Origin of the sequence: Nostoc cf. commune SO-36 (assembly GCF_023734775.1) — a bacterium.
Taxonomy (GTDB): domain Bacteria; phylum Cyanobacteriota; class Cyanobacteriia; order Cyanobacteriales; family Nostocaceae; genus Nostoc; species Nostoc commune_A.
In genome coordinates this window covers 692,060-1,153,432 of sequence record NZ_AP025732.1, presented here as the reverse complement: position 1 = coordinate 1,153,432, position 461,373 = coordinate 692,060, and the positions used below count along the sequence as shown (strand labels likewise).

The following is a 461,373-nucleotide window of genomic DNA, read 5'->3' as shown; positions in this document are numbered from 1 at the left end:
TGCCCTTGTCACCTTTTGGTTAGGGAAAAATTCATTACCCCGATAGCCTTTCATGATGTCAGTTTTTAAAACTGTCTGTATATCATTAAATGCCCAATGAGAACGAGGAACATCTGGAATCGCTAAATTTCCTTTGTTAACAGCTTCTCTTTTATTTAGCCCAAATGCTTTCACCATAATCGACGCTAATTCTGCCCTACTCAGTAACCTTTCTGGGTAAAATTTGCCATCAGAAAAGTTTGTCATCCATTTGGCAGCAGTTACCTTTTGAATATAATCAGATGAGATTCCAGAAGTAGATTCTGGGACTTGAGCGATCGCTGGCAAGTTTTGTAGTAGTGCCAATAAAGATAGAGTAATTGAAAGCTGACGCATCATGATAACCACTTTTAGCTGCTGTGAATTTAAAAAACTACGTTACTGAGGTTAACGCATTTGGTATTCCTAATAACCTGTAACTCAGTTGATGACGAATTTAAGTTGGGCAATGTTGCATACCTGCTTGTTGTAAGTTATGTATTTAGACTGCCAGTATCAAGTCAAGCATGAGGCTGACTTGAAAAAGTTTTAAGTAGGATGTGTAGCCTAGCACTTTGAAGGTGGGTGCAAGTATGGTGAAACTCTTATTTTTTAAGCTAATTTATTTTGCGATCGCTTGTAGTCAATCACTTAATTTTATTCCTAGTTGACGTAAGTATTTATTTATATCCTTCTCTGCTTCAGCACGTTGAGCTTCTAATTCGCGTAGCTTGATAATCTCCGCTTCAATATCGATTTTGTCATTTTCATCCTTGGGGGTTAGGACATAGCGGTTGATATTGAGAATATATTCATTAGCCGCTAGTTCTTCTAGAGCCACAACTTTAGCATATCCCTCTTCATCTTGAAAGGCTTGGTAAGCTGTGATGATATGAGTGATATCTTCTTCACGCAGATAATTTTGATTACGGCTCTTTTGATATTCATTACTAGCATTGATAAACAAAACTTTATTTCTACGGTCTTCTTGCTTATCCCGATTAAAAATCAAAATAGCCGTAGGAATACCTGTGCCATAAAATAGGTTGCCTGCAAGACCAATTACTGCTTCAATTAAGTCAGATTCAATAATCTTTGTGCGAATCTCACTTTCTGCACCTCCACGAAATAAAACTCCAAGTGGAACTATTACCCCAGCTTTGCCAGTGTTTTTGAGTGTGGCTAGTATGTGCTGAATAAAAGCAAAGTCACCACTTCCTTTAGGAGGAATTCCATAACGGAAGCGGCCATAAACATCAAATTTAGCTAGCTCATAACCCCAATCACGGATGCTAAATGGAGGATTAGAAATTACTCTGTCAAAAAGCATTAAATTACCATTTTCAACTAGTTGTGGTTCACGGATAATATCTCCCAAGCGGATGTCAAAATTAAAAATATCATGCAAAAGTAAATTAATTTTGGCAAGGCTAAAAGTATTCTGGTTTATATCTTGTCCATAAAGCAGTAAATCATTTGGCTTATTTTCCAAATGTTTAATTTGCTTGATACATTCAGTCAAAATACCTCCAAATCCACAAAAAGGATCACAAATACTCATTCCTGGTTGTGGTTCAAGCAGACTTACTAACAGTTCTGCTACCTTCTGCGGAGTAAAAAACTCTCCAGATTTTTTACCAAGATTAGCTGCAAATTGTGAAATTAAGTATTCACAACCTTTTCCTAATAGGTCTGGTTCACCAAAATATTTATTCTGGAGTTTAATCTCTGAGAGATGCCATATTAATTGGCGTAGTACTTGATCTTGCTTTTTAATATAAACTTGACTGTGGCTATGTTCAAAATTATAATTTATGAAAATTATTTGTAATTCTCTGACACCTGGGTTATAAATTTCAATAGCTCTACCAGCTTCATTAAGTGCCTGACCAATATTTTCAGGTATTTGCTGTAAATAATTCCATTGCGAAATTGCAGGAACAAAAAAGCGTGGTTTGGCTTTGTGAGATTCTTCCTCAAATAAATCAGAGAATCGCTTTATAAGCAGAAGCCTGAACAAATAGTTAATATAATCATCACCATTAGTAACGCCTCGTAGGATACTAACAGCAGTCCAAAGTCTATCTTCTAAGTATTCTAAAGTAATCATTGCTGTCCTTCCAAAGTTTGAAAAAGAGTAAATTCTGATAAATTATTTCGCGTGTCTAAAATTTCCAGGGTAATACGGTTAGCTCGTTCAGTAGCTAAAAATAGTTGAGCTAATTTATTTTGAGTCTCCAAATTAGGTAATGGAATCTTGAGACTACGTAATTGAGAAATTGGAATCAACTGAATGGTAGAAGATTGCAAATATAAAGTGGCTAGTTGCTGTTCTAGCCATATTGAACGCATCAAAACTGCCAAATACACAGGATCGATTTCTACAATGGGGCGAATAACAGCCACATTATTGCTCGCCAAGCTACCTTCTAATTTATCTGTAACTACTGACGCTTTCAGGAGCGTACCTCGGTTGGAAATCACCACATCGCCAGTTTTTATTCGATACCGCTCAAGGTCAGATAAGCGTAAATGAACCACATTTGGGTTACGTTCAATGTATAGGTACTCAAGATCAGACAAACTAACAACGCGCTCTGGTCTACCGTTATCGTCTGCATAACGGCTAAGTGTAATTCCTTGGAATATTTCCCCTATTTTCTGAAGAGGCAGAGCTAAATGAGACATAAATCTGCTAGACTATCTATTAATTAAGCAGTAAGTGGTTTATTGCATGAAGTAATAAGCTTACTGTAGACAGTCTAGCGTAGAGATTGCTAGAATATCCGCAACCAGATTGTAAAGACATGAAAAAAACGCAACTGGAGTACCAGTCCAGCAGCGTTATCTTATTTCAAACGTTTTTAATTTGGTTGTCCATCCATTAACGGTCAGGCGCACTGCCTGTTGACCGTAAATTTACTTTGAGGAAAAATTGTAACTGCCTAGCTAGTAGTAATTGAGGCGAGAAAAACAGAGACATTACCAAGTAGCGCCTGAGTAATAACTTCCAGTAAGTTAAGACCCTGCTTAGAAGCAGTGGAAAGATGCATAACGGATATTAGCGAATGAAACCGCAAACTCGAAGGAGCGAAAACCACCGGAAATCTTCTGCTTACATTTCATCATCCGCAAGTCACGTTCTGCCTGATTATTGGTAAAGGGAACATCAGGTTGTGTCAGAAACCGTAAAACATCACTCTGAAAATTTTGAAGCCGCAACAACAAGTTATGACCAACACGTCGTTTCACCCGCCCACGATTACCTTTGCGGATTAGGGGTGATTGAGAGGAGTGAAAACTCAGCCCTCGTTGTAGAATTTGCTCGTACAGTTGAGTCAGACGAGCAACAACATTTTTGGGAATACCTGATTGATAACGATGCTTGTAATTGCAAGCTAAAAGCAACAACTTGTTCATGGATTTAGCCCAAGGTTCTTGCTCGATTTCATCTATTGCTTTGAGTTCTCGAAGATGATGGGCATTACACAAAGCGTGATTGACATCAAGGAGTTGATAATAGGGTTTCCAATGGTCGTGGACTACTACACCCTTGATATCAGCTAATACTTCTATGTCTTTACGTTGAGGAGAAACTCGATACCAAGTTTGTGTTTTAGTGGCAACCACGTGCAGCCAATTGGTTTTACCACCAATCCTCAAAGAAAGTCTCGTCTAAATGTTTAACTGCTGCTGCTTTTACCTCAGAGGCCATCTCTGCTACTACTGGTTCTATGATTTGAGCCAGAGTCAAAGTTGTCTTTGCGATTGTCCCTGGTGTCATTCGGCAACCAAATAAATCTAGCAGCACTTCACTCAATCGGTCTTCGGGAATAAAGTGTTGATGATTTAGATAAGCTGCAACTGCTCTAATTCTGGCTCCATACTGTACTGGTGCTGTGACAGATTCTGGAAAACTACCTTGTAGGAGAGTTTTACATTCTGGACATTCTTTGACTGCCACTCTGTGTTCTGTGACGATGATGCGTGGGGCTGGTATATCAAATACTTGTCGCTTGATGATTTTTTTGATTCCTACATCCCCAATATCACTTCCACATCCAGGACATGAGCATGGTGTTGGATGTTCTACTATTTTCTCTGGCTCTAATACTTGTTTTAATGTCTGCCCTGGATGACCTATCTGCCCCCCTGATGGCCGCTTCCCTTTTTCTCTTAAACTTTTTGTCCGTATTTGATTTGACTTTTTGAGTCCGTCGCTGGCTGGTGGTTTTGAACTTGTTTGGCTATCTAGTCCCAAACTTCTCTCTAGCTCTGCTATCCTTTCCAGCAGTGCCTTAACCTCTAGCTCTAGCCTTTCTATTTTTTGATCTTTTTCTTCTGGACTCATTCTTGAACATTACCATCTTTTCTCCCTTCACGGGAATATCCCTGACTTTCCTACCTGGGCAGTTACGAAAAATTTATGATCTCTCCACCGAATAATCCTAACTCAGATGACTCTCAGTTAGACCCTCTGACATTTTTATCTATGGTGATTAACCGAGAAGACGCGCCTCAGATTCTCAACAAATCTGTCGAATTTGTCGCGTGGATAAGCTATATCCAGCAAGATCAGGCTGAGGCTGTACGCCGGAAAAAGGCTGAGGCTGAGGCACAACAAAAGATTGAAAGTGAGGCTAAGGCTCGTAAAATCCTTATGGCAATAATCATAGAACACGCCAAGAGTCAGGGACTTGACCCTTATAAAGACTTGGACAATCTCCAATGCAAAAGTTATAAGCAGCTTTGTACTTACGTGAAGTGGCGTTTTCCAGAACTGAGTAATCGTATCCCTCTGTATCCCGGTTAACGTCTCATAATTTTCGTTATGGAATACCAAAATGTCTCAAAAATGACACCTTGGTGTTCCATTTCCATCAGCAAAAATTGTTCACAAGCTTTTGAGTGTAAAAATTCTAGTCTTATTTAAAGATAGAGATTTTAATGGATCTTTAAACTTAAAAAAGTATCTTTCTTTCGGTTGGCTCGACCGAAAACACCTGTGGATAATGTGTCGCTGGCGGTCTTTGATGAAGCTAGAAATAAACAGTAAAAGGTGTGTAACTTAGGGTATGTTCATCTTAGATAAGTTTTATGGAGCAGTTTTGGCAATGACCGCAGCAGCAGATCCCGTAAAGTTGATGAAGCAAGAAGTTGGCAAAGCCGCCGCGGCCCTGGTTAAGTCGGGTTCCATTGTGGGGTTGGGTACGGGGTCAACTACAGCATATACGATTCAGTTTTTGGGCGATCGCCTCAAGTCTGGTGAACTCAAAGATATCATTGGTATACCCACCTCGTTTCAGTCAGAAGTGCTAGCGAAGCAGTATGGTATTCCTCTCGCCACCTTGGATGCTATTGACCATATCGATATTGCCATAGATGGAGCAGATGAAGTCGATCCGCAAAAGAATTTGATTAAAGGCGGTGGTGCAGCTCATACCCGCGAAAAAGTCGTAGACTACTTGGCAGAACAGTTTATCGTTGTGGTAGACAGTGGTAAGTTAGTAGACCGCTTAGGTTCTAGTTTTGCTGTGCCTGTGGAAGTGATTCCAATGGCAATTACTCCTGTTACCAATGCCATCAAAAAACTCGGTGGCAAACCAGAACTCCGTATGGGTATAAAAAAAGCTGGGCCAGTAATCACCGATCAAGGTAACTTTGTCTTAGATGTTAGATTTGACTCTATTGAAGATCCAGTCGGATTAGAAAAGACATTGAATAACATTCCCGGCGTTCTGGAAAATGGTATTTTCGTTAACTGTGTCGATTTAGTTTTAGTTGGTGAAGTCAAAGATGGTCAGCCATTAGTGCGGCAACTGTAAGAATTTTAGATTTTGGAGCAATTGTAGAGACTTAGCACTGCTACGTCTCTACATCGTTTTTCGTTTTTCGCTACACAATAAAACTGAGCGCTAGACGATAACGTTAGTACCAATTACCAGATTTGTCGCTGTGAAATTATCCAAAGTAGCCAAGGTGTAAGAGTAATAAGAAGCCTCAGTGTAAATAACTAGTGTAAAAGTGTCTGATTGCACAAATTTTAGGTTGCCATCATTGATGGGATTGCTACTACCGTAGCCCCGACTCTTAAACAGGTCAGTGAGGACTAACTTATCCTCACTCTGATTAAAGTCAGTGATAGTATCACCAGCATCACTCAAGGTTTGGTAGATGAACTGGTCATGACCACTACCGCCAGTCAGCGTATCGTAACTTGTACCACCAATAACGATGTCATTGCCACTACCACCAATAACGATGTCATTATCTTCGCCACCAACAAAAATGTCATTGCCAGTACCACCAAGTAGGCTATCATTACCTGCACCGCCCCGTAGCAGATCGTTGCCACTCTTACCATCAATGCGGTCAGAACCCCCTTGACCATTAATGACATCATCTGAGTTGTCAAACCCATCCACATTGTTGTTTAGGTCATTGAAGAAGGTAACTGTATTTTTGTTGAAGATGGTGCTTTGGGTGGAGTTGGCATTGAAGACATCAAAGCTGTCACGAATGCGGGTTTGCCCATCAAACAGAATATTGCCGATGGTGGAGAGGTTATCTAGGTTTTCCAGGGGAAAGTTTTGCAGGATAAATTTATTATCAGCCACCCCTTCAAAGCTGATTTCCAGATTGTTACCATTCTGGCTGAGTAGCAGATTTTGGGCTGTCAATCCAGCACCTTGGAATTTGATGGTATCCAATTCGCTAAGAGAACTCCACAAAAAAAATGATCCAATAGCTATGTGGGTTTAGCAAAAATTTCTACAAACCATTTTCTGAGATTGGGGAGGCGGTGAATCTGTGTTTCAATTTCTGCCATAGCGGAGGTAGTAAGTTTAACTCCTGTAGAATAAACTGTTTCTACCAATGTGACCACCGGATTTTTACCCTTAAATGTGAGAGTTTGGGCGAAATTCAGTACAGTCTCAACAGTGTCAAGTAAACTACCATTCCAATGCTGTTCTAACCAGCCAAAACAACGTTCTATCGGGTTATATTTGCTATGATAAGGCGGATAATAAGCAAGTTGTAACGTCAGTTGAGATGATGTACCAAAATCTACAATCCGCTTCATAAATTGAGTGCGGCGAGAATTATTTTCAGGTCCATTATCCTGATTAATCACCAGTTTTTGAATATGAGCAAATCTGTGTTTGACAGTTTGCCACCAGCTTTCAAGCAAATCAACAATACAATCAGCGGTTAATTTGGAAGAAACAAAGAATAAAAATAACTCGTTGTATTCAGGTATAAAAATGCCGTAGGGAATCAGAGTTATCTCCGTCGGGAAGTCGTGGTCTACTGAGATGGTTGGCATTCGATTTTTACCCCCACGGTCAAATTCTCCAATCTTAACTGCTACCTTAGCATCAATGGAAATTCGCAGAGTATGAGGGTCATTGTCAGCTTCACTATTAATTTGTTCAACTTGTTCAAAAATCGCTTCTGTTTCGGGAATTTTCTTGATAGGCTTGGTTTTCAGAACTCTTTTTAAGGTATAGCCTAAATCATTCAATTTTCGTCGAATTGTTTCTGATGAAGGTAGTTCTTCCTCTGTGTAACCAAATTGTTCAATTAGTTGACGACGGACTTCGCTTGCCGTCATGCGTGTATACAAACGTATACTTTTAAAACTGGGGTCAGTTTGACTTTGTGGGTCTACTAACGATTTTATATCCCTCAACAAGTTTGATAATTTTGCTTCAGCCCGCTTGCGTCCACTACGCCTGAAACCATCAATAAAAGGCTGACCACTCTCTAACTCCTGCATCCCTTTACGGATAGTGCGCCTATTCCATCCCAACTCCCTTTCCGCCACAGTTTGTCCACCTATTCCCAAACCTTTGACTACTTCTGCCATGAATTGTCTTCGGTCACTTCCCTTGAGTTTTTTCGCTGTTTTGATGTACAGAGATTTTAGGTGCGCGGTGAGTTGAATGATAGATTTTGGATACATGAGCTAGACTGCACACTGAATTTATCTTTCTCTTATCATAGGATCAATTATTCTGTGGAGTTCTCTAAGTTAATTGCCTCCCGGAGTGTGGTGATGTCGTTGTTCGCATTGCCATCATCAGCATCTCCGGTATTATTCACCGTAAATGTCGCTAGCACACCTGCATAAGCTTTCCGCGTCGTTTCTGTAAATGCTAAACTCACTTCCATCTGAGCAGTGCAAACTTCTAACTCCCAGTTACCGCCTAATGCTGCATTGCCAATTCGCTGACGGGAAGCGGCAATATTCGCTCCTGTGAGTTGGTGCAGTTTTTGGACAAATTCTGCTCCTGCATCACCCAAAGCTACATTGCAACCATAGATGAGTAGGTTCCAGGGTTTATCACTTTTGGCAGAGGCTGAACGTATATTCTGCCATTGTTGCAGTTGCTGGCTGTATTTATCTAGGTTATCAAGTCCTAAATTGGTGTTGCCCAACTGTAAGCTACCTGGGATACCGTGACAGACTATATGAATGTTAGTCAAATTCAAGGGATTGCAACTCGCCAGCATTTCTGTAATTTGCTCAACACCGTTTTGTGTAGAGTCAAGCACAAACACTTGGGTATTGGGAAGCACACCATTGGCTAAACCGCTATAGTCTTCAATCGCCATGTCGATGAAGACTAAACTATGGGTATCGGAGGTGAAAATTGCAGAATTTTCTTGGAAGTGTGAGGTATGTAGCGTTGTCATTTTCTTACTTCGAGCTAAGTGATGAGGGAAACTCAAACCGACTTCAGCCTTGTAATTACAGGAATTTCACACAACTATCGAGAGTAAAAAATTATATGTTTACTAATTCTTTTCCCTTTCGTTTTTATCATCTAGCAAGTTGCCATTTTTGTAAAGCAATTGTAGTATGCAATCTTACTAAGTCCTACAACTTATATTTAGCAAATATATCAAAAATCAGCTTTTATCCGGCGGTAAAAGCTAAATTACCTCTATTTTTAGGGAAATTAAATCTGCATTATGCATAATCCTTGTAGAGACGTAGCATTCCTACATCTCTACATTTTTTCACTCATATCTCTATTGATAAAACCTAAAAACATACCTTAACTCGTCTTTCACTTTAGGCTTACCACAGTCCCGCGCTATCATCTGAGAAAGATAAAACTTTTGTGATCATGGGGAGGTCTTTCTCACTTAAGGTATTTCAACAAATAAATTATCCCGTAAGATAGACAGGCAAGAACCCTGCCCGATAAAAATATGGGAAAATTTTTGGGAAATCCCTGAAGACTCAGGACTCGCTAGTTATCTGCTCACTCAGGACTCAGGACTCTTTATGTTAGCAGGCACAATTTTGCAGGATGGAAAATATACCCTAATTCAAGAAATTGGGCGGGGTGGCTTTGGCATTACATTTAAAGCTACACATCACTACTTGGGTCAGGAGGTGGTGATGAAAACCATCAATGAACGGCTGCGACAACATCCTGATTTTGCCAAATTCGAGCGCCAATTCCAAGATGAAGCGAGACGATTAGCTGCGTGTATCCACCCAAATATAGTCCGAGTTAGTGACTTTTTTGTTGAATCTGGATTACCTTACATGGTGATGGAATACATTGCTGGCGAAACCTTGGGAGACGCATTTGTATTACCAGGGATACCACTGCCTGAAGCCACAGCAATTCATTACATCCGACAAATTGGCGCAGCATTGCAGGTAGTACACAACAATGGTTTATTACACCGGGATGTCAAACCAGATAATATCATTCTTCGTCTGGGAACACAGGAAGTAATACTAATTGATTTTGGCATTGCCAGGGAATTTAATGGCGGTGCTAGACAGACTCACACAGGTATGGTTTCTGAGGGTTATTCTCCCATTGAGCAGTACTTGACGCAAGCGCCACGCACACCTGCCACAGATGTTTACGGTTTAGCAGCAACCTTGTATGCACTGTTGACAGCTCAAGTTCCCATACCAGCATTATTGCGCGATCGCGAGCAAATGCCTTCTCCCCGCGAACTGCAACCACACTTGAGTGCTGCTGTCAACCAAGCCGTAATGCGCGGTATGGCGGTAGAGTCTCGTTTTCGGCCAGCGACAGTTGCTGAGTGGCTGCAATTGCTCCCAGGCAATGGCATGAATGGAACACCACAAGTTTCACCTACTTACGCAGTGCCAACTGTTAATTTATCTGCCCAGCAAGCAGAAACTGTAATTGGGAAAACTGCCCAAAATTCTATTCCTAGACGAGCTGCGTTGGCACAGCCCAACCCAGGCATCGCTAAAGAAACTGTACTGGCTAAAAAGCTGGGGTCATCTCAAGTATTTATTGGTCTAAGTGTAGCTGTAGTGGCAGCTACAGCAGGTTTTGGGATTACGAGCTTATTACCTAAATCTCAGCAGCCAAGCACAAAGCCGCTTTTTGAACAGCCAACTCAAGAATCAGGTGCAAAAGCACCCAACTTCAACAGTAAATCTTCACCCGGAGGTGAAGAGACTAACACCACCTCAAGAACCGAATCAGCACCACCTTCTCAGCGTCGGCGCAATCGTCGTTCTTCCCAAAAAGAATCTCCCATCTCTCGCCCTACAAAAGAATCACAACGCGAGGATTCTGAACAATCCACACCTTCACCTAGCGTTTCACCTACACCCTCACTAGTAGAGAAACTACGGGCGATCCGCTCATCTCGTAATGCTTCCCCTGAACCATTGCCACAAAATAACTTACCCACTTCTAGTCAAGATTCTGCCTCTCCTCAACCCGTGAGTCCGTCGAACCCTGTGGTTATACCAGCAGCACCACCAACGGAATCTAAACAATCAGATCCTTCTGCTGTAGTAGTACCAACACTGGAAAAGCAAAATTCACCAACTAATAGCCAACCCCAGAATGTTCAAAAGTTTGAGGAAAAGCCACAAGATGACAATAATTAGTCAATTTTGAATTTTGAATTTTAGTGAAGCAGCGCGGTGTTGGACTCACTGCGCTAACTTCTATTAACTAATTATGTTAGCGTAGCGGTAGCGAGTCCGCGATCGCGACGCAGGAGCGAAGCGTCATTACGAATTATTTTAAGGACGAGCAAGCTTATTCTGTAGAACAACTTCCCCCTTTTTATTAATCTTCACGGGATTCTTGGGAAAAGCTTGATTATTTAAATAACGCATAAGTCTTACAGTCTGAAAACTCTGATCAATATGAGGAATTCCTTGTCTATCCATCCGAACAGGTATAATTTTACTTGATATCAAATCTCCTGCTTGGTTGAGTTTAGCCTCTAAAATCATTGAGTCACCTGTCTGGGCATTTGTAGATAAAGTCCGATATCCTAAAAAGTTTCCTAAAGAATAAGCAATAATTTTTCCTTTATAAATTTCCATCGCTCTGGGAACGTGAGGCCCATGTCCTAGTACTAAATCTGCTCCTGAATCAATCATGTTTCGAGCAAACTTGATCGAATTACCTCGGTTTTCTCCATAAAAAAACTCTGTCTGATTCTTAACGTGCAGCGCCCCCGTTCCTTCGGCTCCAGCGTGCATCGATACTATTACTATGTTGGCTTTATTTTTGGCTTCTGCTACGAGTGCTTTGGCTACTCCTAAATTATGGATGGAATTATACATTTCATAAGGAGAAAACCCAATCATTGCTACAGGTATATTGTTGGCTTCCAAATAAAGAATTTGCTTTTTATGTCCTAATGTTGCAATACCCACAGCCTCAAGATTTTTCTTTGTATCTTTAAACCCTACTGGCCCGAAGTCCATTGCATGGTTATTTGCCATATTGAACACATTAAAACCAGCCTCAGCAAATAGCCGGGCATACGCAGGTGGAGAGCGAAAGGCAAAGACTTGTCCTCGACTGATATCTTTGGCTGTATAAGGATAATTAGTTAGGCTACTTTCAAAATTACCAAACAAGATATCAGATCCTTGTAAATGACTTCTCACTGACTTTGGTAATAATTGATCTCGAAAGCGGGGTAATCTATGGTTAGGGAAATTAGTGCCGGGAATAATATCTCCAACCGCTTTGATAGTAATAGTCTTTGTAAATGTTTGTTCTTTTGTTGTTGATGGCGTAAGTTCAGGGATAGCTAATCGAACTTGTACAGGCTCGGTAGGTTTAGTAGCAGCGTTTAATCGCTGTGATTGCCCAAGCCGAATAATGACTCCTATACTAATACCTAGATATAAACAGACGCTGATAAAACTAAATGAGAATACTCGCCCCAGGCTGCCATCTACCATCGTTCACTCCTCACACGATGGCATTAGTTTACCCTGAAAGCCTGTGCAAACGGTGTATATTTTAGTGTTTTTTGGGAAATAGTTGACTAAGTAAATACTGAACTATTATCTCATCTCATTTGTAAATAATGATGTATCGCAGCTACTAAGCCAAACACCATCGGTTTGTCTTCAGAGATCGCGCCAAAATATCACAGATTAAGATGCTCATGACTTCACTGGAGGCGATCGCATCTGTGTTCAAATGGGAACCATAAGAAAATAAGCTAATCCTTCAAACCCTTTATCAATAAACACAGGTGTAATGACCTGCAATTAGTTATTGCGCCTTTTATAGATGTAAGGGTGTCGGGTGTGTTTCGGGTATTCCTTTGCATCAACAATTGTAAGAGATTTTTTTTAGATCCCTGACTGACAATCTCCCGAACTAGACATCAACCATTTACTATCAATTTTTGTTGACTCGTTAATTTTTAGCACCATGCAAGTTGGCATCAATCAGATTGGCATCAATCAAGTATGCCTTTCTCAAGTCAGCATAACTCAAATCAGCACCACTCAAATTAGCATCAATGAGATTAGCGTCAATCAAATCTACATTTCTCAAGTTGGTATTACTCAGGTTGGTATTATATAAGTCGGCATCATATAGGTCGGCATTACTCAAATTAGTACTGCTTAAATCGGCATAACTCAAGTCAGATCCACTTAAGTTTCGACCTTCAGATTCCTGACTGACAATTTCCCAAACTAGACGCCATTTACTATCAATTTTTGTTGCCTCATTAATTTTAGCATCACGCAGGTTGGCATGATTCAAATTAGCACCACGCAGGTCAGCACCACGCAGGTCAGCACCACGCAGGTCAGCACCACGCAGGTCAGCACCACTTAGGTTAGAACCATTTAGGTTGGCACCACTGAGGTTGGCATAACTTAAGTCATCTCCACTCAAGTTTTGATCTTCAAATCCCTGACTGATAATCTCCCATATCAGATACCATTTACTATCAATTTCCCTTGCATCATTAATTTGGGCATCAGTTAAGTTGGCATAACTCAAACCAGCACCAATCAGATCGGCATCAGTTAAGTTGACAAAACTCAAGTTGGCATCAGTTAAGTTGGCAAAACTCAAGTTGGCACCATTCAAGTTGGCACCATTCAAGTCGGCACAACTCAAGTTGGCACAACTCAAGTTGGCATCACTCAAGTTGGCATCACTCAAGTTAGTACTGCTTAGATCAGCATCGCTCAAGTCGGCACCACTCAAGTCGGCATCACTCAAATTAGTACCGCTTAGATCAGCATCACTCAAGTCGGCACCACTCAAGTCGGCATTACTCAAGTCGGCATTACTCAAATTAGTACTGCTTAGATAAGCATTACTCAAGTCGGCACCACTCAAGTCGGCATCACTCAAATTAGTACTGCTTAGATCGGCATCACTCAAGTCAGACTCACTTAAGTTTCGACCTTCAGCTCCCTGATTGACAATCTCCCAAACTAGATGCCATTTACTATCAATTTTTGTTGACTCGTTAATTTTGGCACCACTCAAGTTTGCACCGCTCAGGTTGGCATTACTTAAATTGGCATTACATAGGTTAGCATCACTCAAGTCCGCATCACTGAGGTTGGCATCACTGAGGTTGGCATTACTGAGGTTGGCATCACTCAGGTTGGCATCACTCAGGTTGGCATTACTGAGGTTGGCATCACTCAGGTTGGCACCCCTCAAGTTTTCATAACTAAAATCGATACCACTCAGGTTGGTAGTACTGAAGTTAACATCACGCAGATTGGTATTACATATTTTTACATCCGTCAAGTCAGCACCACTCAAGTTTGCATTAATCAGGTTAGCACCACTCAAGTTTGTATTAATCAGGTCAGCACCACTTAAGTTTGCACCACTCAAGTTTGCATTATATAGGTCGGCATCAATTAGATTAGCGCCACTCAAGTTTGCATCACTCAAGTTTGCACTACTCAAGTCGGCATTGTATAGATCAGTACCAACCAGATTAGCATTGCTCAAGTCGGCACAACACAGATTGACACGACACAAATTAACACTACTCAAGTCAGTACCACTCAAGCTTTGACCTTCAGATCCTTGATTGACGATCTCCCAAACTAGATGCCATTTACTATCAATTTTTGTTGACTCGTTAATTTTGGCATTACGGAGATAAACATCAATTAGGTCAGCACCACACAAGTCAGCACCACACAAGTCAGCACCACACAAGTTCGCACCACACAAGTTCGCACCACACAAGTTCGCATCTGTGAGCATAGCATTAGTAAAATTTGCACCTTGGATATCCGCATAGCTAAAGTTTGCACCCGCAAGATTTTGATCTTTGAAGAAGCACCTTTGGAGATTTTGACCAGAAAAGTCTAAAGACATTGTTAAGTTTAAAAAGTATTTTATTAAATAATTCGGCAAACCCTGCCTCACCTAAATTACGAGAATGTTAGAATTACAGCCTGTTAATAAACTTTTTTTGTTAAGATTATGCAAATCGATTATACTGCAACTGGTAAAGCACGTGTTTTAGATTCTTTTCTTAGATCACAAGAGGAAGCATATTTAGATGAGTCTGCCTTAAAAGCGTTAAAAGAAAAAAATCTACTTGATAATAATATTCTAGAAGGAAAAGACTTTCAGATTTTCAGAGAAGATAAAACTTGGCAAATTGTACACAAATTTCCGATTAGTCAAGCTAAGGAAGCCGTAATTGCAAGCTTTTTACCAAAACCTGACATGATCGGCTCTGTAACCAATCAGCTAATTAATGGTAAATCAATTTATATTTGCCATTTTTAATCTAGTAAAATAGTTAATTTTTATAAACTTAAAGTTAAACACCTTGAACAAAGACCGATCGCAACATTGAGCAACTAGCTAAAAAATAGCGATGAGCGATCGCACTCCACCAAGGTACAACTAGTGTTGTACCTTCAACTTTATTTCACACTTCTAAACCACTCAGTAATCCCCTGAGCGATCGCTTTTGCCATTTTCTTCTGTTCTTGTGGGTTCACCACTTGCTCAAATTCATCGGGATTGCTCATAAAACCCAATTCCAGCAACACTGATGGCGCATCTGCTGGACGTGTCAGCGCTAGGTTGTTCCAAAACACACCATAATAAGGTCTACCGAGGTTTTTGACTACATAGTTCTGTAAAAATATTGCGAGGCTGTGGGCTTGGGGATGATACCAAAATGTGCCGAATCCCTTGGTTTTCTCGGCATCGCCATTATCAGGTAGAGAGTTGTGATGTATGGAAAGAGCGATCGCAGGTTCTTCTTGACTGATAATTGCCTGACGTTCTACTAGCGAAACTTCGCGATCGTCCTCTCGTGTCATCACCACCGTTGCCCCTTGCTTCACCAACTCGTCGCGCAGCAACTTCGATATCACTAAATTGACATCTTTTTCTAAATATCCAGTTGGGCCACTGGCACCAGATTCTTTACCGCCATGCCCTGGATCTAGTACAATCTTAAAATTAGCTAAAAGCTTACGTCTTGTGTTCCCAATTTTAGACGGATGACGCAAAGCCAAAACCAGGGTAGTACCGTCGTATCTCAGCTTATATCCCCACTGTTGAGCTTTTTTAAGGTTAAAGGTGTATTTTACTTGTCCTGGAGCTTCCTGTTGCCAATCTAGACGATTAATTAAGGGGTCATCATCCAGGCGAATTATGTCCGTTTGGGCAGTGGTATTGTAGAGGGTGAGAGCGAGAGCTTGCTCACTTTGTTGTACGCTCACAGGTACAGGAACTTGTAAAGGGAAAACTATCTCTGTCGCACCAGGGAGTTGACGGTATCCGACACTGCGAATGATTGTCTGTGGCGGAACTGCACCAGGGAGAATGCGGGTTTCTTTACTATTAATCCAAGCGCCATAATCTAGGCGCAACCATTCACCTTCCCTACCTGTAACTGTTGCGCGTGTGCCTTTGGGCAGTGGCGTGAGTCGAGAATAATCGGTGCTTGGGCCAGTGCGAGCCACCCCTGACTCTACTGTAACCTCAGAAACTGGCAACTGTGCTTTTGAAAGGATTTGAATTTTACCAGTCCCTGGTTGAGTTATCGTCTTGCCATTGAGCGTCAGTTGAAACTGAGGTTGTCCCAAATCTACCTCTTTACTTGAGTCTGGGACAACAGCACCAGAAATGATGTTGTTACCGTAAATTAGGGATGAAAAAGCAGGATCAGGTTGTTGCAGTGTAATGCAACCCTCATACTTTCCTACGCTAGACTGGGCATGAGGCTGATTTTGCCCTGTCAAAGCTGCCAAATTACTTGGTAGTTGTGCCTGTTGGGGTTGGGGTGAAAGGCCAATAGTTTGATTAGCTAACTTGACAGAGACATTAGCGTTAGGGGGTGCGATCGCGCTAAAACAAATTATTTCTCCCGGTAGTCTGGCAATGTCAACTGCGGGAGTCAGTGAATCTTTAGCAAAGGCTAACCCTTGTGGTAACTCAGCCCCAGTGGTAAGCCTTGTCACTTTAATCTGGAGTTCTTGATTGTCGTGACGCACAGTAAAAAGATTCTCCCCCAACTGCAAGGGGAAACTTGGGGAAAAATGACCTGCTTTGCTGCGGGTAATTGGCTTACTATTGATCAAAACCTGACCATCTGGTGGTGCAGTGCCCAGAAAGAAAATTTTTTGGGCACTTGTCTGGTAGTTTGTCTGGGGAAAAACGACTATAAGAGATGGTTCTGCCAATGCTACGGAGGAGGTAAGAATACAGCCTAGTACTACTAATCCAAAAAGCTTTTTCACTGCAAAATCACAGAAGATTACACCACAATAACTGTGGCACAATGACGGGATGTATTTTTAGAAGTTGTTAGAAATTCAAATTACTATGACTAAGTTTATCTTTGTTACTGGAGGCGTAGTTTCCAGTATTGGTAAGGGCATTGTAGCAGCAAGTCTAGGGCGTTTGCTCAAGTCGCGCGAATATTCGGTGTCGATTCTCAAACTTGACCCTTATATCAATATCGATCCTGGGACGATGAGTCCCTTTCAGCATGGGGAAGTATTCGTTACCCAGGATGGTGCGGAGACAGATTTGGACTTGGGGCATTACGAACGCTTTACCGATACCTCAATGTCGCGTTTGAACTGTGTTACTACTGGCTCGATTTACCAGGCAGTCATCAATAAAGAGCGGCGCGGAGACTACAATGGCGGTACTGTACAGGTAATTCCTCATATTACCAATGAAATTAAAGACCGCATTCTACGAGTTGCTAAAAGCACAAACCCTTCTGTAGTGATTACAGAAATTGGCGGGACGGTGGGAGATATTGAATCACTACCGTTTTTGGAAGCAATTCGCCAGTTCCGCAAAGAGGTAGGACGGCAGAATGTGCTGTATATGCACGTAACGCTAGTACCGTGGATTGCTTCGGCGGGTGAAATGAAAACTAAGCCGACACAGCATTCAGTTAAAGAACTGAGATCCATTGGTATTCAACCAGATATTTTAGTTTGTCGGAGCGATCGCCCCTTACCCAAGGGATTAAAGCAGAAATTATCGGGATTTTGCGATGTGCCGGAAGAATGCGTCATCACTTCTCAAGATGCCAAAAGTATCTATGAAGTACCGCTGAATCTAGAACGGGAAGGAATGGCAGAACAAGTGCTGAACTTGCTGCAAATGGAACAACGTAAACCAGATTTGACGCAGTGGCAAACCTTGGTACAACGTTTACATAGTCCCAAGCACGAGGTAGAAATTGCCATTGTTGGTAAATATGTGCAGTTAAGTGATGCCTATTTATCTGTAGTGGAAGCACTAAATCATGCTGCAATCTCCACTTATGGCAAACTGCGCCTGCGTTGGATAAATTCAGAAGATTTGGAAACTGGATTAGCCGAAACTTATCTTAAAGGTGTCGATGGGGTAGTTGTGCCAGGAGGTTTCGGGGTTCGGGGAGTGGATGGCAAAATTGCCGCCATTAAATACGCCCGCGATCGCCAAATTCCTTTTTTAGGTTTATGCCTGGGTATGCAATGTTCTGTGATTGAGTGGGCTAGGCACGTAGGCGGATTAACAGGTGCTAACAGTGCCGAATTTGACCCTTATACAACTGATCCGGTAATTAATTTATTGCCAGAACAGCAAGAAGTAGTGGATTTAGGGGGTACAATGCGCTTGGGACTATACCCTTGTCGTGTTCTCCCTGATACTTTAGCTTTTAAGCTCTATCAAGAAGATGTGATTTATGAGCGACATCGACATCGCTATGAGTTCAATAATGCTTACCGCGATTTGTTGTTAAAGTCTGGCTATGTGATCAGTGGTACTTCTCCCGATGGACGCTTAGTTGAAATTGTGGAATTAACCAAGCACCCATTCTTTCTTGCTTGCCAATTTCATCCAGAATTTCAATCACGCCCGAGTAGCCCTCATCCCTTATTTAAAGGGTTTATTCAAACAGCGATCGCTCTTTCTAATTCAACATCTGATACACCTACACCATTGGAGGTATCATAACAATTCGTAATTCGTAATTCGTAATTCACAATTAATTTTTAGATTTTGAATTGGTGCATAGCAACATTAACTTAAGGCTTCAGTAAATTTGGACATCCAGGGTGCATCATTTCGTAAATTTCGGACTTGAGGAGATGTTGTGGCGTACTGGGTGAAAATCCTTTACGAGAGGAGAGAATATGTAGTGAATTTTGAAACGTGTCCATGCTTTTTGTTATGAACTCAATGGCAGGGTTACTTTTTGGTTGCCCGATAGTGCCATTCCCGATAGTGATTAACCCGCCAAAAGAACTTGGAAGATTATCAAAAGATTCTCGATTATTTAGAATGTGTGACAGGAATTAGAATTAGATCATGCCCACTGGGTGAAAATAATTTACGAAAAAAACGAATATGTAATTAATCTCAATTGCATCAGTTCTTTTTGTCATGAACCGAATGGCAGGATAACTTTTTGGTTGCCAGATGGCACTATTCCCATCATCATCAACCCTGTGAGTAATCCTGAATCATACCAAAAAGTTGTGAAATACGTTCAGAAAGCAACTGGATATTGTTTGTCTTAGTGTAAACGAGGAACTTAGTCTTACTAAACTTTTAATTAAAGGTAACAATGTTAGCAATAAAGGCACGAGGAAAGATTCAATGAATACTGTTGTGCTTAATCTAGAACCGATTGCTCATTTAACCGACGAACAGTTTTATCAATTATGTATTGCTAATAGCGATTTAAGCCTGGAAATGAATGCAGCAGGAGAATTAATAATTGTGCCACCAGTAGGAGGAGAAAGCGGAAATCAAGAAGCAGATTTAATTACAGACTTGAATAATTGGAATCGTCAAGCTAAATTAGGGAAAGTTTTTAGTTCTTCAACTATCTTTATACTTCCAAATGGTGCAAAACGTTCCCCTGATGCGTCTTGGGTAAAGTTGGAACGGTGGGAAGCTTTAACACTAGAACAACGAAAAAAATTTCCGCCACTTGTACCCGATTTTGCAATTGAACTGCGTTCCGAAACAGACCGTCTTGCACCTATCCAAGCGAAAATGAAGGAATACATAGAAAATGGTTTGCGTTTAGGTTGGCTAATTAATCCTCAAGATAAGCAAGTGGAAATTTATCGACTCGAAAAAGCTGTAGAAGTTATTCAAATGCCGGCGATTCTTTCTGGAGAGGATATATTACCTGGATTTGAGTTCCAAGTATAGTTAGGCGATAAGCGTCAATCCCTAGTTCTCAGGGGGTAAAAGCACAATTAATTCTCCAAGGTGCTTTAATATACTGAGTACTTGGTGTATTTCTGAATCACGTTCAATTGATAGTGCATAAGATCGTGCATACCAAGGATGTTCTTGTTGAATCAATTTGACAAACACAAATTCTCTACCGTTGATTAGTAAACCAAAAGTCGGTTGTGCAGAATTTGGACGATCAAGCATATAGGCAAGTGCTTGAGGTAAGGCTGTCATCACATCAAATTTACTGCTTTTAGATTCGATGACAAGTACCCAAAAACATTTATTTTTGGATGACAAGAACATCAATATTTCCTTTAACGATAAAACTCTCGTCTTCAGCAGAAATCTCTATAGAAGTCTCGGTTTCAATCTCAAAAGGAGGTTGATAAAACCCAGCTAAATCGAGTAAAGGAGACAGCACTACCATCTTTACCGCCTCTTCTGACATTAGACGGTGCTTATTCAAGTTTAAATAGTTGCTTTTCACTCGCGCCATCGCTTGCTTTTCAGCATCAGTCAGAGTTGGTAAATTTTCTGTCCATTCTGGAAAGAAATTAATGTCTGTAGCAAGTTGTAAACCAAATTTTTCTTCTAATTCGTAAAGACTTATATCTCTAGCTGGGATTGTTTGAACCATAATCTAACATTCCGAATAGCGTTGCCATGCCAACTTTGCTGCACCTACTATCCCCGCAAAATTGCCTAACTCTGCTGGTAATATTTGTAAATCCACTCGTGATAAAGGCTGCACTCGCTTCTCAATTTCTGCCTTCACTGTTGGTATGAAAAATTCAAAGCTGCCACTGATACCCCCACCAATCACGATCGCTTGCGGTGTGAGTACATAAATTAAACTCGTCAATCCTATCCCCAAATACTTACCATATTCTTGCCAAAAAGTCAATGCTGTGGCATCTCCTTGCTGGGCGAGAAAACCTAATTCGATAGGTTCTTTGAGAGTGCGGCGGCGAATTGCAGTAGCACAAGCATATTGTTCCAAAGAACCTCGATTGCCACTATTACAAATTGGGCCATCAGGATTTAATGAAATTAAACCCAATTCCCCGGCGGCTCCTTGATGTCCAATAAATAGTTTGCCATTGAGGATAATGGCACCACCAACCCCAGTACCTAAAGTTAGCAGAATCAGATTTTGAAAATGGCGACCGGCTCCCAGCCAAGCTTCTCCTAAAAGAGCGCAATTAGCATCATTAGCGATCGCAGTCGGTTTGCCAATTTTAGCTTCTAACCAGTCTGCTAAAGGCACATCGATCCATCCAGGTAAGTTAATGGCGATTTTGGCAATGCGTCCTGCTGCATCGGATGGGCCAGGAGTACCAACACCAATAGCCACAGCTTGATTATCTGGATCAATTTGTGCGATCGCATCTACAAGCACCGCCAGTACTGCCTCTGGTGTTGTCGGTTGGGGAGCCGCCACAGTCAAGGATTGCAGACAAGTACCGTCGGGTGTAAAACGCCCCAGCTTAATTGCTGTTCCCCCCACATCAATGCCAATTACTTGAAGTTTGTCATTTGTCATTTGTCATTTGTCATTTGTAATTGAGCATTGGGCATTGGGCATTGGGCATTGGGCATTGGGCATTGGTGAACAGCTATTCCCCCCTATTCCCTATTCCCTATCTGTTACCGCAGTGTCTTTGCTTGGGAGAAGACGCGCGGCTTTCAACTCCGATTTCTGTAAATTAGCAAAATTCGTGGTGCGAAAACTCGATTGCTCTTGCCAAGCTGTAATTGGCGCACCTCTTAAGATACCAGCAAGAGCAACGGAAAGGATAAATCCGCCAGTAGCGGCAGCAATTAACGTTAGATTATCTTTCATACAAATCTCTCTATTGTTTATTTGTCATTTGTCATTTGTCATTGCTCATTTGTCATTTGTTCCTTGTCCTTCGTCTTTTGCTAACGACTAATGACCAATGATTACTTTCGGATTCTATTTTCTCTCCGTAAACGGGGATTGACAAATTCATTTAACCCCTCACCGAGTAGTGATAACCCTACCACCATGAATGTCATCGTTAAACCAGGGAAAAGTGTAGTCCACCAAATGCCAGTAGGTAAAGCTTCTAGGGCTTGCTTTAAATCGTGTCCCCATTCTGGCACTTCTTCGGGAAGTCCTAGCCCCAAAAAACCCAAACCGCCCAACACCAAAATTGCATCAGCAGCGTTGAGTGTGAAGAGGACGGGTACACTTTGAATGACGTTAAAAAATAGATAACGAGAAAGTACAACCCAAGTGGAAGCACCCATTGCTTGAGCAGCTTCGATGAACACTTCAGTTTTCACGCTCACGGTGTGGTTGCGAACAACGCGGTAATATTGGGGAATGTAAGCAATGCTAATAGCGATCGCTGCATTTAATATCCCACGCCCCACCACAAACGCCAGGGTAACAGATAGCAGTAGTCCCGGTAGAGTGTAGATGCTATCCATAATAAACAGCAACACTTTATCCAATTTTCCACCGAGATAACCACTCAGCATCCCCAAAGGCACACCGATAATCATACTCAGCGCCGTTGCCAAAATCACCACCTGCAAAGCAGCTTGAGCGCCGAACAGCGTCCGGGAGAACACATCATAACCCAAACGACTAGTACCAAACCAATGTTTAGCTGAGGGTGGCTCGTGAATTGGATTAGAGAGAAAATCTTTAGGGTTTTGCAGCCATCCCCAAGCCTGGAATACGGGAGCGAAGAATGCCAGAAAGATGAAAAATAGGGTAATGGCTAACCCAATGAGCATGAGTTTTTGCGAAAGATTGAGACTTTTGCCAAACTGTAAAAATGTCGGTAGTCGCCGTTTTGTAATGGCCATAAAGCGATCGCCTGGAGCAAAGCTTGATACGCTGACTATTTTACATATCAGATAGGGGATTGCGTAAACATCGTGAATAAAAGTCTAACTGTTTCGCGGTGGATACAGAGCTAGACTGAGTTAGAGGTGAGATTATGCCTTATTTTTGTTAGAAATAAATTACCAGTCGTTGTCACCACAAAGTTTAATTATCCCAAGTAGAGAATGACCAAGTTAATGGAGGAATCATGAACGCTTACAAAAAATACATCACCATTACAGATCCAAGTCAAGTAATATTATCTGATTTACCTTTTAAGGTAGGACAAAGAGTAGAAATAATTATCTTAGCTGAGGATAATCCTAGAGCAGAAATTAGTAAAAAGCTGAGAGATTTATTTGATAAAACACAGTCTCTACCGGGAGTACAAGATATTACAGAAGCAGAAATCTCAGCAGAAATTGAAGCTTATCAACGCGGGGAATGAAAGTTGTTATTGACACGAATGTTTTAGTTTCTGCTGTCCTTAAGGGTAGAGTACCAAGAGATGTTATTCAGTTTATTTTTGATAATCCAGATTGGCAATGGATAGCTTCTGAAGAAATTATTGTGGAATATAAAGAAGTTTTAAGTCGCAGCAAGTTTAAGTTGACAGATGAGGTGAGATGTGAGTGGTTTAAAATTATCGATACATTTCTAACACTAATTGATGTCAATTTTGAAGTTGATTTTCCCAGAGATAGAAAAGATGCAAAGTTTTTAGCTTGTGCTATGGCAGCAGAGGCAGATTTTTTGATTACGGGTGATTCTGATTTTAATCAGGCGCAAACTTTAGTAAATACAACGATTATTTCTGTATCTTTATTTAACAGGTTAGTTTGCGATGTCGGGGGGTGAGTATTGAGAATTAGTAACTGTCAATGATTTTTTACTATTCCCCATTCCCCACCTGACTTTTCACGTTATGTGGAATAAATCCACCAAAAACCTAACCCGCTAACCCCCTTGCCGACGCTGGAAGGGGGAAAATTCAAAGTCTCTCTCCTTTTAGGAGAGAGATTTAGAGAGAGGTTTTCCAGATGCCGTAAAAAGTCAGATTCCCGACTCCCCACTCTCTTACAGATTACTTTCAATCAATTGGCGGTATTCGCTCTTTTGCTTCACACCTTTAACTTCTTTCACCAGCTCCTTATCTTTGAATAATTGAACTGTTGGTGTTCCTGTCACATTAGCATTTTCAGCAATATCTCGGTCTTTGTCGATGTCAATTTCTACAAAGTGAATTTTACTGTCAAATTCATCCACCACTTTATTTAAAATTGGCTTCAGGGTATGACAAGGGCCACAGCCAGGAGAGACATATTTAACAAGGAGTAAGCGATCGCTTTCATGGAACAATTTCCGTAAAGCATAACCTCCCTGATGGCGCGTCTCACTCAAATTAAATCCAGCTTCTTCCTCTGCTTCAGTCTTTTTAGCTGGCTGATGTTCTAATTCATTATCTGCCGTTTCTGGCTGTTGATGGAATTCTTGAATCAAGCCACTGGATGACAACCAGCGTTCTGCTAACATCGCCGCCATACAGCCAGTACCCGCAGCCGTGATTGCTTGCCGAAACTCATGATCTTGCACGTCGCCAGCAGCAAAAACGCCTTCTACACTGGTTTCTACAGAACCATGCTTGGTGACAACGTAACCTATCTCATCCAGTTCTAATTGTCCTTTAAATAGAGAGGTATTGGGACTGTGACCAACGGCGTAGAATAAACCCTTAGCGTGCAGTTTGCTCTCTTCACCAGTTTTGGTATTGCGGACTTTCACCCCTTCCATGTGACCGTTACCGAAAATATCCACGGCTTCTGTGTTCCAATGTACTTGGATTTTTGGGTTACTCAAAACGCGGTCTTGCATAGCTTTAGAAGCCCGCATTTTATCGGTGCGTACTAACATATTTACCTTAGAACCGTATTTGGTGAGGTAAATTGACTCTTCCGCCGCCGAGTCGCCAGCACCAATTACAGCCAATTCTGCACCGTGAAAAATCGGTGTTGCACCATCGCAAATCGCACAAGCGGAAATACCCCGACTCCAAAATTCATGTTCGCTGGGTAAACCTAAACGTTTTGCTGTTGCACCCGTAGCAATGACGATGCTGTTGGTTTTAATTTCTCTTTCTTGCGATCGCACTGTAAATGGACGCTGACTCAAGTCAACTGATATAACATCTTCAGTATATAGTTCAGCCCCCCAGCGCTCCGCCTGAGCTTTCATCTGATCCATCAGTTGCGGCCCGGTAATCCCCTGGGGAAACCCTGGAAAATTCTCAACTTCTGTTGTTGTCATTAGTTGCCCACCAGGTAAACCCCCGGCTTGGAAACCTTCAAATACAACGGGTTTCAGGTTAGCACGTCCGGCATAAATGGCAGCTGTGTACCCTGCTGGGCCAGAACCAATAATTACCAAGTTTTCTACAGTTGTGTTAGCCATGAAAATATGTGAACTCATAACGACTACGTTTAATATAGCATAACAAATTGCGATCGGCTATGCCAGATGGTAAGCGATGTCTGCGACGGGCTACGCCTACGCAAAATGTATTTCTGGATGCAAGAATTATCGTCACTAGCAAGAATGGCTTCTACACTGGTTTCGATAAAACTCGGCTTGGTGACAATGTAACTTACCTCATCCAGTTCTAACTAATTCTTAAATATTGTGATAGAAATCCTCACAAGTTGGGAATACTCAAGGTTGAGTGTGCCGCTTACTAGCTTGAACAGCATGGCAAATGTTTGCAGGTATGTCTTAACTAGCTCTCAACAAGAGTTAGCGTAATCGTGGGAAAGCATCAGAACAAAGTTAGTATAAGGAGCAATTTCAATGCCCAGTTCAACATCCGCTTTTTTCTAAAAATTTTTAATGATTTACCCACGAGAGGTAGAAGAAAACGATACAGAGTAGCAAAATACAAAAAAATGCCAGAGATTAAACTTCATATTGGTGGAAAACAAAGACATCCAGACTGGAAAATATTCGATGTTGAACCTCGTCCAGAAGTAGATTATGTTGGTAACGCATCTGATTTAAGTCAATTTGAAAATAATTCAATAGCCGCAATTTATGCCAGTCATGTCCTAGAACATTTTTATCACTCAATAGATAATGAGTTAATTAATACATTAACTGAATGGTATCGTGTTCTAAAACCAGGTGGTCAACTTTTCATTAGTGTTCCTGACTTAAAAAAAATGTGTTGGCTTTATCTTCATCCGCAATTTACGGTATTTGATCGTTTACATTTAATGCGGATTATATTTGGGGCACAAAGCAATATATATGATGTTCATAAAGTAGGATTTGATTTTGAAATATTGGGCATATATTTAGAAGAATGTGGCTTTACAGAATATCAGCAAGTAGATAATTTTGATCTATTCAATGATTGCAGCACAATACGTATTCTAGATACACTCATCAGTCTGAATTTCATTGTTCAAAAATCAATATCTTTAGAGCAAACTTAATCTTTGATTTTTTACTTAGGTATAGCTATATTATCTTGTCAAAATGTAAATTTTTGATAATAAATAGTTTTACACAAACCCTAAACAAATTTCGTTTACCAGTCAAAAAAGTAGTATCAGGAGCAATTGTAATGACCCGTCTAGAATCTGATTTATTAGATAAAATTCGTCAGCAATTTGACAGTTCCCCCTATCCCAGAATACCTCTAGATAAATCTCCTAAAAATAATTCAAATGAACTATATATTCATAACTTAATGACTCCTGTTTATTTGAGAAACCAAAAAGTTATAGATACCAAAGGAAAAGTAATTTTAGATGCAGGATGTGGCTCAGGTTACAAATCGCTAATTTTGGCTGAAGCAAATGTAGGAGCTAAAATAGTTGGCATCGATATATCAGGAGAATCGATTAAATTAGCACAGCAACGCCTGGAGCACCACGGCTTTGACAATGTGGAATTCATTGTTTTATCAATAGAGGAATTACATAAGTTAGATTACCAATTTGACTATATTAATTGTGATGAACTGCTATATCTTTTTCCTGATCCTGCTGTCGCCTTACAAGCAATGAAATCAGTTTTAAAGCCTGATGGGATTATTCGCAGCAACTTGCATAGTTCACTACAGAGATTCAATTACTTTTGCGCTCAGAAACTCTTTACAATGATGGGTTTAATGAATGAAAATCCAGCAGAATTAGAGATGGATATTGTCGTCGAAACAATGAAAGCTTTGAAAGATAATGTCACTCTTAAAGCTAGAACTTGGAATGCTAATTATGAAGGAGAGGAAGGAAAAGAAAGAATTTTAATGAATTACTTGTTTCAAGGAGACAAAGGCTACACTATCCCTGATATGTTCACAGCTTTAAAATCTGCTGATTTAGAGTTTATCAGTATGGTGAACTGGCGACAGTGGGACGTTAAAGATTTGTTTAAAGAACCAGATAATTTACCTGCTTTTCTGGGGATGAGCTTACCTGACATTTCTATAGAAGAGCGGCTAGAGCTATTTGAACTATTACAACCCATTCATCGACTGCTAGACTTTTGGTGTGGTCATCCCGACCGACCACAGACTTTTGTACCTTTTGCCGAATGGACTGATTCTGATTGGCAAGTAGCAACTGTGCATCTTCATCCTCAGTTAAAAACGCCTAAGTTTAAGGAAGACCTTCTAGCCTGTGCTACAGAGTGCAGAATATTTGACGTTAGTCAACACTTATCGCAAATTGGACAGTTTGTCAGTATAGATAGCGCAATGGCTGTTTGTTTACTACCTTTACTAGACCAACCTCAGCCAATGATGTCCCTAGTGGAGCGCTGGAAACAATTTAGACCGCTAAACCCTGTAACTTCACAGCCTACAAATGATGAACAAGCTTTTCAATTGATGCAAAAGATGCTCTTGACCCTAGAGGGTTTTGATTACCTCATGCTGGAGCGTTAATCTAATGAGGATGTTGGGGACTTCCAATAAATAAATTATCCGTCTTGTGAGGTGGGCAAGATGCCCATCTCACTGAAGTTGAATGAAATTTCACATATACAAATTGATTATATTGCCGATGATCTTACTATCCTAATCTCAGGAGATCAGGAACGGAAATCGAAAAGTTTCTAGATGAAGGATGGAGTAAACTTTAACGAAAGTGGGGTTACAACTAAAAGGTTTAGTTGTAATGGAGATAGTTTAGAGTTAAGTTAATGGCAGATTAGCTTTTTTAACGAAATTCCTGACGACAAAATGTGTGTAATAATGAAGCATTAAGTAGTTACTAAAGATTAGTCCAACTCACGTTAAACTGGGAAAATAATCTAAGTTAACTATACTTAAACTAGTTTGTCTGCATAATGGTTTCTACCTTTCCAAACTCCTCTTCTGTTGACCTATCTCGCATCCGACTTTCGATTCGTTCATTGCAACCACAATTAGTAGAGTGGCGGCGGCGATTGCATCAACAACCAGAGTTGGGTTTTCAAGAAAAACTGACTGCCGAATTTGTATCAGAAAAACTGCAAGAATGGGGAATTGAGCATAAAATTGGCATTGCCCATACAGGGATTGTTGCCACTATTAAAGGTAACAAAGTTCCTAGTACAGATGCGATTAATCGCGTCTCTCTCAACTCCCCACTTCCCACTCCCCAAGTTTTAGCGATTCGGGCGGATATGGATGCTTTGCCAATCCAAGAACTCAACGAAGTGCCGTATAAATCGCAGCATGATGGAGTGATGCATGCTTGTGGACATGATGGACATACAGCGATCGCTTTAGGTACAGCTTACCATCTCCAGCAGCATCGCCAAGACTTCTCCGGTACTGTAAAAATTATCTTTCAGCCAGCTGAAGAATCACCAGGGGGGGCAAAGCCGATGATTGAAGCTGGAGTCCTGAAAAATCCAGACGTTGATGCAATTATTGGTTTGCACTTGTGGAATAATTTACCTTTGGGAACAGTGGGTGTGCGTGCTGGGGCGTTAATGGCAGCTGTGGAGTGCTTTAACTGTACAATTTTGGGCAAAGGTGGACATGGCGCACTACCCCATCAAACTGTTGACTCCGTTGTAGTTTCTGCCCAAATTGTAAATGCCTTACAAACCATTGTCGCTCGGAATGTTAATCCTATTGATTCAGCAGTGGTGACAGTGGGCGAACTTCATGCTGGAACCAAGCGGAATGTGATTGCTGATACAGCCAGGATGAGTGCGACTGTCAGGTATTTTAATCCTAGTTTGAAAGGCTTTTTTAAGGAGCGTGTCGAGCAGATTATTGCCGGAATTTGCCAGAGTCATGGTGCGAGTTATCACTTAGAATACTGGTCACTTTATCCGCCAGTAATTAATGATATTAGAATGGCAGAACTGGTGCGATCTGTAGCAGAAGAAGTGTTAGAAACTTCTATGGGTATTGCGCCTGAATGCCAAACTATGGCTGCTGAAGATATGTCATTTTTCTTACAAGAGGTTCCTGGTTGCTATTTCTTTCTGGGTTCTGCTAACTCCGCGAAAGACTTAGCATATCCTCATCATCATCCCCGGTTTGATTTTGATGAAACCGCCTTGGCAATGGGTGTGGAAATATTTATTAGATGTGTGGAAAAGTACTTTATTTAAATTTAAAAGCTATACTCATCCCCCTAAATCTGAAAAAAATCAGTTTTGGGGGATTGACACTCTCAGGTCTAAAGACACGCTCGTTTCCAACTTACTGAGGCTTTTCTATGATGAACGTGATATTTGATAGGGGGTGGGCATGATAAGTAGCGACACAGACCCTACTGAACATCAAAGAAAATGGCATTTATCAATCGCTATATGATAAGTGGTTCGGTGCGGAAAAAGCTTGAATAAGGGAGTGGGGAGATGAGGGAGCAGGAGGAAAATTTCTCTCCTCTGCACCCTTACCCCTGCTCCATGCCTCTTTCGCCACTCCCTACTCCCTACTCCCCTCGTTAGCAATTTGAGCTTTTGCCTGTTGCCATAACTTTTCTAACTCATTCAAACTGTAATCAGAAAGGGGGCGATCAACAACTGCCTCCATTTTTTCTAATCGCTGCACAAATCGTTGATTAGTGCCTTGCAAAGCAGTGCTGGGGTCAAGGTTATGCCAACGGGCTAGCTGAATTACCGCAAATAGTAAATCGCCTAATTCTGCTTCTTGCCGTTCTGGTGTTTCCTCAGCTAAAGCCTGTTGAAACTCCCCCAACTCCTCATGAAACTTATCCCAAACGCCCTGAATATTTTCCCATTCAAACCCGATCGCCGCAGCCTTTTGAGAAATCTTCATCGCCGCCGTCAGTGGGGGAAGGGTGCGCCCATAACGAGCAAGTTTAGCACTAAGTTTTTGCGCCTCTGGAGATGCTTCGCCCTTCTCCGTAGCCTTAATCTGTTCCCAATTTTGCCGCACCTCATCCACACTTGCCACCGACACATCACCAAACACATGGGGATGACGGCGAATCAACTTTTGGGAAATCCCCTGAGTTATTTCTTTGAGGGAAAATTGCCCAGATTCGCTAGCGATTTGGGCTTGCAATACCACCTGTAATAATAAATCGCCTAACTCCTCTGCGATCGCATCCTTATCTCCACTCTTAATTGCATCCACCACCTCGTAAGCTTCCTCAATCACAAAGGGCGTCAAAGTTTCGGCAGTTTGAGCCAAATCCCAAGGACAACCACCATCAGGCGATCGCAACTTTGCCACCACCTCAATCAACTCCTGCAACGCCCTCAAAGTCTCTTCTTGCTTTTCCATACCTCTGCGTACCTCTGCGCTTCCCTTAGCGTTCCTTTGCGTTAAAAAAATTATTTCTTTACTCTCGCCCGACGATTACCACCCCTCACTTTCCGCTTCTTAATTTTGCCACTAGGAAGCAACCCCCGAACCCCCTGTTTTCGCACGCGCTTATAAGCCGAACCCCCCCAATCGCTGAGAGAATGACTCATTGCACCGAGTTCCAACCCCAAAAACAGGGCGACATATTCAGTATCGTATTGCACGAGCGATCGCCCCACAGTTTGTCCCAAATCCTGCCAAGTAAAACTCAGATTCCAGAACCTTTCGGCAACTGCCAAAACGAAAATTGCCAAAAGAGCAAGCAAACACCCCAGATAAAGTATCCGCAGAATCGTGCCAATAATCGGCCCGTGGGATAAAAAAGAACGATGCCGCAGACTTTTTTGATAAGGTAGCCAAATCCAGCGCAAGAAACCCCAGCGTTGGAATTGCACAGAGTAGATATCCAAATCGGGGCCAAACATCAACCCACCAAAGAGAAACCCGCCTGCAACCAACAAAGTCGCATTGCTGCTGCGAGTCTGCCACAAAGTAACGCCCGCCACCAATGGCAGAGCATACATAGTAATGCGATCGTGCGTCCGACCAGAGGGCATCCTAAATCCTGTTAGCGATAGCGGGGCGTTTAGCCCGTGCTGAATACTGAGTCAGTATAAGAGAAAAAAAGATTTTCTTAAAACTACTAGCGCAACGCGAAATGTTTTGCTATATTAGTTAAGGATTAGTCAAACGGGCGGTTAGCTCAGTTGGTAGAGCGCCTGCCTTACAAGCAGGATGTCATCAGTTCGAGTCTGGTACTGCCCATAGTTGAGGCAATGTTGTCTTGGGGGTTTCCCCAATAAACAACTGCCATTAGAAAGCCGCTACTTAGCGGCTTTTTTGTGATTTTACCCATAAGTTTGCTGTAAGGGCAAGCTTATTCCAGTTTATTACCAGAAAAGAGCCGATTTGTAACTTGCTCTAACACCTTTAATGCTGTTAATGAACCTCGAATTAGCCGAGTAGCAGCAAGGGGTTGTCGAAGCATTGCGATCGCTAAAGGGAAAGGCTTTAGGGAGCCATCTGAGTTAATTGCCGATGTGAGATCGGGGATATTGTGCTGACAATCGTCGCTGACTACTCGCAGCATTGCTACTGCAACTCCAGCCGCATTAAAAAATTCTAAGGCGGTAAATCCCTCCATATCAACAACATCAGCCGCCAAAGCCTCACCTAAATGGCGTTTTTCGACCGCAGACCAAATCACGCGATCGCTTGTCAGACACTTGACTAAAGATACTTTTTGTGATTGCGAAAAGTGCAATTGTGCTGTAAAAGTGCGATCGCACTCTTGCTGCTTCCCCTGATAAATACAATCTTGATACAGGACAATATCACCAACCGTGTAGCGATCGCTCAAGCTGCCACATATCCCCATAATCAGCACTCTCGATGGAGCGAGAAATTGTCCTTGTTGCAGATATTTGAGTAAAGGCTTCATCCCAACAGGTATGGCTACTACCGTTGGGATGGAGCCGATAATGCCGCTTAATCCGCGACACACAGCTTTATATTCTGCTCCCTGAGGCACTAGAATTGTGTTAATGGGTAAAAAATTAGTCACTAGTCTCAATAGTTTCCAGTTTGCGTTTGGGTATTAACTCCAAGGTACGGAGGGCGATGTTGGCCGTATTCCCTGTAGCTTTCTATAAAGCTCTGGCAGAATAATTCCTTATGCTCAACAGAACCAAGTTTCATCTTGAAGTTTCCTTTTGTATTAAAGATTGGGTCATATCTGAGTGACAATAAGTAATATTGCTGTTTAGTTGTAACCAGAACTCGCAAACCGAAGATGATTGCTGTAGCATGACTAAATAATTGTGTCACCCACACGATAATTTTCCAAGATGGTTAAGCTTGATAACTCCAAATCCGCACGAGAACTCTTCAATATTTCCAAGTTGGCGATTCAATTTTCGTGGCTGACGGTGAGTTTTTGGATTGCCGTAACAGTAGCTGGCGTTCTGGCTTTCAGTTCCCTTAAGTATGCCTTGTTTCCAGATATTACTTTTCCAGTGGTGGTTGTGAATGCTACAGCCCCCCTGACAACTGCCCTGGATACAGAGACGAAGCTGACTAAACCCCTGGAAGAACGCCTCCAATCTTTAGAAGGACTGGAGAATATTCGCTCATCCACCTATCCGAGTCAAACTGCTGTTGCCCTTTCTTTCGCCGTTGGAACGAATTTAGAAACATCGACCAAAGAGGTTGAAACTGCACTCAAGCAGTTGACTCTACCTCAAGGAGCAACTTCCAAAATTATTCCCCTGAATCTAAACGAGTCAGCGGCCATTAGCTATGCCGTAGAGAGTCCTAAGCGGAATCTTACAGATTTGACGAAGTTGGCGCAAGATGAGATTGTGAGTGCGATCGCTAAACTACCAGGAGTGCTGAAAGTCTCACTATTGGGCGGTGCTACTGCAACTCCCCTAAATCCAGCGAATGTAAGTGCAGCCGCCATCCCCCAAGCAGGGGCAACATTAGTCAGGTTTAACGGTCAAAATGCACTGGCATTTCAGGTAATTAAACGCGGTGACGCGAACACCTTGGAAGTAGTGAGTCAGGTTGAGAAAGAAGTTCAAAGGCTACGCTCTAACCTCAAGGATGTTAACCTCACCTTAGCTGCCACGCAAGCAGAATATATCCGCCAAGCTACCCAGTCAACAATCGATGCTTTGCTGGAAGCAGTCTTGTTGTCAATAGTGGTAATTTTTCCTTTTTTGTGGAATTGGCGGGCAACTCTCATCTCTGCCTTGGCAATTCCGACGTCTTTGTTGGCGACGTTTATCGTCATGGCAATTTTTGGCTTTAACCTAGAAACGATTACGTTGCTGGCTTTGGCCTTAGTGATTGGCAGTGTCATCGATGATGCAATTATCGATGTCGAAAACATTATGCGGCACATCGAAGATGGCGAAACTCCCCGCCAAGCCGCCTTTTCAGCTACAGATGAAATTGGCTTAACAGTCGTTGCCACCACTGCTACAGCAGTAGCGGTTTTTTTACCCATTGGTTTGATGGGAGGAGTAATCGGACAGTTCTTCAAGCCTTTTGGAATCACAGTTTCAGCAGCCATGATTGCTTCGACATTGGTTGCTCGTACATTATCACCAGCCTTAGCCACCTATTGGTTAAAACCTGTTACTTCAACTACCCAACGCCAAAAAGCCAACATTTGGGTGAATTTTACCCAATTTTACAGAAACTTACTTAACTGGTCTTTAAACCACCGCAAAACAGTCATTGCACTAGCCATAGTTAGCTTTCTTGCAGGTATGGCACTGAGTCTATTCATTCCCAAAGGGTTTATTCCTAAATTAGATCGCGGTGAGTTCAATATTACCTATACCGCACCCTTGCCGACTATTCCGAGTGGAGCAGAGGGACAGGCGAGAAATTTCAATCCCCAGTCTCCAACCCCCAATCCATTGAACGATTCTCTAGAGGTTGCCAAGAAACTAGAAGATGTGGTGAGAAAATCTCCAGTAGTGGAAACAGTGTTTACTACTGTTGGTTCTCGTGAAGGTGAGCCAAACAAAGGTACGCTTTATGTGAAGCTCAAGGAAGACCGCAACATCAAAACGGCGGAAGTACAAGACCAATTACGCTCATCTTTGCCTAATCTGCCTGGTGTGAGTACTAGCGTCGAAGATATTCAATTTGTTGACACTGGTGGACAAAAACCTTTACAGGCATCATTGCGAGGCGATAACCTCCAAAGCCTCAGCAAAGCTGCCAAGGCAATTAAAGAGCGGATCGAAAGATTACCGGGATTTGCTGATGTGACTGTGACAAGTGAAACAAATCCCCAGGGTACAGTTTTTCAAATTGAGCGGCTCAACAATCAAAGAGTAGCCTATATCAGTGCCAATCTGGGCAAGGATTTATCTTTAGGTAGTGCCACAGACCAACTATTAGCCGAAGCGAAAGCAGTGTTACCTGCTGGTGTAACTTTAGACTTGGGAGGAGATTCTGCCCGTCAAGGTGAAGTCTTTAGTAGTTTTGGTACTACTTTGCTTTTATCAGCATTGTGCATTGTCGTAGTACTGGTTTTGCTGTTTAAAAGCTGGATAGACCCAGTAGTTATTGGTGTTTCTTTGCCCTTATCAATTGTCGGTGCGATGTTGGCTTTACTCTTCACCAAAAGTGACTTTGGGATGATATCGCTAATTGGCTTCGTATTTTTGTTGGGACTAGCAAACAAAAATGCCATCTTACTGGTAGATTACATCAACCAACTCCGTAAATCTGGCTTAGACCGCACAGAGGCGGTTCTGACAGCAGGGCCGGTGCGCCTTAGACCAATTATGATGACCACTGCCTCCACACTTTTAGGGATGCTACCGATCGCATTGGGTTTTGGTGCTGGTTCCGAATTGCGATCGCCTATGGCCGTTGCGATCGCAGGTGGACTAGTAACTTCAACTATCCTCAGTTTGATAGTTGTGCCGGTAGTATACACCATTTTGGATGATTGGTTTCCCCGATTTAAGAAGAGGGGGGCAGCTTGATGCAGGTTTTTGTCACAGGGGGTACGGGTTTTATTGGCGCTCACTTGGTACGGTTGTTGCTGCAACAGGGTTACACAGTCAAAGCACTGGCACGCTCAAGCAGCAATTTGGAAAATCTACACGGTTTGGATGTGGAAATTGTTAAAGGCGATTTGAACGATCCAAATCTTTGGCAACAAATGGCAGGTTGTCAATACCTATTTCATGTCGCAGCCCATTATTCCCTCTGGCAAACAGACCGAGAATTACTCCATCGTTACAATGTTTTGGGTACGCGTAATGTCTTGGCAGCCGCTCGTAAAGCAAACATCGAGCGCACCGTTTACACAAGTTCAGTTGCGGCAATTGGGGTAGGATCATCTGGGGAAGTTGTCGATGAAAGACATCAGAGTCCTGTAGAAAAGTTGGTGGGTGACTATAAAAAGTCTAAGTTTCTGGCTGAACAAGAAGCTATGCAAGCCGTTGCTACAGGTCAGAAGGTAGTTATTGTCAATCCCAGTAGCCCCATTGGTTCTTTGGATATCAAACCTACCCCTACGGGTGATATAATTTTACGGTTTTTACGAAGGCAAATGCCTTTTTACTTGGATACTGGTTTGAATTTTATCGATGTGCGTGATGTGGCATGGGGGCATTTACTGGCTTTGCAGAGGGGTAAATCAGGCGATCGCTATATCTTAGGTCATCAAAACCTCAGTTTAAAGCAACTACTCGAACAACTCGCCGATATCACAGGTCTAAAAGCACCTCAACAAACTGTACCCGCTTGGTTGCCCCTTAGCGTTGCCTGGGTTGATGAAAAGATTCTCGCACCCCTGGGAAAATCGCCCTCAGTGCCATTGGATGGCGTTCGCATGGCGAAACAACCTATGTATTATAATGCTACAAAAGCTGTCCGAGAATTGAGTCTACCTCAATCTTCGCTGAACGCTGCACTTAAGGAGGCTGTGGATTGGTTTGTAGCTCAGGGTTACGTCAAATGAGAAAATTAGCAATTAATGTGTGGATGCAATAGGCAGTAGGGGCGCACAGATGTACGCCCCTACAAAGGTTTTATGTTTTCGTGTGGTGTATCTATATCTAAAAGAGGAGCGATCGCAACAATGGCAGTTAATCTACAACAAGCGATGGATATTGGGAAGTATCTGGTTACGCAGCGTTTAAAAGGGCGTAAACGCTTCCCCTTGGTATTGATGTTGGAACCTCTTTTTCGTTGTAATTTAGCTTGTACTGGTTGTGGTAAAATCCAACATCCAAAGGAAATTTTAAAGCAAAATCTCACTCCCGAACAGTGCTTTGCCGCAGTGGAAGAGTGCGGCGCACCGGTTGTCTCAATTCCTGGCGGAGAACCTCTGCTACATCCTCAGATTGATGAGATTGTCCAAGGATTAATTGAGCGCAAGAAATATATTTACTTGTGTACCAACGGTTTGTTATTAGAAAAGAGTCTAGATAAGTTTCAGCCTTCCCCTTACCTAACTTTTAGTGTGCATTTAGATGGAATGCGGGAATTGCACGATCAATGTGTCGATCGCAAAGGTGTTTTTGATATTGCTGTCAAAGCCATTCGCACCGCTAAAGCTAAGGGCTTTCGTGTTACCACTAACACCACCATCTTTGAGGGTACTCAACCCCAAGATATGCAAGAGTTCTTCGACTTTCTGGAAACACTAAATACTGACGGGATGATGATTTCTCCTGGTTACAGTTACGAGTGGGCGCCAGATCAAGATCATTTTCTCCACCGAGAACAAACACGCGCCCTCTTCCGGGAAATTCTCTCTCCATACAGAAGTGGCGAAAAAAACTGGAACTTCAATCACAATCCGCTCTTTCTAGATTTTCTCACAGGTGAAAAAGACTACGAATGCACACCTTGGGGTAGCCCTAGTTATAGCGTTCTCGGTTGGCAAAAACCTTGCTATCTGCTGAACGAAGGTTATTACTCTACCTTCAAGGAATTACTAGCACAAACTGATTGGAGTCAATATGGACAGAAGAGTGGTAATCCCAAGTGTGCCGATTGCATGGTTCACTGCGGTTACGAACCTACCGCCGCTATGGATGCAATGCAGCCGCAAAATATGGCGCGTGCCCTTGGTAGTGTGTTTGGCAGGAGCTAATAATTCGTAATTCGTAATTCGTAATTCGTAATTATTAGGACTTACGCAAGAGTTACGGAATAACGAACCACAGAGGCGCAGAGTACACGGAGAAATCAGAGTTGGAGAGAGATTTTGCGTAAGTCGTAATTATGTTTTGTGACGAAATACAGTTCAAAATGAGCAACAAAACCCAGATGTAGAGATGCCATTTATCTGACTTTTCATGGTATGTGGAAAACCTTTCTCTAAATCTCTCTCCTAAAAGGAGAGAGACTTTGAATTTTCTTCCTTCCCGCGTCGGGAAGGGGGCTAGGGAGTTAGGTTTAATATGTTCCGTCATTGCGAGTGAAACGAAGCAATCGCAAAGTCTCTAGGATTGCTTCTCTACGAGACGCTCCGCGAACGCTTCTCTACGAGACGCTTCGCGAACACTCGCAATGACATCTTATATTTAATCATGCCTACCTACTTATCAGTTACGGAAAAAGAAAGAATCGGCTACACTTCAATCTGTTGAATAATCTGCATTGTTTCCACGCTGACGGTGCAGACTCTTTGTAGTAAATCTATTACCTGTTCTTTGTAATCTGCAAAGCGATACATATTGAATTTTTCCGCAATTGTCGGATCTTTAGGTTTCTTTTCTTTGTATTGATCTAATATCCATTCTAAAGCACAACGGTTGCCAAGGCGATATTCCCAAGCAATTTTAGGGACACCTTCTAAAGTGGTGAAATCATCTAAAATAATAGTTCCATTGGCTGCATCGGCTTTAAGTTTTGCCTTTGGTGCAACCCGAATCGATGTTTCTTTACGTGAACCGCCAAATTGAATAATTCTTTCTACTTCTGTGTGATATTGGCTAACCAGAAGTTTAGACATACTTTATCAAACTTTTATAAATTTAAAGTATGTCAAAGTTAGCCTTAATTATTACTAACTAACAGCCGTAATCTACTGAACTAAAGTATGAAGTTTAAAGTTAAATACTCCGTAAAAAGACGTGAATTTCCAAATAACATCACGTTTTAACAGAGATTATGACAAACAGAGACTAATAAAGATGTCAGATATACTGCCATTGATTTTGAATTATCAAATAAAATACACTTGTCTAAGCAATAACACGGTGCATTTCTTTCCTCCTCTCTTCCTCTGTGTCGCGCCAGTTGCTACAACGGGGAAAACCCCCGCAAAGCACTGGCTTCTCTGTGCCTCTGCGGTTCGACTCCTAAATTGGTGCGTTAACGCAGTGTAACGCACCCTACCAATCACCTACTCGTCAATTTGACCAACGCGGCGGATATTCAAAATGTCGCTCATTTTCTTAATTTGGACGAACACTTGCTCTAGTTGAGAGCGATCGCGTATATCTATTCCTAAGTCCATCAATGCAGGTTGACCAGCACAGGTTTTCACCTGGGCATGGCGGACGTTGATCCCTTGGTCACTCAACCGTGACAAAATATCCTTTAGCACCCCTACGCGATCCAGGGCTTCAATTTGTACATCCACTGGATACGTGTGTGGACGACCACTATTTTCGGCGCTTGGGTTCCACCTAACTGGTACTAAGCGCTCATATTCCACAGTCTCTAGATTATTGCAGCCTTGGCGATGAATTGAGATCCCTCTACCTCGCGTCACTACACCAATAATTGGTTCGCCAGGAATCGGGGTACAACACCCAGCTAAATAATATACCAACCCCTCTACCCCAACAATAGGCGAATCACTGGCGCGGGAAGTAGTTGGAGGCGCATCTCGCAAAGCTTTTGATGTACTTGGTTCTTTGGGGATAAATAGCGACACTGTAGAAGCTGGTTGTTGCCCCTTCGCCACTTCTCGCCAACGATTTAGCACTAGGTTTAACGTAATTTCTCCATAACCCAACCCAGCGAGTAAATCGTCTACACTGTGGTAATTACACTTTTGGGCGACAGTTTCCATCGCATCGGACTTCAGCAGACTATCAAAACCAGTTTTACCGAGTTCCTTTTCTAACAACTCTCGCCCACGGGCAACATTTTCTTCCCGGCGCGATCGCTTGTACCATTGTTTTATCCGATATTTCGCCGCCGAAGTCCTGACAAAGTTCAACCAATCTAAACTCGGATGGCAGTTCTTTTGGGTTAGAACCTCTACAATGTCACCATTATGCAGCCGCGTTGACAGTGGCACCATTCGCCCATTCACCCGCGCTCCTGAACAGTGGTTTCCTACTTCGGTGTGAATCCGATAAGCAAAATCTACAGTCGTCGCACCGGGGCTTAAAGGAACAACATCCCCCTTAGGGGTGAAGACATAGACATCATCTTCAAATAGATTATCTTTGACGCTATCAAGATACTCTTGTGCGTCCTTGAGATCAGTTTGCCATTCTAGCAGTTGCCGCAGCCAAGTAAACTTGTCATCTGTCCCTGTCAAATGGCTAATACTAGAACCTCCTGTTTCTTTGTACTTCCAATGGGCAGCAATCCCGTACTCGGCGATATGATGCATTTCGATTGTCCGAATTTGCACCTCTAAAGGACGACCAGTTAATCCAATCACCCCAGTATGTAACGACTGGTAACGGTTAGGTTTTGGCAGCCCAATGTAGTCTTTAAATCTCCCAGGAATTGGGCGAAAAGCATCATGAACCACCGCCAACGCCCGATAGCATTCCTCATTGCTTTGAACAATAATCCGCAGCGCTGCCAAATCGTAAATTTCATGAAATTCCTTTTGCTGGCGGTGCATTTTTTGATAAATGCTATAAAGGTGCTTGGGACGACCACTAATATCCTGAAAGCGGATTCCAGCTTGGTGCAAACGCTCTTGCAACATCTTCGTAGCTTTAGCCAATTTCTCTTCTCGCGCTGTCCGTTTTTCAGAAACAAGCTCCTGCATTTGACGGAAAGCTTCCGGTTCCAAATACTTAAAAGCCAAATCTTCCAGTTCCCATTTAATTCGCCAAATTCCCAAGCGATTGGCTAAGGGTGCGAATATATCTCGCGTTTCCTGGGCACTGCGGCGGCGGCTGGCTTCTGACATATATTGTAAAGTTCGCATATTATGCAAACGATCTGCCAATTTCACCACAATTACCCGAATATCTTGCGCCATTGCCAAAAACATCCGCCGGAAGTTTTCCGCTTGACTTTCGGTTTTGCTAGTGAAATTAATTTTAGAAAGCTTGGTGACACCCTCGACCAATTGCCGCACTTCTGGGCCAAAGCGTTCTTCTATTTCTTGGCTTGTAACTTCTGTATCTTCAACTACATCATGGAGAAATCCAGCTGCTATCATAGCAGCACTACCTCCCAAGTCACGCAGCAAGTCGGCTACAGCAATGGGATGGGCAATGTATGGTTCTCCAGATTTGCGGTATTGACCTTGATGCAGTTGGTAAGCAAATTCAAATGCGCGACCAATTAAGACCGTATCAGTATGCCTTCGGTCATCTTCAGCCGCACCGTTACTTGTCGATGATTCCTTCAAACATTTCTTCAACCATTCCGGAATGGCTAGATCAACTGATGAATTTATAGCTAGACTGCTCATAGAATTAGGTTTGGATAGGATCGGTAGATTAAGTGAATGATAAATAAAAGTGGCAACATCACACTAAAAAGATGCTGTCGCCCAGAGACGGGTAGAAAAAACAGTGTAAGGATGATTCTCGCATTGCCAACGGTAGTCATCCAGTTTGAGTTTCAAGGATAATAAAGAAAGAAAATTCCTTGATGGCAAACAAAGCCTCAAATAACGATTTGAGGCTTTTAGTGCTGATAAGTCTAAAAGAGAAGTTTATTGTAAAAGAAAAATTACTTGACATTAATACTATCTTAACTACCAGTCGATGTCTTTAAACCGTGAGAAATATCTGGCACTCGTAACCTTACTAGAGCAATTACGCTCAGATGCCACAACTACCCAAATTGTTGCACCCGAACTGCGGCGGCGTGTAGCCTCATTGCAGCAATTTTTTGGGCAGCAGATTGTGCCTTTGGCTGATGAAAACTGGCGAGTTCAGTCTTATCAAACGGAGATGAGCAAGCAATTGCGCCTGTTGGAAATGGATGTAATGTTTTTCCAAGGAGCGCGGCAAGCATCTACTGCACAAACGAGACTTCAAACGATTAGCGATCGCTTGACAACCCTCATTCAATATTGTGATGCCATTCTGCAACCAGAAGCGGAGGGAGAAAAATAACAATTGTTCACCTTTTTCTCTAATTTCTCCATCATCTCATTTATGACCTATACTGAAAAGTTATTTTGCTAACAAGTTGGGCATTGGTTATTAATTGTTCTCCCTCATCCCCCTATTCTCCATGCCCCATGCCCAATGCCCCATTCCCTATGCGCCATTCCCAATCCCTTGGAGGAGAAGATTCATGGTGCGGCGCATATATGCTTCTACTGGTTCGCTTGTAGGTTTGAAGATTAGTGCATAATATAGTGACCCGCTCACAAGGTCGATAATTAGGTCTACATCTGCCTTTTTGTGAATTTCGTCTCTAGACTTGGCACGCTCAAGTACTTTAGCAAAGGCTTCACGTCGGAGTTTTGTATATTTTGTCCAGTAAACCTCGGCAAACTGAGGATTGCTAGACGCTGTACTAATTATCAAGGCGAGTGTCTGACGACCAAGGGGACTATCTATTTTTTTGGCGGCATTATTAATTAAGATATCCATGTCTCCCCAAAAGCTGCCAGTATCGGGGATCGCTAAATCATCTCTCAAACTTTCTATCGCGTCTGCAACTAGTTCTTCTTTGGAAGTGTAACGCCGATAAATCGTCGTTTTACCAACTCCAGCACGGGAAGCGATCGCTTCTATACTCATGCTTTCATATCCTACCTCTGCAAGCAAGTCTAAGGTCGCTTGCAGAATAGCTTGATCGGCGTGGATGCTGCGTGGGCGTCCAGAGGTGCTATTGATTTGCTTATTCATCAAAATCTCATCCTCAAGCAATATTTTCTTGGCCATTTGCTTTTACTTTTGGGCATAGAACATAGCATCTGGGGAACAAATAAGCCCTATAACCCAGTTCTCATGCACGAAAACAGCAGGAATGACCATCCATCTTTAGCATAAGTATTTCTGCTGCTTTTTATTGAAGTCTCCTTGACCGTTTTAATATGATACGCTACCGTAGCGTATATATACAAAATTTAATTTTAGCTTTGGCGTAAGCGTGCAAAGCCTTGGCATTGCTTGATATCTCCCAAATATTATTTGTGCTAACAATGGCTACTAACATTAAAGATTCTAGTTTTGACCAATTTGGTTATGTCCACGGGCCATTGAAGTGGGCGATCGCTTTTACGGCTTCCCTGGGTGCGATTTTAGAAGTTATTGATACTAGTATTGTCAACGTTGCTTTGACTGATATACAGGCTAGCCTTGGTGCAACTGTCAGTGAAGTAGGGTGGGTGGTAACTGGATATGCGATCGCCAATGTTGTCTTAATTCCCTTATCTGCATGGCTAGGAGATTACTTTGGGCGCAAAACTTATTTTATTTTCTCGTTGATTGGCTTTACCCTTGCCTCAGTTTTATGCGGGTTGGCATTCAATTTACCGATGCTAGTTTTTTCTCGAATTCTTCAAGGTTTATGTGGTGGCGGGTTGCTAGCTAAAGCCCAAGCGATTTTGTTCGAGACTTTTCCACCTGCTGAACAAGGTTTGGCACAGGCAGTTTTTGGGGTGGGTGTAATTGCCGGGCCAGCCATCGGCCCGACTTTAGGGGGATTTTTGGTAGATGGGTTGGGCTGGCGCTGGATTTTCTTTGTTAATATTCCCTTCGGGATCATTGCAGTGGCGATGTCTGTGATATTTTTGCCCAAAGACAAAGACAAGAGCCAGACACAAAGCCAAGCCGTTGATTGGTTCGGGATTGGGTTTTTGGTGATTGCGATTGGCTGTATGCAAACTTTATTAGAGGAAGGAGAGAAAGAAGACTGGTTTTCCTCCGGTTTCATCACCACGTTAGCGATCGCCAGTATTATCGGATTGGGACTATTTATTTGGTACGAATTGAAAATAGCCCATCCTGCCGTTGATTTAAGAGTTTTGCGTCACCGCTCTTTAGCTGCTGGAAGTGTATTATCAGCAGTGGTGGGGATGGGGCTTTATGGCGCACTCTTTGCTGTACCGATATTTGCTCAGAGTGTGTTGCACTTTACGGCAACGCAGACAGGATTATTGTTAGCACCTGGTGCTTTAGCATCTGCGATCGTCATGGTTCTATTAGGTAAGCTATCCACCAAAATCGATGCTCGAATTTTAATTGCAATGGGTGCTGTCGGTACATCTGGAGTCATGTTTCAACTAGCAGCAATTACCCCACAAACAGGCACAGATGATTTATTTTGGCCTTTGCTATGGCGTGGGGCTTTTACTGTATTAATGTTTCTCCCCTTAAGTCTGGCAACATTAGGAGGGCTACCCAAACAGGATATTTCTGCCGGCTCTGGTTTCTACAACCTCACCCGACAACTGGGTGGTAGCATCGGCATTGCCCTACTTACCACCTTACTTGATCGACGACACGCTTTTCATCGAGCCATCTTGTTAGCAAACCTTAGTCCTTATGATCCAGAAACGAATCAACGCCTCAATGCACTCAACGGGGCGCTCCAAAGTCAAGGTATAGATGCGACAACGGCTCAACAACAAGCACTAGCTTTATTAAGTCAAACGGTAGATACCCAAGCTGCTGTTTTGTCTTATGCAGATTGCTTTCGAGTCGTAGGTATAGCATTTCTTTGCTCATTACCTCTATTATTATTCTTGGGTAAAGGCGGTGCCGGAGCAAAAGCGCCAATTGGTCACTAGGGGTAAATAGCGATCGCATCCCTATGTAAAATTATTCAATTTTATTAGTAAATAATGGGTAACTCAATACTAAATTCAGTTCCCCAATCTGGATCAGATATCACATTAATTCGACCATCATGGCTCTCGATAATTTGGTAACAAATCGATAATCCTAATCCTGTTCCTTTGCCGACTGGCTTAGTGGTGAAAAAGGGATTAAATATCTGATGCTGAATCTCAGTAGGGATTCCGCTACCGTTATCCTTGATACGAATTCTAATGTAGCGATCGTTTAGTTTCTCTGTGTGAATCCAGATCCGGCTAGGATAATTTTGCATTGATTCTGGCGATGACCTAACTTGTTCAGCTTCTTCTAAAGCATCGATCGCATTATTCAGGAGATTCATAAACACTTGATTGAGTTGTCCAGGATAACAACAAAGCCAAGGCAATTCTCCATATTCCTTAATTACTTCAATACCAGAATGCCGCTTGCTAGGGTTAAGGCGACTTTGTAAAATCATCAATGCAGCCTCTAAACCCTCATGAATATCAACGATCTTGAATGTTGCTTCGTCTAACCGAGAGAAGTTTCGCAAAGATTTAACAATCTCGCTAATCCGCTCGGAACCTGTCTGCATTGATTGAAGTAATTTTTTAATATCCTTTTGAAGAAAATCAAGATCCAGGGCTTTGATTTCCTGCTGAATCACTAGGCTCGGATTGGGATATTCTTGCTGATAGAGATGAATCAGTTTCAGCAAATCATCATAGTATTCACCCGCATAGGTGAGATTTCCATAAATAAAGCTAATTGGATTATTAATTTCATGGGCAATCCCTGCGACTAAATGTCCTAGCCCAGACATCTTTTCCGTTTGGACAGCTTCCAGGGCATTTTGTAGTTTGATCAGAGTTTCTCTTAAGGTTTCATTCGCTTGGGAGAGTTCTACCTCAATGCGTTGGCGCTGTTGAATTTCTTTACTCAGCGCATGAATTTTTTGGTTAAGCAAAACGAATTGATCGCTAGTTCGCTTTTCTAACCGCAGCAAATTAATAGCTGGGCTTTCTGGCGATCGCGGTTGGATCAACGATCCTTGACTACGACAAACAATTCCCTCTCCTTGGACTTGGTGGATGGTTAAAGCTCCCAAAGTCATTTGACGACTTTGGGAGCAAGCTCGAAGATAGTCGATAACCTTCTCTGAAGAATCAGTGACCAACTCGGTAAGATGTTGACCAATCAGTGCTTTACTGCTCTTGTTAAAAAGTTTGGCAGCAGCTTGATTGACTGCTAAAATTTCACCTGCGCTAGTCACAAGAAGCAGAGGCTCTGGTAAAACCTGGGCAAACTTTAAAAATTGATCGGGTGTCATGCGGGGATCTTTACCGTTGCTCTTAGCACTGACGGGGTAAAAGTGAAGAGACTAAACTATGCTTTAAAGTATTCTTGTGCTGTAAAGTCTAATTCTTCGCTAGGTTGGAGATAAATGACGATTTTGCATTCTTGTGCGCCTCTGGCAATTGTGTCTTGTAACTCGACTCTTGCGTAGCCGAGGTTGTCAGCTGCGATCGCGCCAAAAATATTAGATGTCATGACACACATGCTTTCGCGCCCCTCTACCTGTTCTGCAAAGGGGCATTTGCGATTGCCTAAAACGATCTTCTCATCAGTTTCTTCAATTACGTAAAAGTCGCCTTGAATCCGGCGTTTCCAATCTATGAGGACGGCAGTTACCTGGTTACGAGAAAGATTTGACAGTTGCAAAGCGTTCTGGTAGATATGATTGACATGTTGACCTGTTCGATAGCCGACTACATTCAAAAAGCCTTCTGCCTGTTCAATTCCAACGACATCTTGTAGGGTTCCAGCCAATTCTCGAATCATTGTACGCAGAAACTGATCGCGCTCGATGGGTAATTCTAAGGATTTTATTTGGTTGTCGATCGAAGATATGTCAACCATGATGGTCTTATTTTCTCGATATTTTTAGATGGGACAAGCATCAATGGCACTAAGTTAAACGAAAATTAGTGAAGCACTAAAATCTTTTAATTAAGCACCATGTATAGCTATTAATAGTCTTCCCTAACTGGCTACAAAACTCACTTCAACTAAGATTGAATGGCACTAAGCTTAGTTATTTGTTGAAGAAAGCTGTTTTTCTTGAGGAGTTCAGCCGGGATAGCTACAAAATCGGACAATACTCAAATTCCTGTCAATGCAATGTATAAGCCCTAAATTTTTCTCTGCTGAAAGTCACAGAAGAGGCTTACAGCAGAAATCATGAAAATAGCTGTAATATACACCGTTATATACAGCACTTATTGTTTGAATGCAGTTACACCACGATATGTGGTAGGGGCACAGTATGCTGTGCCCCTACGAATGCTAGTATTTGACGCAAGCGAGAACGGCTATATATGTGCATCAGAAAAGTAAAAGCCCCACTCAGTTTTGAGCCGGGCTGTGTAAAGTTTTATTGCTAAAATTAGAAATTTTGATTTTAGAAAAAGTTCATTATTGTAATAATGCCAACGCTGGTCAACATCATCAAAGCGCCCATAATTATAGATTCGCTTAAACGATTGGGAGATTTTGAAGTGTTCATTTAAGTAAAATCCTTTTTATTAATTGTTTCTTAACCATATCAAAGTCAGTATAAATATCTATATAACCATTGTAAAACTTAAATTTCCGTAAAGTTTCTTAGTAAATGCTTCATTTATAGTTAGGTGTTAATTTTTACTTATAATTAGTTATTCTCCTGATTTCCCCACTTCCCATTCTCCATTTAGAAAATGTAGTAATTTCCGAACAGAATAATTACCTCATTTCCGAGCGGAATATGAGCCTTGGTGAGGTAAAATAAATCTTAATCAAGGTAAAAATATTTGAACAGAAGATTATCATGACAGTCCCCACGGCATCTAGAAACCAAGCGATCGCTTTTGACTTAGAAAAATTAAATGAGCAATTTGAAACTGCCACTCCCAAAGAAATACTGGCATGGTCTATAGAGAATATCCCAACGGGACTGGTGCAAACAAGCGCCTTTAACGTGGATGACATGATAATTACACATATTCTTTACAGTGAACTGAAGCATCCCGTTCCTGTGATATTCCTCGACACCTTGCACCACTTCCCTGAAAGCCTAGAATTGGTAGCCAAAGCTATAGAAATCTACAACCTGGATTTGCAAACTTTTAAAACTCCAGATGTAGATACCCGCGAAGCCTTTGAAGCCAAATATGGTGATAAACTCTGGGACAAAGATATTGCCAAATTCCACCACATTACCAAAATTGAACCACTACTACGGGGTTTAGACGAACTCAACAGCGTCGCTTGGATTACTGGCCGCCGTCGTGACCAAGCAGTAACCCGTGCAAATATGCCCATATTTGAATTAGACGGTAAAGGTCGGCTGAAAGTAAATCCTATCGCTACTTGGACACGTCAAGATAGCTGGGTTTACGTAGCTGAACATGGAGTCATCTACAACCCACTCCACGACCAAGGTTATCCCAGCATCGGCGACCAACCCATTACCACCAAAGTAGGCGAAGGCGAAGACGAACGCGCCGGACGCTGGCGGGGAAGTGATAAAACAGAATGCGGAATTCATATTTAGTCATTGGTCATTTGTCATTTGTCATTAGTATTAGACAAAGGGCAAATGACTAAGAACAAAGGACAAATATGATTAAAATCCTCCATCTCTCGGACATCCACATGGGAAGCGGCTTCTCCCACGGACGAATTAATCCGGCAACGGGATTAAATACACGACTAGAGGATTTTGTCAATACTCTATCTATATGTATTGACCGAGCGCTGACAGATGCTGTTGATATGGTGATATTTGGTGGCGATGCTTTCCCGGATGCTACACCACCGCCTTATGTACAACAAGCTTTTGCTAGCCAGTTTCGCCGTCTGATGGATGCCAATATTCCGACAGTGCTGTTGGTAGGCAACCACGACCAACATTCCCAAGGACAGGGAGGAGCAAGTTTAAATATTTACCGCACTTTGGGAGTGCCAGGGTTTGTTGTTGGTGATACATTAACTACGCATTGTATCGAAACCCGTAATGGTAAGGTGCAAGTAATTACCCTGCCTTGGCTGACTCGTTCCACTCTAATGACTCGCCAAGAGACTGAAGGTTTATCTTTGGCAGAAGTTAACCAACTATTAACAGAACGTCTGCGAGTTGTTCTAGAAGGGGAAGTTCGCCGTCTTGACCCTGATGTGCCAACTGTTCTTTTGGCTCACTTAATGTCTGACAATGCTACCTTGGGCGCAGAACGATTTTTAGCGGTGGGTAAAGGTTTTACTCTACCCCTATCTTTGCTGACGCGACCTTGTTTTGATTATGTAGCCTTGGGACACGTCCACCGCCACCAAAATCTGAATAAATCCAACAACCCGCCGGTGATTTATCCAGGGAGTATTGAACGGGTAGATTTTAGTGAAGAAAAAGAAGACAAAGGCTATGTGATGCTAGAACTGGAGCGGGGAAAGGTTGAATGGGAATTTTGTCCCTTAACAGTTCGGACTTTCCGCACCATTGAGGTGGATATCTCGAAAGCAGATGATCCGCAAGCGATGTTAATGAAAGCGATCGCCAAGTATGATATTCAAGATGCTGTAGTGCGGCTAATTTACAAACTCCGCTCTGAACAGATGGATTTAATTGACAGTTCCTCTCTACATACTGCTTTAAGTCCTGCTCATACCTACACCATTCAAGCAGAATTAGTTAGTCAATTAGCCAGACCCCGGATTCCTGAATTGAGTGCGAGTAGTAGTATTGACCCAATGGAAGCGCTGAAAACTTACTTGAACAACCGCGAAGACCTCAAAGACATCGCAACCTCAATGATGGATGCAGCGCAGAAGTTGCTAGCAGATGATGTAGAAGTTTGGCTAGAAGCAGCAACTAGTGAGTAGTATAAAGCCAATTAATTTACTATACTCCACTCTCCCAAACTTATGACGCAAACAATCCAAGCAAAGGACACTGACTTACGCTATTTAATCGATAACTTTGGTATTGAGTTAGTTTTAGATGAATCATTCTTTCACGAATGGCAAGAAGATTTAGTAGAAATTAATGATTTAGAAAAACAACTCTTAGATAAGGTGAAAATGGGTTATTTTAATCTTCTGAATTACCCACCTTTACTAGAAGATGTTGTTAGAATGGCAGTTGTAGACCCATTACTTTTTATTGGGGATTTTTATCTAGCCCCGTTTTATCTAAAATCAGAAGAATCTATAGATATTGCTGTGCCAGATGAAGATGTAATGGGAGCATCCACTTTTGGAAGATATACAGATTTTAGGAGAAAATAACAGACAGAAAGAAGCGTGAACCAGGAATCATGAACCAGGATAAACAAGAACGGCTCAAAGCGTGCTTACAAGAAGTGGCAACATTGTTGTATGAAGAAGCAGACAAAAGTAAGCTAACAGACCTGGAAGGCATAGAAAAAACAGTTCGCAGTCAAATATTAGAACTAGTTAGCCCAGAAATAGCCCTTTTTTTATCGAACAAAAAACTGGAACAAAAGTAGGTAAAACCAGGAAAATTAAAAGCTTGGTGGGGGAACTGACTCTTAAAGCCAAACAGTTACAGAAACTGGGTTTGAAGCCCAGAAGTCGGTTAAGCCCATTACTTCAAAAGTGTTGTTTGAGGCTGTCAGCTAACGAATCATACCAAAAAGCAGAAATTGAAGTTGAGGCATTGACAGGAGTGAAAGTGGGTCACTCAACGCAACAAAAATTAGTACTGTCACAAGATTTTGAATTACCACTTGCAAAACAAGCAGTTTCAGAAGTCAGTGTAGATGGGGGAAAAGTCCGACTCCGGGGTAAACCGAAAGCCGGGTGTCACTGGCGAGACTATAAAACCGTAAGACTACAAGGAATTTACTATAGTGCGTTTTTTGATGACAACCAATCATTAGTTGATTATGTCAATAGCCAGCGTCTGGTTAACCCATTAGTATGCTTGGGGGATGGTCATGATGGCGTGTGGAATTTAGTCAAAGAGTTTGGTAAAACAGAGCATTTTCAGCGTTGGGAAATATTGGATTGGTATCACCTCAAAGAAAATCTCTACAAAATTGGCGGTTCTTTAAAGCGGCTTAAAGTTGCTGAAACTCTTTTGTGGCAAGGTCAAGTCGAAGAAACTAAAGCTTTATTTCATAATCGTCGAGGCAAACAAGTTAAGAACTTCATCGCTTATCTTGAAAAACATCGCTCTCGCATTGTCAACTACAGCTATTACCAGGCTGAACAACTTTGTTCTATTGGTTCTGGTGCAGTCGAGTCTGCTATTAAACAGATTGGAGCTAGGATGAAAATTTCTGGCGCACAATGGAATGTTGATAGTGTTAATCAAATCCTCTCAGTTCGTTGTGCTTATCTCAATGGTTTACTGGCTATTTGAGTATTTCTGCCAAAACTGGATGCTCCCGATGTAATCATTAAAGGCAGAATAGATACCTTAGTTTTGAAAGAGCAATTATGGGTGATGATTATTGAGTCTAAAAGAGCTTCCTTTTCAGTGGAACAAGGACTCGCACAAATTCTTGCTTATTTGTTAGGAAATTCATATACTGATAAACCCAGCTTTGGGATGATTGCCACAGGAAGCGAATTCATTTTCGTCAAATTAGTGAAAGGAAATTCACCACGTTATGCTTTATCAAAGGGTTTTTTGATGCGAAACCCTGGAAATGAATTGTACGAAGTGCTACGTATACTGAAACGCCTGACTCAGTTGGTGAGTGCTTAAATCTTACTTACTTATTTGTGATTCAGTAGTGAGCGCGATCGCAAAATATGATATTCAAGATGCTGTAGTGCAGCTACTTTGTTTTAAAAAAAAGCTTTATTGGCTAAAAAATTTTAGTTTTATTGTTCTGTATTACTTATTACATATTTTTAGCAAATATTTGTGTATATATGCAATCAGATTGTCTCTCTTTCCACCAGAAAAAACCCATTTCTTGAAATTCCTTGGTAAATCAGACTTTTGATGACAAATTGCTCACTTAGTAAAAAAAATTTAATCATTGTTTTGCTCTAAATAACGCTCCCAGGGTCTGGGTAAGTGTGTTGCTAACTGCTTTGCCGCCCACAACTGTACGTAAGCTAGTATTACTAATTGTATCCAATTTTCTTCATGTTTGACATCTGGAGTTTGAAACTCTGTCATCAACAAACGCTGCTTACTGAAGCGGAACATGTGTTCGAGATCAAACCTTTGTCTGAAACTTTGGTAAGCAACAGTAGGTGAGATTTTTCTTGCATCCAGGTTTTTTCTTTGACACGTCAACAAGTGGAGATTGGTAGAAAATCCGATTACTACGTACTCTGGCGATCACTACCAAGTTTTTGTGCTTGGACTGTTCACAAAGAAATGAACGTTCACTATAAGCAGTATCTCCCACCAATACGCACAATTTTTCACACCACGGGAGTGATGAATCGGACATTACAGATTGAATTTGCTGACTGGCAACATCAGTACCACTTTGCTCAAGCGATACCCTTTCTCCAGATAAGGGAATTGCCCAAGCTGCATGACTATCAGTCTCTTTCTCTGGTAAGATTGAAAGTATAGAGTAACAATGACCAATGTTAATAGGTTTGTTACCAATTATAGTATTGGGCTGATAAATATACCCACGTCCTGCTAAAGTTTTAGCGTAAGGACGTGGATGTGGTGTTGTATCAGTTGCGAACAAGTAAAAAGGGCGTTGTTGGGGTTGGTCAATTAACTCAGACACCACCCTAATCAATTTATTGGGTTCTTCTTGTTCTTCAACTTCATTGTTTTTCTCCTGATTATTTGTATTAAATGATTTTTGAATGGCTTTATAAATAGAGTTATAGCTTCTTGGAAACAAAGGGCTTAAAGATAACTCCGCAATTGAATTGGCTTCCGTATTACCCGCAAGCGCATCCAATAAATCCATACAGGCATCGCTACATGATTCAAAACAGTTGTAAATTTTTTGTCTAAAATCCTGAAATCGCGCTATTAATTTATTGTTATTAAATTTCAGCATACTCATCAGTATTTCCCAATCATAGTTTGTAGTTTATATTACTATGCGTTGGGGATCTGGTGGCTATGCTTTTTTTTTCTGCTGGTAACCATAAACAAGATTAATTATTCGCTTGTTCGCGCTAGTCTCACGCGAACTATTTATTTTTGTCCAAAGTCCAATAATTTGTACGCGTTGAAAGGGCTGGGTAAAAGTACCTTACTGCGTTGCTTCAATCGGATGAATGATTTAATCCCTGGAGCGAAAGTAGAGGGGAGATTGAATTATCGCGATCGCAACATTTATGATCCTAAGATAAATTCGGTCAAATTACGCCGCCAAATCGGAATGGTTTTTCAAAGACCGAATCCTTTCCCCAAGTCAATATATGAAAATATTGCCTTTGCACCGCTTGCTAACGGTTACAAAGGTAACGTTGATCAATTGGTGGAAGATTCCCTTAGACGCGCTGCTATTTGGGATGAAGTCAAAGACAAACTCAAAGAGAAGGGAACTGCATTATCTGGCGGACAACAGCAACGACTTTGCATTGCTCGTGCGATCGCAATGAAGCCAGATGTATTATTAATGGATGAGCTTTATTCTGCTCTCGACCCTATTTCTAGCCGCCAAGTAGAAGAACTCTGCTTAGAACTCAAGCAGAAATACACCATCATTATGGTGACACACAATATGCAGCAAGCTTCGAGAGTGGCAGATTTCACGGCTTTTTTCAATACAGAAATTGACGAGTATGGCAAACGTCGCGGAAAATTAGTTGAGTTTAATCCGACAGTGCAAATGTTCAGTTCTCCTCAAACCAAAGAAGCTGAGGATTATATCAGTGGACGCTTTGCTTAAAGAAGCATCATAGTAGAAGGGGAAAGGTAAAAGCCAAGTTCAGTTGTGAGCGACTATTATTCTATTTGCCTTTTAACCTTTCCCCCGTACAAGCTGAGACTAAATAATATAACTAGCAACTTAGTTTACTACTTCAAAGGCGAACAAATACGCTTAGTTTATTCTAAGCCTCGTGGTAAAAGATTGAGTATTATCGGTTTTTTGCAAACCTTAATCAGCTTTATTTATGGTTTGGTTATTTGTGGTGTTGACAGAAAATCTTATATCAAAATAATCAAGCAAAAGTAGTTGAAGCCGAAAAGTCTCGAATCAACTTTTCTTATTTAGCTATTAAACGTAATAATCTACTTTTCAGATATTACTCTGGCAAACTTATAGTTACAGTTACACATCAAACCGCGATCGCCTGACGTATCTAATTACTGCTCAATGGTATTAAAAGCTATAACCATTATTTTCCATAGCTTAGAGGTTTTTTTTAGTGCCATTCAACTCTGACCGTTCCTCCAGCAGTTCCATCAAAGCATACGCTGTAAGCACTCTCTCACCAGCATTACCCTCACTCACAACCACTTTGAGCAATAGTCCCAGACGATCTAACTGTCGTTTGCCATTTTCTTCCGCAAAACCCAGCTTTCCACCATAAAAGCCTTACACATCCCGCTTTTGTCAGTCGGTAAACGACTGGCAAAAGCGGTGATTGCAGTTGATTATGTGTGCTATTTTAAAATCTACGTTATTTTACTGATTACAACATCTTTTTATATGTGAAATACTTTGCACAGAAGAGACAGTATTTTGATTATACTTCTCCACCCAGTTCAATTGATTAGGATCAACAGGTAGAAATCTATGACAAAAGTTAAACAAAAAGTATATCTCATCACTGAGCAACAACGTGACGCATTGTTGAATTACCTTCTCAATCGTCCATACCGTGAAGTTGCTTCTGGAGTTCAGTTTCTGACAAACGCACCTACTACTGTTCTTAATGTGGACGTTCCTGAAGAAGAATCGACAGATATATCTGTTGAACAACCATATAAAACAGATAATGAGCATGAACCTAAACTTGAAATAGTTCCTTCTCAGACAGAAGAACTAGCTTTATTTAGTCGTGCCTGATATTACAGCACTTCCGGCAGCTATGAGGTACATCCTCAAAGCTAAAAGCTATGTTAGGAGAGAGGCAATAAGAAAAACTGTATTGCATAATAGCGGGAAGCGCTGTAACTGTTAATTTTACTAACTAGAAGACACAAAGTCCTAAAAAATTAACCTGGGTGTTTATCCAAGTTAGTAAAGGTTCCAGTCGATACTGTATTTGCCTCTAGGAGTGATTGCGCTTAGAGGCAAATCTATATGTTTATAAAAGTCTGCATTATAAGACTTTTTACTTTCATTCTATGAGCTAGAAACATAGTGTTGAATAATAAACTAAATATTTCCAAGGAATTTTACCACTGTTCTGTCTTTTAGACTTTAAAGGATACTACTTAGTTAGCTCATATATACCAAATCTCTAAAATCAGACAGTAAACTTAAACACTAAATAACCAAAGGAAATATGATTATCCTAACTACAAATTGCTGTAAGTTACTCGCTAACAAAAATTTACCAAAGACGAATTTTCTTTCAAATATTCACAATTTAAGTTCCAATCTTGAAGTACATTTTCCAAATGATATGCATTGCTCAATTTGAAATTTAACTAAATTGTAGAAGCTTTAAACATAGAAATATTGAGATGTTGCAATGAATAATAACGAGCATTCTATCTTTGAAACCCAGAATCACCCACTTCTGCCTAATCCTCTGGCATTTCAAGATCCCTTTGAAACATCTACCACTTCTCGTATTCCTGGTGGAATAAGTTCTCTAGAACTCGCCGAAGCTTTGGATTCATCCAGGCTGGAGCCAACAAATTGGGTTAAGGGAATTTCTGATCCTCTGTTAAAAAATACAAATTTTAACTCAGATAATTCTAGTACTAAAATCCTTTATCAGAACATTGATGGACTAATTGTTGGTCAACTCCAGATTGGAGATGTCTTGACAAATTCGAGGAGAACTACACAGACACCGGCCCGTGAACTTGTTTTTATTGATGCAGGAGTAGAGAACTCTCAGCAAATTTTGTCAGGGGTAAATCCTTTGGCAGAAGTGGTTTATCTTAATGACAACGAGGATGGTGTAGAGCAGATTAGTCAGATATTAAGAGAACGGCAGAATATTGGTACTATTCATATCGTTTCTCATGGTGATGAAGCAAAGCTACAACTTGGTACAACATCTTTAAATAGCAAGAATTTAAAGCAGTACGCCAAGCAAATTCGGGGATGGGGAGATGCTCTGACTGATACGGCTGATATTTTAGTCTACGGATGTGATATTGCTGCTGGTAATGATGGGAAAAAGTTTGTCACTCAACTAAGTCGGTTAACAGGAGCCGATGTTGCTGCTTCAGATAACTTGACTGGAGCATCAAATCTTGGTGGGGATTGGGAGTTAGAATATACGACTGGTTCGATTGAAGCTAACACCTTAACAAGTGACTATCACCAGGTGCTGTTCACTCCTACAACAATTCAGGAACTTTACAATGCTTGGCGTTCCAATACACTTCCTGATTTAAGTTCAATTCAACTAAAACTAGATAGCAATTCTGTACTCAATGGCACAGTTACAATTGCTTCTAACGACTCTAACTTACTCAAGTTAACTGGAACTAATCTTAGTTCCTCTATTGGTACAGGACTTAGCACAGCAGATAGCAGTGATGACAAGGGTTTCAATTTTACCAATGCCACACTAAATTTAAGTCTCAACGCAGATTTTACCTACACATATTCTTTATCAGGGCAAGCTGCACTAAATAATTTTGCCGAACTGACGTTATCTGCTGATAATATTACAGCTACTGGTACGCAAGACGGTACAACAGTTAATCTGACCAACTTCCAACTAGGCGTTGGCAATGTTACTCGCTTGAGCGGCAGCACTCTTGTTTATAATGCAGAGAACGAACAGTTAAACTTCGCTGCAACTAATACATCAGCTTTCATTGGTCACGGTGCAAACACACCTGATACTAATGACAACACGGGACTAACTATTTCTAATGGGACGTTCAATCTCTCTGCTATTTCTGGTCAAAGCTATACCTATGAAGTCAGCAGTGGACTTGTATCCCTAACTGGGAGTTCAACACTTTCCTTCTCTGCGGATGGTGTCACCGCAACAGGTAACGCTTCTAACACCACAGTAACGCTAAATAACTATGCTTTAAAAGTAGATGATGTTGCCAGTCTGAGTGGCACAACACTAGAGTTTAGTGCTGAAAAAGACGCTAATGGACTGAGCCTGACACTTGCAGGTGAAAATGTAAATGGCTTTATCGGTTATGGTGCTGCCACAAATGATACTGCTGATGATGTTGGAGTCGCAGTTAGTGATGTCGGCTTCTCCTTAACCTTGAATTCTGACAAAACCTATGACTATAGTCTGAGTTCTAATAGTGTAGTCACTCGTGGCATTGATGGGTTAACTCTTTTGTCCCAGAACGTGACTGCTGTTGGTAATCAAAATAGCATTAATTTTACCACCGGAGTTTTTGAACTAAGTTTAGGCGATCTAACTCGCATTAGTGGTGAATCATTATTATTTACCACCCAACAAACCGCCAATGGTAAAACGGTAAGTTTCATTGCTGACAGTATTGCTGCACTCATTGGCTACGGTGCAAATACAGTTGATATTACCGATGATGTCGGATTGAGTGTTGCTAATGCAGATATCACCATCAATATCAACGCCAATAAAACCTATGATTACAGTATTATTAACGCCGATATTGATTTCACTGGTATCGATGGATTAACTCTATCTGCACAACAGGTAAATATCATAGGTGATGTAAATAACTCTGCTGTTAGCACGGGTGGTTTTGAGTTGGGACTGGGAAATATTGCCTGGGTTAGTGGTGATGCACTCGCATTCAAGGCTCAAAAGACAGCAGATGGAAAAGCGATCGCTCTTAACACAACCAATATTTCTGCCCTCATTGGCTACGGTACTGACACTGAAACTACTGCTGATGATCTGGGTATCTCCGTCACCAATGGCAACCTGAATCTCGGTATTAAAGCAGACAAGACCTACAATTACAATCTGACTAACGCGAATGTCGCAGTGGTTGGCATCGATGGCGTAACACTCTCGGCAAATACGATTAATGCTAGTGGAGATCACAGCAACATCAGCCTCAACCTGAGTAATACTACCTTGGGCTTGGATAATTTCATCAGTCTCAGTGGCGCATCCTTAGAGTTTCAGGTAGCAGATAACGGAACAGACAAAACCGTTTCTTTTATTGGTGCAGACCTAGCAGCCTTTACAGGCTTTGGGGCAGAAACCGCAACTACCAGCGATGATGTAGGTTTAGATATTAGCAACGCTGACCTCAACTTACAATTCAATGCTGATAACACCTACAGTTACAACCTAGCAAATGCGGCTGTTGCGGTTCGTGGCATACCTGAACTGACCCTCTCAGCAGATACGGTGAACGTCAGTGGCGACCATACTGGCACTAGCTTTAACCTCAGCCTCAACAACGCTGTATTAGGTTTAAGCAACCTGATGAACTTGAATGCTGCATCCCTAAAGTTTACAGTTGAAGGCATCGGTGCTAATAGAACCGTCACCTTTAAAGGTGAAGACCTCTCAGCTTTTGTGGGTTACGGCGCAGAAAGTATAACTACCAGCGATGATATTGGACTAGCGATCGCTAATGCTGATTTTGACCTACGATTCAATGGTGATAATACTTACCGCTACAGTCTGGAAAATGCGTCAATTGCAGTACGTGGCATTGATGGATTAACACTCTCTGCGGATGCTGTCAACGCTACTGGCGATGGAAATAATACCCTAGTTAGTCTAACTAACGCCAAACTGGGTTTAGGTAATCTGCTCAGTCTCAGTGGCGCATCTCTGGAATTTAACGTTGAAAAGACTGGTAGCGGCAAAAACATCACATTCAACGGTGAGAATCTTTCGGCGTTTGCGGGTTACGGTGCGGCAACTTCTGATACTAGTGATGATATTGGACTGGCAATTAGCAATGCTGACCTTGACTTGGTATTGAATGCCGATAAAACCTATTTCTACAAGTTAGACAACGCAGATGTTGCCGTTAGTGGCATCAATGGACTGGCCCTGACTACCGAATCGGTCAGTGCCACAGGTGATAAAGATAATCTCTCGGTTAGCACAGGCAGTTATGAATTAGCACTGGGTAACGTCGTGCGGGTAAAAGGCGATGCTCTGGCTTTTAGTGCTGAAAATGGTCAACCTTTCACCTTCAACACCACTAATGCTTCTGCGCTAGTAGGTTATGGAGCAAACACAACTACGGTAACAGATGACATTGGACTATCTGTCACTAATGCTAACCTTGATGTCACCCTCAACACTGACAAGACCTACAACTATAGTATTGCCAATGCCAACGCCTCACTGCTTGGGGTTGATGGGCTGACCCTGACTGTGAATCAGGTCAACATTACTGGCGATCAGACCAACGCCACTGTTGCCACCGGCTCCTTTAAAATAGGCGTGGATGGTGTCGGCTATATTCAGGGGGATGGTTTGGCCTTTGACCCCTCGAAGAATGGCACAGATCCCCTACGCATTGCTGCTATAGGTGTTGAAGCCTTTGTGGGTGCAGGTGGTGGCACAGATCAAGCCTCTGGTATCCAGTTGAGCAACGGCGATTTAGGATTGGTGATTTTCGCCAACGATCGCAGCAGTTATGCCTTAGTTGCCCGTGGAGAAGCCGTTTTGCTAGGGACAGAAGACTTAACACTCGAAGGCAGTTTGGCTCTCCGCATTAACTATACAGGGCAGACTGTCAACGAAACTATAGCATTGAGTGGTGGTAACACTCTAGATGTTGTCTTTGGTCAAGGGCAGGAAAATCAACTACGGGTAGAAGGCACTGTTAATGCCGAGATTGCAGGTAATGTCGCCTTTGGTGGTGAGTTCTCGATGGAGTTGTTCAAACAAAAAACCGTAGGCGCACAAAATGTCACATCTACCCTGAATAATCAGAATTTAACACTGGCAGAACGGCAAACAGCCATCAGTGAATCACTATATCAACAACTACGCTCGACCTTAGCCACAGAAAAAGCTCGCCTAGAGGCGGAAAACTCCATTGTTGAATCGATCAGTGCAACCGTTGATGGGTTTGCGTTTAATGAAGACTACGTAGATATCGCAGGCGATCACTTGCGGATGGATCAGCCGCATGGCTTTGTTACAGGTTAAAAGGTGGTCTACAATGCTGTTGGCAGCAATACTGCGATGCCTGCGGCGGGCGTAGCCATCGGTGGCTTGGTGGATGGACAGGAATATTACATCATTGCCGTCGATAATCAGACAATTCAGTTAGCAGCCACTTCTGGCGGTAGTGCCATTGATATTACTAGTGCCGGAAGTGGATTGCAACAATTGCGCGAAGTTTATGAGTTTGCAGCTACAAACACCATCCGCGTAGACCTCCAGCAAGACCTAATTTACTTTAGCGCTCCCCACGGTTTTGCCAACATCAGTACGGTGCATTACGATACTGGTAATAATCCGCCCATTGGTGGCTTGGAAAATGGTAAGAACTACACAGTGGAGGTGGTAAGTCCAACGGCAGTGCGTTTGCGGCAGCAAATCGGTAGTCAAGTAGTAAATTTGACCTCCGATAGTACAGGGCAACACACATTACGATCGGTTGTCAAAGTTTCCAGCGCTGACAGTAGCAACGGTGGAATCAACATCGTCAACGACACTATCGTTTTTGCTAATCCACACAACCTGGAAACTGGCGATAAAATTCAATACTACCGTCCTTATCGAGGACAAGCAGTTGGTGGTACTCTCGACTCTCTGCTGACGAAACCAGATGTTTATACTTACAACGTACTTAAGATTAGCGACACCGAAATTAAGCTTGTCAGTACCTCTACGGGGAATGTCATTGACCTAACTAGTGTAGGAAGTGGACTAAACGTCGTCACATTAATTGAGGGAGTTGCAGGCGATCGCGACCACCTCACCTTCCAAACTGCCTCTAATATTCAATTTATCAACAGCACAACCATTAAGCTGAACTACGACCACGGTTTAACTACCGGACAAACCGTAACCTTACAACTTGACCCTGGTGCAGCTTATCCGAAGACACCGATCGCTGGTTTGGAGGCTGTTGCCTACTCTACGCAACCAAAAGTTTATGATGCAGCATACAACAACATTTATTATGTCAAAGTAGCGGCTAATGGCAATCTGCAATTTGCCAAGACAGCAGAGGACTTAGCAAACAGCAACTTTATTACAATTCAAAAGCCTGTCTATTCAGGTGGTAAAGCCGGCTCAGGATTCCGCCTAATGCCCACTTGGAGTTTTGGGGCGGTTTCTCTCCCAACAATGACTGAGCAATTAGGTACACCCCTCTCCTTTGCACCCCAGAACCAGATTCGAGTTGATGTCGAGAGAAACGAGATTCTCTTATCTACCCCAATAAATCTGAAAGTCGGGGAGGCGGTACAATATCGCACTGGTGGTACACAAGCGATCGGCGGTCTGGTGGATGGGCAAACCTATTATGTCATTAGTAACACAGGCACAGCCCTGAAATTAGCTGCTACCCCAAGTGGCACAGCCATTGACCTCACCGCAGGCGGAGGCGCTGGGAGTCATAGCTTTATCCGTGCGGGAGTGGAATTCCTCACCAATAATGACATTGCTCAACAACGCCGAGATGCTGCTGTCGCTTTAGAAGAACGCCTCAGCCAGGATTTAGGCATACAGGTGACACTGAAAGCTGGAAATGCCACTTCTAACAATAACCTGACGGCAACCACTGCTGAAATTGCCGCAGGTCGTCAAGTTAATTTCCGCGAGATTGCTGTTACCTATAACGAACAGCAATTAGAAAGCACTAAAATTCTGGCTGGTATCACCAATGGCTACGCCTTCATAGGTACAGGGTTGGGAACTGCTGAAGAAACCGGGGTCAAAATCACAGATACCGATTTGGGGTTGGCTCTTTACAAGACCATTGATTATTCTAAACCAACTTCTGAGCAAGACCAGTTCACCTATGCTCTCGCAGCCTCTGGTAGTGCCGCAATTGTGGGAGTTAATGGGCTGACATTAAGCGGTACAGCACTCCTAGAAGTGAACCGCACAGGTAAAGCAGTTGATGAAACCATCTCTACACCAGGTGGTGAAGTCCAAATTGCCTATGCCAGCAGCGAAGGTAACATTATTCGGACAACGGGACGCCTCGATTTAGCAGTGGATGGCGCAGTCGTCCTCTCCGGCGATTTCGGCATTCAACAGACGGCAGACACCCTGTTAATTGGAGCCACCAATGTCTCTGCTTTCATGGGTAGTAATGGCGCAGGTATCCAGGTTAGCGATGCCGAACTGGGTTTAGTAGTTTACATTGGCAGTAGCGGTTCTACTTATGCTTTGCAAACATCTGGTACTGCGGCGATCGTTGGCGTTAGCGGTTTAACTCTTAATGGTAGCGCCACTATAGAAATCAACCGCACAGGAGCAGCCGTTGACGAAACCATCTCTACACCAGGCGGTTCTGTGGATATTGCCTACACTGCTGATGAAGGTAATGTAACTCGCGCTGTTGGCAATTTGGAAATGAACGTTGCCGGATTTGCCCAACTTTCCGGCAACTTTGGTTTCGAGAAGAATGGTAACACCCTGCGCGTGGGTGCAACTGATGTTGACGCTTTTGTGGGCAGCAACGGTACAGGCTTGCAAGTCAGCGATGCCAACCTGGGGTTAGTAGTTTACACCAGCAGTAGCGGTTCTACTTATGCCCTTGCAGCCTCAGGGGCGGCGGCAATGATCGGCATTAACGGCTTGACTATTGATGGGAACGTGACTCTACAAGTCAACCGCACAGGTAAAGCAGTTAACGAAACAATTTCAACAGCGGGTGGAGATGTCACCATCGAATACACTGCCAGTGAAGGCAATCTCACCCAGGCAACAGGTACATTAAACCTCGATATTGCTGGATTTGCTAGCCTTTCCGGTAACTTCGGTTTCAGAAATAATGCTGGCGTTCTGGAAATTGGGGCAACTAACGTCAACGCTTTCCTCGGAGCGAATGGCACTGGTCTGCAAGTCAGCGATGCTAGCTTGGGTTTGGTGGTTTACTCTGCCGATAAAACTTATGCCCTCTCCGCTTCCGGTACAGCGGCCTTGGTTGGTGTAGCTGATATCACTCTCAATGGTACTGCAACCCTGGAAGTCAACCGTACTGGTAGAGCAGTAAATGAAACAATTGCCACGGGTGGGCAGAATGTAGCGATCGCCTACTCTGCGACTGAAGGCAACTTCACTCGTGCTGTCGGTAGCCTAGATATGAATATTGCCGGATTTGCCGAAATATCAGGCGATTTTGGCTTTGAGAAGAATGGCGACACTCTGCGCGTGGGTGCAACTAAAGTCGATGCTTTTGTCGGTAACAATGGCACTGGTTTGCAAGTTAGTGATGGCAAATTGGGTTTGGTACTTTATGCCGATCAAACCTATGCCCTCTCTGCTTCTGGGACGGCGGCTTTGGTTGGTGTAGATGATATCACTCTAAGTGGTACTGCAACGCTGGAAGTCAACCGCACTGGCAGAGATGTTAATGAAACAATTGCCACAGGCGGGGAGAATGTAGCGATCGCCTATACTGCTGATGAAGGTAACTTAACCCGTGCTGTCGGTAGCTTAGACCTAAATATTGCCGGATTTGCCGAAATATCAGGCGATTTTGGCTTTGAGAAGAATGGCAACACTCTGCGCGTGGGTGCAACTAAAGTAGATGCCTTTGTGGGTAACAATGGCACTGGTTTGCAAGTTAGCGATGGCAAATTGGGTTTGGTGCTTTATGCCGATAAAACTTATGCCCTCACCGCCTCCGGTACAGCAGCACTACTTGGTGTAAATGACTTAACCCTCAGTGGCACAGCCACCATAGAAGTCAACCGTACTGGTAGAGCAATAAATGAAATAATTGCCACAGGCGGGGAGAATGTAGCGATCGCCTATTCTGCTGATGAAGGTAACTTAACCCGTGCTGTTGGCAGTTTGGAAATGGACATTGCCGGATTCGCCAAACTCTCCGGTGATTTCGGCTTTGAAAAGAACGGTAACACTCTGCGCGTGGGTGCTAGAGATGTCAATGCCTTTGTAGGGGCTAACGGAACAGGCGTTCAACTCAGCGATGCGAATCTTGGTTTGCTGGTTTACACCGACAGCAAAACCTATGCAATGGAAGCTTCTGGTACAGTTGCTTTGGTTGGCGTGAATGATATAACCCTCGCTGGTAGTGTGGCTTTAGAAGTCAACCGTACTGGTAAAGTGGTAAATGAAACTATTGCCATGCCGGGTGACGATATCCAAGTACAAATTGGCACAGCTGATAACGTCACTCGCTTGATGGGGACTGCAACCTTAGATGTAGGGGGATTTGTAGTATTGAGTGGTGCGATCGCAGTTGAAAAAACAACTACCACCGAAAACAATATCACTCAAACTCAACTGCTGTTAGGACTTGCGGATGTTAATGCTTTTGTTGGTAGCGGTTATGGCACTGCTGGTGCTGTAGGTGTGCAATTAACTGATGGTCGTATAGGTCTGGTACTGGAGCAGCAACGAAACAACAGCACCAGTGAAACTACTCAAAATTATGCCCTGATGGGTAGCGGTACTGCTGGAATAATTGGCATCAAAGACCTGGCTCTAAGTGGCACATTAAATGTCGCTATCAACCGGATGGGTCGCCCTGTAGATGTCACAATTGACACGCCATCTGGAGAAGTTGCCGTCAAGTTTGATAATGCAGCAGAAATCACAACTCTATCGGGTGTCGCCACTCTGGATATTGCCGGAGTCGTTCAAGCTTCTGGTCAACTTGGCTTCGAGAAAATTAGCACCACAACAGGAGATATAACCAATACCAAGCTACTGGTCGGTATGGCTAATGCCAGTGCCTTTATCGGTGCTGGTGGTGGGACAGATAGTGCATCCGGCATTCAGTTGAGTAATGGGAATCTGGGCTTGGTAGTTTACTCAGAAGCAAATCAAGCTACTCTACAAACTACCAGTACCTATGCAATAATCTCCAATGGTGCAGCATCTCTGCGTGGCGTAGACGAATTGACAATGGAAGGTACTCTGGCAGTGCGCGTAAACCGGACTGACAAGACGGTGAACGAAACTGTAAACGTGGGTAATGGACAATCGGTGGCGATTGTCTTTGACGAGAACCAAAAGAATCAACTACGTGTAGAAGGTACAGCCCACCTAAATGCAAATGGTAATATTGCCTTCGGTGGTGAGTTCTCAATGGAATTGTTCACCCTGCAAACGCCAGGGGCGATAGGTCAAGCAACTAATCCCAACATCGATGACTTGACGCTGACGAAGCATCAAACCAGCATTAACGAATCGTTGTATCAAGACTTACGGGCACAACTAGCTGCGAAAAAAGCCAGTCTAGATGCAGAAAAATCCACTGTCAAATCTATCAGCGCCACAGTAGACGGGTTTGCTTTCAATGAAGACCGAGTGGATATCCAGCGCGATCGCTTGGTGATGGATCAACCTCATGGTTTAATCACAGGTGAAAAGGTGATTTACTCACCTGGTGCGGGTAATCAAGTAATTGGTGGACTAGTCAGTGGTCAGGAATACTACGTTATTAAAGTAGATGACCAGACACTGCAATTAGCTTCGACAGTAGGCGGTCAGCCAATTGATCTAACCAGTGCCGGCAGTGGAGCGCAGCATCTTCAGGAAGTAATTGAGTTTGGTGCAACCAATTCTATTAAGGTCGATTTGGAGCAAAACCTGATTCTGTTTGACAATCCCCACGGGTTGACTAACATCAGCCGTGTGCAGTATGACGCAGGGCAAAATGCTGCGATTGGCGGACTGGTGAATGGCAAACAGTATACCGTACAGGTAATCAGCCCTACAGCCGTGAAGTTGCGTGAATTAAATGGCAGTGGTGTAGTAGATTTAACCTCAGATAGTTTGGGCAATCAGTCCTTGCGTCCAGTCCTGGTGATGGAAACGCAGAATCAGCTGAATGTTGACCTGGAACAAGACCGGATTCTCTTCGCCAATAATCATGGACTCACCACTGATACATTAGTGCGCTACACAGCACAAGGTAATACTGCCATTGGTGGACTGACAGATGGGGCATTGTACTATGTGAAGTCCCTTAATGCTAAGACCATTCAACTGAGTGACACCAAAGGCGGTACTGCGATTAACCTGACTAGCGATAGCCTAGGTAATCATTCTTTAGCACCTGTCAATGAATTTGGGGCAGAAAACAGCCTGCGAATTGATGTCGAGCAAAACCGGATCATTTTCAGTTCCTCCCATTCCCTTAACGAAGGAGAAAGTGTACGCTACGAGGCGCAGGGTAATCGCGCTATTGGTGGTTTAAGCGATCGCGCCCTTTACACAGTTCATGTGATCGACGGCAACACCATCCAATTGCGGCAAGGCAATACGGTGGTAGACTTGACCAACGACAGCTTAGGCGAACACGCCTTGGTTCCGGTGTTGACCTTTGCCACAGAAAACGGTTCTGGTAGCGTCAACATCAATGACGAAACCATTACCTTTGTGGGATCGCATTTCCTTCAAACCGGGGATAAGGTGCAATACTACCGGACGCTTGATGGTAGCCGTCCAGTTGGTGGCACTTTTGATGGACTTTACACCAACCCTGACGTTTATACCTTCTATGCCATTCGGGTGAGTGATACAGTCATCAAACTGGCAAAAACTCAAGCCGACGCCTTAGCCAATAACTCCCTAAACCTGACCAGTGCTGGAAAGGGATTGCAAACACTGACTTTAGTAGAACGCGCCAATGGCGATCGCGATCATCTCACCTTTGAACTAACCTCTACTTTGTCTGCCAGTGGTACAACAGTCAGCCTCAACTATAATCATGGCTTCCAGACTGGACAAGGTGTAGTACTTCAACTCGATTCTACCGATTCCTCTCCCAGTTCTCCCCTCAGCGGCATCATTGCCGATGCTTACACTTCCCAAGCGCGGGTCTATCGTCCAAACGAAGAAAAAACTTACTACATCAAACGCATCTCTAATACTCAGTTTCAGTTGGCAGAAACACTCACCGATCTAGCCAATGATAATTTTATTGATATGTCAAAAGTGGCAGGTGGCTCTAGATATCGCTTCATGCCCACCTACCACTTCAGCCCCTCTGGGAAAACGGTGATTGATGTCCAAAATGACCAAATCATCATTGATTCTGGGCATGGTCTTAGCGATGGTACTCAAGTGAAGTATGAGGTGGGTGCAGGACAAACTGCCATTGGTGGTTTGAGCGCAGGTGCTACTTACTACGTCAAACGGGTAAGCGACACAACGATTCAACTCAGCCAAACACTGGGCGGTGCATCTCTAAATATCACGAGCGATGGCCAAGGTAATCACCAATTTACTCAGGTTGCGACCACCTTTGAGGCAAAAAACCGCCTGCAAGTTGATCTCAGCCGTGACCAAATTTTCTTCTCAACGGCGCATGGTCTAAAGGATGGTGTGGCTATTCGCTACGAAATCGAGCCAGGTGAAACAGCAATTGGCGGATTGACTGTAGATAATACTTACTACGTCAAAGTTATCAACAACACGGCAATTCAATTAACCACTGCTAGTGGTGGATCTGTCGTCAACTTGACTAGCGATGGCTCTGGTATCCAGCGACTCACGCGCACTGCTACTAATTTCCAGGCGCAAAATACATTGCGGGTGGATGTCAATCAGGATCGGATTTTGTTTGCCTCAGCCCATCGTTTAGCAGATGGATCTGCGATTCGCTACGAAATTGACCCAGGTCAAACTGCCATTGGTGGACTGACTGTAGGTAATACCTACTACGTCAAGCGGATTAGCGATACTGCTATTCAACTGACCGCTACATCCGGCGGCACAGCCATAAATCTCACCAGTGATGGCATTGGCAACCATCGCCTCGTACAAACTGGTGCAGCCTTTAACGCAGATAATCAGCTAGCTGTTGATGTCGCAACTAATACTATCATCCTACCAAGTCCGGTGAATTTGAAGGTGGGTGAGGCGGTGCAATACCGGACAGGTGTAGCTCAAGCAATTGGTGGGTTAGAGAATGGCGCGACCTACTATGTCGTGAGTATTCAGGGAACTGCCTTGCAATTAGCCACATCTGCCAAAGGTACACCAGTTGACCTGACTGCTGCCGGTGGTGCAGGCAACCATAGCTTTGTGCGGATGGGTGTGGAATTCCTGGCTAACAATGACACAGCCCAACAGCGTCTGGCGGCGGCTGTTGCCCTCGAACAACGCCTTAGCAACGACCTTGGTGTTACCGTTAATCTAAATGTCGGCAATTCTACCTCCAGCAACGAGCCGAATGCAGACCAGGGAGCGATCGCTACAGGTCGCCGCGTCAGCTTCCGGGATGTGACGCTGACTTATGACCAACAGCAGCAAGAGAAAACCAAGTTATTAGCTGGTATCACCAACGGTTACGCCTTCATGGGCACGGGTTACGATACACCGGAGGAAATGGGGGTCAAAATCTCCGATATCAACCTTGGTCTGGCTCTCTACAAGACTATCGACTACACCAAACCCCTAACAGAGCAAAGCAAGATGACCTATGCTTTGGTGGGCGATGGTCAAGGAGAAGTTGTTGGCATTGCAGATTTAACCCTAGAGGGTCGGCTGGCAATTCAAGTCAACCGTACTCAACGGGTTGTCGATGAAACTATTACCACTCCCGGTGGAGAAATTCAACTAACGCTAGATAATCCGGCTGATATTACCCAGATTCAAGGAACAGCTACCCTGAATGTGGCAGGCGCATTGGCTGTTTCTGGTTCCTTTGGTATCGAACAAACTAGCACCACCGTTAATAACGTCACAACTACAAAACTGCTACTGGGAGCCACCAATGTCACAGCCTTTATGGGTGCGGGCTATGAGAGTGACAATCCCATTGGCGTGGCATTGAGCGACGGCACATTGGGCGTGATAATGCAGCGCCAGGGTACAGATCCTGCCACCTATGCCCTGCAAGCCTCTGGTACTGCCGAATTGTTGGGTGTGAAGGGAGTCACCCTGAGTGGCACAGTAGCGATCGCAGCTAACCGCACAGGTGCAATCGTCAACGAAACCATTGACACCCCTGAAAGCAAAGTCACCATTAACCTCGGTGCAGACGAAGGTAAGTTGACTCCCAAAGCTACTGGCACGCTGAACCTGGGAATTGACGGTTTCGCCGCCCTTTCTGGCAGCTTTGGAATTGAGAACACTGCCGAATCCCTCCGCATTGGTGCAACCAACGTTAACGCCTTTGTTGGGGTAAATAGCGCAGGTCTGCAAGTCAAGGATGGGGAACTGGCGCTGGTGGTTTACACCGGTAAAACTATCTCTGGTTACGCCCTAGAAGCCAGAGGTAGTGCGGAATTGGTCGGCGTGGATGGGCTAACCCTGAGCGGTAGCGCCACCGTGGAAATTAACCGCACAGGTAAAGCTGTTAATGAAACGATTGTCACACCGGGCGGAACAGTTGCGATCGCCTATGATGCTTCAGAAGGCAATATCATGCGAGTTGTCGGGCATCTCGATACAGAGATTGCCGGATATGCTAGCCTTTCGGGAGACTTTGGCATTCAAAGAACTGCCGATACGCTGTTGGTAGGAGCAACCAACGTTAACGCCTTTATTGGTGCAAATGGCGCAGGGCTGCAAGTCAACAATGCAGAATTGGGACTTGCTGTTTATACCAATGGCGCAGCTTCCACCTACGCGCTGCAAGCCAGAGGTAGCGCAGAGATGGTAGGGATTGACGGGCTGACTTTAGATGGTACTGCCACCTTAGAAGTCAACCGTACTGGCAGAGCAATTAGCGAAAAAATTGCTACTGCCGATGGAACTGTAGCGATCGCCTACACCAGTGACGAAGGCACGCTAATGCGCGCAATTGGCACACTGGAGATGGATGTGGCAGGATTCGCGCAACTCTCCGGTGACTTCAGCTTTGAGAAAAAGGCAAATCAACTGCGAATTGGGGCGACAAATCTCAACGCCTTTATCGGCGCGAATGGAACAGGGCTGGAAGTTAAAAATGCCACTCTGGGACTGATTGCCGATACTACTAGTAAGACCTATGCCCTCACCGCCTCCGGTACTGCTGGTATGGTGGGCATTGATGGTCTGACTTTGGATGGAACCGCCACAATCGAAGTCAACCGCACAGGCGGCGCAGTCAATGAAGTGATTGCAACGCCGGGTGGAGATGTGGCGATCGCTTTTGATTCCACAGCCGGAAACGTCACGCGAGCTTTTGGTAACTTAGAACTAGATGTAGCCGGATTCGCCCAACTCTCCGGTGAGTTTAGTGTAGAAAATAATGCAGGTAAACTACGTGTTGGTGCAACTCATATCAACGCCTTTCTGGGTGCGGGTGATACGGGGTTACAAGTTAGTGATGCCAACCTCGGTTTAGTCGTCTACACCGGGAATAAAACCTATGCACTCGCAGCTTCCGGTACGGCTGCTTTAGTCGGTGTCAACGATGTCACCTTAACGGGAACTGCCACAATCGAAGTCAACCGCACAGGCGGCGCGGTCAACGAAACTATCACTACACCAGGCGGTAATGTCAATATTGTTTATACCGCCGATGAAGGAAACCTGACGCGCGCGTTGGGTAGTCTTGAACTTAACTTTGCTGGATTTACCAAACTTGCCGGCGATTTTGGCATTGAAAAGAACAATGACACTCTCCGCATTGGCGCAACGAATGTTAATGCTTTCTTGGGAGCAAATGATACTGGGCTGGAAGTTAAGAATGCCAATGTCGGACTAGTGATGTACTCTGGTGGCAAATATGCCCTCGCCGCCTCCGGTAGTGCGGGTATCGTCGGTGTCAACGGCTTGACCCTCGATGGTAGTGCTACTCTAGAAATCAACCGTACAGGTGGAGTTGTGAGCGAATCTGTTGCTACCGCAGGTGGTGCAGTGGCGATCGCTTTTAACGCCAACGAGGGAAATGTTACACGAGCAGTCGGTAATCTCAATATGGATGTGGCTGGATTTGCCAAACTCTCCGGCAACTTCGGCTTCGAGAAGAACGGTAACACTCTGCGCGTGGGTGCAACGAAAATCAACGCCTTTGTAGGCAGTAATGATACAGGTTTGCAAGTCAGCAATGCAGAACTTGGGCTGGTAGTCTACTCAGATACCAAGACTTATGCCCTCGCCGCTTCTGGAACAGCGACAATGGTGGGCGTGAATGGACTGACCTTGACGGGAACTGCCAGCTTGGAAGTCAACCGTACAGGTAGCGCGGTAAACGAAACTATAGTGACATCGGACGGTAGTGTTGCGATCGCCTACACCGATGATGAAGGCAACATCACACGGGCGATCGGTTCCCTAGAAATGGATGTGGCTGGATTTGCCAAATTCTCTGGTGAATTTGGCTTCGAGAAGAATAACAATATCCTCAAGGTAGGGGCAAGGAAAGTTAATGCCTTTGTCGGGGCAGGCACTACTGGAGTTGAGGTAAGCGATGCTGCACTTGGGCTAATAGTTTACACGGATACGAAGGGCTATGCTTTACAAGCGTCTGGTACAGCCGCCCTCGTTGGCGTCAATGATGTCACTCTCACAGGCACAGTGGCAGTGGAAGTGAACCGTTCCGGTCGTGTAGTTGATGAAGCGATCGCTATGCCCGGAGATGACATCCAGGTGAAGTTTGCGTCTGGGGATAACGTCACCCGCCTTTACGGTACTGCCCGATTAGATGTGGGAGGCTTCGTCAGCCTCAATGGTGATATCGCTGTCGAAAAGACAGATTCTAGCAGTGGCGGTGTCACAAATACTCGCCTGCTGTTGGGCGTAGCCAATGTGAACGCCTTTGTGGGTGCAGGCTACGGTACAGCTAACGCGATGGGTGTACAACTCACCAATGGTAAATTAGGGTTGCTAATTGATCGTCAATCTGATGGGACAACAAACACCACCGGATATGCCTTAATGGGCAGTGGTGAGGCGGAACTCACGGGCATTCAGGATCTCGCCCTCAGTGGCAACCTGAATGTGGCCATCAACCGTATGGATCGAGCAGTCGATAGCAGTATCCTTACGCCTGGTGGGGCGATCGCTGTGAAGTTTGCTGATGGCACTTCTCTTCAAAGCGTCACGGGTTCAGCCTCCCTGAATATTGCCGGAATTATCCAGGCTACTGGTAGTTTGGGAGTTACCAAGACCAGCAGTACTGTTGGTGATGTCACTACCACCAAACTGAATCTGGGAATTGCGGATGTCAGCGCCTTTGTGGGGGCTGGTGGCGCGGGTATTCAGTTGAGCGGTGGTAATCTGGGTTTGGTTACTTATTCTGAAATTAATAAAACAGCTGGCACATCCACCACTAGCTTTGCTCTGAATGCCAGTGGTGCAGCTAGCTTGGTTGGTGTAGATGATTTGACGCTGGAAGGCACTTTGGCTGTACGCTACAACAGCACTGGCAAGATAGTGGAAGAAACTGTCAACGTGGGTGGTGGTAAGTCTGTTGAAATCAGCTTTAAGGAAGGACAGGAGAACCAGCAGCGAGTTGAGGGCACTGTTCACGCCAACGCCGCCAACGCTGTAGCCTTCGGTGGTGAGTTCTCGATGGAACTGTTCACATTGCAGACACCGGGCGCGCTGGGACAATCCTCTAATCCAGTGTTAGATGAATTGAAGCTTCAGAAGAATCAAACCCTGATTAGCGAATCCCTCTATCAACAATTGCGGAATCAACTGGCGACAGAAACAGCCCGTTTAGATGAGAAAAACGCCACAGTCAAAGCCATCTCCGCAACGGTAGATGGTTGGGCGTTTAATGAAGATCATGTAGATGTAGTAGGCGATCGCTTAATCTTTGATAATCCGCAAAACCTCAAAGATCAAAAGGTCGTCTACCGAGTTGGCAGTGGTAATACAGCGATCGGTGGTTTGCAAGATGGACAGGAATACTATGTCCTTTACGTCGATGACCGCACAATTCAACTCTCGACTACTCAAAATGGTTCTGCGATTAACCTGATTACAGCAGGTAGTGGCGTTCAGCAATTGCAAGCAGTGGTGGAATTTGCTGCAACTAACTCCATCAAGGTGGATGTTAACCAAGAACGCCTGTTGTTTAGCGCTCCCCACGGTCTTAAGGATGGTAGTTTAGTTCAGTATGACGCTGCACAAAATCCGGCGATCGGTGGTCTGGCTGCCAATGCGTTATACAAAGTGGAGGTGATTGATGCTACCACCGTCCGCTTGCTCGATAGAACAACCAATGCGACGATCAACCTTACCTCCGACAGTATTGGCAACCATGCCCTGCGTTCAGTCACATCAATGGATACGCAGAATACCCTACGAATTGATACTGTCAATGAGCGGATATTCTTCCCCACTAGTCATGGCTTGATCAACGGTGTGCAGGTACGCTACAGCGCCCAAGGCAATTCTGTGATTGGTGGTTTGGTAGATGGCGAGTCTTATTATGTGCGCTCAGTGACACCGAATAGCCTGCAACTGAGTGCAACCAAAGATGGGGCGATCATCAACCTGACCAGTGATAGCGTTGGCGATCACTCCCTCACGCCAGTTAAGAACTTTGATGCTGATAATCAACTGCACATCGATACTGACAACGAATACATCATCTTCTCAACGGCTCACGGGCTGCAAGAAGGACAAATCGTCCGCTACGAAGCTAAGGGTAATCTCCCCGTCGGTGGCTTGGCAAATGGAGATGAGTACTTTGTTCACGTCATCGATGACAAGACGATCCAACTTAAGAGAAATGATGAAATCATTGACCTGCTTTATGACAGTGCAGGAGATCATGCCTTAATTCCGATTGTCAGTTTCCCAACTCAAAACGGTTCCGGTAGTGTTGACGTGGTGAATGAGACAATTAAGTTCTCTAACAAGCACTTCCTAAATACTGGTGACAAGATTCAATACTACGAGCCGCAAGATGGATCTGCAATTGGCGGTACCTTTGATGAGCTAATTACTAATACAGTAATTCACACCTTCTATGTCATCAAAGTTGATGACATGACGATTCAGTTAGCTAGTAGCCGTGCGGAAGCATTAGACCAGAATGCCATCGACTTTACCAGCACTGGTAGCGGAATGCAAACCATGACACTGGTTGAGCGTTATGACTCCAAAACGCAACAGGCTGGCGATCGCTTCCTCTGGCACTATTCTAAAGAGATCAAGGCGGTCAACGGCACTACCATTGAGTTGGAATACGACCCCAGGCTGCAACTTGGACAGGCGGTTGTTCTGCAACTCAAACCAGATAGTGGTGCTAAAACGCCTATTGTCGGTTTAGACGCAGATGTTTATTCCGAAAATCCCCAGGTTTATCATCCTACAGAAGATAAGACCTACTTTGTTAACGTTAACAAGTCTAAATTAACTGGCAAAGTCCGGCTGCAATTTGCCGAAACCCTAGCAGATTTGAAGGCAAAGAACTTTGTTGATGTATCTCCGGTTTTAAGTAAGACTGGCTTCCGCTTAATGCCAACTCTACACTTTGGCGGCGGCGGTGCGATGGTGGTAGATGTGCAAAAAGACACAATCATCATCGATTCTGGTCACGGTTTGAGTGATGGTGCAAAGGTACGTTATGAAATTAATCCAGGTGATACGGCAATTGGTGGTTTAAATACCAGCAGCATTTACACTGTGAAGCGGGTCAGTAATACAGAACTGCAACTGACCAATGGTGCAGGTACAGTTGTCAACTTGACTAGTGACGGTCAAGGTGAACACCGCTTGGCCCTTGTAGCCGCCACCTTTAATGCTGAGAACAAGATTCAGGTAGACCTGGTTGAGAATCAGATTTTGTTCTCAGCCAATCATGGTTTGAAGGTAGGCGATCGCATTAATTATGAAGTGGATGCTGGACAAACTGCCATCGGTGGACTGATTGCCAATCAAGACTATTTCGTTCAGTGGGTTAACGACACAGCCATCCGACTCTCTGCTACTGCCGACGGTTCGGTGATTGATTTAACCAGTGATGGTCAAGGTATCCAGCGATTCACGAAAGTTGCAACAGTTTTCTCCACACAGAATACCATTCGCGTTGATGTGCAGAATGACCAAATTCTGTTTGCCAATGTTCATCAACTCGATAATAATACTCGCGTTCGCTACGAAATTGATCCAGGTGAAGTAGCGATCGGTGGTCTCCAATCTGGACAATTCTACTACGTCAAACGGATCAGTGATACCTCGGTTCAACTTAGCTTGGCTGAGAATGGAACTGCGATTAACCTCACCAGTGATGGACGTGGCGATCACCGTCTGGTGCAGGCTGACTTTAGCTTTGTGCCGCAAAACACCATCACCATTGATGTAGAGAAAGAGCGGATTATTCTGCCCAAACCCGTAGATTTCCAACTCAACGAACGGGTGCAATATCGGGTAAGTGGTGGACAGGCGATCGGTGGTCTGGAAAATAACGCTACCTACTACGTTGTGGGGATTAATGGTGGTTCTCTGCAACTGTCCCTGACCAAGAATGGTGTTGCTGTGAATCTCACCTCAGCCCCTGTCACAGGGAACCATAGCTTCGTTCGCCTCGATGGTTTTAACTTTGCCGCCAATAATGACATTGCTGAAGGACGCCGCGCCGCCGCGATCGCCCTGGCTCAACGCCTCAGCAACGACCTCGGTGTCACAGTCAACCTGAGTGCCGGCAACGCTACCTCCACCAATGACCTACCCGCCGCCACCACAACCGTTGACGCTGGTCGCAAAGTCAGCTTCCATAATGTACAAGTCACCTACGACGAGCAGCAGTTGCAAACTACTAAGCTGTTGGCGGGTATTACCAACGGCTACGCCTTCATGGGAACAGGTTACGATACTGATACAGAAATAGGTGTCAAAATTACCGATATCAACCTTGGTCTAGCTCTCTACAAGACCATCGACTACAGCAAACCCCTAACAGAGCAAAGCAAGATGACCTATGCTCTCGTTGGGGAAGGTGCAGGAGCATTAGTCGGTATCGATGATGTCACCATCGAAGGTACTTTACAAATAGAACTCAACCGTACTGGCAAGGATGTTGATGAAATAATTATTACGCAGGGTGGGCAAATTAACCTGGAACTGGATGCCGCCAACCTCACCCGTGTGGCAGGAACTGCTAACCTGAATATTGCTAATACCATTGCCCTCTCAGGGAAGTTTGGCATTGAGCAGACAACTGGCAAATTGCTAATTGGTGCAAAGGATGTCACAGCATTCATTGGTTCAGGCTACGAAACCCCTAACGAAATGGGAGTCAAGCTCACCAATGGCAGCTTGGGTATGGTACTGGAGACAGGAACTAACTCCACCCCCGCGAAATACGCCCTAGAAGCTAGCGGTACAGCCAGCCTTGAGGGAGTCACCGGACTGACCCTAGAAGGCACGATGAAGGCGCGAATCAATCGCATGGGTGAGGCTGTGAATCAAACCATCACCCTGGCAGATAGCGAGACAGTAGCGATCACTTTCAGTGAACAAGAAGCTACTCTGACCCGCGTTGAAGGCACTGCTCACTTGCAAGTCGCAGGTGTCTTAGAGGCTGAAGGTAGCGTTGCTCTGATCTTAGGTGATCCTCTCCCCGATGGTGGTCGAACAATTGAGATCACTGCCGCAGATGTCTCTACTTTCGTTGGCATCGGTGCAGATACTCCTGATAACGGAGAAGACGACATCGGCGTGAACCTGAGCAACGCCAACTTCAGCTTGACTGTCAACACGGACGATACTTACAACTACACCATCGACAATGCACAAGTTTCTTTAGTCGGCCTTGATCTGTTTAAGTTCTCTGGGACAGCAAGTGCAAAAGGCGATCGCAACAATGTTAGTCTCCAATTGGATGAACTGAATCTGTCGATTTCCGACTATGCAAGCCTCACTGGTAACTTTAGCTTTAACGTTAGCTCTACAGATGGCACTCAAGTCATTGAGTTGGGTACTGTAAACGCCTCTGCCTTTGTTGGCATCGGTGCTAGCACCCCAGATAAGGCCGATGATGTCGGTTTAGAATTGAGTAATGTCAACGGCACGGTACAAATTAGAAAGTCGCCTCAAGGTCAAAGTGCCTTTGCCTACTCAATGTCTGGGGATGTGGCTTTATTTGGCGTCAACGGTTTGAGCCTTGGCGGTCATGTCTCTGCTCAGATGAATCAGACTGGTGTTGACGTCACATTAGGTGGTGTGACCATCGCTACAGGAGTCAACCAAGTTAGCGGCACAGGCTTGAACCTCAGTATTGCCGACCTCACTACCCTCAGTGGCGATCTTACCTTCAACATCCGCGAGTCCGATGGGGCAATGCTAGCGGCTGGTAAAAACTTGTCTGCGACTGTCAATCTTGCGGATGGTCTGTCGGGCAGTTTGAGTGATGGTACTTTGGGACTGGTCATGTACGGTGGTGGACTTTATGCCCTCCAGGGAAGCGGTAAAGCTAACTTGGCACTAGGAACTGATTTACAATTTACTGGCGATTTAGGTATAGAAGTTAACCGTACAGGTAAAGTTGTCGATGAAAAGATTCAAATCGGCAACCAAACATTAGTAGTTAACTTTGTTAGCGCCAGCAATATTACGCGCTTCAATGCCTCGAACTTAGATATGATACTAACTCAGAGGATTAAAGATGCTCTGATTAGCGGTGCCGATAAGTTAATCGACCTGAAAGGTAGCTTAGTACCTCAATACAAAGAAGATGGCACACTCATTTCCGAAAGCTTGTTGTCTAAATCACTGCCAGGTACTAATGCCACCATTGATAGTATTTTGGGTATTAGCACTTATCTTTCCCTTGGAAATTCGATAAAGGATTATATTTCGCCTACCCCTGCTAACCAAACCACTCCACAAACCCTACAAGGGTTAATCAAACAACTACGAAATGTTTGGTTACCAACTCTACCAATCGCTAAAGGGCTTGATTTTGTTATTGGTCAAAGTGGTTTCTCGTTGTCTTATGCAAGCGATAGCGAATTCAAACGCAATATCGGTTTATCACTCGACCAAGAAGCGAATCTATTTGGTCTGGAATTGGAAGGTCAAGCAAATATTGAGTTTGGCGTTAAATTAGGTATCGATTTTGACCTGAGCTTCGACTGGAAGGAATTTACTTCTAAATTTGACCTCAATAAGCTTTCCTTTAAGGCGACTGCTGCGGCAAAAGATATAGTTCTGGGTGGTTACTTTGGGCCGGTTGGTTTAAGCATCGGTTCCAATGAAGTTGGTAAAGAGAAAGGTACGGCAACCTTAAGCCTTGGTGGTGGCATCTCCTATGTAAATAGCGAGTTTCAAGTCACTACCAACGACAACCGCATTGATGTTGTCCTCCCCGTATACGCGACTTTGGCAGGTAACGATTTATCGGGTGGAGCAGCACCAGCCAAGGCATATCTAGAAGGTCAATTATTTGGCGGTACGGGCGTTAAATTCCGTCACGAGAACTTTGATAAACTGCTGAATTTCCGTAACTTCGGCATTGGCGATGTGCTGGTAATGTTCAAGGATTTGGTGGGCTGGGCGCAGCAGTACCGTGAATATGACATCATGCAAACGGAAATTCCGTTTGTGGATCTCTCGCTTGGCGGTGTTCTTGACTTTGCAACTGCTATCAACGATAAAGTTCTTTCGAAGATTGATTTTTATCGCCCACGGGTTGATTTGATGTCGGGTATAGGCGCCAGCATAACTGGCGGTAAGCTGACGGCATCGGGTGCGAACTTTGGTAGCAATTTAGCAGGGAAGTTTGTAACAATTAATGATACCTCCTACCAAGTTAAGTCGGTAGAAAATAATACAACTATTGTTATTGATGCTGCTAGCGATATCAGTATCGCCAGCAAGGACTTTGTGATCCACGAGAAACGCCAACTTCTACGCACTTACCAGGAATTGATAGTAGCGATTAATAATTCTGGTATCCTGCCGTTGAGTGTGCCTTTAACTTATGACCCAATCAAGAATGAGCTTGTAATACCGTTTAGCTTCCGCAAAGACTTACCGGTGCTGAACGACCAGCAGCTAAACTTGGGACTTGATTTGGGTGATGTTGCATCGCTTTCCACCAATGCCAAGACCTCAATTAACGCTGGTGTTGATGGACGCATGGATTTTGTCATTAACTTTGGCAATACTCCTGGAACTAAAGGCGTCAATTTATATATCGACAATGTTGAACTTAATGGTAGAGCTAGCCTAGAAGTCAAAGATTTAGAAATAGCGGCGAAGTTAGGTTTTGTGGGCTTAAAAGCAGGCGGAATTGGTACAGATTCTGGGGTAAGGATGGCAGCGACTGTCTCAACCGGGCTAGACCGTGACCCGAATACAGTTACTCCAGGCGATCGCCGCTTTAGCTTTAGTGACCTAATGAGTGGCGACCTCTTCAAATCCTTCTACTTCAAGTTGGACGGTGATGCCCAAGCCAAACTCAAGGGTATCAAGGTAAATGGTGGTTTTGGCGATATCTCCATCGCGCCAAACGCCGAACTATCGGTCTACGTACCTACACTTACTAAGTTCAAGAGCGGTGTCCAAACTGTAAACCAGCCAGTTACTCAAGCATTCGATCTCAACGCTGCGATCGCCAGTGGTAAGGTTAAAAACGAAGGCATTATTGTAGTAATGCCCGATGTCTCTGATCTACTCAGCCTCAAGAACCTAAATTTTGAGACAATTATCATGGGTGTGCGGGCTGGTATCGACTTTATGAGCGATTCTTTAGCAAATGAGTCGTTCTACAGTACACCAATTCCAGTTATTAATCGCTCGTTAAGCGAAACCTTTACTTTCCTCGATAGTCTAGCTGCCAAACTAGAAATCGCAGCGAAAAACCCTGCTGGTATGGTTCAGGAAGTTGAAAATACGATCGAATCTGCCCTCGGTATTAGCGATGACAACACCTTAGCTGCCGACCAGCAGAAATTCTCTCTCTCCCTCAGCAATGGTGCCTTAAATATCCGCTTCAATTGGGAAGCACTATTCTCTGATAAATTCGATTTCAACCTTGATTTAGATACCTTTAAGCAGCTATCAGGTAGTGCTGGTGCGGCAGCACTAGATGCGATTGATGCCCTCGCAGACCTTAAAGGTGGTGGTAAGCTAACCCTAGAAGCGATCGCTAAACTCAACTTTGATATTGGCGTTGACCTTGACAGTATCCTCAAAGGCGACCCCAAGATTTTCCTCCGGGATTATAATGCCCAAACAGGTAAAGGCACTCATGCCCAAATTGGTGCCCGTCTTGTTGGTACCGGACTCGATTTAGACTTCAAGGCAGGCCCAATCAACATTGGGATTAATAACGGTACTGTTGTACTTGATGCTGATGGTAAAGTTGATACCAAGGACTACGCAAGTCTATTAGTTGCAATTGACCAACAAGCAGGTACGTTAATTGACGACGGATTATTCTACATTGGTAAGGAATCCTTCAAGGACAACTTACAAGCCAAACTGACGGGCGGCTTTGATATCAACTTGCCAGTACGCATAGAAATAGCTGGAGTTGATATCAAACTCAGCCCAATCGAAGTTAAAACCAACCCTGTCTACGGCGACCAAGGCTTAGTACAACTGTTCAAACACCTGGCGAAATCTGCCGATAAGGGACAGCAAGACCCCCTCATCATGAGCTTCCCAGATATTCGTGGCGAGTTTGAAAAACTGGGCGGTCAATTCTCACTCCTTGGCTTAATCAACGACCCATCGTTTATTCTTGATAGCGTCGATACAGCCGTGGGAACCCTAGAGGATGTCCTGAGTTCAAACCTAGCTCAGGATATCCCGTTGATTGGCGATAAATTAGGTGACGCAGCTTCATTCCTACGGGATATGCGCCTGGGTATTTTGGGTGATTTACGTAGAAAATTGAGCGGCAATGGTAAGGCGATCGAATTTATCCGTGAAACCCTGTACGATATTCTTGGCCCTAATAAACTCAAGATCCTACTCGACACCAATAAGGACAACCGCATTTCTGTCGATGATGTCATGGTGGGTTGGTATGACAAGCTCGGCAACTTGATGCAAAACTGGATAGTTGGCGGTGCCCTACCAACTGGAGCAGATGCAATCCAATTTGATATGGATTTGGGTGGGAATTTAGTCGGTACAGGTGTGAACTTACCGCTCAATTTCAGTATTCCTGGCTTTAGTCTTGATATAAATGGTGGTTTTGCACTTGATATTGGCTGGAAATTTGACTTCGGCTTCGGCTTTAGCCTCCAAGACAGTTTCTATCTTGCCACCAACAAAGATGGTAGTAAGCCTGAACTAGAAGTTGGTATCAAGGCTTACTTAGACGGTAGTCCCACTGATCCTAATGTCATCACTCCTTTCAGCGGAGAAGGTAAGTTGTTGTTCTTCAAAGCCAACATGAAGGATAACAACCCAGGTGGTAAAGCTAGCGGTATATATGGTGGATTATCTCTCGACCTCAAAGGTGACAGTCGCGGTCGCATGGCGCTAGGACGTATTCTCTCCGGTCGCACCAAAGACCTATTTGGTGTCAGTTTTGGAGTCGATACCAAGTTAGATATCGGCATGACCTTAGAAATAGATGGTGCGAAGGGACTGCCAAAAATAGGTGCTGACCTAGAATTTAATTGGAGTTGGCAACTGGGTCAAAAGATGATGGCTCCCAGTTTCGGTCTGCGCGATATGCGGATTGACATGGGCAGTTTCGTTAGTGACTTCTTGACACCTATCGCTGAGAAAGTCCGCGATGCCCTCAAGCCAATGGAGCCACTCATTGATGTCCTTGATGAGAAAATAACTGGTTTAGATAAGATTATTCCTGATGACCCCACCCTCAAGGGATTAATCAACAAAATCATGGTGCTGAAGGGTCGCAAGCCGATTGATTGGAGCTTCATCACCGAAGCCAAGCAAATGCTTAAGTTGGTAGATCAAATAGCTAGCTTAAAAACAGGTGAATGGCTCCCCTTGGGTAGCATCATGGGACTGGGTACTAACAATGTACAAACTGTAGCCGCGACAAATGTTCCCCAATCCACCGAAGTTGACCAATTCCTCGCCGCAAATACCCGTCAGGCTGGCTCTGTAAACTCTAGTTCTGGTACGAATAAGACACCACGCTCTGGCTTCCGAATTATGGAGTATATCAAAGATATCTCCAATTGGAAGAATATTTTAACCGGGGGAAGCGCAACACTATTTACCTACGAGCTACCTTTATTAGAGTTTAGCGCCGACTTTGATGCACTTTTAGCAGTGATTCCCTTAGTACCCACTCCAGCTACAGTTAATATTTCTGCAAAAGGCAGCTTTAGTGCCAAGGCTGATTTAGGCTTTGGTTACGATACCTCCGGTATTCAAAAAGCAATTAAATCCAAAAACCCGCTCGATGCTTTTGATGGCTTCTTCCTCACAGACTTTACTATCCCCACGCAGAAAGGTGTGAAGTCACAAGAAAAGGATGAGTTTACTGTTGAAGCTTACTTAGGTTTAGAAGCGGCTCTGGCACTAGCTATCCTGGAGGCAGGTGTCGGTGGCGGTATTAAGGTGAAGATGGGTGTTGATTTGCAGGATATCTCCAAACCCAAGCTAACTAAGGATGATTTAGGGTTTGTGACGAACCAAACCTGGGAGAGTGATGGCAAGATTCATCCTTCGGAAATTGCCACAATGTTCAGCTACGATCCCAAAGGTGATGGCAAAGCTGGGGGACTTGAGAACTTGGCAAACGTCAAGACCGAGGTAAACTTGTTGATCAATGCCTTTGTAGACCTGAATCTACTTGTCAGCAAGAAACGTATCTTAAACGTTAAGTTGATTGACGCTAATTTGCTCACCCTGGAGTATAAGGCGCCTAATGTACAGCCACACTTGGGCAAAGTCGAAAATGGTGTGCTGTACCTCAATAGTGGTAGCCGCTCCAGCCTCCGTAAATATGGCGACATTACAGATAGAAGTGAAACTTTTACCCTGTATGGTCAAGGTAACACGGTTAGCGTTGAATTCGAGGATTACTATCAGACCTTTGAAGGTGTTACTAAAGTTGTTGCTGATGGTGGCGCAGGTGATGATACCTTCGATGCATCTCGGTTGTTTGACATTGGCGTTGAGTTTACTGGTGGTGCAGGCAAAGACAAACTGATACTCGGTACAGGCGGTGGTATCGCTGACGGTGGCGATGGTGATGACGTGCTTGATGCATCGGTTTCATGGCTTCTTGACACTAAAGATGCTCGTTATACAAGCTACCGCAACACCTTCAAGGGTGCAACGTTGATGGGTGGCATCGGCAGAGATAAATTAATCGGTAGTATTGCTAACGATGTGCTGCGTGGTGGCCTTGGCATTGATAATCTCTCCGGGGGCCAAGGCAATGATACTTACTTATTTGAGGATGATTTTGGACTTGATAGGCTCAACGACAGTGAAGGTAATAATACCTTAGACTTCTCGCCTGCAACTAAACAACTCAATGCCACTGTCAATGCCCGTGGCTTTGCCGTTACTCAAGGTGAAGGAAACGAAATTAAGGGTAATTTGACCTTCAATCGGCTGGTTATGGGCGGCGGTAATGACCTGGTAAACATTACAGACTTTGGCGATCGCACTATCTTCATTGACGACAAAGGCGGTAACGATACCTACTTCGTGCGGTTGGGTCGAGCAACTGGTTCTGGTGCTGATGGCATCATTAATCTCAACGATACCGTAGGAGATTTTGATGAAGTAATCGCTGAACAAATGATGAAAGATGCGATCGCTCTTAACCAAAACCAGCTTCGCAACGGTCGTGAAATTCTCAACTATACCAGTGGCTTAGACCGTCTCACCCTTATTGGTCGAGCAGGCAAGGTCGAGGGTACTAACATTCTCGATTTTGGTAGCAATGTTACCTTGAACAACACTGACAACAATGGTGTCTCTCGCAACAGCACCACAGATGTTAGGGTGGTTGCTTCCCAGGCTAACTTCCAAAGTCAGATTAACGCTGATGCGATTATCGTTGAAACCCTCAAGAATATCACAGTCAGCAAGACTCTCAACGCAGTCCAAAATGGTTACGTAGATTTACGTACTTACGGTGATAAGTCGAATATCCTCATTGAGTCTAATATTAAAGTTTCCACAGGCGATAGCGAAGACGGAAAAGGCAACGGTTGGGTACGGTTGATAGCCGCCGATGGTGCAATTATTAATTCCAATGCCTCCAGCATTATTGGTAGCGATAGCCACCTAATGTTGAAAGCGAAGAATGGTATTGGCAGCGACAAAGCCGCTCTATTAACAGAGGTTGGAACATTAACTGCTGCAACATCGCTTCACGGAACAGGCGGCATTGTAATTGAAGAAGCCGATAGCCTGAAACTAAGCAATTTAGAGAAGACAGCAACGATTGTTAACGCGGGATTAACGATTCCTCAAGTTAGCGTTACACCTACTTGGATGCAGAACAACCAATGGGTAACACAGCTAAGTGACGACTGGCGAGGTTTGATGACAGATGGTAATGAACAGTATGCAGTTGCTGCTGGTAATGGCAACGCTTCTGTCACCCTCTTAGCTGAAGATTCTCTCCTTACTTTAGTAAGCGGTACTAGTACCGACGCACAGCAGGGGCAGAGATTGTCCTCACTGCCGATGACATGAACTTCCGCACGGGAGCAAATCAAGTTAACGGTATAGTAATCTGACCTTACAAGCCAATCAACTTGCTTGGACATACAGCCTCGGTGCAGCCGCCGAAAACTCCGCTGGTGCTGATCTCAATGATGTTGGTGTTGATAACCTCAATGTTATGGAGTTATCTAGTTTAGACTTAGCTGCGATCGCTGGCAACTTTGACACTGTAACCATCGGTCGTACCAATGCAGGCAACCAGATGACCATCGGGGATGTAATGTATGGTACTACAGGCAAGATGGTCGCCGCACCCCGCAATCCAGAAGCTTATCAACCGGAGTTCCGCAATACCACAATCCTCAAAACCGATCATCTCGATGTCAGAGGTGACGTTCGCGCCACTAGTGAAAATCTCACCATTGAAGCTCGCACTGCCCAAATTAACAAGCAAAATTTCCACAACCCCAATGGTGTGCCTGATTCCGGTATTACTGCCGATAATCTCGTAATGAACCTGACTGAGCAAATGGTAGTTAGTGGTTGGTTACGCGTACTCAAAATGTCAGCATCAACATTCAAGGTAGTACAGGTACTAATACCCTAGTTAGCTACGAAGACGGTATTAATAGCCTAAAAAACAGATATCGGTAGTGATATTACTGTCCTGCAAAGTGGTAGTTTAGCCATTAACACTAGTGATAGCATCAAGATAGCTGGTTTAGTCGAAGCCAAAGGAGTTAATTCCGGTATTGATATCTGGGCTGATACAATGACCCAGGTCATGGAAGGTGGTGTGATAGCCGCCCGTGAAGATTACGGTAATATAAAGGTTTCTGCTGGTGAATTGGTGATTATTGAGAGTGGAGGTGCAGTCACCGCAGGCGCTCGTTTTGATGAAATTAACGGTAAACCCACTGCCGTGAAGACAGGCAAAGGTGCAGACGCAACGATTATCTCGCCGCATGAATTGGTAATTAAAGGTACTGTCACCACCAGCGACCAGATGAAGCTCAGTGCTGGTAGTCCCTTAAATCATTACTACGATGACTACTTCAGTAAGTTACCTAAAGATGCTAAGGGTAAGGATCATTATCTAACAGCCATTGGTGAAGATCAATTTGGTATGCTGATCACTGGTACATTAACCAGTCTGGCTGATGACACCACCTTGGAATTAGTTTCTAGTGATGACATTATTATCCGGGGCAACATTGATGTTCTTGGTCATAATTCTGACCTGAAGATTAGTACACCAACTTGGGTTTACTTAGAAACTTTCCTTAATGTCCAAGATAACATCACCATCGAATGTGGTTTTGATGCCAATGGTAACAGCACTAATGGCGCAAATACCGAAGGTTCTAGTGTTTATGTTCACGGCACAGCCAGAATTAACACCAAGCAAGCGGGTAGCAGTATCAATATTCGCGGAGCGCAAGATGTTGACATCTTAGGTACAGTAGTTGCTGGTGGTACGATTGGCGAAACTGGCGTAACCTGGGCTGGTAACGACTCTACCGTTATCGTTACCGCAGGTCAACAAATCTTCTTAGATACTGGTCTACTTGCGTCTAAGTCTGTAACCATGAATGGTGGTATTGCTGGCGCTGATGATAATGGCATTGGCTTACTGGTGACAACTGCTGGTGGTGCAACCGCAATGGGCTTAACCTCCGATGGTTCTGGCGCTTTAATCGCTATGAACAATGCCGGGAACATGGAAATGATGGGTACTTTGGTATCCGGTGGTAAGTTAGTCCAAGTCTTTGATAATAACGGTAATCTGCTCTCACAAACCATTGACTGGTCTGGTAACTACGGTAAAATTAACATTCAATCTGCTGGTCAAGCCTTTATTGGTGGTCATACCGTTAATAAACAAGGTGAGCCGATTGAAACTGGCGGTTACTTATTCGCCCACGACTATATTAAAGTAACAGGGGGCGCACACAGTTCTGGAACAGGTGCATACATTCAAGCCGCCAGTGAATTAGTTACTCATGCTGCTAATAGTTCCATTGAAATCAACGCCGCCCAAGATGCAGATGTTCAAGGTTTATTAGCACCAGGTGGCGAAGTTACCACAGTCCGAGACAGCAAAGGCTCTTACATGGGTCGCTATGTCAATGTCAAAGACTTTGGCGGCCAATCAACCATCAAAATTACCGCAGAAAATCAAGTCAGAATTGGTCAAACCTTGCGTGCAGGTAAACAAATTGACCTGATTGGTGGTATTGATCCTGTAGAAGCAGGCGTAAACCACTCCGGTAAAGGGATGGTGCTTTATGGCTCAACGCAGATTTCAACTTGGGGCAAAGATAGCCAAATCAACCTGAATGCACCAGGAAGAATTGACATCCTTGCACCTGCACACACCAACGAAATTGAAGCCGCAGGTTTCTACGAATTCGCAACTGGTGTAGTCAGTCAAGATGTCACCTTAAAACTACGCCTTGATAAAGTTGGCTATAAAATGAAGCTGATGTCACTCTATCTGCTAGTGCTACTGCTGATAACACTCAAGTAGGAAATTTAGTAGCAGACTTAAATAACGCTATTAAGAACGCAACTTGGAAGGTTGTAAGCTCTCAAGATACTACCACCCGTCCAATTGGTAGCACCTACGCTGGCTTTGAGAATTCTGACATGGAGGTGAAAATCCGGGAAGGTCGCTTAATGTTGACCAGTTCTTACGAAACTACTTTCCTCAAAACTGGTTCAACTAATGCTAATCTCTTAGGTTTCACTAACCTGACCACTGATTTAACCTCTACCTTGCCTTATACTATCAAAGCCGATCAAGTTGGCTCAGTCGTCACTATCGGTTCTCCAAACGGGCCAAATGGTAAGCTTTATATCGCTGGTAAGGTACTTGGTTACAAAGCAATCAATCTTAACAGTGGTAAATCCCCCGATGGTATTGATATTGACCTCGATGGGACTGGGTTACTAGAAACTCGTGATGGTTCGATTCAAATGAATGTGGGAACCTACGGCATAGTCAAAGGGGATATTATCGCTGGTGGCGCAGGTTCTGACATTATCCTCACTGCCGAGAACACCCTTGAGTTACACGGTAGCCTCACTGCTAATGATCAAGTCAGCTTAAGTGCTGGTAAAAATGTCGTAGCAGGTCAAACCGTATTCACACCTCGGCACCAGTAAAATTAATGGACGTTTAGTTAATATAGCTGGTTTAAATGATGTCATCATAGACAGCACCATTGGCGAAGGTAGCGTTGGTATGACCAACCTTAATATTGCTGCTACCCAAGGAGATTAACCCTTGCACGCACCTCTGGGCGGATTATTACTGATGCCAGAATGTGACGATGACAGGTAAAAACGTCAGCATTGAGGGCGTAGTTCGCAATACCGCAGGTGATGCTAATGCTAATACCGCAGAAGTTTTAATTGCAGCTACCAACAACGCTACCTTAATGACTGACATCATCAGCCAAGGTACACTCAAGATTACGGCGGGTAATAACATTGAGGCTTACAACGGTCAAATTCTGGTACAAGGTACAGGAGAAGTCCTCAATATTAGCCAAACTAATGCTAACGGTAGCATCAAGTTTGGTCGCACTATCTTAGTTAATGAGCAATATCAGCAACAAGGCTTAGATTTAGCGGGTATTGGCAACGTCACTATTAATGGTACAGGTATAGTTAATATCGGTTCTGGTGTCCGCATCATGAGCAGTGCCGATAATAGCACCGTTAATGTTAGTGGTGACGTAATTAATGTAACTGGCTCACTCTTGGCTGGTGCATCTCTCAACAACAATACCGTCACTTGGACAGGTAAGACTGCTACCGTTAACCTCAACGCTACAGATGTTGTCACCTTCGGTGGTGCTGGTGTAGAGAACGGCAAAATAGTCACTCGTGGTGGTTCAGCTTGGGCGACTGATAACGTCAACATTAATGTTGCTGGTGGCGCTAATCAGCTAGACTTCACCATGAACGATCTCAGTTCCATTAAGAGTGACGCAACTGCACGCTTTGCAGAAACGGGTACATTAATCTTTGCAGATACCACCGATAGCAAAATTAATATTACGGCTCAAGGACAAGTCGAAATTGATGGTTTAATTCAGGCTTATGATGATAACGCAGATATTACGATTGATAGCGCAGGTTTACTATTAATTAACGGCTACCTGAAAGCAGACGATACCCTAACGGTTGACGGTGGGACAAATGACTCTGGTTACGGGTTAATGCTGACTCCGTTAATTTTCCGCGATCCTCAAGGACGTTTAATTAATAGTTCTAGTTTCTACATTAATAGCAACGGTGAATATGTCGATGCGAATGGTGTCAAATTAGCTTTAGGTGTTGCGCCTGTTGAGAGTTTAGCAAACCTCACCCGTGTGAGTGGTGGTACATTAGAAACTGCATTCGGTGGCAATATTAATATCTCGGCTGAAGCTGGTATTGTGTTAAGTGGACAAGTTGCACCTTCTAATGGCACGACTGTTAACCCTGACAAAATCAGCATCATCAGTGAAAATAATGCAGGTGATGTCTTCATTGACAATAAAATTGGAGCGCGTGGTCAAATAATCATTAAAGGTAAAAATCTCTACCTGCTTGACTACCAAGAAACTGATGCTCTGAAGTCTGTACGCCCCAACAATGCTTTAATTCAGACTTATGGTGGTGCTACAACCACTGACCCCAGCATTCAAATTCACGGTACTGGTAAAGTCATTATTGCCAAGAGTCAAGCACCTCTCAGCATTGCTTTAGTTGATTCTTATAAAGATATTGAAGTTATTGCTGATTCTCTCTGGGTACAAGGTTATTTAGACAGCAGTACAGATGTCACCTTGAATGTAGTCACTTCAGCCGAAATTAATGGTTTAGTTAGCGCAGCGCAAAACCTCAATATCCGCGCTGGTATTAACCCCAACTGGGATTTAAACACCCTCCGAGGTACAGTTACTCGTTCTCAACTCAGTGGTGGTAATATTCTTATCAATGGTACAGGTACTTTAAAAGCCAATAATATGGCCACTCTCCTCGCTGGTGGAACAGTTACTATTAGTGCAGATTCTGCCCTTGGTGCAGGAACTAAACCTGTACCCATTCCCTTTATTACCCAAAAAGCCATTACTGTTCCAGTCGTCACCGCAACTAAGCCGGTTGAAGATGGCACAATTCAGGTTGAAGTAGTTAACTGGATACCCACAACTGTTACCGAACAAGTAGGAGTAGATCAAGTCCGCGTGGGTAATGAATTCTTCACGATGGATGCCAAGCTCAGTCAAGATAGTTACTGGAACCCCACGAAAAATATTGAACGGGAATGGTTTGTTAATAAGGTTGACTATAATACTGCTGACATTACAAGTTGGTCAGCAATAAAATATAGCACAAGTAATAAGTGGGCTTATACCAACGCTCAAGGAAAGAAAGTTGAAACTGATATTGCAGACCCAAATTACAGTTTCAATGAATTAAATGATGACCAGAAAAACGCTGTTATAGAATATTTGGGTTACTACAAACTCTATGATTTTGGTTATAGCAATGCCAAAGTCGATCGCACGGTTAATGGTAATCCTACTCGCACTGATGTTTTTTGGAATCTAACTGAAACTACAGAATCTTATAAAACTGATTCTGTTAATGGACAAACTTATCGCAAAGAATTCATTGGTGGAAGTGACTACAAACAAGCTGGTTTAATTAATACCATTGACTACAAGGTTGACGATGTTAACTGGGGTAGCGCTGGTAAACCATTAACCGATCATGTTTTTGCGGATTTGACCGCTACACAAAAAGATCAGGTAGCCATTTACAAAGGTTATTCTAACTATCAAACTTATTTAAATACCTTGGTAAATGGTGGCTTTTACAACTCTTACGATGTGGCTAGCAATCCTAATAATATTGCAACCAAAATTATCAATATTAATGTAGATGGTTGGGGAGATAAATATATCCGTGTACCAGTAGGAATTGCGGCTGATTTAGCAGCAATACTCAAAACTGTGTCTCAAGGTGAGGCGAAACTTTTAAATGACAATAATAAAAATAACTTTAATGAGCTTTTACCTAATAGCTACAACTCATTACATCAATGGATAACTCAAGGTAGTGTTTCCTCTCCTACGGGTGAATATGTTGGGTATTATTGGAACACAGGCGATGTTAGCTATATTCAAGCAGCTTCAAAATACTACTACCCTAATGATGACTATCCTAAAACAACAATATCCATTCCTTTTATTGGTGAAATAGAGACATATCTCCATAACAGTCCACATAATCCAAATGAAGATGGAGAAGCTTATTGGCAAGTATCTTATGTCAATAACTCGGGTATTCGTTACTTTAATGTTGATGAACGTAACACTGTAGAGTTAAGCATTGCTCCTGAGTGGAATAGTGGTTTGACATCTAAGCAAGCCAGTACTTATCAGATGGATCGTTACACTAACCAAATTCAAGCTTACGATCAATATGTAACTGCTCTAAACTTTAACACTTCATCTTTCAGTAAAAACTTTTCTAACACCAGAACTGATCAATTTGGCTTTGAATATGATTATTGGGGAGATTGGATTAAGCTTGGTGGCTATTGGATGGACAATGATGATGGCTCTAGCACGAAGTATGATGAAGAAGAAGATGTACCTACATGGGGATGGAGAAATTTAATAAGCAGTGATAAATCTGTTTTAGATGATGTCTTTGGTGATGGACATGATCGTGAAACGTATGATGATGATCCGTACAAGTACCCATATAATAATTTGAGTTATTCTAATCTGAACTCTTGGGAATCGCAGTACGATCAAGTTCAGTCAATGATTGAGTACACAGAGCAATTTGGTGGTGATGATGTCGGTGGTTTTGTTCGAGGTCGTAACGAATACAACTACACTCTTAAAGAGGACTGGCAAGATTATCAATATCACTGGATTTCTAGATACAAACCTATTTACGACACTCGCCTGCAATTATCCTATCAATGGGTAAGCCGAGAACAGGATATTTATGATGGTCGTCCGCGTTACGAAACCCGTAATATTCAGGTTAAAGATGTCAGCATCAAGACGGAAACTAAATTCCGCACTGAAAACATCACCGAAAACCAAACAATTTGGGTAACGGAACGTCAGACATCAGCTAACCAAAAAGATTACGGTCAATTTGCTGGTTACTCCATTAGTGCTGCTAATGGTATTACTATCGACGCAACAGGTAACATCAGCATCACTGGTCAACTGGAGACTAAGGGCATAAGCGGTAATATTGATATCACCAGTTTGGGTGAAGTAAATATTCAAGGTAAACTTCCTGAAGGACGCAGTGCTAGTGATACCCTGGCTGCACCTTCCTATATTTCTGCTCAAAACAACCTCAACATCACTGGTAGCAGTATTAACGTCCTCGATTCCAGCGAATTACTGGCTAAGAACAACAGCGGACAAGTCAACCTCACTAGCACTTCCGCCACTGGTGACATCAATTTTGCAGGTACGGTAAATGCTGGTACTCAAATCCAACTGAAAGCAGGTAATGACCTGAATATTACAGGCTTACTCAACGCAGGTAACGAGATTATTGCCCATGCTGGTAAACTCGCTGATAAAGTTGGTGGCAATGGTAACATTACTGGAAATAGCTCCACTTACCTACAAACTGGTGCCAACGGGAACATTACCATGTCTGCGGGTGAAACCACTGGTAATGTTGACCTCCCTTCCGGTTGGCTCACCACTGGAACTCTGAATATCACCGCTTCTCAGGGTACTATTAACAACTATTTAGTTAATAATGGTGTCCGTCAACATGGTTTAATGACGGCTGACACCATCAACCTCACCGCCAAATCTGGTATTAGTGCCAATCTTGACGTTACTACCCTGAATGTGAATAACACCAGTAGCGGTTATATTGACCTCACAGTTGATAAAAAAGCAACTACCGATGTTCAAACCACTGTCACCAACAATAACGGCAATATTAATATCAACTCCATTAGTGGTATTAGTTTACTCGACGTTACAGCTTTAGGCACTGGTAACGATATTCAGATTACTGCTGGTGGTAATGTCACTGTTAATAAGTTAAAAGCAGCCGATCAGCTTACCCTCAACACCAGTAGCGCATTAATCCTCAGTCTGAATGCAGCTGATGATTTATCTGCTGGTACTTCTATGACTCTCTCCGCAGGTAGCATCACTCGCAATAACAACAACCGCATTCGTGCTAATACCATAGATATCAACACTGCTAACGGTAATCTTGACCTCTACACCCAAGTCAATAACCTGAGCCTGGAAGCAGGAGGTACAGGTAATGTAAGCATTAACAACATTGCTACTACCTTAAACCTCACCTCTGCGAAAATTGGTGAGGGTAACTTTACCCTGAATACTAGCGGTGCATTAATCGCTACTTGGGTCGAGTTAATTAATAATAGTCAAGCACGCACCTTTAACATTACCTCCAGTGGCGACATGACCATTGGAAAGATTAATGCTGGTTTGTACAGTGATTATGATGCCCAAGGTAACTTAATTTCCAGCAGTCAAATTAATCTCACTTCTAATACTGGTGCAATTCTCGCTGTCAACCCCAATGATGGGATAGCTGATGTAGTAGCGCAGAAAATAATTGCTAATTCTGGAAAAACGATTAATTTTGAAACAGCAACAGAAACTAACGGACTATCTGCAACTGCTAACACTGGCGATATCTTGATTGAGAGAATTAGCGCCGATGACGCGAAGACATTGGTTTTAGGCGACCTGATTGCATTGCAAGGTAATGTGAAAGTTGTTACCGCAGGTAATCTAATTGCCAATACGGGAATCGAATCTGCCACCTACGGTAGCATCGAACTTGTGAGTAAGACTGGTAATATCATTGTTACTACCTCTACCACTAATCCTACTGATAAATTACTCAAGAGTAATACTTTAAAATTACGGGCGACGCAGCAAATCATTATTGATGATGATGTCACCCTAGAAGGAACGAAACTCCTAGAACTAGCTTACGGTAAAACAGGTATTCTTCAGGGTTCCGTACAACTACCTAAAATTAAGACTGCCGAATTAACATTAGAATTAGGTTCCGGTAGCATTATCGTTTCACCAGAAACCTTTGTTGACGCTAGTGGCAAAGCGATTCCTTTAGATAAGGTCAATTTAATTGCACGTGGAAACCAAATTACTGAAGGTCAGTTTGTCGGATACTACCGCTACCAGGATAGCAAGAACACTTACTACTTAGACACAGCAGAACTTGTTGAAGGCACAAAAGTTTATCAGGCATCAGGTAGTGACTTAGTAGCGCTAACTGCTGCTGAAGTTGATAGCTTAAGACTAGCCCCTGTATTGAATACCATCAGTTATCAACTCATCGAAGCAATGAGCGGTCGGTACGTCTTTAGTGGTAATAATGGTCGTGAATACTACATCGATGGTTATGAATTAAGTAAAGGTGGCGATCGCAAAAATCTGAACGAGATTCCCAATGGTACTACTGTCTATACTCGTCAAAATGACGCAGGGGACTATGCTTACACAGTCGTAGACCCAACTGAAACTAACAAGGATACAAATGGTAATGATGTTGTAGTTGGTTACAAGGTTGTTTACTCAAACGAGTCTGATTACAAGATATTCATCGCCCAAAATCCGCAGTACAAAGATGTCCAAATTAAATTTACTGCGGTTAACTATGCATCTCTAGACCTGCAAGCCAAAATGAAGCAGGAACTAGCTGGTGGTATTCAACTTGTCACTCCATCAGGAATCCTTCAAGAGGAACGGACTGGATTCCCAATGCTGGCAAACTCTATAACCCTGAAAGCACAGCGTGACTTAGGCAACATTAGCTTCAAAGATATCATTGGTACTAATGTTGAAATTGCGACTGGTGATAACCTCGATATAATTGGCGCACCAACTGTAACAGGAAACCTGAAGATATCTTCTAACGGTTACTTCGATGACAAAGGTAACTTTATCGGTGGTCTAATTACTACTGGCAAAGAAAAAGTAGTTATCGATAATGTCATCACCGAGAGAGATGTTATTCTCAAGGCTTCTGGATTAGAACTTGCAGCTTTCAAAGGTATCAATATTAAGACCGATGTCCAACAACTTAAAGCAGCGATTATCGACAAAGGCGATATTACCATCAGCGAAGCTAATGCGATCGCCCTCAGTGATGTTTCCGTTAAGCAAGGAAACCTAACAATTTCCACTGTTGATACTAATGCTGTAATGACTATCGGCAAAGTGGAAGCAGGTAATAAAGTCAACATCACAACAGGACAAATATTTAGTGCTGCTAGCGATGGTGTAGTTGACCTTACTGCTGAAAGCTTGACGATGCAAACAACCCAAGGTATAGGTACAGACAATGCATTACTGGAAACCTCGGTTAAAAATGTAAGCGTTATCGCAGGTGGCGGTGCTAACCTCAGCAACTACGGTGGCTTGACTGTCGATAGTATAAATGCTGGCGGTGGTGTCCAAGTAGAAACCCATAGCCCGCTAGCGATCGCAGGTAATGTATCGGCAGGTGCTAGAATCCGCTTGCAATCGGGTGATTCTCAAGGAAGCGGCGACGATTTGACGATTAGAGCTAATATCACCACGATAAGTGGTAACATTACCCTCAATTCTGGCGATAACCTCTTAATAGCTGAAAATACCTTGATTGCGACACTGGGTGAAATTATCATCCAAGGTGACTTTGATAATAAAGATTTTGGTATCGGTAGCACTATTACCCTAAGCGGTACCCTCAAGAGCATTGGTGTTAAAATTGACGGCGGCGATGATAGCGATATCATTAATATCGATGGAAATATAATTAACTACTCAGCAACTGGTATTCTCACCACTGTTATTAGGTCGCAGAATGGTAACGATATTATTAACCTGGGCGATAAGAACAAAACTCTTAACAGTATCGCAGGTTCGATAGATATCAATACCAGCGATGACTTCGATACCTTAAATATCGAAAATAGCGGCAACCCGTCGAACAATAACCTCAAGGTGACGGTTGATAGAATCTCCGGTTTAGCGGGAATGACAGGTGATATTAGTTATCTCAAGGTTGAAAAAATTAATATCAACTTGGGTTCGGGTAACAACTTGCTCAACATTGCTTCCAACATTACTGCTGAGGTAAATGTCAACTCCGGTCAGGGACAAAACACCATCTTGATGGACTACGCTAACAAGACGGAAGCATTCGACCTATTACTCGATAACGGTACTATCACTGGCTTTACAGGCGCAGGCAATCTAGAATACACTAACTTCCAGGCAATTGATGTCAAGTTGGGTACAGGTGATGACAAGTTCACTATCAAAGACACTAGCTTTACCCAGAAAATTTCCGTAGATGCAGGTGCAGGTTACAACGAGTTAATAGTTGATATCGCACGCGAAACCAACAGCCGTAATGAAACCATTAATATTGGTCAAAACAATATCTTTGGTTTAGGACTCGACCAACGCTTTAAATACTCAGGCATGAAGGAAATCGATGTCCAATTAGGTTCTGGCGCCGACAACATTAACTTGCTCAACGATTTTACTGGCAAGCTCAACTTTAATACAGGTATCGGTGCCGACACCTTAGTTCTAGAAAAAACTCTGGGTATTACTAACATCGGTACCCAAGAAGGCAACGATATTGTATTCATCCAGACAATTGGCGCAGCGACCTCGGTTGATACTGGTGCTGGTGATGACTATATCGAGGTTGCTAATAATGAGAACACAGTCGATAGCATCGCTACATTGCTAACAGTCAGCGGTGGAGAGGGTCAAGATTACTTAATAGTCAACGATTCTGCTGATAGCGATAACAGTACGTTAACTTTAACCAACAGCACCATTAGAGGACTAGATTTAACTGCTGGCATTAACTACAGCCAACTGGAAATGCTTGATGTCTTAATGGGTTCGGGAAGCGATGTTGTCAATATTGAAAGCACTCACCAAGGAATTAGCTACATTTTTACAGGTGCAGGCAACGATACAGTGAATGTTGAAACCATTGCTGGCGAAACAAACGTTAAACTCGGTGCTGGTGATGACACAATTAATGTAGGCGATCGCAACAAACAACTAGATAACATTTACGCTGCGTTGATTGTATCGGGGGGCATAGGTAACAATACATTAAATATCGATGATTCTGGAGATAGCAAAGACAATACAGCCATCCTCAACGACACCCTACTTACTGGTTTGGGAATGAATGGTGAAATTAATTACGGTAACTTTGAGAACCTAAATATCAAGCTTGGTTCGGTAGCGACATTCTCAGCATTGAAAGCACTCATCAGCAACTAACATATATCGATACAGGCGCAGGTGATGATACAGTCAATGTCGAAAATATCTCTGGTGAAACCAACGTCAAACTCGGCGTTGGTAATGACACTGCAAATGTCGGCAATCTTAACCAACTTGTTGATAATATCTCAGCAGCACTGATTGTATCAGGCGGTATAGATAGCGATACATTAAATATCGATGACTCAGGTGATACAAAAGACAACACAGTGATTGTCAACGATACCTTAGTTACTGGCTTCGGCATGAACGGTGAAATTAACTACGGCAACTTCGAGAATTTAAACCTAATAATGGGTTCGGGTAGCGACATTCTCAGCATTGAAAGCACTCATCAGCAACTAACATATATCGATACAGGCGCAGGTGATGATACAGTCAATGTCGAAAATATCTCTGGTGAAACCAACGTCAAACTCGGCGTTGGTAATGACACTGCAAATGTCGGCAATCTTAACCAACTTGTTGATAATATCTCAGCAGCACTGATTGTATCAGGCGGTATAGATAGCGATACATTAAATATCGATGACTCAGGTGATACAAAAGACAACACAGTGATTGTCAACGATACCTTAGTTACTGGCTTCGGCATGAACGGTGAAATTAACTACGGCAACTTCGAGAATTTAAACCTAATAATGGGTTCGGGTAGCGACATTCTCAGCATTGAAAGCACTCATCAGCAACTAACATATATCGATACAGGCGCAGGTGATGATACAGTCAATGTCGAAAATATCTCTGGTGAAACCAACGTCAAACTCGGCGTTGGCAATGACACTGCAAATGTCGGCAATCTTAACCAACTTGTTGATAATATCTCAGCAGCACTGATTGTATCAGGTGGTATAGATAGCGATACATTAAATATCGATGACTCAGGTGATACAAAAGACAACACAGTGATTGTCAACGATACCTTAGTTACTGGCTTCGGCATGAACGGTGAAATTAACTACGGCAACTTCGAGAATTTAAACCTAATAATGGGTTCGGGTAGCGACATTCTCAGCATTGAAAGCACTCATCAGCAACTAACATATATCGATACAGGCGCAGGTGATGATACAGTCAATGTCGAAAATATCTCTGGTGAAACCAACGTCAAACTCGGCGTTGGTAATGACACTGCAAATGTCGGCAATCTTAACCAACTTGTTGATAATATCTCAGCAGCACTGATTGTATCAGGCGGTATAGATAGCGATACATTAAATATCGATGACTCAGGTGATACAAAAGACAACACAGTGATTGTCAACGATACCTTAGTTACTGGCTTCGGCATGAACGGTGAAATTAACTACGGCAACTTCGAGAATTTAAACCTAATAATGGGTTCGGGTAGCGACATTCTCAGCATTGAAAGCACTCATCAGCAACTAACATATATCGATACAGGCGCAGGTGATGATACAGTCAATGTCGAAAATATCTCTGGTGAAACCAACGTCAAACTCGGCGTTGGCAATGACACTGCAAATGTCGGCAATCTTAACCAACTTGTTGATAATATCTCAGCAGCACTGATTGTATCAGGTGGTATAGGTAGCAATACATTAAATATTGATGACTCAGGTGATACAAAAGACAACACAGTGATTGTCAACGATACCTTAGTTACTGGCTTCGGCATGAACGGTGAAATTAACTACAATGACATTGAAAAGTTAAGTATTCTACTTGGGTCAGGAGCCGATTTAGTTACCATCGAATCTATCTCAGTTGACACCAATATAGATACTGGTCTTGGCGAAGACTTTATCACTCTCGATGATCTCAGCTTACTTTCGGCTCGACTTATAGTTGATGAAGAAAGGAAGAACTAGTAGTTTATTGAAAATTTGCTGATTCTCGATTTGTAGAGACGTGATATTTCATGTCTCTACATTTATTTTGTTTGGTCATAATAAAATCAGGATTTTTACAAGCCCTGTTTTAATTTGCCGTTTATTTATACCAGTAATTATACGAGCTTAACAGCCCTAATTGCATATAAATTACGTATAAATATCATTGCAATTTAACTTTCTGTAGTAGCTCCTGTGTTCTTAAACTTAACAAAGTTCGATCTTGCTCACGAGTTAGAAATACCCTTAAACAAGCGCCCACGTATAAGTTACCTCATATAGATACATTCTCCATATTTACTTATTTTTGCATAGTTTGTTTTTATTATATCTACTTACTAAATTAACATTTAAATTGCATTTAAGAGTAATTACTGAGGTTGTTACTATGTAAAATACTTAGAATAACAAGGAACAACAAGTTCAAAAGGGTTCAAAGATTTAATTCTCCAACATAGTATTTACTTGGTAAGGATAACAAGCGAGAGTAATGAACTTACAGTTATTTGATAACTCCTTACCATATCAACAGTTTGCAATCGAAGATAACTACTCAAGCACCAATTAACTGAACTTTTAGATTTTATTTATTAATAGCAAAAAATAACGAGTAAAAATATGAAATCTAACCAGCCCTTATTTTCCCAAGCATCTTTTCCAGAAAATAGCTCTATTTTAGTATTCATTGACTCACAAATACAAAATTATCAAGACCTTAGAAATGGTATCAAGGCAGGTACAGAAGTCTATATTCTGCATCCAGAAGTTGATGGAGTCGAGCAAATTACACAAACTTTGTCCCAGCAACAGTATGTTGAGAGTATACATATCATCTCACACGGGGCACCGGGAACACTTTATTTAGGGAATGCGGAACTAAGCCTAAAAACTTTAGGACATTACACCCAAGAACTTCAAACTTGGTTTAATTCAACTCCTAACTACTATACTCCTGCGCTTCTTCTTTATGGTTGTAATGTTGGTGCGGATGCCGGAACTCAGTTTTTAGAGAAACTGCACAACATTACTCAAGCTAATATATACACTTCTAGTACTGCTGTTGGTAACTCAAACTTAGGTGGTAAGTGGGATTTAGATGTTCGCTACGGAAAAGATATTTCACATTTTCCTGGTTTAATATTTCAACCTGAAGTGTTAGTAACTTATGCTGAGTATTTGGAACGGGTGGCGATAAATATTACACGTATTATGACTCAAAAGAGGCGACTAAAGGAACGGTTGCTTTTACAGATATCAGTTCTACTGGCATCTTTCAGAGTACAGTAGGTAGAGACGGGCAAACTCCGATTACTCTGCCTTTTGAATTTAATTTTTACGGCAATAATTTCAGTCAAATAATTATTGGTGAAAATGGAGGGATTTCATTTAATGGAACCGCTCAATTTAGGAATAACGCTATTATCCCATCTACTAGTTCTGGCGTACCACTAAATAGCATTTTCCCTTTTTGGGATGATTTAGATGCACAAATAACTGCTACTGACCGCACAGGAAAAATTTACACAAAATCAGAATATAATCGTTTTACTGTACAGTGGACTAACTTCAAACCTGAAAATAATAATAATATAACCTTTCAAGTTGTATTATACAAAGACAGCAATAATATTGATTTTATTTATTCAACGGCAACACCAAATGATGGAAGTAATGCCAGCATTGGTTTAAGCAAGGGTACATTAGAAAATAGCAAAGCAGTTGGTGTAGCATATTCAGTCAATACATCTAACCTTAATGGTGTTAGTTCTATCCGTTTTGTAACTGAACCTCAATTAAAAGTCAATACTCTAGCAGTGAAAGAAGGTGACACAATCACCCTCTCTTCTAGTAACTTTAATGCGACAGATGTTGATAATAGCATTGATCTTAGTAAAATTACATATACTATTAGCAATCTTCAAAATGGTGAATTTCGGCTAAATGGTATCCCTAAAACTACATTTACCCAGCAAGATATCAACAGCGGAGTAGTTCAATTTGTTCACAACGGTAGTGAAAATGCTCCATCTTTTAATATAACTCTTAGCGATGGCTATAACACTTCTAGTCAAAAAACTCCGACTATTAGCTTTACTAACATCAACAATAACCCTGAAGTAAAAGATATAATATCTTCTGTTACTTTTAATGAAAATGCGCTTAATATTGCTGCATCTATTATAAATAGCAACATTACCCTTACGGATATAGATTCCTCTGATTTTAATGCAGGTAATCTCACAATTAACTATAGCAGTGGTAGTGGAGCAGAAGACCGAATTTCAGTTAATAGTGGTAGTAATGGTATTACTTTAAGTAGTGGAAATGTTAGCTATAACGGAACTGTTTTCGGCAGTATTGACACTACTAATAATGGTGCAGGTGGCAAAAGCTTAGTTATTAGATTTACTAACGTTAATGCTATTTTAGCTGCTGTAAAAGCTTTAATTCAAAATCTTACCTATCAAAATATTTCTAATATACCTAACCCTAGCCGTACTATTTCGGTTACAGTCAATGATGGAGATGGTGGAACTAGCAGTGCTGTATCTAAGTTATTAATGTTACTGCCGAAAATGATGCACCTGTTAACACTGTTCCAGGAACACAAACTATCAATGAAGATGAGATTTTAACATTTACAGCCGCCAATTTGATATCGATAAGTGACCCAGATGCTGGTGATAATCCGATTAAAGTAACACTTGTAGCGAACAAAGGTACTCTTAGCCTCAATGGCATTAGCGGGTTAGATTTTACTGGTGGTGTAGGGGATGGCACTGATGATGTTACGCTTCAATTTAAAGGCATCATCACAGATATCAATAAAGCCTTAAATGGCATGAACTTTAAGCCGAATGCTAACTCTAACGGTACTGCTTCAGTTCGTGTGTTAACAGATGACTTAGGCAATAGTGGCTGCTGGTACTAACTTGACCAGCGATAAGCACTATTACCATCAACATCAATGCCATCAATGATGCACCTATAAATACTGTACCAGCAGCGCAAAGGGTCAAAGAAGAAAATACTTTAGTCTTTAACAGCGCTAATAATAATCTAATTCGAGTTGATGATGCAGATGTAAATGAAAATGTTACGGGAGTTTTACGAGTAACGCTTTCTGTAACAAAAGGAATTTTAACTCTAGCATCCATCAATGGGATTAATTTTGATTCTGGTAATAGCAATAGTCAAGCTAGTATAACTTTTACTGGAAAGCTGGCTGATGTTAATAATGCTCTCAATGGCCTAACTTATCTTGGTAATACAAATGTAAACGGCATCGATACGCTTAAAATTATTACAGATGACTTAGGTAATGTTGGTATTGGTGGTAGTAAGAAAGATGAAAAATTAATCAGTATTACCATAGATGCTGTTAATGATGCTCCTATTAATACAGTACCTGGTGCCCAAAGCGTTGAAGAAGATAAAGATTTAATCTTTAGCCATGGCTAATGGTAAGGCTATTACTGTTAGCGATGTTGATGTTAATGAAGGTACAGGTGAGTTAGAAGTTACATTATCTGTAAATAACGGTGGCTTAATCTTAGCAGACACAACAGGTATAAGTTTTCTATCAGGTAGTAGTAATGGTAAATCTAGTATTTTCTTTAAAGGAACCTTAAGTGCAATTAATAAAGCACTAGACGGTTTAACTTATCGAGGAAATTTAAACTCCAACGGTACTGATATTTTAAGTATTGTTACCAGCGACTTAGGAAACAAAGGTGAAGGTGGCATTCTTCAAGATGCGAGTAAAACAGTACAAATTAACGTTACTGCTGTTAATGATGCCCCAGTCAATACATTCCCTGGGCTACAAAGCATAGAGGAAGACAAGGATTTAGTCTTTAAGAGTAGCACTCAAAATGCAATTAGTATCAGTGATATTGATTTTGCAATAAATGCAAACGAGATGCAAGTAATCCTTTCTGTCATAAAAGGAAAACTAACTTTAGGACAAACAACAGGACTAACTTTTCAACAAGGAAATAACAGTAACTCAATTACCTTAAAGGGTACACAAACAGATATTAATAGTGCTCTGGAAGGTTTAACTTATCGAGGAAATCAGGATTTTAATGGTGACGATACCCTAAAAATTCTCACTAGTGACTTGGGTAATACTGGGATTCCTGGTGAACTGAAGAAAGAAGATACCGTCCAAATAACAACCATAGCTATCAATGATGCCCCTGAAATTACTGTTCCTGTTAGTCTGGTCATAAACGAAGATACAGATTTAGCATTAACTGGTATTAACGCTATTCAAGTTAAAGATGTAGATGCAGCCGAAAGTACTGGTGAAGTCCAAGTTAAGCTTTCGGTAGCAAAGGGTACTTTAAATTTAAAAGTTATAACTGGTCTAACTTTTGATGCTAGCAGTGGTAATGGTAAATCGGATGTCATCTTTCAAGGTAAAATTGCCGATGTTAACATCGGCCTTAAAAGCCTTGTTTATCGTGGAAATCTCAACGCTAACGGCAACGATACATTAACAGTTACTGCTAGCGACTTAGGTAATGCTGGAATTGGTGGTATTTTAACTGATACCGAAAGAGTGCAAATTACTATCAATCCAGTTAACGAGGAGCCAATAAATACCGTTCCTACGCAACAAACCGTTGATGAAGATGTCCAGTTAATCTTCAGTACTGCCAATGGTAATGCTATTAGTATTACCGATGTAGATGCTTTGGAAGGTACTGGAAAAGTTGAAGTTAAATTATCTGTCACCAAAGGTCTAATAACTTTATCTAATACTTCTGACTTAACTTTCACTGAAGGTGATGGTGTTAGCGAATATAATCTCACCTTTACTGGTAGTGTTGATAAAATTAACCAAGCTTTTAATGGTCTTGTTTATCTTGGCAACCAAGATTCTAATAGTAATGCCAAAGGCGATGATACTTTAACTATTATCACAAGTGACTTAGGAAATACTGGCAGTGGTGGTATCAAGACAGATACTGATACTGTTACAATCAAACGAAATGCTATCAATGACGCACCTGTAAATACAGTTCCTGCTAATCAGAGTGTAGATGAAGACACAGATTTAGCTTTAACTGTCGCCAAAGCTATCCAGATAAAGGATGTCGATGCTGCCGAAGGTACTGGTGTAGTTGAAGTTAAATTGTCGGTCGGCAAAGGCATTTTAACTCTGCAAAATACCGCTAATTTAACCTTTAACACCAATAATACTAATGGTACATCCACGGTAATTTTTAGTGGCAAAATAGCAGATATCAACACTGCTTTAAATACTCTTGTTTATCGCGGAAATCTTAATGCAAATGGTGTCGATACCTTAACTGTTACTACTAACGATTTAGGTAATACTGGTGGGGGTGGTACTCTAACTGACATTGATAGTTTTCAAATTACTATCGACCCAGTAAACGATGCTCCAGTCATTGCCGTTCCTGCGGAGCAAAACATCAATGAAGATTTCACATTAGTTTTCAATGGCTTTAATAAAAATGCCATTACCATCAACGATGTGGATGTCAAAGAAGGAACTGGAATACTGGAGGTAATGTTATCTGTTACTCGTGGTTTGTTGACTTTGAGTGATACTACAGGCTTACAGTTCACCAATGGCGATGGTCTTGGCAATGCGACTATGACCTTTAGAGGCAGCATTGACAGAGTAAATCAGGTTCTCAATGGCTTGACTTATTTGGGCAATAAAGATTTAAACAGCGATGTCCAAGGTGAAGATAACCTAACTATATCTACTAGTGACTTAGGTAACAGAGGTAAAGGTAATATCCTCAAAGACGAAAAAACTGTAAAAATTCAACTGACTGCAATTAATGATGCTCCTATAAATACTGTTCCTGGTGAGCAAACTGTCAAAGAAGATACTGATTTAACCTTTAGCACTACTAATAAAAATGCTATCACGGTCAGCGATATTGATGTTAATGAAGGAACAGGGGACTTAGAAGTAACAGTTGGTGTCACTAAAGGTGCTTTAACCTTAAAACAAATTACAGGGTTAACCTTCTTGCAAGGTGATGGAACAATTGACACCAGCATGACTTTCAAGGGTAAAATCACAGATATTAATAGTGCCCTTGAAGGTTTAGCTTACCGAGGTAATCAAGATTTTAACGGTGAAGATACCCTTACCATTAATACTAATGACTTAGGTAACTCTGGCTCAGGTGGATCGTTAACAAAACAAGATATAGTCAACATTAAAGTTAGCGCTGTCAATGACGCACCTATTATAGTCTTTAGTAATTTCAAGAATTTAAGCCAAAAAGCTCCTTCTGATGCAGGAGCCGCTTTTAATGATAAGCAAGTGAAACTAAACTTATCACTTCAAACAGAAGCTGCAAATAATAACTCTGCTTACTTATACCGAGTCGATGATGCTAAAGGCTCAATTCGAGACCCACTTACTGGTATGTTACTTGACCCTACATCTAGTTTGAGCGTCGAAACAAAAGCAGCGTTATCTGGAACTAATAACAACAGACCGCCTAGTCCAAGACACAGAGATACAAGCGGCTAATCTTCAGACCCAAGAGATTTCTGTTAATTTAATCGATGGTGGATACTACCTACCATTCTTAGTTTCTGACGGTACCCTTTCGAGCATTAATAAAGATTTAAGTCGTATCCTGACATCACATTTAGGTATTAATAGCGACGGTGTAGAGCATATTCGCAACTTGGGTAATAACAAATTTGGTTTCGAGGACTTAATTGGTGGCGATCGCTCGTTATATATTACGGATGATGGTAAGATAAATGTGTTTTAAATAGCAAATAATGTTATTAGTTATGAGTTAAGAAACAATTTTCAATTACAACACTCATAACTGAAAACTCCTAACTTTATACTGTGTTAGACCGACCTGTATCTGAACTATCCAAGCCTCGCAAGCGTTTACCCGATCAGCGCTGGCAGATTTATCCACAAAAACCAGAATTTGCCCAAAAGTTGGCGATTTTGACAAGTATTTCACCCATTGTCAGCCAGTTGTTGAATTAATCGGGGTATGGAAACACCAGAACAGGTACAAGCATTTTTAAATCCAGAGTCCTTAGTTTTGCCTTCGCCGTTAGAAGATTTTCCAGATTTGGCGATTAGTTTGGAGTTGTTGCAAAATGCGATCGCTTCTCAAACAAAAATTGCTATTTGTGGTGATTACGATGCTGATGGAATGACCAGCACTGCTCTACTTTTACGTAGTCTCCGCACTTTAGGCGCACAAGTAGATTATGCTATTCCCAGCCGGATGCACGAAGGCTACGGTATTAATAAACGCATCGTTGAAGAATTCCATAGCGAGGGTGTGGGATTAATTCTGACTGTAGATAATGGCATCTCTGCGTTTGAACCAGTTGCGAGAGCTAGAGAACTTGGTCTTGCCGTTATTATCACTGATCATCACGATGTACCCAAAAATTACCACCAGCTAACGCTATCCTCAACCCTAAAACTAATAGCTGAATCCTCACCTTATCGAGGTGTTGCTGGTGTTGGTGTTGCCTACATTTTGGCAGTGTCTCTAGCACAACAGCTAGGGGCGACTAAGGGCTTGATTCAGCCGATGCTAGCACTATTTACACTGGGAACGATCGCAGATTTAGCCCCCTTAACTGGCGTGAATCGCCGTTGGGTGAAACGCGGTTTACAACATTTACCCAAATCCAACTTAGCTGGGGTGCAGGCGTTGATTCAGGTAGGTGGCGTGCAGGCGAGGGGGGATGAGGGAGTAGGGGGAGTAGAGGAGAAAATCCAAAATCCAAAATCCAAAATCCAAAATCCAAAATCGCTCAAGCCTGAAGATATAGGTTTTCGCTTGGGGCCACGGATTAATGCTATTGGTCGGATTGGTAATCCCCAGACTGTGATTGAATTGCTGACTACAGATGATATGGGGGTGGCGCTGGAAAGAGCAATGCAGTGCGAACAAGTCAACGCCTCTCGCCAGGAGATGTGTCAACAAATTGAACAAGAAGCGATCGCTTATGTGGAGACGGAATTTGTTGCATCTCTACAGCAAGACCGTGTATTAATTGTTGTTCAACCCAATTGGCATCATGGCGTTATTGGGATTGTCGCTTCCCGCTTGGTAGAACGCTATGGCGTTCCTGTGTTCATCGGTACTTATGAGGATGAGGGACATATACGCGGTTCAGCACGCTCAATTCCAGAGTTTCATGTGTTTGAAGCTTTGGAATATTGTCACGATTTACTAGGGAAATTTGGCGGACACAAAGCAGCCGGGGGATTCTCTCTACCAGCAGAGAACTTAAAGATGGTGCGATCGCGTTTGATTGAGTTTGCTAACCAGTGTCTTGAACCGCAGCATCTCAAGCCTCTACTCAAAATTGATGCCGAAGTCAACCTCAATCACATCAATCAGCAGCTTTATCAACAGCTTAATACTCTACACCCCTGCGGTATGGACAACCCCGATCCAGTTTTCTGGACACCTAATGTTCAAGTGGTTGAGCAAAAAATCGTTGGCAAGGGTCATATTAAATTGACAATCGCTCAAACTGTTGATAATCAGGAATACAAAATCAAAGCGATCGCTTGGCGTTGGGGTGACTATTTTCGCTTACCACCGCGAGTGGATGTCGCTTATAAATTGCGAGAAAATTACTTTAACGGTAACACCACCATTGAGCTAGAGTTAATAGGTGTTAGATTGCCAATTCAACTTCCAACAATTTTTTGTTTCGCCACCTACCCCGTCAATTACCACCTTTGAGTACAATCAGAGACAGTATACTTGTGGTTTCTATAAAAATGGCATTGAAGCAGAGTTAAGAATTAAAAATACTGAAGGCAAGGTTTTAGCCATGCAGCCAGGAAATATGATTGGTTTACTGGGCACTAATCGTCAAAATGCTAAAGAAGTTGATATTTCTCAGCCACAGTACGACAGTATTATCCAAGCTGCGCTTCGGGCGTTATCAGTTAAAAGTTCTTAATTAACTTATCACTTGTGATTGTAAAACTGTGAGTGCTGATTTATAAGTTATGAGTTGAGAATAAAATTTAATTCCTCACTCCTAACTCTTAACTCTTAATCAGCACTCATAAATTTTATAAGTTGCCGTTACGAAATGCCAGCAAAAAGATTACCGCCGGCCCAGCAATGACGATTAGCGCCACGGAAAGTAATTGGAAAATAACTTCCCAATTGATGCTGGTAAAAGCGTTAAACAAGTCAGACACAGCGTCAAACATTTTTCCTTTTCTCCTCTCAATTTCCTTAAAAAATTCAATAACTTAATTACAAAACCCGCAATCGATCATATCTGGCTATGGCCTGTTGGATTTAATTTACTTAACAAAATTATAAGAAAAGACATAAAAACGTAAAATAGGAGATTGGGAATGGGGTTAGGGTAGAGGTGACAGGTAACAGGTGATAGGGAATAATCTGTAACCTGTAACCTGTAACCTATTCCCTTCTTCAATCACCAACCGAAAATGTCAACTTGGCAATGTGTAAAGCAATGTGGAGCCTGCTGTAATCTTGATCCAGCAGAACGTCCAGATTTGGATGAGTATCTCTCACCGCCAGAACTAGAACTTTACCTCAGCATGGTAGGCGAAGGCGGATGGTGCGTTAACTTCGACCATACCACACGAGAATGCCGCATCTACTCAGATCGTCCTCGCTTCTGCCGTGTGGAATCAGAAGTGTTTCAAGATATGTATGGAGTTGAACCAGAAGAAGTTAATGATTTTGCTATCGACTGCTGTCGCCAGCAAATAGAGGGAGTATATGGCGATCGCAGTCTGGAAATACTACGCTTCAATAAAGCTGTAGGGCTGTGACACTGCCATTGTTCGTTTTAGTCTCTGGGTTGCAATTTATTACAACAATCTGAGAATATGATAGAAATATGAAAACACCCTAGGAACCAAAACTATTGCTTGTGAAACTTGACTCTGCACCTTTGGGCATTTCTGGCATATCTCAGACTAAGATCGAGCTAGAACCCAAAGACAGCAATGATTTTAACTTAACTCCTGCGATCGCTCCATCAGTTCAGCCTGTAGCTGCCGATAGTCCTCAAAAGCAGCAATCAGCGTTAGTAATTTTTGGTACGACTTTTGTAACTATTTTTCTGGCAGAAATTGGAGATAAAACTTCAATTATCTACCCTATTAATCGAGTGCAGAATCTCATTCGCCCTGGGTAGTGTTTATCGGATCGGCGGCGGCACTGATAACCACAGCTTATTAGGCGTACTTTTAGGTAGTTGGATAGCCAACGACTCAGCCCAAAACTGTAGAAAAATCAGCAGGTATGATGTTGTTGGTGATTTCCCTAATGCTGTTTGGGATGTATTTACTGGTCATTAGTCATTTGTCATTTTCCCCCTGCTTCCCCTGCTTCTCTACTCCCCACCCCCCTTAATAATATGGATTGGCATCTTTTAGGACTGAGTTTTATTACAGTTTTTTTATCAGAATTGGGTGACAAAAGTCAGCTAGCGGCGATCGCACTTTCAGGGCGTTGTAATTCTCCGCGTGCAGTATTTTTTGGTGCAGCAGGTGCATTGCTGTTGACAAGCCTGTTGGGATCATTGGCAGGGGGTGCAGTAGCTGAATTATTACCTACGCGCGTGTTAAAAGCGATCGCTGCTGTGGGATTTGCCATACTTGCTGCACGCCTTCTATTATTTAACAATGAACCATCGGCAGATTCTGAACAAACACCTTAAAGAAGAATTCAGAATTCAGAATCCAGGAATCACAATTATTCTTCATGGGCGATTGGAATCCGCCAAGGTTTTAAACTAATATCATTCAGTCAGACTCGAATTCATACTGAATTCTGACCCCTGAGTTCTGAATTCTTCTTTACATAGTTTCCCAACCAGTTCCTTTGTAGCCGTATTGAAAAATTTCTGGATGCAGAATTTCGGCCAAAATTTCTAGAGAATCTACCAGTCGAGGCCCTGGACGATTGAAGTAGGAATTGCCATCAGTGATGTAGACCCTACCAGTTTCCGTAGCGTGCAGTTTTTGCCACTCTGGACGTTGAGTTAACAAATTGGCTTCTTGGCGAGTACGATTTAAATCAAAGCCACAAGGCATAAAAACAATTACATCAGGATCAGTTGTTAATAGTGTTTCCCACGGCAAGATTGGAGAAGGCTGACCTGTACTGCAAAATAGAGACTGTCCTCCTGCTAAGTTAACCAATTCAGGAATCCAATTCGCGGCAACCATCAAAGGATCAGTCCACTCGATACAAACGACAGTAGGCACTTCATTTAAAGAAAGTCCTTGGATTTTTTGCTGACAAATTTTGACGCGAGCTTCTAAATTTTCTAAGACTTTTAGTGAGTCTACACCAAATATATTGCTGACTCGCTCAATGTCAGCCCACACATCCTGGAGAATATTGGGTTGTAAAGAAATAATTTGGGGTTTACTGTCAATGAGTGTAGCAACTGCCTTTTCAACTTCGTGTAAACTAACAGCACAAACATCGCACTGGTCTTGAGTGAGAATGTGGGTAGGCTGCAACTGCTCTAAAACATCTGTTTTGATTTCATAAATACTGAGAGCAGATTGCAATAAATTGTTCACTTCATCGTTAATTTGGCTGCTGGAGGCATTAGAGTTTAAACGCGCTTGGGTACAAATGGGGCGATTTTGGATTTCTGGAGGGTAATCGCATTCGTGCGATCGCCCCACAATAGCATTAACTAACCCTAGTGTCGCTAAAATCTCTGTTCCACCGGGAATTAAAGAAACAATTCTTACATCACTTTCTGTCATCGCTCCACCTCCGTAAAAGCTGCCTTTACCTTAATTTTGGCAGAATTTGAGTCATTAGGTATCTTTCTATAGGAGAATTAAGGGTGTTTTGGTAGTCACCACTAAGCAAAAAATTTTACTGGGCATTGGGGTCTGGGGACTAGGGATTAAAGATTAAGAATTAAGGACTAATAAAAATTTTCTCAGTCCCCAAATCTAAATTCAAAATATTATACTAATTAACAGTATCTTTACTTAATAGTAGAATTACTTGAGAGTAGAATTACTTCAGAGTGGAACTATTTGAGATGCTAATTATCCCCTGGTAAAAACCATAAGCATGAAGTAACAGAAATAATTAGCAAAATGTTGCTTAGAAGGAGTTAGTCAGAATTATAAGATTTGATTAGAAAAATTATATTTTCCGGTTCTGAAAAACCATGTCTCGTAGTTGTAGTTATACAAAAGCAGTTCTACTTTTTGCGTATAGCTGTAAGGCAAAATTATTTCTTCTTGAGGGCAACTAATGCAGGTGGTTTCAGCTAGAGATATTACAGAGTGCAACCCGACCCAAGATGCTTTAAAAAGCAGAGAAAATAGTCGGCGAAAACAAAGCCAGACGCTAGTACAGCTAGCAAGAAGCAAGACATTTCAGCAAGGTAATCTCAATGCGGTGTTGAGGGAAATCACAGAAACTACTGCTAGGACGCTCTTAGTAGAGCGAGTTGGCGTATGGTTATATAATGAAGAACGTTCCAAAATTGAATGCATAAATTTGTATGATGTGAAGACTAAAAAGCATACTTTTGGTAACTCGCTTTCAAAAACAGATTTTCCTGCTTATTTCCAGGCTTTAGAAGAAGAACGTACCATTACAGCAGATGATGCCGTAAACGATACTAGAACCCAAGAATTATCTGAATCTTATCTTTCAGTTATGGGCATTACGTCCCTATTAGATGCACCAATTTGGCTAGAGGGTCGTTTGGTAGGTGTAGTGTGCCACGAACACGTAGGCAAAGGTCGCCAATGGACTTTAGAAGAAGAGACTTTTGCTGGTTCGATTGCAGATTTTGTAACGCTAGCTATAGAAGCAAACGAGCGAAACGTCGTACAGGAAGCACTGCGACAGAGTGAAGCGCAATTCCGGGCGATTTTTGAGCGTTCCTCTATCGGCATTGGACTGATAGATATGAAAGCACAAATAGTCGATACGAATCTGGCACTATGTGAGATTTTAGGATACAGCCGAGAAGAACTATACGGCAAGTGCTTTACCCATTACATTTCCACACAAAGGGGGGATTTAAAACTTTACAAACAACTAATTTCGGTAATTCGCACAGACTTAAAAACAACTTCGAGTGATGGGTTGCAACCTTCCAAACATCACGAGCAGCTTGTCCAAAGACATCGTATTGAGATGGAAAGACGATGCATACATCAAAATGGTAGCTTAATTTGGACTCATATTTCTGTTTCTATTATACCAGGCAGCAATGGTGAACCTGAGTTTTTTCTAGCGATGATTGAGGACATTACTGAACGCAAGCAAACAGAATTGAAACTGCGTGCTTCTCAAGAAGCAGCAGAAGCGGCTAATCGGGCAAAAAGCGAATTTTTAGCAACCATGAGCCATGAGTTGCGGACACCTCTCAATGCGATTATGGGTTTGTCGCAATTGCTGGAACAAGAAATAGTTGGCTCTCTTAATGAAAAGCAGAACGAATATGTAAATTCTATATATAGTAGTGGTGAACATCTGCTGACACTGATTAATGATATTCTTGATTTATCTAAGGTAGAAGCAGGTAAAGAGGAACTGTTACTCTCACCTTTGTCAGTCTCAGATTTGTGTAATTATGCCATCTGGACAGTGCGCGATCGCGCCTTAGAAAAAGGATTGCAACTTACATACGAAATTGAGCAAGATGCGGATATTTGCATTGCTGATGAACGGCGCATCAAGCAAATGTTACTCAACCTGCTCACCAATGCCATTAAATTCACTTCCGCCGGTCAGGTATCGCTGGTAGTCAAAAACGTACCCCAAGGGATAACGTTTACAGTTTCAGATACTGGAATTGGTATAGATTCAAATCAGTTTCAATTTCTATTTGAACCGTTTAAACAACTTGATAGTCGGTTAAATCGGCAGTACGAAGGCACTGGTTTGGGTTTAGCTTTAACACGCAAATTAGCGCGTTTGCACGGTGGAGATGTTACGGTGACATCAACTTTGGGGAAGGGTAGTCAGTTCACTCTGTTTTTACCAAATCTAGTGCAGCCTGAAGATGAGAGAAATGAAGAAGAAAATTTTACCTTGTTCTCTTCTTCTCCAGTCATTTCCAGAAATAAAACTATTCTGCTTGTGGAAGGAAATCAAAATACTGCCACAGTATTGCAAGATTATCTTCACACAATTGGCTACCAAGTCAAATGGATAAATAATGAAAATGACTTTTTAAAACAGGCGCAAAACCTCCAACCGGATTTAGTGTTATTTGATTTCCAGTTAATCAAGGATGTTAAAATCTTGAATTTGCTGAATATCCTTAAAAAAGAGCCTGGTTGGGAAGATTTGCCAATTGTAATTATAACCTCTAGCGAACCTTTAGAAGAGGAAATTTCCCAGTTGACGGGCACTGTCAATGACTACCTCATTAAGCCATTTCGGATAGCCCAGCTAGAGTCAATACTGATGCGATATTTGAGTTAATTTTTCATAGAAATGCATTTTTTATAGCTAATTAATAAAAATCTTCAGGAAATTCAAAAAATTTTCTGATTAAGTTAATCATAAGTTAATACTTTGTTGATGGTATCTTATAGGTCAATACAGTTCAGTTAAGCATCTCTTTCTTCTCTCTGCGTTCTCTGCGCCTTGGCGGTTCGTAAAAAAAAACGACTTTGGTAACAGAGTTTTAGCCTTAACTGAACCGTATTGTCTCATAGGTGTAGAGAGATTACATTGCAACGTCTCTACACCCATAAAAAGGTAGGCAATGTCTACCCCAGACGATTTAATCTGCACCTTCAATTGGTGCAAAACCTTGACGCTGAATATTTTCTGTCACGGCGCGTGGTTCCAAAAATTGCAGTAGGTAATCAGGACCACCTGCTTTTGAACCTACTCCAGAAAGTTTGAATCCACCAAAGGGTTGCCGTCCAACGATCGCTCCGGTAATATTGCGGTTGATGTACAAATTACCGACTTCAAATTCTGTCTGCGCCTGCTGAATATGGGAAGGCGTTCGAGAATAAAGTCCGCCAGTCAAGGCGTAATTAGTACCATTGGCGACTGCTAATGCTTCCTGGAAATCTTTCACCCGAATTACCGCCAGCACAGGGCCAAAAATTTCTTCCTGGGAAATTACTGCGTTTGGCGATACTTCACTAAAAATGACTGGGCCGATAAAATATCCTTGTTCGGGTGCTGGTAATTCCAAGGCTAATTGTGCTTCTGCCTTACCCTTCTCAATATACTCGCGGATGCGATCACGGGCATTAGCATCAATCACTGGCCCAACTTGTGTACTAGGTAACTCTGCTTCCCCAATATTCAAGGATTTTGTAGCTTCCACCAATCGTTGCACAAAGGCATCATAAATCGGTTCCAGCACAATCACCCTAGAAGCCGCAGAACATTTTTGTCCACTGTAACCAAATGCTGACTGCACAACTCCTACAACGGCTTGGTCTAAATCAGCACTTTCATCGACGATAATGGCATTCTTGCCACCCATTTCCGCAATCACGCGTTTCATGTGCTTTTGTCCAGGTTTCAATATTGCGGCTTCTGCGTAAATTCTACAGCCCACTTCCTGGGAACCTGTAAAGGCAATCACATGAGTATCTGGATGATTTACCAAATAAGCGCCGACTTGCGAACCTTTGCCAGGTACGTATTGAAATACACCTTTGGGGAAACCAGCCTCGATTAAAATTTCTGTAAGTTTTGCCGTAATTACAGAAGATGTTTCCGCCGGTTTGAGGAGAGTGCAATTGCCTGAAACCAAAGCTGCGACAGTCATTCCACAAGCGATCGCTAGCGGGAAATTCCAGGGAGAAATTACTACAACAATACCGCTTGGCTGGTAAATATAACGATTAGTTTCGCCTGGAATGTCGTAATTAAAACCTTCATCTAACCGTTCTATCTCATCAGCGTAGTACCGACAGAAATCTATCGCTTCCGAAACCTCTCCATCAGCTTCCTTAACTGGTTTCCCAACTTCCAAAACCATCCAAGCCGATAATTCAGCGCGGCGGAGTTCCATCAAATCACCCGCTTTCCGCAAAATATCAGCGCGTTGTTTAGCTGGTGTTTTCCTCCACCCAGGAAAGGCTGCTTTAGCAGCTTGCATCGCTTGTTCTGCCTGTTCAACACTAATCAATCCAACCTTACCAACTACCTCACTGAAATTAGAAGGATTGAGAGAATCGACAAATTCCGGCGTATTAACATATTCGCCATTAATCAACGGCAAATAAGTTTTACCCAACTGTTGGCGAACCCTCTGGAAAGCTTGCGCCGTCTTCGTTCTCACCTCTTCCTCAGCATAATCAGTATCAGCAGCACCGACAAAATGAGAGTAAGGAGTTAAAGAGTTCTTTTCATCTTTGACAATCGGCGGCGCTAATAACTCTTCAATTGGTCTATTTTCGAGATTTTGCCGTAAAAAAGAACTATTAGCGGTATTTTCCAACAACCGCCGAATTAAATACGCCATCCCCGGCAACAATTCACCGTAAGGACAGTAAACTCTGACTCGATAACCCTTGTCAACCAATGCCTTGGCAACTTTATCACCCATACCGTAGAGGACTTGTAATTCAAAACGACGGCGGGGGACATTTAAACTTTCAGCTATGGCAATGGCGCGAGAGTGCGATCGCACGTTATGGCTACCAATGGCAGAATACACATAATCATGATTTTCTAGCAATAACTGAGTGATGGTTTCAAAGTTAACATCAGTTGCGGCTTTGTCGTTGTAAACTGGCTGTGGCCAATGCTTTTGGGCTGCTTTGATAGTTTCCTGATCCCAATATGCGCCTTTCACCAAGCGGATTGTTAGAGGATAACCGCGCTGTTTCAACCAAGAAATTACGTCTTTGACATCTTGTTCGCTGTCACGCAGATATGCTTGAATGGTTATACCAATATCTGTGCGTAGCCGAAACTCTTCTTCTAGTAAGAGTTTTTTCAGGATGCTGAGAGTTATGTCCTTATAGGCATACTGTTCCATATCAAAATGGACAGCTGCACCTAACTCTTTAGCACGACGTAAGAGAATCCGAATGCGATCGCTAACTCGCTCTTCACTACCTTTAGCATCTAATGGGTCAAATTGAGAATAAAACGCTGTTAATTTAACAGAAACCTGAACTTTTGGTATGGGTTCGCCATCAGCTTCATCAATAGCCGGGATAACTGGCCAATTCTTTGATGCTTCCACCAATTGTTGCATTAATTCTAGATAGCGTTCTAGATAAGACTGCGCTTCGGCTTCGGTAATCACCGCTTCACCAAGTAAATCGATGGTGAAAGCCATTTTTTCTTTTCGCAGTCGTTCAACTGTTTTGATGACTTGTTTAATATTTTCCCCAGAAATATATTTATGAGCAAGAGTCTCAACGGCTGTACCAACAGTTGTAGCAGCAACTTGCCCTGGCATCGAGTCGGGATTAGCAAAGTTTAGCATTCCCTTTAAAGCTGCCGGTAATTCTACAGACTCATCTCCTAAATATTCTTGTAAATGTGAGGCAATTTCTGATTTACTGTGTAAAGCAGGTAGCGTATCTATAAAGCGAAATAGTTGCACCCGTAACCCAGGATTACTCATCGCCCAAGCTAGTAATTTATCATCCCAGCGCATTTGATCGCGCAGGGAAGACAAAAACGAACGATTTTCGGACGTTGCTGCTAGAAGTTGTTTAGCAATTTCTTGAGTTTTAGCTTCGTAGGTGCTTGTCTGTACTTGTAATACCACTGATAATAAACTCCGTTAATCAAGGCAAGGCTTTTTGTACAAAGCCTGTGTCTTCTATTTTGACGCTTTCATTTAGCTGTCACCATATTTAGCTGGTTTGCGCGGAAGCCCCACGCCTTCTGCAAAGCCTTGGCGATGGGATGGATAGCGGGCGGTGACGATTCTGCCTAGGCTGTTGACTCTGTATCCTTTAGCCCATAAGACTTCATGCAAAAAATGTGTCGCCTGTGTTTGACTTAAAGTGCCTGAAGCAGGCACTTTAAGTCAAACAAAAATAACACGAATAATTTTCCCGAAAATTCCCGAAAAATGCACAAAGTCAACAGCCTAGATTCTGCCTCTAACCAATGTCTTTATGACAAGAGTTGAGGTGGATGAGGAATCGCCAATGCGTGTTACACCTGTTCAAGGGCGCAAAGGGGCATCCCGTGTATCTAATAAAGCTCATCGTGTATCCGAAGCAATAGCTTATAAAAAGTTTACGACCCCCAGACGCAAGACTTCTCGCGTAAAGTCACAGGAATACCCGATAGTTGCATCGGCAAGAAACTTGCCAGCCAAACATTCTTTTGTTACCCCATAGCCCCCAAGAATCTCAACTGCTGTTTGTGCGTTTTTGATTGCGACATCTACTGCAAAAGTCTTGGCAGCTGGTGCTTTGATTGTGGCGGCAAGTTGGGGAGAAGTTTCTGCTGTAACTGCTGCATCCCATACCATCAGTCTTGCAGCTTGGGTGTTAATGATCATGTCTGCTAATTTTAAAGCCACTGACTGATGTTCGATAATCGGACGACCCCAACTGACTCTTCGCTTGGCATAATTCAAAGCATACTCATAAGCAGCACGAGCCAAACCAACATAAGAAGCTGCCAGCCCAATAGCTACTTCTGGAAGCAACATCAGTAGTTTTCCGGCTTCGCCTTCTTGTCCAATCAGGTTTTCCACAGGGACTAGGACGTTATCCAGGCAAATCTCGGCATGATGAGAAGCTTTCCAACCAATCATCTGTGTCTTTTTGCCAAACTTAATCCCAGGCGTATCTGTTGGAACGTAAAAGATAGACAAACTTTCGTGTAATGGTTTATCCATCGCTGTACGGGCAATGATGAAGTAGGCATCCGCAATCCCACCATTTGTAACTAACGGGGATTTTGTTCCATTGAGAATGTATGCATTGCCCTCGCGTGCTGCAAAGGTTTTCATCCCAATATTGGAGTCTGGGAAGGGGCAGAATATATCTGAGGTGGCGATATTAGCTTCACTCTCTGCGGCACTGAATAGATGGGGTTTTCCAGAATTAACAAAAGATAGTATTCGTTTTTGTTGTTCTTGGGTTGTAACTCTACTGACAAACAGCGACATAGCTGCGGTGAGATTAAAGTAACTACAAGCAATGCTGACATCAACAGCGCCTATTTCTTCTAAGACTACAGCCATGTCTATGCATTTCCCACCTACACCTCCTAACTCTTTTGGAAGCATCAAAGATGTGAATCCTAATTCAGTCCCCTTATGGAACAAGTGTTTGCAAAAATCCCAAGGTTCTATCTCTGGATTGTTAGACTCTTCTATTATCTGAACAATAGGACTAATCTCGTTTTGAGCAAAGTCACGCGCAAGTGATTGCAACATCTGCTGTTCTTCAGTGAGGCTAAAGTCAATCATGGTTTATTTTTTATTTATTCCTACTGCATAAATATACAGCTTTCTTTAAAGTATAAAAGTTTAATACTTGGTATCAAAATGTTGGTTTTGTAAGCGTATTTTACTATGTTAATGTTTGTATAAATTAGAAAAATTATTTGTATATACTAGTTCTAGAATATGCACGTCTCTTTCAACAAGCAAGTACAAAAGAAAAAAATGTCAAAAATACGTAAAAAAAATTAATTGCTATAGCAACGCAAACACATCTAAACTTATTTACTCATCAAAGTTTTAACAGGATTGGCTTATTTTTATAATACTCAGAATGGGTATACTCACTCTATGCCTACAGAAAACTTCATGAATATTTTATTTTCTAACTGGCAACACACACTCCAAACCTTTGGTGTTGACCACGTAATCGCTGAGAAATCCTTTAGTGACTTGGTTACAGGTTACTCTACTCCTGGTCGCTACTACCATACACTTAAACACATTGATCACGTCCTCAGCACAATTCAGATTTTGCAAGGCTACACCACCAATTTAGCTGCTGTTCAACTAGCTGCCTGGTTTCATGATGTAGTGTATGACACTGAAGCTCAAGATAATGAACAACGAAGTGCAGACTATGCTTTTGATCTGCTGAGTAATTTGGGTATTCCAGAAAGTACCATAACTATTGTCACTCGTATCATTCTGAACACTAAAGACCATCAAGCTGCGGTGGATGATTATGATAGCCAAGTCCTACTTGATGCAGATTTAGCGATTTTGGCTACTAACCAAGTGCTGTATGGAGAATATGCCCATGCTATTCGCCAGGAATATAGCTGGATGGCAGAGGCGGATTATATCACAGGTCGTCAGCAGGTTTTAGAACGATTTTTACAGCGATCGCGTATCTACTTTACGCCTTTAATGTCAGAATTCGCCGAACCATCTGCCCGTGGCAATATTCAAGGAGAAATTCAGTCTTTATTATCTAGTTAGTTTTATCGCCGTTAGTAGCATGAAATTGTTTCTATATGAATTATGAGTAGCCCTGTAACGCATTCCCCACGGATGAATCCGGGGGCTTTTAGTAGCCCTGAGAAATAGCGGCTTAGAACGCGCGCAGGTTCCGAAACACTATCCCCCGAACCTCTAGGCGTGGTTACGATTAAACAGAGGATGGACTCATCCCCACGCCCCAAAAACACATTGGTTTGCCACTTAGCAAGCAGTGTGTTTCTACCTTATCAAGGCTACGCGACAGCCTCTATGTCTACTGGCGAAGCCGTTTCTGCGGGTTTACACAGTGTAAGCGCCCATTTCGACATACTCATATTATCTCATGAAACACAAGTATTTTTGGACAGCGTTAGCGACGCGCAAGGCGAGTCCGCGAGCGTCTTAAAATCGCCTACGCCTTGCCCCCATGTTTGAAAACAGGGGCTTCCACGGCGAGAGGTGTTTGGTGAAAGTGGGTGCAAATATTCTAAAATCCTTGATTTGGCTTTGATTTGATTTTTGCAAGCACGCATTTATTCATCTTTGACTGTCCGAAAATTATCGCTCCTAACAACCTCCAAAATGAATAACTCATTATTAATCGCTCTAACCCTATTAACATTTACAGCCGTATCACCACTCAGCATCGCTGGTAGTGTCCAAGGTTCAACCCATGCCATCAAAATGTCTTCATTTAACCTTAGTTCCCAAAAATGGCAAAACCGCGTTTTACTAGTGTTTGCACCATCTGTTAATAACCACGACTATCAGCAACAGATGCAGTTATTTGACCAGCACCAAAACAGTTTTATAAACCGGGATTTAGTTCTTGTTCAAGTTTTGGCAAATCAAAGCTATGCCAACGGACAGTTAATAGATGAGTCTTCTGCTGCCAATTTGCGAAATCGCTTTGGAGTTGATAAAGAAAATTTTCGCGTTATTTTGGTGGGCAAAGATGGTGGTGTTAAGCGCCAAGACACTACACCAGTCAAAGCGAAAGCAATTTTTGAGCAAATTGACGCTATGCCCATGCGCCAGCAAGAAATGCAAGAGCGAGGCAGAAAGTAGCTATAAAAATCTTAGAGTCAAAGTTACACCATTGGAGCGATCGCTCTTAGTTATGATGCACCTGTCGGTAACTAACTGCTCGGCTTGGGGATCTTAATAGCAATTGGGGAGGTGATTCCCTGATTCCTGAGTCTAAACCTTTGAACTGACTTTTCACGTTATGTGGAAAAGCGCACGAAAAACCTAACCCCCTAACCCCCTTACTAGGGTGTTGACTCTCTCTGTGCGTTTTTAGAAGTTAACAAATCATGCAAAATATGTGTAGTCATTGCGAGCGGAGCGTCTCGTTGGCGCAGCCTCTCGTAGAGAAGAGAAGCAATCCCAGAGATTTTGCGATTGCTTCGCAAAGCTCGCAATGACACAAGAGAGATTTTGCCCTGACACAAAAATAGTATGAGTCAAAAACGCCCAAATTTCATCAAAGTCAACAGCCTACCCCCTTCCCGATGCGGGAAGGAAGAAAATTCAAAGTCTCTCTCCTTTTAGGAGAGAGATTTAGAGAGAGGTTTTCCAGATACCGTGAAAAGTCAGACCTTTGAAGCGGCAAGAATGCTATAAGTTGAATTTATTACAGAATCAGTAACTCGCAATACTCACACGAAATGACCGAAAATAATTTAGTGCTATTTAAAACAAGAGGAGTAAATTTATCATGTCTCATCTGCTAACAGCGATTCGTCAACGACTATTGTGGAATGTCACTTTTGCAATACTCCTAACTTTGATTAGTATTTTAATACTTCCTGGGGCTACTTGGGCAGCCTCTTCTAGTTTGGGAGTTGATAATGGTCATCTTAGTTCTTGTCCTCCTTCCCCTAACTGTGTTGTCAGTCAAAATGCTGATTCCAAGCACGCTATTGACCCGATTACTTATCATGTAGACCGCGATGCAGCTAGAGAAACCTTACTAAAAGTTCTCACTGTTGTTCCTCGCACAGAGGTTATAGAACAGACTCCTAATTACATCCATGCTCTTTCTAAAAGCCGCATCTTTAAATTTGTTGATGATGTAGAGTTTTATTTGCCTTCCAATGAGTCAGTAATTCATTTGCGCTCGGCATCTCGCGTGGGAGATTCGGATCTTGGTGTCAACCGCAGGCGTGTCGAACAAATTCGTTTGGCGCTGCGCGATCTAAATATTTGATTGCCTTAATTAACGCCTGCCAGCACCACGATGAGGCACTTCAGTCTCCTGTAGCTTTCTTTTAGGTGCAAACACTTCTTGATGTTGTTGCTGCTGAATTTTATCTTGTGCAAACTTTACACGGGTGCGAACTCCGAGATCAACATCTGTATCGAGCATCTGCTGAAGTTGAGTTGTAATCCGCGACGCTTGATCGGGTAAACTAGCTGCTATAGCGATCGCTACTGTTTCTAAACTCGTCACTGCTGCATAGCGCACTACCCACTCTGAATCTTGAGAAATGAGTAATAGCGCCTCTAATACTTGAGTCTGAACAGATTCTAGTTTCTCTGGTGGTAGTTGATGCCAGCGCAAAGTGCCTAATCCCCTGGCAGCTGCCCGCCGCACACTTAAAGAAAAATCGGTTTTTGCTGCCTCGAACAAGGTATCTAGTGCCCGGACATCACCTATTCCTGCTAAGGCACGAATAGCCCAAGCTCTAGCACCGTAATTGTAGTCATCAATTAGTTCTAATAATGGCGGTACTGCGGCTTCCCCAATCGCAATCAGCCCATCTACGGCTGCCACCGCCGCCCCTGGGTTGTTGTAGCCCAAAGCTGCAATCAAAGTGGGAACAGATTCCTCTATACCAGCTGCTGCTAACTGCTGAACTGCGTCTAATAGGCGCTCCGAAGAGTCTGCTTCTTCCACAGCACGAATCAATATTTGGGCAAGCTCGCTGTTATTCATAATAATTTTTCATGGGTAATTAGTCATCAGCCAATTGTAGCTTAAGCTATCCGTAGTTGACATCATACACAAACCCCTAGCCCAGATTGTGCAATCGGGTTGGGGGTTTATAGGTGATAAACATTTGTTTTAAACGTATTAATGACAACTCATCATCACAAAATAATTCAGGAGTCAGATAAATTCTGACTCCTGACTACTAAATTCTTCTCAAACTAGAACTTAAGACTACAACAGCGAGTCCATCAAATTCATCACTTTAATCGCACCTGCGGACAAAGTGCTTGTTGCTGTGTGGTTAACTTGATATTCTAATAATCCTTTGAGAGAAATTAGCTTCAGGCTATTTTCGGCAAGAGTCTGGGCGATCGCATCTGCTGCGGGTAGATATCCAATCGCTCCCAAGTCTGCTAACACAGCTCGACGCAATTGCAATTTCTCTCCCCCTAAAGCCTTTACCAACCGTTCTCCATAAACTGGTTCTTGGGTTAATTGATACATGGCTCGTGCGGCAGCATATTGCACCAATTCGATTGGATGCTCTAAAAATGGTGTTATCAAATGGGTGAACTCAGTCGCCTTCAAGGTTCCCAAGGCTTCTAAGATGGCATCGTAGGGTTGAGATAAATCTGGCTGTGATATCAGCTGTCCCTGCAAACCTACTGATAATAGTTTGATTAGCGCCGGAATACAAACCGGATCGCCTAGCATCTCTAAGGATTGTGCTGCTGCTTCTCGGACATAAAAATCTGAGCAGTCTAAACACCCAATTAAAGGTGATACTGCCTGGCGATCGTCTAGTTTCCCTAAAGCTCTAGCTGCGTTCCGCCGCAGAGGATATCCGCCTTCTGGTGTCCTGTCGGCTTCATCCTCTAAGGCTTTGATCAGTGCTGTAACCGCAGCTGGTTCACCTATGCGAAACCTACCCAACCACCAGGCAGCATAAAACCGCAGACCTAAATCTGCACTTTCAAGATTAGCTAGAGCCTGCTCTACCGTTAAAGATCCACCGTCGGCATTGCCACCTGTCAGTGATAAATCTTCAATTTTCTGCGGACTGGGATTCATGGTTGTGTTCGCTGTGTGTTGTCTCAGCGTTCAATGGTTGAATGCTGACTATTTTGCCACCCAAGCGAGTAATGCGCTGCATTTCCTGATTCATCCGGTTCTCAGGCACTGTGATAAACACACTGGCACTAGAACGAATGGGATAGCCGACTTTTTCTGTTTCTTCGCTTTGGCGCAGACCGACTACTTCATAGCGGAAGGAGCGGCTACTATTTCTACCATTAATTTGTCCAAGCATAAATCAATCCCAAATTTATAAATTAAAGTTTTCATTAGTCCTTGGTCTGTAATTAATGACCAATGACCAATGACTAATGACCAATGATACTAAAGTGGCTTCACACTAGCGATTTTGCCACCTTGTTTTACGACTCTCTGGAAGTAAGCAGATAGTCCTTCATAAGGTAAAATCACAGCTTGATTGACCCGGCGTGTGCTAGGATACCCAGCTCCAAAAACGCCTGCTACTTCAATGCGGTAGAGTCTGCCTTCTTGTCCAAAAGTTCCTGCACCACCGAAAGTACTATTGGGGGTAACGCCTTTTTCCGGAGCAACGTAGGAAAAGCCGGAAGGGCCACCAGATGGAGGAACAACAACAGATGCACTGTTGCGTCCTAGTTCAACGGCAAGGCGGGAGGAATTACCTCTAAGTTGGGAGGTATCGCTATTGGCATAGCCACGATAAAGTTGGAATATCCGGCTAAATCCGACAGTTTTTTGACCTGTTTGAGTCTTGAAACCGCGATAGAAAGGCACAATATTGTCACCAAAGCTACTTTGATACTCTGGTGAATCAATATAGGAATCAATGTCGGCCTCATATCCCTTGGTTTGATATAAGTCTAAGTGATAGACCACCTCAGACTCATCATAAGGGGCACGACCCAACAAATGTTTATAGTTCAGTTCAATGACGCGAGTTTGAAAGCTGTTGTAGAAAAACTTGGATTTGTACAGTTCTGATTTGGCTACTTGACGTACAAATTCTTGTACTGTGCTTTTCCCATCGCGCAGAATAGATTCAGCACTTGTGAGACGCTCAGATTTCATTAAGTAATCGTTGCCCAACAGCTGACGATAGACGGCAGTAATTACTTGCTCTATGTCTTCTTTAGTTGCATTTGGGCGCAATTCTAGAGGAGCGTTATCACTAAAAGCTTCTGTTCCCAGACGAGAAGCTGCTGTTGTAATAGCCATTGGTAATTTTCCTTTTGTAATTGGTAATTGGCAAAGGGAGTGGGGATTGGAGAGTTGGGAGTAGCGAATTTCACTACTCCTAACTCCCTAGTACAGACGCGATTAATCGCGTCTCTCCCTACTCCCCACCCCGATTCCCTCTTTATACAGATGTGATGCTAATAACCTTGCTGCCCTTACGATTAAGCTGCTGCAATTTACTAGAAAGTTGCTCGTAGGGTACGAGCAATTCCGCAGTACCGCGCCGCACTACAGCTGAGTTTACAGAAGCAGCTTGTAGTACTCTAATCCGGTATGTTTCTCCTCGACCACCTGTTGAGAGACCTGTTAAGGCTCCTGTAGAGACTGGGTAGATAGGTGAAGCCAGATTCTTAGCTATTTCCCAAGTTAGGCGTCCTTGTTTTTGCCCTTGAGCGCGATCGCTATTGGCATAACCCCGATACAGCTGGAACAATCGGCTATAGCCAACGTTTTTCAGCCCTACTGGGCTATTAAAGCCACGATAGTATGGTACTATATTCTCGCCAAAGCTTTCTTGATATTCTAGTGAGTCAATGTATGAGTTAATCTCAGCTTCGTAACCTTGTGAGTTGTAAAGCTTGACGTGGTACGAAATTTCTGACTCATCTTCTGGGGCGCGACCCAATAGATGCTTATAATTCAACTCAATAAAGCGAATTTGCGAGTTTGAATGGAAAAACTTATTCCGATAAAGTTCCGACTGAGCAATGGCTAACACAAATCCCCTAACTGAAATATCGCCTTGCTGTAACAGTGATTCAGCACTGACAAGACGCTCTGATTCCATTAGGTATTCATTACCCAAAACTTGACGGTAAGCTGCCCGGATGATCGCTTTCACATCCGTTTCTGTTCTATCGGGACGTAGTTCTGCCAGTCCTGAATTTTCAAAGACTCCAATTCCTAGCCTTGTTGCTTGTCCCAAAATTGCCATCTTTAAACCTCCTCAGTTATTAGCTATAAAACTGAATGCGTTTTCAGAAATTTTTTTCTAGTCTTTATTAATCAAGAAAGAATTTAGGAGTCAGGGGCCAGAATTCAGAAATTAATTCTATTTACTGGTAGATCCGGCAATGCTTTCGCTGTTAGCCTCTCGGAGAGAAGGAGTCTACAAGCGTCTGAAGAAACGGTGAAACACCACACTAAATATATATGCATCCATATTTAGTGGCCTATTTTAGTAATGGTGGGTCTGAATCCCACACTTAAATATTTCTGAATTCTGCATTCTGAATTCTTAATTCTTGTTTAACAGTCTTTTGAAAATAAAACTGCCCAGAAAGGTAAACCAACTCTTAGCTATTTACTAACAGAGCTTGTTTTCCTTTCCGGGCTAAATACACTCTATTAGCTTAGAGCGTTAATTGCGTAGTCGATGTAGGAATTAGCTTCTACAGCAGGGTCGCCACTTAGACCGTGGTTAGCCTTGATGTACTTGAGAGCTTCAACGTACCAGCTAGGAGATAGATCAAAGGTGCGGTTGATTTCAGCCAAGCCAGAAATCAAGAAGTCATCCAAGGGGCCTGTACCACCGACAACTAAGGAATAGGTAACAATCCGCAGGTAGTAGCCGATGTCACGCGCACACTTTTCTTTACCAGTGTTGGTAGAAGCGAAGTTAGGGCCTTGTTGTTGAGTGGTGTAAGGGAACTTGTTGTATACAGCTTGAGCTGCGCCTTCTGTCAAACGTTGGGCATTAGCGCTCAAAGCTTTTGCTGCTTCTAAGCTAGCTGGAGCTTGACGGAAACGACCAAAAGCGGTTTGAATTTCTGTGCTGGAGAGAAAGCGACCTTGAGAATCTGCTGCTGCAACTGCTTCGGTAAGAGGTGTCTTCATCGGTTTAGTATCTCCCTATTTACAATTTTGTTGAAATTTGTTTTGTCTAACTGACAGTAGTCAGCAAATAGTTTTGAGCGGGTTTAGCTTACTGCTGCTGCTGCACGATCAAAGTAGCTAGCAACTTCAGATGAGATAGCGCTGCAATCGCCTCTGGTGATACCGTTGGGGTCGTTAACAAGAGCCAAAGCTGCGTCCTTCATTTTTTGCACACCAACTGCTACAGAAGCACCAGGAGTTCCTAGAGCCAAGTAGGTTTCGCGCAGACCGTTCAAACAACGATCATCTAATACACTTGCATCACCAGCAAAGATTGCATAGGTAACATAGCGTAAGATGATTTCCATGTCACGCAAGCAAGCAGCATTTCTACGGTTGGTGTAAGCATTACCACCAGGAGCAATCAACTGGGGTTGTTCTGCAAACAGAGCGCGAGCTGCATTGGCAACAATTGCTGAGGAGTTGCTGGTAATCCGGTTTACGGTATCTGCACGCTTGTTGCCATCTTTGACTAGAGCAGCTAGAGCGTCTAACTGAGCAGCGCTGAGATATTCACCACGGGCATCAGCTTGGGTGATTACTTTTGCAAATGCATCTAAAACCATTGCCTTAAATCTCCTAATTTGCTTGGTTAAGAATAATTGGACTCAAAACTGAATGGTTCAGCTTTTTTTGATGTCACGCACTGCCTGACGAGTTACGAAAGGTTCAAAACAGACATCCACGGAATAAGTTTACAATCTCCAGGCTTTCAGATTAAAACTTTTGTTAAAAAACTTCAAACTTCTGTGAACGGCTGGAAAACCTGATTAAGATGTCGTTTTTTGCCTTCAAGTTATCTTTATACAATGCTGCCGCATCATTATTTATTACAAATTATTGTTATGTTTGTTAATCTAATTTACATAACTTTACATTTGCCTCTTTATAATTCATGAGAAGTTAGCGCATCGCCCCGAAAACAGTTATCCATTCGAAAAAAAGCTACATAGTAGAACAAGTAAACACTAACTTTGTGCTTTTTGTTACTAACTTTTGCGTACTACAGTTAGTTTCGAGTACTCGACTGTCTTTATTGTTCTGCTACTCCGTAAGCGAAACTCTCCCCAATAGTGTTCGGTTAAGAAATTTCTTTGTTGAGGCAGAGGGAGAAAAGAATTATTGAGATAAGAACATTCTTGCCTCCCCTGCTTATCAGAACGGTATTGCAACTCCCCTAAAAGACCAGATACCAACTTAAATAAGGGTTTTCTGGTTTGAATGTTGGGATAGCTTGGACGTAAAGGTTAGCCATGTCTTCAATTGTTGTCAAAGCTTGTTTATTATGATAAAATCCCTGCCCTTATAAACCATAAATAAGATTGATTATTTCTCAAAAAATGAGCTAATTTTACATACCATAAAATATGAATTTTTGGCGGGATGAAGACAGAAAAATGGTTGTTTGCTATCTTTACAAAAATGCGATAAATGACCGTTTCTACGAAAGATTGATTATTATTGTAGAGACGGAGATTCATCGCGTCTCTTACCTTAACCGAACAGTATTGAGATTCATAAGATTAGAACTCTAGTATATAGATGATTTCAAGTTTATTAAATACATAATCTAGGTCTAAAACCCAGGTATAAAGACTGTTTACTGGATCTGTCTCCAAAATTATTAATTTAATTTTAGTAGTTAAAACTAGTAATAAATTATCAAGCTTTTTCCACTAACTGTCATTTCAAAGCACTAACAAAAAAACTGACATAACTAATCGATGCAGCCAGATTAACTATATAATAACTATAATATTTTTTCCAGCATTGAAAAACCATTAAAACTTACTCAGGAAGATGAATCATGTCATTAATTAATATCCTTCATTTAGTTGGGTCTGCACACAATGATTTTTACTGTGATTTATCACGGCTTTATGCCCAAGATTGTTTGGCAGCAACAGCAGATCGATCGCTTTATAACTTTCAAATTGCATACATTACACCTGATCGCCAATGGCGATTTCCTAACTCCCTCAGTCGAGAGGATATTGCTCTGGCCAAACCGATTCCTCTGTTTGATGCCATACACTTTCTAACGGTGCAAAACATTGACATCATGTTGCCACAAATGTTTTGTATTCCTGGAATGACTCAGTACCGCGCCCTATTCGATCTGCTCAAGATCCCTTATATAGGCAATACTTCAGATATCATGGCGATCGCAGCTCACAAAGCTAGAGCCAAAGCAATCGTCGAAGCCGCAGGGGTGAAAGTGCCTCGTGGAGAACTGCTCCGCCAAGGAGATGTTCCGACAATTACACCTCCAGCAGTCATCAAACCTGTAAGTTCGGACAACTCTTTAGGGGTGACTTTAGTTAAAGATGTTACTGAATATGACGCTGCTCTGAAGAAAGCATTTGAATATGCTTCGGAGGTCATTGTAGAAGAATTCATCGAACTCGGACGAGAAGTCAGATGCGGTATCATTGCCAAAGACGGGGAGCTAATCGGTTTACCCCTGGAAGAGTATCTGGTAGACCCCCACAATAAACCCATCCGCAACCATGCTGATAAACTTCAACAAACAGACGATGGCGACTTGCGTTTTGCCGCTAAAGATAATATCAAGTCTTGGATTGTAGACCCTAGCGATCCAATTACCGAAAAGGTTCAGCAAGTGGCTAAGAAGTGTCATACAGCTTTAGGTTGTCGCCACTACAGTTTATTTGACTTCCGAATCGACCCAAAAGGAGAACCTTGGTTTTTAGAAGCCGGATTGTATTGTTCTTTTGCCCCCAAAAGTGTGATTTCGTCTATGGCGAAAGCAGCCGGAATCCCTCTAAATGATTTATTAATAATCGCTATCAATGAAACATTGGGTAGTAATAAAAAGGCGTTACAAAATTGACAGTGAATTTGTTATGGGACTTACGCACAGTTTACGAATTCTCGGCGCTCTTGGCGTCTTCTCTGCGAGACGCGAAGCGCGATGGCGGTTCCAGAAATTAAGCTTTTTAGCAATTTGTGCGTAAGTCCTGATAAGTAATCACCCGAACTTGATATAAGATATAACTTGATCAAACATCTGAATATTAGTCACCGCCTAATTCCACCAGTTTGCCAATATTAAAGTCAATTTTTACCCAGCCTTTGAGTTGTTGCAGATTTTGTAGCAAAAGTAAAGTAATTTGCCAATGATGCAAAGTTAAAAATGGTATCGGATCATCCAGACGATAAATAGCATCTGTACCTCGTACTAACCTCTCAAACCAAGTTTGCAATTGTTTCCCAGAGCGAATCCCAGTCAATCGCCAGATTTCGTGATATATCCAGTAAGTGGGCTTGCTATCTGCAAGAGGTTCTAGAGGGGCAGCTAGGGGAGTTTTCCCAAAATAGGCTTCTGCAACACCTGGGTGATTGTAAAACATTGTAATCGCCGAATGGGTGCGGGGATTACATTCAATGGCATAAGCTGTACCATCTTCAGCTTGGATAAAGTCAAGAGACACTTGTCCAGTCAGCCCCAAACTTTTCACGAAATGTTGTACCCATTCCCGAATTTGAGGATTTTCGACATTTTCATAATTAATCTGAAACGCAGAAGAATTTGAGCAGCAATGCAACCTTAATTCACCCTCTCGGACTGTGCTATGAGTACATAATTCTTTCCCAGGAATAAACTCTTGCATAATCCAAGGTTTTTCTGGGCTGATGGGTAAACTCTTGACAAACGCTGCTGTCTCTTCTGGAGTGTCACAGGGAAGTTTGGTTAAATTTAAGCGGCGAACTGAGTCATAAGAAATACTTTTAAGTATATATTTGCGTGTTTCTTGGCTAAAATCAAAGTTGATAACTTGTTCAGGATCGGTGATTTTAAAAGATTTGGGGACTGATAAACCAAGCGATCGCGCCTGATCGGTAAAGGCAAATTTATCATCCAGCATCTTGGTTATATCTGCATCGAAGTGGAAAACTTCACAGTATTCTGATAGTGCAGGTTTTGCTAAAGAGTCGTAATAACTAGCCACAGGACTGCATACAGGTACATAAATGTCAATCTTTTCTTGTTTGACAATTTCTACTAGCGCCTGAGTGTAGCCTTCTGGGTCATCTTGTGGTGCAGGAATTGTATAAAAACGACTTACAGCATTGGAGAATCTATGCCCAGATAACCAATATTTGTTACCTTCAACCAGAATAACTCTGTGTCCGGCTGCATGGAACGAGCGGGCAAGTTGCAATGCCTTAGTCATTTTACCGCCGCTAACCAAGATATTCTGGGGATGGGCTGCTACGGCAGGTTTTTTCGTAAACAAAAGACCCCATAGTAGGGATACTAATACGATGAAAGCATTGAGCGGTAAAGCTATCAGCAATAATGCTAGAGTACCCAGAGTCTTGAATAGGGCTACTATTTTTATCCACACACCTGTTGAAGGCGTTGTGGATTCGGGGAGAGATAAGGAGATTGATTGAGCCATAAGTCTTTCCTTTGCGTTGAATGCGGCTTTGCTAGGGAAGCACAGCTGTGCTTCCCTAGCGGATATTGCATCCAAATGAGAACTATTTGAATTTTTTGCGCCTGTTACACCAAGCGTCTAATCAGGGTTATACCATCTCGTATGGGTAACAAAACTTGCTCTACGCGAGGATCTGCGGCAACAATGCGGTTGAATTGTGCGATCGCTTCCCCATTGGCGGTACGCTGTTCGGATGGTAGGTATACTTGTCCCTGCAACAACGTATTATCTACGCAGATTAATCCGTCGGGAGCCAGTAATTGCCTATCCAAGATAATTTGGAAGTACTCTACATATTCCTTTTTATCGGCATCAATGAAGATCAGATTAAATGCTTCTTCTGCCACCGCCAGCTTGTGCAGTGTCTCTAGTGCGGGTGCTACTTCTACTACAATCTTGTCACCGTGGGGAGACTCTTGAAAGCAAGTTTGAGCAAATTCTGCCACATAAGAGTCTACCTCACAAGCAATGAGTCGTCCATCGTGTGGTAACGCTTCTGCCATTGCCAAGGCTGAATATCCTGTGAACATTCCCACTTCTAAGATGCGCTTGGCTTTGGTTATATGCACAAACATCTTCAATGTTTGTCCTTCAAGATGTCCTGAGAGCATTTCCTGCTCTAGTTGCCGCACTGTTTCACCATCACTAAAGCGTTTACTCCAGTCTTCTTTGCTGGTTTTCTGGGCTAGTGCTGTCAATGCTGCCGATTCGGGAGTAGTGCAATCATCCAAGTAGGGATCTAAACCTGCTGCTAACTGCAACCCAAGACGTAGAGATGTCAATATCTCTAAAGGAGTATTACTTTCCTCTGCAATTCTCAGGGTTTTTTGTAACTGTGCAACTAAGATGCTGTGTGGGGTTATTGGTCTAGCCGTATCTCGTCCTAAAATACTGGTCATGTTTTCACACTCCCAATAGTTGGGATTCTTCTTGAGTCTCAATGTAAGCGTCAATCCCATCTCCGCCACGCGGGTATGTAGCACACAAACGTTTGTGTTCAGCTAAGGCTGCATCTAATTCTTCACGGGTGAGATCGTTGGCAAAAACGCACTCACCAATGGGTTTTGGCATGGCTGCGCGTTGTTTACCGTCTCGTGTCAAGCTAATAGACTGGGTTGCATACCACAGTAAATCTCCATCTAGTAGAGGGTGATCCATTGATAAACCGAGGCGACTCATCAAGCTCAAAATGCGATCGCGTTCTCCTGTTGTAATGTAACCACGTCTGGCGGCAATGGTTGCAGACAAAGCCATGTCTACATTGACTGCATGACCATGATATAGGGGTACGAGGGGAGCTAATTCTAAGGTAGGACTCCAAGTATGACCGTAGGCGATGACGCGATCAAGGTCTAACTCATGCAAGTTGGGAGTCTCCAACTCCAGCATAGTTTTAATTGCCTCGTAATTGAGTTTGTGAGCGATCGCTTTCAGTTCACTTGTGCCATTCACATGTCCAAAGTGAGTATGCAGCAATTCTTCGCCATATTCATCCAGTAGTTCAAAGACTTCAGAGTTAGCAACAACAGCAATTTTGACTAATTCTGCCATGCCATTACGAACTTGAGCCGTTGGTAATGTTTGCAAAAATGAGAAATCGAGGATAACTTTTAAAGGAGCGTGATATGCGCCTAAGCGATTTTTTAACTTGCGATGGTTGACTGCAACCTTAATCGCCACACCTGCATCAATTAAACCAATCAGCGTTGTCGGAACGCGAATATAGTTACTCTTGCGGCGGTAAGCAGCGCACGCAAACCCAGCTACATCAGTGATTAAACCACCACCGACTACCAACACTGGTTCCTTGCGGATTAAGCCAAAATCAGAAAAAGCATCAACAATTTTTTCAAAGGTTGCCAGGGTTTTCGCTGGTTCTGCGATCGCAATGGGAACTACAGTTAGATCAATATCATAGTGTTTAAAATATGCCTTGATCTGTTTCCCATATAGCCTGTTGACATTGGCATCAATCACCGTCAAACAGCGCCCTAATTTTGCATAGCTGTCTGCAATTTCTCTGTTATTGATATCAAATGCACCGTTCACATACACAAGACTAAACTCAATTTTTTCGTAACCTTCCACACGAAATTCGGCTTCCGTTGCTTCAAAGGACGCTTGAACATTACTCATTATTGTTGACCTTGATAAAAGTGAAAATTTGTGAGAATTTGGGCAATATTTCCAATTTAACCTAAATGTATGGCAATAACAAAATACTGCCGTTAGACACCTAAAATTTTAGGCATTCTAAAGCAAGCTTTCACTACAAAAGCTTATTTTTATTACCATGCGATGTTACTAGATAACACCACAATTTAGTTAAATTCTTCCAGCAAACCTTTTATTATAGGTTGCCTATGAAGTTAATCCCAGCAAAAGCTTATCATCATAAAGATTACGCTTTTTTGGGATTGTTGGCAAAATCTAGATAAGTTAACCTTAATCTAGATTAACTCAAAATGGATTTTTAGAAAATTAACCTAAATGCAGATTAACTTTAGGATCAGCTCTATTATAGTGGTTTTACCACTGTTCTACTTCGCAAATTTTCTAATAGAGAAAATCGCACAGAGAGTTTATCTCCAGGTTTCCATTTGAGGTTACAGCCCTCATTAACCTTCAGTTCGCTGTTGTTTAGCATTAGCTTTGAACCTTTTATCGCTACACTCTGTTTGATTCAGAATGACAGTGGACTTCTAGTTTGATTTTGTTAACTTTCTGTTCAGTATTAAATATACTAACGTAAGTAACTTTTGAAAACCAAAAAACTTTAATTTATCAGAGTTACTAATTACACATATCAGCTTAACTCAATTCGTAATCATTTTTATCTTAACAAATCTTAAAAAAGAGTTAAGTTGGCTCATTTGCCCTAAATAATAGGGTTTCAGCTTAAAAATAGTAGACTATATCCTAACTAGATACATAAAACATGATATATGTCTTCTGCCCAAAGTGTAGTTTAAGTCTTATTTTTTGAATACTAAAGGCTTTTTGTAGCGATGGAGTACGTAGCTCAGTAATGATGGATGATTAATATAAATTAGTTAGTATATTTATTACTTCCAATTACCATGCAACAGCTATTTCCTGGAGAAGTCTTCGCCAACACTGCTGATTTTGACACTGGTATTCGTCAACTGTTACCCAGATATGATGAGATGTTGGATGTAGTTGCCCGTTGTCTACCTTCGACAAGTCGGCGTATTTTAGAATTAGGCTGTGGTACAGGCGAACTTAGTCTCAAGATACTTAATCGTTTTCCCGATGCCCAAGTAATTGCCTTAGATTACTCACCTCGAATGCTGCAATTTGCCCAAGATAAAATCACAGCAGCTGGATATCAAAAACGGTGGGTTGGTATACAAGCAGACTTTGGCGATTGGGCAAATAATCCAGAGAAATTGGATATTGGTAGCGAATTTGATGGCTGTGTCTCATCCTTGGCAATCCACCATCTTCAAGATGAGATGAAATTGAAGTTATTTGAGCGAATTGCTGTCAGCCTCACTCAAGGCGGCTATTTTTGGAATGCAGACCCTACTTTACTAGAATCACCAACCTTAGAAGAAGCTTACAAGGTGGCACGAGAAGAATGGTCACTTCAACAGGGAATTAGTTTAACAGAGATTCGCGCGAAACTTGGCGCTAGTAGCACCCAAGGTTACTCTAGTCAAGACCAGCTAGCTACTTTGGATACTCATTTACAGATGTTGACCAAAGCTGGATTTAAAATAGTTGCAGTACCGTGGAAATATTATGGTCTAGCAGTGTTTGGTGGCTGGCTGTGAAAACTTGAGGTTTTGGATGCTTGGGCTTAGGATTTGCCCGTCTCCAATTGGTATTCATGGCATTAATAGCTTGATAGTAACAAAACAGCAATAAATAATATTATTTCTCTTGAGAAGAACTAATATCGCATTAGGTCTGTAAAGGAGGTCTTAGTAAATTACGCAAGGGTTTTGGCTGAAACTTGCGGTAATTAAGCTTGATTTGCGTTTTTATGCGATATTTCCGTATCAGAAGTACCCCATGAGGGTACTATCCATACCTGACAAATTTATCCGAAAATACAGAGTAGAAAATTTTTATCAGCAAACAAACCAGAGAAAGGCAATTTTGATTCGTTTTTCTGCTTCTTTCTCCAGTGGAGTTAAGACAGCTGTTTGCCATAACTTAGTTTTGAAAGGAGAATATCTTGGATGGCTCGCAATAAAAAGAAATCAGCCGGGTTCAAGTATGAGCATCCACATAACTCTAGATGCCCTATTTGTTGTATTATCCCGCCCCATATGTTGGAAAATGTCGTTGTAAATGGCAATCCCGAACAGCGTAGTTGGGCTTTTCATACATTAAATGTTTCGGCACAATTTCGCGGACGGAGAAATGTCGTCGGTAGTGTCTTCTTTGCACCTTCTCCGGGTGAAAAGCGCCGCACCATCTATGATGCAAAACATAGTCAGCAACTTCCTGGTACACTAGTGCGTGGTGAAGGAGATCCACCAAGCAGTGATCCAGCAGTAAATGAAGCCTACGATGCTGCTGGTGCTACTTATGACTTATTTTATGAAATATTCGATCGCAATTCCGTTGACGACAAAGGACTACGTTTAGACTCCACCGTGCATTATGGTGTTAAATATGACAACGCCTTTTGGAACGGCGACCAAATGGTTTATGGTGATGGCGACGGAGAAATGTTTCAACGCTTCACGAAGTCAATTGATGTGATTGGGCATGAACTAGCTCATGGTATAACTCAGTATGAAGCGGGTTTGCAGTATTATGGCGAACCAGGCGCACTGAATGAGTCTTTTCTGATGTTTTTGGTTCTTTAGTGAAACAAAAGGTCAAAAATCAGACTGCACAAGAGGCAGATTGGCTTATTGGCGAAGGTCTTTTAGTACCGACCGTTAAAGGTGTTGCTCTCCGCTCAATGAAAGCACCAGGAACAGCTTATCATGATCCAGTATTAGGTAAAGATCCCCAACCAGGCCATGTAAAAGATAAATATATGGGTGTTGAAGATAATGCTGGGGTTCATATCAACTCAGGAATTCCTAACCATGCTTTTTATCTAGCGGCTGTTGAGATTGGTGGGTATGCTTGGGAAAAAGCTGGTAAAATCTGGTATATAGCTTTACGCGATCGCTTAAATGCCAAAGCAGATTTTAAAAAAGCTGCCAATATCACCATTAAAATTGCTGGCGAACTCTACGGTAATGATAGTAGTGAGCAAAAAGCTGTGCAGAATGCTTGGCAAAAGGTAGGAGTTAATTAGAACAAAGAGTTAGAAGTAAAAAAAAACTCCTCACTCCTAACTTTTTTAGATGTGTTGTTTGTTATTGCAAAACTGGGAGGTGAAAACTATCATCTCCCAGTCTTAGTATTTATCCCAACTAAATAACCCAACGGAGAGCAAAAAAATGCGGATAACCTTTGAACGCACCGGCGGTTTTGCCGGAATCAGCAAGAAGACAACCGTTGATACAGAAACTCTCCCGCCACATGAAGCTGCAACACTTCCCCGATTGGTGGAAGTTGCTGATTTATTTAGGCTACCTGAACTAATTACCTCGCCAAATCAAGAGAGCGATCGCTTTCAGTATAAATTAACAGTGGAAGATAACGGCAAGCAGCATACGGTGACTGTCAGTGAAGCAGCATTACCAGGAACTTTAAGACCCCTGATTGAATGGCTGCAAACGATAGCACAAAAAAGGTAATTTACTGAACTAGCAATTAAATTTTTAGATAAAAATCCAGTCAACGCCATCTAAAATTAAATATCCCAGGAGAATGCAAAGTCGTGGGCGAAGAGAATGTAAATTTTAATTCCACAGAAGAAAACCAAGCTGATAATTTTTTGCACCTACCATCTGTAAAAGAGGATTGGGGTGGAGACGGTAGAGGGCGCATGAACCTATCAGGAAGGCGTACAGCAATCTCCAAAGAGTATGTACCTCGTCAATACCAATTTTTTGATACAAATGCCCTACCAAAAGAACACGGTTGGCGAGTGAGCGGAATGCCAGATAATGTAGCATTTGGAAGTAAGCGATCGCTAACCTGGCATGACAACGGTGCATCCACTTCAAAAGTAGTTTTACCGCCTCAGTTTGAAGCGCCTTCTGGCTTCTTTACTGCCGATTTAGAGATTTTTATACTCAAGAGGTGCGATTCAACTAGGTGAGTGGCAATTAAACAAGCATGGCTACTCCTTTATTCCCGCAGGAGTGAAAGTAGGCCCTTGGAAAGTGCTAGGCAATGAAGAAGTTGAAATTCTTTGGATGGAAAACAGTTTTCTTAAATATAAAAATGCACTAAATGATCATCCAGATGCTAGTTTAAATGAATTTATTCCAGCATTGGATAGCAAATTGCTACCGTGGGGCAATGCAGATACAGTTCAATTATACAAGCAAATAAGAAGTGGCTAAGAAAGGATAGTAACGGGGGTGGAGCCTGGCTCCTTGCTATCTTGCCACATTATGATGGCAAGTCCCAAATGATTCAATGTTATAACGAGGAAGGCTATTGCTTAGCTGGATACTGTGATATTGGAGACCACCGATTTGTAAAAGATTATTTTGCTTATGGCCCTAGTTTTATCACCAGTCCTTGGCACAGAACAGATGATGGCGGTTTATTCTTTATTCGAGTTGATAGGGATTTATCACAAGTTGCAACAGTTTTGTCATATCCACATGGAAACCTATAGGTTTTTTATGGAAAAAGGTTTGTGCATGAATAATCTAATTTCTTTTTAAATAACGTCCAGTGGGTGAACCCAAAACTTGTCCATTGTTGTAGATAAGATTTCCGCGTAAAAAAGTGCTTTTCACGCGCCCAGTTAACTCCATTCCTTCAAAAGGGGTATAACCTTGTTGTGACTCCGATTCAGCAGCACGTACCACAAAGGTTTCATTGGGGTCTAGCAACACCAAATCAGCATCATAACCAATAGCAATATCACCTTTTTCTAACAAACCAAAGCGCCGCGATGGGTTCCAAGATAGCAACTTAGCCATCTGGTTGTAAGACATTCCCCGCTTACTACCTTCACTAAATACACCAGAAAGTAAATATTCTGTACCACCAAAACCAGACTTTGCTAACCAAATATTATTCGGGTTTTTAGCACTTCTTTTTTGTTCAGCAGAACAGCAAGCATGGTCACTCACTATCCAATCTACTTGATTATTTAGCACTGCTTGCCACAAGTATTCCACATCAGCGCGAGGACGAATAGGAGGGTTAACTTTTGCCCAAATTGTATTAGGAGTATCGACATCTAATAACAAATGTCCAACAGTAACTTCTCGCCGAAAATTGATATGAGGAAAAGCAGTTTGCATAGTCAAAGCTGCTTCCATTGCTTTACGCGAACTCAGGTGTAACAAATTGATATTTGCACAGTTAGTCTCGGATGCCAAATAAGAAGCAATGCAAATTGCTAAACCTTCAGAATGAGGCGGACGCGCTGCACTATAAGCGTGTAATCCACTAAGACTAGAATCGTTTTCAACTATTTTGGTGTAGGCGTTGAGAATTTCTGCAACTTCACAGTGTAAACTCAAGCTGATAGTATCTCGCGCTTCTGGATGTTTTTCCATCAAGCGAGTTAAACCGCGCATAATAAATTCAAAATGGGCGAAGTCATACCGTTCCTCTTTATTAATCATCAAAAAGAGGTTTTGCTGGTCTGATAAACCATGCAAGCCATAGCCGCCATAAAACATGAAGATTTTAAACGAAGATACGCCATGTTCTTCAAACAATAGAGGCATTTCGTCGATATGTTGGCTAGCTATAGGTGCGATGTGATAGCTGTAATCCACAAAAAAATTACCTGCGGATAAGGCCAAAACCTCTGGAAAAAAATCTTGGTAAGAACCACCTTTATTGAGATAATACTGCCCTGTACGAATGTAATTCAGGCTGGTAGTCACACCTCCCATTGCGGCTGCTTTAGTTTCAGTAACAGCATCTTTGTCAAGGGATTGATAGATACCGATGTGCATGTGGGCATCCACCACTCCAGGAAAACCCAGCAAGTTTTTGCCATCAAAGACCTCTCTGCCTGTGTCTGGGCTAATATTAGGGGCAATCTGAGCAAATTTTCCATCTTGAATTCCTAAATCAAGTAGTTCGATTACATCCTGATGAGGACGAACTACTCGCACATTTTTGATAATTTTATCTAATAGGGGAGTTTCAGACACAGTAGACCTCACACTAAAATGAGTTTAGTTAGGAATTCAAACATTGAATCGAGGCAAAAACCAAATTCCATTATTATATAACGTTTTTTTATCAAATTACCTTCAGGAGAAAAGACAATGGAAAGTTTTAATGAGTATCATCTAGACCCAAAGCAATTTACTTTTCTCAAAACTTTTGTAGATAACTGGGAAGTGATTAGAGATGAGTTTACCCGCTTTATGAAGGAGGCATCTGATGAAGAGTTAAAGTTAACCTATAATATTTTTGGACCTAAAAGTAAAACTATTAAAACCAAGGGTAATTCAAAATACAGTGCTTTTGGGATTTTATTTCAAGGTATTTTTATTGAAAAATACATTCAGGTGCATCAAATACAATATCCTGATTATGGGGCGGATGAAGCATCACAAAAGGCACTCACATTAAGAGAGAAATATTTCCCAAATTTGGCGAAAGCCATAAAAAAAGTCAACTTTAACGATGATGATATCATCAGAAATGTGTATTTTGGTACATTCCATCCTGGCTTGGACATCAAGTTACATGTAAACTATAATCCTCATACAAATCGTGGCTATCTAGGATTGATTGTCCCAGAGGGGGATGTGGCTATGAAAATATGTCATGAGCAGCTTTATTGGCATGAAGGAAAATTTCTGGTTTTAGATCACAGCTATCCACACTGTCCCCATAACTACACTAATTATGACAGAACTGTATTGGTTGTAGACTTTTTTAAACCGGATAAATCTAGAGAGGAAATTATCAGATTTGAGAAAGAGCAAGTTACACAACGGATGCAAGATAATCCTTACAGCTTAGGCGTTTTTGGTAAAAGCGATAAAGCTACAGTAGAAGATTTTATCAAGTATGATTTAGCTCATCAGTTAGAGTGGGATAAAGCTTTATAAGTTTAGTGTAATGCACCTGAAATTCTTGATGGTGCGTTATGTTTTCAGTTAACGCACCCGAAATTTATATTGATTAAATAAAATTTAGAAATGAACGCAAAAACTTACAAAAAATTAATAGCAAATCAACTTAATCAAGATTTTAAATCTGCCGTTGAAATTGTTGAAATTCCTATTTCCCAACCTGCTGTTAATGAACTTTTAATTAAAAACAAATTTGCTGGCGTTAACGGTGGCTTTGACACCTTACTTTGTCGTGGCGAGGTTCCATATATTAACTTAATTCCTCCCTTCGATTTAGGTGTGGAAGCTGTGGGGAAAGTTGTTGCTATGGGTGAAAATGTTAAAGATTTTCAAATAGGTGATGCTGTTGTAACTACGGAACGTGGCGGCAGCTATCGGGAATATCAGGTTATTGATGCAAACTTAGCGGTGAAGGTGCGCGAAGCAACACCAGAGTTGCTAACACTAATGCCTACAGGTGTATCAGCTTTGGTGGCATTAGAACAAGTGGGAGAGATGAGAAGCAATGAAGTGGTTTTAGTGACAGCAGCAGCAGGGGGAACTGGTCATATTGCGGTGCAATTGGCAAAGCTAGCTGGTAATCATGTCATTGGTACTTGCAGTTCGGAGGCGAAGGCAGATTTACTGAGAGAATTAGGGTGCGATCGCATTATCAACTATCATACAGAAAATCTCAATCAAGTCCTCAAACAAGAATACCCCGATGGGATTAATTTAATCTTCGATTGTGTAGGTAAAACTGTATTTGATACCTGCGTTGAAAACTTGGCGGTGCGGGGACGCTTAGTGGTGGTTGGTTTTATTTCCGAATACGCAAAAACTATAGAACAAATTACACAACCACGCCTTTATCACCAGCTATTTTGGAAGGCAGCTTCTGTGAGATGCTTTCTCATGGTTCATTATAAAGAATATATCGCAGAGGCAGGCGATCGCCTTTTAAACCTCTTCTACACAGACAAACTCAAAGTTGCCGTTGACCCAAAACAATTTCAAGGCATAGAATCTATACCCAGCGCTGTAGACTATCTCCTCAGTGGTCAGAATTGTGGCAAAGTAGTTGTCAGGTTTTAAGTAACACGGTACTAGTTTATATCCAGTCAGGGGTGAGAATGACACAAGATTCAGAAAATACTTTAAAAGTTGCTCGTCAGGCATTTGAGAATCTGACGCATGGTATGGCAACAGGAGAGTGGGAACCATTATTAGATATGCTCACAGAAGATTTTACCCTTTGGTTTCCAATGGGTAAATTCCACGGTTTAAATGTAGGAAAAGAGCGAACTAGAGAGTTTTTTGAGTATGTTTTTGAATCCTTTACTCCTGGGTTGAAGCTGACTGCTTTAGACCGTGTTACTAGTAATGAAACAACTGCTGTCTTTGAGTTTCGGGACGAGGGGACTTTATTCGGACAGCCTTACAAAAATCGAGTAGCAGTTTCTTTTGATGTGCGTGGAGACAAAATTTGTGGCTACAGAGAATACTTCGGCAGCGATGGTAAATCCTATTAAATAATTCGTAATTACGAATTACGAATTACGAATTATTTAGTTTCTCTCAGGGTTGAATTCGTTAATTTCTTTGCATTTAGCTTCTGCGGCTTGATATGCTGCTAAATAGTCCTTGACCACCTAACATTACATCACCGTAATATTCGTAAGGTGGATCACCATAGATTGGTAATGGATCATCTTCTGGATAATCTTCTTTCGATTCTTCAATAATGGCTTTCAGTTTTTTAACGGTTAGTCTTTGTGCCGCAAAATACCAGAGTTCTTGGGGATTTTTGTTCAGGTGCGGTAATGTGGGATCGATAATGCGTACAAAGGGGCCGTTGTCTGAGGTATCGTCTAGCTCAATCCAACTGTGTTCAATCGGACTGTATGGTTTCCCAGCAAAAGCTAAAAATCCCTGAATATATTTTGCTCCCTCGGTGGCTAATGCTGCTTTGTAAGCATTATCAAACGGGGTGCTAGCTCTGCTGTTTATACTTTCAGCAATTTTGATTGACAGCGTTTCATCCAATAGTTTGTTCATCAATAGCAAGGATTAGAGCAGCCGTAAAAATATATTACCACTGCTGCTTACCATTTTGCTTGGCCATTGGGCATTCACTAATGACAAATGACAAATGACTAATGACAAACTCTACCTTGTATTAATTACCATCTGTAAATTTATTAACATTGTCTGTAAAACTAGAGGTTTGTGGGTGGATCAGCTTTTATCCTAATCGTCTTGGGACGACAGGGACTTCCCCAACAAACCTGCCCAGAGGGCATATTAGTAAAAACACTACTACGAGCGCCAATCACAGCATTAGCCCCGATTTGCACTCCCGGGCCAACAAAACAATCTGCTGCTACCCATGCACCATTGTCAATCGTGATCCCTGCTGTTTTCAAGCCAAAGGCAGGATCTTGGAGATCATGACTACCAGTACACAGGTAGCTTTTTTGAGAAATTACGCAGTGTTCACCGATGCTGATTTGATCGAGGCTGTATAAAACTACGTTATCTCCAATCCAACTGTAGTTGCCAATGGTGACTTTCCAAGGGTAGGTAAAGCGAGCGGTGGGTCGAATTAATACGCCTTTGCCGATACGAGCGCCAAATAATCGTAGCAAAGCACAACGCAAAATATTTAATGGTTGAGGAGTGAGGGGAATGCGATCGCTTGTACAAACCACCAAAATAAAACATACCAACCTGGGCGACCCCGATCAAACCAAGATTGGTCATATTTGCGTAAATCTACGAAAGGTTTGTCATTTGTCATTTGTCATTTGTCATGAGTCAATGGTCAATAGCTTTCCCTCTGTTTCCCTGCTCTCCTGCTCCTCTGCTCCTTCCTTTGGGAGAGTTGCAGTATTTAAGTGGCCACCACAGTTGCGTAATTCGTAAAGTTTAACGCCAATTTGATATTCATATTGACTCAGCAAGCGTGCATAGATATATCCGGCTTTGCCATCCAAGAAACCGCGTTGAATAATATAAAATAAGACAAACCGCAAAATGGGTTTAAATGGTAAGTGTACCCACACTTTTTTTAGAAAGCGCTTGCGTTGCACGGCATCACCAAATAGATTTGCGCCGATGGTACCGCTATCATCTTTACCTGTGAGAATATTAAAATAAACACTAGCTTCCCAGTTGGAATATCGGTTATGCCGTTCTAACCAGTGGTAAAGGTCGCGGAAGTCTTCATGGAGCATATCATTTTTGAGATACCCAACTTTCCCCTGCAAAATAACGTGTTCGTGAACTTCGTTATCACCAGTATTGGCAATTTCTTCTGTATTTAGATTTTCGTAACGACCTTTTTTATGTTGAAATAAACGTAGATTCCAATCGGGATATTTGCCACCATAGCGAATCCATTTCCCTAAGAAAAAGACGCGGCGGTTGAGATAATAACCCGTATATTCATTATTTTGAATTGCTTGGTCAATCTCTTCCCAAAGTTCGGGGGGAATGCGCTCATCGCAATCTACAATTAACACCCATTCGTTACGAAAAGGTAGATTATCTAAAGACCAATTTTTCTTTTTGGGCCAGCGTCCATTGAAGTTGAATTGCACGACATTTACACCGTGACTTTTAGCAATTTCAACACTGTTGTCGCTACTTTGAGAATCTACTACAAATATCTCATCTGCTCTGCTGAGGCTAGCAAGGCAAGCAGGCAAGTTTGCTTGTTCGTTTTTTGCCGGAATTAATACAGAAACTGGTATTTTAGATGACATATAACTATAAAATATGTTATTGGTTATTTCTTATTTGATGTAGATAAAAGACCTTGAATAGCAGCATTTAAGTAACCAATCTGACCGTAAGCGTACACAAGTTTATCAAACCGTTCTGCTGGGTCAGAGAAATGTTTTAATGCTTTATACAAGCCGCGCACAAATCGTTCACTACCTCCCTGCAATTGACCGATCCCAGCTTTACCAGCGAGTTGTTCTCGATAGCATTCACTGATACCTTGCCACCAGCCTCGGTTTAAAAACCAGGAGCGTTGGAGGCGCTCTGGAGCTACATTGTGAGCTACTAGTGCTTCGGGAAGATAAGCAACTTGCCAACCAAGCTTTAAAGCAAATTCGGTCATTTGCAGTTCTTCGTTTGATAGCAAATTTTTCCCGACTCGACCAAGATGGGGATCAAAACCGCCAATTTTTTCTAAAAAACTGCGGTGGATCGAGTAATTTAAGCCTCTGGGTGTTGAGCCAGGTTCTTCGATGTAGATAGTACTGTCACCCAAGTCGTATGCACCTAGATTTGCAGCTAGCCCTGGAGATAGCCACCGTGGTTGTTGGATTCCTGGGGGCCAGATGAGAGTGACTTTGCCTCCTGCGATCGCTAGTTTAGAATTATTGTAATAGGCAAAATATAAAACTTGTAGCCAGCCCTTGCTAGCAACGGCATCGTCATCTAGATAAGCAAGAATGTCACCACTGGCTACTTTTGCGCCCGTGTTGCGGGCTACAGATAAACCAATGGTGGGTTCAAAGACATACTTCAGGTGGGGATTGTGGGCCCTTTGTTCTACAACCTCACGAGTGCGATCGCTAGATCCGTTATCAACTACGATAATTTCAAAGTCAGCAGCAAAATCCTGCCCTAAAAGACTATCAATTGCAGCCCCTAAATAGTTATCTCGATTGTGAGTACAGATAATGGCAGAGATTTTGGTATCTGGCATAGATTTAATTTTGGATTTGAGATTTGGTACTTCGGCTCCTTTCGACTACGCTCAAGGCAAGTCGCTCAGTCGAACGATTTTAGATTAAAATCTTAAATCCAACGCACAAGTTTGCTGAGAGTTAATCTAAACCAAAAGTTACTGACCTACCAACCGAGTTTATTCGGAAATAATCTTTAAAACTTCACGTTTGTTGAATATGGCTATGTAAAACTACAAGGGTTTGGGCTAGTTGACTAAGGCGGGTTTCCAAGGATTGCTTGCGCCCTAACAGTTGACGTAACTTTTGGTAACGAGCGATCGCCATGCTAACATTGGGAACCTGATCCGGTGGACATGGGCGCGACCAGACTTTACCAGCATCGTCCACACCACAGAGGCGGTAGCCAGTAATAGATGATTGATAAGATACTTTTCCACCAGTGGCGCAAATTTCTTCTACGTAGTTCATCAGGCGGTCAACTTCTGCATGGCGTAGTGTTGCGGTTCCCCCCGGTTCTGGTTCCTGGGGATTTGATTCTAACCAGCCATTGACTATTGGCCCTTCTAAGTAAATATCTTGAATTTGCTTCAAAATACTTTGTAATTCTGTTTGCCAATCGGCGACAGTTTCCTGAATTTCTTGCAATATGTTCATCGCTAATGCTGGATTAGCACCGTGGCGATGGTTGCTAAAGCTGGGAGTTTTCAACTTAGGTAGGCTGGGTATTTTGCTACCACTCTCTTCTGTTTGAAAGGTCTGTACAGAGTCATGGTGAGGAAAGAAATTTTGTTCAGAAGAATAATCATTCTCTGTGTCTACACCCAAGTCAACTGTTTGTCCTTGTGACTTTACTTCCTCATTCTGAGAAGATGGAGTTTGTGTACTTTCTGTGGGTTCGTTGGCTCCGACGCTGATTCTAAAAGAGAAAGGCCGTTTTGTGGTCGAATCAACTGTTTCAGAGGCCGAGGCAGTACCGCGATTTCCTAAATCGTGTAGAGTTGCTTCAATGCGTTTTAAGCCTGCGTTCATAAAAATATCCTAAAATTTGCTATCCCCAGTGGTATTGAATAATTAAGAATGGGGTTGTTGGGATTTTCGGCTGTTGTCAGTTGTGCATTAATGATGCTGGTGCTAATTTTATCCTTTATAAAGTTATTTGAAACCAAAAGTATCACTGATTAAGTAAAAAATGCGGTGATAAATTGCAATTGTAGGCATATTGTTAAAATATTCAGGAAACAACTTTGGGTAAAATCATCTTAGTAACAGGGCCAGCACGATCTGGTAAAAGTGAATGGGCAGAAACTCTAGCCATACAGTCAGGAAAAGCAGTTGTTTACGTAGCAACAGCCACTGATAATCCAGATGATCAAGAGTGGCATCAACGCATTCTCGAACATCAACAACGTCGTCCCCAAGACTGGGTAACTTTATCTGTACCTATGGAACTGTCTGCTACCCTCGCCGATGCCAAACCCTACACCTGCCTTTTAGTAGATTCTTTAGGAACTTGGGTTGCTAATTTCCTAGAACAGGACGAATTTACCTGGGAAAATATTGTTGCGGAGTTTTTAGAGACGGTGGATCTGGTTGCTGCTGATATATTATTTGTCGCAGAAGAGGTCGGTTGGGGTGTAGTACCAGCTTATCCTCTTGGGAGGACGTTCCGCGATCGCCTCGGTTCTTTAGTGCGCCAGCTAAGTACACTCAGCGAAACTGTTTATTTAGTGACTGGTGGTCATGTCCTCAATCTCAGCATCCTTGGTTCGCCATTGCCAAATACAAGGGATGCTGGAACATTTAGGAGTCAAGATTCTTAAACTATTGATGCAAATTAATCTCAAATCTCAAATCTAAAATTTTATTATGGCAACCAAACAAGAAGTTAGAGCATATCTTGCCTACTGGTTTCAGTTGGGTAAAAAAGTGATTACGAGCAACGGTAAGGCAAGCATTTTGCCCCAAGAGGTGTTAAATGGCGATCGCTATAGTGAAGAATTTGAAGAGTGCTGGCAGAAAATTATCTCACCTGAATCGGGTGATTGTTACCTGGAGGGTACATCCGAAACCATTGCTGAACTGTTGACACCAGCATGGGATATGCTACCTTGTAGCCGATGTAGTATGCCAGTAGCCGCACGGAACGTTGGGATGCCGGCGTTATTATGTCCCTGCAATGATTTACCTAACTGGCCTAATAGCGAATTGCCAGCACCGCGAGAGCCAATTAAGACTCAAGAACAACTCAAAGCAATTCGCGATCGGCTTTTAAATAATATTACATAAACAATTTTTTTGTCGAAAGCCAGCAGCGGGATTTGAACTCGCGACCTTCCGATTACAAGTCGGATGCACTACCACTGTGCTATGCTGGCAACTTTAGCGATCGCTCTTAAGTAGCAACCACGATTTATCATTGTACCATAGTCTATTTGTTTGTCTAGCTGTAGATACTAAAAAATATCTGCCTCTTCAGAAATTAGGCTAAAAGACCAGAAATTTGGGCAATATCGAACACGAACAGCGTGCCGTAGGCAAGACTCGCAATACGGGTCGCTGAAAACATTGCTGAATTCTGACTCCTGACTCCTGAATTCTGTTCGATAAAGTTGATCAATTAATATTCATATCCTGGGCTGGACGCAAAAATATCTGGTAAAGTTCTAAAATTGTATTTTTTTGACCCGGTTAGTAAAGCAACAGAAATATATAATTGTTCTTTACACATCGGAAGCATGGCAGCGTTGATCGGACGAGATTTATTAAGTCTGGCGGACTTCAGTCCAATAGAAGTTCAAGAACTCCTGCAATTGGCAACTCAACTTAAATCACAGCTGTTGAAGTTGCAGTGTAATAAAGTTTTGGGGTTGTTGTTCTCCAAAGCTTCAACTCGCACGCGGGTAAGTTTTACAGTGGCGATGTACCAACTGGGTGGACAGGTAATCGATCTCAACCCTAATGTTACTCAAGTTAGTCGCGGGGAACCTTTACAGGATACAGCGCGGGTGTTAGATCGATATCTGGATGTTTTGGCAATTCGCACTTTTGCACAGCAGGATTTGGAAACTTTTGCTCACTATGCAAATATTCCGGTGATTAATGCGCTGACTGATGCAGAACATCCCTGTCAGGTATTAGCTGATTTATTGACGATTCAAGAAGGCTTTGGTACTCTTGCTGGGTTAACTTTAACCTACGTGGGTGATGGGAATAATGTGGCTAATTCTCTGATGTTGGGTTGTGCTTTGGTGGGGATGAATGTCAGAATTGCCACCCCTAGCGGATATGAGCCAGATTCTAAGATTGTAGAACAAGCAAGAGCGATCGCTAATAACAAAACGGAAGTCCTCGTCACTGACGATCCAGAGTTAGCAGCTAAGGATTCTAATGTACTTTACACTGATGTTTGGGCGAGTATGGGGCAAGAAGCAGAAGCCGACAACCGGATGCCAATTTTCCAGCCTTACCAAATTTCGGAACACCTATTGAGTCTTGCGGAACCAGAGGCAATTGTTTTACACTGCTTACCAGCCCATCGTGGTGAAGAAATTACCGAAGCTGTTATTGAAGGTTCTCAATCACGAGTTTGGGAACAGGCAGAAAATCGCTTACACGCTCAAAAAGCTTTACTTGCAAGTCTTTTAGGGGCACAGTAAGGGAATAGGGCACAGGGGATAGGGTATAGTTTTCTTGCTTGTAACCTCTAACCTGTAACCTGTACCCTGTTATATTCTTATTTGTCAAAAGGCAAAAGAGAAGAAAATAATTTTGCTTTTGCCTTTCATATTTTTACTTTTCTCTTGTTATCGGGAGTTTTTTGTAGTACTAATGTTCTAGAGACATTAATAATTACTTCCCGCAAATTTATGGAACGTCTAACGGAAGCTCAACAAGAACTTTACGAATGGTTGGCAGAATACATCCGATCGCACCAGCATTCGCCTTCAATTAGGCAAATGATGCAAGCGATGAACTTGAAGTCACCAGCACCAATTCAAAGTCGTTTAGAGCATTTACGCACTAAAGGATATATCGAATGGACTGAAGGACAAGCGCGAACAATTCGGATTTTGCGTCCTGTTAAACAAGGTGTACCAATTTTGGGCACGATCGCGGCTGGTGGTTTAATAGAACCGTTTACTGATGCTGTAGATCATTTAGACTTTTCTAATTTCGATTTACCTCCCCAAACCTATGCTTTGCGCGTAGCTGGCGATAGCATGATTGAAGATTTAATTACTGATGGCGATGTAGTATTTCTGCGTCCAGTAGCAGAACCAAATCATTTAAAAAATGGTACTATCGTTGCCGCCAGAGTCGATGGATTTGGTACTACATTAAAACGTTTTTATCGCCAAGGCGATCGCGTTACCCTTAAACCGGCAAATCCTAAGTACAATCCCATTGAAGTCAGCGCTATACAAGTACAGGTGCAGGGTTCACTCATTGGTGTTTGGCGTGGTTACAACTGAATTGGGGAATGGGAAAGATAAGTACCAATGACTAATGACTAAATAAATATGTACCTGACGAAAAATTCAGTGCAGCAACTGCCCACTTTCCGATTGAAATTACCGTTTGCAAGGGAAAGTAAGGGCAGTTATTACACGCAACCATTACCAGGATGCCCAAGAATGCCTTCGTCTCTGCAATTGCGGCAATATCAGCGCCAAGCGATCGCTAGCTGGTTTACCAACAATGGCAGAGGGACGCTGAAAATGGCTACTGGTAGTGGTAAAACTATTACCGCATTAGCGATCGCTTGTGAATTATATCAGCAGATTAATTTACAAGTTCTGGTGGTGGTATGTCCCTACCGCCATCTTGTTACCCAATGGGCGCGAGAATGCGAAAAGTTTAATTTGCAACCCATTTTAGCTTTTGAGAATTTACGCACTTGGCAAAGTCAACTTTCTACCCAAATTTATAATCTGCGTTCTGGTTCTCAACGGTTTGTCACAGTAATTACTACGAACTCTACTTTAATTGGAGATGGTTTTCAGTCTCAACTCAAATATTTTCCCGCCAAAACTCTAATTATTGGGGATGAGGCGCATAATTTAGGCGCACCCAAGTTAGAAGAAAGTTTACCGCGCAGTGTTGGGTTGAGGCTAGCTTTATCTGCCACACCGGAGAGGTATTTTGATGATTTTGGCACACAATCTCTATTTGATTATTTTGGCCCAGTTCTCCAACCAGAGTTTACTTTGAGGGATGCGATCGCTCAAGGTGCTTTAGTACATTATCTATATTATCCGGTACTGGTAGAGTTAACTGAAGCTGAAAGTATTGCCTATTTAAAGTTAACCAAAAGAATTGGGCGATCGCTACTTTATCGAGATAGAGAAAATGGACAAGCGGGAAATTTTGAAGACAATGAAGATTTAAAGCCGTTGTTGATGCAAAGGGCAAGATTAATTGGTGCAGCAGAAAATAAATTAACTGCCTTGCATGAATTAATGACAACTCGCCGCGAAACTACTCACACTCTTTTTTATTGCAGTGATGGTTCCCAAGATGCGGGACAACGTTCTTCTCTACGCCAACTTAAAGCTGTTGCTAAAATTCTGGGAGTAGATTTGGGGTACAAGGTAAGCACCTATACGGCTCAAACAACTTTACAAGAAAGGGAAATATTGCGCCATCAATTTGAAAGTGGAGAGTTGCAAGGTTTAGTTGCAATTCGTTGTTTAGATGAAGGTGTTGATATTCCAGCAATTCAAACTGCGGTGATTTTATCAAGTTCTGGAAATCCTCGCCAATTTATCCAGCGACGGGGGCGAGTTTTACGTCCTCATCCGGGTAAAGAACGCGCGACAATATTTGACATGATTGTTTTGCCACCAGATTTAGATAGAGAAACTATCGAAGTTGAGCGTAATTTGTTGAAAAAAGAATTACGGCGCTTTGTAGAGTTTGCTGATTTAGCTGATAACGCTGGGGTTGCAAGAATGAAGTTACTTGAATTTACAAAAACGATATGGTTTATTAGATATTTGATGATAAATCAGAGAATATATATATTAGGATTTGGGTTAGTGCTAACAGAGCCAATTCAAAGCTATCTCATTCCTGAAGACTTTAGAATGCGCAATAGTGAGTTTTATGTGTTTGTTCAAACATCCACGGTGAGAGATAATGAAAACCTTACGACACAACGAATTCTGCCCACAAATTGATGCAAACAATAAGTGAAGTTTAACTTATTTCAAGTATTGGAGAATCGACATATAAGAACCAATTTTCATCAACAAATTCTAGATTTTCATCATAAATAAGAACTAACTCACCAATCTTTTGAATATGATGATTTGGTGCTTGTGTGGCATCAGCACTATCACCTATCAGTGAAAACTTTAGTTGTAAAAAACGTTCAGTGTGAGTAACACCAATAGAACTGCTAACTAATTCGGTTTTTAGTGTACGAGGTAACGTAATTGTTTCATAATATTTATCTTGCTCATCCCAATAGCCACACACTTTATAATCAGATTTTTCAAGATGTTCTTGAACAAGAATATTAGCATCTAAATTTTCTAATATTTCAGTTAAATCTCGCCAGACTTGATGATTTTTTAATTCCAGTATTGTCATAATTACGTGGGTTTAATGTTCTGTTACCAAACCAGGGAAATGTAAGACACCATCAATAAATTTTGCATGAAATCGGCGGTCGCCACCTTTACCTAAGACTTTAGATTTCAAATCGTAGCCGGATTCCTGGAAGCCACCAACCCAACATTACCGCGAAGGGAGACTTGCCCTTTCTCAATGGCTTTTAAATGTTTGCCCTTATGATCATATTTTAATCCCAGCTTTATCTGTGACTCTGCAAATGAAACTAGCAGACCAGTGGTACAAAAATATACAATATCAGGTTGGATATCTCCCCACTTATCGGGTAAAGCTTCCATTAAATTAATACTGCTTTAGTATAAACACAACACAGAAATCACAAGATTTGCGTAAGTTATATATGTTTTTGTAAAATTTTTGCGAGTTTAGAAACAAGTGGTATTAAATATGAAATAATAAGATTATGAATTTGATAATAATGGGACATAAGCTGCTTTAAAAATTTCAAATACATCCTATTATAATATAGATTAGTTAGCATTAATAATAACAGATAACGATTAAATAATAAAGTAGTTTTTCAAAGAAAATTATAAATTTGCAAAAAGTATTTTTGCAAATTCCAAGATAACGTAAACAGTGGCTTTACTGAGGCTATTTCAGCACTAGAGAAAGTTAAAATGTAGAAAAACTATATTTTAAAATCCGATATGTCACAAGAGGCGAATATCGACGATGTGCAGGAGCCAATAACTAGCGCACCGCCGGAAGTACGGCAAATTATTGAGCGCGTATGGAAGCTAGAAAAAGGCAGGCTAGATAAAAAGATTAACAGCCATATAAATGATAATATTTTAGACATTATTAAGGAGGAGGTGCGATGAAGCTGACTTCAATCAAGCTCTGCAACTTTCGCTCCTTTTATGGTACGACACCAGAGATGATTCTGGCTGGGGGAGATGCTCAGAACACGACAATTATTCATGGCAATAATGGCTCTGGTAAAACTAGCTTGCTGAATGCCTTTACGTGGGTATTGTATGATAAATTTAGTGCAGCGTTCGCATCGATAGAGCAGTTAGTGAATAAGCGTGCGATCGCAGAAACCCAAAAAGGTCAAGCTGTAGAATGTTGGGTAGAGATTGGCTGGGAACATGAAGGTAAACGCTATCGAGTGAAACGTGCCTGTCGGGGTTATAAAAACGAAGGTGATTTTGACGCAGGTAAAACTCAATTAACCATGTGGGTTGGTGCGGATGATGGCAAATGGAATATACCAATTCAGCAACCAGACGATATAATTAATCAAATTTTACCCGCTACTTTACATCAATATTTTTTCTTTGACGGGGAACGAATTGAAGAAATCGTTCGTTCTGATAAAAAAGCTGAAATTGCCGAAGCTACAAAAATTTTCTTGGGTGTAGAAGTAATCAACCGTTCCATCAGACATTTAGGAGATGCTAAAAAAACTCTAGAAAATGATTTGAAAGCAATTGGTGATTCTGAAACTAAACAACTATTACGACAGCAAGAGAAGATAGAACAAGAACGTGAACGCATTACCAAACGGCAAACTGAAATTAAAGAAGAGTTAGAATATCAGCAAACTTTTAAGAAAGAGACAAGTAACCGTTTGCGAGAATTGAGTGCTGCTAAAGAATTACAAGAAAGATGGCAGGATTTAGAATCACAGAAACTTGCGAATCAAGAAGAATATAAAAAAACTAAAGAGGCGCTAAAAAAAGTTATTTCCGCGCGGGGTTATACCGTTTTACTCTCAGAAACTACATCGCAGTTTCGAGAAATTATCAATGATTTGAAGCAGCGCGGCGAATTAACATCAGGAATTTCGCGGGAATTTGTGAATGATTTACTCAATTCTGAACGTTGTATTTGTGGTGCAGAGTTGCACGAAGGTAATCATTCTCATACTCATGTGAGTACTTGGTTAAATAAAGCCGGTTCTTCGGCGGTAGAAGAAACTGCAATTCGGATGAGCGCACAAGTAGATGAAATTGATAAGCAAGCTATAGGTTTTTGGGAAGAAGTTGATAGAGAACAAACTAGGATTAATCAATTAAGGCAAAGTATATCTCAAATTGAAGGCGATTTAGACAATATTCAAGAACGGTTGCGAAAAGATGCTAATGAAGAAATTAGCAGTTTACAAAAACGATTAGATGAAATTGAAAGTAAAATTGATGAATTAAATCGAGAACAGGGTGCAAATCAACAGCAAATTGCTCAACTCACAACTGAAATTGAAGGTTTAAACAAACAAATCGCCAAACAAAAGCTTAATGAAGACAAGCAAACTTTAGCACAGCGCCGAATTAATGCCACTCAAGATGCAATCGAACGGTTAACGGAAGTTAGAAATCGTCAAGAACAACAATTTCGCCTGCAACTAGAAAAGCGAGTACAAGAAATATTTACTGAGATTTCAGTTACTCCATACATTCCTAAAATTAGCGATAAATATGAACTGACATTAGTAGAAAATACTACAGGTGTGGAAGCGCCAGTTGCAGCTTCTACCGGGGAGAATCAAATTCTCAGCTTATCCTTTATAGCCAGCATCATTGACAAAGTGCGGGAATGGAGTGAAAAGCGGAAAATGATGATGATTCCCGATAGTAGCACTTTCCCAATTGTGATGGATTCGCCGTTTGGTAGTTTGGATGAAAGTTCGCGGCGACACATTGCGAAGACAATTCCGCAATTAGCGAATCAGTTGATAGTTTTAGTTACTAAGACTCAGTGGCGGGGTGAAGTGGAAGCAGAAATGACAGACAGAATTGGTAGAGAATATGTGCTTACGTATTATTCTTCTAAGCCAGATTGCGAACAAGATTATATTGAGTTGGGTGGGGAAAGATATCCTTTGGTGAAACAAAGTCCGAACGAGTTTGAATATACGGAAATTATGGAAGTTGAACGGGATAGATAATTACAGCAGTTTTGATGTCTTTAAACCACATCTGTTGTAAGTAAATTAGGCACAAAGATTTTTTACAGGACTGATGGAAAATACCTCTCAAATTCTTATTCATCCGTGTTCTTTGTGCCTCTGTGGTTTAATTTTCCGTTACCTGTGCGTAAGTCTAATTTTAGTTACAGTTGAGAAAAGTGGCTTTTGAGAAGGAATAAGCTTATGGTTGCGAGTCCAGACAGAAACTATATGTCTCCCCAGGAATATTTGAAATGGGAAGAATGCCAAGAAATTAAATATGAATATATTGATGGTGAAGTTTTCGCCATGACTGGGGGTACTCTTCCCCATACAACTATTGCTTTAAACTTAGCTTCAGCGTTAAAAAGTCATCTCAGAGGAAGTGGGTGTCTTCCTTTCATGGCGGATGCCAAAGTAGGAGTATCGGAGAAGGGGCCTTTTCATTATCCCGATGTTGTGGTGAGTTGCGATGAACGGGATAAACAAGCTATTCAATTTCTCCAATATCCTTGTTTAATTGTTGAAGTTTTGTCCCCAAGCACGGAAGCTTACGACCGAGGCAAAAAATTTACGCGGTATCGTCGTATTCAGACTTTGCAAGAATACGTCCTCATCGATGCTGAAAAAATTGGTTTAGATTGCTTCCGATTAAATGATAGAGGACTTTGGGAGTTACATCCTTATGAGGAAGGGGATGAGGTTCATTTAACTAGTGTTGATTTCCATTTTCCTATTTCTTTGGTTTATGAGGATGTTCAGTTTGTAGGAAAAACGAACCGCCAAGACGCAGAGGACACGGAGAAAAGAGGGTTAAATGGAGATGATTTTTAACTAATTAGAACATATTTTATGAGTATTAAAACTGAAGCAATTATTGAAGATTTGTACGAATTACCTGACAATTGTAAGGCAGAGATTGTCAATGGAAAATTGGTGCTGATGTCTCCAACTGGATTTTTACCAGGACGTGCAGGTGGTGAAATTTATGCAAGTTTACGGGATTATGAACGTCTGACAAAAAGCGGCTATGCTTTACCTGATAATGTCGGTTTTATTGTCAATCTCCCTCATCGTCGTTCTTTAAGTCCTGATGCCGCATTTTATACTGGCAAACCTACAGATGGGAAGTTCCTTAATGGTGCGCCTATATTTGCTGCTGAGGTGAGAAGTGAAAATGATTATGGTGAGACAGCAGAGAAAGATATGGCTAGCAAACTCCGTGATTATTTTGCGGCAGGTAGTTTGGGATGTGGATGTACTCAAGGAGGAAGTTATCAGAGTATATCGTGCTGGTAATCCTGAAGAAGCACAAGTTTATCGCCGTGGTGAAGTGGCGGAAGCTGAACCTGTGTTACCAGGATGGACTATGTTGGTGGATAATTTGTTTGTTTAGTGTTTGTTTAGCGATCGCCCACGCCCACACACTATCATAAAATAATACCTTGGCAATTGCGTAAACCTAGCGATCGCCCACATACTATCATAAAATAATACCTTGGCAATTGCGTAAACCTAGCGATCGCTTTTCGCTGTCGGTTAAGATGGCAACAATGTAAATATTAATATCATGGCTGAAACTGGCAGAATCAGGGTTGCTAAAGATAAAGCTGAGTTGGTGAAAGGTCTAACATCTTCAGATGGTGGAACAGGGCCTTTTAATACTTTTGCTGATGTGATTGTATTTGCAGCAGCTTTGGGTGCAAAGCATAAAAAACGGGTGGCTTTGGGAGAGATTTCTAAAAGGGAACCGTCACCAATACCCCAAGAGCAGTTTATAGTCAGGGGATATAATACGGTAATAAATTTAATAACAATTGCTGAAATTAAAGATATAAAAGTTTTATCTCTTCAAGAAGGAAACAATAACGAAAAACGTAATTATATCTTTGAAGAATATGCAAATGGTGGACTTGAAATCTTACAATCAGAAATTCGTGGTGCAGTAGATTATTCTGAAAGGATTTTATTGATGCTCAGTTCTGAGAGGTTTCAAGATAACTCGGAAGAAGAGGATTTTGATTTAAGCAAATTTCTTTTGTAAATTAGCATCGATCCATGATGAATTATTAGCAACCGACTAAGCAAATACTTATGATATATAGAAAAATGAAACAATGAGTAAAGAACAACAGCCAGGAAATCAGCGAAGTTTAGTTTATTATTGTGAATGTTTCTCTAATATTAAGGTATATACAGCGCTTCCCGCTATTATGCAATACAGTTTTTCTTATTGCCTCTCTCCTAACATAGCTTTTAGCTTTGAGGATGTACCTCATAGCTGCCGGAAGTGCTGTAAAAGCCAGAAAAAGGGTGATGCTCTTAATAAACCTATATTACTTTTATCTATAATTGACCTAATTACACAACATTTAATTACAGATAATCGTATCACCATATCAGATGAATTGATTGATACCTTCAAGAAATATTGGCAAGTACTTGCTTCTAGTACTTTTAAGGGAAGTGATTTTGCCCTTCCTTTTTTTCATCTAAAAAATGATAATGGTAAATTTTGGCATCTCAGGTATAGTTCTGGATATGATGGTGGTCGTCCGCAAACAATTCCGAAACTCAAGGAAGATGTTGACTATGCATATTTGGATGATGAACTATTTAATTTAATTCAAGATGAAATTTCTAGGCAAATATTAATTGATGCACTTGTTTCAGCTTGGCTCCCATCTGAAGATAATACGATAGAAAATTTTTTAACAATTAATGAAAATTTTCAAGATTTCTCCTTAAAAATAGACAAAAATATAGAGTCTACTAATTTGGATTCTAATCCTAGACGGAGCTTAAGAAATCAAGTAATTAGAAATGCTTTTTTCAGGAAAGCAATTGTAAATATTTATGATTACAAATGTGCCTTTTGTGGGATAAAAGTTACTAAATCTGTAAGCTAAAACATCGTTGATGGCGCACATATCAAGCCATTTTCACAGTTTTATGATAGTAAAATTAATAATGGAATTGCTCTTTGCAAAAATCATCATTGGGCATTTGATAGGGGTTGGTTTGCTGTAGATGACCAATACCAAATCATAGTTAGTAATGATTTAGTAGAAGTATCTCCCCATGTTAAACCTATGAAAGATTTTCATGGTGAAACGATACTTTTACCAAATACAGAGCAACACTTTCCAGGACTGGAAGCGCTGCAATGGCATCGCCAAAATATATTTCAATCAGGATGAAATATCAAACTATACCCATATCAGAGTTTAACTTCAAATATAGGTATAGTGATTAATACTTAGGTAAGTTTAACTATTCAGTTAACTTCAACATTGGAACTAAAAGAAGGTTAGACCATGTTGAAGCTGAACGCCCAAAGGCGGCTGGATTTCCCCTGCCCTCATTTCTGTAGGCGGTTAGCAAGTTATTCAGAAGGGTGTTTCCCATCTCATCCCATAACTTTTCGACAGGATACTCCCACTGTCCATCTTTGATAAATACACGGAAGGCCGCAAGAATAGGAAATACAAAAGTAATAGGAAGGGTGTGATTAAATTGCTTACCTGTGATAAACTGATAAGGCTTTTTTTCAACGCCGTTTAACTTACTCAGCCCTTTTTGCCGATCATACTCATCACGAAGACACTCCTCAATATAGAGTATATCTTTAAGTAAAGGCACAATCTCCCTAAAGTCTTCCTTTTTCCAATTCTTAATGAGAGTTCCGTATGCAGAGCAAGTTGCACTAGGATTTTTAGGTGAACCGTCTGAACCTCGCCAGGGGTACAACTTATTATTAATGCAAGCAAGGCGACGAACCAAATCAGTCACATCGAATTGCTTATTTTCACCTTCTCTGAAAGCAACATAAGGTTTACATCCAGCAGGAAGGTATTCTTCGATGATGTCCCAATCTCCAGCTAAGTTTTTAAGACTAAGAGAACTCCACAAAAAAAATGATCCAATAGCTATGTGGGTTTAGCAAAAATTTCTACAAACCATTTTCTGAGATTGGGGAGGCGGTGAATCTGTGTTTCAATTTCTGCCATAGCGGAGGTAGTAAGTTTAACTCCTGTAGAATAAACTGTTTCTACCAATGTGACCACCGGATTTTTACCCTTAAATGTGAGAGTTTGGGCGAAATTCAGTACAGTCTCAACAGTGTCAAGTAAACTACCATTCCAATGCTGTTCTAACCAGCCAAAACAACGTTCTATCGGGTTATATTTGCTATGATAAGGCGGATAATAAGCAAGTTGTAACGTCAGTTGAGATGATGTACCAAAATCTACAATCCGCTTCATAAATTGAGTGCGGCGAGAATTATTTTCAGGTCCATTATCCTGATTAATCACCAGTTTTTGAATATGAGCAAATCTGTGTTTGACAGTTTGCCACCAGCTTTCAAGCAAATCAACAATACAATCAGCGGTTAATTTGGAAGAAACAAAGAATAAAAATAACTCGTTGTATTCAGGTATAAAAATGCCGTAGGGAATCAGAGTTATCTCCGTCGGGAAGTCGTGGTCTACTGAGATGGTTGGCATTCGATTTTTACCCCCACGGTCAAATTCTCCAATCTTAACTGCTACCTTAGCATCAATGGAAATTCGCAGAGTATGAGGGTCATTGTCAGCTTCACTATTAATTTGTTCAACTTGTTCAAAAATCGCTTCTGTTTCGGGAATTTTCTTGATAGGCTTGGTTTTCAGAACTCTTTTTAAGGTATAGCCTAAATCATTCAATTTTCGTCGAATTGTTTCTGATGAAGGTAGTTCTTCCTCTGTGTAACCAAATTGTTCAATTAGTTGACGACGGACTTCGCTTGCCGTCATGCGTGTATACAAACGTATACTTTTAAAACTGGGGTCAGTTTGACTTTGTGGGTCTACTAACGATTTTATATCCCTCAACAAGTTTGATAATTTTGCTTCAGCCCGCTTGCGTCCACTACGCCTGAAACCATCAATAAAAGGCTGACCACTCTCTAACTCCTGCATCCCTTTACGGATAGTGCGCCTATTCCATCCCAACTCCCTTTCCGCCACAGTTTGTCCACCTATTCCCAAACCTTTGACTACTTCTGCCATGAATTGTCTTCGGTCACTTCCCTTGAGTTTTTTCGCTGTTTTGATGTACAGAGATTTTAGGTGCGCGGTGAGTTGAATGATAGATTTTGGATACATGAGCTAGACTGCACACTGAATTTATCTTTCTCTTATCATAGGATCAATTATTCTGTGGAGTTCTCTAAACTCCTCAACACTCTCACTAGTATTACGATACCTGCTGATATTTGATATTTCTTCTTGGCTGATGTTGACCAACACAAAAATTTGGACACTAGCACTTTCCAACTCTGAATAGTCAACCTTACCAGTTTGTTGGTTAAGTTTTGGTTTAGATCCTTTTGATTTTAATTTATCGTAATAGCTGCGGGCTTTTGTGATAGCAGTGTAAGTATGCCCACCATTTACGATACCATTACCTATGAAATTGTCTTCCTGCCCCTCTTCAGGACTGACAAGTAAAAGCTCAACGTCAAACCCTCCACCAGTGCCATGACCTTTAACTTGTATAGAGTCTGCAACAATTAAAATTCCATTGTTGTAGAAAATAAACTCTTCTGGCTTTTGTGCCAGAGTTGTCAACATACTCTTTACAGTCCGCCGATTTTCGTTGGCTAGTCTGGCATTAGGATCTAAAGGTAAACCTTGAGGCACTTCGCATATAGGGACAGTGAGATTCCAAATTACTCGACTGGATTCTTTGTCCTCTTTGTATGCTTTACAAGCAGCAGTAGCAAAGAAGGGAGCTGTTATCTTTGTAGACATTTATTTTTCCTGCGCTCTACGGAACGCTTTACTTATGTTTTATGCCCAACTGGACACTCACAAAATTATACACTTATACTTTGACTAAATGCAACTACATAAACGTCATTTTATATACAATCATTACAGAACAGCTGGAAGTCCTACGGCTTTCGGTTCAACAAGCTTGCCATCAAAACTTATAGTTTTATCTTCTACAGTCCTAGCATCCGCCAATGCTTTACGAAGTTCAGCACGTTCCATCTGTTCCTGAATTCCACCCAAGATGTAAACCAATAACTTCGCCGCTAAATCTCGTCCAGCAACCTGCACCCGCTTTTTATTTGGGTCATACAAAACCCCATACCAGAGAGATTGAGGATATTCCATACCACTAAAGCCGCCTTGTTGATCAAACTTCCGCAGCTTCTTAAAAATATCTGCTAGGGAAAAACCTTTTTTAAATACCAAAATTCCCAAAGCTTGCGCTAATGCAACTTGAGCAACCGGACGGAAAAGCATATTTCCTTCACCTCCATCCTTCTCAAAGCTGAAGCGCCGCAAAGCTGGTGTATCCTCGTGTTCTAAAATTTTATAACTGGAAAGACTAGCCAAATTATCAAATAGCTTGCTAAATTCCTCAATCCCCTGCTCAAGTTCTTCATCCTCTGGACGCATGGGAATTAGACCTTTCTCCAAGGGTTTCCAGTGGGGGAACTTTTGAGCCAAATATCGCTCAGACATATCTTGTAGAGCTTGTAAAGTGGTTAAAACTGTAGAATTGGAAGCCACTGTTGCACTATTCCAATTAACGCGGGGATTGCGTTCTTGTCGTTGTTCTAATAGTGGATGTGTAACTGCAATTTTTCTAGCAACGATCGCAAAACCATCATCCTCATTCAACTGTGTTAGTTGCCCTTTAGTCAACGGTGCAGCCATCAGGTTGACATGAACAAAAATCGATCTTACCCTCCGCCTCGCCTGGGTGCGAGTTTCCCCAGCCGCTACCGCACAGATGAACTCAATACCAATTTTTTCCTTGGGTAAATTTTGCAAATAAGCAAGGTCTACTTGGTACTTTTCTATCAAATCATTGACTGTAATAAAACTGTCATCAGCACCTTTATCTTTTTTATAGCGCTGGAGTTTACGAGTTTTAATTAACTCCATCAATCCTTGAACGCCCATTAATCGATGTTGACCATCTAGTGCATAAATAGTTACATCATCCTCAGAAATATTTAGCAGACCTACCTTACCATCTTTACCTAGGGGTATAAAATCAGTCGTAGACTTTGTGGCGCGTCCTTCGCTATCCCACTCAGTAGCTTTAGGATTATCCACCCACGGTTGATTAATCACCACCAACACCGGCGGAAACTTATGATTGTCTCTAGCCGCTAAATACTGGACTAGCGGTGCTTGACGTGACCAATCAAGGGGACGTTGCTGAATTTCATCAATACTATCCGCGTCAATCTCGACATTATCAGTTTCAGGATTGTACTTTTTCTGAAACAGAGGTAAACCAGAGGCGAAGTGAACCCGACCTGCAAACCATTCCAATGTAACAGAGCTAACATAAGCCTCAGTACCACCCATCTCGGTTTTTTGAACGAGAATCTGATCTTTTCTCCCTAAAAACTTCTCTAGGAGTAAAGCTAGTACCTGTTTTTCCTTGTTTTCTCGTTCCAGGTATTCTCTAGCGATGTCAGCAGTTGGGTCAGATGCACTATCTTTCATGTTAAATTTTAAAAACAGAATAGGATTATGTCGTTTAATTATCTAAAAAATTAGATATTAGTAGTAAAGTTTTTAAAAACTTTTCTTCAACCCACGAAAGTGGGCTTTGTATGTGTAGACGCGAATTCTATTCGCCCTATTTACCCCGATATTACGCCAGGTTTCCAGAGAGAAGGAGAAATGACTACAGCACAACAAACAGAAAATAAAGGTCAGCAAACACGTACTGTAGCAGAGTTAGTGGACTACATCCAAGCTCTGACCATTGAAATTCAAGAATTGTATTGTTTAGACCAGATACCTTGGGTAGTAGGCTATTCCGGTGGTAAAGATAGTACTGCCACTTTACAGCTTATCTGGAATGCGATCGCAGCACTTCCACCTGAAAAACGGATTAAGCCAGTTCATGTTATTACAACTGATACGCTAGTAGAAAATCCTGTAGTCTCTGTTTGGGTACGCAACTCTTTAGAACAAATGAGAGTTGCAGCTAAAGAACAAGGAATGCCAATTCAAGCCCATTTACTTTATCCCGCAGTCAAAGACACCTTTTGGGTAAATTTAATTGGCAAAGGCTACCCAGCACCGCGTAATCGTATGCGCTGGTGTACTGAACGATTAAAGATTAAACCGACTGATAGCTTTATTCGTGAAGTAATTCAAGCCAATGGTGAAGTAATTCTCGTTTTGGGTACTCGCAAAGCTGAAAGTGTTAAACGTGCTATTACGATGGCTAAACATCGAGAGTCGCGCATACGCGATCATATAAACACTAATCCTAATCGACCTAACTCACTGATTTACCTTCCCATTGAAGACTGGCGTACTGATGAAGTTTGGATTTACCTAAATCAGTGGCAAAACCCTTGGGAATATAGCAATAAAGACTTGTTCACCATGTATAGAGGTGCTACAGCAGATAATGAATGTCCTCTAGTTGTTGATACATCTACTCCTAGCTGTGGTGATTCTCGATTTGGTTGCTGGGTTTGCACAATTGTTAATAAGGATAAATCAATGGAGGCAATGATTCAAAATGATGAAGAGAAAGAATGGATGCAGCCTCTATTGAATATCCGCAATGAATTAGATATTAGAGATGACCGTGATAAAAGAGACTTCCGACGAATTTGGGGTGAAGTTCAACTTTTTGAACGTAATTTAGATGGTGAAATATCCGTTGAACCAATTCATGGCCCATACACAAAATATTGGCGTGAATATTGGCTAAGACAAGTGCTAGAAGCGCAAACAAAAACCCGTCGTACAGCGCCAAAAAACATGGGTAAAATCACCCTAATTACTCTAGAAGAAATGAGTGAAATTCGCCGTATTTGGCTAGAAGATAAACACGAATTTGATGATAGCTTACCCCGGATTTATCAAGAAGTGACTGGTGAAGAATTTCAAGATTCCCGTCCTGGCGCTGACTATAGCTTACTAGGTCGTGATGAATGGATAGTATTAGAAGAAATTTGTGAAGGTGACGCGATGCACTTGGAACTCATGGCGAAATTGTTAGACACAGAACGCCAGTATCGCAAAAAGACTCGTCGCGTGGGAATATACGATACTTTAGAAAAATGCTTTAATACGAGTTCCCGTTCTCCAGAAGATGCGATTAAAAATGCTCGTTTGAAACGCGAATTAAGCGAAGCAGTTAGTCAAGGTGACGTTGCGAAAGTCAAGCAGATGACTTTGGGCGATGTTGCAGCAATCAATAAAGTAGATGAAGGTAAAAGTGATGAACCTGTAACTTGGGCAAGTATGAAATTTAAAAAGGATAACTCAGAAGAATAGAAGGGGGGAGTCAACCAAACTACTTAAATAAAGAAGGCTTGACAAAGTTTGATTATTTTAAAACAAGCGAGGTTCTATGATTCAAGCCATACACAAATTAGTAACTTTTGAAGATTTTGCAGCTTGGCGGCCTGAAGGTGGAAGATATGAATTACATGATGGCGTGATTGTTGAAATGGCTCAACCAGTGGGAGATCATGAGGATGTTGTTGGTTTTTTGGCACTAGAAATATCTGCTGATATCAAGCGTCTAAATTTACCTTATTACATTCCAAAAACTGTATTAGTCAAGCCATTTGAAGGTGAATCTGCTTATTCACCAGACATCTTAATAATCAATCGACCAAATTTAGTGAATGAGCCTTTGTGGAAAAAGGAATCAACTGTATCTCAAGCTGCATCTATTCCATTAGTTATTGAAGTTGTTAGTACTAATTGGCGAGATGATTACTATAAAAAATTAGCTGATTATGAAGCTATAGGTATTCCCGAATATTGGATTATAGATTACGCGGCTATAGGTGCTAGGAAGTTTATAGGCAATCCTAAGCTGCCTACTATATCCATTTATGAATTAATTGATGGTGAGTACCAAGTTACTCAATTTAGAGGCGATACCCATATTGTCTCACCTACTTTCCCAGAATTGAATTTAACCGCCGAACAGATTTTTCAAGCTGGAGGTGTGCAAATCTAGCCATTATCTGAATTCCTTTTATCACAAAGTTTCTGCTTCTGCGATCGCTGTCGAACTCATGTTAATTTTAAAAACTAATGATATTTCTTGAACTCGTATTACAAAACTTTGGTCCCTATAGTGGAAAACAAGTAATCAACCTTAACCCAAAAATTGATGAGGAAACCTCACGCCCCATTATCCTCTTAGGTGGGATGAATGGCGGCGGAAAAACTACCCTCATGGATGCCATTCGTCTCGCTCTTTATGGCGCTCGTGCCCAATGTTCTACCCGTGGTAATTTAAGTTATAACGATTTTCTCAACCAATGTGTTAACAACAAAATAGATCCAGTTGCAGATACCCGTATTGAATTACTTTTTGAACATATTGAAAATGATAAACCAATAAAATATCGTGTTGTGCGTAGTTGGACAAAAAATCCCAAAGACGGTAAAGATACATTAGGTATTTTAGGCGATAGTGATACATGGCCTGATGCTTTAGTTAATATCTGGGATGAATATATTGAAAATCTCCTGCCATTAGGTATTTCTAACTTATTTCTCTTTGATGGTGAACAAGTTAAAGAACTTGCAGAACAGGAAACACCACCCCCAGTTGTAGTAGATGCAATTCGTGGACTTTTAGGTTTAGAATTAGCAGATCGTTTAGCAGTTGATTTAGATATCTTAGTTAACCGTAAACTTAAAGAAGTTGGTAATAGTAAAGATTTAGCAAATCTAGAAGAAATTGAAACTAGGCTAACCCAACAGCAAGAAGATTATCAAACTACAGAAGAGAAAGTAGAAACTCTTAAAAATCAGGTAGAGGAGTTAGAACAAAAGCAGCAAGAAGCCTTTGATAAATTTATTTCTGAAGGTGGGAAGATTGCAGCAGAACGCAATCAATTAGAACTACAACAGGATACAAAAACTGCGGAAATTGAACAAGTACGTCAATCGATGTGTGAATTGGCGGCTGATGTTTTACCTCTGGCATTAATTCCCAATTTGCTTAATCAGGTGCAAACACAAGGTGAAAAGGAATTTCGCCATCAACAGGTACAAATTTCTAAAGATTTGTTACTTGAACGAGATCAGCGCTTACTCACTTGGCTAAATCAAGTTGAAATTCTCCGATAGAAGTTGAAAAAATCCAATCATTTTTAATCCAAGATGTAGATAATTTATATGCAAAGACTATCCAGACAGAAGCACCTTGGCTATTAGCTGATGATGAAAGCTTAAGTCAACTAGATAATATTATATATCACTTACAAAATTCTAAACTTTCTGCAAAAGAAAAATTAGCTATTCTCAAAAATAAAGAAGAAGAAATTCAGACTCTAGAAAGACAAGTGCAAACAGCAGCAGCACCAGAAGATTATACAAAGCTGCGTCAAGCACTAGAATCGGCACAAAATCAAGTTGTTGAAGCTAAAGCAAATTATGAAACAATCCGCCGCCGTTTAGCTGAATTAGAAACTATTATTGCTAAGTCGAAGAGAGAATTAAGTGAATATACTGTAGAAAATATTAAACATAAAAATAGCGAACATATTATTACCTCAGCAGCAAAAGTTCAAGAAACACTCAAGACTTTTCGGGAAAAATTAACTCTGCGAAAACTCAATAAATTAGAGGAAGAAGTAAAAAATTGCTTCCTTTATCTGCTGCATAAATCAGATTTAGTGCATCGGATAACTATTGATACTAAGACTTTCAGCCTTTTGCTTTACGATTTAAATGGTAAACCAGTCCCAAAACATCGCCTTTCTGCTGGCGAAAAACAACTACTTGCGATCGCATTCCTCTGGGGTTTAGCAAAAGTCTCTGGACACCGCTTACCAGTAGCCATCGATACGCCGCTAGGTAGACTCGACTCCTCACACCGCAACAATTTAGTTGAACGTTACTTTCCATCTGCTAGCCATCAAGTAATTTTGCTATCTACTGATACTGAGATTGGGAAGAAAGAAGTCGAAACACTGCGAGAAAACGAAGCGATCGCCCGCGAATATCTCCTCAAATACGACTCCTCCACCCGCCAAACAACAGTAGTAGAAAATCAATATTTTTGGTGATTCTAGTACTTACTTTGTCTCCACATAAATTTCTCTACCAAAAACTGTCTAAATTCCTCATCGAGATAATATAGCGAATTTCGGATTGCTTGGCGTAGTTTACAAGCGGGTTCCAGGCAATCACGCTCGTAGTCCATTAATGTTAATTCCAAATGAGGATAGAGAATTTTTAGAAAACCTGATGCTGATTTGAGAATAGCATTTTGGTCACGAATAGTTACATTTTTGGCAAATTTAGTATGCTGTTCTACGTAGAACCTGAAGCGATTGTCTTGGCGTAGAGATAGCAATACTTCACCAAAAAAATCCATTTTCAAACCAACTTGAGAAGCTATCATTTCTTTTTGAAACTTGGGAATTTTCCAGCCGGGAATAATACCAGATAATCGGTCTAATAATGCAGTTTCGGCAAAAAACTTGGGGAGGTTAGCAATTAAATTATCTTCATTGCGTGGTTCTAATTGATCGTCTAATTCAATATTACAGCACTTCCGGCAGCTATGAGGTACATCCTCAAAGCTAAAAGCTATGTTAGGAGAGAGGCAATAAGAAAAACTGTATTGCATAATAGCGGGAAGCGCTGTAGCTAGCATCACTAACCCACAGTCACTAGAAATATCTGCAAAACCAGAACGATTATAACGACCACTAGCCAGATAATTTTTCAGTGGGCCAATCATCTCTTCAGGATTATCGAAGGTTAAACTTTGAACTTCATCTAAAACCACAACTTCATGACGACCGAGTAACCCAACTTCTTTAGTTCTGCCGTTGATAAACAATTGGGCAGGAGTAACTTTACCACCACTAATTAAAGTAACTTTACTACTGATATTTTCAAAAAAGAAGCTTTTTCCAGTACCTTTAGGAGCTAATTCTATGACATGATAATTAGCTTCCACTAATGGTAATAACCTAGCCAATATCCATGTTTTAGCTTCCTGCTGATAACTGGGATGCTGGGGGTTAAAACCCATTGAGCAAAATATTAAATCCCGCCATTGTTGTGTATTAAATTTTTCCCGACATTCCGCATAGCCTTGTAAATCAACTTGTGAACATTGAAATGGTTCAAAATCCATCACTTCAACTTTGCCATCGGGAAGCATAGCTAGAGTAATTTTGCCCCATATTCCTTGGCGTAGCAGTATTTTATAACGTTCGACAATATCAGTCGCAATGCTACATTCAGTCAAATTTAATACCGGAATTTGTGCCAATGGTTCAGGAATTACTTTTCCTCCCTGTTCTAATTTAATGCGTACCTGCATTAAAGCAATGAGTTTTCGGATTTCCCCTTGAGTAAGGTCAAAAATAATTTCATTCCGGTCATCTTTCCGGGGAAAGGCTTTTTTAATAAAACTATCGATTTTCTCTAATTCTATTGATGTAAGTGTTCCTGAACCGGGCACTATTTTATCTAATAACCATTCAGCCACAAAACTAGGCACGCCAATAGAACTGAGTCCACTAGATGGGAGTCTAGTTTTATCAATACAGAGATTTCCGAAAACCTCACGAACCAAATCGTTATTATAGGTTGTTGCTTCCCAAGAATTCATCTATATCAAATCCACTACTATATATTTGGTTAATAATAATTTTTGAGTCAGGAGTGAGAGCAGTGCTTTCAATTTCAGCATAGGCAAACCTAAAAGTTAAATTGCCAGTTAAAGATAAGTTATTTCCCGGATAATTTGGGGGCAATGGGGGTACTTCGGGAATTATTATCTGAAAACTGAAGCGCTGATTAGCAGGAATTTCCTGTTTTAATAGTTTTCCCTGCTGAAAATCAGGTAGTTCGTGAATATATAGGCAAAGGTCTGTTAGCGGCACTGAGTTAGGATTCTCAATAGTAATTTCTAGTTTTCCTGCCTGTCTGGGTTTGCCTTCACTCAAGCAAAAAAGCAGTACAGGAAGACGTTGGATCGATTTTCGCAGAACAGATACGCCGACCACAACTTCTTCGGGAAATAGCCCACCGTGAGAACCGATAATTTTTTTATTGCTAGTGTAGCTAAAAGAACCTAAGCTGGCGGAGCCTTTAACAATACTAATATCGTGAGGAAGACCGTAGCGATTGCCTTCCAAAACCACAAACCTGGTATCATCTGTTTTACCGATCGCCATTCTCCCCTTTGGTTCCAGTTCTGGGGGGCAGTGGGTGATTTTTTCGGAAGTACCCATCATTTGACCATGATCGCTAGCAATCACGATTCTCAGCGCTTCTGGATCGGGGTATTGTTGCAAACAGTAATCAATTTTCTTGGCAATGCCTTCTAGAGTGTGGGGACGGTCAAGTTCGTAAAGGCTTTGCCAATCTTTTTGAGTGTGATAAAGACTATCGAATATATCTGTATCCCAACAATACAACTTAGAAGTCTTTTTTCTCAAAGCGCTGTAAAGTCTGTCAACTTGTCTATCTGTATAACGTTTGCCCATACCCATTTTCACAAAAGCTTTGCCAGCATCCGCAACCCAAGCAGAATCATCGGCAACAATTGAGCATATAGGCTCCATTTGGCATACTCTGTTTTAGTGGGCAGAATACTAAACCGAGGCTCAATGGCAGTTTCTACAGCTAGTTTGTAATTATTCGTGAGTAAAGCCAAAAGTTCTAGATGATCTAACCATCCTAAGCCATCGACCACAACCCAAAAAACAGGACTTTCTTGGCAAAGATTTTGTACTTTTGATGCAAAGCTGTAGTTGAGGTAGGAATTTTCTACTGAGTCTACCTGCATTTGGGGGTAGTGCTGGAGCATCCACTCAACAAAGCTATCCGCCAACTATCACTAATTTTTGTTGCAACGGCAGATTGCTTAATAACTTCCCAGCGACGGAAGGGCAGGTAATTTTTTGTTGCCCAAGCTAAAGCTTGCCCAGGAGTAGCATCTAAAGCCAGGGGTTGGGGGGGATGTTGATTAAGATTTAATTCTTGCTTCTGCTGATAACTAAGATAAGGGGTAACTTTGGCTTCCCTGGCTTGATTAATCCAGTTAGGCCGATTGCCAAGAACCTTGTAAGCACAATTTGCAATTCGCTCCATACCTACTTGGTTCGCAGGCATTAGGGTATCCAGAACTTTACCTTCGGTGCGAGAGATGAGTTGTTCCCAATAGGTGTCAAACTCTTGTCTGAGGAAGTCGGGAACTGGCAAGGGATACTTGCCGATGTCATTGAAGACTGGTTCTGCTATGCCTAACCAGCGACGCAGGAACAATAATTTATCTTCAGTCTGGTAATAGTTTGCTAACTTATGTTCCTTGAAACGTTGCTGCCAAACTTGCTCTAGGAGTTTGTACTCTTCTGGAATTGGAGTTGACAACCAAGTGGCGAGATTTGAAATCGAGGCTTGGGCAAACCATATCTGTCCATTACTGTTGGTGATATTGTCTGCCAAAAAGTGGGCAATGGGGTTGTCTTGGGGATAAAAATCTAACTTGGTAGTCAGAATCAGTAGTTGCTCGTCAGTCCAATCATCTGGTAAGGGTACATTAGCAAACAATTGCCCTAGTATGTAGCGGGGATGCTGCTTAATCTCCGTGATTTACTCAGTTCTATTCCACGATCGCAGCCAAGTTTCTGCCCATTTGCATAATCGCTCACCTCTTACCCAGCAAGGATTGGCACTGACAACCAAAGAACTGTATCCATTCCACCTCTGTTGTAATTCGGATATAGCCGGAGGGAATATCGTATAATCCAGTAGGGTCTAATATGATATGTTGATCACTCATCCGTCTTTTCTGAGAGAATTTGCCCTAACCTCTCGTATACATTTTGTTGCCCTAAACGGGGAAGTTGCCGTAACAGTACGAAAATTTGATTGGTTATATCTTTCTTCTGTTCCTCAACGCATTGACGTTCTATATTCTCTAGTAACTGAGTTTCTGTAACACTAATTAAGTTAATATAATCAGATTTTTCAGCTTGAATTTGCTCAAGTAGATTGTTTGCTATTTCTAGTTTCTCCGCATCATCAACCGATTGGTTTATTTGAGTACAACTGGTTTCTAAATCTTTTACCCATTGCTGGGCAGCAGCTTGTTTTTGTTGGAGAATTTGTGATTGTTTTTGTTCATATTCCTGTATTTTATTCCTAACATTTACTTCTAACAGAGAAATCCTCTCTTGAAAGCGGTCAGTATTATGGATATTCAACACCTGACTAGCAATTATTGCCAAAACATCATTAAAACTGGCAATAGAATCACTTTGTTGATAGCGAATTTCTAGACTTTGTATTTGCTCTAGATCGTGCTTTAAACTCTGAATTTGTGGTTGTAATTCTTGGTAATTTTCGTAATCAGCCGAATCTTGAAATACAACATCAAGCTTGGCATATTGTGTATTAATAACATCTAATTCTGTGAGATTTATTACTGACTGTAGTTGAGTGCGGAGATTCGCCAGACTAGAACGATCGCTAGTGATTTTGTTTTGAATTGACTGTACAATCTCAGCAAGTTCACCCTGAAATTTATCAGCATAATTGAAGCAAGATTGTAAATTTTCAATTTCTTGAAGTGCTGCTTGAGAAAGATGAATAGTTTTGATTTTTGTTGCAGAATTACGAATATTCTGCATAATTTGTGTATCTTCAGCTTGCTTTTGCCCTTCTTCTGCCTTCTGCCTAATGTCTGTTAATCTGATATTGCTGGTACGCAGGGCATTTTGCAAACTCTCAATTAAGTGGGGAGGCAAGTCTGCAATTTGGGTAATCTGGTCAATAATTCCTTGAATCTCAATTTTATAATTATTGCAAGCTTGTTCGGTAGATAGTGACTCAGCACCCTTGCTTTTTGCTGCTACAAGTTGGTCAATTTTATTACTTACAGTTTGAAATGCTTGAGAGAAGCGATCGCGTTGTTGTTCTGTTGGTAAAATTGAGTTGTTTGGCGATCGCTTCAACAGTTGCGGGTAAAGTGGTAACAGTGCTGCCAATTGTGCATCATGAGGTAAATTTTCCACAGCTTGGACTGGTTGGAACCACTTGTCAATTTCAGCAACCGCAGCACTCATCTGCTTTCTATTCTTAGTTAATTCTTCTTTTTCTAACCCATCCGGTTCATTAGATTCCAAAAAAGCAACAACTGCCTCTAAATACTCCTGCGCCTCATCGTAATAATTTATTCGTGATACCGAAATCGGCATTTCTGCTTGTTGGCGACGAATTAGTTTGGACTTTTGTTTAACAATCCAGTCGTTAACAAATGCGGTGGGGTTTTGGAGAATATCAGTAATTACCCCAGTCTTGCACAGACTTATCTTGTGAAGGAACAAACTCTCCCTTTTTAGTAGTAAGTTTGACGCGTCCTCGCAAACAAACTTCTTTGCGGTGGATTGCCAACCATCCTGCTAGCAACATGGTAAAGTTATACTCGCTATAACCAAACGGTGGCGCGGAAAGTACTTGCCAAATTGTTTCTAGACCAAAAATCTTTTGCGGTAATCCTTCTAAATCAGTTATTTCAGAAATTTTATGCCAAGCAGCGCGGATTTTTTCATGAGTTGGTTCTTGAACGATATACTTATCAGAGGTTTTCTTAAATAGACCCCATAACTTGACAAAAATCTGGTCAAGAACAGTCCTATAAGACTGGTCTTGAAGTGTTTGTTGAGTGATATTATCTTCTATGAAGATTTGTTTTGCAGTCCAGCCGACAATTTTTTTACCTGTCTGATGGTCTGAACGCATTTTATCAATTTCATCCACGGGCGGGACGAAGGGATATAAATTTTGTAGAAGTACGCTGATTACCCGTTCTGTTTTGTGTTGTTCTGTTGGTGGAATTTTCTCGATTCCCACACAATAATAAGTGCAATTATTTAATAACCGCGTTAACCGCGTGCTTGCCTCTTCCTGCCAACGTTGAAGCTGTTCTTGATAAGCTTTGCCTAACAATTTTTGAGAAGTAGGGTTAGTTTCTTCAAGAGCTTTTATCTTGAGAATTACACGAGATAAATTTCCGGTTTCTTCTGTAGGAATAGCAACCGCAATTCGATTATTAATTAGCGATTCAGACAAGTAATTAGCTATATTATTCCGTAATTCTTGTAACTCTTCTTGAGTTTCGGCGATTACATACGCGAAAATTCCCTTTTCTTTAGTATCGTTTAGAGTACGATTGTTCTCTAAGGCTTTAAGGAATTTATCAATACTATATATTTTACGTTCAAATTGCCAATCTTCACTCACTAATTTGTTATCTTTCACAAATCTTGTTGCAATAACTGTGGTATTATAAGGATATTTTTTAAGAATATTTTTTTCTCCACAATAAGCAACAACTTCGTTAATTGATGTTGGCTTTAATTTGATTTTTTCTTCAATTTCTTGTTGAATACTTTTAGGATTAATTCCTTCCCAGAAACGATAAAGTTTTATTTCTGGTCGGTGGTAAATTAAATCTCTTTCCTTTTCAAGTTTATCTAGTCCTGCCTGGAGTCGAGACTTAGATAAACCTGTCAAACTTACCAAAATATCTTGATGTTCTTCTCGGTCTGGTTTGGTCAGGTTCTCGCCACTAGCTTCATATAAAAACAAGGCTTTGAGAACAACTAATTCATCGTCAGTCTCGGCACCTGCCACTAAATCCACAGCTTTTTTGTAGTGGTTATAAACGGGGTAGTTAGAAAAGTTTTCAAGAAAGGTATCGACTAAAGCAATAGGATAGATATAATTGACTTTGCCAGCATTTTCCACAGGTTGAGTTGCAATAAACCTTTTCACATCACCTTTTATAAACTGGATAGCAGTTCTATCTTGGGTAAAATCAAGGTTGCACAGCAGATAAGCCGTCAGAGGATGGAGGGGAAAACAACCCTCGGATAAGTGGGTATAAAATTCTTCAAAAGACCAGCCTTTATTTTTATAAATTTTAATTCTTCGCTCGAAAGCTGTTTCAGCTTCTCTCCTCAGAGTGTTGTGCCATTGTGAACGAAATGTTTGCCAAGTAGATGCATTTTTTACCAACAATAAATTCTCTATAACCAGTTCTAAGCTAGAAGCAGGGTTGTAAGTAGTCCCATCTTTTGGTGCAAGGCGAGTTGCAATTTTTTGGTATTCTGGTATTACATTGGCAGAAATCCCAACTCCTTGGGCGGGATGAATTTGGGTGAAACTTAAAAGAGCGATTTTGCCTTTGTAGTTTTCACAAATGTTGGTAATATTTTGCAGTGCAGCACCTCCAGCACCAATATCATCTGCTGCCCAAGCTTTTAGATATTGGTTTAGCTCATCAAATAAAATTAAAATCCCTTGGAAGTGAGCATTTTCACCAATGCAATGATTTTTTATCAGGTCTTCTAAAATTGCTTGAATATTTATATCAGCAGTAAAATCAGGAGTAAATCCCGTGATTTGAAAAGCAATTTTTTTAACAGTAGATATTACACCAGAGTTATTTTCTCTGAGTAAGCGAATGAGAGAATTTAAATCACCATCAGGATTACCATTACTTTGTAAATATTTCTCTGCCTTTGCTCTATTCTCTGGATTCAAAGTTTCCAAATAGCGTAAGGGTTCGCTGCATATATGGTGTGCTAAAGAATCTTGAATACCTGCTGCTTCTAGACTTTTAACGAGTTGTTGTAGAAATTGTTTTCTAATGTCACCGCCGATATCACCACTAAGACAGATAACTAAATGTTGGTGGCGTTGATTTTGTTTAAAAAGCTTCAATCCTTCAGAAATAGCCTGATTTTTGGCAGATGTCGCTTTTTCTACTTGTGACAAAATCCCTTGCACTTCCTGACTGTGGAAGGGTTTTTTGAAAAAATTGGCTACTGCGATCGCAAAATGAGATTTACCCTTACCATATTGTTGAATCATCAAATGGATATTCGGCTGATTTGGACTATGATAACTACGGCGCACCGCATCCAAAATACCAACCGTCGATAATTCAGGTTTTGTTGAGTCGTAATTAAAGATAAAACTCTCACACAGAGGCAAATTCTTCTCTAAATCATCCAACATCCCAAAGTTTACAGAACTGGCAATACTACCCTTTTCGTTGATTTCAACAAGTTGGTTGAGGAGCATAATCAATTAAAATAGCAGATGCAAAGTGATAATTATCCTGAAGGAATACGCTTAATTCGCTCTGACGACCAATTTTTGGGTGCTAGTTGCTGGGGTAGCAATATCCACAAAAGTTTTTCTAACTTGCGAGTTTCTTCCAGTTGCTTCCAGAAAAGGGTAATGTGACTGCCAGATGTCACCTGTAGATAAGTAATCAGACAATCTAACCCTTCCAGTAAAACAATCTGCTTATTAACCCCAGAACACATTGACTTGATCGCATCCAATTCCAGATCCAAATTATGATGAAGCGTGAGAAAGTTTTCTCCCGGATGAATCCTTTGTAGCAAATTTTTTCGGTAGTTGACCCGTTCAGCATTATTGTCAAAAGCGATACGTACTAGTTCGCTTTCATCAGGTGTATCCCACAGTAGCAAGTGAATTCTGTCATCCGGTCTGGCATCTCGCAGCAGGAAATCAGCTTTATCCGTCATAGGCTTTTTCCAGCAGTGCCAAAGGTTCATCCCAGCGCGGAATCACTTGGAAAGGAGGTACTGCCCGTCGCTGTTCGATGATGCCATAAGCTTCTAGTGCATTTAGCTGTTCCTGTAGTGCGTCTGCTTTGATTCCCAGTACAGCAGCAATTCCCATTTTCTGGTTCAAGATGGACTCGGTAAGAACAGAACCTTCGCCTTTAAAGTCACGTTCCCACAGCTTGGCTAGGAAATATCCCACTAAGTAAGAGTTAGGTAAGTGGGCATTTCCAGCAACATATTTATCTTCTTGTTGAGTGATAAACTTGCAGGATGCTAAAGCTTGAAACTCAGTGTATGTCCGCAAGATAAATTTTATTCTGTCAGCAATCACTTTGCTTTCTTCTTCAAACTCGGAAGCAATATGATACAATAACTCCTCGCTAGTAAATTTACTATAGCGAGGCAAGAACGTATATATAAAGTAAGACCATCCACCCCAATCAACAGGATTTTCTGGTGTTTGTTGTAGTCCTTTATCACCAAAACTTAAATAAAAATGCATCAACCAGTCTGTAATATTTGACTCTAAGCCTGAGTCTAGTCGCAAGACAATTTCCCCTTCCCGACTGGGGCGATTATTCTTAATTAACCCTGCACGTACCGCCCAACTTTTTACTCGTCCTACTTTGCCATTACCTAAACTTGTTTTCTCCATCAAATTAGGCAAGCTATCATTTAAGCCTTTTTCTTGGGCAGCAGTATGAAGCAGTCTATTGATTTCGTCTTTTTTAAAGGAAAAAGAGCCATTAAAATGTAATTGCAATTTAACCATCGTATATTTTATAAATGCGAAGTTTAATTAAATATATTTTCCTGACACTAGATTCAAAATATGTATGAGATATTGACTGTGAGGATATAGACAACTATCGAATTGTATATTACTAACTACTATATATACCACTTTAAATATTGATATTAGTGTGCGTAGATAGACTCACTCTTCCCCTTTTATTTTTAGTTATGGAATCCCCAATCGAAAGAATAAAACTCTCTCAAACAGCTAAAGACCAACTTACCAAACTTAAGCGCAGCACCAAAATTGACCAGTGGAATATCCTATGCCGTTGGGCATTTTGTCGTTCCCTCGCAGAATCAACCACGCCCTCACCCGTCCCAATTCCCCAGGATAGTAATGTCGAAATGAGTTGGCGCGTTTTTGGTGGCGAAATGGCCGATATTCTCCTCCTCGCCCTCAAGCAGCGCTGTCACAATGACGGTTATCTCACCGATAAAGAAACCCTCGCCACTCAATTCCGCTTACATTTGCATCGCGGTATTGGGTACTTAGCAGGCGATCCAAATATCAAGAAAATTGAAGATTTAATTGAACTGGCGGTTAAAAATTGAAAGGATATTAGTTGACTGTTAACTGTTCACCGTTAACTGACAACTAATATTATGCCTGAAGCGCTAGAAATTGAGCGTCATAGAGCTGCGATCGCTCGCATTGATATATCTCGCCCTGTACGATTGGCTATAGAAGGGTCAATCCTCAATCAAGACACCACTTTTTTTGATTACGGCTGCGGCTACGGTGGTGATGTGCAGCGAGTAAAAAACTTAGGCTACACCAGTGCAGGCTGGGACCCTTACTACTATCCTGATGTACCACGCACCCCCGCCGATGTGGTCAACTTGGGTTACGTCCTCAATGTTATTGAAGATTCAGAAGAACGCCGCCAAAGCCTAATCCAAGCCTGGGAACTCACCGGGAAAGTTTTAATTGTCGCGGCTCAAATCCTGATTAACGCTCCCAGCAAAACCCAACTTGCTTACAATGATGGCATTGTGACGCGCCGCAATACTTTTCAGAAATATTACGAACAACAAGAACTCAAAACTTATATTGATGAAGTATTAAATGTCGATGCAGTACCGATCGCACTAGGCGTTTACTTTGTTTTTCGAGATGAAGCTGAAAAAGAAAGTTACAAAGCTATCCGCTTCTTTTCTACCACTTCTACGCCGCGAGTCCGCATTCCTATTAAGCGGTTTGAAGACTATCAAGAACAGCTGCAACCACTCATGGCTTTCTTTACCAAGCGCGGTAGACTACCTGTGAAAGGCGAATTGGAAAATGAACAGGAATTACTGAAGGAATTTGGTAACTTTCGCCGCGCCTTCGGTGTAGTATTGCAAGCTACTGATGAGGCTGAATGGGACGCGATCGCTTATCGTCGTTCTCTCGATATCCAAGTTTATCTCGCCCTGACTCACTTTGATAAACGTCCGGCATGGCAGAAGCTAGCCCCAGAAATGCGGCACGATATCAAAGCCTTTTTTAGTAGCTATGAGGAAGCGTGTCTTGTAGCCGACCAAAAGCTTTTCAGCTTAGGTAAACCTGGGGTAATTAAAACTGCTTGCGAAAAAAGCAAAATTGGTAAGCACACTCGCGGTGCTATTTACGTCCATGTTTCGGCATTAGCAGCACTCGATCCCTTACTGCGAATTTGTGAAGGCTGCGCTAGCCGCACTATTGGGCGTGTAGATGGAGCCACATTGATCAAATATCACACTGATAAGCCGCAAATATCCTATCTATTTTACCCCGAATTCGACACTGATCCCCACCCAGCTTTAAAAGTCAGTATAGGTATTGATTTAAAAACCCTCTTCATTACTCACCGAGACTACGAAACTAGGGTAAATCCGCCGATTTTGCACCGTAAGGAAACATTTGTTACCAGCAACTACCCACGCTATGAAGAATTTGCTAAACTCACCCAACAAGAACAGGAATTAGGGCTGCTTAACCAAAAAAGCGACATTGGTACGCGTGAAGGTTGGGAAAAATGCCTCGCTGCACACAGAGTAGAAATCAAGGGACATCAGGTTTATCCAATTCAAGAAAGTTAATAAAACGCTGACGCTATAAGGTTATCCTGAATTTGGATTTAACCCAAGTAAATCTTGGTAGTTTCTCATGTTTACGAAAAATCACATAGCAGCTATGGCAAGTTTCAATCTCTGATAGAAATTAATCGGAACTGCTGCCACTCAGATAATCCAAACCCTTAGAGGTAGTAGTTAGATGATATACTTTTCAATTTCCTCGTTGTATTTTATTGATATTTCCTCAAAAGAGGCAAAAAGTTGAAACTATGAGGAAAATTAAATCGCTGCTGGGAGTTTTCGGTAGTCGCAAGATGGCGGCTTTATTATTTTTAGGTTTTTCATCGGGTTTACCGTTATTTTTAATTGGTAGTACCTTAAAGGCTTGGATGACGGAGGAAAAGGTCGATTTGGCCGCTATTGGTTGGTTTAGCCTCGCTAGTTTGCCTTATTCCTTAAAATTTTTGTGGGCGCCGTTGGTGGACAGGTTCACTTTGCCAGTTTTGGGGCGACGACGGGGTTGGTTAATTTTGACGCAGATTGCTTTGATTGTAGCGATCGCATTCATGGCTTTCCAACAACCCAAACAAGCATTACAACTCCTAGCCATCAACGCCATAGTCATTGCCTTTATCAGTGCAACTCAAGATATTGCCGTTGATGCCTACCGTACCGACGTTTTAGAAAAACTAGAAATGGGGGCTGGTGCAGCAGTTTTTATCTTAGGTTATCGAATTGCCCTGTTAGTCGCAGGTGCTTTAGCCTTGATACTTGCTGACAAACTGCCTTGGTCATCAGTTTACTTGTTTATGGCAGGGACGATGGTAATTGGTATTCTTGCCACCTTGTTCGCACCGGAACCCAAGGAAATTAGCCCTCCAGGTTCTCTGGCTGATGCTGTAATCTTGCCTTTTCAGGAATTTTTTCAGCGTCAAGGGATTATCAAAGCAATTCTCATGCTGGCATTCATTACCCTATATAAGCTAGGTGATGCTTTGTTGAGCAATATGACCACACCTTTTTTGCTGCAAACGGGTTTTACCAAAACCGATATTGGGGCAATTCAAGTGGGGATGGGGTTAATTGCGACGATTGTTGGTGCTTTAGCAGGTGGATCAATTTTGAGTGCTATTGGCATTAATCGATCGCTTTGGGTTTTTGGTATTCTACAAGCAGTAAGTAACTTAGCTTACTTTTTTCTAGCATACATCGGTCAAAACTACCAAGCTATGGTACTTGCCATCAACGTAGAACAATTTTGTGGTGGATTGGGGACAGCAGCCTTTGTTGCCTTTTTGATGAGTCTTTGTAACCAGAGGTTTTCGGCAACCCAATATGCTTTGTTATCCAGCTTAATGGCTGTCAGTCGGGATATTCTGGCGGCCCCTGGAGGCGCGATCGCTCAAAGCACGGGTTGGCCTGTATTTTTCTTAATTACCATTGCCGCCGCCGTACCAGGACTACTCCTATTACCAGTATTTGCCCCCTGGAACCCTCAGCCAGTGGCAGTATCCAGACCAGGCCTTGAGGACGAAGAAGAGGATATATGGGGAATCAAGTAGTTATTGCTGTCGGAACATTCATCCTCTTACTTACTGGTCTATTACTTGGCTATGTTCTATCACAGTTAGTTCTAGGATATCTAGCATTTAACCTTTTAACTTTTTTCGGAACACTCAGCCTAATTTTAATTTTTGGGACACTTTATTACGTTTTATTTTGGCAGTTGCGGAGAGATCAGTCCCGGCCATCAACTCCATCAAGCATAAATCAAAGTATACCAACCCAGGTAGAGGAGGGTTTATCTGATAGCTATCTCAAAAACAGGCTAATCGCTAAATTATCTGGTGACACTGCCGCAGCCGAACGGTTGATTGAACAGGCAAAGGAAACTTATCCTGGGATGGCGGAGAATTGGTATTGCGAAAGAGTGCTTGATGACTTGGAGAGCGATCGCCAGAGGGAGTAAGGGAGCAGGGGGAGAAAAGTATTGCCCAATGCCGCATTCCCAATTCCCATGCACAGAAAATCGCTAAAATAAATCAAGAATACTTCACAAATCTTCAGCTAGGTTCTCATAAAAGTTCCTAGCTTCTTACAATTAAAATATGGCTATTTTTCGTCAATACATTGCCCCACTGCTTGCAGTATTAGTATTTTTCTTTGCGCTTGTGGCAGTCAGCGCCCGGATCTTTTTACCCTCCGATATGGCAGCACCCGCACCAATTGAAGAGGTGGGAGTAAGCTTTCAACCTACTCCAACTGATTTACCACCAGCAGCACATAACGCGAGCTAGCTAAGTCAATAAACATCAGCAGTGTCTGAGCAACTACTACCTGGGTATATTATTCGTCGTGGCTCCACTTTGGATCGGGCGCTACTGCTTAAATTCATGCAGCGAACTTACCAGGATCTCTTTCCCAATGAGGATTTTTCTCACCTAGAGCAAACAGTTAAGCAATACTTTTCTAGTGACACGCCTTTGTGGTGGGTAGAAGAGGAGGGGGAGCAGGGAGCAGGGAGCAGGGAGCAGGGGAGTAATAAAGAATCTCTCTCCTCTGCCCGTGTGCCCCCTATCGCTTGCCTCTGGGTGGGCAATGCTATAGATCAAGTACATGGGAACCGTCATGCTCATATTTTTATTCTCTACGTTGTACCAGAGCATCGGCGACGGGGTATTGGTAGAGCCTTAATGCAATATGTGGAAAATTGGGCTATTCAAAGAGGCGATCGCCAGATTGGATTGCAAGTTTTTCAATCAAACAAACCCGCATTAAATCTTTACAATCACTTAGGTTATCAAACCCAATCCCTGTGGATGGTAAAATTCCTGAGTGCAGAAAAATAAACTATAGGTAGGATAGCAGTAACATAACTTTAGCGTCTAAGTTATCGAACAGAATTCAGGAGTCAGGAGTCAGAATTCAGAATTTTGTGCGACTGGCGGATAGCGCCGGCGGAAGAGCGAGTACTCGATAGCGTAGCGTTAGCGAGTACTCGAGCGTCGCGTCTGAATAACCGGCGTTTTTGCACCCCCACTAAATTGAAAATTTAGTAGTCTTCAATTCCTGCGCGGTATGAATCCCCGACTGATAGCAAAGCGTTAGCGAGTCCGCGATAGCGGAGCGTTAGCGAGTATTCGAGCGTCGCGTCTTGATTCTGACTCCTGAATTCTGACTTCTGAATTCTTCTTCAAGGCGTTTCTCGTTTGGATAAAACTCAACGAGGGAAAAGAAAAGTGTATAATTACGCAACTAATACTTATAAAGCTTTAACTTATTGGCGCGGGGGATTATGTGTTAATCCCGAAAAGGGATTGAAATGAAATTATGTATGACGCAGATGATCTAAGCCTACTCGATATTGAGGAGGAGCTAGAAAGCCCCCTAGATAAAATAGAGCCGCTAACTGACGAATCAGTTGTGGCAAAACCAGATCCTGAAGAGATGCTAGCCCTGCTGGAAAATCCCCAGCCCCAACAAAAAATGTTAGCAGCGCGTGCTTTTTGTGATATAGAAGATGCGCGTGCTACCCCCCATCTGATTCGCCTCTTAAGTGATACCTGTCCCTTAGTGCGGGTGAGTGCAGCTTATGCACTTGGACGCAATCCTAGTTCAGAGGCAGTGAGTCCATTAATTGCTCAACTAAACAGTGATTGGAATGGCTATGTGCGTAAAGGTGTTGTTTGGGCTTTAGGAAACTGTCGCGATCGCCGTTGTTTACCGCCTCTAGCAGATGCTTTAAGAACTGACATTTCCGCAGTACGTTTGTGGGCTGCTAGCGCCTTAGCACAAATGGCAGATGTGGGTTATGAAGCGGTTATAAGGGCAATACCACCATTAATTGAAGCCTTAGTCAAAGATCCTGTGGAAGCAGTGCGGAGTAACAGTGCATGGGCAATTGGTCAACTTTGCCGCGAACTGCCTTCTAATGTAGTTTATGCCACAGCGATCGACGCTTTAATTCAAGCCTTTGCCGAAGACCAAGATTTAGGAGTCCGGGAAGACGCTAAAGCCTCGCTATTAGGAGTGGGTGATCCCCGTGGCTTACAGCTAATTGAAACCTTAGAACAAGAAGGGTGGTTTTGATTTATTTATTTAGGCATTGGGAGGAGGCAGAGGAGAGAAATTCCTCTCCCTCATCCCCCAATACGGTTGGGATAAGGTTTTTTGATGACACCGCCTAGATCGCGTCTCTTGCCTTAACCGAACCGTATTGCCTTATCCCCAGCCATTACTAAGCATCAGCTACAGGTTTGAGCAAATTTAAGTCATAGGGGCGCTCAGTATCATCTTCGCCCAGATATTCACCATTTTGAATTTCCAGAATAACTAGCGGAATCTGCCCAGGATTTTCTACCTTATGTAGAGTTGCTGCGGGAACATAAGTTGATTCGTTTCGATTCAGTAATATTTCCGTATCGCCACAAGTTACCTTCGCTACACCAGAAACTACAACCCAATGTTCATTGCGATGATAATGGATTTGTGGTTTAATTCCATGCCTGGGCTTGATTTCAAGACGACTAATTCTATAGGTTTCTCCCTCCTCGATTACCTCTACTTCACCCCAGTATCGTGTACCTGAATGTGGAGATAATTCGTTGATATTTGACTGAGTATTATTTTCATTGGGAGCCATAATCAATTTCTCAACCAGATGAGTATTAGGATTTTTAAGTAATTTACCGTAAACGACATAAACCTGGGTAGAGAGATGCAGCCACAACATCTCTATTGATGACAACTGCTATAACTTTACTCCAGACAAAAGATCCTATCCGTAAATTTCTAAATGTTTGAATGCGTAAATTGCTTAACTGCCCGTATACTGAATCCGATAAATCCGATTATTGGCTTCTTCTGTTAGTAGTAGACTACCATCTGGTAACACCAGTAAACCAACAGGTCGTCCCCAAGTGGTTGGTACAGATGGATTTAACAAAAATCCTGTGAGAAAGTCTTCGTAATAGCCAAGCGATCGCCCTTTAGAATCGAAGGGAGCAAATACAATTTTATAACCAGTACCGCGATCGCGATTCCAAGAACCACGAAAAGCAGCAAAAGCACCATTTCGGTATTTTTGGGGAAACGTTTTACCATCATAAAACTGCAAACCCAATGCTGCTGAGTGCGCCTGGAACAGCACATCTGGCGTTTGAGTACGAGCTACTAAATCGGGACGTTTACTTTTGTCATCCGTTTTTTGACGCGGATCGAGGTTGTTTGGTGTCAGATAAGCATAAGGCCAGCCATAAAATGCCCCTTCTTTAACCCGTGTCAGATAGTCGGGAACCAAATCATCACCGATTCCATCGCGTTCGTTAATAGTGGCGTAAAGTTCCTTAGTTACAGGATGAAAGTCTAAACCAACAGGATTACGCAAGCCCGAAGCGAAAGTTTGCTGCTGGGAACCATCTAAATTCATCACCTGTATCGAAGCCCGTGGTAGGGGTTCTTCATCCACATTGGTTCCTGAACCAACTGAAACATATAATTTATTGCCATTGGGCGAGACAACGACATTGCGCGTCCAATGATTGTTATAACCTTGAGCGGGCAAGTCGGCGATTTTTTCTCCCTTACCTGTAATCTTGTTTTGATCTTGAGTATAGGGAAAACGCACCACAGCATCTGTGTTCCCCAGAAAAAAGGAATTATCTACAAAAGCCATACCGAAGGGTTTATTGAGTCCGTTATCTGTACTAGCAAAGGTTTCTCGAACGTCGGCAATACCATCGCCGTTGCTGTCACGCAACAAACGAATGCGATTTTGCCCGGTTTCAGTCACTAGGACATCACCACTGGGGGTTAAAGCTAGCCAGCGTGGGGCATCTAAACCTTCGGCAAAGACGTTTACTGTGAACCCTGGTGGTACGCGCAGCACCGGATTTTGCGGAATCGGCACTACCTCAGGCCGCTTGGAAACACTTTCTGTTGCGAAGGGTGCTGGCAAATTCTTCAGATTGATGCGGATGGGTGTAGGTGAAAGTGCTTCAGTACGGACGATATTTTTTGACTGTGTAGAATTCTGTGTCGGTTGGGCAGAAGGTACAGTTTGTGCTGTGGGATTATCTGATGAAGCGCGAGTCTGGTTACAGGCTACTGCCAAAGTCAGTAAAAAAACTGGCAGCAAAAAACGCGCAAAGACTTTCATGGCGGTAGACACTATACACAACTTTCTTACTGTAGACTCGATACTTAATAATTGTCGCCAGTCTAAAGTCCTATTTTTATTAGTTAGTTAAGCTCTTAGAGGATTGGGCACTGGGAAAATCATTTATTGCCCGATGTCCAGTATTCAGACATACAAGCATTTATTTAGTCAACAAAAACTTTTCAAATTCTGCTGATGGTAATGGACGGCTAAATAGAAAACCTTGCATAGAATTACAGTTGTATTGGCGCAAAAAAGCCAGTTCTGCTTCGGTTTCTACACCTTCAGCTATTACATCTAAATTGAGATTATGAGCCATTTGAATTAATGCTTTAGTAATGGCTGATTTCTGTGGATCGTTAGCAACATTATGGATAAAATAACGGTCTATTTTTAACGTATTAATTGGTAAGTTTTTCAAATAAATTAAAGAAGAGTAGCCCGTACCAAAATCATCGATCGCAATTTTTATACCCAAAGATTGCAATTTAATCATAGTAGCGATCGCACTATTTACATCCTGCATAATCATACTCTCGGTAAGTTCTATTTCTAAGTAATTTGGTTCCAAATCATTGGCAGTTATAAAATTGACTATTTTATGAATAAAGTCTGGTTGATTAAATTCAATTACTGACAAATTTACGGCAACAAGCAAAGAATAAATTCCAGCATCTCGCCAGCTTTTAATTTGTTTGCATACCTTTTTTAATACCCATTTACCAATAGGAACAATTAAACCTGTAGACTCTGCTAAGGGAATAAATTCTGTTGGGTAAATCATCCCTAACTCTGGACTTTGCCAGCGCAATAAACTTTCCGCCGCAACTATTTTTCCAGAAGCGATATCGACTATTGGTTGATAATAAATTTCAAACTCTTGAAAGTTATTTTGTTTGATAGCCCGGTGTAAGCTAATCTCTAACAACTGCATTTTGGGAGACAAGTTATTAATGACAGGTTTAGGAGATAAATACCTTTTTAAAGTAGCGTGCTTTTCCAACCTGTTCATTATGGCACTTAATAACTCAGACCGAGTGAACGGCTTAGTTATATAGTCATCAGCACCCATATTCATACCTTGACGGAATCTGATTTAGCAGATTTGGCAGTTAAAAAGATGAAGGGAATCGTTGCCGTTGATGGTTCTTGGCGTAAACGTTGTTAACACGCCATAACCGTCAATTTCGGGCATCATCATATCACATAGAATTAAATCGGGAACTTCGGAGATAGCCAAATTTATCCCGATTCTACCATTAGCCGCAGCGATAGTTTCAAAATCCTCAGCTTCTAGTAAATCTAAAATGTTTTCACGGACTGCTTCTTCATCTTCTATTATTAAAATTTTGGACATATATTTTCCTCGATTTATATTTTATTATTTAATTAATCACAAAATAATAGTAAAGTTTATACTAAATTCCAGCATACTTAGAACAAAGATTTCACCTTGGTAGATATCTAAAATGCTTTTTTACAATTTCCATCCCTAATCCAGTGCCTAATATATTACCTCTTAAAAAGAATCTAATGTTCTTCCTCAAAAGAACCAATACTAGCCTTGTCTATATTTTTCTCTGTTTTTTTGCCAGTGCTTCACAGATACCTTGAAGGGTAATTCACACGATTATGTTACCTTGGCTATCTTCAACTAGTAGTAAATATCACTATTGCTAACCGACATGGTAGTGATAGCACTGAAGCTACCTCCAAAAATTCTGATATGCTAAATATTATGAAACTTCAAAAATATTGGTTGTTTTAAAACTAGCTCTTGAAGCTACAAGCATTATTTGACAATACTTTGTGAAGCAGCCCACTACCTGGGAACATGAAGAGAAGAAGACACTTTTGCGTCGTATTAACATCAGTACGTAGGTGTAGCCCGTTGTAGACATCCCACCTAATATTGATTTTGGCGGCACAACCATCAGCAGCAAACAGTCAATAATTAACTGTTTGCTTTGTAACCCGATAAGCTGAGGTAAAGCTTGCATAGATTTTTCCGATAGCTATTATCAAACAATACTTATTTCAAACTGGTTATCTAAGTATTTTCCAATATTTTGACGCTAAACAGATAGTAATATTTGGTATATAAACACTACAAAAAGTGTGTTAAGAATTACAAACAGCTTATACCCAGCTAGTTGGAAATTGGGCATTAGGCATGGGGAAGCTGCACAGGAGAGTAATTTCCCCCTGCTCCCATTCGTCTACGCTCACGGCAAGCCTGCTCCCCTTGCCTTTCACTCAGAACGCAACTGTACCCGCCGTTCGCCGTAACGTAATAGCCTTTCTATAGTTACAAGCCGATTTTCCCAAACTTTGACTTGATAGGAATTCGACTTAAGTTCTTGGCTCATCAATACTCGAAATTGTGACTGGAAGCGAGTTAGAGAGGCTTTTGCCACTAGCAGCTTACTAGGAGAAGGGGAAGTGGCAAGCTGATTTAAAGCACTGCGTAAAACTTCTGCCTGATTGTTAAAATCTGATATTTTCTGAGCAGACCTTTGTAGTTGGTCATTTTGGAAAACAAATTTCCATTCCCGTTGCAGTGCGGTGTAACGGATGGCGGCAGTTTGAAAAGGCTGACGGTGAGGAATCGGTTGACTTGTTTTAGATTGAACCCTACCTTGGGTGTTATTAAAAAGTTTTTGTAGATCGTTGTTAAAATTCTCTGCGGCAAAGAGTGCATAACCACTAACTGGCAAGTCCCTTACCAACTGGAGTTGATCAAATGCCCCGATGGTTGGCAAAGAAAGTAAGCGAATTCCCGGCACTAACAAGGTAGCTCCCAATTGTTTAGAAGCAATCCAGGGTTGAGCAAGTCGTTGGAAGCGAGAAGTATCCAGAGCATAAGTCATGGGAACGATTAAATCTACATCCCCCCGCCTTGCCCAAGTTTCCCAATTTTGTTGAATTTTCTGAATCCGCTCTATTTCGGGTAAAGGAAATACCGCAACTGACAAAATCAAATTTGGTTGCTTTTGTCGCAACTGCTGTGATACTTGGGCGACAAAACTATCAACTTGCTCGGTGCGAAATGTCGTCCACTTTTGCCACAAGTCTGGTTGGCTAGGAGAAATATTCAATGGATCTACACCAGTAAGCCGTTGAAATTGCGCTCTTGCAGCTTTGCCATAGCCATAGGTTCGACCTGCTGATGGGTCTTGGAAAGGGTAGCGAATGTAGTCTAACTGTAAACCATCCACCTTATAGCGAGTGACAATTTCCTCATACAGCTTGAGCAAGTATTGCCGTACTTCGGGGTTGGCTGGATCAAAGAATGGCTTAGTCTGGCCAACGGGAATCATGTTGCCAAGGTTATCGTAGTTTGCCCAATCGGGATGAGCCGCCAGTACTGGCCCTGGATAATCAGGATTAACGTTGAGAATTTCATTGTGACGTTGGTTGCCAGCAGCAAAAGTCCAAACCCAAGCGTGTAATTCCATGTCTCGCTCATGGGCTAATTTCACTGCCTCTGCCAGTGGGTCCCACCCACGAATCAAGGGGTTTTGCTCTTTTGCGACTTGGCTTGGATAAATTGTATAACCAGCGTTAACAGTTTCAAAAAAGACGGTATTAATTCCAGCTTGGGTGAGGCGATCAAAAATCTGGGCTAGTCCGGCTTTGCTACCAGCACGAACAATCGTCCCCCGATCTAACCAAACTGCCCGAATTTCTGGTTGAGCTAGTTTTTGATCAACTGGAAACTGCTGCCACAAACTTGTTTTAGCAAGCAACCACTGCTGACGAGCCAGTGCGTAGTTTTTTTGGGCAATCTGTTGGGGTAAATTTTTGGCAATTACCCTTGCTTGTGCCAAGGCTTGCTCTTTACCCATAACTAGCCCCCCTAGCTTGGTTGAGGCCAATTGTGTCTGCTGCTCTTTTACTGGCAAAGAGGCGTAATTGTCTAAATGTCTAGAAAACTGCTTCTGTCCAGATATCGTTTCACCAACATTAGCCGCATCGGTTAATACCGCTAAATGAGCGCTTTCCACTCGACCAATCAGGTTTTCTAGCTCTTGCTGGAGGGCGATCGCTTGGTTGGTGTCAATCGGATCATTAGAGTTAGGTGCAACATCTAGACGCACCCTTTGTTCCAACTGATCAATAGCTTCCTGAGAGCTTGGGGGTTTGACTATAGGAAGCGGTCTAGATATGGGAGCGGTGGCAGTTTTAGGAGGGGATAGCGGAGATGAACTGATCCCCTGCCCCCTGGGTGCAGCCGCCACATTCGTAGAGCAGGTTTGGGAACCTCCTGCTATTTTTTTAGTACGATTTGATGGTGGTAGTGCTGTGAAATAGTAATTAATAGTAGCTTTTAACCAGGCATTATCTAACTCAGCTGCTGAGGCTGTATCTGTTCCCCAGCGCCAGCCCATAAAGGTGGAGCGCTCAGTTGTCACTACTGCGGCAGGATTATCTTTGGAATTCCAAACAGCAGGAGATTCAGTGCCCATATCGTTAGGAATTACAACGCCGCCACGGACTTTTCCAAAGAGTCCAGTTTGATTTGCCCATCCTGGGATATTGGTTTTGGCAGGTTTAATCTGTTGTGTATCACTGAGGCTGAATCCCCAATAACCTCCCAAGAGCGATCGCAATAACTGTCGTACTCCTGGCGATGACAGACTACCTATAGGGCCACTAGCAATCAAACGCCCTCCCTTACTCATCCATTCTTCTAGAGCGATCGCTTGGGTGGGTGTTAATGTCTCAACGTTTGGCAAAAACAATACCCGGCGATCGCCCCAATCTGCCGCACTTTTGACATCATTTAGAGGAATTACACAATATTTCACCCCTGTTGCTTGTAAGCGATCGCTTATCCCTGTCCATTGATTTGCATTTTCTTGGCCGTACACTACGCTCAATACAGGTTCTTCGGTTGCTGCTGTTACTGGCAAAATACTCAAGAAATTTAAAATTACAATTTCGCCACTTAAAATCAATAATTTTTTAGCTTCTTTAATTTTTAAACTTATATATTTTTGGTTTTCCTGATGCTTCACCAGTAACTCCTCACTTTATTAATTAATTTCGTTATTACTCGGAATTCATTAGTACATAATTTAGGGCTATAGCTTTATTTCTCGTAAGTCTACTGAGACTCTAGCCTAAATTACGTAAAACTACTATTGGTATGGTTTTTCAAAAATAGAACTAGGATTTCTATAGACTTTTTGTAGAAGTCTTTAGTTGAACGACCTTCATCAATCTAGCCTATCAAAACCAGTAAAAAATGCCAAGATAGATACTCAAATTGTCCCAGGCAATTCTAGATCAACTTTTGGCTCTTATATCGGCAATTTAATTACATTTCTGACTAGCTTTTTTATTTTTTAATTTGCAAGCACAATAGGCGTTTTTATAATTGCAGATAATTTTCACTGCCACCTAAACTAAAATAGTTACTTTAATTATAGTTATTTTTTCTAGCAAAGTTACTATTATTGTAGTGCTGCTTCGCTACTTCAATTAATAGATAATAAATAATTATCGCCCTTATAAATTACTAGGACTTACGCATTGACACAAAATACAAAATATGCATTTTTGAAAAACCAAATCTGTCGTAGGGGCACAGCAGTGCTGTGCCCTCCATAGTGCGGGTTTATGTACCATTAAAGAATAATTAATCAAAGCCGGAAACGACCTATTTTCGTGAATTCATACCATGATTAATTTGTACAGTGCGTAAGTCCTAATTACTTATTTAGCCAAGTTTTCCCAATATTTGATAGATATAATTGAAGAATAATTTAGAAATCAGAATTCAAGATCAAAGTCTGAAACACTCTACTTCCAAGCAAAATCAAGACGCTCAAAGCTATGCCGCAGGTTTTACGCTACGCACTCAAAGATAATTCATGCTGAATTCTGACTCCTGACTCCTGACTCCTAAATTCTGTTTTGGATAAAATAAACTTTTAAATAATTGCGAGACTAACCAACTGATTGCGATCGCAAGAGTTAAGCTAACAAGATGTGAGTTCAAGCGGTTGTATGGTGTTCGCTTAATTAGTCCATCAAAAGACCTCCCCCTGATTTTACTACACTAAACTTGTCCCTCTGCCAGTCGGAAAGAGACAAATTTCAGATGTAAGTTGACATCCATGACAGTTGTAATATCCGACGACGATAGGACGTTTTTTTCACTGGAGTCCTTAAAGTTAGAGCAGAATGCATAAATTGGATAAATTGTCTAGATTAAATAATGCAGGTATTGATTAAATCTTCAACTCCTGCCACTGGTAATATTTTTGTCTCTAGTTTGCAGGCTAATTCTTCAATACTCATATCATCTAGAAATACTAATTCACCATGTTTGAGCATTACATTTGGCAATAAAATCCCTTCGCCCAAATCTTGCCCTTGTAAGTTCAACAGCAAATCATGCCCTGTCAGCAACCCTGTTACAGTAATTTTCTGTCCCCAATAATCACTGCATAAAGCACGCATATTTACTTCTAAACCTTCAACAGAATTCAACCGTTGCAAGATAGGTTGAAATGCCTTTTCTACTGCGTTGCCTACTACCCAAGTTAATTTTCTCTGAGGAGAAACTTTTGGTGGTAATAATTCTGTTGCGGCGGCTGCGAATTGCTTGATAAACAACTGAATAGAACCAACACCATTATCAATTTGAGGATACTCTTCATATTCAGATTCGCTTGGTAATTCCTCACCTGCAATCAAAAACCACTCATCGGCTAACCAAGCAACGCTAGAACCAAATTGTTGGCGAAATTGCTGGGTAAGCATTTTGACTTGAGAAATCACCTCTTTAGCTTTTTCTTTGGTTACTGGTATAAGTTCATCTTCTTGGGGTCTAAATCGTGTCAATCCGACTGGTACAACTGCCACTGATGCCACCGTAGGGACTTCATCAGTATGAAAGGATGCTAAATCTTTTAGGGTTTTCTCCAGATGTTCCCCATCATTTATACCAGGACAAACAACCACTTGAGCATGAATTTGTAGTCGCCTTTTTTGAAACCATTTGAGTTGTTGCAAGATTTGTCCCGCACGGGGATTTTTTAGTAGTCTAATTCTAACTTCAGGCTCTGTAGCATGAATAGAAACATACAACGGAGACAAGCGCATTTGCTCAATCCGTTGCCATTCTCTTTCTGGCAAATTAGTGAGGGTAAGATAAGAGCCGTACAAAAAGCTTAGACGGTAATCGTCGTCTTTAAAGTATAAGCTAGTACGCTTTCCTGGTGGCTGTTGGTCGATAAAGCAAAATGGGCAGCGATTATTGCACTGAATTAAGCCATCAAATAGGGCAGTTTCAAATTCTAGCCCCAAGTCTTGATCGTAATCTTTTTCGATTTCCAGGCTATGAGTTTTACCAGTAGCGTCTAAAACTTCTAGTTCCAAGACTTCATCAGCACACAAGAACTGATAATCAATTAAGTCACGCGGACGTGTACCATTGATTGCAACGATCGCATCCCCAGACTCAAAGCCAATCTCTGCGGCTATAGAGTCTGGAAGAACCTTGGTAATTCGGGCAGGATGAATGGTAGTCATGGGGGATTGGGCATTGGGCATGGGGCATTGGGCATTGGGCATTGGACTAATGACTAATGACCAATGACTAATGACTATTATGAATTATCCTTTCCAACCTGCTGCGATCGCTAGTAAAATCACACTACCAAATGCTAATCTATACCATACGAAAATCAAAGTGTTTTTGGTTGCTAAGTATTTGATCAAAAATGCAATTGATAGGTAAGAAAAAATAAAGGTTGAAATAATCCCGACAACTAACAATCCAACAATGTTATCTGGCAACTGTTGCTCCTGAAACAACTTGAAGATTTTCAGGCTTTTATACAGGGTAGCAATGGTAAGAGTTGGAAACCCTAACAAAAATGAAAATTTTGCTGCTGTATCGCGTTCTAATCCTAAAAATAAGGCTGTTGTCAACGTTGAGCCAGAACGAGAAACGCCCGGAATCAAAGCAAGTGTTTGTCCCAATCCAACTAAAATACCATCCCGAATCTGCAATGAATCGAAACCTCGCTTGCGAGTGCCAATTTTTTCTGCCAAAGCTAGTAAAAGTGCCATGACAATTGACATAATGGCAATAATCAATGCACTCTCAGGTAAAACATCTTTCAAAAGAAAGCCGAAAATTAAGGCAGGCATTGTTCCTACTGCAATACCGACAAGGATTTTCCATTCTTCGCGTTGCCAGTCTTTGTCTTTTATTGCTTCGATTCCACCTTTGACAATACTAGAAATCAGTGACCAAAAATACCCCAAAATTGCTATAACACTACCAAATTGAATTGCATCAACAAAATCTTTAGAGCCTAGCTCTTTCCAACCAAATACCTTTGTCACAATCAAAAGATGTGCAGTACTGCTGATTGGCAAAAACTCTGTGACACCTTGAACAATACCCAAAATAAAAGCTTGAATAAACTCCATATCCAATTAATACCTTTTCCGTATTTTAGACATTATTCTTTAGATGATGTTGCTTTCTATACTCTCTATTGCACCTAATTTTGTAGAAAATTAAATTTAACCGATCAATAACATCATCGAAGACGCTGACTATGTTCTTACACCCACTTCAATAAGTCAACGAAATTTTGTCAATTCATCAAACTTTAATATTTAGCGGACTGATGCCAGTTCGCTTTTTAAGTGTTAAATTTTACCCTTCATTTCTCTTTAGTCCCCTATTTACACAGAACTACAGAGAGTTGTGTACATAGTGCAACTTTAAATTGATGAGTCTGTTGCAGTATGTTTTGTTTGGTTTGTGTCAGCACTGCCTAAAATTTCAGTATAATTGCAATGCCCCAGGGGGGGATTTTAAAATGTGATATCTTAAATAAGATAAAGTTTAGTAACAAATATTAAAAACTTTGATTAATAATACATTGTCCTCCTACACCGCCTCTACCCCTTCTATAGATACTGAGTTGGATTTAGCTGATACTGGGCTGACGGGTATCAAGCAATTGGAATCTACACTCTCCTTTTCTCCCTCTTTACCCTTATCTATTTCTGCCCGACAAACTTGGTTAGTGTTTGCGGCGGCAGTGTTCTTGGTATCAGTGCCAGTATTTATAGAAGCGCCTATCGTGCGATCGCTACCAAGTCTGAGTTTAGCGCTTACAGCATTTTGGGTGTGGCTAAGTTTTAGCTTAATGTCACGTCCCGCAACTTACGTCTGGGGGGATTTACTCTTAGGATTTAGTGGGAGTTGGTTAGCGGGGGCGATTTACTGGGGCTGGTTACGTTGGGAACCTTTATGGCATCTGCCAATGGAGTCTATAGGCTTACCATTTGCTTGCTGGTGTCTAATGAAGAATTGGGGCAAGGTGGGTAGCTGGTTTTATTTAGGTTCTTTACTCGGTACAGCTTTAACAGATGTATATTTTTATCTAGTAGATTTAATGCCCTGTTGGCGGCAAATTATGAGAGTAGATGCAGATGTAGCACCGCAAATATTACAAAATGCCCTCATACAAGTACAAACACCTTGGGGACAAAGTTGGGCAATAATTCTTGCCTTAGTGCTGTTAACAGTCGGAATTTTACCTTTAAATCTAAAGCAAATACACTGGTATGCCTTTAGTGGCGCAGTTTTAAGCACAATATTGGTAGACAGTCTATTTTTGTTAGCTGCGATCGCAGCGTGAAGAAGACAGAACACGCTATATGTTGCAATGAGCGTGTAGACTTCTCCTACTGAAACTTTTCCTAGCCCAATCTACGGCACATCAAAAATGATGCTGTAGATGAGATTAATTAGTTAAGAAATATTACATAAAAATCCATCAGCATCAAGTCTTTTTTGGTAAGGTTTTCGCTCTTAGGAATCGTAAGTTTGGTTTCTGCTTGAGAGGTAGAATCAGCCACCCCGAAAAGATTTCGTCTAGCTGAGAATGCTACCGAGATCGTCGATGTAACGCTATCGCTGCTATGCAGGCACTCTTTCTACAATAAAAATTTTTGCCAAAAGTATAGTCAAACCCAGTAACGGTAAATATTGTGGATATTAATACGCTGTATATTAGTTTCTGATGACTGCTGTGTTGACTAAGCTATCAGCTTTTGTCCTTTGTTCTTTGTCCTTCGTCCTTGGCGCTCTCACGTAGAGGCATTAACGGCTTCCCGCAGGGTATGACTAATGACTAATGACTAATGACTAATGACTAATAACTGTTGTTAGCTTAAAACTTTTATTTCTGTTTGATGGAAAGAGGTAGAAAATCGTGAAAGGATTGGCGCGTTTATTAACAGTGTTTAGTTTGTTACTTGGTTGCTGGGGATGGTTGGGAACAACTCAGATAGCCCAAGCTGCTAGTTTCAACAGTTTTGCTTTTCCCCAAGTCCCAGTTCTGGCAATTGAGCGGCAGAATCGGGCAGACGCTAAACTAGGAACGGAATTTGGTAAAAAAATTGATTTGAATAATACCAACGTCCGAGCTTTTCAACAGTTCCCAGGGCTTTATCCCACCTTGGCTAAGAAAATCATCACAAATGCTCCCTACAAAAATGTAGAGGATGTATTGGATCTTCCAGGATTGAGCGATCGCCAAAAACAAACCCTGCAAGCTAACCTTGATAAATTCACCGTGACAGAATTAGAGCCTGCCTTCAATGAAGGAGACGATCGCTTTAACAACGGTATCTACAGATAACTGAATTGCAGTTAATCTAGCAAATAGCAGCCCACTCCTGATTCCCAGGAGTGGGATACGATTAGGAGTTAGGAGTTGGGAGTTATGAGTTAAAAATTCAAAACTCCTCACTTCTAACTCCTCACTTCTAACTCCTAACTCTTCACTTCTCCATTACCTTGCCCCAGATAGATATAGATATTCCTAGCCAATTTGATGTCTTAGTAGTCGGCGCGGGTGCAGCTGGACTATACACAGCGCTGTGTCTACCAGAGTCCTTGCAAGTCGGTTTGATTACCAAAGAAACCGTTGCTTTGTCCGCTAGTGATTGGGCACAAGGTGGCATTGCCGCAGCAGTAGCCCCAGAAGATTCTCCCCGTCTGCACATTGAAGATACGATTCAGGCGGGTGCGGGTTTATGCGATCGCACTGCTGTAGAATTTCTCGCCCAACATGCCCCTAGCTGCATTCAATCCCTAGTTAACCTGGGGGTAGCTTTTGACCGTCAGGGTCAAGCCTTGGCTTTAACTTTAGAAGCTGCCCATTCTCGCCGCCGTGTTCTCCACGCTGCGGATACTACAGGCAGGGAAGTCACCACCACACTCACCACCCAAGTATTACGTCGCCAAAATATTCAAGTCATTCAGCAAGCTTTAGCCTTGAGTTTATGGACTGAACCCGAAACTGGTCGCTGTCAGGGAATTAGCCTGTTTTATCAAGGAAAAATTACATGGGTAAGAGCTGGTGCTGTGATATTGGCAACTGGCGGCGGTGGTCAAGTATTTGCTCAAACCACTAACCCGGCTGTTAGTACCGGTGATGGGGTAGCGATCGCCTATCGGGCTGGGGCTATCCTCCGCGATTTAGAATTTATCCAATTTCATCCCACTGCCCTCACTAAACCTGGTGCTGATCGCTTCTTGATCAGCGAAGCTGTACGCGGCGAGGGGGCACATCTTGTTGATAACGAGGGGCGGCGTTTTGCCTTTGACTACCACCCTGCCGGTGAACTTGCACCTAGAGATGTAGTCAGTAGAGCAATTTTCAGCCATTTACAACGTACCGCCCTTGATCTGGCTACTGCCCATGTGTGGTTGGATATGCGCCCCATCCCCGCCGACAAGATTCGTCATCGCTTTCCCAACATCATCAAAGTTTGTCAGCATTGGGGCGTTGATGTCTTCCATGAACCAATTCCTGTAGCGCCAGCTGCCCACTACTGGATGGGTGGAATTGTTGCGGATTTGATGAATCGGACAAATATCCCCGGTTTGTACGCGGTGGGTGAAACCGCTAGTACCGGGGTACATGGGGCAAATCGTCTTGCCAGTAATTCCCTACTAGAATGTATTGTGTTTGGGGCCCAGATGGCTCATATTGAGTTAGAAAATATTGGGTTGCCGTCAGAAATACCAGTGCTGCCATTACGGAAATTTAGTGTTGATGCTAGTGAGTGGCAGATTCAGCAAGCACAGCTAGAAGCACTCAGAGAGAAGTTACCGCGTCTAGTTTGGGAAAGTGCTGGTATTTGTCGGGAGCAATCAAGGTTGGAAAGTGCGATCGCTACTATTGAATCTTGGCGGCAAGATTTTGTTGCCTTGTCTTTAAGTCAATTTTTGCTTAATTTACGTCCAGCAGAACCAGCTAGTTTTGAATTACCAAATGTTGAAAGGCAATTGGGACTTTGGGCAGAAACCCACAATTTATTAGATGTAGCTGATTTAATTCTCAAAAGTGCTGCTTTTAGAACCGAAAGCCGAGGCGGACACTACCGTTTAGATTATCCTCAACCAGATCCCAATTGGCAAGTCCATACACTTATAGAAACAGATCATTGGTGGAAATCTCCACCATTATCTTGATTGAAGTTTGTGGAATAGGCTTGTAGTAAAAAACTCTTGGTATTAGGCAGAGACTTGAGTCTCTGGCAGTTCAAGTATTTTTGCAATAGGTTTAATCGAAAACCGAAAATTGCCATCAGCGAGTGCCGCTACCATGATGACTGTCGGGGCCACCATAATTTGGTGGAACATAGGTGTCTTCTAAATTTTCAGAATTGACTTTGTGGGAGATTAAGGTGTTGCTGCCACTAGCACTAAAAGTATTAGCACTTGCAGTATTGATTATACCTGTGCAAACGGCAACTTTTGGTATCAATATGTAAGCGCTTATACAAAATATCATAATTTTTGTGATTTGGATCTTAGTTTTCATAGCCTTCAGTAAATTTACTATCTTTTGTTTTAAATGGTATTATTCTGCCTTTCGTATATATACTGATCTTTTTGAAAAATAATATTTTAACTTTATTAAATTATTCTCAGTAGTGTACAAGTAATTTTGGTATTAGTTGTAGATTCACTTTAGTTTACTAGTATTAAAAAGTATTTATACTTACATTGGTATTCTTAATTAGCCGTTTTTGCATCAGTCTAAGGTTAGATATGTCAATAGCTACTTGTAAGCATTGTGTTTAATTCAATATTTATTAATAATATCTTAATATTTTGTAAGTATATACACTATGTTTACTTAATAGCAACTTCATTAAAGCCTTAAATAATACTTATTGTATTGTATAGTTTAATCTTAACTAAAGTAAATATATATAAAGATAAAGTAAGGTAAGTGCGATATGATAAGGTTTCTAAAATCTCGAAAACCATAAAATTTAGTACAAACCGATCTAGTACGGGTATATTTTTTTAAGTAAAAATATTTACAAGAAACAAATAGTTTTTTGATTATCTCTGATGATTAATTAGTTTCTTAGGTATGTTCTTCAGGTGAAAAAGCCTTGCTATATCTACATCTTGCCTAAAAATCTACCTTTAATCACATACACTATGCCTTTTCAAGACAGTGTGTTGGATCTATCTCAAGCTTATGCTGCTTAATTAAAGGTATAAATATTGACTAACAACAGAAGATTTAGAGTCTGAATCTTGACTAGTTAAGCAAACTCGTAGCGATTTTTACCCAGGCGCTTGGCGCGGTACATTGCTGCATCTGCTTGTTTCATCAAAGTTTCACTGTCTTGACTGTTGTAAGGATAAACACTAATGCCAATACTGGCAGAGACTCGAATTGCATAGCCATCCAAAACAATTGGCTTGGTAATACTGCTTAAAATTTTCTCGGCTACTTTAGCAGCTATTTGGACATTAGGAATTGCCCGTAAAATTATGGTAAATTCATCGCCACCTAAACGAGAAACTGTGTCACTAGCGCGTAAAGAGTTGCTGAGTCTTCCAGCGACAGTCATTAGCAAGCGATCGCCCGTCTCGTGCCCTAGAGTATCATTGACTTGTTTAAAGCCATCTAGATCAATAAACAGCAGTCCCAGTAACAAATTATTGTGTTGCGCCCAATGTAACGACTCGTTAAGTTGTTCAGCAAAAAATTTGCGATTGGATAAACCCGTCAAGGGATCGTGATACGCTAAATAACGCAAGTGGTCTTCTTTGAGTTTTAATTCATTGTTAGAACGGAATAGTTCAGCAGCAGTACGCTTAAGCTGTTCTTCCATCAGCTTTCGCTGAGTAATATCTCGGATAACGCCAACTAAAAAGAAATTGCCAGCTGAGTCTTTATGGAGCGATCGCTTAGTGGCAATTTTATAAGTCTGTCCATCGGCATTTGTAAATTCTTCTTCATGTTCCTGGGATTGCTGAGTCCGAAAAACCAGATCATCCTGTTGGCGAAACACATCAGCTTCGTGTTTAGGGAAAAAGTCATAGTCTGACTTTTCAATTAAAAGCTTATTCGGATAACCGATAAATCGACAATACGCCTCATTTAAAACAATCCACTGATGCAGTTCATTTTTCACAAAAATGGGATCAGGAATCGTGTTGATTACGTGATACAAAAATTCCTTAGAACGTTTCCACTCTTGCTGCATGTGGGCAATATGACTGGTCATCCAAACAGCTGAAGTGCCAAAGCTCAACAGTGAGGGAATAAGTGGTATCCACCAACCGTATAAGAAAGCAAAGTATGCACTCAGGGTTAATACAAAGCAAGAAACTAGAATACCGAGAAGGCTCCTAGTTGGATTTTGTATTCGCCATGTCATCATGGCTCCCAAATAAGACCAGACAAAAATCCACAAGTATTCCACCAAGTCAGACCAGACTTTGAGTAATGGTCGTCCATCAACAGCAGCAGAGATTAACTCACTAATAAAATAAGCTTGCAGTTCAATACCAGGTACAGGCTTTGCCGTACCCATTACACTGCTGGAGTAGGGAATAAATACAAAATCTTGGAGACTGGGTGCAGTAGAGCCAATAAGTATAATCCGATCTTTGATCAAGTTTTCTTTAACTTTACCTGTCAATACATCTTTTATCGATACCTGAGTAAAACTACAAAATTCTCTAGATAAACTTTGACATTGGAGTTTGGGAAAATTGGTTAAAATTTGGTAGCCTCTAGCATCAGCGTCTACATAAGCACCATCATTAGCCTCAAAACGAGCAAATGTTGCCTTACCCAATTGCAAATACTCAGGGTTGCTTTTTGCTTTAGCGGGAGTAATCCCCTTTGGCTTTAAATACAATAAAGCCAGCTTCAGGGCAAAACTTTCGTGTACTTGATTTTTAACGTGCCAGTACAACAAACTGCGACGTACTTTACCGTCAATATCATACAGCACGTTGTTAAAGCCCACTTGATTCTGGTTCAGTCCCAGTGGAGGCAAAACACTAAGGTTTTTGTTTTTATCATTAGCTAGTAGTTCAATACCAATTAGGTTGGGTATTGACTTATAAGTATTACGGAGTTCTTGATTACCCGGCTCTACTGATAAATTTCTGTAGATATCTAAGCCAATAGCACGGGGTTTGTGGACATTTAACTTTTGCAACAACTGAGCAATCTTCGCATCTGGAATCGGCCATGAACCTACTTCGTCTAAATAAGTCTCATCAATTACTACGATCGTAATACGCTGTTCTGGCGGTTCATTTGGACGTAAGCGAAAAAATTGATCCAAAGCTGGCAACTCCAAAGATTGCAATAGTCCAATGGAGTGCAAAAACAGAATGCAGATTGCAACGCTGGCGGCAGTAACCAATTCTCTGTGTCCTCGACTAAGCGATTGTTTTAGTCCAAAGATTAACTTCACAAAACGCTTGCCTAGCAGCTGATTCATTCCCATTACCTAGTAGGCAGAAATATTCTCTATTTCCAATAGCTATTAACTATCGGACTAACATAGCTCAAGTGGGAGCAAAATAGAGTTTCCAAAGGTTTTTTCAACTCAGTAAGGTTCTTCAAGACATCGTAGTATTTGTGATGCATCACCATATATTGAGAGCAATTATCTGAATAAAGAGCAATTCGCACTTTGTGCGATCAGCACAATTTAATTAATAAATAGGGGTTGCTGAAAGTAAGTTAAGTGAATTTAATGCTCAAAACCTTGTTTGGTAAAACTTACTTAATTAAACTCGTACATTTATGATCAATTAAATATTTTACTGAGAATTACGGTAACTTCCAAAAGATACACCTTTAGGGTCGATACTTACATAATTACATCCCAAGGTAAGTAACAACTACTACAAAAGAAAATAAAAGTGGACAGTGTACCAGAGTCAATATACTTAAATAATTTCTTTTAGGTTAAGGTTTTTGCTGATAAAAGCCGCATAAAAATTGGTAGTAGAATGTTTGACAACAGTTATTATCTATTACCAAAAACAAAATAGCCAACTGGAAACGGCTTTTACTGTATGCATCCAGTTGACTATAGAGTGGGAATTACTGAAGCTCAGTGTAGGTACTTTACTTGAAATACTTGAAGTTCCGAGGCCCTGTGTAACCAGAAACTTTCGCTAGTTCCTCTAAGTTCTGGACTCCGCTATAGCTGATACCATTGATGATCCAAGTGGGAAAACCTTCAATTTTTGCGGCTTTACACAGTTCTGTTTGAGCTTTGAATCCATCGGGAGCGCACTCTACTTTAATATCATTATTAATTATTTCCTCAGCTTCTTTACCAAAAAGCAGCTTTTGTTCATGGCAGTGAGGACACCAGTAAGCACTATATTCCTTTGCGCCTACCTTTGCCAGATGCTGTGCTAAAGCTATTTCTGCCTCACCAGAAGTAGTGGTAATTTCCCAACCGAACGCTGGGTTGGCGTTTTCTTTGGGAGTAAAGGTAATTTTTGTAGGTTGTCCAGGAGTTGCAGGTGTAACATCTGATTGATTCACGCCAGCATAGACGCCTAAAGTACCAATCAGCGTTACCATGCCGACAATGATAGCGGTAAAAAAGATTTGTCCAATATCCTCCCAAGTTCGACCGATAATCGTTAGTACCAACAGGCTGAGGGAGAACAAAGCTGAACCGATACAGTAAAGACAAATAGCTTTGATTTGAGATGTCAGCACGTACATCAAGTAGCCGCTAAAAACAGACATAGCGATCGCACCCGTTAGCAGCAGGAACCACGTCCAATTTTCCAATTGTTTGCGGCTATTATTTTCTCCTGATTTCAAGACCAAGGGAGCCAAAGCAAATACCACCATACTGGTGTATGCCAAAAACCCAAACAAAGCTAACGGCTGACCAAAAACCGTTGCCCAAGGGCTAGAAAGCACATCATTACAGCCCTTAGCACCAGCCTGTGCCACACAAGCAGCACTGCCTCCCGTTAACTTTTCGATAGTGAGATAACCTGTTATCAGGGCACCACATCCAGCGATCGCGGCAATCAATGGACGTGACCATTTATGAATCCAAGGAGTAGAACGGCGGCGAATCATAAATTGTTACTGTTTAATGGGCATTGGGCATTGGGCATTGGGCATTGGGCATTGGGCATTGGGCATTGGGCAATTGAGTATTAATTATTTCTTCCCATGCCCCATTCTCCATGCCCCAATTAAGAATGTAACTTCACTTGTTCTGCTGATTTGCTTTCACCTTTGGAGTTCCAATTGCGATGGGCAGCTTCCACAAATTGGCTGACGCGAATTGGGTCAATTGGTTGCTCAATGCGTCCGTGACGTTTCAGGGAACTGGAAACTATTACACCATCTGCTGCTTGCATCAATGTATCAATATTTTCCCAATTGGCCCCACTACCGATAAATACTGGTGTGCCATTTGCTGCACCACAAGCTAGTTCTAAATCTTCTAAGTTAGGAGGACTACCAGTAGCCCAGCCTGACAAAATTACTCCGTCTGCTAAACCCCTTTCAATGGTGTCTTTCACGGCAACTGTGAGATTTGGAGAACTCAAAGGACGGGCGTGTTTCACCAACACATCGGCCAGGATTTTAACATCACAACCCAACTCCCGTCGATAGCGGAGTAGTTGATGGGCTTCTCCCTCAATTAATCCTTGGTCGGTTGCCATCACGCCTGTGAGGACGTTGACGCGGATAAATTGCGCGTGTACACAGCTAGCGATCGCCATTGCGCTTTTGGCGTCGTTTCGCAAAACATTTAACCCTATAGGCAAAGTCACCAAATTCTGTATCCGCTGCACCACAATGGTCATGGCACTCACAACCACTGGATCGACTTGGTTTTTGGTAAACGGCGCGTCGAAAAAATTCTCGACAATCAGACCATCAACCCCTCCACTTGCTAAGGCTGCGGCTTCTTGTTCGGCACGATCAATCACCGCTTTTAAACTACCTCCCCAACGGGGTGAGGTAGGCAGTGGTAGCAGGTGAACCACGCCAATAATTGGTGAGCGAGTTTTAAATATCTGATATAAGTCCACGTCTTTAATCCGCCTCGCGGAGTCCAGAGTCCAGAATTTTTTTGACTATTGAACGCCAGTTCAACACCACTCCCCTGAACAGAGGAAACCTCTATATGGGGGTGGCTCTTCAACGGGGAAAATCCCGCACGTGACTGGCCCCTCTTGACCCTTGACTCTTGACTTTTCATTAACTAGTCAAATGTGTTTTATGATAGTCGGTTTATTGCCTCTTTCCTCAGATGGAAATTGGCGTGAAACCTCCCATAAGATATGTTAAGATAAAATCTGGCTACAAGAGGAGTTTGCCACTCACTAGACGCAAGGCAGCTTTCCGTGGTTTAGGCGTCTGTCCGCGCACAGTCGTAGGACTTGCCAATCGCCAGGGTAGCATTACTGCTTTATCAAGCGTAGTCGCTTTCGTCGATTTCCCTGAGGGTAGCGACTTCTCACAACAAGCCCTTTGGGCGGCTCCCCGATGGGTAGGTTAACAACGCACACGCTGCGGTAATGTAAAATACCAATAAGCGAATTGTTAAAAAACATTACAAGTGTCAAATGTACCCAAAGACACTTCAATTTACCCTGGGGAACAGATTGATAAAAATATCATAACATGACCTCTATTTTTATTATTAATAGGGTCATAAGTCCACGGACAGTTGCTGACAGTGGAAATTTACCACTGTACTGTTATTAGAAGGATAGTGATCGGAAAAAAGCGAAATTAGCGCTGGAATGTTTGACTACAAGAAAAAAATGAAGATATTTTTCAAATATGGGTGACAAGCCAACAATTGCTATTTCTCACCTGGGCTGCGAGAAAAACCGAATTGATACAGAACACATGCTGGGAATGCTCGTAGAAGCAGGCTACGGTGTAGATACAAATGAAGAGTTAGCAGATTACGTTATTGTTAATACTTGTAGTTTTATTGAAGCTGCGCGGCAAGAATCTGTCAGAACTTTAGTAGAACTGGCAGAGGCAAATAAAAAGATCGTCATCACTGGCTGTATGGCGCAACACTTCCAAGAACAACTTTTGGAGGAGTTGCCCGAAGCAGTAGCTGTGGTGGGTACAGGCGATTATCACAAAATTGTAAATGTAATTGAGCGTGTTGAACTTGGCGAGCGGGTCAAACAGGTTAGTATTGAGCCAACCTACATTGCCGATGAGACTACACCGCGCTATCGGACTACAACAGAGGGCGTTGCTTACCTCCGAGTTGCCGAAGGTTGTGATTATCGTTGTGCATTTTGTATCATTCCTCATCTTCGAGGGAACCAGCGATCGCGTACTATAGAATCTATAGTCGCCGAAGCGGAGCAGTTAGTTAGTCAAGGGGTAAAAGAGATTATTTTAATTTCTCAAATCACCACTAACTACGGTCTAGATATTTACGGTAAGCCAAAATTAGCCGAATTACTTCGTGCTTTGGGGAAAGTAGATATACCGTGGATCAGAATGCACTATGCTTATCCCACGGGACTGACCCCAGATGTGATCGCGGCGATTCAAGAAACACCCAACGTCTTGCCTTATCTGGATTTGCCCTTGCAGCATTCTCATCCAGATGTTCTCCGCTCCATGAATCGTCCTTGGCAAGGACGCGTAAATGATGGGATTATAGATCGCATCAAAACGGCGCTACCAACAGCCGTATTGCGGACAACATTTATTGTTGGTTTCCCAGGAGAAACTGAAGAGCATTTTGAGCATCTACTAGAGTTTGTTCAACGGCATGAATTTGACCATGTTGGTGTCTTCACCTTTTCCTCTGAGGAAGGAACCCCAGCTTACAAACTCCCAAATCACTTGCCCCAAGAAGTGATGGACGAGCGGCGATACCAACTTATGGAAATCCAGCAACCGATTTCTCAAAAGAAAAATCAACAGGAAGTAGGCAAAATCGTTGATGTCCTGATTGAGCAAGAAAATCCTGAAAGTGGTGAATTAATAGGTCGTTCAGGTAGATTTTCCCCAGAGGTTGATGGTCTGGTATATGTCAAAGGCCAGGCAAAATTAGGAACCATCGTGCCAATAGCGATTCACCACGCTGATACATACGACCTCTATGGTCAGGTAGTCAATAACTAAATTGTTATTTGTCTTTTGTCCTTTGTCTTTTGTTAAATGACCCTTACAAATTCATCCTTATACTAAGGTCAATACTGCATTAATGGCAGTTTTCATGAGGGTTTACCTGAAACGCTGGCGGACTTGTTGGCATAGCCTCTCCAAGATTTGAGGCCTCGCTACCGCCCTAAGCTGACTAATGACTAATGACTAATGACTAAATAACTAATGACTAAATGACTAATCCAAAATCCTTACATAAAATTTAGGACGAATTAATGACTCTTTCATTTCAAGAATTAGGAATTTCCCAAGAGCGTGTCGAAGAACTAGAGAAATCGGTTTTACCGAACCAACTAACATTCAAGTGCAAGCAATTCCCAATTGCTAGCCGGTCGTGATGTGGTAGGTCAATCTCAAACAGGAACAGGCAAAACGGCAGCATTTTCACTGCCAATTTTAGAGCGGCTAGATATTAATCAAAGAGCCGTGCAAGCCATAGTTTTAACACCAACTCGTGAATTAGCAATGCAAGTTCACGACGCAATCGCCCAATTCATCGGTAATGAAGGATTGCGGGTGTTAGCAATCTACGGTGGTCAATCAATTGACCGTCAAATGTTACAACTCAAACGTGGCGTTCACATGGTCGTGGGTACTCCAGGACGGGTGATCGATTTGCTCGATCGCGGCTGTTTAAAGCTCGATCAAGTGAAGTGGTTTGTGTTGGATGAAGCCGATGAAATGTTGAGCATGGGCTTTATCGACGATGTGATCAAAATCCTCTCGCAAGCGGCCCGTAGATCGCCAAACAGCTTTATTCTCGCCAACAATGCCACCATCGATTCGGATGTTGGTGAACAACTTCTTGCGATCGCCTGCAACTGTCACCGTCGAGCAACCAAAAGCCGCTCCCAACAAGATTAATCAAGTAGCTTACTTGATCCCCCGCCATTGGACAAAGCCAAAGCATTACAGCCAATTACGGGAAATGGAAGATCCAGAAACAGCTTTAATCTTTGTTCTTACCAGACGCACAGCCGCCGAACTCACCAGTCAGTTACAAGGCGCTGGTCACAGTGTCGATGAATACCACGGTGACTTGTCCCAACAAGCGCGGGAACGTTTATTAGTAAGATTCCGTAACCGTCAAGTTCGCTGGGTGGTAGCAACTGACATTGCAGCAAGAGGGTTAGATGTAGATCAACTCTCCCATGTAATCAACTTCGACTTACCCGATAGTGTAGAAACTTACGTCCACCGTATTGGTCGTACTGGTCGTGCTGGTAAAGAAGGAACAGCAATTTCTTTAGTACAACCATTTGAGCGCCGCAAACAGCAAACATTTGAACGTCATAACCGCCAAAGTTGGCAAGTGCTGACGATTCCCACACGCGCCCAGATTGAAGCAAAACACATTCTGAAATTGCAAGAACTGGTGCGGGAAGCTTTGACAGGTGAGCGTTTGGCTTCATTCTTGCCCATTGTCAGCGAATTGATTGAAGAATACGATGCTCAAGCGATCGCCGCAGCAGCATTGCAAATTGCTTACGATCAAACTCGTCCCGCTTGGTTGAGTTCAGACGTGGAAATTCCCCAAGAGGAATCTTCTGCTCCCAAACCCAGACTTGGTAAGCGTCGTGAATCTTCTTCTAGCGATCGCCCCCAGTGCTGCGTGGAAATCAGATAGCAACAATGGTGAAGAAAGACATTCTTCTCCCAAGCCCAAGCTACGGACAAGTGGACAGGATTCTTCTGTATCTCCTAGTAAAAAGATAGGTTCACCTACAGCTAGAGAATCAGCTTCTTAGTCAACAGTTAGAAGTTAATCAAATTTGGATTTTAGATTTTAGATTTTAGATTTTTTCTTCAATCCAAAATCCAAAATTCCAAATCTAAAATTGGCAGAGTTGAGAGTTAAGAGTCAGGATTTTGACTTTGGCTCTTGACTTTTTAGCTTTTTGGGAAACTTTTTCTACCCGTTTGTAGGAAGATCAATTAAAGATGCATTCTTCGTGGTCTTATGTTCACTATTCCAGACTTAGAGCAACTACAAGCAGAGCATCCAGAATGGCAGATGGAGCTAGTAGACGGAAATATAGTTGTTATGGGGCCATCAGATTATGAGTCAGAAGAAATAAATGCTGAGTTTGCACGGCAGATGGGTAACTGGGTACGCCCACAGAGACTAGGACGGGTGACTGGTTCTAGCGCGGGTTTCATTTTGCCTACATTAGAAACTGAAAACGGGAAAGAAGCTGATAACGAAAAACGAAATCTTCGCGCTCCCGATGTGTCTTTTGTTCGTGCTGATAGACTGAAAATAAGCAAGCGCGACTTTGTAGAACTCCTACCTGATTTGATGGTAGAAATAAAATCTAAGTCAGACCGGATCAAACCATTGGTAGAAAAGATTCAGCTATTTTTACAACTCGGATCTACAGTTGGTATCTTGATCGATCCTGACAAATTGACACTTACAGTTTATCGACTCAACCAAGAACCAACAGTTTTGCAGGATAACGATAAACTGACACTACCAGACTTGTTACCAGGTTGGGAGTTAGTAGTGTCAGAAATTTGGCCTCCTGTGTTTGAGTAGTTCAGAAATACTACAACCAAGGACGACTAACTAGTTCTAACTCTGCAACTTCACCGTCGCTCAATTTCCAGCCCAAAGCACCAGCATTTTGTCGCACGTGTTCGGCTGTTTTCACCCCAGCAATGGGAATAACGTTCCCCTGAGCAATTAACCAATTGAGAGCAACTTGGGCAGGGGTGCGATCGTATTTTTCCCCGAAATTGCGTAGCAAAGATATAACTGGGGCAATTTTTTGCAGTCCTTCTTTGTTAAATCGCGGGTCTATTTTCCTGGCACCAGTGGGGGTTTCAATACTATCAATGCTGTACTTTCCAGTGAGTAATCCTTGTGCTAAAGGACTATAAGCCAAGATAGTCACACCCAACTCACGCGCAGTTGCAATAATACCTTTGCTTTCAACTTGGCGACTGAGTAAAGAATAGCGTACTTGGTTCACAGCCAAAGGCACTCCACGCGCCGCCAATATTTGATGCGCGTCTCGCATTTGCTCTGCTGAGTAATTACTTACACCAACTGCGGCAATTCTCCCCCGCTTCACTTCATCCGCTAGAGCATTCATCAAATTTTCTTGACTTAAAAAGAAGGCAAAAGGCCAATGCACTTGATACAGCGCGATTCGCTCTAATTGCAAGCGTTTGAGGCTTTCTGTTAAAGCATCAGAGACGGATTGGGCTGTAAATCGCCACGGTAGAGGGCCAAATTTTGTGGCAATTTGTACAGGTTGTTGTGTCTGTTGCAGAAATTGTCCCAAAAATTTCTCTGATAGTCCCATTCCGTAGACTTCGGCAGTATCAAAGAAGGTAATACCAGCTTCTAAGGCTGCGGTAAAGGCTTCTTGTAACTGTTCTGGGCCATAGCGATCGCCATAATTCCAAAATAGTTTATCACCCCAAGCCCAAGTGCCGATGCACAAGGGTGTAACAGATGGGCCATTTTGCCCCAATGTGATATTTTCCACGGTTGCAAAATTTAATTTATTTACATTTCTTTACTTTTATAGTGTATCGTTACAGGCAAGATTGGGTGCGATCGTCACCACTTGGCTGCAAATCGTGTGGTGTTGCACGCCCGTAGTAGACATCGCGCCTTGCATAAAAATTTAAAACCTGAATCAAACGCACATAAACAAGATCCCCAACTTCTTCGAGAAGTCGAGGATCTGCGGGTTGCAATTCTCACAAATCAAATAGGATTGCTATATTTGAGTGTATTTACTTGTATTTAAGAATTAGATGATTTATCCTGTTTGGGTTTTTTGATTAATTCCATGTAGACATTAATCTCACTAATTTCTACATCATGCTCAACTCTGGTTACTTTCCATCTTTCCTTTTTTAGGTAAACTTCCTCTCCTACTCTGGGAATAAATTGGAGATCGTAGAACTTTTTAAGAAAATCTTTTTGATTTTCTTCCCATAATATTACTTTGACTGGTTCTTTAGTCATTGCTTATGCCTTTTTGGTTACTAGATGAAGGTAAGTACTTTGATGACATACATACGGCAAGTTTATCTTACTAATTCAATGGAATAGCGTAGTTAAAACCACATTTTCACATTGATATTTTTATGTGCCTTGATTGTGTCCGATAAAGTTACATCACAATACCATAATTCTAGTAAGCACCTATAGTCAGAGTTTCTTGAAGAATTACTTCTGGATCGCTTATTAAACCAATCGATAGATTAAAGGCTTATTATGGTCATAGTGGTCTGTCAAATTCATTTTGACGGTTAGAGAGACGCGATAAATCGCCGTCTCTACTATTAATCTATCCGTCAATTATTTCTTGACACACTACTAGTAAATATCCTGAAATATTTCCATACTCACTGGTACAATCACTGTGTTTTCACTAATGCTGGAGGGCGATCGCTATTTCTTAGCTAGTTCCTGCTCAATGTTGTTATCAGTCTTTGTTCAAGCTTTTTGACTTTTATTCTGATCATGATAATTCAACCGAATTTTACGGGAATACTTATAAATGGAAACCTAAATATTTTTGGGAGAGCATTATGTTTGGACTTGAAAAGATAACAGTTGGAAAAGTATTAAAAGCTGCAACAGTTGCTGCTGGAGTTGGTGCTGTAGCTATAGCTGCACCTATAGGAGTAGTTGCTGTTGTTGGGCTTACGGCTGCTGGGGCTGGTGCAACTTGGCTCGCAGAGAGTGTTGGAGATGAACTAAATAATAATGATAAGGATAAAAGTGACAGCTAATTCTCTCTACTTCAGGTAAAAGGGGAAAGTGTAGCAAATGAACAAAAAACCGGGTTAATCTCAAAACGCCTACTGTATGAAGATTGTGTCGATAGATTTAGTAGTTGATTTTTTAACATTACTAGTAACTAATCCACGATTTGTCTATATAGTATGGCTTATCCCGGTTTTTGTTCCAATGAAAATAATACCCTATAAGTGCTATCAAGTCTATCAACCTGAACGGTTCGGCTTTGAATAATTTTATGTTCTCTAAATAACTAAAAATGGGTGTATTTAACAAATTTACAGCAACGTTTCACGAGTCTAGACAATTCCTAAAAAGAAGTCTAGAAGAATACATTATGTTTAGCTCAGAAACTAAACAGTTGACTTTGACAAAAAAAATGGTTTTACTTCTCTGTCAACAAGCAGAAGCTAGAGTTGAGCAATTAAAAAGCTTAGAACCACACTCTGAGGAAGGACTTGTTGCGACAATAGAGTACAATAACATTCAAGTAAAGTTACATTTTACTCCTGAAAAAATAACTCTTAATAAAGATTGTGTTGAAGGGGAACTTCGCTTATTGAAACCCCCTCAGTTTGAGACTGAATCGATAGTTTACCGTTACCTCATTGCAGGTTGGACAAGATTTTTGGGAGGTAAACTTCCCAATGGAGCTTTACCAAAAGAGGTTAGAATTGAAAATAATAAGGTTTACTATACTCTTCCTCGAACTCAATTGCAGCTTTTAGATTCCCTTTTTCATAGTCTTGAAAATGGTTCTGCTTTGATGATTAACCTTCAACAAGGAAATTTAACTGTTGAAACTTCAGTAGCTCTGAGTTGGAATAATTTTAAGCTTCAAAATCTGCTTCAACTTCTGAGTCTCAAATAGGCATATCTTAATCTGTCATATTTTGGCGCGATCGCTCTGGAAACCATAAAAGGACAATTGAGGATTATTATCAAGCTCTCCTCACTTTGCCAAAATATGACAACAGACATGAAATATCAATTCTATGTATTTTGCTGTGCGGCAATCTGGACAGCTTTTATATCAACATTGAGGTGTTGAGCAATCTGCTCCACACTCATCCCTGTTTTTAGTAACAAAGGCACGGTAAGTTTCAACATTTCAGCTTTCTGTTCTTCTCGACCTTGTTCTCGACCCTCGGCTTTCGCTTCCTGATAAACCCTTGTTTGCTCTAAAGTCAGTCCTAGCATAGCTTCAACTTCCTCTCTACTCAATGTGTCCGTTTCCTCTAATTTTACCCGCTCAATCAATTGCTTTGCTTGCTCTGCCATCACTTGATCCGATGCTAGAGTCAACTGCATCAAATTGATACCTATTGCTTGCTGATTAGTCGCGCCTAACTCATCTAAATAGATTCGCTGCACTTGGTCACTGTTGAGAAATATTCGATGAGTTTTTTGATCCCTTGGTTCCAAAGAGCGTGATGAAAAAATTACCACACAAAACCAGTCATCGTACTGAGAACGATTCCGGTTCAGGTACATCATCGACTCGGTAAAGAACCGATGGTAAAGGGCTTCATCCTTTTGGAATTGAACTTCAGCAAAAAAGATTACCCTGGATGTTGCATCCTCTGGAGGTAAAAACACACCATCCATGCGAAAAGCGGTTTCTTTGACTTCAACTGATTCAAATCGATAGTTTTGCCCTTGCAGAGGAGGATTATCAACTAGTTCAAAGAGTAACCCAGGAAAGCGCTTAAAAATTTGATAGTAAATGGAGTCTCGTTTCACTACTTCATCCTAAAATTCTCTTGTTATGCGACACCGAATAGCCCGTCGTAGACATCGCGGATTACAACCAAGCCCTAAAAATTAATCCTAACTTGGCTGAAGCTTACGCTAATCGAGGAACTGCTTGTCAAACGCAACTTCAACTTTTCGTTCGCTGATTTTAAGCGGGTAGGGTTTATCTTTATTTAAAGAGAGAGAGACTAAATCCTATAAACTATACGAAAAAGTAGCTATGGCAAGCGGTGAAGTATTTGATACCAAAACAAAATCCCTATCTGTGCCAAGAGTAAACCTGCTGACCATGTTCCGGCTGGGTTTATTTCAGATGGGGTTGAGCATGATGTCTATTTTGACTCTGGGCGTACTCAACAGAGTCATGATTCAAGAAATAGCAATTCCGGCGACGCTGGTATCAGTAGTCTTAGCACTGCCTTTATTTGTTGCTCCTTCCCGTGTCTGGTTCGGCCAGATTTCTGATGCCAAGCCGTTGTGGGGATATCATCGTACAGCTTATGTTTGGGTGGGCGCGGCAATATTTGCGATCGCAGCATTTTTAGCGGTACAAGTAATGTGGCAGATGAATCTTGCTGGAAATAGTGCAGGTACTTGGGTATGGACAACCCAAACAATCGGCTGGACAGCACTTTTGGCTTTAGTTTTCGCTGTCTACGGTCTAGGAATTTGTGCTAGCGGTACTGCCTTTGCTGCTTTATTAGTGGATATATCTGAAGAAGATAACCGTTCTAAAGTAGTCGGTGTGGTTTGGTCGATGCTAATGGTGGGGATTATTGTTGGGGCGATTATTAGTGCCAGCTTGCTAAGACAGTTAACGCCAGAAGCAACCGTAGAAACCTTGCAGCCAGCAATCAACAGATTGTTTACTATCGTCCCAGCAATTGTATTTGGTTTAGCGATCGCAGCAACATTCGGCGTAGAAAAAAAGTACTCCCAATACTCAACCCGTTCCACATTGGCGAACCGGGAAGACAGCATTACTCTAGGCAACGCTTGGAAAATATTGACAGCTAGCCCACAAACAGGTATATTCTTCACCTTTTTACTGGTGATGACCATCAGTTTGTTTATGCAAGACCCGATTTTGGAACCTTATGCGGGTCAAGTGTTTAAAATGCCCCTAGCGGAAAGTACCAAATTAAATATTTTTTATGGAATGGGTTTACTGATTGCCTACGGTGTTACGGGCTTTTACATTGTCCCGCGTTTGGGTAAGCGCAGAACTGCACGTCTAGGCTGTATGTTGGTGGCATTCTGTGCAATCTTGCTAGGTATATCAGGATTCACAGCTAATGCAGCAGTTCTCAAACTAGGTTTGTTCTTTTTCGGTTTAGCCGCAGGTTTCTTAACAACAGCAGCAATTAGCTTAATGTTGGATCTCACCGCAGCAGAAGCCGCAGGTACGTTTATTGGGGCATGGGGATTAGCGCAGTCTCTTTCTAGAGGTGTGGCGGTGGTAATCGGAGGTACAGTTTTGGATATTGGACGCAAGCTGCTACCTAACCTAGAGTTAGCTTATGGACTGGTATTCGTTCTAGAAGCAGTGGGAATGGTGGTGTCAATTTGGTTTCTGAATCGGGTGAACATTACAGAATTTCAAACAAGTACCAAGCAAGCGATCGCTTCAGTTTTAGAAAGCGATTTAGACTAAACTGTATGGGGCATTGGGCATAGGAGAAATGACCAATGACAAATGACAAATGACCAATGACAAATAACCAATGAATGATTTTTGGACAACAATTCTTGATTTTGCCCAAACTACCACTACCAGGGTGGGCAAACAGCTAATACAAGATTTTGGAAAAGTACAGGCTGACCAAAAAGCTGATGGTAGTTTGGTGACGCAAGCAGATAAATGGGCAGATCAGGAAATTAGGGATGCGATCGCTTCTACTTTCTCTGGTTACGGCATTTTGAGCGAAGAAAGCGATCAGTCATTTCCCGGTACTGAGTGGTGCTGGGTAATTGACCCTCTAGATGGTACAACCAACTTCACACGCGGTATTCCTCTCTGGACAATTTCTCTAGGTTTACTGTATCGAGGCACACCCATTTTTGGTTATGTTTACGCACCAACCTTGAATCAAGCTTTTCATGGTTTCTGGGCAGGTTCATCTGGTTTAGCAACTCCAACAGGAGCATTTCTCAACCACCACCCCATCCATACTAGTATTGATAATCCCAGCAACAATCACTTTTTCAACCTCTGTTCTCGTAGTACCGCAGCTATGAAAAACGGCTTTCCCTGTAAAATTCGGATGTTAGGTGTGGCTAGCTATAACTTTTTGACGGTTGCGACTGGAGCAACATTAGGTGGTATTGAGGCGACACCAAAAGTTTGGGATTTAGCGGGGGCTTGGGTAATTGTTCAGGCTGCTGGTGGAACGTGGTTATCGCTTAAATCAGAACCGTTTCCGTTGTCACCGGGAGAAGATTATAGCGATCGCTCTTTTCCCACCCTTGTGGTTAGTCGTCCCGAATTAGTTCCGGTATTTCAGCCTTTACTCGAAGGCGTAAAAATTTAATTTGCCGTTTACATACTTGGAAACAGTGATTTTGTCAACCAGCATAATGGATGTCACTATACTGATATTAAACTTAACAAAACCCTAGTCAAATAATGAATCTAGTATAAATAAAGTTAGTAATAATCCTGATTTAAATACAAGACCAGTGTAGTTATTAATTTAAGTAGTGTCGTGACTTTGATCACACTGGTTGATTTAGTATAAATAGTTTTATGTTGTCTAATCTAGATTTGATTCGAGAGTTTGTACAAAACTCTATCCAGAAAAAAGACGTTTTGTTGTCAAATCCCGCTTTGACAGCGCAAACAGTTTATAAAACAAACCAACTGACAGCAAAATCTGAAGGCGTGATTGCCACAATCCAACTATCTAACACCCTATCTGAATTCTCGATTTCTCCAAAATCATCCCAGTGGGAATTGATAAATCAGGCATTAGCAGAATATAGTTATCTCCTCAAAGGAGAAGTAGATAGTCGGGGTTTCTATCAGTATCAATACTGCGAAATTCCCAAAGGCTATCAGATGTACTGTACTAAATCTGTACTTCTATGGCGAGCTTGGTGGAAATATCGCAAGTATACTTTAAGACCAGGGATTCCGTTGGAACTTTTGATTAGAAGACGTGATTCATGGTATCCAATCCGAGATTTAATTATTAGTGACGGACTTCTTTATATAAAAACCTTAGGAAGCGAGATAGCACTTGACTCAGAAGACTTAGTTACTTGGTTAAGCAAAATTGATGTAACCAAAATTAAAGAAATACCTACTACAGAAACATAAACCCTATCCATTTTGAAACCTGGAGTTTTTAAAGAAAGTGTATTATTCGGTCATAGCTTGAGTTATCAGCTTTACCCTAATTCCAAAAAACTATGGTTTTCAAGGTAGACGCGCTTTAAATGTGGATAAAAGTATACAGATGTACGCCCCTATAGTCAATTCATTATACTGTCAAGATTTTTAAAAATGATATGACGAAATATAAAGCAAAGGATATCAAGAAAAATGAAAGGACTCTGGCTTGAAAACAACCAATTGCAACTACGCACGGATATTTCCATTCCTGAACCGCCACCAGGAGAAGCCTTGGTACGCGTCTTGCGTGCGGGTATTTGCAACACTGACCTGGAACTACTTAGAGGCTACTATCCCTACACTGGTATTTTAGGTCATGAATTTGTCGGGGTCGTTGAACAAGGCCCAGAACACCTAGTTAACCAACGCGTAGTTGGAGAAATCAATGCTGTATGTGGGCATTGTCGATTTTGTCTGAGAGGACAACCAACTCACTGCGAAAATCGCACAGTTTTGGGTATTGTCAACCGCCACGGAGCCTTTGGTGAATATCTCTGTTTGCCGGTAGAGAATCTGCATCTAGTACCTGATAATGTACCAACAGAAGTAGCAACATTTACCGAACCTATAGCAGCAGCTTTGGAAATTCAGCAGCAAGTGCCATTGCATCCAAATGATCGCGTGTTAGTGGTTGGAGATGGTAAATTAGGGCAGTTGGTAGCTCAGACATTAGCTTTAACTGGCTGTGAACTCTTAGCTGTAGGTCGTCATCGAGACAAACTAGCTAACTTAGAGGCACGGGGAATAAAAACGAGTTTAGCCGACGCTGTTACAGATGGATATTTCGATCTTTCAGTTGAATGTACTGGCAACCCAGAAGGATTTGCGATCGCCCGTCGCGCCCTCCGTCCCCGTGGTACGCTTGTTCTGAAAAGTACTTATGCTGGCAACCTCAGCTTAAATGTTTCTTCTTTAGTAGTGGATGAAATCACCCTCATCGGCTCCCGTTGTGGCCCCTTTGCCCCAGCCCTCCAGCTACTAGCCACGGGACAAGTTGATGTGCAACCCCTGATTCATGCCACCTATCCCCTTATTGAAGGGCTTGCAGCTTTTAAACACGCTCAGAGTCGGGGTGTTTTAAAAATCTTGCTGGAGATTGGTTAATAGTCATTTGTCATTGCCTTTTTGCCCTTGTCTCCCTCATCTCCCCCAGTCCCCAATTCTTAATACATATAGGGATTAGTCTTGGGTTGATAGTCACGACAATCGATCGCTTCTTCTGTATTGGCAATAGATGGGCGTACAGTACATTTAAGACGGTAATTGTCGGTAAAAAATTGGCAACCACTACAGGGAATTTGATGCATAAGTTTGGCTGTAGTCACACTATCTCGCGCCGCCGTCCAGAGACTCAACATAACGAGAATAGTTACAGTCCAAGCAGTGATAAAACATATTGGGATTAGGAAAGGTTGAATCGCGTGAATGAGGAAAAATATAAGTTCTAGCACGGTATTTGGTGATACAAATTAGGAGTTAGAAGTATATTAACTCCTAACTCCTAATTCATAACTCTACTGAGAAGTATAGTGAACTACTTAGACTTGCCTACGGCTGAAGTCTGAGCTTCCCAATTCATCAGGAATAGCCTCTAAAACTCTGTAGTTTTTTTGGTCTGACATTCCCTCCAAGGGCAGGAGTCCTGGTTCCCAAGACCCAAATTTTTCTCTTGCAACATATACCTATTAGCTTGGTTTTCGCTTGGGGCATTGATGGTGAAAAACGCGGTCTTGGGGTCTCCCCAAGTAGAGCGATTTTGAACCCGAAGGGTCAAGACAGTGTATATCTTACCAGAAAATTTTGGGGATTCGTCATACATCCCCCGCTCACAATCCCCACCTTATGAGTACATTGAAGGTGGGGACTTCCGCGACACGTTAAATGCCAGCATGACCCAGCGCTAAACCTGTTACCAGCATTCCCAAAACAAGAAACGGTTGGGCGCTGGCTTGGTACTTAACATCGTTCTTCACAGGGTCGCGTAGAAAATACATATCCTGCAAGGTGATTTGTGGAATTATTAACAGTACTAGTATTGTTGCATACAAATTTTCATGAATGCTGACTAGATAAGCTGCAATAAATCCTTGAAAGACATCAATTGTTACTACACAAATCCATGCCGCAGTAGTAATGCCAAACATTACAGGTAGTGACTGTAACCCTAGCTGGCGATCGCCTTCTACACTCTTAAAATCATTAACAATGGCAATACCCAATCCAGCCAAGCTGTAGAACATTGTCAAAATCACAATTGTGGAATTCAGTTCACCAAACAAAGCGTGTCCTGTAGACCAAGGCAGGGTGATATAGCTTGCACCCAAGGCGTAGCTACCTAGCCAACCGTTTTGCTTGAGTTTCAGGGGAGGTGCAGAATAAATGTAGGCGATGAAAGAACCGATAATTGCGATCGCTGTAATTGTTGGGAATTCATGACCAGACCAAACATCTAGTGCAAATGCCAAACCATAGCCAGCAATCAGTAATACCCAAATCTGAATAATTACCTGGGGTAGGGGAATTGCCCCAGAGGGAATTGGGCGATAGGGTTCATTGATGGCATCGATTTCGCGATCGTAGTAATCGTTGAGGATTTGGGTGTAACCTGTCATCAATGGCCCAGCCAGCAGCATACAGGCTGCTACCTTCAACACATTTTCCAGCGTCCAAATATAGTTACCAGAAGAAGCCGCACCACAGACTACCCCCCAAATCAGGGGAATCCAGGTAATCGGCTTCATTAGCTGCAAACGAATTTTCCAAATTGAAGTTTCCCCAGCAGCAGCACCTTTCATTCCCAGTAGCTGCCTAGCTTTCGCATTGCGATCGGCAGATGTTGCTTGCTCATTGAGATTATTTGCCACTGAGTCTATTGCCTCAGATGGGTTGGGGTCTGGGGTAATGGGAGTTAATTCTGACATAAAATTTACTGATTAATAAGGCATTGGGCAAAACAGTTCCTCTTTTCTATGTTCCCAGTTCTGAGTAAAGAAGTGAGATTTTCTACTCGATACGGGCTAAATCTTAGCTATTCGCTAACAGCACTCATGAGGGGCATTGAGCATTAGCCAGAAAACCATCTTCCACGAAATTTAAACAACTTACAGGAGTTAGTCGGAGAAATTATTAGTTAATGGTTCCTATGAGTTAAGGGACTTCCAGTTAAAAAAATATCCCGTCGTAGGGGCGCAAGGCCTTGCGCCCCTAGAAATCTACAAATAATTTGCGATAATTTATTTTCTGCAAGTCCTTAAACAAAAAAACTACTCATAAAAAACCTGGGCGTTCTCCCAAATTAATAATTCTAGATCAAGTCTTAATGGTGCTTCAGTGTTGTAGCAAAGCAAGGAAAGCTCCACCTCACGAGAATATGGAGCATATTATCATATCAACTACCTCTAGACGGCTTCTCTACGAGATGTAGCCTGCGGCAAGCCGTAACTCTTGGAGACGTTCTCGCGTTTGCGTCTACGTTCAAAAAATTGATTTTGATAAAGAGTTTTTAGCCTTAACCGAACCGTATTGGCTTATATACCATTTTAAAATAAGTAATATTACTTAAAATTTTGCTCAAATTCGGATCGAAAACACAATTTTTCGGTAGGCAATGCTTTTTTAGTAGCGTCTCTTAGAGAAGGCTAAATACGTTTACGTATAAATTTATTACGCATCATGTCAGTCACACTAAAACTTTATTTATGCTTTGTTTTATACTCAAAAACTTATACAAATTTAAGACTAAACACGTATTAACAAAAGTAGCATTATTTTATTCGTACACGGATATCATCAGTGTACGATGTGGTTATGATGTTGTCTTCTACTTTCTTCTTGGAGAGAAACACAATGTCCTTTGAGCTTCCCCAGTTGGGTACGTCTTCTACTGATGTGCTATCTAAAAACAGCCCTGCACCTGCCTTGGACGAAGGCAGCTTGACAAGTTCTTTAACAGGACTGGGACAATCCAACCAATCTCTCTTGTTTGTCGATAGATCAGTGACAGACTATGAGCAATTGCTGGCGGGTGTGACTACGGGCACGGAGATCCATGTGCTTGATCCGGGGGAGGATGCTGTTACCCAGATTACCAACACCCTGCTGGGGCGGCAAAACATCGCCAGTTTGCATATCGTTTCCCACGGGGAAGCGGGGGGAGTGGATTTTGGCAGCAGCGTCCTTAACCTGACCGATCTGCCTCAGTACGCAGCTCAGTTAAAAACCTGGAGCAAAGCGCTGACAAACGATGCGGATATTTTGTTTTATGGCTGTAACGTTGCCGAAGGCCAACTCGGTCAGGCGTTTGTCCAAAACATCAGCCAGATTACTGGGGCCGATGTTGCCGCCTCCAATAATCTGACAGGTAAGGATGGCGACTGGAATCTGGAAGTGACTACTGGTAACATTGAGTCGCCCCTCGTCTTTGACTCCAAAGTTACCTCTGCCTATGCCTACGATCTGAACATTCTAGGTGAAACCTTCAAGGGCAGTGATGTCACGAACCTCTCGTGGATCTACAACACAACAGGCACGCAACCGTCCCTGACTGCCCGCTCTACAGCAGCAGCATCGACAGGCGGCATACCCGGTGGTGGTGGCTTAGATGCGGTTGGGTCAGGTGCCTTGCGGTTAACCTCTGCTGCCACAAGTCAGGCATCCTTTGTGATCTACAACCGTCCCATTAACGCCACCAGTGGTCTTTCCATTACGTTCAACATTAATGCCTATGGTGGCAATGGTGCAGATGGCATCAGCTTCTTCCTCATTAATGGCAATGCCAACCCGACTAAGGCAGGTGCCGTTGGAGGATCGCTCGGCTATTCCAGTAGCAGCGTCGGATCTGGTCTTGTCGGCGGCTACCTTGGCATTGGCTTTGACGAGTTTGGTAATTTCTCTAGCAGCGAATATGGTGTCGGTGGTCCGGGTCAAAGAGCTGATTCTATTGCGGTTCGGGGCAGTGAAGCAACAGGCTATAAGTACTTGGCGGGAACGGCAACGCTTACACAAGGTATTGACACTCCAGGTAACAGCCGATCGAATGCTCAGAAGAAGGTGCAGATTGATTTGACACCAGCAGGACTGTTATCCCTCAAAATTGATTTGAACAATGACGGAGATTTCTTAGACAATAACGAAACTCCAGCCGCACTGAAAAATTACAATGTCGTTGCCACGAATGGGGCACTGCCATCCACGTTCAAGTTCGGTTTCTCCGCCTCCACTGGCTCCCAAACCAACATCCATGAAATCACAGGGCTGGATGTTAACACGTACAATAATGCCGCTTACATCCCGTTGGTCAACTTTACCAGTAGTAATGGCTCAGTCAGTGAAGGAGCAACTAGTCTAAATCTCACAGCACAGATTGATGCTGTAACTTCCAATACCGTTACAGTACCAGTTACGCTATCGGGAACAGCGACGAACGGAACAGACTACACACTGTCTGACAGTAAGATCACAATTTTGCCACAACAACTGACTGGTAGCATCACCCTGAATCCGATTGATAACTTAATAGCCGGGTCTAATAAAACGGCTGTGGTGACAATGGGAACGCCGATGGGTGGTGCTCAACTGAGTCCTCAGAATAATGTTTTCACAACAACGATCGTAGACAACGATTACTCTCTATCTACTACTGGATCATCCACCTACGTTGAAAACGCTTCGCCGATCGCGATTGCTCCGACAGCGATGATCGTTGGTGGTGCCGCCGCCCCAGCTATCAACGGTGCAACGGTCAGCATTGGTAATGGGTTTAGCAGTACTGAAGATCGCCTCGGCATTCAAGGGCAGAGTGGCACCAGTGGCACGATCGCAGGCTCCAGCATTACCTGGGGCTACAACACCACATCTGGCGTACTCGCCCTCAGCGGCACAGACACGGCTGCTAAATATCAGGCAGCACTCCAGCAGGTGGTTTATAGCGACCTCAGCGACGCGCCTAGCACCACTACTCGCGCTGTTACTTACACCATCAACTACAACTCCGATCAGCAGGCTACAAGCACTAGCACGATCAACGTCACTGCCGTTGACGATTCCTCAGTAATCACTCCTTCTGACGCTAGCAGCGTCACCGTCGTAGAAGACATTGCCACTCCCATCACAGGCATCACGTTTGCCGATGTCGATGCCGGTGATGGCAGCGTCACCGCCACCTTCAGCGTGCCGGCAGGAACCCTGGCTGCTATGCAAGGCGGCGGAGTCACCGTCGGCGGCACATCCAGTAGCCTCACCCTGAACGGCACGATCGCCAACATCAACGCGTTCATTGCAGCCAGCAAACTAACCTACCTAACAATGGTGGACTCCAACGCTGCCCTCACTTTGGGAGTCAGCATCAACGATAACGGCAACACACCCGACCCCGCCCTAACTACCAACGCTAGCCTCACGATCAACATCACCCCCGTCAACGATGCCCCTAATTTCACCGCCACTAACCCCGTAACGACTCTGGAGGATGCTGAACTGCAAACCGTGAGCAACTGGGCTACCTTTAACCCCGGCGGCAACACTGCTGAAACCGAGCAAACTGCCACTTACACCGTCAGCAACCTCAGCAACGCTAGCTTGTTTACCGTGGCTCCAACGGTTGCTCCCAATGGCACCCTCACCTACACCGCCGCTCCCAACGCCTCCGGGATTTCCACCTTCGATGTTGTGGTCAAAGATAGCGGTGGCACAGATAACGACGGTGTTGATATGTCGATGCTACAAACCTTTACCATCACCGTGAGCGCAGTCAACGATGCCCCCACCTTGGGCAATGCAACACTAGCAGAGGTGGCACAAAACACCACTAACCCCGGCGGTAGCAAGCTCAGTAGCTTATTTGGCAGTCTGTTTAGTGACCCTGATACGGATACTAGTCTGAGTGGGTTAGCGATCGTTGGCAACACTGCGACTACACAACAAGGTCAATGGGAATACTCGATTGACGGCACTACCTGGACAAGCGTCGGTGCAGTTGCCGATGATGCCACCGCCCTGGCACTCTCTGCTAGCACACTGGTGCGCTTTATCCCGGCCACTGGCTATAACGGCACTCCCCCTGGCTTAACAGTACGCGCCCTTGATAACTCCTATAGTGGTGGGTTTACGAATGGCACTACACGAGTGACGGTAAACACGACGATCAACGGTGGCACAACGGCAATTTCAAGTGGCACACCTGCTGCCCTCAACACCAGTGTGAGATCGTTGTCCGATCTGCTGTGGCGCTACAATAGTAGCGATGGGCTGAATGCTGTTTGGCAACTGGATGGCTTTACCTTCCAAAGCGGTTACTACCTACCTAGCGTGGCTGACCCAGCCTGGCAGATCGCAGCAAGCACAGCCGATTTCAATAATGATGGCATTGCTGATATTCTTTGGCGTAACCAAGTAACTGGGGCGAACACCATTTGGGAGATGAATAGCACGGGTTACGAAACCACCCATACCCTTCCCCAGGTTGACGTAAACTGGCAGATTGTCACTACCGCTGACTTCAACAGGGACAGTACACCTGATATTCTCTGGCGCAATATGAAAACCGGGGAGAACGCGATTTGGCAGATGAATGGCGTGACGCGTGAAACCGGCTACTTCATTGACCCAGTAGCGGATACAAACTGGCAGATTGCAGGCACGGCTAACTTCAGCGGCGACAGTACACCTGATATTCTCTGGCGCAACGTGAAAACCGGGGAGAACGCGATTTGGCAAATGAATGGCGTGACGCGTGAAACCGGCTACTTCATTACCCCAGTAACGGATACAAACTGGCAGATTGCAGGCATTGCTGACTTCAACGACGACGGTACATCTGACATCGTATGGCGTAATCAGGCAAGCGGAGAAAACGCCATTTGGCAGATGGCGAAGCAGAGCAATGGCGAGGCGAGCCGTCTAGGAGGCTCCTACATTCCCCAGGTGACTGATCAGAATTGGCAGATTGTGGGCATTGCTGACTTCAACAGGGACGGCACGCCCGATATTCTCTGGTATAACAAGCCGGCTCATAAGGAGGCGATCTGGAAGATGAGTGGTGACTTCAGCAGCAATCTGTATTTAGAAACCTATTTACTCCCTGACGTAGTGGGAACCTGGGACTTGAAGTCTTTTGTGGCAGATTTAAATACTTCTGACATACCCGAGGCATAGAAACTAAGTCTCGCTGCTAGGCAAATTAGGCAAAGCGGTAGCCGCACGCTCGTGCGGCTACCGCTTTGCTTCAATACTGAAGCACCATTACAGACTTGATCTGGAATTATTAATTCGGGTAAACAATACGAAGCAAAAGGCCAAGCCCTGCTTCACATCACAAAAATCACAAAAAACTTTTGCAAGAGTTCTCCTATTTTCAATGCCCCATACCCCACTCCCCATTCCTATAACTTAAAACGAAATTATCAAATAATTATTTTGAAACTTTGCTCCAGCAACGGGTCTGCCGCTTAGAGCCGGGGGTAAGGGAATATTGCGCCTCTGGTCTCCTGCTTCTACCGTAACTTCTGGCCCATATTGGGTAAGCTTCACTTGCTTTTTGTCAAAACCTGGCAAGAATAAGCGTACTTGACGATTGTGGATGTCTATTTCAATTGGTTTGGGAGCCTGTAATGCTTGTGCTTCAAAGTTGGGTAAAGCGTCTATTAGTGGTTGCCAGTCACCTGTAGGTGAGTCGGGAACGACGTTCACAGGTAGGGGTATAAATTCCTCTAACAGGTTGGCATTCGTCGGCGTAGATACAAACAGAACACCACCGACAGTTAAACCAATTTGTTGAGCGCTACCCCACAAATAACGAGCATTTGCTACCTCAATGGGATCTCCTGTAGTCACTAAGAAAGCAACGAGACGCTTGGGATCAGCAAGAGCGGCTCTCCCCTTTTCTAAGAAATTATTGACTTGGTTAGTGGGCGCTGCAAAATTATCTGCTGTCCAGTTGATATTGAAAAAACTGCTAATCAACGGTTGAATCAAGGGTGATTCAGTAATCGTCTTCCCTAAATCGGAGTTGACAAATAATTGCCGAAATCGCCGGACATACCAACTGAGAGATTCTGGCAAACCCAACATTCGCAATGTTAAAGAGTCACCCGTGCCATCGTAGACGATCGCATCATATTTGCCACTGGCATCATATTCACGGATAGCATTCAAGGCTAGGGCGTTGTCCATACCTGGTAATACCACCAGTTCTTGCCCAAAAACGTCTTTGAATATGGGCGTGCGGAGATATTGCGCCTCAAGTTTCTTCACTTCGTCCCAGTTGCGTTCTAGTAGTACAGATGCTTGAAACTGGACTACTTGCAAATTGGGGGCGATTTCCTGCGGATCGGCAGCAATAGGAGTACTCAGCAGAATTGACAATGTTGGTTCTGCTTGTCCTGCTAGGAGTACGCGCTTGCCTTGACTTGCCAATAATTTGGCGGCGGCGATCGCAATTTTGGTACGAGCGGTGCCGCCTTTGCCCAAAAATGTCAATATTAGAGCCATTACTTGATTCCTTTTTTCACCGCCTTTGCTTTTCAACTCCAACTTAGCATTCAACAAAGACTCTTAACCTGTGCTTTAAATTTCAGATACCAAGAAAAACCAGGTTTTGAGTTCTTTACTACACTGGTTTGATTTCATCTTCAAAAAACCAAGTGGAAGTATTGTCGTCAAACAACACCACTACACCGATCCCAGCACCATCGGTGACTTTGTAGCCTTGGATGATACCCACTTGTCCGAGTTTTTTTACAACTGGGGCAGAAACGCGATCGCGCAAACGAAAGACTTTAACCTTTTGTCCGATTTCCATGCCTGATTTCAGATAAACCAAGTCTCAGTGTAGCGGAATGTGTGACTCAACGGCCGCTGATTCAGGGAGAAGTGAGGGGGATAAGGGAGATGAGGAAGGATGAGGAAGAGAATTCCAGACCTTTAACTTCTGTCCTAACAAAAAAATAACGGCTGCGATTGCCATCCTTGGCGAAACATTTGCGATCGTTAAAAATGACAAGGATGGGTATTTTGGTTAAATCCGATGACGGCTATAGCTGAATATCGAGACTTAATTTTACTTGAGGAAGTTAAATATTGGAATTAATGGGGAGTTGCTACTGCGATCGTTGCGATCGTATTTTATTGGAAATTTTCGATATATAATTCCATCTATAAACAGTTACCCCGGCGTTCGCTGATGTACTGTAAACATCTTTGGTTATGGTGTGGAAGTTTTGAGGATTGACAGCAAAAGCATGGTAGAAGAAATTGCAATTCCCCTAAAAAATCGTTTAGATGCACTACTTGTTCTGCGTGGTTTTGCATGTTTAATGGTAGTAGTTCTTCACTGTAATCCTCCGAGAAATGCAATTTTTTATAAAGGTTATGATCTGAGTTGGCTAACATTTAGCTCCGGGCTGGTAGGCGTCTGGATTTTCTTTTCTATGTCAGGATACTTAATGGGTAAAGCTTTTTACACTAAACGTTATACTGCTGATGTCCCAGGAGTTATCAATTTTTGGCGTAACCGATTGTTGAGAATCTGTCCTCTCTATTATTTTGCTGTATTGATTTTGGCTCTATTCGTCTATACCGATATTCTTAAAATAGAAAATTGGGGATATTTGTTTAGAATAATTACGTTTACATACAATCATTCATTGCCACCAATATGGAATGGAGCGATGTGGTCTTTGTCAACGGAAGTACAGTTTTACATACTTGTTCCTTTCTTATACACTTTTCTATCACATCGTTTAATTAGTAGAAAACAGATTGTGTTTACAGCTATTTTCATCATTTTGGTTACTTTTTTTGTCAAGCTTGTATTTTGGATTACTTTACGACATCAAATAAGTGAAGAGCTTAAATATTTTAATAAATATTCCTATACTCAATTAGTGACAAATATAGATTTATTTTTATGTGGTTTTATCGTTAATGGATTACTTTTTCATCAAAGCAAAATAATAACTAATTTTAAAAACATTAAAGTAAATCAAATATATATGAAATATTTAGCTATTATTTTGCTCATTATTCTTTATATGCTGACTGCTCATCACTTATATCATCATGAGCTATGGAATTTACCAGAGCGTGCTGGCAAAGGTATGAGGACATCTACAACCTTTTTTATTTGGCAACCAATAACTGCACTAATCACATCTTTTTTCATATTTGTATTTGAGTTTGACATTTATCAAACTTCAATAAAAAATGAAGTTTTATCATTTAGCGTTATTTTAAGAAATCCATTAAGAGTAATGGAGCTGTTTGGGAATCTATCATATGGTGTGTATATATGGCATATGCCAATTCTTGCAAAAATTAATTTTATATTTACATCACAAATTCCTATTGAAGCATTTTATATGAGATTAATTGCTACTCTTCTTTTATCAACTTTATTAGCATCTATTACATATTTTGTAATAGAAATTCCATGTAGTAGGTGGAAGACCTACCAAAAGATTCAAATTGGAAACAATTAGGCAATATGCAGATGGCAACAGGTAGTAGAGAGCAAATATATCAACCAATTCCACGCCGCTTGCTTCAAGAAACCATGCCGACGATGTATGATTTAGCTAGTGAATTAGTATGTAAATCAGGTTTACCAGAAGAATTTCATTGCATTCAAGCAGATTTACTCAGTGAAACTTGTCAACCTCCCAACTACTGCTCTGAGAAAATTTTAGTCGCTAATGACTTTCCCAAGGAGTTGATCTAGTTGGTGAAAAATTCAGAAGTCAGAATTCACGAGCAAAGCCGGAGACTGAGATAAGCAAAAACTTACCCTTTTTATAAAGAAAGCAGCGTTACCGACAGAATTTAGATTTTTAGTCAAAATCTGTTTAAGATAGCAGATTTATTGTATAATCCCCAAAACAATTTAGGTACTATTTTCTAGTAATGATCTATTCTTCAAGGAACACAAGAGTGCTTTGATCGCTATAAAGTTTTATGAAAAATTGGGTGTGTAAGTAGTGAACAAGGAAGCGACAATTGTACGAACTATGCGAGGATTTGTCCGTAAAGCAGGGAGTATAAGGCGTATCCTGCCGATAAATGAACGGTTGTGGGCAAAGTTTGACTTGCTGAGAACTTTGGTGCGTCGGGATTTAGAGGCGCGTTACAAGGGTTCTGTTTTGGGCAACTTGTGGCCTTTGCTAAATCAGCTATCACAATTACTGATTTATACTTATGTGTTTTCCACCGTGCTGAAGGTGAAGCTGACTACTCTCAAAGGTTTACCAGCAAATGATTTCACCTTTGGTTTGTGGCTATTTGCAGGGTTACTTCCTTGGATTGCTTTTACGGGTGGTTTAATGCAGTCCGCTAATTCGGTACTTGGACAACCGAATTTAGTCAAGAAGGTGGTGTTTCCTCTAACTTTGTTACCTTTAGTGCCAGTTTTGTCAACATTTATTGAGAGTTCCTTTGGTTTAATGGCATTGATTTTTTTCGTGGCGGTAAATACTCATACTTTACATGCTACCTTAGCGCTATTACCCTTGGTCTGGCTAACGCAGCTATTGCTAACAGCAGGGTTGGGCTATTTAGCAGCAGGACTAACGGTGTTTTTGCGAGATATTCCACAGACTTTAGGAATGATTTTAAATATTTGGTTTTATGTGACACCGCTTGTCTATCCAGCATCAGCAATTCCTGAGCAATGGCGGACTTTGGTATTCTGGTTAAATCCAATAGCAGCGATCGCTGAAGTTTATCGTGACATAGTTTTAGTTGGAGAAGTCAAACACTGGGGCGAGTGGGGAGTTTCTTCGCTAATTGCAGTTGTAGTGTTTTTTGGAGGCTTGTGGTGTTATCGCCGCCTGCGTCCAGCATTCGCCGATGTATTGTGAAGTGACAGTTTGATAGGATGAAGTCATTTAACTAGAGATGCCAGCATTGATTATGTAGTGACATCTGGCAAAATAAAATGAGTGTGTAGGTGTAGCCCGTCGTAGAAATCGTATTTTAGCTTTAGTGTGTGAGTTTTGAGGATTGACAGCAAAAGTATGGGTGAAGAAATTGCTATTTCCCTTAAGAATGTCTCGAAGTGTTTCAAACGGTATAGCCGACCTGTAGATAGGCTAAAAGAAGTTTTGCTACCTGGTAAGAGTAGAACAGATGAATTTTGGGCACTTCGGGATATAAACATTGAGATCCCCAAAGGACAGACAGTTGGAATCCTTGGACGCAACGGTTCTGGAAAAAGTACATTGCTACAAATTATAGTGGGAACCCTCACACCATCCAGTGGTGATGTGCGAGTCGTAGGTCGAATTTCTGCTTTATTAGAATTAGGCAGTGGTTTTAACCCAGAGTTTACTGGCAGGCAAAATGTCTTTTTTAACGGACAATTGTTAGGGTTAAGTCAAAAACAAATCGAAGACAGATTTGATGATATTGCCGCTTTTGCCGATATTGGCGATTTTATCGATCAACCTGTTAAAACTTATTCTAGTGGTATGTATGTCCGCTTGGCATTTTCTGTTGCAGTCAATGTCGATCCAGAAATTTTAATTGTTGACGAAGCACTTGCTGTTGGAGATGTTGTATTTCAACATCGTTGTATGCGGCGAATGCGTGCAATGATGGATTCTGGAGTTACAACATTATTTGTTTCCCACGATGCAGGCGCGATTAAAACATTGTGTAATTCAGCCGTGATGATTCATGATGGAAAAATACATACGACAGGATTGCCAAATGCTGTTGTGATTGAATATTTAAAATTAGTTACAGAGCTTGAATTAGGTTTAGCACAAGATATTAAAGTTAACTCTCAACAGCAAGTAAATACCGTTGTAGATAACGCAATACAAGCTTCAGATTCTCCAACTTTTGAGATTGAATCTCCGAGTTCCAATTTCAGCAAGGCAACACGCAGAGGAAGTGGGAAAGCCAGAATAGAAAGCGTAAAAATCCTGAATCAATTAGGTCATTATTCTGGCGAAAGTCCAATATTTGCATTTAATGAAGAAGTGACATTAATTATAAATTTAAAAGTTTATTCTGCCATAAAAAGTTGTATTGTTGGCTTTCATGTATGTGATAAAAATGGTAATGAGGTAATTGGTAGTAATACTTTAGAAGAAAATATCAAAATAGATAAATTAGAACCAGGAGAAGAAATAGAAATTAAGTTTAAATTTAATTTACCTCTTCGACCTAGTTCTTATAGCTTAACAGTTGCTGGGGCTGAAAGCTATGAAGCTCTTAGCTTTGACTGGATTGATAATATAATGGTTTTTCAAATTTTACCCCCAGAGACTGGAAAGCTAATTCATGCTTTAGTCCATCAACCGATGGTCGTTAAAGTAAACAAAAAAGTTTTGCCAACAGTAGTGACACCAGCTTAATTAATACAGATATTAAAGTTAGATTATGAATAAAGATTGGTCAAAGGATTATCCATCGGCTGAAAATCTTACAGAAGAAGGTTTGGGTGAAAACCACGTTTTGAGGAAAATGTTAAACCTCATTGCAGACAATCAGCGAGTAGTAGACTTTGGGTGTGCGACTGGTTACTTTGCTCAGTTACTTAGTAGAAAAGGCTGTATTGTGACAGGAGTAGAGATAAATCGAGATGCTGCCAAAGTTGCCGAACAGTACTGTAAAGAGGTAATAGTTGCCGACTTAGATTTTGTTTCTGTTACAGAAATATTGCCTAGTCAGGAGTTCGATGTTGCAGTATTTGGAGATGTTTTAGAGCATCTGCGAAACCCTTGGAAAGTTTTAGAAGAAACCAAGCAGATGTTAAAAAAAGATGGATATGTAGTTGCTTCTATTCCAAATATTGCTCACGGTGCAATTCGCTTGTCTTTACTACAAGGTAAATTTGAATATACAGAATTAGGGATTTTAGATAATACTCATCTGAGGTTTTTTACCAGAAAAACGGTTGAGGAGTTATTTGAAATACCAGGATATTTCGTAAATATTGCTGATCGGACAAAACTAGAAGTTTTTTCAGAGAGTTCTTTGATACCTCAAAATAAGAGAGAACAATTCGACAGTAATACTATTAAACAAATTGAAGAAGATAAAGATGCTGACACTTTACAATTTATTATTCGGGCAGATCCTTGGACTATAGAAGGAGAATATGCTGCAATAAGCGATCGCTTCTCTAATCTGTTGGAAGAATCAGAGCAATTAAAATCTCAACTGCATTCAACACAAGCAGAACTGGATCAAGCCCAAGCTCAAGTACAGGGTAATCAGCTTCAGTTAGAGCGATCGCAGTCTCAACTCCAACAAACCCAGACAGAATTGGAGCGATCGCAGTCTCAACTCCAACAAACCCAGACAGAATTGGAGCGATCGCAATCTCAACTCCAACAAACTCAGACAGAATTGGAGCGATCGCAATCTCAACTCCAACAAACTCAGGCAGAATTGGAGCGATCGCAGTCTCATCTACAGCAAACCCAAACAGAATTGGAGCGATCGCAGTCTCAACTCCAACAAACTCAGGCGAAATTAGAGAAATCACAGTCTGAATTAATATATGCTCAAACTTCTATTACTGCAATGCAAACTAGTAAGTTCTGGAAGTTAAGGAAAGCTTGGTTCAGAGTTAAGGGTTTCCTGGATTTGGTTCCCGCCTCAGAAATGTTTACACATAATAAAGAGTTAAACACAGTTAATAAAACAGAAGACATCCTGGAAACTTCTAACTCTCTTCAAGAAGATTTATCCACTGATAACAGGTTAAAAATGTTTGCTTTTATTAGTGGGTGCCCGGGAGATTCTTATCGTTATCGATGTCATCATCAAGCGGAAATCCTAAAGTACCTTGGCTATACAGTTGATGTATATGAACCAATGGTGTTTTTATACAATGAACTTATCATTAAATATAAAATAATTGTTGCTCATCGAGTTCCTCATACTTACGAATTTGAACAGTTTGTTTCCAATGCGAAAAAGCTAGGCATAAAAGTTATTTTTGATACTGATGATTTAGTGTTTGATCCATCCCGTATTTCTCAAATTCATGCTTTTACGCTAATGGATCAGCAAGAGAAGACGCTATATGAAAATGGAGTAAAACGATATCGTAAATCCATGTCTTTATGTGACTACATAACAGTAAGTACCAACAAACTCCAGCAAGAAATAAAACAAAGTTTTCCTAATAAAGTTTCGATAATTTTACGCAACCGTATAAGTAATGAGATGGAACAAGGAGCAATAGAAGCTCGTAAGAGTTATGTTCCTAATGATGGGATGCTTCGAATTGCCTATTTTAGTGGTACTAAAACCCATGTTAAAGATTTTGCAGAATGTGTTTTAGCTTTAAAAAGCATTCTTACAGAATTTCCTTATGTCCGTCTCATGGTAGTTGGACATCTCGATATCCCAGAAGCATTACAGGAAGTTGCCTCACAAATAGAGTGTGTTCCATATATGCCTTGGAGAGATTTACCAGAATTGTACCGGAAAGTTGATATTAATCTTGCACCCTTGGAAAAAAATAATGACTTTACCGAATCAAAAAGTGAACTAAAATATTTTGAAGCAGCGCTTTTATCTGTCCCAACAATTGCTTCGGATACAAGTGCTTTTCATGTCGCTATTCAAGATGGAGTCAATGGACTACTTTGTAATAGTTTGGATGAATGGAAAAATGCTCTGTATCAACTGGTAACTAACTATAAGTTAAGACAAGAAATGGGGCATAAAGCCTTTGAGGATGTAAATTCTCGCTATTTGACGCGGGTTGCAGCCTCAGAAAGTATGCAGAAGTGGAAATATTTATTGGGGGGAAGCTTATCACCCAATAAACCTCTTTCCATTGCCTTTATTCTGCGAGCGCCGATTGCTCAAACGGGTGGAGGCTATAAGCATATTTTTAATTTAGCTTATTATCTGGCAGCTAAAGAACACACCGTCAATATCTATATTGAACCAATTGCTCATCTAACCAATTTTACTACTGAACAAGTAAGAGATTTTTGCGATGAGAATTTTGGAAAGAGTAATGCTATCATTCATTGTGGTCATGCTGGAATTTTAGAATCAGATATAGCGATCGCTACAAATTGGCCTACAGCTTATGTTGTCGATCAACTAGTTAACACCCGATTCAAAGCATACTATGTTCAAGATTATGAGCCTTACTTTTATAAACCTGGAGAGGCTAATTTTACTCAAGCAGAAGCCACCTATGATTTACCTTTAAGTATAATTACTTTAGGCAAATATTTGGCAGAAATATTGAGCCAAAGAAATAAAATTGACTATCCGTATGTAGATTTTCCTTTAGGTGAAGTGTTTTTGGCAGAAAATCCTATTTTGGAGCGTCATTTAAATACAACAAAGCCCTGTTCAATACTATTTTTTGCTCGTCCTCATATCCCCAGACGTAATTTTACTTTGGGAGTAGAATCATTAAATAAATTGTATCAGCACAATTCTGACGTGCAAATCAAGTTGTATGGACTGGAAGAAGCTTTAGAACTTCCATTTCCTTACGAAAACTTGGGAGTTTTAACTCAAGCTGAAACAGCAGAAGCAATGCGCTCATCTGATATACATCTATCTTTTTCTATGACAAATATAAGCACAGTTGTTTTTGAAGCAATGGTTGTGGCTGTGCCACAGTCGAAGTAGATGTACCTCCAGTAAGATCAATGGTTAAGGAAGGAACTTGTTTATTATGTGAAACCTAATTCACAAGCTGTTTTTAATGCATTAATGGATCTCATAAATAATGCTGGAATGAGACAAGATATTGCTACATCCGGCTATGAATCAGTGAAGGATCTAACGTTACAAAATATGTGTCTGAAATTTGAGAAAATTCTTATGCAGTATAGCTTTAGAAATAAAAGTTGAATTAAGTATAAAGAAAGAAGCTACTGATTTTAGGTTTACAAATTGGAGTCATTAGACAACATGATTACTAGAGTAGATTATCAGTTAAATCGCTTGCAATTTTTAAAGAAATTAGTGAATTTAGAAAATGCAGAAGGTTTAGAAATAGGAGCTTGCGATTTACCAACTGTTACCAAAGAGGTTGGCAAATGTGAGTTTGCCGATTTTCGTTCATCGGAAGAAATGATTGCTCTTTGGAACCTTCCTGCTGAAACAGTAATGCCGGTCAAATATATTCTCCAAAGAAATAGTAAAGTTCATCTTCAAATTGACAAAAACTTTGATTTTGTAATTCTCTGTCATGTAATTGAGCATATTCCTAATGTCATTGGCTATATTAAAGATTTAGATAATTTGTTGAAACCAGGAGGACTCCTAATTATTGCCTGTCCAGATAAGAGAAGAACTTTGATGCTTCAAGACCTTTAACAACAATAGAACATTTACTCAACGATTATTACAATAACTGTAATTATCCTTCATTAGAACATATCTTGGAATTTGCCAAAGTTATATCTGAAGATTTAAAACAGAAAAGTATAGCATCACCTAAAGAGTTTTATAAATGGGGATGCGAAAATTTTGAATCTGGACTTGCAGATGCTCATTGCCACGTTTGGACAGATGAAGAGTTTTTCACTCAAATGGAATACTTGATCGATGGAGATATTATTGAAGGCTTAGAAATTGTTGATAAACAATACAATGATGGTGATTATAATGAATTCCTTATCGCTTTCAAATCTTCTGAATGAATCCAGAGTTAATCAGAGAAACATAAATTTATAATGAAAGTATTTGTTACATTATCAATTCATTAAATATGTCACAATCGCTTTTGCTATATATCAGTTTAGTGTATAATTATTACGCAAATGAAGTCTAAGTATAAGATAGCAGCTTATATAACTGCTTATGAAGATCCAAAAGCAGTTATGGATTGTCTTAATGCTATTGCTTGCCAATCCTGCTTTGCGGTTGACAAGTTGCTGATATTAGATAACTCCACAAAAAAGCCTTTATTGCATCTCACAAATAAAGACAATATTTTAATCAAGTTTCATCCAGAAAATATAGGGATTGCGGCAGGGCTAACGTGGGCAATCAAATGGGCTATCAAACAAAAATATGACTTTTTATGGTGTTTTGATCAAGATAGTGTTCCGGACTACAAACTGTCTAGAAATTTTGCTAACCACTTATTATGAATTGTTCTCAACAAGATAATTATAAAATTGGTATCATTGCTCCTACCCCTTCTGATCCTAGAACGAGTAAGGTTATAGAAGGTGCAGTTTTTTTTAAGGATCATTTTTTAGCACTTAAACATAATAGTAGTGTTGATTTTTATGAATGTGATTCCCCGATTACATCAGGATCTCTAATTTCATTAGCTGCCGCTAAAACCATTCCTCCTCCTTGTGTTGACTTATTTATTGATGGTATTGACCTTGATTATGGATTGCGATTAAGGCAAAAGGGCTTTCATAACCTAATTGCTACTAAAGCTAGTATGCACCACAATTTTGGTAGTCCTATTCAAGTAAAATTTATGAATAAATATCGATACATCCAACAATATTCGGCTTTACGTTATTACTATATCTGTCGTAATCATAGTTATTTAGAAACTCGTTTTTCTCAAGGTTACTATCACTTTACTAGCTTAATGCGGCGACTAAAATATATGCTGCTTCAAATTGTTTTTATTATACTATATGATTTAGAAGATAAACAATTAAAAATATGGGCTTGTTTATTAGGGACTTATCGGGGCTTGATTGGAAATATTAGTAAAACTTGGTAATTAATATTTTTATATGACAGACTGCAAGAATGAACACACAATTAATTAACTCAGTATCAATTATCTTAGTTAACTATAATGGTGCAGATGTTTTAATAAATTGTTTGAATTCTCTAGAAAAATTTATTCCTAAAGATAACTGTGAAATTATTTTAGTCGATAATAATTCTCAAGATAATAGTATAGATATTGTTGATAATAAATTTCCTGAAATCAAATTAATTAAACTACCAAAAAATGTTGGTTTTGGAGCAGGAAATAATGCTGGTGCAAAAGTAGCAAAAGGGGAATTTTTATTTTTATTAAATACTGATACAGTACTTACCAATAATATCTTACCCAATCTTATAGAATTAATGTCTGTAAATCAAAATGTAGGTATTATTGGTACTAAATTACTTTTTCCAGATGGAAGTTTTCAAATTTCTTTTTCACCTGAAATTGGAATTAAAGGAGAGTTTCAAGCACAAAAGTTACATAAAAATGCTGAAAATAGAAATGCTTTTAATATTATAGAGCGGGATTTTCAAGATATTAAAGAAGTAGATATTGTCGTCGGAGCAGCCTTTTTTATTAGGGCAAATTTATTTAATTTATTAGGTGGGTTTGACGAAAAATTATTCATGTATTTTGAAGATTCTGATTTGTGTCAAAGGGTCAGAAATGAAGGGTATAAAATTATTTATACTCCCCACATATCCATAATTCATATAAGAGGACATTCTGTAAAAAAACTATCCAATAAAATGTCTGTAGAATATAGACGTAGCCAGATTTACTACTATCATAAGCATCGTCCGATGTGGGAAATATTGACGTTAAGAGTATATTTAATATTTAAGTTCTTATATCAATATCTAAAAACATCCAATCCTTATAGTTGGGAAATTATAAAACTAAGTTTTATGTATAAATAATTATGTCTTTATTAATTAACCTTTCATTTATACTTACTAAACCCACAGGAACTACGACTTATGCTTTTAATCTTTTACCTCACTTAAAATCACTTCAACCAACACTTTTAACTTCACAATATTTTCCTAACTATAATTCCTATCAAACCCCTGTTAATCAAACTTCAGAAACAAGGTATTAAAGGTCATTTACGCCGCCTGAAATGGACACAATTTAAGCTACCACAAATATATAAAAACCTCAAATCTAGTCTTTTATTCTCCCCACTTCCAGAAGCACCTATTTATAGCAACTGTCGTTTTGTCATCACGTCTTTTGACATGATACCGTTACGCTTTCCCAAGCGCTTTTCACCACTCATACCTTACCACCGCTACTACACTCCCCAAGTCCTTAAGCAAGCACAACACATTATTTGCATCTCCCAAACTACGGCTCAGGACATCACCAAGTTTTACGGAATTCCTGCAAACAAAATTACGCCCATCCCCCTCGCCTACGATCGCACTCACTTCCGTCCTCTCAATCTAGCTACCCGCAACTACTTTCTCTACATTGGCCGCCAAGACCCATACAAAAATATCCACCGACTCATTACTGCTTTTGCGGCGTTACCTAACTGCAAAGACTACGAACTATGGTTAGTAGGGCCAAGTGATTCGCGTTACACCCCAACTTTAAAAGCGCAAGTTGCGGAACTATCTATAACTAATCAGGTAAAGTTCCTAGATTATGTACCATATAGCGAATTACCAAAAATTATCAATGAAGCGATCGCTCTGGTTTTCCCCAGTCTCTGGGAAGGTTTTGGTTTACCTGTCCTCGAAGCGATGGCTTGTGGTACTCCCGTCATTACTTCCAATCTCTCCTCCCTGCCAGAAGTAGCTGGCGATGCGGCGATTCTGATCAATCCCTACAACACCGGAGAAATTACAGAGGCGATGCAAGCGATCGCAACTGATTCGGCATTGCGATCGCGCCTTTCTAGTCAAGGTATCATTCACTGCCAACAATTCAGTTGGGAAAAAACAGGCAAAGCAACCGTCGAAGTTTTATCCCGTTATTTATAAAAGATAAACTAACGCCAAAATTGGATGCCAGGATTTAAGATTTTGTCCAGGTTTCAGATTATCTTGACTAATGACTTCTAATTAATCCGTAATCTTTATGAAAGCATTAATTCTTTCTGGCGGTAAAGGTACACGTTTACGTCCCCTAACTTACAGTGGGGCAAAACAACTTGTGCCAGTTGCTAATAAACCTGTTTTGTGGTACGGCATTGAAGAAATGGTCGCTACTGGTATTACTGATATTGGCATCATCATCAGCCCGGAAACTGGCGCAGAAGTCCGAGGGAAAACCGGAAATGGAGAATGCTTTGGAGCGAACATCACCTACATCGTACAAGATAAGCCACTTGGACTTGCTCACGCCGTCCAAGTTGCTCATCCGTTTTTAGGAGATTCTCCCTTTGTCATGTACTTGGGAGATAACCTGATTCAACTAGGTGAGTTACGTTACTTTCTGCAACAATTTAGCCAACAACAGCCAGATGCGTTGATTCTTTTACGTTCAGTTGCCAACCCCAGCGCCTTTGGTGTAGCTCAGGTGGACGAAACAGGACGGGTATTACAGTTAATTGAAAAACCCAAAGTTCCTCCTTCAAATCTGGCATTGGTAGGGGTTTATTTCTTTTCTCACCTCATCTATGATGCGATCGCAAATATCCAACCTTCCGCTAGAGGCGAACTAGAAATTACTGATGCTATTCAATACCTAATTAATCAAAAAAAGCAAGTTGTAGCCCACAATCTCAAAGGTTGGTGGTTAGATACTGGTAAGAAAGATGACTTATTAGAAGCTAACCGATTAATTCTCGATACCTATTTAACGGCATCAGTTGCCGGCGAAGTTGATGCCCAAAGTCAGATTACTGGACGAGTCCAAATTGGTGCAAAATCTCAAGTAATTAACTGCACAATTCGGGGGCCAGTAGTAATTGGTACTAATTGTCATTTAGAAAACTGCTTTATTGGCCCTTATAGTAGTATTGCTAACAATGTTACACTCATTGATACCGATTTAGAACACAGTGTGATTTTAGAAAGTGCTAAAATTTCTGGAATCCATCAGCGCATTATAGATAGTGTCATTGGACAACGGGCACAATTGATTCTTGCACCCCGTCGCCCCAAAGCTTTGCGATTTCTAATTGGCGATGACTGTCAAATTGAACTAACGTGACTTACTTCTTAAAAAGAAGATAAGCCATCGTCAAAGGTTGAACACAGTGCCTGTAAAATATAAATGCTAAGTTCATTTAACAATCAGAACACTGCGGCACATCCTATTAATAATTTTAATGAGCATTGTACACACCAAAATTCCCGAAGTTATCCAAATTGAACCCCAAGTATTTGCAGACGATCGCGGATTCTTTTTTGAAGCCTACAACCACCAAAGTTTTGCTCAAAAAACAGGTATTATTACCAACTTTGTCCAAGACAACCACTCTTCTTCTAAACAAAACGTTCTGCGTGGGCTGCACTACCAAATCCAACAACCCCAAGGTAAACTCATTCGTGTTGTTGTCGGGACTATTTTTGACGTAGCCGTAGACATTAGAAAAAGCTCGGCTACTTTTGGTAAATGGGTGGGTTATGAACTCAGCGCTAAAAACAAACGCCTACTCTGGATACCACCAGGATTTGCTCACGGCTTTCTCACACTTTCAGAAATAGCCGAAGTTCTCTACAAAACTACAGATTACTACGCACCCCAAGGCGATCGCACAATTTTATGGAACGATCCAGATTTAGCGATAGATTGGCCTCTGAGTGTGCAACCGATTTTATCAGCTAAAGACCAAGCCGGGAAATCTTTGAGAACTGCTGAAGTATTTGATTAAGCTTGATTATTGCGTTAGGTTCGAGAAGTAATTAGGATGAGTAAATCAATTCTGCTGATTGGTAGCAATGGACAAGTTGGTAAGGAACTCCAACAAATACTTCCATCTTATGGCGATACTATCTCAGTAGCACGGCCAACAGTAGAACTTACCCAACCCGATACTCTCCGCAACTTTATCAGATCAAAGCAGCCGCAAGTCATCATTAACGCTGCTGCTTATACTGCTGTGGACAAAGCAGAAAGTGAACCCGAACTTTCTGCCGCTATTAATGCGACTGCACCCCTAATTATTGCCGAGGAAAGCCAAAAGTTAGGAGCTTTTTTAATTCATATTTCGACCGATTATGTTTTTGATGGTAATGGCTGTAGCCCTTACCAGGAAACCGACACGACTAATCCGTTGAGTGTCTATGGTAAAACCAAACTCGCTGGAGAAGAAGCTATTCGGGAAACTTGCGCCCATCACCTCATCCTCCGCACTGCTTGGGTTTATGGAACCTTTGGCAAAAGTAACTTTGTCAAAACCATGCTGCGATTAGGTGCAGAACGCCAAGAACTCCGTGTTGTCGCCGATCAAATTGGTAGCCCGACTTGGGCGCAAGATATAGCCACAGTTATAGCTCAGACAATTCCCCAGTTAACCCCAGAAATTAGCGGCACTTATCACTACACTAATAGCGGCGTTGCTAGCTGGTATGATTTTGCTGTTGCCATTTTTGAAGAGGCACAACAGCTAGGCTTCCCTTTAAAAGTTAGAAGTATTGTTCCCATTACAACTGCCGAATATCCAACAGCAGCGCGTCGCCCTGCTTACTCTGTTCTTGCTTGTAGAAAAATTTCAGCAATTATAGGGACTTATCCACCCCATTGGCGACAAAGACTTCGGCAAATGCTTGCGGAATTGGAAATTGGGCATGAATAATGAGCCGAGAGGTGACAGGTGACAGGTAATAGAAAATAATCTGTACCCTGTAACCTGTACCCTATTGCCTATTTCTTTTGACTTTTTAATACTCCCGTTTCATGTTGTATGGGCAAAACATCTAAAATATCAGTTTGGGAACAATATTTTAAATCATCTAGACAATCAAGACGCAACAATCTTTGTCCGTGACTAGCTTGGTGAAGTAATCCCAATAAGTTATCTTGCCACTGAGAGTAAAGAGCGATCGCACTTATTACTTCATCATTACCAGCTAATTCCTCTGGTGACAACTTGGTTTGTTGTACAAGACTATGAGCGATCGCACCTGCACAAACTGTATCCTCTAAGGAATAACTGCCTTCCCAACCGGAACCGACAATCCACACTGTCTCTGGTTGTTTATCTAAGAGGAATTGCACCACCGCCGCCCGGTTAATTAAGGCTGCTGCTAGTACACTTGGGGAGTCTTGTACCCGTTGTAAAGCACGAGTGCCATTTGTGGTACTGATAAACAAACGCCGTCCCTGCACCAATTCTGGTGTGCAGTCGAGCGGAGAGTTACCCAACTCAAAGCCAGATACTTTCGCGCCGCCGCGTTCTCCAGCCCGCAAACGTTTTTCAGAGGGCCATTTTTCGCTAACTTCAATTAACTTGTCTAAATCGCTGAATACTTGTACAGCTTCGCCTCCAGATGCCAAGACAGTCGCTATTGTGCTAGTGGCTCGCAAGACATCAACTGCGATCGCACATTCTGGCGCTTTATCCGTTGGAGTCAATTCAGGAGTGTGGTATACGAATAACTTCACGGGCTGGATACACCTGTTTTAATACTACTGCCGCAAATAACATTCTACCTAGTTGGTGTCACTAACTATAATCACAATTAATCCCAAAGTATTTTTTACCATCAAAATACAAAATGTATCTCATTCAATACATAGATGGGGCGATTAATTGCGTCTGTACAAAGAGTGGGGAAGAAGCAAGGGAGCAAAGGAGAAGAGTTTTCCCCTCTGCAAGAGCAGCACCCTGCCCTTCTGCCTCTTTTCAATTCTTAATTAAATACTCAAAAAGACCATTTTTATGCTTTTAGACTTTCAGACTTGCTGCACTATCTTGTAATCTAAAACAAGAACAGACCTTCTTTTCTAAACGGGAAAAATTACACCTTCATTACAGCGCGAAGGGATGGATATACACTCATTCCCTACTCCCCATTCCCCACTCCCTACTCCCCATTGAAATTGCTATGGCACCTTTACCCGACTATCGCCCTAAACAACTATCTTTAGGCCCATTGGAAGCGGAAATTTTAAATATCATCTGGGAACTTGGTTCAGCCACAGTCAAGGATGTACACGATCGCATTTTGACTGATCCTAACCGCGAATTAGCGTATACTTCCGTCACCACAGTTTTACGTCGCCTCACTGATAAAGGTTGGTTAGCCTGCGATAAGAAAGAGCGGGCATTCTATTGGCAACCAATGCTGAGTAAGCAGCAATCAGATGTCATCAAAGCTCATGAGCAGTTACAGCGATTTCTGGCAGTGGGGAACCCCGATGTTGTTGCTGCCTTTGCTGATAGTCTGGATGAAGCAGCTAGTGAGCAAATAGCAGCCATCGCCAAACGTATTCAATCTGCACGCCAAGCCAGGGAGGAAGAATGATGCATCTGATAATGATTTTGAATGCTTTGGCAGTTGCCTGGTGGTTAAGATCCGCTTGGAATCAACGCCAAGGTAATTGGAATGTGCGGTGGCAGCGATCGCTATTTTTGTTTCTCTTCCCGCCCTTGCTAATTTTCATGACTGCGATCGCTGTGCTGTTCATGGGGCCTCAAGGACAAATGGGCGGGATGTATACAGGCTCAATTAGCTATTTACTAGCATTAATTTATTTGGCATTTTTTGCCATTTCATGCATTAAACTTGCCTTCCAGGGTTGGCAATCTGTAGAATCTGCCCGTAACTGTCCTTTAGTGAATGTTGGCGATAGACAAGCCAGACTGCTGCAAACAGGCGCGTTGTTTGCAGGTCAAATCGGCTTTTGGCAACCAGAGCTAGTAGTTAGTCAAGGATTAGTGCAAACTCTCTCACCTGCTCATTTAGAAAGCGTCTTAGCCCATGAGCAAGGGCATCACTATTATAGGGATACGTTCTGGTTTTTTTGGCTGGGTTGGGTGCGTTCTTGCACCGCTTGGTTGCCGAATACAGAGCCTTTGTGGGAAGAACTTTTAGCTTTGCGCGAACTCCGTGCTGACGGTTATGCAGCATTGCAGGTAGACCCCCTGGTGTTAGCGGAATCACTTTTATTAGTAGTTAGTAGCAGCCCCGTCTTATCAGAAATTTGCTGTGCTGCATTAGGTTCCTCTGGTGCAGATCGTTTAGAACAAAGAGTAGAAGCTCTATTAGCACCACCAGAACTAACCCCTGAAGCTCAATTACAATCCTGGCATAGCTTTCTGTTGGCGTTCCTGCCTTTACTGACTGTGATATTTCATAGTTAAGTTGAATTTAGCAAGCTACTACAGCACAAAATCGTGATGTTTGTAACGAAAATCGTAGCGTTGGTAATAAAAACGTATTGTTTGTAACGAAAATCGTAGTGTTTGTAACAAAAATCGCGACGTTGGTGATGAAAACGTATTGTTTGTAACGAAAATCGTAGTGTTTGTAACAAAAATCGCGACGTTGGTGATGAAAACGTATTGTTTGTAACGAAAATCGTAGTGTTTGTAACGAAAATCGCGACGTTGGTAATAAAAACGTATTGTTTGTAACGAAAATCGTAGTGTTTGTAACAAATATCGCGACGTTGGTAATAAAAACGTCGTGTTTGTAACGAAAAGTTTCTGTGCCAAAACCACAGGGGTTTGTGCTTAACAAGCGTGCCATTCCTATATAAAGGTTTAATACTCTTTGTGGTGCTATGACTGACGACAGTAGTGTCTTAAGAATCGGCGGATTAAAAGATTAAATGGTTTCTAAAGATACATCAAGCAAAGCGACAATTTTTTCATTGTCGCTGCAATATAATGTGCTGTATACTATTTTCGGCAATCAAAAAAGTAATATTTTTTACATAAGCATTCCCTTGAAGATAGGTAATATTAAACAATGTTAACGGTACTTCGCTCTTACGCTGCATGGGTTGTTCCAGCAGCTTTGACTTTACTGAGTTTTGGATCGGGGAACGAGAAGGTGATCGCACAGACTCTGTTCCCATTTAGTGGTAACTACGACGTAACAATCGCTGTTGAGCCGATTAACGAGAAGTTTTCACGGGCAATTGAACGGGCTGTAAGTACTGATGCACTATATGGACTCACCGAATATAACGGTTTAGTTTACGCCCTAACTGACTTCTCTACTGGCTTGTTCACCTTTAACACCGATCCGACAGCAATCGGCTTAGAGGGCTTCCCAGAAGGCTTTATTGAATTCAGTGGTAGCGGTGCTAACAAGGTATCTGGAACCGCTACTGCCACCGCTTTAATTGACTTTGTAAACCTCAGAGGGTCTGGCTCTGGTTCTTTGATTATCACTGGCGGTGAGGGTATATTCACAGGTGCTACTGGCATACTAGACTTTTTTGAGAACGACACAATCAGTCCAAATCCAAACGATCCCATAAGAGGACAGGCTTTAGTTACTGGCACTATTAAGGTTGTTCCAGAACCGGAAACCGGAGTAGGGACGCTAGTTGGTATTGGCTTAATTGGATCTAGTTTTATGTTGCGCCGACGTTGCCTTCGCTCTGCTTCATGAGCCACTCCAACCCCTAGAACACCAATTCAGTAAGAGGCGATATCTACGATAAGCTCCGTTAACGCTTCGGCGCAAGGCTCCCCCGGCTGACGGCCATATAGCGCAAGCTTCGCTATCGCGTGATGAAAGCTGCTGGTATGTCCATTGCTATGGTCGAGAATAGAGGCGATCTTGGTCATGCACCAGCACGTTGTACTTATGGAAAGCTGGGTTTTGGGTTGTTACCAATTGCCAGGTACTTTAAGAAGCTGTAAAAGGTCTGCTTATTAAAAATTCTTGGCTCTTCTTTTTACCCTTCAATAACTTAAAAGCTACTTGCATTCTAACTCTAACGAGCTCAACACTTTCTCCTTCAAAGCCGTCAAGTAAGCCTGCCTCAGCTTCCCCAACGATTCCAAAAACCTCTGCACCGACTCCTCCAGCCCACCCGAATACACTCGACCAATGCAATCGCAAATCACCTGCATCTGCTCACACTCCTGGGGCAAGTAGTTGAAGGACTTTAGATGTTGCAAGCCAATGGTGTACTCTCCATCCCAGACTCTTACGGTACAACTAAAGTCATTCACTGCGCTGACAATTGCCCAACACCCACCCTTGCCTTTGAGTTCCGGGTTGTCTTTGACAACGATTTGGCACACTTCGCCAATTTGGTAGGTGTTTGGTATTTGGGTTGGCTCCATTATTTTTTGCACAACGTCAGTGACGATTCTACCAGTCGGTACTTTACCACTCGCCTGCTGCACTGTCTGTTGCTGTTGTTGACGTTGTATTCTAGTGAGGGGTCGCACTTACTCTTGTTTAGCAATACTGAGTTAGTATAAACTGCTCCAAATCATGATACTGCCCTTTCCAAAATCCACGCTGTTTAAGTACACCCTGACTTTGAAATCCTAATTTGCACAGTAGCTTTTTTGATGCGGTATTATTCAACATGACTTGGGCAATCACGTTCTTTCAAATAAATAGTGTGACCAATATTGAAAAAACTAGAGCCGAAGTGATAGTCATTAGCATAAACATCCAGTTGTTTACGGGAAGCCACAGCATCAAGGCGTTGCTATCCATCAGCGATCGCAAATTGTCATAAAATCCATTATCGAATTTATCGGGATATTTCAAAAGGCTTTCAAAATCATCCAGACAGAGAACAGGTAGCTTCCCTTGCTGTTTCCATACCTTAACCGCATCTGAAAATGCTTGACGATTAAGCGGTTTAGTCTTCCAAGGATTTTGCAGACTGCCTTGATGCGATCCTTGAACATGATTCAGCAAACCTTCAGCTACAGCTTCATAGAAACCCGTTTCAGTTTGGCAATTTACACCCCGTAACGGTAAGTAAATCACCACATAACGACTGGTGTTGTGTAATACTCGCTGCTCCCAAGTCCGAACGAAATAATACAGCAACGAAGATTTACCAATGTGCTTCTCACCAACTATATTGATACTTGTAGGCTGATCGCCCTTTATCCGAGATGCGATCGCGTTTAATTCATCTTTACGACCAACAAACAGCCTGGGATCTTCAATCATCCCCGCAGCCACAAAAGGATTAGAAGGCATAGCTCCAGAAGCCATGTAAAGCGTTTATCCTAGTTTTAGCTTAAGTGCAATCACCTAAAAGAATAGCACTAGCCCCATAATGTCTTTGCAGATCGCAAAGACGCGATAAATCGCCGTACCGATTGGTAGAGACGGCGATTTATCGCGTCTCTTGCCTTAAACGTGGCATCTAATAAAAATATTTATTTGGCAAATAGTCCAATGTTTACTGCTACAAGTGCAGAACAGACCCTTGATGCGATCGCAGTCTTTGTTGAAACTCCAGCACTTGTTTAGGACAAGCACCAAAAGACCCATGATTCAGAAAAGTTAAAGCCGAGTCAAGCGACCATAAGTCTCTGATGGATAATCTAGAATCCAAAATTTAAAATCCAAAATTGATAAACTCCCCAGGCTGGATTCGAACCAGCGACCAATCGATTAACAGTCGATCGCTCTACCACTGAGCTACTGAGGACCACCCACGATTTATAATATTAGAGCTAAAAATAGTATTTGGCAAGTACTTTCGCCAATATTTTTTTTATATGCTTAATTTAAATACTTTTTGCAGCCAAAATCCATTCAGGAACTTAAGCAGAGACTCTTAAATACTAAATATTTACTGTAGTCCCATTCGTAATTCAGCCAGACGTTGCCGCGCTTTGGCATCAATGGCATTAGCTAAAAACCTACTCTTAGATTGTTTGCGCGTATGATACTTTTGTCGCATCCGGCAGACAGTTGCTTCTACTTCCCCACAGAGTTGCTGTGCCGACAACCATTCAGCCCCATACCCTTGTATCATCAACTGCTGTGCCCGATCTGATGTAGCAACAATCACACGAGAAATCAAAGATTGGGCTATTTGGTGGCGAAAAGAAGCGCAAGATTTTTCAATATAAGTATCTGCTGTTTGCCCAAAATCAGTGTAATAAACAGACAAAAGCTCAGTAATAATTTCTTTATTACTAGAGCAATTCTGATATTGAGCATCAAAAACTATCTGAGTTGTATAACCTTGAAACGCACTATAACCAGTCATCGCTTCCACAAGTTCGCTCCGTGCTGCCTCTAGTCCAACGCTATCACGCGTTTTTTTAAGGCAAGGCCAAGCGCCTATGATATTGTAGCCGTCCACTAACAAAACGGCTTGGAGTATGGAACGAGGCATGGTTTTTAATCACAATTTTCTAGAGTTAACAAAATTCATTCATAAGTTTTATAATAATTGATTCATAGTCTGTAACACTATGCTACACAGAATAAAAAATACGGCAGCCTCACAAAACTCAAACTGAAAACGCGCCTTTTAAACAAAGGCGCGTTGCAATTCTTTCTTAGGAGTGGTGGCAATGAAGACTACCAAATTAAAATGTCACCCGAAAAAGGCAGGGGCATATACTGGGTATAAAAGTCCTGAGTACTTTTTATTTCACTCAGGACTCAGCACTTAGGACTGGGCACTAAAATTTAAGAGGCTTCGCTGTGTACCTCCATCAGACGTTGTTTGAGACGTTCAGCTTCACCACTATCAACCAAAGAGCCTTTTTCTAGCAAGAAAGCGCCGTCGCAGTAATTTAACTCGTCTAATCGATGTGTCACCCAAAGGGCTGTAATACCTCGACTTTTAACAAGGCGGCGGACACCAGCAACTAAATCCAACTGACTATCTGGATCTAATAAGGCAGTGGGTTCATCTAATAATAAGACTTCACAGCGACGGGCGATCGCACCTGCGATCGCGACTCGCTGTTTCTGTCCCCCAGAGAGTGCATAGATAGGCCGTCGTAAGAGGGTAAGCAAATTTACCGCCCCTAGCGCCTCCTCAACCCTTGCTCTAGTAGCAGCAGGTGGTAACTTTTCTTCCACTAATCCAAAAGCCACATCAGCACCAACAGTTGGCATCACCAGTTGATGATCCGGATTTTGGAAGACAAAGCCAACGGGGTGCAAAACTCGAATTTCGCCAGATTCAGGAGCTAATAGCCCCGCCAGCAGTCTAAGTAACGTTGATTTCCCACTGCCATTTGTACCCAAGAGCATCCAAAACTCACCCTTGGGTACTTCTAAAGAGCAAGATTTAATAACTTTCTCTCCATTAGGCCAACTGAAATTTAAATCTTTGACCTCAATGCCCACTTGAGCCATTTGTCAACCTTGGTTACTCAGCAGCTACAGCGAAAAAGCCAGGTGGTCTACCACCACCAGGGGTTGTACCATCTTTCTGAACAATCTGCACTCCAGAAATTTCACTAGCGCGAACAGCAATTTTTTTCTCTGTCTTGCCCTCGCACTTGAGTTCCACAATGTCAGGGTTCCCAGAACGGATTGCTGCCAAAATTAGCTGATAGACAGCCTCGGCATCCTCTGCTGACTTACGTTGTACTGAGATAGGGAAAGCAGTGTTTCTGATGCTTAAATCGATGGTAAACATTTAGCAATAATCAAATTTAACTGTGGACTCATTTTAGCGTCAGGTGACTGATTCTAGGGAAATGGGCATAAGAGGCAGAGGGGCGGGGTGCGGGGGGCAGGGGGGAAAACTCTTCTCCCTTGCTTCTTCCCCATCTGCTCTCAATCAAAAATAAATTTTTATTACAAAACCCCTAGAAAAATTAACGATTTACACCTAATATGATTAAAGGCGTGTAAAAAATTGTAAACTTGGTTAACAACCCGGTTAACTTTCTGCTTATAGAGGGCTATTTATATCGCCATCTATAATACAGATACAACCTGTACTTATAAACATTTGGAGATTTGCAATGACCATCGCAGTTGGACGCGCCCCTAGTAGAGGGTGGTTTGACGTATTAGACGACTGGCTCAAGCGCGATCGCTTCGTATTCGTAGGTTGGTCAGGGATACTATTGTTCCCCTGCGCCTTCCTAGCACTAGGCGGTTGGCTGACCGGTACAACCTTCGTCACCTCTTGGTACACCCACGGATTAGCCTCCTCCTACCTAGAGGGTGCTAACTTCTTGACAGTGGCAGTATCCACCCCCGCCGACAGCATGGGACATTCCCTATTGCTGTTGTGGGGCCCAGAAGCTCAAGGCGACCTCACCCGCTGGTTCCAATTGGGTGGTTTGTGGCCATTTGTCGCCTTACACGGAGCCTTCGGTTTGATTGGCTTCATGTTGCGCCAATTTGAAATTGCGCGTCTAGTAGGAATACGTCCTTACAACGCCCTCGCCTTCTCCGCTCCCATTGCAGTATTCGTCAGCGTATTTCTGATGTACCCCTTGGGACAATCAAGCTGGTTCTTTGCACCCAGCTTTGGTGTCGCAGCAATTTTCCGGTTCCTACTATTCCTGCAAGGGTTCCACAACTGGACACTCAACCCCTTCCACATGATGGGTGTTGCTGGTGTATTAGGTGGTGCATTATTGTGCGCCATTCACGGAGCCACAGTCGAAAACACCTTGTTTGAAGACGGTGATGGTGCTAACACCTTCCGCGCCTTCAATCCCACCCAGTCAGAAGAAACCTACTCAATGGTGACAGCAAACCGTTTCTGGTCACAGATTTTCGGTATTGCTTTCTCTAACAAGCGCTGGTTGCACTTCTTTATGTTGTTCGTGCCAGTCACAGGCTTGTGGATGAGCGCCGTCGGCATCGTCGGTTTAGCACTCAACCTGCGGGCTTATGATTTCGTTTCCCAAGAATTACGGGCGGCGGAAGACCCTGAGTTTGAAACCTTCTATACCAAAAACATTTTGCTGAACGAGGGTATCCGCGCTTGGATGGCTCCTCAAGATCAACCCCACGAACAATTTGTATTCCCTGAGGAAGTTCTACCTCGCGGTAACGCTCTCTAAGTATTAAAAGCCGACCACGAGCTAAATAAGGGTTGTAGTTGCCGAAAATTGACATCACCCAGATTAAATAATCTCCTTGACATAAGCCAAGAAAGTGTCAATACTCCCCACTATTTATTCATCTCCCGCCTTTTAGTGGGAGATTTTTTTTATATATTTTCTATATGGTTAATATCTCTAAATTTATGTGTTATGTTAGATGAAGGTTATAAACCCGGAGTAAAAACTCTGCCCTTTTAAAACTAAGACCGCTTAGGCAATAAGGAGGTGATGCCCATGATAGAAAGTAGTAAATGCATGGGTCATCAGGTTGCAGTTAGCCGGCTGCGTGCCGGGGCTGTTCTCTAAAAGTTAGCCTTAGTTATCTTTGAGATACTAAGTTAGCTCAATTAGCTAGGCAAGCTCGGAGTTCCTTCCGGCAGTCTGGTTGCAACCTGAAGACCCGCTAGACCGCTCTGATTTAGATCGTCCGACCTGAATCAGAGCGGATAGTTTTTTATGGGTAACTTTTATTTTACCAAAGGTTGCTTTTGAAAAATTAGATGAGAATTCTTATATTTAAAGTTTGCTTAAAAAGAAAGGTATTTTACATCAAATCTTGGGGTTTGACTAGATTTAAGCAATAGAGTCTATCTACCACATACAGGATTTATGTCTTGGATTATCCTCCCATCCTTATTTATGTGGAGAACAATAGGGGTTTAATTTTATAAAATACATAATGTAATCAAGACAGCACAACTAGGAATTTTTTGATATGGCACAACTACTGACTGAAGCGGAAATTCAAGAAAGTGCAAAAGTTCTGTCAGGTTGGACTATTGAAGGCTCCAAGTTGGAGATTACCCGTAAATTTAAAGATTTTATCCAAGCAATTGAGTTTGTCAATAAGTTGGTGGAGCCTGCTGAGTCGGCAGGACATCATCCAGATATAGAAATTTCCTACAACAAAGTGAAGATTACACTCACAACACATGATGCAGGCGGGCTAACGCAGGCTGACTTTGATGTAGCGCAGGCGATTTCCCAAATTAATTAAGTGATTTATTCTGACATTTTGCACGCAGTAACTAGAAGTCACTGGAACGAAAGACGCAACGCGTAGCAATCTTTAGGAGGATAATTACGGGTTCTACTTTGGAGTAGGTTTCAAAAGCCTTGATTTCTAAGATCACAATAACTGACAAACTTCCTTTGTATAGCCGAGCCAGTGTCTTTTAACTACTGTGCAATTTCTACTACTGCAAGTGCAAGAAGTGATTTTTACTGACAAGCTGCTAAGTGTCTTAAGCTTTGAGTAATTTAGCCAAGTATGGGCGAATGCCCTAAACCATACTCCCTGCTTAGATATATAGATAACTCTGTGTGACAGTTATTAAGCCGATCGCTCCAATCTTGCCATCTAAATCAGATGTTTTATAATGTTATGATATAAAGATATGTTTTTGCATAAGTTAATCAGATAAGTTTTTAACCCTAAGTTAATCGTTTATTAGCTTTGCAAAAACTAGAATTGTAGTAGTGGCTAATATGCCTCATCCACAGGTTTCAATGAGATGTCGCATTTTTGAAAATTAGGTGCATGAAACCAATTATCTAAACAAGGTGTGAGGAGTAAAGTGAAAATGTCTAATCTATTGTGGAAATCCTTAGTGGTTAGCCCAGCAGTTTTGGGAGCAACATTGTTAGTTTCGACAACAGCAATTGCCGCCCCAAACACAACCACTGAAGTATCGCCAGCCGGACAAGCAAGTGCAACTGAAGTTGCCCAACAGCCAGAAATATTGGCTCAAACAACCATAGATCAAGTTAATCGCTACAGCAACGAAGGTAGCCAAAATAACTCTCAGTCTCAAGTAACATCGGTTTCTCAATTTTCCGACGTACAACCTACAGACTGGGCATTCCAAGCATTGCAGTCCTTGGTTGAGCGCTATGGTTGTATTGCAGGTTACCCAAATGCTACTTATCGCGGCAACCGTGCTTTAACCCGTTATGAATTTGCTGCTGGTTTGAACGCTTGTTTGGATCGGGTTAACGAATTGATTGCCACAGCAACAGCTGACTTGGTGACTAAACAAGATTTAGCTACTTTACAACGGTTACAAGAAGAATTTTCCGCAGAATTGGCAACCCTACGCGGTCGTGTAGATTCCCTAGAAGCGCGGACTGCTGAATTGGAAGCTAATCAGTTTTCCACTACTACCAAGCTAGTCGGTGAAGCGATTTTTGCTGTTAGTGATGTCTTTGGCGATAACACTGGTGATGCTAATAATACTGTTTTCCAAAACAGAGTCCGTTTAAACTTGCAAACTAGCTTCACTGGTAGAGACGTTTTAACTACCCGCCTTGCAGCCGGTAATGCACAAGCCTTTTCACTAGTAGATAACGGTGGTGTTGGTATAAACAGTGCTGAAGGCACACAAACATTTCAAGTTGGTGGTGGTACTGGTAACAATAGTGTCAGCATAGACCGTTTGACCTATGAAGCTCCCATAGGCCCAGCTCAAGTTTACCTTGCGGCAAGTGGAGGACGACACAGCCATTACGCTGCTGTTAACAACCCTTACTTTTTTGACAACACTGACGGCGGCAATGGTGCTTTGTCTACCTTTGCTTCTGAAAGTCCCATCTATCGGATTGGTGGCGGTGCAGGTATAGCGCTCAATTTACCTATTGGTAGAGGTACTGGCATCCTGGGAAATAGCTCAATCACTGCGGGTTACTTGGCATCGGATGCTAACAATCCTGGTGTTGGTCAAGGTCTGACCAATGGCGACTATGCAGCTTTAGGGCAGTTGAACTTTAGTGTTGGCGATCGCTTGGCTTTAGCTGCTACCTACGTCCACGCGTATAATGGCACAGGTGGTAATTTATTCGACTCGGGTACTGGATCAAACGTAAACAACACTTTTGCGGGAAATGTTGCAGTAGGTACCGGACAAGCTAACGCTTTAATAAACTCAGGTTCCAGCAACTCCTACGGTGTGTCGGCTGCCTTTAGACCCAGCGACAAGCTGTCAGTTAGTGGCTTCGTCTCTTATCATGATGTCACAGGCTCTGGTATTGCTGATGATTATGAAGCTTGGTCATACGGCGCTGGGGTTGCTTTAGCTGACTTTGGTAAACAGGGTAACGTTTTAGGTATTTTTGCTGGTGCACAACCCTATTCCCTTAACCGCCCAGGTTTTACAGGTAATGATACACCCTATCACTTTGAAGGCTTCTACAAATATCGTGTATCGGATAACATCTCAGTAACTCCTGGTGTAATCTGGTTAACTTCTCCTGGACAAAGCAGCGATAACGACGATGCAATTATCGGTACGCTGAGAACAACCTTCACCTTCTAGAGTGTTGACTATACATTGACAATTTTGAATTCTATTTCTCCCCGCCATGAGGCGGGGATTTTTCTTTTAACTAGCAGCAAAAAATAAACCCCAGTGGGAAACCGGAGTATAATAGAAAAGTTAGTAGTTGTGAGTTAAGAATTAAAAACTTCTAACTTACCTCATAATTACTAGGACTTACGCATTGACAGAAAAGCCGAAATGACAGGTATGCTTTTCAAAGCTTTTAGCTAAATTTTTCAACTATCTTTTTGCGATCGCAACTAATAAAGGGTGGTTTGGAAAAGGCTGAAACGACCTATTTACGTTAATACACAAGATCATTCGTTTGTACAGTGCGTAAGTCCTAATTACGTAAAAATTGCTAAAAAGCTTAATTTCTCAGATATAGGTAGTGGCTTTCCACGGTCTACCGCCAAAACATTTTCTCTACGAGACGCGTCAACACAACGCAAAACGTCTCTTACCCCATTTTCTACATACTCTGTACAGGTTGTGCATGGCAAATCCTACTTGATGATTTTCCTAAATGGTAAACAGTGTATTACTAATATTTTCCAAACAAACATTCTCTTACTGATTGCTGCTTGTGGAACTATCGTGTAAATCGGAATACGCAATTCTAGCCTTATTAGAGATGGCTACTCATTACGAAAGTGGCGAACCACTGCAAATTCGACAAATTGCAGCACAACAAAATATCCCAGATCGTTATCTAGAACAGCTACTAGCAACCTTGAGGCGTGGGGGTATAGTTAAGAGTCTGCGTGGGTCAAAAGGTGGCTATCTGTTACGCGAGAACCGCGAAAAATCATAGTTTTTGAGATTTTAGAATGTTTAGAAGGCTTAGAGGCGCGGACTGGTGAAGAAAAAGTTAATTCCAAAACGGTAGACAGTTCGGTTATAGAAGAAGTTTGGCAAGAAGCAAGCCGCGCGGTAAATTCAGTGTTACAAAAATATACACTCCAGAATCTTTGTGAAAAACTAGATTCCCGGCGGCAGTTGGATATCATGTACTACATTTAGTCAAGAGTCATTTGTCATTGTTCATTAGTCATTTGTTGATGATTAATGACTAATGACGAGTAACTAATAATTAATAACTAAGGACTAAATTATGCGAATAGCTCGTAACATTACAGAATTGGTTGGTCGTACTCCTCTGGTGCAATTAAACCGTATTCCTCAAGCAGAAGGATGTGTTGCGGAAATTGTGGTGAAACTGGAAAGTATGAACCCGTCGGCATCAGTCAAAGACCGGATTGGAGTGAGTATGATTAACGCCGCAGAGGAAGAGGGGTTGATTACTCCTGGAAAGACAGTATTGGTAGAACCCACTTCTGGAAACACAGGAATTGCCTTAGCAATGGCATCAGCAGCAAAGGGTTATAGATTAATTTTGACAATGCCAGAGACGATGAGTGGAGAGCGTCGGGCAATGTTACGGGCTTATGGAGCAGAACTGGAACTAACGCCAGGTATGGAAGGCATGAGTGGGGCAATTCAACGGGCGCAGCAAATAGTTAACACTACACCAAATACCTATATGTTGCAGCAGTTCCGCAATCCAGCTAATGCAAAAGTGCATCGAGAAACGACAGCTCTTGAAATCTGGGAAGATACTGATGGACAAGTAGATATAATCGTTGCAGGGGTAGGCACAGGTGGTACGATCACTGGTGTAGCAGAAGTGATTAAAGCACGCAAGCCTAGTTCTAAGGCGATCGCTGTTGAACCAGCCAATAGCCCAATTTTATCTGGGGGACGGCCAGGACCACACAAAATCCAAGGAATTGGTGCTGGGTTTATTCCCCAAGTTCTCAAGATAAAATTGATTGATGAAGTGATTACCGTCACCGATGAAGAAGCGATCGCTTACAGTCGGCGTTTGGCAAAAGAAGAAGGGCTACTATCTGGTATTTCCAGTGGAGCAGCTTTATGTGCAGCAATTCGCGTTGCCCAACGTCAAGAAAATAAGGGGCGTTTAATTGTAATGATTCAGCCCAGTTTTGGTGAGAGGTATTTGAGTACACCGTTATTCCAAGACTTAGAGGCAAGGTTAGCCGCTAGCGTTAGTTAACGCTACATTGAATTAATGGTCAATTATAACCACGTTTCTAACCATTACGAAACTCTCAAAGTTAGTCCAAGTGCAAGCCAAGCGGAGATTAAGCAAGCTTATCGCCGCTTGGTTAAGTTGTTTCATCCTGACAGTAATCAGGAAACAGCCGATCGTGAGCAAATTATCCGCATCAATGCAGCCTATGAAGTCTTAGGCGACAACCAAAATCGCCGCAATTATGACCAACAACTGCAAGATGACTCTCAAAAATTAAATAGCGATCGCCAACAGCGTACAGCATCAGCGCAAAATCATTACCAGACAAGACGAAAAACTGGACGGGATGTTGACGAGCAAGTTGAAGAATGGCTACGCCAAGTTTACCAACCAGTAAATCGCTTGCTTTGTACCATTCTTTATTCGTTAGAAGAACAAATGGATCAATTAGCTGCTGATCCCTTTGATGATGAGTTGCTAGATGAATTTCAAGAATATTTAAAAGCCTGTCGAGATGACCTCAAGCAGGCACAAACTACTTTTCGCTCCCTGCCGAATCCGCCTAGTTTAGCAAGAACAGCCGCTCACCTTTACTACAGCCTCGATCAAGTAGGAGATGGACTCGATGAATTGGGTTATTTTCCTTTGAACTACGATGAGCGTTATTTACACACAGGTCAAGAACTATTCCGCATAGCTACGGGATTACACTGTGAGGCACAAGCATCTGTTACATAGTTATTGGGCATTGGGCATTGGGCATGGGGCATGGTTCAATTTCGCTGGATGTCAAAGGGTTAATGACTAAGAAATTAGTTTATGCTGGAAACAGAAAAAGATTAAGAAATTTTAAATTCTGCTCATAGTGTACTCATGCAATGCATTGTTAATCGCCGCGCCCAGTTTTCAGCAAGTCATCGCTATTGGTTGCCAGAACTGAGTGAAGCTGAGAATATTGAGAAATTTGGTGCTTGCTCTAGATTTCCGGGACATGGACATAATTATGTCTTATTCATCTCCCTAGCCGGGGAATTGGATGAATACGGTATGGTATTGAACTTGTCTGATGTGAAACAGGTAATTAAACGGGAAGTTACCAGTCAATTGGACTTCTCTTATCTCAACGATGCGTGGGCAGAATTTCAACAAACTCTGCCCACCACTGAGAATATTGCCCGGATTATTTGGCAGCGACTAGCACCACACTTGCCTTTAGTCCGTGTGCAGTTATTTGAACATCCTGAACTTTGGGCAGATTATATGGGAAACACAATGGAAGCCTACCTCACTATCAGTACTCACTTTAGCGCCGCCCATCGGTTAGCTCACCCTAATCTCAGTAACGAAGAAAACACTGAGATTTATGGTAAGTGCGCTCGTCCCCACGGTCACGGACACAACTATCATCTAGAAGTTACTGTGAAAGGGAAAATTGACCCACGCACTGGGATGATTGTTGATTTAGGTGCTTTGAACCAAGTAATAGAAGATTATGTGGTTGAGCCATTCGATCACACCTTTTTAAACAAAGACATTTCCTACTTTGCTGAAGTTGTTCCTACTGCTGAGAATATCGCACTTTACATTAGTAATTTACTGCGATCGCCTATTCAAGAATTGGGAGCTAAACTTTACAAAGTGAAACTGATTGAAAGTCCCAATAACTCTTGCGAAATCTACTGTAGTGAGTCTGAATCAAATTCAGTCAGCGCAACCGGGAATCAGCCAGTATTGGCAAGCGTTTAGGTAACTGAAAATTTATTTAGGCATAGGGAACTATATCATCCCCATGCCCAATGCCTAGCTAAAAAAGTTTACTAACTAAACAGTTGAAACCAGGTAGCAAAGGACTTCTTAACTCATCTTGACTAAATAAAGTAGCTGCTAACTTTAATGCAGTCTGTTCACGACGATAAACCTCAACTTTCTTTTGTATAAAATCGCAAATCCAATATTCCAGAACCCCTTGCACCGAGTACAGCTTTAGCTTTGTTTCCTTGTCGCGTTTCTCGTTTTTTTCACCGGGGGATAAAACCTCTATTACTAACTCCGGTGCGCCTGTGAGATGTCCAGCTTCATCTAGCAAGTTTTTTAAGCGTTCATGACTTGCCCACACCACATCAGGGATCACATTGTCAGAATCTGAGAAAATAATTCCAGGTGCGATGTCGACGACGGGCTACGCCTACGCAGCTTTACCTAAACCAGTTTCATCTGACCAAATCTTAAGAACTGTAGCAATATTTACGCAGCTTGCCTGATGATCCCAACTAGGTGATTTGGTCACAAATAGTTCTCCATCAATAATCTCATAGCGATTTCTGCGTTCACGAAGTGTCTCGGAACGAGAATCGCCAGCAAATAGTTCTAAATCAGCAGTTGTCCAACGCACTGGAGTTGTTTGCATAGAAACCCCCTAGCATTTTTCTAAATCATATTTTAAAAATACCGACGACGAGCGGAATGTCGCAAATAGCGATAAATCCCCCAAGCTAAAACTCCGAAAAAGAGATTTAGTGAAAAGCGACTAACTATAAACCACAAAATCTCACTGTCAAAAAGCTTCGACGGACTCAACGGACTAAGAATCCTGGCTAAGAGAAACAGCCCAAAAATAGCATTTCCACCCAGCACGAGGGCAAACAATACTAAACTTCTCTGCCAGTAACGGCGCTGGGGTGTACGGTCTGAAACCAGGTTAATTACAGGTTTACCTTGCACTTTTCGCAGTAATTGTTCTAGTCGCCAAAACATCCATAAGAGAAACGGGAATAAACCATAACTCAATAAACCTAAAGGTAGTGAGTAACGCCAAGCACTAGATAAGACATTAACTAGGGAATGACAGATTATAGAATTTAGCCAAGCCTTAAAAATAAACTCCTTGTCTCGATTTAAGCGAGTATTAGAGGAAATATAAATTCCTAATGCATATCCCCAAGGTGCAGAAAACATGGCGTGGACTGGCATACCGATAGTACGGTCAAGAATTGATGCTGTACCGTGGAAAAGGTAAATCCAGTTCTCTTCGGCAGTGAATCCAAGGGCAACGGCTATGGTGAAGAGGAAAACGGTAGACTGAAGTAATCGATACGTGCGTTGCAGATAGTAAGTTGGGATAAAAACCGCAGCCAACTTGCAACCTTCTTCAATTGGCCCTATTTCCACAAGCTGCCGCAAGGCTATACCAGGAAGCCAACGCTTCATCTGCTGCCAGTCTACAAACCAGTTGGCTACAGTTTCAAAAACCCATTCGAGGCTAAGGGCTAAAATCCCAGATATTGCCCCGGTGATAAAGAATATCAGTAACTTTAACAGAGGTGGGGCAAATGGGACTCGACAGTAGTAGTAGCCTAGCAGCAGCAAAGGTGGTATTGCTGCCCACAACAGTAGAGATAAATCAACCACTCACCTGAGCAATTACTGTACGGTGACGGTGGGTGTTATTGGTGATAGTGGGAGTTTGGAAACCCGCCTCAACAATAGCTTGCTCAATGTCCAAAGCAAAATATTCATCTAAATAGGGTTCAGTACTTTTGAGCAAAGTCAAAATGTAGGCTGGCATTTTTTTGTAAACTTCAGATTTGGGATTCATATCCATGATTGCCAAGTAGCCACCTGGACGCAGCAAACGCCGTATTTGGGCTAAAATTTGTCGCGTTGCCGATTGTGGTAATTCGTGGCACATCAGGAAAATGGAAACTAAATCAAAAGAGGCATCAGGTAGCCCGGTAGATTCTGCTTGGGCATGAAGCCAGTTAATTTTAGCTTGACGTTGCCTAGCGCGATAATTGGCAACGGCTAAGAAGTAGGGAGATAAGTCTAAGCCTGTAATTTTGGCATGGGGATAAACTGCTTGTAGGGCAAAACTACTCAAGCCAACACTACACCCTACATCTAAGATGTCTTGCGGCTCATTGGCTATTTGACTTTTCAGTATATCGTGGTAACTTTGGCGCAGCATGGCATCGCCTTGCGCTTCTTCAGTGCCCTGCCGAATCTTAGCGTGGACAGCGTAAGCAGCAGGTTCTACCTCAAAAGCGGCTTGCCAACTGAGATTTCCGGTTTCGTAGGCATGGAATGAGGTGACGTAATAATCGGGGTAGGAAAGCTGAGGATTTTGTACTTGAGCGAGATCGTCCTTCCAATCAAGTGCCTGTAGTGTTTCGACTTCTTGCGTCCAAGACACACCAATTCTCTCGGCACGTTTAATCATCATTTGTCTAGCTTGATGCTTGGCTAGGTTAGCTAAAGGCTGGATTGCCAGTATGCCATTTACCAAGCGGGAAGCTAAATCAAGATTAGTGTTTACAGCAGCAGTCATAAATCAGTTCGCATTGAACAGCCTTTTCTACTTATGACATAGTTGCTGGAGGCCAGTCTAGATGCAAATTGAAAAACATTCAGGGGAATGGGGAGTGAAGAAGGGAATAGGTTACAGGTTATAGGGTAGAGGGTAAAGGTTATTCTCTATCATCTGTAATCTAAAACAGTTTCCCCATTTCGCATCCAAAAGGTTATTCCCTATCACCTGTAACCTGTGACCTAATCCCCATGCCCTACTTTGCACTAGGCTTGAGAGCTAACAACATCTCTAGTTGACTGGTAGATTTATCGGGGCTAGTGGCGGTAAAACCAAGACCACGAATGGAATTCAGGATGGTGATTGTATCGGCGTTAGATGAGATCAAACTATTGATCAGGGGCACACTTTTAGTTTTATCCATATCCAGGTAGAAATAGCCGCCGTTGGGCTTTTGCAAAGAGCCAGTAACGGCTTTGAAAGCGTCGCTATTGTTGAGAGATGAATTCTTGCCATCGGCAACTGCATCAGCAATTGGGCCACCAAGAGCTACAAATACGGTATCTTGATCTAGCCAGCCATGTGCCAATAAAGCTCCTTGTTGGGGAATTTGCCATTCAGTTACGTCTTTACCACCAATATTTCTGTTGGCGACGTTGATTCGTTGGGTTTTGGCAAGGGTATCCAATTTTGTTAAAGTGGCTTCGGCAGTTTTGCGATCGCTAGTATCAAATACTAAAGCACCTCCAAAACCAACACTCGCTAATGCCCCTTGATTTGATGGAATCGCACCAAAGGCGAATTCTCCATTCATCCAGCCAAAAATATCCTTATCTAGGTCTATATTGACAAATTTCAGTTGTCCTCGCGCTTGTTCGAGAGCTTGCTTCATTTCTGGATAATCTTTTGACTGCTCTACTAGCACTTCCCAGCCACGGCTGATGCCATTTCCGCTAACCAGAGCAAAGGTATTAGTGGGAAATTGCCCGACTATATTTCCCGGACTTGATTGATACTGAAATTTATTTAGTTGTGGATCTAAATTAGCGATCGCTTTTACCCGCACTCCCGCATCATCAATACCAATACCCGCTACCACAGATTTTATCTGCTTGAGTTGCGTCAGGGTTTGTGGGGGTAACTGCTTTGCCTGCGGATTTCCAGCCGTTAATTGTTGTATCATCTCGGCATAGTCTGGTACATAAATTTGGGCGAGGCTGTTTTTAACATCCACTCCTTTAAGAATGTTGCTAGCACCTTCTTTATTGGCAAAAGAAGACTGTCCCTTAAACGTATCAATTGCTTTTTCTACAGCTTGCTTCTCGGGGGCTAATACCAACTGACTATTATTTAAAACTACGCTATAGGTGGGCTTGCCATTTTGTGTAGTTTCGATAATTTTTTGACCTTGATAGTCAGATTCTTCTAATTTCACCCCTTTTTGTGACTTCAATTTGTTAGCAAAATTCAAAGCGCTGAGTTTGTCCTTAATTCCTACCACGAGTAGGATATTTGATTCCTGCTGTAAATTTGTTGGTATATTATTAGGTGTCCCAGAAGGCACGTTTAACTGTGCTGGTTTTAGAGGATTTGGTGGCAGTACAGCAATCATCACACTACCAGCCCAAGGCTTTATGTCTTTTTCATAAGAAACATTGCTGTCACTGAACATTTGCTTATTAAAATCTTCTAGACCTTTTGCCACTAACTTTTGTGCTTCTGGAGTGCCAAACTGCTGTAACTTTGCCCAAGCTTTAGGGTCAGTAGTAATATAAGTTGCCATCAATGCTGTTGAAGGTACTACTTTTGCACTGCCTAGAGCGTCTGAACTACCTCCTGATGGGCCTTTAAAATAAGTATAAGCCGCTATACTTCCTGCTACAACTACAGCAGCACCAACAGCAGGAATGAGAAATTTTGATTTACTTTCAGGCATTTTTTTATCCTCTTTTGCTCAGATTGTCACCGAGATTTATACAAGTGTCATTGTAGAGTTTTCGGATTTATTAATAATTTCCGCTCATTGATCGGTATTTACTGATAAAATTAGTAGTCCTATAAGTTAGCAGTCTAAAATTGCTCTCAAAAATACTTCCAAGGGATAATGAGCAAATCCGTAAATGATATGCTGTTCATCTCAAACAAAATAGCCTGATCAGAAGCAGCAAGCTATCCTAAGTTATAAGAATAATTAGGAGTATTTGTACTTAATGAGAATTTATCGGGGTGCAAGAGGCTCTTGACTCAATGACAAAAAAGCGCAAAACATAAGGAAAAATAAATGCGGTAGGGATATGGAAAAAAGTCCCAGGATCGCCAGCCGGTCTTCGGAAGTTCGGGTGAGATTAATTTCAATCCCCCAATCCCAAAGGTGAGTTATCACCTTCATAATGCCCTATTGATTTGGGAAATACAGACACCGCTATTTAGCTTAACAACATCCAGCCAAGCCAGACTTTTCAGGATTACAAGGTCAGTAAGGATCAATGTCGAAGTCTTATTTTGATACAGATAATAACGGGCACAAACCTTTTGAGTTACCGGGAGCAAGACCACACTACAACCCTGATCGCCCCGGACAGGTAGAACATATTTTTCTCGATCTCAGTTTGGATATTGCCAAGCAAAGCTATCAGGGCAGTTGTAGCATTCGCCTTTTACCAATCCGTAATGGCATTGATCGTTTAACTTTGGATGCTGTCAACCTGAATATCGAGTCTGTGCGGGTGGACGATGTGCCACAAAATTTTGACTACGACGGGGAACAGCTTTCCATTCAACTGTCTGAGACGACCCAGATTGGTAAACGCTTGCTGATTGCGATCGCCTACTCGGTGGCAAAACCGCAACGCGGTATTTATTTTATTCAACCAGACAAGCATTACCCGAACAAGCCTACTCAAGTTTGGACTCAGGGAGAAGACGAAGACTCTCGCTTTTGGTTCCCCTGTTTTGACTATCCCGGACAACTGTCTACTTCAGAAATTCGCGTCCGCGTTCCCAACCCTTTCGTGGCAATTTCCAACGGCGAATTGATTGACACCACAGAAGATGGTGATGACAAAATCTACCACTGGTTACAGCAACAAGTTCATCCTACCTACTTGATGACTTTAGCAGTAGGCGATTTTGCTGAAATTCGGGATGAGTGGAAGGGAAAAGCAGTCACCTACTATGTAGAAAAGGGACGGGAGGAAGATGCTCAACGCAGTATGGGCAAAACTCCCCGGATGATCGAATTTTTGAGCCAAAAGTATGGTTATCCATACCCTTTTCCGAAATACGCCCAAGTTTGCGTTGATGACTTCATCTTTGGCGGCATGGAAAACACTTCCACAACACTGTTAACAGACAGATGTTTGCTGGATGAACGCGCCGCCTTAGATAACCGCAACACCGAAAGCTTAGTCGTCCACGAACTAGCGCACCAGTGGTTTGGTGATTTGGTGGTGATTAAGCATTGGTCTCATGCTTGGATTAAAGAAGGGATGGCTTCTTACTCGGAGGTGATGTGGACAGAACAAGAATATAGTCTCCAAGAAGCAGCTTACTATCGTTTATTGGAAGCTCGTCGTTACTTAAGTGAAGATAGCAGCCGTTATCGCCGTCCAATGGTAACGCACGTTTACCGAGAAGCTATTGAACTTTACGATCGCCACATCTACGAAAAAGGATCTTGTGTCTATCACATGATTCGGGCGCAATTGGGAGATGAGTTGTTTTGGCAGGCAATTCAAACATTTGTCCAGGATAATGCCCACAAAACCGTAGAAACAGTAGACTTACTCAGGGCGATTGAAAAGGCAACCGGACGTAATCTTTTGTTCCTGTTTGACCAATACGTTTATCGTGGTGGTCATCCCGATTTTAAAGTAGCTTACTCTTGGGATGGAGATGCTAATTTAGCAAAAATTACAGTCACTCAAACCCAAGCTGATGAAGCTAAAAATGGCAGCAAGGATTTGTTTGATTTAAAAATACCTATTGGTTTTGGCTATACCCAACAGGAAGAAGTGAGGAGTGAGGAATTAGGAGTTAAAAAGAATTCCCAACTCATAACTCCTAACTCACAACTCAAAACTTTCACCGTCCGGGTGAATGAACGCGAACAAAGCTTCTACTTTCCCCTAGAAAATAAGCCCCAATTTATTAGCTTTGATGTTGGAAATAATTACTTAAAAACAGTAGCTTTAGAATATCCAATCGCGGAGTTAAAAGCACAGTTACAATTCGATCCTGACCCGATTTCGCGTAGTTATGCAGCAGCAGCTTTGGCGAAAAAAGGTGGCTTAGAAGCTATTATTGCACTGTCTGCATCGCTAAAAAATGACCCATTGTGGGGTGTGCGTGTGGAAGTGGCAAAACAACTAGCCAAAATTAATTTAGATCAAGCTTTTGATGGCTTAGTTGCTGGCTTAAAAGATAAAAATGCTTATGTGCGACGATCTGTAGTGGAAGCACTTACTCAATTCAAAACTGCTGAAAGCTATAAAGTTGTGAGAGGGTTAGTGCAAAAAGGCGATGCCAGTTATTACGTGGAAGCAGCAGCTGCTCGTGTTATCGGGGCGATCGCTTCATCAAACTTGGAAGAAAAACCCAAGGAAGACAAGGTATTAAAGCTGCTGAAAGGCGTTTTAGAAGAAAAGGCGGGTTGGAATGAAGTCGTGCGGAGTGGTGCAGTTGCCGGTTTAGCTGAATTCAAAACTTCGGAAGCAGCTTTAAATCTACTAATCGAATACACCAAACTCGGTGTACCACAACCCCTGCGTTTAGCCACAATTCGTGCTTTAGGAAAGATTTCTGTAGGTCAAAGTCCGGCTAATTTGGAACGGATTTTAGAAAAACTAGCAGAACTAGCCAAAGAAACCTTCTTTTTAACGCAAGTGGCGGTAGCAGCAGCATTAGGACAAATGGAAACACCTAAAGCAGTCGGAATTTTGCGATCGCTAGCTGAACAAACAGCCGATGGGCGTGTCCGTCGCAATGCTGAAGAAGAAATTTCCAAGGTGCAAAAAAACATTGGTTCAGAAAAAACCCTGCGTCAACTGCGTGAAGATTTCGACCAACTCAAACAACAAAATCAGGAGTTGAGAAGCCGTTTAGAAAACTTGGAGGCTAAATCTAAATAGCACTACCTGACAATTAAAAGTAGCTAATTGGTAATTGGTAAGTGTCACGAAATCACTACTAATTACCAAATTTATAGCACTTGTAAATAATAATTCTGTTATGACTCACGGGTTGATTCTTCCACCTAACTATACAATTTGTCCTGCAAGAAATCGAACAGATAGATGAGCAGTTTATAAATTGCTAATTTTGGAGCGTGAGGAGAACCTTGTTCTTTATACAATATTACTGGAATTAAAGTCAGTAAAATTACAACTGACATAATTATCGAGCTATACCGCCAGCCGATTTTATCTAGTAGAATCAGCACTCCGCCCCCACCAATAATAGCTCAAAAGAAGCCTCATGAAGCAATCAATACAAGCTATAAAAAAATGGGTCTTGTAATTGTTATTAGAAAATAATCGCGCCATCGCTTGCTATGCAAAAGCTATAAAATTCAAAAATGGTAAATGTGTGGTATTGATTTCAGGTATTAAACCCTGATTTTTCGACACTTTTTAGGCGATGCCTGCGGCGGGCTACCCCAATGCTATTTATCAAAGGATGATTGATAAAAGCCTGAAACGACGTATTTTCGTTGATGCATAAGATAATAAATTTGTACCGATCGCAGTTTCTTTAAATTTGCATAATCAGATACAGGTAAATACTTATATTTATATAAATTAAAGTTAAGAAAAGATAAAATCGTCTAAAACTTGGATAATTAGTTGTAGTTTTATAAAGTATAATTAAGAAAAAGATAAATAAAATCTAGGCAATAAGATAGGCTGTAATCGCCTCGAACACTATCCCCAAAGGATAAAGTTCTAATTGTTTTAGATAAAAGGCTACCGCTATCCCGAACTTGCAATTAACTTGTCGGTCAGGAGAAAGCAATCGTTGTAAATTTTTCAGTTGAAGAGGCAAAAAAAGGCGTGGGTCAGTATCAACCTGCTCAACTAAAACTGTATAGTCCAGATGCGATCGCTCGCTACTATAGTTACCGTCCCTGGCTAGCTTGGGGCAGACTACTGAGAATTATCTCCTCTTTTGCAGGATTTATATTCAGTCTAAAGTGGGATGAATGGCAATATCAAGTTGAGCAGAACAAAGGTAAACGAGCTATCCAGTTGCGAGAACTGCTCACCCGCCTCGGCCCGACATTTATTAAAGTTGGTCAAGCCCTCTCCACTAGACCTGACCTGATACGCAAAGATTTTTTAGAAGAACTGATCAAGTTACAAGACCAGTTACCACCATTCGATAATGCGATCGCATACCAGATTATCGAAACTGAGCTAGGTCGTCCAATTCACGAAAGCTTTAGTGAACTGTCACCTAGTCCAGTCGCGGCTGCAAGCTTGGGTCAAGTATACCGTGGTCGTCTAATCAGTGGCGAAGAAGTTGCAGTTAAGGTACAACGCCCCAACTTACGCCCAACTCTTACCCGCGACCTCTACTTATTGCGCTGGGGCGCAAGTTGGGTAGCTCCGTGGTTGCCTCTTAATCTTGGTCACGACTTAAGTTTAATCGTGGACGAGTTTGGCACGAAGCTATTTGAAGAAATTGACTATATAAATGAAGGCCGCAACGCCGAAAAATTTGCTACCAACTTCCGCAACGATCCACAAGTTAAAGTTCCAGGAATTTACTGGCGTTATACCAATACCCACGTTTTAACCCTGGAATGGATTAACGGCTTCAAGCTAACGGATACTAAAAGCATCCGCGAAGCAGGTTTAGATCCAGAAGCAATCATCCAAATTGGTGTGACATCAGGATTGCAACAGCTTTTAGAACATGGTTTCTTTCATGCTGACCCTCATCCCGGCAATCTTTTTGCTGTGCCCGATGGTCGTATGGCTTATATTGATTTTGGCATGATGGATCAGTTGGAAGAAAACACCAAAGAAACACTGGTAGATGCGCTAGTGCATTTGGTGAATAAAGACTACACCGACTTAGCCGAAGACTTTGTAAAATTAGGATTTCTGACTCCAGATACGGATATTTGTCCGATAGTGCCAGCATTAGAAGCGGTGTTAGGGAATGCTATTGGCAAAAATGTCAAGGATTTTAACTTCAAAACTATAACCGATGAGTTTTCGGAACTGATGTATGAATATCCTTTTCGAGTCCCGGCAAAGTTTGCTTTGATTATTCGTTCCTTGGTGACTCAAGAAGGTATTGCTCTTAGCCTCAACCCTAATTTCAGAATTGTTGAAGTGGGTTATCCCTATATAGCACGGCGGTTGCTGACAGGGGAATCGCCAGAATTACGGCGACGATTATTGAATGTGTTGTTCAAAGATGGTAAATTTCAGTGGCAGCGATTAGAAAATTTGATTGCGATCGCTCGTACTGATAGCAACTTTGATGTATTGCCTACAGCGCAGATGGGGTTCCAATATTTAATGTCGGAGGAAGGTAAATTTCTGCGACGACAGCTGGTGCTTGCTCTCACCGAAGATGACCGCCTCCATACCGAAGATGTGCAACGCCTCTGGAACCTGGTTAAAGATGACTTAAAACCGGATCGTTTATTAAATGTAGCGATCGGTATTTTAACAGAGCTATCAAGGGAAGGCGCGGCTGCTATCTTGCCGAAAGAAACATTACTTCGGTCTTTTACTGATAACCAATCAACAAATAAAAAGTAAAAATTTAATATAAACCAGGAGTTTTCATGTATTATTATCCTCTGCAACCGCCTTATTTTCTCTTACTTGTTGGCTTTCTAACAGCATTAACATCTGGTTTAGCATTGTCTGGCACTTTGAAAGTAATAGTGCAAAAATGGCCAAGCGAGCGTACAGAAACTACTAAACCGCGTTCCTCACTGAAACAATTACTTGTACCATTTATTGGTATAACTGGCGGTACTTGTCTATTTCTATCTTCAGGCTTAGAAATATTTGGTTTTCCCTCGTCATTGGCTTTAGGAGTCGGTCTACCAGTTAGTCTGTTTACTTGCTTGCTAGTTTGGTTACAGTTGGGAAGTATGATGACCTTTATAGAACGCGAAGGAATGCAATCTCTAGATTTAGACTCTTTTTCTTAGAGGCAGAACACTCCACAAACATTCAAACCAATATAAATCTTTACCGCCAGTAAATAATTTACTGGCGGTTTGTACTTATTTTTTACTGAAATTTTACACATTCAAATATCTAACCGCGTTAGAATTACGTACATAGACTGTAATATCTCTGCTAACAAAAAAGTCAGAAATACTCAGCTTTGTACGTATTTTTCGTGCAAATTTTTATTTTTATATTTTCTAAAGGAGTTTTATAACCTATGATCCAAAAAGAGAAAGAATTCTGTTTTTGTACTTTAGCGTTGGGTGAAAGATACCGCTCTCATGCTTTGTTATTAGCTGAAGATATTGAAAAACATTCACCTGAAACAAAGCTGGTGATTTTAACAGATAAGCCACAAGAATTTAGTAAATATTCTCATGTTTTAGCTTTTTTGCATCAACAACAAAGTATTGGTTGTTACCACGATAAAAGGTTTGTTATCGCCCAAGCATTATTACTATTTAATACCTGTATTTTTGTTGATGTAGATATACGAATATTGGATAAGATAACACCAAATCTAGAATTTCTTCCTGGAATTACAGCCAGAAGTTGTGCCAGTTTTGACAAACATAATAAACTTTACATTAGTTCCGTCAATGACTTGCACAAACCAAAAAGAATTAGAGACTTGGAAATTATTAACAAGCTTGCACAAAAACTGGATTTAAATTTAGAAGATAATAATATCCAATTTGTGATGGAAATGTTATTTGTCGTTACAAGGCAAGATGGGCGCGAAATCGAATTTCTCAAGCACTGGGATACCATTGCACTTTATTGTGAGTTAAATAGTTTTTATGGTGCTGAAGGTTATGCAATAGGATTAGCTGCTGCTAAGGCTGGATTACCAGTTCGATGGGATGCTATGGACGGTATTGTTTATTTCAAAGATTGGGTAGAACGCCAAAAAATCAAAAAAGGCCAAGCAAATCCAGATGAAACGCTAATATATTTTCAGCAGCATGAAGCGATTGAGTACCGTAAAAATTCAATTTTTCAAAAGCTGGTACGTAAACTAAATAAATTTATTGGCTATTACTATCGTTCGTTGTATTTAAGACTGGCAACTTTGAGTAATTTTAGTTTTTATTACCGCTAATCGGCAGATGCAAGATATTTCTGCTTAGAATTAATTACAGCAGTTTCCATCTGGGTGGAACACACCAATATAGACCCTTTGTGTTATCAGAGGTATTTTATTTACCCCGAAAAGTGCTATAAGTTTCCTCCTTCAGGACTTACGCACGGACTACGATTTTACTTCATTACGAGCGTTCGCGGAGTGTCTCGTAGAGAAGCAAAGTAATCCACAAAGGCTTAGTTTTTTATCACGAGTGCGGTAAGTCCTATCTCTGTTTTTGGAAACTTCTTTATTTGTAACTAAAGATTAAAATAATGAAACTTAAAGTCTTCTTGATATGTACAGGTCTTGGTCACGTTATGCGGGGATATGAGTCTTTTGCCGAACAGGCATTTCAGGCACTATCAAAAGACCCTTCTTTAGATATCATCCTTTTTAAAGGTGGTGGAAAAAGAAAAGCAAAAGAAATTCCTTTGTGGAATTTAGCCCGTCATACTAGAACAGCCTGTAGGATTGCTAAATACACTAAAACTAGTGCCTATATTGTAGAGCAAATATCCTTTTTCTTTAGTCTCATACCATACATCCAAACAGAGAAACCAGATGTCATTTACTTTAGCGATAACGACATTGGTAATTTTCTCGCGCATTGGCGGCGTTTTACTAAACAAAGCTATAAATTACTCTTTTGTAATGGTGCCCCACTGCGACCAAAATCTCCTATTTTTGGTAACTGTGACCTTATACAACAAGTTGCTCCTCAGCATTATCATAATTGTTTAAAAGCAGGAATACCTGCTCAAAAACAAACGTTAGTTACTGCTGGAACGGAAATAATTGCTGAATTACAAATGCTTATGCCTTCTGAAAAAGAGGCTTTAAGAAATAAATTAGGACTACCTGAGAAAACACCTTTAATTCTTTCAGTAGGTCATATTAGTAAAAGCCATAAGCGCATGGATTATTTAATTCATGAAGTTGCTAGTTTACCTGAACCACGTCCTTACCTTTTGCTGCTAGGTCAACAGGATGGAAGTTCAACCGAAATTATTGAACTGGGTAATAGCTTATTGGGTGCTGAAAATTTTCAAGGGAGAACCGTAGCTTCTCATGAAGTTGCAAACTACTATAAAATTGCAGATGCTTTCGTGTTAGCTTCCCTCAGCGAAGGACTAGCAAGGGTGTTTTTAGAAGCAATGTCATACGGCTTACCGTGTATAGTTCATGATTATGGTGTCACCCGTTACACCTTTGAAAATGAAGGATATTTTGGCGATTTTACACACAAAGGAAGTTTGGCAGATTTAATTAGTCAAGTACTATCCGAAAATGGAAATAAATCTAGATTTTATCAGCGCCATAACTTTGTTTATGAGCGTTTTAGCTGGGACAAATTGATTTCAAGCTATGTTGAGATGATTCAGATGGTAGCTAATTGAGCAAAAATTGACTTCAAGCTTTTAGCTAAATTATTGAGTAATTCTATCCTTGAAATTGCGATACTTTAGCTTAATATTGCTAACTCTTTGCTGAATAAAACTACTAGTAGACTTTTGCAAAAGCGTTAGCTGGCTTGGGCGTGTAAAGCTTTGAGGACGTTTTTCAGGTGATTTTAAATAGCGATAATATAAGAAAACATCGCGGTAAGGAATATCAACATCTTCGCCTCCACAAAGCCGCACGAAAGCTGAAGAAGATATACTCATATAATGTAAATACGTCAATCTCGACCCTTGATCATAGAGGATATTATCTACCACATCAAATTGAGAACTCCAGTGATTACCAGTTGCTTGTTCGCAGTCATGGAAAGCAAAATTATAGTAGGAAATTCCACTTCTTAAGACCATGTAGTTAAATAAGGATTGATCGGGCGCTAAAAAAGCCATTACATCAGCTTCACCTGCTGTTAATTTGCCAATTAAGTCGGCTCTGATCGCTGGAGAAAAAATATTTTTCTTAGTGGCAAACCAACCAGCACAAAACACTTTAGATTGCAAGCTATCTGAGTTAAAAACTTGCTGCATCTGTTCTGACGACCCATCAAAAATAAATTTTAAGTCAGACTTATATTGAAAATCATTGACGACCCAATCATAGTTATCTAATTTTTCATATACATAATCTACAGGCCCCATTAACAAGGTATCTGCATCAAAATAAATAAATCTATCAAAGGGGCCATCCACAGCACAAAATTTGCGGTGCATTGGTAACTCATAAAGTTCTGGAAAGCCCCACCCTCGCCAACTTTTTTGGGCTCTAGGGTAATTTTTCCATATCTGAATAGCAAAGTTATCCCAATAAGCTATGGAATCAGAATCTTCAAATAAAGTGACATTATCTCTAGATGAAATCTCTGCTTTCACCTTGTCTAACCGCTCATTATATGGAAGTATACAAATAGGAATTTTCCTGCCAGCATTAGCTTCTATACTGTTGAGCAACGCAATTAATTGGTCATAGACAACATCATTAGCTAGGATGTAAATACCATCAATCATTGGGATACTCCTAATATTAAGTACGGGCAGCAACAAAGGGAAATAAACGGCGAGTTAGTTTGGGGATGAAAGCGAATTTACCTTCATGGAGATAGCGATAATGTTCCCACAATTGCCAATAGGGACTACCAGCTTTCATCCGCGTACCAGCCCAGTGGAGATATTTTAGTCGTTGTCCTCGGTCATAGAGGGCATAGTCTTGTTGTTGGAAATTCCGTGAACCTGCCCAGCTACCAGGCCCTCCCCCAGGAATTTTGACGAGATTTCCACGTTTTGAAATTAGTTTCAGCACGAGATAATTTAAAATTGGTTGGTCTGTAACTCCTTCAGAAAAATCAAAATATTCACGATGCGCTGCACACTCGCGCAAAGCTTCATCCATTTGTTCTTCAGTAATAACTCCTTTTCTCGAAGCCCAAAAGCCACTGTTAAAAACATCTTGGAGTTGGACATCAGAGAAAATTTGCTGCTCTTTTACAAATGGGGAAAAAATATTTCGCAGCTTTTCATTGGCATGATGGTAATCACAACAGAAGAAATCTACTTCTGAAAGTTTGTCTAAATTGTCGACAATTTTTTCAAAAACGACAATATCCGTATCAATATAAATAAATTCATCTAAAAGCCCAAACCACGCCACCAGTTTACGCATTTTGTTTGGTAAAGCGAGGAAATCTCGATCGAAAATTTCTCCAATGCGTTTGGTAAATGTATCAATAAGTTCTAAATTTGGGAAGATTTGGACGTTGTGTAAGGTAGTAAGTTGTTCTGCAACTTTGTGATAATTTTCATTAAAAGGTATGAGATAAACGGTAACTTCGGAGTCATAGTAACGAATACTATTGAGTAAAGCGATCGCATTATCAATAACTCGGTCATTGGCAACAATATAAATTCCCCTACTCATAAATTATCCTTGGTTAATTAGTTTAAGTTTTCGCAACGCTCTTGTAAGTAAATTTGGTACTGGGGCATCGCCGTAACGCTTAGGAGGGTTTTGAAAGACTGGACGCTTTTCTGGTTCGTGTAAATATCGATAATAGAGAAACAAATCTCGATAGGGGAACTCAATATTCTCTCCAGCACAGACTGCTTGATTGATATTAGGAGGAATACCAATGTAATGAATATAAGTTAGCCTATTACCTTTGTCATAAAGAAGATTTTCTCGTTCCTCGAAGTGTTTAGAGGTGGCAGAACAACCTGTTTTTTTATTATCTGGTAATTGCCGAGCAAAGTTATAAATAGAAAGATTAGACCTCATTACCATATAGTTTATCAGTGGTTGTTCGCCAGCACCTTCATATAAAAGTTCAGCTTCACCATTTTTTAAATAGGATATGAGTAAATCTCTTTGCTCTAAGTTGAATATGCCCCGTTTTGCACCATAGAAGCCTGAACAAAATATTTCGGAATCAATCCGTTCTTGCTGAAAAACTTCTAGCAATTTCGGAGAATTAACATTGTATATTTTACTAACGTCTTTAAATTGGAAATCATAGACAACAAAATCATAACTATCTAGCTTTTCAAACACTGTTGCTAATGAGTTCATCACTAAAGTGTCTGCATCTAAATAGATAAACTTATCGAACGGGCCGTCAAAAGCGCAAAAACGACGATGAGCGCCATAAAGACGGAATTTACTACGATTCAATCGTTCTGGTGCTGCTGCCAGCATAAACTGATCCCAGCGGTTGATTGATTCTAGATCATCGTAAAGAAATACATTAGGGCGTTTAGCTATTTCGTCAGTAATTCGCTGTGTTTGATCATCGAAAGGATAGATACAAACAGGAGTTTCTGAACCCAAGATAACATCAATACTGTTGAGCAAAGCCACAAGCTGATCGAAAACATAATCATTGCCAAGAGTACAAATACCATTCATAATTTATGAGTGTTGATCAACAAAGTTTGATAACCAGTTAAGTAGGTTTAATTTGTGTAAGATGATTTGACGTGCTTCTGCGATCGCATCTTTGGCAGCATACCAAGCATCAGGTGTAGCTGTCACTTCTTTGATGTAGGCAATGCCTTTTTCGTCTAAACTGGGCAACCGCAAAAAGCTACCCGGTGGCAATAATTTATCAGCAGCCGGCCCACCATAGTAAATGGGCAGACACCAAGCAAGCAAACTATCCCAAAGTTTCTCACTGACATACCAATTATTATCAGCATAATTTTCAATTGCTAAATTGTAATAGTATGGTGCCATCCCATACCATTTATTACCTAGTTCTCCCGATTTTTTAACCGATTCTGGTAAGTTACGCCCATATAAATCAAATTTAATATCGCTAGCTTGTAGGGACTGCAAAAAGTCTAAACGCTGGCGATGGTTGACTGTGCGGCTAATTCCTGAAGTAATCCAACTACATGGGGCAACCTTTTGAGGTGGTGGCATTTCATTTAAATCTTGAAATGAATTTGAGTGATACCAAATAGCAGGCATATAGTCAGGAGTGGGGGCAAAATCATCAGGCCCAGAAATGTAGCCACAATACTTCTGAGCTTGTTGATAATTCTGATTAGTTATTTCTACAATTTCATCTAAAGGTGGTTCTCTCAATAAATAAATAATGCGCTCTTTGTTAACACCACGTAAAAAAGAATCAACGTTTACTACTGATTTTTGTTGACCTTTGCGAAAACTATCTAACCAAGATTTTTGTGGCGGTGTCTGGGGAAAGTCAAATTGATACATTAGTAGAAAATCTGGTTTGGTAGCTAGTGCTTGCATTTGCATATTGCCCCAAACTCCAAATTGATTCGGGGTTTGTTGCCATAACCAATCGGCTCTGGTTTCTAAACCTCGATAGCTGCTTATCATACCTACAGTTGCAATAGTCATTTTATTTATTAGTTATTTGTCATTTTACTTAATCTCTTCTATTTTTCTTTACAGAATAAGTTGGGGCAACAGAGATTCGTCAACATAACTAAGGATTTTTGCTGCTCGATTTTCCCACGAAAACTGCTTGACAAACTCGATACCATGTGGATAGCCCTCTATTTTTCTGGGATGAGTTTCCAAAACCCGCTTCAAACTTTCGGCAAATTTGCTGGGGTTATCTGGTTCACACCAAGCTGCGATCGCTTGAGTATCTTGAAACTCAACTAATGATGGAATTTCCGTCGATACAATGGGAGTTCCAGAGGCGAAGTAGTCAAACAGCTTTAAGGGAGATGTGAAAGTTGCCGCTTTTCCTGAACAATGAGGGTGAGCTAAAACATCGGCTGCTTGTAGCAAAGATGCTAACTCATTATGCAAGATGTAGCCCAAAAACTTAATATTATGAACTTCTTTTTCTTTTACCAATTGCTGATAATATTGCACTTCTGTTGGCTTACCACCTGCACAGGCAAATTGCACATTAGGCATTTTTTTAGCCACATCAATTAGTACATCAATACCTTTAAATTGCTGTAATGCTCCTGCATAAACTACCAATTGTTGGCTTTCGTCTCGCAATAGTTTTTGACGCCATTCTGCCGCTTTCTCTGGTTGTCTCTCCATAAACAAGCGATTAAAACCATTGTGCAACTTAATTACTTTTTCTGGAGGCATCCCATTTTTAATCATGCTTTCACGGATGGTTTCTACAACGGTTACAGAAATTTGCAACAGCGGATTATTAACAATTTCTGGCTCAAATGGCTTGTCTTCATGGTGGTGGTGTTCGTAAATTGCCGGAATGCCATTTTTGATGGCAGCTTTTACAAAATTCCAGTTGCGACTATGGACAAGTTTGGTAGTCGGAAGGATGTGAAATGGTAAATAATATTTGCTAGCGATGGTGTTAGAATCAGTAAATTTGCTCCGAAAATGGTCAATTGGCCAAGGCATTGGTAAGGGAGCAACTTTTAACTTATCCTGGAGGTTGTAATATTTAACAAGTTCTATTGGTGTTTGTCTTGGTTGAAAAGGACGAGCTAGATTAACTGGGTTAATCGCTTTTGCTCCTTTGTCAAAGTATACTAAAACCGTTGAGTATCCTAGGTTGGCGGCGGCGTTAGCTGCATTTGTAGACTGCACTAAATGAGCTTCTGGCTGAGGTAACTCTTCGCCGATGAAGAAAATGTAGTGTTTTTTTAAAGTATTTTTCATAATTTCATATTTCCCTAATTTTATATATTAATACTATCCTCAAATTTTTCTAAAATATCGAGCAGATAAACAGCAGATTCATAACTTTCAGTAATTAATTTACTTTGTTCTTCTGTAGTGGATAAAAAATTATCAGTTACAGAACGTATATTGTTAACTATGATATTAAGAGAAGTCCTAAATTCAATGGAGATATGATTAAAGGTTTGATAATAGGTACTAATAATATCTTTACTTTGCTCAGAAATGTAGATAAATTGTCCTTTATTTTGCAAGTTAATAATATCCTCAAAAACATCTATAGTGTTGAGAAGTCTCGAAGCCGATTTGTAAGAGTCTCCAATTAATTCCTCCCGTTCTTGAGAATTGTCTACTAAATTATCAAGCAATAAGCGGAGTAACCCAATCATTGAGTTCATCTGCGTGCGAATTTCGTAAGAAATACGGAGAAAGGTTTGATTGTGTTTAGTAGCTTCAGGATATTCAGCGAACTTTTTTGAGTTTAGCCTCATTGCCTTGAGGATTTTTTTCTGAATTAAGTTTTTATTAGAACGATTAGGACGATCGTTAAATTGCATTGAGTACAAGCGTGAGTAGTAACCGCCTTTTTGTAAAAGTTCTTCATGGGTTCCGATCTCTACTACTTGTCCTTGATCTAAGACAGCTATTTGATTAGCTTTTTGGACTGTGGAAAGGCGGTGAGCAATTACTAGGGTGGTGCGATCGCGGCTTAGATCATCAAGTGCAGCTTGTACTAAGCGTTCAGAAACGGTATCTAGAGCGCTAGTAGCTTCATCTAAAATCAGAATTTCGGGATTTTGGAGGATGGCGCGAGCGATCGCTAATCTTTGTCTTTGTCCACCAGATAACATGACACCGCGATCGCCAATTAAGGTGTCAAATCCTTGAGGTAATTTGCTAATAAATTCATAAGCATTTGCCCGCTTGGCGGCTGTCAAAATTTCATCATCAGTAACACCTGCTCGCCCGTATGCAATGTTATTTCGCACCGAGTCATTAAAAAGAAAGGTATCTTGACTGACAATTCCCATCCGCTTTCGCAGGGATACCACATCAAACTCCCGCAAATCAGTGCCATCAATGGCAATATTGCCAGAGATCGGATCATAGAATCTGGGTAAAAGGTCTGCCAAAGTGGATTTACCAGCACCAGAACTGCCTACCAATGCTAAGGTTGTGCCATGTGGTAAATATAAATTCACATCTTTGAGTACCAACTTCTCATGACCAGGGTAGCCAAAGCAAAGAGAATTAAAAGACACTCCCTTTTCTAATTTTGTGTAGGGAAGCTTACCTTTGTCCATGAACGGCTTATCGTGCAAGCTCAAAAAGTCATTGCTAGCATCTACACTGGCACCGATCCCGGCAAAGTTGCTGCGAATAGTATTTAACTGAGAAATCAATGGCAGTACTCGCAACAGTACTAATAAATATGTCAGCAGCACGGTGGAAAGAGAAGAAACCTGGTCAGCAAAGAAGGTTTTGCTCAAAAGTACAATTAGCAGTAAAGCTGTTATACCCATTACCTCACTCAGAGGTGCAATAGCTTCGGAATTAACCTGAGATTGGAAATCTGCTAATTCGCGATTGCGAATTAACTTTTTAATTCGTTGATATTCCTTTTCTTCATTTCCCGTCGCCTTTACCAGTCGAATTCCATTTAGGGTTTCTAGTACAGCTATTGAGTAGGCTCTAGACATCTCACTAAGTTGCTTCCCGAAATTTTTAGACCGGGAAATTGCATACTGATTTATTAACGTCACTAATGACAGCAAAACCGTGGCAGCAATTGTCAACTGCCAAGAAATTGACAACAATATACCAACAAAAACTAAAATTGTGATCCCCAGGATAACTAACTTGACTGTACTACCTATAGCAGTTGCACTCCGACCAATTTCTCCACCGAGACGGTTGATTAAATCACCAACCTTTGTCTTAGAATAATAATCTATATCAACTTCTAGTAATAGCCTTAATCCGGCTTCGCGCATATCCGATGTCACCTTTCGGGTTAAAGAACTCGATGCTAAGGCGCTAGTATAATTCGCTAAGTTCTTTAAAATGATTGTTAATATAATTGCTCCAGCCATTATTGCGATGCGATAAGTTTCTGGAGTATTATCAAATGGAGATATAATCCTTTTTAGGATGGGCGGAGCCGTGCTTAAATCTACTTCTTGCCCGACAATTTTTAAAACCACTGGCACAATTAAAGCTGTGCTAATCCCATTAAATAAAGCTCCAGAAAATCCTAACAATATTGTTAGCATAATCAAGCCTGGATAGGGTTTAGCGAATCTTAGTATTTTTCTAGTAGACATTGTATATTTTTATGCCAATTTCAATTTATTAATATTATTCACAAATTATTTGCCGGAGAACGCTCATCATCAAAAAAATTTTATATCTCACTCCTGTTAAAATATGCTTACATAGCAACTACATCAACTTCAAGATATTTTTCCAGATAGAAGACTAGAACCTATTTGGCACAACGAAGGAATCTCCACGCCCAATCAAAATTCACAACTGAGCAATTACCGACTTGAGCGCAGAAGCCATAGCCTCTATGCTATAGTGTTCCACACATCTTTCTCTTGCCTTAATACCTTGCTGGTTTGCTGCATCTAAATCCTGAAAAATCAACTGAATTTGTTCAGCAATTTGTTCAGGACAAGCAGGCTCAACTAAATAACCAGTATTACCTAAAATTTTGGGAATATCTCCAACACGCGTTGATAATACAGGTTTAGCCATTGCCATTCCATCTGTCAACTTCAGGGGAAATTGAGCGCGAGTTTCTGGGGTATCTCGCTGAGGAACAACTACAATATGAGCCGCTGCGACCAAATCGGGCATAACATCAGCTGGATACTTTGGTAATTTGATAATCCAGCGTCCCCACTTTTGTTGAAGTTGCCGATCGTAATCATCATAAGGACTGCCACCTACAATAACTAGTCTTAAGTCTGGCTGATTAATTTTATCAAGTGCTATAAGAACATCCTCTAAACCTTTATAGGGTCTTGGCGCACCAGGAAACATTAAAATACGATATTCAGATAAACCATAACGATTTCTGCTGGACTCAGGATCATATCGAGTGGGATCAAATAAAGAAGTATCCTTACCATTAGGAACAAATGTACCGCCAAAACGCTGCTGTAAAAATTTAGTATGCACAGTCACAGCATCAGCTTGACTTACTAACCCTTCCATCCATTTCACGTACAAAGGATGATAAGGGTTCCTGAGTGCGCCGTCTGGTTTCAACAATTCCCTAGCTAATTGTTTAGGCGTGGGACAATAATGCCAGCCATCGCCACCGTACCAACTGAGTTCCCAATCATCTATGTCTAAAACTAAAGGTTTATGGCTAAATATTTTCTTTAATAAAGCAACTCCAAAGCTCGCTATTTGTGGTTTTATGGCATAAATTATATCTCCATTAACTTTTGGCAAAAATTTGTTTATTTCTCCAAAAAACTCTGGAAAATTTTTTCCTGGTAAATTATAAACCTTTAATTCTGATGGTAAATTTCGATATAAGTTATTTCCAAATAAAAACCCCATAATTTCCACTTCATATTCTAAAGTTCTTAGGGCTGTTGCTATCAAGTATGCACGCAAAATAGCTGCACTTGATAAATCGGAAACCAATAGCGATATTTTGGAAAAATTCTTCACTATTTTTATACTTATTTTTATTTAGTACGCCAGGGATTGGTAACTTGATTAGGTAAAAATACTTTAGCAAATCTGTCAAAAACCCTTGTATAGAAGGAACGAGTAATGTTTTTAGCATACTGGGGTCGATAAGGATAGGTACAATGAAGAACTTTAATTTGATCTTGAATATTATAAGCATCTTGCCACTTACTCAGATAATTATAGGTGGGTGGGAGTATTTTCATGTAAGGGCGTACAGATGCGATCGCAGATGCAAAAGCCCCTTGATCTTTTAAAAGTAATTTATCTTGGTTGTTCTTGACAATTTCAAAATAACGTTCAAATTCTTCAAAGAATACCTTGGTTACTTCTGTTTTCCGAAAAGCCATAAAACCGCCATTGTACTGTACGCTATCAGCTTCTAATGGTAAACCTATAGATTGCAAAATTGGCAAAACATTTGGTAAAAGGTCTTCTTGCTTTCCACGTAGTAAGTTCGTAGCTTTGAGAATTGAAGGTTGCACATCCTCAGTTAATAGAAAATCATATTCATCCAAATATTCAAATACATCATTAATCTCAGAAAGTAAGCAAATATCTGAATCTAAATAAATCGTTTTATCAAACTCAGAGGCCGCATATAAAGCTAGTTTTGCTTGCCGTGAAGCTAAAACTGTATTTTCATTTGTAGGAGCAGGCTTTAAAATTACATTTTTGAAAGCCTTCAAAAAAGGATAGAGTACTCTGGGAACTTGGTCAATTAAAATAATGATTGGTTCTTGATGAAATTTTCTAATCGCCGCCAGAAAATGAATGCAATCTTGAAAAGAGTAAAGACCAGTTAGAATTGTAATAAATCCTCTAGTTTGTGTTGACATAACTTAAATTAGAAATTCTTGCTTACTTAGTAAATTAGATATGTATTATTTTCAAATAATCCTACTCTATTTTTAGTTATAGTCAAATCCAATAGAGTAGAGAGAAGCTAAATTGAAACTTGACTATTATTTTTTATTACAAAAGAATAAAATCAATCTAACTTTATGTTCGTGGTTATTCCCAGAGGAAATTCACTGATAAATTCATCAGAATTTTACTCTGCATAAGTATAATCACTGTAAAAGCGCGGTTATATAATATCATAGTTAATATTGGATATAGTTAGAATAACCAAAGTACAAATACTTGATATAGTTTGTGGAGGTAGCACTATTTTCGCTCGAATGTAGGATTGCTACTCAATACCAAGCATTTATGTTGTAAGGGAGGCAGAGGTAATGCAGGTAATCCGTTTGGAAGCACTCTCAGACAACTACATATTCTTGTTACACGACTACAAACAAAATATTGCTGCTGTTGTCGATCCAGCTGAGGCTGAACCAGTATTAAAGAAACTGGCAGAATTAAAAGCTGAGTTGGTAGCAATTTTTAACACCCATCACCATAACGATCATGTGGGTGGTAATAAAGAGTTGATAAAACAATTTCCCCAAGTGATAGTTTATGGAGGAGTTGAGGATCGTGGTAGAATTCCTGGTCAGCAGGTATTTTTGCAACAAAGCGATCGCGTTCAATTTGCAGACCGCATAGCTGAAGTTATCTTTGTTCCTGGGCATACCCGCGCTCACATCGTTTACTACTTTCCTGCTGAAAAAGCTGGTGAGACAGGCGATTTGTTTTGCGGTGATACCTTATTTTCTGGCGGTTGCGGCCGCTTGTTTGAAGGAACACCGACCCAAATGGTGGACTCTTTAAGCAAACTGCGCTCTCTACCTGATGATACACGCGTTTGGTGTGCCCACGAATACACTTTAAAAAACCTGCAATTTGCCCTAACTGTGGATAGTGATAACGCCGACTTACAAAAGCGCTTCAATGAAGTGAAGGCTTACCGTAGTCGAGGAGAAGCTACCATTCCCTCGCTGCTAGGAGTGGAGAAGCGAACCAATCCTTTTTTACGTTGGGATGAGCCATCATTACAATTAACCGTTAAAAGTAGCGATGGAGTGCAAACTTTTACGCGGATACGGGAAATGAGAAATAATTTTTAGTCATTTGTCATTTGTCTGTCATTAATTATTCTTCCCCTGCTTCCCCTGCTCACTTATCTCTCCAACTTTCTAGCGCTAATAGTTGCGATCGCACCCTTCCTTTCGCTAGGATCTGTAAGCTTTAGGGTATTAGGCCAAGAAGCTTGGAATACAGCACTGACATTGTGAGCTATCTTACCCAAACCCAAATTAATCAGATTTTACAGGAAAAACGAAAAACGATGGCGAAACGTGTGCAGTTAGTTTTAAATCAGGATATCAGTAAGCTAGGAAAATCTGGCGACTTAGTGGAAGTAGCTCCTGGCTACGCTCGTAATTATCTGATTCCCCAAAAATTGGCAACCAATGCCACTCCTGGCATTCTCAAGCAAGTAGAACGTCGTCGGGAGCAAGAACGTCAACGGCAATTAGAACTTAGACAACAAGCTCTTGAGCAAAAAGAATCTTTAGAAAAAATTAGCAGCCTGACAATTGCCAAGCCAGTTGGTGAAAACGAAGCAATTTTCGGTACTATCACCACCCAAGATGTTGTAGATGCAATTAAGGCAGCCACCGGTCAAGAAATCGATCGGCGTGGGATTACCATCCCGGATATTAACCACCTTGGTACTTATCAAGCCGAAATTAAGCTGCATTCTGAAGTAGCGGCGCAAGTCAATATTCAAGTAGTTGCTAGTTAACTCAGGAGGGAGATGCAGGCATGGAGGGAGCAAAGGAACTAAAAGTGAATTAATAACTCCTAACTCCTAACTCCTGTACAGACGCGATTAATCGCGTCTCTAGCAAAATATCAAAACTAAAATCGTTTATGGCTGAAGAATTGAATTTTCAAGGCGATGGTAGCAATCGCCTCCCACCACAAAATATTGAGGCGGAAGAAGCGATTTTGGGGGGTATTTTGCTAGATCCAGAAGCGATTAGTCGAGTGAGCGATCGCCTCCTTCCCGAAGCTTTTTACATTAGCGCTCACAAAGATATTTATCAAGCAGCTGTAAGGCTCCACACTCAAGGTAAACCCACAGACTTACTCTCAGTCACAAGTTGGCTAACTGACCATGAGTTGCTAGTCCGCATTGGCGGCAGAAATAAATTAGCAACATTGGTAGACCGCACAGTGTCAGCAGTTAACATCGACGCCTTAGCAGGGTTGGTGATGGAAAAATACCTGCGGCGACAGTTAATTAAAGCTGGCAATGAAATTGTACATCTTGGTTACGAGACAGAAACCGAGTTACCAGTTGTTCTAGATCAAGCAGAACAGAAAGTATTCGGAGTTACTCAAGAGCGTCCCCAATCGGGTTTAGTCCACATTTCTGATACTTTAATTAATAATTTTCAAGATATTGAGGATCGAAATCAAGGCATCGCCTTACCTGGAATTCCCTGCGGATTTTATGATTTAGATGCGATGACTAGCGGCTTTCAGCGTTCTGATTTGATTATTGTCGCTGGCAGGCCATCAATGGGGAAAACCGCATTTTGCTTAAACCTTGCTCATAATATCGCCGCTTCTTATAAATTACCAGTTGCTTTTTTCAGCTTGGAAATGTCAAAAGAGCAACTGACACAACGTTTATTAGCTAGTGAAGCGCAAATTGAAAGTAGTTATTTGCGAACTGGGCGGCTGAGTCAAACACAGTGGGAACCTTTAAGCCGTGCTATTGGTATCCTCTCTGAAATGCCAATTTATATTGATGACACGCCAAATATTACAGTTACACAAATGCGTAGTCAGTCAAGAAGATTGCAAGCTGAAATTGGAACTGAATTAGGATTAATTGTCATAGATTACCTGCAATTGATGGAAGGAGCAGGTGATAATCGCGTACAAGAATTATCAAAAATTACGCGTCAACTTAAAGGTTTAGCGCGGGAATTATCTGTACCAGTTATTGCTTTATCTCAGTTGAGTCGAGGAGTGGAAGCACGCACTAATAAGCGTCCAATGTTATCTGATTTGAGAGAATCTGGTTGTTTAGCAGGCGATAGTTTGGTGACATTATCAGATAGCGGACTGCAAGTACCAATTAAGGAATTAGTAGGTAAATCTGGTTTTGCAGTTTGGGCATTGAACGAAGCTACAATGCAGCTAGAAAAGGCAATTGTTAGCAATGCTTTTTCGACTGGTATAAAGCCTCTGTTTACTTTAAAAACTCGATTGGGTCGGAAAATCCGTGCCACAGGTAATCACAAGTTTTTAACAATTAATAGCTGGAAGAGACTTGATGAATTAACTCCTAAAGAACATCTATGTTTACCAAGAAATCTCCCCAGTCCTGGTAAACAAACCATGACTTATGCCGAAGTTGCATTATTAGGGCATTTAATTGGCGATGGTTGTACATTGCCACGTCATGCCATACAGTACACTACCAGAGAGATAGATTTAGCTCAGAATGTTGCTTTCTTGGCAACAGAAGTTTTTGGAGATTCAATTGTTCCTAGAATTTCACCTGAACGTGGGTGGTATCAAGTTTACTTATCCGCAGCACAGAATCTAACTCATCGTGTGAGAAATCCAATAGCCAAATGGCTAGACTCTCTCGGTGTTTTTGGTTTAAGGTCTTACGAAAAATTTGTACCTCAAGAATTGTTCTCACAATCCCAAGAGTTAATAGCGTGCTTTATAAGACACCTTTGGAGTACAGATGGTTGTATCAACTTAATTGCAGGAAAAAAGCCAAGACCTATTGCATTTTATGCAAGCAGTAGTGAGAGACTAGCTTTTGATGTACAGACACTTTTATTAAGGCTTGGTATTAATGCAACATTAAGGACAGTTCCTCAAGTTGGCAAAGGTAGAAACCAATATCATGTAATAATCACTGGTAAGCCTAATCTGCAATTATTTATTGTTCATGTTGGAGCCGTAGGAGAATATAAGCTAGGTTTGCTCCAACAGATTTTTCAACACCTTGAAAACTCGATTCACAATCCTAATAGAGATATAATTCCGAAGGATGTTTGGAAAATAGATGTTGTACCCGCGATGCAAGCTATCGGCTTCACCACACGGATATTACAAACCTCTATTGGAGTTTCGTATTGTGGCTCTACTCTTTACAAAGTAAATTTAAGTCGAGAAAGAGCTTTAAAAGTTGGCAACATTGTTCAATCATCTAAACTGGTTACTCTTGCCAAAAGTGATGTTTATTGGGATGAAATAGTTTCAATTGAATATAGTGGCGAGGAAGAAGTATTTGACCTCACCGTTCCTGGTTTGCATAATTTTGTTGCAAATAATATTATTGTTCACAATTCCATTGAACAAGACGCCGATTTAGTAATAATGTTATACCGCGATGAATACTACTCTCCCGATACTCCCGATCGCGGCATTGCAGAAGTAATTATAGCTAAACATCGCAACGGCCCTACAGGGACTGCGAAACTTTTGTTTAATCCACAATTTACAAAGTTTCAAAATTTAAAAATTTAGCCGTTGAATTGGGGACTGGGGATTGGGTACTGGGAAAAGCCAATGCCCCATGCCCCATGCCCAATGCCCCAATCTTTATTTAACTCCCAGCAATTCCACTTCAAAAATTAGAGTTGCATTGGGTGGAATTACGCCACCAGCACCACGAGCGCCATAGCCTAACTCAGAGGGGATGATTAACTGACGAAGACCGCCTACTTTCATGGTGCTAAGTCCTTCATCCCAACCTTTGATTACCTGTCCAGCGCCAATTTTAAAGCTGAAGGGTTGACCGCGATCGCGTGAACTATCAAACTGAGTACCATTTTCTAAAGTGCCGACATAGTGAACTTCAACCGTTTGTCCCGGTTTAGGAGTCGCCCCAGTCCCCTCTTTTAACTCCACATACTTTAATCCAGAGGGAGTGGTTACGGCATTAGCATCAGACATAGTATTACTCGCAATTAAGATATTGTTTTCAGTTACAGTTGTGGACGCTGGCGGCGTTTGGGTTAACTCGGCAGCAATGGCAGTATTCTGTTTACTGCCTACTTGCCCCACAACCAAAAGCACAACACACATCAGCATGAACGCCACGCTGAGGAAAATTGGTTTCAAAATCAGTTCTCCTTACTTAGGTATCCTGGCAAAAAAATTACCAACAGGACACATTTAGTTTAAATCAGAAAGGGCATTCTAACGCCAAAGCTTATTTTCTAAATCGCGCAATTGCCGCTCTAAACGGTCAATTCTACCCCTCAGTTCGTCCACTTCTGACTGGCGAGCCACCCCCAAATCCTGCATCATATTTCGCATTTGCCGTTGCATTTGCACATCGAAGTTTCCCTGCTCCGACTTTAACTGCTGGGCAATATCATCTATTACTGCCTTGGCTTGCTCAGGATTGAGCTTACCGTCTTTGACTAAATCATCGCTGACTTGCCGCAGTTTTTCTGCGACTATAGACGTTGTGCCAAGACCCACCATCATTAGCTGTTGTAACCAGTTGTTACTGTTGTCCATATTCCCTTCCTCTTACTTGTTAACCAGCCGGCTCTTGCTGCTGAGTGTAGGCAATCAAGCTTCTTAAAACGTAGTTCTTCTAGCCTACAGCTCTATTTTGGCAAATTGGCAAGCACAAGGATAAGGATCAAAGGTCGTGATTATACAACTCTTCAAGTTTAAGATTGCCCAAATTTACTTAATTTGCGATGTTAGAGGCAATTCCCTATAAATTATAAAGCTCACACTCACCCCTGACGGTGAATGTGAGTAGTTTATGGAAGATTTTATCTAGAAGGAGGTACAAATTTAGAAAATAGCGATCGCTGAATATCTGAGATTGATCGTTAAAGGAGAAGTTAATTTTGTGTACGCCATTTCTGAAAAGCGATCTCGTAATCCTCTGATTTACTTTGATAAACACTCCACCAATGAAAAAATATCCCTAACCCCCATCCTAATACTGGGAAAATAGCCCAAAAATAACTAGGGCTAGTGATTAAATTTAAAAGAATCAGGAATAAATTCACTGCTAGGAAAGAAACAAAGTTTGACCAAAAGGCTCTGCGCCGGAAAGTATTAAATCTGTGTCGGGAACGTTCCTCTTCTTGTTGAAGCAACCACTTTTGTTCAGTTGTTTCCAAAATATTAGAAGAAATGCCTAACTCAGATGCCATTTCTAAAAGCTGTTCTCGTGAAAATTCACCTTTGCCTTTACGAGCAAGTGCTTTTTGCAGAATTTGTTCTATATCTTCTGAATCGTAAGTCATTTTAACTACCTTATAAGTTTGTGTGTAAATGCGCCTTTGATTTCACGAAATTATCGATCTGCTTCGTTCAATTCAATTAGCAAATGCATCCACATTTTGCACCCAATACTTAGTGATATTCACAACACTATTATTTTCTCACAATTGATTTAGGACTACTGTATTTGTCAATACCTCTATAATTGCTTTGATGAGAGCGATCGCTCTTATCTTTTGAATTACCAAAAATATTAAATTTAATGGAAGATTTAAGATATCAAAAGGGGTATACGCTACTTAGTAGTCGAGCAAGTTAACGAAAGTCAAGTTACCTTGACAGACTACTAGAAAGTCGGTCAAGTTTAATTTGATAGGTTCGTAGTTTATACTTTAGCGCTAAAGCATAAACTACGAACAATCCACACCCCTCAATTATTTCTTGACAGACTAATCGATGGGAATGCGTCAACAGAGGACTCAATCAATGGGATATGTAATTGCTACTGCAAATATGAAAGGTGGTGTTGGTAAAACCACTCTCACCGTCAACTTAGCTACCTGTCTAGCTAAAAATCATGGCAAGCGGGTGCTTGTCCTTGATTTAGACAGCCAAATTAGCGCCACACTCAGTTTGATGTCGCCTTTAGATTTTGCCAAACGTCGTAAACAAAGTAAGACATTTAGGTATCTAATAGACGAAGTTATTAATCCAGTTCCCCAAGCAAAACTCACAATTCAGGATATTATTCAATCCCAGGTTTGTAATCTTCCCGGGCTAGATTTATTACCAGGAGATATTGATTTGTATGATGAATTTGTTGTTTCAGAAATGCTGCATCAACAAGCAACTGCTTTGGGTGAGCAAGACTTTGAAACGATTTGGAATCGCTTTGAAAGAGTTTTAATAAATAACATCTTAAAACCAGTACGTCAAGAATATGACTTTATCCTTCTCGATTGTGCCCCTGGCTATAATTTATTGACTCGTAGCGCTTTAGCTGCCAGCGATTTCTACATCCTTCCTGCTAAACCAGAACCCTTATCGGTAGTGGGTATTCAACTGCTAGAAAGACGGATTGCCCAATTAAAAGATAGTCATGGACATGAAACCAAGATAGATATAAAAATGCTGGGAATTGTATTTAGTATGTCCAGTGCTAACCTTCTCACTGGGAGATACTATAAACAAGTAATGCATCGCGTTGTTGAAGATTTTGGCGTAGAAAAAATTTGTAAGGTGCAAATACCAGTTGATGTCAACGTTGCTAAGGCTGTTGATAGTTTTATGCCAGCTGTTTTAAATGCTCCTCAATCAGCAGGTTCAAAAGCTTTCTTTCAGTTAACTCAAGAATTGTTGCAAAAGCTATAGCTCTACTTAATCATTCATGATTGATCCGATTTCCGACCTATTTAATAAGTCGGAAATCTGAAAATAGCGTATTTTTATCAAGGTCTGAATAAAAATAATTTATACTACTAGTTATGATAGTCAAGCTACGTGCAAAAACCTCAAATCTCAAATTTAAAATTCTTTATTCAAGAAAAAATCTTTAGGCATTAGTTAGTCTAAAATCTAAAATTCAGTAACGACTAAGTTAATCTTTTCTAAAGTTCAGCAGTAATACTGAGGCTATAAACAGCGAGATTCAGCTATTGAGTGAAAAGGTCAGTAAATCTCACTAAGAAACAATGGTTAGTAACGATTCTGCACGAGCAGAGAACAATCAGCACTTGCTAATGCGCTTACCGCAGACTCTGAGTTATCTCGAAACCTGGGGCTTTGGGCTAACGGGTCATGTTGGATGGATTGGTACTGCCCCCATCATTCATGCAGCGTTAGGGCCTAAAGCGATTTTAGTTTGGTTTTTTGGTACGATTATTTCCTTTTTACTTAACTTGCAAGTACAAAGTCTAGGTAGACATTGGTCAAATGTCGCAGGAGGTACACCAAACTACACCACAAGGTTGTTAAAGAACTTTCCTGGCTTAGGCCGTTACGTAGCTTTAGGATACTTTTTTAGCTGGGCAGCAGCACCAGCTCTGTATGCGATTATTCTCACCAACCTAATTAAAGTCAATATTGAAACATTAGGTATTTCTTGTCCAGAAACTTTCTTAAAAGTTTTATTTACAGCGATTCCTTTTATTTTAGCGTTCAGTGGCACTCGTGCTTTAGCGCTCCTGCATTTATTTTTTGTCTTCCCAGCGATTTTATTAATGTTATTGTTTTGTGTTCAAGGCGTATTATGGTTAGCCTTTTCATCTGCTAGTTTTCAATTTTTTCCAACTAGCACACATAGCCTAAGTTTTCAAGATTGGGCAAAGTGGTTTTTTCTAGCTAGCTATTCAATTTATGCTTGTGAAACCACTTCTTCTTTTGTTGCTGATAGTCGTCACCCGTATAAAACTTTAAAGTTCTTAACTGTAGCTGCTTGGTTAATTCCTCTAGTGTTTTTAGGTGGTTCTTGGGTATTAATGTGTTCGGCTCCAAATCCCGCAATAGGTGACGATACGTTCTTAAATTTGGTAGCGGCTTCTAAGCCTTTTTGGGGTAAATCTGCCCCATTTCTAGTAACACTTCTAATCACTATATCTTGCCTTCTAAGTTCTGCTACGGCAGTTTCCAACTCGCCTCGGATGTTATACCAGCTTGCTTTAGACAGACAAATTTCTCCCATATTTGCATTAGTTTCTCGTCAAGGTGTTCTTGGCCCTGCTATTTTAGTTACCTTTTTACTCAGTTTGCTTTGTCTCAATTTGGGAAATGTATCTCAACTTGTCACAGTAGCAGGCACTTGTTATCTCATGTCCATTATGGGACTACATCTGGGATTATGGCTATGTCGGGGCAAACCATACGTGTTATGGCCTTGGTGTTCACTTGGTTTCTTTTTGGTAGAAGCAGTAGTTCTTATAGTAGGGGGTTTAGCTTGGAATTGGAGAGATTTCTTAGTGGGATTATTATTACCTATTATTCTCATGAGCGCAGATGTAGCATTACGTCGTTTAAGATTTGCGCCATTACAACCGAACTGGTGGACACAGCGTTATTATAATACTAACTATAGTAGAAATAACCCTGATTTCGTAGTATTACAAGTGATTGTTTTAGTATCATTAATTTGTACTACTGCCACAATCAGTTGGGTGATCCGCGATTTTTTAGATAGACATTCTGCTAATCCTCAAAACTCTTTGCTGGCTATTCTGTTAGTGACACTTTCTTTTACAGGGGTAGCGATCGCTTGCTGGACTACTTTACCACAGATTATTGCTATTGATGAAGCACGCAAACAAGCAAGGAACTTATTTATTACTACTCTCGATACCGTTCCAGATACTGTTTTAGTCTTAGATGAAAATGGGACAATTTCTCAGACAAATGCTGCTGCTGAAGAATTATTTCAAACAAGTGTTCAGGAGTTGCTTGGGCAAAACTTGAGTCAAATTCTAATATGCTATCGCGGCAAACCGGAGCAATGGTCTATTAGAAGTGAGCAAAGCTTAAAAGTTAAGCAAGGTTTACGAATTGTGGAATCGACGATTTCACAGCCATTTAATTCCCAGCTACGCGAGTATATTGTTATTGTCCGTGACATTACTAAGCGGAAGCTAGCAGAGGAAGAATTAGGCCAGTACCGTTATCAACTTGAGCAGTTGGTGCTAGAACGCACTATTGAACTTATTAGAGTTAATCAACAACTTCAACAAGATATTATCAAGCGTCAAGAAGCACAAGAACAATTACTGCATAATAGTCTTCATGATGGGCTAACTGGATTACCGAATCAAAGATTATTTATGGAGCGAGTACAGCAGGCAATAGAACATACTAAACAGCAAAATAATTATTTATTTGCCGTAGTTTTCTTAGACTTAGACCGCTTTAAAGTTGTTAATGACAGCCTTGGACATTTATTGGGAAATCAACTTTTGATTGCAATTTCTCATCGGCTAAAGTCAATTTTGCGAACCGGAGACATAGTTGCCCGTTTTGGCGGAGACGAGTTCACAATTTTAATTGAGGAAATTGAGGATATCAACACCGCCATACAGGTAGCCGAGCGAATTAAAAAGGTTTTAGCTTCGCCATTTCAATTAAATGAGCATCGGGTGTTTACTAATGTTAGTATTGGCATCGCTTTAAGCAAACCAGATTATGAGCAAGCAGCGCAGATTCTACGCGATGCGGATGTGGCAATGTATTGTGCCAAAGCTCTCGGTAAGGCACGTTATGAAGTTTTTGATTCAAAGATGCACGAGGGTGCAGCTTTGCTCTTGGAGCTAGAAACTGCTTTACGTCATGCGTTGCTCAAACAAGAAGAATTTCGCCTTGATTACCAGCCAATTATTTCACTGACAACTGGCAAAATTATTGGATTTGAGGCACTGATACGCTGGTATCATCCAGAACGAGGGCTTATTTCCCCTCAAGATTTTATTCCTCTGGCGGAGGAAACTGGAATGATTGTTAGTATCGGGCAATGGGTGCTTTATGAAGCCTGTCAGCAAATGCACACATGGCATCAAAAATTTCCTACCTCACGCCCTTTGACAATTAGCGTAAATTTTTCTGGCAAACAAATCACGCAACCTGATGTGTTTCAAGAAGTTAAACATATTTTGCAGCAAACTGGACTGGAGCCAAGCTGTTTGAAGTTGGAGATTACTGAAACCTTGTTGATGGATAATTTTGAATTAGCTACAACTGTGCTTTCCCAGTTAACAGCGCTGAATGTTGAGTTGCACATGGATGATTTTGGTACTGGTTATTCGTCGTTGAGTTATCTGCACCGCCTACCAATTAAAACCATTAAGATTGATCGCTCTTTTGTCACCAGTATAGGTAGCCGGGGAGAAAATTTAGAAATTATTCGGGCAATCGTGACATTGGCTCATAATTTAAATATGTCTGTAACAGCAGAAGGCATAGAAACTGTAGAGCAATTAGCACAATTGAAGGCTCTACAATGTGATTATGGCCAAGGGTATTTTTTCTTACCACCTATGGGAGGTGCAGAAGTGGAAATACTACTTGCTGCTAACTTGTGCGGGAAAAACTTTTTAAAGAGATAAAATCTTGGGAGCAAATTTTGTTTTGAGAAACAGCTTGCAAGATTGGGCAATTAATTTCGCTTGAACGTTTACATTAGTGTAATACTGGCTGTAGCTGGAAATTCTCTACATTATTAACTAACCCTTCTTCTAATAAAAGTTCGTTAACAAAAGTATCGATTTTATCGCGGTCGATATTTTGCATGACTATAATGTGTACCCAATTTTCGAAAGTTGCTAACTGCCATTTTTTAATCAACTTTTGAGAAGGTTTTTGCAAGACTACGGTATTGGAGAACTTATTGAGCATACATGGATATTCTCTGATTTTAAGTTTTTGGAAAAGGTATTGAGCATTATCAATACAGGTATTTGCTTCTCTAGCTAATCCATCAAAACCTCTTGTTTGCATTGCATACCAGAGAATCAGAGGTGTGTGACCGTTTCTCGATCCTAGAATTGTTGTGTCTGATGAACCAATATATTCAATTTCTGTTTCAACTTTTTCTACCCATTTTTTCTTAGTTAAAACTACACCGCAAGGCAGGGGAGAACCAATGAATTTAGCAGAAATAGCTACACTATCTATGGGTTTTTGAAAGTTAATTTGCGGAGCGCCATCTAGAAAGGGCAATATTAATCCTGAAAGCGCGGCATCACAATGAATGTAATAATCTTTAATCTGATTGCGCTCTAAAATTTCTAGAACCTTGTCTAAATCGTCAATTGCACCTTTGACAGTAGTCCCAATATTTAAATTTATGATCGCTGGATAATTCCGATTTTCGCTAATGATTTGTTCAAAATGTTCATAATTCATCTCTCCATTAATTTGTGAATTAACAACATTATGTTGGATGCGAAATAATTTTGCTGCTTTGGGTATTGAGTAATGAGAGTCTTGTGATGAGTAAAGAATGCCATTAGGGTAAATTTCTCTTCCTAAGAAGATTCCATATAAATTACCTTCAGTCCCGCCAGCAGTAACATAACCCCAAAACTGATCTTCTGGAATTTTATAGAGTTCAGCAAAAAAAGCTAATACTTCTTGCTCAAATTTACGAGAATGCAGACCAAAATCTGGCTCAATATAAGGATCTCCAGCATTATTTAATAGATGATTGAAGAATTTAGCTATCAAACTATAATCACAGCTTAAATTATATGGATAGCCTGCATGAAACTGCGATCGCTGTTCTATTTGCACCAAAAAATCAGCCAATTCCTTAGCAACTTTATTTGACATATCTCTGAATCCTTTAAATTTTGAGTTAATGGATGTTTTAAACTAAATTTTACGTATTAATCCATACCTTTAGATTTTCTTAATAATGCTGTGACTTGCCTCTATAGTTGAAGAGGATACAGTGACAATACTTAGGAAGCTTCAGTAAAAACACCCATCTTTTTTACTCACAAATATATTACCCTTAGACTTACGCACTAGAGGAAATAACCATAATGTGTATTACGCAAAATATTTATTTCAGGCGCTGACTGCAACGTGAATTCTACGGATGATGTGGTTTCTATCTAATTAGTTGAATGAAAAGACCACTAAGAAGTTTTACTAGACAAAAAATTCCCTCTCCGACTCGGAGAGAGAAAAACTTGAACTTTAATTGAAGATGGGAGAGGTTTGTTGAACTGATGTATATTTACTAGAACTCTCCAGCTAAGGCTGCAACGCATCGTTCGCAAATTAGGGGATGTTCTGCTGATTCTCCTACATGAGTAGAATAGTTCCAACAGCGATCGCATTTTTCACCATCTGCTTTCACTACCGCAATTCCCCAATCTTCCGTCTGCGCTGTATATTCTAAGCCTTGCAACCCTTCAGCAGAATCTAATAATTCCACTTGGGAAGTCAGCAATAGATATCGCAGTTCGTCAATCCCGTTACCCTTAACAGGATTAAAGGCTTTGATAGCATCGCCTAATTGTTTGTGAGGGATATGAATCAAAGCTTTTGCTTCCAGGGAAGAACCAATCATTTTTTCAATCCTGGCTTGTTCTAACACCTTGTTAACATCAGTGCGGAGTTGTCGCAGCGCTGACCAAAATTCCGCTAACTCTGGATTACGCCATTTTTCTTCAACCTGCACCCAACCGGCTTCAAACACTGATTTGTAAGGTGTTTTGTAGGGGAGATATTGCCAAATGTCTTCGGCAGTGTGGGCTAACACTGGTGCGATCGCTCGTGCTAAATTATCTAAAGCTATTTTCAGCACCGTTTGACAACTGCGACGGCGGAAAGCATCTTTTGCACTGATGTACAGCCTATCTTTGGCAACATCTAAATAAAAGTTGGATAAATCCACCACGCAGAAATTCTGCACAGTTTGGAAAAAGCGGAAGAATTGGAAACTCTCAAAGGCTGCGGTTACTTCCTCAAATACCTCGGTGATGCGGTGCAGCATATAACGGTCAAGTTCGGGCAATTCCTCGAAGGGAACTGTATCTTTTTCTGGGTCAAAATCATCCAAGCTACCCAGCAAAAACCGCGCTGTATTGCGGATTTTGCCTCTGACATCGTTCATCTGCTTGATGATGTTTTTGCCAATGCGGACATCGCCAGAATAGTCTACCGATGATACCCACAACCTTAAGACATCTGCACCGTAAGCCGGTTCTACTTTTTGATTTTTCCCGCCTTCAATGATTGTATTTGGGTCAACCACATTTCCTTCTGACTTACTCATCTTCCGGCCCTGTTCGTCCAAAGCGAAGCCGTGAGTTAGCACAGTTTTGTAAGGCGCAATGTCATTCACTGCTACACTGGTGAGCAAGCTTGACTGGAACCAACCGCGATGTTGGTCGGAACCTTCCAAATATATATCAGCCGGGTAGCGTAACTCTGGACGCTGTTGGACGACAGCCGCCCAAGATGAGCCAGAATCAAACCATACATCCATTGTGTCTGTACCTCTGCGGTAAGACTTGCCATTATTACGATAAGATTCCGGTAATAATTCCTCAACCGATAATTCCCACCAAGCATCAGAACCTTTTTTCTTGATAATTGCTTGAGCGTGGTTGATAATTTCCTCATTCAGTAGTGGTTCCCCGGTGGCTTCATCGTAGAAAACGGGAATGGGTACACCCCAAGCGCGTTGACGGGAGATACACCAATCGGAACGTTCCGCAACCATTGGCGTGATGCGATTTTCACCTTGGGCTGGAATCCATTTTACCGTGGCGATCGCCTTTAATGCTTCTTCTCTAAATCCTTCCACAGAAGCAAACCATTGTTCAGTCGCACGGAAAATTGTCGGTTTCTTAGTCCGCCAATCATAAGGATACTTGTGCGGATATGCTTCTTCTTTCAACAAGGAACCAGCAGCATTTAAGGCATCAATCACCGCTTGATTACCATCACCCAGCACATTCAACCCCGCAAATTCTCCCGCCTCTTGGGTAAAATTGCCGTTGTCATCCACTGGTGCAAGGATAGGTAAACCGTAACGCTGACCAACGATGTAGTCTTCTTGACCATGACCGGGTGCAGTATGTACTAATCCAGTACCCGACTCAGTTGTAATGTAATCACCGCCAACAACAATCGGACTTTCCCGGTCAAATAGAGGATGAAGGTAAGTAGTATTTTCTAAGTCATTCCCCTTAAAGGTGGCTTTGACAGTTAACTCAACTCCCAAGGTTGAAGATAAACGTTCGACTAAATCAGCAGCAACGATGAGATAACGGAACCTCACCCCCTCAGTCCCCCTCTCCGTTAACAGAGAGGGGGAAGCTACTTCTTCACTCCCCCTCCCTGCTTGCGGGGAGGGGGTTGGGGGGTGGGGTTCCACTTCCACCACTGCATAATTCAAATCTGCATTTACCGCCACCGCCAAATTCCCTGGAATTGTCCAAGGTGTAGTTGTCCAGATAGCCACACCCAAATCTGACTGATATTGGGCTAACAGAGGTTTAACAGCTTCCGCCAAACTTGTGATTGCAAAAGCTGCATAGATACTGCGGGAAACGTGACCTTCTGGATATTCCAACTCAGCTTCAGCTAAAGCGGTTTTAGAACTTGGACTCCAGTGAACAGGCTTCAAACCGCGATAGATATATCCTTTTAAGAACATCTGACCAAATACGCCAATTTGAGCCGCTTCATAAGTCGGCTTCAGAGTTAGATAAGGGTTATCCCAATCACCCCAAATACCGTAGCGTTTAAAATTTTGGCGCTGGTTATCTACCGTAGCTAGGGCAAATTCTTCCGCTTTCTGCCGCAGTTGTAAAGGCGTTAAGTTTTGCCGTTCTGCTGACTTCATGTTCTGCAAAACTTTTAACTCAATTGGTAAACCGTGACAATCCCAACCAGGAACGTAGCGAACCTTACGCCCTTGTAACATTTGGTAGCGATTAATAATATCTTTGAGAATTTTATTTAAGGCATGACCAATATGGAGTGAGCCATTAGCGTAGGGAGGCCCATCGTGCAGTATAAATAATTCGCCGGGGTTATTTTCAAAGAGGCGATCGTAAATTTTATTTTCTTCCCAGAATTTTTGGATTTCCGGCTCACGCTTGATGGCGTTTGCCCGCATATCAAAGTTAGTCTTGGGTAGGTTTACAGTATCTTTGTAACTTCCTGATTCGGTCACAGTCTCATGCCTAAAATTAGGTGTGCAGGTTTTACTAATTATAGAAGATGGCAGGAAAACCAAAATTCGCTTTTTGAGAGCGAGTTTGATAAACCTCAGATGGATTAAACGTAGGTTGGGTTTCGTTACGTCAACCCAACTTACATTTAATGCACAAATTTAAGCTTGACACGACACTAGATTTATGCAGCAAGTGGATTATTGCAGCAAAGAAGTTGTGCCGTTACCGTTAATTGACGCATTCGCAATTGCAGCTTGAGTAGGTTGAGTAGCAAGAACCGCTACAAGTGGAGCAACTTTTGAGCTAGATTTTTTATTTCTTTTTCCATTAGAGCCGCCAGCCTTGGAATACTCTATACTGTTTCTGCCGTAGACAGTTGCAACTCCACTTAGCATTCGTTCAGACATTTCCGAGAGGGCTTTATCCATCTGGATTATTGTTTTACGCGATTCTTCAAGATTGGATACAAGCGTGTTATGAGCTTCTAGCGTCGAACGGGTAGTGTTGATGAGGTGGTTGTAGGCTTCGATAGTTAATCCATGTCCTAAATCCAGATTTTCATCAACGGATTTAAGCAAGGCGAGACGGAGTTGGGCTTTGTCAACAGCAGCAGAACCACGAGTTCTTAAAGACATGAGATATCCTTTTTTTTAAGAATTCCTTTTTCAACATAGTGGAGTATCCTTTTGCCTGAGATGGGTAGTTTTGTGGATTTATTTCATTAAAAGTTCAACGAAATAATTACGAGTTTATCTGTATTCTTACTCATTTTTATATCGATTTGTTGTTTGAGAATAAGTGCAATCAGCAAATGCGAACGCCAAATCAGCAAATGCGAACGCCGAATCAGCAAATGCGATCGCTATATCAACAAATGCGAACGCCAAATCAACAAATGCGAACGCCGAATCAGCAAATGCGATCGCCAAATCAACAAATGCGAACGCCGAATCAACAAATGCGAACGCCAAATCAACAAATGCGAACGCCAAATCAACAAATGCGATCGCCAAAATAACATTAGAAAGGGGAAACTAGAACATCTAATTCCCTCCTTTTTATAAGCTAAGGTGTACGCAAGTCGAATTACCCCCCTTAATCCCCCCTTGTAAAGGGGGGAAACAAGAGAATCTATCTAGTTCCCTCCCCTTTATAAGGGGAGGGTTAGGGTGGGGTAACTTCCCTCAACCTACAAATAACTTCTCTAATCTTATTCACCACACCATCAATATCTTGATAAACTTCTTGATTCGTAAATCTCAAAAATCTCGTACCTTTTGATTCCAAAAATGCTTGGCGATCACGGTCATATTCTGGAACTCCATCTTGATAGTGACTATCACCATCAATTTCTATGGCAAGTCTCAATTCCGAAGAATAAAAATCCACTACAAATCTGTCAATGCTGTATTGTCTGCGAAATTTACAGCTTTCAATTTGTTGATTTCTAAGTTTTGCCCAAACTATTTTTTCAGATGGAGGCATATTGTTTCTGAGAGTTTGCCGTTTTTGCTTTTCTGAGGTTTGGTTATACAGCTTTGTCATCAGCGTTTTCATATTCCTGGACTCTGCTTATTATTCCCAGGATTACCCCCCTTAATCCCCCCTTATAAAGGGGGGAAATAAGAGAATCTATCTAGTTCCCTCCCCTTTACAAGGGGAGGGTTAGGGTGGGGTAATTCAATAACTTGCGCGTACACCGTAGCCTTTTTAACGAGGATCTAAAACTTTTTACCCCTCATTTTTCCGAAATTAAGCATAATATTGTTGAAGCTTCATCAAGATGCGTCTAACTCACACTTGCTCATGAACGAACAGCGTTTACAAGCTTATAATCAGCTAATTCAAACCCTGCTAAATTGCCCTAGCGGGAAAGAACCAGAGATATTAGCAGCGAATAAAGAATTGCTAGATGCTGACTTTGTGCAGGTTGTTGTAGCAGCAGCAGAGCATTTTGCCCAGCAGGGAGAGGAAAATACTGCCGAGTGGTTGAGAAACTTAGCAACATATCTCACTACCCCAGAAACTACCCCCATCACCGAAATAGAGATTTACGAGCAGTTTTTAATAGAAATACTGCAAGCAACAGCAGAAAGTAACGGCGATGCTCAAGTAATTTACCCATTACTGGAAGCAAATACAGATAAACTCAATAATATTTTTGCTGATTTATTGCGCCGTTGGGCAACAAATACCCTAGCAGCAGCAGAACCAAATGCAGCAGCAGAAATTGTACTAGTGATTGGTAAGTTTAGTAATCGAATTAGCGATTTTCCTTTAGGTAGCAAAGCCAACAACATGGAAATTGCTATTACTGGCTATGAAATCGCACTAACTGTATATACCCGCAGCGCCTTTCCTGTAGATTGGGCAGCGACGCAAAATAATCTGGGGAATGCTTACCGTAACAGAATATTAGGAGAACGAGCCGAGAATATTGAATTGGCGATCGCTGCTTATTCTGCTGCACTGGAGGTAAGAACCCGCAGCGCCTTTCCTGAAAAATGGGCAATGACGCAAAATAATCTGGGGGCTGTTTACTCTGACAGAATATTAGGAGAACGAGCCAATAATATTGAAATGGCGATCGCAGCTTCTTCTGCTGCACTGGAAGTATACACCCGCAGCGCCTTTCCTGAGAAATGGGCAGGTACGCAAAATAATTTGGGGAATGCTTACTCTGACAGAATATTAGGAGAACGAGCCGAGAATATAGAAGAAGCGATCGCTGCTTATTCTGCTGCACTGGAAGTATTAACCCGCAGCGCCTTTCCTCAATACCATGCAGAAACTTTGTTCAATCTCGGCAGGTTATACCAAGACGAAGAACAATTTAACTCAGCTTACAATACTTTTGTTAAAGCAATAGAAACAGTGGAAGCTTTGCGGGTTGAAATTGTTTCTGGCGAAGAAGTTAAGCGCAAACAAGCAGAAGAATGGAATCAAATTTATAGACGCATGGTGGAAGTTTGCCTAGCATTGGCAAGAGACACTGAGGCAATAGAATATATTGAACGCAGTAAAACCCGCATTTTAGTAGAACTGTTAGCTAAAGCAACATTAACAAGTCCAGAAAATTTGCCTTTAGTTAGTAGCAGCATCAACTTTGGAGAAATTCAAAACCTCCTAGATAACAAAACTGCAATTATCGAATGGTATCTTTTTAATGATTGTTTTCGCGCTTTCATTATCACCAGCGACAACAAGCCAATAATCTGGCATTCTAATGAACAAGACTTAAATGCCTTAATCGATTGGACAAATGAATATCTACGCGACTATTACAACCCGGAAGACAAAGATAAAATCCAATGGCAGAATCAGCTAGAAGAACGCCTGAAAAACTTAGGAGAAATTCTGCATCTTGAGGAAATTTTAGAGCAAATACCCAAACAATACGACAGATTAATCTTTATTCCTCATCGCTACTTACACCTGTTTCCTCTCCATGCTTTACCTGTCAAGGAATCATACCTAATTGACTTATTCCCCAACGGCGTAGGCTATGCACCCAGTTGTCAACTTCTGCAACAAGTCCAACTGCGTCAACGTCCTGATTTTCAATCTTTATTTGCTATCCAAAACCCCACAGATGACTTATATCAAGGCTACGAAAAAGATTTAGGAGCCTTTGCAGCCATTAAGAAACAGTTTACTGATGTTAATATTTTGAAGCAAGACCAAGCTAACAAGTCAGCAATTCTGCTCGGCATTAATGAGAATATTCACAATGTCACACTAAATCAAAAATTGCTGAAAGCTAACTGTGCTTTTTTCTTCTGTCATGGATACTTTAACTTTGCTTCTCCCCAAGATTCTGGTTTACAGTTAGCTGATGGAAATCTGACTTTAGCAGATATCATTACTCACTTCAAACTAGAAAACTGTCGCCTAGTCACTCTCTCTGCTTGCGAAACGGGTTTTACCGACTTCACAAGCACCAGTGATGAATACATTGGTTTACCCAGTGGATTTTTGTTAGCAGGTAGCACCAATGTAGTCAGTAGCCTTTGGACAGTTAGTGCTACAGCTACAGCTTTATTGATGATAAAATTTTACGAAGAACTACAGCAGCAAAGTAATATTGTATTAGCTTTAAATACAGCACAACGTTGGTTAAGGGATACGACAGTCAAAGGCTTTCAAGATTGGCTGATTAACTCCTCACTAAGTCTAGTTTGGCAAGCACAACTAAATCAATACTTTGATGATAATCATAAAAATGCTTCAGCCAAACCCTTTGAATCACCTTTTTATTGGGCTGCTTTTTGTAATATAGGTAAAGGATTTTAGAAAATGTCAGTTTATAGAAATAGCGTCTTAGCTTTTATTCAAGTGCTTGACTCTCAATCAAAATTGATTCCTACTCAAGACTGGAATGAATTGCACCAACTATCTAATCAGTTACCAGAAGACAATGAGGAAATTTCAGAAATCCTAGAAAATTGGTTGCAACGAGAATCCCGTAGTCAACTTCTAGAAGACTACAAGCAATATCTGAAATCACTCACTGCGAAATTTCCTATTGATGTAGATACAAATATAGGAATAGCTAATAGTAAATCACAGACTCCAGCTAATCAACCTAGTGAATCATCAAAGGAACTTATCGAAAATGCGATAAAAAGGAACTCTCTTTTATCTGATGATAAAAAACCACAACCAAAACCATGAAAAATTTTAGTAGCTTCGCTTAGAAGTTGTTTGAAAGTAGTATGTTGTGATTTTAATCGAATTATTACCCCCCTTAGTCCCCCCTTATAAAGGGGGAAAACAATAAAATCCAGTTCCCTCCCCTTTATAAGGGGAGGGCTAGGGTGGGGTAAAAAAATTTTATACATCAATCATGACTTTTCAAACATCCTCTTAACCTAAGCTACAATTTACAATAAAAATCTTAGCCAAAATAGTGAAGAATTTCAGCCTCAGCCTCTATGCTTTTCATCTCCGCCACACCCTAACTGAACTTCCCGGTGAAGTTGTGACAGATGCTAATCTCTTGTGGGAAAATCTGGTGAAAGTGGGTGAAGGTTCGCTAACTTTTGTTGGGTTGAAAGATTTACGCTCAAAATTAATTTGTTATCAAAATGGTAAATACGAACCCAAGCGGGAAATAGGAAGAATACCAGAACGGTTAATTGATACTCAAGATTTAGATTTGGGTAGTCTCCCCACAACAGATGGCTTTAAAATTAATGCTAATCTTCAGCCTTTCTTGCTTAACGATACCTACGCAGTTGATTTAACTTTGGTTCCAGAATCACCAAACATTTCCATAGACATATCACAACTGCAACATTTTAAACCAAGTTCCTTACTACCATCTAATATTCAAGCATCTTTAGGGCAAACATTATCGATTTATGGAGAAGTAGATCCAACTGAAGATTGTGATACACTAGCTGAAAAATTAGCCATAGCCTTAGTAGCTGGCACAAATTTAAATCCTGTACGAACACAACAAGGAGAACTGTTTGGTAGTCTTTTATTTGAATACCAAGCACTTGATCCAGAGGAACCAAATAATCCTGCCAAACAATGCCATATTTTAATAGTCATTAATAATAGTCAAGCTGCAACAGGAACACTTGCAGCAGAAGCTTATGACTGGTTGCTAAATTTTCTTTGTAGCTACCATAAAATACTTTACATTTATCAACTAGCGCGTCAACGCTACCGAGATGCAAGAACAATTTACAGTGATTTAGAAAATAAAATTCAAGAATTTAACAGCCTGATATCTGAAAACCAAACAAAATTATCTGGCTTAAAAAGCTTAATGGGAGAAATCCCCAAAAAAAGCTTTGATTACACCAGATGCTTGCAAGATTTACAAACACACCACACAGCAATTACTACTAATATTACTAATTACACAATTTGTTTAGAGAAGATTCAAACTATTGATAGCGGTAATAGCCCCCAATCCTGGCAAGATTTTATTAAGAAAGACTGTAAAAAATGGCAAGAACAAATCCAAACAGATATTAACTATCTGACTCCAGGTCAGGAATTGTTTGGGCAATTCGTTGATACTATCCGAGGTATAGTAGAGACAGAACAAACTGAGCGCGATCGCTCGTTAGAAAATACAATCCAGATATTAGGTATCGGCTTTGGCGGTGGTGCGATCGCCTCTGGCATATTCACAACACACATTGATAAAATTAATCTACCGTTAATACAAAAACATCCCCTTTACGCATCGTTAAGCTTAAGCATCATTGCTACCGTGGTATTTATCGCTTTAGGTTGGCTAATTACCAAACGTAAATAAAGTAAATTCTTCAAAGAAACGATGCAAATAAAAGACATGACCACACAACAGTTACAAAACTTGATCCGTAATCCCCCGATAAATTAGGGGACTTTAAGAGCTTTTTGCCTGCCTTTTTAAAGAGGGATTGGGGATCAAAAGCCTGTGGCGCAACTCTAGAAGACTGGTGTGTACACCGTAGCCTTGATAAGGTTCCGGTTAGGGTGGGGTTAAAGCTTGGTTAATCAGCTATTTCAGACTTGTGTATACACCGTAGGACTCAGAGAGGGACGGTTTTGCCTGCATAGTAAAACCAGGGAAAGGTTTCTAGACGATTAGCAAATCAGAGATTTTGCGGAAATTGAGGTTAAGCAACACAAAGTAGTATACTTTTGTGGGTTAGCCTAAAGCTATCAAAAAGTTTCGTCTAAAAACCAATAATTTTGGGGTTGCTCTAATGCTAAGTCCTGTAGTTACAGTCAGTATATTTCAAAAACAACCCGACCCTAAAGAATTTTCAGCAGGTCAAGTCATCTTTGAAGAAGGACAGTCTGGTAATGAAATGTACGGCATTATCGAAGGAGAAGTGGATATAGTAGTCAATGGCAAGGTTGTAGAAACCATGGAAACGGGCGAAGTTTTTGGTGTCGGGGTACTCGTAGGAGTCGAAAATAGAACTTATACAGCTGTTGCCAAGGTGGATACCAAACTGGGTTTCCTGGATGAGAAAAAGTTTCTCTTTGCCGTTCAGGAAACACCAGTGTTTGCCTTAAAGGTGATGAAAAGTTACTCAGAGCGTTTGAGTCGCTTGCAGCGTATGGTCTAAATCACCTCAGTCGGCATAAGTTCCAAAACTAATCAGAATCTGCTACTAAATTTTGCCTCCTTTTTTAGAAGGCCATAGATATATTCTCTCGCTTGGGGAGTTAGAAGTCAGTATTCAGAGAATTCTAGATGCTGGCTTTTGACTCATGATTTATATAAAGTGAAAGATGCAAAATTTACCGGAGGTAGCTAATGGCGCGTAAAAGGTTGATTATTGAGATGGGGATGGGAATAGATCAACATGGACAAGAACCAACAGTAGCAGCATCTAGAGCAGTACGAAATGCGATCGCTCATAATGCTTTACCTGGTGTTTGGGAAGTTGCAGGTTTAAGTCACCCCAATGAAATGATTATAGAGGTTCAAGTAGCAGTTCCATACCCCGAACAAGTTAGAGAAGACGAAGTACTCGCTGTACTTCCATTTGGTCGCAAAAGTCTTACCGTAGAATCTGGGGGGATGATCGTTCAAGGGCGGGCGATTCCTGAACTCAATGATAAAAATGATGAAATGTTGATTGCGATCGCAGCTGTTACAGTTCTAATCGAAGATGAGTAACTGAGGTAATTCCTCATAAAAAATCACTAAATTGAAAGTTAGAGAGTAAATCGCGCGATCGTTGGAAATGAAGTGACATACAGCAACTTTTCAGTAGGACTGCATTTGTGCAGGCGCTATTTTTAATCGTCAAGTATATTTGCCGAGTACTTTATCAAAAAGCCTCATTATTTTATAAAAATACCTGTTTGCTTTATCAAAATACTTAAATTGCTTTCTCAAAAGCTGTGTTTGCTTACTCAAACCCCAGTTTGCTTTCCCATTTTGGTGTTTTCCGCAAGCAAAAGCTGTGTTTGCTTACTCAAACCCCAGTTTGCTTTCTCATTTTGGTGTTTTCCGCAAGCAAAAGCTGTGTTTGTTTACTCAAAAGCAGCTTTTGCTTTCTCAAACCCCAGTTTGCTTTCTCATTTCAGTGTTTTCCGCAAGCAAAAGCTGTGTTTGCTTTCTCAAACCCCAGTTTGCTTTCTCAAAGTATAAAATTGTAGAAACCTGGAGAAAAATATGTCATTAGAAACAGAGACACTACAGGCAACACCAACTTCTACCTTTGAGACGCTTGAGGAGAAGCAAGAATTTAACTGGAGACAATCTTGGTACGCTGTCTGTTTTCTGCAAGACTTGCCCACAAATCGTCCTTATAGCTTTTCTTTGTACGATGAACCCTTCGTTTTGTTCAAAGACCAAAATGGACAGCTTATCTGTTTAACAGATTGTTGTCCCCACCGTGCAGCTAGACTTTCTGATGGACAAATTATTGACGGCAAAATAGAATGCTCATACCACGGTTGGCAGTTTGGCAATAATGGTCAATGTCTGCACATTCCTCAGTTACCAACCGATGCCAAAATTCCGGTAAATGCTTGTGTGTCATCCTTTAAAGTCTTGGAACTTAAAGGTATCATTTGGATGTGGGCAGGGGAAGCCGAAACGGCTATTGATGAGCTAATTCCATCTCTACCAGATTGGGACAAGCCGGAATGCTTCAACTTAGATTATGTACGTGACCTACCTTACGACCAAAGCTATTTTATTGAAAACATTATTGACCCAGCTCATATTCCAATCAGCCATGATGGCATCATGGGAAATCGAAAAGATGCCCAAGCACTGGAAATAGAAGTCATGGACAGCAACATTCAAGGAATTAAGGGAAGGTGGCGGCGAACACGCACACCCAATGCGCCTTGGATTTCATTAGATTTCATTGCTCCTAATTTGATTCTCTACAAATTTGGTAATGAACAGCAAGGTAAGTTTGGAGGCACAGCCTTATATTCAATTCCGCTAGGTAAGAATAGATGTCGGATTCTCATCAGAAATTATGGAAACTTTTTTACCAAAAAAATTAAGCTGATGCCTCCTTGGCTAGATCACATCTCGATCCGAAGCAAAATCTTAGAAGGTGATTTGCAATTAGTCGTTGAACAAAAGGCACAAATTGAGCGTTTGGGACAAAATCTCAAAGAAGTGTATTTACCGCTCAAAACATCTGATACTTTAGTGGTTGAGTATCGCAAGTGGCTAGATAAATTTGGGTCATCTTTGCCCTTTTATCAAGGTTATTCCACCTCAAAAAATGTCGGTAGTAGCGAGTCCGATCAAAAGTTGATCACATTAGACCGATTCTCGCAACATACACTTATTTGTCATTCCTGCAATCGAGCTTATCAAGTTACAAATAGGGTTAAGCAAAGTTGTATAGGGGTAGCGATCGCTCTAGCTGCTGTAGCGATACTTGCAGATGATTATAGAATTAGAATCGCGGCAATGTTGGTTTCTGTAGCAGCAATTGCAATGTCTGTTATGGCTCATACGCTCAAAACTCGCTTTGAGCGTTCCTACACTCGTCACTAAAATATAATAGGCTAAAAGTCTTCTAGCCATTGCCCAGCAAGCTTTAGATACCCCCAAACCCTCTTAAAAAGGGGGCAAAAGCCCTTCAAAGTCCCCCTTAAAAAAGGGGATTTAGGGGGATCTAAAACTTTTGATACCGACAATAGGACTTTTCAAACACCCTCTTAAACAACTTGCTCGAATCCCTTGTGTGGTTAAATCATGATCAAGTTAGTGGCTCTGCGCTAAAGTAAAAATATTGGGATAAAAATCTCTGGCAGTAAGTTCAATACACCACTAATCTTTACCACTGCGGCGATCATGTCTCAAGAGCATAACGAATCACTCCAAATTCAGGAAATCACCAAACTCAAACCGAAACACTTTGCTGATTTAGTCAGATCAGCACAGCTAGTCTTCGACCCTACAGCCGGAGTTTCGGGAAGACATATAACAGTTGATTGGGAACAATTCGGAATCCCCCGTGATGTAGCGGACAATCTCAAATCACTTGGTCAGCAGTACCAATATGCATCTCCTCACATTCCTGTTGAAGACATTTGGGGTAAATTAACTCCAGAAACTCGTATTTGGTTCGTTGAAAATAAAGATCGGTTGTGGCAGCTTGAAGAAGCTTTCCCAGCCCTTGACGAAGATTAAAGGACTTGCAAAAAAATAAATTATCCCAAATTATTTGTAGGGGCACAATGATCATTGTGCCCCTATGATCTCTCTATAGGGGTTATTCTTTGAATGCAACACGCGGTAAATTTACACTTAACAGTCCACCAAACTAAGTTTGATGGATGGATAAGTTCGTAATCAGGATTTAGTAAACTTGGCTTGACAGACTTTAGCTATCCTGGGCGATCCCGCTAGCTTGAGTACATAGCGTTAAATTTATAAAAAAGCTCATATCGATGAATCAAAGCGTAAGTGTTACTCCCAGCCTGGAAGAACACACTGATGAAGATTCTGTTGTTAGCAAACAACAGCTATTTGCAAAGCAACTAATTGTCCTTGTCTTGGAAATGCTTCTGGCATTACCTTTGGGTTTATTCCTCGCAAAGTTCCAAATTGGCAGGATTGCCTGGATATTTGGTGGAATTGCTGCTGGTACAATGGTTCTTCAAGGGTGTCGAATTCTTTATCAATATTCTCCCCAACCTAACCGCACTGCTAGAAAAGTAGGAATGGCACTTGTCGGCTTAACTGTTGGTGCTTCCAACGCTCACGGTAATTTAGCTAGTGTTGCTTCTGGTATTCCTATATTTATTTTTCTTACCTTGTTTTTACTGCTGAGTGGAACCTGTATTGGTTATATTTACTCGCGCCTTAGCAAAACCAACCTATTAACAGCAATGCTGGCTACAGTTCCTGGTGGTGTAGGAATTATGGCAGCGATCGCTGCTGATTACAATAAAAATGTGAGCTTGGTTGCCCTAGTTCAGGCGATTCGCGTCACCTCAGTAGTGATTCTAATTCCCCTAGTCGCTAAAACATCAACTGGTAATTACTATCCGCAAACACTTCCAATCAACCCTGCTTGGCTCAATTTCGATCCATCTACAATTAGAATTACTTTTGTTAGTACTGGTAATTACTGGATTAGTAGTTTATCCAGCTATATTATTTAAAATTCCCGCCGGCGATTTCTTTGGTGCATTGTTGATTGGTATTGGGTTTAATCCTTTGCTACATTGGCTGCCTTTTGGGGGTGATATTAGCTTTAGTCCGCCGCCAATCATAAACTTATTGGGTCAAATGCTCCTAGGAATTACTATTGGTGAGTATTGGGGAGACAAACCTAACTTTAAAAAGCGGACTGTCGCCTATGCCTTGATGTCTGTGGCAATGACTTTGATAGCCGGAGCGATCGCTGCTGTACTTGCGATGCAATTAACCTCTTGGGATTGGTTAACCTGTCTTTTAGTCACAGCACCAGGAGGATCAGCAGAAATGATCCTAGTTTCTCTAGCATTGAATCATAATGTTGAAATTGTTACAACTGGTCATTTAGTGCGCCTAATTGCGATTAACAGTTCCCTGCCTCTTTGGGTGTTTTTGTTTCGCCGTCTGGATGAGCAACTTTCTGAATCAGTTTAATTTTTTAAAGGGAAAAAAGTTGCAGTTTTTATCTTTGTTCACGAGTATCAAAAACTGATTGTTGCATTCTAAAATATATTTATTAAGTAAATGGGCGTAAATAAATATAATATGTTCTGTCATTGCTAGGACTTACGCAAAATATCTCTCAAACTCTGATTTCTCCGTGCCCTCTGTGCCTCTGTGGTAGCCTGCGGCAAGCCGTACCCTTCGGGAAGCAAGCTACGCGTAGCGTCTCGTAGAGAAGCGTCTACGTTATTCCGTAACTCATGCGTAAGTCCTAATTGCGAGTGAAACGAAGCAATCGCAAAGTCTCTGGGATTGCTTCGTTTCACTCGCAATGACATCTTATATTTAACAAACTTTGGGGGTTTAAGTCCCCTGCCTCTACAGGTAGCCCGTTTTGTGACGGGGATTTAGACCCCGACACAAAACATAATTGCGAATTGCGAATTGCGAATTGCGAATTGCGAATTGCGAATTGTTTTAATCATGCCTACCTACTTAGGGCTAATGACAAATGACCAATGACTAATGACAAAGATGCAACTTGAATGCTGATAGCTTATTCTTTTGTTATCCAAATATTAAGGATGCTTCAGATGGTTGCCCAAATCCAAGAACTTGAAGCCCAGCACTGGGTTAAAACTCGTTCCTCCCTCGACCCTAGCGAATCGACTTTCCTGATTTGGAAAGGTAAAATTTACGCTTTTATCCCCGGTGAGAAAAGACAACTCCTGTTTAAGATGCTGGGATTGAGTGTTAGCCGATGTATTCCCACAGATGAGAGTAGCTGGGATTTTACTTCTAGAGAACTGACTTACTACCTTAATCCACAAACAGATGAAGTCTTAAGCAAATGGGAGAATCCTTGGACAGGCGAGACAGTTCCAGTAATCCACGTTGCTAATAATCCAGTGCAGGGGAAGTTTAAAGGAAATTTCCCCGCACAAGTAGATGGTGACAGCACAACCTTTGTTTTTGATATATTTCCCCATTACTCCAATCCCCTAGCAGACGACCCCAAATTTGCCGAATACAGCCCAAATCCAATTTATCAGGCAGCAGAATTGTTTAAATTAACCGTGCCAACGGCAGACTTATTCAATCCAGCCCTCTCTTCAGTTTCTGAACTCAAACTGAGTTGGGATAGAATTGGTCAATGGCTTCCCTGGATGAAAATGGGCGATCGCCCCGGTCAACTAATCTACAGTGCTGTTGGCAGCAAAGTAAATGGTTTAACAGAACTGCCCTCACTGCTGCAAGACGAAATTAATAACCGTATTCCTCTATATAAAAAAGCCCCAAAAGAATTGATAGATGGGGAAGATATGACTTCCTGGTTGTACTTCCAAAAGCACTTTGAGGCTTACTTGGCTGGTGAAATCTTCCCACTTCCCCAAGCAGAAGAGTTGTAAACTACCTAGAAAGCAACATCAAACTCTTTGCCAACAAATAGCTTATGGCAATCCGAGAAGCAAACTTAGCCGATGCACCCGCCATCGCTAAAGTCCATGTAGACACTTGGCGGACAACCTACAGTAACTTAATGCCAGCAAAGTTTCTCGCAGATTTATCTTATGAAGAACGAGAGACAAAATGGGTAAAATTTTGAGCAATATAACTCAGGATAATTTCACCTATGTTGCTGAGGATGAAATCGGGCAAATAGTTGGTTTTGCTAATGGAGGTAAAGAGAGGACAGGCGATCGCCTTTACCAAGGAGAGTTGTACGCTATCTATATTCTGGAGAAGTACCAGCACCAAGGTTTAGGATATCGCCTGGTTTCCACCATCGCCACCAAGCTGATGCAGTCTGGTATTAGTTCAATGTTAGTCTGGGTTTTAGCTGATAACCCCGCAGCCCATTTCTATCAAAGCCTTGGTGGTCAACAGGTGTACCAAAAGCAAATCGAGATTGCCACAGTGCAACTGGTTGAGGTTGCATACGGTTGGACGGATACGCGAAGAGGGATAATTTAAAATTTGGCGATCGCTAAATTCGGGATTGGGGACTGATGACTGGGAAGAGTTTTTCAATGCCCAATGCCCACTTCACTATTGACTTGAACAATCAAATAGATGTAAACCTAAACGTTGGGAAAGTTCTTCACACACTTTTACCCCCGCACACTATTACCACGCACATCCAGCAACGGCGAAAAAACTCCAATGCCCATCTTATTGGGTACAACGGCGATAATCCCACCACAAATTCCGCTTTTCGCCGGAATCCCAATTTTATAAGCCCACTCACCTGCAAAGTTGTACATTCCACAGGTATACATAACACTCAAAATATCTTTGATGTAACGTTTATCTACCGCCTGTTCTTTGGTAATCGGATTAATACCTGTGTTAGCAAGGGTAGCCGCCATCACTGCTAAGTCTTGGCAATTCACCATCACAGCACACTGCTGGAAATAAAGATCCAGCGACTCTTCAATATTCCGGTCGATCATGCCGAAGTTAAGCATCAGATGCGCCATTGCCCGGTTACGATGTCCTGTACTGCGTTCTGAGGTAAAAACTGAAATGTCAACGAACACATCGCGGCCAATATATCGGCGAAACATATCCAGCATCCGATTGAGGCGTTCGGTGGGGCCGGAACCTTTAATTAAGCTGGTGGTGGCGATCGCACCTGCATTTACCATTGGATTATAAGGTCGCTTCGATTGCTCATCCAAAATAATCGCGTTGAATGCATCCCCCGTCGGTTCTACGCCAACTCTAGTCAAAATATAATCCAGCCCATGATCTTCTAAAGCAAGTCCATAAGCAAATACTTTGGAAATTGACTGAATAGTAAAGAGGTGATCATAATCGCCAACTTTGTAAACCTGACCATCTACTGTCACAATGCAAATGCTGAACAAGTCAGGGTTTGCCTTTGCCATTTCGGGAATAAATTTCGTTACTGCACCCTCCCCTAATGACTTGTACTGGGAATGCAAATCCTTAAGAACAGCCAATAATGGCGACGGATTTATTTCTAAATCTCCTTGGTGTGCTTCGTTTGTAATCATGCTGATAGCATTCCCCAAAATACTCACTATATATAGTAGGGGTGCAGCTGTACATCCCTAAAATTGGAAAGATTTTGTTAAAGACATCTGGCTCTAAAAAATCATCCTTGAGCAATTACTGAGGGCAAAAAATACTTGCTGTTCGTTTTGATACTAACAAAGCTTCATTTACAAGCGATCGCAAAGATTTCTTAATTTTTTCATCATTAATCCTGATAAATATTAAGTTGAGTATCTTCCTTTTTTTTATACTCAGCAATACTAGTATCTCAAGTTATATTTATTACTAATCTCAGTCTAGTTATATAGAATAAAAGTTATCATTAATCTAAGTAGAACAAACTTTGAAAACAGATATTAAACTCAAACTGATTTGCATAATTATTTTAGATGTAACTCATATCATGACTTATTCATAGGTAAATCTAAACATTTCCTTAAATAAGCAATTTTGAGTATTTATGCCGTTGCTATTTAATAAAAGTTATATTATCTTCTTAGAGGAAATAAGTTAAAAAGATGTGATCTAGAATACACCAATAGTTACGAGCCTTTAAAACCAACGTGAATAGGGTATCGTCACTTTAGTGTGTAATCGGCGTAAAGTTTTTTTAATAAATTTTTGACTTGCAGAAAAAAGCGTTACATAGCCAAAGTCCGCTTTTGAGAAAGGTTTCACCCTTCAAATTTGAATTTTAATTTGATTGATCTGCCGATAGTTACGCTAAAACCCTGATCCCCAAGCTAAAAGGTTCGTGTTAGTCTGTTGCAGTTATAAATAACAAAGTGAAAACGGAACGAGTTCGAGTTTTTCAAAAGGGAAGTCACTATATCACTAGTGAAAAGTCCCGCAAGTTATAAAACTTAAGTTCTACAGTCGCTTTCAACAACGGACGCATGAATCAAAGACATTTGTGGATTATTGTTACCCTGTTTATGGCTGTTTTGGGCATACCCTCAGTCGGTTGCACTCAAACCGCCAAGGGAAATGCCCTAGCTTCTCAGAAATCACCTGCCCCTGATGTAGTGAAGGTGGGAGAGTACCAATCCAGAGCAGGGAAACAAACCTTGGATGCTGTGATTACAGAAATTCATCCTCACGAAATTAGAGGACGTAAGGCGGCAACCCTTTTTATCCGAAATATACCTGTTCTCAGCTTTTTAGGTTCTGTATCAAATACGAATCTTGAAAATAAAAAAGTTGGTGGAATTGGAAATACTGAGGGCGTACAAGGGTACGCCCTTATTGCTAGCAATTCATCAAATGCGCCCAATACTGGTAACGCAACAGATGCAATTAACCAGATTAGCTCCACTGACAATGATCCGGTTCAGATAGCTGGTGTAATAGCAGCTAAGATCAACCAGTTGAATCGGGAAAATGTGGACGGTAGTAAGATTACCGTAAGTTGGAAAGCAGGGGAAAAATCTACTGCTAATCAAGCGCAAAACAAAAGCCTCCCTGTTCAACAAGATGGCGATCGCTACGTAATCAAAATTAATGGCGAAGAATTGGTCGAAATCAACGAAAGTACGCGACTAGCAGATAGCACTAACAATCTGGCGCAAGATGCATTGCAAGCAACCAATCGCCTCCGGAGGCTATTAGGAAATGCATCTCCCTTAAAAGAGATTGCAAATTTACCAGTGCGTCAACAAATATCAATACCAAAGCTACCTCAACAGGTTGCCGTCGGAGTAGTGCGATCCACTTTGAGAGGTATAGCTTCTTTTTACGGCTATGACTTTGCTGGTAATCGCACTGCTAGCGGTCAAAGATTTAATCCAGAAGCAATGACTGCTGCTCATCGCAGCTTACCCTTTGGTACACAAGTCCGTGTAACTAACACTCGCAATGGTCGTTCTGTAGTGCTGCGGATTAATGACCGAGGCCCATTCATTCGAGGTCGAGTCATTGACGTATCTACTGGCGCGGCTCGAATTTTGGGAATGATGGGCAGTGGCGTAGCACCAGTGCATATTGAAGTCTTAGGGAAATAATCGAGTAGGTTACAGGTTAAAGGGAAAGATTATTCCTTATCACCTGTCACCTGTCACCTGTCACCTTTCCCCAATCCCAGTTCCGTATCACTTAATTCCCTAGTTTAATCAACTCTTCCCTCTATTTCAGATATAAACTAACGGGGGAGGGATCGATAAGAACTAGGGGTATTTTGTGCGCCTGCTGACAACAGTCGCAGCTTTACGCTGCTATTTAACTAAACTCTGCTCAGAAAACAAGCTAATTGCAGTTACTGAGGATTTAAAACTAGATGAGATGACTGGCTGGTATCAGACGGCAGTCGGTCTAGTGCCAACTATGGGAAATTTACATCAAGGTCATTTAAGCTTGATCCAACGGGCGCGGCAAGAAAATTCTACGGTGATTGTGAGTATTTTCGTCAATCCCCTGCAATTTGCTCCCAATGAGGATTATCAACGCTATCCTCGCACTTTAGAGCAAGACCAACAACTTTGCGAACAAGCTGGGGTAGATGCAATTTTTGCACCAACTCCGGAAGAAATGGCAGTTCCCCAGAAGAGTATACAAGAATCAAAGGTTACACAAGTTATCCCCCCATCTGCTATGATAACAGGCTTGTGTGGTCGTTCTCGGCAAGGTCATTTTCAGGGTGTCGCTACGATTGTTACCAAACTTTTTAACTTGGTACAGCCTGACCGTGCCTACTTTGGTGAAAAGGATGGTCAGCAACTAGCAATTATTAAACGCTTAGTAGCTGACTTAAATTTGCCAGTAGAAATTGTTGCTTGTCCAACAGTACGGGAAGCGTCGGGTCTGGCCTTCAGTTCTCGCAATCAATATTTGACTGCAACGGCAAAAGAGCAAGCAGCAGTCTTATATCGTGGCTTGCAACGAGCTGAAGCTGCATTCATTGCAGGCGATCGCAATAGCAACAAGTTGATAGCAGTGGTACAGCAAGAAGTGGCTATAGTCAGCACGATTTTAGTGGAATATATTGAATTGGTTGAACCGACTACGTTAATGTCTTTAGAAAAAGTTGAGGAGGAAGGAATGTTGGCGATCGCAGCTCGTCTTGGGTCTACACGTTTGATTGACAATATCATCTTGCGCGATCGTCAACCCATCATCGCCATTGATGGCCCAGCCGGTGCTGGAAAATCCACTGTGGCGCGTCAAGTGGCAGCAAATCTGAGTTTAGTGTATTTAGATACAGGAGCGATGTACCGTGCTGTCACTTGGTTAGTACTGCAAAAGGGTATTGCTATTGATGATGAGTGTGCGATCGCCCAATTAACTGACCAGTGTAAAATTGAACTTACTCCTAACCAGGATTTACAATCATCCGTGCGGGTTTGGATTAATGATCATGATGTTACCCAGGTAATTCGCACCACTGAGGTGACATCTCAAGTATCTGCGATCGCGGCCCAAAGCGCTGTTCGTCAAGCACTGGTTAAACAACAGCAAAACTGGGGTAAAAAAGGTGGTTTAGTAGCTGAAGGTCGGGACATCGGTACTCATGTATTCCCCGATGCCGAAGTGAAAATCTTCTTAACCGCTTCTGTGAGTGAACGCGCACGTCGCCGCCAGGAAGACTTTACCAAACAAGGTCAATCAGAAGTGAGCTTAGAGCAGCTAAAACACGACATTGCCGAACGTGACTGGAAAGATAGTACCCGCAAAGTTTCGCCTTTGCAAAAAGCAGCCGATGCGATCGAAGTTCAAACCGATGGTTTGGACGTGTCTGAAGTCACGGCACAAATTGTTAACTACTACCAGCAGCGTTTATCTCAGAGGTAATCACCACTATTTGCTGTTAGTTTTTTAGTTTTAAAGGGTGGTGAGTGAGTGATTATTTACTTACCATCCTCAAAACTGCATTTTAAAACAAAATAGATAATTTAACTATTGGCTGTCTCTATTGAAAATTAAGTCTTGTACCAAAAATATTAGATTATTAAAGTATTAAATCATCTCGCTTTAGACTGATTTATCATATCGCAAGTAATCCTACCAAAGATAGAAGTGTGAAAGCTTTAATTGCTAAAAGCGAATTGATTAAGTAAGTCGGCAAAATAAAAGCAACCTGTATCAAGAAAAGTAAACAAGGCTCAAACCCTTTTTCCTCCTGCTCCCTGCCCACTGAGCGCAGTCGAAGTGTGCCTCCTGCCTTATCCCAACGATAATTATTTACGCCGACCTACTTATGCGTCTCTGGCTATGAAATATTAGCCATTTTTATTTATAGTTATTACTTCCTAGTAATTTGGCTTATTTTACTTATTAGACAAGTACTTTGTTTTTATCTTCACTTTGGTAGTAAAATAACGATGTTAAGTTTTATGTTTCATGATTAAAGACATAAAACCTCAAAAATAAAAGCTGTTAATTTCCTAAGCTTTTGCAATAGCTTAAAACTGGAAACCGGTAAAGAGAGGATTTGACACGATGGCATTTGTACAAGACCCACTACCCTTCGATATTAATGCTCTAGAGCCACATGGCATGAAAGCTGAAACTTTTGAGTATCACTATGGTAAGCATCACAAAGCTTATGTAGACAACCTCAACAAGCTCACTGAAGGTACAGAACTTGCGAATAAGTCTTTGGAAGAAGTGATCAAAACTTCCTTCAACGACTCCTCTAAAGCGGGAATCTTCAACAACGCTGCTCAAGTTTGGAACCACACCTTCTTTTGGAATTCCTTGAAACCAGCAGGTGGCGGCGCACCCACTGGTGATCTCGCAACCAGAATTGATAAAGATTTTGGTAGCTTGGACAAATTCAAGGAAGAATTCTCGAACGCGGCTGCAACTCAATTCGGCAGTGGCTGGTCTTGGCTGATTGATGATGGTGGTACGCTAAAGGTGATCAAAACACCAAATGCAGAAAACCCTCTAGCTCATGGTAAGAAAGCACTCCTAACCTTGGATGTTTGGGAACACGCTTACTACATTGACTATAGAAACGCCCGTCCAGCATTCATCAAGAATTTCCTAGAAAACTTGGTCAACTGGGACTTTGCTGCTGAAAACTTGGCTAAAGCTTAATCAATTGACGCAATGTGCAACTTAATATTCTGACCTTACTGCCATTTCTCTCTCTTTGCACGAGAGAGGATTTGAATTCTCTCTATTCCCTAATAGGAAAAGGGTCTGGAGGTTAGGTTTGTGTAAAAGTTGCACACAGCGTTAAAAGTAGTAAAAATCAAAATATATGGATAGTACAGAATTAGCACAATATATCGAAGCAACGAATAGCATTACTAAACCTTGGGTATTGGTACAACTACGCCTTCAGAAATTGCAAGAGCGTCGAGCCACCCTTACAAACGATGTTTATATTAAAGAATTAGAAGATATTTACCAAGACTTAATGAATTTGGGGGAATGGTGGCGCGGTATTGAAGATGAGGTATTTTAAAGTGAGGAGTTAGGAGTTATGAGTTTTCTTAACTCCTAACTCCTCACTTTTAACTTAAAACGCAACCTGATGTCTCAAGCTCTCGATCAAGTCGATTACGATACTCTCGATGCCGCAAAACGACGCTTCATCGAAGCTGCAAAACGCACACTTGGCTTTGCAAGCGCTTATGGCATTGTGCCCGCGTCGGGTCTTGGAGCCAGCGCTAACGCCTTCAGCTTCAACCTCGCTCCCTTTGTAGAGGCGGGGGCTAGAGAACTTTCTATGACACTTGTACCCGAAGGACTGGGAACCGCAGACGATACCCGACCTGACGACCTCTGTGAAGAAGAGCTTCGACGATTCTGGTGGAACATTGGTATCAAGATCATTTCGTGTCTTACGAATGATGCCGCAACTTCCGGTATGCAGACTATACTTCTTGGTCTTTATCTGCCGTCGAGTACTCCTGAAACAATCTTTACTCCCGCTTTCCTTGATGGGTTTCTGGATGGAGTAGTTGAGGGGTGTAAACGAGTCGGGTGTGTTTATCTTTCAGGGGAAACTCCTCAACTAAAAACTAAGATGATTGCCGGTCGGCTCGACATCGCAGGCTCGGTTTTCGGGGTAATGCCGACTGGTGTCGCTCCTATTGATAGCTCGCGTCTGGATGCCGGAAATACTATTGTTCTGGTGGAAAGTTCAGGCCCCCATGAGAACGGTTTTACCCCACTGCGAAAGCTTGCTGAGTCGCTTCCTGATGGCTATAGAACAAAACTTCCCAGTGGGCAAGAGTTCTGGGAAGCGATGAATGCTGCGTCGTATCTCTACACGCCTCTTGTACAGGCAGTCCTTGGCGAGGGAATTCGTCCCACAGCGATGGAGAATATCACTGGTCATGGCTGGCAAAAGCTGATGCGGTCGGTGAAGCCGTTGCGATATATCATCGAAACGATGCTCCCAGTACCAGAAATATTTACATTTGTTGAGAGTCATCTTGAGGGCGGGGCCGAGACGATTCTTTCTGTGTTCAATTACGGTGCAGGATTTGCATTCTATACAGAGTCAGAGCAGGATGCAGAGAAAATTGTCAGGCTTGCAAGAGAACATAAGCTAAGGGCTGTGATTGCTGGGAGAGTTGAAGCGTCTGTTTCCCGCGAGGTGGTGGTAGAACCCCTTGGGGTCACGTTGAAGGGAGATTCTTTTGGAATTGCGCGAGGGGTATAATTCACAAGCGATCGCCAGTTTTGTGAAACCTATTATAAACTCATAGGATTTGCTTATTTGTGCGATCGCTGAATTCATTACTAGTTAGACAAAAGTTGTAATCACTGAGATAGATAATAGTTTTTATACGCAATATAGAGTTGTATTTCCGGCTGATTATAGATAATTACTCTACTAAACCTTTATTCTCTAAGCCATTTAACATAGATGCTATAGGCACATTTATAAAACTTTGGATGTAATATTTACAACTACTTAAAATTGAAGTAGTGCAAATCACCCATGACCACTGAGATTAAGATTTGCTAACGTAGTCTTAACATATTGAAAAATTTGCTGAGAAAGCTGAGAAAGTAGCAACCGATACTAATTTTTAGTGTTGATTATTTCTCATCCAGATATGTGGCATTTTGATGTGTTAAGGATAGATATTTTTCTTCAGAGGGGGTTATGGCTGTAAATTTGGCCCGTACTACAACTTCGGCAGAACTTTTAAAGCAAGTATTCCGTAATATTGATGCACATAGTTGTCCAAAGTTATTCAACTTTCACATGCACACTGTCTTCTCAGATGGCAAGTTGCAGCTTAGTGCATTGATGGAGCAGGCGATCGCTATTGGACTAAAAGGATTGGCGATCACTGACCATCATGGCATTCTCGGCTATCAAGCGGCCCTTGCTTGGTTAGAAGATTGGAAGTGGAGTAATCCTGGTGCAACAACTCCTTACCTGTGGAGTGGCGTAGAAATCAATGCTAACCTTCTGGATATAGAAGTTCACATTTTGGCTTACGCTTTTGCACCAGACCACCCTAGCATGAAACCCTACCTGCAAAGAAGGCCGACTACAGGGCAAGAATATCAGGCAAGTAACGTGATTGCCGCTATTCATGACGCTGGGGGATTGGCAGTTTTGGCTCATCCAGCCCGTTATAAGCGATCGCTTTTTGACTTAATTCCAGCTGCATCCCAAAAGGGGATTGATGGTGTAGAAACTTTCTACGCCTACAATAACCCTAACCCCTGGAAACCCAGCGTATTGGAATCAGAACAAGTGCAAAAGTTAGCTGATGAATACTTTCTCCTCAATACCTGTGGTACTGACACCCACGGTTTGAGCCTGCTACAACGCTTGTAAAGATGAATCAATTTTTTTAAATCTCCTGGTTCAATCTGCCAGGAGGTTATCTTTTTTTGGATAGTCAATTTGTTTTATTAAGGACTTCCAGAGATTGAGAAGCTATCTTGATTGTCTCTTTGGCAGCTTTTTCTTTACGTTCGCTGTAGCGGTCTGTGAGATAATCAACTTTGTCACGCAATAGCAAGGAAAACTTGTAAAGTTCTTCCATCACATCAACAACGCGATCGCGGTAGGGCGAATCTTTCATAGTCCCGTCTTCGTTAAACTCCTGATATGCTTTAGCCACTGAAGACTGGTTCGGGATCGTGACCATCCGCATCCAGCGCCCAAGAACGCGCAGCGTGTTGACGGCGTTGAACGACTGCGATCCGCCGCACACCTGCATGACCGCCAGCGTTCGCCCTTGCGTCGGGCGCACGGCACCGATCCTCAGCGGCATCCAGTCGATCTGGATCTTCATGATGCCGGTGATCTGGCCGTGACGCTCCGGGCTGCACCAGACCTGCCCCTCCGACCACAGGCTTAATTGGCGCAACTCCTGCACCTTTGGGTGGGTGTCAGGTACGCTACCGTAAATCGGTAATTCGCGGGGATCGAAAAACTTTACCTCTGCGCCAAATTCTTCAATGATGCGTGCGGCTTCTTCTGCCAAAAGGCGGCTATAGGAACGCTCACGCAGAGAACCATACAAAAACAAAATTCTGGGGGGATGGTCAAATGTCGTCATAAAGATGTCAAGGATACAAATTAATAGCTGGGACAGATAACTGTAGAGCTACCAAAATAAAAACTAGTTAGAAAGCAGGGAAGACTGCTTTATCTTTGCTACCTAAGTCAATTAGGACTTACGCAAAATATCTCTCAAACTCTGATTTCTCCGTGCCCTCCGTGCCTCTGTGGTTCGTTATTCCGTAACTCATGCGTAAATCCTATAAATGTCAAATGCCAAATAATTTTGCCAGCGAACAAATTATTTAGCACTTGACAAATGTTTTAGTCTCCATCTCCTGCTTTCCAGGCGATCGCTTTGCTCGGTTCGGGATCGGGTAGCTTCAGAGTAATCAATGCTGCTGCTAGTACAAAAAACATAGATGTCCACAAACAGCCCACTAACCCGAAAAACTGATATATCAAACCTGATAAAACAGTTCCAGCTAATCGACCACCAGAGTTTGCCATGTAGTAAAAACCAACGTTCAGCGCTACCTTGTCATCATCAGTAAAGGCCAACACTAAATAAGAGTGAACTGCTGAGTTGAAGGCAAACACAACGCCAAAAATCAGGAGTCCGCCAACAATCGCAATATCGGCTCTTACACCTAATTGGAGAGCAAGAGCGATCGCGGCTGGAACTGCTGTTAGAATAAATGTCCAGAATTGGATAGTCTTTGATTGTGGCGGACGACCAGAACCAAATCGCTGAATCAGCGTTGGTGCTAAGAACTGAATAACGCCATAGCCAATTACCCAACAAGCCAAGAATCCACCAACCTGATAGAACGACCAACCCAAAATCTCACGCAAAAATACTGGCAATCCCACAACAAACCACACATCTCTAGAGCCAAAGAGAAAAAATCGAGCAGCAGAAAGAATATTAATCTCTTCACTCTTAGAAAACAGTTGACTAAACTTGATTTTCTTCTTGATTTTGCCCATCCCTTTGGGAAGCATTAATCCAGAAAACATAATCAGGGAAAGTCCCCCTGCCATAATCCACAGGGAATTGATAAAGCCAACCGCAGCCAAAAGAGCGCTACCAATAAAAAAGCCAACTCCTTTGAGGGCATTTTTAGAACCCGTCAGCACTGCTACCCATTTAAACAAAGATGATTGGGCATCCTGGGGTACTACCAACCGAATGGCACTTTTAGAACTCATTTTGGTTAAGTCTTTGGCAATCCCAGAAAATGCCTGTGCCACCATCACATAACCGACTGCAATCCACTGTGCCCAATTTGGATTGAGGAAGGACAGCATAACTAAAGAAAAAATCTGTAATCCGATACCGCTATAAAGCGTTACCTTCAATCCAAACTGGGAACCAATCCAACCGCCGAAAAAGTTTGTGACAACTCCGAAGACTTCGTAGAACAGGAATAGAAAGGCAATTTGTATCGGTGTATAGCCAATTTGGTTGAAATATAGCAACACCAGCATTCGCAGCGCACCATCGGTGAGGGTGAAACCCCAGTAGGCGAGGGTGACTAGGATATAGTTCTTGAAATTGGCACTATGAGCTGTAGTAGAAGCCATGAGGGAGATAAGGGAGATGAGGGAGGATGAGGAAGCAGGGGAAGAATAACTATTGAGTATTGGCTATGCCCAATGCCCAATGCCCCATGCCCAATTACTTTTAATTCTTCAGATTCAAAGCCACTTTACGGGCGAGTTCAACCATTCGGTTGGCATAGCCCCATTCGTTGTCATACCAAGCCAGGATTTTTACTTGCGTCTCATTTACCACCATTGTGGAGAGGGCATCAATGATGGAAGACCGAGGATCGTCTTTGTAGTCGATAGAGACTAAAGGACGCTCTTCATATCCCAGAATTCCTTTAAGCGGTGCTTGCTCGGAAGCTGTTTTTAGCAAGCTGTTAATTTCTTCTACGGTTGTGGGTCGCACAACTTCAAACACACAGTCTGTCAAAGAAGCATTGAGCAGTGGTACTCGTACTGCCAAACCATTGAGTTTGCCGTTGAGTTCGGGATAAATCAACCCGATCGCAGTTGCCGATCCAGTAGTGGTAGGAATCAGAGATAAACTCGTAGCTCTTGCCCGACGCAGATCCTTATGAGGAGCATCTACGATGGTTTGAGTATTGGTGTTGTCATGGATTGTGGTGATAATTCCATGTTTAATCCCCAAACCTTCATGGATCACCTTCACTACTGGGGCTAAACAGTTAGTTGTACAAGAAGCCGCAGTTAACAGATGATGCTTCTCTGGCTCATAAAGTTGGTCGTTAACTCCCATAACAATATTCAAGGCTTCTTCCTTCACCGGAGCAGCCACAATTACCTTCTGTACTCCCCGCTTAAAATACGGATCTAAGGTAGCAGGAGTCCTAAACTTGCCGGAGCATTCCAGCACTACATCAACGCCTAAATCTTCCCAAGGGACTTCACCAGGTTGGGAATGTTCGCTAAAACTCAGAGGTGTACCATCAATGAGAATGCGATCGCCGTGTGCTTCTACTTCTGGTGTCCAACGCCCGTGAACAGAATCAAATTTGAGCAAATGAGCGGCTGTTACTGCCCCGCCTTTAATCTCATTGATATGGACAAATTCTAATTCTGGCCAACCCCAGGCAGCACGCAGAGCCAGCCGTCCAATCCTACCAAATCCATTAATCCCAATCCGAATTTTCATCAATTTTCCTACCGCTAATTAATTAACAAAATGTGATTATTTAGTTCAATACTCTAGAAATCGCATTAAAACTAATTTTGAAAAGGTAATAATTTTGGCTCTTCAGGTTTGTTCTCTACTTGTTTTATTACCACTAACAATTGGCAGGTGAGCTATATTTTTTGTTTAACTCGCTCTAATTCTTGTAAAAAGTTATGTTGGGTTTCTCGCAGTTCTATTTCGGGGTTTGCACGCTCAATTGTCTTGATTGCATCGTTATAAGATGAGCCACTACAAATCAAGTAAGAAGCTAGCATTGTCCCTGTTCGCCGTCTGCCATTAGTGCAATGAATTGCAACACCATTGCCAAGGTTATTTTGATTGTCAACGAAATTTTGTAAATCCTGAAGTTGCTCCTGGCTGGGTGTCGTGCCACCTTTAATTGGCAACCAAAGACAAGGAATGTTTGCTCGTTGATACAAATCTAAGTTAGAGGGGTCATCCATAACAGAGACGATCGCACCAACGCCAGTAGCCCGTAACTCTGTCAACTCTTCTGCTATGGGCTTACGAACACCTGCTAGTTTCCTTGGAATCACCCACCACAAGTTTTCTGAAATCGGTTGAATTGTTTCTTGCTCCATTGCTTCGAGCCTTAGATTGCTAAAAATTGTGGTCATTTTAAGACATCAAAACAGCGCGGATCTTGCAATGTTGCTTTTTCCGGTTCCCGTGGAAACCAAGCTGCTGTGCGTTTACAAAGCTCAACCAGCATCAACATTACTGGCACTTCAATTAAAACCCCTACCACTGTAGCCAGTGCTGCACCTGAATTTAAACCAAATAGCATCACAGCAGTGGCAATAGCAACTTCAAAATGATTACTTGCTCCAATTAATGCGGCTGGTGCGGCATCTTCGTAGGATAAATTCATCTTCAATGCTGCTACATAACTAATTAAGAAAATGAAATTAGTTTGGATAAATAGTGGTACGGCAATTAACAATATATGCAAGGGATTTTTAACAATTAGTTCACCCTTGAATGCAAATAGCAGTACCAATGTTAGCAATAGAGCAGTAATCGAAACTGGAGTCAGATACTTTAAAAATCGTCTTTCAAACCACTCTGTACCTTTATATTTAAAAATCCAGTAACGGCTGTACATTCCCGCCACTAGGGGAAACCCAACATAAATCACTACTGATAAAACAATAGTTTGCCAGGGCACGGTTAAATCATTCGCCGCTAATAACCATCTACCCAATGGTGCGTATAAGAACAGCATCGCCAGAGAATTTACTGCCACCATTATTAAGGTGTGTCCCTGGTTGCCGTAAGAAAGATATCCCCACAACAGTACCATTGCTGTACAAGGAGCAATTCCTAGTAAAATAGTGCCAGCAATATAAGAATTCGCCAGCGCTACTTCGCTACCGCTAATGATCTCAGTTCCGGTAATCAAAGGACGAAATAACCATCCTAAGAAAAACTGAGCAAATATTACCATTGTGAATGGTTTAATTAACCAGTTTACTACCAAGGTGAGAATAACAGGTTTTGGGGCGCGGATAGCATTTGCTGCTTGTGTGAAGTCAATCTTCACCATGATGGGATACATCATGAAAAACAAACATACTGCGATGGGAATAGACACTTGATACACACTCATTGCATCAAGAGCTACCGCTATTCCTGGAAACAATCTACCTAGTGCAATTCCGACAAAGATACACAAAAATACCCAAACGGTGAGATATTTTTCAAAAAAACTTAAATTGCTTCCTGCTTGTATCCGGGCTGTACTGGCTTGTGAATTCTGACTCATGGGAATAAACCTAAAAACAAAAAAAATTGCTAAAACTTAGCTTCTTTTCGTAATAACTCACCAATTGTCAAGTTCATTTCTGCTTCTCCTTCAAATACTGTTCCCCCAGATTTCTCACCACACCTCTTAAAGCCTGTGCAAGTGCCGGGGAGAAGTAATGAGTAAGAAGTAAGAAGTTTTTACTCATTACTCATTACTCATTACTTCTCTTCTGCTCCATCAAACGCCTTGAGCTTGTGAGAAATGCGGGTTCCCACTTTGCCTTGATACAAGTGAACGTAATTGAGGCGTTTGCTGTGATCTGGTAAAGGTACATAACCCATCGCCTGCGTAATCGCATAGACTGTGCTGTAACCATCAATTTTTATTGTTGCTGTTGCAGCCTTACCAGAATCTCTTAGCTCAGTTACAGAAGGTAAATGCTGGTTTTGAGTAGATGTGTTGGATGTTAGTCTCGTCAAAGCCAACGCTCTTAGTGCAAAAGCCTCCTTTGCTGCTATCTTCATTGACCCCACCCCTGTGAGTTATATTAAGAGTACATCTCTATCATTTCAAAAAAAATTGATTTGTCAATCCGTAGATAGTTGTAAGTAAACAAAACATTACAAAAAAAATTGATGAATATTTAAGTCTCGCAGGGGGGACGAATAGCCAATATGGGGCTAAAGCGGCGGAATTCTGCTAGATACTGCTCTAAGGCAACAAACTGCGGCAAATTCAGGCTGTAGTAAATCCAGCGCCCTTCTTGACGAGCGCGAACTAAACCCGCTTCTTTCAGGGTTTTGAGGTGAAAAGACAGTTTGGACTGAGTAGTTCCCAGGTGGTCGCATAGGTCGCACACGCATAGTTCTTGAGAGCGTAGGAGTTCTAAGACCTGAATTCGTAGGGGGTCAGATAGGGCATGAAAGCCCGCAGCGATCGTATCAGGAGTGAAGGTGCTATTAGAAACCATCAACTTTTTTTGAAGTATTCCTTTATGGTAAAGTCTAAATCATCGGTTAAACAATACCTTTACCAAAAAGAAAAGTAGGTCTATAGCCGATTCTTAGTTGGAATCAGAATCATCGAGAAATAGGGTACTTTATCTGGATCAACTTCATCCAGAGGTATGATGCGTTGCTGTGATGTTGATGCCCGCTCAATATATCTTGCCCGTGATGCTAGCCCTAATTTATGCAGGATATCTCGTACTTTGGTAAAGTGACGACCTAGTTTCATAATTGCTGCTGCATCGGTCATCAGCAGATGTGTAGTCAGTTCTTCTGCTGGTAATGGCGCGGGTAAGACTGTGAGAATATCGGTGTAATAGGTGAAAGGTACACCCAATGCTACCGGACAAGCCATCAGCGAAGAAACTCCGGGGACAACTTCTGTTTCATACTGGTCACATAACCGCGTGAACACGTACATGAATGAACCATAGAAAAATGGATCACCCTCGCATAGCACTACGACATCTCGACCCGCCGCTAAATGGTCAGCGATTGGTTCAATTTCCTTATCATAAATAGACTTGGCTTTTTCTGGTTCCAAAGCGCGGGGGAGATGAAATAATACCTCGATTTGATTACCAGGTAGATACTGCGCCACGATCGCTCTAGCAATACTTTCTTTATCTGTGGCTGATTGATAAGCTACCACAGGAGCGGCACGTAATAGCCGCAGCGCCTTTAGGGTTAATAGTTCTGGATCGCCTGGGCCGACACCAATTCCATAAAGACGACCTTTGGGTTTCATGTTCATTCTTCCTCCGTTGCCAGGGCGTTAACTGCTGCGGCTGCGATCGCACTTCCACCGCGCCGACCGTGTAAGGTTAAAAATGGTACATTCCTGCTGTCTGCTGCTAGTGCGGCTTTCGATTCGGCTGCACCAACAAACCCCACTGGAAAGCCTAAGATAATCGCCGGTTTAGGCACTCCTTCATCGAGCATTTCTAACAGCCGGAATAGTGCTGTGGGCGCATTACCGATTGCAATCACTGATCCTTCAAGGTGTGATCGCCATAATTCTAAAGCTGCTGCCGACCTTGTAGTACCCATACGCTGGGCAAGTTCTGGCACTTCTGGCTCATTGAGAGTACAGATAACTTGATTATTTGCAGACAACCGCCGTCTGGTAACGCCATCGGCAACCATTCGGCAATCGCACAGAATCGGCGCTCCTGCTGCTAATGCTGTTCTTGCAGATTGTACTGCTGTTGCTGAATATCCCAAGTCAGTGACAATATCCGTCATTCCACAGGCATGAATGAGACGCACAGCAACTTTTGCTACATCTGACGGCAGCACATCTAGGTTCGCTTCTGACCGGATGATTGCAAAAGAATTGCGGTAAATTTCGTTGGCATCTCGGATGTAGTCGGGCATTCGATTTGGGATTTTAGATTTTGGATTGATTTGTTATTAACCGCAGAGGCGCAGAGAACACAGAGGAAGAGAAGCAGATTTCTAAGTATTTATTAAAGGATTTATCAAACAGAATTCAGGAGTCAGGAGTCAGAATGGGCTAAACGCCCCGCTATCGCTAACAGAATTGAATTCTGTGCGACTGGTAGATGAATAAACGGAGTTTAAAACCCCAGACGCTCGATAGCACAGCGTTAGCGACGCAGGAGCGTCTGACTCCTGAATTCTGACTCCTGAATTCTTCTTCAAGCAAAATACCTCTCAAACTCTTATTTCTCCGTGTTCTCTGTGCCTCTGTGGTTCAATTTTTCTGCATATCGATTAGCAAATTTCCCAAAGGACTCATTAGAATTTAGACGTTGAATTTCATATACATATAGCATCCGCTCTATTAATGCCGGTAGCTCGGCAAAAGTTACATTTTGATATAGTTCACGTCCGAATTTCTCCTTGCTGTCACCAACATAAACGTGATAGCCTTCCACAGTTCCATTGTCAGCCTCAATGCTGACACCAAGCAGAGTAATATCACTCTTGCTATGCTGGGCGCAGGATTTTTTGCAGCCGCTAAAGTGGATATTAACTGGACAATCTAGGGTAACGCGAGTTTCAAGATACTTTGCTAATGCCAACGCATGACTTTTAGTGTCTGTGGCAGAAGCGGCGCAACCCCTTTTTCCAGAACAAGCAACTAATGCACTCTTGATATTAGTTGCTGAGGAATCTAATCCTAAGAAAGCAATTTCTTGGAGGACATCGCCAACCCATTGCTGAGGAATATCTGTTAACAGCAGATTTTGCCAGGGGGTTAATCGAAGAGTGCCGCTACCGTATTTCGTTGCTAAATCTGCTAAACCCCTCATCTGGCTACTCTCCAATCGCCCAAGGGGTAAGACGACACCAATGTAAAATAAGCCTTTCTGACGTTGGGGATGGATGCCAATATGCTGATACTTAACATCTAACCTCTCCCCCAGATCCTCTCCTACAAGGAGAGGGGAGAATTCCTCCCCCTTCCCTAATAAGGAAGGGGGTTGGGGGGTTAGGTCACTATACAAAAGAGGGAAAGTTAGACGCTGCTGAACTTCCTGGAGATAATTTTCACAACCTAAAGTATTTAATAACTCTAAGAGACGTAGCCGACGCTTACTTGTCGTTTTACTATGAGCTAAATAGACATCTGCCAAAGCTGCCAAGACGGGCAAACATTTCTCTGGTGGTAACAAAATTCTCATATCACTGGGCGGTTGCCCCTTTGCACCGACACTGAGATGGAGGCGGAAATAAACATTACCGTCAATTAAGACAGCAGCAAATAGGATATCATTCAAGCGATCGCACACGCGAATTATCCCACCACCATCAAAGCAAACGCTGAATTTTGCCGACAGTCCCGAAAGCGCGGGATGTGCAGCAATATAATTATCCCAATCTTGGACAAAAGGGCGGGTGTCGATTAATTCTAGCGGATCGATACCAGCAGTTGGGCTGGTCATAATATTACGGATGTGGTCTACAGCGCTATTGCAAGAACCCAATCCCATATCTTGTAAGTACTTCAGAACCTCAGCATTTATCCCCGTGCGGATTTCGCGGACTTGTAGATTAGCTCGATTAGTCACATCTACATAGTTGCCACCGTGCTGTTCTGCTATATCTGCGATCGCACGGCACTGCTGACTACTAATAATCCCACCTGGTATTCTAATTCGAGATAATATCCCATCGGCGGCGGGTGTAGCATAAAACAAGCCAGGACAAGTGGCAAATCCAGAAAGCAAACTTGTAACTCCTTCCCCGTGCAACGCAGGGAGTAGACGGTAAATGTGTCTTGAGGACATCTTGAGAGTTGGCATTCTGACTTGGGTAATCCCATCACAGCTGCGGCACAGTCCCGGAATTTCACCGGAGTTTCCCAACCCCAAGCTTTAGTAATTTAGCACGAGATTGATATAAGTTCCCTAAAATCAAGCCCAAGAAAACCGATTCAATTTTTCCTCTTCTCCTTGAAGCTAAACTTTATTCTTAGTCTAGTAGTCTACCAAAGGAACTATGCTAGATATCCACAAACTTGACAAAACGAAAAAACTTTTCCACCCTCACGCAGCAATTTTGGGTTGGTAGAGTACTAAAGCATCTGAAAACTTAGCTTGCTTTAGACAAAACACCAGCCTAGGCAATTGTCTCTGCAACCTTAACAATTTTCTTTTGATGTTTCACAAGCACCAATACTCACCCAACTGCTAGAACCATCTGCCCAATGTTCTTTCTTCCATATAGGGGCATTGTGTTTGAGTGTATCAATAGCATATTGGCAAGCTTCAAACGCCTCACGCCGATGAGGACAACCCACAGCGACTAAAACGCTGATTTCCCCAACTCGCAAACGTCCAATGCGATGATAAATCGCTACTCGATTCACATCAGACATAGATAAGCGAATATCAGCAGCGATTTGATAAAATATCCGCAATGCCATTGGTTCATAAGCTTGATACTCTAGAGCAATCACAGGTTTACCATCGGTTTTATTGCGAACCATGCCACTCATTACAACTACAGCACCATTGGCTGGATCATCCGACTTGGTGTAGATTTCTTCAAGAGATAATGGTGCAAAGGTAATGCTAAAACTATCTTCGGCTCTTGGTTTAACAGCAGATGCAAGTGTAGTCATTATAACTGGGTAGATATTATATAGGCTTTCTCTATTGTCTCTAAACAAAGGATTGCTGGACTACGTTTAAGTATTTATTTAAACCCTACACAACGCAAGAATTATTGAAAACTCTATATGCAGTCAGCACAATTCGCAATTCGCAATTCGCAATTCGCAATTAATGCCCCAGGATTTATCCGGGGGCTTGAACCCTGCATTGTTTAAAACTTATCTATCCATAAATGAATTTAGGGGCTTGTACCATCAAGGAAGAATTGGTCATTAGTTAATCTGCATTATTTAAACGATCGCACTCATATCTACCTTTAATCTCTTGATTGAAAAAGCTGCCTATTGAGTCAGAAGAATGTAAATCTTCCCAAGTATCCTCGTCTACGCCTAAGTACTGATAAACAGATCCACTTTGAAACTCAACTTGCAAAATGTGTTCGTTGCGATCATAGCCTACAGCCATAGCCATTGAAGAGATAACTGGTAGCATGACAATTGGTTCTGCTTCAAAAGGCAATGCAGGCGTTCGGCGATTACCTCGTTTAGTTCTTGCATCCTTCATAAGCTTGTATTGGCGCTGGAATTTTCCAAAAACACCAGTTCATCGCCTCGATCTAGCAACAATTGCAAATATCCGTCAGAGTGAGCGATCGCTACTAAACTGCTCAAGTCTACCTTAGATAGCTTCATTTATTTTCTGCTCTTTTGTTGGCGTAGTCGGGAGTGTTAAAGTTTTACACAATACTTGATTGCCTTTATAGTACAAACATACTGCAAAAGCATTTCACCGTCAAGCTTTTTTCACGAAGCGATGTTTTGCGGTAGATAAGACTTCTTGCAGAAGGGGGAAAAAGGGAAGGTAGCCCCCTCTGAGGAAAAGGGCGGGGGTAAATAGAAAAGGGGAAAAGGATGGAATTTTCCCTTTCCCTTTTATATTTAACCTTTTCTAAACATCTTGCAAAAGTAACTTTTGCAAGATGTCTATATAGATAATACTGCTATTGTTAAAGCTAATCGTACTTAATACGTTTATTTCTAGCGATCGCCTGTACCAACATTTTTGGCAGCCAAAAAAGATAAGAATATACTTGTTTTGCCTGACTATAAAGCGAGAACAGCTTTGCTTCACTCAATAAAGTATATGGACGAATTGCTCTGAGAATTTCTCCAAATTTATCTTTATCCACGGTTTGAATGGAACCGCTAACAGGATAATCTTTTAAATGTGGAGGTAAGCGCCAGTCAATATTAGCATCAGGCTGATGTATTACAGGCTCAACATTTCCTCGCCATGCAACTCCCATAATTTGCATAGTATGGTACACCATTGTGTTCCATCCTTTCTCTTTTAAATAGTCTAAACCTTGACCGACATCGGGAGAAGCCAAATCATGAAATAAAATTAAAGCATCTGCTTCTGCAAATTGTTCGCAGATAATTGTATCGTTGAGCGGAGCAGGTGCTTCATGATTGCCATCTATAAATATTAATGACCATTTACGTTGAAATTTATTTGCAATTTCCTCTACTTTTTCAGGGCTAAACCCTGGCATTAAATTCACAGATTCTTTAACGCCTGCCCACTTCAACGAATCTGTGACGCTTTCATTGAATAATTGTTCAGATAGCATAGGATCGATTACATCTAGCTCTACTCCTCCCAGAGCTAAATGGCAAGCTGACCAACCCATCCAGCAACCTATTTCTAAAGCTTTTTTACCGCGAAATTTCAAAGCTGTATTGTATAAAATATGAGCTTCATCTCTGCTAACAAATCCTACACCCTGCTGTCGCTTATCCACGTACCAGTTATGAGTGATATCTCGCCGCAAGTATAACCAAAAGGAATCATATTTATTTCCCAACATTATATTAGGGAAACACGAATCTGGTTGAATCGTGGAAAATCCTGATGAAACATAATCCCCTTTTGGCAATAAATTCGCTTCAATCACTTTTACTGTTTTTTCATTCATAAATTACTCTCTAAGCGTTTAAAATGCAGTTTTTCACTCTCCCCTTGCGTGCTATGGTGTACACACAAATCGTAAAATCTTTACCTTGTAAAATACAAGCCTTAGTAGGCAAGGTTCTGAGTTGAGCAAGCTTTTTCTCAATAGTGTCAGCTTATTGATATTATCGTAAAGGAAAACCAAAGATTTAAAAATAATTTTCCGTTCTTTTCCTTGCAAAAGCCCCTTATTTTGGGGAATACTTTGTTTGCTAATCATGGGACTCGCGCCTTAATACCTGCTATGGCGGTTCTCGTTTACGTGAGGTACACCCGTAGGGGCACGGCACTGCCCATTGGTGTCAACTTAAGCTGAAAGCCTTTTCAAATCTCGTTTCCAGCCTCTGGGCTGGAAATGCTCATCATAGCGGCTCTGCCGCCAGCAAGGGAGGCGGAGCCTCTATGAGGGCATTCCCAGTCAGAGACTGGGAACGAGACAACGAGACAACGAGACAATATGTAAAAACTGGTTCTAGGCCAATACAGTTCAGTTAAGCATTTTTCCTTCTCTCTGTGTTCTCTGCGCCTCTGTGGTTCATTAAAAAAATTGATTTCACAAAAGGTTTTAGCCTTAACTGAACCGTATTGGGTTCTAGGCTGGCTTTCACGTTAAGTTGACACCTATGGGCACTGCCGTGCCCCTACACCTGGCGATATAATCTTGTACCGCATCTGAGTGGGAACCGCTATATATGTCTGATAATTAATAAAGCAATTTACAGGGAGCAAAGATGCAGAGTCTCCAAAAACTTTTACTCCCAATCATGGGCTGCGGCACTTGGGCTTGGGGCAACCAACTGCTGTGGGGATATAACGAAAGTATGGATGACCAGTTGCAAGCCGTTTTTAACCTTTGTGTAAGCAACGGTGTGACCTTATTTGATACAGGTGATTCTTACGGAACTGGCAGATTGAATGGTCGGAGTGAGTTACTTTTAGGACGATTCAACCGAGAATATGTCGGTTTAGGTAAAGAAAATATTTGTATTGCTACTAAGTTGGCTGCTTACCCGTGGAGATGGACACGCCAATCAATGGTTAATGCTTGCAAAGCATCTGCTCAACGGTTGGGAAAGAATGTAGATTTGGTACAGATGCACTGGTCTACAGCAAACTATGCTCTTTGGCAAGAAGAAGGATTGTTGGATGGTCTTGCCGATGTCTATGAGCAAGGACTGGTCAAGGGAGTGGGACTATCCAATTATGGGCCGAAACGGCTTAAGCAAGTGCAGATAAAGTTTGCTGAACGAGGTGTACCGATTAGTACTCTGCAAGTTCAATACTCTTTATCGTCTACATATCCTGTCACTCAGCTAAAACTCAAAGACCTTTGTGATGAGTTGGGAATTAAATTGATTGCCTACAGCCCGCTAGCTTTGGGACTACTAACAGGAAAATACTCTGAGCAAGGCCCTTGGCCTAAAGGCATCCGAGGTCTATTATTTAGGCAGATATTACCAGGAATGCGATCGCTTTTGGGATGTTTGCAAGAGGTGGCACAGTTCAGAAATAAAACCATGTCACAGGTGGCAATTAATTGGTGCATCTGTAAAGGGACTATTCCCATCCCTGGAGCAAAGAGCGTCGAACAGGCGAGGCAGAATCTTGGTGCGTTAGGTTGGCAATTAGACGCTGGTGAGATTGCAGAGTTAGATAAGGCGGCAGCAAATGCAGACAAAAAAATGGTACAAAATATCTTTCAAACTAAGTGAAATTTTAACGTTGCTGAATTTAGTTCAAAAGTGCTGTAAAACGAAGACTTTTGTAATAACTTGAGTGATAAAACTATACGGTTTGGGTGTTATTAGTAGATACTTGTTCTGTACTATTTTTTAAGCGGGTGACTAAGCTTTTGCGAATGCGATCGCTTTTCCGAACAGCACCCGCCATTTCATATTCTCGGCTATCTTTGCCGTATTTAAAAGCAACTCCAATGAGCATTTTCTCAGTGAGGTCACTTAAAGTTTTATCCAATTCTTCCATCTCATTTCTAGAAGAGTTGATCACGGTTAAAGCAGTATTATAAGCGTCTATCTTGCTACGGTACTGCTCAATTAATTGTGTCATGTTTTGCAAATTGCGAGCATCCCCAAAATCCATACTAGGATCAATTGCTTTCAGCCCCGCCACTCTTAATTCAGCTTTTTCTAAAACGCGGTATGTACGTTTTTGAGCAGGCATAAATGTATCCTTTTTATTGCTTTAGAGCTAGTTTGACTTACTAAAGCCCGATTTTAGTTCAGTAAAATCCTCACAAATTAGTATCTAAATATAATGTAAATATCAGTATTTGTCGCAAAAATTATGCTTTTGTTGACGAAACGCATGAGTTTGTTGATGAAACGCATGAGTTTGTTGATGAAACGCATGAGTTTGTTGATGAAACGCATGAGTTTGTTAATGAAACGCATGGGTTTGTTAATGAAACGCATGGGTTTGTTAATGAAACGCATGGGTTTGTTGATGAAACACATGAGTTTGTTGATGAAACGCATGGGTTTGTTAATAAAAATCATAATTTTATACTTAAAGCCAGTAGGGTGAGTTACGGCTTCAGCCTAACGCACCGCCAAACACTCAAAAATAGAAAGACTGTACACGATGTAGTGTGTAAAAAAAGCATTGAAGAAGAATTCAGAAGTCAGAATTCAGGAGTCAGAATCAAGACGCGACGCTCGAATACTCGCTACCGCTCCGCTATCAGTCGGGGATTCCGACCGCGCAGGAATTGTTTGCGCTTGCGTCTCGTAGAGAAGACCACCAAATTGTAGATTTGGTGGGGGTGCAAAAACGCCGGTTATTCAGACGCAACGCTCGAATACTCGCTAATGCTCCGCTATCCGCCACTCGCACAGAATTCATTCTGTTAGCGGTAGCGGGGCGTTTAGCCCATTCTGACTCCTGACTCCTGAATTCTGTTCGATAAAATATTTAAATATCTAAAAAACTCAGCTATATCTAAATTTATGAACTAAATTGCGGAATTTAGAACTAAAACGGTGTGTTAATAGTAAATAGGATATACATAGTCAAGGCAGGATATGATACTTGAAACTGCGGCGATCGCTGTTGGTACTATAATAGCCACCAAAGCCTTAGAAAAAACAACCGAAAAGATAACAGAAACTTTAGTGGATAAGACTGGCAAGTTTCTCGTCACTCTTAAAAAACAGTCTCCCCAGACTGTAGTTGCTATTGAGAAAGCGCCAGAGCAACCACTCGATTATGGTAAGGCTGTACTAGAGATAGAATCGGCTGCTAAAGCTAACCCTGAAGTGGCTCAAGCTATGCAAGAATTGGCCGCAGCAGCTAAAGCAGAACCAAATCCTAAATTGGCTGAAATTCTGGCTATGCCTAACCTGGAAAAATTAGCAGATAAAATTGGTCAGGTAGTAATGCCAGGTGGGACAGGAAATATTGAAAATCAGTCTTTTTAAATTCTCACTAAAAGTTAGCGTGTGACCTAACCCCAGCCCCTTCCCTACAAGGGAAGGGGAGCAAGATTCAAAGCCTCTCTCCTTTTAGGAGAGAGGTTTGGAGAGAGGTCTTTCAGTTTTTGTGAACAGCAAAAATTAACTATGTATGCCTGAAGAATCTGGCAAGTTTGCCGACAAAGTTGGCGCTTATGCCGCCCCTTATTCTCAAGTTAACATTGGCACTCAAATTATTGAGGGGCAAAAGCAGCTAATTCCCACAAAATTTATCCCCTATCGCGGTTCTGTTAATTTTGTCGGGCGAGAAACGGAACTGACAATACTGCATGAAGACTTGCAGCGCGGAAATTATGTAGCAATAGCGGGAATGGGTGGCGTAGGCAAAACTGAATTAGCCACCCAATACGCCAGACGATATCAACAAGATTATGGCGGGATTACCTGGTTTAACGACAGAGAAACCAATCTCGCCGCCGAAGTTTTAGAGTTTTTTGGGTTGCAGTTTAGTTTGGAGATTCCCCAAGAACTAGGAGGAAGACTTTTAAACCTTAAAGAACAAGTCGCCTGGTGTTGGTCTAAATATCCCGACTCTCCCTTTCCGATTTTAATCGTCTTCGATGACGTAACTGATTTAGACAACCTCCGCGAAGTCATTCCCAACAATAATCGCTTCCAAGTCTTAATTACTACTCGACTGCGAAATTTAGACCCGAATTTTATTCAAGAGATTCCCTTAGATGTTCTCTCACCCCAAAAAGAACCAGGTAAAGCCTTAGAACTGTTAAAACGACTGTTGGGCGAAAAAGATAAGCGAGTCGAAAACCAACCACAAGCCGCAACAGCAATATGTGAATGTCTAGAATATTTGCCCTTGGGGATAGAGTTAGTGGGAGGTTATTTAATACGCGACCCGGACATATCTTTAGATATCATGTTTGGGCGATTGCAAGAACGTAAATTAACAGAAGCAGCTTTACAAGACCGGAAAACTCTCAACTCAACTCAACTGGGAGTCAAAGCCGCCTTTGCTTTAACTTGGTCAGAACTCAACCCACTGGCGCAACAACTAGGAATATTTTTGAGTTTATTTTCTCCTGTACAGATTCTTTGGGAATTGGTTATTTGGGTGGCAACAGAAAGTCAAAAAGCAGAGGAGCAGGGGAGCAGGGGAGCAGAGGAGAAAAACAGCCCACAAACGGAAGTAGGAGACTTAGACACCTTCCAAGGTGAAGAAAACAGTCCCCCCTGCTCCCCGCTCCCGGCTCTCTTGCCTTTTTTAACTTGGTCAGAAGATGAATTAAACGCAGTTAAAAATCAACTCTACGGGCGCAACTTGCTGCAACTGGTAGAAGAAAGAGCAGGATGTTATAAAATTCATGCCTTAGTGCGGTGGTTTTTGCAAGAGCAGTTAGCCGACGCTGGCGAAACCAAATCAGTTTTAGAAACAACCTTTGCCACCGCCATGATAGCCTTTGCCCAAACCCTTCCTGATTCACCTACTTCTAAAGATATTGAATTCTTCAAAGATGTTATTCTTCATCTTGAAGATATAGGAAAACGTTTAATTGCAGAGATAAAGGAAGCCACAGAAGCACAGACATTTTTCACAGCATCAGTGCCTAACAAGCAAGTACTGTGGATATTTGTGGGTATAGGAAGATTTTATGATGGACAAGGATTATATAAATTAGCAGAACCTTGGTATGAGGATGGCGTAAATGTTTGCCAAGCTCTGTTTGCTGGCGACCATCCCAATGTCGCTAATAGCTTGAACAATTTAGCAGCACTCTACTATAGCCAAGGGAGGTACAGCGATGCCGAACCACTATTGAGTGATGCTTTGGCAATGACAAAGCGCCTGTTTGCTGGCGACCATCCTGATGTGGCTAGTAACTTGAACAATTTAGCAGGACTCTACGATAGCCAAGGGAGGTACAGCGATGCCGAACCACTATACAGTGATGCTTTGGCAATGAGAAAGCGCCTGTTTGCTGGCGACCATGCTGATGTGGCTAGTAGCTTGAACAGTTTAGCAGCACTCTACAATAGCCAAGGGAGGTACAGCGATGCCGAACCACTATTGAGTGATGCTTTGGCAATGACAAAGCGCCTGTTTGCTGGCGACCATCCTGATGTGGCTAGTAGCTTGAACAATTTAGCAGCACTCTACGATAGCCAAGGGAGGTACAGCGATGCCGAACCACTATTGAGTGATGCTTTGGCAATGAGAAAGCGCCTGTTTGCTGACAACCATCCCTATGTCGCTACTAGCTTGAACAATTTAGCTTTCCTCTACAAAAGCCAAGGGAGGTACAGCGATGCCGAACCACTATACAGTGATGCTTTGGCAATGAGAAAGCGCCTGTTTGCTGGCGACCATCCTGATGTGGCTAGTGGCTTGAACAATTTAGCAGCACTCTACAAAAGCCAAGGAAGGTACAGCGATGCCGAACCACTATACAGTGATGCTTTGGCAATGAGAAAGCGCCTGTTTGCTGGCGACCATCCTGATGTGGCTAATAGCTTGAACAATTTAGCTTCCCTCTACGATAGCCAAGGGAGGTACAGCGATGCCGAACCACTATACAGTGATGCTTTGGCAATGACAAAGCGCCTGTTTGCTGGCGACCATCCAGATGTCGCCACTAGCTTGAACAATTTAGCTTTCCTCTACAATAGCCAAGGGAGGTACAGCGATGCCGAACCACTATACAGTGATGCTTTGGCAATGAGAAAGCGCCTGTTTGCTGGCGACCATCCTGATGTCGCCACTAGCTTGAACAATTTAGCTTCCCTCTACGATAGCCAAGGGAGGTACAGCGATGCCGAACCACTATACAGTGATGCTTTGGCAATGTGCCAACGGGTGTTAGGAGTTAATCATCCCACTACAGCGACAATTCGAGAAAATCTAGCAATCTTGCAACGCCAGTCTTCTCCCCGTGCTATCCGCAAAGGTCGATTAAGTCAGTTTGTGCAAACGTTAAAGGCGATATTAATTTTACCGTTTTCTCTATTGTGGCGATTGGCTAAAAAATTAATTCGTAATTAAAAGAGCTAGTCCAAGCGATAGAGATTGCAATCTAGTAGTTTTGAGCGAACGTTAAACGTTTCCGCAAAGACAACGCTTAACAATCTTGATAACATGGAAAAAATAGTTCAACCTCGCTGCCAAGGTTATGAGTAACATTAATATTTCCTTGCCTGAGTCGATGAAAGCCTTTATTGATGAACAAGTGGCTCAAGGTGGCTATGGTTCAGTTAGCGAATATCTACAAGAGTTAATTACTCAAGACCAAAAACGCAAGATGCAAGAACATATAGAAGAACTTTTAATTGCAGGACTTGAAAGTGGAGAAGCAATAGAAGTTAATGATGAATGGTGGCAGCAAAAACGCACACATTTGATCGTTGAGGGTCATCTGTTACCCACCAAAGAAATGCATGGGTATCGAGTAAAGCTCTCATCGCTAAACTAGATTAGAATTATCAAAATCATTTAGGATATCTTCTGGTAAAGGCTCGTCAAAATTTGGTGCAATGATAACTTTACCTTTATCCAACCCAGGAATTCGAGGTGAGGCTGTATCTGTGAGAGCAACTAAGCGTGCAACTGGAATACCTTTCTGTGCAATCACCACCTCTTCACCAAGTAATACCTGACTCAGCAATTCAGAAAACTTGGCGGTTACTTCAGAAACATTAACGGTGATACTCATTTGCCTAAGTAATTGTTAATTCCTAATATTTCTTAGGATAACACTGGCTATAATTCTTTTGACTTTGAGCAACATTAAAACATTGAAGTTGTGCGATTTCTTTATGCAGGGCAAGATATAGAAAGTATTTTAGAACAGGAGTGATATTAATTAGCGATCGCTTTCACTTGTATGATTACTTTGGTGGAGCGATCGCTATTCTCTCATCAATAGGACTTACGCAAGAGTTACGGAATAACGAACCACAGAGGCGCAGAGTACACGGAGAAATCAGAGTTTGAGAGATATTTTGCGTAAGTCCTAATCAACACAAATACTATATCTTCTGAGTTCTACGTTTCTATCTCAGATACATTCAAACCTGTTAATCTAGCTACCTGTTCTACTGTCATCCCAGACTCAAGTAAGTTGCGTGCAGTTTGTAATAACTGCGATTCTGCCTTGTCTGCCCTTTGGCGTTCCTTTTCTTCAGGAGTTGGCAGCAAATCTCCTGCCAAATTTGCCCAGCGTAACCAAATAGCATCAATACCTTTATAACTTCCTTGCCACAACTGCAATCCTAACCCTAAAGATTGACTCACTAACTGATTTTGAGCATTGACTGCAATAGGTTGATAAGCTCCTTTTTCAATAGAAAAACCAGCCCAATTATCAGGGTTAAAAGGGTCATACCAGAAATATTCTGGCACACGCATTTGATTTTGATAAATTAGCTTTTTCTCATTTTTGTCTGCTTGGGCTGTACTGTCAGAAAGCAACTCAATAACTACATCTGGTGCTTTCTCCTCTTCCCAAACCACCCAACTGCGACGTTCTCCTTTTGGGACGCCCAACACAGCAAAAAAGTCTGGCCCTTTAAAGTCCTTGTTTCGCACCTGTGCCAGACTGTAATAAACAAACATATTACCGCCGATAAACCCATCCTCTCGTTCTGACAACCAAGGTATCAAAGCATCTATCAGCAAATCCATCTGGGCTTTGTGTCGTGGGCTTTCCATTGGGATACCGTCATCATCGGGTAATTCTGCTTGGGTGGGTGGGAGTTGAATATCTGGTGCAGCTAGGGTAGTTTCTGACATAGCTTTTCACCTTGTGGTTAGGCGTGACGGGTATTTTTATATTAAGCGATCGCAGAAATTACAGTTAATTTGCTTTCGACAGTTTTTCAATTTGTCCAGTAAAGTATGCTTCTTGATGTTTGAGTTGTTGCGCCAGTTGTAACCCTTTTTGAAAGGCTGTTAGTGCTTGAGGAAATTCTTTGCGTTCTAGATACAATTGCCCAATTTGGTCATAAGCTTGCATCATTCCGTAAAAGTTGGCGGCTTGCGCCTGTGTCTGCACAAGAATTTGGCTAGCCTGCAAAGCCTCGTCTGTTTGTCCTTGCGAACGATACAGCGCAATTAATTTCTGCAAAGCTTCACCAGCAGGAACAAACTCCTTTAATTGCCAAGCAGTGGTGTAAGCTTCTTGATAATTTTGAAACGCTTCTAGCAGTAAGTTAGGATCTTTCTTGGCTAGATATTCGTAATCTGAAGCGATCGCTAGCTTTAATTCTGGTATTTTAGTAAGATTATTTGCATTGATGTAAATTTCTGCTAGTTTGTTAAGTACATTCAATGACTGCTGTGGTTGGTTAGTCTGCTCGTAAATATAAGCCAGCCGTTGCAGATATGTTAACTCATTTACACCATCGCCAACAGATGTAGCTAAACTCAACAATTCTTCGTAGATTGGCGCAGCTTTGCGATAATCAAACCAACTTAAATGCAGTTCTCCAATTGTTTTGAGGGTTTCTACTACTGCTGTTTTCTGTTTTTGTTCTCGCACCACTAACAAAACTTGGTTGTAAGCTTCTATGGCTAGTTTAGACGATCGCACATTTTTGTAAGCTTCACCTAGCGATCGCCACAATTCTAGATCAATTGGGACAGTTTTTTTCTGAGATTGGGCTTGCTCTTGAATTGTTTGCAATCGTTCAGTAATATATTGTACTTCTTGTCCGTCGTTTTGCTGCCAAGCGATCGCGCCAACTCGTGATAATGCTTGCACCTCTGCTAACGCACCTAAAAAGCGCCGCAAACGCAATTCTCGGTTCCAAATTTCAAACGCCGCTACCTGTTCGCCTGCTTGCAGTTTCGCCGCCGCTTCTTGATTTAACGCATCCAACGCTGGTTCTAACTTTTGCTGTTCTTGGAGAGTTAACGGCTGTTTGTCCTTGGGCGAACGTGGTGACAGTGGATCGGGTGTGGTAATCTCTAGAGGATTGGGAGGAAATTTATCCGGTGGTTTGGGTTTGTTAGTCTGTGCCAGCGTTAAGGAACTGTTAAAAAGTATAGTGACAGTAGCGATCGCAATTAAGCGCCTGAGCATGGGTACTTTGCCTAAAGTTAGTTACATAACGTTATTCTACGATTCAACTAAAGCGTCCTGATTTTCTCCTCAAGTTAGAGCATCCATAGTATATCTAATTTAAAAATTGCGTAGGCAAAGCCCACCAAAGGTATCGCAACCAGGATTTTTGAGTCTAGAAAGTGTCAAAATAATCCTAGATAATTTTTAAGCAATTAGTTAATCATCTTCTAATGACTCACTCTACTGATATTGCAACTTTAGCCCGTTGGATGGCAGCTGACTTTAGTAATCAAGAACAAGCCTTTGAAAATCCGCCTTTTTATGCCCATATCCGCGTGTGTATCCGTCCCCTTCCCTTAGAATTGTTCTCAGGCGTAAGTTTGTTTCTCGAACAAGCTTATGATTTTATGCTCAATCAACCTTACCGGATGCGGGTAATGAAGTTGATTCCGGCAGAAAACCACATTGCTATTGAACACTACACCGTTAAAGAAGAACAAAAATTTTACGGTGCATCTCGTCAACCCGAACGCCTCAAAGAGTTGTCTGTTGACCAATTGCAAAAAATGTCAGGTTGCAACATGATTGTAGAGTGGACAGGTAATAGCTTCAAAGGCAGAGTTGAACCTGGTAAAGGTTGCATAGTAGTTCGTGACGGCAAAAATACTTATCTAGATAACGAATTTGAAATTGACGCTAAAGAATTTTTTAGCCTCGATCGTGGAAGGGATTTAGACACCGATGAACATCTGTGGGGTTCTATCGCCGGGCCATTTCACTTTCTCCGTTGGGGCAATTTTGCCGATGAAGTAAAGGTGTAACAAGTAAACAGTGGGGAGTTACAACTCTTTTTAATCTGCCAAAAGTTATTTGTGCTATGTGTCAACCTGTGATTAGGATTTTCTAGCGATCGCCTAAAGACTACCAGAAACATCCAGTTAACCCACTATCTCTACCTCAGAATCCTATGCTATCATGGTTTAACTAGCGTTCTATGGCTACAAAATCGTTACTAAGACACCTTAGAAACATTAAAGTAGTCCAGAGAATTTTGCTGTGGCGGCATAGCCAAGTGGTAAGGCAGAGGTCTGCAAAACCTCCACCCCCGGTTCAAATCCGGGTGCCGCCTTAAGGCTTTCAGCCTTTTAGGACTTCTAAAATCTAAATAAAAGGCTTTCTTGATATTCAAAGTGATATTCAAAGACCTTCTGGTTAACCCCAGAGGGTTTTTTATTTGACTATATAGAGTTACATCGAAACTACCTCAAGTTGACTTAGTTAAGACACAGGAATAAATATTTCCCATGAAAACCAACAAACTACAAATAAGCCTAAATGACCACATTTACCTCAATCTCAAGAAACTGGCTGACAGTAATAGCATCTCTATGGCAGCCCAAGTCCGCTACCTTATTGCACAGGCAACCACGGAAAGACATTGAAGCCCTCAGCGATCACCAAGAGGAACTACAGAAATCCCTCAACCGCATTGAGGCAACTCTGGCAGAACAGGAGGCGACTTTGAACTTCATCGCCCAGCATCTGATTAACCGAGACAACTACTAAACTACTGAGGAAATACTGAAATGTTTAATGATTACACTAGTGAAAATGATTTAGCTAAAGGTAAAGCTGAGGCTGCTAAACTATTAGCCGAACTTAAGGTTAAGGAAGCTGCTATAAAGGCTGAGGAAAAGCGACGCATGGATGCCTTGGTCAAGAAACAACAAAGTAGCCTCAGAGTTCATGAGTTTAACAACAATGTTATCGAACAGGGGATTAAAAAAGGACTATTAAACTCCAGTAACTACCCTAAAATCTATGAACGCACAGTGAAAGACTTCGGGGAAGATAAGGGTCGAGATTTGTTTGTTAGAACTGTAGCCGGACTATTAACCCATGAGTACACCGGGGTCGAGTCCTCAACATTCAGAATAGGTAACGGAGGGCTTACATGGAGAGGACAGACCTACAGTAGCCCCCAGGAGTTGTACAGAGGAGTCCTAAGTTTGTTGCACGGGGAAGAAAACAACTTTGACCCTATGGGTGGTGATCATTGGTTCTCTGAAGTCCTCAATGGTGTTTTAAGAGGTTCTGATTGGTACAACGGGGAGATTTATGATCATGCTGCTTTCTCTCGCCATGTACAGGATTTGGTCAAGCTCACTGAGTTATCCAAAGTGAATCCTTTGGGTGAACCAGACGCTTCAGAGTTGACCCCTGATGATATGTTCTATATCAACAGTGTGCTAGGTAGAGCTTTATAGAGCCAAAGAGTATCTAATATTTCCTTAAAATATCCTCCCCAGTGGTCTTAGTTGGTCACTGGGGATTCTTTGTGATTTCTAGGGGTAGATTAGGTCAGCCTAAAATACCAGAATGATTGTACAAGGGTTAACCCTATGTGCCAGTTTATGCCTAAATGTGCCAGTTATGGGTAGCCATTGTAACTTACTGAGGTTATAATGGGAGTATACCAAGAAACAAAAGGAACAATGACTAACCAGAGAACCACTAGGAAAGTTAAGTTACAGGTTTGGTTAACCCAGGAAGAACATGAGCTACTGTCCCAGGCGGCTACTGAAACAGGTCAGGGGATGTCTAGTTATGTCCGGTCTACTGTACTGAAGGCGATCAAGGCAGACTTAGGATTATCCTTAGACATCCCGCAAGTATAAATACTGTTGAATATTGGATCTGACAAAGTATAAGAGTAAGGCATGAGGGTTACACCAATGAAAGTAAGAAGACAGAACGCACAACAGACACTCCGATTATCGACTGATACACAGAAGCAGCTAATAGCTTTAGGGGACAAGAGACAGCAGCCTATTTCAGAGATTATTAGGGATGCGATCGCTGAGTATCTTCTGAACAACAACTAAGCACTTAACCACCCAAAGGAACAGACAAATGGCTTACACAATCCCACAAATGATTCAGATGACCGAGGCTGCCAGAGACTTAGCAAGGGACAACCCCAACTATCGCAGCCCTGAGTTCTGGCAAGACTTACTAATAGATTTATCAGATGCCCAGATGGTCGCCAAGTATCCCTCGTACACCCCTGAAGACTGGGAATGGGCTTTTCTATTCGAGGAGTCCGATTACAACCAAGTTCATGAAACACATAACACATTAGAGCAACTGGATATCCTGAAGCGATCATCGGATTCTAATGTCCCTTAGATATCAAATAGGGTCAACCAGTAACCAGCTAGTTGACCCCAAAGACCAAAGATTCAAGATAACAGACAGGGTTAAGTGCCCAAGGATTCAAATAACCAGTTCACATAACAGAAGGAACTAAAGATGACTCTTAATAACCCTAATCAGTCAAACTTTTATTCTATCCCCCTCTCTGGGTTGGTATCATACCAGATACCACTACTTGGTATCAAAATAGGGATAATCTATTTATCTGTTTTACCCCCCTCTTTTTAATGGTATGATACCAGATACCATTAAAGTATAATAATACCTTCAATACTTCTAAAGACCTCTAAAATATCTAATAACATCCTATCTCTCTCTTTGTAATGGTATCATACCAGATACCATAAGATATGATACCAAATAGAAAACCCAGGTATTACCTGGGGATAAATAGGATAGGATAGGTATTATAGGCTACTCTGATGCGGATAGTTGAGCCTCTATTTTATCTAGTCTGTCTAAAATGGTAAGCTGGGTGGCTGGATAGCCCCCTAGAGCCTCTTGAATAGCCTCTAGGATTAGTTGGTGCTGAGACTTCCCTGTAATAGCCTTGGCAGATTCTAATAGCCCTTTAACATCTTCGGGAAGTCTAAGTAATGTTGTGTACTTTTTCATAACTGCTTAGTTATATAGTTATATATCATTATATCATTATATCTATAATCTGTCATTTTTTATCCTTCGGTATCTAGTTGTGGTATCTGGTATCACACCACCGACAAGAGGGGGATAGAATAAGGATTCCAGTAAAGCACCAACAATACATAGATAAAAATCTATGTAAACCATAAGATATTTCTATGATTTATTCCTTGGTGGTATAATGGTATGACACCATGCAAGAGAGGGGGATAAAAGTAAAACCTAAGTATAGTAAGGGTTTCATATCTGACCTTAGCGATCGCCCTAAATATGACAGATTATAGATAACATGGTATCATGGTATCATACCAAACATAAGTGGGGGATAGGAAGAAAATGTCTAACATGACTCTAAGATTAACTGAAGAACTAGAACAGCAGATCAAGGCAGTTATACAAACAACTGGCACAAGTAAACACCAGTTCATAATAGACGCGATTAAAGACTCATTATCTGGCAAGGTCTACCAGTCCTTAGATGCTGCACAGCAAGTCAAAGAACAGCTAGATGGTAACAGACCCATCACAGAATCCGCCTTAGACATCCAGAACGCACTGGATATGTTACAGGCACAAATCCATAGCCTTAAGAAAGAAAACAGAGACATTAAGGAAGAACTAACCAAGAAAAAAGAGGAGCCAGAGCATCAGTTTAAGGAAGGCTATGAGGTAACTAAACAATCAACTGTTAGGTTCTATATGCTGACATCCAGTAAGCAGTATGTACAGGAATGGAGTAAAGGCGGTGGTAAGCGAAAAGACAGATACAGATATCACCCTGAGCTAGGTATCATAACCAAAGAAGGTAAAACAAAGACAGGTAGAATGTCCTTTGGGATTGAGGATACTAACATAGAGGAGTTAAAAGTTAGCCCAGAGGGTTACTTTATCAGCCCATTAGGAAACCTTGGTTATGACCAAGAAACCTGGGCTATAGAGGAAGAGGAGGTTAAGGCTAACAGTGGTAGATGTGCAGATCCCTACAGATATTGGGCAAGTGAAGATGAGGAACTTATAGAAGATTTTGAACCCGGCATTACCCCAGAATACTTACACGAAACCTTCAGTATAGACTACAAAGACCTAGTTACCCGAAGAAAACTAGACCTCAATATTAATGGAGTTTGGAACGCGCTTCATTAAAGATTCTAATGGTATATGGAACAAAACAGGCTATCACCAAACCATCGATTATGCATCAAAGGCTAAAGTAACTAACTAATCAGGACAGGGCTACATGGGTAGCCCCTAATAGACCCTCAACGGATTCCGTCGAGGGTCTATTTGTTCCCTATCTTTTATGGGTAACTAAGGGTCAAGACGGGATACCCTTAAGGATTATTTTCTAGGGTTTTTTACATGGGGGATGGTCTTTAGGACTTCATCAATGATACTTAGCTGATCATCTGTATAGGCATAAGCTTTGTTTTTGTACTCTCCATCGGGACTTTGACGGTTCACGACGGCGCGGCTTGACTCCGAAGGTTTCTACAAACTCCTTAGTGACCCTGACTGCCAACAGGTGAAAATCACCTTTGGAGACTGCGATATTTTGCTGTTTCAAATATTCATTTAAGGTGGTTAGGTTACTAGCATCTTCTTTATCCCAGTCGCCTTTTAGTGGGTCAGCAATACTTAGGGAGTAGCTGGGGTGTTCTGTTTTTAACAGGTCGGCTAGCCGGGATAATATTTGCTTCTTGGTGAGGCTTTCCAATAATATGACCTCGACTACCTTTTTAGTTGACGATGGAATATTTAAATATACTTGCACTTTATTAAGCTCTTACTTGCATGAAGTTATACCTAATACTAGCCCTGGTTAACCCAGTGTGTCCACTTCCCTTTGTTTGACTCCATTACGGCAATCCCAAGTAGGGCTTTAGAGGCTGCGAAGCCATAATGGTAATACTTTATTGGCACTTCTGCGATCACCAACGCACAACCAAGGGATATCCAATGGACTAAATAAGTATACAGACACAACCAAAGACCCAAGGATACCTGATGACCCATAAGCAACTAGCTATTTTAAAAGCATTTACACCTAAACAGAAATCCATATATCGCCTATTGACCCCTGAGCAAAGACAGAGGCTCCTAAATGTCCTAGAACGCAAAAAAGCTGCATCTAGGGCACAACGGAGGGTCAAATAATGGCTAATAAGAAGCCCAGCGCGGTTGAGATATTACCAGATGACATTAGGGACTTGGTAGATGGTCAGTTAGATAGAGGAGTCCCAGTGCCCCAGATATCCAAATGGCTAGCTACCAGGGGACACAAGGTAACTTCTAGACAGATTTATGGCTACAAGGCTCAGATAGTTCCCAAGGCTCCCACGGCTACTTCAGTAGGTCAAGACAGCGCCAGCTATGAAGACTGTTCAGACCAGGATAAGTTTAAGAGGCTACTGAATATTGCTATGGCTAATGTAGATTATCTCAATGATTTCTTAAAGACCAGTGGCGATTTAAGTACTGCCAGGGCGCTACGAGAAATGATTGAGACTGCATCAGGGCTTCTGAAGTACCAGCTACAGTACAACCAGCCTGACCCTGTGACCCATGTAACCTTCAATATTGGGAGCCTAGAGGACACACTGGGTACACCTGAGTACCCCGATGGGAACTGGGCAAACCTCGGTAGCCATGAGGAAAATATACCCCATGATTAAGTAAGCCCCTCAGAATCCCTCAGATTACCCCCTAGAATCCCTTAGAGATACAAACGCCTCTAGGGGATTTTTAATACCCTTGTAGCCTTGGCAATCCTAAGTAAGGTCAACGGGGCTAAATACCCCCATTTGGGGGTATTATGGGGCACTTTTGCGATCGCTAATGGCTTCAATATCCCAAGTGCTATTTCCCGAACCAAAAAGCTTACAGGGTAAGAGTTTGGCGGCTTTTGGGGTTTATCTTTCCCGACCCAAATACCAGATTATCCGGTATTAACCGCATTGGGAACCAGAATATCCGGTTTCCAACCGCATTGGGAGCTTACATACCTAAGCCTTACCCTGTAAGCATCCTGGGAGTTTTTAGGGTCATTTAGCTGCCCCTAACCGCATTGGGACTCTAAGACCACCCGATGAGTATAAATACTTATGGGAAAATCCCATGTTATCCCTATTGCCCTTGTGGTTAAACCAGTAAATATTACGGCTTTACAGGAAGCCCCAGCGATCCCACTTATAGCCTCAGTAAAAGCTTATTTTCCGGCTTTTACTTTTGACTAAATATAAGAGACACATAAGCATTACCCCATAATGCAAAACCCTATGAGTAGTTAGCAGCTACCCACAGGGCTATCAATAAACCTTTATCTTCTTTAAAAACTTGTATGTCCATTATACCACATCTAGCGCTCAATGGCGCTAGTAAAAACTCTGATCATTTCAGTGACTCTTGGCAGTCCCGGCTAGCCTGTGGCAACTCATGGGAATATAGCCTAGCTGAGTACCTTAAGACTCAAGGGTTAGACAAAGTTTACCAACCAGACCAATACATGACATACCGATCGGTAGTTTATGGAGGTTACAGGGCTGACCCGGATAACTGGCGATCGCGGAGTCAGTCTAAGCTAGCCCAAGACTTGTACTCAAAGTACCAAAGGGACATCCGAGTTATCCACAATGGCAAAGGTTACAACTTAGAGGTCAAGTCCAAATCAGGCATCTTTGAAAACCATAACATATTAGTTGGCGGTATAGCAAGCCGATGGGAGCGCTATCGGTTCCCTGTTCACTTCATAGTCGCCATCGATCGCACCACGGGGGAAGCCAGGGTAACTGAGGCGGACAGGTTAACCAGAGAAACCAGTTGGTTAAGAATAAAGTCCCAGGAGTTATCCTATGGAGTCCCCAGGCAGTTATTCAAACCTCTGGATAGCTGGCTAGATTTTATTAGAGCCATATAACCAGCTAATAAACCCCTGGGACATCCGGGGGTTTCTTCATGGGTTAACCAGGTTACTAAAGTTCTGGTAGATTCAAGGGCACTGTGTTACCTGCATAGTGCTTCAGGATTATCTCAGGGCTGTTACCTACTAACTTAGCTACTGTGGAAACTGTTAACCCCTCAGCCAGCATCAGGGTAATAAATGTATGCCTAGTGTTATAGGGGCATCGGTAGCGCTCGATTTTGCCATCATCTAATAACCCTTGCATAACTCCATTGTAGTTTTTATTACTTGTCCTACCACCCTTCCAAACCTGAGTAGAGAATCTGGTATTGCTGATTATTCCCCCAGTGGGACTAGTGAATACCTGGGATTCTAGATCGACATCTTGGGGTCTAATGGACATTAAGAGATTATTAAGTTTACTGTTACAAGGGAACTTTCTAGCCTTACCAGTCTTAGTCCCCTTCCTAATATTTAGCTGGCTATCATAGGATTCACAGAAGTTAATCTGGGTGCATTCAGGGTTGATATGTTTCCACTGTAGGGCGATCGCTTCCCCAGTTCTACAGCCAGTCCAGAATAAGAACTTAACAAATGGGGCATAGTGCGCTCTGGTGTCCTCAAATGCTTTGATAATAATATTCATTTCTGCCTTACTGAAAGGGTCAATGGCATCTGAATCATGCTTTGGTAGCTTGATATCCTCTGACATCCCGGCAAATGGGTTGTCCTTAGCCAGCCCTGACCCCATAGCCCATTTACAGCAAGCCGCTAGGTAAGTTAATACTCTCTTGGCAGCATTAGGGGACAGTTGGGTTAACAGATGATCTCTGATAGCGATCGCCTGGGTTAAGTCCTTTGTCGGTAGCCCTTTAATATGATTAGTGTACTTTCTGGCATAGTCGCGCCTATAAGTAGTAGATGCTAGCTGTGGCTTCATATATGCACAGTATTGCTCCCATAGCCCCATTAGGTCAGTCTGAGGTGTCCTGGGGCTAACCAGGGTTAACTGAGGTTTCCTGTAGCACTCTAGTTTCTCTTTGTAGCGCTCAAGGGTTGGGTCAAGTTGCCCTGTGATTATCTCTTCTTCTATCCAGTTGGCTACTGAATCCACTCTGCGGCGATTAAGCTCATTGGCATCAAGCCCAGTACTGATGAATACCTGTTTACCCAGTGGTGTTACCGACCGAGGTAATCGGAGCCTTAGCTTGCCCCTGAACTCCTCAACACCTACATTACCCCTGGCTGTCCTAGCTGTCTTGGCTGTTCCCATCTGAATATCCTTAACCTCTATCTCCCTATGATGATATTCATTTTGATATTCAAAGTCAAGGGTGTTTGGTTGGATTATTGACCACAAAGGCGCTTAAGCTACCAAAAGGTGCGAAGCTACCGGTCTGCAAAACCTCCACCCCCGGTTCAAATCCGGGTGCCGCCTTTTAATAAATATAAGCATTACAGGGCTTTGAAGCCCTTTTTTAATGGGAGTTGTAAGGCTTGTTTGGAGAGCCTTACAATCTTTTTGAGGTAATTTTGGGTAGTTTGGGTAAAGAACTGGGGTAAAACTGGGGTAACATTCAACCAGCATCATAAATACTCCCTGGCCCAGAATAATTCTCATAAATATGTTGATAAACTTCTTGACATTTCTGTTCATATAGCTCATCAGAATAACTTTGGGGTAACTTATCCAAATTATCCTTAATTGCCACTTCCACCGATGCTCTGGTTTGCTGTCTCTTCTTCCAATCCAAAACTAATTTCTCTTGTTTGAGAGTTTTCAGTAATTCTTTGGCAACTTGTTTGACTTCTTGTTCTTCTTGCTTAGTCAGTTTAATTTCTGGTTTAGTCAGTAAGTCAAAAATTGCTAATTCTTCTTCAATCAGATTTTGCGCGATCGCTCTTTTATCTTCAACACCCAATTCTTGAGCAAAGTTAATCAAATCATTGAAGAATATCTGCACATTACGTGAGTCAGCATTGTATTCTGCTATCATCTGCTGAAATTTGTCCAGGTAGTTGATGCGAGTTTTATTTAACCTCACCATCTGCTGGAGTTTTTGCGCGATCGCAATTTTGAGTTTTTCTGTCTCTGTTCTCTGGTAGTCAGTACTAGCAAATTTATTTTTCAACGCTACAAAGTCGATTTGGCTTAAGTCGATGCGTTGACTGTGGGATTTTGTGATGACAAACTCTCCAGCAGTGATGGACAGATCCAACAGTTCCTCTACTTGTTCTATCACTTCGGACACATCAACTTCTGGTACTTCTGCCAGAATTTGGTCTTTGATTGTCTGCAAGTGAGCATTAATAGCGGTAAATTCATTAGCAGTAGGATCTGGGAGGATAGCTTTGTAGAGTTTGTTAACGTTACCTGCTAGGGAAAGATAAGTTTTTTTGACATCATCATTAATAATGATGCATTCCACTGCATCTGCCCAAAATTTGGTGCGTACAAAACCTTGTGCTGACTCCAGTACAGCAAAATCAATACCTTTTTGCGTACAGAATGTTGTGGTTTGAGCGATCGCTTCTCTCAATTGTGCCACTAAAGCTGTTTTTGCTTTAACTGGGGTATCTTCTTCTTTAATCCCACCACCAGATGCGGAACCATACAGCGCTTCCCGGTATTATGCAATACAGTTTTTCTTATTGCCTCTCTCCTAACATAGCTTTTAGCTTTGAGGATGTACCTCATAGCTGCCGGAAGTGCTGTAAATAGCTAGTGCTTTCTGTAAATCTCGAAAGACACCAATGTAATCAACAATTAAACCATTGACTTTACCTGGGAAAACACGATTTGCTCTGGCAATGGTTTGCATGAGACTATGGTTCTTCATCGGTTTGTCTAAGTAAATGGTGGAACAACTGGGGACATCAAATCCAGTCATCCACATAGCGCAGACAAATATAATGCGTAGGGGATGAGATGGATCTTTGAATTTTTCATCCAGTGGGGGAGATTCACTCACTAACCTCTGGCGGTGAGGCGTAATGTCTAATTCTTTTTTCTGAAATGCTTCTACTTCGTTTTGAGACTGAGATATGACTACTGCCATATCTGTTTTTTCCATATATTTAATTGTGACTGATAATTTTTTTTGTTCAAATTCGCTTAAATTAGATTGAGCAAGTTGATTTTTAAACTGCTGGAGGTGTTGTTGCCAGTGGTGCTGGACTTTATTGTACATTTTGACAGCAGTAAATCTGTCAATGCTAACAATCATTGCTTTACCCTGGTATCCTCTACCCAGTAAGTGGGTGACAATATCTTGAGCAATTTTCTCTAATCGGTCATCTCTGGTAATTAATTGATATTCTCTGGCGCATTGTCTTTCTAGTTTCTTCTCTTCTTCCTCATCTATTGTTGCTGATTCGATGATTTCTGCTATATCTTCATTAAGTGCATCATTAGTAAGTTGCAATTCAGGAATTCTGTTTTCATAGTAGAGGGGAACTGTGGCGCTATCTTCTATTGATTGCCGGAAATTATAAATGCTGATGTAATTACCAAAAGTTTTTTTGGTTTCTTGTTCTCCTAACATTAGAGGTGTACCAGTGAAACCAATGAATGCTGCATGGGGTAAAGCATTTCTCATGTTGAGCGCGAATGTGTCATACTGACTGCGGTGTGCCTCATCAGCAATGACGATAATATCTGATCTATCAGAAAGTTGGGGATAGGTTCCGCCTTTATCGGTGCGGAATTTTTGAATCATCGTGAAGATGTAGCGATGATCTTCTTGCAGGAGTTGTTTAAGGTGTTCTCCACAACTGGCGCGGACATTTTTTTCGATTTCTGTCACAGCACCAGCGTATGCAAAGTTTTTGTAGATTTGTTCGTCTAAGTCTTCTCTGTCGGTGATAATCACAAATGTCCAGTTCCCATAGAGTTTTCGCACCACTTTTTGGGAGAAGAAGACCATTGAATAACTTTTACCGCTACCTTGGGTATGCCAAAATACTCCTAATCTGCCTTGGTTGGTTTTGATTTCCTTTACTGCGGTAACTGCTTGGTTAACACCTAAATATTGATGATTTTTGGCAACGATTTTAACTAAACTACCTTTAGCAGCGTAAAAGAAAATAAAATTTTCAACTAAATCTAGTAATCTAGTAGGTTCACAAGTACCTCTAATAATGGTGTCTAGAGAAATTATCCCTTCTTCTCCTTCAGAATTTATTTTCTTCCACTCAGCGAAATGTTCCCATTTGGCAGTTAAGCTACCAATGCGACTTTTTATGCCATTAGAGAGGATGATAAATGCGTTGTACCAGAATAGTTGAGGAATAGTTTGCTTGTAATCTGTGAGATTGTTTTTATAGGCAAGTTCTAAGCGTTGGTGATGTGCTTTAAGTTCAATGAAGACTAAAGGTAAACCATTGATAAACCCAATTAAGTCTGTTCTTCTGGTGTAAATTTCTCCTGTCACCCAGAATTGAGACGCGAGAAAAAAGTTATTATTTTCTGGGTGATTCCAGTCAATGACTTTGACTGTTTCTGTTTGTTCTTCACCGTCATCATTTTTAAAACTGACTTTTACCCCATCTTTGAGGAGTTGATAAATTTCTGCATTCGCATTAGCTAAACTCAACGTGCTTCTGTCACGAGTTAATTCTTCAATGGCCAGTTGGATTGCTTCGGTGGGTAAGTCAGGGTTTAAGTTTTGTATAGCTGATTGCAATTTGGGAATTAAAACTACCTCACCCTTTGTTTCTCTACCCAGTGTGCTGTTTGTACCAAAGGTTTCATCGTAACAGTTGCTTGTTTGCCATTGCAGTTGAGAGAATAGCTTAATGGTGGCATTCTCTAACGCTGCTTCTGAGTCTGGGTGAGGTGGATGCATAGGTATGGAGTATCGATTTACTCCATTTTTAACTCAAAAGTTCAGCGTTGGGAATTGATAGGGTTAAGGAACGTAGACGCAAAGCCTCAACCCAATCTACACAGGTTGATTGCAGTGTGACAAAGTTTGAAGTACCTCAACACGACTTTGGAGTACCTCAACACGACTTTGGAGTACCTCAATACGACTTTGAAGTACCTCAATACGACTTTGAAGTACCTCAATACGACTTTGAAGTACCTCAATACGACTTTGAAGTACCTCAATACGACTTTGAAGTACCTCAATACGACTTTGAAGTACTTCAACACGACTTTGGAGTACCTCAATACGACTTTGAAGTACCTCAACACGACTTTGAAGTACCTCAATACGACTTTGGAGTACCTCAATACGATTTCTATGTATCTGTTGCTTATACCAAATTGCCTTTGGTTGTCATTTTTAACGCAATCTTGAAAAAGATTGCTCAGACATCGAGATCAAAAGATTTGCGATCGCACTTGAATTACACTTAGTGCATCAGCTTAAGTCATTGCCAACAGTGTACCAAAATCTAGATTACCAATTGTTGACCAGTGGACAGCTTCAAATCCCGCATTTTCTAAGACTAGAACCCAGTCAGGAGAAAGATTCATATCAAATAAAATTTTCATGCCCAAGCAAGGGGTACTTCAATTTCTTCTACCCGCCATGCAGCATAAGCTATAGCTTTATAGGGTGACTATTTTAACTCTGCTAATGGGCGAATAGCTAGCACTGCATCGCTGGGCATTTTTGCTACTGCTGACATAGGAACAGTAAAAATAGCGATAGAGTCACCTGCTGCGTTGAACACTTCTAATATATAGCCATCTTCACCACCGCTTGGATGAGTCACATAATCAATTAGCATGGCGACATCACCCTGTTTGAGGTTGTATTCTGGGCAATCACGACACAGAGCAACGTACTGATATAGTTCCAATTTCATCATCATTAAGTTTGTAATTGTTTAAGCAGCTATATCTTCTGTGGTGATTTCTAGGTGTTCTACGTCGATTTCTCCTGAGATGAGTTTGGGGAGGAGTAAATCGCGGGTTTGGCGGAGATTGTGATTTTTAGCAATTAAACAATGGCAATTTTTAATCATTGCTTCTGCAATATTAAAGAATTTATGTTGAATATCTATAGATGGTACAACTACAGGAAATTTTGCAAAATCTTTTAAAATAATTCTGGGTATCGCTGCACCTGATACATAGTTTTTTAATCTAGATTTAACTGGAGGATCTAATAAATGAAAAACTAATATATAGGGAAGTATATTATCAAGATTTGGTCTGACAATCGCTATAGAAGATAAAATAACTAGGTCTATTTCTTTTTCGACAACAAACATATGCTTTAGATAGGTATTACCATCTTTAGCAATTAGAATGTCATTTTTTAAGGGTTTACAATCATTACGGACTAACTTCTCATAATCATGTTGAGAAATTTTTCTACATGATTCAACATTGAGTCCCCAAGTAGACATATCTTTTACAGATGCCATTGGGTATCCTTTATCAACTGACTTAGGACTCCAGTGAGAACCATCAGTAATACGTTGACAAACTTCTGATAGTTGTTTTACCTCCCACCCTTCAGGGATTAGCCCCAATTCAGAATCAACCATTTTGGTGTGTTCATGACCAGGGAAGCGGAATTTGACAAACCACTCATGGTAGAGGGTTTGTGCCATTTCTTCTAATATTTTGATGCGTCTTGTGTTGTTTTCTATTAGGTCATCATACGCTGAGAGTATGCCAGCGATTTTCTTCTGCGTGGGGAGTTCATGAACTTGTATTTCAATATTTTCAAAACTACTTTTATTTACATTTTCGCGTCCAGATGTCGAGCCAGCATTTAATTGTTTAAGATAAGGGACATACTTTCGCATCAAATAATATATATAAAGTGGGTCATACTTAGATTTGTTGACCACAATACTGTTTAGTTGCTGGTTGGTAAAACACGTTTGACTTGTGAGGCACATCTTCTTACCAATTGTGCCAATACAAACAACGGATATAGAATTTTTAGGTAGTACCTTGAGTTTTTGATATTCATATCCTGCATCAGATAATGTGATTTCAGTATCAAAAATATATCTTTGATCTTCCGTAATATCAGAAGGTTTTATAAAAAGATACTTACCCCCAAAATATTGTTGATTAACTGTTGGTGGTGTTGTGCCTGTGATAACTTTTCCTAAATCTTTGATTTTGATTGTCTGAGTTAATTGTGTTTTTTTCATAAATATTTAAATATTTTATTTTTAATTAATCTCTTTATTACTAGGTTGCTTTGAAGAAAGGTAGTTTTGTAGGGTGTATTATGCCGAAGGCTAACGCAGCATCCTAAATTTTCGGTACGTTAAAACTAAAGTTTATAACGCACCCTACCAAAACTTAAACTTAAAAATTTATTCTTCATTCTCAAACAAAGACTCCAAATTTCGATTACCACTCACCACACGCAAAATTTCTATCCCGTCATCAAGAACTTGATAAAGAATTACATACCCATCTAGAGGTAAACCACGCATTGACGCTCTAATATGAGCATAACTGCGTCCCATTTTGGGAAAATTTGCTAAACTTTCGCACTTTTTATTAAATTCTCTAAATAACTTTTCTCCTACTTCTAAATTTCTTGTGAGAAAGTAATCAGCAATTTCGTTTAAATCTCGACTTGCAGATGGTGCAATAATGTAATTACTCATTCCTGACCCTCACGCGCTTTTTGGAATCTGTCGAGTATTTGCATCACTACAGTTTCACCATCTAAACCTTCGCCGCGCTCAAGTTCTGCAATTGCAACATCAACTTTTTGCCGAGTTTCTTCTACCCATTCTTGATACTCCTTATCTGATTCTTCCAGCAATTTCAATGCTTTACTAATCACTTCCTCAGCATTTGCATATCTACCTGTAGCAAGTTGCGCTTGAATAAATTGCTCGATTTCTGGTTTAAGTGTGATGTTCATAACTATTACCTCAGCTAAAAGAATGGATGCATTAACTTTGTTCTAACAACTTTGCCACATTCTCTGCAATTCTCTCCTCTAATTCCCTCGCTTCCAGATTCAAAACTTCCAATTCTTCATTCAACTCTTCCAACTTCTCAGTAAAAACAAAATCATCCACTACCCGTTCCGCAACACCCACATAACGTCCAGGGTTTAAACTCCATCCCTGCGCGGCGATTTCTTCTAAAGTTGCTACCTTACAAAGTCCAGCTATATCAATATATTGCCCTTGCGGAAATTTCTCCGCCAGCAAAGCTTGACTTCCATCGCTAGTCTCTACCGCTTCACCTCTGTATAACCTGACAATATTCGCCAAAAATTCAATCTGTTCGGCGCTAAATTCCCGATGTGCGCGGTCAATTTGACGGTAAATGTGCCTAGCATCCAGAAATAATACCTTATCCCTGCGGATAGTCTCTGCTTTCCCCTTATCCAAAAACCACAGAGTACAGGGCAAAGTAACAGTGTAGAAAAAATTAGAACCAACAGCAATCATCACATCGACTGCATGAGATTGGATAAGTTTCTGCCGAATTTCTAACTCAGTTCCTCGCGCATCACTGGCAGAATTAGCCATCACAAATCCTGCCCTACCTGTTTCATTTAATGCACTCCAGAAAAAATGAATCCACAAGTAATTAGCATTATCTGCTTTGGGCATTCCTAATTTACTAACACGCGGATCTCCTTTGATTTTTTCTTTGTCCACCTTATCGACATTAAAAGGTGGATTTGCCATCACAAAGTCAAATGTATCTACTGACTCGTGAATGTCTTCATAATAAGTATTGCTCTGGCGAATATCCCCTGCAAGTCCATGTACCGCCAAGTTCATCTTACATAAGCGGACAGTTTCACCTACTTTTTCTTGCCCATAAATACTAATTTCTGTGCTGGGATTCTTCTTGTGTCTTTCAACAAAAGATGCACTTTGGACAAACATACCACCACTTCCACAAGCAGGATCATAAATTCGTCCATGATATGGTTCAATGACTTCGACAATTAATTTCACCACAGAAATAGGAGTAAAGAATTCTCCCCCCTTCTGTCCCTCAGTCATCGCAAATTTACCCAGGAAGTATTCATAAATCTTCCCGAAAGCATCCCCTGATAAATCTGTGCCTAATTCGACTTTGTTAAAATTTTTCAGCAAATCAAATAACAGGTCGTTTTCGAGGCGATTATAAGTTTTAGGAAGAATATCCTTTAATTCTTCATTCTCTGCTTCAATGGCACGCATGGCATCATTGATTCCCTTGCCAATATCTGCGCTTCCTGGTAAATTCAGCAGTGTAGAGAATCTAGCAGCATCAGGCAAATACATTACACCCTTTGCTTGGTAGTCTGCTTTGGTAACTCCACGTCTTTTACTACCTGTATTTCTCAGATCCTCCTCAGCATGGGTAAATTTCCAGTCAGCGTAGCGGAGGAAAATTAACCCCAGTACCGGGATGGAATACTCACTAGATTTTAGCTTGGAGTTAGCGCGTAACTCATCTGCTGCTTCCCATAAACGTTTCTCCAAGTCAGTAGTATTAGCAGCCATAGTCAGACATCAGATTATCAAATCTACTCATCATAGGATAGTTTGTGTGTTACCTACCACTCGGTGAGCTATCAAGTTGAGCATAAACCTTGAGATAATGACATCTTAGACAGAAAAAAGGCGATGTCTGGCGACAAGAAGCAGAACTTCTACGCCTTTTTTGATTTGATGGAGAATTATGTTGTGTGCAATGTGTGCGATGTCTACGACGGGCTAGCGCCTACGCACTAATACCAATTTAATGTGAAGTTGCACATATCTTGATCCGCCTAAATCCCCCGATAAATTGGGGGACTTTGAATTCCCCCCTTATAAAGGCTACCGTGTATACACAAGTCTGAAATAGCTGATTAACCAGGGTTTTACCCCACCCTAACCCTCCCCTTGGAAAGGGGAGGGAACTAGATTTTCCGGTTTCCCCCCTTGGAAAGGGGGGATTAAGGGGGGTAATTCGAGTTGTGTATACACGGTAGCCTTTTTAAGGGGGGCTAGGGGGGATCGAATTCTATGCAGCTTCATAAAGAATTGGTATAATGCGATCGCAGTTTCTGTGTTAGCAACTAAATACCAGGCATTTACAGGGTATATTGCCAGTTTTTACAACAATTTCAATACATCGCCCACTTTTTAGGGAATAGAATTTGCGATCGCTTATTCCCGGAGATGTTGGGGATTGGAGTCTTTTACAAGTTAGTCCTAATCCTGGTGAAGTCATGAGCATTTTGAATTGGGTAAGGCTTTTCGCCAAGCGTTAGCTTATATTAGCTGGCAGTTGAGCGCGAATTTCATTTGCACAAGTACGACCCTCTTCAACATCGCTAATATTAGCAAAAGTTGTTTCTGCAATATTGTGGAGAGCTTCTGCTGTAAAAAAGGCTTGATGTCCGGTAATGAGTACATTAGGAAACGTTGTCAGACGCTGAAAAATATCATCTTGAATAATTTCACCAGACAAATCTTCAAAAAACAATTCTGATTCTTGTTCGTAGACATCCACACCAAGATAGCCAATTTTACCAGACTTCAATCCCTCAATCACTGCTTGGGTATCAATCAGCGCTCCTCGGCTAGTATTAATTAGCATTACACCTGGCTTAATTTGTTCTATAGCCTTAGTGTCAATCAAGTGATGCGTTTCAGGAATCAGGGGACAATGCAGGGAGATAATATCAGAGTTGGCAAATAGCTCAGGTAGTTCTACATACTTTCCACCTAGCGCCTCCAATTCGGGATTGCGATAAACGTCGAATGCGAGTAGCTGACAGCCAAACCCCTTCATAATCTGTCCTAAAATCAGACCAATTTTGCCAGTGCCGATAATCCCCACTGTGCGCTCATGTAAATTGAATCCCAACAGTCCATCTAAAGAAAAATTACCTTCTCGAACACGGTTGTAGGCACGATGAATTTTGCGATTTAGACTCAAAATCAATCCGACAGCGTGTTCTGCTACCCCATAAGGTGAATAGGCGGGAACACGGACAACGGTAATTCCTAAATCTGCTGCGGCTTGTAAGTCTACATTGTTAAACCCTGCACAGCGAAGAGCAACCAGGCGAGTTCCCCGTGAGGCGAGAATCTCTAAAGTTGGGGCATCAACCTGATCATGTACAAATACGCAAACTGCGGGAAATCCGGCAGCAAGGATAGCAGTATCCCGATTTAAACGGGGTTCAAAAAACACTAACTCGTGTTGGGTGGGAGAATTTACAGTTGATAAAAACTTGCGATCGTAGGCTTTTGTACCGAAAACTGCTACTTTCATGCAAAACCTCAAGCTGCACGGTGTTCGAGTACATAATATCTTGACGTTGAGAGAAACGATGTCTAGGACAAGCCTAGCTGAGGCATCTGTCAGCATTAGGATTGATATTTGTGCAAGCGATTTGAGAACTAAAGCAAAAATTTATAATTCAGGTAATCAACCAATCATTTTTTCCAAAGCAAGCTGCAAATCTCTTGTCAAATCGCTCACAGCTTCTCTAGCTGCCAAGCGATCGCCTTGACAGTTTTGAGAGCGTTCTGTAACTGAAATTGGCTCTCCCACAGTGATTTGTGCCTGTCGCAAACCTAACCGAGGTCGTCCCGGAAGTGTTGTATCCTGAATTCGGGAAAGCATATCATATATAAGCAAGGCTGTTTCTGCAAACCGTTCTGCTGTCGGTTGTTCCTGAATATAAGTAGCTGTGACTGCAACAAAACTTTCCACTATCCGCATGTGTCGCATTCGCAAGTCTGCTTCTTGGGCAATCCAGTCTGCCAAACCGCGTTTGAAAGCTGGTAAACCATTGATATCTGGCAAATCTTCCCGATAAATGTAATTCCAACCAGCCTCTTCTAAGCGCCGACAGCGATCGATAAAATTACCCTGCGCTTGAACGCCAAAATATTGCTCACTAACTTGTAAAGACTTATCTAGTAACCGATGGAGTCGAGCAATTAATATCTGATTATGACTAGCAGATTCATCGAAAGTCGGCGGGAAACTCAATCCCCTTGTGGGTGGAGAGGGATAACCGCCCGCCGACTTGGGGCATTGGGCATTGGGCATTGGTGACTCTTCCCCATGCCCAAAAACTCCATCCCCTTGTGGGTGTAGTTTTTCATCAATTGAAATGGTTTTTGGGATGTCTTGATGATAGAAGCGACGATAAAACTCTTCCATCTCAGTAATAAGATATTCAACTAAGTGACAGAGGCGTTGATAGTAAATCTCTTCGCGGCGTAGCCCAACCCAGGCATCGCCCAAATCGATTTCCTTAACTTCCAAACCACTATCAGCTTCCAACTTAGTCAACAGCCAATCCAGTTTAGACCAAGGTGGCTCAACGTAGCGATACTGGATGGCGATCGGTACAATAATTACAGTCTCAGTCCGATTAGCTTTTTGTAAGTCTTCTACACACCAGAACCCTAATTGAGCAACACCAGGTTCTAAGGGGCTAACAATACCACTATGACCATTAGTACCGCCTTCTGGTGCCACTGCGATCGGTAGTTCGCCATTAGCAAACAACTCCCGTGCAGTTTGGATTGCTTGCCGATCTATTCGCTTACCCCGACGAACCGGTACTCCTCCTATCAGTGAAAACAACCAACCCAGCCACTTCCCAGCCCAAACCGTCATACCCCGGTCATAAAGAAAATAGCTGTGAACAAGAGATTGTAATGTAATACCTTCCTGACGAGCAATCTGTGGCACAATGCGGGAAAGCAAATACAGCATACAAAGGGGATCTTCCACCTCTGGGTGGCGAAATGCCAACAGAAAGCGAATTTTTCCAGACTGGAATTGTTGATAAAGTTCAGCTAATACCTCAACATTCTTCGCTTCAACCTTGACAATACCAGCTTGTAGCCAAGGGCGAGTGCGAAACCGTAGTGCGATCGGCAGTAACCACCGAACAATCTGGAGTATCAACGGGTTCAACCGTTGGGGAATAAATTTTAGTGGTGGTTGAGTAGACTGAATCGATCTAGGCAAGTCGCTCTCCAGATTGTATTTGTAGCGATTGTACAACGTGAAGTCTTGCTTTGCGTAAACCCGCAGCCTCTTGTTGTCAAACATCGCTCAGTTTTACTTGTCTAAGGATAGAACTCAAGTAGCGAATTAAAAATTAGTTTGGATGTTTAGGAAAATTTCGTAATAAATAGCCAAACACTGTTAAGTTCAACAAAAATATGAATATTTTTATAGCAGATATTCCCTGAATTAATTCATAAATCTCTAGTGGAATACTGATACCAACAAGTCCCAATACTAAAAGATGTGCCCAACGCTTTTCGTACCATAAACCAATGGCTTCAATAATAGTAACAATAGCATATATTCCGGCTCCAATCCCGCTAAATGCCAGAGTTCTAGGATTTAAATTAAGAACTTTATTTAGAAGCAAATCAATGATTATTGATTTACCTTCTAAAACATAATTTTCTGAAAAAGCCTCTAGAGTTTGATAATTTTTTAATGTCAATAATAAAGCAATTGAAGTAACCAGAAGCAGAAAAGCAGTAAACGATTTATAAAGAACAATTGCCACTAACCCTAATGGACGCTTTTTCAAACAACCCCCTAAATTATATAAAAATTAACTGGCTCTGGAGATGCTAACTAAGATGCTTATTGTAGCAATATTTAATCGCCCTATTTTCCCCTTTGCTCATACAATTAAAAGCGCCCATCTGTGCGCCCATACTCATTCAAATGACAATCACTATAAATATTGTTGCGGAAGATTTAGTTAAGGCTGCTGTCAGTGCTAAAAAATTACCTTCGCAAGCTTTGAACGATCAAAATTACCTTAGTGCTGTTAAGTCACAGTTGACTTCTTTTCTTTATATATGTAGAGATTTCTCTAACTAAGTACGGCTTTCAACAGAGACAATTGGACGCAATACTAACTTATACCAATTCACGAAAAGCCTGATAAGCTAAAAATCTTTTAATTTGCATCCTCAAAAAAATGAATCTCTTGTGGGGTGGGCATCTTGCCATTGGTGTCAAGTTAAATGCGCGACAGCTTACACATAGATTTATCGTAGGGGCATGGCATTGCCATGCCCTTACCAGCATATTTGTATCATTATTAAAGTTAAATGGTATTGGATCTCGCCTAACTCCTTGCCTACCAAGGAAAAAACCGCATTCCCTATCAAGGGATGGGGCTTTGATTTATGTAAATGTCCGTAGGCATAGCCTAGGCTGTTGACTTTGATGAAAATTTGGGCGTTTTTGACTCATACTATTTTTGTGTCATTGCGAGCTTTGCGAAGCAATCCCAGAGATTTTGCGATTGCTTCGCAAAGCTCGCAATGACTACACATATTTTGCATGATTTGTTGACTTCTAAAAAGGCACAGAGTCAACACCCTAGGCATAGCCTGCGGCAGGCTACGCATCTTCCTATAAATTAGAGACTTTTAAGTAAGTAGACGCAATTAAATATTAAGATGTCATTGCTCGCAATGACTACACATATTTTGCATGATTTGTTGACTTCTAAAAAGGCACAGAGTCAACACCCTAGGCATAGCCTGCGGCAGGCTACGCATCTTCCTATAAATTAGAGACTTTTAAGTAAGTAGACGCAATTAAATATTAAGATGTCATTGTGAGCGGAACGAAGTGAAGCGTAGCAACGGAACTCTTAGAGAAGCTCCGCGAACACTTCGTACTCTGCGGGAAGGCTTAGACCCACCTACTTAGTTAAAAAACATCCCATCCCTGCGGGACGCTCCGCCAATGTAGGGGTAGAATACCTTGCGCCCTTACAAATCTTCAAATAATTTGGGATAATTTATTTTTTGCAAATCCCTTACATTTAATGGAGGTTAGCGGACTCGAACCGCTGACATCCTGCTTGCAAAGCAGGCGCTCTACCAACTGAGCTAAACCCCCATACTATTAAAATAGTAGGTAACTTTGATTGCCCTTGTTATTCTAACTTATATTGTTCCATTACCAAAAGGATGAAGCCAGAAAATATCCAAGTTGTGGCAGCACTGTATAAATTTGTCAAATTGCCAGATTTTGCCGAGAAACGAGATCCTCTGCTGTCTTACTGCCAAGGGCAAGGTGTTAAGGGGACAATTTTGTTGGCGCAAGAAGGCATTAATGGTACAATTGCGGGTTCGCGTCAGGCGATTGACTCTGTTCTCTGTTTTCTGCGTTCTGACCCCCGTTTAGCAGACTTAGAATATAAAGAGTCCTATACCGAAAACCCGCCCTTTGAGCGGATGAAGGTACGGTTAAAGCAAGAAATTGTTACTTTGGGGTTGCCTGAAATTGACCCAAATGAGCAAGTTGGCATCTATGTCAGTCCCCAGGAATGGAATGATTTAATTTCTAATCCAGAAGTAACCGTGATTGACACCCGCAATGATTATGAGGTGAATATCGGTACTTTCCAAGGAGCGGAAAATCCCCAAACTGAATCATTCCGCGAGTTCCCCGATTATGTGCTAAAGCATCTTGACCCAACTAAACACAAAAAGGTTGCTCTGTTTTGTACAGGCGGCATTCGCTGTGAAAAAGCCTCATCCTTCATGCTTGCCCAAGGCTTTTCAGAAGTTTATCATCTCAAAGGTGGCATTCTCAAGTATTTGCAGGAAGTTCCAGCACAAGAAAGTTTATGGGAAGGGGAATGTTTTGTTTTTGACGAGCGGGTAGCCGTCAGTCATGGGTTAGAGGAAGGGAATTGTGAGCGGTGTTTTTGTTGTGGGCGACCAATTTCTGAAGAAGATAAGGTATCTCCAAAGTATGAGCAAGGTATCTCTTGTGCGTATTGTTTTGATAGTCTTACCGAGGAAAAAAGAGCGCGTCAACAAGAAAAATGGCGTCACTACCAAACCCAAGTTGTTAACAAAAATCGGGATGTGAGTTAAAGAAGAATTCAAAATCAGGGGTTGCATATTTGCGGGATGGCATTGGTGTCAACTTAACGTGAAAGCCAGCCTATAACTAGCTTTTAGATATTGCCTCCTTCTCTCGTTCCCCTGCTCCGACTGGGAATACCGTCCTTGGGGCTGCCTCCCTTGCTGGCGGCAGAGCCGCTTTTGAGTTGTATTTCCAGCCTCTGGGCTGGAAACTAGATTTGAAAGGGCTTTCAACTTAAGTTGACATAAATGGCAAGATGCCCATCCCACAAAAACAGTAAAATCATTCCGCAAATATGCAACTTTAGAAATACTTAACTGAACTGTAAAAAAATAGAGCAGTTGCACTGTAATACAACTGCTCTAAAAAATACTTGGATAGATATTTTTTACCTATCCACAGACCCCATAATTACGTCAACACTACCGAGAATAACCACAATATCTGCAACCTTCATGCCGCGCAGTAAATGTGGAACAATTTGGAGATTGTTGAAATCTGCGGCGCGAATCTTCCAACGTGCAGGGAAGACATTATCATCGCCAACCAAATAAATTCCTAATTCACCTTTACCACTTTCTACACGGGCGTAGATTTCACCCTTGGGCATCTTGAAAGTGGGAGAAACCTTTTTACCAATGAATTGGTAATCAAATGCGTCCCACTCGGATTTTTTACCTGCGGCTAAACGCTTGGCTTCCAGATTTTCGTAAGGGCCGCCAGGAAGTCCTTTAATTGCTTGGCGAATAATCTTCACAGATTCGCGCATTTCCCGCATCCGCACTACGTAACGGGCAAAGCAATCCCCGGCGGTTTCCCACTGCACATCCCAGTCGAAATCGTCGTAGCATTCGTAATGGTCAACTTTCCGCAAATCCCATTGCACGCCAGATGCGCGTAACATTGGGCCAGAAAGTCCCCAGTTAATTGCTTCTTCACGGGTGATAGTACCAAGTCCCTCAACACGTCGCCGGAAGATGGGGTTATCAGTTACTAAGCGTTCGTACTCATCAATTTTGGGTAATAAGTACTCGCAAAATTCCAGACACTTATCTACCCAACCGTAAGGTAAATCGGCTGCTACCCCACCAATGCGGAAGTAGTTGTTATTCACCATCCGATAACCTGTAGCAGCTTCCCACAAATCATAAATCATCTCCCGCTCACGGAACTGGTAGAAGAAGGGAGTTTGAGCGCCTACGTCAGCGAGGAAGGGGCCAAACCACAGCAAGTGGTTAGCGATACGGTTCAACTCCAGCATGATGACGCGGATGTAGCTAGCGCGTTTGGGGACAGCGACACCTGCAAGTTTTTCTGGGGCGTTGACAGTGACGGCTTCGTTGAACATTCCCGCCGCGTAGTCCCAGCGACTAACGTAAGGGACATACATTACATTAGTACGGTTCTCGGCGATTTTTTCCATTCCTCGGTGCAAATAGCCGATGACCGGTTCACAGTCAACAACATCCTCGCCATCCAGAGTCATGATTAGCCGCAGAACCCCGTGCATTGAGGGGTGGTGTGGCCCCATGTTTAGCACCATTGGTTCAGTGCGGGTTTCTAGTCTGGTCATAGATTTTGTGTTCTCCGTTCGTGAAAATTTTGAATTGAACCGCCTAGATGCCAACCACAGCCGATTTATCTAGTCTGCCAAAATGAGGTTTGTAGGGGCAATCTATATAATTTTGACTCTACAGGGTTATGTTGGAGAGAGGATAGCAGCGAAGGTGTTGTAATTGTTTAATTTCGTTGCACCTCTTCAATTATTATAGGGAAGCTTGATATGCAAGGGATTGAGGCACAGGTTTTTTTTCATCTAATCTCTTTTTCCATTTAAAATCTTGATGTTGTTAAATCCTGTTCAATCTTGTATAAGTTAGTGTCTAAGGCGAATGGTACGTATACAGCCAACAGATATTTATATTTATAAACAGACCCACTCACAGTACTGAAGATGTGATTAAAGTATCATCAGTAGTAAAATTTATAGGTTAAAAAAGCTTTAATTATTTAGGGGTTGTTAGATGCACGAGAAAAATCAGAAAAGTATACATGAAGAAGTACACTCAACAATAAATTGGCTAAATGAAAGAAGAAATGCTCTTAAAGAGCGTTTACAGGAAAGTATTTTGGAAGGAACCAGTGAAAATTTAGTAGATGCTGATGATAATGTAGCGAGGAAGGAGATAATCCGAAAAAATTTAATAAAGTATATTGAAATCAAAAATGAAATTGAATTTTGTAATGAATTGAAGAAGCAACTGTTAAAGGATGAAGACGACTTTCTCAACGCTGAAGGGAAACCTGTTGTGTTTAGTGAGCCACTGTTAAACTTGGACTTAGATAGTATTCCTGAGCCAAGACTTTGGGAGGATTAAGTAAAATATTGCGTAGTGTCAGCGCAGAAATGGGGTGCTTGTCATACTGTCAGCCCTGTTACAGTGTGACAGCCCTAAATCATGAATCTTCTCTATTTTATTTTCTCTGCGTTCTCTTCGCCTCTGTGGTTCGTTAAAAAAGCCAATTCTTACAAATCAGATAATTAAACCTCATCTAAGTTGAGAACCCTAGTTTTTGCCCTCACCCTAAATCCCTCTCCCATATTTGGGAGAGGGACTTTGAAATTCTGGCTCCCCGAATCCTAAATCTGGGGGATAGGTTGGGGGACGAGGGCAAATCCTTTTCATCACCGAAGAATTACAGGTTTTAAGATACACGCGGTTTAAATCTATAGCAGCAATACTAAGAAATTAGTCCATCTCATTTATTTATCAATAATAAAATTAAAGATGAAATCAGATTCACAAACGCCGTTAGATTTAGAAGAACTAGCTTTTTCTCATATTTCCGTTTTGGGACGAGAGGTAGTTGAGGGTTTGGCGGTTCGTCCAGGCGGACATTATTTAGATGTAACAGTAGGCGGTGGTGGTCACAGTCGCCTAATTTTAGAAGCTGCTGAAGATGTGCGGGTAACGGCAGTTGACCAAGATGAAGACGCTTTAGCTGCTGCAAAGAAAGAATTAGCAGAGTTTAGCGATCGCATACAATTTATTTATAGCAATTTTGCTGACTACGAGTTTCCCCCCAACACTTTCGATGGTATCCTAGCCGATTTGGGGGTAAGTTCTTACCATTTAGACCAAGCAGAACGAGGTTTCAGCTTTCGCCAAGCTGCAAATTTGGATATGAGAATGGATCGGGGGCGATCGCTAACTGCTGCTGATGTGATTAATAATTGGGATGAGGCAGAATTAGCAGATATTTTCTTTAAGTACGGTGAAGAGAGATTATCGCGGCGCATTGCTCGTCGTATTGTAGAACGCCGACCGTTACACACGACTACAGAATTGGCTGATGCGATCGCTTCTTCTGTTCCCCCAAAATACCGTTATGGGAGAATTCACCCAGCAACTCGCGTTTTTCAAGCTCTGCGAATTGTCGTCAACGATGAGTTAAAATCACTAGAAACCTTTTTAGATAAAGCCCCAAATGCCCTTGTCCCTGGTGGTAGAATTGCAATTATCAGTTTTCACAGTTTGGAAGATCGCCCGGTGAAACATGGTTTAAGAAATTCACCTTTGTTAAAGGTATTGACAAAAAAACCGATTATTGCTCAAGAAGAGGAAATTGGGAAAAATCCGCGATCGCGATCGGCCAAACTGAGGATAGCCCAAAAGTTGCTGTAACTACAATGCAGCCTTAAACTGCTCCATCTCAACGATCTGTTAATCTAGCGTTGTTGGGGAGTTAAAAAATAGTAGATGGAAATTAGTAATCTGTTTATAGCAGGTGGCATAGTAATGTGGCCTCTGCTGGGGTTTTCTTTGTTAGGTGTGGCGCTGATTATCGAACGGATCATCTTTTGGGTAAGGATCAATAATCGCCAAAATAAGGTAGTGCGAGAGGTACTACAGCTTTATCGTCTTGATAATGTAGTTGGTGCTTTAGATAAGTTGCAGAAAAATGCTGACTTACCTATTTCTCGAATTTTTTTAGCAGCTTTAGAATTGGAAGAGCCGACACCAGAGGAATTTCGTTTGGCATTAGAAAGTGAAGCCCAAGGCGAAATCCCCTTACTCAAGCGTTCCCAAAATATTTTTGAGACAATTATTGGTCTTGCGCCCCTGTTGGGACTTCTCGGCACTGTTTTAGGATTAATTAACTCCTTTGCCTCTCTAAATATCGGAGATGTGGGAGGTACTAAAACAGCAGGTGTAACATCTGGAATTAGTGAAGCTTTAGTATCGACAGCATCAGGGTTAGTAGTCGCAATCTTTACACTTTTATTTGCCAATACCTTCCGGGGACTCTACCAGCGACAGATTGCCTGGATTCAAGAATATGGTGGACAGTTAGAATTACTTTACCGCCGTCGCTACGAAAGAGGTGATAAATCTTATCTGCCTACCAGATGAAGCGGAACTGGATAATGTAAATTAGTAATCGGTAATTGGGATTACTTCACTAATTGTTACCGATTTTGCTCTACATTTTTTGGCTCTAATAGTATTCTAAAATGACGAATAGGTTTTTTCGCTACAGTTTTTGAGGGAATATTTCATGACTATTTGGGTAAACGAGCAAATTGATCCGTCTGGGATGATTCATGCCTGTATTGCGACTTGTAATGAATCTCAAGCCAAAGATTGCCATGATTCATTTCAGAATAATTTGACCGAGACGCAAAAGGCAGCAGGTTGGGTAGCGCAATTGCGGACAGTTAATTCTTGGGATGAAGTGCCGGTGAATTCTTTAAAACTCAATTAATTGAGTCCTATCGAAAGTAGACTGCATAGCTTATAACGGTTCCAGCAAAAGTAAGGTACAGAAAAAAGCAACTAACCACAGATGAATATGAATCCTCGTAGGGTTGCATAGCTAACTGTGTAACCCTACTGCAAATTCTCTGAGATGGAAGTTATTTTTTGGCATTTTGATCGAAGAGATATTAAGAGCGTAGGCGTAGCCCGCTATGCTGAATGTATGCCAATGCCTACAGCGATCGCAGCAAATCATGTTACAACAGGTTAATAAAGGATAAAATTCGGATTAAAATTATCAAATTATTAGCAACTGCTTACAAAAAAAGCAACATTTTATAAAAAATTGATGATTTTTTGGAACTTTTAAGAGCTATTATCTATACCGGAGATTAAATTAAAAAACTTGCATAAGCCGAATCAATTTAGTGAACTATCCCAAGGTTTACACTTCGGAGCAAGCCTGTCCCATTAATTTAGTTGGTGAAACGGGACAAGCGGTTCAAATTTCAATTCATCCTCCCAGTCAATATATCTGTGCCAACTGCGAACGGATATTACCAGATTGGAAACGGCAGCCATTTTTACGAGTAGTGATTGTCTTACAGCGATCGCGTTATGAATTAATCGAAAAGACAGCAGAAGTAGAGTCAGAGAAAGAACGCTTACGAGAAAAGTTTATGAGATTTGGCTGCGATTTAGCATTTAATCTGCGCGATCGCGGCTATCTTACAGACCTGATCGATCCTCGTACAGGCTACCCTTTGCTGTCTCATCCCGGAGCAATCCCTCACGATGACACAGCAGTTGTCAAAGCTTTGCTCAACTATCCAGTGATTAAAAATCAATGCCGTGTATTAGTTCATCCCGATTGGGGTGCAGCAGTTTATCCTAGCATTTTGATATCAGAAGCTCCCCCAATTGTGATCGAATGGGTTACAAAAGGCATAGCATCCATGCATGGATGGAAAGAAATCGATTATTAGTCAAGGATCAGGTGTTGAAATATTACTTGATTTATCAGTAAGAATATCATCGCATAGCTTGCGATCGCTCTCATTTACACTTCGGTTATTCTTTAGATAATTTTGCACCAACTTACAACTTTTCTTGAGGAGTTTATCTAAATCAAAATCCCACACTGCAACTGCGTTATTACCAGTAGCAGCTATGCTATTACCATCAGGACTAAAATTTACATCTCCTTTCCCGAAACGTTGGTAAGTACTGAGTACTTCACCATCGTCAACACTCCAAAGCTTGATTGTTTCTCTAGTGGCTGAAGCAATCATCTTGTCATCGCGGCTGAAACTAAGATCAGTGACAGGGTAGCTTTCTTTAAGTGATTTAATAAAACTGCCATCAAGCTTCCAGAGTCTAACAGTTTGATCTTCGCTAGCTGAAGCAATTGTTTTCCCATCATGGCTGAAAATTACACGGTTGACTCTATTAGTATGCTCTTTAAGAGGTTTGATTAATGTGCCATTATCCCGTCTAAGAAGTTTGATATCTTTATCACTAGCTGAGGCGATGATATCACTATTAGGGCTAAAACTAACGCTATTGACTTCATCGGCTTCAGGTATTGTTTTAATGAAAGTACCATCTATGTTCCAGAGCTTAAGAGTTTTATCTTTACTGGTTGAAGCAATCATCTTACCATTAGGGCTAATACTCACGCTGGTAATTTCATCGCTATGCCTTTTAATAGGATCTATTTTGAAAGGATCTAAAAGCTGCGTTGCTACAGGTGCATTCTTCTCAATTTTCCAGAGTTTTACAGCATCATTTTCTCCACTAATAGCTAGTATGTCACTCTTCGGAACAAAGTTAATTTTACTGATCCGATTCATACCTGACTGTTGTCTTAAGCTTACTAAGTTTTTAATTTGCTTATCGTCAATTGTCTCTAATTCTACTTCGTTTTTGCTTTTGATAGTGGCTAAAATTTTACCATCGAATGATTTTTGATTGTTGTTACTCTGATTTTTATCAGGGATTGTACGAATCAATTTGCCATTGCTCCAAAATTTTACTCCATTACCACTTCCAAAAGTAACCAATGTTTGAGAATCTATCTTATGAATACTATCTGAGGTATCAACAGTTTGAAGTAGAGTACCATCACGCCTCCAGACTTGTATATAGGCTTGATATTCAATCCCTATCGTTTGATTATCAGAACTAAAAACTATATTGTATAACGTCTCATCATTTACCTTGCGGGAAATATCACTTCGATAAGCAATAGTTCCAAGTAGAGTTCCATCACGCCCCCATAATCGTATATTGTTGTCATATTGAACGCCTATAGTTTTATTATCAGAACTGAAAGCTATTTTGTTTATACTCTCATTTTTATTTTTCGGAATCATTGGAAAAAAAGTGCCATCACTTTTCCAGAGTTGTGTCTTATTTTTATCATCATATAGATTACTAATTGCTATTATTTCTCCATCAGGGCTGAAATCAATTTCTATCAAACTACTACCTTGTCCCTGGAGAGTCTTAATCAATTTGCCATCCCATCCTAAAAATTTCACAGTGTTATCAACATCTAAGATGACAAAATTTTGTCCATTAGGGCTTAAACTCATACTTTTAATTGGAATACCATAGCCCTCCAGTTTTTTCAGCAGCGTGCCATCTCGTTTCCAAAGTTTGATACTTTTATCTTCACTAGCTGTAGCGATGGTTTGTCCATCCTGGCTGAAACAGATTTTGTAAACCCTGCCTTTATGTCCTTTGAGATTCGAGATTGATTGTCCGTTATTTCCAAATAAGCTCACACTATAGTCATCGTTACTAATGAGAGCAATGGTTTTTCCATCGGAACTAAAACTTCCATCTATAACTTCTCCCCGAAGAGTAGCCAGAAACTTACCATTCTGTTGCCAGAGTTGCACTGTTTTATCTTGACTCGCAGATGCTACTAGCGTGTGATCGGATTTGCTAAAACTAACTGCCGAATTACTACCTGGAAGAGTTGTGAGCAGAGCTTTATTATCATGCTGCCAAAATTGCACTTGATTATTCTTACTGATAGAAGCTATTATCTGATCATTTGGGCTAAAACTGGCATTTTTAGCTTCACTATCATCAGAGGTTTTAAAATCCCTACGTTCAATATTCCATAGTTTTACTGTGTTGTCTTCACTTCCTGAAGCAAGCATTTTGCCATTTAGACTTAAACTAACGCTTGTGATCTTCTGTGTATGCCCAATAAGTGATTCAAAGTATATATACTCGTTATTAAGAGAATTTGGTAAAGATAGTGAAATGTTATTATTGTAAGAAGAAGCCAAAATTCCAGTTTCTGGGCTAAATTTTTTATCATTTTCTAAAAAAAATAATATATTCTCTCTTGCATTACTATTACTATGCCACAGCTTTAAATTATAGTTTCCTAAAGAATTAATTATTTTTCCATCGTTGCTTAATACAACACCAATAATATCTGTGTTAAATTTAATGTTTTTAATATACGTGCTATTTTTAGTATAAATATCCCAAGTTCTTACATAATTTCCGTTATTATTTATATTTATATAAATAATTTTATTTTTATCGCGACTGAAACTAATATTTATAATCTCACCTTCGGTATCCTTAAATTCTTTAATTAATTCACCATTAATTTTCCAGATTTTTAGTATACCGTCTTTGCTAGCGGAAGCTATCATCTGCCCATCATGGCTAAAAATGATATTGATTATGCTCTTTGTCTTATCATCAGGATCTGTACTAGATTTACCCTCATTATTTTGGTTTTGTTGACTTGTATTTACACTTAAAGTATTTTTTTTGCTATCAAAACTAGTTTTAGTATTAGTTTTGATATTTTGATAATTATCAAATTCTTTAATTAATTCACCCTTAATATTCCAAAGCCTCACAATCCCATCCTGAGTGCCAGAAGCCAACATATTGCTATCAGGGCTAAAACTTAGAGTAGTAACGCTTTTGGTATGTTCAAGAGGCTTTTCAATTGCTTCACTACCATCAGGCTTCCACAGTCTTATTGTTTTGTCATCACTACCAGAGGCGATTAACTTGTCATCAGGACTGAAACTAACAATGTTAACAGCAGCACCATGTCCTTCTAGTGTATTGCTCTCTCGAGTTCCATAACTTGCTGATTGTAAAGCTGCTACTACCTGTTTATTCGTATTATCTTTAATTCCAATTTTCCACCACGATTTTAGCTGTTTTCCTGCCTTTATCGCTTGTATCAGCGCCTCCATATCTTGATAAGCAGCTAAACGCCCGTTTGAAACTGCGCTCATGGCGTTTAGCTCAGAATTATTACCACTAATTAATGCCAGGAAAGAGGCGATCGCAAACCCACTAGCTAGAGCGGCTAATCCCGCAAATCCAATTCCAGTTCTTCGTGCATCTTTTAGTTGCTTTTGCAGAACTCTATTTAGTTCTGCTTGCATACGCTGTTTTTCTTCTTCTGCTTCTTTGATTTTTGCCAGTAATTCTGCGCTGCGTTGTTGGCGAATAAATGGTACTAAATAATCATGCACCAACTGATAGCGATCAGCAGGTGTTTCTAGTACTCGAAATACTAACCCCGAACCTACAAGAATCTGAAGCACTAAGTCTAAATTTTGCGCCTCTGTTCCTAAATCTTTTTCTAATTCAGCACGAGTCTTTAAAGGACGAGTATTATTTTCATTTGTCAGCAAATACAACACTAACTGAGCAGCACGTTCATTTTCTAAACCACAATCTTTAACAACCTCTTCTAAAAATCGCTCTACCAGTTTTTCTTTTAACCAATTTTTTCTATACTGTTCCAGCGTTGTAATTTTCTCTGTTTGCAGTTGTGCGCCTATCACCTGCAACTCATAGGACGCACCTCTCGCAACTCACTTGCTAAATCTTCTACTAGTGCATCTATCAAATCAGGCGCTAGGTAAAACTGAGAGTTTTCTGTAAAGCTTTGAATGACAGATTTGGCAACTGCTGGGGTAAAATTTCCCAAGTAGTACAAAATATTCTTATGCAGAATGTCGTCGTCGATAATTGGCAACTTTGTAGTGCGACTCCACTCTAATAAGTAATGTAGATAATCCTGTCTGAGTGACAAGATAACTTTTACATAAGAAATATTTAGACAATCGCGCAAAAAGTCATAAAAAGGTCTTCTGCTGGCTTGGTCTTTGTAAGTGAAGAAAAACTCTTCAAACTGGTCAAAAATTAGCACTGTTAACAGATTACGATTTTCATTTTGCTGTAACTGTTCAATAATTGCTGCTGATGTTTCAATTGGTTCAGATAACCGGATGCTTCTCACTTCCTCCAGTTTTTCTGTTAAACGCTTGCCACATTCACTTTCCCAAGCAGTATAAACTTGTACTAAAATCGGTAGAGTTTCTAACCCATCAAATGAAGTAAGTTGTAGTACTGGCAATAACCCAGCCTGCACAATCGAACTTTTACCCACTCCCGATTGTCCGTAAATTACAGTTAGTTTATAATCTGTTCTACCAATGCGATGGAGGAGACTTTGAATATCCTGCTGTCGTCCAAAAGCGGCTACAACTTCCTCAACGATGTGTTTTGATGGTAGATTGGGTGAGTTTTCTGAGTTAATTACTTGTCGTCGTGGCTGTAAACGTCCTGCCCCGATAAAAGCTCTAAACCCATATTGGCTCTCTATTTCGCGCTGTTTCTGCTTAAGCTGAAATGCTCCTTCGTATTGTTTTTGCTCAAAGTAAAGGCTATGCAATTCTTCCAATATCTGAATATAAAGCAGCGGATTATATTGAGGCTGAGTTTCATTTCTGGCTGTTTCTAAGATGTTGACAGCTTCATTAACTTGACTCAAGTTTCGCAAGCTTTTTGCTAAAAGAAAGTGATATAGTCCTTTTTCTTGCGGTAGAAAGTTAGGAACTGTCTCTAATGTTTCTAGAGCTTTTTGAGCCAATTCATGAGCATCATTCCAGCGTGACTGTTCTAGGGCAACTTCTGCTAAAAAGCCATAATCTTGAGCGACTTGGTTGGGAAGGTCATAGTTTTGATGCAGTTTTAGTGCTTTGTGAGCTAGTTGATGTAGTTCTTCCCAAGCTTTTAAACGGCGCAAAACTTCGCCCAGTTGATTAATATGTTTAGCAACTAACTCTCGATGTTGAGCCTGTTCAAAAACCTCTAGGCTTTGCTGGAGGTAATTTCTCGTTTCTTCCCAATAAATTTGATTTTCTGTGCGCTTCTGTTCGGCTTTGCTGTAATATGCTAAGGCGATATTAAGCAGTAATATTCCTTGCCGATGTAAATTGTTATTTTGCTGCCAAAAAGTCAAGCTTTGCTGATAATGTGCGATCGCCAAATCTAGCCGATTATTTCTATAGTCCAGCAAGCCCAACATAAATGCCAAACTAGCCTGGAGTTCTGGATCTGATTCTTGTTGATCACTCGCTAAATCCTGCTGCACAGCTTTGAGGTCATAACCATCTAAACTAAAGTCAGCATCACCAGTAAAAGCTTGCTCTGCCTTTTGGCGCAAGGAATTCACCATATCATCGGCTGAAATCGTAAATTGAATCGGTGGACTAGCCCAGCTATTGAAATCTGGTGCCAACCGCCCCAACCTATGCAGTATCCTATCTGTAAACCCACAATATTATGGGGAAGGCAAAATCACTCTTGAATTTATCTCGCGTTTTATTCGCAGCAACAAGTAGATCGTCGAGTGCTTGAACTGACTCTAAACCCAAAATCATCAAGGCGGCTGGGGGCTGATTTTCTACTTGCTGTAGAATGCTGCTATAAAGTTTTGTGGTAGATGACGGTAGAACTAATTCGGTAAATTCAGCAGTGCATTCCTGGCGTAACCGTTGGAGTATCTGCTCTCGCAAGCTAGTGTAATTACACCGCACCAAAATTAAGGAAAATCGTTTTTGAGTTAGTTTGAGTGTGCGTGCTAGTGTTCGCAGCGATCGCTCATTATCTGGCAAGATATTTTTCTAGTCCGTCTGATTCAGCCATAATCTCATTTCCTTGGCTGACTGCCACAACTTAAATTTTGCTGTTTCTGTCAAAAGCGGATTCAGAGCAAACCAGCGCCCTTGACTATCCTGATATTCAAAGACGAACAAGCTACGACAACAGAGTTTGGTATTCTTTGTCTCCCTTGACTCTCTGCTCTTGCACTACCTGAAACAGCAAATCCCATTCTTGATCGTCAACGGAAAGTGTGAGGGCGATCGGCGCGCATCCCGAATTACAGCTTCTAGGATATTTCGAGAAATTGGCGGATCTACTTCTTGCAGACAACGAAACAGCATTCCTAGCAAATTTCGTACATGACCACCACTAACGCTGCACAACCGATCTAATGTATCAGGCGAATCAAAAACTTTGGTAATTAATCCTAGTCGTTCCTCTGGCTGAATATCTGGAAAGGCTCTAGCCAAAACCATCTGCTGCAATAACTCCATTCCGTCAAAATACTCAGTTCCATCTCTGAGTTGCACTGGGATCATCGGTAAAACTTTCGGGTCAACTCCACCACCCAAGCGGTTTTTTAGCGCTTCGCACTCATTAGAAAAAATCAACGATAGCGGTAAAGTATAAACCAAATGGCAATTTAGTTTGCGTAACTGTTCCCCCCGCTCAATAAAAAGATATTCTGGTAGCGATCGCCCTGATGAAGTCGGTCGATTGTCTATTCGATCCAGATTATCAATAATTACCACCAGTCCTTTTTGACCGCGTTGCTTGAGTTGCTCAGTGGCAACTTGGATAATCTCTTCGTTAATAAATTGCAAAATTCTATTGGTTTGCGGTTCTAAATACTGCCTTAATTTAGAACGCAATTTGGGGCTATCTTTCGTTTTCGCCGTGATTTTGCCAATACCTGCCGGGAGAGAAAACTCTAATTGACCTTCAGTGCTACCTTTGATTTTAGCTCCCAGCATTTCAGTTTCAGCTGACACAACTACTGGTGTTTGCAAAAACTCCCATACTCCAGTGAGGAAAGATTTAAAACCTTGGGGTTGCAAAGTGATGTTAATCTGCTCTAAACTTTCACCTACTCGCCGGGCGATCGCCAGCATGATGTCTGTAATATCTACATCTGTTTCATCTAAATCTTCAGTAGATTCAAAGTAAACTACATGAAATCCCTCACTTTGCAACTCTGTTTTCAACCGCGATAACTCCGTAGATTTACCACAACCTATATGTCCAGTAAATAATTGACAGGTGGGTTTATTTGGAGATAATCGAGTGATAGTTCGCTTCAAGGCATCAATAATTTTGCCACCCCGCACAGCAGCAAAGTCAATGTAGTACAGCTTATCTTCTGAATTTGCTAGTACTAAAGTTCTACTAGGATCGCAGGCATCAAAGAACCTCTGTAAATTCAAGTTCATGATAATTTTTGAGTTTTATTTATAAGTAACTGAATACAGAGCTAAATCCACTTCAGCACAGAACAATTCATTAACTGTGAACTAGAAAAATCTCCGCTTTTTATCCGTAATTATACCAGGTTTAGTCTGATATAGAATTTAGCTTATGGTTGCGAATGTTAACGGTATTCTGTACGGACAAACAGCTGTGTGTCCTTAGTATTTGGTGGAGATCATCTAGTGCTGATAAACATCAAGAATTCAAGCCTAAAAAATAATTTTGAATCGTTTAATCTTTTTATCAGTTATTATTTTTAGGTTTACGCAATTTTTGAGAACCAATTGGGCCGAGAATTTGGTTAAGGCTACGCAATTGCTCTGCTGTACCCATACCAATTAGCCGATCTCCCGGCATTAACACCGTATCGCCAGTGGGGCCACCGATTAAAGTGCCATCAACGCGGCGAATTGCTAGAACCAATGCTCCAGATTGCGATCGCAATCTCGCTTTCTGCAAACTCTGACCCACGAAAGGACAAAAAGCCGGGTCGAGTAAAAATTCTTCCATATACAATTGGCGGTCTGCACCTGTCAAAATCCCGTCTACAAAGTCCAATACTTGGGGTCTAAGAGCCGCCGCAGCCATGCGCTTCCCACCAGTAATATAGGGAGATATAACTTCATCTGCACCACCGCGTCGTAACTTCTGCAAAGCCTCTTCTGTACTTGCTCGGGCAATCACCCGAATTGCTGAATTGAGTGTTTTGGCTGATAATACAATGTATAAATTTTCGGCATCTGAAGGGAGTGCGGCAACAATACACATTGCCCGTTCAATGCCGACTTTCAGAAGTGTATCATCTAGGGTAGCGTCACCTTGAAATGCTGTGTAACCTTCTGTCTGCGCCCTTTGCACAGATTCCATTTCCGAATCAATCACTACAAAAGGTACGTCTTCTGCCCGAAATTCTTTGGCAATTTGACGACCAGTGCGGCTAAATCCACAAATGATGTAGTGTTCTGTTAGGGATTCCATTAACCGCCTCTGTTGCTGTAGCCGAATTCCTTCTTGAAAGTAGCCTTGAATGATCGCTTCTGTAAATCTGTTGACAATGTAACCGATGTTAACCACACCCAACAAAATCAGGGCAATGGTAAACAATCGTCCTCGGCTACCCAGTGGATGCGTCTCTCCATATCCCACAGTTGCGAGAGTGATGACTGTCATATAAGCTGCATCTTCCCATGCCCAGCCTTCAACTAACCAATACCACAAAGTACCAATTAGGAAAACACCGCCGAGAGCGATCGCCCCAGCCATTAATTCCTTTTGGATACGTTGATATTTGTGCTCAAGTGTTGAGAATGAAGTAAAAATAGTACTTTTAACCTAATTTTTCTCGTTTTCTGCTAACTTTTTGGCATTCGTCCTTTTTAGTATATTGAAACTAAGTAAGTGGACAATAATAAATCAAACTAAGTTACGCAATGTAAAATTAATCAAATTGACTCATAGTAAGCGGCTGTGCGTGGATTCCTACTGCCTCCTGAATTTCGGCTAATATCAGTTTCACTTTGAGGATTAACCGATGACTCAAGCCCTACAAAGAAAACTAGTTACGTTTGAAGAATTTATCACTAAATACCCCGACAACTCAAATAAACGCTACGAATTACACGATGGAGTAGTAATCGAGACGCCACCACCGACAGGCGACCACGAGGAAATTATTTTATTTTTCGAATACCAGCTCTCCTTGTTTCGTGGAAGCGATGCCTGCGGCAGTAAACAACGCATTATTTCACCCACTTTGCCAGAATTGAATTTAACCGCAGAGCAGATTTTTAATGCTGGTAATATTTAAAGCTCAAGGGTTGAGTACAAAATTTTTTCACCACTGCCAGGACTTTGAGGTGATATAAGCGTTAGCCTAAGAACAAGTACGAGTTGTGCTAAATAAAAAGTATTTTTGAGGGGTTTCTAGGAAACTAGTAAATAACTATATAATGAAAAACTTTCAGGAGGAGCGGTAGTGAGCCTACAAACTCTCGTTGACCAAGCCACCATCCCCCCAGATTCAGGGTCAGCATCTAGTCCCTTTGATACAGATAGCTTTAATGAAGCTGTCATGTCTACCTACGGCAGGTTTCCTTTAGCCTTAGAACGGGGTGCTGGATGCCGGGTTTGGGATACACAGGGACAAGAATATCTGGACTTTGTAGCGGGAATTGCCACTTGTACTTTAGGACACGCCCATCCAGTGATGGTAGAAGCGGTAACACGCCAAATCCAGAAGCTGCACCACGTTTCTAATTTGTACTACATCCCTGAACAAGGTGAATTGGCAAAATGGCTTGTTAATCATTCCTGTGCCGATCGCGTATTTTTTTGCAATTCTGGAGCTGAAGCTAACGAAGCCGCAATTAAACTGGCGCGGAAATATGCTCATACAGTATTAGAAATTGAAAAACCAATTATTTTAACCGCCCATGCGAGTTTCCACGGGCGGACTTTGGCAACAGTTACCGCCACTGCACAACCGAAGTATCAAAAATATTTTGATCCTTTAGTGCCTGGGTTCCACTACGTAAATTACAACGATATTAACGCTGTGGAAGTGGCGATTAGTGAGTTGGATGAAGGCGATTACCGGGTAGCGGCAATTTTGATTGAGCCATTGCAAGGAGAAGGCGGCGTGCGTCCTGGAGATGTTGCCTATTTCAAAAAGCTCCGGCAGATTTGCGACGAAACTGGCATTTTATTGATTTTTGATGAAGTGCAAGTTGGCATGGGACGCAGTGGCAAATTATGGGGTTACGAACATCTCGGCGTTGAACCGGATATTTTCACCAGTGCCAAAGGCTTAGGTGGCGGTATCCCCATCGGTGCAATGATGAGCAAGAAATTCTGCGACGTTTTTCAACCAGGAGAACACGCCAGCACCTTTGGCGGAAATCCTTTTGTGTGTGGTGTAGCACTCAGTGTTTGCCAGACGTTGGAACGGGAAAATATTTTGCAGAATGTGCAAGACAGGGGTGAACAATTGCGATCTGGATTAAGAGCGATCGCAGCTAAATATCCTCAGCACATTGGCGAAGTTCGTGGCTGGGGTTTAATCAACGGTTTGGAGTTGCGAGCCAACATTGAGCTAACCGCAGCCGATGTTGTCAATGCTGCCATTAACGAGGGTGTATTGCTTGTGCCAGCTGGGCCAAAAGTAGTTCGGTTTGTGCCACCACTGATTGTCACAGAGGCAGAAGTAAACACTGCCTTAGAAGCTGTGGATCGAGCGATCGCAACTCTCACAGCTTAAATAATCAAAAAGCGAGGATAAGTCTTTGTGCCTATCTCTCGCTTTTTCTGACTTTGTTATTAATTTTCACTAAAAGTATTGATTTTTTGAGCTATGTATGTCGTGATAGTATCCCCGCCTTCTCTTCATTCTGGGGAAATTTCCCGATAAGCTTGCTGACACTGCTCATAATTGTCTGGCAAAATTTCAGCATTACCAAAACATAATTGCTCGTGAGTCGTAATTAAAGTTTCATAAGGCTGTATAGGAGTCACAGACGATCGCAGTAATTGCAGATATTCTCCATCTGTGCGGCTGAGTTTATGGGGTGCGATCGCATTTTTATCCAACTGCTGCAACATTGCTAAATAAAGACAACGGCAAGCTTCACGGTAGTTACCTTGACGGTAAAATTGTTGCGATCGCTCCAACAAAAGGGCTATGGATGACTCATTAGAGCGAGTTTTTACGCGAAAATCATTGAGATTGCCACTTTTATTTAGCCAAGAATATACATAAGGACTAAATTCTCGCCATAATCGCCAACCCACCCAAGCTATAAATAAGGCTAGTACTAACCAAAATAAGAATTTTAGCAATTCAACTAGCCAAGGGCTAATCGACCATCCAGTAGGTAATTTTGGTAGAGCTTGTTCAAAGCGGTAAAACTGGTATTCCCACCATTCTCCCGCTTGCTGTTGAAATTGAGAAAGTTGCCAACTCCAACTAGTTTTTTCAAAAGTATCTGTCATAGAGGGGGAGTGGGGAGTGGGGAATGGAGAGGGGAGCAGGGGGAGAAAAACTATGTTTATTATTAACCAATGCCCAATGCTCCATGCCCAATTACAAATGACTAATAACTCTTGTCTTTTTTATCATTATCCAGCCGATAAAAACAAGTAGCGCACCGAGTGCCAGAAATCCTAAATCCCAAGCTAACTCATTTGGGCCTGATTTCACATGATGGACACCGAGAATTTGGTGGTCAATTAAACCTTCAACCAAGTCGAATAACCCAGTTCCAATCAGTATTGACCCAATAAAGGTCTGCGATGACCAAGGAACATCATCACGTCCTCCAGCACGCCATAGCAACACAAGCCCTACCACAGTAAATACCCAATTAAAGGTATGAAATAAGCCATCCCATACCATGTTCAAATCTATATTCGCCGTGTTGGTCAAAGGTCGAATGTTACTAAGCATGTGATGCCACTGGAGAATCTGATGCAGTAAAATTCCATCAATAAAGCCTCCAAGACCCACACCAAGAAAAATTCCAGCCGTAATTAGCGGTGCGCGTTGGTTGAGAATTTCACTCTTTGCCTCCATTGTCAACCTCACAGATAGGCTTTATCACCAAAATACAACTCTTTTGGGGGAAATATCTTCTATCTAGAGGCAAGGAGGATCACTAAAATTAAATATGCATTATCCAGAACTCTTGTAGAGATTTAGCACAGTCTACGTCTCTACACTGTTAATCAATCATTTTAATCTGCATACCCGCCTTCACTGGGTCGAAATCTTGGGGAAAATGGGTAATGCGATCGTAGTCCGCTTTTTCCAACTTCGCTCCTTGTAGCTCGGCTTGGCGGAGATTCGCTGACATTAACAATGCTCCCCTAAGATCGGCATCCTTTAGATTAGCTTGACTGAGATCGGCAAAGCTCAAGTCAGTTCCCCTGAGATTAGCGCCAATCAGGTTAGCTTCACTCAAGTCAGCATAACTGAGGTCAGATCCTTTCAAGTTAATGCCTCGCAAATCAGCATTACCCAGTTCTGCTTTACTAAAGTCTCGTTTCCCTGCTGCATAGCTCTCTACCAGAGTAGCGGCACTATTTATGATCTCTTGAGAATTGACTTCAGGCATATAACAGCCTCACACCTTATCTCGTTATTACTTTCATGTACCCTTTTAATTACATTAACGTAGCGGTAGCGAATTCGCGTACCCTACGCACAAAAAAGCTACACTCAGCATCTTTTAGAAAGCGTAATGACAAATTACCTAAATGTAATACATTAGTTCTTTCTGTTCTCGGGTTGCTCTGCGATCGCAAAGGTCTTGGAGTGTATATTTTTCTAAAACGGAGTTAGCAGCCTGACGTGCTTCCAGCCAAACTTCTTGAATTAGCTCACCTTCTACCGTGTTGGGAGTCGGCTCATTACTAGAGACAGTAATATCTGACCCTTCCATGCAGCTAAAAGCATCGAACACTGTAATTTTCTGCGGATCTCGCGCCAGAACATAGCCACCTTTGGCTCCGCGTATACTTTTAATTAAACCTCCACGTCTTAATGTTGCTAAAAGTTGTTCCAAATAGCGGTTCGGTATGTCTTGCAATGCCGCTATCTCTCGAATTTGCAGGGCTTCACCCTTGGGGTAGCAGGTTGCCAACTCTAACAGGGCTAAAAGCGCGTATTCTGATTTATTAGAAATTACCACAGGCGTAATATTTTTAACTCATACCTAAAGATACAAAGTTTTTCAGCTTGTTTCCCTAAGCTATTGCTAAGAAAACTTTACAATCAACTGATCATTGACCGGCTAACTTCACTTTAAAGACCTTTTAGCATAGCAGCAATTACTTTTATTTGTTAATTCAATAAATAAAAGTGATTGACTATTGTACAGTATTCTTAATTTATTTTTTGCAAGTCCCATAGATAGGGAATGGGGAAGTCTCAATGCCCCATGCCCCATGCCCCATGCCCCTTAATTATGATTAGCTTTCCAGTTTGCCAAATCAGTTAAAGAGCGATCGCGGTAACGTCCATAACGCTCTTGCTTACTTTTGATTTTCGCACCCAGTTCTGGAAAAATCCCAAAGTTGGGTGGCATTGGTTGGAAATGCTTGGGCGAAGCGGAACTAATAAATTCCAATAACGCACCCATCATTGTTGTTGGTGGTAAAACTAAAGGTTCTTTACCCAAAGCTAATCTTGCGGCATTAATACCCGCCAAGCAGCCACCCGCAGCCGCAGCTGTGTAGCCTTCAGTCCCTATCAATTGTCCAGCAGCTAACAATGTGGGACGTTCTTTAAATTGCAGGGTAGGATGCATTAGCTGGGGAGCATTGAGAAAGGTGTTGCGGTGCATTACTCCTAAACGCACAAACTCCGCTTTTTCTAAACTTGGAATCAACTGAAATATTCGTTTTTGCTCACCCCAACGCAGGTTAGTTTGAAATCCTACCATGTTCCATAGTTGACCAGCTTTATCTTCTTGTCGCAACTGCACCACAGCATAAGGACGTTCCCCCGTGCGAGTATCTGACAATCCCACTGGTTTTAGGGGGCCGTAACGCATGGTATCTTCCCCTCGCTGTGCTAGTTCTTCTATGGGTAAACAGGCTTCAAAAAATTTTGCCGTTTCTCGTTCAAAACCCTTAAGTTCTGTTTGTTCAGCTTTACAAAGTTCTTCTCGAAACTGCAAGTACTGCTCTTTATTCATTGGGCAGTTGAGATAAGCGGCTTCGCCTTTGTCATAGCGTGATGCCATAAAAGCAACGTCACGGTTAATCGATTCTCCCACAATAATCGGACTAGCCGCATCAAAAAAGCTGAGGTATTCCATCCCCGTAAAGCGCTGCAAATCTTGAGCTAAGTCGGGACTAGTTAAAGGCCCGGTTGCTAAAACTACAATACCTTCAGGAATTGCAGACACTTCACCCCGACGGAATTCAATTAAAGGATGACTCGCTAAAGTTTCAGTTAAATCTTGGCCAAATTGTCCTCTGTCTACAGCTAGCGCCCCACCAGCAGGAACGGCGTGTTCATCAGCTTTAGAAATAACGATAGAACCCAGCTGGCGTAATTCTTCGTGCAATAATCCAGCCGCGCGATCGCTTGCCATTGCCCCGAAGGAATTACTACACACTAATTCTGCTAAATGTTCTGTATGATGAGCAGGACTAAATCGTTTTGGACGCATTTCATGGAGAATCACTGGTACTCCAGCTTGGGCTATTTGCCAAGCAGCTTCTGTCCCAGCTAGTCCACCTCCAATTACTTGTATCGGTTGTTGTTCCATAGTTAAATTTTTAATTTCCATTTCTTAAGTATCTATCAGCATTACAGAAGTAAAATTAAATAAAAAGTCCTGTTGACCAGATAATCAGCGTAAAACATGGTGGAGCGACAACACCAGATAATCTCTACTATGCATACATCTTCTGTAACTTGCAAAAATAACTGATTTGAAGTCAACAATTATAAATTATCTGTATCAATTCCCTTTTCTTTGAGTTTAGCTAATAATTCTTGATAGCGATCGCGCTCTTTTTCCAGTTCTTCTAAAGCCGCTTCTTTTTCTTCTAAAGCTATTTCTTTTGCTTGGCGTTCTTGTTCCCGTAATTGGTCAATTTCTACGGTGGTCAAAAAATTTTGTCCGTTAGGAGAAAAAATTTCCAGAGTATCCGGTGTGAGTGTAAAACGGATTCCCAAACGCGGACTTACCCAATCATTCATCTCTTCAATAACTTCAAAACTATCCCCAGAACGTAGCAAACCATTTAAATCATTCTTCTGTGGATCATAAATATAATATTCTTCTACACCGTAACGCTCGTAAAACTGCAACTTTTTAGTCATTTCTTTGAGAGTGTTACCTGGTGATAGTATTTCAAATACTACCTGTGGAGGTATATTATCTTCATTCCACTGTAAATAAGAACCCCTTTTTGCTTTTGGTCTGCCAAAGACTACCATCGTATCGGGCGCTTGTTTAATATTAGGGTTTCCTTTAACTGGATACCAAAACAAATCTCCGGCGATAAATACATCAGCTGACGATGCAAATAGGATTTCTAAATTTTCTTTAATTTTGACAATCCATGTAAATTGTTCTGTATTATCCGCCATTGGCTTCCCGTCGTGTTCTGGGTAGATAACTTCGATGGTGGTTTCTGGTGTGACTTGTTGTACCATTGCTGCGCCTCTAAGTATAGGTTGACATAGCGATCGCGCTAATATTGATTTTAGCTATAGCATTCATAAATTAAATATGCATTACTCATAACCTTTGTAGAGACGTAACGGTGCTACGTCTCTACATTCTTTTTACAAGATGTCTATACAAGGCATCGCGCAGCTAAACTGTGTTCTGTGTGAAAGAAAAGCGATCGCTATCCCCAAAAAAACTTAACATTAACCTTAGAAGAATTAATTTTTCATAAGACAAGCTCATGGGTTATTACATTGCTCCCCGTTTTTTGGATAAACTTGCTGTCCACATCACTAAAAACTTTTTGAAGCTTCCTGGGGTGCGAGTACCCTTGATTTTGGGGATTCATGGACGTAAAGGTGAGGGCAAAACTTTTCAATGTGAGTTAGTCTTCGAGAAAATGGGTATTGAAGTGACTCACGTATCTGGTGGCGAATTGGAAAGTCCAGATGCAGGAGATCCAGCGCGGTTGATTCGGCTGCGCTATCGGGAAACAGCAGAACTGATCAAAGTACGCGGCAAAATGTGTGTACTGATGATTAACGATTTAGACGCTGGTGCTGGACGCTTTGATGAGGGTACTCAATATACTGTAAATACCCAGTTGGTGAATGCCACACTGATGAATATTGCTGATAATCCCACGGATGTGCAGTTGCCGGGAAGCTATGATTCCACGCCTTTAAATCGTGTGCCGATTATTGTCACAGGTAATGATTTTTCTACCCTCTATGCACCGTTAATTCGGGATGGACGGATGGATAAATTCTACTGGGAACCAGATAGAGAAGACAAGGTAGGAATTGTCAAGGGGATTTTTGAACCGGATGGATTGTCGCAGCGAGAAATTGAACAGCTAGTTGATACTTTTGTCAATCAGTCTATTGACTTTTTTAGCGCTTTGCGATCGCGCATTTATGACGAGCAAATCCGCAACTATATTCATAAAGTAGTTTTTGAGCAGGTATCCTTAAATGTGGTTAACAGCACTCAAGGGCCACCAGAATTTCAAAAGCCAAATTTCAACCTGTCTCACCTTATTGAATCTGCTAAGTTGATGGTTGGTGAACAAAGCCGGGTGGAAAATTCTCAATTGGTTGATGAATACAACCGACTGAATCGAGGTAGAAATTCTCATCAATCTGCACCACCTGCTGTAACACCAATTAGTCAGCCATCAAATGGCGCAACTCAAGAAGCAAAAACGAATGGATTCCAAACACACCATGTATCGAGTCCACATTTGACTCTAGAGACACAAGAACAGATTCGGCAATTATTATCTCAAGGCTACAAAATTAGTATTGAACACGTAGATGAGCGCCGTTTTCGCACAGGTTCTTGGCAAAGCTGTGTTAATAGCCACATTGATGCCGAGTCTGATGCAATTTCCAATTTGGAAGCAACTTTGACAAAATATAGCGATGAGTATGTACGCTTAGTAGGTATCGATCCAAAAGCCAAGCGGCGCGTAGTGGAGACAATTATTCAGCGTCCGAATGGCAAAAATTAGCAGTCAATTAAGTTCTGACTTTTCTAGAAAGTCTCTCTACTAAAACGAGAGAGACTTGGAATTTTTCCTCGTTCCCATGCTCTGCATGGGAATGCATTCATCGAGCCTCTGGCTCAATATCTGACTAAAGACAGAGCATCTAATTAGTTGTTCATAATGCTCTGCATGGGAACGAGAGAAAAATATACTATTCAATTTGATAGCTGAATCCTAACCTTTTAATTACAAGTATCTGCTGAAGCCGAGGTCACGGTTCTTAAATCCCCATTAAATACAACTCTGTATGATCCATAAGGTGATGGCCCAGTGCAATTCATGGAAGTTGTATTAGCACGACGGGGAGTCCACCATGACTTTGCTTGCACAGTCAAACTTGTACCATTCCACGATAAGTTATTGACAACTAAAGAGTTAGTTTTTCCATCATTCGCTTTTTTGGCAGATAAAAATGTGGCATAATTAACATCGCCATTAGCTGGATTAAGCCGGGCTATAACTGCAACTTTTGGCCCACCTCCATAACCATAACTACTTAACCAACGCCCAGTAGCAAAGCGGCCAAAATTAAGACCTGGCTGGGTACCAGTGGAAGAGTAAACGCCATATAAAACATCGCTCCCATTCCAATACAATCCATAACCAGTACCATCGTCGCCGGTTGTTTCGTGATCAGTACGACACCATGCTCTTACGCCATTATTAAAGCGGATGGTTATCGGATTTTTGTTATTAGATGAAACTTGCTGATAACCAATGTAAATGCTTGTTGTTCCAGAAGTTACTCTGGAAGCATTTTTAGATTTAATTGTCGCTTCACTATCATTGCAACTGAACGTTACAGCATTACCGACAGATGGATTTGTCGTTTGAGCTAAAGCTTGAGGAGTTTTTTGTGTGAGTAATAAATCAGCTATTAATACAGCAGACAATGAAAAAACAGCAAAAAACGTCTGTAATTTGCGCGAATAAATCATGGTATAACCCTGCCGAGAACATTAAACGAGAAACACCGTATCACTATAATCTCTAATCAGTATTTAGACAAGTAAAAATTTTAAAATCCCCATTTTGTAGTGTTTTTAAGATTACGAAAATTTAAACTAGACGACACAATGCATAAAGTTATATGCATGATAATGCATGATATTAGCTGCATATACTTTTTCTTTATCAAAGAGTATCAGCAAACAAAAGAAATTCTGATAGGTTATACTTCAGCAAGAGCGATTACAGGCTTAAAAAAATAATTTTAATCAAGAATTAACGTTTGTTAATTCTCTAAAACCCTTGCTAGAAGCTTTGTTGCGCTTTGCCTTGTGATTACTATCGTGTTGTATTAGGCAATTTTAGAATTTTCATCTAGCACTTCTCCTGCAACAGCTTTCAAGCGGCTCAATCTGCTTTTGCGAACCCGTTCACTATCACGAACTCCACCCGCCATTTCATACTCGCTGCTATCTTTGCCATATTTAAAAGCAACCCCTCTCACCATCTTATCTGTAAGATTACTTAAAGTTTTTTCTATGGCATCAATTTTAGTTTTGGAAGAATCAATTACAGTTAAGGCAGTGTTATAAGCATCAAGCATAGTTCGTAACTGCTCAATTACTTGAGTCAAGCTTTGCAAATCACAATTATTCCCAAAATCCATATTAGAATCAATTGCTTTTAGTCCAGAGGCTCTTAATTCAGCTTTTTCTAGAACACGGGATGTACGTTTTCTACGAGACATAAACATATTCCTTTGAGAGTCTACTAGAGCTAGTTTGCCTTAATCAAGCTGTTTTCTGGTTCAGTAAAATTAGTGAATAATTGTATTTATTAAAAAAATACAAGCGTATCTGAGTAATTTCTCTTGATTTTTCGCTTGTATCTAGTTTTCTTCACAATCGCTTTAATGTTGATGAGAGATATTGCAACGTTAATGAGGAGTATTGCAATGTTGATGAGGAATATTGCAATGTTAATGAGGAGTATTGCAATGTTGATGAGGAAGATTGCAACTTTTATAAAGAATATTCCAATGTTGATGAGGAAAATTGCAACTTTTATAAAGAATATTCCAATGTTGATAAGAAAGATTGCAATATTTATAAGTAGGTATGCAGGATTAAATATAAGATGTCATTGTGGATGTTCGCAGAGCGTCTTGTAGAGAAGCGAAGCAAAACATCTCATGGCTTATTTGCAAGTCCCTTTGCTATTGGGTATTCCAAAATCCGATTTATTGTGTCGCCAGTACTTAGCACGACTTACGCACAAGTAACGGAAAATTGAACCACAGAGTCCGCAGAGAACACGGAGGAATAAGAGTTTGAGAGTTTTTTTGCGTAAGTCCTACTTAGTATAAACTGTGATGTGAGAGTATTTTCAGATTGCGATCGCCTCCCGCAGGCGATTACGCCATTGCTCAAATTGATAAAGTCTTTAAAGGTTTAGAAGTTGCGCTGTTGACAGAAAAAAGTATAGTCTGGGAAATAGAACCTCTTCCCGAAAATTATGATCAACAAATACTCAGATTTTAAGTTCTTGTTTGGCTTTTTTATAGATAATTACGGTGGGGAATTATTTAGTAAATCCACTTACACATAAAAAACCATGAAAATTAGAGTTTTATCATTTCATAATGAACCTGAAATGAAAAGTAAACAAGACAAATTTATTTATATCGCAAAGTAATTTTTATGAGAATAGCATATATAATTTTGGCACATAATTATCCTGAACAATTGCAGCGTCTTATTTCTAAATTGAATGGAGATAAGGTTTCCTTTTTTATACATATAGATAAAAAAGCAGACAGGACAACGTATCATCAGATATTTACTCAATTTCAGAAATTCCCGAATGTGTTTTTTATCAAGAGATATAATTCAGGATGGGGAAGTTTTGATATTGTCAGAGCTACTTTAGAAGGTATAAATTCAATAGTAGAAACAGGTCTTGACTTTGATTATGTTATAAACTTATCAGGGCAAGACTATTTGCTCAAATCAAATGCATATATCAAGATGTTTCTACAAAACAATCAAGGTAAAGAATTTCTGGAGTATTTCCCGCTACCTTGTAGTAAATGGAGAGGCGGCGGCTTAAGAAGAATAGAGTATTGGCACATCCGTTGGAATGATAAATATTTTTGTATTCCCGAAAAACAGGAATTTAAATCTCCTATTGCATCTTTATTATATACATTTTTTATTTTATTTTTACCTAAAAAACGTAAATTCCCTGAAGGCTTTGCTATTTATGGAGGTTCTCAATTTTGGTGTTTAACAGGAGAATGTGTAAAATGGATAAATATTTTTGTAAAGCAAAATCCCAATTTTATTAAACGTTTTAATTATACTTTTTGTGCCGATGAGTTATTTTTTCAAACAGTTATTTTAAATTCACCTTTTAAAGATAAGGTAGTTAACGATCACATGAGATACCTAGATTGGGCTGATGTTAATGCCTATCATCCAAGAATGTTAGAAAAACAGGATTTTGAAAAAATTAGGCAATCAGAAAAATTATTCGCTAGAAAATTTGATGCAAGTAAAAACTCAGATATATTAGATATGATAGACAAAATGATATTATTAAGTGAATAATAAATTGTCTAAATATGGGAGTAAATAATGATATGATTGGGATTGCGATCGCAGGTACTGGATTTGGTCAAAAAGTCCACATCCCTGGATTCCAAGCACATCCTCAAACAGAGGTAGTTGCTATTTATCACCGAGATATAAATAAAGCTAAAGCTATAGCAGAATCCCATAATATCCCCCACGCCTCCGACTCACTAGCAGATATTGTGGCATTGCCAGAAGTGCAAGCAGTTAGCATCTCTACACCGCCATTTTTGCACTATGAAATGGCAAAAACTGTATTGCAAGCTGGCAAACATTTATTATTGGAAAAACCGACAACTTTAAACGCAGTTGAGGCTAAAGAACTGTATCGGTTAGCTAAAGCAAAAGGTGTTATTGCGACTGTAGATTTTGAATTTCGCTTTGTCCCTGGATGGCAGTTGTTTGCAGAATTATTGTCAGAAGACTATGTGGGTAAGTTGCGCTTAATTAAAATTGATTGGTTGGGTTCTTCTCGTGCTGATACTTCACGCCCTTGGAATTGGTATTCTGACAAAGACAAAGGAGGCGGTGCATTGGGATCTTTAGGTTCCCACGCCTTCGATTATATTCACTGGTTATTCGGGCCAATCCGTAGATTAAACGCCCATTTAACTACTGCAATTCCGACACGCGTTGACCCTGTTAGCGGAGAATCTAAGCCAGTAGATACAGATGACAACTGTATATTAACGCTGGAATTAGCAGATGGTACACCTTGCCAACTTTCTATCAGTGCGGTGGTTCATGCGCCAAGAACCCATTGGGTAGAAGTATATGGCGATCGCGGTACATTAATTGTAGGTAGTGAAAATCAAAAAGATTATATACATGGTTTTCGTGTTTGGGGTTCCCAGGTAGGTAAACCCCTAACGGAAATAGAAATACCAAATCGATTAACTTTTCCCAAAAATTATGCTGATGGTCGTATTTCAGCATTTATCCGCATAGTAGACCAATGGGTACAAGGAATTAATCATAATCAGGAAATTACACCATCGCTGCGAGAAGGAATTTATTCTCAGTTGTTGATGGATTTATCTCATGAATCGCATCAAAAATCAAGTTGGGTAAATGTACCAAGCTTGGAAGAATTTCTTAGCAACTAGAAATAAAATGAGCAAAACTCCCCGCATTCGTATCCCGCCGGAAGTCAAGAAATATGTTTTTCAACGTGACAAATATCAATGCCAAAGCTGCGGTAAAACTACTGGAGAAACTAACCTCAGTATCGACCATATTATTCCTCTCGCACGTGGCGGTCAAAACGATATCAGCAATTTACAAACTCTCTGCTTTACCTGCAATCAGCAGAAAACTGATAATATTGATCCACGTTTCCAGCGATATTTTCAACTTTAAGTTACGATAGTATGGGCTATTCGTTTTTCATTTCTATGCCTCAAAGTCACAATAGCAATTCCCGAAAATTCCTCAACATTAAAACTACAATTTTCTACCTCTTCACTGCCATAGCTATTTTAGTAGTAGCCTTTCCTTGGTTATATGAGATTAAAACTAAAGCTGGGATCAACATATCACGTAAACGTCATGCAGGAACGTTTTTTGAGAAACATACCCACGGACTCTTCAGGTGTGAGTGGCTTTATCCCTACCATCGCGATCGTTGCTAGATTAAGTAAATAAAGTTACAGCAGAATTCAGGAGTTAGAATTTTGAAGTAAAACAGGGTGCATTACCTGGATTTGAGACGAATCGTTGTGTACTTCACTAACTTAAAATTCACTGTAAAAAGAAAGGGGATATTATCCCCTTTTCTTTAGTTCCATATCTGGGAATATCCGCAGGTAATCTCGTAGACGGGTAAACTGTTCCGAACTGCGAATGCCAGAAAGGATTTCTTGCCTAATCGCACCCAGCAAAGCAACTTGGTCATTGGTAATTAAATCGCGTAATCGGGTAACTACAGGGGAAGAATCGGGTGGGGTTCTCCGACGCAAAGCCAGCGACCAAACAGAGGTATCAACTATGACCCTCATGCCTGCTGACGTTGCTGTTTGTAGTCGTAGTCTGAGTCATAATCAATAGTGCCAAAGAGTTCTAACACTTTAAGTCGCTTGCGACGTTGGATATATTCGCGCAGTGCAGTTTCGACCAGGGCATCAACGGTTATCTGGTCATCTAGGGCGAGTGCCTCTTGCAGCAATGTATCATTGATGTTGAACTGTGTAACCACGAGCGCTCCCGATTCAACAACTGACTAAATCAATATTATCGCACTTGGACGAAAAGAAATTACACGCTCATCAACCATCAGGAGCGATCGCATACATTGTCAACGATAATGGGAAGTCTCACCTGGGAGTTATTTCGTCCGTTTTTTGACGATCATTCAGCACCCAGGAGTCAGAATTCAGAATTTATTAGGACTTACGCAAAATATCTCTCAAACTCTGATTTTTCCGTGTACTCTGCGCCTCTGTGGTAGCCTGCGGCAAGCCGTACCCTTCGGGAAGCAAGCTACGCGTAGCGTCTCGTAGAGAAGCGTCTACGTTATTCCGTAACTCTTGCGTAAGTCCTATTTATCTCTGTTTTGTCACTCTCGGAAAATAATAATCGAAGCAAGATTCTGAGTCTGTGAGTCCCTACATCTATTTCAACTGATTTGAGATTGCGCTAACATCAACAGCTAACTTTTTACCCAACTTGAGCAATTGAAGACATTGATTATCTGCTTCATTTCCAAAGCTAGTAATACACACCGGCGCAATCTGACTTTGCAGACAACTAAAATAGAGTTCTTGCGATCGCTGTAGAGAAACGTCAATATTTAGTTGATCCCCGACATCAATCAATCGCTCCAACAGTTGGATATCTGCATTAAAGCTACCATTGGCATCGTTCAACAATTGCCAGAGCAATCGCGCAATTAACTGTTCTAACATCTGCTTCCCATCGGGAATATTCAGCCGACAACGCAGATGTTTTGCTTCAGTTGCGATCGCCTCTAATTCTAAGATGTGATTCCAACTCTTTTGGGGATCAGCGATATCTTGCTCAAGCGATCGTAATGTCATCAGACAGCGATGTCCTAAAGCAATATCTGCTGCAACTTGCAATTCTTGCGGTACTGCTAGTTCATCTCGATGAAACGCCATCAGCACACCATAATTATCACGGTACGCTTGGGTATACAACTGTCCTAAACGTGCCAGTGTTTCCTGACTTAGCAGCCCCATAATCCGGTGGCGTTCTTCAGCAAATAGATTCTGTAAGTTGAAAGCTTCTTCGCCAAATAGCTGCGTCATCGCCAAGATAGTATGAGCCGCACTAGCTTGTTTTAGTGCCCCAAACAGCTTTTCTTTTAATTGGCTGTAGTCACGCCGCCCAGTAAATTGCTGAATGCCACAGTGGAAATCCCAGCCTCCCAAATGCAGAACTGCAAAGACCAAATGCTCACTTTCCCAAGTAATCTCTGATACTAGCTTTAAATTTCCCACAGCCAGAGTTAACGATCCCATCCGTTGCAGTTGGTAATCTAACTCATTGGCTGCGTAGCAATAAACCCGCTTATGGTAACGCTGAGGCTGTTTGTCAGCAGCATCTTTCCTCGGTAGGGAATTGTGCGCCTCTGCTGGTTTCTGATTAGTAAATAGGGAAGTAATAGCGTAATGGGCTGCTACTTGCTTAAAGCCAAGTTGGGCAGTTAACACGAGTTGCCGATAAATTTCTGCACCGTGTTTGAACTGATCCACATTACTGGGGGCTAAACCAAGACGTTTGACGAAGCCTTTTTCCAACTGCACACCTGCCACATCCCCTGCTAATTCCAAAGCACGGGCGGCGTAGCGCAGAATTTGTGTCCCCTCTGGACGGGAAATTTCTTCAAAAAACCAACCGCAACTAGTGAACATTAACAAAGCGTGACGCTGCATTTCTAACAAGCGCAAAGCGTCTACTTGTTCGGCTGCGGTTAGTTTGTGGGTTTGATGACGGGCTAAGAAACGGTTGACATTGGTAGCAGAGCGATCGCGCAATACTTGGATATATTCATCTCGCGCTAGCCAGGGATCACGAAATAACTGTCTACCATGTTCTTCATAAACCTCAGTTAGCTGATCCCGCAGCCAATTTAGGGAATCCCGCAAGGGACGACGCCATTTTTGATGCCAAACACCACCTTCTCCACCACAACCACAGTCATCTTCCCATCTGCCGACACCGTGAGCGCAACTCCAAGCTGTGACTGACTTTAATTCCACTTCCCAGCCGGGAGAATTTAAGCTCAGGTAATGGGCGAAGTTCGTCACTGTCCAACCTTGTTGAGGAAACTCTTTGGTAAAGGCGTAGGCTAAAGTTTTCTCAGTTCCCTTTTTGTGGTGTCCGAAGGTTTCCCCATCTGTCGCCACAGAAATTAGCTGTGCCTGACGATGATCCCCACGCACTGCCGAACCAATACGTCCGGCAAAGTGACTGGAATTATAAACGACATCACTAAAACCCATGTCCCGCGATATCGGCCCATCGTAGAAGAAGATATCAATGTAAGGGAGGGAGTGGGGAGTGGGGAGTGGGGAGTGGTTATCCCCATTGCCATCATTGATCGCACTCAGAGGTGAAGATGAAGTGTCTAATGTGGGTTTCAGATAACAACGGTAGGGACGGGTAGAATCAATCTGACTACCACCTACTTCAATCCATTCAGGATGGGGATGATCTTGAGTGGGGAGGGGACGGCAACGCAGGGATTGAGACGGTGCAAGGACAATGAAGCGAATGCCCTCAGCAACTAGAGCTTCTAGGGTTGCGTAGTCTACAGCAGTTTCTGCTAGCCACATACCTTCGGGATCGCGGCCAAAGCGGGAGCGGAAGTCTTCTTTACCCCAGCGAATTTGGGTATATTTGTCGCGTTCATTCGCCAGAGGCATGATGATGTGATTGTATACTTGCGCGATCGCATTACCGTGACCATGCAAGCGATCGCTACTCTTGGCATCCGCCTCTAAAATGCGCTGATAAACCTCCACATCGTAGCGTTCTAGCCACGACATCAGCGTTGGCCCAATATTAAAACTGAAATACTCATAATTGTTGACGATCCCCACCACTTCGCCTTGGTCATTTAAGACTCTGGCAAAGGCGTTTGGACGATAGCATTCCCAATGAATCCGCTCATTCCAGTCATGGAAAGGTGCAGCGCTCGGTTGGCGTTCAATTGCGTCCAGATAAGGGTTTTCCCTTGGTGGCTGGTAAAAATGACCATGCACCGTCACATAAACACCATTAGCCTTTCTCAGGGGATCGGTTTCTTTGGTGTTATTGGGATCTGAATGTAATGTTAACGTTGAGCCAGAGCTAGCCGGCATTTCAGCAGCAGAAGTCATGTATATTTATCCAAAACAAAAAACTTGCAGTTGCACCGAAAACATTGTGCGTAAACCTTACTACAATAGTTTGAACACAAAATCCGGTATAAACAACAACTATGAGATCCAACTAAATTTTGACAAAGCTGTTTTATTGTAATGGGAAATCTGCGTTATTGCACAGCGCAAAGTCCGTTGGGCGGCTCTGCCGACTTGAAGGAACTTTGCAAGACAGCCCTTTCCCTGAAGGCTTAAAGTAATTAGCCATTAAACAAAGGCTCAGTTAGGGGTTTTCTCTTCTTCAGCGTCAATCAAAATTTTAATTGTCTTTTAATAATTAAACCCCATTTTTGATGTAATATTTTGCCTCAAATTCATACTTTTGCAACAAAAGATTGCGAGAACTCATCATATCGCAATCTTATTTTACATAATTAGCGCGGCAGTGAACGGAAAACAGTACAATCTCTGAATTGCTCTACAGACGGTTGAGAGTATCATATCGGAGTGCTGATATGAAAGTGATTGTTAATTCAACACTCCAAACTTAAAACTCAGGATTGCTCGCTGTGAATGATACCCTCAACTTAAGACAACAAATGTCAACCAAAAACATTATTCTTTTCGTTTTACTACTGTTTATCCCGATTTCTGTAGCAGCCCATTTTCTGGAGTGGGGAGAATTAATAGTTTTCGTTACAGCTGGATTAGCAATTCTGCCCTTAGCGGCTTGGATGGGTACAGCCACAGAAGAAATTGCTGTCGTAGTGGGGCCATCATTGGGGGGCTTGTTAAACGCCACATTTGGCAATGCTACAGAACTAATCATCGCCTTAGTAGCGCTGAATGCTGGGTTAATAGATGTAGTCAAAGCCAGTATCACGGGATCGATTATTAGCAACTTACTACTGGTGATGGGTTTTTCCATGCTTTTGGGGGGGTTACGCTACAAAGAACAGACATTTCAGCCAATTGTGGCGCGGGTGAATGCTGATTCGATGAATTTAGCGGTGATTGCTATTTTGATGCCAACGGCGATGAATTACACATCTCAAGGAATTAACGAAGAAACACTGCAAAATCTTTCTATTGCTGTTGCTGTAGTATTAATTCTGGTTTATGCCCTAACACTGCTGTTTTCAATGAAAACCCACTCCTATCTTTATGATGTGGGTGTAGCGGAGACAGAAGAAGAGGAAACCCCTCACGCGAAACCAAATATGATGTTGTGGGTTGGTGTCTTGCTAGTATGTACCTTACTAGTGGCACTTGAGTCAGAAATGCTAGTAGATTCTCTGGAAGTGGCCACATCTCAGCTAGGTTTGACGGCACTGTTTACAGGGGTGATATTGGTTCCCATCGTCGGTAACGCGGCTGAACATGCCACAGCAGTCACCGTGGCGATGAAAAATAAGATGGATCTTTCCCTTTCGGTAGCTGTGGGATCAAGTATGCAGATTGCCTTATTTGTTGCCCCCGTGTTGGTGATAGCAGGGCGGGTATTAGGTAAACCAATGGATTTGGATTTCCAACCCTTTGAATTAGTAGCTGTGGTTGCATCAGTCTTGATTGCAAACAGTATCAGTTCTGATGGTAAGTCCAATTGGCTTGAAGGCACTTTATTATTAGCTGCTTATACAGTATTGGGGTTCGCCTTCTACTTTCATCCAGTTATAGAAGGTATGGGCTAGTTAGCAGTGTGTAAGTGTAGCGATCGCACTTGATTATTTTAGATTTTAGATTCTTTTGGTTCATACCAGACTAATGTTCCACTAAACGTTTTTATCCCTTCTGCGTGACACAAATCCAAAATTTAAAATCCAAAATCTGCTAATTACCCCCTTTTGCCTGGGACAAGAGAAAATAAGAACATATAAGAGCGATCGCCTATATGAGCTACTGCCTTAATCCCCATTGTCCCAAGCCTGAAAATCCTACTGATGTCAAGTTTTGCCGGACTTGCGGTTCTAAGTTACTCCTCAAAGAACGTTACCGTGCTATCAAACCAATCGGACAAGGTGGTTTTGGCAAAACTTTCTTAGCTGTGGATGAGGATAAACCTTCAAAACCACGCTGCGTAATTAAGCAATTTTATCCCCAATCCCAAGGCGCTAATAGTCTTGCCAAAGCTGTAGAGTTATTTAATCAAGAAGCGGTGCAGTTAGATGAATTGGGGAAACATCCGCAAATTCCCGAACTACTGGCATATTTTACCCAAGAAAATCGGCAGTATCTTGTACAAGAATTTATCGACGGGCAAAACTTAGCCCAGGAATTAGCACATAAAGGTGCTTTTAGTGAAACACAAATCTGGCAACTATTAAACGATTTATTATCAGTTTTGCAGTTTTGCCATGCCAGACACGTAATTCACCGCGATATTAAACCAGAAAATATTATTCGTGAGAGCGATGCCCAACGCAAACTAGTATTAGTAGATTTTGGTGCAGCTAAATCTGCCACTGGCGCTGCCTTAAATCAAACTGGTACAAGTATTGGTAGTCCAGAATATGTTGCCCCTGAGCAAATGAGAGGTAGAGCTGTTTTCGCCAGCGATATTTACAGCTTGGGTGCAACTTGTATTAATTTATTAACAGTGCGATCGCCTTTCGATTCCTATGATACTAACAACGATACTTGGGTTTGGCAGCAATACTTGAAAACTCCCGTTAGTAATCAGTTGAGTCGCATTCTCAACAAAATGTTAGAAAGTATTCCAATTCGACGTTATCAAACAGTAGATGAAGTTCTCAAAGACTTAAATCAACAATCGCAAGTAGCAGCCACATCAGCGATTGCAGCAAAACCCCTCCCTCAATCTCCAGCAAAATCTCCACCTACATTTGTATCGCCATCTCCTAGTCAAATTGATCTGGAATTAGAACAAATGAAAACCCAATTTTTGGGTAGTAACAAACCTCAGCCAAATAAAATACAACCACCAATTCCCACATCTGGGCCTTCTAGTACAAACGAAATAGATCAAGAATTAGAAGAATTAAAAGCCAAATATCTTGGTAATAACAACTCCTAAAATCAATAAAAAATAAAGCTCTCTTCCTCTGTGTTCTCTGAGCCTCTGCGGTAGCCTGCGGCAAGCCGTACCCTTCAGCAAGCTACGCGTAGCGTCTCGTAGAGAAGCGTCTACGTTAAAAAAATGGCTCTGAGTTTCAGAGCCACTTCTAAATCTGTACTTTGAAATTAACTAACCTTTCAGAATATCCTCATACAGATACGTGAAAACTTACTTCTCAGCTTCAGCAATGGGAACCCATTCAGTATGGAAACTTCCGGGCTTATCAAGACGCAGGTAGGTATGTGCGCCGAAGTAGTCGCGTTGTGCTTGAGTTAGATTTTGAGGCAAGCGATCGCGGCGATAGCTGTCAAAATAATCTAAGGAGGCGCTAAATGCGGGTACTGGAATTCCTACTGTTGCAGCTGTCGCAATTACTTCCCGCCAAGCAGTCTGTCTGTCGAGAATTGTCTGCTTAAATTCGGGAGCTAACAGCAAGTTAGGCAAAGCTGGATTTTCGCTAAAAGCCTTCTTAATCTTATTCAAAAAGCGAGCGCGAATAATACAACCACCTTTCCAAATCCGTGCCATTTCGCCCAGATCCAAATTCCAGTTATATGTTTTTGAAGCTGTGGATAGCAACGCCATCCCTTGAGCATAAGAACAGATTTTTGAGCAATAGAGAGCATCACGAACTTTATTGATAAAGTCCTTAGTTTGCCCGTCATACTTGCCACTGGGGCCGGTGAGGACTTTAGATGCTGCAACCCGCTCCTCTTTAATCGAAGATATAATCCGGGCATTAACTGCTGCTGTAATTGTAGGAATAGCAACTCCCAATTCCAATGCAGTTTGCACAGTCCAGCGTCCAGTTCCCTTTTGACCGGCTGCCATCAACAATCAAATCCACTAGGGGTTTATTTGTTTCTGGGTCAATATATGGGAAGATATTCTTCGTAATCTCGATCAAAAATGAATCGAGTTCATCAGTGGTGTTCCATTCAGCAAACACATCATGTAGCTGACTAGGGTTTAATCCAGCGACATTTTTCAGCAAGTCGTAGGCTTCAGCAATTAGCTGCATATCGCCGTACTCAATGCCGTTGTGTACCATTTTCACATAGTGACCAGAACCACCAGGGCCAATATAGGTTACACAAGGGCCATCATCGACTTGGGCAGCAATTTTGTTGAAAATTGGTGATAGATACTCGTAAGAGCTTCTTGTACCTCCAGGCATCAGTGAAGGCCCATTTAGCGCTCCTTCTTCACCGCCACTGACACCCATACCAAGATACCGAAGCCCAGCCGGTTCTAATTCCTGAGTGCGGCGTTCCGTATCTTCAAACCAAGAGTTGCCACCATCGATAATGATATCGCCTTCGTCTAACAAAGGTTTTAGTTGAGCAATTACCGCATCCACTGGCTTACCAGCTTGCACCATTACTAGAATTTTGCGGGGACGTTCCAATAAGGCAACGAATTCTTCTAGAGTAAAGGCGGCTTTGACATTCCGTCCTATAGCACGCTGCGCCATAAACGCATCCGTTTTTTCGCGGGAGCGGTTGTAAACTGCAATTGGGAAGCCATTGCGCTCCACGTTGAGAGCGATGTTCTCACCCATAACGGCTAATCCAATCACACCAAAGCTTTGTAGTGTCATAAAAATTTCTGGCTAACTCTTGCAGAATCCTTTACCTATAAGGGTAGTCCGATATTTTCCGTTCTCCCCTAAAGAAGACCTTAAGACTTGATATAAATGACAAAAATCCACAAGTAACAGGGATAATTGATTTTAAATTGTATCTAAATCAACAATTGACTGGCAAAATTTGCAAAATTGAAATAATTAAAGGACGCAGTAAGGAGTAACCAAATAATGCTGGCATTTGTCCTAGCTTTGGTAGTGGGTCTTGGTAGTTTAGCCATTTACATAGCAGCTTTCTTTTTCCCAGAAATCCACCGCAAGAATGACTTTATCTGGAGTGGCGTAGGATTGTTCTACGCTTTAGTCTTATGGGTGTTTTGCACCACGCATTACTGGGGGTTTGTTGCTCGGTCATGTGGCTAGTGTGGCTCTTTTGGTCTGGTTTGGCTGGCAAACTCTATCATTACGTCGGCAATTGACCCCGCAGACGCAACAAACCCAAGTACCCAGTGCTGAGACGGTAAAAACTGGCATTCAAGAACAGGTGAATAAGTTGTCCCTTCAGGAACGGCTAGGCCAGTTGCAAAAAGGTCTGGGTAGCACCTTCAGTGGCGCGAAAGACAAGGTGCAACAGACTGTGAGTAAAAAGACACCCACAACCCCCAAACCTGAAGACATTACCTCTGTTCTGGCAGAGAAACCTGTTGTTGAGATTATCGACAAAACTACTGCCATACCAGAACAACCAGCAGAGGAGACAGTTACTACCGAAACCGAAGCAAAAACCGAGAGTGTCCCGGAAGCGATTCCCCCACATCCCCCATCTCCTGAATTGGTGGAAGCAGCACAACCAGATGCTGAGACTGAGGACAAACAACCGATTCCTGTAGAAGAAATTGCTCCAGATGCGGTACTCGCTCCCCCTGCGGAAACGCCGCCTGAACAAATACCACCTAATCAAGCTATTTGAATGATGTGAAACCCAATGTTAACTTAATATAATGTTGGGTTTCACTATTTCTATTAGGCTATTTTAAGGCTAGTTTAAAACGCTAATTCAGAGCGATAGAAGCACACATTAAACGCTAACAATTCAGTAGAATTATTCTTTGCCCATTCACTAACTTTCTTCACTTCATCTAGAACTATTTTCAAAGCATCTGGCTTGGTATCAACAAAAGATTTTACAGCCAAATAATAACCCCGATTGGGGGCTAATCCCGTCGCGTCCGCTAAAGTACGTGCGCCTGCTGCTGCTAAGTATGGATCCCAAATTGCCCTTGGAAAAAAAACATGGGTTCGCGGATTATTTACACGAACTCATGTTTGATTAAACAATTCTGGAAATTGTATTTAATTTACTAATCAGATTGTGCTTTTCTGATAAAGTTTAATAAAGTCAAGTTTTGAGTTCTTCTTTGTACTACTACGATCACATCGTAATAACACCTAACTTTTTTGATTATTCGTCAAGGAGGTAAAGATATAAAAAATATTGTATTTATCCAATAAAAGGTGTAATTAAATACAGTTTTCACCCGTAATTTTGTGTTGTTGCCACAGTATTTCCAAAATATTGACTATGAGAACTGAGGCAGAGATAATAATATGTTTTTAGACATTTTAGCTAGCCTACAAAGGTTATTTGTTGGTTACATTCCCGCTGCTGTATTAGGTAGTTTCATCGGATATTTAATAGGTATCAATAGCATGGTATATCAGCTATTTAGGCTGATATTTCAGATACCACATAGTATCCCTCCTATAGCTTTATTACCTATTGCTTTAATAGTATTTCAAGAGAATGAATCGGCTGCTATTATAGTAGTTTTTCTGGGAACTCTCTGGACAATGATCATTAATACTGCAATAGGTATGCGACATTTTCAGAGACAGAATAATAACTTTAGAGTAGCTATATTTCATGTATTTCATGCGTTGAAAGTTAGCATTTGGGTAGCCTGGTTTATAGTTATTTCCACAGAAATGTTAATCGGCCCAAAAGGGCTTGGCTTTACTCTCTGGGAGGCTTATAAAGCTGGCAATGCTGATTACATAATTCAGGTAATCCTCTACATCGGCATTATTGGCTTTTTGCTGGATCAGTTACTAGATTTCGCAGCCTATCTTCTCTCGCAAATGGTTTCAGATGGGAAAAAATCTTCCTAAATTTTATCTAGGCTTGCGGATTGCACCCTGCCAGCGAATAGTTTGCTTCGCAGAACGTATTCCCAAAGAACGAGTTGCTACGATTTCAATATCAACGTTGACATCAGGGCGTAAAGCTTCATCAGAAATTTTGAGTTTGCCCAAAGCTAGAGTAAAACGGTTGTAGTCACGAGTCACAAGTTCGTTAGGAATATCACCTTCATATTCAGTTTTGTAGCCAGAAAAACCGTGCAAGCTATCCTGGGCGCGGAATTTTATGCGAAACTGAGTATTAATAACATCAGACTTTGCCGCCAAATCGACTATTTTTAAGTTGAGGTTTTGTCCTGCATCAGCAAACTCTGCCACAGCTAACCGGGTAACATCTTTTTTAGGAATGGCATGGTTAACGGTAAATGTTGTCAATTTAGCCTCACTTTGGGTATTACCCTGAACCCATAAGTCCTCAGAAAAAGTAACTTCTACTTGTTTGCTGTCAGTTAAATTCAGTGTTACAGCTTGATTACCAAAGCTGGTAATGGGTTGTCTTTCTTGCCAAACTATTTGAAAAGTTTCTTCTAGACGCTGTTCAAACTCTCGATAATTATCAGCGATCGCAGAACCAGGCGCAAGTAGAGAAGCTGCCCCTATGCGTTGATTCCATTTATTCTTTGAGAGGTTGAACTGTTTGTTTGTCAGTTCCGAAATTGCTAGCTTCACAGTTGGACTATCAGCTGCCAAAGGTTCCTTGCTATTCACAATACTCAAAGTTCCCAAGCGCCCTTGCCTACCATCGCTACCATCGCTGCCATCTCGCCCATCGTTACCGTCGCTACATCGATAAACCTTCTCAGTACACTTATAATCAGGGCTACCAGGAGTTCCCTTACAGGTTTTAACTTCCCATCTCCGTCTGTGACAGTTGCAACCCTCCAGTACCGTTGCCACCTCTACCGCCGCGCCCACCTTCTCCAGCAGTTGCCCGAACGGAAACGTTCCGTAAGTCTGTCAAATTGCTGTAATACACCGTGAGGGAACCACCATTTCCCCCATCTCCTCCTTTGCCTCCATTACCGCCACTACCACCATTTGGTGCATTTATGTCGTGGCTAACGCGACCGCGTTGGGAACCACAGTCAGGTTGATCGCCATGTTCTCCGTCTTCCCCGTCTTCACCATCTTTACCAGATAAGTCAAGATTAACGGGTGAACCATTGACAAAAATATTTTGGTTTTCACCACTGCCACCATCTCTACCCGATCGCCCATCGCTTCCTGTGCGTCCATCTCTGCCATTATTTCTGGCTACTTTATAGTATTCGTCGGAGGCAACGGCTGGACATAAAACTGAACTAGAGACAGGCAAAAAGCTAGTAAATAAGCAGAATGTCAGCAGTAGTGGCAGCTTACTCCTAAAACCATTGTGCATCTAATTACACCTAAAACTTTAGTTGAATTATCTACTCCTGACGACACTGAATTTCAACAATTTGCTCCCTCTTCTCCAGCAATATACTACTGATTTGCGGTAACGTAGCACACACCCATTTTATTAAACGTTTAAGCTGCTGTTGGGTTATCATTGACCTTAACAATCAGCTTGCCAAAATTATCACCTCGAAGTAAACCAATAAAAGCACTCGGAGCGTTTTGTAAACCAACAACTATATCTTCTTTATACTTGAGTTGACCAGACTGCAACCATCCAGAAACATCACGTAAAAAATCATTAAATTGATGTTGATAATCGCTAACTAAGAAACCTTTGATTAAAGCCCGTTTGATTAGTAGCGGCATTAAATTAGGCCCTGATGGAGTCGATGTAGCGTTATACTCCGAAATCAAACCTACTAATGGAATTCTTGCCCCAAGGTTTATCTGCTGCAATACAGTTTCTAAAATCACACCTGCTGTATTGTCATAGTAAACATCAATGCCATTAGGGGCAGCTTCTTTGAGGGCTGAATCAAGTTCTTGAGTTTTGCGATTAATGCCAACATCAAAACCTAATTCTTTAACTATATAATCCCGCTTATCGTCACTCCCGACAATTCCCACGACCCGCGCACCTTTAATTTTGGCAATTTGACCTACTACTGCACCGACAGCACCAGAAGCGGCTGAAACTACTACAGTTTCACCTTCTTTTGGTTGGCCGATATCAAGTAGAGCGGCATAAGCAGTTAGACCAGGCATACCAAGTACACCTAAACTATAAGATAAAGGTGCTTGAGTCGGATCAAGTTTACGCAGTGTCTCACCCTTAGATACAGCATAAGTTTGCCAACCATTATTGCTAAGAACAAAATCCCCAACTTGAAATTGAGGATGATTTGATTTAATTACTTGGCTGACTGTACCACCCACAATAACTGAACCCAATTCTACTGATGCAGCATAAGACTTGCCTGCACTAATGCGACCACGCATATAAGGATCTAGAGATAGATAAATGGTGCGGCTAAGAATTTCCCCTTCACCCGATTCGGGAATTGGTGTTTCTACTAAAGCAAAATCACTCTCCTTTGGTTCGCCGACTGGACGACTTTTAAGGATGACTTGTTTGTTAATTAAATCAGACATAAGTTATTTTCCTCTGAATTAATCTGACTATTTATATATAATAAATGTGTGTACTCATTCCTAAAATACTTCTACCTTTAGTGTGAGATTCAGAGGTAATTTATAAAGTATGCACTAGCTTGCTACCAATACCTTGCCGTTGATGATGAGGACTGACCCTACGCAGGTTAGGGGTTTTTATGGCTAACCCAAGCGTATTGCCTTGTGCCTTTCTTGATAAAAATCCTCAAGCCCAGACGAGGGCTTGAGGATTTTCTGCTAAATATCGGCTTAATCCCTTTTACTCCGCGCAAGCGCAATCAGAGTAGTGTCAAAGTATTGTAGCCGAGTCATGTTTCCACTGTTTTTTATCTACGCTATAGACAGCATAAGGTGTCTCATACCTCATAGCTCCAAAAGCGAGGAGTTGACCTGTTGCAGAACAAACTAAGCTTTGTAAGCCATTATTCCATTCTTTACCATCAACTTTCAATTGTCCCAGTCTAATTGGTCTTTTTTGATTTGGGTCTAGCTGTACCAGAGTTGTACCACCATTGAGTCCAAGTAAAGTTGTATAGAGTTTTCCGTCTGGGCACTGTGCTAGATTACCGGCTCGCTCATCTTTTGGGAATTTAAACTTATCAATAGGAGTTATCTCTCCTGTTTGAAGGTTAATATCTACCAATGTGATAGGTGGTGTACCGTTCTTCTTACCTACTAGACCGATGAGCCGCCCATCATTAGTGCCTAGCAAGCTCCCAAGCTGTTGATTCTGTTTAAGTCCTGAGATTATCAAAGTTTTTGCAGGTGTACCCAAAAATGTAATGTGAGTAGGCGTTGCCCGTCTTCTACTAGTTGTAATAGGAGTAACGGCTAAAACAAGTGTGCCATTACTTAAAGAAGTGAAGCCACTCAATATCTGATTAGGCCCTAATAGAGGTGTACTTTTATCCCCAAGTACCTGAGACTTTCCTGTAATTAAGGATTGCAAAACAAGTTCTACATTAATATCTGTGGGTACATTAGTATCGATGGATATAGTGTTTGAGGCAGTATTATCTAATTCAGTTGTATTTACCTCTGGGATAGCTGTTTGGGAAGGGTTTATGATCGGGCCAGAACCTATACCTACAATATCTAAATCTAAACTTGGTGTTTGCGCCAAGGCTTTGTTGGCTAGATAACTAAGTCCAGATACTACAGTTCCAGTAAGTGCCAACTGGCCAAACTGTCGACGTGATAGCTTGAAACTCATATTTTCCCTCTTAGAATTGATGACTTTTATTAAATAGCAGTGTGAACATAACCAGGTAAAGCTAAGAGGATGTTTGAAAAGTTTTTAGTGATGGATCACCTTTTAAATCCCCCTAAATTCACGCCAGTTGCTCATGGGGGAAACCCCCAGACGCTCGCAGGCTCGCTAACGCTTTTAGCGTCTCCCCTTGGGAGAAGACCGCACTGGTTCCCCGATAAATTAGGGGACTTTAATCCGGTTTCCTTTTTTTAAGGGGAGGCAGCGAGGTTTTAGGGTCTCCCTAAGTGTGGGTTAGGGGGGATCAATAAGTGCCTAAAATTACAACTAACTACTTTTCAAACAACCTCTAAGATACGCGCCTCCAGGTTGCTACTGACGGCGTTCCATTATTGTCAGTAATAAAAATCATGTACCAACCTGGCGGTGCGATGTTTCGATTGTCTGTTATCGTGACATTGAGAGAAGTGGCATCCCTAAAATTAATTGGTACATCCACTAACCTTTGTTCAGCATCGCAGGAATGGGTAGTTGCCATTGGTTTAATCAGACTAACCCATTTAATATTCGCAGCCTGGGGTGTCTGAATTGTAAATTGTAGCCCGTAGCTCAATGTTATTTGAGGAACGCTCTGAATAATTGGTCGTGGGCGAGACATATACGCAGGACTGTAAATTTCTAATCGCAGTTCATTGACCGTTCGTTTAGGATTGCCTCCAGCTGTGACTACCCTACCATCTGGTAAGAGCAAGGCCACCGAGTGATATACACGGGGGACATTTTGTTTAGCTACCACTGTCCAAGTATTTGTAGCTGGATTGTAGATTTCTGCTGGCAGCATTGATTGTGTTGTGTCCTCATTTATTTTGCTACCATTGCAAACAAAGACTGTGCGATCGGGCAACAAAACTGCGCTGTGATGCTTCCGGGCATAGTTTAAAGGCTTTGCTGCTACGTAAGTTGGGTTAATAGCTTTTAAATCTACAATATTCACCCTGTTTATTGCAGTACCACCGCCCCCACCGATAATCATGACCTTTTGATCTTGTGCAGGTGGTAAAAGAACACTGGCAGCTTGATCGCCGCCGAAACCTGGGTTTTGCAGCCCTGGCACTACTTTCTCTGTAATGGATTGTGTAAATGCCCCTGGCAGGGTTAATATCCTTGGTGTCACTCCAGTGCCACCCATCTGAGCACCTGAATAAAAGATGTCTCCATTACTTAGTAAAAACAAATGTAAATATGCAGGTAAGGCACTAGTTATTGGAAAAGCATTCCAACCATTTGGAAAGTTAACAGAATAAATTTCTGGTTGTCTATTGAGCTTGCCATCTTTATCCGGCCCAGACACTGCTAATATTCGACCGCTGCCTAGTGTTAACACAGTAGGATACCAGCGGCCATTATTCATTGATGGTATCTTGACCCATTTTTCAGTATCGGGATCAAACAGGAGAGCAGAGGGAGAACCATAAAATGGGTCATAGCGCAAAGTTCCACCTGCAACCAGCAACATACCATTAGGGCGGAAGGAGTGACCAGCGCAAAAAATGTCAATAGGTTGATTATTACTATCCAATGGAGGTGCTTGACGGGTAAAGGTTCCATTGTTTACATCCCAGACCACACTGTCATAGGGAGTATTTAACCGATTGGGATCATTACCTGAGCCACAAAAAAAGAATACCTTACCAGTACGGAGTAGGGCAGCATGTATGGGTAGGATTGGGGCACTGTACGGCAAGACTTGCCATTTGTCTGTAGTAGTAGCTTGAGCTACAACAGTTCCTAAATCCGTTTCCTGGAGAAGATCAGTCTTGTTATTAGATTGAGTCATTTAATTAAAAAATATCCCTACGTAAATGTTTACTTTTTATTCTTTCTTTCAGCCATTTATTCCTCAGATTTATATGTATACTTTTTTAGGTCTGCTTAGTGTTAAGATGCGATGTTGTTATATAACCAAATAATCTAAGTCCAGTTTTTCAATAGTAATTACACGGCTATTTTTTATATAATTAAGTAACCACTTTAACTACGTATTTGGTTTTTGAGATCAGACTAATTTAGGACTTACGCACTGTACAAATTAATCATGGTATGAATTCACGAAAATAGGTCGTTTCCGGCTTTGATTAATTATTATTTGATGGTACATAAACCCGCGCTATGGAGGGCACAGCACTGCTGTGCCCCTACGACATATCTGGTTTTTCAAAAATGCATATTTTGTATTTTGTGTCAATGTGTAAGTCCTATAATTGATGTTAGTGTATCTGAAAAGAATCCCTGACTACAAAATCAATGTTTTAGTAAAGTTTCACAAAGTTTCACTAGGAATATTCAAATTTTGTAAATTGTTAAATGTTTTCTGAATACTAAATCAATATTCTAGTATAATTGCCTTCCTTGCTTATAAGCATTTACAAAACTCGTGTAGTCATACTCCAATTGAGTTGCATAGTTTACTGCAAAGTTAACAATTTCGTCTTTAAATACAGCTTTTTTACTGCTCACAATATCAGTCACTTCTTTGTCAACGCTGATGGGAATAATTGCAGCATCGTAATCTTTATCAGAGATTGCATGGTTTTTGGCAACGATCTTTCCTGCATACCCCGTCGCATCCATGAATTTTGACTTAGTGGTTAGCAAGGTATAGTCAAAGTCAACTTGGTAGGGTGATTTTTCATGCAGCATAAAGGCTATGCTGCTGACTGTAGTGTAGCCAAGCAATGGATCAGTATTAGAGAGCATTGCTTTGGTGGCAATTGTCACTCTCGCTCCTTCTTGGTTTCCGTAGACTGAAGTAGGCAGCAGACCTGGAAGTGCGATCGCAACTGCACTACTACCTTCTTGCTTCATCTCCAAAATGCGATCGTCGTCGGTTGCTGAACTTGGCCCTTCAATCAGTAAATAATATCGATACTTACCAAGACTACCAGTGCCTGAGCCTAATTTTAGCCGAATGTCTTTAAGAGCGTAGTAACTACTGTTGTAGCGCTTACTACTAGGAATTGAGGCGATGTAGCTGCTCATAGCCCCAGCAATGTCGGAATAGGTGTTGTTAGATACAGGCTGAAATTTCGAGGTCGTCTGAAATATTCGATTGTTACTGTTATTTAACTGCGTGTACTTGGTTAGCAATTTAGAACGGCTTTCATGCGAGGCTTTTTGAATCAAATCTTTGACCACACCGTTTGTATTGCTAGATTCCAAATGGTATGAAAGTTCGTCGTTGGTTCCTTTAAAATCACTCATCTTGTTCAGATAAGCATCCAAAAAATTACGGACAATATCTTGAGCGTCACTTGAGCTAAGACCATTCTCTTTAGCTGCTAACAAAATAGAGACTGCCATCCGTCGCAAGTCCCAAACGTAGGGGCCAAGATAGCTTTCATCAAAATCGGTGGTGTCAAAAACGTTGTTGTCGTTGCTATCTCTCATCCCTCCAAGATTTTGCAGATGCATATCTCCCTCTAACCAGATGGCTGAGGTTGAAGAATTCACGAATCCTGAACTTGGTAAGGTCTGCATATCACGATAAAAAATGTGAGATGTTCCCCGATAAAAGGCAAAAGGGCTAGCCTTCATTTTTTGCATTTTCGTTGCCAGTTCTTGAGGCAATTGAGCAGCAAAGGGATGATTGTATTGGTAAATTTCATTCTCGACCCAAGTTGAACGGAGAGTTGCAGATTGAACTGGAGATATAAACCCCAAAATTAAAATTAAGACAAATATAATTGCAGATATAGATATAGACATGAATTTGAGCATAACAGTCTCTTAAGGATAAAAAAATTGAGCCACAAAATTTATAACCGTTGATTGGTTAGCTTTACACAGTTTACAAGCTCTGCCAGTATTTTAATTATTGATGCATCTTAATGGTTTAAGAAATTATGAATCAAAATATTAAAAGTAGCAGAATTTCTATTATTATTCCAGCTATTAATGAAGCGGTAAATATCAAAGAAGCAATCGCAACTACCCAACCCAGTACAAATATAGAAGTGATGGTAGTGGATAGTGGCTCAAATGATGGCACAGTAGAAATTGCTAAGTCATTAGGTGTCAAAGTTATCTCATCATTTCCCCCTGGTCGTGCTGTGCAAATGAACGCGGGTGTTTTAGCGGCTAGCGGTGATATTTTGTTATTTCTCCATGCGGATACCCGTTTACCAACTGGGTTTGATGAGATGATTCGCACAGCACTACAACAACCTGGGGCTGTAGCTGGTGCTTTTAAGTTGCAAATTGATGCGTCACTTTTAAGTTTACGATGGGTAGAGTGGGGAGTAAATGTGCGATCGCACATTTATCAAATGCCTTATGGCGACCAAGGAATTTTTTTAACAAAAGAAGTATTTCAGCAAATAGGCAACTTTCCCGAATTGCCTATTATGGAAGATTTTGAACTCATGCGTCGTTTAAAACGCGTCGGACGCATTGTAATTATTCCCACACCAGTTGTCACCTCAGCTCGTAGATGGTTACAAAAGGGAGTATTCAAAACTACGCTACTTAATCAAATAGTAATTATTGCTTATTTAATCGGCGTTTCACCTGAGCGAGTTCGTCGTTGGTATCGTCGAGAAAAATTTAACAGGCTTTAAGCTGTTTCTCATGTAGGTAGTATATCTTAGGGGCATTGAATTTGAGGGTTGACATACTCACCGACCTAAAGGCGCTCTTAAGAAGGAGTAATGAGTAATAAGTAATGAGTAAATACCCATTTTTCATCCACTCATTACTCATTACTTTAAAGCATTGCGTGAAGCACACGGCTTCAGACCCAAGTTTTTGGTAAGTTTTAAAGTTGAGCTTCAAAAGGTCAAAGTTGAGCCTCAGAAGGTCAAAGTTGAGCCTCAGAAGGTCAAAGTCGAGCCTCAGAAGGTCAACGTTGAGCCTCAGAAGGTCAACGTCGAGCCTCAGAAGGTCAACGTCGAGCCTCAGAAGGTCAACGTCGAGTCTCAGAAGGTCAAAGTTGAGCCTCAAAAGGTCAAAGTTGAGCCTCAAAAGGTCAAAGTCGAGCTTCAGAAGGTCAAATTTATAAAAATGAAGAAGCGTTTATTAAATTCCAAACTCAAACTACTACTCCTAAGTTGCCTTGCTGTCACTTTCATAATTGCTGCTAAACAGTTAAACTTTCAAGGACTTTTACAAACCTCAGTCATTTGGGTTAAAAGTCTAGGTGTCTTAGGGCCTATTGCCTACATAGTCATTTACAACTTAGCAACATTACTGTTTATACCGGGTTCCGTCTTAACGCTCAAAGGTGGTTGTCTGTTTGGAGTATTTTGGGGATCAATATACGTACTAATTTCTGCAACAATCGGAGCAACCTTGGCTTTTATCATTGGACGCTACCTGTCGCGGGATTGGGTTTCCCGACAAATGGAAAAACATCCTAAATTTAAAGCGATTGATTTAGCCGTTGCCAAAGAGGGATGGAAAATTGTCTTATTGACTCGTCTCTCTCCCGTGTTTCCCTTCAATTTATTAAATTATGCTTTTGGAGTAACACAGGTTTCTCTCAAAGACTATATATTAGGTTCCTTCGGCATTATTCCTGGTACTGTGATGTACGCTTATATTGGTTCTTTAGCTGGTAATCTTGCCATGATTAACACGTCTTCTCAACCAATTACTCCAGAAACTCAAGTCTGGCAATGGATAATGCAAATAGTTGGGTTAATTGCTACCGTTGCTGTGACTGTATATATCACAAAAGTTGCTCAGAAAGCATTATCTCAAAGTGTGGCAATAGAAGAAATAACAACCTATGACAAAATTAACAATCATTCAGATATTTAAAAGTATTGATGCCAGAAACTTGCAGAAGTTTTTTAACCTAAGTGTATTAACATTACTGATATTGGCGAGTGTTTTCTCATTAAACACAGACCCAGCTTTGGCACAAGAATCTCCCAATCTAAATTCTTTCAATCCCCAAGCAATTTTACGAAACGCCTTGCAGTGGATTGATAGCCTTGGTACAGTGGGAGCGATCGCATTTATTGCCCTTTATATTATCGCTACTGTTGCTTTTTTCCCAGGTTCTATTCTCACCTTGGGAGCTGGTGTAATTTTTGGTGCAGTTTGGGGTTCTCTCTACGTGTTTATCGGTGCAACCTTTGGCGCTACTGCTGCTTTTCTTGTAGGACGTTATTTCGCAAGAAACTGGGTTGCTGAGAAAATTGCAGATAACAAAAAATTTGCGGCGATTGACCAAGCTGTAGGTAAAGAAGGATTAAAAATTGTCCTGTTAACGCGACTATCACCCATCTTTCCTTTCAATTTGCTCAACTATGCCTTTGGCATCACAGGAGTTTCACTTCAAGATTACTTCATCGGCTCCTTGGGTATGATTCCCGGAACCATTCTGTACGTTTATATTGGTTCCCTTGCAGGTAATCTGGCGATGATTGGCACTGAGGCTCAACCTAGCAACCCAACTTTACAATGGGCAATTCGCATCTTGGGTTTGATTGCGACTGTCGCCGTTACAGTTTATGTAACCCGGATTGCACGCAAAGCTTTAGAAGAAGAATTGTAAGATACCACAGCTGTGTTACCTTACTGTGGTCTATTCAACTGCAAGTTGCTGTAAATTATTGATTGCTGAAACCTTTATACAGGAAAGCTTCAATAGTATCTGTCAATTCCCAAACGGACAAAACAATTCAAAGACTGTATTCCTTATTAGACAAGCATAAAAAATACAAGACTGAGCCGCCTAAATTAATCGGGATTCTTAATTTTAAAAGAGGTTTTACCAATGACCAATTCAGATTTAGAAAGAGTTACAGTTCGCCCAATAGATGAGTATAACCAAAAGTTGGTGTCTTACGTCCATCCGCCCAATTGGGTTAATCCTCAACCCGCCGACGTTTACGATTTGGTAGTAATTGGTGCTGGTACGGCGGGATTAGTGGTGGCTGCGGGTGCGGCGGGTCTAGATTTGGGTTTAAAGGTGGCGTTAATTGAAAAGCATCTCATGGGTGGGGATTGCTTAAATGTTGGTTGCGTACCATCTAAAACTATTATTCGGTCTGCCCGCGTTGTTGGCGAAATCTGGGATGCTCAAAACTTGGGAGTTAATATTCCCCAACGCAATATTGATGTTGATTTTCCCAAAGTCATGGCCAGAATGCGGCGGATAAGGGCTGATATCAGCCCTAATGACTCGGCGGAACGGTTTCAAAAGTTGGGTGTAGATGTCTTTTTGGGTAGTGGTCGATTTGCGAGTAAAAATACGGTGCAAGTTGGCGATAAAACCCTCCGATTTAAAAAAGCTGTAATTGCGACTGGTGCAAGAGCTGCACAACTGCCGATTCCAGGAATTGAAAAGGCGGGTTATCTAACTAATGAGACAGTTTTTTCGCTGATTCAACGACCGGAACGTATGGCGGTGATTGGTGGCGGCCCCATTGGTTGCGAATTGGCGCAAGCTTTCCGGCGGTTGGGTTGTGAGGTGGTACTTTTCCATAGCGGTTCTCACATCCTTAATAAAGAAGATGCTGAGGGCGCTGAAATTCTCCAAAAGGTTTTGATTAAAGAAGGAATTCGCCTGGTATTAAATTCTAAGTTGGAAGAAGTGGTAACTGTCACCGAGGGGAAACGGCTTTACTTTTCCTCCAATGGTCATCGAGATTCTGTGACAGTCGATGAAATTTTAGTCGGTGCGGGGCGATCGCCAAATGTGGAAGGTTTAAATTTAGAATCAGTTGGGGTGGAATACGACAAACACCAAGGTGTGAAGGTAAATGATTACCTCCAAACGACCAATCCCAAAATTTATGCAGCTGGTGATATCTGCATGAACTGGAAGTTTACCCATGCTGCTGATGCAGCAGCGCGGATTGTAATTAAAAATACGCTATTTTCTCCCTTTGGCATAGGACGCTCGAAACTCAGTAATCTAGTGATGCCTTGGGTAACTTATACTGACCCAGAAATTGCCCACGTTGGGATGTATGAAGACGAGGCGCAGAAATTGGGTATTGAAGTGACGACAATTAAGATACCTTTTAATAGTGTAGACCGAGCGATCGCAGATAGTGAAGAGTCAGGATTTCTCAAAATCCACCATAAAAAAGGGTCTGATGAAATTATCGGTGCAACTATTGTCGCCAGTCATGCAGGTGAGATGATATCAGAAGTGACTACGGCAATGGTGAATAAAATAGGCTTGAGTAAGTTAAGCAGTGTAATTCATCCTTATCCCACTCAAGCCGAAGCGATTAAAAAAGCTGCTGATGCTTATCGCCGAACTCTACTGACATCAAATACCAAAAAATTGTTGGGATTTTTGACAAAGTTATCTTGACCAAAATCATCCTATTTCCAAAGAGCTTTTAACCCAATACGCTTGGGTTAGCGCCAAAAACCTTGAAATGTGTAGGTTGGGGAGCCACTGCGTTGGGCGGCTATGCCGACTTGTAGCACGTGGCGTTTGAGGAACGAAACCCAACATTTTCCGGGCTTTGTTGGGTTGCGCTTTGCTTAACTAAACCGTATTGGCTTTTAACCAGCTTTATTGGCAAAATTGGGTGAAATTATAACAGTTATCTGAGTATTAATTCAGATAACTGTTACGTCTTATTTAAACAGGTTCCCAGCTATCAATCTTACCTGCTAGCAAGTCCACGTAGTACAGCTTGCCATCTTTTCCAGCTGTAATATTCACAGGCACTCCTACATCAGAAGCAAACCGCTTGGTTGAAACAACTTTGCCCTCACTGTCCAATGTTAAAGCATCGATAGTTCCTTGACTGGTATTACCGATAAACAAAGCATTCTCATAAACACCGCCACTGTAAAAATCACCGACAATGATCGCATTAGAACCGCTTGAATGATTGTAGGTGTAAATAGGTGCTGTAACGGGTATACCATTATTGTATAAGTCTTGCACCGCTTCGATGGTGGCATAGCTTCGCTGTTTTATGCTGGTGAGATTGCCATTTGCATCAATCCCACCTTCATAACCTGGCCAGCCAAAGTTTTTGCCTCGCCCAGTATTGACCTCTTCCCATGACCCCCAGCCGACATCACCGATGAAGGGAATATTGGTTTTTTCATCCACAGTGAAGCGGAAGGGGTTACGCAGTCCATAGTTATAAACTTTAGAACGATTGCTATCGGGATCGTTGTTATAGAAAGGATTACTTGATAAACCTTTACCAGTAATCGCATCAATGTGCAGAAGCTTGCCGGACAGATTATCAAGATCCTGGACGCGAATTCCTCGGGGGTCTGCCCGGTTGTATGAAGTACCATCACCGAAGCTAACAAAAATATTCCCCTCAGTATCAAAGCGTACACTACCAGCAGAGTGACTTGCACTATCATTGGCAATAAAATCCCGGAGGTTTTGAACTTTGTCGAGATTGTCAAGATATTCCTGCGTGTTGTTAAACCGCTTGCCAGTGTCTTCGTTGATAATACCTGATGGTGCAGCGTTCAATGCATCGTTAGCGTCGACAGTTGTACTATCAGTATCTGGGCGACTGATATTGTCCCAATTGCTGTTTGTACCTACTAGTATAACTTCAGTGCCAGCCTTAACAGTTTTGTAACCAGTAGCGGAGTCGGCTGTCACCCGAATTAACCTTGCAGTACGGTTCCCTCTTTGATCGGGATTGTCTAACGTACTATTGGGATTATTTTTAGGATTGTTTGGATTGGTTTCTGGGGGATCGTAAGTAAACAACAGGTAAACGTAGTTCCTACCGTTTGGCTCCTTGCCAAAATCTGGATGTACGGCAATGCTTAACAAACCGCGATCGGCTACATTATTTACCTGTGCAGAAATATCGATAAATGGCGTTGATAGTAAAGTATTGGTGCTGTTATCGAACACCCGCACTACTCCATCTTTCTGGGCAATAAACATCAGCTTGCTGTCAGGTGACGAGCTAAAATCTGTAGGTTGAGTTAATCCAGAAACCACAGTCTTTCTCTCAAAGTTGCCAGAGTCATTATCGATGATAGTGATAGCCGTCTGGTTGGTAGTTAGTACTACCCCAACTGGGTTACTAAATCTCAAAGTAAATGTTTCATTCGATTCTGTAATGGTGTCATCTTTAATCGAAATAGAAATCGTCCTACTGGTTTGTCCTGCTGCAAAACTCAAGGTTCCAGATACAGTTTGGTAGTCAGATCCAGCTTTAGCAGTCCCGTCCACAGTTGTATAGTTTACACTAGCAGCCGCCAAAGCATTACCCCGTGTAACTGTTACCGTAGCAGTACCGTCATTCTCATTAACTACTGGCTGAGTGAAATTGATATCTTGACTATCATTATCTTTAATCGTAAATCCAAGAGTTCTTTGAGGCCCTAGTGCTGCCCCATCTGGCTGATCGATAGCGAAACCAAAGGTTTCATCTAGTTCTGCGAAGGAATCGTCATTAATCGCAATGGTGAGTTTTTTGCTGCTTTCTCCCGGCGCAAAGGTAAGTGTACCATCAATTTCCACGCCTTCTTGTCCGTAGTCAACCCCTGCTGTAGCAGTACCAGCTATGGTTGCATACTTGATTGAAGAAGTGCCGCTTAAATCACCACTTCTGAGCAAAGTTATGGTCGCACTACCATCGGATTCGTTCAGAGTCGTGGTAGATTCTCCTAAGGTAATAGTAGGCTGAAGAGCTGGTGAATAAAGTTGTGATTGAGGAATGATTTCCTTTGCCTGAGTGGCGCTTGACCAAGCGAGTTGAGAAGCGGCTCTTCCGTTATTATCGTAGTACTCAAGTTTAATATTGTACTTCTGACCTGCAACCAGTGCGATTGAGCCACTGTTTTCGCTGAGAGCTTGATTGACAAACTTATCGATAACTAGTTGATCGTTGACCCACAGTCGCACACCATCATCACTATTGGTGTAGAACTTATAAGTTTCGCTGTACTCGGCTTGTACCTGACCTGTCCAACGCACTGAGAAGGTATCTACAGCGATTAACGGATCTGGAGAACCAAGATCCCAGTTAAAGTTCACCGTTGCATCTGTGCGAATTTTCTTCAGGTTGGTGAAGTCTATGTTGTCGTAGTATTCTCCTTTGAGTCCGTTGCCGTTACCTATAACAGGTGTGCTGATACTATAAAGTTGCGACTGAGGAATGATTTCCTTTGCCTGAGTGGAGCTTGACCAAGCGAGTTGAGAAGCGGCTCTTCCGTTATTATCGTAGTACTCGAGTTTAATATTGTACTTCTGACCTGCAACCAGTGCGATCGCGCCACTGTATTCTGTAAGAGCTTGATCGACAAACTTATCGATGACTAGTTTATCGTTGACCCACAGTCGCACACCATCATCACTAGTCGTGTAGAAGTTGTAAGTCTCGCTGTACTCGGCTTGTACCTGACCTGTCCAACGCGCTGAGAAGGTATCTACAGCGATTAACGGATCTGGAGAACCAAGACCCCAGCTAAAATTCACCGTTGCATCTGTGCGGGTTTTCTTCAGGTTGGTGAAATCTTTGTTGTCGTAGTACTCTGCTTTGAGTCCGTTGCCGTTACCTATAACAGGTGTGTTGACATTACTATAAAGTTGTGACTGAGGAATGATTTCCTTTGCCTGAGTGGAGCTTGACCAAGACAGTTGAGAAGTGGCTCTTCCGTTATTATCGTAGTACTCGAGTTTAATATTGTACTTCTGACCTGCAACCAGTGCGATCGCGCCACTGTATTCTGTAAGAGCTTGATCGACAAACTTATCGATGACTAGTTTATCGTTGACCCACAAGCGCACACCATCATCACTATTGGTGTAGAAGTTGTAAGTCTCGCTGTACTTGGCTTCTACCTGACCTGTCCAACGCGCTGAGAAGGTATCTACGCCGATTAACGGATCTGGAGAACCAAGACCCCAGCTAAAATTCACCGTTGCATCTGTGCGGGTTTTCTTCAGGTTGGTGAAATCTTTGTTGTCGTAGTACTCTGCTTTCAGCCCATCTCCAGCCCCAGTGAGCCGTACCGGGTCTGCTAGAGGAGATACAGCAGCAGCAGTTATTGCATTATTTGGGGATGTTGACAACTCTTGATTATCCATTGAGATATATGCCTCACAATAGTGCTAAAACTAATGCCATAATTAATGATTTAGGATTAGTTTTATGTTGATTTTTGAGCCGAAAATGCGTAAAAGTTATAACGCTAATATATTAACAAGCAAAGTATTATTTGCCTATTGATACATTAATTTGTTTTAATACTATATCAGTTAATAACTGATACTAATTATTTATTAATATGTGTGTTTCTTGACTCATCTGCTCTACTAGGTTGCTGTCTATCTGTATCAAAATTAAAATAAAAGTCTATGGTAAAGTTACATACTTCCGTATATTTTTTTGAAGCAAATATATAGGAAAATTTGTATTTAATTAAATACCATAGATTAATCTAAGGGCATATAGCGCTTGTTAACCTTTGCTTTGTTTCTAAAAATTCATCAATTTTTGATTAAATTAACTAATGTTTTGATGAAATTAGCTAATGTAAATTTAATTAAAAATCACCTCTATTGATAGCTTCTAATCTCACTAGATATGGAGATGGATGAACTTCAGGCAAAGGAACTCCAATCTGAACAGATAGATGCATTAAATCGATCAAAACATAAGGTTACACTATTTATTTAAGTATTTTCTTTGGATTGAGTACCTACATATTTGACAATAGATCACACTGTTATGTCTATCTTCTTTATAGAATTTTATTGAAATATTTACATTAATATATTCTTTTTAAAGAAACATCAAAGTTTTGATCCTATTTAAATAAAGATTATCAACGTACTAAATAATGCCATGTTTTTTACCCACATCGTTATTCATTATATAAAACTTGTATAAAGAAAATTTTTAATATTTAAAGATTTGAAAAAGTATTACTCATCTATGCTTCATGTTGAGTGTCAATTCATATCTTTGTTACAAGAACCAGCAGAGATATAGTGCTAACTTGGTGTTCTTTAACAATTTTTTTCAGAGGAATAATATAATCCTTGCTACGCAAGATTTTAAGTTATAATAGATAGTTAAGACCATAAGCTAAAAAATCAAACTCCAAACCCAATAGTCGTTTCATGTTTGTTCTCTTATCTACGAGAAGCTGGGCTAACAAGACGCTCCACAAATTGTCAGCATACGAAACCCTTGTCCTTGCATTCGATTTACAAAACTTTTTAATTTACTCAAAATCAGAAAAATTGTAAGTTTGATGTTGTATATTCCCACTTTCCCCTAGACTAAGGGCAGCAACCTTGTTCAAACTGGCTGAGGAAAGTGGATTTTGACTGAGATAAACAATTTAAACTCTACCATCCAGAATGTCTCACGCAGGGAATTGCGAGATTTAGTGCGGACTCAGCTGCAAATGCTCCTGGAAGCGGGAGACTTGCAGGGAGCAAAAGCTATTCTCGTGCCTGTGCAGCCTGCGGATATTGCCGAGGCGATTGAGGGTTTGCCAGAAGCGATGCATGCTTTGGCTTTTCGCTTGCTTTCTAAGGATGAGGCAATCGAGGTTTATGAATATCTTGACTACAGCGTTCAAGAACGATTAATCGAGGAACTTAAAAGTCAAGAAGTCCGCGATATTGTCGATCAAATGTCGCCGGATGACCGAGCTAGGTTATTTGATGAATTACCGGCAAAAGTCGTTAATCGTCTGCTAGAACAACTGAGTCCAGCAGAACGCCAAGCTACAGCCCAACTATTAGGTTATGAAGCTGATACGGCTGGGCGAATTATGACGCTAGAGTTAATTTCGCTGAAAGAAAACTTTACAGTATCTCAAGCTCTAGAGCGAATTCGCAACTTAGCTAATGCCAGTGAGATGATTTATTATCTTTATGTTATGGATACGGCAAGGCGCTTAACGGGGATTGTATCGTTGCGGGAGTTGGTGACATCTCAGCCTGAGCAAATCATTGGCGAAATTATGACGCGTGATGTGATATTCGTCCATACTGATACAGATCAAGAAGAAGTCGCGAGATTAATCCAAAGATATGACTTTCTGGCTGTACCTGTGGTAGATCGAGAACAGCGTTTAGTGGGTATTGTCACCGTCGATGATGTGATTGATATTTTGCAACAGGAAACCACCGAAGATATCTACGCTTTAGGTGGTGGTGTGCAGTCAGGGGGGGACAACTATTTTCAGATGAATTTACTAGAAATTGCGCGAAAGCGTGTTGTATGGTTATTGGTTTTACTTGTAACCAATACCATTACAGGAACGATTATTAAGTCGCAAGAGGATCTTTTGGCAAAAGTGGTGACATTGACAGCGTTTATCCCTTTGCTGACTGGTACTGGTGGTAACGTGGGGGCCCAATCTTCTACAGTGGTGATTCGCGGGATGAACACCGATGAAATCCGATCGCTTGGCGCATTGCAAGTAATTGGTCGGGAAGCGATCGCAGGGTTATTATTAGGAGGAATGTTAGGTACGATCGCTACTATCTGGGCTTATTTTCTGCAAGGACGATTAGAAGTAGCGATCGCTGTAGGCGTTAGTCTGGTAGCTATTTCTCTTTTAGCTTCTATCTCCGGTTCAGCACTGCCGTTTCTATTTCGCTATCTCCGTTTAGATCCAGCATTAATGTCAGCACCATTCATTACCACAGCAGTTGATGTACTGGGCGTTTTGATTTACTTCAATTTGGCGCGAGTAATTTTAAAGTTATAAAAGAGTCATTAGTCATTGGTCATTGGTCATTAGTGAAGAACAAAGTACAAATGACAAATGACTAATTTTACAATTCTGATGCCGTATCTGGAGCAACAATTTCGCCAGTACCCAATTCCAGTATCATGTCCTGGTCAGTAATCAATCCGCTGAGTTCCTTCACTTGTAAATTCATTTCTTCACAAGCTTGTCTGAGTTCTCGTGCAAATTTGTTGAGGTCTTGACCATAGCCACATTGATAAGCAGCAGTTTCAATTCCTTGCTTGGCATTTGCTCTAGCACAATCTACTAGTTCTGTGCCATGCAGTGGTGTAGGAGATGCCATAAACGTACTTATTATTTCTTAAATGTTTGCTGCTAAATACATTATCAATATTTCAATATTAACTCATCTCTCCAATGGAGGAAAATTAGGGTATAGTTAGGAATGATTATTTTTTATCATTAGTCATTTGTATAAAGTAGATAACTAATGACTAATGACTAATGACTACTTTTTCACTTACCCATTGACAACATCTCCACCATTGACATGTAACACTTGTCCAGAGACATAAGAACCATCATCAGAGGCTAAATATACATAGCTAGGAGCAACTTCTTCTGGTTGTCCGGCTCGTTGCATTGGTACTTGTTTGCCAAAATTTTCAACTTTCTCTTCAGGAAAAGTTGAGGGAATTAAAGGTGTCCAAATTGGCCCTGGCGCAACAGCATTAACGCGAATTCCTTTTGATACCAAATTTTTTGATAAGGAGCGAGTAAAAGCAACGATCGCACCTTTTGTAGATGAGTAATCTAGCAGTTGTGGGCTACCTTTATAAGCTGTTACCGATGTAGTATTGACGATAGAACTGCCTGCTTGCAAATGCTTGAGTGCAGCCTTAGTCATGAAAAACATTGAGAAGATATTAGTGCGGAAAGTCCGCTCTAGTTGCTCTTCGGTGATTTCCTCGATACTTTCTTTCGGATGCTGTTCGCCGGCATTGTTGATGAGAATATCGAGTTTGCCAAACTCACCAACTGTTTGTTGTACGGCTTGCTGACAAAAAGTTTCATCGCCAATATCACCTGCGATGGTGACTGCACGACGACCTTGTTTTTCTACCAAATGTTTGGTTTCTTTGGCATCGTCGTGTTCATTTAGGTAAAGAATCGCTACATCTGCACCTTCTTTAGCAAATGCGATCGCTACAGCACGACCAATACCACTATCTGCACCCGTGATCAATGCTACTTTATCTTGTAATTTACCACTACCCCGATATTGAGCATCGTCTGCTTTGGGTTTTGGTGTCATTTCTGATTCAACACCTGGTGTTTCTTGTTGCTGCGGCGGTTGCAATTTTTTCTCTTTTTGCTCTTTTTGCTCTTTTGATTTAGCCATCTGTTTTACCTTGGTAATTGAATATTGAATTGTGCTTTGGGAATTAGTTACTTCACCTATTCCCTATTTCATAACTAAACCTTGGATCGAAAATTCAACCCAAGGTTTATTTTTTGCTTTGACTCTCGCTAGGTATGTGCAATTTTGGGCATTTTTATTCTGGATATTTGCCAAACTTACTTATTCCTAGCAACTGTACGCAATTTACATTATTTATCCTCACGCCTGACCATGAAAATAAGTACACAACTCTGATGTGATGAAGAATTTATCTTTTTCAACTGCTTTTAAGTTAACTATTATATTGCTGTACTTTATCGCTCCCTAGAGGTAAAGTAAGCTGGATTTGTCTCAACCTTAAGACTGAAAATATATTAAGGAAATAGTGATTAACAAGATATCTGACTTCTTTAATAAGTCGGGCATCTAGGGGTTGCTATAGTTTGATTTATTCTGACCGATTTATTTAAATATCTGGCAAAACTACCTGAACCTTAACACCGCAACTATGCATCTTCCAAAAACCTCCGTGGTGCGCTACATTGAGATCATTAGAGGGTAGGGGTTATGGCAACACTAAATATTTCCGAGTTAGAACAGGTTGAGAAGTTTCGCCACTTACAATTAACCCTGCGCGATCGCTGGAAAACGAGCGAGCTATTTGACAATAGTGAAGCAGATATTTTAATTATTCCTTCTGTGAGTCTCGACCAGCGAGAACTCAAAAAGATCGAAGGTTTTGAGCATTATGAAGAAAGATTACTATTTTCCTTAATTCGGTTGCGGAATCCTCGGACTCGGCTGATTTATGTAACATCAGTACCGCTACATCCTAGTATCATTGATTATTATCTGCAACTGTTGCCAGGAATTCCTTTTTCTCATGCTCGCAATCGTTTGCTACTACTTTCTACTTACGATTCCTCACTTAAGTCTCTGAGCCAAAAGATTTTAGAACGCCCCCGCCTACTAGAGCGGATTCATCAATCTTTAAGGCTAGACAAATCATTTATGATATGCTATAATTCTTCGCGTTGGGAAGGTGAATTGTCTTTAAAATTAGGTGTACCACTGTATGCTGCTGCACCAAATTTACAGATTTGGGGGACAAAGAGTGGTAGTCGGCAAATTTTTAAAGAAGGTGGAGTACCCCATCCAGATGGCAGCGAAAAAATTTGGAATCATCAAGATTTGGCAGAGGCTACCGTTGATTTGTGGGAACGACAACCGACTTTACAACGGGTAGTAATAAAACTCAACGAAGGCATTTCTGGAGAAGGGAATGCATTGCTGGATCTCAGACCGATTGAAAATTTAGCACCAAGCAAAGGTACTCATGCCGAAAGGGTAACAGCAATTAGCGATCGCTTCTCAACAATGCGCTTTCAAGCAAAGCAAGAGACTTGGGAAAATTTTTCTGGAAGAATCCCGGAATTAGGGGCAATCACCGAAGCATTTGTCGAAGGGGAAATTAAGCGATCGCCCAGCGTCCAAGGACGGATTACACCTGCTGGTGAAGTGGAAATACTTTCAACCCACGACCAAATTCTGGGAGGCCCAGACGGTCAGATTTATCTTGGTTGTCGCTTTCCGGCTGATGAAAGATATCGATTGCAATTACAGCAATTGGGAATACAAGTTGGCAGAAAGCTAGCAGAGAAAGGCACTTTAGAGCGATTTGGTGTAGATTTTATCGCCGTTGATAAAGGTAACGGAGAGTGGGATATTCAGGCGATTGAAATTAACCTGCGTAAAGGCGGTACAACTCATCCATTCATGACCCTGAAATTATTAACCAACGGGCGCTATGACCTTTCCACAGGTTTATTTTATAGTCAACAAGGTCGTCCAAAATACTATATTGCCACTGATAATCTGCAAAAAGAGCGCTATCAGGGATTATTGCCTAATGATTTGATGGATGTCATCGCTCACCACAGACTGCACTTCGACAGTTGTACAGAAACGGGTACAGTGTTTCATCTCATGGGTTGTCTTTCGCAGTTTGGCAAATTGGGATTGACCAGCATCGGTGATTCCCCGCAACAAGCACAAGACATTTATAACAAAGTTGTCAAAGTTTTAGATGAAGAAACCCGCAGTGAAAATCATGATTTTTCGGCGTTTTCAGATTATTCCTTTCCCGTAGTTTGGGATGAATATAGTTAAACCAATTCGCAATTCGCAATTCGCAATTCGCAATTCGCAATTACGTTTTGTGACGGGGATTTAGACCCCGACACAAAACGCGCTGCCTATAGAGGCAGGGGACTTAAACCCCCAAAGTTTGTTAAATAATTCAAGAGTCAGAATTAAGAAGCAGGGGAGCAGGGGGACAAATCACGCCACTTGCGGGTGAGGTTTGTAGCTTTAGTTCCCCCTGCCTCTTTGTCGATTAGTTCTGAATGCGATCGCTATTAGGTAAACCTTGCTGGTTGCTTGGCTCTTTACGAGATTGAAATTGAGTATATATATAGGTTGCCAATGCTAAAGTCAGCCCAATAGCCAAGACCACTCCTACGATTCGCAAAAAATTGGGAGAAATTCTTGTAGTTAGCTGCCCAACTAGCCTTGGTTGGTAAATAGTGTCATCTACTGGCGCTTGTGATCTACCTCTATTGGATGCAGGTCGCGGTTGAAATAATGTCTTATCTGGTGGCGTTTGTTGCCCACCTTGATTAGATCCTGGTCGCGGTTGAAATAATGTCTTATCTGGTGGCGTTTGTTGTCCACCTTGATTAGATCCTGGTCGCGGTTGAAATAATGTCTTATCTGGTGGTGTTTGTTGCCCACCTTGATTAAATGCTGATCGCGGTTGATACAATGTCTTATCTGGTGGCGTTTGTTGCCCACCTTGATTAGATCCTGGTCGCGGTTGAAATAATGTCTTATCTGGTGGCGTTTGTTGTCCACCTTGATTAAATGCTGATCGTGGTTGAAATAACGTCACATCAGGTTTGTTGGCATTCTGATTATTCACAGGACTCTGTTGATTTTGCTCAACTGGGTTAAATGGTCTAGGAACGGTTTCGTGATTTGAACCTTGATTGTATCCAGCCTGAAGAGGAGGAACGGTTTCTTCAGATTGGCTTTGCTCAATCGGGTTAAATGGTCTGGGAACTGTTTCGTGATTTGAACCCTGATTATATGCAGATGGAGGGCGAATAACGGTGTCGTCGTTCGATTGTCTGGGAACAGTTTCGTGATTTGAACCCTGATTATATGCAGATGGAGGGCGAATAACGGTATCGTCGTTCGATTGTCTAGGAACAGTTTCGTGATTTGAACCTTGATTGTAGGAAGGTTGCGGTTGCCCAGTAATCTGTCCGGGTACATTAGTAGTTCCTGTGGCAAACTTGGCAGCAGCTTGCAAAGCCTGATTTAGTTCTTCTACTGTTGCAAATCGGTTAGCTGGGTTTTTGTGGAGGCATTTCATCACCACCGCTTCCAATTCTACGGGTAAATGCTCACACCCTGGTTGCGATCGCAGTGGTTTGGGTGGCTCATAAGCATGAGCTAATACCCAAGAAGCTTCACTGATATGATTACCTTTAATGCTGATTCCAAAGGGGTCAGCAGCACTCAGCATTTCATAAAGGATAATTCCTAAGCTGTAAATATCGCCTCTGGCATCCAAATTTTTATCGCTTTGGATTTGTTCAGGAGGTGCGTAACGAAATGTACCGATAAATGTACTAGTTATATTTGTAATATTGGAATTTTCTGAAGATTCACTCCGAATTTTGGCAACACCAAAATCCAAAACCTTGACCCACTCTCCCAAATCTGTAGGTACTAAAAATATATTATCTGGCTTCAGATCGCGGTGAACTACCTGAATATGCTCAGTGGTTTTGCCTCCATCCCGTTGCAGAGTAACTCCTTGATGGGCAAGCTGTAGACCCTTGCAAACTTGCGCCATAATGTTCACCGTCCGCTCGACAGATGGCCGCTTTTCGCGCAGTAGTAATTGCCTGAGCGTTTGCCCCCGCAAATATTCCATTACGTAAAATGGAAAACCTTCCGGAGTTACACCACAATCACTAATCTTAACAATGTGGTCACTTTGCAAAGCAGCACAAACTGCCACCTCACGCTCAAAACGCTTTCTCATTTCTTGTGATGCCACCAGCGTATCTTTGAGCAACTTCAACGCTACCTGCTGACCTACACGGGTGTCTGTTGCCAGGAAGACATCTCCCATGCCACCCCCGCCTAAACGTTTGTCTAAACGGTATCGTTCGTTATCACCTACGAATCGACCAATCCAAGAATTTGAAGAAGGTGGGGATTGCATCTGGGGAAACCCATCCTAGTTACGTTAAGTTAAACTGTTAATTTTAGTCAGAGATAATACTAGTATTGCAAATGTTTTACTTGTAAGTTTAGATCGACATCGGTAATATATACTACTAGTACTTTATTTAATTATACTCAGCTTAACATAAAACTAATCTTATCAATTTGATAAAATGTTTAAAATTCAGACCTGTGGTAGTTGAAATTGGTTCCTGATGTTAAATTAATTAACGCAAATTCAACTAGGGTCGTTAGCGGGATTCTTTAGTTAATACTCTGTCAAGTTCAAATTGATGGGTGGGTTAACAAGTTCGTAGTCAGGATAGCCCTTATTTACTCAGTACTAAATTCCTGAGTAAAAACCATGAAAACTAGCTTGACAGACTACCAGGGACTAGTCTCTAATCCCCAATCCCCGCTACAGAATATTTAAAGTTTTGCAAAATATATTCTGTCAATGTATTCTGGCGTACATGATTAATATGTGCTATTGCCATGAGGAATGAGGATGAGTAATGTGCTCTCTATAGCCGCCGTGACAGCAGTACTAAAAGTCTTGCTGGAAAATGGTTTAGTCAGTGATCCGATCACTGCTAGTGTTGGTGATGTCATTGTAACTGCCCTACCACCTGATCGAATTTCGGTTGAAGCCGACGAGCGTGCCCAACTCAACCTCTTCCTCTATCAAGTGACACAGAATCGCAATGTCGATTGGGTATCTCAGGAATTTCGGAGCCGACATTCACGTATTAATGGAAACCCGCGCTCTCAGACTCCACCATTAGCTCTTGATCTTCATTACTTGCTGACAGCTTATGGAGCCAAAGATTTTCAGGCGGAGCTTTTACTTGGCTACGCAATGCATTTGTTACATAAAACACCAGCTATTACATCTGATATTCTTGAAAACACTTTGATCAATGCATCTACAACCAATACCTCAAGTGCTTTTTCGCAAGCTGTAGCAAATGTATCTGTTTCGGATTTAGCTGAACAAATTGGGCAGATCAAATTGACTCCAGAGTTTTTTAACATGGAAGAAACTTCTAAGTTATGGTCTGCTTTACAAACACACTATCGACCTTCAGCGACTTATCTGGCATCAATGGTATTGATTGAGAGTAGCAATGACAACTCTGAAGGTTTCTACCTGATGCCCTTGTCTTTGCCGAGTATAGAGCAAGTTATGGCTCCGGCAAAGACTGAGCAAATGATTCTTACAGGCACAACATTAGTAATTCGTGGTAAACGGTTACGCGGTGAAATCACACGAGTTCGTTTCGGAAATACGGAGACACTAATAGTACCTCAAGAAGTAAAAGAAACTCAAATCAGCCTGTTAATCCCGCCAGATTTATACGCCAGTGTACAGGGTATCCAAGTTGTACACCTGAGAATGGGCAATGTAGAGCAAACGGATCTTTTAGTTGAATCAAATATTGTGGCTTTTGTCTTACACCCAACAATTACAGCATTCGTCGCTAAAGTAGAAAATAGCAGCGACAATTTACGCACAGCAGAAATTACCGTTAAATTCCAGCCCAAAGTTGGTAAAGCACAGCGAGTAGTTTTGCTACTCAATGAGGCATCACGTGATACCCCGTCAGCGTACTCTTTCGTTGTTGCATCACGTACTGAAGATACTGATGCAATCACTATTCCGATCAAAAACGTCAAGCCAGGAACTTATATTGTCCGAGTGCGGGTAGATGGAGCGGAAAGTCCACTACACAAGAATCAGTCTGGTGAATATGATTCGCCACAGGTGACTATTTTATGAATGCTACAACGATTAATCGCAATTGGGATGATGCAAACTACCGCTACCTATCAGCAGCCCTAGCCGTGGTGCGTGATATTTTAGAAAATTACGCGGCAAAAGTGCAAAATCAACCTCAAGAGAAAAACCAAGAGAATTTACCGCAAGCTTTAGAGGAAGCTGCTGCTGCTATGCCTGCACCATCGGCATTGGAGAGAGTATGCACAATGTTTAGCCTCTCATTATTTGAGCGTAATTTGTTGCTGTTGTGTGCAGGTATGGAATTGAATGGAGATTTTGCCAAATTATGTGCTATAATGCACGGCGATTCCCAACGAGCTTACCCAACCTTAAGTTTAGCTTTGGCAGCTTTACCTGATGTCCACTGGGATGCGATCGCTCCAAATTCTCCCTTACGTCATTGGCGGTTAATTCAAATTGGTGATGGTCATGCCCTCACCCTCAGTCCCTTGAGAATTGATGAGCGAATTTTACATTATCTCACGGGTATCCAATATCTTGACGAACGGTTAGCTGGAATCATTGAACCATTAGAAGAAGTTAGTGATTTAGTACCCTCGCACCAAGATTTAGCGGAGCGAGTAGCAGCAATTTGGTCGCAAGCTTACAAGGTTAATAGCTTGCCAATTATCCAATTATGTAGTAGTGAAAGTGTTAGCAAACGCGCCATTGCCGCTACAATTTGTCAACTTCATGATTTAAGTCTGTGGGTAATGCCTGCACAAGTCATTCCCTTACTACCTAGCGACTTGGATAATCTTATCCGCCTATGGACTCGTGAAACGATTTTAAGTAAGTGTGCGTTGCTCATAGACTGCAACGAACTAGATACTAATGATACAGCGCGGCTAAATGCGATCGCTCGTTTCATTGAACGCACAAAGGGCTTTTTAATAGTCACAAGTCGGGAAAGGATAGGTTTATCACAACGCCTAATAGTTAATTTTGACGTAGATCAACCAAGTAGCAAAGAACAAGGTGTTGTTTGGCAAGATGCACTAAGTACAATTGCACCGCAAATGAACGGGCAAGTTAAAACCCTAGTAGATCAGTTTAACCTAAGTGCTGCAACCATTCGCGCTGCGTGTGCAGAAGCCGTAGGACAGTTAGCACAAACGCCAGAAAGCGATATCAGCGATGTTTTATGGGATGCCTGCCGTGTGCAAGCACGTCCCCGCTTGGATGAACTCGCCCAGAGGATTGAGCCATCTGGTGATTGGGAAGACTTGGTATTACCAGAGGCACAGAAACAAATTCTCCGGGAAATTGCGGCTCATGTACGTCAGCGTAGTAATGTATATAATAATTGGGGTTTTGGTGGCAAGAGTGCTAGGGGATTAGGAATCAGCGCTCTATTTGCAGGTGCTAGTGGCACTGGTAAAACCTTGGGGGCAGAAGTGCTGGCTCATAAATTGCGCCTCGACCTCTATCGTATTGATCTATCATCGGTAGTTAGTAAATATATTGGCGAGACAGAGAAGAATTTGCGCCGGGTATTTGATGCCGCAGAACAAGGCGGGGTGATTTTGTTATTTGATGAAGCTGACGCTTTATTTGGTAAACGGAGTGAAGTTAAAGATGCCCGCGATCGCTATGCCAATATAGAAGTTAGCTACCTATTGCAACGGATGGAAAGCTACCCAGGTTTAGCTGTCTTGACTACAAACTTGAAGAGTGCAATTGATACAGCCTTTCTACGGCGGATTCGCTTTGTGGTGCAGTTTCCCTTCCCCGATACAACGCAACGAGCGGAGATTTGGCGACGCGTTTTTCCAGCCAAAACCCCAACCGCAGACTTAGATGCCCTGCAACTAGCACGGCTGAATGTCGCTGGGGGTAATATCCGTAACATAGCCTTAAATGCAGCTTTCCTCGCTGCCGATGCTGGGGAACCAGTGCAGATGAAACACGTATTACGCGCCGCTCAGACAGAATATAGTAAGTTAGAGAAACCCTTAACTGATGCGGAAATTGGAGGGTGGATGTAAGATAAATTTTGCTGATAAATAGATTGATATAACTCTGGAGAAAAGTATGACATTAGAAACAAAACAACTAGAAGCAACACCAATAAATTCTACTTTTGAGGCTCCTGAATCTCAGTCAGAATTTAATTGGAGAGAATGTTGGTATCCTGTGTGTTTCCTGCAAGACTTGCCTAAAAATCACCCTTATAGATTTTCGTTATATGATGAACCTTTTGTTTTATTCAAAAACACAGATGGACAGATAATTTGTTTAACAGATCGTTGTCCCCACCGTGGAGCCAGACTGTCGGACGGACAAATTATTGATGGTAGAATAGAGTGCTTGTATCATGGTTGGCAATTTGGCCAAGATGGTCAATGTTTGCATATTCCCCAGTTATCAACAGAGGCAAAAATTCCTGTTAGTGCTTGTATATCATCTTTTAAAGTTATAGAACGTCAAGGAATGATTTGGATTTGGGCTGGAGAAGTTGAAACAGCTATTGATGAGTTAATACCAACTGTACCAAATTTGGACAAATTAGGATGTTTTAGCTTAGATTATATGCGAGACTTACCTTATGACCAAAGCTATTTTATTGAAAACGTTATAGACCCAGCGCATATTCCTATTAGTCATGAGGGCATCTTTAGCGATCGCACTGAAGCCCAACCGCTAGAAATGGAAGTTCTTGAGAGTTCCCATCAAGGGATTCGTGGCAGGTATCGAAAGACAAAAAAAACTAATCAGCCTTGGAATTTATTAGATTTTGTTGCTCCCAGCTTAGTTATTTACAAAATTAACAATGAAAACGAAAGTAAGTTTGCAGGATCAGCTTTGTATTCAATTCCCCTCGGTAAAAATAGATGTCGGGTTCTCGTCAGAAATTATAGTAACTTTTTTGATTATAAGACGAAGTTGATGCCTCCTTGGGTAGATCATGTAATGACCCGGAACAAAGTCTTAGAAGGCGATTTGCCAATAGTTGTTGAGCAAAAGAAACAAATTGAGCGGATAGGAAAAAATTTACAAGAATTGTATTTACCGCTCAAGACATCAGATATATTAGTAGTTGCATATCGCAAATGGTTAGATAAATATGGCTCATCTTTGCCTTTTTATCAAGGTTATTCCACTGCCAAAAATATTGAGAATAGCGAGAATAGTCAACATTTAAAAACCTTAGACCGATTCTCGCAACACACACTTATTTGTAATTCCTGTAACCAAGCTTATCAGTTAACCAAACGATTACAAAAAAGCTGCGTAGGAGTTGCGATCGCTTTAGCTACTATAGCAATACTTACAGATACTTCTGGAATAAAAATAACAGCAGTGTCTGCTTCTATAGCATTAATTATTTTGGCAGTTATGGCTCAAAGACTCAAAATCCAATTTGAGGATTCCTACACTCGCCATTAATAATTTGTATTATATCAACTCAGTGCTGTTAGGTCTTTTCTTGTTGGTTAGTTTAATCAATCGAAGATTTAATTGCCTCTGCTGTATATTGATCAGACTTCTTTTGAATGTAGGCATCCTTTTGAGCATATTCTTCATCTAGCTAAATATCAAAATTCTTCATTGTTATTAACTTAGAACGTTTAGCTAGACTATATTGTCCATGTCGAATCGTCTAGAATAAAAATCATTAGGTAACATCAGCACCATCATTACTTATGGTGAAATCAGACCCCCGTCAATCTCTGCCTAGTAGTGCTGAACTTCCTTGTTCAGATGATACTCCTGTGGATAACGAAGACCAGAACTTTATTCCCAACCTGCTTCTGTTTTTGCTGCAATATATTTGGGCAAACCGTAATGACTGGTTTTTCAGTGTGGATATGGGCGTTTACCATACCACTGGGGTTAGTCCACTTGTGCCGATTGTACCAGACGGATTTTTGAGCTTAGGTGTAGAACGCCGTAGGGCAGGTAAATCACGTAAAAGCTATGTTGTTTGGGAAGAAAATAACATAGTGCCTATCTTGGCTTTGGAAATTGTCTCCTTAACTCCGGGTGCAGAATACGACAAAAAATTAGACATTTATGCCAAGTTAGGTGTACTGTACTACATTATTTATAATCCAGAGCATTGGCAACGTGATCGTCATCAACCTTTTGAAGTTTATCGCTTAGTAAATGGCAGCTATCAATTGCAAATTGGTGAACCTTTTTGGATGCCAGAAATTGGTTTGGGAATTGGCCGATCGCAATACGTATCTGGTAATATCCAGCGTCAGGTTTTGTATTGGTATGACCGACAAGGAAATCGCTATCAAACTCCAGAAGAAGTCGAGCAGCAAACTCGCCAGCAGCTTGAATTAGTGCAACAACAACTTGAGCGTTATCGTCAGCAATTTGGAGAACTGCCAGAATAAGGTAAGCATTAGCTTTAAGATAGCGCTTTCTCTGCTTCTAGCAAAAATTTGGGCATACAACATCTCCAGAAATTAAATCTGCGTTATGCAGAACACTTATAGAGATATCGCAATGCTACGTCTCCACTTTTGCTTAAATGTCTAATAGAAATTTTATAAGAAGAATTCAAAGATCAGGAGTCAGAAAAAAACCATGAATTCTGTACGAGTGGTTGATAGCGCAGCGTATACCCTTCGGGATGCTTCGCTTAGAGCGAGTCCGCGTACCCTTACAGGGAAGCAAGCTACGCTTTTAGCGTCTCGTAGAGAGCTTCTGAATATTGGTTTAAAACCTTGCCAGCAAGTGGCGCGAAAAGAATTAAAACTCCATCACTTCATGGGTGGAGTATTCTGACTCCTGTATTCTGACTCCTGACTCCTGTTTATAGTTTTTCTCATCTAAAACTCCGGTTTTTGATAACCGAGGTAAATTGCTTCTAAAAAAACATCAGGTGTCACAAGTTCTGGCAACTTTTCTAAATTAATAATATCTACAACTTGCTCGGCTAACTTTAGAGATAGTGATGCTCTGGGCTTTAACGACATTGCGCTACGTCGCTGCAAATACTCACGAATAACAGCAAAATCATCTGGCATCAATTGGGAGAAATCGGCAATTTCAATTAACTGTTCATAGAGTACTTTAGCCTGTTCTGAAATTATCAACGTTGCAGATGCAGTGGCTGTTTGGGTTTGAATTACAATTGTGCCAGCAGCCAAATCACCTAAGCGCTTTTCACGACGACCCAACATAATTAAAAAAGCGCCAATAAAAAAAATCTCATCAAAGGGTCGCAGTAAGGCACGTAGAGTTGCTTGTTGTAACCCGATCAGTCTCCCGTCATCTCGAACTACGCGAATTTTAGCAACTCGTTTACCAGGTGTTTGCCCAAACCATAAAGTTTCAAAAAATACAAAATAGCCGATGTAAATAATAAAACTAACAAGGAATGCGATCGCAATCAACCACAAAGTCACGCCAGTACCGAAAATATCTACCCAAAAATCTCCTAACGGGACTGAAATGATAGACCAAGCTGTAAAAAATCCCACTAAAATCACAGCCAAAACGTGATAATCAATGAGCAAAGCCCAGGCACGATTTCCGATTCCAGCAAGAGTGAATTCTAGCTCTACACTTTCTGGAGTATTAAATTTAACATTATTGAAGAGGTGCATAATCGTCTTTGTACCGTCGTTTAAATTTCGCGATCGCGTAACTTCAAGCCTAACCCTTCACGACGACTCCGCATGTCATAGTAAATAACAGCTTTAATTGCTTGCCAAAATGGCAAAATTATTGCGCCAGTACTAAAACTTAATCCGAGGATCAGCACAAGAAAAATTGGCCTAAAAATAGTAGAATTTTCGTTTATCAAGGGTAAGAAAATTCCCTGAATCACAGCAGAAATAATCTGGAGAACAATTTGAGCAGGTATTGTGATTAAAAAGCCCACAAATGAGATAAACAGAATCCGCCATACATGACCTTGAGTTAATTCCCAGCCACGGCTAATAGTTGATATACCATCAACATTATCTTCAATAGCAAGGGGCACATCTACTAAAAAAAATCGTGTAAGCAGCCATAAAACTGCCACAATTGCCCCAATACTCAGCACAATCGTGAGGATAACAATGAGAATAGAAGTAGCTAGATTTCCTTGTAGTCCTAACCCTACGAACGCTGAGAAAAAACCAAACAAGACAAATAAAACTAGAAAACCTAAGCCAATCCCTATACCAATCAGCAACATTAACAGCATTGTGACTAAAAACTGCCACAATCGAGAATTGACAAAACGTTCACCTGACGAAATACTTTCGGGTTGATTGACCAACTCGCCAAAGGCCAAACGAGAAATCAGCGCTGAAAGAGCATAAAACTTAGCCCATCCATAAACTGGAAGCAGTACCCATACGTAAGCTTTCAGCGCCAATAAAAAATATTCCTTCAGATGAGAACGATACAATCGCACCGCAGCACTGACAACATTTCCTACACTCAGTGGTTGTATGGGACTGGGAGATCCAAAATTTTCAGACATAATGGCAAATTTCCCTTGAAACTACGGAGATTCAATTTGAGGTTATCTTAAGCTAAGTTAAAGTCAGTGTTCCCAAAATTCATGAATATTCAACGTTGGATTGCACGACGAGAAGCAAATTGGCAGCGTCTGGATGCCCTATTAAGGCAAATAGAAAAAAAAGGGTTAAAGTCCTTAAGGGCAGCAGAAATTAGAGAATTAGCGAGTTTGTATCGTTCAGTAGCCGCAGATTTAGCCCGTGCCCGCACTCAGCAAATCGGCAATACTTTGATCCAAAGTTTACAATCTTTAACAACTCGTGCCTACACGCAGATTTACCAAGGTTCACGCCGACAGGAATGGCAGGCAATTCTAGAATTTTACCGTTGGGGATTACCATCTGTAGTTCAGAAAACATTTGCATACATTGCTACGGCGACGGCGCTGTTTCTAGTAGGGGCATTAGTGGCTTGGTGGTATTCTTGGCAAAATCCCAGTTTTATGTCGTTGATCGTACCTGAAAGCTTGATTACCAAGGTACGAGATGAGCATAAATTGTGGATGGGGTCAATTGTCGGCGTTGAACCTCTGGCATCTAGTGGCATTATGATCAATAATTTGTCGGTGTCTTTTGGGGCTGTCGCCGGTGGCATCACGGCTGGAGCATACACAGCTTATTTAATGGTATTTAATGGCTTATTGATTGGTGCTGTTAGTACTTTGGTGGGTCAAAATAATCTAGCTTATCCTTTTTGGGCCTTTGTGTTGCCGCATGGTTCCTTGGAATTACCTGCGATCTTTTTTGCTGGGGGTGCAGGATTTTTATTAGCAAAAGCAATTTTATTTCCTGGTAAATATCGCCGTGGAGATGCACTGAAATTTTACGGTTATCAGGCGGTGCAGCTAGTATTTGGGATTGTACCAATGTTAATTATTGCTGGTGCGATCGAAGGCTTTTTTTCACCGAATCCCAATGTACCTGATGCCATTAAATATCTGGCAGGAATAGGATTATTTGTACTTTTGGTAATGTATTGTAGCCGCAAGAAATCATGAAATGATTAGCAGAAAAATCGTTATTACAAAGTGAAATTTATAGTTTACTGTCTACTTCAGGGTGTTTTTCTCCTCTGGCTAATATGGTGGGGAGTGTTGGCACTTCTATTACCATTCAATGAATATGAAGGGTCAAGCATTCCAATTCCAGATTGCGATACTGATGTTGAATTAGTTGCTTGGCTAAGTATGTGGGTAATATGGTTGACTACAATTATTGTGGTAGGTGTAAGTATTCGTCTCAGGTTTTGGCAGCATCTGAGAATGCTATGGTTCATCAACATTATTGCTATAATTTTTTCACTTAGCAGTATTGTGAGATATCAAGAATTGATTCATTACAGTGAGCAGCTTCAGCAATATTGTAAATAACGGGACATTCCACCCTAAATAATTTAATTATGATTATTTCTCCTTTTGGTACTGTATTTTAGCTGCAACCAAACATTAAAGAATTTAGATGGCGGCTAATTGGCAAATTTAAAAAATATTTTAGAATAATGGTAAAGACTAACTATGTAAATAAATCATCATAAATTGAAGCTAGGATAATCATGGTACAAACATCAAATAAAAGATTTACTCTAGAAGAGTTTCTCGCACTACCAGAAACTAAACCGTATTGTGAATACATTGACGGTCAAATTATTCCAAAACCTATGCCTCAAGGAAAACATAGCACTATTCAAGGAGAACTCTGTCCTACAATCAATTCTGTTATCAAAGTACAAAAAATGGGTTGGGCTTTTCCAGAATTACGTTGCACTTTTGGAGGACGTTCTATAGTTCCCGATGTTGCTGTATTCTCTTGGGCAAGGATTCCTGTAGATGAAAATGGTGATATTGCTAATATATTTGCCGCAGCACCAGACTGGATAATCGAAATTCTCTCCCCTGAACAAAGTCATACAAAAGTTACAAAAAAAATCTTACACGCTCTCAATCACGGGACTCAAATGGGTTGGTTAATTGATCCTGATGAGCGATTCATTGCTGCTTATCCTGCGGGACAACAACCTTTACCTTTTGAGGAAATTGAGTCTATTTTACCAGTGCCAGAGTTCTGTCAGGGGTTACAGTTGACGGTAGGTAATATTTTTGGGTGGTTAAAGGTGACTCTGTAATACAGCAGTTTTTAAGTTGGTGAGTTACAAAAATACCCCACCCGCGCTGTCGCGCACCCTCGCCGATGCTTTAGGTTTAGGGAGAAAGAATAGGTTTCGATGCTGTTTATACAGTCCTACTTGCCAAAAAGAACAGTTGAAATATTTTTCAGATTGATATATTCGTATTTACTAATTACATAGCTCAGTCCGGGTATATTTTGGCTGAAAAATGTATCAATCTTGATTAACCTTTAATTAACTAAAATTTAACTCACACATTAACTACTCATGTCATCTTCTTGACTATGGACATTACGTTGATTCACTCAACTTTTAACTTGAAAAAAGTAGTTACGTCTTGAGGTGAATTAGCGAAAATTTAATGTCCAGCAAACTAGGAATGTTTTTATGAACAAAATGAACTTTAAGCTTAAAAGCCTGGCAGTATTAGGTATAGTCTCATTAGTGACCGCTACCTTTGGTCTATCAATATCTGCGGTTCATTCTCAAAGCGTCAGCACAGTTACGGTTGATGGTTCTAGCACCGTTTTCCCAATTACGGAAGCAGCAGCAGAAGATTTCCAAAAGGCGCAAAGAGGTAGAGTGAGAGTTACAGTAGGCGTTTCTGGTACGGGCGGCGGCTTCAAAAAGTTCTGTCGTGGCGAGACAGACATCTCTGGTGCATCTCGCCCCATCCTACAAAAAGAAATCGATGCTTGCAAAGCTGCGGGTATTCGTTATGTCGAATTACCAGTAGCTTATGATGCTTTAACAGTTGTAGTTCACCCTCAAAATTCCTGGGCAAAAAATCTCACAGTTGCCGAATTGAAGAAAATCTGGGAGCCTGGGGCACAGGGTAAGGTCAATAACTGGAATCAGGTTCGTAATGGATTCCCCAATGCACCTCTAAAGTTGTTTGGCCCTGGTGCAAACTCTGGAACCTTCGACTACTTTACCGAAGCTGTTGTTGGCAAATCCAAGTCTAGCCGGGGTGACTTTACTGCAAGCGAAGATGACAACGTACTTGTACAAGGTGTTAGCCGTGACAAAAACGCCCTTGGTTACTTCGGTTATGCCTATTACGCAGAAAACAAAAATAAACTGAAGGCAGTACCAATCAACGGCGTATCGCCCTCAGAAACAACAGTTAAAAATGGCACTTACAGTCCGCTATCTCGCCCCATTTTTATCTATGTTAGTTCTAAGTCTATTGACAAGCCAGAAGTAAAGCAGTTTGTGCAATTTTACTTGCAGAATGCAGCTAAGTTCTCTCAAGAAGTAAGATACGTTGCTCTGCCAGCGTCAGCATACACTACTGCCCAGAATCACTTTAATAAGAAGAGATATGGCACGATTTTTGGTGGACAAGAATCAGTTGGGCTAAAAATTGAAGAATTATTAAGCCGTGAAGCCAGAGAATAAGCCTAATTGTGATTTTTGAATTAGTTCAAAATCTGCAATTTATCAAAGGGAGGTGTAGTACCTCTCTTTGTCTATTTAAATTCATCATCCAAAGAGCGATCGCATCCCAGCATGAGTAGTGCAAAACAAACTCAACTTTCTCGAAAGCTAGTGCGTGATTTACAAGAACGGGCAATAGAGTCTGTCTTGTTTCTAGCGGCACTTTCTTCTGTGGCAACTACAGTAGCCATTCTTGGTATCTTATTTTACGAATCTACAATATTTTTTCAAAAAGTATCTTTATGGGAATTCCTTACAGATACTCAATGGACACCTTTATTTGATGATAAGCATTTCGGTATTTTGCCTCTGGTGACAGGAACATTAGTCACTACATTTGTTGCTTTATTAGTAGCAGTACCGCTAGGTACGATTATTGCTATTTACTTGAGTGAATTTGCTTCACCCATCGTCCGGGAAATTGTCAAGCCAGCTTTAGAATTGTTGGCGGGTATTCCCACAGTAGTTTACGGTTATTTTGCCCTCTTATTTCTCACACCCTTGTTGCAGGTAATTCTGCCAGATTTACCTGGTTTTAGTATGTTAAGTGCGGGACTCGTCATCGGTATTATGATTATTCCTTATGTCAGTTCCCTGAGCGAAGATGCCATGCGTACAGTACCCGCACATATACGCGAGGCTTCTTATGCAATGGGGGCTACCCGCTTCCAGACAGCTGTGCGAGTCGTATTACCAGCTTCTATTTCTGGCATCTCTGCCGCTTACATTTTGGGGATTTCTCGGGCGATCGGTGAAACGATGATAGTGGCTTTTGCTGCGGGTGGACAACCACAACTTGACTCTTAACCCGATGGAACCAGCCGCGACAATGACAGCCTACATTGTATCGGTAAGTCTCGGCGACCTACCTCATGGCAGCCTAGAATATCAGACCATCTTTGCTGTTGGAAACTGACGTTAGTGCTAATGACATTTAGTTTTTAATATCATTGGTCATTTTCTCACCAAGCGCTATCGAGAAATTTATTGATATGACACTCTTAATATTCAAGAAGTCCGTAAGACTATTAGCCGCAATAAGCGATCGCAATATATTTTCAACATTATTGGCATATTGTCAATGCTGTTTGGATATTGTCACATTACTGGCACTATTGTTTGATTTAATCACCGATGGTTTCCCACGTCTTTCGTGGCAATTTTTGACTTCGTTTCCTAGTCGTAGGGCGGAAGAAGCAGGCATTCTCTCCGCTTGGGTGGGAACGATCTTGGTAATGTTTGTAACGTCTTTAGTAGCCATACCCATTGGCATAGCATCGGGTATTTACTTAGAAGAGTATGCTAAAAAAAATTGGTTGTCTGATTTAATTGAAATTAATGTCACCAACTTAGCTGGTGTTCCGTCGATTATTTACGGACTTTTGGCTTTGGGCGTATTTGTTTATGGGTTCAACTTTGGCCGAAGCATTATTACTGCTGGGATTTACCTTGGCGCTATTGGTTTTGCCAGTAGTGATCGTTTCTACCCGTGAGGCTCTGCGTGCTATACCAAATAGTATCCGTGAAGCTGCTTATGCAACAGGAGCTTCTAAAGTGGCAAATGATCTGGGATCATAATTCTGCCTTACTCAACAGGCACAATTCTTACTGGTATTATTGTTGCCTTGGCACGAGCTATTGGTGAAACTGCGCCCCTAATTACCATTGGTGCGCTGACATTTATAGCCTTCTTACCAGACCCACCAATTACTGAGCAATTTCCCTATATCTCTTTCTCTTGGTTACTTGCTCCGTTCACAGTTATGCCCATTCAAATGTTTGATTGGGTATCTCGTCCTCAAGCTGAGTTTCAGGTGAATGCAGCAGCAGCAGGTATTGTTCTAATTGCCATTACTTTGGCTATGAACGCTGTAGCAATTTATATCCGCTATCGTTTACGCAAAAAAATCAAATGGTAGAAATTGCATCATCAACCCTAGAAAAATCCATCAAAGCTTCGGTCAATTATCTGAACTTCTACTACGGTGGAACAGTCCACGCTCTCAAAGACATTAATATGTCAGTGGGTGACAAAACAAGTAACAGCGCTGATTGGGCCTTCTGGATGTGGTAAAACCACTCTGTTACGTTGTTTCAATCGAATGCACGACCTTTACCCCGGAAATAACTATAAGGGAGAAATCACCCTCGAACCAGATGGGATTAACCTGCTTAGTAATAAGGTTGACCCAATTGAGGTACGGATGCGGATTAGTATGGTGTTTCAAAGACCTAATCCCTTTCCTAAATCCATTTACGAAAATGTAGCTTATGGTCTGAAGGTGCGGGGTGAATCGAAACGTGCAATCCTTGATGAAAAAGTAGAGAAAGCTTTGCATGAAGCAGCTTTGTGGAATGAAGTAAAGGATCGCTTGAATGATTTAGCTTTCAACCTTTCTGGTGGTCAACAGCAGCGTTTGTGCATCGCCCGCGCTTTGGCGACTGACCCTGAGATTGTTCTATTTGATGAGCCAACATCAGCCTTAGACCCGATAGCTACCGCCAGCATTGAAGAGTTGATTAATCAATTGAAAGAAACGGTGACGATTTTGATTGTGACTCACAATATGCAGCAGGCAGTTCGTGTTTCTGATTACACAGCGTTTATGTATTTGGGTGAATTGGTGGAATTTGATCAGACACAAAAGATTTTTAATCAGCCCTCGAAGCAACAGACGGCAGACTACGTGAATGGTCGTTTTGGATAAGAATATGTTATGGGAAGCTCAAAAGCTTGCTATATCTAATTTATTGCTCCTTCAAGCGATGCCTACGAGTGGGTAAAGCGATCGCACTTTGCGAAAATAGAACAAGTTTAGCTAAGAATGATAATCACTTAAAAATTGGGAAAAAGCGCTTGCATCAACAAGCGTTTTATTTTTTCTTTTTGTAGTAAATTTAATGATGATTTAGAGTTTTTAGGTATCTATAGCGCCTCTGGGTTGAGTGCAATGCCTACGCGTGATTATTTTCTAATAACAAATACAAGACCTATTTTTTTCTAATAGTCTGTAAAAAATAAATTTTGTGACACAGCCTTATATAAATATCTACTAACCACTTATCTGCTAGATGACTACTATATAACTACGTAATTTCTATGAACATCTACTTTTGGGGGTAACATAGTGAAACAGCGACGCTGATTTGTACTGTTTTACTGAATCAAGTTCTGTTTCATAACTTTTGGGAATATGAGTAAACTAATTCCAGCCATAAGAGTCAAAAACTTCAGCTTCTATTACGACACTCAAAAGATAGTTGAAGGCGTGTCAATGGATATTTACCAAAACCAAGTCACGGCAATTATTGGTTCTAGCGGTTGTGGCAAGTCTACTTTTATTAAATCGTTAAATCGCATGAGTGAATTAGAAGGAGATGTGAGGGTTGAAGGAAAAGTAGAATTTTTTGGACAGAGTATTTATGAGCGTCGTGTCAACATCAATCGTTTACGGGCGTCAAGTTAGTATGGTTTTTCCCAAGCCAAATCTTTTTCCTATGAGCGTTTACGATAATGTTGCTTATGGGGTGAAACTAGTTGGTTGGCATCCGAAAGTAGAATTAGATGGGATTGTTGAATCTGCCATCAAAGCTGCCGAACTTTGGGATGAAGTAAAAAATAAGCTGCACAAATCAGCTTTAGAGCTTTCTGGTGGTCAACAACAAAAACTATGTATTGCCCGTGCTTTAGCAGTCAAACCGAACGTTCTATTGATGGATGAGCCTTGTTCAGGTCTTGATCCGGCGGGTAGTATGAAAATTGAGAATTTGATTCATAATTTGCGCTCTGAGTTGACAATTGTGATTGTTACTCACAATATGCAGCAAGTTACTCGTCTATCTGACTTTACGGCTTTCTTTTGTAGTAATGAAAATCGTATTACTCAAATGGTTGAATTTGGTACTACAAATAAAATCTTTACTAACCCCGTGGATTCTCGCACTCGCGACTACGTTTTCGCCCTGTAACTGTCTTGGCTATGTTACCAATACCAAATCCCCGTGGATTCTCGCACTCGCGACTACGTTTTCGCCCGCGTCTGTTGAAGTGTTTCTTAAATTCTAGCTATTCAGAGGGTTACTACATAGTGTAAGTGGAAATTAGGGGTTAAATTAAATTTCCGCTTGCTTTGAGTTTTTCTAGTATTGGGCAATGCAGACTGGCATTGACAGTCTCTTTTTATACTATATACTTAAAGAAAAGTATCTGCCTAGACCACCTGAATCATAAGATGAAATGTCCTCTGTGCGGAATCTGCTTCATATTATAAAAATGGTTGTCGCAATGACCAGCAAAATTACTCTGCAAAAATTGTGGCAAACAATTCCTTGAGACTGCATTACCTCATTCCCTGGAAGGGGACTTGCTAGCTAACAGCAATGGACATACTAAACTATCTATGACTGATGGGGCGGACACTTTCTTTAGTAAAAAACCTGCCAGAAGAAAAAATCACAGAGAAAGGTCTTAGCTCTTTTAATTTTAAATTAGCTGAAGAACTGCTGCAAATGATATTATCGCCTGATTGGTTAGAATCTTCTGTGTTCAGCCAATTAATCTTAAAAATTCAGCAAAATAACGAAATTAAGCATAAGTTAGAAACAGGGATATCTCTTCTCATTTTGGATGCAGAAAATTTAAAATTAGATATTAATTCAGAATTATTTTTAGCTAGTGTTTGTGAATATCCACTCCAAGTTAAAATTGCATTTGCTAACTGGAAAAATCCCAGTATTGGGAAGCAAGATATTGAACTATATAATCGTGGTTATCAACTTCTCCATGTCCCTGAAGGTAAAAATAGTGCTGATGCAAAAATGATTGCATTCGGTGCTTGTCTATTACGCTCTTATCCAACAGTTAAAGAAATATTAGTCTGTTCTAGCGATGGAATTTTAAACCATCTTTGTAACGAACTCCAAAATCAAGGATTAATTGTCTATTGGGTACGTAGACAAGGACAAAATTTGCATATAGAGAACCGGAATACTGGCAAATTAACTCATTATTCCTTAGCAGTGCCAACAGAGCTTTCATCCTTTGAAAAAGTAGTTGATACAATTCATGATTCAATTAAAACTGAACAGGAATCTATCAATGCTCGATTAGACAGTTTAGTGACTGTTGCAACTTTATTTCAAGAAAAATGTGATATCAATATTCCAAAGAATCCAAAACAACCAGAAAATGAGAAAATAATTCCTGTTTTAGATAACTCTTTTACAGAATCTATTCAAGAAACAAAAAAAGAAAAAGTTGCAAAAATTTCTAATGGGAAAACATTAGATAAATTATTATTAAAAATTATTCATGATATACAAAAGACATCTCCTGAAACTAAATTATCTGTGTCAAAATTAGGTTCCGAGTTACAGAAAATAACCGGAGAATCTCCTAATTCAATTATCAAAACATTGAAGTTGGGTTCTAGTTTTTCTAAATATTTACAATCATCTCCCACATTTACATTAAAAGCCAGTGGCAGAGAATACGAGGTCATGGCGCTACTCTGCGAGTAAATACTTTCTGGATGTTTATGTACAACCTGAGCCTGGAATTCAGTATTATGTAAACAGATGTAAAGAAATATAAATATTGCAATGCAGGATAAAGTCGTTGTTATTGTCGGTGCTACTGGTGGTATTGGTTCAGCTTTAACACATAAACTTGCGCCTACCGGAGTCCGGTTGGTATTGGCTGCCAGAGATGCGGTTCGTTTAACAACACTGGCAGATGATTTACCAGGGCAAGTTTTGAGCGTTCCCACCGATATTACTGACCCCAAACAAGTAGATACTTTAATTAAAAAGACCATCGCTGAGTTTGGTCAAATCGATATTTTAGTGAATGCTGCTGGTGCTGGTATACTCAAGCCCTACAACAGCCTGGAACCTGCTGATTTAGATAAGATGCTAGATGTCAACTTAAAAGGTAGCTTTTACACCACTCAGGCGGCGGCTGAAGAGATGCAAAAGCGCAAGTCTGGTCACATTTGTAATGTAGTTGGAATTTTGGGTAAGCATTCAATGGGGATGGCAGCAGCTTATTCTGCTTCTAAGTTTGGTGTTGTCGGTTTTAGCAAGTGTATGGCAGAGGAACTCAAGCGTTTTGGTATCAAGTTCACGTTATTCTACTTTGGTGGGGTAGATTCTCCTTTTTGGGATAACGTCAACCTAAAAGTAGACCGAAAAAAAATGCTCAGTCCTGAAACTGCTGCCAATGCGATTTTCTTTGCCCTTTCTGCCGAACCGCAAGCTGTGCCAATGGAAATTAACATTCAACCTGATAGTCATTTGTTCTTTTAAAGGGGGAGTGCGTCTATATAGTTCTTGCTTAGGAAGGACGTGAAAATCTAGCAAAAAGGCAAAATTTACAGATATATAAACTTTTATGCTGGATTTTCAGTATCTATGAAAATTGATCACGTTCATTTCTATGTAGAAGATGCCAAAGTATGGCGGGATTGGTTTGTACACCATCTTGGTTTTCAAACAGTAGGCGATCGCACCAGTTCGTTTCATACTTGTACAGAAGTGGTGAAAAGTGGTGATGTCTGCTTTTTTCTGTCTTCACCACTGTTGCCTACAAGTCCAGTAGCCGAGTTTCTGCGTCAATATCCACCCGGTGTGGCAGATGTCGCTTTTGCTGTGGAAGATGTCGAAGGCGCGATCGCACTAGCTCAAAAACACGGTGCTACAATCCTCCAACCCGTCCAGGAAGGCCAGGTGGGTACGGCATTTCTCAAATGTGGCAAAATTGCCGCCTGGGGTGGACTTACTCATACGTTGATAGAAAGGTCATTAGTTTTTGACAAAGGACAAAAGACAAATGACAACACTTTTACCGCCATAGATCACGTAGTGCTGAATGTGGCAGTTGGTGAATTAGAGCGTGCTGTGGCTTGGTACGAAAACATTCTAGATTTTCAACCCCAGCAAGCATTTAAAATTAAAACCAATCGCTCTGCTTTACACAGCCAGGTGATGATTTCGCGTAACGGTAGCGTCCAATTGCCAATTAATGAGCCGGCTTCCAGAAATTCTCAAATTCAGGAATTTCTAGATGTCAACCAGGGCGCAGGAATTCAGCATATTGCCTTACGGACGTCTAATCTTGTAAGTGCGATCGCTAAATTTCGTGCCAGTGGTTTATCCTTACTCTCAGTTCCCCAAACCTACTACTCGCAACTAAAACAGCGTCCAGGACTCACCCTATCACCTCTAGAACTAGAAGCGATCGCTCAACAAGAAATTCTGGTGGACTGGCAAGAATATACTCCCGTAGAGACACAACAAACCGCGCCTCTACTACTACAAATTTTCACCCAGCCCATTTTTGAACAGCCGACATTTTTCTTTGAGTTTATTGAACGCCGTTTTCAAGCTCAAGGTTTTGGCGAAGGTAACTTTCGCGCCTTATTTGAAGCCATTGAAAGCGAACAAATTAAACGCGGTACGCTGCAATAAAATGCTGATACTATTGAGATAATTTTAATAAAAATTAACATTTTCCGCCGATGCTAAGACTTATTACTGACTTCGACGGCCCAATTATTGATGTTTCTGAACGGTACTACCGTGTTTATCAATACTGCTTGGACAAAACCCGTCGCCCAGATCAAGTAGTGCAAGAACTTCCGAAAGCGGAATTTTGGCAATTAAAGCGATCGCGTGTTCCTGAAAAACAAATCGCCTTAAATTCAGGGTTAGATGAAACCCAAGCCCAAGAATTTGCCCAGTTGCGGCGGCAAACTGTACATACAGAACATTATTTTAACTATGACACTCTCGCGCCTGGTGCTGTAGATGCACTATTAAAAATTCAACAAGCTGGAATTGATCTAGCAGTTATGACCATGCGCCGAGTTCGGGAACTAGATTATGCCTTCAAAAAACATGATTTAGCGAGATTTTTCCCAGAAAATCGTTGTTATTGCCTGAGTAACGACTACGTTAAAACTCGTGATATTGAAGATAAGCCCTTGTTAATGGCTAGGGCGTTAAAAGAACTGCCCCCCGTTACTGATACCTGGATGGTAGGAGATACAGAAGCCGACATCACCGCAGCTAAAAATTATGGTATTAAGGTGATGGCTGTGGAATGTGGCATCCGCGATCGCACCCAACTGGAACTTTACCAACCCGACTTAATCGTTAAGGATTTCAGCGCGGCTGTAAATTTAGTATTAGAACCTAAACAACCTGTCTAGAAAAGCTCTCTAGGCTGCAACAGCGTAACTTAATTGAATTATGAAACAGTTCTGCCTTACTCCCCTTTTGGCTTGTGGAATTAGAGTGTAAATATAAGTCTTCAAAAGTTGCAGACTTCTAATCTCTCCTCAAAAAGCAGGGCTGTTTCTTATTCAGACATATTGAATTAGATACCCTGGTTTCTACTCTTCACTTAACGTTTCAATTAGCAAATCTACCTGTTGCTGTCGCTGCTGCAAAAAACTTTCGCACTGACGCAAATACTCCACAGCAGTTGCAAATTGGTCAAAAACAGCTTCCAATTCCAACTCACCCGCCTCAATGCGAGTAATAATTCCCTCTATCTCAGCAACCTTCGCCTCATAATTCCAACCTTCTTCAGAACTAGAAGCACCTTTACGTTTAACCATTAACCTCTCTGTGTCCTCTGCGCCTCTGCGGTTCGTTTACTTCTGTAACCTTCACTTTAACCCCACCCTGCCCCAACTGAATCACTAACTCTTGTCCCACAGCCAACTCCACCGCAGAACGAGCGATCGCCCCATCTTCTCGCCTCACCACCGCATAACCACGCTGTAACACCGCTTTCGGGTCAAGACTAGCCAACTTTTGCCGCAATAACTCTAAATGCTGCGTTGCTTGCTGCGATCGCCCCATTGTAATTTGCACCAAATGCTGACGCTTCCAAGCTAGCTTTTCCGTCTCCTGCTGCACTTGTCGATCTAACCGCAAACGCCGCAAACGATTCCGTAATACTTGCAGTTTATTGTCAGCATTTTCCTTAAAGTCATGCACCGCTTCATGTAAAGCCACAACTCGCCCCCGATGTTCAGTATATAACTCTGAAAGTGCTGGCACAACTCTTTCCGCCGCCGCAGTGGGTGTATGCACACAAGCATCTGCAACTAAATCTGCTAAAGATTCATCTCGTTGATGCCCGATACCAGTAATTACAGGAATGGAACAAGTAGCAAGCGATCGCACCACTCGTTCATCATTAAAGCAAGCCAACTCCTCAACTGCGCCACCACCCCGCGATAAAATTAGCACTTCGGCGCGTCCATCTCTTTCCACCCGCTCAATTGCCTTAACAATAGATTCCGGCGCTTGCTCACCTTGTACTGTAGCCGGAGAAAACAAAACGTGTAAACCTGGATACCTTTGCTTGAGAGTTTTTTGAATATCACCCCAAGCAGCAGCCGTTGGTGAAGTGACGACAGCGATCGTTTGGGGATGAGTTGGGAGCGATCGCTTTCTTTGCGCGTCGAACAATCCCTCAGCCAGCAAGCGATTTTTGAGTTGTTGATAGCGCAACGCCTGTAAACCAACACCAGCAGGTAAAGTCTGCCAAACTGATAACTGATACTCTCCCCGTTGCGGATACAGACGAATACTACCTAAAATGATTATCTGTTCACCAGGAACAGGCATTTGGGCGAGTTTTGGCAATTGGCTATTCCATACTACACACTTAATTCCGGCGCTGCGATCGGTATCTTGGAGCGTAAAAAATAAACCACTGCGATGGTGGTTAGCGCTGGAGACTTCGCCAGTTACCCAAACTTGGCGTAATTGTTCATCTTGCTCTAACAGCAAGCGAATATAGTCAGTTAATCCAGATACTGAAAGTGCAGTATCGAGAATCAGAGAGTCGGGAAGGTCGAAAGTCATCAAAGATGCCTGAAAGCATTTGTGCTGAAGCGATTTTAGCATTTTAATGAAAACCAAAGATTAACCCAGTAAACGCTTCAATCTTTTGTAGACATCATCATCATTGCGCTTACCGACTAAAATCACTTCTACTAAATCTTGCTCAGGAAAATATCTGTAAACAATTCGATATTCACCACTATCAACTCGATATAAACCTTGATAACCAGATAGCTGCTCACTATCAGCTGGTAAAGGCTCAACATTCAAAGCCAAAACCTTTTTTGCAATCTGTGCTGCTATTTTAGGCTGTAAACCGCTCAGAAAATCAAGAACAGTTGCTAGACCATCAAGCTTCGCCATTAGCTAAATGCTCTAGTGCAGATGTAAAAGCCTCTGTACCAATCATTTTGGACTGACTCAGAGCAACTTCAGCAGCTTGACCAAAAACCATATCCTCTAATTCTTCCAGCCGATTAATTAATTTTTGGTAGCTCTCGGCTGAGATAATTACATGGCTAGGCCGTGATTGCTTAGTTAGTAGAACTGGTTCAATAGCAGCCTTGTCAAAAACCTCACCGTGTTTGTTGCGGGCATCAGTCAGAGTGTAGGTCTGCATAGCGATTTTGACTATTTTAGGCATTTTGACTATATTTTAGCAGAAAAATCTTCAATTCCAATCCTGGCTTAACGTGTAGATGATTTTGAACAAGATATCAAAACCTTGCAAGAGATGGGCTGACTATGATTAGTACTATTCCCGTTTACGCAATGAAGGTGTCGTCGTTGATGATATGCTGATTTGTATTAGCGATCGCTCCTAATTGAGCAACCTCCGCAAATGCTCACGAGTACGGTTCTACTGACGGTGTTGTTTAGATAATTTTTTGCTGAAAACCCCTTGCTTACCCAGCCAAAAAAAGCTATCTCTGAATGCAAGTTGGTATCATCGTGCAAAACTACCCTAATCTGGTAGCGTTCGAGTTACGATCTTGTCACACCCCTTTTTTGATTTGAGAAGTCCTATTCCAGAATTTTCTGGTTAAAATAGTATATCTGTTCTACTCAAACTCCCAGAGCAACACTCCTTAAAACCATATATTTAGAGGCATTAGAGGCAGGAATGGCTATCAACACCGATACTTCAGGTAAGCAAAAAGCACTGACTATGGTGCTCAACCAGATTGAGCGCAGCTTTGGTAAAGGAGCAATCATGCGCCTGGGTGATGCTACCCGGATGCGGGTGGAGACAATTTCTAGTGGGGCGCTCACCCTGGATTTAGCATTAGGTGGTGGTTTACCCAAGGGGCGGGTAATTGAGATTTATGGGCCGGAAAGTTCCGGGAAGACTACAGTAGCGCTACATGCGCTCGCTGAAGTGCAAAGAAATGGTGGTATTGCTGCCTTTGTTGATGCTGAACACGCGCTAGACCCTACTTATGCTGCGGCATTGGGTGTAGATATTGACAATTTGCTGATTTCCCAACCAGACACTGGCGAATCAGCTTTGGAAATTGTCGATCAGCTGGTTCGCTCTGCTGCGGTTGATATTGTAGTCATTGACTCAGTAGCAGCACTGGTTCCCCGCGCTGAAATTGAAGGCGACATGGGTGATATTCACGTTGGTTTGCAGGCGCGGTTGATGAGCCAAGCCCTACGTAAGATTACGGGCAATATTGGTAAATCTGGTTGTACAGTAATTTTCATCAACCAGTTGCGGCAAAAAATCGGTGTTACCTACGGTAGTCCAGAAACCACAACTGGAGGTAACGCATTGAAGTTTTACGCTTCGGTGCGCTTGGATATTCGCCGGATTCAAACCTTGAAAAAAGGTACAGATGAATTTGGTAATCGCGTCAAAGTTAAAGTTGCTAAAAATAAAGTAGCTCCGCCTTTTAGAATTGCGGAATTTGACATTATTTTTGGCAAAGGAATTTCTACCTTGGGTTGTATTGTAGACTTGGCAGAAGAAACTGGCGTACTTGTCCGCAAAGGAGCTTGGTACAGCTATAATGGCGATAATATCTCCCAAGGACGAGACAACGCCATTAAGTATCTCGAAGAAAAACCTGAGTTTGCTGAACAAATTAAACAACTGGTGCGTGAAAAGCTAGATAAAGGCGCTGTTGTTTCTGCTAACTCTGTAGCTAAAGCCAGTGAAGGAGACGAAGAAGAAGTCGATTTAGAGCCAGAAGAATAAGGAATATAGATTTATTAATCTAGAAATTCTAATAGATGGTGCGTTACGAAGAGAGCTAACGCACCTTATTTTTTTAATTGAAATTAGGATATCGTTAGTCAACTACTACACTTACTTACTTAACTCGACTTTAAAAAGCAAACATATCTTACATTCTAATGTCATCTTATTCTCTGTCAAAAATTATGATATATTAATTTAAATTAAGAATTATTGCAAAAAAGTAAATAATTTTTGGGAATATAGCCCAAGCCAATTAAAAGGTTTACGCCGAATAGATATTTTAATAGAATAATCTCATCAAAAGATTCGCAGAAATATAAATGGACTGGATTACGCTACTGCGATCGCTACAGTCTGATTTTATTAAAAGGTTAACATCTGGTTGTCTGCTTCATTGTGAAACAGAAGGCCAATATAGCGAATTAACTATAATCTCTGGAGAAAGGTTAAAGGCACTACGGGAATTTTGCTGGCAGATGGCTGAGAAGTATAAGCGTGTTTTACCAGTCCGTGATGTTTTTATTAGCTATCTCAAAGGAAAGTTAGGTGAGGAAGTTGTCAAAGAACGTTTAGCTGATTTCATTACTGAAGTCGATTATGAAAAGCGATTTGGCGGCGATGGCAATATAGATTTTACCTTGACTTCTGACCCATCTATTGGTATCGAAGTCAAATCTCGTCATGGTCGGATTGACAGAGTAAGATGGTCAATTAGTTCTGAAGAAGTCGAAAAAAATGCAGTTGTAGTTTGCATTTTAATTCAAGAGGATGTGAGCGAGGCACAATCTGAGTATCACCTTTTTTTGGCTGGCTTTCTCCCAACCCGGTATGATTAAGTTGAAAACTGGTAAAATTTCCTTTGGGATAGAACAATTACTATATGGCGGTGGTTTATGGTGTTATCTAGAACAGTTACAACATTCTATAAATAATTCTTCTAGGCAGCAACCACCAATTTACAAATATCTACCCAAACAGGAAATTTCATCTAAGCTAACTATTAATCAGGTGGTAAAATCTTCTTTTCAACCTGAATATAGTGATGAAGATTTAAATCTCCTTTATGCAAAAATGGGTGATAAATGTTTTGAAAAAGGAGAATATGCGAATGCAATTACCAACTATAATCAAGCTTTAGAAGTTAATCACGGTGATATTAATTTATATTATAAACGAGGTTTAGCTCACTATCAGATAGGAGATTATGAGGCTGCGATCGCAGATTATTCTCAGGCAATCCAGATAAATCTTCAAGATGCTAAATCTTACAATAAACGAGGTTTAGCTTTATATCAACTAGGGCGATTAGAAGAAGCAATTAATGATTATACTCAAGCTATTAGAATTAATCCTAATGTTGCCGTAGCCTATAAAAACCGGGCTGAGGCTCGTTCTCATATCGGAGATAATCAAGGAGCGATTGAGGATTATACCCACGCTATTAAAATTAACCCCCATTATGCTGATGCTTATAAAAACCGTGGCATTGCTCGTTATTTATTAGGCTCTCAACCGGGTTTTCCCCAAGCAATCAAGATTAATCCTCAAGATGCCATAGCTTATAAAAAGCGTGGTAATGCTCGTTCTGATTTAGGAGATTTTGAGGGAGCAATTGAAGATTATACTCAAGCAATACAGATTAATCCTAATTATGCAGACGCTTATTATAACCGTGGTAATGCTCGTTCTGATTTAAGAGATTTTGAAGGAGCAATTGAAGATTATACTCAGGCAATCCAGATTAATTCCAATTATGGTGATGCTTATTACAATCGAGGGAATATTCGCTTAGAAATGGCAGATAAACAGGGAGCAATTGAGGATTTTCAAAAAGCAACAGATATCTATCGTCAAGAAGGTAAACTAGAAGCACTCAAAGATACAAGAGAAAGAATATTAGATTTAGAAATAGAAGAATCACTAGATATTTTAAACTTTTAAATAATTACCTAAGTACGACATCTTAGCCTCATCATTAGCAAGCCATAAATACACTAAGGGCGCACAGATATGCACCCTTATAGTGTGTTACATCCAAATAAATAACACAAATCAATCATTTCTTGTCTTATAGAAGCTCCCTTACAACTATCGATTTAGCGTAAAAAGCTACTAACCAACCACAAGAATATAAACGTCAGTACAGTAGAGAACTGGTTCGATGACAAATTGAGCAATGGTATTTGTGATAATAACCAGCTAGCAACTAATCCCCCAGCGAGTAAGCCAATTATTAAACTGATCAGGGTGAACAAAACGGCTCGGCCAAATTTGCTTTCCTTGCGATTGAGAAAGTAAATGCTAGTACCTACCCCAACCACTAATGCTAACTGCAAAACCTGATCGCCTCCCTCTGGATAAAACAAGCTAATAGAACTCAAACCAAGAAACCAAGCTCCTGGTAAGAGAATATCGGCAGGTGTTGGCTGATCCAGCATCCGTTGGAGCCATGCAGGCGACTGCTGGCGAGGGGCGGGACTTTCCTTAGGAGGGGATTGCACTCGCAACTCTGGAAACCGGATGCGCTCAGGGACTTTAATTTTACCTTCCTGGCGCATCCGTAAGCGATCCATTAAAATCGCATCGTAAGCCGCTTCAATTACTTCTAAATGCTTGGCATCGCCACTATGTTGCTCGAATAGGCGATTACGGGCATCTTGAATTTCATCGAAGCTAGCCTCTTCTGATACCCCAAGTTTTTCGTAGGGATTTTGATCGCTCATGGGAGTTTGTTAGTTCAGCCTCAGTCAGCGGCAGTCTTTTATCTAAGAAAAAACAGCTTTAGGTTTTATTTTGATCAAAACTAAAGTCTCGACCTATTTTATGCCCTATCAGGATAGTAGCACGGGTTAGTTTAATCGACTTTGTAATTTCAACTATAGTCACTTTAACATATCGCTATAACTCCGTGTATACCCTCATGTCGTTGCCTAATTCTGGCTTTAATCTAGAATTTGAACGGAGAGTACCTAAAAATGCATAGTTTTTATGAAAAAATCAACTTTAATGTTTCAAATTTGGCAACTTACAGTGCCTTAATAGATTTTTTTAATTATACTGAATAATCGCTTGTGGTATATATCCGCATATCGATTTAAAATTGAAACGTTTTAAGTTACCACCTAACTGGGGTCAAGCAGGTTTGCGGCGAAAGTCAGAGCGTCTATATCCTGTCACTAACAGAAGTTTAGCGTTCTCATTATTCACAATCCTGATTAGAGTATTTATTTGTGAATGATCAGGATTCTTACACCGTAGCCATGTAGATTCTTAGTTAGTCCTAAAGTGGCAACTGCGTTTTTACGCAATTCTCTTGTTAATCTTACGAATTTTTGTGCAAAGTAATGGTCATGGCTCCCGCCAAGATTCTTGTAGTTGACGACGACCCTGCGGTTCGGAATTTAATCCAACGCTTTTGATTAAGCAGAACTATCAGGTGGAGGCTGCCGAAGATGGAAAGACAGCCTTAACTCTATTTGAGCAATTTAACCCCGATTTGGTAATTCTAGATGTGAATTTACCAGATGTAACAGGGTTTAACCTCTGCCAAGAGATGCAAAGTCGTAATGGTGTTTTTGTTCTGATGTTGACTAGCCGTGCTGACGAAGCTGACAAAATTCGCGGCTTTGCTAAAGGTGCTGACGACTATCTCACAAAGCCTTTTGGGTTGGGAGAGCTAGAAGTTAGAGTCGGAGCTATTTTGAGGCGTCAGCGAGTGATAACTAATGCCGAGCAGAAACGCTTGGTATTTGAAAAACTTATGATTGATCCGGTGCGACGGGAGGTAGCACTTAATAACCAACCAGTGCCCTTAACTGCTCTGGAATTTGACTTGTTACATTTTTTAGCCAGTCACCCAGGCCGAGTTTGGCGGCGTGCAGAACTAATCCACGAGGTGTGGGATTATGAATATGTCGGCGACCAACGGGTTGTAGATGTTCATATTGGTCAAATTCGCAAGAAGATTGAAATTGATGCTAGTCAGCCAGCATTAATTCAAACTGTACGTGGCGTAGGGTATAAGTTTGAATCTCCTGCTCACCCCAGCAATTGGAAGCTAAATCCTAAGTTTATAGTCTAGAGTTTCTTAACTCTTGACTGTTAACTTCTGGGAGAGCAATTCGTGAATTTCTTTGATTTTAGTAAAAGACAAATTTACACAATCAAAATAGGTAGATATTCCTCAAATACAGGTCAGGCAGTTATTTGAAAAGCTTTCTCTCGTTCCCAGCCTCTGGCTGGGAATAACTATTGGGAGTGTACCGCCTCCTGCATTTGCGGCAAAGTCGCTTTTAATGAGTTTCCAGCTAGAGGCTCCGCTTTTCTCACTTGCGGCAGAGCCGCTATGATGGTCATTTCCAGCCAGAGGCTGGAAACGAGATTTGAAAGGAGTTTTACCTTAAGTTGATATTAATGAAGACCCTGGGGGACTACAAATCTACAAATAATTTGGGATAATTTATTTTTTGCAAGTCCCTAATATAAATATTGCATTATTACTAACTAGTTTTGATGACAGGAGAAACTATTGGAACCTGTTTAAGTAGGAGCGCAAGGTCTTGCGCTCCTACTTACTTTTTTATTGTAATACCGCTCCTTGATGGGGCACGGTATGTCGTGCCCATATTAGGGCATTATTCAGAATAACGCCTTTCATACCAGTACCGAATGGCACTAAAGTTAAGCTGCTTCCTAGCCTCCAGTAGCTTGACCAGAGGCAGCAGTCTATTCAGAATAAATTCCCAATCTGGAGGCTCTTAACGAGGCAACACAAGACTTTGGGCTTATCTTAGTGCCATTCATCCCAGTATCTATGGGGTTCTAGTAAATTAGCTGTTGCGGGTGAATCAGTCCCTGGGAATTTCTACTGAGGAGTGGTGAAACAAAGTTTCCAGATAGACTCGGGCTGCACGGCGATCACTATCCCCATTTTGGAGTAAAAACAATGATAAGGCCGCCGTCAATACTCTGTTTTCATCCCAATCAGGATGGGTTTCTAAGTAGTTTTTTAAGGATTCGTGGAGTGTTTCGGGAATTTCTGTAAAGATGCTAACCGTTGATTTCATGAGATTTTCCTCCTATGAGGATAATCAAGAGGGACAAGTTGCTTGCAGTAAAGCGCCAATTGGCTTCCTCACCACTCTTTTGCTAGCCCGACAATCTGCGCCCACATCTCAGGTAATATATTTTACACATTTGATGCCAACGGTTGAACGAATTACAAAAGCAAGCCGAATCATTGTGCGCCAAGAGGGGGTGGGTTTGTCAATGCTGCGAAATGTTAAAAACGATTGTATAAAAAATAAATACGAACGAAAGAATAAGCCTTTAAGGTCATTTTTCGTTACTTTACTTTATAAAAACTCAGTCCTTCAAGTTTGTTAGTACTGTTATTTAACAATCCCCAGTCAGACGGCAAGAAGCTCATTGGCTCGTTGAGTACCTGTGGAAAACTGTTAAAATCCCTGTGGAAACCCTGTGGAATGAGTGAGGAAAATTGTAGCCAATGATAAGAATTACAAAAATGTCAGTAAATCATGACATTTAAACTCATGAAATTAGCTTCTCAATCTCAGCTATCATCGTGGTTGCCCTCGATACATCCCCAGGTCTGGATTTTCGCAATTGGTAGATTTCTCTCGGAAGTTGGTACTGGTTTTACCCTGTTTTACGCCCCCATCTTTTTTGTCAATCAACTTGGTTTATCTGCAACCAGTGTTGGGGTAGCCTTGGGTAGCGCCTCGATTTCCGGCGTTGTCGGGCGGATTGTAGGTGGTTCTTTGGCTGATTCTGAATACTGGGGACGCCGCCGCACTTTGTTGCTGGCCACGGCGATTTCAGCAATTGCTTCTCTAGTTTTAGCTGCAACCAATAATTTTACAATTTTAGTAATTGGGAGTTTGATTAGCGGTTTAGGGATAGGGTTCTACTGGCCGGCTGCTGAAGCTCTGGTTGCTGACGCTAGCCAAATTGACAATCGCCGCGAAACTTTTGCGATCGCACGACTAGCTGATAATCTTGGGTTAGCGATCGGAATTGTGCTAGCTGGGTTTTTGATTGCGATCGTTGGAAATTATCGCTGGCTGTTTGTGATTGATGCCATTTCTTTTATGGTGTTTTTTGGGGTTGTCTATGTAGGAATTAGTGAAACTGAACAACAGCAGATAGAGGAATCTGAAAAAATAGAACTTTTTGCTTCTTGGATGGCAGTATTAAGCGTAGATACGTTGGCGAAGCCTCTCGAAGAGAAGCAGCTTGTCGCCAGACATCGCCGTTTCCTTGTCTACATAGCAGTTAATATATTTTTTACAATCTATATTTCTCAAATCCACAGCACCCTGCCGCTTTATTTCAAAAACTTTGTTTTTGTCGAAAGTACTACCGAAGGATTTGCTCAAACTACGATTAGCGGATTATTTGCTTGCCATCTGGTGTTCGCCATCATCTGCCAGTTGCCTGTAACTAGCATCTTAAAACGCTGCTCTCACACACTCGCGCTGACTGTTTCCGCCATTCTTTGGGCAATTGGTTTTGGGCTGATTTGGATAAGCGGTACTGCCCCATCTCATCATCTGGTTTGGGTAATATTGGCATTGGGAGTATTTGCTGTGGCGATTGTCTCCTATACGCCATCTGCTGCCTCTTTAGTCACTGAGTTAGCCCCGGAAAATCAACGCGGCGTTTATTTTTCCATCAACGCTTTGTGCTGGGCTGTTGGCTCTTTTATTGGTCATCCCTTGGGTGGATGGGCATTAGATCATCCGCAAATTATTACCAGTAGTTTTTGGCTGTGCTTCATCTTGAGTGTAGCGATCGCTGTGGCAATTTTACAGTAATCTCAATCGAATTTTAGCTGAGTAATATACTCCCAACGCTAAAATGACTTGTTTTTTGCTCTATTGACGACGTTCTTGCAACTTGCGATATACAGATTTTAAATCAACTTGATGGTGAGCTAAGGCAACCAAAGTATGATATAGTAAATCGGCCACTTCACCTGCGATCGCATCTGCTTCATCATCCTTAAAGGCCATTACTACCTCGGCGGTTTCTTCACCAATCTTTTTCAAAATTTTGTTATCGCCACCTGCAAATAGTTTACAGGTATAAGAACTTTCAGTAGGATTATCGCGGCGATCGCATATTATTTGAAACAATTGTGACAATGTATCACCTGGTGGTGCGGCAATTTTTCCTTCTATTTGGTGAAAGCAACTGCGTTCTCCGGTATGGCAAGCAACATCTCCTAATTGCTCTACCCCGATGAGCAACGCATCACTATCACAGTCATAACGAATACTTTGCACTTTTTGAATATGTCCAGAAGTCGCCCCTTTATGCCAAAACTCTTGCCGGGAACGACTCCAAAACCAAGTTTCTTCAGTTTCTAAAGTTTTTTGTAACGACTCCTGATTCATCCACGCCATCATCAGGACAGTACCATCCAAATAATCTTGGACAATTGCAGGCACTAAACCTCGTTCATCGTAGCGAATTTTCTCAACCGGGATGGTGTAATGCAGCGATCGCGAATCGTTAAAAGACATACCAGCTAGTTTGCTCTAATGAGAATAATTTATGGATTCACGATACCATTCAGAATAGTGCAGCTGGTACATTTTTTTTGAATTAAATATCTAAAGTCAAGTCTTCATTGGACTTGCATAACATAATGTTATTTTTTTGGTTCCGCTAATTTTATAGGATAGAAATTCTAAGCAGTGTTTGATCCTATCCTAAGATAGAGCTTTTTATTGCCCACTGTTAGGAGAGAACTTTGGTAAATACCACAATTAAAACAACAAAATCACAAGAAGTCTTTGCGGCGGCTCAAAACCTCATGCCCGGAGGAGTCAGTTCTCCAGTTCGTGCCTTTAAATCTGTAGGTGGACAACCTATCGTTTTTGATCGTGTCAAAGGCGCGTATATTTGGGATGTAGATGGCAATCAATACATAGACTATGTAGGCACTTGGGGCCCCAGCTATTTGCGGCCATGCTCATCCAGAGGTAATTGCAGCCTTGCATGAAGCTTTAGAAAAAGGTACTAGTTTCGGCGCTCCCTCAGTCCTAGAAAATGTTTTGGCAGAAATGGTCATCGATGCCGTTCCTAGCATCGAAATGGTCAGATTTGTTAATTCTGGAACTGAAGCTTGTATGGGAGTTTTGCGGCTGATGCGGGCTTTCAGCAACCGGGAGAAAATCATCAAGTTTGAAGGTTGCTACCACGGACACGCCGATGCGTTTCTAGTAAAGGCGGGTTCTGGTGTTGCTACACTTGGTTTGCCAGACTCACCAGGAGTTCCTAAAGCAGCAACTAGCACCACTCTAACTGCACCTTTCAATGACCTAGAAGCAGTCAAAGCTTTATTTGAAGAAAACCGCGACGAGATTGCCGGTGTCATTCTTGAGCCAGTCGTCGGCAATGCTGGATTTATTGCGCCTGACGCTGGCTTCCTAGAAGGATTACGGGAACTAACTCACGAGTATGGAGCGTTATTGGTATTTGACGAAGTGATGACAGGCTTCCGCATTGCTTATGGTGGCGCTCAAGAAAAATTTGGCGTCACTCCCGATTTAACAACTTTGGGTAAGGTGATTGGTGGTGGTTTGCCAGTGGGAGCTTATGGCGGTCGTCGAGATATTATGTCAATGGTTGCGCCTGCCGGCCCCGTATATCAAGCTGGGACACTTTCAGGTAATCCTTTGGCGATGACTGCTGGCATTAAGACTTTAGAATTGCTGCAAAAGCCAGGTACTTACGAGTATCTTGAGCGGATTACTAAAAAGCTAGCTGATGGTTTGCTACTAATTGCCAAAGAAACTGGTCATGCGGTTTGCGGTGGTCAAATCAGCGCAATGTTTGGCTTATTCTTTACCTCTGGCCCAGTTCATAACTACGAAGATGCGAAAAAGTCTGATACAGCCAAATTCGGACGCTTCCATCGGGGTATGTTAGAGCGCGGTGTTTACTTAGCACCTTCTCAATTTGAGGCTGGGTTTACGTCTTTTGCTCACACTGAAGAAGATATTGAGCAGACTTTAGCAGTTGCACGGGATGTAATGTCTAGCCTGTAATACGAACCTAGCCAAAGTAGGGGAGCCAATGTGTTGACTAGAGAAGTTTTGAGCCGAGGAAGCCTCGGCTCAAAACTTCTCTTCCCCTCTCTACCAGAGGTTTAGCTTGTTTCTTTGTTATAGCAACTGGCGTTATGTTAGCTGAAAGTACGCATCTTGAATGGTGCGTTACGCTTTCAGCTAACGCACTCTACATATCAACAGCCACAGCCTCCGTGACTACAGCCTTTAATAGTTTTATGACCTTCAGCACAGCCTTGGGAGCAATAGTGTTTGCCGTCTTCTTTAATAGCATCCTCAAGTGAAACGATACACAGGCAAGTCGGACAGGCGCATTTCATTTGGGTTACGGTTGTCATAACTTTCTCCATTTCCTGTTGAGATTACTTTAACAATACATGAATTGTTTCTGTCTGGTATGCGTCATATAAAGACTTATTATTTAGGCTGAGGCCAGAGCAAGGGCACGCAAAGAGCTTTTAATGAAAAGTGATTAGCCAAACTTAATATCAATCTGCTCTAATTTGTAGGCGCGGCTGCTAATTTAACTCACTTTATTACAAAAAAACCGTCCAAAATAATATCTGAACGGAATTTTTTCCTATTAATATTTTATGCCAACCTAGTCTGCTATAGGTTGTACTGATGTTGAAAAACTACAAGTCAGGAGGTAAAATAACCTGATCAATTGCGTGGATAACACCGTTGCTACCTGTGATATCTGCCTGGGTAACTTTAGCATCATTAACGGTAACACCAGTAGCAGGATCAACTTTAACGTTGATTGTGCCACCTTCAAGACTTTTAACTTCGCCAGATTTCAAATCAGTGGATAATACCCTACCAGATACGACGTGGTAAGTTAAAATCTTGAGCAATACTTCTTTGTTGTCTGGTTTTAACAATTCTTGCAAAGCATCAGCTGGCAACTTTGCAAAAGCTGCATCAGTAGGTGCAAAAATAGTTAAGTTATCTTTGCCTTGCAAAGCTCCGGTCAAGCCTGCTGCTTTCAAAGCTTTGGTTAAGGTAGTAAAAGAAGGGTTTGACTCTGCCAACGCTAACAAGTTTTTGCCTTGATTGTCTCTTGCCCCTGGTTGTGGGGGAGTTGTAGTAGGTGGTGTGGTAGGTTGAGTTTCTGGGGTAGTACTTGGGCTAGCAGGTACAGGCTCACTAGGTGTAGCACTACCACGGTTATAGGGAGGCTCGTTGAAAATACTTGGTCTGGGATTTACCTTTCCACCACTGTTTTGTGCGACTGGTTGACGTTTGCTATTGCCCTTTTCTGTTTCGGAAGGGGCCTCGGCAGGTGTATATTGAGTATTTGCTTGAACACGTTGACCCTTGTTATAAGGAGCTTCGTTGAAAACACTGGGGCTAGGATTTAGTGCGGATTTTGCATCAGATGGTAAAGTAATCAGAAGGCTGAAACTAGTAAACCCTGCTATGCCTGCCAATGTGGTCAGCAACTTGCTGTAATTTGTCTTCATAAATTTTGTTTGTCTTTATTTTCCACACACTACATAAAGATTTATAACATCTTGTAATGCACAAAATCTAACGAAATAAGGAAGTAAGATTTTTCACTAGAAGAATTTGTGGTAATAAGGCTAGGATATCCAACCTCAGATCGGGGTGATAAGTATGAGATATATCTAGCACATATCTTATTTAAATTGAGCAAATTTTCTCTATCACAGCAAAAATAACTAAAAAGCCTCACTTGGTGTAGCCTCAACTCTAATAAAAGTGGGAAAATATTACATCTACAAGTTGTGATTTTCAATCACCGTGGAAAAAATATTATACTTAAAAGCCAATTTGTATACAAGTTGGTACGTAAAATAATTGATTTAAAAATCTTGAATCCTATAGAGGAAATTAACCATTGATTACTCAATCAAAGTACAGACACAAATTAATTACCTAAATCTCTTAACATCGGCGAAAGGTGACAGAACTTAAAGTAAGGGCTGAAGAGTCACGACGGAGCGGTTCGGTTTATTTGATATATGCCAAATTAAATTATTTAGTTATTTGATATTTTAATCAATCAGAAAATAATATTTTTTAAAATCGATAATTTTGCCTAATTTTAGGCATCTGTTAAACTCTAATCTTAATTAAATAGACAATTAAGCAACTAATGCCAATAAAAATTACTTAAACTAAAGATACAATTGTAAAGTTAAGCCGTTGACTAGTTACAAGGTATACAGATAAATGCTGGAATTATACCAATGGGAACTCTCTCAATACTCAGAGAAAGTGCGCCTAATTCTAGATTTTAAAGGACTAGATTACCGCAAAATAGAAGTCACGCCTGGGATTGGACAAGTAGAACTGTTCCGGCTGACTGGTCAAAGACAAGTCCCAGTATTAAAGGATCGGAATAAATATATTGTGGATTCTACGGAGATAGCTAAGTATTTAGACTTAGAATATCCCGATCGCCCAATAATACCGCAAGATCCCAAACAACGGGGTTTAACTTTATTAATAGAAGAATGGGCGGATGAGTCTATAGGCATTAAAGGTCGCAAAGCACTATTTGCTGCCATAAGTCAAGATCAAAATTTTCGTAAGTCTTTATTACCCACCTCAACACCTGATATATTTAAAAGTCTGGTGGGAGGAGTACCTAGTGATTTCCTGGCACTGTTCGGTTTTGGCGTTGGTTACAGCCCAGATGTAATCCAGTCTGCGATCGCATCCCTAAAACAAGACTTGGAAGCCTTAACGTTATTATTGGCAGATAGTCCTTATTTAACAGGAGATGAGCCGACTTTAGCTGACTTATCTGTGGCTGGCTTATCGATATTGCTCAAGTTCCCCTCTGGCCCCTATTTAGATTTACCAGCTTCTATTAGAGGTAAAGGATTGCCAATCTTTGCCGAGAATATAGATTATGAACCATTCTTTACCTGGCGCGATCGCCTTTACGCCCAATTCCGCAAACCATTAATTACTACCACTTCATCAACGGGAAGTGCGCCAACCTCCATTCAGATTGATTAGATAATTGGGCATGGGGAATTGGGCGTAGGGCATAGGGAATGGAGAAGAAAAACAAATGACCAATGACCAATGACCAATGACAAATGACAAATGACTAATCAGATGAATTCGGCACAGCCATTAGGTTCGGTCATTCAAGGTTCTCTAACTGAAGGTTTAGAAGTACGATTGCATCCTGACATTTCTGTAGAAGATATGCGGGTGGGCAAGTTTCTTGTTGTCCAAGGGATGCGATCGCGTTTTTTTTGTATGCTGACAGATGTAGCATTGGGAGCTGCTAATGCCCGAATTATTGCTAATCCCCCCAGTTGGGAAGACACTTTTCTACGAGATGTTTTAGCCGGAAGTGGTACTTATGGTACTATCAACCTCGCGCCGATGTTGATGTTCACTCCCGAAACTGAAGAATCTTTCTCCCCAACAAATGGCAAATCGGTAAATCCCTTCCTCCCATCGGTGACAGGTTTGGCTTCATTTGTGCCGCAAACCAGCACGACGATGGAATTGTTGCCTGTCAAAACTATTCCTAGCCACTTTAGCCAAGTTTACGATGCAAGTGTTGACGATTTTCGCCGCGTATTTGGTTGGGAAGATGACCCCCAAAGGCGCAATTTTTCCATCGGCAAACCTTTGGATATGGATGTGCCCGTTTGTATCGATTTAAATCGCTTCGTAGAACGGAGTAATGGAGTCTTTGGGAAATCGGGTACTGGTAAATCCTTTTTAACACGGTTACTTTTAGCTGGCGTTATCCGTAAAAATGCCGCAGTAAACTTGATTTTTGATATGCACTCGGAGTATGGCTGGGAAGCCGTTGCAGAAGGGAAGAACGTAAATACAGTTAAGGGATTAAAGCAACTTTTTCCCAGTAAAGTCGAAGTTTACACCCTCGACCCGGAATCGACAAAGCGCCGGGGTGTGCGTGATGCCCAAGAACTTTATTTGAGCTATGAGCAAATAGAAGTTGAAGATATTAAGTTATGTAGCCGAGATTTAGGACTCTCTGACGCAGCCTTAGATAACGCTAATATCCTCTTTAGCGAGTTTGGCAAGTCTTGGATTGTCCAGTTGTTGAATATGACTAACGAAGAAATCGAGATGTTCTGCGATGAGAAGCGCGGACACAAAGGCTCGATTATGGCATTGCAGCGCAAACTCTTGCGGATGGATAGTTTGAAGTATATGCGAGCGGTTTGCCCCCATAATTACATTAGTAAAATTGTGCAATGCCTGGAATCTGGGAAGAATGTTGTGATAGAATTTGGTTCCCAGTCTAATATGCTCTCTTATATGTTGGTGACGAATATGATCACCCGCCGTATTCACGAGCATTATGTCAAAAAAGCAGATAAATTCCTGCAAAGCAAAAACCCGAACGATCGCCCCACGCCATTGATGATTACCATTGAAGAGGCGCATCGTTTCCTTGACCCGGCTATCGTCCAAAGTACTATCTTTGGGACTATCGCCCGCGAACTGCGGAAATATTTTGTCACACTTTTGGTAGTTGATCAACGCCCGTCAGGGATAGATAATGAAATTATGTCCCAGATTGGGACTCGCATTACCGCTTTGCTCAATGATGAAAAAGAC

At 41.4% G+C, this 461,373-nt stretch carries 355 protein-coding genes, 5 tRNA genes, 35 pseudogenes and 1 riboswitch (2 of these 396 only partly in view); of the genes and pseudogenes, 211 read left to right on the top strand and 184 right to left on the bottom strand.

Going from position 1 to position 461,373, the window contains the following annotated elements:
* From ANSO36C_RS05040 to ANSO36C_RS05020, 5 genes are all read right to left on the bottom strand, one after another.
* A protein-coding gene (locus tag ANSO36C_RS05040; protein ID WP_251960252.1) for an S-layer homology domain-containing protein crosses the window boundary here: on the bottom strand, positions 1-375 show its 5' portion. The gene continues 300 nt to the left of window position 1, outside the view; only the first 375 of its 675 coding nucleotides appear in the window; it begins with the start codon at positions 373-375; its stop codon lies off the left edge, out of view.
* 286 nt (positions 376-661) lie between these two features.
* Positions 662-2,128 (bottom strand): type I restriction-modification system subunit M, encoded by a 1,467-nt coding sequence (locus ANSO36C_RS05035; RefSeq protein ID WP_251958647.1) that lies wholly within the window; start codon positions 2,126-2,128, stop codon positions 662-664.
* A complete protein-coding gene (locus ANSO36C_RS05030; protein ID WP_251958646.1) occupies positions 2,125-2,706 on the bottom strand; it encodes a restriction endonuclease subunit S in 582 nt (193 codons plus the stop codon). The genes ANSO36C_RS05035 and ANSO36C_RS05030 overlap by 4 nt, the downstream gene beginning before the upstream one ends.
* 342 nt (positions 2,707-3,048) lie before the next feature.
* Positions 3,049-3,648 (bottom strand): IS66 family transposase, encoded by a 600-nt coding sequence (locus ANSO36C_RS05025; RefSeq protein ID WP_251955367.1) that lies wholly within the window; start codon positions 3,646-3,648, stop codon positions 3,049-3,051.
* Positions 3,649-3,664: 16 nt separating this feature from the next.
* The gene (locus tag ANSO36C_RS05020) at positions 3,665-4,369 is read right to left on the bottom strand and encodes a DUF6444 domain-containing protein (protein ID WP_251955366.1); all 705 of its coding nucleotides are present in this window, start codon (positions 4,367-4,369) and stop codon (positions 3,665-3,667) included.
* 75 nt (positions 4,370-4,444) lie between these two features.
* Between ANSO36C_RS05020 and ANSO36C_RS05015 the strand changes: the two genes are divergently transcribed.
* Positions 4,445-4,831, top strand: coding sequence for a hypothetical protein (locus ANSO36C_RS05015; RefSeq protein WP_251958645.1), 387 nt, complete (start codon positions 4,445-4,447; stop codon positions 4,829-4,831).
* A 301-nt stretch (positions 4,832-5,132) separates the two neighbouring features.
* Positions 5,133-5,843, top strand: a complete 711-nt coding sequence (rpiA, locus tag ANSO36C_RS05010) for a ribose-5-phosphate isomerase RpiA (protein ID WP_190942610.1) — start codon at positions 5,133-5,135, stop codon at positions 5,841-5,843.
* A gap of 90 nt (positions 5,844-5,933) precedes the next feature.
* Here rpiA and ANSO36C_RS05005 read toward each other — a convergent pair whose 3' ends face one another.
* From ANSO36C_RS05005 to ANSO36C_RS04995, 3 genes are all read right to left on the bottom strand, one after another.
* Positions 5,934-6,749, bottom strand: coding sequence for a calcium-binding protein (locus tag ANSO36C_RS05005; RefSeq protein WP_323374563.1), 816 nt, complete (start codon positions 6,747-6,749; stop codon positions 5,934-5,936).
* 17 nt (positions 6,750-6,766) lie between these two features.
* Positions 6,767-7,966: an ISAzo13 family transposase gene (locus ANSO36C_RS05000; protein WP_251960248.1), complete on the bottom strand. Its 1,200-nt coding sequence runs from the start codon at positions 7,964-7,966 to the stop codon at positions 6,767-6,769.
* Between the two features lie 65 nt (positions 7,967-8,031).
* The gene (locus ANSO36C_RS04995; RefSeq protein WP_251958644.1) at positions 8,032-8,718 is read right to left on the bottom strand and encodes a DUF4347 domain-containing protein; all 687 of its coding nucleotides are present in this window, start codon (positions 8,716-8,718) and stop codon (positions 8,032-8,034) included.
* A 598-nt stretch (positions 8,719-9,316) separates the two neighbouring features.
* Here ANSO36C_RS04995 and ANSO36C_RS04990 point away from each other — a divergent pair.
* Complete coding sequence (locus tag ANSO36C_RS04990; RefSeq protein WP_251958643.1) at positions 9,317-10,927, top strand: serine/threonine protein kinase; 1,611 nt, start codon at positions 9,317-9,319, stop codon at positions 10,925-10,927.
* A gap of 138 nt (positions 10,928-11,065) precedes the next feature.
* Here the strand turns inward: ANSO36C_RS04990 and ANSO36C_RS04985 are convergent, their stop codons facing one another.
* Together ANSO36C_RS04985 and ANSO36C_RS04980 are read right to left on the bottom strand one after the other, a co-directional pair.
* Complete coding sequence (locus tag ANSO36C_RS04985; protein WP_251958642.1) at positions 11,066-12,247, bottom strand: CapA family protein; 1,182 nt, start codon at positions 12,245-12,247, stop codon at positions 11,066-11,068.
* Positions 12,248-12,713: 466 nt separating this feature from the next.
* On the bottom strand, positions 12,714-14,663 hold the full coding sequence (locus ANSO36C_RS04980) for a pentapeptide repeat-containing protein (RefSeq protein ID WP_251958641.1): 1,950 nt from the start codon (positions 14,661-14,663) through the stop codon (positions 12,714-12,716).
* 108 nt (positions 14,664-14,771) lie between these two features.
* Here ANSO36C_RS04980 and ANSO36C_RS04975 point away from each other — a divergent pair, with 108 nt between their 5' ends.
* Complete coding sequence (locus ANSO36C_RS04975; RefSeq protein ID WP_251958640.1) at positions 14,772-15,083, top strand: hypothetical protein; 312 nt, start codon at positions 14,772-14,774, stop codon at positions 15,081-15,083.
* Positions 15,084-15,223: 140 nt separating this feature from the next.
* Here ANSO36C_RS04975 and ANSO36C_RS04970 read toward each other — a convergent pair whose 3' ends face one another.
* Positions 15,224-17,053 (bottom strand): N-acetylmuramoyl-L-alanine amidase, encoded by a 1,830-nt coding sequence (locus tag ANSO36C_RS04970; RefSeq protein WP_251958639.1) that lies wholly within the window; start codon positions 17,051-17,053, stop codon positions 15,224-15,226.
* Positions 17,054-17,138: 85 nt separating this feature from the next.
* Here ANSO36C_RS04970 and ANSO36C_RS04965 point away from each other — a divergent pair, with 85 nt between their 5' ends.
* From ANSO36C_RS04965 to ANSO36C_RS04955, 3 genes and pseudogenes are all read left to right on the top strand, one after another.
* The gene (locus tag ANSO36C_RS04965; protein ID WP_251958638.1) at positions 17,139-18,776 is read left to right on the top strand and encodes a CTP synthase; all 1,638 of its coding nucleotides are present in this window, start codon (positions 17,139-17,141) and stop codon (positions 18,774-18,776) included.
* A 139-nt stretch (positions 18,777-18,915) separates the two neighbouring features.
* Positions 18,916-19,342: pseudogene (locus ANSO36C_RS04960) on the top strand (hypothetical protein).
* Between the two features lie 79 nt (positions 19,343-19,421).
* Positions 19,422-19,985 carry a Uma2 family endonuclease gene (locus tag ANSO36C_RS04955; RefSeq protein ID WP_251958637.1) on the top strand — a complete coding sequence of 188 codons (564 nt, stop codon included), beginning with the start codon at positions 19,422-19,424 and terminating at the stop codon, positions 19,983-19,985.
* Positions 19,986-20,006: 21 nt separating this feature from the next.
* Here the strand turns inward: ANSO36C_RS04955 and ANSO36C_RS34140 are convergent, their stop codons facing one another.
* The 5 genes from ANSO36C_RS34140 to ANSO36C_RS04935 form a co-directional block, all read right to left on the bottom strand.
* Positions 20,007-20,318: a hypothetical protein gene (locus ANSO36C_RS34140; protein ID WP_323374562.1), complete on the bottom strand. Its 312-nt coding sequence runs from the start codon at positions 20,316-20,318 to the stop codon at positions 20,007-20,009.
* Positions 20,296-20,652, bottom strand: coding sequence for a hypothetical protein (locus ANSO36C_RS34135; protein WP_323374561.1), 357 nt, complete (start codon positions 20,650-20,652; stop codon positions 20,296-20,298). Before ANSO36C_RS34135 ends, ANSO36C_RS34140 begins: the two co-directional genes overlap by 23 nt.
* 3 nt (positions 20,653-20,655) lie before the next feature.
* Entirely contained in the window at positions 20,656-21,558 is a 903-nt protein-coding gene (locus tag ANSO36C_RS04945) for an ROK family protein (RefSeq protein ID WP_251958636.1), read from the bottom strand.
* A 90-nt stretch (positions 21,559-21,648) separates the two neighbouring features.
* Positions 21,649-21,858, bottom strand: coding sequence for a hypothetical protein (locus ANSO36C_RS04940; RefSeq protein WP_251958635.1), 210 nt, complete (start codon positions 21,856-21,858; stop codon positions 21,649-21,651).
* A 101-nt stretch (positions 21,859-21,959) separates the two neighbouring features.
* On the bottom strand, positions 21,960-22,856 hold the full coding sequence (locus ANSO36C_RS04935; RefSeq protein WP_190896926.1) for an ABC transporter permease: 897 nt from the start codon (positions 22,854-22,856) through the stop codon (positions 21,960-21,962).
* A gap of 227 nt (positions 22,857-23,083) precedes the next feature.
* Here ANSO36C_RS04935 and ANSO36C_RS04930 point away from each other — a divergent pair, with 227 nt between their 5' ends.
* Positions 23,084-23,323 carry a hypothetical protein gene (locus tag ANSO36C_RS04930; RefSeq protein WP_251958634.1) on the top strand — a complete coding sequence of 80 codons (240 nt, stop codon included), beginning with the start codon at positions 23,084-23,086 and terminating at the stop codon, positions 23,321-23,323.
* Positions 23,320-23,733, top strand: coding sequence for a putative toxin-antitoxin system toxin component, PIN family (locus ANSO36C_RS04925; RefSeq protein ID WP_251958633.1), 414 nt, complete (start codon positions 23,320-23,322; stop codon positions 23,731-23,733). Before ANSO36C_RS04930 ends, ANSO36C_RS04925 begins: the two co-directional genes overlap by 4 nt.
* Before the next feature lie 219 nt (positions 23,734-23,952).
* On the opposite strand, the gene trxB is transcribed toward ANSO36C_RS04925, so the two are convergent.
* Positions 23,953-25,323, bottom strand: coding sequence for a thioredoxin-disulfide reductase (gene trxB / locus ANSO36C_RS04920; protein ID WP_251958632.1), 1,371 nt, complete (start codon positions 25,321-25,323; stop codon positions 23,953-23,955).
* 59 nt (positions 25,324-25,382) lie between these two features.
* Here trxB and ANSO36C_RS04915 point away from each other — a divergent pair, with 59 nt between their 5' ends.
* The 4 genes from ANSO36C_RS04915 (at position 25,383) to ANSO36C_RS04900 (ending at position 29,481) form a co-directional block, all read left to right on the top strand.
* Entirely contained in the window at positions 25,383-25,535 is a 153-nt protein-coding gene (locus tag ANSO36C_RS04915; protein ID WP_251958631.1) for a hypothetical protein, read from the top strand.
* 276 nt (positions 25,536-25,811) lie between these two features.
* Positions 25,812-26,360 (top strand): class I SAM-dependent methyltransferase, encoded by a 549-nt coding sequence (locus ANSO36C_RS04910; RefSeq protein ID WP_251958630.1) that lies wholly within the window; start codon positions 25,812-25,814, stop codon positions 26,358-26,360.
* A gap of 131 nt (positions 26,361-26,491) precedes the next feature.
* Positions 26,492-27,814, top strand: a complete 1,323-nt coding sequence (locus ANSO36C_RS04905) for a class I SAM-dependent methyltransferase (protein WP_251958629.1) — start codon at positions 26,492-26,494, stop codon at positions 27,812-27,814.
* Between the two features lie 404 nt (positions 27,815-28,218).
* Positions 28,219-29,481: a M20 family metallopeptidase gene (locus ANSO36C_RS04900; protein WP_251958628.1), complete on the top strand. Its 1,263-nt coding sequence runs from the start codon at positions 28,219-28,221 to the stop codon at positions 29,479-29,481.
* 319 nt (positions 29,482-29,800) lie between these two features.
* On the opposite strand, the gene mazG is transcribed toward ANSO36C_RS04900, so the two are convergent.
* Together mazG and ANSO36C_RS04890 are read right to left on the bottom strand one after the other, a co-directional pair.
* Positions 29,801-30,625, bottom strand: coding sequence for a nucleoside triphosphate pyrophosphohydrolase (mazG, locus tag ANSO36C_RS04895; protein ID WP_251958627.1), 825 nt, complete (start codon positions 30,623-30,625; stop codon positions 29,801-29,803).
* Between the two features lie 50 nt (positions 30,626-30,675).
* Entirely contained in the window at positions 30,676-31,263 is a 588-nt protein-coding gene (locus ANSO36C_RS04890; protein WP_251958626.1) for a metal-binding protein, read from the bottom strand.
* A 135-nt stretch (positions 31,264-31,398) separates the two neighbouring features.
* Between ANSO36C_RS04890 and ANSO36C_RS04885 the strand changes: the two genes are divergently transcribed.
* Positions 31,399-31,471: transfer RNA gene (locus ANSO36C_RS04885), tRNA-Val, on the top strand.
* 112 nt (positions 31,472-31,583) lie between these two features.
* Here ANSO36C_RS04885 and ANSO36C_RS04880 read toward each other — a convergent pair.
* Entirely contained in the window at positions 31,584-32,270 is a 687-nt protein-coding gene (locus ANSO36C_RS04880) for a 5'-methylthioadenosine/S-adenosylhomocysteine nucleosidase family protein (RefSeq protein WP_251958625.1), read from the bottom strand.
* A 283-nt stretch (positions 32,271-32,553) separates the two neighbouring features.
* Here ANSO36C_RS04880 and ANSO36C_RS04875 point away from each other — a divergent pair, with 283 nt between their 5' ends.
* From ANSO36C_RS04875 to hpnH, 3 genes are all read left to right on the top strand, one after another.
* The gene (locus ANSO36C_RS04875) at positions 32,554-35,217 is read left to right on the top strand and encodes an efflux RND transporter permease subunit (RefSeq protein ID WP_251958624.1); all 2,664 of its coding nucleotides are present in this window, start codon (positions 32,554-32,556) and stop codon (positions 35,215-35,217) included.
* Complete coding sequence (gene hpnA / locus ANSO36C_RS04870; RefSeq protein ID WP_251958623.1) at positions 35,217-36,200, top strand: hopanoid-associated sugar epimerase; 984 nt, start codon at positions 35,217-35,219, stop codon at positions 36,198-36,200. The genes ANSO36C_RS04875 and hpnA overlap by 1 nt, the downstream gene beginning before the upstream one ends.
* Before the next feature lie 120 nt (positions 36,201-36,320).
* The gene (gene hpnH / locus ANSO36C_RS04865) at positions 36,321-37,340 is read left to right on the top strand and encodes an adenosyl-hopene transferase HpnH (RefSeq protein ID WP_251960251.1); all 1,020 of its coding nucleotides are present in this window, start codon (positions 36,321-36,323) and stop codon (positions 37,338-37,340) included.
* Between the two features lie 480 nt (positions 37,341-37,820).
* Here hpnH and ANSO36C_RS04860 read toward each other — a convergent pair whose 3' ends face one another.
* Positions 37,821-38,204, bottom strand: coding sequence for a type ISP restriction/modification enzyme (locus tag ANSO36C_RS04860; RefSeq protein ID WP_251958622.1), 384 nt, complete (start codon positions 38,202-38,204; stop codon positions 37,821-37,823).
* A gap of 393 nt (positions 38,205-38,597) precedes the next feature.
* Positions 38,598-40,868, bottom strand: a complete 2,271-nt coding sequence (locus tag ANSO36C_RS04855; RefSeq protein ID WP_251958621.1) for a RelA/SpoT family protein — start codon at positions 40,866-40,868, stop codon at positions 38,598-38,600.
* 298 nt (positions 40,869-41,166) lie between these two features.
* Here ANSO36C_RS04855 and patD point away from each other — a divergent pair, with 298 nt between their 5' ends.
* The gene (gene patD, locus ANSO36C_RS04850) at positions 41,167-41,520 is read left to right on the top strand and encodes a heterocyst frequency control protein PatD (RefSeq protein ID WP_190940853.1); all 354 of its coding nucleotides are present in this window, start codon (positions 41,167-41,169) and stop codon (positions 41,518-41,520) included.
* 147 nt (positions 41,521-41,667) lie between these two features.
* Here patD and ANSO36C_RS04845 read toward each other — a convergent pair whose 3' ends face one another.
* On the bottom strand, positions 41,668-42,300 hold the full coding sequence (locus tag ANSO36C_RS04845) for a TetR/AcrR family transcriptional regulator (RefSeq protein ID WP_323374560.1): 633 nt from the start codon (positions 42,298-42,300) through the stop codon (positions 41,668-41,670).
* Between the two features lie 260 nt (positions 42,301-42,560).
* Here ANSO36C_RS04845 and ANSO36C_RS04840 point away from each other — a divergent pair, with 260 nt between their 5' ends.
* The gene (locus ANSO36C_RS04840) at positions 42,561-44,150 is read left to right on the top strand and encodes a DHA2 family efflux MFS transporter permease subunit (RefSeq protein ID WP_251958620.1); all 1,590 of its coding nucleotides are present in this window, start codon (positions 42,561-42,563) and stop codon (positions 44,148-44,150) included.
* A 44-nt stretch (positions 44,151-44,194) separates the two neighbouring features.
* On the opposite strand, the gene ANSO36C_RS04835 is transcribed toward ANSO36C_RS04840, so the two are convergent.
* Both ANSO36C_RS04835 and ANSO36C_RS04830 read right to left on the bottom strand, forming a co-directional pair.
* A complete protein-coding gene (locus ANSO36C_RS04835) occupies positions 44,195-45,508 on the bottom strand; it encodes a sensor histidine kinase (RefSeq protein WP_251958619.1) in 1,314 nt (437 codons plus the stop codon).
* Positions 45,509-45,564: 56 nt separating this feature from the next.
* Positions 45,565-46,098: a methanogen output domain 1-containing protein gene (locus tag ANSO36C_RS04830; protein ID WP_251958618.1), complete on the bottom strand. Its 534-nt coding sequence runs from the start codon at positions 46,096-46,098 to the stop codon at positions 45,565-45,567.
* Between the two features lie 946 nt (positions 46,099-47,044).
* Here ANSO36C_RS04830 and cysH point away from each other — a divergent pair.
* The 5 genes and pseudogenes from cysH to ANSO36C_RS04805 all read left to right on the top strand — a co-directional run.
* On the top strand, positions 47,045-47,770 hold the full coding sequence (gene cysH / locus ANSO36C_RS04825; protein ID WP_251958617.1) for a phosphoadenosine phosphosulfate reductase: 726 nt from the start codon (positions 47,045-47,047) through the stop codon (positions 47,768-47,770).
* Between the two features lie 68 nt (positions 47,771-47,838).
* On the top strand, positions 47,839-49,092 hold the full coding sequence (sbcD, locus tag ANSO36C_RS04820; protein ID WP_251958616.1) for an exonuclease subunit SbcD: 1,254 nt from the start codon (positions 47,839-47,841) through the stop codon (positions 49,090-49,092).
* A 42-nt stretch (positions 49,093-49,134) separates the two neighbouring features.
* Positions 49,135-49,497, top strand: coding sequence for a hypothetical protein (locus ANSO36C_RS04815; protein WP_410174672.1), 363 nt, complete (start codon positions 49,135-49,137; stop codon positions 49,495-49,497).
* Between the two features lie 29 nt (positions 49,498-49,526).
* Positions 49,527-50,596, top strand: a protein-coding gene (locus ANSO36C_RS04810; RefSeq protein ID WP_251955560.1) for an ISKra4 family transposase whose coding sequence is annotated in 2 segments (ribosomal slippage) — positions 49,527-49,683 and positions 49,683-50,596 — 1,071 coding nt in all. Because the reading frame shifts where the segments join, the coding sequence is not laid out codon by codon here.
* Between the two features lie 27 nt (positions 50,597-50,623).
* Positions 50,624-50,944: pseudogene (locus tag ANSO36C_RS04805) on the top strand (restriction endonuclease subunit R); the annotation flags it as partial.
* A 273-nt stretch (positions 50,945-51,217) separates the two neighbouring features.
* On the opposite strand, the gene ANSO36C_RS04800 reads toward ANSO36C_RS04805, so the two are convergent.
* A complete protein-coding gene (locus tag ANSO36C_RS04800) occupies positions 51,218-51,367 on the bottom strand; it encodes a hypothetical protein (protein ID WP_251958615.1) in 150 nt (49 codons plus the stop codon).
* A gap of 40 nt (positions 51,368-51,407) precedes the next feature.
* Complete coding sequence (locus tag ANSO36C_RS04795) at positions 51,408-52,130, bottom strand: transposase (RefSeq protein WP_251958614.1); 723 nt, start codon at positions 52,128-52,130, stop codon at positions 51,408-51,410.
* A 273-nt stretch (positions 52,131-52,403) separates the two neighbouring features.
* On the opposite strand from ANSO36C_RS04795, the pseudogene ANSO36C_RS04790 reads away from it, so the two are divergent.
* Positions 52,404-53,063 (top strand): annotated as a pseudogene (locus tag ANSO36C_RS04790) (phosphate ABC transporter ATP-binding protein); the annotation flags it as partial.
* A gap of 489 nt (positions 53,064-53,552) precedes the next feature.
* Here the strand turns inward: ANSO36C_RS04790 and ANSO36C_RS34730 are convergent.
* Positions 53,553-53,672 (bottom strand): annotated as a pseudogene (locus ANSO36C_RS34730) (IS5/IS1182 family transposase); the annotation flags it as partial.
* Between the two features lie 243 nt (positions 53,673-53,915).
* Between ANSO36C_RS34730 and ANSO36C_RS04780 the strand changes: the two are divergent.
* From ANSO36C_RS04780 to ANSO36C_RS34720, 15 genes and pseudogenes are all read left to right on the top strand, one after another.
* Complete coding sequence (locus ANSO36C_RS04780; RefSeq protein WP_251958613.1) at positions 53,916-54,188, top strand: hypothetical protein; 273 nt, start codon at positions 53,916-53,918, stop codon at positions 54,186-54,188.
* A 631-nt stretch (positions 54,189-54,819) separates the two neighbouring features.
* Entirely contained in the window at positions 54,820-59,397 is a 4,578-nt protein-coding gene (locus tag ANSO36C_RS04775; RefSeq protein ID WP_251958612.1) for a DUF4347 domain-containing protein, read from the top strand.
* Between the two features lie 3 nt (positions 59,398-59,400).
* Positions 59,401-83,895 carry an autotransporter outer membrane beta-barrel domain-containing protein gene (locus ANSO36C_RS04770; RefSeq protein ID WP_251958611.1) on the top strand — a complete coding sequence of 8,165 codons (24,495 nt, stop codon included), beginning with the start codon at positions 59,401-59,403 and terminating at the stop codon, positions 83,893-83,895.
* Between the two features lie 148 nt (positions 83,896-84,043).
* Positions 84,044-84,472, top strand: coding sequence for a hypothetical protein (locus ANSO36C_RS04765; protein ID WP_251958610.1), 429 nt, complete (start codon positions 84,044-84,046; stop codon positions 84,470-84,472).
* Positions 84,473-84,637: 165 nt separating this feature from the next.
* Complete coding sequence (locus tag ANSO36C_RS04760) at positions 84,638-86,395, top strand: autotransporter outer membrane beta-barrel domain-containing protein (protein ID WP_251958609.1); 1,758 nt, start codon at positions 84,638-84,640, stop codon at positions 86,393-86,395.
* A gap of 119 nt (positions 86,396-86,514) precedes the next feature.
* Entirely contained in the window at positions 86,515-87,033 is a 519-nt protein-coding gene (locus ANSO36C_RS04755; RefSeq protein ID WP_251958608.1) for a hypothetical protein, read from the top strand.
* Positions 87,034-87,200: 167 nt separating this feature from the next.
* Complete coding sequence (locus ANSO36C_RS04750; protein ID WP_251958607.1) at positions 87,201-96,224, top strand: hypothetical protein; 9,024 nt, start codon at positions 87,201-87,203, stop codon at positions 96,222-96,224.
* A gap of 212 nt (positions 96,225-96,436) precedes the next feature.
* Positions 96,437-98,059, top strand: coding sequence for a beta strand repeat-containing protein (locus ANSO36C_RS04745; protein ID WP_251958606.1), 1,623 nt, complete (start codon positions 96,437-96,439; stop codon positions 98,057-98,059).
* A gap of 639 nt (positions 98,060-98,698) precedes the next feature.
* Positions 98,699-99,367 (top strand): DUF4347 domain-containing protein, encoded by a 669-nt coding sequence (locus ANSO36C_RS04740; RefSeq protein ID WP_251958605.1) that lies wholly within the window; start codon positions 98,699-98,701, stop codon positions 99,365-99,367.
* A 527-nt stretch (positions 99,368-99,894) separates the two neighbouring features.
* Positions 99,895-100,716, top strand: coding sequence for a cadherin-like domain-containing protein (locus ANSO36C_RS04735; RefSeq protein ID WP_251958604.1), 822 nt, complete (start codon positions 99,895-99,897; stop codon positions 100,714-100,716).
* Positions 100,638-101,012, top strand: a complete 375-nt coding sequence (locus tag ANSO36C_RS04730; RefSeq protein ID WP_323374595.1) for a hypothetical protein — start codon at positions 100,638-100,640, stop codon at positions 101,010-101,012. Before ANSO36C_RS04735 ends, ANSO36C_RS04730 begins: the two co-directional genes overlap by 79 nt.
* 522 nt (positions 101,013-101,534) lie before the next feature.
* Positions 101,535-104,612, top strand: coding sequence for a beta strand repeat-containing protein (locus ANSO36C_RS04725; protein WP_251958603.1), 3,078 nt, complete (start codon positions 101,535-101,537; stop codon positions 104,610-104,612).
* 333 nt (positions 104,613-104,945) lie between these two features.
* Entirely contained in the window at positions 104,946-105,095 is a 150-nt protein-coding gene (locus ANSO36C_RS04720) for a hypothetical protein (protein ID WP_251958602.1), read from the top strand.
* A 7-nt stretch (positions 105,096-105,102) separates the two neighbouring features.
* Positions 105,103-105,624: pseudogene (locus ANSO36C_RS34725) on the top strand (DHH family phosphoesterase); the annotation flags it as partial.
* A gap of 249 nt (positions 105,625-105,873) precedes the next feature.
* Positions 105,874-107,050: pseudogene (locus ANSO36C_RS34720) on the top strand (single-stranded-DNA-specific exonuclease RecJ); the annotation flags it as partial.
* Between the two features lie 115 nt (positions 107,051-107,165).
* On the opposite strand, the gene psb30 reads toward ANSO36C_RS34720, so the two are convergent.
* Entirely contained in the window at positions 107,166-107,309 is a 144-nt protein-coding gene (psb30, locus tag ANSO36C_RS04710; RefSeq protein WP_190939758.1) for a photosystem II reaction center protein Ycf12/Psb30, read from the bottom strand.
* 246 nt (positions 107,310-107,555) lie between these two features.
* Here psb30 and ANSO36C_RS04705 point away from each other — a divergent pair, with 246 nt between their 5' ends.
* From ANSO36C_RS04705 to ANSO36C_RS04695, 3 genes and pseudogenes are all read left to right on the top strand, one after another.
* Positions 107,556-107,906 (top strand): YkgJ family cysteine cluster protein, encoded by a 351-nt coding sequence (locus ANSO36C_RS04705; protein ID WP_229483706.1) that lies wholly within the window; start codon positions 107,556-107,558, stop codon positions 107,904-107,906.
* Between the two features lie 101 nt (positions 107,907-108,007).
* Positions 108,008-108,492 (top strand): annotated as a pseudogene (locus ANSO36C_RS04700) (TMEM165/GDT1 family protein).
* A 4-nt stretch (positions 108,493-108,496) separates the two neighbouring features.
* Entirely contained in the window at positions 108,497-108,799 is a 303-nt protein-coding gene (locus ANSO36C_RS04695) for a TMEM165/GDT1 family protein (protein WP_181928888.1), read from the top strand.
* A gap of 139 nt (positions 108,800-108,938) precedes the next feature.
* Here the strand turns inward: ANSO36C_RS04695 and ANSO36C_RS04690 are convergent, their stop codons facing one another.
* A complete protein-coding gene (locus ANSO36C_RS04690; protein WP_251958600.1) occupies positions 108,939-109,865 on the bottom strand; it encodes a cobalamin-binding protein in 927 nt (308 codons plus the stop codon).
* A gap of 505 nt (positions 109,866-110,370) precedes the next feature.
* Here ANSO36C_RS04690 and ANSO36C_RS04685 point away from each other — a divergent pair.
* Entirely contained in the window at positions 110,371-112,563 is a 2,193-nt protein-coding gene (locus ANSO36C_RS04685) for a hybrid sensor histidine kinase/response regulator (RefSeq protein ID WP_251958599.1), read from the top strand.
* A 304-nt stretch (positions 112,564-112,867) separates the two neighbouring features.
* Here the strand turns inward: ANSO36C_RS04685 and pruA are convergent, their stop codons facing one another.
* Positions 112,868-115,840 (bottom strand): L-glutamate gamma-semialdehyde dehydrogenase, encoded by a 2,973-nt coding sequence (gene pruA / locus ANSO36C_RS04680; RefSeq protein ID WP_251958598.1) that lies wholly within the window; start codon positions 115,838-115,840, stop codon positions 112,868-112,870.
* A gap of 468 nt (positions 115,841-116,308) precedes the next feature.
* A complete protein-coding gene (locus ANSO36C_RS04675; RefSeq protein ID WP_251958597.1) occupies positions 116,309-117,505 on the bottom strand; it encodes an acyl-CoA dehydrogenase family protein in 1,197 nt (398 codons plus the stop codon).
* A gap of 324 nt (positions 117,506-117,829) precedes the next feature.
* Between ANSO36C_RS04675 and ANSO36C_RS04670 the strand changes: the two genes are divergently transcribed.
* On the top strand, positions 117,830-118,480 hold the full coding sequence (locus tag ANSO36C_RS04670; RefSeq protein WP_251958596.1) for an HD domain-containing protein: 651 nt from the start codon (positions 117,830-117,832) through the stop codon (positions 118,478-118,480).
* Between the two features lie 533 nt (positions 118,481-119,013).
* Here the strand turns inward: ANSO36C_RS04670 and ANSO36C_RS04665 are convergent.
* Positions 119,014-119,160, bottom strand: coding sequence for a hypothetical protein (locus tag ANSO36C_RS04665; RefSeq protein WP_251958595.1), 147 nt, complete (start codon positions 119,158-119,160; stop codon positions 119,014-119,016).
* Positions 119,161-119,164: 4 nt separating this feature from the next.
* On the opposite strand from ANSO36C_RS04665, the gene ANSO36C_RS04660 reads away from it, so the two are divergent.
* Both ANSO36C_RS04660 and ANSO36C_RS04655 read left to right on the top strand, forming a co-directional pair.
* Entirely contained in the window at positions 119,165-119,548 is a 384-nt protein-coding gene (locus ANSO36C_RS04660; protein ID WP_251958594.1) for a DUF4174 domain-containing protein, read from the top strand.
* A 652-nt stretch (positions 119,549-120,200) separates the two neighbouring features.
* Complete coding sequence (locus ANSO36C_RS04655) at positions 120,201-120,692, top strand: DUF1499 domain-containing protein (RefSeq protein WP_251958593.1); 492 nt, start codon at positions 120,201-120,203, stop codon at positions 120,690-120,692.
* A 9-nt stretch (positions 120,693-120,701) separates the two neighbouring features.
* On the opposite strand, the gene ANSO36C_RS04650 is transcribed toward ANSO36C_RS04655, so the two are convergent.
* The 7 genes from ANSO36C_RS04650 to ANSO36C_RS04620 form a co-directional block, all read right to left on the bottom strand.
* Entirely contained in the window at positions 120,702-121,421 is a 720-nt protein-coding gene (locus ANSO36C_RS04650) for a HEAT repeat domain-containing protein (protein WP_251958592.1), read from the bottom strand.
* Between the two features lie 228 nt (positions 121,422-121,649).
* Entirely contained in the window at positions 121,650-122,489 is an 840-nt protein-coding gene (locus tag ANSO36C_RS04645; RefSeq protein ID WP_251958591.1) for a HEAT repeat domain-containing protein, read from the bottom strand.
* Complete coding sequence (locus ANSO36C_RS04640; protein ID WP_190939771.1) at positions 122,464-122,727, bottom strand: phycobilisome linker polypeptide; 264 nt, start codon at positions 122,725-122,727, stop codon at positions 122,464-122,466. The genes ANSO36C_RS04645 and ANSO36C_RS04640 overlap by 26 nt, the downstream gene beginning before the upstream one ends.
* Before the next feature lie 89 nt (positions 122,728-122,816).
* Positions 122,817-123,686 (bottom strand): phycobilisome linker polypeptide, encoded by an 870-nt coding sequence (locus ANSO36C_RS04635; protein WP_251958590.1) that lies wholly within the window; start codon positions 123,684-123,686, stop codon positions 122,817-122,819.
* Positions 123,687-123,828: 142 nt separating this feature from the next.
* Positions 123,829-124,641 (bottom strand): phycobilisome linker polypeptide, encoded by an 813-nt coding sequence (locus tag ANSO36C_RS04630; RefSeq protein WP_251958589.1) that lies wholly within the window; start codon positions 124,639-124,641, stop codon positions 123,829-123,831.
* A 413-nt stretch (positions 124,642-125,054) separates the two neighbouring features.
* Complete coding sequence (gene cpcA, locus ANSO36C_RS04625) at positions 125,055-125,543, bottom strand: phycocyanin subunit alpha (protein ID WP_094349677.1); 489 nt, start codon at positions 125,541-125,543, stop codon at positions 125,055-125,057.
* An 83-nt stretch (positions 125,544-125,626) separates the two neighbouring features.
* Positions 125,627-126,148, bottom strand: a complete 522-nt coding sequence (locus tag ANSO36C_RS04620) for a phycocyanin subunit beta (RefSeq protein ID WP_251958588.1) — start codon at positions 126,146-126,148, stop codon at positions 125,627-125,629.
* A 1,241-nt stretch (positions 126,149-127,389) separates the two neighbouring features.
* On the opposite strand from ANSO36C_RS04620, the gene ANSO36C_RS04615 reads away from it, so the two are divergent.
* Positions 127,390-128,436 (top strand): D-alanine--D-alanine ligase family protein, encoded by a 1,047-nt coding sequence (locus ANSO36C_RS04615; protein ID WP_251958587.1) that lies wholly within the window; start codon positions 127,390-127,392, stop codon positions 128,434-128,436.
* Positions 128,437-128,620: 184 nt separating this feature from the next.
* Here the strand turns inward: ANSO36C_RS04615 and ANSO36C_RS04610 are convergent, their stop codons facing one another.
* The 3 genes from ANSO36C_RS04610 to ANSO36C_RS04600 form a co-directional block, all read right to left on the bottom strand.
* Positions 128,621-130,009 carry an ATP-grasp domain-containing protein gene (locus ANSO36C_RS04610; RefSeq protein ID WP_251958586.1) on the bottom strand — a complete coding sequence of 463 codons (1,389 nt, stop codon included), beginning with the start codon at positions 130,007-130,009 and terminating at the stop codon, positions 128,621-128,623.
* A gap of 104 nt (positions 130,010-130,113) precedes the next feature.
* Positions 130,114-130,947: an O-methyltransferase gene (locus ANSO36C_RS04605; RefSeq protein ID WP_251958585.1), complete on the bottom strand. Its 834-nt coding sequence runs from the start codon at positions 130,945-130,947 to the stop codon at positions 130,114-130,116.
* A 4-nt stretch (positions 130,948-130,951) separates the two neighbouring features.
* The gene (locus ANSO36C_RS04600) at positions 130,952-132,184 is read right to left on the bottom strand and encodes a sedoheptulose 7-phosphate cyclase (protein ID WP_251958584.1); all 1,233 of its coding nucleotides are present in this window, start codon (positions 132,182-132,184) and stop codon (positions 130,952-130,954) included.
* A gap of 944 nt (positions 132,185-133,128) precedes the next feature.
* Here ANSO36C_RS04600 and ANSO36C_RS04595 point away from each other — a divergent pair.
* The 4 genes and pseudogenes from ANSO36C_RS04595 to ANSO36C_RS04580 all read left to right on the top strand — a co-directional run bounded on the left by ANSO36C_RS04595 (position 133,129) and on the right by ANSO36C_RS04580 (position 136,775).
* Complete coding sequence (locus ANSO36C_RS04595) at positions 133,129-133,845, top strand: class I SAM-dependent methyltransferase (RefSeq protein WP_251958583.1); 717 nt, start codon at positions 133,129-133,131, stop codon at positions 133,843-133,845.
* A 411-nt stretch (positions 133,846-134,256) separates the two neighbouring features.
* Positions 134,257-135,335 (top strand): annotated as a pseudogene (locus ANSO36C_RS04590) (M4 family metallopeptidase).
* Between the two features lie 145 nt (positions 135,336-135,480).
* On the top strand, positions 135,481-135,780 hold the full coding sequence (locus ANSO36C_RS04585; protein WP_251958582.1) for a protealysin inhibitor emfourin: 300 nt from the start codon (positions 135,481-135,483) through the stop codon (positions 135,778-135,780).
* Positions 135,781-135,863: 83 nt separating this feature from the next.
* Positions 135,864-136,775: pseudogene (locus ANSO36C_RS04580) on the top strand (DUF4437 domain-containing protein).
* Positions 136,776-136,809: 34 nt separating this feature from the next.
* On the opposite strand, the gene ANSO36C_RS04575 reads toward ANSO36C_RS04580, so the two are convergent.
* Positions 136,810-138,279: a dihydroorotase gene (locus tag ANSO36C_RS04575; RefSeq protein WP_251958581.1), complete on the bottom strand. Its 1,470-nt coding sequence runs from the start codon at positions 138,277-138,279 to the stop codon at positions 136,810-136,812.
* Between the two features lie 117 nt (positions 138,280-138,396).
* Here ANSO36C_RS04575 and ANSO36C_RS04570 point away from each other — a divergent pair, with 117 nt between their 5' ends.
* The 3 genes from ANSO36C_RS04570 (at position 138,397) to ANSO36C_RS04560 (ending at position 140,726) form a co-directional block, all read left to right on the top strand.
* Entirely contained in the window at positions 138,397-139,191 is a 795-nt protein-coding gene (locus ANSO36C_RS04570; protein ID WP_251958580.1) for an aspartyl/asparaginyl beta-hydroxylase domain-containing protein, read from the top strand.
* A gap of 90 nt (positions 139,192-139,281) precedes the next feature.
* On the top strand, positions 139,282-140,289 hold the full coding sequence (locus tag ANSO36C_RS04565) for a zinc-binding dehydrogenase (RefSeq protein ID WP_251958579.1): 1,008 nt from the start codon (positions 139,282-139,284) through the stop codon (positions 140,287-140,289).
* Positions 140,290-140,327: 38 nt separating this feature from the next.
* Positions 140,328-140,726 carry a nuclear transport factor 2 family protein gene (locus ANSO36C_RS04560; RefSeq protein WP_251958578.1) on the top strand — a complete coding sequence of 133 codons (399 nt, stop codon included), beginning with the start codon at positions 140,328-140,330 and terminating at the stop codon, positions 140,724-140,726.
* 36 nt (positions 140,727-140,762) lie between these two features.
* On the opposite strand, the pseudogene ANSO36C_RS04555 reads toward ANSO36C_RS04560, so the two are convergent.
* The 5 genes and pseudogenes from ANSO36C_RS04555 to ANSO36C_RS04535 form a co-directional block, all read right to left on the bottom strand.
* Positions 140,763-141,252: pseudogene (locus tag ANSO36C_RS04555) on the bottom strand (hypothetical protein).
* Between the two features lie 161 nt (positions 141,253-141,413).
* Positions 141,414-141,994 (bottom strand): annotated as a pseudogene (gene hpsU / locus ANSO36C_RS04550) (hormogonium polysaccharide biosynthesis acetyltransferase HpsU).
* 10 nt (positions 141,995-142,004) lie between these two features.
* Positions 142,005-142,961, bottom strand: coding sequence for a glycosyltransferase family 2 protein (locus ANSO36C_RS04545; RefSeq protein WP_251958577.1), 957 nt, complete (start codon positions 142,959-142,961; stop codon positions 142,005-142,007).
* Positions 142,962-142,984: 23 nt separating this feature from the next.
* Entirely contained in the window at positions 142,985-143,917 is a 933-nt protein-coding gene (locus ANSO36C_RS04540) for a glycosyltransferase family 2 protein (RefSeq protein WP_251958576.1), read from the bottom strand.
* 184 nt (positions 143,918-144,101) lie between these two features.
* Positions 144,102-144,929, bottom strand: coding sequence for a hypothetical protein (locus ANSO36C_RS04535; protein ID WP_251958575.1), 828 nt, complete (start codon positions 144,927-144,929; stop codon positions 144,102-144,104).
* A gap of 215 nt (positions 144,930-145,144) precedes the next feature.
* On the opposite strand from ANSO36C_RS04535, the gene cobU reads away from it, so the two are divergent.
* On the top strand, positions 145,145-145,720 hold the full coding sequence (gene cobU / locus ANSO36C_RS04530) for a bifunctional adenosylcobinamide kinase/adenosylcobinamide-phosphate guanylyltransferase (protein WP_251958574.1): 576 nt from the start codon (positions 145,145-145,147) through the stop codon (positions 145,718-145,720).
* Positions 145,721-145,766: 46 nt separating this feature from the next.
* Positions 145,767-146,186 (top strand): hypothetical protein, encoded by a 420-nt coding sequence (locus ANSO36C_RS04525; protein WP_251958573.1) that lies wholly within the window; start codon positions 145,767-145,769, stop codon positions 146,184-146,186.
* Between the two features lie 17 nt (positions 146,187-146,203).
* Here the strand turns inward: ANSO36C_RS04525 and ANSO36C_RS04520 are convergent.
* Positions 146,204-146,275, bottom strand: a tRNA-Thr gene (locus tag ANSO36C_RS04520).
* A gap of 360 nt (positions 146,276-146,635) precedes the next feature.
* On the opposite strand from ANSO36C_RS04520, the gene argF reads away from it, so the two are divergent.
* From argF to ANSO36C_RS04505, 3 genes and pseudogenes are all read left to right on the top strand, one after another.
* Positions 146,636-147,556 carry an ornithine carbamoyltransferase gene (argF, locus tag ANSO36C_RS04515; RefSeq protein ID WP_251958572.1) on the top strand — a complete coding sequence of 307 codons (921 nt, stop codon included), beginning with the start codon at positions 146,636-146,638 and terminating at the stop codon, positions 147,554-147,556.
* A 210-nt stretch (positions 147,557-147,766) separates the two neighbouring features.
* Positions 147,767-148,372 carry a transcriptional repressor LexA gene (gene lexA, locus ANSO36C_RS04510; protein ID WP_251958571.1) on the top strand — a complete coding sequence of 202 codons (606 nt, stop codon included), beginning with the start codon at positions 147,767-147,769 and terminating at the stop codon, positions 148,370-148,372.
* Between the two features lie 48 nt (positions 148,373-148,420).
* Positions 148,421-149,900, top strand: a pseudogene (locus tag ANSO36C_RS04505) (DNA phosphorothioation system restriction enzyme).
* Between the two features lie 198 nt (positions 149,901-150,098).
* On the opposite strand, the gene ANSO36C_RS04500 reads toward ANSO36C_RS04505, so the two are convergent.
* Together ANSO36C_RS04500 and ANSO36C_RS04495 are read right to left on the bottom strand one after the other, a co-directional pair.
* Positions 150,099-150,494: a hypothetical protein gene (locus tag ANSO36C_RS04500; protein WP_251958570.1), complete on the bottom strand. Its 396-nt coding sequence runs from the start codon at positions 150,492-150,494 to the stop codon at positions 150,099-150,101.
* A 107-nt stretch (positions 150,495-150,601) separates the two neighbouring features.
* The gene (locus tag ANSO36C_RS04495; protein WP_251958569.1) at positions 150,602-150,814 is read right to left on the bottom strand and encodes a hypothetical protein; all 213 of its coding nucleotides are present in this window, start codon (positions 150,812-150,814) and stop codon (positions 150,602-150,604) included.
* Positions 150,815-151,186: 372 nt separating this feature from the next.
* Here ANSO36C_RS04495 and ANSO36C_RS04490 point away from each other — a divergent pair, with 372 nt between their 5' ends.
* From ANSO36C_RS04490 to ANSO36C_RS34130, 8 genes and pseudogenes are all read left to right on the top strand, one after another.
* The gene (locus tag ANSO36C_RS04490) at positions 151,187-151,360 is read left to right on the top strand and encodes a hypothetical protein (RefSeq protein WP_180277607.1); all 174 of its coding nucleotides are present in this window, start codon (positions 151,187-151,189) and stop codon (positions 151,358-151,360) included.
* The gene (locus ANSO36C_RS04485; RefSeq protein WP_251958568.1) at positions 151,357-153,429 is read left to right on the top strand and encodes an AAA family ATPase; all 2,073 of its coding nucleotides are present in this window, start codon (positions 151,357-151,359) and stop codon (positions 153,427-153,429) included. The genes ANSO36C_RS04490 and ANSO36C_RS04485 overlap by 4 nt, the downstream gene beginning before the upstream one ends.
* Before the next feature lie 204 nt (positions 153,430-153,633).
* The gene (locus tag ANSO36C_RS04480; RefSeq protein WP_251958567.1) at positions 153,634-154,263 is read left to right on the top strand and encodes a Uma2 family endonuclease; all 630 of its coding nucleotides are present in this window, start codon (positions 153,634-153,636) and stop codon (positions 154,261-154,263) included.
* Between the two features lie 18 nt (positions 154,264-154,281).
* Entirely contained in the window at positions 154,282-154,728 is a 447-nt protein-coding gene (locus ANSO36C_RS04475; protein WP_251958566.1) for a Uma2 family endonuclease, read from the top strand.
* Complete coding sequence (locus tag ANSO36C_RS04470; RefSeq protein WP_251958565.1) at positions 154,682-154,825, top strand: hypothetical protein; 144 nt, start codon at positions 154,682-154,684, stop codon at positions 154,823-154,825. Before ANSO36C_RS04475 ends, ANSO36C_RS04470 begins: the two co-directional genes overlap by 47 nt.
* 174 nt (positions 154,826-154,999) lie before the next feature.
* Positions 155,000-155,473, top strand: coding sequence for a DNA phosphorothioation-associated protein 4 (locus tag ANSO36C_RS04465; protein WP_251958564.1), 474 nt, complete (start codon positions 155,000-155,002; stop codon positions 155,471-155,473).
* Between the two features lie 73 nt (positions 155,474-155,546).
* Positions 155,547-156,338, top strand: coding sequence for a hypothetical protein (locus tag ANSO36C_RS04460; protein WP_323374559.1), 792 nt, complete (start codon positions 155,547-155,549; stop codon positions 156,336-156,338).
* A gap of 3 nt (positions 156,339-156,341) precedes the next feature.
* Positions 156,342-156,407: pseudogene (locus ANSO36C_RS34130) on the top strand (hypothetical protein); the annotation flags it as partial.
* A 295-nt stretch (positions 156,408-156,702) separates the two neighbouring features.
* Here the strand turns inward: ANSO36C_RS34130 and ANSO36C_RS04455 are convergent.
* From ANSO36C_RS04455 to ANSO36C_RS04440, 4 genes are all read right to left on the bottom strand, one after another.
* Positions 156,703-157,341 (bottom strand): AIPR family protein, encoded by a 639-nt coding sequence (locus tag ANSO36C_RS04455; RefSeq protein ID WP_251958563.1) that lies wholly within the window; start codon positions 157,339-157,341, stop codon positions 156,703-156,705.
* A 17-nt stretch (positions 157,342-157,358) separates the two neighbouring features.
* Positions 157,359-158,558 carry an ISAzo13 family transposase gene (locus ANSO36C_RS04450; RefSeq protein ID WP_251960248.1) on the bottom strand — a complete coding sequence of 400 codons (1,200 nt, stop codon included), beginning with the start codon at positions 158,556-158,558 and terminating at the stop codon, positions 157,359-157,361.
* Between the two features lie 39 nt (positions 158,559-158,597).
* On the bottom strand, positions 158,598-159,224 hold the full coding sequence (locus tag ANSO36C_RS04445; RefSeq protein WP_251958562.1) for an AIPR family protein: 627 nt from the start codon (positions 159,222-159,224) through the stop codon (positions 158,598-158,600).
* Positions 159,225-159,347: 123 nt separating this feature from the next.
* Positions 159,348-160,946 (bottom strand): DGQHR domain-containing protein, encoded by a 1,599-nt coding sequence (locus tag ANSO36C_RS04440; RefSeq protein WP_251958561.1) that lies wholly within the window; start codon positions 160,944-160,946, stop codon positions 159,348-159,350.
* A gap of 180 nt (positions 160,947-161,126) precedes the next feature.
* Here ANSO36C_RS04440 and dndC point away from each other — a divergent pair, with 180 nt between their 5' ends.
* The 3 genes and pseudogenes from dndC (at position 161,127) to dndD (ending at position 165,508) form a co-directional block, all read left to right on the top strand.
* Positions 161,127-162,746 (top strand): DNA phosphorothioation system sulfurtransferase DndC, encoded by a 1,620-nt coding sequence (dndC, locus tag ANSO36C_RS04435; protein ID WP_251958560.1) that lies wholly within the window; start codon positions 161,127-161,129, stop codon positions 162,744-162,746.
* A 76-nt stretch (positions 162,747-162,822) separates the two neighbouring features.
* Positions 162,823-163,443, top strand: coding sequence for a Uma2 family endonuclease (locus ANSO36C_RS04430; protein WP_251958559.1), 621 nt, complete (start codon positions 162,823-162,825; stop codon positions 163,441-163,443).
* Between the two features lie 77 nt (positions 163,444-163,520).
* A pseudogene (dndD, locus tag ANSO36C_RS04425) lies at positions 163,521-165,508 on the top strand (DNA sulfur modification protein DndD).
* A gap of 2 nt (positions 165,509-165,510) precedes the next feature.
* Here dndD and ANSO36C_RS04420 read toward each other — a convergent pair.
* From ANSO36C_RS04420 to ANSO36C_RS04385, 9 genes are all read right to left on the bottom strand, one after another.
* The gene (locus tag ANSO36C_RS04420) at positions 165,511-167,070 is read right to left on the bottom strand and encodes a BREX system Lon protease-like protein BrxL (RefSeq protein WP_251958558.1); all 1,560 of its coding nucleotides are present in this window, start codon (positions 167,068-167,070) and stop codon (positions 165,511-165,513) included.
* The gene (locus tag ANSO36C_RS04415) at positions 167,042-168,028 is read right to left on the bottom strand and encodes a hypothetical protein (protein WP_251958557.1); all 987 of its coding nucleotides are present in this window, start codon (positions 168,026-168,028) and stop codon (positions 167,042-167,044) included. The genes ANSO36C_RS04420 and ANSO36C_RS04415 overlap by 29 nt, the downstream gene beginning before the upstream one ends.
* Positions 167,959-168,252 carry a PglZ domain-containing protein gene (locus ANSO36C_RS04410; RefSeq protein ID WP_251958556.1) on the bottom strand — a complete coding sequence of 98 codons (294 nt, stop codon included), beginning with the start codon at positions 168,250-168,252 and terminating at the stop codon, positions 167,959-167,961. Before ANSO36C_RS04410 ends, ANSO36C_RS04415 begins: the two co-directional genes overlap by 70 nt.
* Positions 168,243-169,016, bottom strand: coding sequence for a hypothetical protein (locus ANSO36C_RS04405; protein WP_251958555.1), 774 nt, complete (start codon positions 169,014-169,016; stop codon positions 168,243-168,245). The genes ANSO36C_RS04410 and ANSO36C_RS04405 overlap by 10 nt, the downstream gene beginning before the upstream one ends.
* 97 nt (positions 169,017-169,113) lie before the next feature.
* Entirely contained in the window at positions 169,114-169,248 is a 135-nt protein-coding gene (locus tag ANSO36C_RS33810) for a hypothetical protein (protein ID WP_267145354.1), read from the bottom strand.
* Positions 169,241-170,794, bottom strand: coding sequence for a hypothetical protein (locus ANSO36C_RS04400; protein WP_251958554.1), 1,554 nt, complete (start codon positions 170,792-170,794; stop codon positions 169,241-169,243). The genes ANSO36C_RS33810 and ANSO36C_RS04400 overlap by 8 nt, the downstream gene beginning before the upstream one ends.
* Positions 170,748-173,558, bottom strand: a complete 2,811-nt coding sequence (locus ANSO36C_RS04395) for a hypothetical protein (RefSeq protein WP_251958553.1) — start codon at positions 173,556-173,558, stop codon at positions 170,748-170,750. The genes ANSO36C_RS04400 and ANSO36C_RS04395 overlap by 47 nt, the downstream gene beginning before the upstream one ends.
* A gap of 32 nt (positions 173,559-173,590) precedes the next feature.
* On the bottom strand, positions 173,591-174,031 hold the full coding sequence (locus ANSO36C_RS04390) for a hypothetical protein (RefSeq protein WP_251958552.1): 441 nt from the start codon (positions 174,029-174,031) through the stop codon (positions 173,591-173,593).
* Positions 174,021-174,845, bottom strand: coding sequence for a DUF4007 family protein (locus tag ANSO36C_RS04385; RefSeq protein ID WP_251958551.1), 825 nt, complete (start codon positions 174,843-174,845; stop codon positions 174,021-174,023). Before ANSO36C_RS04385 ends, ANSO36C_RS04390 begins: the two co-directional genes overlap by 11 nt.
* Positions 174,846-175,036: 191 nt before the next feature.
* Between ANSO36C_RS04385 and dndE the strand changes: the two genes are divergently transcribed.
* The 7 genes from dndE (at position 175,037) to ANSO36C_RS04350 (ending at position 180,997) form a co-directional block, all read left to right on the top strand.
* The gene (gene dndE, locus ANSO36C_RS04380) at positions 175,037-175,423 is read left to right on the top strand and encodes a DNA sulfur modification protein DndE (protein ID WP_251958550.1); all 387 of its coding nucleotides are present in this window, start codon (positions 175,037-175,039) and stop codon (positions 175,421-175,423) included.
* Between the two features lie 51 nt (positions 175,424-175,474).
* The gene (locus ANSO36C_RS04375; protein ID WP_251958549.1) at positions 175,475-176,932 is read left to right on the top strand and encodes a DNA phosphorothioation-associated putative methyltransferase; all 1,458 of its coding nucleotides are present in this window, start codon (positions 175,475-175,477) and stop codon (positions 176,930-176,932) included.
* A gap of 245 nt (positions 176,933-177,177) precedes the next feature.
* Complete coding sequence (locus ANSO36C_RS04370) at positions 177,178-178,470, top strand: AmpG family muropeptide MFS transporter (protein WP_251958548.1); 1,293 nt, start codon at positions 177,178-177,180, stop codon at positions 178,468-178,470.
* The gene (locus tag ANSO36C_RS04365; RefSeq protein WP_251958547.1) at positions 178,455-178,877 is read left to right on the top strand and encodes an ABC transporter permease; all 423 of its coding nucleotides are present in this window, start codon (positions 178,455-178,457) and stop codon (positions 178,875-178,877) included. Before ANSO36C_RS04370 ends, ANSO36C_RS04365 begins: the two co-directional genes overlap by 16 nt.
* Positions 178,878-179,016: 139 nt before the next feature.
* Complete coding sequence (locus tag ANSO36C_RS04360) at positions 179,017-179,205, top strand: hypothetical protein (RefSeq protein ID WP_251958546.1); 189 nt, start codon at positions 179,017-179,019, stop codon at positions 179,203-179,205.
* 21 nt (positions 179,206-179,226) lie between these two features.
* Positions 179,227-179,757, top strand: a complete 531-nt coding sequence (locus ANSO36C_RS04355; protein ID WP_251958545.1) for a GNAT family N-acetyltransferase — start codon at positions 179,227-179,229, stop codon at positions 179,755-179,757.
* A 481-nt stretch (positions 179,758-180,238) separates the two neighbouring features.
* Positions 180,239-180,997, top strand: coding sequence for a HEAT repeat domain-containing protein (locus ANSO36C_RS04350; protein WP_251958544.1), 759 nt, complete (start codon positions 180,239-180,241; stop codon positions 180,995-180,997).
* 148 nt (positions 180,998-181,145) lie between these two features.
* Here ANSO36C_RS04350 and ANSO36C_RS04345 read toward each other — a convergent pair whose 3' ends face one another.
* From ANSO36C_RS04345 to ANSO36C_RS04315, 7 genes and pseudogenes are all read right to left on the bottom strand, one after another.
* Positions 181,146-181,550: a phosphomannose isomerase type II C-terminal cupin domain gene (locus tag ANSO36C_RS04345; protein WP_251960247.1), complete on the bottom strand. Its 405-nt coding sequence runs from the start codon at positions 181,548-181,550 to the stop codon at positions 181,146-181,148.
* A gap of 174 nt (positions 181,551-181,724) precedes the next feature.
* Positions 181,725-183,065 carry a PQQ-dependent sugar dehydrogenase gene (locus ANSO36C_RS04340; RefSeq protein WP_251960246.1) on the bottom strand — a complete coding sequence of 447 codons (1,341 nt, stop codon included), beginning with the start codon at positions 183,063-183,065 and terminating at the stop codon, positions 181,725-181,727.
* 160 nt (positions 183,066-183,225) lie between these two features.
* A pseudogene (locus ANSO36C_RS04335) lies at positions 183,226-184,422 on the bottom strand (EAL domain-containing response regulator).
* A 379-nt stretch (positions 184,423-184,801) separates the two neighbouring features.
* A complete protein-coding gene (locus tag ANSO36C_RS04330; protein ID WP_251958543.1) occupies positions 184,802-185,065 on the bottom strand; it encodes a hypothetical protein in 264 nt (87 codons plus the stop codon).
* A 252-nt stretch (positions 185,066-185,317) separates the two neighbouring features.
* Positions 185,318-188,086 (bottom strand): family 10 glycosylhydrolase, encoded by a 2,769-nt coding sequence (locus ANSO36C_RS04325; RefSeq protein ID WP_410174671.1) that lies wholly within the window; start codon positions 188,084-188,086, stop codon positions 185,318-185,320.
* A gap of 1,198 nt (positions 188,087-189,284) precedes the next feature.
* On the bottom strand, positions 189,285-190,610 hold the full coding sequence (locus ANSO36C_RS04320; RefSeq protein ID WP_251960244.1) for a TIGR03279 family radical SAM protein: 1,326 nt from the start codon (positions 190,608-190,610) through the stop codon (positions 189,285-189,287).
* Between the two features lie 84 nt (positions 190,611-190,694).
* The gene (locus ANSO36C_RS04315; RefSeq protein ID WP_251958542.1) at positions 190,695-191,519 is read right to left on the bottom strand and encodes an undecaprenyl-diphosphate phosphatase; all 825 of its coding nucleotides are present in this window, start codon (positions 191,517-191,519) and stop codon (positions 190,695-190,697) included.
* A gap of 446 nt (positions 191,520-191,965) precedes the next feature.
* On the opposite strand from ANSO36C_RS04315, the gene ANSO36C_RS04310 reads away from it, so the two are divergent.
* The 3 genes from ANSO36C_RS04310 (at position 191,966) to nadB (ending at position 195,591) form a co-directional block, all read left to right on the top strand.
* Positions 191,966-192,745: a DUF3120 domain-containing protein gene (locus ANSO36C_RS04310; RefSeq protein WP_251958541.1), complete on the top strand. Its 780-nt coding sequence runs from the start codon at positions 191,966-191,968 to the stop codon at positions 192,743-192,745.
* Positions 192,746-193,321: 576 nt separating this feature from the next.
* Positions 193,322-193,750, top strand: coding sequence for a photosystem II complex extrinsic protein PsbU (gene psbU / locus ANSO36C_RS04305; protein WP_251958540.1), 429 nt, complete (start codon positions 193,322-193,324; stop codon positions 193,748-193,750).
* A 167-nt stretch (positions 193,751-193,917) separates the two neighbouring features.
* The gene (gene nadB / locus ANSO36C_RS04300; RefSeq protein ID WP_323374594.1) at positions 193,918-195,591 is read left to right on the top strand and encodes an L-aspartate oxidase; all 1,674 of its coding nucleotides are present in this window, start codon (positions 193,918-193,920) and stop codon (positions 195,589-195,591) included.
* A gap of 115 nt (positions 195,592-195,706) precedes the next feature.
* Here the strand turns inward: nadB and ANSO36C_RS04295 are convergent, their stop codons facing one another.
* From ANSO36C_RS04295 to btpA, 4 genes are all read right to left on the bottom strand, one after another.
* Positions 195,707-195,913 (bottom strand): hypothetical protein, encoded by a 207-nt coding sequence (locus ANSO36C_RS04295; protein WP_251958538.1) that lies wholly within the window; start codon positions 195,911-195,913, stop codon positions 195,707-195,709.
* Between the two features lie 769 nt (positions 195,914-196,682).
* Positions 196,683-198,887, bottom strand: coding sequence for a CHASE2 domain-containing protein (locus ANSO36C_RS04290; protein ID WP_251958537.1), 2,205 nt, complete (start codon positions 198,885-198,887; stop codon positions 196,683-196,685).
* A 635-nt stretch (positions 198,888-199,522) separates the two neighbouring features.
* On the bottom strand, positions 199,523-200,506 hold the full coding sequence (locus tag ANSO36C_RS04285; RefSeq protein ID WP_251958536.1) for a vitamin K epoxide reductase family protein: 984 nt from the start codon (positions 200,504-200,506) through the stop codon (positions 199,523-199,525).
* A gap of 119 nt (positions 200,507-200,625) precedes the next feature.
* On the bottom strand, positions 200,626-201,474 hold the full coding sequence (gene btpA / locus ANSO36C_RS04280; RefSeq protein WP_251958535.1) for a photosystem I biogenesis protein BtpA: 849 nt from the start codon (positions 201,472-201,474) through the stop codon (positions 200,626-200,628).
* Between the two features lie 284 nt (positions 201,475-201,758).
* On the opposite strand from btpA, the gene ANSO36C_RS04275 reads away from it, so the two are divergent.
* The 4 genes and pseudogenes from ANSO36C_RS04275 to ANSO36C_RS04260 all read left to right on the top strand — a co-directional run bounded on the left by ANSO36C_RS04275 (position 201,759) and on the right by ANSO36C_RS04260 (position 206,132).
* On the top strand, positions 201,759-201,944 hold the full coding sequence (locus ANSO36C_RS04275; protein WP_251958534.1) for a hypothetical protein: 186 nt from the start codon (positions 201,759-201,761) through the stop codon (positions 201,942-201,944).
* 287 nt (positions 201,945-202,231) lie between these two features.
* Entirely contained in the window at positions 202,232-203,551 is a 1,320-nt protein-coding gene (gene rimO, locus ANSO36C_RS04270; protein ID WP_251958533.1) for a 30S ribosomal protein S12 methylthiotransferase RimO, read from the top strand.
* A gap of 257 nt (positions 203,552-203,808) precedes the next feature.
* Positions 203,809-205,341, top strand: a pseudogene (locus ANSO36C_RS04265) (DEAD/DEAH box helicase).
* Positions 205,342-205,553: 212 nt separating this feature from the next.
* The gene (locus ANSO36C_RS04260; RefSeq protein ID WP_251958532.1) at positions 205,554-206,132 is read left to right on the top strand and encodes a Uma2 family endonuclease; all 579 of its coding nucleotides are present in this window, start codon (positions 205,554-205,556) and stop codon (positions 206,130-206,132) included.
* 10 nt (positions 206,133-206,142) lie between these two features.
* Here ANSO36C_RS04260 and ANSO36C_RS04255 read toward each other — a convergent pair whose 3' ends face one another.
* From ANSO36C_RS04255 to ANSO36C_RS04245, 3 genes are read right to left on the bottom strand one after another with little or no spacing between them, the layout of a single operon-like run.
* Positions 206,143-207,090: an aldo/keto reductase gene (locus ANSO36C_RS04255; protein WP_251958531.1), complete on the bottom strand. Its 948-nt coding sequence runs from the start codon at positions 207,088-207,090 to the stop codon at positions 206,143-206,145.
* Positions 207,091-207,139: 49 nt separating this feature from the next.
* On the bottom strand, positions 207,140-207,304 hold the full coding sequence (locus ANSO36C_RS04250) for a hypothetical protein (protein WP_251958530.1): 165 nt from the start codon (positions 207,302-207,304) through the stop codon (positions 207,140-207,142).
* 49 nt (positions 207,305-207,353) lie between these two features.
* The gene (locus ANSO36C_RS04245) at positions 207,354-207,578 is read right to left on the bottom strand and encodes a hypothetical protein (RefSeq protein WP_251958529.1); all 225 of its coding nucleotides are present in this window, start codon (positions 207,576-207,578) and stop codon (positions 207,354-207,356) included.
* Between the two features lie 470 nt (positions 207,579-208,048).
* Here ANSO36C_RS04245 and ANSO36C_RS04240 point away from each other — a divergent pair, with 470 nt between their 5' ends.
* Both ANSO36C_RS04240 and ANSO36C_RS04235 read left to right on the top strand, forming a co-directional pair.
* Positions 208,049-208,351, top strand: a complete 303-nt coding sequence (locus tag ANSO36C_RS04240; protein ID WP_251958528.1) for a hypothetical protein — start codon at positions 208,049-208,051, stop codon at positions 208,349-208,351.
* Positions 208,352-208,617: 266 nt separating this feature from the next.
* Positions 208,618-209,229: a hypothetical protein gene (locus ANSO36C_RS04235; protein ID WP_251958527.1), complete on the top strand. Its 612-nt coding sequence runs from the start codon at positions 208,618-208,620 to the stop codon at positions 209,227-209,229.
* Positions 209,230-209,351: 122 nt separating this feature from the next.
* Here the strand turns inward: ANSO36C_RS04235 and ANSO36C_RS04230 are convergent, their stop codons facing one another.
* Entirely contained in the window at positions 209,352-210,101 is a 750-nt protein-coding gene (locus ANSO36C_RS04230; RefSeq protein WP_251958526.1) for an Rpn family recombination-promoting nuclease/putative transposase, read from the bottom strand.
* Positions 210,102-210,154: 53 nt separating this feature from the next.
* Between ANSO36C_RS04230 and ANSO36C_RS34715 the strand changes: the two genes are divergently transcribed.
* The 5 genes from ANSO36C_RS34715 (at position 210,155) to ANSO36C_RS04210 (ending at position 214,611) form a co-directional block, all read left to right on the top strand.
* Positions 210,155-210,259, top strand: a complete 105-nt coding sequence (locus tag ANSO36C_RS34715) for a tetratricopeptide repeat protein (RefSeq protein WP_410174706.1) — start codon at positions 210,155-210,157, stop codon at positions 210,257-210,259.
* Between the two features lie 74 nt (positions 210,260-210,333).
* Positions 210,334-211,767: a BCD family MFS transporter gene (locus tag ANSO36C_RS04225; protein WP_251958525.1), complete on the top strand. Its 1,434-nt coding sequence runs from the start codon at positions 210,334-210,336 to the stop codon at positions 211,765-211,767.
* A gap of 70 nt (positions 211,768-211,837) precedes the next feature.
* The gene (locus tag ANSO36C_RS04220; protein ID WP_251958524.1) at positions 211,838-212,644 is read left to right on the top strand and encodes an inositol monophosphatase family protein; all 807 of its coding nucleotides are present in this window, start codon (positions 211,838-211,840) and stop codon (positions 212,642-212,644) included.
* Between the two features lie 215 nt (positions 212,645-212,859).
* Positions 212,860-213,432 carry a hypothetical protein gene (locus ANSO36C_RS04215; protein WP_251958523.1) on the top strand — a complete coding sequence of 191 codons (573 nt, stop codon included), beginning with the start codon at positions 212,860-212,862 and terminating at the stop codon, positions 213,430-213,432.
* A 225-nt stretch (positions 213,433-213,657) separates the two neighbouring features.
* Positions 213,658-214,611 carry an MDR/zinc-dependent alcohol dehydrogenase-like family protein gene (locus ANSO36C_RS04210; protein WP_251958522.1) on the top strand — a complete coding sequence of 318 codons (954 nt, stop codon included), beginning with the start codon at positions 213,658-213,660 and terminating at the stop codon, positions 214,609-214,611.
* Between the two features lie 59 nt (positions 214,612-214,670).
* On the opposite strand, the gene ANSO36C_RS04205 is transcribed toward ANSO36C_RS04210, so the two are convergent.
* Positions 214,671-214,958, bottom strand: coding sequence for a hypothetical protein (locus ANSO36C_RS04205; protein WP_251958521.1), 288 nt, complete (start codon positions 214,956-214,958; stop codon positions 214,671-214,673).
* A gap of 426 nt (positions 214,959-215,384) precedes the next feature.
* Positions 215,385-216,428: a chlorophyll synthase ChlG gene (gene chlG, locus ANSO36C_RS04200; protein WP_251958520.1), complete on the bottom strand. Its 1,044-nt coding sequence runs from the start codon at positions 216,426-216,428 to the stop codon at positions 215,385-215,387.
* A 925-nt stretch (positions 216,429-217,353) separates the two neighbouring features.
* Between chlG and ANSO36C_RS04195 the strand changes: the two genes are divergently transcribed.
* Positions 217,354-221,658 carry a DUF4347 domain-containing protein gene (locus ANSO36C_RS04195; RefSeq protein WP_251958519.1) on the top strand — a complete coding sequence of 1,435 codons (4,305 nt, stop codon included), beginning with the start codon at positions 217,354-217,356 and terminating at the stop codon, positions 221,656-221,658.
* Positions 221,659-221,892: 234 nt separating this feature from the next.
* Here ANSO36C_RS04195 and ANSO36C_RS04190 read toward each other — a convergent pair whose 3' ends face one another.
* Positions 221,893-222,993 (bottom strand): Get3/ArsA fold putative tail anchor-mediating ATPase NosAFP, encoded by a 1,101-nt coding sequence (locus ANSO36C_RS04190; protein WP_251958518.1) that lies wholly within the window; start codon positions 222,991-222,993, stop codon positions 221,893-221,895.
* 118 nt (positions 222,994-223,111) lie between these two features.
* Complete coding sequence (gene petP, locus ANSO36C_RS04185; RefSeq protein ID WP_118169301.1) at positions 223,112-223,303, bottom strand: cytochrome b6f subunit PetP; 192 nt, start codon at positions 223,301-223,303, stop codon at positions 223,112-223,114.
* 439 nt (positions 223,304-223,742) lie between these two features.
* On the opposite strand from petP, the gene ANSO36C_RS04180 reads away from it, so the two are divergent.
* The 14 genes and pseudogenes from ANSO36C_RS04180 to rfbD all read left to right on the top strand — a co-directional run bounded on the left by ANSO36C_RS04180 (position 223,743) and on the right by rfbD (position 237,938).
* Entirely contained in the window at positions 223,743-224,981 is a 1,239-nt protein-coding gene (locus tag ANSO36C_RS04180; protein ID WP_251958517.1) for an acyltransferase family protein, read from the top strand.
* 11 nt (positions 224,982-224,992) lie between these two features.
* Positions 224,993-225,220, top strand: a complete 228-nt coding sequence (locus tag ANSO36C_RS04175) for a hypothetical protein (protein ID WP_323374558.1) — start codon at positions 224,993-224,995, stop codon at positions 225,218-225,220.
* A gap of 286 nt (positions 225,221-225,506) precedes the next feature.
* Positions 225,507-226,355, top strand: coding sequence for an ABC transporter permease (locus ANSO36C_RS04170; protein ID WP_251960243.1), 849 nt, complete (start codon positions 225,507-225,509; stop codon positions 226,353-226,355).
* Between the two features lie 156 nt (positions 226,356-226,511).
* The gene (locus tag ANSO36C_RS04165) at positions 226,512-227,858 is read left to right on the top strand and encodes an ABC transporter ATP-binding protein (protein WP_251958516.1); all 1,347 of its coding nucleotides are present in this window, start codon (positions 226,512-226,514) and stop codon (positions 227,856-227,858) included.
* 25 nt (positions 227,859-227,883) lie between these two features.
* Complete coding sequence (locus ANSO36C_RS04160; protein WP_251958515.1) at positions 227,884-231,117, top strand: rhamnosyltransferase WsaF family glycosyltransferase; 3,234 nt, start codon at positions 227,884-227,886, stop codon at positions 231,115-231,117.
* 285 nt (positions 231,118-231,402) lie between these two features.
* Positions 231,403-231,810, top strand: a complete 408-nt coding sequence (locus ANSO36C_RS04155; RefSeq protein ID WP_251958514.1) for a methyltransferase domain-containing protein — start codon at positions 231,403-231,405, stop codon at positions 231,808-231,810.
* 65 nt (positions 231,811-231,875) lie between these two features.
* Positions 231,876-232,136, top strand: a complete 261-nt coding sequence (locus ANSO36C_RS04150; protein WP_251958513.1) for a hypothetical protein — start codon at positions 231,876-231,878, stop codon at positions 232,134-232,136.
* A gap of 120 nt (positions 232,137-232,256) precedes the next feature.
* Positions 232,257-232,589, top strand: coding sequence for a glycosyltransferase (locus tag ANSO36C_RS04145; RefSeq protein WP_251958512.1), 333 nt, complete (start codon positions 232,257-232,259; stop codon positions 232,587-232,589).
* Positions 232,586-233,188, top strand: a complete 603-nt coding sequence (locus tag ANSO36C_RS04140) for a glycosyltransferase family protein (RefSeq protein WP_251958511.1) — start codon at positions 232,586-232,588, stop codon at positions 233,186-233,188. The genes ANSO36C_RS04145 and ANSO36C_RS04140 overlap by 4 nt, the downstream gene beginning before the upstream one ends.
* Positions 233,189-233,217: 29 nt before the next feature.
* Positions 233,218-234,105, top strand: a complete 888-nt coding sequence (locus ANSO36C_RS04135) for a glycosyltransferase family 2 protein (RefSeq protein ID WP_251958510.1) — start codon at positions 233,218-233,220, stop codon at positions 234,103-234,105.
* Positions 234,106-234,107: 2 nt separating this feature from the next.
* Positions 234,108-235,176 (top strand): annotated as a pseudogene (locus ANSO36C_RS04130) (glycosyltransferase family 4 protein).
* 97 nt (positions 235,177-235,273) lie between these two features.
* Entirely contained in the window at positions 235,274-236,350 is a 1,077-nt protein-coding gene (locus ANSO36C_RS04125; RefSeq protein ID WP_251958509.1) for a glucose-1-phosphate thymidylyltransferase, read from the top strand.
* Between the two features lie 118 nt (positions 236,351-236,468).
* Positions 236,469-237,014 (top strand): dTDP-4-dehydrorhamnose 3,5-epimerase, encoded by a 546-nt coding sequence (gene rfbC / locus ANSO36C_RS04120; RefSeq protein ID WP_251958508.1) that lies wholly within the window; start codon positions 236,469-236,471, stop codon positions 237,012-237,014.
* A 36-nt stretch (positions 237,015-237,050) separates the two neighbouring features.
* Positions 237,051-237,938: a dTDP-4-dehydrorhamnose reductase gene (gene rfbD, locus ANSO36C_RS04115; protein ID WP_251958507.1), complete on the top strand. Its 888-nt coding sequence runs from the start codon at positions 237,051-237,053 to the stop codon at positions 237,936-237,938.
* A gap of 68 nt (positions 237,939-238,006) precedes the next feature.
* Here the strand turns inward: rfbD and ANSO36C_RS04110 are convergent, their stop codons facing one another.
* Positions 238,007-238,747, bottom strand: coding sequence for a 2-phosphosulfolactate phosphatase family protein (locus ANSO36C_RS04110; RefSeq protein ID WP_251958506.1), 741 nt, complete (start codon positions 238,745-238,747; stop codon positions 238,007-238,009).
* 443 nt (positions 238,748-239,190) lie between these two features.
* On the opposite strand from ANSO36C_RS04110, the gene ANSO36C_RS04105 reads away from it, so the two are divergent.
* The 4 genes from ANSO36C_RS04105 to ANSO36C_RS04090 all read left to right on the top strand — a co-directional run bounded on the left by ANSO36C_RS04105 (position 239,191) and on the right by ANSO36C_RS04090 (position 241,964).
* A complete protein-coding gene (locus tag ANSO36C_RS04105) occupies positions 239,191-239,610 on the top strand; it encodes a BlaI/MecI/CopY family transcriptional regulator (RefSeq protein WP_251958505.1) in 420 nt (139 codons plus the stop codon).
* Entirely contained in the window at positions 239,610-240,449 is an 840-nt protein-coding gene (locus ANSO36C_RS04100) for a M56 family metallopeptidase (RefSeq protein WP_251960242.1), read from the top strand. The genes ANSO36C_RS04105 and ANSO36C_RS04100 overlap by 1 nt, the downstream gene beginning before the upstream one ends.
* Before the next feature lie 610 nt (positions 240,450-241,059).
* Positions 241,060-241,710 carry a PEP-CTERM sorting domain-containing protein gene (locus tag ANSO36C_RS04095; RefSeq protein WP_251958504.1) on the top strand — a complete coding sequence of 217 codons (651 nt, stop codon included), beginning with the start codon at positions 241,060-241,062 and terminating at the stop codon, positions 241,708-241,710.
* Positions 241,711-241,832: 122 nt separating this feature from the next.
* Positions 241,833-241,964: a GNAT family N-acetyltransferase gene (locus ANSO36C_RS04090; protein ID WP_251958503.1), complete on the top strand. Its 132-nt coding sequence runs from the start codon at positions 241,833-241,835 to the stop codon at positions 241,962-241,964.
* A 57-nt stretch (positions 241,965-242,021) separates the two neighbouring features.
* Here the strand turns inward: ANSO36C_RS04090 and ANSO36C_RS04085 are convergent, their stop codons facing one another.
* The 7 genes and pseudogenes from ANSO36C_RS04085 to ANSO36C_RS04055 all read right to left on the bottom strand — a co-directional run bounded on the left by ANSO36C_RS04085 (position 242,022) and on the right by ANSO36C_RS04055 (position 245,692).
* The gene (locus ANSO36C_RS04085) at positions 242,022-242,501 is read right to left on the bottom strand and encodes a hypothetical protein (RefSeq protein WP_251958502.1); all 480 of its coding nucleotides are present in this window, start codon (positions 242,499-242,501) and stop codon (positions 242,022-242,024) included.
* A 166-nt stretch (positions 242,502-242,667) separates the two neighbouring features.
* Entirely contained in the window at positions 242,668-243,291 is a 624-nt protein-coding gene (locus ANSO36C_RS04080; protein WP_251958501.1) for an ATP-binding protein, read from the bottom strand.
* Between the two features lie 223 nt (positions 243,292-243,514).
* A pseudogene (locus tag ANSO36C_RS04075) lies at positions 243,515-243,637 on the bottom strand (aminotransferase class V-fold PLP-dependent enzyme); the annotation flags it as partial.
* Positions 243,638-243,661: 24 nt separating this feature from the next.
* A tRNA-Asn gene (locus ANSO36C_RS04070) sits at positions 243,662-243,733 on the bottom strand.
* 144 nt (positions 243,734-243,877) lie between these two features.
* Positions 243,878-244,429, bottom strand: coding sequence for an NYN domain-containing protein (locus tag ANSO36C_RS04065; protein ID WP_251958500.1), 552 nt, complete (start codon positions 244,427-244,429; stop codon positions 243,878-243,880).
* 299 nt (positions 244,430-244,728) lie between these two features.
* Complete coding sequence (locus tag ANSO36C_RS04060; protein WP_251958499.1) at positions 244,729-245,406, bottom strand: ABC transporter ATP-binding protein; 678 nt, start codon at positions 245,404-245,406, stop codon at positions 244,729-244,731.
* A gap of 13 nt (positions 245,407-245,419) precedes the next feature.
* On the bottom strand, positions 245,420-245,692 hold the full coding sequence (locus tag ANSO36C_RS04055) for a hypothetical protein (protein WP_012410874.1): 273 nt from the start codon (positions 245,690-245,692) through the stop codon (positions 245,420-245,422).
* 331 nt (positions 245,693-246,023) lie between these two features.
* Between ANSO36C_RS04055 and psbD the strand changes: the two genes are divergently transcribed.
* The 7 genes and pseudogenes from psbD to ANSO36C_RS04020 all read left to right on the top strand — a co-directional run bounded on the left by psbD (position 246,024) and on the right by ANSO36C_RS04020 (position 254,237).
* Positions 246,024-247,079, top strand: a complete 1,056-nt coding sequence (psbD, locus tag ANSO36C_RS04050; RefSeq protein ID WP_012409998.1) for a photosystem II D2 protein (photosystem q(a) protein) — start codon at positions 246,024-246,026, stop codon at positions 247,077-247,079.
* 757 nt (positions 247,080-247,836) lie between these two features.
* Complete coding sequence (locus ANSO36C_RS04045; protein WP_251958498.1) at positions 247,837-248,118, top strand: 4a-hydroxytetrahydrobiopterin dehydratase; 282 nt, start codon at positions 247,837-247,839, stop codon at positions 248,116-248,118.
* A 586-nt stretch (positions 248,119-248,704) separates the two neighbouring features.
* Positions 248,705-250,432, top strand: a complete 1,728-nt coding sequence (locus tag ANSO36C_RS04040; protein ID WP_251958497.1) for an iron uptake porin — start codon at positions 248,705-248,707, stop codon at positions 250,430-250,432.
* Between the two features lie 589 nt (positions 250,433-251,021).
* Positions 251,022-251,458 (top strand): annotated as a pseudogene (locus tag ANSO36C_RS04035) (Rrf2 family transcriptional regulator).
* A 91-nt stretch (positions 251,459-251,549) separates the two neighbouring features.
* Positions 251,550-252,512 (top strand): cysteine synthase A, encoded by a 963-nt coding sequence (gene cysK / locus ANSO36C_RS04030; RefSeq protein WP_251958496.1) that lies wholly within the window; start codon positions 251,550-251,552, stop codon positions 252,510-252,512.
* 15 nt (positions 252,513-252,527) lie between these two features.
* Positions 252,528-253,229, top strand: coding sequence for a J domain-containing protein (locus ANSO36C_RS04025; protein ID WP_251958495.1), 702 nt, complete (start codon positions 252,528-252,530; stop codon positions 253,227-253,229).
* 135 nt (positions 253,230-253,364) lie between these two features.
* A complete protein-coding gene (locus ANSO36C_RS04020) occupies positions 253,365-254,237 on the top strand; it encodes a 6-carboxytetrahydropterin synthase (protein ID WP_251958494.1) in 873 nt (290 codons plus the stop codon).
* A gap of 58 nt (positions 254,238-254,295) precedes the next feature.
* On the opposite strand, the pseudogene ANSO36C_RS04015 reads toward ANSO36C_RS04020, so the two are convergent.
* The 4 genes and pseudogenes from ANSO36C_RS04015 to ANSO36C_RS04000 all read right to left on the bottom strand — a co-directional run bounded on the left by ANSO36C_RS04015 (position 254,296) and on the right by ANSO36C_RS04000 (position 258,730).
* Positions 254,296-254,898 (bottom strand): annotated as a pseudogene (locus ANSO36C_RS04015) (Uma2 family endonuclease).
* A gap of 32 nt (positions 254,899-254,930) precedes the next feature.
* A complete protein-coding gene (locus ANSO36C_RS04010) occupies positions 254,931-255,899 on the bottom strand; it encodes a PrsW family intramembrane metalloprotease (RefSeq protein WP_251958493.1) in 969 nt (322 codons plus the stop codon).
* The gene (locus ANSO36C_RS04005) at positions 255,892-256,815 is read right to left on the bottom strand and encodes a class I SAM-dependent methyltransferase (protein WP_251958492.1); all 924 of its coding nucleotides are present in this window, start codon (positions 256,813-256,815) and stop codon (positions 255,892-255,894) included. Before ANSO36C_RS04005 ends, ANSO36C_RS04010 begins: the two co-directional genes overlap by 8 nt.
* A gap of 235 nt (positions 256,816-257,050) precedes the next feature.
* Positions 257,051-258,730 carry a DUF3352 domain-containing protein gene (locus ANSO36C_RS04000; protein WP_251958491.1) on the bottom strand — a complete coding sequence of 560 codons (1,680 nt, stop codon included), beginning with the start codon at positions 258,728-258,730 and terminating at the stop codon, positions 257,051-257,053.
* Positions 258,731-259,280: 550 nt separating this feature from the next.
* On the opposite strand from ANSO36C_RS04000, the gene ANSO36C_RS03995 reads away from it, so the two are divergent.
* From ANSO36C_RS03995 to ANSO36C_RS03970, 5 genes are all read left to right on the top strand, one after another.
* Complete coding sequence (locus tag ANSO36C_RS03995; RefSeq protein ID WP_251958490.1) at positions 259,281-261,923, top strand: M1 family metallopeptidase; 2,643 nt, start codon at positions 259,281-259,283, stop codon at positions 261,921-261,923.
* 921 nt (positions 261,924-262,844) lie between these two features.
* Positions 262,845-264,569, top strand: coding sequence for an ABC1 kinase family protein (locus ANSO36C_RS03985; protein ID WP_251958489.1), 1,725 nt, complete (start codon positions 262,845-262,847; stop codon positions 264,567-264,569).
* Positions 264,570-264,595: 26 nt separating this feature from the next.
* Entirely contained in the window at positions 264,596-264,970 is a 375-nt protein-coding gene (locus ANSO36C_RS03980) for a hypothetical protein (RefSeq protein ID WP_251958488.1), read from the top strand.
* Positions 264,971-265,209: 239 nt separating this feature from the next.
* On the top strand, positions 265,210-266,094 hold the full coding sequence (locus ANSO36C_RS03975) for a hypothetical protein (RefSeq protein ID WP_251958487.1): 885 nt from the start codon (positions 265,210-265,212) through the stop codon (positions 266,092-266,094).
* A 296-nt stretch (positions 266,095-266,390) separates the two neighbouring features.
* On the top strand, positions 266,391-267,515 hold the full coding sequence (locus ANSO36C_RS03970) for a glycosyltransferase family 4 protein (RefSeq protein WP_251958486.1): 1,125 nt from the start codon (positions 266,391-266,393) through the stop codon (positions 267,513-267,515).
* Between the two features lie 30 nt (positions 267,516-267,545).
* Here the strand turns inward: ANSO36C_RS03970 and ANSO36C_RS03965 are convergent, their stop codons facing one another.
* From ANSO36C_RS03965 to ANSO36C_RS03930, 8 genes are all read right to left on the bottom strand, one after another.
* Positions 267,546-268,580, bottom strand: a complete 1,035-nt coding sequence (locus ANSO36C_RS03965) for an Npun_R2821/Npun_R2822 family protein (protein ID WP_251958485.1) — start codon at positions 268,578-268,580, stop codon at positions 267,546-267,548.
* A gap of 16 nt (positions 268,581-268,596) precedes the next feature.
* Positions 268,597-269,487 carry an Npun_R2821/Npun_R2822 family protein gene (locus tag ANSO36C_RS03960; RefSeq protein ID WP_251958484.1) on the bottom strand — a complete coding sequence of 297 codons (891 nt, stop codon included), beginning with the start codon at positions 269,485-269,487 and terminating at the stop codon, positions 268,597-268,599.
* Positions 269,488-269,490: 3 nt separating this feature from the next.
* Positions 269,491-270,471, bottom strand: a complete 981-nt coding sequence (locus tag ANSO36C_RS03955) for an Npun_R2821/Npun_R2822 family protein (protein ID WP_251958483.1) — start codon at positions 270,469-270,471, stop codon at positions 269,491-269,493.
* Between the two features lie 3 nt (positions 270,472-270,474).
* Complete coding sequence (locus tag ANSO36C_RS03950; RefSeq protein ID WP_251958482.1) at positions 270,475-271,434, bottom strand: glycosyltransferase family 10 domain-containing protein; 960 nt, start codon at positions 271,432-271,434, stop codon at positions 270,475-270,477.
* 48 nt (positions 271,435-271,482) lie between these two features.
* On the bottom strand, positions 271,483-272,691 hold the full coding sequence (locus tag ANSO36C_RS03945; protein WP_251958481.1) for a glycosyltransferase family 4 protein: 1,209 nt from the start codon (positions 272,689-272,691) through the stop codon (positions 271,483-271,485).
* A 20-nt stretch (positions 272,692-272,711) separates the two neighbouring features.
* Positions 272,712-275,036 (bottom strand): ABC transporter ATP-binding protein, encoded by a 2,325-nt coding sequence (locus ANSO36C_RS03940; protein ID WP_251958480.1) that lies wholly within the window; start codon positions 275,034-275,036, stop codon positions 272,712-272,714.
* 202 nt (positions 275,037-275,238) lie between these two features.
* On the bottom strand, positions 275,239-276,402 hold the full coding sequence (locus ANSO36C_RS03935) for a glycosyltransferase family 4 protein (RefSeq protein WP_251958479.1): 1,164 nt from the start codon (positions 276,400-276,402) through the stop codon (positions 275,239-275,241).
* A 17-nt stretch (positions 276,403-276,419) separates the two neighbouring features.
* On the bottom strand, positions 276,420-277,262 hold the full coding sequence (locus tag ANSO36C_RS03930) for a hypothetical protein (protein ID WP_251958478.1): 843 nt from the start codon (positions 277,260-277,262) through the stop codon (positions 276,420-276,422).
* A gap of 399 nt (positions 277,263-277,661) precedes the next feature.
* Between ANSO36C_RS03930 and gloB the strand changes: the two genes are divergently transcribed.
* The 3 genes from gloB (at position 277,662) to ANSO36C_RS03915 (ending at position 281,874) form a co-directional block, all read left to right on the top strand.
* Positions 277,662-278,435 carry a hydroxyacylglutathione hydrolase gene (gene gloB / locus ANSO36C_RS03925; protein ID WP_251958477.1) on the top strand — a complete coding sequence of 258 codons (774 nt, stop codon included), beginning with the start codon at positions 277,662-277,664 and terminating at the stop codon, positions 278,433-278,435.
* Between the two features lie 221 nt (positions 278,436-278,656).
* On the top strand, positions 278,657-279,115 hold the full coding sequence (gene rplI / locus ANSO36C_RS03920) for a 50S ribosomal protein L9 (protein ID WP_251960241.1): 459 nt from the start codon (positions 278,657-278,659) through the stop codon (positions 279,113-279,115).
* A 128-nt stretch (positions 279,116-279,243) separates the two neighbouring features.
* Entirely contained in the window at positions 279,244-281,874 is a 2,631-nt protein-coding gene (locus ANSO36C_RS03915; RefSeq protein ID WP_251958476.1) for a replicative DNA helicase, read from the top strand.
* Between the two features lie 75 nt (positions 281,875-281,949).
* On the opposite strand, the gene ANSO36C_RS03910 is transcribed toward ANSO36C_RS03915, so the two are convergent.
* From ANSO36C_RS03910 to ANSO36C_RS03900, 3 genes are all read right to left on the bottom strand, one after another.
* Positions 281,950-282,471 (bottom strand): FKBP-type peptidyl-prolyl cis-trans isomerase, encoded by a 522-nt coding sequence (locus tag ANSO36C_RS03910; protein WP_251958475.1) that lies wholly within the window; start codon positions 282,469-282,471, stop codon positions 281,950-281,952.
* Positions 282,472-282,549: 78 nt separating this feature from the next.
* Positions 282,550-282,876, bottom strand: coding sequence for a phasin family protein (locus tag ANSO36C_RS03905; protein ID WP_251958474.1), 327 nt, complete (start codon positions 282,874-282,876; stop codon positions 282,550-282,552).
* A gap of 338 nt (positions 282,877-283,214) precedes the next feature.
* The gene (locus ANSO36C_RS03900) at positions 283,215-283,625 is read right to left on the bottom strand and encodes a 2TM domain-containing protein (protein WP_251958473.1); all 411 of its coding nucleotides are present in this window, start codon (positions 283,623-283,625) and stop codon (positions 283,215-283,217) included.
* Positions 283,626-284,088: 463 nt separating this feature from the next.
* On the opposite strand from ANSO36C_RS03900, the gene ANSO36C_RS03895 reads away from it, so the two are divergent.
* Together ANSO36C_RS03895 and ANSO36C_RS03890 are read left to right on the top strand one after the other, a co-directional pair.
* Entirely contained in the window at positions 284,089-284,973 is an 885-nt protein-coding gene (locus tag ANSO36C_RS03895) for a ParA family protein (protein WP_251960240.1), read from the top strand.
* A gap of 320 nt (positions 284,974-285,293) precedes the next feature.
* Complete coding sequence (locus tag ANSO36C_RS03890; protein WP_251958472.1) at positions 285,294-288,680, top strand: amino acid permease; 3,387 nt, start codon at positions 285,294-285,296, stop codon at positions 288,678-288,680.
* A 73-nt stretch (positions 288,681-288,753) separates the two neighbouring features.
* Here ANSO36C_RS03890 and ANSO36C_RS03885 read toward each other — a convergent pair whose 3' ends face one another.
* From ANSO36C_RS03885 to ANSO36C_RS03875, 3 genes are all read right to left on the bottom strand, one after another.
* On the bottom strand, positions 288,754-289,905 hold the full coding sequence (locus tag ANSO36C_RS03885; RefSeq protein WP_251958471.1) for a histidine decarboxylase: 1,152 nt from the start codon (positions 289,903-289,905) through the stop codon (positions 288,754-288,756).
* A 415-nt stretch (positions 289,906-290,320) separates the two neighbouring features.
* The gene (gene ileS / locus ANSO36C_RS03880; RefSeq protein ID WP_251958470.1) at positions 290,321-293,272 is read right to left on the bottom strand and encodes an isoleucine--tRNA ligase; all 2,952 of its coding nucleotides are present in this window, start codon (positions 293,270-293,272) and stop codon (positions 290,321-290,323) included.
* A 198-nt stretch (positions 293,273-293,470) separates the two neighbouring features.
* Positions 293,471-293,908, bottom strand: a complete 438-nt coding sequence (locus tag ANSO36C_RS03875; protein ID WP_069073504.1) for a hypothetical protein — start codon at positions 293,906-293,908, stop codon at positions 293,471-293,473.
* 176 nt (positions 293,909-294,084) lie between these two features.
* Here ANSO36C_RS03875 and ANSO36C_RS03870 point away from each other — a divergent pair, with 176 nt between their 5' ends.
* A complete protein-coding gene (locus tag ANSO36C_RS03870; RefSeq protein ID WP_251958469.1) occupies positions 294,085-294,291 on the top strand; it encodes a hypothetical protein in 207 nt (68 codons plus the stop codon).
* Positions 294,292-294,437: 146 nt separating this feature from the next.
* Here the strand turns inward: ANSO36C_RS03870 and ANSO36C_RS03865 are convergent, their stop codons facing one another.
* Entirely contained in the window at positions 294,438-294,830 is a 393-nt protein-coding gene (locus ANSO36C_RS03865; RefSeq protein WP_251958468.1) for an endonuclease domain-containing protein, read from the bottom strand.
* Positions 294,831-295,079: 249 nt separating this feature from the next.
* On the opposite strand from ANSO36C_RS03865, the gene ANSO36C_RS03860 reads away from it, so the two are divergent.
* From ANSO36C_RS03860 to ANSO36C_RS03810, 11 genes and pseudogenes are all read left to right on the top strand, one after another.
* Positions 295,080-297,566 carry a CHAT domain-containing protein gene (locus tag ANSO36C_RS03860; RefSeq protein ID WP_251958467.1) on the top strand — a complete coding sequence of 829 codons (2,487 nt, stop codon included), beginning with the start codon at positions 295,080-295,082 and terminating at the stop codon, positions 297,564-297,566.
* A 3-nt stretch (positions 297,567-297,569) separates the two neighbouring features.
* Complete coding sequence (locus ANSO36C_RS03855; RefSeq protein ID WP_251958466.1) at positions 297,570-297,947, top strand: hypothetical protein; 378 nt, start codon at positions 297,570-297,572, stop codon at positions 297,945-297,947.
* A gap of 235 nt (positions 297,948-298,182) precedes the next feature.
* Positions 298,183-299,550, top strand: coding sequence for a hypothetical protein (locus tag ANSO36C_RS03850; RefSeq protein ID WP_251958465.1), 1,368 nt, complete (start codon positions 298,183-298,185; stop codon positions 299,548-299,550).
* A 436-nt stretch (positions 299,551-299,986) separates the two neighbouring features.
* Positions 299,987-300,355, top strand: coding sequence for a Crp/Fnr family transcriptional regulator (locus ANSO36C_RS03845; RefSeq protein ID WP_251958464.1), 369 nt, complete (start codon positions 299,987-299,989; stop codon positions 300,353-300,355).
* A 191-nt stretch (positions 300,356-300,546) separates the two neighbouring features.
* Entirely contained in the window at positions 300,547-300,912 is a 366-nt protein-coding gene (locus ANSO36C_RS03840) for a Lin0512 family protein (protein WP_251958463.1), read from the top strand.
* 501 nt (positions 300,913-301,413) lie between these two features.
* Positions 301,414-302,766, top strand: coding sequence for an aromatic ring-hydroxylating dioxygenase subunit alpha (locus tag ANSO36C_RS03835; RefSeq protein ID WP_251958462.1), 1,353 nt, complete (start codon positions 301,414-301,416; stop codon positions 302,764-302,766).
* A 300-nt stretch (positions 302,767-303,066) separates the two neighbouring features.
* Positions 303,067-303,405 (top strand): hypothetical protein, encoded by a 339-nt coding sequence (locus ANSO36C_RS03830; RefSeq protein WP_190941659.1) that lies wholly within the window; start codon positions 303,067-303,069, stop codon positions 303,403-303,405.
* A gap of 260 nt (positions 303,406-303,665) precedes the next feature.
* A pseudogene (locus ANSO36C_RS03825) lies at positions 303,666-304,851 on the top strand (AbrB family transcriptional regulator).
* 602 nt (positions 304,852-305,453) lie between these two features.
* On the top strand, positions 305,454-306,269 hold the full coding sequence (locus tag ANSO36C_RS03820) for a DUF1838 domain-containing protein (RefSeq protein ID WP_251958461.1): 816 nt from the start codon (positions 305,454-305,456) through the stop codon (positions 306,267-306,269).
* A gap of 44 nt (positions 306,270-306,313) precedes the next feature.
* A complete protein-coding gene (locus tag ANSO36C_RS03815) occupies positions 306,314-306,466 on the top strand; it encodes a hypothetical protein (RefSeq protein WP_251958460.1) in 153 nt (50 codons plus the stop codon).
* Entirely contained in the window at positions 306,451-306,834 is a 384-nt protein-coding gene (locus tag ANSO36C_RS03810) for a GNAT family N-acetyltransferase (protein WP_251958459.1), read from the top strand. The genes ANSO36C_RS03815 and ANSO36C_RS03810 overlap by 16 nt, the downstream gene beginning before the upstream one ends.
* 75 nt (positions 306,835-306,909) lie before the next feature.
* Here the strand turns inward: ANSO36C_RS03810 and glsA are convergent.
* Positions 306,910-307,880: pseudogene (gene glsA / locus ANSO36C_RS03805) on the bottom strand (glutaminase A).
* Between the two features lie 897 nt (positions 307,881-308,777).
* On the opposite strand from glsA, the gene ANSO36C_RS03800 reads away from it, so the two are divergent.
* From ANSO36C_RS03800 to ANSO36C_RS03775, 6 genes are all read left to right on the top strand, one after another.
* Positions 308,778-309,881 (top strand): septal ring lytic transglycosylase RlpA family protein, encoded by a 1,104-nt coding sequence (locus ANSO36C_RS03800; RefSeq protein WP_251958458.1) that lies wholly within the window; start codon positions 308,778-308,780, stop codon positions 309,879-309,881.
* Positions 309,882-310,056: 175 nt separating this feature from the next.
* Complete coding sequence (locus ANSO36C_RS03795) at positions 310,057-311,664, top strand: bifunctional pantoate--beta-alanine ligase/(d)CMP kinase (protein ID WP_251958457.1); 1,608 nt, start codon at positions 310,057-310,059, stop codon at positions 311,662-311,664.
* 648 nt (positions 311,665-312,312) lie between these two features.
* Positions 312,313-312,915: a superoxide dismutase [Fe] gene (sodB, locus tag ANSO36C_RS03790; RefSeq protein WP_251958456.1), complete on the top strand. Its 603-nt coding sequence runs from the start codon at positions 312,313-312,315 to the stop codon at positions 312,913-312,915.
* A gap of 166 nt (positions 312,916-313,081) precedes the next feature.
* The gene (locus ANSO36C_RS03785; RefSeq protein ID WP_190941666.1) at positions 313,082-313,288 is read left to right on the top strand and encodes a hypothetical protein; all 207 of its coding nucleotides are present in this window, start codon (positions 313,082-313,084) and stop codon (positions 313,286-313,288) included.
* 69 nt (positions 313,289-313,357) lie between these two features.
* The gene (locus ANSO36C_RS03780) at positions 313,358-314,494 is read left to right on the top strand and encodes an AIR synthase related protein (protein WP_251958455.1); all 1,137 of its coding nucleotides are present in this window, start codon (positions 313,358-313,360) and stop codon (positions 314,492-314,494) included.
* A 450-nt stretch (positions 314,495-314,944) separates the two neighbouring features.
* Positions 314,945-315,631, top strand: coding sequence for a PHP domain-containing protein (locus ANSO36C_RS03775; protein WP_251958454.1), 687 nt, complete (start codon positions 314,945-314,947; stop codon positions 315,629-315,631).
* A gap of 64 nt (positions 315,632-315,695) precedes the next feature.
* Here the strand turns inward: ANSO36C_RS03775 and arsH are convergent, their stop codons facing one another.
* From arsH to ANSO36C_RS03710, 13 genes and pseudogenes are all read right to left on the bottom strand, one after another.
* On the bottom strand, positions 315,696-316,361 hold the full coding sequence (arsH, locus tag ANSO36C_RS03770; protein ID WP_251958453.1) for an arsenical resistance protein ArsH: 666 nt from the start codon (positions 316,359-316,361) through the stop codon (positions 315,696-315,698).
* A gap of 266 nt (positions 316,362-316,627) precedes the next feature.
* Positions 316,628-317,890: an organoarsenical effux MFS transporter ArsJ gene (gene arsJ, locus ANSO36C_RS03765; protein ID WP_251958452.1), complete on the bottom strand. Its 1,263-nt coding sequence runs from the start codon at positions 317,888-317,890 to the stop codon at positions 316,628-316,630.
* A gap of 100 nt (positions 317,891-317,990) precedes the next feature.
* Entirely contained in the window at positions 317,991-319,007 is a 1,017-nt protein-coding gene (locus tag ANSO36C_RS03760; RefSeq protein WP_251958451.1) for an ArsJ-associated glyceraldehyde-3-phosphate dehydrogenase, read from the bottom strand.
* Positions 319,008-319,159: 152 nt separating this feature from the next.
* Positions 319,160-319,666, bottom strand: coding sequence for a phosphatase domain-containing putative toxin (locus tag ANSO36C_RS03755; protein WP_251958450.1), 507 nt, complete (start codon positions 319,664-319,666; stop codon positions 319,160-319,162).
* Positions 319,663-320,814: an ACR3 family arsenite efflux transporter gene (gene arsB / locus ANSO36C_RS03750; RefSeq protein ID WP_251958449.1), complete on the bottom strand. Its 1,152-nt coding sequence runs from the start codon at positions 320,812-320,814 to the stop codon at positions 319,663-319,665. Before arsB ends, ANSO36C_RS03755 begins: the two co-directional genes overlap by 4 nt.
* A gap of 200 nt (positions 320,815-321,014) precedes the next feature.
* Complete coding sequence (locus ANSO36C_RS03745) at positions 321,015-321,320, bottom strand: hypothetical protein (RefSeq protein ID WP_251958448.1); 306 nt, start codon at positions 321,318-321,320, stop codon at positions 321,015-321,017.
* A 119-nt stretch (positions 321,321-321,439) separates the two neighbouring features.
* Positions 321,440-321,766: an ArsR/SmtB family transcription factor gene (locus ANSO36C_RS03740; RefSeq protein ID WP_251958447.1), complete on the bottom strand. Its 327-nt coding sequence runs from the start codon at positions 321,764-321,766 to the stop codon at positions 321,440-321,442.
* 80 nt (positions 321,767-321,846) lie between these two features.
* A complete protein-coding gene (locus ANSO36C_RS03735; RefSeq protein ID WP_251958446.1) occupies positions 321,847-322,551 on the bottom strand; it encodes a precorrin-2 C(20)-methyltransferase in 705 nt (234 codons plus the stop codon).
* Positions 322,552-322,553: 2 nt separating this feature from the next.
* Positions 322,554-323,180 carry a precorrin-8X methylmutase gene (locus tag ANSO36C_RS03730; protein WP_251958445.1) on the bottom strand — a complete coding sequence of 209 codons (627 nt, stop codon included), beginning with the start codon at positions 323,178-323,180 and terminating at the stop codon, positions 322,554-322,556.
* Positions 323,181-323,488: 308 nt separating this feature from the next.
* Positions 323,489-325,075 carry a precorrin-3B synthase gene (gene cobG, locus ANSO36C_RS03725; protein ID WP_251958444.1) on the bottom strand — a complete coding sequence of 529 codons (1,587 nt, stop codon included), beginning with the start codon at positions 325,073-325,075 and terminating at the stop codon, positions 323,489-323,491.
* A riboswitch (adenosylcobalamin-variant (AdoCbl-variant) riboswitch) is annotated at positions 325,062-325,144 on the bottom strand. Its footprint overlaps the gene before it by 14 nt.
* A gap of 269 nt (positions 325,145-325,413) precedes the next feature.
* Entirely contained in the window at positions 325,414-325,896 is a 483-nt protein-coding gene (locus tag ANSO36C_RS03720) for a molybdenum cofactor biosynthesis protein MoaE (protein ID WP_251958443.1), read from the bottom strand.
* Positions 325,897-326,164: 268 nt separating this feature from the next.
* Positions 326,165-326,580: pseudogene (locus ANSO36C_RS03715) on the bottom strand (KTSC domain-containing protein).
* Positions 326,581-326,900: 320 nt separating this feature from the next.
* Positions 326,901-327,866 (bottom strand): class I SAM-dependent methyltransferase, encoded by a 966-nt coding sequence (locus ANSO36C_RS03710; RefSeq protein WP_251958441.1) that lies wholly within the window; start codon positions 327,864-327,866, stop codon positions 326,901-326,903.
* Between the two features lie 766 nt (positions 327,867-328,632).
* Between ANSO36C_RS03710 and ANSO36C_RS03705 the strand changes: the two genes are divergently transcribed.
* Entirely contained in the window at positions 328,633-329,613 is a 981-nt protein-coding gene (locus ANSO36C_RS03705; protein ID WP_251958440.1) for an aldo/keto reductase, read from the top strand.
* 73 nt (positions 329,614-329,686) lie between these two features.
* Here ANSO36C_RS03705 and ANSO36C_RS03700 read toward each other — a convergent pair whose 3' ends face one another.
* Complete coding sequence (locus ANSO36C_RS03700; RefSeq protein ID WP_251958439.1) at positions 329,687-330,082, bottom strand: hypothetical protein; 396 nt, start codon at positions 330,080-330,082, stop codon at positions 329,687-329,689.
* Positions 330,083-330,205: 123 nt separating this feature from the next.
* On the opposite strand from ANSO36C_RS03700, the gene ANSO36C_RS03695 reads away from it, so the two are divergent.
* From ANSO36C_RS03695 to ANSO36C_RS03680, 4 genes are all read left to right on the top strand, one after another.
* The gene (locus ANSO36C_RS03695) at positions 330,206-330,445 is read left to right on the top strand and encodes a hypothetical protein (protein WP_251958438.1); all 240 of its coding nucleotides are present in this window, start codon (positions 330,206-330,208) and stop codon (positions 330,443-330,445) included.
* A gap of 497 nt (positions 330,446-330,942) precedes the next feature.
* Entirely contained in the window at positions 330,943-331,338 is a 396-nt protein-coding gene (locus ANSO36C_RS03690) for an SPFH domain-containing protein (protein WP_251958437.1), read from the top strand.
* Between the two features lie 145 nt (positions 331,339-331,483).
* On the top strand, positions 331,484-334,387 hold the full coding sequence (locus ANSO36C_RS03685) for a tetratricopeptide repeat protein (RefSeq protein ID WP_251958436.1): 2,904 nt from the start codon (positions 331,484-331,486) through the stop codon (positions 334,385-334,387).
* Positions 334,388-334,514: 127 nt separating this feature from the next.
* On the top strand, positions 334,515-334,814 hold the full coding sequence (locus ANSO36C_RS03680) for a type II toxin-antitoxin system ParD family antitoxin (protein ID WP_251958435.1): 300 nt from the start codon (positions 334,515-334,517) through the stop codon (positions 334,812-334,814).
* On the opposite strand, the gene ANSO36C_RS03675 is transcribed toward ANSO36C_RS03680, so the two are convergent.
* Positions 334,806-335,054 (bottom strand): type II toxin-antitoxin system Phd/YefM family antitoxin, encoded by a 249-nt coding sequence (locus ANSO36C_RS03675; protein WP_251958434.1) that lies wholly within the window; start codon positions 335,052-335,054, stop codon positions 334,806-334,808. The genes ANSO36C_RS03680 and ANSO36C_RS03675 overlap by 9 nt on opposite strands.
* A 140-nt stretch (positions 335,055-335,194) precedes the next feature.
* Between ANSO36C_RS03675 and ANSO36C_RS03670 the strand changes: the two genes are divergently transcribed.
* The gene (locus tag ANSO36C_RS03670) at positions 335,195-335,335 is read left to right on the top strand and encodes a hypothetical protein (RefSeq protein ID WP_251958433.1); all 141 of its coding nucleotides are present in this window, start codon (positions 335,195-335,197) and stop codon (positions 335,333-335,335) included.
* 51 nt (positions 335,336-335,386) lie between these two features.
* Here the strand turns inward: ANSO36C_RS03670 and ANSO36C_RS03665 are convergent, their stop codons facing one another.
* A complete protein-coding gene (locus ANSO36C_RS03665; protein ID WP_251958432.1) occupies positions 335,387-336,133 on the bottom strand; it encodes a Uma2 family endonuclease in 747 nt (248 codons plus the stop codon).
* 64 nt (positions 336,134-336,197) lie between these two features.
* Positions 336,198-337,424 (bottom strand): tetratricopeptide repeat protein, encoded by a 1,227-nt coding sequence (locus ANSO36C_RS03660; protein ID WP_251958431.1) that lies wholly within the window; start codon positions 337,422-337,424, stop codon positions 336,198-336,200.
* Positions 337,425-337,636: 212 nt separating this feature from the next.
* On the opposite strand from ANSO36C_RS03660, the gene ANSO36C_RS03655 reads away from it, so the two are divergent.
* From ANSO36C_RS03655 to ANSO36C_RS03625, 7 genes are all read left to right on the top strand, one after another.
* A complete protein-coding gene (locus tag ANSO36C_RS03655; RefSeq protein WP_251958430.1) occupies positions 337,637-338,227 on the top strand; it encodes a chromophore lyase CpcT/CpeT in 591 nt (196 codons plus the stop codon).
* 237 nt (positions 338,228-338,464) lie between these two features.
* Positions 338,465-338,535: transfer RNA gene (locus tag ANSO36C_RS03650), tRNA-Cys, on the top strand.
* A 206-nt stretch (positions 338,536-338,741) separates the two neighbouring features.
* Positions 338,742-338,972: a hypothetical protein gene (locus tag ANSO36C_RS03645; RefSeq protein WP_251958429.1), complete on the top strand. Its 231-nt coding sequence runs from the start codon at positions 338,742-338,744 to the stop codon at positions 338,970-338,972.
* A 20-nt stretch (positions 338,973-338,992) separates the two neighbouring features.
* Entirely contained in the window at positions 338,993-339,673 is a 681-nt protein-coding gene (locus ANSO36C_RS03640; RefSeq protein ID WP_251958428.1) for a hypothetical protein, read from the top strand.
* A 228-nt stretch (positions 339,674-339,901) separates the two neighbouring features.
* A complete protein-coding gene (locus ANSO36C_RS03635) occupies positions 339,902-340,084 on the top strand; it encodes a plasmid mobilization protein (RefSeq protein WP_251958427.1) in 183 nt (60 codons plus the stop codon).
* A 42-nt stretch (positions 340,085-340,126) separates the two neighbouring features.
* Positions 340,127-340,291 (top strand): ribbon-helix-helix protein, CopG family, encoded by a 165-nt coding sequence (locus ANSO36C_RS03630; RefSeq protein ID WP_251958426.1) that lies wholly within the window; start codon positions 340,127-340,129, stop codon positions 340,289-340,291.
* Between the two features lie 28 nt (positions 340,292-340,319).
* The gene (locus ANSO36C_RS03625) at positions 340,320-340,595 is read left to right on the top strand and encodes a hypothetical protein (protein WP_251958425.1); all 276 of its coding nucleotides are present in this window, start codon (positions 340,320-340,322) and stop codon (positions 340,593-340,595) included.
* 441 nt (positions 340,596-341,036) lie between these two features.
* Here the strand turns inward: ANSO36C_RS03625 and ANSO36C_RS03620 are convergent, their stop codons facing one another.
* The gene (locus ANSO36C_RS03620) at positions 341,037-341,237 is read right to left on the bottom strand and encodes a hypothetical protein (RefSeq protein WP_251958424.1); all 201 of its coding nucleotides are present in this window, start codon (positions 341,235-341,237) and stop codon (positions 341,037-341,039) included.
* Positions 341,238-341,609: 372 nt separating this feature from the next.
* On the opposite strand from ANSO36C_RS03620, the gene ANSO36C_RS03615 reads away from it, so the two are divergent.
* Entirely contained in the window at positions 341,610-342,407 is a 798-nt protein-coding gene (locus ANSO36C_RS03615; RefSeq protein ID WP_251958423.1) for a hypothetical protein, read from the top strand.
* A gap of 259 nt (positions 342,408-342,666) precedes the next feature.
* On the opposite strand, the gene ANSO36C_RS03610 is transcribed toward ANSO36C_RS03615, so the two are convergent.
* Entirely contained in the window at positions 342,667-342,978 is a 312-nt protein-coding gene (locus ANSO36C_RS03610) for a hypothetical protein (protein ID WP_251958422.1), read from the bottom strand.
* Between the two features lie 439 nt (positions 342,979-343,417).
* Between ANSO36C_RS03610 and ANSO36C_RS03605 the strand changes: the two genes are divergently transcribed.
* The gene (locus ANSO36C_RS03605) at positions 343,418-343,936 is read left to right on the top strand and encodes a DUF3486 family protein (RefSeq protein WP_251958421.1); all 519 of its coding nucleotides are present in this window, start codon (positions 343,418-343,420) and stop codon (positions 343,934-343,936) included.
* Positions 343,937-344,601: 665 nt separating this feature from the next.
* Positions 344,602-345,177, top strand: a complete 576-nt coding sequence (locus tag ANSO36C_RS03600) for a hypothetical protein (RefSeq protein WP_251958420.1) — start codon at positions 344,602-344,604, stop codon at positions 345,175-345,177.
* Between the two features lie 55 nt (positions 345,178-345,232).
* Here ANSO36C_RS03600 and ANSO36C_RS03595 read toward each other — a convergent pair whose 3' ends face one another.
* The 3 genes from ANSO36C_RS03595 to ANSO36C_RS03585 all read right to left on the bottom strand — a co-directional run bounded on the left by ANSO36C_RS03595 (position 345,233) and on the right by ANSO36C_RS03585 (position 350,009).
* Positions 345,233-346,435 (bottom strand): site-specific integrase, encoded by a 1,203-nt coding sequence (locus ANSO36C_RS03595; protein WP_251958419.1) that lies wholly within the window; start codon positions 346,433-346,435, stop codon positions 345,233-345,235.
* Positions 346,436-346,739: 304 nt separating this feature from the next.
* Positions 346,740-347,711, bottom strand: coding sequence for a type I restriction enzyme endonuclease domain-containing protein (locus ANSO36C_RS03590; RefSeq protein WP_251958418.1), 972 nt, complete (start codon positions 347,709-347,711; stop codon positions 346,740-346,742).
* A 126-nt stretch (positions 347,712-347,837) separates the two neighbouring features.
* Positions 347,838-350,009 (bottom strand): type I restriction endonuclease subunit R, encoded by a 2,172-nt coding sequence (locus ANSO36C_RS03585; protein WP_251958417.1) that lies wholly within the window; start codon positions 350,007-350,009, stop codon positions 347,838-347,840.
* Between the two features lie 116 nt (positions 350,010-350,125).
* Between ANSO36C_RS03585 and ANSO36C_RS03580 the strand changes: the two genes are divergently transcribed.
* Positions 350,126-350,527 (top strand): hypothetical protein, encoded by a 402-nt coding sequence (locus tag ANSO36C_RS03580; RefSeq protein WP_251958416.1) that lies wholly within the window; start codon positions 350,126-350,128, stop codon positions 350,525-350,527.
* A gap of 9 nt (positions 350,528-350,536) precedes the next feature.
* Here the strand turns inward: ANSO36C_RS03580 and ANSO36C_RS03575 are convergent, their stop codons facing one another.
* The 10 genes from ANSO36C_RS03575 to ANSO36C_RS03530 form a co-directional block, all read right to left on the bottom strand.
* Entirely contained in the window at positions 350,537-350,665 is a 129-nt protein-coding gene (locus tag ANSO36C_RS03575; RefSeq protein ID WP_251958415.1) for a DUF5615 family PIN-like protein, read from the bottom strand.
* A gap of 68 nt (positions 350,666-350,733) precedes the next feature.
* Positions 350,734-350,988 (bottom strand): DUF4926 domain-containing protein, encoded by a 255-nt coding sequence (locus tag ANSO36C_RS03570; protein WP_251958414.1) that lies wholly within the window; start codon positions 350,986-350,988, stop codon positions 350,734-350,736.
* A gap of 15 nt (positions 350,989-351,003) precedes the next feature.
* The gene (locus ANSO36C_RS03565) at positions 351,004-352,290 is read right to left on the bottom strand and encodes a restriction endonuclease subunit S (RefSeq protein WP_251958413.1); all 1,287 of its coding nucleotides are present in this window, start codon (positions 352,288-352,290) and stop codon (positions 351,004-351,006) included.
* Positions 352,291-352,458: 168 nt separating this feature from the next.
* Positions 352,459-352,758, bottom strand: a complete 300-nt coding sequence (locus tag ANSO36C_RS03560; protein ID WP_251958412.1) for a type II toxin-antitoxin system RelE/ParE family toxin — start codon at positions 352,756-352,758, stop codon at positions 352,459-352,461.
* On the bottom strand, positions 352,755-353,021 hold the full coding sequence (locus tag ANSO36C_RS03555; RefSeq protein WP_251958411.1) for a type II toxin-antitoxin system ParD family antitoxin: 267 nt from the start codon (positions 353,019-353,021) through the stop codon (positions 352,755-352,757). The genes ANSO36C_RS03560 and ANSO36C_RS03555 overlap by 4 nt, the downstream gene beginning before the upstream one ends.
* Before the next feature lie 31 nt (positions 353,022-353,052).
* The gene (locus ANSO36C_RS03550; protein WP_251958410.1) at positions 353,053-354,612 is read right to left on the bottom strand and encodes a type I restriction-modification system subunit M; all 1,560 of its coding nucleotides are present in this window, start codon (positions 354,610-354,612) and stop codon (positions 353,053-353,055) included.
* Positions 354,613-355,363: 751 nt separating this feature from the next.
* Positions 355,364-356,377, bottom strand: coding sequence for a 2-hydroxyacid dehydrogenase (locus tag ANSO36C_RS03545; protein WP_251958409.1), 1,014 nt, complete (start codon positions 356,375-356,377; stop codon positions 355,364-355,366).
* A gap of 156 nt (positions 356,378-356,533) precedes the next feature.
* Entirely contained in the window at positions 356,534-358,096 is a 1,563-nt protein-coding gene (locus tag ANSO36C_RS03540; protein WP_251958408.1) for a lysophospholipid acyltransferase family protein, read from the bottom strand.
* Positions 358,097-358,229: 133 nt separating this feature from the next.
* Positions 358,230-358,676: a DUF2127 domain-containing protein gene (locus ANSO36C_RS03535; RefSeq protein WP_251958407.1), complete on the bottom strand. Its 447-nt coding sequence runs from the start codon at positions 358,674-358,676 to the stop codon at positions 358,230-358,232.
* Positions 358,677-359,937: 1,261 nt separating this feature from the next.
* Positions 359,938-360,010, bottom strand: a tRNA-Ala gene (locus tag ANSO36C_RS03530).
* A gap of 71 nt (positions 360,011-360,081) precedes the next feature.
* Between ANSO36C_RS03530 and trhO the strand changes: the two genes are divergently transcribed.
* Positions 360,082-360,996 carry an oxygen-dependent tRNA uridine(34) hydroxylase TrhO gene (gene trhO, locus ANSO36C_RS03525; protein WP_251958406.1) on the top strand — a complete coding sequence of 305 codons (915 nt, stop codon included), beginning with the start codon at positions 360,082-360,084 and terminating at the stop codon, positions 360,994-360,996.
* A gap of 380 nt (positions 360,997-361,376) precedes the next feature.
* Here trhO and ANSO36C_RS03520 read toward each other — a convergent pair whose 3' ends face one another.
* The gene (locus ANSO36C_RS03520) at positions 361,377-362,561 is read right to left on the bottom strand and encodes an NAD(P)H-quinone oxidoreductase subunit H (RefSeq protein WP_251958405.1); all 1,185 of its coding nucleotides are present in this window, start codon (positions 362,559-362,561) and stop codon (positions 361,377-361,379) included.
* A gap of 451 nt (positions 362,562-363,012) precedes the next feature.
* On the opposite strand from ANSO36C_RS03520, the gene ANSO36C_RS03515 reads away from it, so the two are divergent.
* The 5 genes from ANSO36C_RS03515 (at position 363,013) to ANSO36C_RS03495 (ending at position 366,734) form a co-directional block, all read left to right on the top strand.
* The gene (locus ANSO36C_RS03515; protein ID WP_251958404.1) at positions 363,013-363,366 is read left to right on the top strand and encodes a hypothetical protein; all 354 of its coding nucleotides are present in this window, start codon (positions 363,013-363,015) and stop codon (positions 363,364-363,366) included.
* 411 nt (positions 363,367-363,777) lie between these two features.
* On the top strand, positions 363,778-364,674 hold the full coding sequence (gene rsmH, locus ANSO36C_RS03510; protein ID WP_251958403.1) for a 16S rRNA (cytosine(1402)-N(4))-methyltransferase RsmH: 897 nt from the start codon (positions 363,778-363,780) through the stop codon (positions 364,672-364,674).
* Between the two features lie 75 nt (positions 364,675-364,749).
* Positions 364,750-365,403: a MotA/TolQ/ExbB proton channel family protein gene (locus tag ANSO36C_RS03505; protein WP_251958402.1), complete on the top strand. Its 654-nt coding sequence runs from the start codon at positions 364,750-364,752 to the stop codon at positions 365,401-365,403.
* A gap of 145 nt (positions 365,404-365,548) precedes the next feature.
* Positions 365,549-365,755 (top strand): glycogen debranching protein, encoded by a 207-nt coding sequence (locus ANSO36C_RS03500; protein ID WP_190913342.1) that lies wholly within the window; start codon positions 365,549-365,551, stop codon positions 365,753-365,755.
* 421 nt (positions 365,756-366,176) lie between these two features.
* Positions 366,177-366,734 carry a methylmalonic aciduria and homocystinuria type D protein gene (locus ANSO36C_RS03495; RefSeq protein WP_251958401.1) on the top strand — a complete coding sequence of 186 codons (558 nt, stop codon included), beginning with the start codon at positions 366,177-366,179 and terminating at the stop codon, positions 366,732-366,734.
* Here the strand turns inward: ANSO36C_RS03495 and ANSO36C_RS03490 are convergent, their stop codons facing one another.
* From ANSO36C_RS03490 to ANSO36C_RS03470, 5 genes and pseudogenes are all read right to left on the bottom strand, one after another.
* Complete coding sequence (locus tag ANSO36C_RS03490; RefSeq protein ID WP_251958400.1) at positions 366,735-370,592, bottom strand: WD40 repeat domain-containing protein; 3,858 nt, start codon at positions 370,590-370,592, stop codon at positions 366,735-366,737.
* Positions 370,589-372,334 (bottom strand): nSTAND1 domain-containing NTPase, encoded by a 1,746-nt coding sequence (locus ANSO36C_RS03485; protein ID WP_251958399.1) that lies wholly within the window; start codon positions 372,332-372,334, stop codon positions 370,589-370,591. Before ANSO36C_RS03485 ends, ANSO36C_RS03490 begins: the two co-directional genes overlap by 4 nt.
* Positions 372,335-372,356: 22 nt before the next feature.
* Positions 372,357-372,710: a hypothetical protein gene (locus ANSO36C_RS03480; RefSeq protein WP_251958398.1), complete on the bottom strand. Its 354-nt coding sequence runs from the start codon at positions 372,708-372,710 to the stop codon at positions 372,357-372,359.
* Positions 372,711-372,719: 9 nt separating this feature from the next.
* Positions 372,720-374,129: pseudogene (locus ANSO36C_RS03475) on the bottom strand (P-loop NTPase fold protein).
* A gap of 280 nt (positions 374,130-374,409) precedes the next feature.
* Positions 374,410-375,429 carry a potassium channel family protein gene (locus tag ANSO36C_RS03470; RefSeq protein WP_251958397.1) on the bottom strand — a complete coding sequence of 340 codons (1,020 nt, stop codon included), beginning with the start codon at positions 375,427-375,429 and terminating at the stop codon, positions 374,410-374,412.
* 268 nt (positions 375,430-375,697) lie between these two features.
* On the opposite strand from ANSO36C_RS03470, the pseudogene ANSO36C_RS34710 reads away from it, so the two are divergent.
* A pseudogene (locus ANSO36C_RS34710) lies at positions 375,698-375,865 on the top strand (Uma2 family endonuclease); the annotation flags it as partial.
* A 276-nt stretch (positions 375,866-376,141) separates the two neighbouring features.
* Entirely contained in the window at positions 376,142-377,422 is a 1,281-nt protein-coding gene (locus ANSO36C_RS03460) for an aspartate aminotransferase family protein (RefSeq protein ID WP_251958395.1), read from the top strand.
* Positions 377,423-377,547: 125 nt separating this feature from the next.
* Here ANSO36C_RS03460 and ANSO36C_RS03455 read toward each other — a convergent pair whose 3' ends face one another.
* From ANSO36C_RS03455 to ANSO36C_RS03430, 6 genes are all read right to left on the bottom strand, one after another.
* Positions 377,548-378,153: a DUF4129 domain-containing protein gene (locus ANSO36C_RS03455; RefSeq protein WP_251958394.1), complete on the bottom strand. Its 606-nt coding sequence runs from the start codon at positions 378,151-378,153 to the stop codon at positions 377,548-377,550.
* Positions 378,154-378,244: 91 nt separating this feature from the next.
* Entirely contained in the window at positions 378,245-378,733 is a 489-nt protein-coding gene (locus ANSO36C_RS03450) for a DUF2243 domain-containing protein (protein WP_251958393.1), read from the bottom strand.
* Between the two features lie 148 nt (positions 378,734-378,881).
* On the bottom strand, positions 378,882-379,274 hold the full coding sequence (locus ANSO36C_RS03445) for a pentapeptide repeat-containing protein (RefSeq protein WP_251958392.1): 393 nt from the start codon (positions 379,272-379,274) through the stop codon (positions 378,882-378,884).
* A gap of 138 nt (positions 379,275-379,412) precedes the next feature.
* Positions 379,413-379,850 carry an RrF2 family transcriptional regulator gene (locus ANSO36C_RS03440; RefSeq protein ID WP_251958391.1) on the bottom strand — a complete coding sequence of 146 codons (438 nt, stop codon included), beginning with the start codon at positions 379,848-379,850 and terminating at the stop codon, positions 379,413-379,415.
* Between the two features lie 270 nt (positions 379,851-380,120).
* A complete protein-coding gene (gene trmFO, locus ANSO36C_RS03435) occupies positions 380,121-381,437 on the bottom strand; it encodes an FADH(2)-oxidizing methylenetetrahydrofolate--tRNA-(uracil(54)-C(5))-methyltransferase TrmFO (protein WP_251958390.1) in 1,317 nt (438 codons plus the stop codon).
* Between the two features lie 179 nt (positions 381,438-381,616).
* Positions 381,617-382,333 carry a Uma2 family endonuclease gene (locus ANSO36C_RS03430; RefSeq protein WP_251958389.1) on the bottom strand — a complete coding sequence of 239 codons (717 nt, stop codon included), beginning with the start codon at positions 382,331-382,333 and terminating at the stop codon, positions 381,617-381,619.
* A 257-nt stretch (positions 382,334-382,590) separates the two neighbouring features.
* On the opposite strand from ANSO36C_RS03430, the gene ANSO36C_RS03425 reads away from it, so the two are divergent.
* Positions 382,591-383,862, top strand: coding sequence for a ribulose bisphosphate carboxylase small subunit (locus ANSO36C_RS03425; protein ID WP_251958388.1), 1,272 nt, complete (start codon positions 382,591-382,593; stop codon positions 383,860-383,862).
* 218 nt (positions 383,863-384,080) lie between these two features.
* Here ANSO36C_RS03425 and ANSO36C_RS03420 read toward each other — a convergent pair whose 3' ends face one another.
* Together ANSO36C_RS03420 and ANSO36C_RS03415 are read right to left on the bottom strand one after the other, a co-directional pair.
* Positions 384,081-384,836, bottom strand: coding sequence for a hypothetical protein (locus ANSO36C_RS03420; protein WP_251958387.1), 756 nt, complete (start codon positions 384,834-384,836; stop codon positions 384,081-384,083).
* Positions 384,837-385,198: 362 nt separating this feature from the next.
* Complete coding sequence (locus ANSO36C_RS03415) at positions 385,199-385,594, bottom strand: hypothetical protein (RefSeq protein WP_251958386.1); 396 nt, start codon at positions 385,592-385,594, stop codon at positions 385,199-385,201.
* A 643-nt stretch (positions 385,595-386,237) separates the two neighbouring features.
* Between ANSO36C_RS03415 and ANSO36C_RS03410 the strand changes: the two genes are divergently transcribed.
* The 5 genes from ANSO36C_RS03410 to ANSO36C_RS03390 all read left to right on the top strand — a co-directional run bounded on the left by ANSO36C_RS03410 (position 386,238) and on the right by ANSO36C_RS03390 (position 389,110).
* Positions 386,238-386,387 carry a hypothetical protein gene (locus ANSO36C_RS03410; protein ID WP_251958385.1) on the top strand — a complete coding sequence of 50 codons (150 nt, stop codon included), beginning with the start codon at positions 386,238-386,240 and terminating at the stop codon, positions 386,385-386,387.
* A 159-nt stretch (positions 386,388-386,546) separates the two neighbouring features.
* Positions 386,547-387,455, top strand: a complete 909-nt coding sequence (locus ANSO36C_RS03405; RefSeq protein ID WP_251958384.1) for a beta-1,6-N-acetylglucosaminyltransferase — start codon at positions 386,547-386,549, stop codon at positions 387,453-387,455.
* A 32-nt stretch (positions 387,456-387,487) separates the two neighbouring features.
* Complete coding sequence (locus ANSO36C_RS03400; protein WP_251960239.1) at positions 387,488-388,585, top strand: Gfo/Idh/MocA family protein; 1,098 nt, start codon at positions 387,488-387,490, stop codon at positions 388,583-388,585.
* Positions 388,586-388,592: 7 nt separating this feature from the next.
* Entirely contained in the window at positions 388,593-388,838 is a 246-nt protein-coding gene (locus ANSO36C_RS03395) for an HNH endonuclease (protein ID WP_251958383.1), read from the top strand.
* 35 nt (positions 388,839-388,873) lie between these two features.
* Complete coding sequence (locus ANSO36C_RS03390; RefSeq protein ID WP_251958382.1) at positions 388,874-389,110, top strand: hypothetical protein; 237 nt, start codon at positions 388,874-388,876, stop codon at positions 389,108-389,110.
* 132 nt (positions 389,111-389,242) lie between these two features.
* Here the strand turns inward: ANSO36C_RS03390 and ANSO36C_RS03385 are convergent, their stop codons facing one another.
* The 3 genes from ANSO36C_RS03385 to ANSO36C_RS03375 form a co-directional block, all read right to left on the bottom strand.
* Positions 389,243-389,476 (bottom strand): PIN domain-containing protein, encoded by a 234-nt coding sequence (locus ANSO36C_RS03385; RefSeq protein ID WP_251958381.1) that lies wholly within the window; start codon positions 389,474-389,476, stop codon positions 389,243-389,245.
* A complete protein-coding gene (locus ANSO36C_RS03380; RefSeq protein ID WP_251958380.1) occupies positions 389,473-389,673 on the bottom strand; it encodes a type II toxin-antitoxin system VapB family antitoxin in 201 nt (66 codons plus the stop codon). Before ANSO36C_RS03380 ends, ANSO36C_RS03385 begins: the two co-directional genes overlap by 4 nt.
* A gap of 415 nt (positions 389,674-390,088) precedes the next feature.
* Complete coding sequence (locus ANSO36C_RS03375) at positions 390,089-392,821, bottom strand: DUF3536 domain-containing protein (protein WP_251958379.1); 2,733 nt, start codon at positions 392,819-392,821, stop codon at positions 390,089-390,091.
* A 581-nt stretch (positions 392,822-393,402) separates the two neighbouring features.
* Between ANSO36C_RS03375 and cax the strand changes: the two genes are divergently transcribed.
* Positions 393,403-394,494 (top strand): calcium/proton exchanger, encoded by a 1,092-nt coding sequence (cax, locus tag ANSO36C_RS03370; protein ID WP_251958378.1) that lies wholly within the window; start codon positions 393,403-393,405, stop codon positions 394,492-394,494.
* 200 nt (positions 394,495-394,694) lie between these two features.
* Complete coding sequence (locus ANSO36C_RS03365) at positions 394,695-395,837, top strand: serine/threonine-protein kinase (protein ID WP_251958377.1); 1,143 nt, start codon at positions 394,695-394,697, stop codon at positions 395,835-395,837.
* Positions 395,838-396,047: 210 nt separating this feature from the next.
* On the opposite strand, the pseudogene gndA reads toward ANSO36C_RS03365, so the two are convergent.
* A pseudogene (gene gndA, locus ANSO36C_RS03360) lies at positions 396,048-397,479 on the bottom strand (NADP-dependent phosphogluconate dehydrogenase).
* Between the two features lie 216 nt (positions 397,480-397,695).
* Between gndA and ANSO36C_RS03355 the strand changes: the two are divergent.
* Positions 397,696-398,434: pseudogene (locus ANSO36C_RS03355) on the top strand (Ycf66 family protein).
* Between the two features lie 74 nt (positions 398,435-398,508).
* On the opposite strand, the gene ANSO36C_RS34125 reads toward ANSO36C_RS03355, so the two are convergent.
* The gene (locus ANSO36C_RS34125) at positions 398,509-398,658 is read right to left on the bottom strand and encodes a hypothetical protein (protein ID WP_323374557.1); all 150 of its coding nucleotides are present in this window, start codon (positions 398,656-398,658) and stop codon (positions 398,509-398,511) included.
* 414 nt (positions 398,659-399,072) lie between these two features.
* On the opposite strand from ANSO36C_RS34125, the gene ANSO36C_RS03345 reads away from it, so the two are divergent.
* Positions 399,073-399,633 (top strand): ABC transporter permease, encoded by a 561-nt coding sequence (locus ANSO36C_RS03345; RefSeq protein WP_251958376.1) that lies wholly within the window; start codon positions 399,073-399,075, stop codon positions 399,631-399,633.
* Positions 399,634-399,636: 3 nt separating this feature from the next.
* Here the strand turns inward: ANSO36C_RS03345 and ANSO36C_RS03340 are convergent.
* The 5 genes and pseudogenes from ANSO36C_RS03340 to ANSO36C_RS03320 all read right to left on the bottom strand — a co-directional run bounded on the left by ANSO36C_RS03340 (position 399,637) and on the right by ANSO36C_RS03320 (position 407,191).
* A pseudogene (locus ANSO36C_RS03340) lies at positions 399,637-401,041 on the bottom strand (collagen-like protein).
* Between the two features lie 131 nt (positions 401,042-401,172).
* Complete coding sequence (locus ANSO36C_RS03335) at positions 401,173-402,195, bottom strand: NADP-dependent oxidoreductase (protein ID WP_251958375.1); 1,023 nt, start codon at positions 402,193-402,195, stop codon at positions 401,173-401,175.
* A gap of 310 nt (positions 402,196-402,505) precedes the next feature.
* Positions 402,506-403,429: a hypothetical protein gene (locus ANSO36C_RS03330; protein WP_251958374.1), complete on the bottom strand. Its 924-nt coding sequence runs from the start codon at positions 403,427-403,429 to the stop codon at positions 402,506-402,508.
* A 346-nt stretch (positions 403,430-403,775) separates the two neighbouring features.
* Entirely contained in the window at positions 403,776-405,263 is a 1,488-nt protein-coding gene (locus tag ANSO36C_RS03325; protein WP_251958373.1) for a galactose oxidase-like domain-containing protein, read from the bottom strand.
* Positions 405,264-405,817: 554 nt separating this feature from the next.
* Entirely contained in the window at positions 405,818-407,191 is a 1,374-nt protein-coding gene (locus ANSO36C_RS03320) for a DUF2252 domain-containing protein (RefSeq protein ID WP_251958372.1), read from the bottom strand.
* 137 nt (positions 407,192-407,328) lie between these two features.
* Between ANSO36C_RS03320 and ANSO36C_RS03315 the strand changes: the two genes are divergently transcribed.
* The gene (locus ANSO36C_RS03315; RefSeq protein WP_251958371.1) at positions 407,329-408,042 is read left to right on the top strand and encodes a TIGR04283 family arsenosugar biosynthesis glycosyltransferase; all 714 of its coding nucleotides are present in this window, start codon (positions 407,329-407,331) and stop codon (positions 408,040-408,042) included.
* Here ANSO36C_RS03315 and ANSO36C_RS03310 read toward each other — a convergent pair.
* The gene (locus tag ANSO36C_RS03310; protein ID WP_251958370.1) at positions 408,029-408,445 is read right to left on the bottom strand and encodes a hypothetical protein; all 417 of its coding nucleotides are present in this window, start codon (positions 408,443-408,445) and stop codon (positions 408,029-408,031) included. The two genes, ANSO36C_RS03315 and ANSO36C_RS03310, sit on opposite strands and share 14 nt — an antisense overlap.
* 39 nt (positions 408,446-408,484) lie before the next feature.
* Here ANSO36C_RS03310 and ANSO36C_RS03305 point away from each other — a divergent pair, with 39 nt between their 5' ends.
* From ANSO36C_RS03305 to ANSO36C_RS03295, 3 genes are all read left to right on the top strand, one after another.
* Positions 408,485-409,243, top strand: coding sequence for a TVP38/TMEM64 family protein (locus ANSO36C_RS03305; protein ID WP_251958369.1), 759 nt, complete (start codon positions 408,485-408,487; stop codon positions 409,241-409,243).
* A complete protein-coding gene (locus ANSO36C_RS03300) occupies positions 409,212-409,985 on the top strand; it encodes a TVP38/TMEM64 family protein (protein ID WP_251958368.1) in 774 nt (257 codons plus the stop codon). The genes ANSO36C_RS03305 and ANSO36C_RS03300 overlap by 32 nt, the downstream gene beginning before the upstream one ends.
* Before the next feature lie 222 nt (positions 409,986-410,207).
* The gene (locus ANSO36C_RS03295) at positions 410,208-411,758 is read left to right on the top strand and encodes a mercuric reductase (RefSeq protein WP_251958367.1); all 1,551 of its coding nucleotides are present in this window, start codon (positions 410,208-410,210) and stop codon (positions 411,756-411,758) included.
* A gap of 276 nt (positions 411,759-412,034) precedes the next feature.
* Here ANSO36C_RS03295 and ANSO36C_RS03290 read toward each other — a convergent pair whose 3' ends face one another.
* On the bottom strand, positions 412,035-415,478 hold the full coding sequence (locus ANSO36C_RS03290; RefSeq protein WP_251958366.1) for a PA14 domain-containing protein: 3,444 nt from the start codon (positions 415,476-415,478) through the stop codon (positions 412,035-412,037).
* A 1,244-nt stretch (positions 415,479-416,722) separates the two neighbouring features.
* On the opposite strand from ANSO36C_RS03290, the gene mgtE reads away from it, so the two are divergent.
* Complete coding sequence (mgtE, locus tag ANSO36C_RS03285; protein ID WP_251958365.1) at positions 416,723-418,123, top strand: magnesium transporter; 1,401 nt, start codon at positions 416,723-416,725, stop codon at positions 418,121-418,123.
* 67 nt (positions 418,124-418,190) lie between these two features.
* Here mgtE and ANSO36C_RS03280 read toward each other — a convergent pair whose 3' ends face one another.
* A complete protein-coding gene (locus tag ANSO36C_RS03280) occupies positions 418,191-418,448 on the bottom strand; it encodes a hypothetical protein (RefSeq protein WP_190889560.1) in 258 nt (85 codons plus the stop codon).
* 177 nt (positions 418,449-418,625) lie between these two features.
* Entirely contained in the window at positions 418,626-419,507 is an 882-nt protein-coding gene (locus tag ANSO36C_RS03275) for an SDR family oxidoreductase (RefSeq protein WP_251958364.1), read from the bottom strand.
* Positions 419,508-420,074: 567 nt separating this feature from the next.
* On the opposite strand from ANSO36C_RS03275, the gene ANSO36C_RS03270 reads away from it, so the two are divergent.
* Entirely contained in the window at positions 420,075-421,676 is a 1,602-nt protein-coding gene (locus ANSO36C_RS03270) for a peptide ligase PGM1-related protein (RefSeq protein ID WP_251958363.1), read from the top strand.
* A 226-nt stretch (positions 421,677-421,902) separates the two neighbouring features.
* Here ANSO36C_RS03270 and ANSO36C_RS03265 read toward each other — a convergent pair whose 3' ends face one another.
* A complete protein-coding gene (locus ANSO36C_RS03265) occupies positions 421,903-423,804 on the bottom strand; it encodes a protein kinase domain-containing protein (protein ID WP_251958362.1) in 1,902 nt (633 codons plus the stop codon).
* A 510-nt stretch (positions 423,805-424,314) separates the two neighbouring features.
* On the opposite strand from ANSO36C_RS03265, the gene ANSO36C_RS03260 reads away from it, so the two are divergent.
* The 5 genes from ANSO36C_RS03260 to ANSO36C_RS03240 all read left to right on the top strand — a co-directional run bounded on the left by ANSO36C_RS03260 (position 424,315) and on the right by ANSO36C_RS03240 (position 430,329).
* On the top strand, positions 424,315-425,586 hold the full coding sequence (locus ANSO36C_RS03260) for a Pvc16 family protein (RefSeq protein WP_251958361.1): 1,272 nt from the start codon (positions 424,315-424,317) through the stop codon (positions 425,584-425,586).
* Entirely contained in the window at positions 425,583-427,574 is a 1,992-nt protein-coding gene (locus tag ANSO36C_RS03255; protein WP_251958360.1) for an ATP-binding protein, read from the top strand. The genes ANSO36C_RS03260 and ANSO36C_RS03255 overlap by 4 nt, the downstream gene beginning before the upstream one ends.
* 46 nt (positions 427,575-427,620) lie before the next feature.
* A complete protein-coding gene (locus ANSO36C_RS03250) occupies positions 427,621-428,976 on the top strand; it encodes an aromatic ring-hydroxylating dioxygenase subunit alpha (RefSeq protein WP_251958359.1) in 1,356 nt (451 codons plus the stop codon).
* A gap of 257 nt (positions 428,977-429,233) precedes the next feature.
* Entirely contained in the window at positions 429,234-429,935 is a 702-nt protein-coding gene (locus ANSO36C_RS03245) for a Uma2 family endonuclease (RefSeq protein ID WP_251958358.1), read from the top strand.
* A gap of 193 nt (positions 429,936-430,128) precedes the next feature.
* Complete coding sequence (locus ANSO36C_RS03240) at positions 430,129-430,329, top strand: hypothetical protein (RefSeq protein WP_251958357.1); 201 nt, start codon at positions 430,129-430,131, stop codon at positions 430,327-430,329.
* A 44-nt stretch (positions 430,330-430,373) separates the two neighbouring features.
* Here ANSO36C_RS03240 and ANSO36C_RS03235 read toward each other — a convergent pair whose 3' ends face one another.
* Positions 430,374-431,153 (bottom strand): RDD family protein, encoded by a 780-nt coding sequence (locus ANSO36C_RS03235; RefSeq protein ID WP_251958356.1) that lies wholly within the window; start codon positions 431,151-431,153, stop codon positions 430,374-430,376.
* Between the two features lie 20 nt (positions 431,154-431,173).
* Positions 431,174-432,022, bottom strand: a complete 849-nt coding sequence (locus tag ANSO36C_RS03230; protein WP_251958355.1) for a DUF975 domain-containing protein — start codon at positions 432,020-432,022, stop codon at positions 431,174-431,176.
* A gap of 81 nt (positions 432,023-432,103) precedes the next feature.
* Here ANSO36C_RS03230 and ANSO36C_RS03225 point away from each other — a divergent pair, with 81 nt between their 5' ends.
* The 12 genes and pseudogenes from ANSO36C_RS03225 (at position 432,104) to ANSO36C_RS03170 (ending at position 443,834) form a co-directional block, all read left to right on the top strand.
* A complete protein-coding gene (locus tag ANSO36C_RS03225; RefSeq protein ID WP_251958354.1) occupies positions 432,104-433,057 on the top strand; it encodes a stage II sporulation protein M in 954 nt (317 codons plus the stop codon).
* Between the two features lie 30 nt (positions 433,058-433,087).
* Entirely contained in the window at positions 433,088-433,429 is a 342-nt protein-coding gene (locus ANSO36C_RS03220; RefSeq protein ID WP_181931468.1) for a hypothetical protein, read from the top strand.
* Positions 433,430-433,611: 182 nt separating this feature from the next.
* Positions 433,612-434,181 (top strand): Uma2 family endonuclease, encoded by a 570-nt coding sequence (locus ANSO36C_RS03215; RefSeq protein ID WP_251958353.1) that lies wholly within the window; start codon positions 433,612-433,614, stop codon positions 434,179-434,181.
* Between the two features lie 390 nt (positions 434,182-434,571).
* On the top strand, positions 434,572-435,585 hold the full coding sequence (locus tag ANSO36C_RS03210; RefSeq protein WP_251958352.1) for a PstS family phosphate ABC transporter substrate-binding protein: 1,014 nt from the start codon (positions 434,572-434,574) through the stop codon (positions 435,583-435,585).
* Between the two features lie 111 nt (positions 435,586-435,696).
* A pseudogene (gene pstC / locus ANSO36C_RS03205) lies at positions 435,697-436,615 on the top strand (phosphate ABC transporter permease subunit PstC).
* 15 nt (positions 436,616-436,630) lie between these two features.
* Positions 436,631-437,543 (top strand): annotated as a pseudogene (gene pstA, locus ANSO36C_RS03200) (phosphate ABC transporter permease PstA).
* A pseudogene (pstB, locus tag ANSO36C_RS03195) lies at positions 437,537-438,332 on the top strand (phosphate ABC transporter ATP-binding protein PstB). The pseudogenes pstA and pstB overlap by 7 nt, the downstream one beginning before the upstream one ends.
* Positions 438,333-438,818: 486 nt before the next feature.
* A pseudogene (locus tag ANSO36C_RS03190) lies at positions 438,819-439,593 on the top strand (phosphate ABC transporter ATP-binding protein).
* Between the two features lie 438 nt (positions 439,594-440,031).
* Complete coding sequence (locus ANSO36C_RS03185) at positions 440,032-441,144, top strand: NYN domain-containing protein (protein WP_251958351.1); 1,113 nt, start codon at positions 440,032-440,034, stop codon at positions 441,142-441,144.
* An 81-nt stretch (positions 441,145-441,225) separates the two neighbouring features.
* Positions 441,226-441,930 (top strand): SDR family oxidoreductase, encoded by a 705-nt coding sequence (locus ANSO36C_RS03180; protein WP_251958350.1) that lies wholly within the window; start codon positions 441,226-441,228, stop codon positions 441,928-441,930.
* 105 nt (positions 441,931-442,035) lie between these two features.
* Positions 442,036-443,091, top strand: a complete 1,056-nt coding sequence (hppD, locus tag ANSO36C_RS03175; RefSeq protein ID WP_251958349.1) for a 4-hydroxyphenylpyruvate dioxygenase — start codon at positions 442,036-442,038, stop codon at positions 443,089-443,091.
* A gap of 50 nt (positions 443,092-443,141) precedes the next feature.
* Positions 443,142-443,834, top strand: a complete 693-nt coding sequence (locus ANSO36C_RS03170) for an HAD family hydrolase (RefSeq protein WP_251958348.1) — start codon at positions 443,142-443,144, stop codon at positions 443,832-443,834.
* Positions 443,835-444,017: 183 nt separating this feature from the next.
* Here ANSO36C_RS03170 and xseB read toward each other — a convergent pair whose 3' ends face one another.
* From xseB to ANSO36C_RS03150, 4 genes are read right to left on the bottom strand one after another with little or no spacing between them, the layout of a single operon-like run.
* Positions 444,018-444,245, bottom strand: a complete 228-nt coding sequence (gene xseB / locus ANSO36C_RS03165; protein ID WP_251958347.1) for an exodeoxyribonuclease VII small subunit — start codon at positions 444,243-444,245, stop codon at positions 444,018-444,020.
* The gene (gene xseA, locus ANSO36C_RS03160) at positions 444,238-445,506 is read right to left on the bottom strand and encodes an exodeoxyribonuclease VII large subunit (protein ID WP_251960238.1); all 1,269 of its coding nucleotides are present in this window, start codon (positions 445,504-445,506) and stop codon (positions 444,238-444,240) included. The genes xseB and xseA overlap by 8 nt, the downstream gene beginning before the upstream one ends.
* 60 nt (positions 445,507-445,566) lie before the next feature.
* The gene (locus tag ANSO36C_RS03155; RefSeq protein ID WP_251958346.1) at positions 445,567-445,848 is read right to left on the bottom strand and encodes a type II toxin-antitoxin system RelE family toxin; all 282 of its coding nucleotides are present in this window, start codon (positions 445,846-445,848) and stop codon (positions 445,567-445,569) included.
* Positions 445,835-446,104: a type II toxin-antitoxin system Phd/YefM family antitoxin gene (locus tag ANSO36C_RS03150; protein WP_251958345.1), complete on the bottom strand. Its 270-nt coding sequence runs from the start codon at positions 446,102-446,104 to the stop codon at positions 445,835-445,837. Before ANSO36C_RS03150 ends, ANSO36C_RS03155 begins: the two co-directional genes overlap by 14 nt.
* Positions 446,105-446,608: 504 nt before the next feature.
* Between ANSO36C_RS03150 and recA the strand changes: the two genes are divergently transcribed.
* Both recA and ANSO36C_RS03140 read left to right on the top strand, forming a co-directional pair.
* Complete coding sequence (gene recA, locus ANSO36C_RS03145) at positions 446,609-447,685, top strand: recombinase RecA (RefSeq protein ID WP_190941021.1); 1,077 nt, start codon at positions 446,609-446,611, stop codon at positions 447,683-447,685.
* A 323-nt stretch (positions 447,686-448,008) separates the two neighbouring features.
* Positions 448,009-449,629, top strand: a pseudogene (locus ANSO36C_RS03140) (tetratricopeptide repeat protein).
* Between the two features lie 155 nt (positions 449,630-449,784).
* Here the strand turns inward: ANSO36C_RS03140 and ANSO36C_RS03135 are convergent.
* Positions 449,785-450,411, bottom strand: coding sequence for a CPP1-like family protein (locus ANSO36C_RS03135; protein ID WP_251958344.1), 627 nt, complete (start codon positions 450,409-450,411; stop codon positions 449,785-449,787).
* 627 nt (positions 450,412-451,038) lie between these two features.
* Between ANSO36C_RS03135 and ANSO36C_RS03130 the strand changes: the two are divergent.
* Positions 451,039-451,769, top strand: a pseudogene (locus ANSO36C_RS03130) (response regulator transcription factor).
* Positions 451,770-452,535: 766 nt separating this feature from the next.
* Here the strand turns inward: ANSO36C_RS03130 and ANSO36C_RS03125 are convergent.
* Positions 452,536-452,754, bottom strand: a complete 219-nt coding sequence (locus ANSO36C_RS03125; RefSeq protein WP_251958343.1) for a DUF2811 domain-containing protein — start codon at positions 452,752-452,754, stop codon at positions 452,536-452,538.
* 486 nt (positions 452,755-453,240) lie between these two features.
* On the opposite strand from ANSO36C_RS03125, the gene ANSO36C_RS03120 reads away from it, so the two are divergent.
* A complete protein-coding gene (locus ANSO36C_RS03120; protein WP_251958342.1) occupies positions 453,241-454,524 on the top strand; it encodes an MFS transporter in 1,284 nt (427 codons plus the stop codon).
* A gap of 60 nt (positions 454,525-454,584) precedes the next feature.
* Here the strand turns inward: ANSO36C_RS03120 and hisIE are convergent, their stop codons facing one another.
* Complete coding sequence (hisIE, locus tag ANSO36C_RS03115; protein WP_251958341.1) at positions 454,585-455,235, bottom strand: bifunctional phosphoribosyl-AMP cyclohydrolase/phosphoribosyl-ATP diphosphatase HisIE; 651 nt, start codon at positions 455,233-455,235, stop codon at positions 454,585-454,587.
* Positions 455,236-455,465: 230 nt separating this feature from the next.
* Between hisIE and hemL the strand changes: the two are divergent.
* A pseudogene (gene hemL / locus ANSO36C_RS03110) lies at positions 455,466-456,765 on the top strand (glutamate-1-semialdehyde 2,1-aminomutase).
* 197 nt (positions 456,766-456,962) lie between these two features.
* Here the strand turns inward: hemL and ANSO36C_RS03105 are convergent.
* Together ANSO36C_RS03105 and ANSO36C_RS03100 are read right to left on the bottom strand one after the other, a co-directional pair.
* Positions 456,963-457,124, bottom strand: a complete 162-nt coding sequence (locus tag ANSO36C_RS03105; RefSeq protein WP_100903011.1) for a metallothionein — start codon at positions 457,122-457,124, stop codon at positions 456,963-456,965.
* A 297-nt stretch (positions 457,125-457,421) separates the two neighbouring features.
* A complete protein-coding gene (locus ANSO36C_RS03100) occupies positions 457,422-458,252 on the bottom strand; it encodes a fasciclin domain-containing protein (RefSeq protein WP_251958340.1) in 831 nt (276 codons plus the stop codon).
* Positions 458,253-458,985: 733 nt separating this feature from the next.
* On the opposite strand from ANSO36C_RS03100, the gene ANSO36C_RS03095 reads away from it, so the two are divergent.
* A complete protein-coding gene (locus ANSO36C_RS03095) occupies positions 458,986-459,780 on the top strand; it encodes a glutathione S-transferase family protein (protein WP_251958339.1) in 795 nt (264 codons plus the stop codon).
* Positions 459,781-459,882: 102 nt separating this feature from the next.
* A protein-coding gene (locus ANSO36C_RS03090) for a helicase HerA domain-containing protein (RefSeq protein WP_251960237.1) crosses the window boundary here: on the top strand, positions 459,883-461,373 show its 5' portion. It continues 240 nt past the right edge of the window; only the first 1,491 of its 1,731 coding nucleotides appear in the window; the start codon lies at positions 459,883-459,885; its stop codon lies beyond the right edge, outside the window.

Bases quoted from the DNA above. Each gene is read 5' to 3' on its own strand.
- ANSO36C_RS04665 (WP_251958595.1), bottom strand. From the start codon at position 119,160: ATGGCATGGGTTGAACCTTGGACACTACCAGCGATGCTGAGTGGTGAT.
- ANSO36C_RS03950 (WP_251958482.1), bottom strand. From the start codon at position 271,434: ATGACTATTGCAACTGTAGGTATGATAAGCAGCTATCGAGGTTTAGAA.
- ANSO36C_RS03230 (WP_251958355.1), bottom strand. From the start codon at position 432,022: ATGTCTGAAAATTTTGGATCTCCCAGTCCCATACAACCACTGAGTGTA.
- ANSO36C_RS04430 (WP_251958559.1), top strand. From the start codon at position 162,823: ATGATTCAAGCCATACACAAATTAGTAACTTTTGAAGATTTTGCAGCT.
- ANSO36C_RS03745 (WP_251958448.1), bottom strand. From the start codon at position 321,320: ATGAAGATAGCAGCAAAGGAGGCTTTTGCACTAAGAGCGTTGGCTTTG.
- ANSO36C_RS03860 (WP_251958467.1), top strand. From the start codon at position 295,080: ATGAACGAACAGCGTTTACAAGCTTATAATCAGCTAATTCAAACCCTG.
- ANSO36C_RS04985 (WP_251958642.1), bottom strand. From the start codon at position 12,247: ATGGTAGATGGCAGCCTGGGGCGAGTATTCTCATTTAGTTTTATCAGC.
- ANSO36C_RS04165 (WP_251958516.1), top strand. From the start codon at position 226,512: ATGGGTGAAGAAATTGCTATTTCCCTTAAGAATGTCTCGAAGTGTTTC.
- ANSO36C_RS03740 (WP_251958447.1), bottom strand. From the start codon at position 321,766: ATGGTTTCTAATAGCACCTTCACTCCTGATACGATCGCTGCGGGCTTT.
- ANSO36C_RS04585 (WP_251958582.1), top strand. From the start codon at position 135,481: ATGCGGATAACCTTTGAACGCACCGGCGGTTTTGCCGGAATCAGCAAG.
- ANSO36C_RS04905 (WP_251958629.1), top strand. From the start codon at position 26,492: ATGACCCGTCTAGAATCTGATTTATTAGATAAAATTCGTCAGCAATTT.
- ANSO36C_RS03905 (WP_251958474.1), bottom strand. From the start codon at position 282,876: ATGGACAACAGTAACAACTGGTTACAACAGCTAATGATGGTGGGTCTT.
- ANSO36C_RS03915 (WP_251958476.1), top strand. From the start codon at position 279,244: ATGGCTGAAGAATTGAATTTTCAAGGCGATGGTAGCAATCGCCTCCCA.
- ANSO36C_RS03640 (WP_251958428.1), top strand. From the start codon at position 338,993: ATGTTTAATGATTACACTAGTGAAAATGATTTAGCTAAAGGTAAAGCT.
- ANSO36C_RS03520 (WP_251958405.1), bottom strand. From the start codon at position 362,561: ATGACCAGACTAGAAACCCGCACTGAACCAATGGTGCTAAACATGGGG.
- hisIE (WP_251958341.1), bottom strand. From the start codon at position 455,235: ATGTCTTTTAACGATTCGCGATCGCTGCATTACACCATCCCGGTTGAG.
- ANSO36C_RS03605 (WP_251958421.1), top strand. From the start codon at position 343,418: ATGGCTAATAAGAAGCCCAGCGCGGTTGAGATATTACCAGATGACATT.
- rpiA (WP_190942610.1), top strand. From the start codon at position 5,133: ATGACCGCAGCAGCAGATCCCGTAAAGTTGATGAAGCAAGAAGTTGGC.
- hpnH (WP_251960251.1), top strand. From the start codon at position 36,321: ATGGCAGTTAATCTACAACAAGCGATGGATATTGGGAAGTATCTGGTT.
- ANSO36C_RS03800 (WP_251958458.1), top strand. From the start codon at position 308,778: ATGAATCAAAGACATTTGTGGATTATTGTTACCCTGTTTATGGCTGTT.
- ANSO36C_RS03855 (WP_251958466.1), top strand. From the start codon at position 297,570: ATGTCAGTTTATAGAAATAGCGTCTTAGCTTTTATTCAAGTGCTTGAC.
- ANSO36C_RS04645 (WP_251958591.1), bottom strand. From the start codon at position 122,489: ATGAATCCCAGTCCGCAGAAAATTGAAGATTTATCACTGACAGGTGGC.
- ANSO36C_RS04900 (WP_251958628.1), top strand. From the start codon at position 28,219: ATGGTTTCTACCTTTCCAAACTCCTCTTCTGTTGACCTATCTCGCATC.
- ANSO36C_RS04935 (WP_190896926.1), bottom strand. From the start codon at position 22,856: ATGGCCATTACAAAACGGCGACTACCGACATTTTTACAGTTTGGCAAA.
- ANSO36C_RS04925 (WP_251958633.1), top strand. From the start codon at position 23,320: ATGAAAGTTGTTATTGACACGAATGTTTTAGTTTCTGCTGTCCTTAAG.
- ANSO36C_RS05030 (WP_251958646.1), bottom strand. From the start codon at position 2,706: ATGTCTCATTTAGCTCTGCCTCTTCAGAAAATAGGGGAAATATTCCAA.
- ANSO36C_RS04445 (WP_251958562.1), bottom strand. From the start codon at position 159,224: ATGTCTACAAAGATAACAGCTCCCTTCTTTGCTACTGCTGCTTGTAAA.
- ANSO36C_RS03595 (WP_251958419.1), bottom strand. From the start codon at position 346,435: ATGGGAACAGCCAAGACAGCTAGGACAGCCAGGGGTAATGTAGGTGTT.
- ANSO36C_RS04145 (WP_251958512.1), top strand. From the start codon at position 232,257: ATGAAGTCTAAGTATAAGATAGCAGCTTATATAACTGCTTATGAAGAT.
- xseB (WP_251958347.1), bottom strand. From the start codon at position 444,245: ATGGTTAAACGTAAAGGTGCTTCTAGTTCTGAAGAAGGTTGGAATTAT.
- ANSO36C_RS03555 (WP_251958411.1), bottom strand. From the start codon at position 353,021: ATGAACATCACACTTAAACCAGAAATCGAGCAATTTATTCAAGCGCAA.
- ANSO36C_RS04480 (WP_251958567.1), top strand. From the start codon at position 153,634: ATGGTTGCGAGTCCAGACAGAAACTATATGTCTCCCCAGGAATATTTG.
- ANSO36C_RS03565 (WP_251958413.1), bottom strand. From the start codon at position 352,290: ATGAAAAAAACACAATTAACTCAGACAATCAAAATCAAAGATTTAGGA.
- ANSO36C_RS03620 (WP_251958424.1), bottom strand. From the start codon at position 341,237: ATGAAAAAGTACACAACATTACTTAGACTTCCCGAAGATGTTAAAGGG.
- ANSO36C_RS04385 (WP_251958551.1), bottom strand. From the start codon at position 174,845: ATGGTTAAATTGCAATTACATTTTAATGGCTCTTTTTCCTTTAAAAAA.
- ANSO36C_RS03890 (WP_251958472.1), top strand. From the start codon at position 285,294: ATGGTTAGTAACGATTCTGCACGAGCAGAGAACAATCAGCACTTGCTA.
- ANSO36C_RS04285 (WP_251958536.1), bottom strand. From the start codon at position 200,506: ATGATTCGCCGCCGTTCTACTCCTTGGATTCATAAATGGTCACGTCCA.
- ANSO36C_RS34135 (WP_323374561.1), bottom strand. From the start codon at position 20,652: ATGGTTCAAACAATCCCAGCTAGAGATATAAGTCTTTACGAATTAGAA.
- hpnA (WP_251958623.1), top strand. From the start codon at position 35,217: ATGCAGGTTTTTGTCACAGGGGGTACGGGTTTTATTGGCGCTCACTTG.
- ANSO36C_RS03135 (WP_251958344.1), bottom strand. From the start codon at position 450,411: ATGAGCGATCAAAATCCCTACGAAAAACTTGGGGTATCAGAAGAGGCT.
- ANSO36C_RS04235 (WP_251958527.1), top strand. From the start codon at position 208,618: ATGGGTGTATTTAACAAATTTACAGCAACGTTTCACGAGTCTAGACAA.
- ANSO36C_RS04655 (WP_251958593.1), top strand. From the start codon at position 120,201: ATGTCTCATCTGCTAACAGCGATTCGTCAACGACTATTGTGGAATGTC.
- cysK (WP_251958496.1), top strand. From the start codon at position 251,550: ATGCGAATAGCTCGTAACATTACAGAATTGGTTGGTCGTACTCCTCTG.
- ANSO36C_RS04990 (WP_251958643.1), top strand. From the start codon at position 9,317: ATGTTAGCAGGCACAATTTTGCAGGATGGAAAATATACCCTAATTCAA.
- ANSO36C_RS04940 (WP_251958635.1), bottom strand. From the start codon at position 21,858: ATGAAAGATAATCTAACGTTAATTGCTGCCGCTACTGGCGGATTTATC.
- ANSO36C_RS03545 (WP_251958409.1), bottom strand. From the start codon at position 356,377: ATGAAAGTAGCAGTTTTCGGTACAAAAGCCTACGATCGCAAGTTTTTA.
- ANSO36C_RS03280 (WP_190889560.1), bottom strand. From the start codon at position 418,448: ATGGCATCTCCTACACCACTGCATGGCACAGAACTAGTAGATTGTGCT.
- ANSO36C_RS03265 (WP_251958362.1), bottom strand. From the start codon at position 423,804: ATGCAATCCCCACCTTCTTCAAATTCTTGGATTGGTCGATTCGTAGGT.
- ANSO36C_RS04090 (WP_251958503.1), top strand. From the start codon at position 241,833: ATGAAAGCTGCTGGTATGTCCATTGCTATGGTCGAGAATAGAGGCGAT.
- ANSO36C_RS03335 (WP_251958375.1), bottom strand. From the start codon at position 402,195: ATGTCTGATTTAATTAACAAACAAGTCATCCTTAAAAGTCGTCCAGTC.
- ANSO36C_RS04875 (WP_251958624.1), top strand. From the start codon at position 32,554: ATGGTTAAGCTTGATAACTCCAAATCCGCACGAGAACTCTTCAATATT.
- ANSO36C_RS03630 (WP_251958426.1), top strand. From the start codon at position 340,127: ATGAGGGTTACACCAATGAAAGTAAGAAGACAGAACGCACAACAGACA.
- ANSO36C_RS03375 (WP_251958379.1), bottom strand. From the start codon at position 392,821: ATGACTTCTGCTGCTGAAATGCCGGCTAGCTCTGGCTCAACGTTAACA.
- ANSO36C_RS04135 (WP_251958510.1), top strand. From the start codon at position 233,218: ATGAACACACAATTAATTAACTCAGTATCAATTATCTTAGTTAACTAT.
- ANSO36C_RS04915 (WP_251958631.1), top strand. From the start codon at position 25,383: ATGCCAGATGGTAAGCGATGTCTGCGACGGGCTACGCCTACGCAAAAT.
- ANSO36C_RS03840 (WP_251958463.1), top strand. From the start codon at position 300,547: ATGGCGCGTAAAAGGTTGATTATTGAGATGGGGATGGGAATAGATCAA.
- ANSO36C_RS04155 (WP_251958514.1), top strand. From the start codon at position 231,403: ATGATTACTAGAGTAGATTATCAGTTAAATCGCTTGCAATTTTTAAAG.
- ANSO36C_RS04095 (WP_251958504.1), top strand. From the start codon at position 241,060: ATGTTAACGGTACTTCGCTCTTACGCTGCATGGGTTGTTCCAGCAGCT.
- ANSO36C_RS04860 (WP_251958622.1), bottom strand. From the start codon at position 38,204: ATGTCTAAACTTCTGGTTAGCCAATATCACACAGAAGTAGAAAGAATT.
- ANSO36C_RS04395 (WP_251958553.1), bottom strand. From the start codon at position 173,558: ATGCTCCTCAACCAACTTGTTGAAATCAACGAAAAGGGTAGTATTGCC.
- ANSO36C_RS03245 (WP_251958358.1), top strand. From the start codon at position 429,234: ATGGTGAAATCAGACCCCCGTCAATCTCTGCCTAGTAGTGCTGAACTT.
- ANSO36C_RS03150 (WP_251958345.1), bottom strand. From the start codon at position 446,104: ATGCAGACCTACACTCTGACTGATGCCCGCAACAAACACGGTGAGGTT.
- ANSO36C_RS03100 (WP_251958340.1), bottom strand. From the start codon at position 458,252: ATGAAGACAAATTACAGCAAGTTGCTGACCACATTGGCAGGCATAGCA.
- ANSO36C_RS03645 (WP_251958429.1), top strand. From the start codon at position 338,742: ATGACCACATTTACCTCAATCTCAAGAAACTGGCTGACAGTAATAGCA.
- ANSO36C_RS04775 (WP_251958612.1), top strand. From the start codon at position 54,820: ATGAATAATAACGAGCATTCTATCTTTGAAACCCAGAATCACCCACTT.
- ANSO36C_RS03320 (WP_251958372.1), bottom strand. From the start codon at position 407,191: ATGTCTATATCTATATCTGCAATTATATTTGTCTTAATTTTAATTTTG.
- argF (WP_251958572.1), top strand. From the start codon at position 146,636: ATGGCAGCGTTGATCGGACGAGATTTATTAAGTCTGGCGGACTTCAGT.
- ANSO36C_RS03170 (WP_251958348.1), top strand. From the start codon at position 443,142: ATGCTAAGACTTATTACTGACTTCGACGGCCCAATTATTGATGTTTCT.
- ANSO36C_RS33810 (WP_267145354.1), bottom strand. From the start codon at position 169,248: ATGAGTGATCAACATATCATATTAGACCCTACTGGATTATACGATATT.
- ANSO36C_RS03635 (WP_251958427.1), top strand. From the start codon at position 339,902: ATGACTAACCAGAGAACCACTAGGAAAGTTAAGTTACAGGTTTGGTTA.
- ANSO36C_RS04930 (WP_251958634.1), top strand. From the start codon at position 23,084: ATGAACGCTTACAAAAAATACATCACCATTACAGATCCAAGTCAAGTA.
- ANSO36C_RS03515 (WP_251958404.1), top strand. From the start codon at position 363,013: ATGCACGAGAAAAATCAGAAAAGTATACATGAAGAAGTACACTCAACA.
- ANSO36C_RS03395 (WP_251958383.1), top strand. From the start codon at position 388,593: ATGAGCAAAACTCCCCGCATTCGTATCCCGCCGGAAGTCAAGAAATAT.
- ANSO36C_RS04415 (WP_251958557.1), bottom strand. From the start codon at position 168,028: ATGGAGCCTATATGCTCAATTGTTGCCGATGATTCTGCTTGGGTTGCG.
- ANSO36C_RS04490 (WP_180277607.1), top strand. From the start codon at position 151,187: ATGTCACAAGAGGCGAATATCGACGATGTGCAGGAGCCAATAACTAGC.
- ANSO36C_RS05015 (WP_251958645.1), top strand. From the start codon at position 4,445: ATGATCTCTCCACCGAATAATCCTAACTCAGATGACTCTCAGTTAGAC.
- rfbD (WP_251958507.1), top strand. From the start codon at position 237,051: ATGAGTAAATCAATTCTGCTGATTGGTAGCAATGGACAAGTTGGTAAG.
- ANSO36C_RS03870 (WP_251958469.1), top strand. From the start codon at position 294,085: ATGCGAACGCCAAATCAGCAAATGCGAACGCCGAATCAGCAAATGCGA.
- ANSO36C_RS03210 (WP_251958352.1), top strand. From the start codon at position 434,572: ATGAACAAAATGAACTTTAAGCTTAAAAGCCTGGCAGTATTAGGTATA.
- rsmH (WP_251958403.1), top strand. From the start codon at position 363,778: ATGAAATCAGATTCACAAACGCCGTTAGATTTAGAAGAACTAGCTTTT.
- ANSO36C_RS04690 (WP_251958600.1), bottom strand. From the start codon at position 109,865: ATGACAGAAAGTGATGTAAGAATTGTTTCTTTAATTCCCGGTGGAACA.
- ANSO36C_RS03315 (WP_251958371.1), top strand. From the start codon at position 407,329: ATGAATCAAAATATTAAAAGTAGCAGAATTTCTATTATTATTCCAGCT.
- ANSO36C_RS04815 (WP_410174672.1), top strand. From the start codon at position 49,135: ATGACGCAAACAATCCAAGCAAAGGACACTGACTTACGCTATTTAATC.
- ANSO36C_RS04615 (WP_251958587.1), top strand. From the start codon at position 127,390: ATGTCATTAATTAATATCCTTCATTTAGTTGGGTCTGCACACAATGAT.
- ANSO36C_RS04795 (WP_251958614.1), bottom strand. From the start codon at position 52,130: ATGGATTTATTGGATGCGCTTGCGGGTAATACGGAAGCCAATTCAATT.
- ANSO36C_RS03305 (WP_251958369.1), top strand. From the start codon at position 408,485: ATGAAGAAGCGTTTATTAAATTCCAAACTCAAACTACTACTCCTAAGT.
- ANSO36C_RS04100 (WP_251960242.1), top strand. From the start codon at position 239,610: ATGCATCTGATAATGATTTTGAATGCTTTGGCAGTTGCCTGGTGGTTA.
- ANSO36C_RS03570 (WP_251958414.1), bottom strand. From the start codon at position 350,988: ATGATGATGAAATTGGAACTATATCAGTACGTTGCTCTGTGTCGTGAT.
- cysH (WP_251958617.1), top strand. From the start codon at position 47,045: ATGACAGTCCCCACGGCATCTAGAAACCAAGCGATCGCTTTTGACTTA.
- ANSO36C_RS03105 (WP_100903011.1), bottom strand. From the start codon at position 457,124: ATGACAACCGTAACCCAAATGAAATGCGCCTGTCCGACTTGCCTGTGT.
- ANSO36C_RS04215 (WP_251958523.1), top strand. From the start codon at position 212,860: ATGTTGTCTAATCTAGATTTGATTCGAGAGTTTGTACAAAACTCTATC.
- ANSO36C_RS04175 (WP_323374558.1), top strand. From the start codon at position 224,993: ATGGCAACAGGTAGTAGAGAGCAAATATATCAACCAATTCCACGCCGC.
- ANSO36C_RS04245 (WP_251958529.1), bottom strand. From the start codon at position 207,578: ATGACTAAAGAACCAGTCAAAGTAATATTATGGGAAGAAAATCAAAAA.
- ANSO36C_RS04840 (WP_251958620.1), top strand. From the start codon at position 42,561: ATGGCTACTAACATTAAAGATTCTAGTTTTGACCAATTTGGTTATGTC.
- ANSO36C_RS04945 (WP_251958636.1), bottom strand. From the start codon at position 21,558: ATGACAAATGACAAACTTCAAGTAATTGGCATTGATGTGGGGGGAACA.
- ANSO36C_RS03455 (WP_251958394.1), bottom strand. From the start codon at position 378,153: ATGACAGATACTTTTGAAAAAACTAGTTGGAGTTGGCAACTTTCTCAA.
- ANSO36C_RS03180 (WP_251958350.1), top strand. From the start codon at position 441,226: ATGCAGGATAAAGTCGTTGTTATTGTCGGTGCTACTGGTGGTATTGGT.
- ANSO36C_RS03250 (WP_251958359.1), top strand. From the start codon at position 427,621: ATGACATTAGAAACAAAACAACTAGAAGCAACACCAATAAATTCTACT.
- ANSO36C_RS04210 (WP_251958522.1), top strand. From the start codon at position 213,658: ATGAAAGGACTCTGGCTTGAAAACAACCAATTGCAACTACGCACGGAT.
- ANSO36C_RS03445 (WP_251958392.1), bottom strand. From the start codon at position 379,274: ATGCCTGAAGTCAATTCTCAAGAGATCATAAATAGTGCCGCTACTCTG.
- ANSO36C_RS03995 (WP_251958490.1), top strand. From the start codon at position 259,281: ATGTCGAAGTCTTATTTTGATACAGATAATAACGGGCACAAACCTTTT.
- ANSO36C_RS03775 (WP_251958454.1), top strand. From the start codon at position 314,945: ATGGCTGTAAATTTGGCCCGTACTACAACTTCGGCAGAACTTTTAAAG.
- ANSO36C_RS04290 (WP_251958537.1), bottom strand. From the start codon at position 198,887: ATGAATCAGCTGCTAGGCAAGCGTTTTGTGAAGTTAATCTTTGGACTA.
- ANSO36C_RS03660 (WP_251958431.1), bottom strand. From the start codon at position 337,424: ATGCTCAGGCGCTTAATTGCGATCGCTACTGTCACTATACTTTTTAAC.
- trhO (WP_251958406.1), top strand. From the start codon at position 360,082: ATGAAGCCAGAAAATATCCAAGTTGTGGCAGCACTGTATAAATTTGTC.
- ANSO36C_RS03550 (WP_251958410.1), bottom strand. From the start codon at position 354,612: ATGGCTGCTAATACTACTGACTTGGAGAAACGTTTATGGGAAGCAGCA.
- ANSO36C_RS03690 (WP_251958437.1), top strand. From the start codon at position 330,943: ATGATACTTGAAACTGCGGCGATCGCTGTTGGTACTATAATAGCCACC.
- ANSO36C_RS03705 (WP_251958440.1), top strand. From the start codon at position 328,633: ATGCAGAGTCTCCAAAAACTTTTACTCCCAATCATGGGCTGCGGCACT.
- ANSO36C_RS04910 (WP_251958630.1), top strand. From the start codon at position 25,812: ATGCCAGAGATTAAACTTCATATTGGTGGAAAACAAAGACATCCAGAC.
- ANSO36C_RS04220 (WP_251958524.1), top strand. From the start codon at position 211,838: ATGAATGATTTTTGGACAACAATTCTTGATTTTGCCCAAACTACCACT.
- ANSO36C_RS03625 (WP_251958425.1), top strand. From the start codon at position 340,320: ATGGCTTACACAATCCCACAAATGATTCAGATGACCGAGGCTGCCAGA.
- ANSO36C_RS03330 (WP_251958374.1), bottom strand. From the start codon at position 403,429: ATGAGTTTCAAGCTATCACGTCGACAGTTTGGCCAGTTGGCACTTACT.
- ANSO36C_RS04340 (WP_251960246.1), bottom strand. From the start codon at position 183,065: ATGAAAGTCTTTGCGCGTTTTTTGCTGCCAGTTTTTTTACTGACTTTG.
- ANSO36C_RS04675 (WP_251958597.1), bottom strand. From the start codon at position 117,505: ATGATTGACTTTAGCCTCACTGAAGAACAGCAGATGTTGCAATCACTT.
- ANSO36C_RS03385 (WP_251958381.1), bottom strand. From the start codon at position 389,476: ATGAGGGTCATAGTTGATACCTCTGTTTGGTCGCTGGCTTTGCGTCGG.
- ANSO36C_RS03720 (WP_251958443.1), bottom strand. From the start codon at position 325,896: ATGACTACACTTGCATCTGCTGTTAAACCAAGAGCCGAAGATAGTTTT.
- ANSO36C_RS04460 (WP_323374559.1), top strand. From the start codon at position 155,547: ATGAGTAAAGAACAACAGCCAGGAAATCAGCGAAGTTTAGTTTATTAT.
- ANSO36C_RS03940 (WP_251958480.1), bottom strand. From the start codon at position 275,036: ATGTCTACTAGAAAAATACTAAGATTCGCTAAACCCTATCCAGGCTTG.
- ANSO36C_RS03240 (WP_251958357.1), top strand. From the start codon at position 430,129: ATGAATTCTGTACGAGTGGTTGATAGCGCAGCGTATACCCTTCGGGAT.
- xseA (WP_251960238.1), bottom strand. From the start codon at position 445,506: ATGACTTTCGACCTTCCCGACTCTCTGATTCTCGATACTGCACTTTCA.
- ANSO36C_RS04045 (WP_251958498.1), top strand. From the start codon at position 247,837: ATGGCACAACTACTGACTGAAGCGGAAATTCAAGAAAGTGCAAAAGTT.
- cpcA (WP_094349677.1), bottom strand. From the start codon at position 125,543: ATGAAGACACCTCTTACCGAAGCAGTTGCAGCAGCAGATTCTCAAGGT.
- ANSO36C_RS03095 (WP_251958339.1), top strand. From the start codon at position 458,986: ATGCTGGAATTATACCAATGGGAACTCTCTCAATACTCAGAGAAAGTG.
- ANSO36C_RS03810 (WP_251958459.1), top strand. From the start codon at position 306,451: ATGGGTAAAATTTTGAGCAATATAACTCAGGATAATTTCACCTATGTT.
- ANSO36C_RS03655 (WP_251958430.1), top strand. From the start codon at position 337,637: ATGACTCACTCTACTGATATTGCAACTTTAGCCCGTTGGATGGCAGCT.
- ANSO36C_RS03960 (WP_251958484.1), bottom strand. From the start codon at position 269,487: ATGAGTAGGGGAATTTATATTGTTGCCAATGACCGAGTTATTGATAAT.
- recA (WP_190941021.1), top strand. From the start codon at position 446,609: ATGGCTATCAACACCGATACTTCAGGTAAGCAAAAAGCACTGACTATG.
- ANSO36C_RS03300 (WP_251958368.1), top strand. From the start codon at position 409,212: ATGACAAAATTAACAATCATTCAGATATTTAAAAGTATTGATGCCAGA.
- ANSO36C_RS04705 (WP_229483706.1), top strand. From the start codon at position 107,556: ATGTCAACTTGGCAATGTGTAAAGCAATGTGGAGCCTGCTGTAATCTT.
- ANSO36C_RS03755 (WP_251958450.1), bottom strand. From the start codon at position 319,666: ATGACCACAATTTTTAGCAATCTAAGGCTCGAAGCAATGGAGCAAGAA.
- trmFO (WP_251958390.1), bottom strand. From the start codon at position 381,437: ATGGAACAACAACCGATACAAGTAATTGGAGGTGGACTAGCTGGGACA.
- ANSO36C_RS04845 (WP_323374560.1), bottom strand. From the start codon at position 42,300: ATGGCCAAGAAAATATTGCTTGAGGATGAGATTTTGATGAATAAGCAA.
- ANSO36C_RS03955 (WP_251958483.1), bottom strand. From the start codon at position 270,471: ATGAATGGTATTTGTACTCTTGGCAATGATTATGTTTTCGATCAGCTT.
- ANSO36C_RS04475 (WP_251958566.1), top strand. From the start codon at position 154,282: ATGAGTATTAAAACTGAAGCAATTATTGAAGATTTGTACGAATTACCT.
- dndE (WP_251958550.1), top strand. From the start codon at position 175,037: ATGGAATCCCCAATCGAAAGAATAAAACTCTCTCAAACAGCTAAAGAC.
- rfbC (WP_251958508.1), top strand. From the start codon at position 236,469: ATGAGCATTGTACACACCAAAATTCCCGAAGTTATCCAAATTGAACCC.
- ANSO36C_RS04320 (WP_251960244.1), bottom strand. From the start codon at position 190,610: ATGACTACCATTCATCCTGCCCGAATTACCAAGGTTCTTCCAGACTCT.
- lexA (WP_251958571.1), top strand. From the start codon at position 147,767: ATGGAACGTCTAACGGAAGCTCAACAAGAACTTTACGAATGGTTGGCA.
- ANSO36C_RS03945 (WP_251958481.1), bottom strand. From the start codon at position 272,691: ATGAAAAATACTTTAAAAAAACACTACATTTTCTTCATCGGCGAAGAG.
- ANSO36C_RS04995 (WP_251958644.1), bottom strand. From the start codon at position 8,718: ATGACAACGCTACATACCTCACACTTCCAAGAAAATTCTGCAATTTTC.
- ANSO36C_RS04955 (WP_251958637.1), top strand. From the start codon at position 19,422: ATGAATACTGTTGTGCTTAATCTAGAACCGATTGCTCATTTAACCGAC.
- ANSO36C_RS03585 (WP_251958417.1), bottom strand. From the start codon at position 350,009: ATGCATCCACCTCACCCAGACTCAGAAGCAGCGTTAGAGAATGCCACC.
- ANSO36C_RS04025 (WP_251958495.1), top strand. From the start codon at position 252,528: ATGGTCAATTATAACCACGTTTCTAACCATTACGAAACTCTCAAAGTT.
- chlG (WP_251958520.1), bottom strand. From the start codon at position 216,428: ATGTCAGAATTAACTCCCATTACCCCAGACCCCAACCCATCTGAGGCA.
- hppD (WP_251958349.1), top strand. From the start codon at position 442,036: ATGAAAATTGATCACGTTCATTTCTATGTAGAAGATGCCAAAGTATGG.
- ANSO36C_RS04640 (WP_190939771.1), bottom strand. From the start codon at position 122,727: ATGCTTGGACAAATTAATGGTAGAAATAGTAGCCGCTCCTTCCGCTAT.
- ANSO36C_RS04080 (WP_251958501.1), bottom strand. From the start codon at position 243,291: ATGGCTTCTGGAGCTATGCCTTCTAATCCTTTTGTGGCTGCGGGGATG.
- ANSO36C_RS03365 (WP_251958377.1), top strand. From the start codon at position 394,695: ATGAGCTACTGCCTTAATCCCCATTGTCCCAAGCCTGAAAATCCTACT.
- ANSO36C_RS04160 (WP_251958515.1), top strand. From the start codon at position 227,884: ATGAATAAAGATTGGTCAAAGGATTATCCATCGGCTGAAAATCTTACA.
- ANSO36C_RS04375 (WP_251958549.1), top strand. From the start codon at position 175,475: ATGCCTGAAGCGCTAGAAATTGAGCGTCATAGAGCTGCGATCGCTCGC.
- psb30 (WP_190939758.1), bottom strand. From the start codon at position 107,309: ATGTTTGACGCTGTGTCTGACTTGTTTAACGCTTTTACCAGCATCAAT.
- ANSO36C_RS04835 (WP_251958619.1), bottom strand. From the start codon at position 45,508: ATGACACCCGATCAATTTTTAAAGTTTGCCCAGGTTTTACCAGAGCCT.
- ANSO36C_RS03255 (WP_251958360.1), top strand. From the start codon at position 425,583: ATGAATGCTACAACGATTAATCGCAATTGGGATGATGCAAACTACCGC.
- ANSO36C_RS04800 (WP_251958615.1), bottom strand. From the start codon at position 51,367: ATGACAGAGTTTCAAACTCCAGATGTCAAACATGAAGAAAATTGGATA.
- ANSO36C_RS03235 (WP_251958356.1), bottom strand. From the start codon at position 431,153: ATGCACCTCTTCAATAATGTTAAATTTAATACTCCAGAAAGTGTAGAG.
- ANSO36C_RS03835 (WP_251958462.1), top strand. From the start codon at position 301,414: ATGTCATTAGAAACAGAGACACTACAGGCAACACCAACTTCTACCTTT.
- ANSO36C_RS04725 (WP_251958603.1), top strand. From the start codon at position 101,535: ATGGCTAATGGTAAGGCTATTACTGTTAGCGATGTTGATGTTAATGAA.
- ANSO36C_RS03975 (WP_251958487.1), top strand. From the start codon at position 265,210: ATGATCCAAAAAGAGAAAGAATTCTGTTTTTGTACTTTAGCGTTGGGT.
- ANSO36C_RS04440 (WP_251958561.1), bottom strand. From the start codon at position 160,946: ATGAAAGATAGTGCATCTGACCCAACTGCTGACATCGCTAGAGAATAC.
- ANSO36C_RS04610 (WP_251958586.1), bottom strand. From the start codon at position 130,009: ATGGCTCAATCAATCTCCTTATCTCTCCCCGAATCCACAACGCCTTCA.
- ANSO36C_RS03270 (WP_251958363.1), top strand. From the start codon at position 420,075: ATGGCAACACTAAATATTTCCGAGTTAGAACAGGTTGAGAAGTTTCGC.
- ANSO36C_RS03155 (WP_251958346.1), bottom strand. From the start codon at position 445,848: ATGGCGAAGCTTGATGGTCTAGCAACTGTTCTTGATTTTCTGAGCGGT.
- ANSO36C_RS04660 (WP_251958594.1), top strand. From the start codon at position 119,165: ATGTCTTCATTTAACCTTAGTTCCCAAAAATGGCAAAACCGCGTTTTA.
- ANSO36C_RS04830 (WP_251958618.1), bottom strand. From the start codon at position 46,098: ATGGTTGACATATCTTCGATCGACAACCAAATAAAATCCTTAGAATTA.
- ANSO36C_RS04360 (WP_251958546.1), top strand. From the start codon at position 179,017: ATGGCTATTTTTCGTCAATACATTGCCCCACTGCTTGCAGTATTAGTA.
- ANSO36C_RS03500 (WP_190913342.1), top strand. From the start codon at position 365,549: ATGACTATTTGGGTAAACGAGCAAATTGATCCGTCTGGGATGATTCAT.
- ANSO36C_RS04170 (WP_251960243.1), top strand. From the start codon at position 225,507: ATGCGAGGATTTGTCCGTAAAGCAGGGAGTATAAGGCGTATCCTGCCG.
- ANSO36C_RS04420 (WP_251958558.1), bottom strand. From the start codon at position 167,070: ATGAATTCTTGGGAAGCAACAACCTATAATAACGATTTGGTTCGTGAG.
- ANSO36C_RS03415 (WP_251958386.1), bottom strand. From the start codon at position 385,594: ATGTCTCGTAGAAAACGTACATCCCGTGTTCTAGAAAAAGCTGAATTA.
- ANSO36C_RS03665 (WP_251958432.1), bottom strand. From the start codon at position 336,133: ATGTCAGAAACTACCCTAGCTGCACCAGATATTCAACTCCCACCCACC.
- ANSO36C_RS04485 (WP_251958568.1), top strand. From the start codon at position 151,357: ATGAAGCTGACTTCAATCAAGCTCTGCAACTTTCGCTCCTTTTATGGT.
- ANSO36C_RS03980 (WP_251958488.1), top strand. From the start codon at position 264,596: ATGTATTATTATCCTCTGCAACCGCCTTATTTTCTCTTACTTGTTGGC.
- ANSO36C_RS03405 (WP_251958384.1), top strand. From the start codon at position 386,547: ATGAGAATAGCATATATAATTTTGGCACATAATTATCCTGAACAATTG.
- ANSO36C_RS04365 (WP_251958547.1), top strand. From the start codon at position 178,455: ATGGGGAATCAAGTAGTTATTGCTGTCGGAACATTCATCCTCTTACTT.
- ANSO36C_RS04540 (WP_251958576.1), bottom strand. From the start codon at position 143,917: ATGCCAGATACCAAAATCTCTGCCATTATCTGTACTCACAATCGAGAT.
- ANSO36C_RS03600 (WP_251958420.1), top strand. From the start codon at position 344,602: ATGTCCATTATACCACATCTAGCGCTCAATGGCGCTAGTAAAAACTCT.
- ANSO36C_RS04595 (WP_251958583.1), top strand. From the start codon at position 133,129: ATGCAACAGCTATTTCCTGGAGAAGTCTTCGCCAACACTGCTGATTTT.
- gloB (WP_251958477.1), top strand. From the start codon at position 277,662: ATGCAGGTAATCCGTTTGGAAGCACTCTCAGACAACTACATATTCTTG.
- ANSO36C_RS04760 (WP_251958609.1), top strand. From the start codon at position 84,638: ATGACCCAGGTCATGGAAGGTGGTGTGATAGCCGCCCGTGAAGATTAC.
- ANSO36C_RS03735 (WP_251958446.1), bottom strand. From the start codon at position 322,551: ATGAAACCCAAAGGTCGTCTTTATGGAATTGGTGTCGGCCCAGGCGAT.
- ANSO36C_RS05020 (WP_251955366.1), bottom strand. From the start codon at position 4,369: ATGAGTCCAGAAGAAAAAGATCAAAAAATAGAAAGGCTAGAGCTAGAG.
- ANSO36C_RS03930 (WP_251958478.1), bottom strand. From the start codon at position 277,262: ATGTCAACACAAACTAGAGGATTTATTACAATTCTAACTGGTCTTTAC.
- ANSO36C_RS03345 (WP_251958376.1), top strand. From the start codon at position 399,073: ATGTTTTTAGACATTTTAGCTAGCCTACAAAGGTTATTTGTTGGTTAC.
- ANSO36C_RS03575 (WP_251958415.1), bottom strand. From the start codon at position 350,665: ATGAAAATTTTATTTGATATGAATCTTTCTCCTGACTGGGTTCTAGTC.
- ANSO36C_RS03125 (WP_251958343.1), bottom strand. From the start codon at position 452,754: ATGAAATCAACGGTTAGCATCTTTACAGAAATTCCCGAAACACTCCAC.
- ANSO36C_RS03505 (WP_251958402.1), top strand. From the start codon at position 364,750: ATGGAAATTAGTAATCTGTTTATAGCAGGTGGCATAGTAATGTGGCCT.
- ANSO36C_RS04525 (WP_251958573.1), top strand. From the start codon at position 145,767: ATGGCAACCAAACAAGAAGTTAGAGCATATCTTGCCTACTGGTTTCAG.
- ANSO36C_RS04750 (WP_251958607.1), top strand. From the start codon at position 87,201: ATGACAGGTAAAAACGTCAGCATTGAGGGCGTAGTTCGCAATACCGCA.
- ANSO36C_RS04965 (WP_251958638.1), top strand. From the start codon at position 17,139: ATGACTAAGTTTATCTTTGTTACTGGAGGCGTAGTTTCCAGTATTGGT.
- ANSO36C_RS03450 (WP_251958393.1), bottom strand. From the start codon at position 378,733: ATGGAGGCAAAGAGTGAAATTCTCAACCAACGCGCACCGCTAATTACG.
- ANSO36C_RS04495 (WP_251958569.1), bottom strand. From the start codon at position 150,814: ATGGAAGCTTTACCCGATAAGTGGGGAGATATCCAACCTGATATTGTA.
- rplI (WP_251960241.1), top strand. From the start codon at position 278,657: ATGGCGAAACGTGTGCAGTTAGTTTTAAATCAGGATATCAGTAAGCTA.
- ANSO36C_RS03390 (WP_251958382.1), top strand. From the start codon at position 388,874: ATGCCTCAAAGTCACAATAGCAATTCCCGAAAATTCCTCAACATTAAA.
- ANSO36C_RS04755 (WP_251958608.1), top strand. From the start codon at position 86,515: ATGGAGGTGAAAATCCGGGAAGGTCGCTTAATGTTGACCAGTTCTTAC.
- ANSO36C_RS03815 (WP_251958460.1), top strand. From the start codon at position 306,314: ATGGCAATCCGAGAAGCAAACTTAGCCGATGCACCCGCCATCGCTAAA.
- ANSO36C_RS04390 (WP_251958552.1), bottom strand. From the start codon at position 174,031: ATGACGGATAAAGCTGATTTCCTGCTGCGAGATGCCAGACCGGATGAC.
- ANSO36C_RS04605 (WP_251958585.1), bottom strand. From the start codon at position 130,947: ATGACCAGTATTTTAGGACGAGATACGGCTAGACCAATAACCCCACAC.
- ANSO36C_RS03900 (WP_251958473.1), bottom strand. From the start codon at position 283,625: ATGACTTACGATTCAGAAGATATAGAACAAATTCTGCAAAAAGCACTT.
- ANSO36C_RS04535 (WP_251958575.1), bottom strand. From the start codon at position 144,929: ATGAACGCAGGCTTAAAACGCATTGAAGCAACTCTACACGATTTAGGA.
- ANSO36C_RS03730 (WP_251958445.1), bottom strand. From the start codon at position 323,180: ATGCCCGACTACATCCGAGATGCCAACGAAATTTACCGCAATTCTTTT.
- ANSO36C_RS04065 (WP_251958500.1), bottom strand. From the start codon at position 244,429: ATGCCTCGTTCCATACTCCAAGCCGTTTTGTTAGTGGACGGCTACAAT.
- ANSO36C_RS03845 (WP_251958464.1), top strand. From the start codon at position 299,987: ATGCTAAGTCCTGTAGTTACAGTCAGTATATTTCAAAAACAACCCGAC.
- ANSO36C_RS04635 (WP_251958590.1), bottom strand. From the start codon at position 123,686: ATGGCTATTACAACAGCAGCTTCTCGTCTGGGAACAGAAGCTTTTAGT.
- ANSO36C_RS04140 (WP_251958511.1), top strand. From the start codon at position 232,586: ATGAATTGTTCTCAACAAGATAATTATAAAATTGGTATCATTGCTCCT.
- ANSO36C_RS03430 (WP_251958389.1), bottom strand. From the start codon at position 382,333: ATGGTACAACAAGTCACACCAGAAACCACCATCGAAGTTATCTACCCA.
- ANSO36C_RS04630 (WP_251958589.1), bottom strand. From the start codon at position 124,641: ATGGCAATTTTGGGACAAGCAACAAGGCTAGGAATTGGAGTCTTTGAA.
- ANSO36C_RS03425 (WP_251958388.1), top strand. From the start codon at position 382,591: ATGGGTTATTACATTGCTCCCCGTTTTTTGGATAAACTTGCTGTCCAC.
- ANSO36C_RS04190 (WP_251958518.1), bottom strand. From the start codon at position 222,993: ATGGCTCTAATATTGACATTTTTGGGCAAAGGCGGCACCGCTCGTACC.
- ANSO36C_RS04500 (WP_251958570.1), bottom strand. From the start codon at position 150,494: ATGACAATACTGGAATTAAAAAATCATCAAGTCTGGCGAGATTTAACT.
- ANSO36C_RS03225 (WP_251958354.1), top strand. From the start codon at position 432,104: ATGAATATTCAACGTTGGATTGCACGACGAGAAGCAAATTGGCAGCGT.
- ANSO36C_RS03760 (WP_251958451.1), bottom strand. From the start codon at position 319,007: ATGAAAATTCGGATTGGGATTAATGGATTTGGTAGGATTGGACGGCTG.
- ANSO36C_RS03120 (WP_251958342.1), top strand. From the start codon at position 453,241: ATGAAATTAGCTTCTCAATCTCAGCTATCATCGTGGTTGCCCTCGATA.
- ANSO36C_RS04055 (WP_012410874.1), bottom strand. From the start codon at position 245,692: ATGTTTACCATCGATTTAAGCATCAGAAACACTGCTTTCCCTATCTCA.
- ANSO36C_RS03325 (WP_251958373.1), bottom strand. From the start codon at position 405,263: ATGACTCAATCTAATAACAAGACTGATCTTCTCCAGGAAACGGATTTA.
- ANSO36C_RS04765 (WP_251958610.1), top strand. From the start codon at position 84,044: ATGGAGTTATCTAGTTTAGACTTAGCTGCGATCGCTGGCAACTTTGAC.
- ANSO36C_RS03290 (WP_251958366.1), bottom strand. From the start codon at position 415,478: ATGGATAATCAAGAGTTGTCAACATCCCCAAATAATGCAATAACTGCT.
- ANSO36C_RS04195 (WP_251958519.1), top strand. From the start codon at position 217,354: ATGTCCTTTGAGCTTCCCCAGTTGGGTACGTCTTCTACTGATGTGCTA.
- patD (WP_190940853.1), top strand. From the start codon at position 41,167: ATGTCTTTAAACCGTGAGAAATATCTGGCACTCGTAACCTTACTAGAG.
- ANSO36C_RS04980 (WP_251958641.1), bottom strand. From the start codon at position 14,663: ATGTCTTTAGACTTTTCTGGTCAAAATCTCCAAAGGTGCTTCTTCAAA.
- ANSO36C_RS04565 (WP_251958579.1), top strand. From the start codon at position 139,282: ATGAACGCAAAAACTTACAAAAAATTAATAGCAAATCAACTTAATCAA.
- cobG (WP_251958444.1), bottom strand. From the start codon at position 325,075: ATGCCAACTCTCAAGATGTCCTCAAGACACATTTACCGTCTACTCCCT.
- ANSO36C_RS04105 (WP_251958505.1), top strand. From the start codon at position 239,191: ATGGCACCTTTACCCGACTATCGCCCTAAACAACTATCTTTAGGCCCA.
- ANSO36C_RS04780 (WP_251958613.1), top strand. From the start codon at position 53,916: ATGACAAAAGTTAAACAAAAAGTATATCTCATCACTGAGCAACAACGT.
- ANSO36C_RS03710 (WP_251958441.1), bottom strand. From the start codon at position 327,866: ATGAATGAAAAAACAGTAAAAGTGATTGAAGCGAATTTATTGCCAAAA.
- ANSO36C_RS03215 (WP_251958353.1), top strand. From the start codon at position 433,612: ATGGTACAAACATCAAATAAAAGATTTACTCTAGAAGAGTTTCTCGCA.
- ANSO36C_RS04695 (WP_181928888.1), top strand. From the start codon at position 108,497: ATGGATTGGCATCTTTTAGGACTGAGTTTTATTACAGTTTTTTTATCA.
- cax (WP_251958378.1), top strand. From the start codon at position 393,403: ATGTCAACCAAAAACATTATTCTTTTCGTTTTACTACTGTTTATCCCG.
- ANSO36C_RS04005 (WP_251958492.1), bottom strand. From the start codon at position 256,815: ATGACTGCTGCTGTAAACACTAATCTTGATTTAGCTTCCCGCTTGGTA.
- ANSO36C_RS03830 (WP_190941659.1), top strand. From the start codon at position 303,067: ATGTCTCAAGAGCATAACGAATCACTCCAAATTCAGGAAATCACCAAA.
- ANSO36C_RS03275 (WP_251958364.1), bottom strand. From the start codon at position 419,507: ATGGCTAAATCAAAAGAGCAAAAAGAGCAAAAAGAGAAAAAATTGCAA.
- ANSO36C_RS03615 (WP_251958423.1), top strand. From the start codon at position 341,610: ATGACTCTAAGATTAACTGAAGAACTAGAACAGCAGATCAAGGCAGTT.
- ANSO36C_RS04180 (WP_251958517.1), top strand. From the start codon at position 223,743: ATGGTAGAAGAAATTGCAATTCCCCTAAAAAATCGTTTAGATGCACTA.
- ANSO36C_RS04345 (WP_251960247.1), bottom strand. From the start codon at position 181,550: ATGGCTCCCAATGAAAATAATACTCAGTCAAATATCAACGAATTATCT.
- ANSO36C_RS03695 (WP_251958438.1), top strand. From the start codon at position 330,206: ATGCTTTTGTTGACGAAACGCATGAGTTTGTTGATGAAACGCATGAGT.
- ANSO36C_RS04465 (WP_251958564.1), top strand. From the start codon at position 155,000: ATGGCTGAAACTGGCAGAATCAGGGTTGCTAAAGATAAAGCTGAGTTG.
- ANSO36C_RS03400 (WP_251960239.1), top strand. From the start codon at position 387,488: ATGATTGGGATTGCGATCGCAGGTACTGGATTTGGTCAAAAAGTCCAC.
- ANSO36C_RS04740 (WP_251958605.1), top strand. From the start codon at position 98,699: ATGAAATCTAACCAGCCCTTATTTTCCCAAGCATCTTTTCCAGAAAAT.
- arsB (WP_251958449.1), bottom strand. From the start codon at position 320,814: ATGAGTCAGAATTCACAAGCCAGTACAGCCCGGATACAAGCAGGAAGC.
- mazG (WP_251958627.1), bottom strand. From the start codon at position 30,625: ATGGAAAAGCAAGAAGAGACTTTGAGGGCGTTGCAGGAGTTGATTGAG.
- ANSO36C_RS04020 (WP_251958494.1), top strand. From the start codon at position 253,365: ATGCAATGCATTGTTAATCGCCGCGCCCAGTTTTCAGCAAGTCATCGC.
- ANSO36C_RS03965 (WP_251958485.1), bottom strand. From the start codon at position 268,580: ATGATTGATGGTATTTACATCCTAGCTAATGATGTTGTCTATGACCAA.
- ANSO36C_RS03420 (WP_251958387.1), bottom strand. From the start codon at position 384,836: ATGATTTATTCGCGCAAATTACAGACGTTTTTTGCTGTTTTTTCATTG.
- ANSO36C_RS03875 (WP_069073504.1), bottom strand. From the start codon at position 293,908: ATGTCTTTAAGAACTCGTGGTTCTGCTGCTGTTGACAAAGCCCAACTC.
- ANSO36C_RS03680 (WP_251958435.1), top strand. From the start codon at position 334,515: ATGAGTAACATTAATATTTCCTTGCCTGAGTCGATGAAAGCCTTTATT.
- ANSO36C_RS04350 (WP_251958544.1), top strand. From the start codon at position 180,239: ATGTATGACGCAGATGATCTAAGCCTACTCGATATTGAGGAGGAGCTA.
- ANSO36C_RS03260 (WP_251958361.1), top strand. From the start codon at position 424,315: ATGAGTAATGTGCTCTCTATAGCCGCCGTGACAGCAGTACTAAAAGTC.
- psbD (WP_012409998.1), top strand. From the start codon at position 246,024: ATGACCATCGCAGTTGGACGCGCCCCTAGTAGAGGGTGGTTTGACGTA.
- ANSO36C_RS03295 (WP_251958367.1), top strand. From the start codon at position 410,208: ATGACCAATTCAGATTTAGAAAGAGTTACAGTTCGCCCAATAGATGAG.
- ANSO36C_RS03865 (WP_251958468.1), bottom strand. From the start codon at position 294,830: ATGAAAACGCTGATGACAAAGCTGTATAACCAAACCTCAGAAAAGCAA.
- sbcD (WP_251958616.1), top strand. From the start codon at position 47,839: ATGATTAAAATCCTCCATCTCTCGGACATCCACATGGGAAGCGGCTTC.
- arsJ (WP_251958452.1), bottom strand. From the start codon at position 317,890: ATGGCTTCTACTACAGCTCATAGTGCCAATTTCAAGAACTATATCCTA.
- ANSO36C_RS03185 (WP_251958351.1), top strand. From the start codon at position 440,032: ATGGGGCGGACACTTTCTTTAGTAAAAAACCTGCCAGAAGAAAAAATC.
- ANSO36C_RS03700 (WP_251958439.1), bottom strand. From the start codon at position 330,082: ATGCCTGCTCAAAAACGTACATACCGCGTTTTAGAAAAAGCTGAATTA.
- ANSO36C_RS04685 (WP_251958599.1), top strand. From the start codon at position 110,371: ATGCAGGTGGTTTCAGCTAGAGATATTACAGAGTGCAACCCGACCCAA.
- ANSO36C_RS03560 (WP_251958412.1), bottom strand. From the start codon at position 352,758: ATGAGTAATTACATTATTGCACCATCTGCAAGTCGAGATTTAAACGAA.
- trxB (WP_251958632.1), bottom strand. From the start codon at position 25,323: ATGGCTAACACAACTGTAGAAAACTTGGTAATTATTGGTTCTGGCCCA.
- ANSO36C_RS04125 (WP_251958509.1), top strand. From the start codon at position 235,274: ATGAAAGCATTAATTCTTTCTGGCGGTAAAGGTACACGTTTACGTCCC.
- ANSO36C_RS03820 (WP_251958461.1), top strand. From the start codon at position 305,454: ATGGTTGCCCAAATCCAAGAACTTGAAGCCCAGCACTGGGTTAAAACT.
- ANSO36C_RS04855 (WP_251958621.1), bottom strand. From the start codon at position 40,868: ATGAGCAGTCTAGCTATAAATTCATCAGTTGATCTAGCCATTCCGGAA.
- ANSO36C_RS03895 (WP_251960240.1), top strand. From the start codon at position 284,089: ATGGGATATGTAATTGCTACTGCAAATATGAAAGGTGGTGTTGGTAAA.
- ANSO36C_RS03970 (WP_251958486.1), top strand. From the start codon at position 266,391: ATGAAACTTAAAGTCTTCTTGATATGTACAGGTCTTGGTCACGTTATG.
- ANSO36C_RS04890 (WP_251958626.1), bottom strand. From the start codon at position 31,263: ATGCCCTCTGGTCGGACGCACGATCGCATTACTATGTATGCTCTGCCA.
- ANSO36C_RS03785 (WP_190941666.1), top strand. From the start codon at position 313,082: ATGGATAGTACAGAATTAGCACAATATATCGAAGCAACGAATAGCATT.
- ANSO36C_RS04545 (WP_251958577.1), bottom strand. From the start codon at position 142,961: ATGTCATCTAAAATACCAGTTTCTGTATTAATTCCGGCAAAAAACGAA.
- ANSO36C_RS04330 (WP_251958543.1), bottom strand. From the start codon at position 185,065: ATGCAAGCTTTACCTCAGCTTATCGGGTTACAAAGCAAACAGTTAATT.
- ANSO36C_RS04295 (WP_251958538.1), bottom strand. From the start codon at position 195,913: ATGATATTTTGTATAAGCGCTTACATATTGATACCAAAAGTTGCCGTT.
- rimO (WP_251958533.1), top strand. From the start codon at position 202,232: ATGGGTGACAAGCCAACAATTGCTATTTCTCACCTGGGCTGCGAGAAA.
- ANSO36C_RS04600 (WP_251958584.1), bottom strand. From the start codon at position 132,184: ATGAGTAATGTTCAAGCGTCCTTTGAAGCAACGGAAGCCGAATTTCGT.
- ANSO36C_RS04040 (WP_251958497.1), top strand. From the start codon at position 248,705: ATGTCTAATCTATTGTGGAAATCCTTAGTGGTTAGCCCAGCAGTTTTG.
- ANSO36C_RS03470 (WP_251958397.1), bottom strand. From the start codon at position 375,429: ATGGCTGGGGCGATCGCTCTCGGCGGTGTTTTCCTAATTGGTACTTTG.
- ANSO36C_RS04410 (WP_251958556.1), bottom strand. From the start codon at position 168,252: ATGCAGGTAGACTCAGTAGAAAATTCCTACCTCAACTACAGCTTTGCA.
- ANSO36C_RS34140 (WP_323374562.1), bottom strand. From the start codon at position 20,318: ATGTTCTTGTCATCCAAAAATAAATGTTTTTGGGTACTTGTCATCGAA.
- sodB (WP_251958456.1), top strand. From the start codon at position 312,313: ATGGCATTTGTACAAGACCCACTACCCTTCGATATTAATGCTCTAGAG.
- ANSO36C_RS04975 (WP_251958640.1), top strand. From the start codon at position 14,772: ATGCAAATCGATTATACTGCAACTGGTAAAGCACGTGTTTTAGATTCT.
- ANSO36C_RS03675 (WP_251958434.1), bottom strand. From the start codon at position 335,054: ATGAGTATCACCGTTAATGTTTCTGAAGTAACCGCCAAGTTTTCTGAA.
- ANSO36C_RS04670 (WP_251958596.1), top strand. From the start codon at position 117,830: ATGCCTACAGAAAACTTCATGAATATTTTATTTTCTAACTGGCAACAC.
- ANSO36C_RS04060 (WP_251958499.1), bottom strand. From the start codon at position 245,406: ATGGCTCAAGTGGGCATTGAGGTCAAAGATTTAAATTTCAGTTGGCCT.
- ANSO36C_RS04225 (WP_251958525.1), top strand. From the start codon at position 210,334: ATGGCAAGCGGTGAAGTATTTGATACCAAAACAAAATCCCTATCTGTG.
- dndC (WP_251958560.1), top strand. From the start codon at position 161,127: ATGACTACAGCACAACAAACAGAAAATAAAGGTCAGCAAACACGTACT.
- ANSO36C_RS04650 (WP_251958592.1), bottom strand. From the start codon at position 121,421: ATGAATAACAGCGAGCTTGCCCAAATATTGATTCGTGCTGTGGAAGAA.
- petP (WP_118169301.1), bottom strand. From the start codon at position 223,303: ATGGAAATCGGACAAAAGGTTAAAGTCTTTCGTTTGCGCGATCGCGTT.
- ANSO36C_RS04620 (WP_251958588.1), bottom strand. From the start codon at position 126,148: ATGGTTTTAGATGCATTTGCAAAAGTAATCACCCAAGCTGATGCCCGT.
- ANSO36C_RS03780 (WP_251958455.1), top strand. From the start codon at position 313,358: ATGTCTCAAGCTCTCGATCAAGTCGATTACGATACTCTCGATGCCGCA.
- ANSO36C_RS04560 (WP_251958578.1), top strand. From the start codon at position 140,328: ATGACACAAGATTCAGAAAATACTTTAAAAGTTGCTCGTCAGGCATTT.
- ANSO36C_RS04315 (WP_251958542.1), bottom strand. From the start codon at position 191,519: ATGGAGTTTATTCAAGCTTTTATTTTGGGTATTGTTCAAGGTGTCACA.
- ANSO36C_RS03885 (WP_251958471.1), bottom strand. From the start codon at position 289,905: ATGTCAAATAAAGTTGCTAAGGAATTGGCTGATTTTTTGGTGCAAATA.
- ANSO36C_RS05035 (WP_251958647.1), bottom strand. From the start codon at position 2,128: ATGATTACTTTAGAATACTTAGAAGATAGACTTTGGACTGCTGTTAGT.
- ANSO36C_RS04370 (WP_251958548.1), top strand. From the start codon at position 177,178: ATGAGGAAAATTAAATCGCTGCTGGGAGTTTTCGGTAGTCGCAAGATG.
- ANSO36C_RS04570 (WP_251958580.1), top strand. From the start codon at position 138,397: ATGGAAAGTTTTAATGAGTATCATCTAGACCCAAAGCAATTTACTTTT.
- ANSO36C_RS04000 (WP_251958491.1), bottom strand. From the start codon at position 258,730: ATGCCTGAAAGTAAATCAAAATTTCTCATTCCTGCTGTTGGTGCTGCT.
- arsH (WP_251958453.1), bottom strand. From the start codon at position 316,361: ATGACGACATTTGACCATCCCCCCAGAATTTTGTTTTTGTATGGTTCT.
- ANSO36C_RS03685 (WP_251958436.1), top strand. From the start codon at position 331,484: ATGCCTGAAGAATCTGGCAAGTTTGCCGACAAAGTTGGCGCTTATGCC.
- ANSO36C_RS04260 (WP_251958532.1), top strand. From the start codon at position 205,554: ATGTTCACTATTCCAGACTTAGAGCAACTACAAGCAGAGCATCCAGAA.